Source organism: Micromonospora sp. NPDC093277 (assembly GCF_044765245.1).
In the GTDB taxonomy this organism is placed as follows: Bacteria; Actinomycetota; Actinomycetes; order Mycobacteriales; family Micromonosporaceae; genus Micromonospora.
This window is the reverse complement of record NZ_JBIWJO010000001.1, coordinates 57431-518803: the sequence shown is the minus strand read 5'-3', so window position 1 is coordinate 518803 and position 461373 is coordinate 57431. Positions and strand designations below refer to the sequence as shown.

The window sequence follows — 461373 nt, the reverse complement described above, 5'->3', positions numbered from 1 at the left end:
GCCGGCCCCGGTGAGCAGCACCCGGTGCAGCTCGGCGCGGGGCAGGGCGCGGCATTCCCCCACCCCGGCCCAGAGGGCGTCGAGGTCGACCTCGCAGAGCGGCGCGCCGACGGCGTCGAGGAAACGCTGGCGGTGGATGACGTGGCCGAGCGGTCGCACCGGGCCGTCCAGGTCGAGTTGGCGCAGCGCCCGCGCCGCGTTGCCCGGCAGGTACAGGCCGGTGTCGCCCCGCTCGGTGGGGGGCAGCTTCTCGGTGACGTCGGGCCGGAATCCCGCCAGGCGCAGTGCCCGGGCCACGGCGAGACCGGCGATGCCCGCGCCGACGACGAGGATGCGCAGGGGGGAACCACCCATCGTTGGGGACGCCTCCGGGAGGGGTTCGGCACGCGTTGAAGGCAAGACATTACTCGCCGCAATCGGTACACACCAGGGCCGATCGGCTCGCCCCGACCGCCTCTCCCGCCTTCCGGAAACCCTGAGCGGCCTGCTGAACGTCATTCCGTCAGCGCCGGAGACTCCCCGGACGTATCGATGGTCACTAGAGTGGCCGCCGTGGCGGCAGGCGAGGCACGGCACCCGGTGAAGTCGGCGGGCCGCGCCCTCGACGTGCTGGAGGCCCTCGCCGACCCGGCCGGACCGCGGTCGCTGGTGGAGCTGAGCCGTAGCCTGGGCATCCCCAAGAGCAGCCTGCACGGCATCCTGCACACCCTGCTCGCCCGCGGGTGGATCGCCGCCGATCCGACCGGGACCCGCTTCGGCCTGGGCCTGCGGTCGCTCCAGGTCGGGGCGGCGTATCTGGCCGGCGCGGACGCGGGCGGGTCGCTCGGAATGCTGCTGGACCAGCTCGCCGCCCGGCTCGGCGAGACGGTGGTGCTGTGCCGGCGCGACGGCGACGCGATGGTGGTGCTGGCCAAGCGCGATTCGCCCCACGCGCTGCGACCGCACGTGCCGCTCGGCGCCCGGCTGCCGGCGCACGCCACCGCGGCGGGCCGGGCGCTGCTCGCCCAACTGCCGGACGACGCGGTGGACCGGCTGCTCAGCTGGCCGCTGCCGGCGCTCACCGAGCGGACCACCACCCGCCCCGAGGATCTGCGCGCCCAGCTCGCCGCCGTCCGCCGGCGGGGCTGGGCGGTGGAGGAAGAGGAGAGCGGGCCGGGGTTGGCCGGGGTGGCGGTGGCGGTGCCCCTGCGCGATCCCGCGGTGGACGCGCTCGCGGTGGTGGCGCCGGTCAGCCGGTTCGGGCCGGCGACGCAGCGCCGGGTGGCGGTGGCGTTGCGCGCGGCGGCGACCCAGGTACGCGCGGCGCGTGCGCTGCTCGGCGAGGACTTCTAGAACGTCGTTCGGAAGGGTGAACGCACCGCCGGTTCGGGTGCCCCACCCCGTTGCGCCACAGTTTCAAGCATGTAAATGTGATGACTGGGCTTGGGAGCGCTCCCGGCCCCCGTCCCGTCCCGAACACCGGCGCCGCGCGCCGAAGCCAAGGAGCATCATGAAGCGATCCCTGAGGGCCCTTGCGGCCGTCGGCCTGATGGCCGCCGGCACGCTCGTCGCCGTCGCTCTCGGCGGCACCGCCTCCGCCGACACGCAGATCTGCGACCAGTACGGCTCCACCACCATCGGCGGCAAGTACGTCGTGCAGAACAACCGCTGGGGCACCAGCGCGCAGCAGTGCATCAACGTCACCTCCACCGGCTTCTCCATCACCCGGCAGGACGGCACGGGGAACACCAGCGGCGCGCCGGTCTCCTACCCGTCCATCTACGTGGGCTGCCACTACACGAACTGCTCGCCCGGCACCAACCTGCCGGTGCAGGTGAAGAACATCAGCAGCGCCCCGGCCAGCATCAACTACAACTACGTCAGCGGTGCCGTCTACGACGCCGCGTACGACATCTGGCTCGACCCCAGCCCGAAGAAGGACGGGGTGAACCAGATGGAGATCATGATCTGGTTCAACCGGCAGGGCCCGATCCAGCCGATCGGCTCCGTGGTGGGCACCGCCAACCTCGCCGGGCGCAGCTGGGAGGTCTGGCGGGGCAGCAACGGCTCGAACAACGTCATCTCGTACGTGTCGTCGTCGGCGATCCCCAGCCTGAGCTTCGACGCCATGACGTTCATCAACGACACCCGCAGCCGCGGCGCGATCACCACCGACTGGTACCTGACCAGCATCCAGGCCGGCTTCGAGCCGTGGCAGGGCGGCGTGGGCCTGGCCGTGAGCTCGTTCTCGCAGAGCGTCAACACCGGTGGCGGCACCACCCCGCCGACGACGGCCCCGCCGACCACCGCGCCCCCGACCACGCCCCCGCCGACCAACCCGCCGGCCGGCGGCTGCGCGGTGAAGTACACCCCGAACTCCTGGAACAACGGCTTCACCGCCGACGTGCAGATCACCAACAACGGCTCATCGACGATCAACGGCTGGACGCTGACCTACAACCTGCCGAGCGGCCAGCAGATCACCAGCGCGTGGAACGCCACCGTCACCCAGAGCGGTTCCGCGGTGACCGCCAAGAACGTCAGCCACAACGGCACCCTCGCGCCGGGCGCCTCGGCCTCCTTCGGCTACCAGGGCACGCTGAGCGGCACGTACTCGTCGCCGACCAGCTTCTCGCTCAACGGAACGGCCTGCTCCCGCTCCTGACCCGGTAACGGCCCCCGGGGCGCGATCCAAGCGGATCGCGCCCCGGTGGTCGCATCGGCGCCGGCAGGTGTAGAGAATCGAAATGGCCACTGTGGATGGCCGCACCCGACACTCCGCCGGCCCTTTCCGCCGGGCTCAGCCGCTGAGGGCGTCGATGTCGCGCATCTCCTCGGCGGTCAGCGAGAAGCCGAAGACGTCGGCGTTGGCCCGGATCCGCTCCGGATGGACCGACTTGGGAATCACCACGATCTCGTGGTCGATGTGCCAGCGGAGCACCACCTGCGCGGGCGAGGCGTTGTGCGCCGCGGCGATCCGGACCAGCACCGGATCGGACAGGTCGGTGGCCCGGAGCGGGCTGTAGCCCTCCAGCACCACGCCGCGGTCCCGGTGCGCGGCGTGCACCTGCCGGTCGTACAGTGCCGGGCTCCACCGGATCTGGTTGACCGCCGGGTTCTCCTCGGTGGCCTGGATCAGCTCGTCGATCTGGCTGATGCCGTGGTTGCTCACCCCGACGGCCCGGGCCATGTCCTCGTCACGGGCGGCGAGCAGCTCCCGCCAGACCGGGATGCCCTCGCCCGCCGAGGTCGGCGGCCAGTGGATCAGCCAGAGATCGACGTAGTCGGTGTCCAGGGCGGCCAGGCTCGCCTCGATGGTCTCCCGTTCCCGGCCCACCGCCTCGGGCGGCAGCTTCGTGGTGATGAAGACGTCCTCCCGGCGTAGCCCGCTCTCCTTGACCGCCCGGCCGACCTCCCGCTCGTTGCCGTACATGGTGGCGGTGTCGATGTGCCGGTAGCCGGCGTCGAGGGCGGCGAGCACGGCGTCATACCCGGCCTTGCCGGTGGCCTGCCAGGTGCCGAAGCCGAGCAGCGGCATCCGGACCTCGCCGGGGAGCACGACGGTGGGCTGTTCAGGACTGGTCATGGCGGCTGTTGTACCCGTGATCGCCCCAGCCATACCGCCGGTCGCCGGCAGGGCCGCGGACCGTTACGACATGGCAGGAACCGGACGATCCGCCGTGCCGACGTACCCGGGGTGCCGGACAATGCGGGAGTGGCTGACCGGCTGGAGGAGTACCGGCGGAAGCGGGACGCGGCGGGTACCCCCGAGCCGGTGCCCGAACCGGCCCCGCAGCGGAGGCGGCCCTCCCGGGGCGAGCCGCGCTTCGTCATCCAGCAGCACCACGCCCGGAGCCTGCACTGGGACCTGCGGTTGGAGCACGACGGCGTGTTGGCGTCCTGGGCGGTGCCCCGCGGCCTGCCCCGCGACCCAGGCCGCAACCATCTCGCCGTGCACACCGAGGACCACCCGATGGAGTACCTGACCTTCCACGGAGAGATCCCGGCCGGCGAGTACGGCGGCGGGCGGATGACCATCCACGACACCGGGACGTACCGCGCCGAGAAGTGGCGCGACGACGAGGTAATCGTGGTGCTCGACGGGAAGCGGACGAGCGGCCGGTACGTGCTGTTCGCCACCGGCGGCCGGGGCCGGGACTGGATGGTCCGGCGCACCGACCCGGCCCCGGACGGCTGGACGCCGATGCCCGAGCTGATCCGCCCGTTGCACCCCACCCCGGCCGCCCGGCTGCCGAGGGACGAGGCCGCGTGGGGCTACGAGCTGCGCTGGGACGGCGTTCGGGCGATGGCATACGTCTCGGGCGGCCGGCTGCGGCTGCTGGACGAGACCGACGAGGAGATCACCGGGGCGTACCCGTGGCTGCGCGCGATGGCCGAGGAGCTGGCGCCCACCGAGGCGGTGCTGGACGGCGTGCTGGTCCGCATCGACCCGGCCGGGCGGGTCAGGGCGCCCACGAAGCGGGACGGCCAGTTCCTCGCCGTCGACCTGCTCTGGCTGGAGGGCGTGGCCACCCTCGACGTGCCGTACGCGCAGCGCCGCGAGCTGCTCGACGGTCTGGCGCTCGCCGGCCGGCACTGGCAGACTCCGCCGTGGTTCCCAGGCGTCGGCGCGGACGCCCTGCGGACCGCCGCTGAGCAGGGGCTCCCGGGTGTCGTGGCCAAGCGCCTCGACTCCCCGTACGAGCCGGATCGGCGGAGCCGGCACTGGCTGAGCATCGACACGAGCTGAGGACCATCGTGCACCTGACGCACCTGGAGTGCCCGCGCTGCGACCGGGAGCATCCGGCGGACCAGCCGCAGAACCTGTGCGACTGTGGGTCCCCGCTGTTGGCCCGCTACGACCTGGCCGCGGTGGCCGCGTCGGTCACCCCCGAGCAGTTCTGTCTCCGGCCGGCCGACCTGTGGCGCTACCGGGAGCTGCTGCCGGTGGCCGACCCCCGCTTCGTGACCACCCTCGGTGAGGGCTGGACGCCGCTGCTGCGCGCCCCCGGGTACGGCGCCGAGATCGGGATCCCGGACCTGATCGTGAAGGACGAGGGGCTGACCCCGACCGGGTCGTTCAAGGCCCGGGGCGCGGCGGTGGGGGTGAGCCGGGCCCGGGAGCTGGGCGTCGAGCGGATCGCCATGCCGACCAACGGCAACGCCGGGGCGGCCTGGGCGACGTACGCGACTCGGGCCGGACTGGGCGCGACCATCGCCATGCCGCTCGACGCGCCCGCCATCTGCCGGCGGGAGTGCGTCGCCGCCGGGGCCGACCTGCGCCTGGTGGACGGCCTGATCAGCGACGCCGGCCGGTGGGTGGCCGGGCTGGTCGCCGAGTCGGGCGGGCGGATCTTCGACGCCGGCACGCTGCGCGAGCCGTACCGCCTGGAAGGCAAGAAGACCATGGGGTACGAGATCGTCGAGCAGCTCGGCTGGCAGGTACCTGATGTGATCATCTATCCGACCGGCGGCGGGGTCGGGCTGATCGGCATCCACAAGGCGCTGCACGAGCTGCGGAAGCTGGGCTGGGTGGAGGACAGGCTGCCCCGCCTCGTCGCGGTGCAGTCCACCGGCTGCGCGCCGATCGTGCGGGCGTTCGCGGCCGGCGAGCCACGGGCCACCCCGTGGGCGGACGCGCACACGCTGGCGTTCGGCATCACCGTGCCGTCCCCGCTCGGCGACGAGCTGATCCTGACCGCGCTGCGGGACACCGGCGGGACCGCCGTCGCCGTCGACGACACCGAGATCCTCGCCGACCTGCGGGACTTCGCCGCCCGGGAGGGCCTGCTGCTCTGCCCGGAGGGGGCGGCCTGCCTCACCGCCGCCCGACAACTGCGCGCCGGAGGATGGATCCGGGCCGGCGAGCGGGTGGTGGTGTTGAACACCGGCGCGGGGCTGAAGTACCCGGACACGGTGGACGTCGCCGGCGTACCGCTGGTGTAAGGAAGGGCCCCTTCTTAACGCCTCCGGTAGGGCAGGGGTCCCCTGTCAACAGGGTCAGGCGGTGGGCGGCTGGTCCTGGCCGGACGCCTCGGCGGCTTCCGCCTCCTGCTTGGTCCGGTGCACGGCGCCGTCGGCGTGGTCGGGCGGGCCATAGACGGTGTAGAGGACGAGCGGGTTGGGCCCGGTGTTGACGAAGTTGTGCTTCGTGCCGGCCGGCACGACCACCAGGTCGCCGGAGACCACGGCCTTCTTCTCGCCGGCCACCCGGGCCTCGCCGGTGCCGCTGACGAAGGTGAGGATCTGGTCGATGCCCTCGTGGACCTCCTCGCCGATCTCCCCGCCGGGCGGAATCGTCATGATCACCAACTGGGTGTGCCCGCCGGTCCAGAGCACGCGGCGGAAGTCCGGGCTCTGCTCGGCAACGGTCGCGATCGTGAAATGCTCCATGGCGGGCTCATACCCGGTCCACGCGCCGGTCACGCCGGGACGCGCAGATCGTGGAATTTGCCACCTCTGCGTGGTTTGGATCCCCTACTCAACGGGGATTGGTGGCCCAGGACCGGCCCGTGCTTGGGCCGGTCGAGCCAAGTCCCCGCTGTCGTACCGCCGTACGGCTGCGGTGGTGGGAGACGGCCAGAGCGCGGCGACGTTACGACCCCCGGTCGGGCGGCGCCGTGCGCTCGTTCCCGCGCCCGCCCCGCCGGACGCCGGACCGTCGGACGTGGACTCAGTCGTGGGTCTCGGCCACCGACCGCCCACCGACGCACCGCAGCTTCAGTTCGTACTCACCCGCCGGGCCCTCGAACCGGACCTCGACGTGATCGTCCGGCCCCCGGTCGGGAGTGTCCTTGACCCGGTAGCCCTGGCCGGGCGACCAGGTGACCAGGTGCACGCCGGCCGGCCCGCATTCGGCCACCGCTGTACCACCGGGGGTGGTGAAACTCCGCCGGGCCGCGGCGGCGGTCGGGCTGCCGGCCGGCGACCGGCTCGCCGGGACGTCCGTCGGGGTCGGACCGCTGCTCGACACGAGGGGTGCCGGCTCCGTCGACGCGAGCGCGCGGGCGACCTCCCGCTGGTCGCGTACGCCACCGGGGGTGCCGGTGATGCCGTCACCGACCAGCCGGATCGCGCCCAGCCCGACGAGCGTGGCGGCGACGGTGGTGGCCAACCATCCGACGGCGGTGAGGATCGGTCGACGGCCCATACGCCGAGTGTCCCCGAGGGAAGGTTAAGGCCGGCACCGGGGAAGGTTAAGAGAGCTCCGGCGACTCGTCGGGAGTCGGGGCAGGGACGGGCGTCGCCCTCCCGACTGCCTTGACGACCGCGACGGCCACCGCCGTGGTGAGCGGGATCGCGAGCACCAGACCGATGGAGGCGACCAGCGTCCGGACGATCTCCTCGGCGATCTGGGCCGTGGTGAGCACGTTGAGCAGCGGACGGTCGTAGGCGTTGATCAGCAGCATGACGGGCAGGGCGGCCCCGGCGTACGCGAAGGCCATGGTGTAGACGGTCGAGGCGATGTGGTCGCGGCCGATCCGCATGGCGCTGCCGAACAGTGCTCGGGCGGAACTGTTCGAACCCACCTCGTGCAGCTCCCACACGGCCGAGGACTGGGTGATGGTGACGTCGTTGAGCACGCCGAGTCCGGCCACGATGACGCCGCAGAGCACGATCTCCGGCAGGCTGATCCGGGTGTCGAACAGGGCGAGCGCGGTGTTGTCGTGGTCACCGAGGCCCGTCAGGTGCGCGGCGGAGGTCGCCCAGAGCCCGATGCCGGCCGTGGCCAGCAGGCCGAACAGCGTACCGATCAGCGCGGTGGTGGTGCGGGCCGAGAAGCCGTGGGCCAGGTAGAGGACGACGAACATGATCGCCGCCGAGCCCACCACGCCGACCAGCAGGCCGGATTCGCCGACCAGCAACGCGGGCAGCATGAACTTGACGATGACCAGGTAGGCGAAGCCGAGCCCGATCAGGGCTTTCAGCCCGCGCATCCGGGCCACCGCGATGACGGCCACGGCGAAGACCGCCGCGAGCAGTGTGAGAGGTGTGGTTCGCGAATAGTCGTAGAAGGCGTACACGGCCGGGCCGCTCTGGTGGTTGAAGACGCGGATCAGCTTGATCCGGTCGCCGGGTCCGAGGCCGGCGCGGTAGGCCTCCGCCGATACGTCGACCGCCACGTCTGCGCCGCTCTCCGGACCGGTCTCCAGCCTTGCCTGCACCGACGCGCAGGTCACCATCTGTTGCTGGCCGTCCGGGCCCGGGCGTTGGTTCGCCGCCGGGCAGTCGTACGTCGACACGCTCCGCACCGTCGCCTCGGGATGGCTGAGGCTGGGCGTACTCGCGGTGGCGCTGCTGCTCGCCGGTTCTCCGCCCGGCCAGAGCAGCGCCATCCCGAGCAGGGTCGCCGCGGCCATCGGTGCCACGATCAGGGTCAGGAGCACCAGGATCCGGCGCCGACGGGCGGCGTCCCGCGCCGGGTCGACCGGCGGCGTGGGTGCGGGCCGGGTGTGGGTGTGGGTGTGCATCGGTTGCTCCGGATGAGAAGCGGCGATGGGCACGGTCGTACCCGACGTCGAGGCGGGTGCCGCGGAAAAGGCCGGTGGCCGCCGACCCGGGGTCGGCGGCCACCGCTGTTCTATCGAAACCCGTTATTTTTGGACGGTCACGGTCTGCTTGTTGTAGTTCTTGCCGTTGCCGTCCGGCTTGTAGTTGCTCTCGACGTTGCCGGCGATGTCGACGGAGAACCAGTTGACCGTCGTGGTGCTGTTCACCGTGATGTTCTGGACACCCTCCCGCATCCCGGCGAGGGCCAGCTTGGGCGAGTCGAACGTCGGCCGGCTGCCGTCGAGCGTGTAGTACACGTTCGCCGGCTCGCTGGTGGTGAAGGTGAAGGTGGTGCCGCCCGGCTCCTGCCCGACGATCTTCACCGCGGTCTTCGGCTGGATCTTGTCCGTCGCGTACGCCCGGGCGACCTCGAGGATGCCGATGTTGCCGTTGGCGAACTCCATCGCCTCCTCGTGTCCCTCGGCGAACGACGGCTGGAAGCCGACCGCGGTGAACCGCTTGGTCGTCGGGTTGTAGACGTCCGCGCCGACCTCGAAGTCCCAGCCGATGATGCCCCGGTTGTACCAGTGCTCGTCGGCGCTGTTACCGGCCGCCGAGTAGAGCACGTCGGTCACCGGTCCGGTGCGGCCCGGCCAGATCGCGGTGCCCCGGTATTCCTGCACCCGGGAGAGGATGTAGTCCGAGGAGGTCCAGAAGAAGGCCTCGGTGCCCTGGTCCACCCGCGGCAGCACCTCCCGGCCGGCGGTCTTGTACGCCCCCGGAGGCCACATGAAGTAGCCGCCGTAGGAGTGGGTGTTCATCGACAGCTTGATGTTCGGGAAGTTGTCGACCAGCCACACCTCGTTGCGCGCCTCCGGCTCGGACAGCTCGCTCGGGCCGGAGTACGTCTCGCCGGTGCAGCTCGTGCCCCCGCCGTTGTAGCCGTCGAAGGCGGAACCGACCGAGAAGTTGCGGTTGATGTCCACGCCCCAGGCGTTGCGGTTACCCGGGTCCGCGGACGACGCCGGGCAGTAGTTGGTCATGTTCTTCCGCTGCATGTTGTAGTCGTACATGCTGTAGTGCGCGCCGTCCGGGTTGACCACCGGCAGGATGAAGATGTCCAGGTCATCGACGATCTTGCGGGTGTTCGGGTCCTGCGCGTAGTTGCGCAGCAGCCGCTCGGCCGACTCCACGCAGACCAGCGGGGTCACCCACTCCCGGGCGTGCTCCTGGCAGTAGAGGAAGACGCCGACCTTCGAGCCGTCCCGGTGCTTGCCGATCCGCAGCACCTTCATCTGGAACGGGTCGCGGGACACGCTCGCCGGGGCCTTCAGGTTGTCGGTCAGCTTGGTGACGCCGGCCGCGGCAACCACGCCGGTGCCGGCGTTGCCCCGGTAGAGGCTGGCCGTGAGCAGCTTGGCGGCGTCGGCGTTGCCGTTGACCGCGGCGACGACCTGCGCCGCGGTGCTGGTGACCGCGCCGGAACCGTTGGTCGCCACGTTCACCGTGACGGCCTTGCCGGACACGCCGACGGTCAGCGGGGCGTTCGCGCCCGCGTTGACCAGCGACATGCTGATGTCGTTGCCGCCCTCGGAGCCGTACGCCTTCGAGCTGACGTAGACGGTGCTCGCCGCCACGGTGCCGAACTGCGCCTGCGCCTGGCGCCGGTAGCCGTTCGTCTTGTACGGCAGGTCGACGATCTGGGCGAGCTTCGGGAACTCCGCGGCCAGCGAGGTGAACCGGGCGGTGACCTCGGTCGGGTCCATGTAGTGGTCGACGAAGTCCGACACGTACGGGTGGTCACCGGTGGCCTTGCGCGGGCTACCCAGCCACTTGCTCACGTCGACCGTGACCGAGCCACCCTTGTTGCTGGTGATGGTGGCCTTGGTCGGCGCGGCGTCGATGGCCAGCGGGTTGCTGAACCGGTGGTACATGTACTGGCCGGCGTCGGTGAACCGGGACAGCGTGCTGGTGCCGCCGGAGCCGATCGCGGTGCCCGCCCCGCTGTCCCAGCTCACCGTCAGCACCGTCGTCGAGTCGGCGCCGGCGCTCGACTTGACCTCGACGTTGAGGAAGAGCTGGTTGTCGAGGCTGGTGAACCACTCGGACCGCAGCACCGTCAGGTTGTCGGTGCTGGCGGCCAGGGCCTGCAGGGCCCGGACCGAGGCGGCCCGCTCGGACACGTTCTCCGTGTAGTCGCTCTGGTCGGAGATGGCGTCCTGTACGTCGAAGCCCATGTCCCGAAGCGACTGGCTCTCCTCCGGGCTGAGGATCGCGTGCACCTCGATGCCGTTGTCGACCGGCTTGACGTACTCGGCGAGGTCGACGCCCAGCTCGTTGAGCCGGTCGATGCCCGACTTGTCGGCGACGACGATACGCATCAGCCCGACGCCGTTCTGTTCGCCGGTCGACGACCTGTCGGGGGTCACCGCGCTGTCCGACGTCGGATTCGCAAGGCCAGGTGCACTGACGGCCAGCGCCAGCGGTAGCGCGAGCAGAGCCAGCAAGCGGCCCCGCCTGATCGGTTTCCTTGTACTCCTCATGAGAGTCCCTTCCTGGCAGGGAGGTCCCGAGGGCCGACCCGGTGGGGGTTCCGGCCCGACCTCGGCAGCCATAGCTGGGCGGAAGTGTGATCCGACTCTCAGGAGCTGTCAAGATCGATGTAGCCAGGGCGGACAATGGTCCCGACCGAATCAAACGATCATCCCGGTCCGGCTGGCCGCACCGCCCACGCCCCCGATCCGACCAGCTTGAACCGCATCTTTAACCCAACCGTGATGTGCGCGGACTCGATCGGGCCCTCCCGCCGGAGACCGAATCGCCTCCGCAAACCGGACAAGGAATGACCCGGAGCGGAGCGACGACTACCGTGCAACCTGTGGCGCGGCTGCTGCTCATCGAGGACGACCTGACGATCCGTACCCCGTTGATCCGGGCCCTGCGGGAGCGCGGCCACGCGGTCGCCGCGGCCTCCACCGCGATGACCGGGCTGCGCGACGCGCTCGACGACCGGCCCGACCTCGTCGTGCTCGACCTGGGGCTGCCCGATCTGGACGGTCGGGAGCTGCTGCGGATGCTGCGCGCGGTCAGCTCGGTGCCCCTCATCGTGGCCACCGCGCGCGACGACGAGGCCGAGATCGTCCGGATGCTCGACGCCGGGGCCGACGACTACCTGGTGAAACCGTTCACGGCGGCACAGCTGGACGCCCGGGTCCGGGCCGTGCTGCGCCGGTCGGCCGGGGACGCCGCGACCGGGGACCCGACCGTCGTGGTCGGCGGGCTGCGGATCGACCCGCGCTCCCGGCAGGTGAGCCTGGACGGGAACGCGGTCGAGCTGACCCCGCGCGAGTTCGACCTGCTGCACCACCTCGCCGGGCGCCCCGGGCAGGTGGTCACCAAGCGGGAGCTGCTCACCGAGGTCTGGCGGATCCCGTACGGCGGTGCCGACAAGACCGTCGACGTGCACCTGTCCTGGCTGCGGCGCAAGCTGGGCGAGAGCGCCCAGGAACCGCGCTACCTGCACACCGTACGGGGTGTGGGGGTGCGGCTGGAGGCGCCGGGAGCCGCCCGGTGAGGGGCCGGCTGGCGCTGCTCGTCGCCGCGGTCAGCGTGCTCGTCCTGACCGCCTTCCTGGTGCCACTGGCGCTGCTGCTGCGCACCGTCGCCGCGGACCGGGCGACCGTGCGGGCCACCGCCGACGCGCAGAGCCTGGTGCCGGTGGTCGGCACGGCCGACCCGGCCACCGTCCGGTTGACCGTCGAGCAGCTCGGCACGGACTCGGGCCGGCAGGTCAGCGTGTTCCTGCCGGACGGCACCGTGCTCGGCGCGCCGGTGCCGCGTACGCCGGCGGTGGCGCTCGCCGCGCGGGGGCAGAGCCTGACCGCCGAGTCGGCCGACGGCCGGGAGGTGGTGATCGCGGTCCAGGGCCGCCCGGACGGGACGGCGGTGATCCGCACGGTGGTCCCCCGGTCCCAGCTCACCGCCGGGGTGACCCGGTCCTGGCTGGTGCTCGCCCTGCTCGGGGTGCTGCTGGTGCTGGTCGGGTTGGTCGTCGCCGACCGGCTGGCCCGAACCCTGGTACGGCCGATCACCGAGCTCTCCGCGGTCTCCCACCGGCTCGCCAACGCCGAACTCGACGCCCGGGTCACCGCGGCCGGCCCCACCGAGCTGCGGGAGGTCGCCGGGGCGCTGAACCACCTGGCCGCACGGATCCAGGTGCTGCTGCGCGAGGAGCGGGAGCAGGTGGCCGACCTGTCCCACCGGCTGCGCACCCCGCTGACCGCGCTGCGGCTGGAGGCCGAGTCGCTGCGCGACCCGGACGACGCGGCCCGGCTGACCACGGCGGTGGACGGCCTGGAACGGGCGGTCACCGGCCTGATCCAGCAGGCCCGCTGGCGCAGCTCGACGCGGGACGGCCGGGCCGGCTGCGACGCGGCGGCCGTCGTCGGCGAGCGGGTGGCGTTCTGGTCCGTCCTCGCCGAGGACACCGGACGGACGGTGACTCTCGATCTCGCGCCCGGCCCGCTGCCGGTGGGGGTGACCGACGACGAGCTGGCCGCGGCGGTGGACGCACTGTTGGGCAACGTCTTCGCGCACACGCCGGACGGCACCCCGTTCAGCGTCCGGCTCACCCGGGACGCGGGACAGGTGGCGCTGACCGTGGCCGACTCCGGCCCGGGGATGCCGGCCGGACCGGTGCGGCGGGGTGCCAGCCGGGCCGGTTCGACCGGGCTGGGCCTGGACATCGCCGATCGGGCCGCGCGGGCCGGTGGCGGCCGGCTGGAACTGCGCGGCGGACCCGACGGTGGTGCGGTCGTACTGCTCCGGCTCGGGCCGCCGCGACCTTAACCCGCGCTTATCCGCCGGGCAGCGCGCCGCTATCCCCGCCGGGCCGATCCTCGATGACACAACCGAGGAGAGGTGGAGACGATGCGACGAACTTCCCTGGTCCTGGCGGCGGCCGGAGGGGCCGCGGTGCTCGCGGTGGCCGGTGTCGCGCTCGGCGTGACCGCCGCCGACCAGCCGGCCCCCGGCACCGCGCTCACCGCGGTGACCGCCGGCCCGACAGGCGACGACAATCCCAAGCCGGACGACGATCCGACCCGCGGCGGGGCCGCGCCGAGCGGCTCCGCCACCGAAGCCGGCGGCGGAGCGGTGAGCCGGACGCGGGCCGGCGAGATCGCGCTCGCCCGTGCCGGCGGCGGCCGGATCGTGGAGATCGAGGCCGAGACGGAACACGGGCGTCCGGTGTGGAGCGTCAAGGTGGTCAACGGCGCCACCCGGCACGAGGTCAAGGTCGACCGGGGCGACGGCACGGTGGTGAAGCTCGAGCGGACGCCGACCGACGACCGGAGCAGCGACCGCACCCCCGCCGACGACCACGGCGGCGACCGCACCGGCAGCGACGACCGGTACGACGACCATGGTGGCACCCGCAGCGGCAGCGACGACGCCCGCGACGACGACCACGGGACCCGCAGCGGCAGCGACGACGACCACGGCGGGGACCGCCGACGCTCCGACGGCTGAGCGGCTCCGCGCCAGGTCCGGGGCCCGGGCGGACATCCGCCCGGACCCCGGTCCGTCAGCGGGCGGTGCAGCGCAGCCCGGTCGGTGGTTGGCTGTCGCCGGTCGCCACGAATCCCCAGCTGGCCGTGCCACCGGGCGGGAGGCTGCCGTTCCAGCCCACGTCGGTCGCGGTCACCTGCTGCCCGGACTGGCTCGCGGTGGCGTTCCAGGTGCTGGACAGGCGCTGCGAGCCCGGGAAGCCGAAGGTGGTGCTCCAGCCGGCGATCGGGGTCGTGCCGCTGTTGCGGACGCTCACCTCGGCCTGGAAGCCGCCGGACCACGTCCCGGTCACCCGGTAGTCGGCCGCGCACCCGGCGGCGGGCGGCGGCGTGCCGGTCGGCGACGCCGTCGGGGTGGCGGTGGGCGTGGGCGAGGCCGTGGCGGTGGGTGAGGCCGTCGGGGTGGCGGTGGGCGACGCCGTCGATCCGCCCGAGGTGGTGTAGCTGACCGGGGTGTACGCGGCCGAGCAGGTGCTGCCGCAGGAGCCGGGCAGCGAGAACCGGTACACCCGGCCGTTGTTGATCAGCGTGTCGGCGGCGTCGCGGACCCGGATCTGGAAGTCGGTGCCGCCCGAGGTGGTCGCCCCGATGACGTACGACTGGCCCATGTCGCTGTTCATCGTGGCGGTCTTCCAGACGCCGTCGGCCAGGTACTCCACGCCGTGGAGGCCGTTGGCCAGGTGGGACACCGCGATCGCCGGCCAGTATCGCTGTGCACCTCGTAGGAAGCCGATCCGGATGTCGCCGTTGTAGTTCGGCGCGGGCACGAACGACCAGGAGACGTGCCGGTTGTTCCAGTGGTTCGGGTTCATGTCCCCGACCGGGGTGCCGTTGCGGACGAAGCGGTTCAGCGAGGCCGTGGCCAGGTCCAGGTGGTAGGGGTCGTCCCGGCACCAGGCGTTGCCGTCACCGCAGGAGTCGGCGACCACCATGGTGAGGGTGGCGCCGTTGTACCCGTCGGACACCCAGGATCCGTTGCGGCAGAACGCCTGCCCGGGTGCGCCGTCGTTGACCCCGGTGCAGTAGTCGCCGATGGTCACCTTGACGAACCGCCCGCAGTTGAGGCCGTTGTTCCACAGCCCGGTCCGGCCCGCCTCGGAGGGCGGCAGCGGCCGGGTCGGGAAGGACGAGTAGTCGCCGGGCATGTTGTAGACGTTGAGAGCGACGAAGTCGGGGGAGTCCAGTTCGGACTGCGGCAGGCCGCAGCCCCCGTACGGGGAGCCGAGGCTGTCGAAGTGGGTGGCGTTGCCGGTCACCGGGGCGGGCGGGTCACCGACGGCGAGGGCGGGGAGTTGGCCGGCGACGAGCAGCGCGGTCGCGGCGGCGGCCAGGGCCGCGACGAGTCGCAGGCGGGGGCGCGAGGTCGACATGGGAAGCCTTCCGGGCGGGTCGACCCTGCGCAGGGCCGACTCAACAGGTCGTGACGGGGTGCCCGTGGAATGCCCGGCTACGCGCGCCCGCCCATGCCATCACCCCCGGCCGATGGCTGTCAACGGCAGACGTGGGACGGAACGTGAACGTCCCGCTACATCGAATTATGGTGCCTGTCCAAGATGGCCGGGCGGCGCCCGCCGGCACGTCTGGCGCTCGGTCACGGTGCTCGCCGGTGGGATACCGCCCACGCTGGCCGGCCTGCCCACCGACGGGCAGGCCCGTCGGGCCGGGTGAGCCCCGGCCGTCACTCCTTGGAGGTGAAGCCGAACTGCACGATGCCCTCCTCGTCGACGACCGCGTCGACGGAGGTGTCGTTGAGCAGTTGGGCGGCGTCGGAGTCGAGGAAGATCCGGGCCCCCTGGTTGTCGACCACCTGGTCGCCCTGCACCGGCTGCGGCACCAGCTCGATGGAGAGCGAACCGGCCGCGGCGTCGGCGGCGATACGCAGCCCGCCGCCATCGGCGACATCCTGCTGCTCGGTCAGGTCGCGGATCACCAGGACGGCGTTGTCGGTCATGGTCAGCATCGCGGAGCTCCTCGTGGCTGCTTCGGGATCACGGACGGGTCGACGCGGCCTGCGCGGCCGGCCCGGACCCGGGATGGCAAATCAGTCGTCGCCACACAAAACAGGGCAGGTCGAACGCCCCTCATGGCCTACGGTGCCCCCTGTGCGGGCATCCGTCAAATAGAGCACGGTCATTCGACATCGAGGCCACCGGAGCTGGCCCCGAACGGATTACGCGAGCACCGGACCGGTGTTTCGCAGTCCCCACCGCCGGGTACCGGGACAGGTTCGGCGCGGCACCTAACGGATCTCGAAGCCCAGCGCCTGGGCCAGCACGATCGCCTGCCCGGCGTCGATGACCGCCCCGGCCCGCTCGACCGTCGTCGGGTCCAGCGCGGTCAGGTCGCTGCCGCGCAGGTCGGCGCCGAGCAGCTTGGCGGCGTGCAACTGGGCGCCGGAGAGGTCGACCCCGGTGACGGTGGCACCGCTCAGGTCCGCGCCGGTCAGGTCGACCTCGCGCATGCGTACGTCGGTGACACGCACCCCGCGCAGGTCCGCCCGGGGCATGGCGACAAAGGACCAGTCGCCGCCGCTGACCCGCAACGGGCGCAGGTCGCACTGCTCGAAGCTGCTGCCGACCAGCTTGCAGCCGGTGAACTCGGCCTCGAAGAGGTTGCACCGCTTGAAGGTGCAGCGGGTGAAGGCCGAGTCGGTGTGCCGGGAGGCGTTCAGGGCGACGTTGCCGAAGACGCACTCGGTGAAGACCGCCCCCTGGCTGACCGCCTCGGTGAGGTCGACGTGGAAGAAGGAGCAGCGGACGAAGTGCCGCTCGACCAGTTCCTCGGCATACCAGTCCTCGTTGCGGTAGGTGACGTCCTCGGTGAGCTGCGACATCAGGCCAGATTAGTGTGGCCCGCCGACACTTCCCGGTGGACATACCGGCCGGTAGGTTCGGCGTCGTGAGCGTCGCAGTGAGCACCGACCCGGACCGTATCGGCTTCGACCCCGCCCGGCTGGCGCGGATCGACGAGCACTTCGGCAGGTACGTCGACGACGGCCGGCTCGCCGGCTGGCAGATCGTGGTGACCCGCCGGGGCGAGATCGCACACTCCTCGACCTACGGGCTGCGCGACCGGGAGGCCGGCGCGCCGGTGGAGCCGGACACCCTGTGGCGCATCTACTCGATGACCAAGCCGATCACCTCTGTCGCGGCGATGATGCTCTGGGAGGAGGGCCGGTTCGAGCTGAACGATCCGATCAGCCGCTGGCTGCCGGAGTTCGCCGACGTCCGGGTCTACGACAAGGGCTCGGTCCTCAAGCCGTACACGGTGCCGGCGGTCGAGCCGATCCGGGTCTGGCACCTGCTCACCCACACCGCCGGCCTGACGTACGGCTTCGCGCAGAGCACGGTGGTCGACGGCCTGTACCGGGCGGCGGGTTTCGACCTGAGCGTGCCGCCCGGCATGGACCTGGCGGCGGCCGCCGCCGGCCTGGCCCGGTTGCCGCTGCTCTTCCAGCCGGGTACGAGCTGGAACTACGGGGTCTCCACCGACGTGCTGGGCCGGCTGGTCGAGGTGGTCTCCGGGCGGCGCCTGGACGAGTTCCTCGCCGAGCGGATCCTGCGGCCGCTGGGCATGACCGACACCCGCTGGTGGGTCGACGAGCCGGACGCCAAGCGGCTGGCCGCGCTCTACGCACCGCACCCGACCACCGGGCAGACGATGCGCCAGGACGGCATCGGCGGTGCCGCGCTGACCGAGCCGGGCTGGTTCTCCGGCGGCGGCGGGCTGATCTCCACGGCCGCCGACTACCACCGGTTCACCCAGTTCCTGCTGCGCGGTGGCGAGCTGGACGGGGTACGCCTGCTGGGGCCCCGGACGGTGCGCTTCATGACCCGCAACCACCTGCCCGGCGGGCGCGACCTCGCCTCGTTCGAGCCGGAGGGCTTCGCCGAGACGGTGATCGACGGCATCGGCTTCGGCCTCGGGTTCGCGGTGGTGCTGGACCCGGTGCCGACTCGGGTGCCGAGCAGCGTCGGCGAGTACTACTGGGGTGGTCTGGCCAGCACCGCGTTCTGGGTGGACCCGGCGGAGGAACTCACCGCGCTGCTGTTCACCCAGCTCATGCCCTCCAGCACGTACCCGCTGCGCTCGCAGCTGCGCCAGCTCGTCTACTCCGCGCTGATCGACTGACCCCACCCGGGGCGCGCCGCCCGGTGGCGGCGCGCCCCGGCGACGGTCGGAACGGCCGCTGGACCCGGGTCGCGGCTTTCGGCCTGGGAACGGCGGGATGGCCGATCCGGCACCGGCCGACTGGTCGGCTCCCTAGCCTGATGAGGGGCGGGACGTCGGGCGGAAAGGGCGGACAGGCCATGGGCAACATCGTCGTGTTCGGTGCCGGCGGGACCGCGGGTTCGCGGATCGCCGCCGAGGCGGTCGAGCGGGGTCACCGGGTCACCGCGGCGGTACGCCGCCCGGAGGCGACCAGCTACCTGCCGGCCGGGGTGCGTACGGTGACGGGTGACGCGACCTCGGCGCGCAGTGTACGGGAGCTGGCCGAGGACGCCGACGTGTTCGTGGTGGCGATCGGCGGTGGCGATCGGGAGCTGTGGTGCGACGCGGCCCGGACGCTGGTCGACACGCTGCACGAGGTGCCCGACCCGCCCCGGGTGATCCACGTCGGCGGCGGGGCGACGCTGCTGACGCCGAAGGGCACCCCGTACCTGGACGAGCCGGACTTTCCCGAGGAGTACCGGGAGGCGGCGTTGGGTCAGGCCGACGCGCTGGCCGTCTACCAGTCCTCGGCCGACGGGGTGACCTGGACGTACGTCTCCCCGCCGCCGCTGGAGTTCCACCCGGGCGAGCGGACCGGCCATTACCGCACCGGCACCGACCATCCGGTGACCGACGACCAGGGCCGGTCGGTGCTCACCTACGAGGACCTGGCGGTGGCGATCGTCGACGAGATCGAGCGGCCCCGGTTCAGCAACGCGCGCTTCACCGCGGCGTACTGAGCCGCACGGTCCACGCGGCCCGGTCGGTCAGTCAGCCAGTCGGGCGGGGAAGCCGCCGGTGGCGATCGGGCTCCAGGCGTCGATGGTGATCCGGATCAGCGACTTGCCCTGCCGCACCATGGCCTGGCGGTACTCGTCCCAGTCGGGGTGCTCGCCGGAGATGCTGCGGAAGTATTCCACCAGCGGCTCCAGGGCCTCGGGCAGGTCGAGCACCTCGGCGGTGCCGTCCACCTGCACCCAGGGGCCGTTCCACTCGTCGGAGAGCACGCAGGCGGAGACCCGGGGGTCGCGGCGGATATTGGCCGCCTTGGCCCGCTGGGGGTAGGTGGAGATGACCAGCCGACCGTCGGCGTCGACCCCGCCGGAGACCGGGGAGGACTGCGGCCGGCCGTCGGAGCGGGTCGTCATCAGCACGACCCGGTGCCGGGGGCGGAGGAACTCGATCAGGGCGTCCCGGTCGACCCGGGTGTTGGTCGCGATAGTGCGTGCCATGCGTCGGTTCTACCAGGTGCGCCGCGCGCCAGGTGCGCCGCACGCCGGGCCCGCCGCACGCCAGGTTCCGCCGCACGCCGGGCGCGCCGCACGCCAGGTTCCGCCGCACGTCAGGCCGGCGGTGAACGACGGGCGTCAGCGGGGACGGGCGGGCGCCCGGCCCGGGGCCGGCTGGGCGGGCACCCGGGGGCGGGCCGCCGCCCGCCAGGCGCGGCCGTTGGCGTAGATCACCCGAAACCCGAGGTACGCGGCGAGCGGCGCCCAGTGCGCGGAGCCCATCCGCAGTTCGGCGGCGTTGTGCCGCTGCCCGTTGGCCAGAACGTCGAGCAGCACGGTCTCGAACGCGGCCGACTCGACCCAGTCCACGTCCCGGGTGAAGCCGCAGACCAGTGCCGCCCCGGTCACGTCGAGGAAGTCCCGCAAGGTGGCGTCGGAGGCGCGCAGCACCGAGCAGCTGCCGAAGTAGAGCCGCCGGCCCTCGCAGCGGCCGGCCATCCGCTCGGCGACGTCGGTCAGCTCCACCGAGTCCCAGTCGGTGAGGCAGAGCCGGCTGGGCTCGCCGTGCATGGCGAAGAAGCCGACCCGGTAGTCGGCGTACTGCTTGAGCAGCCAGCGGTCGATGAAGTAGAAGAGCTCGTCGCGGGTGGCGGCGTCCTTGTGGATGAAGCGGATCCGGCCCAGCCGTTCGAGCAGTTCCAGGGTGGGCAGGACGGAACCGCGCTCGTTGAGGTCCCGGTGCCACTGTCCTTCGACGCAGAAGACGCCACCTCGCGCCAACGCCCACCTCCCCCGCCCGCGAAGGCCGCCTGGGGTAGCCGTCCCCGGCCCCGGCGCAGACGTTACCGGCCACGGGTCGCCCCGCGACATCACCCTTGGCCGCGCCGTAACGGCGTTTTCATCCCCTCTGGGCGCCCTTAGGCGCGGAGGGCCCAGGTGGGCGAGTCCCAGGATTCGGCGCAACTTGCACAAATCCTCCGCGAACTGCGGCTATGAGACTAATTCGGATAATTACCTGCTGGTCGCATCAAACGATGCCAGGGTGGGTGAGTCAGGGCGTCCCGGCCGATGCCCGGATCGCTCCCCAATCTCACTCGTGACAGGAGAAATCCCGTGCGTGTCAATTTGCTGAAACGGCTGGTCGTCGCGTTGGCGCTGGCTGTACCGGGCGCTGCCGTCGCCACGGTCGTCGCCGCGCCGGCGGCCTACGCCGACGGCTGCTACACCTGGAAACGGACCCTGTCCCCGGGCAGCTCCGGGGACGACGTCCGGCAGTTGCAGATCCGGGTGGCCGGCTGGCCCGCGTACCGGAACATCGTCCGCATCGACGGCAAGTACGGCCCCGAGACGGCCGCCGCGGTCCGGCGGTTCCAGTCGGCGTACGGGCTGCGCGTCGACGGCATCGCCGGCCCGCAGACCTTCGCCAAGATCTACGCGCTGCAGGACAACGACTGCACCCCGAGCCACTTCAGCTACAGCGAGCTGGACAACGGCTGCGGCACGGGCGGCGGCTGGAGCGGCGGCCCGCTCTCGGCGAGCGCGACCCGGACGAACGCGCTGCGCCTGATGTGGAAGCTGGAGGCGCTGCGCCACCGCCTCGGCGACAAGCCCATCCACGTGAACAGCGGCTTCCGCAGTTCCGCCTGCAACCGGAAGGTCGGCGGCGCGTCGGACAGCCAGCACCTCTACGGCACCGCAGCCGATCTGAGCTCGGCCAGCTCGTCGCTGTGCCGGATCGCCCAGGAGGCCCGCAGCCACGGCTTCAGCGGGATCTTCGGCCCCGGCTACCCCGACCACAGCACCCACGTCCACGTGGACTCCCGCCGGGAGAACAACGCCGACAAGACCGCGAACACGACCGTCTGGTCCGCCTCGCGCTGCGGAATCTGAACCGGCGGTGCCGGTCAGACCAGGCCGGCGTCGTGGACGAGCAGGGCCACCTGCACCCGGTTGTTCAGGTCGAGCTTGGTCAGCAGGCGCGACACGTACGCCTTCACCGTCGCTACGCTCATGAACAGCTCCACGGCGATCTCGGCATTGGTCCGGCCCTGCCCGAGCGCGACCGCGACCTCCCGCTCCCGCTCGCTGAGCCCGTCCAGCAGCCGCACCGCCCGCTCCCGGCGGGGGTCCCACCCGGCCCCTGCCGGGGCGGCGGCGGTCACGTGCGTGATCAGTTTGCGGGTGACCGCCGGCGACAGGGTCGCCTCCCCCGCCGCGACCCGGCGGATCGCCTGGACGATCTCGGCGGGTGGCGTGTCCTTGAGCAGGAATCCGGCGGCTCCGGCACGTAGGGCCCGCAGCACCTGGTCGTCGGCGTCGAACGTGGTCAGCACCAGCACCTCGGGCGGCTCGGGCAACGCCCGAAGTGCCTCGGTGGCGGTCAGCCCGTCCACCCAGGGCATCCGGATGTCCATCAACACGACGTCCGGCGCGTACGCCTCGACGGCGGCCGGCACCTCGGCGCCGTCGCTCGCCTCCCCGACGACCCGCACGTCCGGTGCCCCGCCGAGGATCATCGACAGACCGGCACGGACCAGCGCGTCGTCGTCGACGATCAGCACCCGCACCGGTGCCACGCCGGCCCCGGCGCCGGCCGTCACGCCGGCCACGGCAGCCAGGCGGCGAGCCGGAAGTCGCCGGTGTCGTCGCGCCCGTACTCCAGGCGGCCGCCGGCCAGGTTGACCCGCTCGCCGATGCCGATCAGGCCGGTGCCGGTGCCGGGAATCGCCGGCCCGGCTACGTCGCCTACCGGCCACCGGTTACGGATCTCGACGGTGAGGCCGTCGCCCGGCCCGCCGGCCAGCCCGACGGCGACCGTGGTGCCCGCCGCGTGCTTACGGGCGTTGGTCAACCCCTCCTGCACGATCCGGTACGCGGTGCGCCCGATCGCCCCCGGCACCGCCTCCGGCGCGGCGACCCGATCACTGATGGTGACCCGCATCGCCGCCGTCCGCGACTCCTCGACCAGCGCCGGCACGTCGGCCAGCGTCGGCTGCGGGCGCTCGGGATCCTGCGACTGGGTGGCCTCACCGTCGGTGCGCAGCACCCCGATCACCTCACGCAGGTCCTGCAGGACGCTGTGCGCGCTGCCGCGGATCACCCCGGCCGCCCGGGCGATCTCCTCCGGCGGCGCGTCCGGGCGAAACTCCAGTGCTCCGGCGTGCAGGCTGAGCAGCGAGATCCGGTGCGCGAGGACGTCGTGCATCTCCCGGGCGATCCGGGTGCGCTCCAGGTGCCGGGCCTGCGCCATCCGCAGCTGCTGCTCGGCCTCGGCCCGTTCGGCGCGGTCTCGCAGCGAGAGCACCAGTTGGCGACGGGCCCGGACGAACATCCCCCACGCCATGACCAGGCCGAGGATCACCGCCGTAAAGATCATCGCGGGCCAGAACGACATGGTCGGGTCCGGACGGAGCTGGTTGAAGACGGCCGTGGTGAGCAGGTGCGCGCCCGTCAGCGACGCCGCGATCGGGAACGGCTGGTGCACCACGACGGTGAAGATGACGATCAGCAGCGCTACGGCGGCGGTGGCCGAGCAGAGGGTCAGCGGCAACATGGCCACGGCGAGGCCGACCGGCCAGCGCCGGCGGAACCAGAGCGCCCCGCAGACCAGCACGCCCAGCACGAGGTCGACCTGGACGAGCCAGGCCGGGCCGGTGTTCAGCGCGATCTGGGGCTTGGGTGACCGGGCATCGGCGGCGGCGAACAACAGCCAGCCGACGGCGAGCATGAAGCAGAGGCTGTCGACCAGCCAGTCCCGCATCGTCCGCCGCGCCGCCTTCGCCGGCGAGGCGAGGGCACCCGGCAGCAGCCAGGGATACTCCGATACGGCCGAGCTGGTCATCCCTCCATGCTAGGGAGGCCGTTGGCGGTGTCGACAGCTACCAAAGTCGAGACCTGACCGTAGACCGAGGTAGCCGCGCCGTCGACCGCCGGCCGCAGCGGATGGCCGGGCGGCGCGCGCAGGCTGACCGGCATGATCACCGTCGAACACCTCACCAAACGGTACGGCGACCACCAGGCCGTCGACGACGTCTCGTTCCGCTGCGAGCCGGGCACGGTGACCGGCTTCCTCGGCCCGAACGGTGCCGGCAAGTCCACCACGATGCGGATGCTGTGTGGCCTGACCCCGCCGACCTCGGGCAGCGCCACCGTCGCCGGGCTGCCCTACCGGCAGCTGGCCAACCCGGGCCGGGCGATCGGGGTTCTCCTCGACGCGTCGGCGCAGCACGCCGGCCGCACCGGCCGGGAGGTGCTGACCGTCGCCGCCTGGACCATGGGGGTCGACCGGCGGGAGGTCGCCGCGAAGCTCGACCTGGTCGGCCTGAACCAGGCCGCGGCGAAGCGCCGGGTGCGGGCGTACTCGCTGGGGATGCGGCAGCGGCTCGGCCTGGCGCTGGCCCTGCTGGGTGACCCCCGGATCCTCGTCCTCGACGAGCCGGCCAACGGCCTCGACCCGGAGGGCATCGTCTGGATGCGCGGCCTGCTGCGCGACTTCGCCGACCGGGGCGGCACCGTGCTGCTCTCGTCGCACCTGCTGCGGGAGGTGGAGGCGGTCGCCGACCGGCTGGTGGTGATCGGCAAGGGGCGGGTGGTCGCCCAGGGCGGCAAGGACGAGCTGCTCGCCGGCGCCGGCACCCTGGTCCGGGCCCGCGACCAGGCTGCCCTACGGGTCGCGCTGGACCGGGCCGGGCTCGTCCCCACCCAGGCCACCGACGGCCTGCTGGTGCGGGCCGAGGCCGAGGCGGTCGGCCAGGCCGCCGCCGACGCCGGCGTCGCGCTGACCGAGCTGCGTCCGGCCGGCAGCGCCGGCCTCGAACAGCTCTTCCTCACCCTCACCTCCGACACGTCGGCCCGGAAGGACCTCCGATGACCACCACCGCACCCGCACCCGCCGCGCCCGCCGTCGCCCACCCGGCGGAACGGCACCGGCCGTCCCTGCTCCGGCTGACCGCGGTGGAGGTGCGCAAGCTCGCCGACACCCGGGCCGGCTACTGGCTGCTGATCACCATCGGCCTGCTCGCCGCCGGCATCACCACCGTGCAGCTCATCGTCCGCGACGCCGAATGGCAGAACTTCACCCACTTCTTCGTCCCGTCGCTGCTGCCGGTCGGGCTGCTGCTGCCGGTGCTGGGCATCCTGTCGATCACCGCCGAGTGGTCGCAGCGGACCGCGCTGACCACGTTCACGCTGGTGCCACGCCGGGACCGGGTGATCGTCGCGAAGCTCGCCGCGATGGTGCTGGCCGCGCTGGCCTCGGTGCTGGTCAGCCTCGCCGTGGCGGCTGTCGCCACGCTGATCGCCCGGGCCACCGGCGGCGCCGGCGGCTGGTCGTTCGAGGCGTCCCTGCTCCTGCACGCGGTCGTCCTGCAGGTCGCCGGCGTGCTGATGGGCGCGGCGTTCGGGCTGCTGCTGCTCAACACGCCGCTGGCGATCGTCACCTACCTGCTGCTGCCCACCCTCTGGACGATCCTCGGCGAGATGGTCTCGGCGCTGCGCGGACCGGCCCGCTGGCTGGACACCAGCGTGACGATGGAGCCCTTCTTCGGGCCCCACGTGACCGCCGGGCAGTGGGCACGGCTGGCGGTGTCGCTGCTGGTCTGGGTGGTCGTACCGCTGGCCGCCGGGCTGGTCCGGACGCTGCGGCGGGAGGTGTCCTGACCGTGTCGCCGCAGGGGTACGGCAGCGCCACCGTGGTCAGCGGAGGCGCCGGGGAACTGGTGGTGATGTGGGTCGGCTTCCCGCTGCTCGGGGCCGGGCTGGGCATGGCGCTGACCGCCGCGTCGGGCTGGCTGGCCGACCTGCCCTGGGTGCCGTTCCAGGGCTGGTTCGAGCTGCTGGCCCGGCTGCCCGCCGAGCGGGCGTACCCGGGCGGCGCAGGGGTGACGGCGCTGGCCGGGCTGGTGCTCGCGTACCTCGGCGTCCGGGAACGGTTGACGGTGACGGTGGGCCCGACCGAGGTACGGCTGCACCGCGACGGCCACGGCCGGGACATCGCGCGGACCGCGGTGACGGGCGTCTTCCTCGACGACAAGGCGCTGGTGCTGCTCGACGCCGACGGCGCGGAGCTGGCGCGGGAGCGGTCCGACCTGGACCACGGCGGGCTGCGTGCCGCGTTCACCGGCCAGGGCTGGCCGTGGCGGGACCATGATCCCTACGAGGCGGCGTACCGGCGGTGGGTGGAGGGGCTGCCGGGGCTGCCGGCGGGGGCGGAGGCGGTGTTGCGGGCCCGGCAGCGGGCGCTCGACGGCGGCAAGGGCGGGGAGGCCCGGGAGTTACGCGGCGAGCTGGCCCGGCTCGGCGTGGTGGTCCGGGACGAGAGCAAGCGGCAGTACTGGCGACTGATCCCGGGCCAGCCCGACCGGAACGGCGACGGAGGCCCGTCGGGGAGCATGCGGTAGCTGGGCGGTGCAGCGCGGGCATCGGCCGCCCGTTACCGTTCCCGGTCGGGGAGGTGTCGATGTACGTCGTATCGGTGATCAATTACAAGGGCGGGGTCGGCAAGACCACGATGACCGCCAACCTCGGGGCCGAGCTGGCCAGCCGGGGGATGAAGGTGCTGCTGATCGACCTCGATCCGCAGGCCAGCCTGACGTTCAGCTTCTACGAGCCGGACGACTGGCGGGAGCGACTGCGCGACGAGCGCACGGTCAAACGCTGGTACGACGGCCAGCGCGGGGACAACCCGGCGGTGACCCTCGGGGAGCTGGTGGTCTCCCCCGGCCCCGCGAACGCGCAGCTGAAGGGTGCCGGGCGGCTCGACCTGATCGCCTCCCATCTCCAGCTCGTCGACATCGACCTGGCCCTGGCCCGGGGCGTGGCCGACGGCGACGAGTACGACGCCGAGCTGTTCCGCGTCCGCGGTTCGCTCGACCAAGGGCTGCACGACCCGGCGCTGGACCCGTACGACCTGGTGCTCATCGACTGCCCGCCGAACTTCAACGTGGTCACCCAGTCGGCCATCATTGCCAGCGACCACCTGCTCATCCCGGCGAAGGCCGACTACCTGTCCACCCTGGGCATCGACTACCTGCACGGCAACGTCCGCGAGCTGGTCGACCGGTACAACGCGGACTCCCGCCGGTTCGCGAAGATCCGCCGCCACCACAAGGTGGCCCCGGACATTGCCGGCGTGGTGTTCACCATGATCCATCTGAAGTCGCAGCAGCCGATCGCGGCGCACCAGGGCTACATGGATCAGGTACGCGCACTGGGCGTACCGGTGTTCCCCACCGCGCTGCGAGAGAACGTGACCCTGTTCGCCACGAACACCCCCCGCGGGGTGCCGGTGGTGCTGCGGGACCGGACCACCTCGCCGATCCGCGAGGAACTACGCCAGATCACCACCGAGTTCATGGACAGCCTTCAGCCAGGTTCGGCGAAGAAGCCTTCCTCGCCCGCCGTCACCGTGGCAGCCGGGGCGGACGCATGACCGAGCTGACGCGGACGCTGCTCGGCCGGGTGGCCGAGTTCCTGGCCGGTCTCTCGGCCGCGGAGGTGGCCGCCCTGGCCGAGGGACGCGCCCGGCTCGCCCTGCTGCCGGCCGCCGACTCGCCCGTCGCGGCGGGCCGCCGGCCGGCGGCCGCCGAGCCGGTCCCCCGCGCCGCGTCCCCCGCGCCCGCCGGGGTGGACGTCGAGGGGGCACACGCCGCGCTCGCCGCCATGTCGCGGCGCGACGAGGGTACGGCGTACCTGGCGTCCTGGACGACCCGGCAACTGCGTGCCCTCGCCGCCCGGGCCGGGCTGCGCGGGGTGGCCGGGCTGCGGAAGGCGGAGCTGGTCGAACGGATCGTCGACCGCACCATCGGCTTCCGTCTCAACTCCACCGCCGTCCGCCAGCGCTGACGCGCGCCGCCCGCGGGCCATAGGCTGGGCGGCAGCGACGTCGAGGCGAGGAGACCCGGGATGACCCGCTACGCCGCCCTGCTGCGGGGCGTCAACGTCGGCACCACCCGGATCGCGATGGCCGACCTGCGTCGCCTGGTCAGCGACCTCGGGCACGAGGACGTGAAAACCTACCTGCAGAGCGGCAACGTGGTCTTCACGAGTCCCCCGACGAGGGCCGAGATCCTGGCCGAGGGCATCGAGCGGGCGATCGCGTCCGAGCTGGGGCTGACCGTGCCGGCGCTGGTGCGCAGCGACGCCGAACTGGCGGCCGTGGTCGACGGCAACCCGTACGCCGGCCGGCAGGACGATCCGACCCGGCTGCTGGTGGCGTTCCTGTCCGCCGCGCCGGCGAGGGCGAAGGTGGCGGCGCTGACCGTCCCCGGCGGGGAGAACGTGGAGTACGCGGTCGCCGGGCGGGAGGTCTTCCTGCACTACCCCGAGGGCGGGTACGGCCGATCGAAGTTCACCAACGCGTACCTGGAGAAGAAGCTCGGCGTGGTGGCCACCACCCGCAACTGGAAGTCGGTGCGCGCCCTGCGGGACCTGACCGCGGGCTGACCCGCGGCCGGACGCCGGTTGACGTAGCTTCGGGGGTGCTGCTGGCCGGCGGGGCGGTGGCCGTCGCCGAGCCGGCACCGGCCGCGACGATCGCGCCGGCGACCCGGCCGTGGCCGGTGCTGTTCGAGGCCGGCCACACCCCGGCCGGCTGACCGGCCGGGGTGTGGCGGCGACGGTCAGCGCGGGGCGGGGACGACCGCCGGGGCCTGCTCCAGCACCGAGGCCGGCAGCTGCGGCCCGGCGGGCAGCGCCACCGGCTCCTTCGCCCGGGTGACCAGGTCGACCACGGTACGGCTCAGCCGCTGCGAGGACTCCGACATGGACTGGTTGGCGGTGACGATGGCGGTGACCACCTCGGCCCGCTTCTGCTGGCCGTAGCGGACGGCCTCCTCCAGGCCCCTGGCCTGCGCGTCGATCGAGTCGGCCACCTCGATGATGGTCTCCGGGCGGATGGTGGGGGTCTGGATCACCTTCGCGATCTGCGGCACCGCGGTCTTCGACGCCGCCGCGTACGCCGACAGCACGTCGTTGGCGCCGTCCGCGACCGCCTGCTGCATGTCGGCCGCCTGGTTGGCCTGCAACAGCAGCGCCCACTGGGCGATGGTGAGCTTCATGGTCGGGATGGTCAGGTTCATCAGCAGGGCGAGCCGCTGACCCAGGCCGTAGTTGAGGGTCCGGATGTTGCGGACCTGCGGCGAGGTGGACCAGGCGACGAAGAGGCGCTGCTGGAACTCGTTGATCCGCACCTCCAGCGCCTGCACGAACTCGGTGACCAGGGAGAGCCGTTCCTGCTGGTCCCGTTCGTCGGGCGCGCCCGGCGTGACGGTGATGGACCGGGCGTCGGCCAGGGCCACGTCGCGGACCAGCTCCATCACCGCGATGGCGCCGACGAGCTGCCCGATGGCCGCCTCGTTGGCCTTGTACAGCTCGTCGCAGAGCACCACGTTGCGGCGCAGCTCCATCTGCTTGTCGCTGAGCTGCCCGGCGACCCGGTCGAGCTGCTGCTCGACGCTGCGGGCCTCCTCGAAGAGCATTTCCAGCAGGTCCCGGCCCTTGCGGAACAGGCCGCGGATGGCGTCGGAGAACTTGTTGAAGGTCTCCCGCACCTTGGGGTCGCTGGGGTCGTACTTGCGGCGGAAGTTGCGCATCCGGTCGTTGATCTCGTGCATGATGCTGGTCAGTTCCGGGATGTCGACCCGGCCGACCTCCCGGAAGATCCGGCTGACCTGCGCGTTGACCTGGTCCAGCGCCTGGTTGCCGAAGTTCGCCAGCGCGTCGGTGTTGGCCAGCATCGTCGGGTAGAGCTGGCGCGCGGCCTGCGCGGCCTGCTCCCGCTGCGCGGTGGTGAGCAGCTCCGCACAGGAGAAGGTCTTCGGTTCGGCGGTGGCCAGCGCGGTGCTGATGGCCGAGTCGGCGGCGCCGGCGGGCGGCTCGGCCGGGCCGCCGACGATGCTGCCGAAGTCGATCTGGAGTCCCTCGCTCATCGGGTTGGTCCCTTTCACTTGCAGGTGGTGGCGTCCTTCATGCAGCTGAGCAGCGCGAGCGTCACGTCGGCGGCGGGCGCGGGTGCGGCCCGCACCTGGTCAGCGAGCGGAATGTCCGGGAAGTCGCCGATGTCGTTCGCGCCGACCTGCACGGCCGATCGGAAGCCGTACCGCTGCCAGGCGATGGTCTGGATCTTCGGGTCCTTCAGCGCGTCGATGAGCCGGCCGGCGGCCGGGTCGAGGGCGAGCACCGGGTGGTCGCTGTGGATGGTCGGGTCGGGATAGAGCACCCGGACGTTCTTCAGCAGGTTGGCGCTGTTGTCGCCGCTCTGCACCACCTGCTGGATGATCTGGTTCTCGTATCCGGCGTACAGCGGGGCCTTGAACTCGCCGCCCTGGGTGAGCCATTCCCGGAACCCTGAGTCGGAGCTGCGCGACTGCAGGCCCTGCGCGTCGTGCAGGGCGCGCATGGTGGGCAGCGCCTGGCGGGCCTGGGCGAGGCTCGGGGCGGAGAACCCGTCGGCGGTGGCGATGATGTTGAGTTCGAGCTGGGCCAGGGTGAATCCGCTGTTGGACTTGGCGGGGTCGGTGCTGGCCACGGTGATCGGGCCGCGCAGCTCGGCGGCGCCGAACGCCTCCCAGGTGTCGCGCTTGATGACGTGGTTGAGCAGCAGCCGCTTCATGTCGACGACGAAGTACCGGTCGCCGCGGCGCTGCACGATGCCCTTGCGTACGAGCGCGTCGGTGCCGCGCGGGCCGGCGTAGATGACCTCGGGCGACTGGAGCAGGTTCTCTGCCCGGTAGTCGGGGAAGGCCCCGGCGTGCTGGGCCTCGAAGACGCTCTGGGCGCTGGCGCTGGACGGCCAGAGGCAGTCCAGCTTGCGCGCCTTGATGTCGTCGGTGCTCAGCTGCACCTGGTCGTAGGAGCCGAGGGGCTGGAAGGCGACCTCCAGCCGGTAGCTCTCGCGCAGGATCCGCTTGACCTCGTCGTCGGCCATCAGCTCGGACTTCTCCGAGCCGCCCACACAGGTGACGGTGGTGGGGGCGGCGGCGGTCTCCGGGGTGTCCGAGTAGCGGCGCCACAGCACCGCCGCCGCGACGCAGACGACGATCACCATGACCAGCCCGATCAGGAACCGGGTGCTGGGCAGTCTCAACGTGACTCCTTCATCGGCCCAGTTCGGGCAGGCTCGGTGGGGCGACGGTGTCCAGGTTCGCGGTGTACTGCGCGATGTCGCCCTGGTTGATCAGCCGGACGCTCTCCAGCGCGAAGTCGGCGAAGCGCCGGAACGCCTCCTCACCGTCGTGGCGCAGGCGCTCCGGGTCGCGGTAGAGCACCGGCTGACGCTGGATGTCCAGGTACTGCCGGACGACGCCGTCGAGGCTGCGCAGGTGCCCGCCCATCCGGGACGCCGTGGAGTAGAGGCTGTCCGGTGAGTGGTCGCGGACCCGGTCGAACAGCTCCGGGACGTACCGGCAGGCGTCCTCCAGGGCGCGGCGGGCCTCCGGCTGGCGCACGTCCCGAGCGAGCCGCTCGATGCCGCGCAGCACCCGCAGCGCCTCGTCGACCCGGTCACGGGCCTCGTCGGCGTAGCTGTCCTGCTGGGCCCGGACGGCGGTGCGGTCGTCGAGCATCAGGTAGAGCCCGAGCGCGACGGCGGCGGCGAGCAGCGGCGACCAGAGCAGGCTGCCGGTGAACGCGAAGACCAGCGCGAAGGTGCCGACGGCGGCGGCCAGCGCGATTGGTGCGGCCAGGCGGTGCCTCACTTGTAGCCCGCCGCCTGCCGCAGGGCCGCCACCAGGTCGTCCTGCCGGACGAAGGTGCCGTTGGTGGCCTCGGCCACCTCCTTGAGCTGGGTCGGGTCGGCGTCCCGGCCGAAGGCGATCGCGACCACCGGTACGCCAGCCGATCGCAGCGCGGCGACGGCGGGGTCGTGCCGCCGGGTGTCGGACTGTCCGTCGGTCATCAGCACGACCAGCCGCTTGCGGTCGCCGTGCTGGGGGCGGGCGAGCTCGTCGGCCGCGCGGATCAGGCAGGCGTACATGTCGGTGCCGCCGTCGGGGCGGTAGCCGGTGACCTTGCGGGCCAGGTCGCGCAGCGCGGCCGGGTCGTTGCCCTGGACCGTCCAGGGGCTGCCGCCGGTGATGTCGCCGTTGAAGACGCTGACCGTGGTGTTGTCCTCGGGGTGGGTCTGCAGGAAGTTCAGGGCCGCCTGGTCGGGGTCGAAGACCTGCCCGGCGGCGGCCTGGACGCCCTTCCAGCCGTCGTTGTCGGCCATCGAGCCGCTGCCGTCGAGGCAGTAGTGGACGGCGACCGGCCGGCGGTAGCGGGTCTGGTAGCGGTCCAGCGCCGCCTGGATGACCGTCGCGGCCGGGAACTGGATGGCCTGCTCGTTGATGGTGCCCTGGATGCCCCAGGCCGGGTTGAAGACGTTCGGGTCGGGCTTGTCGAGGGTGAGCCCGACGCCGGTGGCCGGCCGGCGGCCCAGCTTGAGCAGCGCGGCCTGCGCGTCCGCGTCCTTGAGCAGGTGGTTCTGCAGCTCGCTGAAGATCTGGTGAGCGTTGTCGTTGCCGGCCTGCGGCAGGAAGCCCAGCGGGGCGTCGCTGACCGCCAGGGATCCCCGGGGGTAGGCCACCAGCAGCGGTTCCTTGCCGGCCTTGACCAGCTCGGCGTTGCGCTCGATGACCAGGTCCTCGTAGGTGAACATGGCCCGGCACTGGTCGGGGTGGGCCAGGCAGTCGGTCATCAGGGTGCCGGTGGAGGGTGGGGTCTGGTCCATCGCCTTGACGAAGCGGCTGACGCCCTGCTCGACGGCGGGCGAGTCGAGCTGTTGCTGGGTCAGTGGCGTGCCGGGGCCGTTGCCGGCGAAGTAGTTGAGGAAGCCGAAGAGCACGGTGGCGCCGGAGTTGGACTGGGTGGGGTTGGTGATCCACACCTTGGTCCGGCCCGACTCGACGGCGCGCAGAATGTCGGCGATCGGGACGTCGGAGCGGCCGGCGAAGCCGAGCTTGTCCATCTCGGAACGCCAGGCGGCGAAGACCACCGGGGTGAGGAACATCGGTTGGACGTCGCGCAGCGTGCTGGCCCGGTCGCCCAGCTGGAGGAAGACGCTGGAGGCGAACCAGTACGCGTCGTAGTCGGTGCTGCCGGCGGTGAGCAGCCGGGCCTGGTCCACCGAGCCCTTGAAGGTGACGTCGCAGCGGTAGTGGTGGCTGTCGCACCAGGGCTTGACGATCGTTTCGACGACGCTCTGCTGTTCGCTGCCGGCGACCATCCGCAGGGTGCCGCTGGTCGGCGCGCCGCTCCGATCTTTCGTCGGCTCGTTCGTCGTGCAGCCGGTGAGCAGCACCGCAACTGCCGCGATCAGCGTCGGGAGTCTTCTGGCCCGCACCTGTACCTCGTTCCTGTCCTGTCGAGGACCCATCCGGATCGAGGTCTTGGTAGCAGGGGTGAACCAACCAGATAGCCAACCTTGGGTGAACTTCAGGTGTCATGATCGAGGCGTGAACTCCGTTCCCATGATCGCCTTCAATGACGGCAACCGGATCCCGCAGCTCGGCTTCGGCGTGTTCCAGATCGAGCCGAAGGACACCGCCCGGGCGGTCGGCACCGCCCTCGAGGTCGGCTACCGGCACATCGACACCGCCGAGATGTACGGCAACGAGGCCGAGGTGGGGCAGGCGATCCGGGCCGCCGGACTGGACCGCGGCGAGGTCTTCGTCACCAGCAAGCTGAACAACGGCTTCCACCGCCCCGACGACGCCCGCCGGGCGTTCGAGTCGACGTTGCAGGCGCTGAAGTTCGACTACCTCGACCTGTTCCTGATCCACTGGCCGCTGCCGACCCGGTACGACGGCGACTTCGTCTCCACCTGGAAGGTGCTGGAGGAGTTCCAGCGCGACGGCCGGGCGAAGTCGATCGGCGTGTCGAACTTCCAGGTGCCGCACCTGCAGCGGCTCGCCGCCGAGGCGGAGCTGACACCGGCGGTGAACCAGGTGGAGGCGCACCCCTACTTCGGCAACGACGAGGTGCGCGCGTACGGCGCGACGCACAACATCCTCACCCAGGCGTGGTCGCCGATCGCGCAGGGCAGGGTGCTCGACGACCCGACGATCGTCGACATCGCCGACGAGGTCGGCCGCACCCCGGCCCAGGTCGTGCTGCGCTGGCACGTGCAGCGCGGCGACATCGTCTTCCCGAAGTCGACCACCCCGAAGCGGGTCGAGGAGAACTTCCAGATCTTCGACTTCGAGCTCGACGACGCCACGATGGACCGGATCCGCAGCCTGGACCGGGGCGAGGACGGCCGGCAGGGTCCGAACCCGGACACCTTCGACTACGTCCCGAGCTGACCTAACGCGAGATGCGCTCGCCGATCCGGCGGAAGGCCGCCTGGGTCGGCGAGCCCGGCTCAGGGACGTAGACGATCAGCCGCTGGTCGGTCTCGGGCACGTGCAGCACCCGGCACTCGAACTCCAGCGGGCCCAGCTCGGGGTGCTCGACCCGCTTGACGGTGGGGCGACGCTCCCCCACCTCGTGTTCGGCCCACAGCTCGACGAACCGTGGCGAGGTCCCGAGCAGCTCGGTCACCAGCGCGGATATCGCCGGGTCGGCGGGGTAGCGGCCGTACGCGGCGCGCAGGTCGGCCATCGTGGTACGGGCGAAGCGCAGCGTCTCCGGATCGTCCCAGTACGAGTGCGGGACCTGCCGCCCGAACATCCGGCGGACCATGTTGCGTTCCTCCGCGGGCACCGCCGACAGTTCGCCGACGAACCAGGTGGCCAGCCGGTTCCACGCCAGCACCTCGTACGCGGCGTCGACCAGGTAGGCCGGCGTCTCCGTCATCACGTCCAGCAGGTGTCGCAGCCCCGGCGGCACCTGTCGGCTCGGTCCGACCGGCTCCGGCGGGCTCTCCCCGGCGATCCGGAACAGGTACGCCCGCTCGTCGCGGCTGAGCAGCAGTGCCCGGGCCAGTGCGGCGAGCACCTGACGGGACGGGTGTGGGCCCCGCCCCTGTTCCAGCCGGATGTAGTAGTCGATGGACATGCCCGCGAGTTGGGCGACCTCCTGCCGGCGCAGGCCCGGCGTGCGGCGGCGTACCCCCTCGGGAAGGCCGACCTCGGCGGGGCGCAACCGGGCGCGGCGGGTACGCAGGAAGCCGGCCAGTTCGTCGCGGCGCAGCGTGGTCATGCCGTCCAGCCTGCCGCAACCCCGCCGGTCCAGGGTGGTACCGCCGGTACCAGCCTCGGCGCGCCTCTCCCGGTCGTCCGGTGCCGGCAGCAGGCTCGTTGCCATGACGACGATCGCCCTGATCACCGGGGCCAACAGGGGAATCGGGCTGGCCACCGCCCGGCAGCTCGGCGCGCACGGGTGGACGGTGTTGCTCGGCGCGCGGGACGCCGCGCGGGGCCGCGAGGCGGAACGCGCGCTGCGCGCCGAGGGCACGGACGCCCGGTTCGTGCCGCTGGACGTCACCGACGGCGCGTCGGTCGCGGCCGCCGCCGAGCTGGTCGAGCGGGAACACGGTCACCTGGACGTGCTGGTCAACAATGCTGGCATCGTCCGGGCGGATGGATCGGCGCTGCCCAGCGAGACCACCCTCGGCACGCTGCGCGAGGTGTTCGAGACGAACGTGTTCGGCGTGGTCGCGGTGACCAACGCCTTCCTGCCGCTGCTGCACAAGGCCCCGGCCGCCCGGATCGTGAACGTCTCCAGCGAGGTCGGCTCGATCGCGGTGATGACCGACCCGCAGGGTGCCCTGTTCGAGCTGACGTCGGTGCCGTACCCGTCGTCGAAGGCGGCGCTGAACATGGTCACCGCTATGTACGCCAAGGAGCTGCGGGACACTCCGATCAAGGTGAACGCGGCCAATCCCGGCTACTGCGCGACCGACTTCAACAACCACTCCGGTTTCCGGACGGCGGAGGAGGGCGCGGAGGTCAGCGTGCACCTGGCGACACTGTCGGCGGACGGGCCGAGCGGGCTGCTGTGGGGCTACCAGATGGACGCCGGCGGCGGCTACGGGACGCTTCCGTGGTGAGGGCTTGACTTCGAGCGCGCTCGAAGGTCGAAGGTGGTCGGTGTCCGGCTCTCATTCCACGGGGAGGAACCATGAGATACCGCACCATCGGCACCGACCCGGCGACCCGTCGCGAGGTCAGCGTGCTCAGCCTCGGCGCGATGCTCTTCGGCACCGCCACCGACGAGGCCACCTCGTACGCCATCCTCGACCGGTACGTCGAGGCGGGCGGCACCTTCATCGACACCTCGGACAACTACGCGTTCTGGCAGAACGGGGGCCAGGGCGGGGAGAGCGAGGAACTGCTCGGCCGCTGGCGGCGCAGCCGCGGCGTCGGCGCCGAGGTGGTCATCGCCACCAAGCTTGGCGCGCGGCCCCTCGCCCCGGGTACCAGCTATGTGGACAATCCGGAGGGACTGTCGGCGAAGGTGATCCGCGAGTCGGCCGAGCGCAGCCGGGACCGGCTCGGCGTGGACCGGCTGGACCTGCTCTACGCGCACATCGAGGACCGGACCGTGCCGCTGCAGGAGACCGTGGAGGGGTTCGCGGAGCTGGTCGGCGAGGGCTCGGTCGGGCTGCTGGGCGCGAGCAACCACCGCGCCTGGCGGGTGGAGCGGGCCCGGACCATCGCCGCCGCGGCCGGCCTGCCCGGGTACGAGGTGCTGCAGTATCACCGCAGCTATCTGCCCAGCCGGGTCGACCTGCCGATCGAGCTTGACCCGGACGGCGACGTCGGCTGGGTCGGCCCGGACCTGGCCAGCTACCTGCGGGCCGAGCCGCAGCTCGCGCTGGTCGCGTACTCGCCGCTGCTGAAGGGCGGGTACTCCCGGCCGGAGCGGCTGGGCGTCGAGTACGACCTGCCGAGCACCCCGGCCCGGCTGGCGGCGCTGCGGGCGGTGGCGGCGGAGACCGGCGCGACGGTCAACCAGGTGGTGCTGGCCTGGCTGATGGGCGGGGACATCCCGGCGATCGCCCTGGTCGGCGCGTCGTCGGTGGCGCAACTCGACGAGAGCCTGGCGGCGGTGGACCTGGCGCTGACGTCGGAGCAGCGCGTCCGGCTCGACGCGGCCCGCTGACCCGCCGGTCCCGGCGCGGCGGCCTCCGGGGTCGTCGCGCCGGGACCGTCACCCAGTCAGGTCGACCCGCCAGTCGTTGGAGCGCATCCGGTGCCCCGGCGGATATTCGAACTCGGTCTCACCGAGCAGCGTGAAGCCCGCCTTGCGGCAGACGGCGTTGGACGCCGGGTTGTCGACCGACGGGTAGGCGTGCGCGGCGCACCGGTCGCCGCGCGTCGCGGCCTCCGCGATCACCACACGCACCGCCGCGGTGGCCAGCCCCCGCCCCTGGTACGCGGGCAGGATCGCCCAGCCCATCTCGTACACCTGCTCGCCGCGCCAATCCCGTTCCCAGAAGCCGACGCTGCCCACCTTCTCCCCGCCGGGGAGCACCACGGTGTACATGTGCCCGCTGCGCGGCCCCGGGCCGGCCAGGTACCGCTCGTGGCGGGCGGCCACCTCCTCGTCGGTCTCCGGCCCGCCGGTGTGCTCGCGCACGTCGTGGCTGTTGAGCTGCCGCAGCAGCTCCAGATCGTCGCTGCTCCATCGCGCGACGCGCACCTCGGTCATGCTTCTCCCTCACTCCGGCGGTGATTCAAGCAGCCACCACCGACACTCCGGTCCTCCTTCCGCGGCTCCGCCAGATCTCATCTAGCGGCTGCCCGCTGTTGTCTCGCGCCTGATGGGTGAGGCCTGACGCAGCCGGGGGAGGGAACATGGCACCGCTACAGCTCGCCGTGATCATCGGCAGCACCCGCGAGGGGCGGTTGGGCGACCGGATCGGCCGCTGGTTCGCCGACCAGGCGCGGCAGCGCGACGACCTGGCGGTGGCGGTGGTCGACCTGGCCGCGTACGACTTCCCCGCCAGCTACCCCGCCGAGCCCACGGCGAGCATGCGGTCGTTCGCCGAGCAGGTGAGCCGGGCGGAGGCCTTTGTCGTGGTCACCCCCGAGTACAACCACAGCTTCCCGGCCTCGTTGAAACAGGCGATCGACTACGCGTACGACGAGTGGCAGGCCAAGCCGGTCGGCTTCGTGTCGTACGGCTGCCGTTCGGTCGGCCTGCACGCGGTCGACCAGCTCCGGACGGTCTTCACCGCCCTGCACGCCGTGACGGTTCGCGACTTCGTCGGCGTCGATCTGCTCTGCGGTGAGCCGACGCCGCAGGGCGAGGACCAACTGCGCCAGGACGCTCGAGTGCTCCTCGACGAGCTCTGCTGGTGGGGTCTGGCGCTGCGCGAGGGCCGGGCCGCGCGCCCGTACGTCTCCTGAAGATCGATGAGGAAGGTAGTGATCATGGGTAAACGGAACACCGGCCTGGCCGTCGAGGCCGACGGTCTGGTCCGGTCGTTCGGCGCGACCCGCGCGCTCGGCGGCCTGGACCTCCAGGTCCCGGCCGGCACCGTCTACGGGTTGCTCGGCCCGAACGGCGCCGGCAAGACCACGGCGGTGCGGGTGCTGGCCACGCTGCTGCGGCCCGACGGTGGGCGGGCGCGGGTCTTCGGCCACGACGTCGTGAGCGAGGCGGACGCGGTACGCGCCCGGGTCAGCCTGACCGGCCAGTACGCCTCGCTGGACGAGGACCTGACCGGGATGGAGAACCTGGTCCTGCTGGGACGCCTGCTCGGGCTGCCCAAGCCGGCGTCCCGGACGAGGGCGGAGAGCCTGCTCGCCGCGTTCGGCCTGACCGAGGCGGCGGGGCGCCAGGTGAAGAAGTACTCGGGCGGGATGCGGCGGCGGATCGACATCGCGGCGAGCATCCTCAACACCCCGGACCTGCTCTTCCTGGACGAGCCGACCACCGGGCTGGACCCGCGCAGCCGCAACCAGGTGTGGGAGATCATCCGGGCGGTGGTGGCGCATGGCACCACGGTGCTGCTGACCACGCAGTACCTGGACGAGGCCGACCATCTCGCCGGCCGCATCGCGGTGATCGACCACGGCAAGGTGATCGCCGAGGGCACCCCGGGCGAACTGAAGTCGTCCGTCGGCTCCGGCACCGTCCACGTGCGGCTGCGCGACGCGGGCCAGCGGCCGGAGGCCGAGAAGCTGCTCCAGGCGGCGCTGGGCGTGCCGGTGCAGCTGGAAGCGGATCCGGTCGCGATGACGGCCCGGGTCGGCGAGGAGGGCACCGACCTGGAGGCCAACGAGCAGGCGGCTCGGGCGCTCGGGGAACTGGCCCGCGCCGGCATCGTCGTCGACGACTTCTCCCTCGGCCAGCCAAGCCTGGACGAGGTGTTCCTGGCTCTCACCGACCACCCCGCCGTCGCGGCCGACGAGCGGGACGACAAGCTGGAGGCAGCCCGATGAGCGACACCGCGACCACCAGCGAGCGGGCACCGTCCGTCTACGTACCGTCGGCCGAGGCGTTGGCGACGGTCCTCGCGCCGGGTGCCCGGCCACCGAGGCCGGGCGCGCTGTCGGCGTCGCTCACGTTCGGCTGGCGGGCGCTGTTGAAGATCAAGCACGTGCCGGAGCAGCTGTTCGACGTGACCGCGTTCCCGATCATCATGGTGCTGATGTTCACCTACCTGTTCGGCGGTGCGCTCGCCGGCAGCCCGCGGGACTACCTGCAGTTCTTCCTGCCCGGCATCATGGTGACCAGCGTCGTGATGATCACCATGTACACCGGTGTCGGCCTCAACAACGACATCGAGAAGGGCGTCTTCGACCGGATCCGGACGCTGCCGGTCTGGCGGCCGGCCGCGCTGGTCGGGATGATCTTCGGTGACGTGCTGCGTTACATCCTCGCCGCGGTGGTCATCCTCGGCGTCGGGCTGGCGCTCGGGTTCCGGCCCGACGGTGGGCCGCTCGGGGTGCTGGCCGGCATCGGCCTGCTGGTGGTCTTCTCGTTCGCGTTCTCCTGGGTCTGGACGTTCTTCGGCCTGGTGCTGCGCAGCGAGAAGTCGGTGATGGGGGTCAGCATGATGGTGCTGTTCCCGTTGACCTTCCTGAGCAACGTGTTCGTCAACCCGAGCACCATGCCGGGCTGGCTGCAGGCGTTCGTCAAGGTCAACCCGGTCACCCACCTGGTGGCCTCGGTACGCGCGGCGATGGCCGGCTCGCCCGACGCGACGAACACGATGTGGCTGCTGCTGTGGAGCGCCGGGTTCGTGGTGGTCTTCGGCACGCTGACGATGTACCGCTACAACCGCCGCTGACCTCCCGGCTGATGACGGGCGCCCTGGACCGGGGCGCCCGTCGTCCGTCCTCTGGGGAGCTGCCACGGTAGCCACCTTTTTGTGGGTACTTGGCGGCGGTCGACGGCGAGACCAAGCTGGTCATGAGCGGTCGGGGGACCGCCGGTGACAGGGATGAGGCGGAGGTGGCGATGGTTCAGGACGCCGGTCGGGTGTTGGTGAGCATCGCCAGGCGGCGGTGGCCCCAGTCGGAGAGGGGCGCCAACGCCTCGGAGAGCTCACGGCCGAACGCGGTCAGGGTGTATTCGGTCCTCAGCGGCAGCACGTCGTGCACCTCCCGGTGCACCAGCCCGTCGGCCTCCATCTCCCGGAGGGCCTGAGTCAGCACCTTCTCGGTGAGGCCGGGCAGGCTCCGGCGCAGTTCTCCAGGGCGGCGCGGGCCGGATTCGAGCAGCCAGAGGAGAACCGTCTTCCACTTGCCGTCGATCACGGCGATCGCGGCGGTCACTCCACACACGTTCGGGTCCTGGGCACGCCTGCGCGTCATCTCTGCCCCATTCGTCACTAGATGCTGGTATTCGCCCATGAGGAGTTGAACCATGTCCTCGGACACCGAAAAGTCTGTCACCGTGCTCGGACTGGGCCCGATGGGACAGGCGCTGGCCGGCGCCTTCCTGGACGCTGGCGCGCGGACCACGATCTGGAACCGGACACCCGGCCGAGACCGCGAACTGGTCGAGCGGGGTGCGGTCGGCGCCGAATCGGCAGAGGAGGCTGTCGCCGCGAGCGGGTTGGCCGTGATCTGCGTGGTGAACTACGACGCCAGCGACGCCATCCTCCGCAAGGAGGCGGTCACCGACGGGCTCAAGGGACGCGCGGTGGTGAACCTGACCGCCGACACGCCGGGCCGGGCCCGGGACACCGCCGACTGGGCGGCCGCCCACGGCATCGGCTACCTGGACGGCGCGGTCATGACCCCGGCCCCGACCATCGGGACGCCGGCCGGGGTCTTCATCCATAGCGGCCCGAAGGAGCTCTACCAACAGCACCGGCCGATGCTGGACGGGCTGGGCGGCAGCCACACCCACCTCGGGGAGGAGATCGGCCGGGCGGCCACGTACGACATCGCGCTGCTCGACATCTTCTGGACCGCGATGGCGGGCTACGTGCACGCCCTGGCAGTGGCCCGGGCCGAGGGTGTCACCGCACGTGAGCTGGCGCCGTTCGCCAAGGGCATCGGCGCGATCATCCCGCCGCTCTTCGAACAGTTCGCCGAGGACGTGGCGGACGGGACCTACTCCGGTGAGATCAACCCAATTACCTCGGCCGCGTCGTCGATGGCCCATATCGTCCACGCCTCCGAGGCGCACGGTATCGACGCTGGCGTGATGCGCGCGGCGGAGGGCTTGGCCCGCCGCACGATCGGGCTGGGCCACGGCACGGACGGGTTCAGCCGGATCGCCGAGGTCCTGGGACGCCGCTGACCGCCCCCGTCGACCACCTGCGTACTCGGACAGGTCGATCATGCCGGGCCCTGGCAGCCTGCGTGCCACCACCTACAAGCGCCAGGGTGGCGGCTCGGGCGGCAGGTAGCGGCAGGAGCTGCCGGTGGAGACGGTGACGCGCAGGTGGTCGGCGAGCGCCGGGTGCCGGTCGTCGAGACGGCGCAGGGTGTCGCGGATCCGGGCGGTGACCGCTTTGCGGGCCCGTTCGGCCTCGTCGCCGAGCCGGCGGCTGCGGCCGGCCAGCCCGGCTGCGGCGCGTAGCTCGTCCAGCAGCGCGGCACGCTCGGCGTCGAGGGCCGCCACCTTCGTCTCGTCGCCGCGTCCGGCGGCCCGGTCGATCTCGTCGTCGAGCCGTTGCAGGTGGCGCCGGTAGCGGGCCTTGGCCTCGTCGTCGAGGACCGGGTCGCCGCCGAGGCGCCGGGCGGCGACCAGTTCCGGCCCGGCGGCGGGGTCGAGCAGCTCGACCGCGGGCACGTCGACGCCCGGGCGGCTCAGCAGCAGGCGCAGGTCGTGCAGGCCCTTGGCGTCGGGCAGGTGCACCACGGTGCCGGCGTACGCGAGCCGCCACACGGCGCCGTCGCGACGGAACTCGTGGTCGGCGACCGGAGCCGCGCCGGGCGCCCCCGGCATGGCAACAGCAGTGGCGACCGGGTGACCCGGCCGGGGCGTGGCCGCCGACGAGCCGTCCCCGGCGCCGGCCGGGTCGGTGGTGTCGTGCGCGGCCGGTACGCCCAGCCGGTGCAGCACCTGCGTCATGCCGAGCGCCCGCGCCTCGGCCACCGTGGCGGCGCTCAGCTCGGCGGCAGCCTCCCTGTCGCCCGGACGGCCGCGCCCAGCCAGGGCGTCCACCAGCGCCGCGCGGCTGATCAGCGACCACGGCCGGGCGCCCATCCGGTCGGCGGCGCGGCGGGCCGCCTCGAACCCGGCGATCGCGTCGTCCCAACGCTCCTCGGCCGCGTCGACGACGGCCAGCCAGTGATCGACCGCGCCACCGATGTCGCAGCCGAACAGTGCGGCCATCCACTGGCCGCGGTGTGGTGCCAGCGCCTCTCGCACCGGCGCGCACAGGCCCGGGTCGCGGGCCGCGGCGGCGGCCTGCGCGCGCAGGCGCAGCCACAGCGGGGACATCGCCCGGGCGTAGGTCGTGCCGGCGGCCTCGATGCCGGCGGTCAGCCGCGCGGCCGTGTCGCCGTCGCCCCGCTCGGCGGCGGTGATCGCCCGGATCAGCTCCAGGTGGGACCAGTTCGTCGGGTCCAGCCCGTCGAGCAGTGTGTCGATCTCGTCGAACCGTCCCTGCAGCAGCAGCCGCGCCCAGCGCAGATGGTGGCGGATGAACGCGTGGTCGGAGTGCTCCCACTCGCCGAAGTCGGCCAGCTCGGCGAAGGACCGGTCGGCCTCGGCGAAGTCGCCCCGGAATCCGGCGATGATGCCGCCGTCGATGGCCGCGGCCATCCGGTGTCGGGCCACGTCGCCGTCCCGGCCGGCCGTGACGAACGCGGTGAGCTCCTGGTGGTAGCGGGGGTCTCCGAGTTCCAGCAGCGCGACCCAGCGCAGCGAGGTCGACCACAGCTCGGTCTCCCGGTCGCCGGTGCGGCGGGCCACGTCGCGGATCTCGGCGGTGAGCGCGGCCCGGTCGGCGGCGGTGCCGAGCCCCCAGGTGGTGTCGTGGCGGGCCCACAGGCTGAAGGTGAGAGCCTCGTCGTCGCGGCCGCGGCGGGCGAGCGTCTCGGTGGCGGTGATGAGGTCGGCGACGACGGTGCTGAGCGGCGGGCTGCCCTCGGGTTCGCCGATGAGCCGCCGGTACGCCTCGCGCAGCAGCTCCTCCGCGTCGCTGAGCTGACCGGTGAAGGCCCGGTGCCGGTGGACACTGAGCGCGACCCGGGCCAGCACCACCGGATCGTCGAGGGTGAGGGCGAGCGCCGCGGCGTCGGCGAGCAGCCGCTGGGCCTCGTCACCGATGACGTGGAGCAGCAACTGGGCGAGCTCGACCATGATCCTGACCCGTTGGGCCGGCTCCTCGGCCACCTCCAGCGCGCGGCGGAAGTGCAGGGCCGATTCCTCCACGGCCAGCCGGCCGCCCGCGTCCCGGGCGGCGGCCACCAGCAGGTCGGCGGCCCGGGACGGGTCGAGGTCGGCACCGGCGAGCCAGGCGTGGCGGGCCAGGTCGGCGGGGATCAGCCGGTCGGCGAGTGCCGCCGCGTGGTCGACGGCCCGGACGACAGTGGTGTGCCGGGCGCGGCGCTCGTCGTCGGGCAGCCCGTCGTAGATGGTTTCCCGGACCAGGTCGTGGGCGAAGGCGAACCGGCCGCCGCCCCGGGAGAGGACGAGCCGGGCGGTCACCGCACGGTCGAGGAGCCGGTCGGCCTGCGCCGCCGGGGTGGGTACGCAGGCGGCCAGGACCTGGCGGTGGAAGTGGCGACCGAGCACGGCGGCGACGGTGAGCGCCTCGACCACCGGGCCGGGCAGTTGGGCCAGCCGCCGCCGCACGGCCTCCCGTACGCCGGGGGCGATGGTGCTGACCTGGCCGTCGGCGCGCCACAGCCGGGCGGTCTCCTCGACGAAGAACGGGTTGCCGCCGGTGCGCCGGTGCACCTCGTCGATGAGACCGGCGTCGGGCTCGCTCCCCGCCGTGCGGGTCATCAGCGCGGCCACCTCGTCGCGGGACAGCCCGGTGAGGGTGATGGTGGTGGCCTTCGCGGTCAGCGGCATCAGCAGCGGGCGCAGCCGGTGGTCGCCGGACTCGACCTCCGCGTCGCGGTAGGTGCCGATCAGCAGCAGTCGTTCGAACCAGGTGTGCTGGGTGGCGAACTGCAGCAGCCGCATCGAGGCGGGGTCGGCCCAGTGCAGGTCGTCGAGGACGACCACAACCGGCCGGCGTTGGGAGGCCGCGACCAGGGCGGTGGTCACCGCGTCGTGAAGGGCGAACTCCTCCCGGTCCCCGTCGTCCCCGCCATCGGTCGCGACGTCGCCGCCGGCGGTCTCGCCGAGCAGCACCGCGAGCCCGGGCCCGGCGGCCTCCCCGGCCAGGGCCCAGTCGTCGGAAGAGCGGCGCAGGCCGCGCAGCACCTGCACCCACGGCCAGTAGCCGGGCGCGCTGTCGGAATCCCAGCAGGCGGCGCCGAGTACGAGGGCACCCCGCCGCCGGGCCTCCTCCGCCGCCGCGGTCACCAGCGTGGTCTTGCCGATGCCGGGCTCCCCGGCGACCAGGACGAGGCCCCCATGGCTCGCGGCCACCCGGTCGACCTCGGCGCGCAGCAGCCCGGCGGGGTGCTCCCGCCCGATGATCGCCTCGCCGAACTGCGGCTCCATGAGGCTCCGAACGGTAGCGGAACGGTCCGACAAGAAGCGTGACGACTAGGCGCGCGCGTGACGGGTACGCGCTCCGCATGGGTAGTCACAAGGCGAACAAGCACGACCCCGGCGGCGAATCGGCGCGCGCAGGGCGGAATCCCGGCAGCGGGGCTCGGGGCCGGCAGGGCTCCGAGGTCGAACGTGCCCCGGACCGGCGACACCTGCGGGCCGCGACCGGGACCTCGGGCACCGAGCGTGACCACGGCCGGGCCAGGGTCGAGCGCGGCGAGCGGGTCCAACGCCAGGGAACCCGCTGAGATGCCGAAATTCCTGTTGGAGTCGACCTTCACCACCGACGGGGTCAGAGGGCTGGTCAACGATGGTGGTTCCAAGCGCGCCGAGGTGATCCGAAGCACCGTCGCGGCCATCGGCGGCCAGACCGAGTCCGTGCACTTCTCGTTCGGGAAGTACGACACCTACGTGGTGTGCGACCTGCCGGACCACAAGACGGCAGCCGCGCTGACCGTCGCCGTGCGGGCGGCGGGCGGGGTCCAGACGCGTGTCACCCCGCTGCTGACACCGGAGGAGGTCGACGAGGCGACCGGGATGAGGTTGACCTACCAGGCCCCGGGTAAGTGAGCGCCATCCGGATTCTGCGCAGGGCCCTTCACTGGTGTAAGCCGGTGTCCGCCTCCCACAGGACTGCGTCGGGCGCGTCGAGCCAGAACCGATGGGTGCCGGTTTCGGTGACGGTCGCCGACCTGGATCGCGCCGCCGGCCAGCGGGGTCACCACCGGGAAGTGGTGGTGCAGGCTCGCCAGGGTCGCCCAGTGGCTGCCGTCCGGGCGGGCGGCGGCGAACCCGTCGTGCAGGTCGTCGTCGCTCCGGTAGCGGATGGCGTGCAGGGTGAGCGCCGCGCCGAACCGGTCCGCCCGGCCCTCGATCTGGACGGGCGTGCTCCAGGCGGCGGGTGAGTTCGCCGACCAAAAGGCGAGCCAGGCGACGAGCCGGTCGTGGAAGTCGGCCTGGAGACGGGCCGGTGCCGGGCCGCCGCCCGGCGCGTGGAGCAGGGCCGAGCCGATCCGGTCCCGGGTGAGCAGCGGGGTTGCGGCGTGGGTGGGGCTCGCCGCGGCGGCGGTCGAGGTGGCGGCCAGGCCGGTCACGGTGACCGCCGAGGCCGCCGCCGCGCCGGCGAGGAGTCGCCGGCGCGGGAGCGGGTGTTGGTTGTGGTTCATCGCCGGCCTTTCGTCGACGGCAGTGCCTCGACGCTATCGACCAGAAGTGATCAGTTGAATGCGCTGTGTGACGGGAGGTTGGCAGTGCTGTCGGTGATCGACGGTGGCGTGAATCGGTGTTCCTGTGGCAGCGACAGTTGCGCCGGAACGCTCGCGTTCAGGGGCGGCAGGACCACGGTCACGACGAGTCCGCCGCCGTTTCGGGGGTAGGCGTGCACGGCGCCGCCGTGCGCCTGGGCCACCGCCCGCACGATCGACAGGCCGAGCCCGAAACCGCGCCCCGCACCGGCCCGGTCGCGATCGCCGCTCGGCCGGGGGGCGGCCACCCGCTCGTGGCGTAGCCGCCGGAACGGTTGGAAGATCGTCTCGATGTCGTAGCTGGGCACCACGGGTCCGGTGTTGGCGACCACCAGGGTGGCCCGGCCCTCGACGATTCCGGTGCTCACCTCGATCTCGCCGCCGGCCGGCAGGTTGTGCCGGACCGCGTTCTCCATCAGGTTCTGCGTCAGCCGCTCCAGCAGCACGGGGTCGCCGGCCGTGGGCGCGGGCGCGAGTTGCCGGCGTACGGTCAGCTCCGCCGCACCGGCGGCCGTCTGGTCGAGGACGTGGCCGGCGATCTCCGCGAGGTCCACCGGCGTACGCTCGACCACCTGCTGCTCCGAGTCGGCGAGAGTGAGCAGCCCGTCGATGAGCCGCTCGTGGCGTTCGTTGATCGCCAGCAGGGTCTCGCCGAGCTGCCGCAGCTCGGCCGGGGCGCCCGGCCGGGACATCGCCACCTCCAGCAGCGACCGGTTGAGCGCCAGTGGGGTACGCAGCTCGTGCGACGCGTTCGCCACGAACCGCCGCTGGCCGTCGAAGGACCGGTCGAGCCGCTCCAGCATCAGGTCGAACGTGTCGGCCAGCTCCTTCACCTCGTCCCGGGGACCGTGCAACGCGATCCGCTCGTGCAGGCCCCGCCCGGCCGCGCCGACGGCGGCGATCCGCCGGGCGGTGCCGGTGATCTGGTGCAGCGGTTGCAGCGCCCGCCCGGCGATCAACCAGCCGAAGCCGAGCGCGACCGCCGAGATCAGCAGCAACGCGAGGCCACCCTGGGTGAGCAGCGACTCCAGGGCGGTCCGTTTGGCCTCGTCCTGGGCCGCCTGGAGCAGGACTCGCACCTGCTCGGCCGCGCCGGCCGGGTTGGGCGTCCTGCCCAACGGGGACGTCTGGACGACCTTGCCCTGGGCGAAGACACCGTTCAACGGCTGCCGCAGCCGCTGGTCGACCAGCACGTACGTGACGCCGAGCAGGATGGTGCCGGCGAGCAGCAGGAGACCGCCGTGGACCAGGGTCAGGCGCGCGCGGATGGTCAGTCGCTTCACCGGATCTGATACCCCACTCCCGGCACCGTCTCGACCACCTGCGGGTCGCCGAGTTTGCGGCGCAGCTTCATCACGGTCACCCGTACCACGTTGGTGAACGGGTCGATGTGCTCGTCCCAGGCCCGCTCGAGCAGCTCCTCGGCGGAGACCACCGCCCCGCCGGCGCGTACCAGCTCCGCCAGCACCGCGAACTCCTTGCGGGACAGCGCGACGTACCGGCCGTCGCGGTAGACCTCCCGCCGGGCCGGGTCGACCACGATGCCGGCCCGGCTCAGTTTCGGCGGGACCGCCGGCCGGGCGCGCCGGCCCAGCGCGTGCACCCGGGCCGACAGTTCGACCAGCGCGAACGGTTTGACCAGGTAGTCGTCGGCGCCGAGGGCCAGGCCGGCCACCCGGTCGCGTACCGCGGCGGCGGCGGTCAGCATCAGCACCCGCGTCTCGCCGCCGCCGTCCACCACCGCCCGGCAGACGTCGTCGCCGTGCACCACCGGCAGGTCCCGGTCGAGCACCACGACGTCGTAGTCGGTGACTCCGAGCCGTTCCAGCGCGGCGTCACCGTCGTACGCGACATCCACCGCGAACGACTCCCGGCGCAGCCACTCGGCGATGGAGTCGGCCAGCAGCGTCTCGTCCTCGACCACAAGCACTCGCACCGTCCCATGGTGCCCCGGCCTCGGGTAACGCCGCCGTTAACGCCGGCGGTTACGCCCCGGATACCGCCGCTGCGGTCAACTCGTCCCTATCGGCCGGCGATCCGCGCCGGCCCTGCGGAAGGAGTCGTGTCATGCGCCTACGGGCGTCAAGATCACTGCTCGTCCTGCCCCTGCTGCTCGGGCTCTCGATCACCGGCTGCGCGCGTACGGACCAGGACGGCGATCAGGTGGCCACGGCCGGCGGCGGCGGTGCCACTGCCTCGCCCAGTGCCAGCGTGATGCAGGTCAGCGACGAGGACCGGCAGCGCGAGTTCGCCAAGTGCATGCGGGAGAACGGGATGCCCGACTTCCCGGACCCGGAGCCCGGCGGGGGCGGCGGATTCCGCGTCAAGATCCCGGCCGGGCAGGACCGGGACAAGGCGCAGGCGGCCATGGAGAAGTGCCGCGACCTGATGCCCAACGGGGGCAAGCAGGTCAAGCTCGACCCGGAGCAGGTGGAGAAGGTGCGCCAGCTCGCCAAGTGCATGCGGGAGAACGGGGTGCCGAACTTCCCGGACCCGGGCCCGGACGGCGCCATCGAACTCAAGGGCGACGCCGGCTTCGACCCGCAGAGCCCGTCGGTGCAGGCCGCGCTGGAGAAGTGCCGGCAGGACGGTGCGCCGATGATCATGAAGAGGACTCAGTGAGCACGACAAGTGAGCGGGATCTGCGGGCCCCGCAGTCGCGAACCGAGACGGACAGCGTGAGCGCCGGCACCACCGCGCCGGCCGAGGCGGCGTCCGCCGCAACCGCGCCGGCCGGCACGGCACCGTCGGACGGCGGGCGGAAGCGTCGCCGCCGTCGCGGCCGTACCTCGCTGGTGGTCGCCTCCGCGGTGGTGGTCGCCGCCGCCGCGGGGGCCGCGGTCGCGGTCGGGGCCGACGGACGCAACGGGGGTACGGCGGCCAGCGGTGGGCTGCCGCCGGCGACCGCCCAGGTCAACCGGCAGACCCTGGTCGACTCGGAGAGCTTCGACGGGGAACTCGGCTACGGCGCCACGCACAGCGCGACGCCGCGCACGGGCGGCACCCTCACCTCGCTGGCCGCCACCGGCGGCCAGGTGACCCGGGGCAAGCCGCTGTTCGCGGTCGACAACGCCAAGGTGGTGCTGCTGTACGGTTCGCTGCCGGCGTACCGGACACTGGGGCCCGGCATGTCCGGCGCCGACGTGCGGCAGTTCGAGACGAACCTGAAGGCGCTGGGCTACACCGGGTTCACCGTCGACGACGACTACACGTCGGCCACCGCGGACGCGGTGCGGCACTGGCAGGAGGACCTGGGCCTGCCCGAGACCGGGCGGGTCGAGCTGGGCCGGGTGGTCTACGCCGACGGGGCGGTCCGGGTGGACAGCCACAAGGCGGACCTCGGCGACCCGGCGCAGCCCGGCCAGGCGGTGCTCACCTACACGGGCACCGCCCGGGTGGTGACGGTCTCCCTCGCCGTGGACGACGAGCGGCTGGCGAAGCGGGGCGCCAAGGTGAGCGTCTCGCTGCCCAACGGCAAGGACGTCCCCGGCACGATCACCGGCACCGAGACGGTGATCGAGGCCGGCAGCGGCGGGGCGGGCGGTTCCAGCGATCCGGAGACCAAGATCGAGGTCACCGTGACGGTGGCCGACCCGAAGGCGTTGACCGGCTTCGAGCAGGCCTCGGCCAAGGTGGCGTTCACCGCCGCCGAGCGCAAGGACGTGCTCACCGTGCCGGTCGCCGCGCTGCTGGCGCTCGCCGAGGGCGGGTACGGCGTGCAACTGGTCGAGGGCTCCTCCACCCGGATCGTCGCCGTCGAGACCGGGCTGTTCGCGTCCGGCCGGGTGGAGGTCTCCGGTGCCGACCTCGCCGAGGGGGCGACGGTGGGGATGCCGACGTGACCGGTGACGCGGTTGTCGAGCTGGCCGAGGTGAGCAAGGTCTACCCCGGCGGCGTACGAGCGGTCGACGGAGTCTCGCTGACCATCGGATACGGCGAGCTGGTCGCCATCGTCGGCCCCTCCGGGTCGGGCAAGTCGACCATGCTGCACCTGATCGGCACCCTGGACCGACCCTCCTCGGGCCGGGTACGCATCGACGGGTACGACGTGGCGGACCTCGCTGACCGGCAGCTCTCCGCGCTCCGGTCGTCCCGGATCGGCTTCGTCTTCCAGCAGTTCCACCTGGCCGCGAACGTGCCGGTGCGGGACAACGTGGCCGACGGGCTGCTCTACTCGGGCGTACCCCTGCGGGAGCGGCGGCGGCGCGCGGAGGCCGCGCTGGTCCGGGTCGGGTTGGGACACCGGCTCGACCACCGGCCGCACGAGCTGTCCGGCGGCGAGCGGCAGCGGGTGGCGATCGCCCGCGCGGTCGTGGGTGCGCCCGCGCTGCTGCTCGCCGACGAGCCGACCGGCAACCTGGACTCCGCGTCCGGTGCCGGGGTGCTGGCGTTGCTGCGCGAGCTGCACGAGGCCGGGACCACCATCGTGGTGATCACCCACGACCTGGAGATCGCGGCCGAGCTGCCCCGGCGGGTGCAGATGCGGGACGGCCGGATCGTGGCCGACCAGCGTTCCCTGGGGGTGCCGGCATGAGCGAGCGCAGCGAGCGAATCAGACAGCTCGGCGCAGTGGTGCCTCATGGCGTCGGCGAGCGAAGCGAGGCGACGGCATGAGCGAGCGCAGCGAGCGAATCAGACAGCTCAGCGCAGTGGTGCCTCATGGCGTCGGTGAGCGAAGCGAGGCGACGGCATGAGCGAGCGCAGCGAGCGAATCAGACAGCTCAGCGCAGTGGTGCCTCATGGCGTCGGCGAGCGAAGCGAGGCGACGGCATGAGCGAGCGCAAACCGGTGCGGTTGGTGCCGGCCCGGATGCGGCCGCGGGACGTCGTGCGGGTCGGCGGGGTCGGGTTGCGTACCCGGCCGCTGCGGGCCGTCCTGTCCGCGTTGGGCATCGCGATCGGGATCGCCGCGATGGTCTCGGTCGTCGGGATCTCCGCGTCGTCGCGGGCGGAGTTGGACCGCACGCTCGCCGAGCTCGGCACCAACCTGCTCACCGTCGCCCCGGGCAGTGGGCTCTTCGGCGGCGACGCCCAGCTGCCGACCGAGTCGACGGCGATGATCGGGCGGATCGGGCCGGTGCGGACCGTCGCCGCCACCGGGTTGCTCTCCGAGGCGCGGGTGTACCGGTCGGATCAGATCGCCCGGGGTGAGACCGGTGGGATCGCCGCCCGGGCGGTGAGCCTGGAGCTGCGGGACACGGTGGGGCTGGAGGTGGTCAGCGGCACCTGGCTGAACGCCGCGACCGCCCGCTACCCGGCGGTGGTGCTCGGCGCCACCACGGCCCGGCGGCTCGGGATCGGTGCCGCCGGACCGGACGTGCAGGTGCAGCTCGGCGGGCGATGGTTCACCGTGGTGGGCATCCTGGCGCCCGCGCCCCTGGCTCCGGAGTTGGACCTGTCCGCGCTGGTCGGCTGGGACGCGGCGACGTCGTACCTCAGCTTCGACGGGCACCCGACCACGGTGTACGCCCGGACGGCGGACACCGCGGTCGAGGCGGTCCGGTCGGTGCTCGGCGCCACCGCGAACCCGGAGGCGCCGAACGAGGTGAAGGTGTCGCGGCCCTCCGACGCGCTCGCCGCGAAGCAGGCCACCGACGAGGCGTTCACCGGGCTGCTGCTCGGACTCGGCGCGGTCGCCCTGCTGGTCGGTGGCGTCGGGGTGGCGAACACGATGGTCATCTCGGTGCTGGAACGCCGCCCGGAGATCGGCCTGCGCCGCTCGCTCGGCGCCACCCGCGGCCAGGTACGCACCCAGTTCCTGGCCGAGTCGCTGCTGCTGTCCGCCCTCGGCGGGCTCGGCGGGGTGCTGCTGGGTAGCGGGGTGACCGGTGGCTACGCGCTCTCGCAGTCGTGGCCGACGGTGGTGCCGCCGTGGGCGGTGGGCGGCGGGGTCGGTGCGACCCTGCTGATCGGTGCGCTGGCCGGGTTGTACCCGGCGATCCGGGCCGCCCGCCTCGCCCCGACCGAGGCGCTCGCCACGCCCTGACCAGGGCACTCGCCACCCCCTGACCAGGGCGCTCGGCGGAATTGGCGGGTTGTGGTCGGTCACCGGCCACAACCCGCCAAGTCGTTCCTGGATGATCCACTCCACGTCCCGCCAACGGTGGTCTCCGACCCCCACCGACACCCCCACGTACCGCATACGGAGACGATCACTGCCACCATCGGGCGAATACTTGAACGGCATTCAAGTAGTTGCTACCTTCGCCACGTGACCCCCCATGACGCCGAGATGCCCTCCACTCCGGGCACTGGCCCCGCTCCGCTTGACGCCGCTGCCGCCCTCGGTGAAATCCATCGCGTCACCCGTCGGGTGCGCGTCGGCCGCCGGTGGGAAGCTCTCGAATACGTTGCATCTGCTGCACTGTTCCCGACCTACATACTCCTGCTGCACCTGCACCCCCGGCATTCGAACTGGATCCTGGCTTTCGCGGTGGCGCTGGTGCTGGCCGGAGCAGTCCTACATTGGCGAGCCGGTGTGATCAGCTGGGGCTCGACCCGCCGGGGCAAGTTGGTCTGGTGGTGTCAGCTCCCCCTCCTTATCGCTGCCAGCTTCGCACTGGAGTGGGTGCCCCCCGGCCTGTCACCGTGGCTGATGATCGTCGCGCTCGTGCCCGGTCTGCCAGCGCTCGTCGGGGCGGCGTGGGTGTTGCGCCGATGACCGAGCAGGGCCACCACCCGCGTCACGGCCTCGTCGACGTCATCCACGCCCCGGTCCGGCTGTCGATCATCGCCGCGCTCGCCGGGGTGGAGAAGGCGGATTTCCGGTTCCTCCGCGACACCATCGAGGTCAGCGATTCACTGCTGTCCAAGCATCTGACCACGTTGGAAGCCGCCGGATTCGTGCAGATCGTCAAGGGCGGCATCGGGCGCAGGGGCCGGACCTGGGTGAGGCTGACTCCCGACGGCCGAAGCGCCTTCACCGCCTACACGGAATCGCTCAGAAAAATCATCAACGCCGGCGACTGATCCGATCGGCAGTTCCTCATACGCCGACCGGGGTGGCGGCCCATCTGTCGGCGAGTTCGGTGCTGACCTCGGAGAGCAGCGCGACGAAGTGCTCGGCGAGCGGGGTCAGCGCGGTGGACGCGGTCACGGCGTGAATCCGCCTGCTCAGGCGGGGCCTGGTCAGCTCGCGGTGCACCGCGCCGGGCGTGGGAGTGATGGTCAGCCGGGAGAGCATCGTGACGCCGATGCCGGTGCCGACCAGCGACTGGGCGACGTTGTAGTTCTCGGTCTCGAACTGCACGCACGGCGTGAACCCGGCGTCGGTGGCGGCCTGATCGAGCTGGCGGCGGGCGGCGTGCCCGGCGACGATGACGATCCACGGGTCGTCGGCCAGCTGGTCGAGGCGCAGCCCGCGCGGGGTGCGCTGGCGGCGGATCAGCGGATGGTCCTCGGGCAGGCACAGGGCCATCGGGTCGGTCAACAGCGGGTGGGTACGCACGGTCGGTGGCACGGCGCGGGTGGTGCCGTAGCTGGCGATCACGGCGACGTCGAGCTGCCCGGTGTCGACCAGGTCGACGCCCCGGTCCGAGGTGATCTCCACGATGGTCAGTTCGGCGTCGCGGCGCTGGTGGCGCAGCGCGGTCAGCGCCGGTGGCAGCAGGTGCTGGGCGGCGGCCTGGAACGTGCCGATACGCAGCCGGCGCGACAGCGGGCCGAGCATGGCGCTGACCCGGTCCGCGGCCCGGGTGCACTGCTCGATGACGGCGTCGCCGGCGTCGGCGAGGACGTGCCCCGGCTCGGTCAGCCTGGCGCCGCGTGGGCCGCGGACGACCAGCGGGGTGTTCCAGTCGGCTTCGGCGCGGGCGAGCTGTCCGGAGACCGCGGCCGGGGTCACCCCGAGCTCGTGGGCGGCGCCGGCGAGGGAACCGTGCGCCCGGATCAACGCGAGCAGCTGTAGTTGACCGGGATCGCCATGCATAAAGAAATCTTACGGCCTACGCCAAGGTTCGTAACTTCTGTGATGGCCGGAGAGCCAGCACGCTGGAGCCGCCCCTGAAACCGCTGCACGAAACGGGACGCTCATGCCAACGCACCTCGTCGCCTTCGTCACCACGGTGGTCCTGCTGGCCGTGCTGCCCGGCGCCAACAACGCCTCGATCACCCGACAGACGCTGGCCTTCGGCCGTCGCGGTGGCCTGCTCACGGTGGCCGGCGCGTCCGCCGGCATTCTGATCTGGGCGGCCGTCGCCGCTGTCGGCCTGTCCGCGGTGTTGCTGGCCAATCCACACGCCTACCTGGCGATCCGGATCGGCGGCGCGGCGGTCCTGTGCGGGCTGGGCGTGCAGTCGCTGTGGGCCCTGCGCGAGCCACCCCTACGGCTCGCCGAACGCCGAGGCAGCGAACCGCCCATGCGGCCTGCCGAACGCCCAGGCGGCGGGCGTTCCGGCGGGGAACCGTCGCCGCGGCCGGCCGGCAGGGGGCGGAACAGTTTTCTCATCGGGGTGGCGACCAGCCTCGGCAACCCGAAGGCCGGTGTGGTCGCCGTGTCGCTCATCCCGCAGTTCGTCACCGCCGACGGGCCTGTCCTCGTCTCGTCGGTCGCCCTCGGGATGATCTGGGCGACCATCTCGGGTGTCTGGTTCAGCATGTATGTCTGGGCCCTGGACAAGGGGCGGGAACGGGTGAGCCGACCGGCCACGCAACGGCTCCTGCAGGCCGCGACCGGCATCGGCATGCTCGCCCTCGGCGTCGCCGTCGCCGTCGGCGCCTGACCGCCGCGTCGCCTGGCCGAGTTGGTCGCTGCGGCGGGGCTGCCACGCCCCGCGGGTCCGCCGGGACCCGATCACCGCGTCGGCGTCGCGGGCGGCAACCGTTCAGGTCCGGGTACGGCTCCGGCGCCCGGGTGTCATCCCGGGCGCCGGAGAGGCTGTGTCAGTGGCAGCGCCAGCGGACCGCCCGCATCTCGACGTCCTGCAGGTTCGGCTTCGTGTCGAGCTGGCCGCCGATCACCCGCCCGTCATCGCTCACGCTCGTCGCGATCGCGCCGTAGTGGCCGGTGCGCCCGTCGAGGTCCGGCAGCGGCACGAGCCCGGCGTCGGTCAGGAGTCCGACGTCGATGTGGTCGATCGAGCCGACCATCCAGCCCTGGCCGTTGCCGTCGTACGTGATGATCTCGGCCGGCATCGGTACGTACTCGCCACGGGCCAGGTGGTAGCGGACCGCATGCAACTGCCGTTCGCGGCCCTTGTCCCGGAACGCTTTGCCAGTGATCCATCCGTTGCGGAAGGAGGTGGGTATGAAGCCGGTCGCCGTGACGCCGGCCATCCGCGGCGGCGGCAGCAGCTCGGGTTTGCCGCCGGACCGCCAGACGACCGCCTGGAACTCGCGCGCCGAACCGTTCTGGATCCTGCCGACGACCGTGCCGTCGGAGTCGACGCCGATGGCGATCCCTTGCCACGTCGGGCCGGGCAGCGGCAGGTCGACGGCTGGCTGGTCCGGCCCGGACCACAGCACCGGCAGCTGCCGCTCGCCGACCTGCCGGGCCCCGACGATCCGGCCGTCGTCGCTGATCGCCGTCGCCTCGCCCGCCGTCACCCCGGGCAGCCGGGTGGCCTTGCCGGACCGCACCACGTACGGCTGCGGCTGGTCGCCGGTGTACGCCACACCGACGGCGACGCCGGAGGGATTGATGTCGGACAACCGCTGGTCGTTGCCGGGTATCCGCACCTCGGTCGCCCGGTCACCGTCCCAGATGATCACCGGATAGGTGTACTTCCTGGTCGGGTACGAGCGGCCGAGCAGGTACCGGCCGGTCGGGTCGCCGCCGGTGACCAGGCTCTTGCGGTACCCGTTCGGAACGGGCAGCACCTCGACGTTGCAGTTGCTCGGTGCCGCGGGGGCCGGCGGACGGCTGGGGTCGGCCGATTCTCCGGCCGAGGGCGGAAGGTTGGCGCTGGCGGATGCCCCCGGCGTCATCGCCAGCCCCGGGTCGGGCGACCGCTCGGCCCGTACGGCCAGCGGCACCGCCGTCAGGGCGAGCGTCGCCACCCCGGCGACGGAGGCGGTGAGCGTACGGCGGTTGCGCCGGCGACGGCGTGCCTCGCGGATCGCCGTGGCCAGGTCCACCCGGGCCGGGCGGGCGGGTCCGTCGTCGAGCTCGCGCAGCAGTCCGGCGAAGTCTTCCTCATCTGATTTCATGACACCGCTCCCGTCTCCATCAACTCCCGGTTGCCGAGCAGTCGGCGCATCGCGGCAAGGCCGTGCGATGTCTGGCTCTTCACCGTGCCGGCCGAGCAGCCCAGGATCCGGGCCGCCTCGTCGACCGGCAGGTCGTGCAGGAACCGCAGGACCAGGACGGCCCGCTGGCGCGGCGGCACCTTCGCCAGCGCGTCCCGCAGCACCGTCCGCTCCTCGGTGCCCCGGTCCTCGGTTCGGCGTACGTCCGGGGGCGCGGCGAAGAGCCGGATCCGCCACCAGCCCTTTCGCTGGCTGTCCAGGAAGAGCCGCACCAGGATGGTCCTGACGTACGCGTCGATCTGCTCGGCTCGCGACGCCCGCGACCAGCGCTCGAAGAGCCGGACCGCCGTCTCCTGCACCAGGTCGTCGGCCTGGTCGCTGTCTCCGCACAGCGAGTACGCCAGCCGGTGCAGCATCGGTAGTCGCGCGCTGACGTAGTCGATGTAGTCCTGTTCCGATGCGTCGGGCATCCGGTTACCTCCATCGGTTCCCCCCTACAGACGGCCGCCGGTCGGAAACGGTTGTACGCCTCCGTCGGGTCCGTGCCGGCTTCCCCCGGTCCCGAGACTCCTCCTCCGTCGCTACAACCGATCACGCCCGGGTTCCGTCTCCTATGTGGAGTCTCCACGCACGAGCGACGAATGCGAAGGAACCGTGGCAGGAGTGACGAATGCGGAGGAACCGTGTTGACAGGACGTAGACGCATGTTCCCGAGACGACTCGGGGTGATCGCGGGTGCGACCGTGGTGAGTCTCGGCATCGGCGGGGGCAGCGTGCTGGCGCAGCCCCCGACGCAGCCGGCGGCCCGGCAGCAGGCCGGCACCGACCGGGGCGGGCCGGTGCTGCCGGTCGGCAAGACGTACACGCTGACGCTGCTGACCGGTGACGTGGTGACCGTCTCCGGGCGGGGCTCGGCCTGCCCGGCGGTCACCGTACGGCCGGCGAAGCCGCACGGGGTGCAGCATCGCGGCTGCGGGCCGGACGGCCACCTGCGGGTCGTGCCCGCGGAGGTCGCCGGGCTGCTCGGTTCGACGCTCGACGAGTCGCTGTTCGACGTGACGGCGCTGATCATGGACGGCTACGACGACGCGCGCAGCCAGGAACTGCCGCTGATCGTGCGGCCGGGCGACGCCGGGGCGGGCACGCTCGCCGCGGACCCGTTGACCGCCGGCCTGGGCCGGCGTCGGGCGCTGCCGTCCATCGGCGCGGTCGCCGGGCGGCAGCCGAAGCGGAGCGGGGAGGGACTCATACGTACCCTGACGTCGCGGGCGGCGCAGGCCGCGCAGGCCGGCCCCAAGGTGTGGCTGGACCGCCGGGTACACGCGACAGCGGTGCCGGCGGCAGCCACCACCGCACCGGCCACCGGGACGGCCGGGACGCCGACCACCCCGGCCCTGGACCGCAACCTGACGCAGATCGCCGCCCCGGCGGCGTGGCAGAGCGGGGTCACCGGGGCGGGCACCCGGGTGGCCGTGCTGGACACCGGCGCCGACTTCACCCATCCGGACCTGGTGGGCCAGGTGCTGGAACGGGCGGACTTCAGCATGCCGGGCGGGGACGCCGTGGACCACATGGGACACGGCACGCACGTCGCGGCAACGATCGCCGGCACCGGGGCGGCGGCCAGCGGCGAGCGCCGCGGCGTAGCCCCCGGCGCGAAGCTCCTGGTCGGCAAGGTCCTCGACGACGACGGGTACGGCACCGAGTCCCAGGTCATCGCCGGGATGGAATGGGCGGCGGCACGGGCCGACGTGGTGAACCTGAGCCTGGGCGGCGACGGGCCGAGCGACGGCAGCGACCCGATGTCCCTCACCGTCGACGAGTTGACCCGGCAGCACGGCACGCTCTTCGTCGTGGCCGCCGGCAACGACGGCCCGATCGACGGCTGGATCGCCGCGCCCGCCGCGGCGAGCACCGCCCTCACCGTGGGCGCGGTGGACCGCAACGACGCGCTGGCCGACTTCTCCAGCCGGGGGCCGCTGGTCAACACCCGTGCGGCCAAGCCGGAGCTGGTGGCTCCGGGCGTGGGCATCGTGGCCGCGCGGGCCGCGGGCACCCTGATGGGCAACGCGCTCGACGCCCGGTACACCAGCGCCTCGGGCACCTCGATGGCAACTCCGCACGTCGCCGGGGCGGCGGCGCTGCTCGCGCAACGGCACCCGGACTGGCGGGCCGACCAGCTCAAGGCGGCCCTGGTCGGTGCGGCCGACCCGCTGGCCGGCGCGGACAGCTACGCGGTGGGCGCCGGTCGGCTCAACGCCGCGCGGGCGCTCACCGGAGTGGTCGCCGGGCAGGACCTGATCAACCTCGGCACCTTCGACTACCCGCAGTCCGGCACCGCGTCGACGGCGCTGGCCTGGCACAACACCGAGGTGCGAGCGCTGCGCCTGGACCTGGGCCTGACCATCCGGCACCGCGACGGCACGACCGCGCCGGCCGCCGCCGGGGCGCTCTCGGCCAGCCAGCTGACGGTCACTCCGCGCGGCACCGCGCAGGTCACCCTGCGGATCGACCGGGCCCGGCTCGCCGCGAAGCCGGGCCTGTACACCGCGGTCGTCACCGCCCGGGCCGCCGGCGGGTTCGCGGCCGTCACCCCGGTCACGTTCTACGTGGAACCGCGGAGCTATGAGCTGACGCTGAGCGCGACGAAGCTGCCCGACGCGCCTGCCGGTGTCGTCCAGTTCGGCGGGGTGCGGGTGGTGAACCTCGACGACCCGACGATCTTCGCCGAGTTCACCAACGTGGCGCCGGACGAGCCCGCGGCCGTACGGGTGCCGGCCGGCCGGTACACCGTCGCGGGCTACCAGATGGAGACCGACTGGGACACCTGGGCGACCCGGATGGCGCTGGTCGGTGACCCGGAGGTGCTGGTCGACCGCGACACCGCGTTGGTCGCCGACGCCGGGCGGGCCGAGCAGTTGCGGGCGAACGTCGACGGCGTGTCGACCGAGGCCAGCCAGCTGAGCATCACCTACCAGCAGTACGCGCCGGACGGGACCCTGGTCAGCCAGGACTTCGCGTACGCCTGGGGTGCCGAGGCCCGCGACTGGGGCGTGTACGCGGTGCCGATGGCCAAGCCGAAGGTCGGCCGGTTCGAGGCGTACACGAGCGTCAGCCTGCGGGCGCCCGGTGAACAGCCCAGCCCGTTCCTCTACGAGGTGATCCGGGCGCTGCCCGGCGGCATTCCCGCGAATCTGACGCAGCGGGTGACCACGAGCGAGCTGGCCACGTATGCCCGGATCGACCAGCGTTTCCACCGGCTGGACAAGCCGGGCTCGACCACCAGCCACAAGCGGTACGCCTGGACCGCCGACGGGCTGAACCTCCTCGACGCCTACACCGAGAACGTCCCGACCGACCGGGTGGACTACCTCTCGCCGGGCTCGTTCTTCTACGACGACGAGGCGTTCTACTCCGGCCCGAACGGCGACTACGAGGCGGTGACGCAGGAGCCGCACCGGCAGTACGCGCCGGGCAGCCGGCAGACCAAGACCTGGGTGCGCCAACCGCTCCGCCCGGACTGGTACGACGATCCCGCGACGTCGTACAGCGGCTGCGTGCCTCAGCCGATCCGCCGTACCCGGGGCAATCTGCACGTCGACCTGGTCGAGCTGGCCGACCAGCACCAGCGTTTCGACTGCCTCGGCTGGGACGAGTTCGAGGAGTTGGCGAAGCGGAAGCTGACCCTGCACCGCGACGGGCGCCTGGTCGGCGCGTACGCCGGGTCGTCCGGCGACTTCACCATCCCGCAGCAGGCGGGCGACTACCGGCTCAGCTACGACCTGGACATGGGCGCGCTGCTGCCGGTGTCGACCAAGGTGAGCACCGCCTGGACGTTCCGGTCCACCGGGCCGTCGGACCACAGCAGCGTCCCGGTGCCGCTGCTGTCGGTCGACTACGCGCTGCCGCTGGACGCCGCCAACCACCCGACCGGCGGCACGGCCGGTTTCACCGTGCACCAGTCGCACGGCGTGGCGAAGCAGCGGGTGACGGCGTTCGAGCTGTGGACCTCCACCGACGACGGCGGCACCTGGCAGTCGGTCCCCGTCCGGGCCGGCGGCGACGGCGACTTCACTGCCACGCTGCCGGAGCCGGCCGCCGGGAAGGCGGTGTCGCTGCGGGTGAAGGTGGCCGCCGACGGCGGTAGCGGGATCGAGCAGACGATCATCAAGGCCTACCGGGCCGGCTGACGATCGACCGACGCCCCGGTGCGCGCTGGCCGCACCGGGGCGTCCGGCTCGCCGGACCGGCCGGCGCGGCGGCCCTCCTGGTCGCCACTCGGGCTCCGGGTCAGGCGCCCTTGGCCATCGCCACCGCCGACGGCAGCGTGAACGGTGCGTGCCGTTCCGCGGTCATCAGGGCCATCGCGGTGCCGGCGATGTGGTCGACGAGCAGCTCGCGGGCACGCTGGCGGTCGCCCGCCGCGCAGGCGGCCACGATCTCGCGGTGCTCGGCCAGCTTGGCGGCGACGAACGCCCGGTCGGGCTCGTGCTTCACGAAGGAACGTTGGTACCGCTCGGCGTGGTCGGAGAGCTGCTGGAGGTGCTCGACCAGCCGGGGGCCCGCGCCGATCCGGAGACCGGCGTGGAAGCGGCGGTGGGCCTCGGCGTCCTCCGTGGCGCTGAGCTCGGCGTCCTGCGCCAGCCGCTCGATGTCGGCGGCGCGGAGCATCGGCACGGTCAGCCAGATCGCCAGGCCCTCCCCCATGACCCGGAGGGCGTAGAGGTCGTCGAGGTCGGCCGGGCTCAGCGAACTGACCCGGATCGAGCGGTAGGGGCCGGTGTCGACGACGAGTCGTTCGCGTTCCAGCAGGCGCAGCGCCTCGCGCAGCGGGGTCCGGCTCACCGCGAGCCGGCGGCTCAGTTCCGGTTGGGAGATCTCCGTGCCGGGCTCGAGCTCGCCGTCGAGGATGAGCCGGCGCAGCGCGTCGTAGACGGTGCGCGTTCCGGCGCCTGATCCCGCCTTGTCGTCGACGGTCGTGGGGTCGCCTGCGCTTGTCACCGTACCCACGAGCCGGGTACCTCCCTGGACCATGAGCGGACCGGACCTAGTCGGTGACTGATTGTACGCACCTCTGTGGATCGTGAATACACGAGCCCCGGAGGGCTTCGGTGGCGGCGTGGTCCACGTCGAAACCGTCGTCCCGGTTACCGACGACGGCGACCCCGTACGCGGTGCGCGCGGCGCCCACCGAGACGTAGCCGGCGCGGACGTCGGCGAGGACCTCCTCGACGGGACGCTGGTGCGCTGCCCCGAAGCCACCGCCACCACCGAGTTCCACGACGTGGCTGTCCCCGGCGGCCAGCCCGAGGGCGGTGACCTTCCCGTTGGCGAACTCGACCCGCTCCCCGTCGGCCCGCTCGATCCACACCCGGTTCGGCGCGGCGTCCCCGCCGCCGGCGAGTCCCCAGGGGGCGCACACGGTGCGCTCGATCCACGTGTCGACGTGCGCGGGCGTGTTCAGCCGTACGCGCAGTCGGGTGCCCAGGCCGCCCCGGTGGCGTCCGGCGCCGCCGGAGTCCGCGCGCAGGGCGTACTCGTCGATCGTGACCATCGGGTACTTGACCTCGAGCACCTCGACGGGGGCGTTGTGGGTGTCGCCGTCGTTGACGCAGATCGTGGCGTTCTGGCCGTCGGCCCGCGCGGTGGCGCCCCAGCCGCCGCCCTGCGGTCCGCCGACGAACTGGAAGAACCGGCCGGTCCGCTGGTCCACGCCGTAGGTGTGGGTCATGCCGAGTTCGGCGTGGTGGCCGGCGATGCTGGCGTCGGGCAGCACGCCGGCCATCGCCCGGAAGACGCAGTCGACCACGGTCATGGGGTACGTCATCCACCACCGCATCGCCGCCGGCTTGGTGGCGCTGACCACGGTGCCGGGCGGCAGGATCACCTCCAACGGGCGCAGCGAGCCCTCGTTGATCGGCGCTTCGAGTGGCGAGGTGAGGCACTTGAAGGCGACCTGGGCCGCGGAGCGCCCGGCGGTGGCGCCGGAGTTGAAGTATCCGGCGACCTGGGGGCTCATGTCGCTGAGGTCGACGGTGAACGTGTCGCCCCGGACGAGCACCCGGACCCGTACCGGAATCCGGCGTCCGGGGTTGACCCCGTCGTCGTCCATGAACGCCTCGGCCTCGTACGTCCCGTCGGGGATGCGGGCGACCGCCCGTCGCGCGAGTTCCTCGCCACGGCGGAAGAGGTCCGCGATGCTCGCCTTGACCGCCTCAACGCCGTAGCGGACGAGCATGGCGCGCAGGCGGGTCTCGCCGGTGCGGATGGCGGCGACCTGTGCCCGCAGGTCGCCCATGGCGAGGTCGGGGAAGCGGACGTTCGTGGCGATCAGCCGGGTCAGCTCGTCGTCCTGGACGCCCTCCTTGAAGATCTTCACGATCGGCACCTGGAGGCCCTCGGCGTAGATGTCCGTGGTCGTGCCGCCGAGCACGCCGCCCACGTCGATCCAGTGCGCCATGGAGGAGGCGAAGGCGACCAGTTCGCCGTCGTGGAAGACGGGCAGCGTGAAGATCATGTGGTTGAGGTGGCTGCCGACGATATAGGCGTCGTTGGTGAGCAGGATGTCGCCGGGCTTGATGCCGTCGGGCCCGTAGAACGCCAGCTTCGCCTTGATCGCGTCGGACAGGCCGCCCATGAACATCGGCAGGCCGAGCCCGATGGAGATGGGCCGGCCCTCGGGGTCGAAGAGGCCGACGGTGAAGTCCTGGGCCTCGTAGATGATGAGGTTGTAGGCGGTGCGCATGAGGTTGGTCTTCATCTCCTCGGTGATGGAGACGAAGCCGGCCCGGATGATTTCCGCGGTGATCGGGTCGACCCCGGTCGGCCCGGGTGTCGCGGCGGCGAGTGGGGTCACGTCAGGCTCCGATCTCGACCAGGAGGTTCCCGAACTCGTCGACGAGGGCTCGGTCGCCGGGGCGTAGCAGGGTGGTGGTGGTCGGCTCCTCGATCGCGGCCGGCCCGGTGACGAGGTTGCCGGCGAGCAGGTGCGCGCGGTCGAAGACGGCGGTCGGCACCGCGCCGCCGGCCGGGTCGAAGACCACGTCGCGCGTACCGGTGCGGGCCTGCGGGGGCGGCGCGGCGTCCCCCGCGGCGACCTTCGCGATGTCGGGTTTGCCAAGTTTGCCGACCACGGACACCCGCAGGCTGACCACCTGGGCGGGCTCGCCGGGGGCGCTGTGGCTGTAGCGCTGCTCGTGTGCCGCGTCGAAGGCCCGTTTCAACGCGTCGGTGCCGTCGCCGCCGGGGAGCAGCGGTGGCGCCGGGAGGGTCACGGTGTGTTCCTGGCCGACGTAGCGCATGTCGGCGGCGCGCAGGAAGTCCAGTTGGTCGACGTCGACGGCGCTGGCGCGGAGCTTGCGCTCGCACTCGGCCTCCAACCTCCGGTACGCCTCCTCGATCTCCGTGGCGTCGGTGCCGCCGAGGGTCCGCACGCCGGTCTGCACCAGGTCGAGCCGGGCGTCGGCCATGAGCATGCCGAGCGCGGAGAAGAGCGCCGGCATGGGCGGGACGACGACGCGGGTGATCGCGAGCTCGCGAGCCACCAGCGAGATGTGCAGGGGCCCGTTGCCGCCGTAGGCGAACAGGGCGAAGTCGCGCGGATCCAGTCCCCGTTCGGTGGTGACCGCCCGGACCGAGTTGGCCATGGCCGCGGCGCCGATGGCGATGATTCCGGCCGCCGTGGTGGTGGTGTCGAGGCCGAGCCGGCCGGCGAGCGCCGCCACCGCGCGGTGCGCGGCGGGGCCGTCGAGCGGCAGGCCGCCGGAGAGGATTCCGTCCGGCGCCAGGTGGCCGAGGACCACGGCGGCGTCGGTGATGGTCGGTTCGGTGCCGCCGCGCCCGTAGCAGGCCGGTCCGGGTTCGGCGCCGGCGCTGCGTGGCCCGACGTGGATCCCGTCGGCGTCGTCGAGCCAGGCGACGCTGCCGCCGCCGGTGCCGACCTCGACGATGTCCAGGCAGGGGATCCGGATGGGCAGCCCGGTGCGGTATCCGCCCAGGAAGTAGTCGCTGGCGACGGGGAAGGTGAGGTCCCGGATGACGGCGGACTTCGCGGTGGTTCCGCCCATGTCGAACGCGATGGCCTCGCGGAAAGCCAGGGCCTCGCAGAGCGCGATCGTGCCGACGACGCCGCCGGCCGGACCGGATTCCAGCATCTGTACGCACTGCGACGACGCGGTGGCCACGTCGGTGACCCCGCCGTTGGACTGCATGACCGCCAGCGAGGTACGGGCACCCTCGTGGCGTAGCCGCCCGGCCAGGCGGCCGAGGTAGTCGCTGACGATCGGCCCGACGAAGGCGTTGGCGACGACGGTGGAGGTGCGTTCGAACTCGCGATATTCGCGGCTGATCTCGTGCGACAGCGTGACGTAGCTGGTGGGCAGTTCGTCGCGCAGGATCTGGCCGAGCCGGCGCTCGTGCTCGGGGTTGCGATACGCGTGCAGGAGCAGCACGGCGACCGCCTCGACGCCGAGCCGGGCCAGCTTACGGGCGGTCGCCCGGGCCTGCTCCTCGTCCAGCGGCCGCAGCACGGTGCCGTCGGCCGCCATCCGTTCCGGGACCTCGAAGATCAGGTCGCGGGGCACGAGCGGCCGGTGCCGGGTGAAGGAGAGGTTGAAGGCGTCGGGGCGGTTGATCCGGCCGATCTCGTAGACGTCGCGGAATCCGGCCGTGGTGACCAGCGCGGTACGCGCGCCTCGGCGCTCGACCAGGGCGTTGACCACGATCGTGCTGCCGTGGATGAGGAAGGCGAGTTCGTCGAGCGGCACCTCGGCGGCGGTGAGCCCGTCGAACACTCCCCGGATCAGGTCGCGGGGGGTGCTGAGGGCCTTTCCCAGGAGCAGTTCGCCGGTCTGTTCGTGGTAGGCGACGACGTCGGTGAAGGTGCCTCCGATGTCGACTGCGGCTCTGATCGCCATGTCGTCGTCTCCTTCGACAGTCCACCGCCGGAAAGGCTTGCATCCGATCGAGCCGCAACTGTATCCAGATCCCGGTAGTTCGTCTACAGTTCACGGTCAAGCATGTGCAGCCTTGGATCCATCCGCCGCCTGTCGCCACCGGCAGCCGTCGCGTGGCGGCCAGAAAGGACAGAGCATGCGACTGACGACGATCCGCCTGGACGGCGGCACGTACGCCGGGCGGGTGACCGCCGACCAGGTCATCCTGCTGCCGTTCCGGGATGTCGGCGAACTCCTCGCCTCCGGGCCGGACTGGCGGGAGCGCGCAGCGGGTCCCTCCTCGCCGGCCGTACCGCTGGCGGAGGTCGAGTTCGCACCCCTCACGCCGCGCCCGGAGAAGATCATCTGCGTCGGGGTCAACTACGCCGATCACATCGCCGAGGTCGGGCTGCCGACACCGGAGCACCTGACGATCTTCGCGAAGTACAGCCGCAGCCTCATCGGCCCGTACGACGACATCATGTTGCCGCCGCACTCGCACGCCGTCGACTGGGAGGTCGAGCTCGGCGTGGTCATCGGCAGCCCGGTGCGGCACGCCGACCCGCGACAGGCCCTGGCTGCCGTGGCCGGCTACACCGTCGTCAACGACGTCACGATGCGCGACTGGCAGCTTCGGACCTCGCAGTTCCTGCAGGGCAAGACCTTCGAGGCGTCCACTCCGGTGGGTCCGTTCCTGGTCACCCCGGACGAGGTGGACCACGCGCGCGACCTCGACATGACCTGCGCCGTGGACGAGACCGTCGTGCAGAAGGCCACCACCGGCGCCATGTTGTTCCCGGTCGGCGAGATCATCTCGTACGTCAGCTCGATCATCACCCTCGTGCCGGGCGATCTCATCGCCACCGGCACGCCGGCCGGGATCGGCGCGGCCCGCAAGCCCCCCGTGTTCCTCTCCGCCGGCCAGACGCTGCGGACCGCGATCGCGGGCCTCGGCGAGCAGGCCAACCGGTGCGTCGCGGCGACCGCGGCCTGAACGAGTGGAGGTCCGAGTCCGATGCACCTGATCGAGTTCTTCGACCGCGGCGTACGGCTCAATCCCGGCGGGACCGCGTTCGTCCGCCCCGACGGGACCGGCGCCGTCACCTACGCCGAGGCGGAGGCCATCACCCACCGCGTCGCGGCGGCGCTGCGGCGCGACGGCGTCGCCCCGGGCACCCCCGTGGCGGTGGCCAGCCCCAACTCCCCGATCGTCTTCCCCTGCGTGCTCGGCGTGCTGCGGGCGGGCTGCACCTGGGTGGCGGTCAACGCCCGGTCGACACCGGAGGAGATCGCCACCCTGCTGGACACCGTCGGGGCCCGCGCCCTGCTCTACGCGGCCGGGCCCGGCTCGGCGGTGGAACGGGTACGGCTGAGCGTGCCATCGGTCGAGCACTTCGTGGCGATGGACGCGCCGGTCGGCGACGACCCGACCCTGGAGGACTGGCTGGCGCCGGCGGAGAGCCGGATCACCCTGCCCCCGCTCGACGAGGAGGCGATCGCCGCGCTGATCGGCACCGGCGGCACCACCGGACGCTCCAAGGTCGTACGGATCTCCCACCGCGCCTTCGCCACGATGGTCGCGGCGTTCCTCGCCCACATGCCGGAGCGGGACCCCGTGCACCTGGTCGCCGCGCCGATGACGCACGCCGCCGGTGCCGTGGTGTTCCCGGTCCTCTCCATGGGCGGCACCAACATCGTGCACGGCACGGTGGTGCCCGCCGAGATCCTGGACTCGATCGAACGCAACCGGGTCACCCGGCTGTTCCTGCCGCCGACGGCGATCTACGCCCTCCTCGCCGACCCCGGAGTGCGCCGCCGCGACCTGTCCAGCCTGCGCTACCTGCTGTACGGCGCGGCGCCGATGTCGGTGGCGAAACTGGAGGAGGCGCTGGACGTCTTCGGGCCGGTGCTGGCCCAGTTCTACGGGCAGACCGAGCTGCCGATGATGTGCACCTACCTCAGCCCGGAGGAGCATGCCGAGGCCCTGGCCGACCCGGCCCTGCACCAGCGGCTGGCCAGCTGCGGACGGCAGACCGTCGTCGCCAACGTCGCCGTCCGGGGTGACGACGGGCCCTGCCCGACAGGCGAGCCCGGCGAGATCGTCGTACGCAGCTCGCTGCGGATGAGCGGCTACCTGCACGAGCCGGAGCAGACCGCCGCGGTCCAGCTCGACGGCGGCTGGCAGGCCACCGGCGATGTCGGCTACCAGGACGACGACGGCTACGTCTACCTCGTCGACCGCAAGCGCGACCTGATCATCTCCGGCGGCTTCAACGTCTTCCCCAGCGAGGTCGAGCAGGTCATCTGGGCCCATCCGGCGGTCAGGGACTGCGCCGTGATCGGGCTCCCGGACGAGAAGTGGGGCGAGCGCGTCACCGCGGTCGTCGAGGTCAAGCCCGGCGCCGAGGTCGACGCCGCGGACCTGATCGCACTGTGCAGGCAACGCGTCGGCAGCGTCAAGGCACCGAAGGAGGTCCTGTTCCGTCAACTTCCCCGGTCCGCCGTCGGCAAGGTGCTCAAGCGTGAGCTGCGCGAGGAGTACTGGGCCGGGCAGGCGCGCCGGGTGTAGCGCCACCACCAGCGCGAGGAGCCCCCGATGCAGCAGAGAGGTCAGCTTCGACAGACAGCGTCGGTCCCCGACGTACCGACCGGCAGCGCGCCCCCGGAAACCGACGACATCCCCGCCCGTATCGACCGCATCCCGGTGGTTCCGTTCCACTACCGGCTCGCCGGCACGCTCGGTGTCGGCACCTTCTTCGACGGGTTCGACTCGACCAGCATCGCGGTCATCCTGACCGTCGTCATCGCGTACTTCGACATCAGCACCGCCGAGGCCGGCATCCTCGTCTCCGCCGGCTACCTGGGGCAGTTCCTCGGGGCGCTGATAATCGGCGCGCTCGCCGACCGGTTCGGGCGACGGCCGGCGTTCATCCTCTCCCTCGTCACCTTCGGCGTCTTCTCCGCCGTGTGCGCCGCCGCCTGGAGCCCCACCAGCCTCGGCCTGCTCCGCGCGGTGCAGGGCCTCGGCCTCGGCGCGGAGGTGCCGGTGGCGGCGACCCTGATCAACGAATACCTGGGCGCCCGCAACCGGGGCCGGGTCGCGGTCGCCTACCAGTCCACCTTCAACTGGGGGCTGCTCGCGGCCCCGATCGTCGGGATCGTCGCGCTGCGCAGCTTCGGCGAGGACGCCGGCTGGCGGGTGCTGCTCGCGGTCGGCGCCCTGCCGGTGATCGTCGCGGGCTACGCCTGGCTGCGCCTGCCCGAATCGGCCCGCTGGCTGGCGCAGCGGGGCCGCCGCGCCGAGGCCGAGGCGTACGTGGCGCGGATGGAACAGCAGGCCAGGGCACGTGGGGTCGAGCTGGCACCACCCCGGGCGGCTCCGCCGGCGGCCCGGGGCAGCCTGCGGCTCGGTGAACTCCTCGCCCCGGCCTACCGGCGGCGCACCCTGATGCTGGCGGCGATCTGGTTCCTGACCTTCTTCGTCGGCTACGGCTACGCCGTGTGGATGCCGACGCTGTACGTCCGGGTCGGCGGCCTGCGGACGACGCAGGCGCTGGCGTTGACCGTCCTGGTCGGCGCGCTGCAACTGGCCATGGTCTACGTGACCGCGTTCCTGGCCGATCGGGTCGGGCGTAAACCGCTGCTGACCTGGAGCTTCGTCATCATGACCGGGGGCGCGCTGGTGGGCTTCGTCGGCGTCGGGCTGATGGGCGTGCACCGGTGGCCGATGCTGCTCGCGGCGGCGGTGGTGTTCGCCGTCGGCGCCACCGCCCCGACCAGCACGCTGTACCTGTACACCGCCGAGCTGTATCCCACCCGGATGCGTGCCTGGGCCACCTCGGCGTGCAGCAGCATCAACCGGCTGGCCAGCATCCTCTCGCCGCTGCTGGTCGGGGCGCTGCTCGGGACCAGCCTCGGTGCCGGTTCGGTGTTCCTGTCGTTCGTGATCGCGTCGGCCGTCGCCCTCGTCGTCGTGCTGGTCGCGGGCATCGAGACCCGCCGGCGCACGCTGGAGGAGATCTCCCGCTGACCCCGGCCGCCGCCCGGCGCCACGTCTGCCCGGCCACCAGGAACACCCCTGGCGGTCGGGCAGAACCGCGCAACAGGTCCGGGCTCAGTCGGGCAGGTGCAGCAGCTGGGTGGCGATGGCCTCCAGTGCCGCCGGCAGGGCCGGGTTCGCGCGTACCCGGGGGGTGCGGGCGGCGTCGTTGGCGACGGTGAGCACGGCCTGGACCCGGACCCGGGCGGCGGCGGGGTCGAGGCCGGGATGCACGGCGCGCAGCAGGTGCACCCATTCGTCGAGGTAGTCACGTTGGGTCTGGCGGCTGTGCCGGCGTTCGTCGTCCGGCAGGTGGTCGACCTCGGTGATCAGCAGGTCGACCAGCTCGTGGTGGGCCTGGGTGAAACCGAGGTAGGAGCGGACCAGCCTGCCGAGCCCGTCGCCGGCGCCGGTCGCGGTGCGGTAGACGGCGGAGACATCGGTGAGCAGGGCGGCGGCGCCGCGCCGGAGGGCGGTGACCAGCAGGTCGAGCTTGCTGGGGAAGTGGTGGTAGACGCTCGGGCCGGAGATACCGACCGCGGCGGCGATCTCCTCGATGCCGACCTCGGTGTAGCCGTGCGCGGCGAACATCCGTACGGCCTCGTTGAGCAGCGCCTCGCGGCGCGAGGCCGGGACCAGGGCGACGAAGCCGGGGCGGGGCGGTGGCGCGGCGGTGAAGCCGTCCGGCAGTGGCGTGTCCAGCACGGCGCCGGCCAGTTCGGCGAGCAGGTCGTCGTAGCCGGGGCGGGGCAGCTCGACCCGGTGGAAGGAGATGCTGGTCAGGACGCCGATCATCGACCAGGCGAGCAGTTCGGCGGCGGCCGGGTCGATGCCCGGGCGGAGGGTGCGTACGTGGCCGGTGAGCAGCGCGCCGATCTGGTGCAGGTCGCCGCGGAAGGCGGCCCGGTCCTCGTTGGTCAGGTGCCGGGCCTCCCGCTGCCACAGCAGGCCGAGCGGCCGGTGGTCGACGGCGAGGGCGCCCAGGCGGCGCAGGGCGGCCGCCCGGTCGGCCACGTCGAGTTCGGTCAGGACCCGCCGCGCCGGCGCGAGGCCGTCGGTGAGCACCTCGCGCAGCAGGTGCTGCTTGCCGGTGAAGTGCCGGTACAGGGCGGACGGGCCGATGCCGACCGCCTCGGCCAGGTCGCCCATGGTGAGCTGGTCGTAGCCGCGCCGGTAGAACAGTTCGGTGGCGGCGGCGAGGATCAGCGCCCGCCGGTTGCGGGGCCGGGTGCCCCGGGCGGGAGAGGCCGGCGCGGCGGGTTGCGGTGCCACGGCGGGGAGGTCAGAGGGTGAAGCCGCCGCCGCAGACCAGGGTCTGGCCGGTGACGTAGTCGGACTCGGGGATGGTCAGCAGGTAGACCGCGCCGGCCGCGTCGGCCGGCGTGCCGGCCCGGCCGAGCGGGATCATGCGCTCCGCGGCCGACATCAGGTCGGGGTTGACGCCGACCCTGATCTGCCGGCCCTGTACGTCGATGGTGCTGTCGCCGCCGGCGGCCGCCTCGGTGAGCCGGGTCCTGATCAGCCCGAACGCGACCGTGTTGACGGTGACGTTGTAGCGGCCCCACTCCTTGGCCAGCGCCTTGGTCAGGCCGGTGACGCCCGCCTTGGCCGCCGCGTAGTTGGCCTGGCCGGCGTTGCCGCTGAGCCCGGCGACGGAGGAGATGTTGACGACCTTGCGGGTGGGCACCGGTTCACCGGCCGCCTGGGCCCGCTTGACGGCGGCGGAGATCACCGGCTGGGCGGCGCGCAGGATCCGGAACGGCGCCGTGAGATGCACCTCGAGGATGGCGTTCCACTGTTCGTCAGTCATCTTCTGGATCACGGTGTCCCAGGTGTAGCCGGCGTTGTTGACGATGATGTCCAGGCCGCCGAGGCCGTCCACCGCCGTGTGGACGAACCGTTGCGCGAAGCCGTCCTCGGTGACGCTGCCGACGCAGGCGACCGCCCGGGCGCCCGCGGCCACGATGTCGGCGACGGTCTGTTTCGCCGGCGCGTCGTCGAGGTCGTTGACCACCACCGCGGCGCCCTCGGCGGCGAGTTTGCGGGCGATCTCCCGGCCGATGCCGCGGCCGGAGCCGGAGACGATCGCGACCTTTCCGTCGAGCTTTGCCATGGGCCGCACGCCTTTCGTTCGCGGATGTCAGGTGAGGTCGTTGACCGGTCAGCTGATGGCGACGACCGCCTCGCCGGTCAGCGTGGTGGTGCCGTCGGCGAGGGTGACGGCGAGTTCGACGGTGGCCAGCCCGTCCGCGACGGCGACGACCCGGCCGGTGCAGGTCGGCGCGGCGTGCACCGGGGTGATCGCGGCGAAGCGCACCCGGTAGGAGCGGATCCGGTCCTGCGGCACCCAGTTGGTCAGCAGCCGACCCAGGTACGCCATGGAGAGCATGCCGTGGGCGAACACGTCGTCGAGCCCGGCGGAGCGGGCCACGTCGAGGTCGATGTGCATCGGGTTGTGGTCGCCGGAGGCGCCGGCGAAGAGCGCCAGCGTGGTCCGGGACAGCGGCGGGAGTCGCAGCGGCGGCAGCTCGGTGCCGACCTGGATGTCTGCCGTGGTCATCGGGGCACCTCCGGGTTTCGTACGACGATCACCGAGGTCGCCTCGGCCACCAGGTCACCCCCGCGCGTGACGTCGGTCCGGCGGACCAGGAACTCCAGCGCGCCGCCCTTTTTGGCGTACACGTCGACGATCCGGGTGCGCAGCGCGACGGTGTCACCGGCGTGCACCATCGAGTGGTAGGTGAACGACTGCTCGCCGTGCAGGACCTGGCGCAGGTCGACGCCGAGCTCGGCGAGGTACCCCCACGGGTCCGGCCCCTCCATCTCGAGGCTGAAGAAGAAGGTGGGTGGTACGGGCAGGTCGGGGTGGCCGGCCTGCCGGGCGGCGGCCAGGTCGACGTAGACCGGGTCGGTCTCGCCGATGGCCTTGGCGAAGAACCGCAGCCGGCCGGGTTCGACGGTGACGGTGATCGGCGCGAACGCCAGCGCCCTGGCCTGGTCCGGGTCGACGGGCATCGGTCAGCTCAGCCTCTCGTAGAGGGTCACGACGGCGGCGCCGCCGAGGCCGATGTTGTGCTGCAACGCCACGGTGGCGTCGGCCACCTGCCGCGCCTGGGCCTGGCCGCGCAGCTGCCAGACCAGTTCGGCGCACTGCGCCAGCCCGGTCGCGCCCAGCGGGTGCCCCTTCGACAGCAGGCCGCCGGAGGGGTTCGTCACCACCCGGCCGCCGTAGGTGTTGTCGCCGTCGTCGATGAACTTCTCGGCGGTGCCCTCCGGGGTCAGGCCGATCGCCTCGTAGGTCAGCAGTTCGTTGGTGGTGAAGCAGTCGTGCAGTTCCACCACGCGCAGGTCCTCGGGGCCCACGCCGGAGCTCTCGTAGACCTGGTGGGCGGCGGCCCGGGTCATGTCGTAGCCGACGAGGGCCCGCAGGTCGCCGCTGTCGAACGTCGACGGCTGGTCGGTGGTCATCGCCTGCGCCCGGATCGCCACGTCGCCGCGCAGTCCGTGGGCGCGGGCGAAGTCCTCGCTGCACAGCACCGCGGCCGCCGCGCCGCAGGTCGGCGGGCAGCACTGCAGGCGGGTCAGCGGGCCGTGGATGTGCGGTGAGGCGAGGACCTCCTCGACGGTGACCGGGTCCCGGAACACCGCGTAGGGGTTGTTGGCCGCGTGCTGGCGGGCCTTGACCGCGATCTTGGCGAAGGTCTCCGGCCGGGTGCCGAACCGCTGCGCGTACGCCGCGCCCGCACCGCCGAAGTACCGGGCGGCCAGCGGCGCGTCGCTGCCGCCCTGGATCCGGTTCGAGACCTCGTCGAACCGGTCGAACGGGGTGGGCCGGTCCGACCACTGTGCCGTCAACGCGCCGCGCCGCATCTGCTCGAACCCCAGCACCAGTACGCAGTCCACCGCGCCGGACTCGACCGCCTGCCGGGCCAGGAACAGCGCGGACGACCCGGTCGAGCAGTTGTTGTTGACGTTCACGATCGGGATGCCGGTCTGGCCGACCCGGTAGAGGGCGGCCTGCCCGCACGTCGAGTCGCCGTACACGTAGCCGACGTACGCCTGGCGCAGGTGCGCATAGTCGACGCCGGCATCCGCGAGCGCGGCCCGTGTCGCCTGCTCGCCCAGCACGTCGTAGGTCTGGCTGGTCCTCGGGGTGGCGAACGGGACCATGCCCACGCCCGCCACGAGCACTCGTCGACTCATCGCCGCCCCCACTACCCGGAGTTCACTTATCCTCGCCTCCTCCTTAGGCTACGCCACGAACCGGCCATCCATCGACCCCTGTAAGCCTTGCCGCGATTCACATCAGGGGGATCGGGAAGCCCCGCCGGAGCGCGTGCCGCCGGGTCACCCGCGCAGCGACGCGCAGGCCGCGGCGATGGCCTCCTGCAGCTCTTCGAGGGACTCGAACTCGTCGGCCCGGTCGATGTCGACACCGCATTCCCGTTGCCGGGCCCGGATCAACCCCTCGTGCGTGCCCAACGAGACGTACACGGGGAAGGCGAGGGGATCAAGGTCCCGCTCCAGGAGCAGGTCGATCGGGTCGCCGCCGTCGTAACCGATGTGAAGCCAGTTGTCGTAGGGCGAGCGGGAGTACGCCTCCGCCGCGAACCCGTTGGTCCACTGGGTGAACAGCGCGGCCAGGCTGGGGGCGGCGCGCATCGGGTTCCAGTCGTCGGCGTCGATCTGGTAGCGCCAGATCTCCCCCGCGTTGTCGCCGGCGAGCACGAACGTGAAGAGGAGATGGTCGGTGAAGAACAGCGGCAGCTGATGCCGCCAGTGGAAGGGGATCGCAACCGAGAAGGACAGGTATTCCAGCAACTCCTCGGCGTCGTTCCATTTCAGCAGGAACGCCCCGTCCGGCAGGACCAGTTCGACCGGCAGGCCGTGGGAGCGGAGCCAGAGCAACTGTTCGGGGATGCGGTCCACGTCGAAGACCCGGCACAGCACATCCGCCGGCAGTCCCTCGTTCCGGTCGCCGCCATCGGGCCAGGGGACACCGGTGGCCGTCGCCGCCGCCCGATAGCCCGCCACCGCAGCACGCAGAACGTCGATGTCGTCGAGCATCAAAGACCTTCCATTGTGGAGGCCAGACCCCGCCGGTGCCGCGTAACGGCCGGCATGATCTTGGCGCTCATCTATGTGTACGACGCCGATGATCCCGAGGATCGGGCGACCGCCCGGTCGATCCCTCCGACGATAGGACCTGATGTCCATTCATCCCCGCTCCCCCCGTCATCGTCTGCTCCGAAGCGGCCTCGCGGTCGGCACACTGGCCGCACTCGGCGCCGCCCTGCTCCCCGCCGCCCCGGCCAATGCCGCCCCCGCCCGGGCCGACCTCCTGGTCGCCGCCTCGGTCTCCCCCGTCGAGGTGCCCGCCAGCGGCGGCTGGTCGATCCTCACCCTCGACGTCCGCAACGCCGGCACGAAGGCCAGCCAGAACGTGAGCGTGGCGTTCACGCTCCCGGCCGGCGCCTGGTTCGCCACCGACGGATTCGTGGTGCCGCCGAGCTGGCACTGTGACCTGCTGGGCACCGCGACCTGCACCCGCGCCCCGCTGGCCGCCGGCCAGGTCGCCGACCCGCTGGCCATCCCGTTCGGGCTCCCGGCCGGGACCGCCGGTGACGCGGTGACCGTGACCGCCACGGCGAGCGCCGGCGCGGAGTCGTCGACCACCAACAACACCGGCCGGGCCAGCGTGCGCTACATCCCCAGCACGGTGGATCTCGAATTCGTGCCCGCCGACACCACCCAGGCTGCGCTCCCCACCGGGTCCGTGGATGTCTCCACGTCGGTCCGGAACACCGGGAACTCCCCCTCGGGCGAGGTGACCGTCACCATCCCGGTGCCGACCGGGATGCAGGGCAGCGAGCGGTGGAGCGAGGGGTGGGACTGCACGTTCGGCGACGGCGTCGCCGACGGACAGACCGGCTGGCGGTGTCTCCGCGGCCCGCTGCGGCCGGGCGAGACGAGCGAGTCGCTGAACTACGGCGGGACCCTCACCACCACCACGGTCGGCGACGTCGTGACGGTGGAGGCGACCGCGGCGACGACGACGCCGGAGACGACCCTGGAGAACAACACGGCGCGGCACACCGTCACCGTCGAACAGGGAGCGATCATCCGCGGCACCGTCTGGGTGGACGGCAACAACAACCGCGTGTGGGACTCCTGCGAGGTGGGCGCTCCGGTCGGCAACGAGGGGATCTCCCGCATCAACGTGGCGTCGCCTCCCGACCAGCCCGGCGGAGCCGAACTGACCACCATCAACCCCGACGGCACCTTCATCACGTACGTCCGCCCGGGCAGCTACCGGGTGCAGTTCCACGTGCACTACCCGCACGACTTCATCGACTCGGTCGACTCGGACCTCGTCTACTACTGGAACGCGACCGGTGGCGCCAACTACGGCTACACCGACTGGGTCACCGTGGCGGCGGGCGACGAGGTGACGCTGGACGCGGGCGTGCGGTCCCGCTGGATCCAGTCCTGCTGATCCTTCTCCGGCGACACCCGGGCGGTCCGGTCTCCGTGGCCGGGCCGCCCGGCTCGTCGCGTGCGGCGCCCGCCACCGAGGCGCAACCGGCTGGCCACACCGCCTTCGGCAAGAGATCATCGCCGGCTTCATGATCGGCGTTTAGCGTCGTTTACGCCCCTACCTGGGCGAACCATGCACCGTGCTCGTACCGGAGGAAACGCCTCATCCTGTCCGCCGTCCGATCTGGAGGATCCGTTGAGTCTGAGCATTCACCGCCGTGCCCTGGTCGGCGCCGCGATCGCCGCCGCGCTGGCACCGCTGTCGTTGGCCGCCCCGGCCGGCGCGGCCGAGCCCGCGGGATCGGCCGCGCCACCCGTGGCGCTGCGGGTGGCCACCTACAACATCCACGCCGGGGCCGGCGAGGACAACGTCTTCGACCTCGACCGGACCGCCGAGGCGATCCGGTCGCTCAACGCCGACGTGGTCGGCCTGCAGGAGGTCGACGTCCACTGGGACGGCCGCAGCGACTTCGTCGACGAGGCCCAGGAACTCGCCGGGCGGCTGGGCATGCGGGCCTTCTTCGCGCCGATCTACGACTTCGACCCGCTGACCGCCGGTGCGCCGCGCCGGCAGTACGGGGTCGCGGTGCTCAGCCGTTACCCGATCCTCGACGCGGTCAACAACGACCTCACCCGGCTCTCCACCCAGGTGCCCAACCCGGTGCCCGAACCGGCGCCGGGCTTCGCCGAGGTGACGATCAACGTGCGGGGCGCGCACGTGCACGTGTACTCCACGCACCTCGACTACCGGGCGGACCCGACCGTGCGGCGCATGCAGGTCGCGGACACGCTGAACATCCTGGCCGCCGACTCCGGGCCGAAGGTGCTGGTCGGCGACCTCAACGCCCAGCCGGGGGCGCCCGAACTGGCCGGCCTCTGGCAGGACCTGCGGGACACCGCGCCGACCGGTGCCAAGACGTACCCGGCGATCAACCCGGTGAGCCGGATCGACGTCATCAGTGTCTCGCCGGACATCACCGTGGTGGGCACGGACACCATGGCGACCGAGGCGTCCGACCACCGACCGGTGGTCGCCGACCTCCTGCTACACCAGCGCGGCAACTGACCCGGACCTCCCGAGCGGCAGCTCACGCGCCACAGCGGTGATGCGTCCTCTGTGGCATCAGTGCGGGTGATCTCGAGCAGTATCCGCACGGCGCGGGGTTGGAGCGAGAGCACCAACCCCGCGCCGCCGGATGCTCAGCGGCGCTTCGCGCTCACTCGTCGACCGGCCGGGGCACCGACCCGAAGTCGTCGAGCGGGCGGCGGGACAGAGCCGTGTGCAGCTCAGGGTCGGCATACACCTCGGCGGTGTGGCGCCATTCGGTGAGCAGCTGCGAGAGCGGCGCGGTGTTGCCGATCGACGCTGCGGACTGCGCCGTGCTGGCCAACTCGCGTGCCATCGTCGCGATGTCGGCCGGAGGCAGAAACCTCACCCAGGGTAGGACGGTGGGCAGCAATTCGCTTACCAGGTCCGGGACAGTGTCCATGAGCCGAGCGAGAATCCGGGCGGTCAGGTCCACCACCTCACCCTCGGCCTCGGCACGGTCGGCGGACATCAGCACGAGGTCCCCGGCATCGCGGCGCCTCAGGCGGACTGCCCGGGCGCGGCTCAGCCGCTCGGTGGTCTCCCCGGGCCGGCGCAGCAGCTCGGAGAACGGTACGGATTCCAGTGGCACCGGCGCAGTCACATTTCAATAGTGCTTCAGAAGTCCTGGCCCACGGGGAATTCCAGCTGCCCGGCTGAGTTCAGCTCTGGTCGGCGACGTCGTTGACCGCGACCAGGTCCGGGCAGCGTCGGCGGAGCTGGTCTTCCAGCCGGTGGCGCAGGGTGAGCCGCGAGGCGGGGCAGCCGCGGCAGGCGCCGCCGAGGCGGACGGTGACCGTCCCGTCGTGGACACCGACCAGCTCGATGTGGCCGCCGTGTGAGCGGGCGAACTCGCCGACCTGCCCGTCGAGCAGGGCGTGTGCCGCCTCTCGTAGTGGCGCGTCGTCGGTCTCGCCGGTCGCGCCGCCGGGCCGCCACCCGGCGGGGTCGGCGAGGGCCGCGTGCAGGGCCGAGCGGACGCGCGTGCCTTCGCCGGACCAGGTGCGGCCGGGACGCAGCGTGGTCACGACGGCTGCCGTTTCCACCCGTACCTCTTCGAGGGTGCCGTCACGCAGCAGGGTGTCGAGCGGGTCCGGCACGGTCGCGGCGACGCCGCGGAAGGGCAGTACGCCGCCGGGGGTGATCCAGCGCAGCTGGTCCGGGCGGTCCGGGACCGGCTGGGGGTGGATCGGGATCAGCACCGCTCAGCCGCCCAGCAGCGCCACGATCGTTCGCGCCAGGTAGGCCATCACCCAGGCCAGGACAGTCAGGTAGCTGAACGCGATCAGCGGCCACTTCCAGCCGCCGGTTTCCCGTCGCATCACGCCGATGGTGGCCATGCACTGCAACGCGAAGGCGAAGTAGACCAGCAGGGCCGCGATGGTCGGTGCGGTGAACAGGGGCTGACCGGCTTGGGGCCCGTCCGAGTGGGTCATCGACCGTAGCGCCTGGGTCGGCTGCTCGGGGTCGTCGGCGGCGGCCACCTGGCCGAGGGTGGCGACGAACGTCTCCCGGGCCGACTGGGCCGACAGGATGCCGACGTTGATCCGCCAGTCGAAGCCGAGTGGTTCGAACACCGGTGAGACGAGGCGCCCGAGGTCGGCGGCGTAGCTGTGGTCGGCGACGTAGGCGGACACGGCCGTCTGGTCGCCGGGGTCGACTCCGTGTGCGCGCAACTCGGAGACGGAATGCACGGGCAGGTTCAGCAGCAGCCAGAGGGCGACCGTGGTGACGGCGATGATGGTCGTGCACTTGCGCAGGAACGACTTCGCCGAGTGGCCCATCGCGACGAGGACGGACCGCACCGAGGGCAGCCGGTAGGGCGGCATCTCCATGTAGAACGGCATCAGTACGCCACGGCGGTCGCTGATCTTCTTGAAGACCCAGGCGGCGGTCATGGCGGACACCGCGCCGAGCAGGTACATGCCGAACATGACCAGGCCCTGGGCGCCGAAGGGTCCGACGCGTGCCTTCGGGTCCACCAGCAGGCCGATCAGCAGCACGTACACGGGCAGGCGGGCCGAGCAGGTCATCAGCGGCGCGGCCATCATCGTGGCCAGCCGGTCCTTGGCCGACGGCAGCGTACGGGTGGCCATGATGCCCGGGATGGCGCAGGCGAACGATGACAGCAGCGCCACGAACGCGCGGCCCTCCAGCCCGGCGCGGGCCATCACCCGGTCCATGAGGAACGCGGCGCGGGACATGTAGCCGACGCCTTCGAGCAACGCGATCAGCAGGAACAGCAGCACGATCTGCGGCACGAAGACGAGAACCGCGCCGATGCCGCCGAGCAGCGCCTCACCGAGCAGCCCGGCTATCCAGTGGTTGTCGATGTGCCTGGCGACCAGCCCGGACAGCCATCCGAAGAACGTCTCGACGTAGCCCTGCAGGGGTGCGGCGATGGTGAACACGGTCTGGAAGAACAGGACCATCACGGCGAAGAACACGATCGTGCCCCAGACCGGATGCAGCAGCACGGCGTCGACGCGCTGGGTGATCCGGTGCCGCCCGGGTGCCCGGTACGCGGCGAACGTCAGCACCGATTCCGCCCAGGCGTCCGTTTCCGCCGGGTCGGCGGGTGGTGGCAGGGCCGGGGCGGTCCACGTCCGCCACTGCACGATCCGGTCGCGCAGCCGGTCGATGCCCTGCCCGCGGTTGCCGATCACCCGGAGCACCGGCACGCCAAGGGCCTGTTCGAACGCCTCGACGTCCAGGTGGCCCTGACGGCCGGCCAGTTCGTCGGTGAACGTGACCACGACGCAGGTGGGCAGGCCGAGCCGCAGCACCTGCGCGACGAAGCGCAGCGAACGTCGCAGGGTGGTGGCGTCGACGGTGACGAGCAGTGCATCCGGGGGCTGCTCGCCGTCCAGCCGGCCGTGCAGGACGTCGACCATGACCTGCTCGTCGGGGCTGATCGGCTCGAGGCTGTAGGTGCCCGGCAGGTCCTCGATCACGTAGCGCTGGTCGCCGATCCGGGTGCTGCCGATGAACCGGGACACCGTCACGCCCGGATAGTTGCCGGTCTTGGCGTGCAGGCCGGTCAGGGCGTTGAAGATGCTGGTCTTGCCGGCGTTGGGGCTACCGATGAGGGCGATGCGGGGCAGGGCGGTGTCAACGGCACCGCTGGCGCCGTCGCTGTGGCATCCGGCGTCCATCAGGCGATTTCTTGGATCAGCACGCACTGCGCCTGGGCCCGGCGCAGGCAGAGTTCGTAGTCCTTGACGCGGTAGACGACCGGGTCGCGCAGGGGGGCGCGGCGCACGACCTCCACCTCGGTGCCGGTGGTGAACCCGAGATCCTCCAGGCGGCGCGCGGTGGCGGGGTGCGCGTCGTCGGCCACCCTGACGACCGTGGCCCGGTGTCCCCGGCGCAGATCGGCGAGCAGCGACACACCCACCGGCTGCTGCGCCGGTGCGGCGTCGTCGGTCAGCCGGTGAGGGTGAGGGATGGCGGAGTGTCGTCGTGCCACGAGTCCACCTTAAGGTAAGGCTCGCTTTACCTGTCATGGCCGGGTCGATTCTCGGTGCTGCGAATTCGATCACCTTTTTACTAACCGGAACAGGGATTCGGCCGTCCCCCGCTGCACGGCGTCCTCCAGCTCCGGGCGGCAATACCGATCATGGAACGGATGCGCGCTACGACACCCTCCGGCCGGTCCGGCAAATGGCGAACAATGTTCTCAAGAACACACCGGGCCGGTCTCATTCAGCCGGCGTGGTGCGCGGCGAGGTGGGTGAGCATCGCCTGGTTGGCCGCCCAGCCGTCGGGGAACTTCACCGGCACGTCCAGGTGCACCCGCTCGGTCGACGGGTGCGCGTCGAGCAGCTCGGCGATCCCGGCCCGCGCCACCACGACGCACGCGTGCCGGTGCCGGGAGGCGAGCACGCAGAGCCGCCCCGACTCCAGGTGGAACGCGGTGGCGTCGCGCCGCCCGGAGAGCGGGTGCAGCACGATCGTCACGTCGTACTCCCGGCCCTGGAGCCGGTTGGCGGTGTCGACGGTGATGCCCGCGCCGGCCGCACCGAGCCGGGCCCGGATCGCCGCCGCCTGGTCGCGGTGGGCGGCGCCGACGGCGATCCGGTCCGCCGTGACGGGCGCGCCGCCGGGCGCCTGCTCGGAGACCGCGACGGCGCCCCGCCGCAGCATCCGCAGGGCGAGGTCGGCGCAGGCCGCCGCAGCCTCGCCGTCGGTACGCAGCGTGTGCCGGGCCGGCAGCTCGTAGAGTCCCCAGCCGGTGGCGGCGGCCACCTCCACGGTCGCGTCGTACGCGTCGCCGGGCCCGGGTTCGGTGAACGACAGCGCCCGGTCGGCGAGCCCGGTGCCGGACCGGAACCCGGTGAACGGATAGAACGCCTCCGCCACCACCGGCGCCGCGGTGGCGGGCAGCCGCCAGGACACCGGCAGCCGGTGCACCGGCAGTTCCGGGTTGTGCCGCAGCAGCGTGACCACCGCCGACTGCATCGGGTCCCAGGTCAGGCCGGTCCAGCGCGCGGTGTCGACGGTGGAGAACGGGTCGAGCTGCCCGGGGTCACCGACGAACAACGCCCGCTCGAACCGGCCGGCCACGCGCAGCAGGGCGTCCGAGCGCATCTGGTACGCCTCGTCCACGATCGCCCACGGCCAGACGCCCTCGGCGACGGTGGCCCATTTGGCGGCCGTACCGATGATGACGGCCGACCCGGCCAGGTCGGCGACCTTCGCGGCGACCCGGACCGTCTCGTGGCCCTCGACCCGCTCGGACGGCCGGTAGTCGGTGGCGGAGAGCCGGCCGATCCGCAGCTCGGGGGCCTTGCGGGCGAGGCGGTCGATGAGGTCGTCGACCTGCTCGTTGGTCTGCGCCACGATGATCAGCGGCTCGCCGGCGGCGGCCAGTTCGACGGCGGCCCGCACCACCAGCGTGGACTTGCCCGCGCCGGGCGGGGAGTCGACCACCACGCCCCGGTGTACGCCGGCGCGCAGGTCGGCCAGCACGGCGGTGATGACGCGTTCCGCCTCGACCGCCGGTGGCAGCGTCAGCCCCGTGAGCATTGATCACCTTCCCGGATCGGCCGCCGTTCCGGCAGGCGGCGGTGTCGCCACGATACGCGTGGAAGAAGCGGTGTGCCCCGCAGCGGCGTTGTCGGCGGACGGTACGGACGGTGGTCGGGATGCCGGTGGCCGAACATGCCGCGGCTGAACCGAACCCCGCGCGGCGGCGTGTTGCCGAATGGAGCCCGCGATGGGCGCGGGGCTGATTCAGGGGGCACATCATGCGTAAGCGATTCGCACTGCTTGCCGTAGCCGTCGCACTGGGCCTCGCCACCGGGTCAGGGGCGGCGGCACCCGCGCAGGCCGACACCGGCATCGTCGAATACCTGAGGCTGCCGTTCCAGATGATCAGCGGGCTCTCATCCCCGGCCGGGGGAACCGTGTACCTCGACGCACCGGCGGACGAGCCCACCGTCGTGACCCTCGAAAGCTCCGACCCACGCGTGGCCGTGCCAGCGAGTATGACGATCCCGGCCGGGGCGTCGACGCGCGGCTTCCCGGTCTCGACCACCCGCATCGAGGGCGGGCACGGCGTGCGTGTCCACGTGACGGCGACGGCCGAGGGCAGCTCGGTCACCGGCATGATCGCACTCCTCCCGGCCGTGTACCCGCCGGGCATCACCTCGTTCCTGTTCGCGCGGGGATCCATGCCGGTGGGCGGCGGCTCGACCACCGGCACGATCACGCTGGCCTCAGCCGCACCCACGGACGGCACGCTCGTGACGATCGAGAGCTACAACCCGGCCGTGACGATGCCCGCAAGCGTCGTCGTGCCGGCAGGTCGCACCTCCGTGACGTTCCCGGTGACGACGTCACCGATCGGACGCGACGACTGGGCCAGCGGCGTAGCGACGGCCGTCGTGCCGGCCACGGGCGCAAGCAGGCTGAGCAGCGTACTGACGCTGCTGCACTGACCATCTGACGGCAATGGCCCTGGCCGCCGGGTCGGTTCCCCGGCGGCCAGCCACCATGTCCGCAGTCAGATGGTCAGAGATGACCCCAGGTCACGGTCCAGACCTGGTTGTCCTTGAGCGGCGGAGCGTTGTGGCAGGTGGACTGCTCCACCCAGCCGGAGTTGGTGAGGTTCGAGCCGTACACCTCGACACATGCCGAGCCCAGAAGCGTTGCGAGCAACGCGATGACGAGGGTTGGACGTCGCATGTGGGGCCTCTCCGTTGGTCGAGCCGCCCGGTCCGGGCGTCTCGGCTCATTCCTGCTGCTCATGTGCGGCGCTCCCCCACCCGGTAGGTGACCAGGTTCGGGTCGGCCTTGAGCTGCTGTTCGGTGAACTTGATGGTGTCGTAGCCCTTGCCCGAGTACAGCCGGGTCTGGTCGGCGTACCAGGGCGAGTTCGGGTTGGCCGACTGAGAGTAGGTGAGGATCTGCCGGCCGGACGGCCCGTTGCGGCCCAGCTCGACGGCCATCAGGAACGACGTGCCGTGCACCACCTTCGGATAGCCGACGCCGGGCACCAGCGGGTCGATGGTCATGTTGAAGACACCGGCCCCGGGGTGCCCGCCGTGGATCGGGATGCGTTCGTCGCCGCGCGGTTCGGTCTGGATGTCGCCGAGACGGGCGTCGAGCGGGATCCCGTCGAGCGCGCGGACCGCGTCGGCCAGCGCCGTGCGGATCCGAGGGTCGTCGACGGCGAGCCGGCTCGGCGTGGTGAGCGGGGCGGCCGGGTCGAACGCGTCGGCGAAACGCAGGCCGCCGAGGGCGAATTCGGTGAACAGGTGCGCGCCCCGGCTGTCCAGGTCGACCCGCAGGTCCCAGCCGCGCAGGGCGGCGCAGGCGGCGGTCAGGTCGACGCGGGTGCCGTCGGAGGCGGTGGCGACCGGGTGGGCCGTACACAGTTCGACCAGGTCGTCGCGGACCAGCTCGCCGCCGTAGGCGCGGTTGCCGAGGGTGACCGTCCACAGGTTGGCGGGGGTGAACCGGGTGCCGGGAAGCCCGTCGGTGCCGGCGAGGCGCTGGCGCACCTGGTGGACGCCGATCCGGGTGCGCAGGCTGCGCGCGGTGCGCTCGTCGCCGATGATGCGGGGGAAGCCCTCCAGGGGCTGGGCCGGGTTGGCCAGCCAGTAGCTGTCGTTGGAGTTGGTCACGTAGTCGCCGCGGACCAGGGTGGGCAGGTGCGCCGGGCCGAGGATGCCCGGCACCGCCGCGTCCGGGTCCCTGCCCAGCTCGCACCGGGAGCGGGAGCCGTCGAGGACGGCCTGGCCACTGTCGGCGTACAGGTCGCGCCAGGTGGCGGGGATGCAGGTGGCAGCGAGGTCGTCGGTGACCCGGGGCACGACGGAGTGGTCGGCGTAGAGGGCGGTGCCGTCGCGGTCGGCGGCGATGACGTTGACCCAGGGCAGGAACTGCCGCCGGTCCAGCGTCGTCCGCAGGTCGGCCACCGACTTGGCCCGCCCCATCGCCAGCCAGCCGTCGAGGGCGCGGTTGTTGGCCGCGTTGGGGTCGCTGATCGCGTACGCGGTGCCGGCGGTCCAGTCGAAGACGCCGGGGACCACGACGACGGGGCCGAAGTGGGTGTCGTAGAGGGTACGGCTGACCGGCCCGCCCGGGGTCTGGACGGTGACCGTGCGGACGGTCATCTTCCGGGGCCTGCCGTCGTAGAGGTAGGTGGTCGGGTCGCCGGGGGCCAGGGTCAACTGGTGGAAGGCGAAGCGGTGGGCGGTGGAGACGGTGTGGCTCCAGGCCACCCGGCCGTTGTGCCCGATCTCGATCAGCGGGTCGCCGACCAGGGCTGCGCCCTCGACGTCGTAGCGGCCCGGGACCTTCAGGTGCATGCGATAGAACCGGTCCGGGCCGTCCCACGGGAAGTGCGGGTTGGCCAGCACCATGCCCGCCCCGCTGGCGGTGGCGTCGCGGCCGAGCCCGTACGCGTTGCTGCCCACCCCGGCGGGTGCGCCGTCGCGGGCGGCGACCACGGCGGCGGCCTCGGGTGCCGGGAGCTGGCCGGTGATCTCGCCGGGGCGGGCCGGGGCGCCGCCGGTGGGCGGGGCGGCGGCGACGATGCCGTCGGTGACCGCGCCGGAGCCGGCCCGGACCATGCTCGTCCAGTGGGCTCGCCACAGGTCCAGCTCGGTGATCGGCCGCACCCACGGCTTGCCGGCGCACGCCGGATCGGTCAGGTGCCCCGCCCCGGTACGCCGCAGGTAGGCGTTGTAGCCGGCGGCGAAGCCACGCATCTGGTCGCGTACCTCGTCGGAGGGCGAGTGCACGCCGTCGCGGGGGCCGGTGAGCAGCCGCTCGACGACCCGGTCGTCGATGACCTTCTGCTGGAACAGGTCGCTGGTGACGTTGGCCGCGGCCTCGCCGGTCGTACCGAAGAACCGGGACCGTTCGGCGCGGACGGTGACCATCGACTCGGCGATGATGCAGATGTTGTCCTCGGCCTGGACGTAGCCGACGCCGTAGCCGAGGCTCGCGAAGTCCTGGGCGGTGATGTGCGGTACGCCGTACGAGGCGCGCCGGATGAGGGCCGAGTAGTCGCCGGAGCTGGCGGCGGCGGGGCCGGTGGTGGCGGTGAGGCCGGCGGCGACCAGGCCGACGGCGGTGGCCGCCGCGACCAGGCGGCGGGGCCTCATCGGGCGGCCCCCTGCGGATGGTGCTGGAACATCGGACGTCCTCCCCGTCTGTCGACAGTCCACTGCCGACCGACGCTAGTGACGCCGGCCGGCAGGGACATCGGGGAAGACCACCAGCTCGACCCCGGGGCTGCCCCTCAGGGCAACCCCCGGGCTCAGGGTTACGCGGAAACCGGTTCGAGCACGAAGACCGGGATCTGGCGCTCGGTCTTGCGCTGGTAGTCGGCGTAGTCCGGGTACGCGTCGACGGCCCGCCCCCACCAGAGGGCCTTCTCGTCCCCGGACACCTCACGGGCCCGGTACTCGCCGGTCGCCGCGCCGTCCTGAAGCTCGATCACCGGCTCGGCGACCAGGCTGGCATACCACTTCGGGTTGGTCGGCGCGCCGCCCATGGACGCGACAGCCGCGTAGTGGCCCCCGTGCTCGACCCGCATCACCGGGGTCTTGCGAACCTTGCCGGTTTTGGTGCCCCGGTAGGTCAGCAGCACGGTGGGCCGGCCACTGATCGTGACCCCCTCAGTCGTGCCGGTACGCATGATCTGCTCGACGTGCTCGCGGACCCACGCCGACCCGCTCGGTTCGTAATCACCGGTCATCGTCACAGTATGGCCAACGCGCCCGCCCCGTCCCGGGTGGCGGGCGCGCCGGATGTCACGTTGCCGGTAGGGGCGTCAGTTGCTGTAGTTCTCCCCGATGGCCCGGCCGGGGATCGGCCTGGCGATGAGGGCGACGGGGATGAAGAAGCACATCTGGCCGATCGCCAGGGTGAGCGTCCACAGCGCCTTGTCGTCGTAGTGGGCGGTGGCCCTGGCGTACAGCTCGTCGGGGACGCGCTCCCCGGACGGGTTCGAGGTCAGGACCGCCTCCACAAGTTCCAGCGCGACCCGTTCGGCGTCGGAGAAATAGGGGGCGTCCCGCCAGGACGCGACGGCGGTGATGCGCTCCTCCGCCTCCCCGGCCTCGCGGAGGTCACCGGTCGCCCGGACGGTGTGGTAGGTGCTGCCGACGATCTGCCCGGCGCGCAGGTGCAGCAGGCTGATGGTGGCCCGCGGCACCGAACCGTTCTGGACGGCCTTGGACATGCCGCCGGCGATCGCTCCCATCTCGGGGAAGAACGGCATCGGGTTGGGCAGACGCGACCGGAGGTCGTCCTGCGTGGTCGTGGCGGTCGTGGACATGGGTTTCCCTCCCAGGATCTCGGCGGCGCCCTGGCGGCTCGCCTCGTCAGTCCGACGACACGGTCGCCGAGAATGTCAGGCGGCGCGCCGACCTCACACTTCGCCGCGCTGTCTCGTCGTACCCGGTGAGGGCAGTCGCGACCGAGGGGAGCCGGCGACACCATGGGAATCCAGTCCGGGCCAACGGACGGCCACGCCGATCCGGGCCTGAGCGCGATCATGAGCGAGCGGCGGCGGCTGATCAATCTGGCGTACCGGCTGCTCGGCTCCCTGGCCGAGGCCGAGGACGCCGTGCAGGAGACCTACGCCCGCTGGTACGCGATGACCCCGCGGCAGCAGGAAGCCATCGCCGTCCCGGGCGCCTGGCTGACCACGGTCGCCAGCCGTGTCTGCCTCGACCTGCTCGGCTCGGCCCGCGCCCGGCGGGAACGCTACGTCGGCGACTGGGTCCCCGAGCCGCTGCCCGGTGACGCCGAGTGGTTCAGCGGGCGGCTGGGCGGCACGACCGCCGACCCGGCCGAGCGAGTCACCCTCGACGAGTCGATCAGCATGGCCTTCCTCGTCGTACTCGAATCGATGACCCCGGCCGAACGCGTCGCGTTCGTCCTGCACGACGTCTTCCGCTACTCCTTCGCCGAGGTGGCCGAGGTCGTCGGCCGTACCCCGGCGGCCTGCCGCCAGCTGGCCTCGTCGGCCCGCCGCCGGATCCGCGCGTCGCAGGCGCTCGCGGCCCCGTCCGCCCGGCAGGCCGGCGTCGTCAGGGACTTCAAGCGGGCCTGGGAAGCCCAGGACATCAACGCCCTCATCGGCCTGCTCGACCCGAACGTCACGGCGGTCGCCGACGGGGGCGGCCTCGCCAGCGCCCTGACCCACCCGGTCCACGGCCGCGAGCAGGTCGCCCGCTACACCGTCGACCTCGCCGGCCGGGCACCCGAGCTGACGATGGTGGAACGCACGGTCAACGGCCAGCCCGGCCTGGTCGCCCAGCAGGACGGCGTCACGGTGGCGGTGATGGCGTTCCACGTCCTGGACGGCCGGATCACACACATCTGGGCGGTCCGTAATCCGGAGAAGCTCCGGCCCTGGACGGCGAGCTGACGCGCGTCACGAGACTTCAGATGCGTGCCCGCAGCGCCTCCCGTCGGAGGTCGGAGATGTCGACGTCCTGCTCTTCCAGAGCGTCGTAGAGCTGCTCCGGTCCCCGGGAGGTCAGAAGATCGGCCTCCACCTCGTAGGCGGGTACCAGCAGACAGAAGTTCGTCTCTCCGGCCGAACTGGTCACGAACTGAAAGTCCTCGTCGAACAGGGCCGCGGGGGTCGGCAGCAGGAATCGCATCCCGGCGCTGAGCGGCACCTCGACGTCCAGGCGGACCGGTTCCTCCCAGGAGAGCAACCGCCCCTGCTCGGCGTAGCGCACCGCGCAGGACATCACGAAGTCGAGTATCTCCGGCCCCATGAACCGGCCGTCCACGACGAAGAGCAACTCCTGGGCGTAACCGTCCGGACGGGCCCAGGCACGCCGTCGGGCAAATTCGGCCAGACCGTCGGTCACCAGGGTCACCTGACCGTCGAACGGGACCTCGGCGAAGCCGTGCAGACGGATCGGTGCCCCCTCGGGAAGTTCCTCGTCGAGGGTGCTGAAGGGCTTGCCGAGAAACCGGCGGAGGTGTTTGTCGATCTCCCCCGACGTCGCTTCCGGGCGGCTGAATTTCCCCATGATCGCCCCATTCTGATCTCGTTGCGCGACGCTACCGCAGCCCGTCCAGAATCTGCCGCCACGTGTCCGAGTTTTGGCGGGCCGTTGGCAGCCATGCCTGTGGTTGCCATTCACGGCAACGTGCACATGCCAGCTCTGGTCGACTGGGCGGAGCAGCACCGGGATGTCTATTACGCTGCCGTTGAGCCCCACCTCGTCCGGCAATACGGTCCCGCCCGCCACGGCACGACCTGCCTCGCCCCGGCTACCTGCATCATCACGTACCGATGGGTCACCCGGCCTCGCTTGGTACGCCTCATCGAAGACCGTGTCAGTTGCGGGACGCGTTGAGGCGCTGATCGCGCGTCGGCCTCCCAGCAGCGGCGTGCACCGGTGCCGCACAATTGAGCAACGCCTGGCCAATGTCAAGCCCCCAGCCCTCCGCCAGCTACCATCATTTGGCGTTTGATGATTGGCATCAGCACACTGTGCGCCGCACGCTTCGTTCTTGTCGCCCCCTCGAAGGTGCGGTCGTCGCGCGCCATCCGCTGACCTCATGACGGGATCATGAGATATCCCTAGCCGCATCTACTTGTAGGTCAAAATCCGTGAGCCAGGATTCGAAATCTTCCTGCCCGTGAAGGTGCACACCTGGAGTCGTCTCGATGTCTGCCCCCGCAAGGGTATCCAACACATCCAAAATCACATCATCACGGATATCAACGTCGTCATCCAAAAGCCATCTGCGGGCCCAGGTCGCTACCGCATCGACACTCAGGGTGCCATTGATCAAAGATACGAGGCAATCGCGGATCTGAGTTCGATTCGGCAGGCCTGCCTCATCACCACCGATCAATGAGTCTCCCGATGCGGTTGAAGACATAATGAACCTTCCTGCCGTTCTTCATAATCCGAACCTGCCTGACCCGACCCGAATGGTCCAAGGTTTCATGCCAGTCCCGCTTCTTGCCGGTGGCAGGATTCCACTCCCGAACCATCCTCCGCCCCGCCGACTCGCCTGGATTCTTAGCGGGAGAAACCTTGCCATAGTAGCGGACTCGTCCATTCTGCAGGACTTTGTATCCGCCCTTTCCGTACTTCTTCACCTGCCGAAGGTGTTCCTTGATCGAGCAAGTTGAGTTGTGTACGACAAGCTCAGCGCCGTCAACCGCGACCACGTAGGTGTGGGTGTCGCCGACGTTGAGGTTGTAGACGGTCTGGCGTGGCAGCCAACCGCGGTCGAGGACGTGTTGGACCAAGGCCCGTTCGCCGTGGCTGCCGATGATCGCGTCCCCGGCCGCGACCTGGATGGCGTTGGTCCAGCCCTTGCCATCAACCCAGATCGGGTGCTCGGCGGTCGCGGTGAGGACACCCTCGCGGCCACGATCGAGGTCGATGTCGACGATGTGGCGGGTGTTCTCGCTGACGAAGACGGCCAGGACGGGTCGGGCCTGCCGTTGGCCCGTTTCGGGGTCGGTAGCGGTGACCCAGTCGCCCACCTGGATTGTGTGGATGGTCTGGTAGGTGCCGTCGGCCATCAGGACCGGGGTGTCGGGGGCGAAGCTGTTACACCTGCGCGCCGCGCGGGCGATCTTCTGTCCTGCGGAGGCGAGTCTGCCGCTCTTGCTGGAGGCGCGGATCGCGGTGACGGCGAGGCGGGCGCCCTTGACGGCTGCGCCAGCGCCGACGACGGCGGCTGCGGCTCCGGCGAAGGCCCAGGCGGCTTCTTTCCAGTTGCCGGTGGCGGCGTAGGAGACGGCGGAGACGACGCCGGCGATGGTGCCGATCGGGCCGGGGATCATGGAGGCGTACGACGCGACCTTGGCGACCTTGGACAGGCCCTTCTTGATGCTGCCCCAGCCCCATTTGCCGTCGAGGTCGGTGCAGTTGACCGGGTCGCCGGCGCAGTAGTCGTAGGCGGTGGCGTTGCCGCCGTCGATGGGGTCGACCTGTAGGAATCGTCCGAGGGCGGGGCTGTAGAGGCGGACGCCCATGAGGATGACGTCGCCGAGGGCTTCGGCGGAGCGTTGTTTGCCGCCGAGCCAGCCGTACCGCTGGTTGGCCTGCCCGGCCATCGGGACGCCAAACTCGTCGTAGTCGAAGAACTCGGGTTCGGTCAGCCCGGGGTCGATGGTGACCGCGATGTCGCCGTGCAGGTTGGTCAACTGCAGGCGTACGTCCCCGGTGCCCGAGGTGGTGGCGACGAGGTCTCCGTCGGGGCCGGAGACGTTACGGGTGACATTGCCGAGGCTGGTGTCCTCGACGATCCAGCGGGGTTCGTCGGAGTCGTCGCCGTAGTGGTTGAGCCTGGACGTGGTGTTGGTCCAGGTCTCGTCGACGAGGGTTTCGGTGGTGAAGGCCCGGAACCGGTACGCGGGGTCGAGGGTCCACGTCTGGCGGGTGTCGTCGAGCTGCTGTTGTTTGATCAGGTCGTTGGCGTAGTAGGTGTTGGTCAGCCCGCCGGGCAGGGCGGTGGTGCGGCCGAACTTGTCGTAGACGTAGCCGGGGTCGATGAGGCGGTCGGCGGTGTCGTAGCTATGGTCGTCCTCCGCGTCGGCCGTGTCCTCCTGGCAGGTGCCGTCTCCACCGGGGGCGTAGGTGGACTTGCGGGTGCGGTTGGAGCGGTCGTCGTAGGTGTAGGTGCGGGTGACGCAGCCGCCGGTGATGGCGCTGTCGTGCCGGGTCTTCACCAGGCGGCCGAGGCGGTCGTAGCCGTAGTTCTTGGCGCCGCCGGTATAGGTGTGGTCTACCCACTGACCGGCGGTGTTCGCCACCACCGACTCGGAGAAGATCGTCTCCCCGTCGGAGTCGCGGGTGTAGCTGCGCTCCACCGGTTGCAGGTTGGCGTTGAGCCGGTCGGTGCGGGTCAGACCCCCGGGGTACTTCAGCTCGGTGAGCTGCCCGTCGGGCGAGTACTTGGCGTTGAACGTGCCGGCCACGCTGTCGGTGACACTGGTCAGCAGGCCCCGCGGTTCGGCCGCCCGGTCGTAGGTGAAGGTGGAGTAGCCGGTCGGGTCGGACACCTTCGACGGCTTGCCGTACCGGTCGAACTCGTTGACGGTCCGCCCACCGTCCGCGTCGGTGTACGCGGCGAGGCGGCCCAGCAAGTCGTACTCGCGGGTGATGGTGGTGCCGTCGAAGAGGGTCTGCACCACGTTGCCCGTGGCGGTGTCGTGAACCGTGGTCACCGAGCCCAAGGATCCGCCGAGGTCGTTTGAGACCCAGGTGGAGATGACCCGCCCGGCCGGGTCGTAGTTGGTGGTGCTGACCCGGTAGGTGGCCTCGACGTGGTCGACGACCTTCTCCTGGTCACCCCACCGGTTGTACCGCTCGATGTTGCGCCACGGCAGGCTGCCGGGCATCCGCGCCGAGTCGTGACCGGTGATCGTGCCGTTGGCGTTGGTCACGCACGCCTGGCCGGCCCACTCCGGTTTGTTCCCGCAGGATGCCTGGCTGGCGTTCGGGCCGGCCGTGTAGTAGATCGTGTGGCTGCCCTTCGCGTCCGAGCCCGACGATCCGATGCCCCAGGACTTGAGGATCCGGCCCGCGCTGTCGTGCACGCTGTAGGCGGTCAGGTTCCGGCCGCCCGGCCCGGCGTCGGCGATCACCGTGGTCGGGGTCTTCAGGACCCAGCCGGACGTGCCGCCGTTGTGGGGGTCGTAGCCGTTCTTGCTGACCCGTACGTCGGCGTCGGGATAGCCAACGATCTGCGCGCTCTCGCTCTCGGTCGTCACGAGGTGGTAGGTGGCGCCGTCCGGCTTGCCCTCGTCGTAGGTGTTGACCGTGTGTGCCCGCCCGATCACCGTCTCGCCGGCCGAGATCGCTTCCAGCGGCCCGGCCCCGTCCGGGTCGGCGACCGGGTTTTCCAGGGCCATGAGCGAGGTCGGGCCGAGGGTGTCGATCAGGTCGATGCCGTCAGAGCTGTACGTGCTGACCGTCGACAAGGCCAGGGCCCGGCTGGCGGTATCGGAGCCGGCCAACCCGAGTTCGGCGAGGTAGGTGCTGGCGTTTGGCAGGGTGCCCAACGCGAGCGCCCGGTCCGTGGCCTCCAGGGTGCGGATCACGTTGCCGAACTTGTCGTATTCCTGGGTGTCGATGTGCCCGCCCGGGGTGGCGGTGTTCACCTCCTTACCGCCGGCGGAGAGGTAGTGGACGGTGGCGTACGGGTAGCCGCTGGTGCCGGGGGCGCTCGGCGTGGCCCGGTTGCGGCCCGGGTTGTTCTCCGGCCCGAACACGGCGGTGGCGTCGGTGGGCAGGTCGACCTGGCCCCAGGCGGCGATGGAGGCGGCGCCGAGGTTGTAGGGGCCGCCGGCGGCCTGGGTGAGCGGCACGTTGTAGACGACGTTGGTGGCGAGCTCGCCGTCGGTAACGGTCTTGGACCCCTGCTGCAAAGCGGCGCGGCGGACCTTCAGCAGCCGGCCGGCGTTCTCGTCCCCGGCCAGGGTGGCGACCTGGTCGGCGGTGAGTGCCTTGCCGTAGATCCGGACGTCGTCGATGCCGCCGTGCCAGGTGTTGGTGAAGGTGGCGTTCCACTGGGCCCGGCCGATCACGTACGGGCCGGTGGCGTTCCAGCCGCCGGTCGCGGCGGTGGTCGACTGCGGAACGCCGTCGACGTACAGGGTCATCTTGCCGGTGGCGGTGTCGTAGACGCCGGCGAGGTGGGTCCACCGGCCGAGCACCGGGGAGGTGTTGGACGAGGCGCGGATCGGCAGCGACGTGGAGCTGTCGGTGTCCATCCGGGAGAACGCCCACCGGTCGGTGGCCTGGACGTAGTTGAGGAAGAAACCGCTGGTGTACGAGCCGTTCTTGGACACCGCGGTGCGGTTGACGGACTTGTCGGTCAGCCGCACCCACGCGGAGACGGTGTAGGACGAGGTGTTTGACAGGGCGGTGCCGGCCACGGTGATCTGCTGGCCCGACGTTCCGGTGAACAACGCCGCCTTGTCGGCCGGGTTGTCCGGGTCGTTGCCCTGGCCCCACGTGACGCCGCTGGCCATGGTGCCGGTACGGCCGCTGCCCGAGGAGTCGGCGACGGTGGTGCCGGAGCCGGCGTCCAGGTCATAACGCAGCGCCGCGGCGTCGACGTCGGCGTTGCCGTAGTCGAACTGCCAGGGCAGCTCACCGGCCGGGGTGACCTTGCTGACCCGACCTGCGACGTATTCGTAGCTGGTCTTCAGGGCCGGGGTGACCCGGGGGTCCCACACCTCGCGGAGCTGGCCCAGGTTGTCGTACGCGTACTTCGCGGTCTGGGTGGCGGTCATCGCCGAGGTGTTCGGGTCCCAGGTCCACAGCTTCACGCCGGAGACCCGGTCGGTGTAGTCACCGAACACGGTCTGGCTCAGCCCCGACGTGGTCGTGGTCGCGTACTCGTATTCGAGGACCTCACAGCCACGGGCCGGGGTCGCGGTGGTGCAGTTGTTCGTGTCGTCGACCCCCGGCTCGACCGGGTTGATCACCTTCTTCAGCAACAGCCGACTACCAGCAGTGTCGTAGAGGTATCGCGTCGTGCTGACGGACTCCGGAGTCCACGACGACGTGGCCGCCCAGATCCCGCTCTGCGCGGTGAACTCGGTGACCGTGCCGTCGAGCTCGGTCAGCCGGTACGCGGTGCCGACCTTGGCCAGCACCATGCCCTCGGAACCCGGCTCCGGGGTGTAGCTGACCCCGTCCGGGTTCTTCGCGAACGTGATCCAGTCGCCGCCGATGGTGTTGACCTGGGCCAGCGACGGCTCGGGCAGGGTGACGGTGGTGTAGTCGACCTCGGCCGCGCCACCCGTCGCGCCGCCGGACCAGGCGGGGCCGAATGGTGCCACGATCTCGGTGACCGACAGGTTGTCCCAGTACACCTTCTTCCCGGAGCCGCCCTGCGTGCCGTTGTAGAGGCGGAAGAACGCCTCGGTCGCCCCCGCCGGGACGGTCATGTCCACCGACAGTTCCTGCCAGCCGTCCGTGTAGCCGGCCATCGGCGAGGCGACCTCGGTGTAGGCGGTGCCGACCTTGTAGAAGCCGACGATCCGCAGGCCGCGCGCGCCGAACTCGGGCACCAGACCGGTCGCGGCCGGCACGTAGATCCAGCCCGTCGCCCGGTACGTGCGGCCCGCGACCATGCCCAGCCGCATGCCGCCGCCGTCCCCGCCGACCGCCACGTAGGTGTCGTTGCTGGTCGTGGTGACCGGGGTGATCTCCAGCGAGGCGACCGGGGTCACCTCACCCTGCCCCCGCGCAGTCGACCGGGCCGCCGACGAGGTCGACGGCACCGTGAAGCCGGCCAGGTCGGTAGACACCTGCTGCTGGTTCGCGGTCAGCAGCTGCCCCATCGGCTGGTAGCCGTCGGTCGGCTTGCGCGACGACGACGACCGACCCACCGACAGGCCCAACTCGTCCGCATCGGTCGACGACAGCACGTAGTCACCGGTGAGCAGGTTCACCGAGCCCGGACCGATGTCGTCGCCTGCCGCGCCGTCACCGCTGGAGTCGACCGTCACCCGTACCCATGGGGTGGTGTAGGCAGGGGTGCCGCCGGTGGCGGTGTAGATCTGGGCGCGGATCTCGACCACGCCGCCGACCAGGCCGAGGGTGTCGGTGGCGTTCCAGATCGCGTACCCGCCGAGCGACGAGAGCGTGACCGGGCTGGCCGCGGTGGCGGTGATCGGGGCGCCGGTGGCCGAGGTCAGGTTCGCCGACGGCACCGGCAGCGTCGCCCCGCCCGGGCCGCGCCGGTACTCGAAGTACGCCCGGGTGTAGCCGGCCACCGGGGTGGTGATCTGCAGCTTGGTGCGCTTGACGATCGTCGCCCCCGGCAGCGGCTGCGCCAGCGCCGCGTTGCCCGCGTCGAACACGTACAGGTTCGCGCTGGACAGGTTGCCGGCGGAGTCCTTCGCCTGCACCGTCAGCGTGCGGCGCCCGTCACGCGGGCGCAACGTCACCGACGTCGCACCGGTGGCCGCGATCGTCGTCGCCGACGCCTCGTAGTCGATCTTGTAGACGAACGCCGCGAGATCGTTGGTGCCCGACGGCGGGGTGAAGGTGAACGTGTCCGGCGCTTCCGCGCCGCCGTGCGGCTGCCCGTCGTTCTTGTAGATGCCGGCGGACACGAACGGCACCCCGGGCTTGACGGTGTCCACGGTCAGCGTCGTCCACCCGGTCCAGGCGCCGTAGCTGTACGGGTCCTTGGCCCGCACCCGCCACTCGTACGCCGTGTCGTTGACCAGGTCGATCGGTGCCTGCCAGGCGGCGGTGGACCCGTTCGTCCACGCCGGGCTACCCGACCGCAACCCCGACGAGGACACCACTGCCTGGGTGTTCTTGTTCCGCACCTCGTACTCGGCCTGCAACGCCTGCCCGGCATCCGCATCCGCCAGCTTCGCCGACAACGTCGGCCGCACGGCCGACGTGCGCGCACCCGCTCCGCACAGGGTGTAGCAGGGCGCGACCGCCAGCGCCGACGGGGTGCCCGGCGCACTGTTGTAGGTGATCGACACCAGGGGCGGGTGGGTGCCCTCGGCCGAGTCGAACCGCTTCCACGACAGGTGATCCGACTCGCTGGTCCCGCGCAGCATCACACTCGCGCTGGTCTGGTTGTTGTCGGCGGCGTACTGCAACGCCCCACCGACCTCGATGTAGACGTAGCCGTCGTTGCAGGACGAGTTGTAGCCCTTCGTCTCCGTCGACGTGCCGACCTTCACCCGTGCGGTCGGCTGGTTCGTCCATCGCACCGACGAGTCCACGTAGTCGGTGCGCCACGCCTCCCACGACATCGCCGTGCACGACCACGAGTGGTAGTTCCACAGCCGCAACTTTGCGGTGATGATCCGGCTGCCCGCGAACCCGGTCGTGTTGAACCGCAGGTACGACCGCGCCGTCCGCGTACCACCGTCGTCCGAGTAACCCAGCTTCAGGTCGACGGAGCCGGACTGGTCGCTGCTGTAGTCCGTCTGCACGAACGCGTCGAACGACGGCGACAGCGAGGTCGGCGGGTCGATCGTCACCGGGAAGGACAGATCCGCGCGGGCCAGGAAGGCCGCGTCTGGCGTCAGCTCCATGACCGTACGACCGGTGCCCTTGGCGAGCGTACGGAGCCCGACCCGGCCGTGCCTGAGGTGTTCCAGGGACTGCGGGGCGACCTCGGCGTCCCACATCAACGGGGTCTGTGCCCGCCCGACCTGCCGGCCGGCCTTGTCTTTCAAGACCAGTCCGCCCATGCCGTCACCGACCGCGTTGAGCTTGCCGGTCCGCATCGGGAGGCTCAGCTTGCGCACCTGCGCCAGCCCTGCCCGGTCCTTTACCACGAAATGCTGCTCGTATCCGGTCGCGTGCGTGTGGAACACCAGGTCCACACCTGGCAGCACGTCCGGGTACGTGATCGTGCGGCCGTCCAGCACCGGCTCCGGCAGCGGTCCCGCCCAGGCCAGGGCCGCCCGCTCGTCGCCCTCGCCCACCGCGACCAGCTCATGCTCCCCCGCATCGGAAGCGGGCCCGGAGAAGGTGAGCGCGCGCGGGTGTGCCTTCGGCGCGACCGACCCGTCCGCCCGGCGCTCCAACGTCAGATCCACCGGCACCCAGCGGTCGCCCTCACGCACCCGCACCGGGGCAAGGGCCTGTTCCTCGGTCAGGGTGCCGTCGGGGTTCGCGAACACCTGCGTCGTCTCCGACCGCCGGCTCGCGACCTCCACCCGGGCGTCGCACAGCTTCGCCGAGACCGCCGCCGACACCTCGTCTGGCCGGTCATCGGGACACTTGGGCTTCGGCGCCGGCGCTGCGGAAGATGCCGCCTGCGCCGGGCGGGCCGGCCGCGCCGGCACATCCGACAACGTCGCCACCAGGACCAACGCCAACACGATCGCCAACCGGCGAACCGAACCGGCGAACCTCTCGCCGGCCAGAGTGATGAACACGCGAGACTGCCAGCGGTGCGTCGGCACAGTGCCCTCCCCGTTGTCGCCCCACAGTCGAGGCGAGGCGAACATAGACGGCTGGAGATGCATCGAACAAGGCTTGATTCCGCGCCCAGTAACAGGTAACACACGGAACGTAGCGGTCGAGATCGTCGGTTAATCCCTGTGAGCGACCACATCTGGCGAACGATGGCGAAGACCCCGCCTACCGTCCGAGTTGCCTGAAACCAAGATGGCCGCCCCCGACCGAAGATCTAGGATCACCGTGGCCGCGAAGCGCCGTGAGGCGATCCGGCGACGACGGAGGGGTGCGATGTGACGCCGGAGGTTTCGCCAGGCAGGGCCAGGGCCGCGCTCGTCGTACTCGCCCTTGCCGCGTTCGCGTTCATCACGACCGAGCTACTGCCCATCGGCCTGCTCACCGTCATCGCACCCGACCTGGACCGGTCGCGCTCGCAGGTGGGCCTGCTGGTCAGCGGGTACGCCGTCGTGGTCGTGCTGGCGTCGGTGCCGCTAGCCCGGTTGACCCAGCGGATCCCGCGCCGCCAACTGCTCGGCGCCACCATGGTCCTGTTCGCGGTGGCGAACGTCGCGGCCGCGCTCGCGTCGACGTACGCCGTGCTGGCCGGCGCCCGCCTGGTCACCGCGCTGGCTCAGGCACTGTTCTGGTCCGTCGCCTCGGCGACCGTGACCGGTCCCTTCCCGGCCGCCGTGCGCGGCCGGGTGGTGGCGCTGTTCTCGATGGGGGCGGCGCTCGCCCCGGTGCTCGGGGTCCCGCTGGGCACCTGGCTCGGGCAGCAGGCCGGCTGGCGGACACCGTTCGCGGCACTGGCCGGGGTCGGCCTGGCGATCGCCGTCGCGGTGGTCGCGCTGATCCCGTCCTACCCGCCGGACGCCGGGGGTGCCGCCCGGGGCACCGCACCGCACGCCCGACGCTTCACCATGCTCCTGGTCGCCACCGCCCTCGGCATCACCGGCTTCCTGACGCTGCAGACGTACGTCACGCCGTTCCTGCTCGACGTCAGCGGGTTCACCGCCGCCGCGCTGGCGCCGCTGCTGTTCGTCTCCGGCGTGGCCGGCGTCGCCGGCACGATCACCGTCGCCCGTACCCTGGACGCCCATCCGGTCGCCTCGCTGCTGGCGCCGCTGGGCGTCGGCACGGCCAGCCTGTTCGGCCTGTACGCGCTCGGCTCGCTCCAGCCCGCCACGGCAGTCCTGCTCGCCGGCATCGGCATCGCCTACGCGGCGTTCGGCACCGCCGTGCAGAGCCGGATGCTCCAGCTCGCCCCCGGCAGCACCGACCTCGCGTCGGCCGGGGTCAGCACCGCCTTCAACGTCGGTATCGGCGTCGGATCGTTGCTCGGCAGCGCCCTGCTGCCCGGCCCGGGGCCGCAGTCGCTCGCGCTGGTTGGCGGACTGCTGGCGCTGGCCGCGCTGGCGGTTCTCGCCGTCGACGCGCGACCGCGCACCGCCCGACCCGCACCTGACGTTCCAGCGCTGGCCCACCACACGTGAGGCCAAGACGGGGACGAGATCGCCGCGGTTGCACGCTGACTGTCACGTACGCCGGTCGACGAGTGCCGCGATGCCGTCGAGGACGCGGTCCAGGCCGAAGGTGAACTCGGCGTCGGGGTCGTAGGTCGCGTCGTGGTCGATGGCGCCGGCGGCGATGGCGGCGGTGATCGCCGGAAAGTTTCGCGGGTCGGCGAGGTGCGTCAGGGCCTGGCCGTAGTCGACCGGTTTGCGGTCGTCGGCCGCCTGGCCGGCGGCCATGGCGGCCCAACTGCGGACGAAGCCCGACAGCAGCATGACGATCGACAGCTTTTCCCGCTCGGCGACGGCGGTGCCGTGCAGGGCGGCGAGGCCGCGCTCCAGCCAGGCGATCTGGTTCGGGGTGATCGGCGGGGCGGTCACCGGGACCTGCAGCATCCAGGCGTTCGCTAGCAGGCCGGCCAGGTAGTCGCGGGACCACCGGTCGAGCCGGTCGCGCCAGCCGGTGGCGTCGCCGGGGTCGGCCGGCGGGGCGCCGAGCCCGGCGTCGAGCATGAGGTCCAGCAGTTCGTTCTTGGCGGCGACGTAGCGGTACAGCGCCATCGGTGAGGTGCCGAGTTCCTTGCCGACCCGCACCATCGACACCGCCGTCAGGCCCTCGGTGGCGGCCAGTCGCACGGCGGTGTCGACGATCTGTTCCAGGCTCAGGCCGGGCCGGGGCCCGTAGCTGGGGCGGCTACGCAGCCCCCACGCCGCCTCGATGCTCGCCGGCACCCCGGAATCGCCATCCACGCCCACCTCTTGCTTATACCATAAGCAGTGATGTTTAATCCTTAAGCAGTGATGCGTATGGGTTACGCAATCGACCTCGGGAGGCTCGTCATGCGAGTGCTCATCTCCGGTGCCGGCGTCGCCGGCCCTGCCCTCGCCTACTGGCTGCACCGTCACGGGTTCACCGCTACCGTCGTCGAGCGCGCCCCCGGGCTGCGCGACGGCGGGCACGCGGTGGACTTCCGCGGCGAGGCCCACCTGTCCGTCCTGCGCCGCATGGGGGTGCTGGACGAGATCGAGCGCCACCGCACCGGCATGGGCGCCATGCACTACGTGAACGCCGAGGGGCACCGGGTCAGCAGCATGCCGGCCGACCTGTTCGCCGGCGACGTGGAGATCCTGCGCAGCGACCTGGCCCGCATCCTCCACGACGCCACCGCACCGAACGGCGTCGAATACCTGTTCGGCGACACCATCACCGCCATCGCCGAGGATCCGGAGGGCGTCACGGTCACCTTCGAACACGCCCCGGCACGTCGGTTCGACCTCGTGATCGGCGCCGACGGACTGCACTCCACCGTCCGCGACCTGGCGTTCGGTCCCGAATCGCAGTACGTGCGCCACCTCGGCGTGCACTGCGCGATCTTCCCCGTCGACAACTACCTCGGCCTCGACCACACGGGCCTGGCCTACCGCACGCCCAGCAAGGTCGTCACCGTCTCCAGCGCCCGGCACAACACCGAGGCCAGGGCGATGCTCTTCTTCGGATCGCCGCAGCAGGACTACGACCGGCGCGACCTCGACGCGCAGAAACGGATCGTCGCCGACGCGTTCGCCGGAGTCGGCTGGGAGACGCCCCGGCTGCTCGACACGCTGCGGGAGACGCCGGAGCTCTACCTCGACTCCGTCGCCCAGGTTCGCCTGGATCGCTGGTCGACCGGACGGGTCGCCCTGCTCGGCGACGCCGCCTACTCTCCCTGCCTGCTGTCCGGCATGGGCTCCGGCCTCGCCGTCGTCGGCGCCTACGTCCTGGCCGGCGAACTCGCCGCGGCCGGCGGCGACCACCGGGTGGCCTTCGCCCGCTACGAGCAGATCATGCGCCCGTACGTCGAGGGCGCGCAGAAATCAGGGCAGGGCATCAGCAGGTGGATGGTGCCGCAGGGCCGGCTGCTGACCGCGTTCCTGAACCAGTACGTGCGGCTCATCCCGTACCTGCCCGGCAAGCAGCTCGTCGCGAACGCGGCCCGGCGCACCGCCGAGGCAGTGCAGCTGCCCGCCTATGCGTGACAGCGGCGACGCCGCGCGTAACAGCCGGCGGCATGACGCGGACCCGCGAGCGGCGCGCAGCACTCGATCCGCAGGCGTCGACGCCGCTCTCGACCTAACGATGTCGGTAGTCGAGCTCAGCGAACTCGGGGTGCGCGGCCATGAATGCGATGACGAACGGGCACAGCGGCAGGACCCGCAGGTCCTGCGCCCGCACCATGTCGAGTGACTCGGTGATCAGACGTGTGGCGAGCCCGTTGCCCTTCAGTTCCTTGCGGATCTCAGTATGGCTGAACACGACGAGATCGTTGGCCCGCTGATATTCCGCGAACCCCGCGAGCGTCTCGCCAAGGCGGATCTCGAACCGTGACATCGCCGTGTTGTCGACGACCTCCGGCGCGGTCCGCTGCCGGCCGTCGTTGGCGCGGTAGCCCAGGGCGTAACTGGGGCAGCGGTCAACCACGTCGATGACGTCGTCCACGGCGGCGGCCTCGGGCGTGATCCAGGGCCGGCGGGTGGGGTCGAAGACCAGCGGCAGGCCGCGAACGCATTCGGTGGCGTGTCGACAGCGGCTGGCGTCCCAGGTGACGGTGATGCCTGGCGCTGGGTACTCACGCAAGTCGTTCTCGGAAGACATCACGCGCTCCTGTCATCATGGGAGTCTTCTGAGTTCCGGGCCGACTGGCCGCCGGCGGCCAGTCGCATCAGGTCCGTGTCGAAGTCCACGTCTTCGATGGACCGCTCGGTCCGGGTCGCGTTGCCGTTGAACTGGTGCTGGTAGGCGCGCCAGTTGTCGTCGGCGATCTCGCGAGGTGCGCCGCTGCGCAGTAGCAGCACGAGTTCGGTGGCCGCTCGGTTGATCCGGCTGCCGAGCTCTGCGGAGCCCCAGTCCTCGGGGGCGGCGTACAACGAGGTGGGGACGGGTATGGCGCGCAGGAACGCGAACAGCGGGCGCAGCTGCTCGTCGACGACCATGGCGTGGCGGCCGGTGCCGCCGGTGGCGCCGAGGATGACGGGTTTGGCGATCAGCAGGTCGTTGTCGATGAGGTCAGCGAAGGACTTGAACAGGCCGCTGATCCCGGCCTTGTAGACGGGTGTACTCGCGATGACAGCGTCGGCGGAGGCCAGCCGGTCGATGGCGGCTTGAACGGGTTCGGTGGGGAAACCGCCGACGATCGATCGGGCGATGTCGAGGGCGATCGGCGCCAGGTCGATGATCGTCACCGTGGCCTGGGAGCCCTCGGCATGGAGCAGGTCGAGAGTGCGCTGTGCGGCGCGCTCGGCAAGCAGCCGGGTCGATGACGGGGCACTGACGCCCGCGCTGACGACGGCGATGGTGACGGCCGAGGTTTGCGGAGTACTCATGTCAGGCTCCTGCGTTGAGCTGGCGTGGTGGTCCGATGGGCGTCCTCGCTGGCATGAGGGCGTGCATCAGAACGCCACCGGGAAGTTCGCCTGGACGCTTGGATCGCTGTCCTGGTACGGCGAGGTGCCGGACAGGTTGTCACCTCGGTTCGGGTTCGGCCGAGGCTGCCGCGGCTCGGCGTCGCCGTACTTCGCGGCAACCAGCGACGCGTGCGTGGGCGCGTCGGGAACGGCCGGAGCCCGCCGGGCTTTCATCTCCTTGCGTAGCACCGGCACCACTTCGGTGCCCAGTAGCTCGACCTGCTCCAGCGCCACCTCGATCGGCAGGGCCAACCCGTCGACCGCGAACAGTTGACGCTGGTAGTCGCCGAACCCCTCCTGGAAGGTGAGCACCTTGTCGATCACCTGCTGCGGGCTGCCGACGGTGATCGGGGTGCGTTCCATATGGTCTTCGAGCCGGGAGCCCCGGAACACCGGGTAGTTCTCGAAGTACGGCCGAAACGCGTCAACCGCGTCCTGGGAGCGCTTGGCGATGAACGACATGCCGCCCAGCCCGACGATCGCCTGCTCGGCGGTGCCGTGCCCGTAGTGCTCGAAGCGCTGCCGGTACAGGTCGACCAACGGCTTGAAGTGCAGGTTGGGCGCCAGGATGTGGTTGGCGAAGAAGCCGTTGCCGTAGAAGGCTGCCTGTTCGGCGATCTCCGGTGATCGGATCGACCCGTGCCACACGAACGGCGGTACGTCGTCCAGCGGGCGCGGCGTCGAGGTGAACCCCTGCAGCGGAGTCCGGAAACGGCCCTCCCAGTCGACCACGTCCTCGCGCCACAGCCGGTGCAGCAGGTTGTAGTTCTCCAGCGCCAGCGCGATCCCCTGGCGGATGTCCTTGCCGAACCACGGGTAGACCGGCACCGTGTTGCCCCGGCCCACCATCAGGTCCAGTCGGCCGCCGGCCACATGCTGGAGCATCGCGTAGTCCTCGGCCAGTTTCACCGGGTCGTTGGTGGTCATCAGCGTGACCGACGTACTCAGGATGATGTTGCGGGTGACCGCCGCGATGTAGCCCAGCAGCGTCGTCGGCGACGACGGCACGAACGGTGGGTTGTGGTGTTCACCGAGCGCGAACACGTCGAGCCCGACCTCGTCGGCGCGCCGCGCCACCCGGATCATGTTCTGGATCCGCTCGGCCTCGCTGTAGGTGTAGCCCGTCATCGGATCGGGAGCGATGTCTCCGACGGTGAAAACTCCGAACTGCACGACAACCTCCTACCCACCTTGACTTGAATGTTCAAGCCAAGACACTAGCGCTCCGCACTTGAAGGTTCAAGCCAGTGGTAGGCTGAGCTCGTGGGGCGAGAATCACCGCAGCCGAAGAGCGCAACGCGGACCACCGAACCCCGCTGGCTGGACGATGACCAGCTGGCGTCCTGGCGCACGCTGGCGACCCTGACCGTCCGACTGCCATGGGCGCTGGAACGACAACTGCAGCAGGACGCCGAACTGAGCTTCATGGAGTACCACGTGCTCGCCCGGCTCTCCGAAGAACCCGACCGCCAACTCCGGATGAGCGTGCTCGCCGAGCTGACCAGCTCCTCGCTCTCGCGCCTCTCCCACCTGGTCAAGCGACTGGAGGCACGGGGCTACGTATACCGCGCACCCGACCAGACCAACGGTCGCTTCACCGTCGCGACGCTCACCGACCTCGGCTATACCAAGCTTGCCGCGACCGCTCCCAACCATGTGAACGAAGTACGCCGGCTCGTCATCGACCGGCTCAGCGCCGACGAACTCCGGCTGCTCGGCGACCTGGCCGATCGCCTGGTCGAAGGCATCGAGCGGGCCGACCCCTAGCCAGGGGGTGTCACCGATCCAGGGGAACTCGGGCGCGAATCGGATGAGACGGGCCGGCGTGATCTGGGCGACAGGCCCCCAATGAAGGGGCGACGCCAGATGATGCACCCGAACTCCGATGACCGGATGGGGGGTCAGTAACCGAGCCTCCGCGCTGCCTCGGTCGACTGCCAGCTGCGCAGGGCGTTCTTGATCCGCCGGTTCTCGGCGCGTACCTCGGCGAGCTGGCGGGACCGCTCCCCCAGCTCGTAGGCGAGCCGGTGCAGCAGCGCGTCGACGTGGTCTACCTGGTAGCCACGCCGGCCCAGCCGAGTGGAGGGCAAGGCGAACGCGGCGACCTGGTCGGGCGTGAGCGGCCCGCGCAGGGCGTTGCGGCTGCGGTAGACGGTCATCGCCACGGGATCCGTTCCGGCAGGTGGATCCGCTCGGCGGGCACCCCAGCGGCGTGCAGCCGCAGCCGTGACCCGGCCAGCATCGCCGGCGGCCCGCACACGTACACCGCCTGGTCGGGGCGCAGATACTCGACGGCGACGGTGAGCGCGTCACCCCGCTCACCCAGCTCGGCGAACGGATCGTGGGAGAACGCCGGCACGATCGTCAGCCAGTCGTGGCGCAGCTGGTCGAGGGTGACCGCGTCGTACAGGCTCTCCACCGCGCGGGCCCCGACAATTAGGGTCACCGGCCGGCCGTCCGGGGCGGCGGCGACCTGCTCGACCAGGGCACGCAGCGGGGCCAGCCCGGTCCCACCGGCGATCAGCAGCAGGTGACTGTCTTTGCCGAGTTCGAGGCCGGTATCCGTGGGTGGGCCGAAGTGCAGCAGCTCGCCGGGGCGTACCTCGTGAACCAGGCTGGTGGAGACGGTGCCGGCGGGGACCGCGCGGACGTGCAGCTCGACGGTGCCGTCCGGGCGGGGCGCGTTCGCCGGGCACAGCCAGCGCCACAGGCCGGGCCGGCGCGGCGTGCACACCGGCACCGCCTGGCCCGGCCAGTAGGGCAGCCGCCGCCACGGCCGTACCGTCAGGATGGCCACGCCGTCGCAGGCCCGGTCGTGGCCGATCACCTCGGCCGGCCACCAGGCCGGGCCGTCGCCTGTCAGCCCGGCGGCCCGCTCGACCTTCGGCCAGGGCACCGCGGTTTGCAGGGCGTCGTCGATGACGGCGGCGTGGTCCGGGCGCAGGCCGAAGCGACGGTACGCGCGGCCGAGCACCGCCAGCAGCGCCAACCTGTTGGGGCGGTCGTCTTTGATCGTGAGTTGTCGCAGCGCGGCGTGCAGCAGCGGAGCCTCCCGCTCCGGCAGCAGGCCCGGGCAGCGGTCCTCCACCGCCTCCCAGAAGCCGGCAGCGCTGCGTTCCTGGCGCGTTTTCAGGACGCCCATCAGGTAGTCGGTCGCGCGCCGATGCTGCGCCTCCGACCAGCCCAGGGACGGAATCTCGGGCTCGCCGCCGGTCCCGCTGGTCAGCGACCGCGCCAGGTGCGCCTTCAGCCGGTTCCAGTCCACCCCGATCAGGTACGCGGACAGTTCCACGTCCGCCGCCACCAGACTCAGCCAGTGGGCTGCCACCTCGCGTGCCTCCGGCTCGGTCATCGTGTCTGGCCCCTGGCCTCGCTCCGGTCCTCGGTTTCGCGCTGGTCCCCGGCGAGCTGTTCAGCGGTGAGGCCGGCGGCTTCGAGGGTGCCGTGGCCCCAACGGGCCAGGCGGCACGGGTACGGGACGCGTTCGCTGCGGCAGAGCAGGCCGTGCGGCCAGGGTTCCGGCGCGTGGACGCGGACCGCCAGTGCGGCGAGGGCCAGGTCCTCGTCGGTGACCGGGACGAGGACGGGAAAGTCGGCGAGTACGGCGGACATCGGTGGGCGCCTCCGAGAGGTAAGGAGGGGCCCCTTGTTAACGGATCCGGTATAGGAAGGGGCCCCTCTTAACAGGTGGAGCGGCACCGGGGCGGGCGGGGACAGCGGATCCGCTTTCGGGGGAGGGCGGGACCACCGGGAGCCCAGCACCCGCCCCGGGCCATGCGTCCACCCTGGTCAGCCGCCCGGGTCCACAACATGGCTACTGGCTGCACCCTGTCGGTAACTGTGCTGCACCATCTGACGCTACGCTGCCCAAGGACCGATCTCGATGTGACCGAAGGCGACACGATGACGACCGTGCACCGGTGGACCGGCTGGGAAACGCGAGCACTGCGCCAGGCCCTGCGGATGAGTATCAAAGACTTCTCCGCGCACCTGGGCGTCGCCGAACGGACCGTGTCGAAATGGGAAGCCGGGCAGGACACGATCCGCCCAAGACCGGAGATGCAGGCCGCGCTCGATACCGCACTGAGCAAGGCGGCCGAGGATGTACGCGATCGGTTCATCCTCGCGGTCAACGTCAACGAGCGACGGTTGCCGGCTGATGCTGGCCGCGCAGACCTGGGAGCAGTGGCCCGCAAGCGGGTAGCAGTCCTCCGCGCCCTCGCCGGCCAGTCGCCGACCGATTTCGCCGAACTGCTGGCCGCACCACTCGGTTGGCGGCCGAGCGCCGAGATGGTGCTGCGCTGGGAGACCACCGAGACGCCACCCGGCGACGTGCTGCTCGCGCTCAACACGCTGGATCAAAGCCTGTCGCCCCAACTTCATGACGGCTTGGCCGGCCTGACGGCGGTCTACCCGAGCCGGTCACAGCTCTCCGCGCATCTACCGGCCGATCAACTCCTCGATGGGGCTCGGGACATACGGGCGGTTGGCCTGTCCCTCAACATGCTCTGCCAGGACTACGCGGACCGCCGCTGGCAGGCTCTCTTGGCGAGCGGCGCACAGGTTCGATGCCTGTTTCTCGATCCGGCCGGTTCGGCGATCCAGGCCCGCGAGGCAGAGGAAGGCTTTCCGACCGGGCAGCTTTCGGCGCTAACGAAGCTGAACATCGAGACGTTGCTGCGGGTGCGCGACCGGCTCCCTGCCAACAGGCGGGACAGTATGAACCTGGCGACCTACGACGAGACTCTGCGCTTCAACATCGTGCTGGTGGACGATCTGTGTGTGGCGCAGCCGTACCTGACAGAGAGCCGAGGCGTTGACTCCCCCGCCTTCGTCATTCGCCGAGACCTGCCCGGCGCAGGGCTGTACCCGGTGTTTGACCAGGTCTTCGAGTCGCAGTGGCAGCGCGGGCGGGCATTGTGACGGACTACCGGGACCTGCTACCGATCGCGGTAGAAGCTGCGAGGCGTGCGGCTGAGGCGATGCGTAATCGGTCGCCGGGCAAGCTGACGGAGAAGGGCGATCGCGACGTCGCATCGGAACTGGACTACGCGATCGAACGCGATGTCCGGGCGTTCCTGGCCACGGAGACGCCTGAAATCGGATTCCTCGGTGAAGAGGAAGGATCGGTCGGGTCGGACGAGATGCGCTGGGTACTTGATCCGATCGACGGCACAGCCAACTTCGTGCGCCGCCTGCCCATGTGCGCCGTCTCGCTCGCCCTTGTGCACGAGGCCGAGTCGGTCCTCGGCGTCATCGAGCTGCCCTTCCTCGGCTCGCTCTATAAGGCCGCCAAGGGCGGCGGCGCCTACGCGAACGGGCGCGAGATCAGGGCCAGCCGCACCAATCACCTGAACGAAGCAATCGTCGCCATCGGCGACTACGCGGTAGGCCCGGATGCTGAGGCCAGGAACCGATTGCGACTCGCCCTGACCGCGCAACTCGCCGCCGAAGTTGAGAGAGTGCGCATGACTGGCAGCGCTGCGCTCGACTTGGCATGGCTCGCCGAGGGCAAGTTGGACGCGGCGCTGACCCTGTCTAACCATGCGTGGGACATGGCGGCAGGTGTTGCCATCGCGCGGGAGGCAGGAGCGGCCGTCATCGACGAAAACGGCGCTGCCCATGACACCCACTCGACTACCACGATCGCAGTCGCACCTTCGCTCAGCGAGGCTGTGCTCGGGATTTATCAGAAGGCCGCCTCGGTGGCGGAAGCCGGCCAGTGGCCCGTCTAGCGGGCGTCATTGCGTCGCCCCTGACGGCACAGCTGGACTGGCGGATGGTCGCGATCGAGCCCAAGCCTTCGGGTAGCAGGCGGCAATCCCAGGCGGTACGCGCGCCACTGTCGGGCAGCGTCGAGGAGCGGCCCACGGTGCGGTGCCGGGGCGGTACGCTGCGCCCGTTCCCAGAGGCGGACCAGGGCACCGGTGAAGGCGGTGATCGCCTCACCATCGGCCTCGACAAAGGCGGGGATGCGGGCGGTCCACTGCTCGGCTTCGGCTGGTCTGTGCCCGGCTCGGACGAGCCGGACCAGCATGAACGCGGTGTCGATCCAGGCGGCGCCCCGGCACGGGGCGGACCAGTCGACCAGCCGCAGCCGATCGCCGAGCAGAAAGTTCCGGGGCGTCATGTCGGTATGCAGGAGGGTGTCCCCATCGACCAGCTCGGGGGCGATGAGTCCGCGCCAGCGGTCGATGAACGACTGCACCTCAATGGGCGGGCAGGGCGTGAGCGCCTGGGCGAGCGCCGCCAGTAGATCCGCGACCGCATCCAGATCCGGGGAACCGGGTTCCAGGCTGGGGTGTGGGCCGGATGCGTGTTCGAAGCCGAGCAGGAGCCAGCCGTCACGTTCGACGGCCCAGCGGAGCCGGGGTGCCGCGTCGGGGAGCCACGGATTGATCCGGGCTTCCTTGCGATAAAGCCAGCCACCTGGGCTGTTCGTCTGTCCGCCCTTGCAGAAGATGCGCCCGGAGGGGGTGTGCAGGGTTACGGCGAGTTCGCAGGACGCGCCGTCGGGCAGCGACTCGGCACGGCTGACAGTGCCGGCGTGCCGCTCGACCTCGCGCCGCACCTCGACGGGGAGATCGTGCCATTGCTGGCGGCGCGGCATATTGGTGAGCCCTCCCGAGCAGCGGTCCCAGACAGCGTCACTTATACACGCTCCGGCGATTTCCCCCGCGGTACGAGCAAGAGCCGGGACGCCGCCGGACATACTGACCATGCCACGCCGTCAGAGGGATCCACAGAGATCGCCGTCCGTAGTAGTCCCGCCAATCGGACGGATGATGTCCGTAGACATCTGGATGCCGACACGGCTCCTTTAGGCGCAGCGGCATACGCCGACGGATGGTTAGCTCATTAGTGTGACGGATCTTGGGCGTGGAATCTATGAAAACTTGATCACTCAGCAGGTTGCAGAGGGCATGCGCAGGCTCGATCCCGCTCTGATCCAGCACGCCAGACTCGATCCCGTCGACGCACCGGACGTGCTCGCCCACTATCTGGCTGCCATTGCTCGCCGAGCACTGGCTGCCGTCCCTGGGAGCGACGACAATCTCGCCCGCCAGGTTGCGATCGCTAATCAGATCGCCACGAGCATTGAGACAATCGCACCGGGCGCGGCGGCGTCAGGCGACAAGATCGTCGACAGTCAACGTCTGCTACATGCCATCGCCGCCCCGCCGACTCCGCCCGCCACTCCTGCGTTCCCATACCGCCCTTCTACTCCCCTATCCGCAGGCGCTCTACTCGTCAACGGCCGCCACCAGCCGCGTATCGGCCACGAGGTCGCATACGAGATGGCCTCGGCGGACTCAGTCGACCTGCTGTGTGCGTTCATCAAGTGGTACGGCCTGCGCCTCATCGAGCCCGCCATCCGGGAGCTGATCGACCACGGTGGCCGCCTCCGGGTCATCACGACCACATACCTGGGCGCGACCGACCAGCGAGCCCTGGACCGGCTCGCCGAGCTGGGTGCCGACATCAAGGTCTCCTACGAGACCCGAACCACCCGCCTACACGCCAAGGCATGGCTGTTCCGCCGCAACAACGGCATGAGCACCGCGTATGTCGGATCGTCCAACCTGTCGAAGGCCGCCCTGGTCGACGGGGTGGAGTGGAACGTTCGGATCTCGAACGTCGAGCAGCCGCACGTCATCGACACGTTCGCAGCCACATTCGAGGACTATTGGAACGACCCGGCGTTCGAGGCATACGACCCGGCGAAGGATGGCGAGCGGCTGGGGTATGCGCTGCGGGGCGAGCGCGCCGACGAGGCGACCGAGATTGCGAACCTGGACGTGCGACCGTACCCGTACCAGGCCGAGATCCTGTCTGACCTGGATGCCGAGCGGCGGGTGCACGGCCGCCGGCGCAACCTGGTGGTCATGGCCACGGGGACCGGCAAGACAGTGGTCGCCGCGCTGGATTACCGCCGGTTACAGAGGGCCGGGGATGTCGATTCGCTGCTGTTTGTCGCGCATCAGGAGCAGATCCTGAAGCAGAGCCGGTCGATGTTCCGGCAGGTGATGGGGGACGGCAGCTTTGGCGAAAGGTTGGTCGCTGGGGACAGGCCAAAGCAGTGGCGGCACGTCTTCGCCTCGATCCAGTCGCTGCATCGGCAGGAAGTCGACCCCAAGCAGTTCGACATGGTGATCGTGGACGAGTTCCACCATGCCGAGGCGAAGACCTACGCCCGGCTGCTGGAACGGCTCCGGCCACGTGTACTCCTCGGATTGACCGCGACCCCCGACCGGGCGGACGGCCGCGACGTGCGGCGGTGGTTCGACGGGCATGCAGCTGTCGAGCTGCACCTACGGGAGGCGCTGGACCGGCAGTTGTTGGCACCCTTCCACTACTTCGGGATGCATGACGACGTGGACCTGTCACATCTTCAGTGGAAGCGCGGGCAGGGCTACGACCGGTCGGAGTTGGAAGGCCTCTACACCGGCAACCAGGCGCGGGCGCGGTTGGTGCTGCGGGCTGCCCAGAGGCTCGTTGACGTGGGACGGATGCGGGCGCTCGGCTTCTGTGTGAGCATCGGGCACGCCGAGTTCATGGCCGACTGGTTTACCCAGCATGGCGTACCGTCGGCGGCCGTCACGTCGGAGGTCGGCCGGCCGGAGCAACACAGCCTGATCCGAGACTTCAAGGCCGGCGAGCTGCGCGTTCTCTTCACCGTCGACCTGTTCAACGAGGGTGTCGACCTGCCGATGGTCGACACGATCTTCCTCCTGCGGCCCACTGAGAGCGCCACGATCTTTCTTCAGCAGCTTGGGCGTGGCCTGCGCCTGGACGACGACAAACCCTGTCTCACCGTGCTCGACTTCATCGGCGGGCAGCACGCCAACTTCCGGTTCGACCTGCGCTGGCGAGCCCTGACCGGAGTCAGCCGCCGAGAGATACACGACGCAGTATCCCAGGACTTCCCGACCTTGCCGAGCGGGTGCCACATCGAGCTGGACCGGGTCGCCAAGGAGGTGGTGCTTCGCAACTTGGAGCGGGCGGTCCCATCTTCGAAGAACAGCATGGTGGCTGAGCTGCGGCAGCTTGGGGACGTGAACCTGGCCGAGGTCCTGCGGGAGACCGGCCTGGAGGTCGAGGATGTGTACCGATCGGCGTCGTTGGGCGGCTGGAGTGGCTTGCGGCGGCTCGCCGGGGTGGAGACGCCGACGCCGGGGGCGAATGACCGGGAGCTGGGCCGGGCGATCGGCCGGATGCTGCACACCGACGACCTCGACCGGCTGGTGCTGTGGGAGGAGGCGGCGGCCGGCGGGCCGATGCCCGATGGGCGGCTGCTGGACATGCTGCACTTCAGCCTGTGGGGGCCGAACGTGCCGCTGTCGCAGCGGGAGGAGCGGTTGGCACGGCTGTGGGCCGATCCGGCTCGGTGCGCCGAGCTGCGCCAGCTCGCCGAGGTGTTGCGGGATCGGATCCACCGGGTCACCGAGCCGGTTGGGCTGGGGCAGGTGCCGCTGCGGGTGCACGCCCGGTATAGCCGCAACGAGGCGTGCGCCGCGTTCGGGATGCCAAACCCGGGGTCGCTGCGGGAGGGCGTGAAGTGGCTGCCCAACGAGCAGGCCGACCTCTTCTTCGTCACCCTGGTCAAGTCCGAGCAGCACTACTCCCCCACCACCATGTACGCCGACCGGGCCATCACCGAAGCCTTGTTCCAGTGGGAGTCGCAGAGCACGACGGCGTCGGCATCGGCGACCGGGCAGCGCTACATCAACCACGAAAAGCTGGGGTCGACCGTGCACCTGTTCGTCCGAGAGACCAAGGTCGCGGATCGCGACCTTGGTGTGCCGCCTTACCTCTACGCCGGGCCGATGACGTACCAGGAGCACACCGGTGACCGCCCGATGCGCATTATTTGGAAGCTCGCGCACGCACTTCCCGCCGACATGTATGCCGCTGCCCGGGCGATTGCTGCGTGAACAGATGACGGTCTGCTTGCGTCAGACTCCAGCGCCTACGAGAGGCTCCATGCCCGGCCGCAGGGCATTGCACCCTTGTGCTCTGGTGCGATGATCTCCGCAACAACCGTCGGGAGAGCGGGGCAGGGCCATGGAGCTTCGCAGGAGCCGATCCACCCTGATCGGTGGCATCACATTTCTGGCGCTCGGTGTCTTCACGCTGCTCTGCGGCCTGACCTACAGCGGTTTCCGAGCAGTCTTGGCATTGGTCCTCGGCGCCTTCGGATTGTTGATGGGCGGCACGCTCGCCTTCACTGGCGTCCGGCCGTTCCGGTTCCACATCGGCACCGAAGGGCTGACCGTCCGGCAGCCCGGACTCAACCGCCGCGTGCCGTGGACCGAGATCGACGCACTCATCCTCGACCAGCCGCTGCCGACCCTTGCCGGCAACAAGGCACCGTCCGCCGTGTTGCTGCTCGTACCGGCCAGCGGCTCGACTGTCGATCGTCCGCTGACCCATCGCAGCCCCGTGGACGACCGTCCCTGTTTCGTGCTGCTCGAACTGAACGACGTCCGGGAGCCGTCGAGCGAGGTGGCGGCGGCCCTGGCCAACTACGGCGGCAGCCGCTTCACGGATTTCCGGCAGCTGACCCGGCAGCGTTTCGACTCGCCGGATTTCACCATCGGGCTGCGCGGATATGACCCGGCCCAGGTGAATCGCCTCATCAAGGAGGGCCAGGAGGCGCTCGCCTCGGACGTGATGCTGAAGCGCCTCGGTGCGAAGGCAGAGATCGAACGGGCTCGCAAGAGCCTGCCGGCCGCCATGCGCGGGTACGACCGCATGCAGGTCGACGCGTTCCTGGACGAGCTGTCAGGCGCGCTGGCGCGCTGGGACGAGGAGAAGCGGGACGCCGGATAGCGCCCCGCCTCCCCCGTTCACGTGTCTACGGGTTCGCAGCCCCCGCCGGCTCCGGGGCGGCGTGTGCCCCCTTGACCGGCCGTACGTCCCCATGTCCCGGCCACCACGCGCCGTGCCCGATCAGCGCGGTCAACGCCGGTACGAAGAACATCGCCATCACGAAGGCCGACAGCACGATGCCGATCGCCACCGCGAAGCCCATCTGCTGCAGGAACGAGATCGGCGCGAGCATCAGCACCCCGAACGTGCCGGCCAGGATGAGGCCGGCTGCCGCGACGGTCGGGCCGGCGTGTTCCACGCCGATGGCGGCGGCCTGGTGCGGCTCGTTGCCCTCCCGTGCTTCTTCACGTAGTCGGGCGATCATCAGGATGTTGTAGTCGGTGCCGATCGCGACGACGAAGAGATAGAGGATGATCGGTAGCTGGAAGGTGACGCCGGGCTTGTCCTGCAGTCCTTGGAAGAGGTAGACGGTGGCGCCCAGCGTGGCGCCGAAGTTGAGCAGCACCGCGATCACGAGATAGATCGGCGCGACCAGGCTGCGCAGCAGCAGCGCGAGGATGAGCGCGATCAGGGCGGCCGCCACCGGCAGGATGACCGACAGGTCGCGGTTGTTCGCCGAGTTGATGTCCGCGAAGATCGCGGTGGCTCCGCCGACCAGCGCGCGGGTGCCTGGTGGGGCCGCCGCGTGTACGGCGTCGCGCAGGTCGTCGCGGACGAGGTCGATCGCCTCGTTGGAGACCGGGTTCTTGTCGAGCAGCAGGTTGACCCGTACCACGCTCGGGTCGTTGCCGTGCTCCGCGGGCTGCACCTGGCCGACCCCCGGGGCCTTCGCCGCGGCGGCGGCGAAGTCGTTGACCTGTTGCTCGGTCAGTGGCGAGCCGTTGCCGGTGGTCAGGTAGACCTCGGTGGGGGCGAGGGCACCGGCGGCGAACCCGTGCTGCATGTCCGCGGCGGCCTTCGCCGACTCGGTGTCCTGGGGGAAGCCGGCGCTGAAGTCGTAGTCGGCCTTGTAGGTCAGCACGCCGGCGGCGAGCGCGACCAGCAGGGCGCCGGAGGCCGCCGCGACGAGCGCCGGCCGGCGTCCGATGACGGTCCCGAGCCGGTGCGACATGGTGGCCTTGGGGGCGCGCTTCCAGGCCTTCGACGGCCAGAACACGTACCGGCCCAGCAGCGAGACGAGCGCCGGGATGAGGGTGAGCGAGGTGACCAGCATGACGGCGACGGCGATCGCGAGCGCCGGGCCGAGCGAGCCGAAGAAGCCGAGGGAGGCGAGGAGCAGCACGAGGAACGCGACGATGACCGCCCCGGCGGCCGAGGTGATGACCTCGCCGACCCGCGCGACGGTGATCGCCATCGCGGTGCGCTTGTCGTCGCCGGCGCGCAGCCGCTCGCGGTAGCGGAAGAGCAGGAACAGGATGTAGTCGGTGCCGATGCCGAACAGCACGATCAGCAGGATCGTCGACAGGTCCTGACTGACGTTGAGGTCGAACGCCTTGCCCGCCGCAGCGACGAGCCCGGTGGTGACGGTCATGACGAGGCTGATGACCACCACGGGTAGCAGCGCGGCGATGGGGCTGCGGAAGATGACCAGGATCAGCCCGATGATCAGGATGATTGTCGCGATGCCGACCACGGTGAAGGCCCCGTTGAAGGTGTCCTCGTTGTCGACGTAGCTCGCCACGTCGCCGGCCACGCCCGCGCTCAGCCCGCTGCCGGCCAGCTCCGGGCCGATGGCCGCCCGCAGATCGCGTACGGCGTCGAGCAGCGCCGGGTCGTCCGGGGTGGGCGCGTCGAGCCCGACGTTGACCACCTGCACCGACTTGTCCGGCGCTACCGCCGGCGGGCCGGTCTGGTAGCCGGAGGTGTGGGAGATGTTCCTGGCCTTGAGCGACTCGGCGAACTGGCCCACCTTCGCCTCGTCCGCCGGCGTGAGCTTCTGCCCGTCGGCGCGTTTGACCACGATGACCGCCGTGGCGGTGACCTGCTGCGGGAACGCCTTCTTGCCGAGCTCGGTGGCCTGCACCGACTCGTAGGAGTGCGGCAGGAAGCTCTCCTGGTCGGCGGAGGTGATGTCGCTCAGCGACGGTGTGGTGGCGATGATGGCGGTGGCCGCCAGCAGCCAGCCGGCTATCACCCACCACGCTCTGCGTACGACGAATGTGCCCAGCCGCTCGAACATTGATTTCCCCCGGTGTGTTCGTGGCTACCCCGCGTGAATGTTAGTGCCGGTGGGCACACCTTTTCAGACGGCTCGCTGACACTCCGTCAACCGTCCGAATGCGCCAACATCGCCCGCGCCCGTCGGTTGTCATCCGACGACGGGCTCCCAGCTTGCTGCCGCCAGTCCCGGCCGGGCCAATCTCAAATTTCGATCAATTGATATAGACATCGATCCTGGTCAGTGGTCACGATCGTCGCATGACCTCCTCACAGCCAACCGGCGCGGAACCCACAAGGTCCACCCGCCGGACCTTCCTGACCGCGTCCGCCGCCACCGCCGCAGCCACTGTGGCCGTACCTCTGATCGGCGCCCCCGCCGCAGCGGCCCCCGGCGCGCACCGCATCGACGGACCGGGCAAGCCGGCCAAGCCCCAGCATCCCGACAACGAGCTCAAGCGGCTCCTCGCCGAGGTCGACGGGGCGCGCATCGAGGCAATCGTGCGGCGGCTGGCCGCCTTCGGGACCCGCCACACCCTGTCCAGCCAGACCGACCCGGCGCGTGGCATCGGCGCCGCCCGGGACTGGATCCACCAGGAGATGCTCGCCTACGCCGCCGCCTCCGGTGGCCGGATGACCGTCGAGCTCCAGTCCTACCTGCAGGGACGGGCCTCCCGGATTCCGGTGCCGACCCAGATCACCAACGTGATCGCCACCCTGCACGGCGACGCCGACCCGAACCGGGTGTATGTCATCACCGGACACTACGACTCCCGGGCCAGCAACGTCGACGACGCCGTCAGCGACGCACCGGGCGCCGACGACGACGCCTCCGGCGTGGCGGTGATCATGGAGCTCGCCCGGGTGCTGGCCACGAGGCGTACCAGAGCCACCGTCATCTTCGCCGCGGTCGCCGGTGAGGAGCAGGGCCTCTACGGCTCGACGTACATGGCGAAGCAGCTCAAGGCCGCCGGGGCCGACGTCCAAGGCATGTTCAGTAACGACATCATCGGGAGCAGCACCGCTGACGACGGCGCCCGTGACAACCGCACCGTCCGGCTCTTCGCCGAGGGGGTGCCGACCTCCGAGACGCCGCAACAGGCGACCAACCGGCAGTCGGTCGGTGGCGAGAACGATGGAGCGTCCCGTCAGCTCGCCCGCTTCGTCACCGACGTCAACCCGCACAGCATCACCGGCATGCAGGTTCGGGTGATCTACCGGCGGGACCGCTACCTGCGCGGCAGCGACCACATCCCCTTCCTGCAGGAGGGCTGGCCGGCGGGCCGGTTCACCGAGCCGAACGAGGACTTCGCCCACCAGCACCAGGACGTCCGCATCATGGACGGCAAACAGTACGGCGACCTGCCCGAATTCTGCGACTTCGACTACATCACCCGAGTCGCCCGGGTCAACGGCGCAACGATGTGGTCGCTGGCCCAGGCACCAGGCACCCCGAGGAACGCGAGGATGCTCACCAGCTCGCTCACCAACGACACCACCTTGACCTGGCAGCGGGGCACGGAGGAGGACCTGGCCGGCTACGAGGTGGTCTGGCGGGAGACGACCGAGCCGGACTGGACCCATGTCATCGAGGTGGGCGACGTCACCACCGCGACCGTCGACCTGTCCAAGGACAACGTCTTCTTCGGCGTACGGGCCGTCAACCGGGACGGCTACCGCAGCCCGGTGGCATTCCCCCGCTGACCGCAGCCCGCGCGGCGCTCCGAGCGCCACGCGCGTGACACCTGGCGCGGTGGCGGGTGCGGCTCTCGCACCCGCCACCGCGCCGGATCGCGTGCTCATCGGCCCTCAGCGGCCCGACAGACTCAGCCGTTCAGGTAGGCGAGCACCGCCAGCACCCGGCGATTGTCGTCCTCCGACGGCGGCATGCCCAGCTTGCTGAAGATGTTGTTGATGTGCTTGCTGACCGCCTTCTCCGTCACGAACAGCCGTCCCGCGACCGCCGCGTTCGACCGCCCCTCCGCCATCAACCCCAGCACCTCCCGCTCCCGGGCGGTGAGACCCCGAAGCTGCTCCGCCCCGCTGTTGCGGGCCAGCAGCTGCGACACCACCTCCGGGTCCATCACCATGCCGCCGCCGGCCACCCGCTGCACCGCGTCGATGAACTGGCCCACATCGGACACCCGGTCCTTGAGCAGATAGCCGACTCCGCCGGCCTTGTCGGCCAGGAGTTCCCGCGCGTACAGCTGCTCGACATGCTGGGACAGCACCAGGATCGGCAGGCCGGGGATCTGCGCGCGGGCCGCGAGCGCCGCCTGCAGGCCCTCGTCGGTGAAGGTGGGTGGCAGGCGTACGTCGAGGACAGCGACGTCGGGACGGTGCCGGGTGAGCGCCGGCAGCACCGACGGCCCGTCGGCGACGGCCTCGACCACCTTGCACCCGTACGCGTCGAGGATGCGGGTCAGCCCGTCCCGGAGGAGGGCGAGATCCTCGGCGATGACAACTCGCACGGCAGCTCCATGGTCACGACGGTGGGTCCGCCGGGCGGACTCGTCACGGTCATCGTGCCATCGAATGCCGTCAGCCGGCGGCGTACCCCGGCCAGGCCGGTCCCCGCGTCCACGGTGGCCCCGCCGCGACCGTCGTCACCGACCACCATTTTCAGCACCCCGTCCTGGTGCTGAACCTGGATCCAGGCGCGGGTGGCGGCGCTGTGCTTGGTGACGTTGGCCAGCGCCTCGGCGACCGCGAAGTACGCCGCGGACTCGACCGCCGCGGGTGGGCTGCCGGGCAGCCGCACGTCGAGCTCCACGGGCAGCGGTACGGCCAGGGCGAGCGCCTGCACCGCCCCGTCCAGGCCCCGTTCGGCGAGCACCGGCGGGTAGATGCCGCGGACCAGGTCGCGCAGCTCGGTGAGGGCGTGGCCGCTGGTCTCCTGCGCCTCGCTGAGCAGCCGTTGCGCCGCCGCCGGGTTGTCGGCCATCAGCTTCTCGGCCAGGCCGATGCTCATCCGCAGCGCGACCAGCCGAGCCTGCGCCCCGTCGTGCAGGTCGCGTTCGATCCGGCGCAGCTCGGCGGCCTGGGTGTCGACGGTGTCGGCGCGGGTGGCGGCCAGCTGCCGCACCCGCAGAGCCAGCTCCTGCGCCCGGGTGGGGGCGAGGAAGAAGCCGGCGAACCGGAAGTGCAGCCACAGCAGCCAGTGCCCGACGGCCAGCCCGGCGGCCAGGAACAGCCAGCCCTGCGGTGCGGCGAGCCACGCCTTGATGAAATTGTCCATCGGCCAGAACACGCCGTAGCCGTACCAGCCGATGGTCAGATACAGCACCAGCGGCACGAACAGGACGCCTTCGAGGCCGTACGCGGGAATGGCGAACGCGGCCAGGCAGACGCCGCCGGTGATCGCGCCGGGGATCAGCCAGGCCAGGTCCCGCCAGGTCGCCGGGTCCGCGACCACCCACCGGAACCGCCGCCAGGTGCCGAGTGCGGCACCAGCGGGCACCGGGGCGTACGGGGAGGCGATCGGTGCCGTGCCCCACCGGCTCAGCCGGCGTTGCAGCGTCAGCGACGCCCGCACCAGCACGGTCACCGCCGGGAAGAGCGCGAACCCGATGCCGAACGCCGGAATCAGCGCCAGCGCGACCACCGACAGCGTGAAGAGCGCCACGTTGGTGGTCAGGCTGAGCAGGGCCACGGCCAGGCCCTGCCCGGCGGCGACCACGCCGGGCCGGATCTGCTGCCAGACGACGGCACGTACGGAGGTCTCCACGGCGCCATTCTCCGCCCACGAGCCGCCGGAATCGGTGGTGCTACCACCACCCGCCGCGTCTCCTCGCCGGGCGGCACCAGGGCTGGACCCGCTGGCGGCCGCCCGGCGAGGGACGCGAACAGCGTCGGCTGTCACCCGGTCACTGGAGGTGGAACCGTCCGTCCATGGCGAGGGCAGCCAGTTGCGGCACGGTGAACGGCAGTTCCTCCAGCCCGCTCTTGGGGCCGCCGAAGGACCGGCTCTGCGCGACGAAGGTGACCGCCCCGTCCGGGTGCCGGTAGGCCGCCCACTGTTCGAAGCGCCGGTCGGTGGTGGGATAGACGACGACGCCGATCTCGGTGTTGCCGACGGTCACCACCTGGCACTGACCCTCCATCTTCCAGAACTCCCGGGTCAGCTCGCACGGTTCGGTCGGGAGCTTGTTCCCCCGGGTGTACACCTCGACGGCCACCCGCCCGGTCCGCTCATCCTTGGTGATGGTGGCCAGGGACGTGTAGCGCCACACCTCGACGCCGTTCACCTTCTCCTCGAACTCGGCCTGGGTGCTGCGCGGCGGATCGTCGTCCACGGTCGCGTTCGGCGGGTTCTCCGGCACGACGTACCCGGCCGGCACCACGGCGACGAGGTCGTCGAGCAGTTTGACCCCCTGGTCGTACCGGTTGCCGGCCTTCGCCGTCCGGTCCTCCTGCGGGCGGCCGTCCGGTCCGGTCGGCCACGGCTCCGCGGTGCCCTCGCCCGACGGGCCCGGAAGGGGCCTCGCCCCGAAAGCCGTCGGACCCATGCCGCCGGCACCCTCGGTGCCGACCACCGCGATGCCGGCGACCGCCAGCACCACGGCCGCGGACCCGGCGCAGGCCCACCCGGTACGCCGGCGCGTGCGGGCGCGCCGTGCGGAGCCGAGCGCGGCGGCCGTGTCCAGCGGTGGCGGCGGGACGACGGCCTCCATCTCGTGGCGGAGCGCCTCGCGCAGCTCTTCCCCGTTCATGCTTCCCCCTTCTCGATCGTGCCGCTGTATGCGGGCAGTAGCAGGTCCCGCAGGTTCTCGAGGCCACGGGCCGCCTGGCTCTTCACCGTTCCGGGCGAGCAGCCCAGCAGCGTCGCGGTCTCCTCGACCGACAGGTCCTCCCAGTAGCGGAGCACCAGCACGGCCCGCTGGCGTGGTGCCAGGGCGGCGAGCGACTGGAGCATCACCAACCGGTTCTCCGGCGATTCGGGCGGTGTGGGTCGTTCGGCGTTCTCACCGCCCACCTGTTCGCGCCGCCACCAGCCCCGCCGCCGTTCGTCGAGGAAGGTCCGGACCAGGATCTGCCGTACGTAGGCGTCGAGCACCTCGTGCCGGGACACCCGGTTCCAGGCCAGGTAGAGCTTCGTGAACGCGGTCTGGACCAGGTCCTCCGCCCGGTGCCAGTCGCCGCAGAGCAGGTACGCGGTGCCACGCATCGCGCCGGACCTCGCGGCGAAATATTCCGCGAACGCCGTGTCGCGATCGCTCATTCCGAACCTCCTATCCCCGATGCGAGATAGTCACGCCACGTCCAACTCGGGAGGTTGCTCGGGGGAACGAAATAGCCAGCAGGCAGGAGCCACCCGGCCGCCGGAATCGGTGGTGCTACCACCACCCGTCTTCGGGACCTGACACTCCTGCCTTCGATCTTCGCCGGTCGAAGGATCGACGTTATGACCACGACCAGGCACAAGGAACGACTGGCCGGCCTGCCGTCCGGCCGCCGCAGCAAGTACGCGATGCTCGTCTTCTGGCTCGTCCTCGTCGCGGTGGCCGGGCCGCTGGCGCTGAAGCTGACCGAGGTGCAGGACAACGACGCCCTCGGCGCGCTGCCCGCCAGCGCCGAGGCCAGCCGGGCGGCGCAGCGGGCACAGGAGGCGTTCCCGGATTCGCAGCAGCCCCTGGCCGTCGCCGTCTACGCCCGCGAGGCCGGGCTCACCGACGCCGACCGCGCCAAGGTCGACGCCGACCGCGCGGCGTTTTCCCGGTACGCCGACGGCGGCCAGATCTCCCCGCCGGAGCCCAGCGACGACGGACGAGCGCTGCTGTTCTCCTTTCCCGTCGCCGGGGACGCCGACCAGCGCGCCGACGCGGTCACCGACATCAAGGATCGCCTCACCGCTGACGTACCCGACGGTTTGCGGACGGCGCTGACCGGCGAGGCCGGCGGCGACGGCGACCTGTTCGACGCGTTCACCGGTTTGGACACCACGCTGCTGCTGGCGACCGCCGGCGCCGTCGCGTTGCTGCTGCTCGTCACGTACCGCAGCCCGGTCCTGTGGTTGATCCCGCTCGTCACGGTGGCGGTGGCCAACCAGCTCGCCGGCGCGGTGGTCTATCTGCTTGCCAAGCATGCCGGGCTGGCCGTGGACCTGCAGAGCCAGAGCATCCTGACCGTGCTGGTCTTCGGCGTCGGTGTGGACTACGCCCTGCTGCTCATCGCCCGCTACCGGGAGGAGCTGCGCCGGCACGCCGACCGGCACGCGGCGATGGCCGTCGCGCTGCGCCGGTCGATCGGCGCGATCGGCGCCTCGGCGGCGACCGTGGCGCTCGGCCTGCTGTGCCTGCTCGCCGCGCAGCTGCCGTCCACCCGGGGGCTCGGGCCGGTCGGCGCGGTCGGGATCGTCGCGGCGCTGCTGGCCATGACCACGCTGCTGCCGGCCGTGCTGGTCGTCTTCGGGCGGTGGCTGTTCTGGCCGTTCGTGCCCCGGTATTCCCCCGAGACGGTCGGGGCCGACGTGGCGGCCGAGCACGGGGTGTGGCGGCGGATCGCCGGGTTCGTCGGCCGGCGGCCCCGCGCTGTCTGGTTGGGTACGGCGGCGGTGCTGGTCGCCCTGACCTTCGGTATCGGCAACCTCAGCATCGGCCTGCCGAGCGACGGATCCTTCACCACGGAGGTCGGTTCGGTCACCGGCCAGCGGATGATCGAGGCGCACTACCCGAGGGGATCCGTGGCCCCCGCCGAGATCCTGGCCGCCGCTGGTTCGGCCGACCAGGTGGTGGCCGCCGCGCGTGCCGTGCCGGGGGTGGCCGAGGTCGGCGAGCCGGAACGGTCGCCGGACGGCCGCTGGGTGCGCATCGCGGCGGTCCTGGCCGACACGCCGGACAGCGACGCGGCGATGGACACCGTCGACCGGCTCCGCGCCGTGGTGCACACCGTGCCGGGTGGGCAGGCCCTCGTCGGCGGGCCGACCGCGCACGTGCTCGACGAGGAACGCATCGTCGACCGCGACAACCGCCTCGTCGCGCCGCTGGTGCTGGCGGTCGTGTTCGTCATCCTGATGCTGCTGTTGCGGGCGCTGGTCGCGCCGCTGCTGTTGCTCGCCAGCGTGGTCCTCTCCTACGCCGCCGCGCTGGGCGCGGCCGGGCTGATCCTCGACGCGATGGGGCATGCCGGGCTGTGGGACGCGATCCCGCTGCAGACGTTCCTGTTCCTCGTCGCCCTCGGCGTCGACTACACGATCTTCCTCAGCACCCGGGCCCGGGAGGAGACGGCGCGGCTCGGGCATCGGCAGGGTGTGCTGCACGCGTTGACCGTGACCGGCGGGGTGATCACCAGCGCGGGCGTGGTCCTCGCGGCCACGTTCGGCGCGCTCAGCGTGCTGCCGCTGGTGCCGTCCGTGCAGATGGCGGTGATCATCAGCGTCGGGGTGCTGCTCGACACGTTCCTGGTCCGCAGCCTGCTCGTCCCGGCGCTGGCGCTGCACGTCGGCCGCCGTACCTGGTGGCCAAGCGCCCTGGCCCGGCCCGCGGCCCGGCCGGTCGCGGCCTCGCCGGTCGAGCGGATCCCGGCGGCGTCGTAGGCGGTTCCGGGCGCCGGCCGTGCCCACAAGGGTATGGCCGGCGCCCGGTTTCGGTCAGCCTGCCGCGCGCCGCCGGGGTCACTCCGTCACGGTGGTGATGAAGCCGCGGAGGTTCGTCACGGTCCGCTGGATCTTCTCCTCCAGGGTCAGCGACTCGTGCATCCGCGCGCCGGCCCCGGCGTCCTTCTTGCCGCGCAGGTAGAGGGAGCAGGCCAGGTCGCTGCAGAGGTAGGTGCCCACGGAGTTGCCCTGCTGCCCGGCCTTCCCGGCCCTGCGGGCGACCATCAGCGAGACGCCACCGGCCGGCGCGGTGAGGCACATCGTGCACATATTGCGGCGTGGCTGCCGGACGGCGGGGGTGGGGCAGCGCAGCGCGAGGGCCGTCGGTCGGCCGTCCAGGACGGTGACCAGGTAGGCGCGGTCCGGCGCCTGCGGATCTCGCCAGCCGAGGTAGTCCAGGTCGTCCCAGGGGCGGTCGGCCAGGTCGCGCGGGACGGTCAGACGCTTCGCCTCGCCCTTGGTGCAGTTCACGAAGGCGGCACGGATGTCCTGCTCGGTGAGGGGTGTCATGAGCGGCAAGGCTAAGTTGCCTAAAGCCTTTAGGCAACCAGATAATAGCTGTCGGTAACGGGAGGAGGGGCATGGCACGCGCAGGGCTGACCACGGAACGCCTGACCCGGGCGGGCGCTGAGCTCGCCGACGAGGTCGGCTTCGACCAGGTGACCGTCTCGGCGCTCGCCCGGCGCTTCGACGTCGCGGTCGCGAGCCTCTACTCGCACGTACGGAACTCCCAGGACCTGCGGACCAGGATCGCCCTGCTCGCCCTGGACGAGATGGCCGTCCGCGCCGCCGATGCCCTGGCCGGTCGGGCCGGCCGGGACGCGCTGGCCGCCCTCGCCAACGTCTACCGGGACTACGCCCGGGAGCATCCCGGCCGCTACGCCGCGGCCCGTCTCCGGCTCGACCCCGAAACGGCGGCCGCCAGCGCCGGCGGCCGGCACGCGCAACTGACCCGGGCGATCCTGCGCGGCTACGACCTGGCCGAGCCGGACCAGACGCACGCCGTCCGGCTGCTGGGCAGCGTCTTCCACGGCTACGTAAGCCTGGAGCTGGACGGCGGGTTCGGCCACAGCGCCCCGGACAGCGCGGAAAGCTGGGTACGGATCATGGACGCCCTCGACGCCCTGCTGCGGAACTGGCCCGCGCCCACGGACGCCAGTTAGAGCCGCGCTGCGCTCCCCTCGGCCGAGCCGCTGACCTGGGGACTATTTCTCCGAATAGTCCACTGGAGGATCGCTGGACGTAGATCACTTGGTGTCGGCCGGCGTCGCCTGGCAGCGTCATTCGCGGCAATCCACAGTAGAAAGGGAACTTCATGCGCATTCCGCAGAAAGCCGCCGCGATGGGACTCACGGCGGTCGCCGTCACGGCGGGAGCCCTGGTCTTCGCCACCCCCGCGCAGGCGGCGCTCTACGGCGGGCAGTGTGGCTCCGGCTACAACCTCGTCGGCGTGGCCGACTTCCCCGACCTCCGCGGCACGACGTACCTGACCTACAACGCGTCCACCGGAAAGAACTGCGTCGTCACCATCCGGGAGAAGCCGGGGGCCGCCGCGCCCATGGAGGCGTGGCTCCGCAAGTCCGGCACCACGACCTGGGTCAAGGACGTCGGCAACTACACGACCTACGCGGGCCCGGTCTACGTGTCGGCGGCGGGCTCGTGCGTCGACTGGAAGGGCACCATCGGAACGGCCACCGTGAGCCGCAACGGCACCAACTGCGGCTGACCCGAACGACAGCACGCACCGGAGAGGAGTGCAATGAAGCTCGTCAGGAGCACCGCCGCAACGGTCGCCCTGAGCGCCACCGTGGTGGCCGGGGCGTTGGCTGCGGCGACCCCGGCGTACGCCGCCACCTACGGGGGCGAGTGCGGGTCCGGCTACAGCGTCGTGAACTCCGCCGCGATTGGCACCAAGGGGACCGTGTTCCTCACCTACAGCTCGGCCACGGGCAAGAACTGCGCGGTCGCCAAGCGGGACACCGCCGGATCGGCCGTGCTCATCGAGGTGGGTCTGGGGATCAACCCGGTCGGAACCCACTGGCCCGCCTACGAGGGCAACTATTTCACGTCCTACGCCGGCCCGATCTACCTGTCGGCGGCGGGCAAGTGCGTGGACTGGATGGGCCGGATCAGCGGCACCGAGGGCGGTAAGCGCGGCACCAACTGCGGCTGACCCACCTCGGGACGAAGCCCTGCCGGTGCGATCCGGCAGGGCTTCGCTGGTTGACGCGGGACCCTACGAGCCACCGACCCGTACGTCCAGGAAGATGGGACGCTTGAGCGGGAAGAGCATCCGCCCCTGCTCGTCGGCCATCTTCCAGAAGATTTTGCAGCTCCCGGGCTCGCTGGGGGCCTGGACGGACACCGCGATGTCCACCGCCTCTCCCGGCCTGGTCTGCGGGATGGCGACCTCCTCCGGCGCTCGGCACGGTGTTTCGTTGACCCGCGCCAAGAAGCGGTTGGCCCAGACCACCGTGCCGGTGTTGCGGATCCTCCAGACCTTCGTGAACGAGGAGTTCGGCGACACCAGAGTCCCGTCGGGATAGGTGATGTCGCCTTCGAACCGAGAGTCGTCATTATCGGGTGGAGCGACGATCGTGGGTGCCACGCCGACGTCGCTCTCATCCCTGTGCTGATCGAGAACGACGAAGGTGACACCGGCACCGGTGAGGGCAGCCATGGCCGCAGCCACGCCGGCGATGCCGAGACGCCGGCGGTCGCGCAGCCAGGGGGGTGGAGGCTCGACGGCGGCCGAAGCCTCCGCTGCCTCGGCCTCCGACGTCCCGGCCTCCGACGTCCCGGCCTCCGGCGCCGCATCGGCCGTCGAGGCGGTGTCCGCCGAATGCCGGACAGCCCTGGCCTGTGTCCAGCGCTCCTGCCACTCCTGCTCGGTTTCCACCGGGTCGTGACCCAACCGGTCGACGGCGAGAACGCGCACGAACTCCCATGTCGTCTCCCAACTGGGAAGACTCCGGCCCTGGGCCGCGGCGGCCAGCGACGACTTCGAGGCGGCCGCGCCCAGGCGCACGGCCATCTCCTCGTACGAGGGATCGCCCGCCGCCTGTTTCAGTCGCAACAGGCGGTCGGCGAAGGCGCCCACCGGGCCCGAATCTGGATCGGGGCGCGTCGGCCGTCGCCCTCGCCGTCGCGGTATCCGATGCTGACCTTGCGTTTCTTGTTCCATGTCCCCAACCTCGTCAGAACCGACCACGCAAGCGCGGTCACGCATCCGGCGCAGGGGCGACAATATCCGTGTATTTCAAGCTACGGACGACGGACTGCCGTGTTGCGATCTCAGGTACGGGGTGGGCGGATCGGCACCCGCCACCCGCCCGCAGGAGGCGCTGGCTGCGGGCGGTGCTCCGAGCGCAGCACCGCCCGCAGCCAGAGGACCCCGATGAGCGCCACGATCGCGAGCCCTATCCATTCCAGCGCGGTGGCCACCACCAGCTGGCCGCCGGTGGGCTGGACGATCCGGCCGTGGCGTACCACTCCACCGGTGAACAGCAGGGTCAGCAACAGCGCGATCACCCGGATCGCGTCCCAGAAGGCGTGCAGCAGGGCCACGCCCAGGTAAGACAGGATGAGCCGCCCGGTGACGGTGAAGTGTTCCCGAGTGCTGGAGGAGAAGAGGACCGCGCCGAGGATCGCGGTCCACAGGCCGTGCCCGAACGGTGCGATCACGCTGCGCAGCACCTCGGTCCCCACCAACTGGGTCACCGACAGCCCGTGCGCGGTGAACAGCGAGGTGAAGGCGTAGCCGGCGGTTTCGAAGGCCGCGAAGCCGAACCCGACGGAGGCGCCGAGGATGGCGCCGTCGCGTACCGCCTTGTGGTGCAGGTGCCGGGCCAGGAACGCCAGCACCGCGAGCTTCACGGCCTCCTCGATGAGCCCCACGCCGAGGAACACCAACACCGACGAGCTGCGCAGCAGGTAGGACTCGAGCAGCGAGGCGGCCAGCACGCCCGCCACACCGCCGGCGATGAACGTGTTGAGGATCAGGCCCGGGGTGAGCTCACCGGTTTCCCGGCGCTCGAAGGCCCACGCCACGAACGTCACCGGCACCAGGAAGCTGCCCAGCAGCACCAGGGTCGGCACCAGATTGGGGTTGCCGGTCGCGAAAATGATCAGCACGGTGGCCAGCCACAGCACCAGGCCGACCCAGAAGATTCGCAGCCACGCCCGCCGGCGTATCGCCGGAGGGGGCGGCTCGGGGGTTGCCTCTGCCACCACCGCCTCCTCGGAACTCGACCGCGTCCACGTCCTCCGGCACCCCGCTCGACGGATGGGTCTGAGGGCCGCGTTCCCAGCCTAAAGGCGCGCGGACCACACAAAAGGAGCATTACGAAAAAAGCTCACCTACCCGCGGGGAAGCTCCATAGCCTGGCGGGTGGGAGCAGGTCGGGAAGCTGTCGGGAGGCATCGTGGCCAACGCGATCAGGGACGCTCTCGAGGGCGTCGACGAAGTCGAGCTCACCACAACCGGGCGGAGGACCGGGCGGCAGATCTCGCACCCGGTGTGGTTCGTGCAGGAGGAAGACAGCGTGTTCCTGGTTCCGGTGACCGGCTCGAACAGCGACTGGTACAAGAACGTGCGGCGCACGCCGATGATCCAGGTGGCCGCGAACGGAACGGCGTTGAGCTCCAGCGCCACCCCGATCACCGACTCGGACCGGGTCCGACACATCGTGCAGCTGTTCCGCGACAAGTATGGCGCGAACAAGGTGGAGGCCTACTACCCCAAGCGCGACGTCGCCGTCCAGGTGCCGCTCGGGTGACCCGGGCGGGTGGGCCCGACGGCGTCGCCGGACCCACCCCGGGAGCACCTACTCGTTGCGGGCCGTCTCCGGTCCGGTGATCCGGCGCAGCAGCGGCAGCGTCAGGGCGACGATGCCCAGCGACACGGCCAGCCCACCGCCGACCATGAGATAGAACGACCCGCCCGGCGCCAGCAGCGTGTAGTGCAGCTGCGCCCGCAGGAACAGGTGCGCGGCCAGGAAGCCCATCCCGATCGCCACCACGGCGACGAGCAGCAGCGGTACGACGGTCTCCAGCGCGACCACCCCGCGCAGCGTACGCAGCTGCATCCCGGTCAGCCGCAGCATGCTGAACGGGCGTTTCCGGTCGCTGAGCCCGCCGGCCACGCTGACGGCCAGGCTGCAGCCCGCGATTGGCAGGCTGGCCAGCATGATCACGTTGGCCAACTGCTGGAACTGGTTCATCTGCCGCCGGGAGTTCGACTCCCACTCGCCGGTACTCGCCGGGAAGCGCCCCTGCGGAAACGCGTCGATCAGCATGGTCCGGGCCTGCTCGAACGCGGCGCGGCTGGTCGTGTTGACGACCACCGACCGGATCGGCTGCCGGTCGACCTCCTCGGGGGCCATGTCGGCGGCACCCCAGACGTAGGTGTCACTGGTCAGGTCGAACGCGCGCATGCCGATGAGATCGTCGGGCACGGCCGCGACCTGCGCGCCGGCCGGGCAGCTGCCGAACACCGCCAGGCGGTCCAGCTCGGCGCAGGTGATGACGCCTGGCCACCAGTCCCGATAGGCGGCGGAAACGGAATTCGCCGGCTTCGACAGAACCTCGACCGGTGGGCGGTCGACCGGATTGGCGCGGACCAGGGTCACGCTGCGCACCCCGGGGATCGTGCTGAGCCCGGCCGGGATCTGGTCGGCGGTCGGCACGGGTAGTCCCTCCTCGGGCCGGAATTCCTTGCTCAGCGAGGTGGCGGCCACCGAGTCGGTGCGCGGCGCGCCGCGGTTGGCGACGAACGTGGTGATCGTGCCGGTGGCCACGCTGGTCACGAAGAGCGCCACGATCAGTCCGCTGACGGACCGGAAGCCGGCCTGCGGGTTGTCCGCGAGCCGCCGCCCGGCGATGAGCGCGGCGGGTCGGCTCGCCCGTCCGGCCAGCAGCCGGGCACCGACCATGGTCAGCCAGGGTCCGGCCACGACGAGCCCGACCATGATCAGCACAAACCCGGAGAGGTACGCGGTGATCTGGCCGTTGGTGGTGGGGGGACGCCGGCCGATGAAGTACGTCAGCTCGGCCAGCCCGGCGGCCAGCGGGATCAGCCGCCAGACGCGCGGCGGCTTCGGGGTGACCCGCCGACTCACGCCCAGCGGCGAGATCTGCACGCGGCGCAGTGCCAGCCAGGCGGCCCCGACGGCGCCGAGCGGGATGCCGAGCGCGATCGCCAGGACGTCGACGATCGAGAGTGACAGGTCGCCGGCGAAGAACGGTTCGCCGGTGAACGGGATCCCGGCGAGTGCCGGCCGGGCGGCGAAGAACAGGCCGAACCCGACGGCGGCGCCCACCGAGGCGGCGAGGGTCGACTCCACGGCCGAGATGAGGGAGATCTGCCGTGGGGTGGCACCGACCAGCCGCATCGCGGCGAAGCGCTGCTCCCGGCGGGTGGCGGCCAACCGGGTCGCGGTGCCGATGAAGATGAGCACCGGGAAGAGCAGCGCGGCGGCGACGATGGAGAGCACGAGCGTCATGCCGGCCTGGTTGATCCCGATCCGGCAGCCGCTGCTGCAGTCACTCGGCGAGAGGGTCATGATCTGGGGGACCTTCCGAGCCCCGAGCGGCTCCAGCTCTGCCGGGGTGCGGCCGACGACGATCAGCAGCGAGTCGGGCGAGGGCAGCGCCGCCGGGCCGATCGTGCCGATCTCGTGGCCGGGGAAGCGGTCGCCGAGTTCCGCGGCCGGGGTGGCCCGCAGCAGCTCGCCGAGGGCGGGCGAGACGTAGTACTCGCCCGGCCCGGGCAGGTGCTCGATGCCCGGCGGGACGGGCGCGTCCGGGCCCGCCACCGCGATGTCCACCCGGCCGATGGATCGGCCGTGGTAGTAGTCCTCCCGCAGCAGCCACCACAGCTGACTGGCCGACGCCTCGGGGGAGGATGCCGGGACGGTGGCGGTGTTGAGCCAGCCGTACCGCTGGTTCTGCGCGCCGACCGCGTTCATGCCGGCGACCGTGGCCAGGAGCATGCCGACGCCGAGCGCCACCGCGGCGGCGATGATGAGAAGCCGGGTGGCGGCCTCCCGACCACCGGCCAACGACAGCCGCAGACCGAACCGGATCACGAGAGCACCAGCGCGTTCACCTTGCCGTCGCGCACGATGACCTGCCGGTCGGCGTACGCGGCGACGCGGGCCTCATGGGTGACCAGCACGACGGTGGTGCCCTCCTCGCGGGCGGAGGCGACCAGCAGGTCCATGACCTGCTCGCCGGTCAGCGTGTCGAGCGCCCCGGTCGGCTCGTCGGCGAACAGCGCCCCGGGCCGGGCGACCAGGCCGCGGGCCAGCGCGACCCGTTGCGCCTGACCGCCGGAGAGTTCGCCGGAGCGGCGGTGCTCCAGCCCGTCCAGGCCGAGCCGCTCGAACCAGGGTCGGGCCTGTTTGAGCGCGGCGGCCCGCTTGACGCCACCGAGCAGCAGCGGCAGCGCGACGTTCTCCGCCGCGGTCAACTCCGGTACGAGCTGCCCGAACTGGAACACGAACCCGAACTGGTCCCGGCGCAGGACGCTGCGCTCCTGCTCGCTCAGGGTGTCGATCCGGCGGCCGTCGAAGTGGATCTCCCCCGCGTCGGGGACCAGGATCCCGGCCAGGCAGTGCAGCAGGGTCGACTTCCCGGAGCCGCTCGGCCCCATGATGGCGACGATCTCGCCCGGGGCCACCGCGATGCTGGCGCCGCGCAGTGCCGGGGTCTCGCCGAAGGACAGCCGGACGTCCCGCGCCTCGATGGCCTTCATCCGCGCACCACCTTCCGGAGGGCGTCCAGCCGGGCGATCGTGGTGTCGATCCAGTGCAGGTCGGCGTCGAGGTGGAACAGGCCGTGGTCGGCCAGCATGGCGTCGACCACGTCGCCGCTGCGCCGCAGCTCGGTGAGCTCCTGCATCCGCCGCAGGTGGGTGGCGCGCTGCCGGTCGAGGTATTCCTCGGCGGGGCGGTCGAGCATGAGGGCCAGCACGACCTTGCTGAACAGCACGGTCTGCAGGTTGGGCTCGGCCTCGACCGGTTCGGTCAGCCACGACTCGAACTCGGTCGCGCCCCGGTCGGTGATGACGTAGCGCTTGCGCTCGGGCCCGACGCCCGGCTCGACCTCGCCGACCACGATCTTTCCGTCCCGGGTGAGCCGGCCGAGGGTCGCGTAGACCTGGCCGAACGGCAGCGGCTTGCCGCGGCTGAAGAAGGAGTCGTAGTCGCGCTTCAGGTCGTAGCCGTGGCTGGGCTCGCGTTCGAGCAGGCCGAGCAGGGTCATGGGAACGCTCATGGCGACACCATACCCTCAGCGTATACCCCGCGTATATATCCCCCGCGAATATCCACTCGGGTCACGGAAGGCGCCGCCGCTTGACGGAGAGAGAGGAGATGATTACCCGGTGCCGACCAACCGGCTGGAGGCGTTCAGCGACGGCGTCCTCGCCATCGTCATCACGATCATCGTGCTGGAGCTGAAGGTCCCGGCCGGTCACGATCTCTCCGACCTGGTCCGCACGACCGGCGTCGGGCTGCTGACCTACCTGCTCACCTTCATCTACATCGGCATCTACTGGAGCAACCACCACCACATGTTCCACCTGGTACGGCAGGTCACCGGCGGAGTGCTCTGGGCGAACCTGGCACTGCTGTTCTGCCTGTCGCTGTTCCCGCTGACGACCGCCTGGGTCGACGACTCACGGTTCGAACCGACCCCGGTCGTCGTCTACGGCCTCAACCTGCTCAGCGCCGCCATCGCGTACTGGGTCCTGCAGGCGGTGATCATCCGGCAGCAGGGACCGGCGTCGGTGCTGCGGCGGGCCGTCGGCGCCGACATCAAGGGCAAGATCTCCCCCGTGTTCTACGTCGCCGGTATCCTCAGCGCCCTGCTGATCGACCGGAGCGGGCGCATCGGAGTCGGGCTCGCCCTGGCGTGTTTCGTCACCGTGGCGATCATGTGGGTCGTACCCGACCGCCGCATCGACCGGGTCGTCCGCGAGCACGAAACCGCCGGCTAGGCCACCGAAGTCAGCTCGAAGTGGACGGTACGGCCGGTCCTGCGCCGCCCCAACCGGTGCGTCAACGGCACCAGCACCCCGTGCAGCATCGGGTGCTTGCGTGCCAACGCTCGGCTGGCCGCCCGGTACTCATTCCCGCTCAACCGCCGAGCGACCGCCTCCACCGGCGTCCCGGTCGGCTTCCCCAACGCCGTCGACGGCGCCACGGTCACCCGCGGATTGTTGCGGATCCGCCTGGTCTTCCACGCCTTCTCGAAGCTGCGCACGTACGCCCGCTCCCCGGCCACCGCGACGCTCACCGCCGTCGGCACCACCGTCCCGTCCCGCTTGACCGTCGTCAGCACCACCGTCTTCTGCCGTACCAGCGGCGCCCAGGCGGAAGCCGGGGCGGGATCGACGTACCCGACCACCCACCCGAGCTGCCGCAGCCGGGCGACCAACGCGACCACGGCCAGGACCGTCGACAGCCCGACCGCCCAGGTCTGCGCCGCGCTGCCGCCGAGCGGCGTGTCGAGCACGTGCGACACCGTGTGCGCCGCCCCACCGACGGCGTATCCGGCCAGCCCGACCGCCAGCGCGTCCGCCCAGATCAGCGCCAGCAGCACGGTCACCCCGATACCGAGTTGGAACGCCCCGACGTCGTGCACGAAGTGCTCGTGCGGCGGGAAGCCCACCGCAGAGCTGAACGAGTCCGGGCGGGTCAGCGCCCACACCCCGACCACCACCGACGCCACGCCGAGCAGCGCGGCCACGCCACGTACCAGTGCTCTCATGGCTTGGAGACGGCCCGACGGCCGGCGATGTGACGAGCGAAAACGGCGGGCGGCACCGGCGTGTCACCGGTACCGCCCGCTCCCGCGATCAGGCCTGGGCAGGGCCCTCGTTGACCCGGCGGACGTCGACCTCGACGTCAATCCCGCTGTCGATGAAGACCTGGGCGAAACGCTTGCCCCACTCCAACGCCTCCTCCTTCGACCGCACCTCCATCAGGGCGAATCCGGCGATGAGTTCCTTGGTCTCGGTGAACGGCCCGTCGATGATGGTGGTCTTGCCCTTGGCGGCGGTGATCCGCGCCGCGTCCTCCTTGCTGCTCTTGTGCAGCCCCTCGGCGGCGAGCAGCGACCCGGACTTGGCCACCTCCTCGATGAAGGCGCCCATCCGCTTCATGAACTCGGGGCTCGGGTCGAACGTGCCGGGAGCGTTCTCGTCCAGCTTGTGCATCAGCATGTAGCGCATTTGGGGAATCCTTTCAGGAAAGGTTGCCGCGGACCCGGACGGACACCGCGGAGAGCCAGCCGAAAATGACAACCGAACCGACGACCAGCCGGATGCTCATGCTGTCCTGGTCGGGCCACCACATGATGGCCATCGTCGCCAGCGCGGACAGCACCGAGAACAACGCCCAACCCCGCTCACCACGCCGAAGGAAGCGGCGGGCGAACACCAGACAGGCGATCATGAGCGCCCCGAACCCCAGCATCGCCCCGACCCCGTGGCCGACCGAGTGCCAGCTCATCGTCTCGGGACTGCCCTCGGGGGCACCCACCGGCCAGCCCATGCTCGGATCGGCCCGCAGCACCCCGGCGACGATCGAGCCGACGCCGTAGACCGCCACCAGCGCCGGACCCCACGTCCCGGCCGGCCCGCCGCGCAGCGCCCGCCGCAGCCCGGCGGCACCGGCCAGCGCCAGCAGCCCGGACAGGACGAAGTTGGCGATCTGGATCCAGCCGTACTCACCCAGGGAGAGCAGGCTGAGCGGTTGCCGGCTCAGGTCGAAGCCGTCGCGGGTGAACACCTGCGCGAGCGACAACCCCAGGAACAGTGGCCCGACGGCGATCCCACCGGCGAGCAGGGTGGCCGTCGGAACACCCCGGTTCGTACCGGCGTTCGTCAGCGTTGCGGTAGTCATCTCGATCTCCTTTGTCATCGGCTCTCGCTGACGCGTCGATCGGGGCGACCGGGATCCGACATCCCGTTTCAAGATTTTTTACGAGCGGCAGGCGGCGGCCCGGTCGAGCAGCAGTGCCCGCTCGCGGGCGTTGCCGGTGAGCGACGCCGCCCGCTCGAACTCGGCCCGGGCCTCGTCCCGCCGGCCGAGCTTGGCGAGCAGGTCACCGAGCACGCTGGGCAGCAGATGGTAGGAGGCCAGCGCCGGATCGTCCGCCAGCGCGCGGGCCAGCTCCAGGCCCGCGGCCGGCCCGTCGGCGTAGGCGACGGCGACGGCCCGGTTCAGCTCCACCACGGGTGAGGGCACCAGCCGGGCCAGCTCCTCGTACCGGCCGGCGATCCGCGCCCAGTCGGTCTCCTCCGGGGTACGCGCCCGCGCGTGGCAGGCCGCGATCTCGGCCTGGAGGACGTACGGGCCGGGCTGGCCGGTGCGCGCCCTGTCGAGCGCGGCGAGGCCCCGGCGGATGAGCAGTTGGTCCCAGCGGCTGCGGTCCTGGTCGTTGAGGAGGATCGGGGTGCCGTCGGGGGCGGTACGCGCGTGGGTACGCGACGCCTGGATCTCCAGCAGCGCGGCCAGCCCGTGCACCTCGGGTTCGTCGGGCATGAGCCCCTGCAGCAGCCGGGCCAGCCGCAACGCCTCCTGGCACAGGGCGGGCCGCATCCAGTCGTCGCCGGCGGTGGCCGCGTACCCCTCGTTGAAGATCAGGTAGACGACCTCCAGCACCGAGTCGAGGCGTTCGGCGCGCTCGGCCCGCCCCGGCACCTCGAACGGGACGCGGGCGGCGGCGAGGGTCTGCTTGGCGCGGGTGATCCGCTGCCCGACGGTGGCCTCGGAGGAGAGGAAGGCGCGGGCGATCTCGCCGGTGGTCAGGCCACCGAGCAGCCGCAGGGTGAGCGCGGCCCGGGCGATCGGGGAGAGCACCGGGTGGCAGGCCACGAAGATCAGCCGCAGCAGGTCGTCCTCGATCGGCTCGTCGAGCCGGGCGTCGAAGTCGGGGGTGACCTGCTCGTCGAGGTCCCGGCCGAGTTGGGCGAGCGTACGCTCCTGGGTCTGCCTGCGGCGCACCGTGTCGACGGCCCGGCGCTTACCGACGGTCATCAGCCACGCGCCGGGGTTGGCCGGTACGCCGTCGCGCGGCCACTGCTCGAGGGCGGCGACCAGCGCGTCCTGGGCCAGTTCCTCGGCCAGACCGACATCGCGGACGATCGCGGCGATGCCGGCGACGACCCGCCCGGCCTCCATCCGCCACACCGCCTCGACGGTGCGCCGTACCTCGGACTCACCCATGGGGTCCATCACACCAGGTCGTCCGGCGTTGCCGGCACCCCCGGTCCGCGGTCGGCCGGGTGCGGATGGCCGCGAGGCCGGTGCCGGCGCCATCACGGCACCGGCACCGGCCTCCATCCCGGTCGGCTACTCGCAGGCGACGGAGACGCCGTTCGAGTTCACGGCGTCGGCACGCAGAGCCACGACCTGGGCGACGCGCCCGGCCAGGTCGACGACCCGCACCTCCGACCCCTTGCGATCGTCACCCCAGTGGCGAACGACGAGATGCTCGTCGTCGGCCCAGGCGATGAACTCGTTGACCCCCGGAAGCGGGACGGTCTGCTGGGCGGCGCCGGTGGCCGTCGCGATGATCTTGATCGGGTCGCCGGAGACCCCCCGGTTGTGCAGGGCGATCCGGCTCCCGTCAGGGGAGAACCCCTGCCCCGAATACAGTGGGGCGGTCGCCGGGAGGGTGCGTGTCAACTGCCCTGCGCGGTTGTAGAAGCGGATCCCGGTCACCTGGTCGGCCAGGGCCTCGTTGCCCCCGCTCTGCGACACCGTGAGCGCGACCTCGTTGCCGCCAGGCGCCCAGACGAAGTCCTGCGAGCCGATGTTGCCGCCGGCGTAGAAGTCGACCTTGACGAAGGTGGCCTTCAGGGTCTCCGCGTCGACGATCGCGAAGCCCCTGTCGCTCAGGCGCTCCCGTACGGTGAACAGGATCTCCTTGCCGTCGGGCGACCAGGCGCCCTCCTCCCTGGTGTATTTGTTGATCCACAGTACGGAGTCCGGGCTGGCCGGATCGAGAATTCCGCTGACCCGCGGGCTGGTCGGGGTGTCCTCGCCCCCGCGGACGAGCACCCGGGATCCGTCCGGCGACGGGACCGCGCTGAGGAACGGCAGGTTGACGTACTCGCCGGTCTTATCGTCGCGCAGCAGTGATCTCGCGGTCGGCGACTGCGGGTCGGCCGCGCTGTAGGCGGTCACGACAAGCGAACAGGAGGTCGGCAGGCCAGCGGCGAACGGGTCGCTCGGCCCACCACCCACCGCCCGCATCCCCAACGGCGCCGCGACGGCGACGAGCGCCACGAGCGCGCCGCCGGTCACCGCCACGCGCACCCGGCCCTGACGACGAACCCGGCGTACGACGGCGGGTGCGACACCGACCGGCGGAGGTGCGTCGCCGATCTCTTCTAACGCGTCGCGCAGTGCTCGGTCCAAGTCGGTGGTCAACGGTGGGCCTCCTTCACGGCAAGGCTTTCGAGGTCTGGGCAGAGGGTGCGCAGCCGGCTGAGCGCCCGCGCGATCTGACTGCGGACCGTGGTCGGTTTGCAGCCGAGCAACGCAGCGATCTCGGCGTCGGGAAGGTCCTCTAGGTAACGCAGCACGAGCACCGCACGGTGCTTCGGCGCGAGCCGGCGCAGCGCGTCCTGCAGGGCCAGGTGCAGATCGAGCTGAGCGGTGGGGTCCGGCGCCGCCCGGCTGTCCGGGACTCGATCCGTGCTCAGTTCGCGGCCGTGCCCCGGCCGCCGCCACCAGCTCACCTGCTGGCGGTACATGGCCCTGCGCAGGTACGCCTCCGGCGACCCGTGAATGTGCTTCCAGCGCCGAAGGGCCTTTGCCAGGACCGTCTGGAGCAGGTCTTCCGCCTGGTGCCGATCCCCGGTCAGGGTCAGTGCTGTGCGGAACAGCACGTGTGACCGCGCCTCGACGAAGGAGACGAAGTCACGCTCGGTCTCAGCGTCCACCTGACCTCCGCCCGGCATCACGCATTCCGCTGCGTCGAAGGCGCCCGCCCGCCGGCTCACGCCCGTGCTCGCGTTGCTCACTCATGCCGATAAAGACGCCGGCCGCACCGCCGTTGCTGCTCGGCGACCAAAAATTCCGGCCCGCCCCCTGCCTGCCGGTTCCAACATCGTCCCCGGCCGGCTGCGCCTGGCTCCTTGCCGCCCGGCGACTCGCCACACCGCGGGCCGCCAGCGGCCTGCCGCCGCGAGCAGAAAGCGGAGCACAGCCGGATTTCGCCAGGAGACAGCGGAGAAGTGTCGCAGGTCGCGCCTAGCCTGGTCCGGCCACGACCAACCGCAGGGAGGAACGACGTGCTCGACCACTTCTCCGTTCAGGTGCGCGACCTGCCGGCCAGCGCCGCCTTCTACGACAAGGTGCTCGCCCCGCTGGGCGGCCGCCGGATCATGGAACCCGGCCCGATCGGGTACGGCGTCGACCGCCCCGACTTCTGGCTGGTGCCCGCGGCGGGCGGCACCGAGTCACTGGAGGCGCACATTGCCTTCACCGCCCCCGACCGGGCCGCGGTGCAGGCGTTCCACGACGCCGCGGTCGCGGCCGGCGCGGAGGTGCTGCACGCGCCCCGGGTCTGGCCGGAATACCACCCGACCTACTTCGGCGCGTTCGTCCGGGACCCGGACGGCAACAACGTCGAGGCCGTCTGCCACCGCCCCGAGTAGTCGAGCGGACGGTCACCGCAGCGGTTTATGGGCGCCGTGCGGTACCTGACTGGTGTTACGCGTCGGCGGGCCAGGCGCGGCGTACGGCGTCGAAGGCGGCGTCCCGGTCGGCGCCGAGCAGCCGCGCCTGCCGCAGGTAGTCGGCCGCGTGCCGGTCGAGCGCCTGGCGGCGGTCGTCGGCGGGTGGCGCGGGCGCCTGGTCCGCGACGCGGGTGCCACCGCCGCGTCGGGACCGGACCAGCCCGGAGGTTTCCAGCTCCCGGTAGGCGCGGGCGACGGTGCCGACGGCCAGGCCGAGGTCCCCGGCGAGTTGCCGCAGCGGTGGCAGCCGGTCGCCGGGCTGGAGCGCCCCGGCGTGGATCAGGTCGAGCAGTTGCCGGCGCAGCTGCTCGTACGGGGGCGTGGGGTCCTGCGTGTCGACCCGCAGGGTCGGGGCGCTCACACCGGCACCGCGGCGGGCCGGTCGGCGCGGGGGCCGGGGCGGAGGACGGCGACGGTGCTCCAGGCCAGCAGGACGGTCCAGGCCGGGACGAGCAGGAACAGCCCCCAGGCGGCGACCGTCCACCACACCGGCCGGCACGGGCTGCCCAGCAGCTCGGCCGCGGTGACCAGGGAGACCCCGATGAGCGGGATGGTGACCAGCAGGCCGCAGGCGCCGGTGACGGTGGTGGCGGAGCGGCGCCGCTCGGCGTCGTCGCGCACCAGGTCACCGGCGGGTGCCTGCGGGCGGGGACGTCCGACGAGCCGGTGCATCGCCAGCGCGGCGATCAGCCCTCCGATGCCGACCACCAGGGCGAGGGGGAGGCTGTAGAAGGAGCCGGCCCACGGGCCGCGGGTGCCGGTGAATCCGCCGCAGTGGTAGGCCAGGGCGCGGCCGGCGCGGCCGAGGTTGTCGGCGGAGCCGCCGGCGGTGGTCGCGATCAGCAGGACGGCCAGCGCTGCGGCGGCGGCGAGCACGGCACGGAACGGCCGGCGGGGCAGGTAGTGACGGACCTGCCGGGTTTCCAGGGCCGCCTGGCGGGTGGTGCCGGCGGAGCGCGTGACGACGCGGCTCTCCCCCGCCACCACAGCGGCCAGCACGCAGAGCCCGAACAGGGGGGCGGCCAGCAGGAGGCCGCGGCCCAGGGGGTCGGCGCGGGCGGCGACGATGGCGACCACCGCTCCGAAGGCCACGCCCGCCCACCGCCATCGCCAGGTGGTGAGCCGGGCACGTTCGGTCACGGGCTCACCCAGCCCGGACGGGCCGACCCGCGCGACGCCGATCAGCGGCACCAGCAGGAGCAGCACGATCCAGATGCCAACCACGAAGGCACCCTCCTTGTATCAAAGGTTTGACACAAGTGAGCATGGCCAAGAAACCTGGGTTGTGTCAAGGAGTTGATACAAGCGGGGTCAGCCGGGCAGGCTCACCCGCTTCGCTTCGGCGGCGGCCTGGTCGAGACAGGCGGGCACGTCGCCCGCGTGGTACGGGTGTTCGCTCGGTTCGATGCTGGCGAGGAACATCGCGTACCCGGCGGCCAGCCGCAGCGGCGCGACCGGGCGGAGCAGCTCGACGGCGCGCTCCGGGTCGCTACCGGGCACGTCGGCCCGCCACCGGGCGGCCCACGCGTCGAGCAGCGGCGCGGCGGCGGCCGGGTCGAGGGATTCGGTGAGCCGGAGAATGTCGAAGGCGGAATGCCCGACGAACGCGTCGCCCCAGTCGATGACCACCCGACGCCGGCCGTCGCCGCGCACGTTGCCCGGGTGCAGGTCGCCGTGGACGAGGGTGTCGGGCAGGCCGCAGTCGCGCACCCGGTCGAGCCGGTCGTCGAGGCCGGCGAGCAGCTCGGCCACCGCCGAGGTGTCGTGCGGGGCGAGCCGGTCGCGGATCGACCGGGCGAGCGCCGGCCCGCGCATGTCGGGTACGCCGGCGGCGACCAGCGCGGCGACGTCGCCGACGGCCCGCAGCTGGACGGTGTGGTGGTCGGCGGCGATGGCGGCCCGTTCGGTGTGGTCGGCGGCGTAGCGGTCCTCGCCGGGTACGTGGTCGAGCAGGATCCGGCCGGTGTCGTCGGCGGCGAGCAGGACCGGCCCGGTGCCGGGCGCGGCGGCGGCGAGCCAGCGCAGCACGGCGGCCTCGTGCCGGAAGAACGCGGGCACCTGTTTGAGCCAGGCGCTGCCCTGCCGGCCGTCGAGCTGCCAGATCGCCGACAGGTTCCAGGTGCGGTGCTGGGCGACGCCGGTCACCGGCCGGCCGAGGCGGCGCAGTTCGTCGGTGGCCCAGGTGAGGCTGCGGGCCGGTCCGCCGGGCTGCGCCCAGGGGGCACGCGACGGATGCGGCGGCAGGTCCACCGACACCGGTTCGAGGGGTACGGCCGGGGACGTGGTGACCTGGCCCAGGTAGGTCAGGTGGCCGCCGGGCGGCTCGGGCCGGTCAGCGGAGAGCAGCCGCAACACGGCCACGTCGACGCCGAACCGGTGGCGGGCCTCGTCGACGATCGCGCCGACCTGCTGCCACCAGGGCTCGGGCACCTCGTACGGGGGCAGGGCGCCGAGCGGCGCGCCGGCGTCATCTACGAGGACGAGAGTCACGGTGCGGGACACGGCGCGACGGTAGTGCCGACTCCCGCCGCTCGGCGAACGGTTATCCGCCGGCCCGGCCCGGTGGCGGCAGCTCGGGAACGGCCGGGCCGGGTGGCGGCCGGGGCCGTCAGCCGGGGCGGCGGGCGCCGGCGTAGGCCATGTTCGACAGCTGGGCCATCCGCACCACGTCACCGGTGTGCGGGGCGTGGACGACCAGCCCGTTGCCGACGTAGATGCCAACGTGATGCAGGTCGGAGTAGAAGAAGACGAGGTCGCCGGTACGGAGGTTGGCCTTGCTCACCGACGCTCCCTCGGTCCACTGGGCACCCGTGTAGTGGGTGAGGCTCACTCCCGCCGCCTTCCACGCGTACTGGGTCAGCCCGGAGCAGTCGAAGGAGCCGGGGCCGGCGGCAGCCCACACGTACGGCTTGCCGATCTGCAGGCAGGCGCTCTTCGCCGCGACGCCGCCAGGGCCGCTGATCGGGACGGCCGGGCACTGGCCGCCGATGAACAGTGAGCTGGTCGACTTGATCGGTGAGGTGCTGGATGTGGTCGCGGCGGTGCGTGCGTCGGCCGCGGCCTTCGCGGCGGCGGCCTTGGCCGCGGCGGCCTTGGCGGCGGCGTCCGCCTCGGCTGCGGCGACCTGCTTCTGCAGCGTTCCCAGCCGGTTGATCTCCGCGTCGATCGTCTTCTTCTTGGCGGCGAGGTCGGCCTGCTGGCGCTCCTGCCGCACGATCAGCGCGTCGATCGCCTGCTTTTCGGTGTCGTACGTCGCCTGTTGATTCGACAGGGAGGCGATCTGTCGCTGTTCCGAATGTGCCAGCCGGTCCAACATCGCCAGGTTGTCCGCTAACGCTGTCGGCGATTCGCTGGACAGCAGAGCGTTGAGTCTGGAGACGGAGTTTCCTTTGTAGTAATGGGTGGCGATCTCCTGGACGCGGCCTCTGGTGAGGTCCACCGTCCTACCGAGTGGCTCGATCTTCCCGGTCAGTTCGGCGGATTTCTGCTTGTTCGCCGCAAGGTCGGAGCGGACCTTGTTGTATTGCTCGATCACCGGTTCGAGTTTCTGCCAGGCCGCGTCGATCTGCTGCTGCACCTCGGCGGCCGTCGGGGCGGCGTGCGCGTTGGCCGCCGGCAGGATGGCGATGACGGCCGCGGTCACGGCGGCGAGGATCCGGATGTGTGCACGTGATCGGGTCGACCGTACGGGCGGAGGCACCACCTGGTTGGACTCCTTCCACTCGACGCCGCCCGAGGATTCGGCGGTTTCGTCCCGGGCCTCGGGAGGGGTGAAGACCGACAACCGGGACGGACGCCGACCAACCCTAGGGAAGGCGACCTGAGCAGATCAAGGCACCGGTAACGCCTAATTCGCCCCGCTGTCAGCCGGGCACATTCTGTTCGGAATGACGCTGATTCTCTAATTTTCGCGAAAGGTTAGGTCACAGCGAGTGCCGCCTTCGGTCACCTGACCTGCCACCATCTGCGTTCGCCGGGACAGCCGTCCCCGAGCCGGATCGGGGGCCGGCGGTCCGGGACGGTTGGGGGATGGACCCGGATGTCCGACACCCGTGCCGCTGCCAGGCTGAGGCGATGACCGTCAACGATGCCCGCACGGCCGGGCGTACCGCGTACCTCTGGCTGCGGCCAACGGCCGTGACCGCGTCGCTGCTGCTGCTCGGCTACGGCGTGCTGCGCCTGATCGGCGGCCTGGACGGGCCTCGCGACAAGACGGCGTGGCCCTGGATGGTCGGACACACCCTGTTCCTGTTCGGCATGGTCGCGTTCGGGGCGGTGATCGTCGGCCTGCACGGCCGGTTGCGTGCCGCCCTGCCTCGGCTGGGGGCGGTCGACGACGTGGCGGCGGTGGCCGGCCTGGTCGGCGCGACCGCCTTCGTCTGGGTGATCCTCGGTGACCTGTTCCCGCGCTTCGCCGACGCGGTGACCACGCCGGACCTGGTGCTGATCGGCGGGCCGGCGCTGTTCGAGCTGGGCCTGCTCACGCTGCTGGTCCGCGCGGCCGTCGCACGGCTGTTGCCGGCGTGGGCACCGGTGCTGGTGCTGGTCGGCCTCGGGTCGTTCGCGGTGAATCTGGACCTGCTGCCCGTCGGCGCCGCCCTGGTCCTCGCCGGCCTGGTCCCGCTCGGCCGGCACGACGACGACTGATCCGTCAGGTCCAGATGGTGCGGCGGAAGCCCCGGTGGCCGGCGCACGCGTCGCGCTCCCCGCCGGTCAGGCTGACCGTCCCGTCCCGGCACTGCACCAGCCAGCCCTTACCCGACCAGAATCCCTGGACACAGTCGAACCAGTCGCAGACTCCCCGCGCCGGCCGGCGGATCCGCTGGCCACCGCAGAAGTCGTACCCGTAGGGGTTGGCCGGGGCGCCGCAGCGCCGGTCGACGACCGGCCGCGCCGTCCGCGACGGTCCGACCGTGGGAGTGGCGCGGGCGTGGCGCGGTTTCTGCGACGGGGTGTCGACGACTCCCACCACGGGGTTGAGCGGCGAGGGCGTGGCCGTGGCCGTGGCCGCCGGGGTGGCGGCGGCGGCCCGCTCGGAGCCGGGCCGCACCGGCGGGTCGGACTCGAAGAGGAGCGCCGGCACGATCAGCGCGATGGCCGCGGCGACCGCGACGGTGCGCCGCCCGCCCGGCACCCGCCCGGAGAACCGGGCCTGGGCCGGGGTGAGGACGGCCGGCCGGACCGGCCGCTCCGCGGTGTGTTCCTCGATCAGCTCGTCGAGTTGGGCGACGACCGCCGCCCGCTGCTCGATCGCGTCCGCGAAGGCCAGGGTCAGCTTGAACCGGAAGTCGGCGACCGCGCCGGTGGGCAGCAGCAGACCGGAGGTACGCCGCCGGTCCAGGACCTGGATCAGCGTGACCGGCGCCGCCGGGTCGTGGGACAGCCCGGTCATCCTCCCGTACGCCCAGTCGCGCCGGCCCCGCCCGCCCAGCAGCACCAGCCGCCGGTTGGTGAGCACGGCCAGCCCGGCGTCGACGATCCGGACCCCCTCGGGGCGGCGCGGACGCGGCATCGGCGGTTCGACCTCGACGGTCAGCTCGGGGGCCGGCAGCACGGCGGTGTGCCGTACCTCGACCAGTTGCGCGGCCGGCAGCGTCCACAGGACCACCTCGCCGGGGCCGAGTTCCATCGGCAGGCCCGCGGCGGCCTCGGCCGAGCCGTGGAAGGACCCGGCGAGGGTACGCAGCCGGCGCAGTTCCTCGTCGCGTCGCCGCCACGCCTCGTCGGCCGCACGGAAGGCGCGATGCCGCCGGTCGTTCTGCCGGTGCGCCCACCGGTACCGCCATGTGGAACCCGTCGAATCAGTCATCGCCACGCCGACTCCTCTGCCTCGCAGAGCCCACTGGGTGTCATGTGGGTCAACTGTGGGAGGGGGTCAGCAAGACACGCGAAAGTAACTAATCTGACCGATCGGGTGATTGACCGACGCGTTAGGCCGAACCCGGCGGTAGCAGCGACGCCGGGCACATAGCGTGGTCCGACGGCTCCGAGGAGGTGCAACGGTGGGCGATCCGGCCGTCGTGGTGGGTGTGGACATGGGCACCACCAGCACCAAGGCCTTCGCGTTCGACACCGGCGGACGGCAGCTCGCCACCCACTCGGTCGGCTACCCCCTCGACGAACCGCACCCCGGATACGCCGAACAGGACCCTCGACTGATCTTCGACGCGGTGGTGGCGTCGGTCCGCGTGGTGGTCGACGAACTGGCCGCACCGGTCGCCGGGCTGTCGTTCAGCAGCGCCCTGCACAGCCTGATCGGGCTCGACGCCGCTGGCGAGCCGCTCACCCCCTCGCTCACCTGGGCCGACTCCCGGGCCAGCACCCAGGCCGAACGGCTGCGCGCCCAACCGTCGGGGCTGGCCCTGCACCTGCGTACCGGCACCCCCGTGCACCCGATGGCGCCGCTGCCGAAACTCGTCTGGTTCGCCGAGCAGCAGCCGACGCTGCACGAACGGGTCGCCCACTGGGTGGGCATCAAGGACTACGTGCTGCTGCGGCTGACCGGGGCCCTGGTCACCGACCACTCGGTCGCCTCCGCCACCGGTCTGCTGGACATCCACCGGCTGGCCTGGGACGCCGAGGCCCTCGACATCGCCGGGATCACCGCGGAACACCTACCGCGGCTCGTGCCCACCACCCACGTCCTGCCCGGGCTGACCGCCGACGCGGCCCGGGCCACCGGCCTGCCCGCCGGCACCCCGATCGTGGTCGGCGCCGGCGACGGACCGCTGGCCAACCTCGGCCTCGGCGCGGTGCACCCCGGCGAGGTGGCCTGCTCCATCGGCACCAGCGGGGCGATGCGGGTGGTGGTGGAACGACCCGGTGTGGACCCGCTCGGCGGCGTCTTCTGCTACGCCCTCACCGAGAACCGCTGGGTCGTCGGCGGGGCGATCAACAACGGCGGCATCGTCCTGGAGTGGGCCGGCGGGGCACTCGCCCCCGAACTCGGTAAGCACGCCGAGGAGCAGCTGCTCGACCTGGCCGCCCGCGCGCCCGTCGGCTCGGGTGGGCTGATCATGCTGCCGTACCTGCTCAGCGAGCGGGCGCCGCACTGGAGCGCGGTGCCCCGCGGCGCGTACGTCGGGCTCAGCCACGGCCACCGGCGCGAGCACCTGGTCCGGGCCGCGCTGGAGGGCGTCTGCCAGCAACTCGCCCTGGTCCTCGCCTCAGTCCGGGCCGCCGGCAACGAGGTAAGCGACGTGCGCGCCAGCGGCGGCTTCGCCCGCGGCCGGCTGTGGCGACAGATCCTCGCCGACGTGCTCGGCATGCCGGTCCAGTTCCCCGCCGGCCACCAGGGATCCGGCTTCGGCGCCGCCCTGCTCGGCATGCAGGCCCTCGGCCTGATCGAGTCGATCGAGGTCGCCGCCGACCTGGTCAGGATCGACGAGACGGTACGCCCCGATCCCGCCTCCGCCGCCACCTACGCCGCCCTGCTGCCGCTCTTCTCCGAGCTGTACGAGGCGCTCGTGCCGACGTTCGCGTCGCTGCGACGGCTGGCGCCGAGCCTGCCCCCGGAACCGCCACCCACCGCCCCCATGACGTGATCGACCCGGCCGTGGGTGAACCACCTGTCCCGCACAGCCCTCGGGGGATCCCGACCGGCTCAGGCCCGGTTGATCGCGTTCGCGTGGATCGCCTCGTTCAGGTACGCGGCCATCCCGGGCCGGACCCGCTCGTAGTACGCCGTGAACCGCGGGTCGGCGACGTACATGTCCGCCAGCCCGGTGTGGATCTCGTACGAGCAGTCGTAGAACCACTGGCCGATCAACTGCCGGTGCTCCTCGGCCAGCGCCATCGCCTCCGGACTGTCCGCCGGAGCGCCCAAGGCCATCAGCTCGGCGAGCCGCCTACCCCAGTCCTCGTTCTCCGCCCGGTGCCGCAGCCAGTCCTCCTTGCCGTAGCGGCCGACCCGCTCGGCGGACTGCCGGTACGCCTCCGTGCCGCCCCACCGCCGTTCCGCCTCCTCAGCGTGCGCGTCCGGGTCGAAGTCCCCGAACACCTCGAACCGCTCCTCCGGCGTGAGCCCGATGTTCATCCGTCTCGCCTCCATCGCGAGTTCGATCGCCGCGACCATCTCCTGCAGCTTGCCGATCCGGCCGGTGAGCAGCTCATGCTGCCGGCGCAGGTGCGCCACCGGATCCGCCCGCGGGTCGTCCAGGATCGCGGCGATCTCCTCCAGCGGGAACCCCAGCTCACGGTAGGCGCGGATGAGCTGCAACCGCTCCAGGTCCGCGTCCGAGTACCGGCGGTAGCCGGCCGGGGTGCGGCCGCCGGGCGACAGCAACCCGATCTCGTCGTAGTGGTGCAGCGTCCGGACCGTCACCCGGGCCGCCCGCGCCACCTGACCCACCGTGTACGCCATGTTCCCTCCCTTCCGCGACCAAGGATCCCGCCTCCCGCGACGTGAGGGTCAACAACGATTCTGAAACCCGTCCGGGGACGGTGTTCCGCACACGTGATCGCCCCCGGTCTCCGCCTCGGGGGGGGCGGCGGAGACCGGGGGCGATTGGGCCCGGAGCGGGGGGTCAGGCGTTGATCGGCTCCCGGGCCTTCTCCGGCGCGGCGAACGCCTCGCTGGCCGGGGTGCGGAACGCGTGGATCAGACCGGCGATCGACAGCAGCAGGAGCAGCGCCGCACCGGCGTACATCGCCATCGCGCCCTGCTCGGCCTTGCGGCCGAACTCGCTGAAGCCGTACGACGTCAGCAGCATGCCGCGCAGCGACTCGCCCTTGAAGACGGTCTCCCGCAGGGCGCTGGCCTGGGCGAGCTGAGCCTTCAGCTCCTCGACGTTCGTGGCGTTGTTCTTCTCGGCCTCGGCGATCTGCGCCTTGAGCGCCGACTCCGGCTCACCGAGCTCGGCGTACGTCTTGCCACCCGACATCGTCTTCAGGTGCAGCCCGATGAACTCGTTGGCGTAGCACTCGGCCTGCTTGCCGGTGGTCATCGGCTTGCCGGCGTTCTCGACCAGGCAGTCCGACTTCTTCTCCTCGTCGGTCAACGTGTCGGCCGACTTGAAGGTGATGTGCTGCTCAGCGAGTTGGTCGTGCACGTAGTCGTTGGCGAAGTTCGCATTCGTCGTCAGGACGATGCCGACAACAAGCAGCAGGACCGCGAGGCCCAGCCCGCCGATGCTGAACAGCAGATCCAAGGTCCGACGCTTCATCTCTGCTCCCGATTGAAAGGGGTTCCGTTCTCGGTGACTATCCCATCGTCGCCTCCAGGAAGCACGCGGAGCAGGGCCGAACCCCCTGTCCCGTCCGGGACCTTCGACCCCCTGTCGACCGGGCCGGTCAGCGGGCCCACCGCGATCGGGGTCAGCGAGCTGAGCAGCTCGGACAGGCCCGCCGGGCGGCCGTACCGCCAGCCCTGACCGTGCAGGCAGCCGATCGCGGCGACCGCCGCGTGCTGCGTCCCGGTTTCCACCCCCTCGGCCACCACCACCAGGTCGAACGCGCCCGCCAGCCGGTTGACCATCTCCACCGTGGCGTACGCCCGCGGATCGCCGGCGTCCAGCCGCGACACGAAGGACCGGTCGATCTTCAGCTCGGTGGCCGGGATGCGGTGCAGGTAGCTCAGCGACGAGTAGCCGGTGCCGAAGTCGTCGATGGCGATCCGTACGCCCAGTTCACGTAGCTGGTGCAGCCGCTCCAGCACCGCCTCGCTGCCGTCGATCAGCGCCGACTCGGTCAGTTCGAGGGTGAGCGCGCGGGGCGCCAGACCGGCCGCCGCGGTCGCCCCGGTGACCGTGGCGATCAGGTCGGGGCGGCGCACGTGGGCGGCGGCGATGTTGACCGCGACGGTCACCTCCGGCGCGTACTCCCGCCAGGTCGCCGCGGCCCGGCACGCCTGGTGGATCACCCACCGGTCGATCGCCAGAATCAGCCCGGTCTCCTCGGCCAGCGGCAGGAACCTCGCCGGGGGAAGCACCCCGAGCCGGGGATGCCGCCAGCGCACCAGCGCCTCGGCGCTGCGTACCGCGCCGGTGGCCAGGTCCACGATCGGCTGGAACTCCATCAGCAGCTGGTCCTCGTCGACCGCGCGGCGCAGCTCGGCGATCAGCTCGGCCCGGCTCACCGCCGACTCGCGCAGCCCCGGCGTGCAGGTCCGGTACGCCGACTTGCCGGCCGCCTTCGCCGCGTACATGGCGATGTCGGCGTCGCGGAGCAGGTCGGTGTAGGAGGTGTGCTGCGGGCCGTACTCGGCGATGCCGATGCTCGCCGACGGGTGCACGCCGACGTCCTCCTCGCCGGGCAACGGTTCGAGGGCGGCGAGCAGCCGCTCGGCGAGCCGCTCCGGCGCCACCGGCCGGTCGCCGGTGACCAGCACCGCGAACTCGTCACCGCCGAGCCGGGCGATCATCCCGTCGCCGCCGACGGCGTCCTGCATCCGGTCCGCGATGCTGGCCAGCAGCCGGTCCCCGGCAGCGTGCCCGAAGCGGTCGTTGACCTGCTTGAAGCCGTCCAGGTCGAGCAGCAGCACGGCGGCCGCCCCGCCGTCGCGCAGCGCCCGCCGCAGCCGCCGGTTGAACGTCAGCCGGTTGGCCAGCCCGGTGAGCTGGTCGGAGTAGGCCAGCCGGCGCAGCCGGGCGACCAGTCGCAGGTTCTCGTTGGCGGCCAGACCCTGCCGCACCGCCAGCACCCCGAGCAGCGCCATCATGCCGACGAAGATCAGCTGCGGGGTCTGCCCGGTGGGCCGCCGGGCGAGCACCACGGCGACGATCGCCCCGCCCACCGGCAGGTACGGCAGGGCGACCCGCCACCACGGCGGCAGTGGCGACTCGGCGCTCTCCTCTCCGTCGTCCCACCCGGCCGGCGGCGGAGCCCCGGTGGCCGCGCCGACCAGCAGGTAGCTCAGCGGCCACCAGAGGTCGATCGGATGGCCGGGGGCGTAGTTGCCGTGCGCGACGAGCGAGACGTAGACCGCGTCGGCGGTGGCCCGGATGCCGAGGCTGATCCCGATCAGGCTCAGCGCCCGCCACATCGGACGCGCCGGCCCGGCCACCGCCACCAGGATGGTGAGCTGCATCAGGTCGAACATCGGGTAGAGCAGCCCGAGGGTGCGTTGCGGGTCGGCCAGGTCGGCCGTGGCGAGGTCGCGGTAGACCACCACCCAGCCGATGGGGATCAGCGCCAGCCCGACGATCACCCCGTCGAGCAGGGTCCGGGCCTGCCCGACCAGGCTGCGCGGGGCGGCCAGCGAGCAGAGCAACGCCGCCGTGCCGGTGACGATCCCGGCCGTGAACAGCGTGCCGACCAGCGCGTTGTGCGGCAGCTCGTGCCCGCCCAACCGCTCGGCCGTCCACACGATCCGGCCGACCGCGGCGAGCACCATGGTCACCGTCAGCAGCGCCCAGAACCGCCGCAGCGACAGCGGATGCCGCCGGGCGACCCGGGCGCAGGCCAGCGCCGCCCAGCTCGACACCGCCACCGCGCCGAGATCGCTGACCAGGGCCGCGCCCGGCAGGCCGGCGACCAGCCAGGACGCTTCTCCGAGTACGACGAGCGCGGCCGCGACGAGCCCGACGCGGCCGGAGAACGGGCGACGGGCCACCACCGTCACGGCGCGGCTCACGTCCTGCTGCGGTACAACGATCTGCTCCGGCTCTCTCCCAGACGCGCACCTCGACGATGAGGACCGGTTGCGGACGGCGAACGGCGCAAGCCTAACTACCGCCTGGTACCACCGCCAGAGCCGATCGTCGTCCGCCGCCGAACGCCGGGGCCGTCCGCGTCCACCATGGAGACCGGATCGGTCAGGACCACTCCTCGGCCGGGTCGCCGGTGCCGGCCGCAGCGCCGTCCGGGGCCACGGGCGCGTCGGACGCGGCAACCGGCGGACCACCGTGGGTCCACGGGGTCTCCTCGGCGGCGGGAAAGCTCCCGGCCGGCAGGTACGCGTCCGACAGGATGGTGAGGCAGAGCCGCTCGCCCACCTCCGGAACGCTGCCCGGCGGTGCGGTCAGTCCACGGCCCATCCCGCCGGAGAGTTCCAGCACCACCTCGGTCTTGCCGTCCGAGCCCGGGGTCAGGAAGACCACCTTCGCCTTCTGCCCCGGCCGGGCCGGGGAATACAGCGTCGCCCCGACCGGCACCGCCACCGGCTCGGTGGTGACCACCTGGATCCGTGGACGCAGCACCGGCCGCTTGCCGGTGTCGTCCACCCGCTTCGGGTCGGCCAGCGTCACGTCGCCGACGAACGCCTCCCCGGCCAACCGGTGCTCGGCCATCACGAGCGGGTCGTCGTAGGCACGCTGCACCGCGTACGAGGCGAGGGCCCGCTCCAGCCGGTGCAGCCGCAGCGCCGCCGCCACCGCACCGTCGCGCCGCGGCTGCGGCCCACCCCCGGCGTCGACGTGCTCGGCGTACCCGGTGAAGGCGTCCTTGTCGCCGTCCCACCGGCCGGCCACCCGGGCGCCGGGCGGCAGCGCGCGCAGCAACCCCACCCCGCGCCACATCAGCTCCCAGGTGGGCGCGAGCTGCCCACGCAGCAGCCGCGCCAACTCCGCGTACGCGCCCGCGCGGGCGACCGGGTCGTCCTCGGTCCCGGCGTACGCCTCAATTGCCGCGACCAGCCGGTGGTTGTCGAAGTCCGGGTCGGTGGCCGGCCCGGCGGGCGGGCAGAGCCGCGGATCCTCGGCCCGGGCGGCCGCCTCGGCGCCGGTCGAACCGGGTGGCGGGTCGATCCAGCCGAGCAGGGCCGGCAGGTGCAGGTCCTCCACCGTGCTCTGCCCGGTCGCCCAGTGCAGGGTCAGCGCCTCGGTCATCGCCAGCAGCGCCGCCGAGCCCGGCTGCTCGGCGCGCTCGGCGAAGAACGTCAGCCACCGCCCGAGCAGCGGCACCGACGGGTGCACCGGATATTCGCCGTCCGGGCGACGGAACCGGGTGGACCGACCCAACAGCCGCAGGAAGGTGACCCCGGCCGGGTTCGGCACCAGCAGTTGCGGCGCGTCGACGTACCGGTACCGCACGTCCCTGCCCCGGTCGATCGGCACCGCCTCGCTGACCCCACGGAAGGAGTCCAGGTGGGGCAGCACGATCGCAGCGAGCTCGGCGGCGAACGCGAACCGCTGGTCGCGGTTGCGCGGCTGCGGCACGAACAGCAGCCGCCCCTCGTCGGGTGCGGCGCCGACCATGGCGGCGAGCGGGGCGTTCGCCTCGCCGGCCATCGCCAGGGGCACCAGCACCAGCGGCCGGTCCGACAGGTGCAGGTGCCGGACGGTGGCCACCGGCTGGGCCACCCCGGCGGCCACCGCCCGCGCCTTGGCCAGGGCACGCAGCGTACTCACCGGGACCTCCGGGGCGGAACGGGCCGGCGCAGCGTACTCATGCCGGGTTGCCGGCGAGGGCGTCGGCGCGCAACCGGGCGGCGGCGCGCAGCAGCGCGGCGGCCTCCGCCTGCTCCGGGTCCGGGGCGCGGACACCGTCGGCCAGCGCCAGCACCTCCCCGATCTCGGCGATGCCGCCCAGCGCCTCCCGCACCGGCCGGCCCAGCGCGGTGGTGTGGCCACGCGCCTCGTGCCGGCAAAAGTACGACAGCTCGCAGGCGGCCAGGCACTCCGGGGCGTAGCGGGCCGGCACGGTGGACAGCGCGGCGCTCAGGGCCGCCGGTTCGGTGGCCAGGTCGGCGGTGAAACCCGCCGGCACGCCGGCGAGCAGGTCGTCGATCCGGGCCATCCGGTCGAGCTGACGACGCAGCACCAGCAGCTGCTTGCGTACGTCGAGCAGGCTGGCCACCGGCTGGTTGGCGAAGTCGCGCGGGCAGACCAGCACCACCTCGTGCGACACCAGTTCCGGGTCGTGCCCCTCGGCGGCCAGCAGTTCGCGCAGCGCCAGCACGTAGACGGCGGACTGGATGGCGGCGGCAGACACCTTCGCCGGGTCGGCCTGCCCGTCGATCACCGGAAACGACTTGATCTCCACCACGTGGAACCGGCCGCCGAGCCGCGCGGCGACCAGGTCCGGTTCCAGGTGCACCCGCCGGCCGGCCACCTTCAGGCCGAGCAGCGGATGGTCGAACAGCGCCGGCCCGTCGCCGCCGCCGGCCAGCGCGACCCGGGAGCGCTCCTGCCGGTCCGGCAGGTCGTCCGCGCCGCCCAGGTCCGTCCAGGTCGCCCCCGCCGGCACCAGTACGCCCAGCCGCTCCGCGACCAGCCGTAGCAGCTCCACCCCACCGTCGGCCTTGACCTGGGCCTCGAAGGCGTTTCCGCGGGTGATGGCGAAGCGGGACTGGCCGAACCGGGCCGGGAAGCCGATCCGCTCGGCCAGCTTCGGCTTGTCCACCCCGGCGCTGTCCAGCACCGCCCGGCGGGTGCACCCCGGGTTGCCGGTCAGCGCGGCGATCGTACGGGCGTTGTGCCGCCGGGGCGGCACGCCACCCCGGATCTCGGCCAAGCGCTGCGCGGTGTCCGTCATGATGCGCCACGATAGGCGCTGCGCGCCGGTGCGGCTCGCGTCCGCACCCGTGCCGCGCCCGTCACCCGACGGGAATCGCCGCACCCGGCCGGGATCGAGAGGTCACGGCCGAAAATTTCTGGTACGCAGGTGTCCGGATCCGGGTCTCCCGTTCGTCAGCTGGGCGGAACCACGACACGACACCGAGGAGCGTCCGATGAAGTACATGATGCTGGTCTGCACCGACACCGAGCCGGACCGGGACCCGAGCGCCGCGCCGGACATCGAGAAGTGGGTCGCCGAGCGGGATGCCTCGGGGCAGCGCGTCACGGGCAGCAGGTTCGCCGAGCCGTCGGCGGCCACCACGGTCCGGGTGCGCGACGGCGAGCTGCTGCTCACCGACGGCCCGTTCGCCGAGACCAAGGAGCTGATCGTGGGCTTCGACCTGCTGGACTGCGCCGACCTGGACGAGGCGGTCGAGGTGGCCCGCGCCCACCCGATGGCGTACGCCGGCCGGATCGAGCTGCGTCCCCTCGTGGACCTCGACTGACGCCGGTGACCGACGCGGCCGGGGCGGTCGCCGACGCGGGTGCCGAGGCGTACCCGCGGATCGTCGCCGCCCTGATCCGCGTCACCGGCGACTGGACCCTCGCGGAGGACTGCGCCCAGGAGGCTCTCGCCGCGGCGCTGGAGCGGTGGCCCCGCGACGGCGTACCAGGGAATCCGGGCGGCTGGCTGATGACGGTCGCCCGGAACCGGGCGGTGGACACGCTGCGCCGGGCCAGCGTGGAACGCCGCAAACTACGCGAACTGGCGCTGCTCACCGATCCCGAGCCGGCGCCACCGGAAGGGGGCGTGGTGGACGACCGGCTGCGGCTCGTCTTCACCTGCTGCCATCCGGCGCTCAGCCTGCCGGACCGGGTCGCGCTGACCCTGCGCACCATCGCCGGGGTACCCACCACCGACATCGCCCGCGCCTTCCTGATCAGCGAGTCGACCATGACCCGCCGGCTCACCCGGGCGAAGACGCGGATCGCCGCCGCCGGCGTCCCGTACCGGGTGCCGACCGGGCCCGCGCTGGTCGAGCGGCTGCCGGGCGTCCTGGCCGTGCTCTACCTGCTCTTCACCCGGGGGTACGACGCCGACGGCGAGCCGGCGTTCGCCACCGAGGCGATCCGGCTGGCCCGGCTGCTGCACGAGCTAATGCCGGAGCAGCCGGAGGCGGCCGGGCTGCTCGCGCTGTTCCTGCTGCACCACTCCCGGCGCGCGGCCCGGCGCGACCCGGCCGGCGACCTGCTCACCCTCGACGAGCAGGACCGCTCCCGGTGGGACCGGGAGGCCATCGCCGAGGGCGTGGCGCTGCTGGACCGCGCCGGCCACGGCCCGTACGCGCTCCAGGCCCGCATCGCCGCCGGCCACGCCACCGCCCGCACCGGCGCCGACACCGACTGGCCCGCCATCGCCGGCTGGTACGACCACCTGGTCCGGCTCCGCCCCACCCCGGTGATCCGGCTCAACCGGGCGGTCGCCCACGGCTACGCGTACGGTCCGGCGACCGGGCTGGCGCTGCTCGCCGAGGCCCGCTCCGGCGGTGCGCTCGACGACTACCCACCCGCGGTGGCCGCGGAGGCCGAGCTGACCGCCCGGCACGGCGACCACGATCGGGCCGCCGCCCTGTTCCGGGCCGCCGCCGAGGCGGTGGGCTCGGAACCGGAACGGCGGGCGCTGCTGCGCCGGGCCGCCGAGCTGAGCCCCTGATCCCGCTCCACCCGCCGTGACTGATCCGACCGGGAAACCTTGAACTGGACAAACAGCCAGCATGCCGTCCCCTGTTGGGATGACGCACCCGCGTTGTTCACCCGCGCGTCAAGGCTGGCCGTCGATCACTTCACCTCTTCCTCCTAGCGTCGCTGGCGCGTCCGCGAGTCGCGGACACTCCGTTAGGAGGAATGCAACGATGCACATCTTTTCCAAGCGGCGGCTGTCTGCCGTCGCCCTCGCCGGAGCGGCCGTCCTGGCCGTCGGCAGTGCCGCGTCGGCGGCGCCGGGCGGCTCGACCGGCCCGAGCAGCAGCGACGCTCCGTACCTGGTCCGTGCCACGCCGGGCATCACCCTGACGTCGCTGCTCACCACCGGCGACTCGATCGGCGGCTACCGGATGGCCGGTATCCCCGACGGCCTCGGCGCCTTCGACAACGGTAACGGCACGTTCACCGTGCTGATGAACCACGAGCTCGCCGACAACGTGGGCGTCGTCCGGGCGCACGGCGGCAAGGGCGCCTTCATCTCCAAGTGGGTCATCGACAAGAAGACCCTGCGGGTGCTGTCGGGCGGCGACCTGATCCGGAAGGTCTTCCTGTCCAAGAACGGGCAGTACGTGGAGACGCCGGGCGTGGTGTTCAACCGGCTCTGCTCGGCCGACCTGGCCGCCGGCACCGCGTACTTCAACCCCCGCACCGGCAAGGGCTACGACGGTCGCATCTTCACCAACGGTGAGGAGTCGACCGGCGGCCGCGCCTTCGGCCACGTGGTCGAGACCGGCGAGTCCTACGAGCTGCCCGGCTTCGGCCAGGGGGCCTGGGAGAACATCGTCGCCAACCCGGCCACCGGCGACAAGACCGTGGCGATGGGCACCAGCGACGGCGGGGCGGGCGAGGTCACGCTCTACGTCGGTGACAAGAAGACCGCCGGGACCCCGGTGGAGAAGGCCGGCCTCACCGGCGGCCAGCACTTCACCATCTCGGTGGCGGGCATGGCGGTGGAGGACAGCACCACGGCGTGGACCAAGGGCTCGCTGCCCTTCACGCTGTCGTCCACCGGCGGCACCTCGTTCGACCGGCCCGAGGACGGCGCCTGGGACCCGAACCACCCGAACGACTTCTACTTCGCCACCACGGCCAGCATGACCAAGCACAGCCGGCTGTGGAAGCTGTCGTTCAACGACGTGACCGACCCGGCCAAGGGCGGCACCGCCACCATGGTGTTCGAGGGCCCGACGGACGAGGCGAGCGGCCCGAAGATGATGGACAACATCACCATCAACAACCGGGGCCAGGTGCTCATGCAGGAGGACCCGGGCAACCAGGGCTACCTGGCGGGCGTCTACCAGTACGACATCGCCACGGGTGGAGTGCGTCGGATCCTCGACCACGACCCGGAGCGCTTCCTGCCCGGCGGCAAGTACTTCGACACCGTTGACGAGGAGTCGTCGGGCATCATCCCGGTGCCGTTCCTCGGTGAGGGCAAGTACCTGCTGGACACGCAGAACCACACCAAGTCCACGGACCCGGAGCTGGCCGAGAAGGGTCAGCTTCAGCTCCTGCACGTGCCCCCGGGCCAGCCGGTGCGGTAAGTAGTCGCAACCGGGGACCCGGGCGGACGCGCATTGCGTCTGCCCGGGTCCTCGCGGTTTCCGGAGCTGTCCGCCGGCCGCACGGGGCTGGTCAGGAGGCCGAACTACCGGCCGGCATCTCCACCGACAGCCAGATCGGCTGCCAGTCCGGCACCTCATGGAAGCGGCGCAGCTCGGACAGCCCGGACACCGACCCGCTCCACGCCGCGTACGGCGGGTTGGTCTCGTCGAAGCCGCTCTGCACGAAGGTCAACCGGGTCTTCCCGGCGGACTCGGCCAGCTCCCAGGTGACGACGCCGGTCGGCCCCCAGTCGACGGACATCTTGCGGCCCGGCTCCAGGTCGACCACCTTGGCCGCGTACCCGGCATCGAAGCCGCCCATGGCGTAGCGGCCGCCGACCCAGGGCTCGATGCCGATCGGGTAGCCGAACCAGGCGCTGGCCTGCTCCGAGTCGGTCAGCGAGGTCCACACCCGGTCCATCGGCGCGTCGATCGTCAGCTCACCGCGCAGGTCGGCCGAGGTGAAGTCGGTGCGGGGCAGCAGCGGGCCTCCCTCCAGGTGGGCGTTGAGGTTGGCCAGCGCCAGGCTCCACCAGGTCTGGAGCACGCCCCGGATGGTGCTGCCGTCGAGGGCCTCGGCGAAGACGAAGTGGCTCTGCCGCAGGGTCAGCTCGGTGTGCTCCCCGACCGGCGTCACCTCGATCTCACTGGTGGTCTCCACGCCGCCGAGCACCCAGGCGAAGCGCAGGCTCCGCTCGTCGGCGTGCAGCAGCCGCTGGTGCGGGGCGTCGCCGTCCGGCGTGTAGCGGCCCCAGAACGCGTACCGGTGCGGCAGCTCGACCTCGGCGTGCTCGGCGAACCAGACCCGCAGCTCGGCGGGATCGGTCAGCGCGCACCACACCCGCTCGGCCGGAGCAGCGAGCCGGACCCGGACGGTCAACAGGTCACTCATGATCATCACCTTTCGGATAGCACGCCACGGCGAGTTTGAAGGCGTCCCCCTCGGTGCCCCCGTAGCGCGTGAACAGGTCCCGCAGCGTCGACTGCAGGTCGTGCAGAAACTCCTGCCGGCGCTCGACCGGCACCCGGATCTCGCCGGACACCCCGATCGAGGGCAGCTCCGGCGCCGCCCGGTCGAGCGCGGCGATGTCGGCCTGCACCTCCTCCATCAGGTCGAGCAGGTAGCCCAGGCTCAGCTCGTCGCGCGCCCGACGTCCCCCGCCGATCCGTCCAACGAGGCGGGGCGAGAGCCAGTACGAACGGGCGACGGCCTGGTAGATGCCCTCGGTGATGCCGCGCACCCGCCGCTCGGACACCTGCTCGGCCAGCCCGGCCGCGACCAGCTGTTTTACGTGGTAGTAGACGCGCTGCGGCGTCTGCTCCAGCCGGGCCGCGACCTCGGTGCAGGTGCGGGGCTCGGCGAGCTGCCGCAGCACCTCGATGCGTTGCGGCTTGAGCAGGACCTCGGCCTGCTCGCGCTCTTCCAGGTACAGGACGTCTCTCATGGCAAAATCAGTTTGTACGTACAAAACTTCTTTGTCAATAGGCTCGACGAAAGGCCGCGCGGGTTCGCGCGGCCTTTCGCGTGCCTACTTGCCGATGACGAGGACGTTGGCCGGCGCCTCGACCTTCACCGGCAGCCCGTAGCCGGAGAGCTCCACCAGCACGTGCAGGTGGTAGGTGTGGTCGGATTCCGGGCCCCGGGCGTTCCACCGCGCCGCACGGTCGAACGCCACCGTCTTGATCCGGCCGTCCGCATCGATCGTCACGTCACCGACCAGCCTGTCGGCGGCAACTCCCCGGGAAGAATCCTGCACCGTGACCTCGAAGTGGTAGCCACCGCCGGGGTTCTGGGTCACCTCGGCGCCGGCCTGCCGCAGCATCCGGAACAGCTGCTGCGGATCCGTCGAGGCGCCCAGCGTGCCGCCCAGCGCGTCGTCGAAGGTCAAACTCGTCTGCCTGCCCTCCCGGACCGTCCGGGACCACACGATCCTTCCGCTGTCGGGGTCGGCACCGTCCAGGGTGCCGTGGTACCGAACGCCATCGACCAGGCGCTCCTTCAGGAAGAAGTCCGACATGGGCGGACGTAGCCCGGTGTTCGGCGAATCCAGGTAGCCGGTGGCCGTCGCCGGATCGAACGCGCCCTCCGTCACCCAACTCCCTGCCACCGGCTCGGGCAGCTCTCCCTGCGGCGGGAGCTTGTCCTTGTTGGTGGTGGTGACCTTCACCCGGTAACTGATGTTCTCGCTGGCCGCCGCGGCGGCGGCCAGCCGCATCCGCGGCGACTCCGGGCTCGTCGCGGTCGCGGGCCGCTCGGCGACCGAGCCGGGCGAGCCGGGGGTGCCCGCACCGACGGTCAGGGCCGCGGCCAGCGCACCGGCCACCCCGACCACGCCGGCCGCGTACGCGCTGCGGTGCAGGACGGTGCGCCGCCGATGGCGGCGGGTGGCCTCCCCCAGCACGTCCCGGGTGTACGCCAGGCCGGCGACCTCGTCGCGCATCCCGGCCGTCAGCTGATCCTCAACGTCAATCCTCATCGTCCTGCTCCATTCATGCCCGCGCCCTCCAGCGCCCAGTCGGCGGTGAGTTCTCTCAGCCGGGTCAGCCCCCGGGAGGCGGTCGACTTGACGGTGCCGACCGAGCAGCCGAGCAGCTCGGCGGCTTCCGCCTCGCTGCGCTGCTCCCAGTACCGCAGCACCAGCACGGCCCGCTGCCGCGGCGGCAGCAGGGCCAGCGCCTGGATGAGCGCCTGCCGCAGGTGCAGCGCGTCGGTGCCGTCCGACTGACCCGGCGGCTCGACCTCGGTCAACACCTCCGGCCGGCGCCGGCGCAACCGCCACCGGTCGACCGCCAGGTGGTACAGCGTGCGACGCAGATATCCCTCCTTGTCGCCGTGCACCCGGCTCCAGTTCCGCATCAGCCCCTCCAGCGCCGCCTGCACCAGGTCCTCCCCGGCGGCCCGGCTGCCGGTCAGCAGCACCGCCGTCGCAAGCAGCGCACCGCCGCGTTCGGCGACCAGGACGTCCAGGCCCTCGAAGCGTTTCCTACGCCGCACCGGCTCTCCTCTCGTCGCCCACCAAGGACGACGGGTGGCATCCGAAGGTTGACTGGGCCGCCCGGAAATCTGCGCACAACGAAAGGCCGCGCGGATCGCGCGGCCTTTCGTGGCAGAGACGAGGGGTCAGGGCATCCAGTCGGGGCGCAGCGGGTAACCGTTGACGCCCTGCGGGCCGTTCTGGGTGGCGAGGACCTGGTGCAGCTGGATTTCGTTGCGCTCGAAGGCCAACCGGGAACCCGCCATGTAGAGCCCCCACACCCGGGCGGTGCCCAGGCCCACCTCGCCGACGCAGAAATCCCAGTTCTCGACCAGGTTGCGGCACCAGCCGGCCAGCGTCAGCGCGTAGTGCTGGCGCAGGTTCTCCTCGTGGTGCACCTCCAGACCGGCGTCGTGGATCTCGCTGATCAGCCGGCCGGGCCCGACCAGTTCCCCGTCCGGAAAGACATACCGGTCGATGAACGCGCCGGAGCGGTGCGGTGCCCGGTTGTCCGCCCGGGTGATGCAGTGGTTGAGCAGCCGCCCACCCGGCTTGAGCCGGCTGCGCAGCGCCCCGAAGTACGCGGGATAGTTGCGCACCCCGATGTGCTCGGTCAGCCCGATCGAGGAGACCACGTCGAACTGCTCCCGGGGCGCGTCCCGGTAGTCCAGGTGACGCACCTCGGCCAGGTCACCCAGCCCGTCCCGCTCGATCGCCGCCTGCGCCCACTCCGCCTGCGCCCGCGACAGGGTCACCCCGAGCGCCTTGACGCCGTACTCCCGGGCCGCGTGCCGGACCATGCCGCCCCAGCCGCAGCCGACGTCGAGCAGCCGCATCCCCGGCTTGAGCGCCAGCTTGCCGGCCACCAGGTCGTACTTGGCCCGCTGCGCCTGCTCCAGGGTGTCGTCCGGGCTGTGGAACACCGCACAGGTGTACGTCATCGACGGACCGAGCACCTTCTCGTAGAAGGCGTTCGAGACGTCGTAGTGGTGGGAGATCGCGCTGCTGTCCCGGAACCGGGAGTGCCGCAGCCCGCCCACCAGCCGCCGCCAGCGCGGCGCCGCCTCCTGACGCGGGGGCGGCGGGGGCATCAGCCGCTCCCAACCCAGCCCCTTCACCAGAGCCAGCGCCTCACCCACCGACGGCAGCCGCAGGTGCAGGCTGTCCTTGAGCACCTTGAACGCCTCGTACGGGTCGCCCGGGTGCACCCCCTCCATGCCCAGGTCACCGCTCACGTAGGCGCGGGCCATGCCCAGGTCGCCGGGGGCGGTGAGCAGGTAGGACAGCCCCCGCTCGGAGTGGATGGCCAGGGTGATGCCGGCGTCGGCCGGGCCGACGGCACTGCCGTCGTACCCGGTGATACGGATGGGAAGAGCACCGGTGGTGACCGCTCGGATCACGTCCGCCACGGTCGGTCCGGTAGGCCGGCCACCCGACGGTGGGCCGGCCGGGACGCTCGCCGCCCCCTGTTCTCGGTCGATCAGACTCATGCTCGCGCTACCGCCTTCTCGTACAGTCCGGTAAGCCGGTGATCCGGGTCGTAGCGGTCCTTCACGGCGCGCCAGGTCTCCCCGCCGTAGAGCCGGTCGAACGCCTCCCGGTCGTAGTACGCGTCGGAGTAGAGCGACTTGTGGCCGCCCGCCTCCGACACCGCGCGCTCGATCTCCCGGTTGACGTCGCCGTCGGCGGCGCCCTCGGCGATCGGCACGGTCCCCCAGAAGCCGATGTTCACATAGGTCTCCGCCGGCTGCAGCGGATAAAGCGGCCAGGCGTGGGCGGAGCCGGGGCCGGCCGGCTCGCGCAGCCGCAGCGGGCAGAGCCAGACCGGCGACATCCGGACCGCCCCGGCGAACCAGCGCAGGAAATCGGCCATGCCGTCGAGCGGGATCTCGACATCCTGCACCACCCGCTCCCGGGCCGGGCGGCCCCGCCAGCGGTCGACCCGGGCCGCCACCTGGTGCCGGTTTTCGAAGCGGACGATCCGGTGGTAGAAGTCGCTGCGCCGGTAGCGCTGCGGCCAGAGCCGGCGCACCACCGGGTGCTGCACGCCGAACGCCGCCGAGCACCAGAACCAGTCGGTGTCCCACCGCCACAGGTAGTCGTACGTGGTGAGCACGTCCCGGGTGCACCGCTGCACCGAGCGGTAGTAGATGCCCTGGCCGGTGTAGTCGCTCGGCCGCACGGCGGCGACCTCGTCGGTGAAGGTGCCGAGCACCAGGTACGCCTCGCCGGGGCTGAACATCACCCCGTCCATGGCGTCGACCGGCTCGCCCTCCCAGGAGCCCTTGGCGACCACCTCCCCGATCGCGTCGGTCAACTCCGTCAACCTGGTGAAGCGGATGTTGCGCAGGGCCACGTACCGGCGGACCGGCTGCAGCTCGATGCGCAGCCGGGTGGCGTAACCGAGGCTGCCCAGCGAGTTGGGGAAGGCGCGGAACAGGTCGGCGTGCTCACCCTCGGGCCGGGCGGTGACGATCTCGCCGGCCCCGGTGAGGATGTCCATCTCCCGCACCGACTCGTGCGGCAGCCCGTTACGGAACGAGGTGGACTCGATACCCAGCCCGGTCACCGCACCACCCAGGGTGATCGTGCGCAACTGCGGCACGACCAGCGGCATCAGCCCGTGCGGCAGGGTGGCGTCGACCAGGTCCTCGTAGGTGCACATGCCCTGCACGTCGGCGGTGCGGGCGGCCGGGTCGACGTCGAGCACCCCAGTCAGGCCGCTCACGTCCAGCCCCGGCGCCTGCGGGGTCGATCTCGGACGGAACAGGTTCGAGGTGCGTTTGGCCAGCCGCACGGGCTCGCCGGCGGGCACCGCGGCGTACGACCGCCGCAGCGTGTCCACCGCCCGATCATGGTCACCCCGATGATCCACACGCTGCGCACGCATGAGATCACATTACGCCTGCTCGGCCAGCTTGGCTGGATGTCCACCATGGCCGTTTCGCCTCGTCCGGTCGGCCGGGGGAAGCTACCGTGACGGGCATGTCCTCCCCCGCGATCGCCGCCCTCGACGCCGCCGCGCTGCCGTACCGGGTGATCCGGCACGGCCCGGTCCGCAGCCTGGCCGAGGCCGCCCGGGCGCGGGGCGTGGCGGTCCCCGACGTGGTCAAGACCATCGTGGTGCGCCGGGGCGAGGACGACCACCTCTTCGTGCTCACCCCCGGTGACCGGGTCATCTCCTGGCCCAAGCTGCGCGCCCTGCTCGGCGTGAGCCGGCTGTCCATGCCGGACGCCGAGACCGCCCGGACGGCCACCGGCTACGAACGCGGCACGATCACCCCGTTCGGCTCGACCACCGCCTGGCCGGTGATCGCCGACGAGCGGCTGCGCGGCCGGGAGATCACCCTCGGCGCGGGCGAACACGGGGTCGCCGTGGCGGTCGACGCGGACGCCACCCTCGCCACGCTCGGCGCGACGGTCGCCGACGTCACCGACCCGGAACCCGCCCCCTGACCCCTGGCCGGTTCGCCCGCACCGGCATAGCGTTGAGGCATGCCGAAAGCCGTCTGGAACGACCTGGTCATCGCGGAGAGTGACGACACCGTGCTGGTCGAGGGCAACCACTACTTCCCGCGTGCGGCGCTGCGCACGGACCTGATCCGCGACTCCGCCACCCACACGGTCTGCCCGTGGAAGGGCACCGCCTCCTACCACACGCTCGAACACGAAGGCCTGACCAGCGCGGACGCCGTCTGGTACTACCCGGACCCGAAGCCCGAGGCGGAGCTGGTCCGCGACCGGGTGGCGTTCTGGAAGGACGTCCGGGTCGTCGACTGAATCACGCTCACGTCGGGGCGACTGGCCATCGGCGGTGGCTGTGGGTCAGGATGCCCCCATGTCCGAGCCACACACCGACCCGCCCGGCACCGTCTACGCCACCCGGGGGTTCCGCCTGCGCCTGCCGCAGGACCCGCTGATCCGGATCGCGCTGGGCGTCGCCGTGTTCGGCGTACTCGTCGGGGTGTTCTTCGCCAGCGGCGTGCTCCGCATCGGAAGCGGAGACCAGCCGGTGGTGCCCGCGGCGGCCGTGTCCAGCACGGCGAGCGGGTCGAGCGCGGCCGAGCCCAGCACGGAGGCGACGCCCACCACGGAGGCGCCACCGTCACCGACGGCCGCGCCGACGACGCCCCCGGCCCCGCCCCCCGTGGGCGGCCCCACGGTCTTCCGCGGGGTGCCCTCCGGACGCTGCGTCGCGTTTGCCGGCGACAACACCGACGGCGCGCCCATGGTGCTGGCCGACTGCACCGGTGGCCCGGAGCAGCAGTGGGTGGTCACGCCGGTCGGCGGCGATGTGTTCACCCTGGTCAACGCGGCCGGCGGCAAGTGCCTGGACGTCCAGGGGCAGAGCGCCGACGACGGCGTGGCCATCCAGCAGTGGGCGTGCCACGGGCAGCCCAACCAGCAGTGGCGGCTCGCCCCGGCCGGCGCCGGTCCGGTGCTGCTGGTCGCCGTGCACAGTGGCAAGTGCGCGCAGGCCGCCGGTGCCGGCGCCGAGCCCGGCACCCCGCTCCAACAGGCACCGTGCACCGGCGCACCCGAGCAGCAGTGGGCACTCGGCTGACCGCCCGACCCCGGCCTGCTCGGCCGGCGGCTCAGCCCCGGTCAGCCGGGCTGGGGATTCGACGCCGGCCGGTCGGGTGGGCGGCTCAGCCCCGGTAGCTCCAGGCCCGGCGGCCGACCGCGACGGGCAGCGCGACCGGCGGCTTGCCGGCGCGGCGGCGCAGCAGCAGGGAGAGCCCGGCGGCGCCGATCGACAGCGCGCCGGCCGCGTACCAGGCCACGGTGTACTCGCCGAGCTGGTCGCGGACCAGCCCGGCGCCGGTCGCCGCCACCGCCGCACCGACCTGGTGGGCGGCGAACACCCAGCCGAACACCACCGCGCCGGACGCGCCGAAATACTCCCGGCACAGCGCCACGGTCGGCGGCACGGTGGCCACCCAGTCCAGGCCGTAGAAGACGATGAAGACCAGCATGCTGGGCTCGGTGGTGCCGGCGAAGAGGCTGGGTAGCACCAGCAGCGACGCGCCGCGCAGCGCGTAGTAGGCGCCGAGCAGCAGCCGACTGTCCACCCGGTCGGTGAGCCAGCCGGAGGCCACCGTACCGACGATGTCGAAGACGCCGACCAGGGCGAGCAGGCCCGCGGCGGTGGTCTCCGGCAAGCCGTGGTCGTGCGCGGCCGGCACGAAGTGGGTGCCGACAAGCCCGTTGGTGGTCGCGCCGCAGATCGCGAAGCCGGCGGCGAGCAGCCAGAACGGCCGGGTCCGCGCGGCGACGGCGAGCGCGCCGACCGCCCGGGCCGCCGCCCCGCCCGCCGCCGACGCCGGGGGCGCCACCTCGGTCGCGCCGTAGGCCGGCAGGCCGAGATCCGCCGGGTGCTCGCGCAGCAGCCAGACCACCAGGGGTACGACCGCCAGCGCGGCCCCGGCGACGACCAGCGCCGCCACCCGCCAGCCGTGGTCGCGCACCAGCACGGCGAGCAGCGGAAGGAAGACCAGCTGTCCGGCCGCCCCGCCTGCGGTGAGCACGCCGGTGACCAGGCCCCGGCGGCGGACGAACCAGCGCCCGGTCACGGTCGCCACGAACGCGAGGGCCATCGAGCCGGTGCCCAGCCCGACCAGGACGCCCCAGCAGAGGATCAGCTGCCAGCTCGCGGTCATCGCGACGGTGAGCCCGCTGCCGACGGCGACCAGCACCAGCGCGCCGGCCACCACCCGGCGGATGCCGAACCGGTCCATCAGCGCGGCGGCGAACGGTGCGGTCAGCCCGTAGAGCATCAGGTTGACCGAGACGGCGGCGGAGATGGTCGCGAGCGGCCAGCCGAACTCGGCGTGCAGCGGGTGCAGCAGCACGCTGGGGGTGGCGCGGAAGCCGGCGGCGCCGACCAGCGCGACGAAGGCCACGGCGGCCACCAGCCAGGCCGGGTGGAGACGGTGTCGGATCACGCACCGAGTCTCGGGGGCGGCGCACGGCACGACGAGTGGCCGGAAAGCCATCGTGCGCAATAATCGGGCCATGACTGTCCCGCACCGGATCGCGGTGCTCGCCCTCGACCACGTGGTCGGCCTCGACCTCGGCACCCCGGCCCAGGTCTTCGGCACCGCCCGCACCGCGGACCTCACGCCGCTGTACGCCGTCGAGGTCTGCACCCCGGGCGGGCGGCCGGTACGCAGCACCGCCGGCTTCCAGGTGCTGCCCGAGCACGGCCTGGAGCTGACCGGCACCGCCGACACGGTGATCGTCCCCGGCATCCACGACGGCCCACCGATGGTCGACGGGACCGTGGACCCCGCCGTCACGGCCGCGCTGCGCGCCGCACACGACCGGGGCGCCCGGATCATGTCGATCTGCACGGGCGCCTTCGTACTGGCCGCCGCCGGCCTGCTCGACGGCCGCCGAGCCACCACCCACTGGGCGTACGCGGACCGGTTCCGCCGGCTGCACCCGGCCGTCGACCTCGACCCGGACGTGCTCTTCCTCGACTCCGACGGGGTGCTCACCTCGGCCGGGGTGGCCGCCGGCATCGACCTCTGCCTGCACGTCGTCCGCAACGACCACGGCAGCGCGGTCGCCAACCTGTCCGCCCGGCGCTGCGTCATGCCACCCTGGCGCGACGGCGGCCAGGCCCAGTACATCGAACGCCCGGTCCCCCGCGACACCGGCACCAGTACCTCGACCACCCGGGAGTGGGCCCGGCAGCGGCTGCACGAACCGGTCGCCCTGCGCGACCTGGCCGCGCACGCCCGGATGAGCGTACGCACCTTCACCCGGCACTTCCGCTCCGAGACCGGGCTCAGCCCGGCGCAGTGGCTGCTCCAGCAGCGCACCGATCACGCCCGGCAGCTGCTGGAGACCACCGACCTGACCATCGACCAGGTCGCCCGCCACGCCGGCTTCGGCACCGCCGCCGCCCTGCGCCAGACCTTCCACCACCGGGTCGGGGTGGCCCCCACCGCCTACCGCCACACCTTCCGCCGTTAGTACCGGGCCGCCGCCCCCGCTCAGTCGCTCTCCCTCGGCCGCCGTCCTCGCTGAGTCGCCGTCCTCGCTGAGTCGCCGTCCTCGCTGAGTCGCCGCCCTCGCTGCGCCGCCGTCAGGCGAGGTGAGGTTGGCGGCGCAGGGCGCGCAACTGGGCCAGGTGCATCGGCAGGTGGACGCGGATGTGCAGGTCCAGGGCCCGACCCCAGGGCAGCGACTCGTCCACGTCCAGGTCGAAGCCCTCCCGTAGCACGGTGTCGACCGGGGTCTCCGCGGCCGCGCCGAGCCGTTCGGCGAGCATGCACAGCTTCTGGCTGGTGGCGCGCAGCAGCGCGGCCAGCCCGTCCAGCCCGCCGCACTCGGAGACCAGCGCGTCGAGCTGCGGCCGGTGGATGGTCTCCAGGTCGTAGTACGCGAACGGTGAGCCGGCCAGCACCGCCTCCGTCGCCTCGCTCATCAGCTCGTCGCTGGCCGCCAGGTGCGCGACGATCTGCTCGGCGCTCAGCTCCCCGTCCGCAGGTGCCCCGAACCCACCCGCGTCCACCTCCGCCAGCACCGCCGCATATCCCCGCCGCAGCTCCCCGACATCCACCCCGTCCATGCCCCGAATCCAACCCCGTCCTCAGGCGCCGATCATGGAGTTATGGCACCGGATTCACCCAAATGTGGGGCTTTCGTCCACCGCCACAACTCCATGATCGATCGGGTGGTCAGGGGCGGGAGCGGAGGTAGTCGGAGACGACGTACTCGCCCAGGTCGGCCAGGTCGGGGGTGAGGACTCGGCCCTTGGCGCGGCGGGCCACGGCGTCGACGAAACGGCGCAGGCCCGGGTCGTCGCCGAGCATGAACAGGTTCAGCGTGGTGCCGTACCGGGTCAGTTTGTCCACCTCGCGGATGGTGGCCTCGATGGTCTCCGGCAGCGGCGGCCAGTGGAAGTACGCCTCACCGTCCTCCGGGTCGAGATGCGCGGTCGGCTCACCGTCGGTCACCACCAGCACCACCGGCTCGGCGCCCGGGTGCCGCCGCAGGTGCCGGCCGGCCAACCGCAACGCGTGCTGGAGGTTGGTGCCCTGCCGCAGGTCCGGCTCCACCGCCGCCAACTCCTGCTGGGTCAGCGGCATCGCCTCCCGGCCGAACCCGATGATCTGCAGAGCGTCCTGCGGGAAGCGGGTCGCCATCAGGTGCGACAGCGCCAGCGCCGTCTGCTTCATCGGCCCCCAGCGCCCCTGCGAGATCATCGAGTACGACAGGTCGACACAGAGCGCCACCGCCGCCGACGCCCGCCGCTCGGTCTCCACCACCTCGAAGTCCTCGACCGCAAGCTGCACCGGCACCCCGGAGCCGGCCCGACCCACCGCCCGAGTGAGCGTGCGCACCACGTCGAGGGGCTGCTCGTCGCCGTACTCCCACGGCCGGGAGGCGCCGCTGACCTCGCCGGCCGCACCCGCCGAGCGCAGGTCGTGCTGCCCGCGCGGGCCGGCGGTCAGGTCGGCAAAAACCCGCCGCAGCGCCGTACCGGCGAGCCGGCGCAACGCCTTCGGGCTGAGCGTCAACCCGTCGGCGTCCCGCGTCACCCAGCCCTGCCGGCGCAGCTCCCCTTCCAGCTCCCGCAGCCGGCGTACGTCGTCGGCGGCGTCCCGGCCCAACGTCCGGGCCACCGCCTCGACGTCCACGTCGTCCAGGGTGGCCCCCGGATGGTCCTGGTCGAGCTGGTCGAGCAGCTCGTCCAGCTCGGCGAGCTCACTGAGCGCCCCGGTCGCCTCGCCGTAGCCGAGCGGCCGGTCGCCGCGCATCCGCTCGCCGCGCTGCCAGTTCAGGTCGGGGCGCAGCGCACGCAGCCGGGCGTCCAGCTGGGCCAGCTCCCCGGCCAACCGCTCGCCCAGCGACTGGCCCATCAGCCCGGCCAGCTCCTCGCGCTGCCGATCCGACAGCGACCGCATCAGCCGCTCCCCGGCCGCCGCCCGCCGGGCCAGCACGTCGACCAGCTCGTCGACGTCCTTCGGCCGCTCCGGGAAGAACTCCCCGTGCCGGCGCATGAACTCGGCGAACGCGTCGGTGGTCTCCTCGGACCGGGCGTGCCGGGCCAGCAGGTCGTTGAGGTCGCGCATCATCTCGGCCAGCCGCCGCTGGGCGGCCGGGTCGGCGGCGGCCCGCGCCGCGTCCCGCAACCCGGCGAAGCGCTGCTCCAGCACCTCGCCGCGCAGCCCGTCCAGGATCCGCTGATACGTGGCCCGGGCCTCCTCGCTGGCCCAGTCGTACCCGGACAACTCCTCCACCGCCCGCGCGGTCGAGCGGGGCAGATTGTCCAGCACCGCCTCGGCGAAGCGCGCCTCGTCGCCGTCCCGGCCGCGCAGCTCCTCCCGCTCGGCCGCCAGCGCCTGGTCGAGCAGCGCCCGGGCCCGGGTCACCGCGCCATCCAGGTCGCCCCGGCGCAGCGCCTCCCGGCGCAGCCGCCGGGCCCGGGCAGCCAGCTCGTCCAGGCCGCCGCGCCCCTGCGGGCCGCGCCGCAGCAGATCGCGCAGCGCCTCCCGCAGGCTGCCGCCGGCGAGGACCTCCGCACCGACCGCGTCCACCGCGGCCCGCACGTCATACGGCGGCGCCAGCGGGTCGGGCCCGCCGCGCCACTGCCCGTACCGGAACCGGTTGCCGGCCACAGTCAGCCCCGGCCGCCGTAGACGGTGCGCCCCGATTCGGTGACGTCCTTGTCGAGCCGGCGGGTCAGGTGCAGCCCCTCCAGCACGAACTCCACCCCGGCGGCGGCCTCCTCCGGGCCGGGCGCGTCGCCCAGGCCGAGCCGATCGAGCACCTTGGCCAGCCCGGGCACCGTGCCGACCTGGCGCAGCAGCTCGGCCGAGGAGACCAGCTCGCCGGTCTCGATCACCCCACCCTCGCCGACCAGCGCGGTGAAGCCGGACAGGTCCAGCCCAGCCAGCCGGGCCCGGAACGTCTCGGCGGTCGCGGTCCGCAGCAGATGGGCCAGGATCTCGATCTCCCGCCCCTCCTCGCCGCTCTCGAACTCCACCTTCCCCCGCAGCGTCGAGGTCACCGACACCGCGTCCCCCACCCGGGCGACGGGAGCCTCCTCCCGTACCCCCTCGGCGGCGGACCCGGGCGACCCGCCGGCCGCCGGCGCGGCGAGACCGGCGAGCAGGCCGGCGCGGCGCAGCGCGGCGGCCGCGACGGTCTCCGCGGCGGCGATGCCGAACCGGGCGGAGACACCCGAGCGCGGGTCCACCGACGGCGACTCCCGGACCGCGCGGGCGAACCGGGCGAGGACCTCCAGCACGTGCTCCGGCACGGTGGCCACCAGGTCCGCCTCCTGCCGGATCAGGGCAAGCTCCAGCTCCAGGTCGACCGGGTAGTGGGTACGGATCTCCGCGCCGAACCGGTCCTTCAACGGCGTGATGATCCGGCCGCGGTTGGTGTAGTCCTCCGGGTTGGCGCTGGCCACCAGCAGCAGGTCCAGCGGCAGCCGCAGCTGGTAGCCCCGGACCTGGATGTCCCGCTCCTCCAGCACGTTGAGCAGCGCCACCTGGATCCGTTCGGCCAGGTCGGGCAGCTCGTTGACGGCGAAGATGCCCCGGTTGGTACGCGGCACCAACCCGAAATGGATCGTCTCCGGGTCGCCGAGCGTACGCCCCTGGGCGATCCGGATCGGGTCGACGTCGCCGATCAGGTCACCGACGCTGGTGTCCGGGGTGGCCAGCTTCTCGCCGTACCGCATCGACCGGTGCAGCCAGCCGATCGGCAGCTCGTCGCCACGCTCGTCGACCAGGGCGCGCGAGGCCGGGGTGAGCGGGTGCATCGGGTGCTCGTTGAGCACCGAACCCGGGATGACCGGGGTCCACTCGTCGAGCAGCGCGCCCAGCGAGCGGATCAGCCGGGTCTTGCCCTGGCCCCGCTCGCCGAGCAGCACCATGTCGTGCCCGGCGAGCAGCGCCCGCTCGACCTCGGGCAGCACCGTGTCCTGATAGCCGACGACGCCGGGGAAGCGCTCCGCGCCGGCGCGCATCCGGGCCAGGAGATTGTCGCGGATCTCCTGCTTGACCGTGCGGTAGTGGTGGCCGGACGCCCGCAGCGCGCCGAGGGTGCCGGGCAGGTCGGCGGGCGGGACCGGGGAAACCTGGTTGGGCGCAGTCACCCGACACACGCTAGCGCGGCTCGGTGACGCGATGCCCATCTTCGCGACGGCCCGGGACGCGGCCGGTCAGCGATGATCCCGCACGTACCGCTGCGGATCCTTGTCCAGGAACCGCAGGTTACGGCCGTTCTTGTGCTCGCCGTAGAACTTCAGCCAGCGCGCCCCCAGCTGCGCGCGCAGCTCCACGTCGGCGTGTCGGCGGAAGTCCGGCAGCGCCTCGTCCTCCTCCTCGGCCAGGTGCTCGCTGTTCTCCCGGCGGGCCCGCCACACCGCCGCCCACCACCCGTCCGAGCCGACCTCGTGGCGCTTCGACTCGGCGATCGCGTCGCGGATCTTGTTGTGGTCGCCGATGGCGTCCTCGGTCTCCTCCGCGCCGTCGTCGCCGTGCCGCACCAGATGCGGGTAGAGGATCGCCTCCTCCGCCTCCGCGTGGATGTCCAGTTGCAGGGCGAGCGCCTCCCAGACGGCCAGCATCTCGGCCGGGTCGCGGGCGTCGTCGAGCCGGGCGAAACCCCGCCGGAAGGCGGCGTGGTCGTCGAGGATCAGCGCGGTGATGTCGTCCATGACCGGGTCACCTCCGGGTCCGGGCGCGAACCAGCCGGGGTACGGCCGCCAGCCCGGTGACCGGCCGGAACTGGCGGGCCGCGGTGGCCAGCGCGGCGTACTCGCCGTCGGTCAGGTCGATCTCTGCGGCGGCGGCGTTGCGCTCCACCTGCTCCACCCCGGACGCGCCGGGGATGGCCACCACGTTCGGGTGGCGCAGCAGGTACGCCAGCGCGATCTGGCTGGGGGTCGCGTCGTGCGCGGCGGCCACCTCGCGCAGCATGGCGATCAGCGCCGCGCCGCGTTCCAGGTTCTCCGGCAGGAAGTACGGGTTGGCCCGCCGCACCGCCCCGCTCGGCAGGTGCTTCGCGTCGTACCGCCCGGAGAGGAAGCCCTGCGCGAGCGGGCTGTACGCGATGACGATCCGCCCTGCCCGCTCCGCGTACGGGATCAGATCCTCCTCGGGACCGTGGTCGATCATGCTGTAGCGAACCTGGTTGCTCAGCACCCGGCGACCCAACGCCGCCTCGGCCGACTGCCAGCGGCGCAGGCTGTAGTTGCTGACCCCGACCTCGCCGACCAGCCCGACGTCCTGCAGGGCGCGCATGCCCCGCATCGTGGTGGTGTCGGCGACCACCGGGTTGGGCTGGTGCACCTGGTACAGGTCGATGCTGGTGACGCCGAGCCGGGTGGCGGAGGCGACCGCGCGCTGCTGCACCACCGGGGCGACCGGCAACACCGGAAGGATCTTGGTGGCCACCACGACCTTGGCCCGGTCGTCGCCCAGCGCCGCGCCGAGGATGCGCTCGCTGCGGCCGAAGCCGTACACCTCGGCGCTGTCGAAGAGGGTGACGCCCAAATCGACCGCCCGCCGGACGATCTCCGCCGCCCGGCGCTCGTAGTCGGAGCCGTAACCCCACTCCCTCGACCCGAACTGCCAGGTGCCGAGGCCAATCTTGGAGATGGGTTTGGCAGTGTCGAGCCGCACGACGCGCATGGCCTCGAAGCTACCCGCCGGCACGGCCCGGCACGCGCGTTCCGGCGTCCAGCACATCGGCGGGCTGGATCCCCTCAACCGCCTCCGCCGCACCTGCTGACTCCCTCGGCCCCGTTGCGGCTGAGGGCGGTCAGGCGGAGGAGGTTAGGGTCGGGGGTCGTGACCTACCTCGCCGCTGATGAGCGTTACGACTCGATGACCTACCGGCGCAGCGGGCGGAGCGGCCTGCGCCTACCCGCCATCTCACTCGGGCTGTGGCACAACTTCGGGCCGGACCGGCCCTACGAGCGGCAGCGGGACATCGTCCGGCGTGCCTTCGACCTCGGGATCACCCATTTCGACCTGGCCAACAACTACGGCCCACCGCCCGGCACCGCCGAGGAGAACTTCGGCCGGCTGCTCGCCACCGACCTGAAGCCGTACCGGGACGAGCTGGTCATCTCCAGCAAGGCCGGCTACCTGATGTGGCCCGGCCCGTACGGCGAGTGGGGCTCGCGCAAGTACCTCGTCTCGTCGTTGGACCAGTCGCTGCGCCGGATGGGTCTCGACTACGTCGACATCTTCTACTCGCACCGGTTCGACCCGGACACCCCGCTTGAGGAGACGATGGGCGCCCTCGACGCCATCGTCCGCTCCGGCAGGGCGCTGTACGTCGGCGTCTCCAACTACAACTCCGAGCAGACCGCCCGGGCCGCGGCGATCCTGCGCGACCTGGGTACGCCGCTGTTGATCAACCAGCCGTCGTACTCGATGTTGAACCGGTGGACCGAGGCCGACGGGCTGCTGGACACGCTGGAACAGGTCGGCGCCGGCTGCATCGCGTACAGCCCTCTGGCCCAGGGTCTGCTCACCGACCGCTATCTGCACGGAATCCCGGCGGACTCCCGGGTACGCACCAGCGTCTTCCTGAACGAGACCGACCTCGGCGAGGAGCGGATGGCCACGATCCGCGGCCTCGGCGCGATCGCCGAGCGGCGTGGCCAGTCGCTGGCCCAGCTCGCGCTGGCCTGGGCGCTCCGCGACCCGCGGCTGACCAGCCTGATCATCGGGGCGAGCAGCGTCACCCAACTGGAGGGGAACGTGGCCGCCCTGGACAACCTCGACTTCACCACCGAGGAACTGGGCGAGATCGACCGCCACCTGGGCTGACCGGCGACCTCCCTCCGGCCCGGCCTGTCCGGGCCGGAGCGGGTCCCGGACCGGGGCGGAGCGGGGTCGCGGGGGACCGGCCCGGCTCGGGTCTGCTGACCGAACGTGCCGCCAGGGCGATCGCGGGACAACGCCGGGTCGGGCTTGGCCCTACAGTGACGGCACCCTGTGATCAAGGAGTGTGCCGTGTCCGAAACGCCATCGGCGCCTGATTCTCCCGGGACCACCCCGGCGTCCAGGTCCACGGAGGGCGCCGTCCCGGCGGACGTCACGCCGTACCTGCTCGTCATGCCCACCGTGGACGGAGCGCCACCCGGGGTGGTGTGGCCCGGCCAGGAGGGCCAGCCCGCCTGGGCGATCCCGGTGACCGTGCCGCCCGGCACCCGCGGCTACGCGGTGTTCGTACCGCTGGTCCCGGCGGGCGAGGAGCAGCCGACGGCCGTCCCCGCGCAGCCCGCCGGCTCCCGGCTCATGGTGCCCGCGCCGGGTGTTCCCACCCAGGCGACCCCGCCGGCCGTCGAGGGCACGGGTGGCGCTCCGGCACCGGCCGGCACCGAATCCGCACCGGCGTCGAGCCCTGCCGGCACCGCACCGGCGTCGAGCCCGACCGCCTCGGCCGAGGCCGTCCCTGCTGGGCCGTCAACCGGCGCATCGGACACCTCACCCGCAGTCCCGGAGCCGGCCGCCAGGGCAGCCGACGGAACGGCGGCCGAGGAGACGGCGGCCGGGAAGACTGCGGCCGGCGAGAAGGCGGCCGACGGACCGGCGACCGCGGGCGCCCCGGCGGCTGGCACGGCGCCGTCGCCGACCCGCATCATCCCGCCCACCGCCCCGCAGACCTTCGCCACGCCGGCGGCGGCACCGCCCCCACCCCCGGGCTATCCGCCGCCGTACGTCGTGACGCAGCCCGTGCTGCACCCCGGCGGCGGCTGGGGACCCCGCCCCCCGCAGCCTCCCCGGACCTCCTTCCTCAGCGCCCGCTGGCCCGGGCCGAAGCAGGGCACCGGGCGGGCGGTACCGCTCGCGGTGCTGGCCGGCGCACTGGGCACCGCGTTCTTCGTACCGCTGAGCCGGGTCGGCATCGGCTGGTTCCTCGGCTGGCTCACCCTGACCCTCGGCGTGCTGCTGGCGGTACGGCGGCGCACCGCCGACCTGCCCCGCACCGAACGCCTGATTCGCGGGGGCTGGGCGGCGGCGGCGCTGGCCCTGCTCGCCGTCCTCGCCTTCCGTAACGCGTGGTGGCTGGTGACGTTCTGCGTGCTCGGCGCACTGGGCTGCGCGACGCTGGCCATCGTCGGCGGCCGGCTGGTCCGCTCAATCCTGTTCGGCCTGGTCGCGACGCCGTTCGCGGCGTTCCGCGGCCTGCCCTGGGTACGCCGGCACATCACCGCCTCCCCCGACGCCGGGATGGTCCGCCGGGTCGCCGGCTCGGTGATCGCCACCGTGCTCGTGCTGGTGGTCTTCGGCCCCCTGCTCGCCTCGGCCGACGCGGCCTTCTCCGAGGTGCTCGCCGCGATCGTCCCCGAGATCAGCATCGGCACGGTGTTCCGCTGGTTCTTCCTGGCCGCCGTCGGCGGGCTGATCGCCGTCGCGGCGGTCTACACCCTGGCTGCCCCGCCCGACCTGTCGACCGTGGACAAGCCGAGCACCCGTCGCCTCGGCCTGCTGGAGTGGGCCCCCGCAATCGGGGCGCTGACGCTGCTCTTCGCCGGCTTCGTCGCGGTGCAGTTCACCGTGCTCTTCGGCGGCGAGCGGCATGTCCAGAAGGTCGCCGGGCTGAGCTACTCCGAGTACGCCCGCAGCGGCTTCTGGGAGCTGCTCTTCGTCACCCTGCTCACCCTGGCCGTCCTCGGCGGAGTCAGCCGCCTGGCCAGCCGGGAACGGCCGGTCGAGCGCAGCGTGCTGCGGATCCTGCTCGGCCTGCTCAGCGCGCTCAGCGTGGTGATCGTGGTGTCGGCGCTGTCCCGGATGTGGACGTACCAGAAGGTCTACAGCTTCACCGGCGAGCGGATCTTCGTAATGGCGTTCGAGCTGCTGCTCGGGGCGATCTTCCTGATGATCCTGGCGGCGGGCGTCCGGTGGCGCGGCGGCTGGATCCCCGGCACGACCGTCGCCCTGGCCGTGACGATGCTGCTCGGCCTGGCGGTGCTCAACCCCGAGGACTACGCCGCGCAGCGCAACATCCTCCGGTACAAGCAGACCGGCAAGATCGACGCGTGGTACCTGCGGGCCCTCTCCGCGGACGCCACCCCCGCCCTGACGAGGCTCCCCGATCCGGTACGCCGCTGCACGCTGAGCTGGATCGCCGACGACCTCGACGAGTCCGATCCCTGGTACGCCTGGAACCTGGGCCGGTACCGGGCCCGACAGGAACTCGCCCGGCTCGGCCCGGATGCGGTCGGCGGGCCGAAGGACTGCCGCAAGGCCGACCAGTTCGACCTGCCCAAGACCCGCACCCGGTGACGTCACTGTCGTGGGGGGGGGGGGGGGGCCGGCCCCCCCCCCCCCCCCCCCCGGGGCGGGCCCCCCCCCCCCCCCCCCCCCCCCCCCCCCCCCCACGGGACCGTCCAGGATCGGCCACACCCGGCAGCCTCGCTAATTCACATTGCCGTCTATCGATGCACTAACCATCGCAAACATACCCGGCGTATCCCATCTGACCATGCCCAGAGAATTCCGACACATGGCGTATCCCGCACCGCGACCGAGCCGTCTTCGCTGGCCGTAGCGCATCGAAGTGGATCGTGACGGACGCGACAGGCGCGATCATCTAGTCACGGGCATCAATGCATGATAGAAATTGCCAAGGCCGGCCTCCGCTTCGTAGATATTCGACCAAGACGCGAATCAGGAGACGCCATGTCAACGACCCGTAGCACCCTGCGCCGCCGCACGCTCACCCTGCTCCTCGCGGGCATCGCGGCGGTGGTCACCGCCCTCGGCTTCGGCACCCCCGCCTTCGCGGTCACCCACGCCAGCGCGACCACCCAGTTGCGCAACGCCGGCATCAGCTGGGTCTCCAGCGGCAACTGCAGCGACCGCAACACCCCGACGTGCACCTCGTTCGAGGGCATCCGGCAGGCGACGATCGACGGCATCATCACCTTCAAGCGGGCCAGCGGCTGCGCCATCACCATCACCGGCGGCACCGAGACCGGGCACTCCAGCGGCACGTACAGCCACTGGAACGGCTACAAGGTCGACATCGCCAAGACAGCCTGCGTCAACAACTGGATCAACAGCGCATACACCTACGTCGGCTACATCTCCGGCTGGGGTTACCAGTGGCGGGCGCCGTCGGGCAACCTCTACACCGACGAGGGCAACCACTGGGACATCCTCTACTACACCTGCGGCTGCTGACGCCTGACGCATCGACGCCCTGGTGGGGGCCGGTCCCCCACCAGGGCGTCCCGCCCGTCGTGAGGCCGGGGACGGGACAGTCCGCCCTATACGCCTAAACATACATATAAGGACTTCCGCCTCGGTAGCATCCGGACCTATGACCGAGCCGAGCCGGACCGGCGCCCACGACGCAGGTCCGCACCGGCCGTCACGGTCCGGCATCGACCCGAAATGGTGGACGCTCACGGCCGTCAGCCTGGGCACCTTCATGCTCCTGATCGACCTCACGATCGTGAACGTCGCGCTGCCGGACATCCAGGCGTCGCTGGGTGCCTCCCTCTCCGACATCCAGTGGGTCGTCGACGCGTACGCGCTGACCCTCGCCGCCCTCCTGCTGACCGCGGGATCGCTCGCCGACCTCTACGGCCGCCGCCGCCTCTACGTGGTCGGCCTGATCGTCTTCACCGGGTCGTCAGCGCTGTGCGGCATCGCCCAGTCCCCGCTCCTGCTCGAACTGTCCCGCGGCCTCCAGGGCATCGGCGGGGCGATCATGTTCTCCGTCTCACTGGCGCTGCTGGCGAACGCGTTCCGGGGCGCGGAACGCGGGTTGGCCTTCGGCGTCTGGGGCGCCCTGGCCGGGCTCGCCGCAGCCGTCGGACCCATCATCGGCGGCGTCCTGGTCTCGGGCCTGTCCTGGCGGTGGATCTTCTTCGTCAACGTGCCCATCGGCGCCATCGCGCTGGCCCTGACCATGCTGCGGGTCGTCGAGTCCCGCGACGAGCAGGCCGCGCGCCCGGACTGGCCGGGCTTCGTACTGTTCTCCGGGGCCCTGGCCAGCCTGATCTACGCGCTCATCGAATCCGGGCGCAGCAGCTTCACGGCCACACCGGTGATCGCCTGCTTCGCCGCCGCCGCGGTGCTGCTGATCGCCTTCCTGCTGGTCGAGACCCGAAGCCGGCACCCGATGTTCGACCTACGCCTGTTCCGGGTGCCCACCTTCGTCGGAGGCGACATCGCCGCGTTCGGCCTCTCCTTCAGCATCTTCGCCATGCTGCTCTACGTGGTCCTCTACCTGCAGAACGTGCTCGAATACAGCGCACTGCAGACCGGCGTGCGGCTGCTCGTCCTCTCCGTCGGCGTCCTGGTCGCCAGCGGCGTGGCGGGACGGCTGAGCACGAAGGTTCCGGTACGCGCCCTCATCGGTCCCGGGCTCGTCCTGGTCAGCGTCGGGTTGCTGCTCATGCGCGGCCTGACCGCGGCCTCGTCGTGGACCCACCTGGTTCCCGGGCTGATCGTGGCCGGAGTGGGCGTCGGGTTCGTCAACCCACCGCTGGCCTCCACCGCGGTCGGGGTCGTGGAGCCACGACGGTCGGGGATGGCCTCGGGTATCAACCTGACGTTCCGGCAGGTCGGCCTCGCCACCGGCGTCGCACTGCTGGGCACCCTGTTCGCCAACCGGCTGACCTCCGTGGTGCAGTCCCGGGCGGCCGGCACCCCACTCGCCCCGCACAGCGCCGAGATCTCGACAGCACTGCGCAACGGCAGCGTGAGCCGGCTGTTCGCGGCCGTCCCGCCGCAGGAGCGCGGCCTGCTCGTCGAAGTCGCGCGCGGCAGCTTCGCCAGCGCCCTGGACGAGATCCTGTGGATCGCGGCGATCGTCACCCTCGTCTCCGGGGTCGTGTCCTTCTTCCTGATTCGCTCGAAGGACTTCGTCTCGCCTCCGCAGGGGTGATCGGGCCGGCGGAGACTCGCCCTTCGGTCCCCACACCGGCAGCGGGCCTGTCAGGCGTATGCGTTCTGCCGCACCGGGACGACGCGGGTGAGGAAGTCACGCATCAGGGATGCGATCTCGTCATACTTGTCCTCCAGGGCGAAGTGCCCGGTGTCCAGCTCGTGGAACTCCGCTGACGGCAGGTCCTTGAGGATGTTGCGCTGCACCTCGCCGGGGAAGATCTCGTCGTTCACCCCGGTCGCCACCAGCACCTGCGGCCGGCGTTCGCGCACGAACTGCTGCATCGCGGAGAAGGTGGGCGTGTTGTTGTGGATGTCCCCGAGCAGGTCGAGCATGAGTTCATCGACGCCGGGGCGGTCGATCAGGGCCTTGTCGACCAACCAACTGTCCGGGTCAACGCGAGAGGTGTCCCTGACGCCGAACAGGTACTGGCCGCGTATTCCGTCCGCCCCCAGGTACTCACGCGCCACGGCCTGCCGCCGCTCGGGTGACGGGTCCTTCCAGTATTTGCCGAGTGTCTCCCACCAGCCCTCGGGTGCCTCCGGATAGAGCGGCGCGTTCTGCATCACGATCGCGGAGATCCGCTCCGGGTACTTCAGCGCCAACCGGTACCCCACCGGCCCGCCGAAGTCCATCACGTACGGGGTGAACGACCCCACGTGCAGTCGGTCGAGGAATTTGTCCACCACCTCGGCCAGATTGTCGAACGTGTACCGGAAGCCGCCGCGGTCGGGCACGCCGCTGTGGCCGAACCCGGGATAGTCGGGAGCGATCAGTCGGTACGCCTCGGACAGACGGGGCATGAGGTTACGGAACATACGCGACGAGGTCGGAAAACCGTGTAGTAGGAGCAGGACCGGGGCGTCCGGCGGGCCCGATTCCCGGTAGAAGACGTCGATCCCGTCAACGGCGGTCGAGCGGTGATGGACCTGGAGGCTGCTACCGACGGCGCGGGTCATGACCGTGCTGTTCCCCGCCCGGCCAAGGGATAACGCCCTGCCGCACGGGGATACCCCACGGGTGATCAGCCGAACAATTCAGGCTGTCACCTGACCCGTCCGCCGAACCAACGACGGAACCGATCCGGGGAGACGTGTGATGGCCTTGTCCTACGACAGCATCGTGACGCTTCCGCCGCGATCGGTGCGGCCCGACGGCACGAAGACCGGTCCGATCCCGTCCTGGTCGCCGATCTCCGCCACACTGATTCTCGGCGACCGTTCGGCGGTCCTGGTCGACTGCCCTCCAACCGTGGAGCGGGCGTCCGAGGTCGCCGCCTGGATCGAGGCGTCGGCTCGGCAACTCGTCGCGATGTACGCGACACACGGCCACGGCGACCACTTCATCGGCTTCACCGAGGTGAGCCGCCGGTTCCCGGACGCGCGCCTGCTCGGTACGCCGAAGACCGTCGCCTACGCCCGTGAGCAGGCCTCCCCGCCGACCATCGACGAGCGCTGGCGGGCCGCGTTCCCCGGCCAACTGCCCGAGGACATCCGCCTCCTTGAGCCGGTCGACGGGACGTCCCTCGATCTGGAGGGGCACGAGATCCGGTTCGTGGCGGCGGGATTCACCGACACCCACGACACGACCTTCGTCCACGTTCCGGACCTCGGTCTCGTCGTCGCCGGGGACATCGCCTACAACGAGGTGCACCTGCACACCGCCGAGACCGACCACCAGCGGCGCGGCGAGTGGATCGCGGCCATCGACGCCATCAGCGCGCTCGACCCGTCCGCCGTCGTCGCCGGACACAAGAAGCCCGGTAACGACAACGACCCGCGTCACCTGGACGAGACGAAGGGGTACCTCCGCGACACCGACGAACTGCTCCACGTCGCCCGCAGCCCGGACGAGTTCGTGGATCTCATGATGCAGCGATATCTGGCCTGGGTGAACCCAAACATCCTGTGGAGCTCGGCCCGCGCGCTCGTCACCGCCTGAACCGCTTGTCAGGCCCGAGGATCTGGCGATCACAAGCCGCGCTGGACGGCCTGGTCGAGGAGGCGCGGGGCAAGATCAGCACCTGATCTGGCATGGTTCTGGCACACAACCGCCGGAGAGCGGCAGAAACGACAAAAGCCCTGGTGGGAGATCATCTCCCTCACCAGGGCTTTTCGCTCGGGTGGGCCGGAGGTACCACCATGCGAACCACACCGCCACGATCGCCGGTGACCCACTACCGCTGAGTTTGCCCAGCTCACGCGGATCGGGCGGTGCCCGATGAACCGGGCCCGACCGACCGAACCGCTGGTGCGGTTCGCCGATGCGGAAGAGATAAACCCGTTCCAACTCCTTCTCGATCTTCATGACCATGCCGTCGCTCGGACGCCGGGACCCGGACTCGATGACGTCCTGACGGAGCTGGCATTGTCCGCTGCGGTGGTGTCCTGGTGGACTCGCTGGCAACCCTCAATGATCCACACCGCGTTGCGGGCGGGCGCGGACCTGACGGACATCGCGAAAGCGACCGGTCTCGACGCGAGCGACGTCCTCCGGCGGTGGTGGCGATGGGCTGAGTCCAGACGCGGCTGGACATCAGCGGACGTCCGTCCATGGACCCCATCGAGGTCCGGGCCATCGAGCGTCGGCTCGGGCTGGGGGTGGTTCGGTGACGCCGACCCGGCTGGCCCGAGACGTGAGCACGGTGGCGGTTGCCGGGATTGCTGCCTGGTCGTCGTGGAGTCACATGGTCGCCGTGGCGTTGAGGTTCGGTGAGCGTCCCGAGGTCGCCTACGTACTTCCGCTGTCGGTCGACGGGATGCTGGTCGTCGCGTCGGCGGCCATGGTCGAGGACAAGCGCGCCGGCCGGAGGGTGCGCTGGTCGGCTCGTACGGCGTTCGCGGTCGGGGTGGCGGCCAGCGTGGCGGCGAACATCGCCGCCGCCGAGCCAAGCCTCGGAGCGCGGATCGTGGCGGCCTGGCCAGCGGTGGCGCTGCTGCTGGTCGTGGAGATGCTGACCAGAGCGCAGCCGGTCCCAGGCAACGGCCATCGGACGTCAGACACCGCCCAGCCGCCTGCCTCTGACGCTGCGTCCGCGTTGCCACTGGTGTCGCCTTCGATGGAACTTGTGACCGAGATGAAGGAGGCGCAGCTGGCTGGGGCCTCCGACGGTCCGGCGACGAACCAGGTGTCGGCGCCCCTCCGGCGGCAAACCTCACGACGCAAGGGGGTGACGGGACGCGCGGAGCGGACAGCAGACGTTGTAGCCCGGCTGCGTGCCGAGCGTCCGCAGGCCAGCCCGGCCGAGCTGGCTCTGGCCGCCGGCGTGTCCGAACGTCATGTCCGACGCCTTATGGCGGAGAAGCCCCCACCGAATGCCAGCGGCGGGTAAAGCTCTACCGGGGCACCAGCTGACTGGTGTACGACCCGAGCCAGCCGTAGATACCGCAGCCGCCGACGCCGTGGCTCAGCGATTACCTTCGGGGCCGTCAGTTCGTCTGTCCGGTCGGTAGGTGCCGGCCGATGTAGCCGACATAGATCCGTCCGCTCTGCGCCGTATCGTCGTAATAGTGCATGCGAGGGCTAATCATCGCGAACTGAGCGATCTTGAAATGCGCACCCATGAAGATCTCGGCCGCCGGAATGACGGAGACCGGCACGGGTAGCACCCGCTTCCTCCAGAACGCCGGGTTGGTTCGGACCTCCTCGCTCTCGTCACGGGCGTGTCGTCGCGTCGGCCACTCGTGGCAGCCATCCGGAGTGTTCTCCAGGAAGCCATGCACGTCCCGACCCCAGCGCCCGTCTGCCTTCGCCGCTGCATAGTCCTGGAGCACCAACAACGCGTCCCAGGTCTTCGAAGCCCAGGCGCCCAGGGGGTCGTTGCTGTCAAGTTCCTCAGCGCAGTCAGGATCGCCCGTGAACACGACGTGCTGGAGTCTTGGCAGCCAACGGAGCAACTCACCGAAGCTGTCCGGCCGGGAGACGTCCGCTTCCGATGGCTGCGCCGTCCACGCCACCTCTGCTTGCCCCATAGAGGCGAGCCGGTGGCGCAGCGTCCGTTCAGTCTCCGCGGACCGGGTCAGGCGTTCAACCGCGTCCCGGTTCTCGATCTGCTCATCATCCAGCTGCCATTTGACGTCGTGATACGCCTTCTGTGTCTCATCGAGTTCGGCCTGGAGCTGCGCGAATCGGGCTGCGATGTCTTTCTGAGCCTCCTGCGATGACCGACCGACCTCGATCAGACGCACGATCTCGTCGATCCCGTCGACGGTCAGGTCATCGACCCCTACCTTGATCTTCAGGTAGTCCAGCAACATGCCTTGCTGCGCGCTGGCGCCACCTTGCCGGCGGTCACTCTCTCGCGTCTCGACGGCCGCTGCCTGGGGTTGCGACGGAACGAGCGATGGCCGCTTCGAACTGACGTCGCCGAGCCGGTGCACCAACATGTCGTCGGCGATACGTTCCAGCATCCGGTGTACCCGCGCCACCGATGCGGGTAGCGGTTGTTCGAGAGCCTGCAGTTGGGCGTTGGAGGCGAGGACCCGCGCGAGCCGGGGCTGTTCGTTGTCGTCGGCGATCCGTTCGGCGCTCAGCACCCGGTGCCGCAGCCTGTCGACGACGGAGTCCGGTTGCATCTGGGAGCGAAAGGTACGAAGTCGGCCGGGCAGTACGAGGTGGGCCTGGCCGAGCCGGTCGTTGAGCAACTGTGTGGCCTCCCCGTCCAGCACGTAGCACGAGGCCATGCCGATGGTGAACCGGGTCAGGTTGGCGATTCGGTTAGTCCATGGGACTGAAGGCAGCGAGTCGTCGTTGCCTGCGACGAAGACGACACCTCGTCGCTCGGTGTCGATGAGGGCTCGGTGGACCTCGTCGACTTCGTCGCCCCGGATGACGATTGGTCGCGTCGTCAGACGTGCGGCACCGTCCCAGGCATCGATGATTTCGAGCATGGGCGCGAGAAAGCGAGGGGTGCCTGCGAGGCGGGGGCGGCTGCGTGGGTCCTCGCTGTCGGGGTCGGGGGATTCGATGTCGATCCAGGCCCACGCCGCCCGCTCTCTCGCGTTGGGCGAATGTACGGTCAGTTGGATGATCCACTGCCCGTCCGGCTTCGTTTCGACGATCCGTACGCGCGTTGACGTCGATCCATCCTGCCCCTCGTGCTGCAGTAGGAGGCCCCTGACGTTGTCGCCGATGGTCGCCCACTGATTCTCTTGAAGCGCAGACGGATCCCAGCCCTTGGGGCCCGCGATCCAACGGTCGAGTTGTTCCCGTACCAGTGGCTGCAGATGGTTCCGTTCGCGGTGGGTCGTAAACACAGACCTGAAACCGAGCATTGCGCCGTCCCGAGGGGTTACAGGCGAGAGGGCTGCGCCGAACGCGTCGCCGCACTCGCTCGATGCGGCCCCGCTGACCTCCGTCTGCTACTCCAGCACCTGGTCTTGGTTCGGAAGCTGGAGTAGCAGCGGCGGTGTCGAGGTCGGCATCTGGACAAGGAGAGGTCAATCCGCTTGCTTGCTGGTCACCGAGATGAGCTGTTGATCATGGTGCGGATTCCAGATCGTTGAGAAGCGCGTGTACAGGCGCCCAGCACATCCGCACCGTGTCCAGGTCGGGCACGAGCCCGTAGTCGATCTGGTGGCGGGGGTGCACGAAGTTGCGGTAGTCCCGGACCTTCTCCATGAAGTCCTTGGCGTCGGTCTGGACCCACTCTTGTCGATGCGCGTACTCGAGGAGCAGGTGAAGCCCCGCTCGTTCGGCCGGAACCCGTCGACCGCCCCGGCCGACCAGGCCGTTCCTGCGCACGGTCTCGTCGCGATCAGTCACCACGACGTGCAGCAGCCCTTCGACGAAGCTGCCGATGCCGATGATCGCCAGTGCGTAGGCCCCGTTGTTCTGGCAGATCGACGCTTCGTCGGCACGCGCCATGAGGATGTCGACTGCCTTGCCGTTCCCGGTTAGTCGTCGCACCCGCTCGTGGAGGTCCGGCGGCGGCCCGTACAGGGGAACGTCGCTGCTCTGGCTGATCTGACCGAGCACGGGGCGCCCGCCGACGTAGGTGATGGTGAGCTGCTCGGGAGCCAGGAGGCGGTTCAGCTCTTGCGCGATCGGTTCGGCGGCCTCGACGCCGCCGTCGTACTCCAGCGGATCACCGATGCGACAGAGCAGCCGGTCGAGGGCGGCGGCGTCATCGGCATGGGAATTAAGTGCTTCTGTTAGCCAGGGGATCCGCGGAGAGCCGTCGTACTGCGGATCGCCGGGCCACCGGACTCGGTGCAGGAGCCGCTCGATCTGCGTACCGGTTCGCTCGTAGGGACCATCGACGTCGCAGATCAGGCGGGCGACGCGTTCCAGAGTGAGCGGGTCGAGGGCAATCATCGGGATACCTCCCGGTCGGCGCGCTGCTGCGCGATGTCGAGTGCTTCGGTCAGGCGCTGGAGGATGATTGAGCCCCGCTTGCGGAAGCCGAGTTCGCTCATGGCCTCTTGGAGGCGCTCATCCCGATCGCGCTGGAGTTGGTCGCTCACCAGCCAGGTGCAGATCTGTACCAGCTGTTCCCGCGTGTAGTCGGTGATCCGCAGACCGATCGGCACGTCGGGCCGTGGGCCACGGCGGGTCGCTGGCGGCGTCGGTTGCTGAGCGGGCCGGCGTGCCGGCGGTACTGGGTAGCTCCTCGCGGCGTGGTTGGCGCGGTCGACCGCCTGCTTCCAGCGGGCCACGAGCCGGGCTGTCTGGCCCGCCGGGTCCACGTACCAGTCGGTCGACCAGATGCGGTGGAATTCCCACCCGAGACGCTCCAGGTGCTGCTGGCGCAGCCGGTCCCGGTCACGGGCGCTATGTGCCTGGTGATACGAGTGACCGTCGGTCTCCACAGCGAGGACCATGCGGCCGGGCTGGTCTGGGTGGGCGAGGGCCAGGTCGATGCGGTAGCCGGAGACGCCCCACTGCGGCACAGCGTTGATGCCCTGCTGCTGGAGAGCCTTCAGGACGCTGCGCTCGAGGCCGTTGAGCTCGACCCCAGTGTGCTGTCGCGCGCCCAGGTCGCCGCCGAGGTCGACGAACTCGAGGTAACGGCGGAGCAGTTCGGGTCCGCGGTGTCGTGTTGCCGCAGTCTGGTTCGGGTCCATGTCGTAGTGGGAGAAGGCGCTCACCACGGTCATCCGATTCCGCGCTCGGGTGACCGCGACGTTGAGGCGCCGCTCACCGCCCTCCTGGTTGAGCGGTCCGAAGCGCAGCGGAAGTCGACCGTCTCTGGTCTTGGCATAGCCGATACTCAGGATGATGGCGTCCCGCTCGTCGCCCTGGACGTTCTCCAGGCTCTTGATGAAGAACCGCTGGCTCGCGGCCCGGTCCTGGGAGAAAAAGTCGTCGAGGTGCTCATGCTCTCGGCGTCGGCTGCGCAGGGTCGCCTCGATCCGCAGGGCGTGCTTCTGGCCCATGGTAATGACGCCGAGGCTCTCGTTCGGTCGCTGCTCGGCGTGCTCGAGAATCAGCTCGACCGCCCGGTTGACCTCCTCGGTTGATGAACCGCTCTGACCGGGGGCGACACGGCCGTCCACCGTCTCCAAGCGCAGCGGGCTGTCGACCTGCACGCCAGGGAACGTGACGAGGGAGCGGTTGTAGATCTCGACGTTCGAGAACGCGATCAGGCGCTCGTCTCGACTGCGGTAGTGCCAGGTCAAGCGGTACCGGTCCGAGATCAGGCCACCGAGGACGTCAAGAACGGACTCGTAGTCCTCAAGGTTCTCGTCGCCGAGATCATCGTCTTCGCCAGCCGGGTTCTGCTGAACGAGGCGCCGGAAGAACGGCGTGGGTGGGAGCTGCTTCGGGTCACCGGCCACGACGAGCTGGGTGCCACGCATGATCGAGGCGACAGCATCGTGCGGCTCGATCTGGCTTGCCTCATCGAAGATCACCACGTCGAACGACCGCTCGGGCGGCAGGATGCGGCTGACCACCAGTGGCGACATGGCCCAGCACGGGAACGCGGCGAGGAGCACCTCCGGTGCGCTACTGAGCAGCTTCCGCAGAGATAGGTGCCGGCTCTTCTTGGCCGCCTCCCGCCGGACGAGGCCGTTCTGGTCGGGATAGGCGTCTCGGGCCTTCCGCAGGTTCACTGCCACGTTGCGGCGCACGTGCCGGGCGGCCACCTCGATGTGCCGGCTGTCCGCAGCGCGGAAGTCCTGGACCACCGCGGCATGCTGCTGCCCGACGAACTGACCGAGGTACGGGACCCGCATGCGCACCTCGTCGAGGACCACCTGCAACCAGGCGCGCAACAGCGTGTCGGCTGCCTCGTCGCTTGAGACCTGCCGGGTGGCCAGGTCATCGAGCATGTGACTTAGCCCCAATGAGCGGAACAGCTGCTGCTGTTTGTTCAGTTCGGGCATCAGGAACAACGTCTCGCGGTCGGCGTTCAACTCGGCGAGCGTATTGGCCGCGGTGGTGGTGGGCCCACGCTCAAGACCGTCGATCCGGGCACATGCCGCCACCGCGGCGAGGTGGTTACGCACCTGCGTGAAGGACGACATGCACAGGTCGGCGCCCGCCAGAGCAGTTGGTGCGCTGTCCTGACGGCTGAGCTTCCGCCACCGCTCACGCTGGCCCGCCGCGGCGACCAGGCCCTGATACATCTCGGATCGGCTCTTGGGAGGGGCCGGACAAGTTCGCCGCAGCTCGCGGCGCAGTTGGAACCGGCGGAAGATCCCGAGCGGCTCGGAGCGGCGCGGCCGGGATCGCCCTGGTGCTGTCGCGTAGACGAAGTCGTCCAGATCCGGGCCGAAGACCTGCTCACCGTAGCTGGCAATGGTGCGTTCGACCTCGCTGAGCAGGTCGAACAGGTCCCTCCACGCAGCGAGGTCGTCCGGCACATCCAGCCCTGCCCGGTCGACCAAGTCCCGGATCTGGCGCTGTGCACCCTGTAGGGCGCCGGCCGCGAGTTCGTCGAGATGCACCAGCACCTTGCCGACATCGTCTGGGGTGCGGATAGCGGCCTTCGCCCACGGCGACTCCCCGCGCCAGATCCTCAGGCCGCCTCGATCCACGAACGTCCGAAGGTCCTCCCGCGCGGACTCAAGCCTCGATCGGTCAAGGTTCCGCAGCTCGGACGCGCGCAGGTTATAGCCGCTGACATCGAGAGTCGGAAGCGCGAGGAGCTGCTCGATGACCTGAAACGCGCTCACCCCCCAGGGCTGCCGTACTTCGTGCAGCTCGGCCGGGTGCCGTTTCGCCGCGGCCCGGCGGCTGTTCAGGCGGCGGTGCAGTTCGTCGGTGTCGACGGGTGGTTCAGCGCCAGCTTGAGTGAGGACATTGGCGATGCGCTGGGCGACCTGCCGCTTGCTGATCTTGCGGTCGTGCAGGTCGAACACCAGGTTGTCGAGTCCGACGTCGCCAAGGCGGTTCATCACCGCTTCGATGGCAGCCCGCTTCTCGGAGACGAACAGCACGCTGCGACCCATCGCGGCCATGTACGCGATGATGTTCGCGATCGTCTGGCTCTTACCCGTGCCGGGCGGGCCCTCGATGACCACATGCCGGCCGGACAGCACCGCGTCGATCGCCGACTGCTGGGAGGAGTCCGCGTCGTGGACCAGGAACTCCTTGGCCGGATCGATCTGATCGGCACTGGAGCTGGACCCTTGCGCTTGCTCAGTGCGCAGCTGCTGCCGAGCGTCGCGGTCGCCCGCCATTGCGCCGATCACCGGGTGTGATGCGAGCAGCTCGGCCGAGTTGCGCAGGTCCTCGACCATGGGGAGCTTGTCGAAGCTGAAGACGCCGGCAACCACCGCGGGCTCGAGCCGGAGAGACAGGCCGCTGGGAGCGACTGCCTTGGCGATCAGCTCGTAGGCGGCGCTTAGCTGCTGGTCCGGGTCAGCGATCTCGGACAGCATCGCGCTCAGCTTTTCGCCGAGGGCGCTGATATCCGTCTCCACGCCGTACTGCCGCTCCAGCGCGTACAGGAGGACGGGGTTGATCTCGGGGGACTCGGAAAGCTCCAGCGTGAAGTCGTTCTCGGTCGCCGTCCTGCTGTCCAGCGCAAGCTGCTGCAGGATCAGCGGCGCCCGCAGCGGTTGCATCGGCACGGATCCCCGGGTGTACGGACCGACCATGCAGAGCAGACCGCGAGTCACCCAACCGGCCTGAATTCCCTGCTCCTCCTCTAGCTCGACCAGCTTCCGGCGGAGGCTGCGGGCAGTGTTGCAGGCAGTGTTGTGTCGGTCCTGGTCCGGGAACAACGTCCGTAGGCGAACCTTCTGTCCTCGGAGCAGGTCGGCGACCACGCCGGGAGCCGCGTCAGCGAGATCGAGGGTGGTGGTCTGTCGCTCCTTGAAGTAGAGCAGCGTGTTGCGCGGGCCGAAGTCGATCAGTTGGTCTGCCCACCGGCTGGCGGCCTGTTGAACGAGGTGGAGTACATCCGGTTGGGTCAACAGCATCTCGTCTCCAAGTCAGTCGACGTACGCCAGTGCTGATCCGCCGGGCCGTCGGCCCGAGGCAAAGCCCTCCAGGATAGGACGGATGACATGTCGGTCTATGCGTCAGATTTCCGACACCGACGTCATCGGAAAGACCCCGCTCAGCAACTTTTACTTCCTTGGCTGGAGTACCGCCGTGCCTTGTTTGCACATCGGGCAGGCCGAGATGTTGCAGCGCCGGGGCGCGGCTTGGCGCAGCTGAAGGCCAACACGAACAGGTGCTGCATGGCGCGGGAGAGGCCGTAGCGGGCGATCCTCGCCGGGACCTGGTCTTCGATTCATCGATGGAGCAAGTCAGGGTCAGCGGGAGACGGCGACTGGCGACTTCGGCGGCTCCTGAGCGCGAAGGAAGTTGGTGGCATCGACAGTGGCACTGACCAGGGCGCACGTCGTCGCGGTGAGGGCGAGCCAGAATGTCACGGTGCTTTTCCAGTCCTCGGCGATCTTCACCGTCACCACCTCGGTGTCCTCCGCTGCCTCGGTAGACCGGCTCCGCCGACTGCTCGGGTCAGGCTGACGTCGCCAGCCGAAGCGGGCGAAGAACTTGGCCCAGGTGTGGTTCGACCGGCCGCAGCCGAAGATCACTCCGTTGACCTTCCGTCCGCACCGGCCGCCGTTCTGGGTGGTCACGCCGCACGTCGTCGGCGCCTTCACCGCGAGCAGCCAGGCCGGGATGGCGATCGCGATCGACGCCGACCAGGCAAGGCTGATGAGGTCGAGCGTGACGAAGTAGTAGACGACGCCGACGATGGCCAACGCCTCAACGCCAAGGATCAGCATGGCCTGATCTCGCTTCAGCATGTGGGTGCCTCCGAGTGGTCAAGGAGCGCGACGATGTCGACGAGTTCGGTACGGAGCCGGGTCAGCTCGGATGAGGTGACGCCGAGTTCGTAGTGGTGGTGGTGACCGGCGCGGGACAGCGCCCACCACAGGTAGCTGGCCCGGTGCCCAAGGTCGGGGCCGGCGTAGTGGGCGAGTAGCAGCAGCTTCGGCCGCTGCACCCGGGTCCGTCCGATCTCCGGGCAGACGCGAGCCCAGTACCGGTCCATCGCTGCTTCCAGTTCGTGTCGAAGCAGCCACGCGCACGCACGGGGCCAGGCTCCACGGGTGCCTCGGATCACGCTACTGAGCATCCGGTCGGCGGTGGCGAGGTACAGGGACGTCGTCATCGCAACCGCCTCACGAGCACAGCGGTGTTGGCGACCATCGCCCGGACGGGCATGCTCCGGTGGCCGTGGACCGCATCCGCCACCGCTTTGACCGTCCGGGTGGCCTGCGTGCCGTAGTCGCGGTCGAGACGAGCGAAGAGCTCCGGTCGGGGTGCGAGGCGGCCGAAGAGCCCGAGGCTGAGCCGGTCCTTGACGGTGTGCGCCCGGCTAAGCCCTTCCTGGATCTGCTGGTAGGGCGTGCCGCGCCGATGCTCGGCGGCCCGGTAGCGATCCATGCTGACCGACTCGATCGCGGACCGGCAGAACCCGGCGGCCATCAGGTACTTCGCCTCGTCCGCGATGTCCGCGGCGACCAGGGCGCGGGCATCGTCGAGGTAGCGGTCCGCCGGGTCGCAGACCTTGCGGACCTCGACGATCGAGCCCTCGCGGCGAGTGACCTCCCGGACATCGGCCTCAATGTCGAGGCGGCGGATCGCTTCCGGCAGCCGGTCGTCGTGGGTGAACACGATGACCTGCCGGGTCAGAGCGATCTCCCGCAACACCTCGGCCAAGCCGTCGATCTTGGTGGGATCCATGCTCTGCACCGGGTCGTCGATGATCACGAACCGGTACGGGCTGGTGTCGGCGCAGGCACGGGGCAGGAAGACCGCGAGGCCGAGGGCGTGCAGCTCACCCTGGCTCATCACCGCGAGCGCGCTGGTCTCGACGCCGTCGGCGGCTACGGGGAACAGGACCCGGCGGGTGTTGTTCACCCCTTCCATCCGCAGCCGGCGCAGCTCGACGTTGCTCTCCTGCCGCAGCTTCTGCCAGATCCGGTCCGACTGCGCGGCGAAGCTGCCCAGTCGGTCGGCACGGATCGCCTTCTCGGCAGTGTCGAGAGCCGCACGAGCCTTGGTGAGCAGAGCCAGGGCCGGCGCCTCGGCGCGGACCATGGCCGCGGCGTCGACCCACCGGCGGATCGCGGCGCCGGGCTCGCGCCAGGCGTCGTGACGCTGGGCGAGCCAGCCGGCCGCCGCCTTCACGAGGGTGGTGTGCGCCGCGACGACGCTGTCCCAGGAAACCCGATCGGGGCCGAGGCCGGCGAGAGCTTCGCGCATCGCCGCGCTCTCGCCGGGGATGTAGGGCGCCAGCGTGGCAGCGGCCGGTTCCAGCAGCCGGTGGATGTCGCCGAGCAGCCCATCGACCGTACGCCGGGCGTGCGCGTGAGCCTGCTGGGCCGCGCGTGCCGCCGCAGCGACCGCGGCCATCCTCGCGAGTTCCTCCTCGGCCTGCGTACGCCAGTCCTGGTCCAGGGTCCCGACGCGACACACCGGGCAAGGGCCGTTCCCACGATCGTGGTGCACGTCGAGCGCGGCCCGCAGCAGCCGGGCGCTCCGATCCGCAGCGCCGCTGTCGGTCGCGGTCGTCTCCCGCATCGCCGCCGCGGACTCGGCAAGGGCGACCAGCGCCCCACCGAGGTCGGGCAAGAACTGCTCGGCGAGCCGCCGGGCGGCTGCCGCTGCAGGTTCCTCCGACGTGGCGGTGTCGATGCAGGCGAGGTCGGCCAGCAGGGTCAGGTTTGCGCGGAGCGGACGGGCACCGAGCGCGCTCAGGGCGTCGCGGGCGCGGTCGTCGTCGATCTCACCGAGCTGTTCGCGCAGCTCGGTGAAGGTCGCCTTCAGCGCCTTGGCACGGTCGTCGTAGTCCCTACGCCGCTGCTGCAGCCGGGCGTCGGTGTCGCGCAGCGGGCTCAGGCCGAGAATCGGCGCGATCGCGTCGTACAGCTCGGCCGGCTTCGCGGTGATGACCCGTTCGAGGTCGCGGGCGGACAGGAACGGCCGGTACCTGGCGGCCTGACCGACCCACTGCGGCACCTGACCGGGCGGCATCGCGGCGCTGCCCGTGGTCGTGGTGACCGTCGCGGAGGTCAGATCGGTGGCCCCGACCGGCCAGGTGCGGTGGGTCGTCACCTGCTGGCCGGAGTCGAGCCGAAGGCTGAGGCGGATCTCCGATGCGCCATCGTGGTGCAGGTTCCGCCAGCCCTCGCGGAAAGCTGGCGGACGCTGCGCCCAGCGCAGGGAGTCCTCGGTCAGCGCGTACTCGACGGCCTCGGCGATGCTGGACTTCCCGGAGCCGTTGCGGCCCACGAACACGGTCAATCCGGTCTTGGGCAGCCGCCCGACCGTGACCTGCTGGCCGATCCCGCGGAAGCCGGCAACCCGGACCTCTTCCAGGAATGCCTGCGGCGTTGCACAGCCCGCCTCACCCAACTCGGGCGACGGCGGAAGGGCCTCACCTCGCAGTACGTCATCGAGAACCTGCTCGCCGTGAAAGGCGGCAAGAACCAGGTCGCTGACCGGCCCGGGCACCTGGAACCGCTGAAGGCGGTCAGCGAGCTCCTGGTAGAGCGTGAGCGTGTCGTTCATCAGACCCCCTGATGTCGTTGGCGCATCGAGGGAACCGCAGATTGGTCGCTTACACTGCCCTACACACTGTTATCCCGGGATAACAGATTGACCTTGTTCTTCGAGGATCCAGGACTCGTACTGTGACCGCTAGAGCGAGGAGGTGAGCCATGGAGGCGGAGTTGATGTCGCAGCGCGAGATCGCGCAGCTCGCGCGGGTCAAAAAGCCTGCGGTCACCACTTGGCGCCGGCGGCACTCGGACTTCCCTCCACCCGTGCCGGGCAACCACGGCCAACCTCTCTTTCCTGCAGACGCTGTCGTGGCCTGGCTACTCCGGACCGGGCTCGGCCACGCCGACCCGGACACCCTGCGCGCCGAGCGGTCCATGCACACCCTGGCGGCGTACGCCCGGCGGCACGGCGGCCGACGCACGATCGTCGTCCTCGCCGCCGCGCTCTGCCTCCGCCACCTCACCGGCCAGGCACTGCCAGCCGACCCTCTGCCGCTGGCTCAGCGCCTCGATCCCGATGACGAATTCCTGCTGCACGAGCTGGCTGACGCCCCGGAACTGGCCGGGCTCGCCCAACTGGTCGAGCAACTGATCGAGGGAGCCTTCGACCCCTGGCACAGCTGTCAGTTCCTGCTCAGCTCCGCCAACCGCCTCGGCTGGCCCGAGCTGACAGCGGATGCACTCACTCCGGAGACGGTGGCCCTGATTCGTCGGGTGGCCGACGTGGCGACCCGGCTGCAGGCCCACGGTGCCCTTACCATCGCCGACGGCAACGCGGGCGCAGGTGACCTACTGACAGCGCTGATAACCGACCAGGACCGCGACAATCTGCGAGTCAACGCGTTCGTCGCCGACGAGGAACTCGCCCGCCTGGTGCGTCGGCAGCTACTCCTCGCCGAGTTGCCCGAGTTCCAGTTCGACGTGCGCGCCGATGAGCTCAACGAGGAGTTCGCCGACCCGGACCTCATCGTCACCCGGCTCCCCTACCAACCGGCGGAGAGCCGAGAAGCCCTCGCCGACCTCGACCGGGTCGAAGCGATAGCCGATCTGCTCGGTCCGGGCCGCACGGCGATCGTCGTCGGTCCCGCCAGCAGCCTCGTCGACCAACTACGGGACGGGCCAGCGGCGTTGCGCCGGTCCGCGCTGCTGAGCAGCGGCATCGTCGAGGCAGTTGTGCAACTGCCGGGCGGCGTCTACCCGGCCAGGCCAGGCCATCCCGCCGCCCTGTGGCTGCTGACCCGCGACCCGATCCCCACCACCAAGGGCCGCGTGCTACTCGTCGACCTCAGCGGTCACGCGCTTGACCAATCCACTGTCGAGTCCGCGGCCGAGGACATCCTCCTCTGGCGCGCAGAGGGGCACCGCAGCGACGGCCACGACCCGCGCACTGGCCGAGTCGTCCCGCTGGACAGCCTCAACCTGCGTCGGGGTGCCGCACTCCGACCGCCGGGTCCGGCGTCGGTCACCCTGCGTGCCCGGCTGGCCGCCGACCGCCCCGCGCTCGTCGGAGAGGTCGAGCGCCGTCTCACCGACGCTGAGCAAGAGGCCATCCGATACGCGAAGGAGCACGGTTTCCTGAACACCGGAGCGGTACAGCGTGACGGAATCAGGCCGAAGGAGCTTTCCTGTGAGGCGCTACGAACGGCTCGCCGGGTCCGCCCCCTCACCGGGCACCGCCTGAACCCCGAGCATGTCGGACCGCGAGGTCACCATCGGGTAATCGGCGCGGCAGAGGTACTCGCGCAGTCGTCCAAGCGCTGGATGGACCGGCTCACCCTCGCTGCGGGGTACCCGCAGGTCGCCCTCACCGAACCGGGCGACCTCGTGGTCACCAATGTCCCTCGGTTCGGGGTTCTCCTCGACACCGACGGCTTTTCGGTGATCGAATTTCCGGCCAGCGGCCTGCGTATCTCCCCGGGCGACCCGCTCACTCCTCGTGTGCTGGCGGCACTTCTAGGCACTGCCCGCAACATGGCACGTAGCCCTGGTGCAGTGCGGGGCCCGCGGCTGTGGGACGCCACGATCCCTGACCTGGCCCGTGACGAGGCAGCCAGCTTGGACGAAGTGCTTCGCCGTCTGGACGAACGCGAGCATCTACTGCAGCGGCAGGCCGATCTCCTGGCGAAGTTGCGCGAACTCATCGTGACCGGGTTCGCCGACGGCACCCTCACGACTTTGTACGGTACGAACTCCTGAACGAGAGAACGGAACACACAGTGCCCCCACGTAAACGCGCCAACGGACAGGCCGAGCTGTTCGGCGTGTCCAGCACCAAGCAGATTCAGGACATCCTGTGGAAGGCCGCCGACAAGCTGCGCGGCTCCATGGACGCCGCACAGTACAAGGAGTTCGTCCTCGGCCTGGTCTTCCTCAAGTACGTCTCGGACGCGTTCGCCGAGCGCCGCGCCGAGATCAAGGACAGCCTCTCCGACATCCCGGAGAACCGCCGCGCCGCCTTCCTCGACGACCGCGACGAGTACGCCAGCGCCAACGTCTTCTGGGTCCCGGAGACCGCTCGGTGGGACTACTTGGTGGAGAACGCGCCCGGTGGCGTCGGCGCGCTGCTCGACGAAGCCATGGACGCGATCATGCGAGAGAACCCTGCGCTGACCGGTGTCCTACCGAGGATCTTCAACCGAGACAACGTCGACCAGAAGCGGTTGAAAGAACTCGTCGACCTGATCAGCGACGCCCGCTTCACCGGCCACGGCGATCGCCCAGCCCAAGACGTCCTCGGTGAGGTTTACGAGTACTTCCTGGACAAGTTCGCCCGTGCTGAGGGCAGACGAGCAGGCGAGTTCTACACACCGGCGAGCGTAGTGCGACTTTTGGTCGAGGTGCTCGAGCCCTACGAGGGCCGGGTGTACGACGGCTGTTGCGGTTCAGGCGGCATGTTCGTGCAATCGGGAAAGTTCGTCACGGCACATGCGGGCCGCGACCACACACATGACATCGCCGTCTACGGCCAGGAGAGCAACGAGCGCACGTGGCGCCTGGCGAAGATGAACTTGGCCATTCACGGCATGGATCCCAAGGGCCTCGGGGACCGCTGGGGTGACACGCTTTACGAGGACAAACACCCCGACCTGAGAGCCGACTTCATCATGGCCAACCCTCCGTTCAACGATGCGGCCTGGTTCCGTCGAGAGACCGATCCGCGCTGGCGTTACGGCGTCCCGCCGCAGAGCAACGCCAACTACGCCTGGCTCCAGCATTTCGCCGCGAAGTTGGGCGAGCGCGGCAGCGCTGGCATCGTTCTGGCCAACGGCTCGATGGCTTCCCGGCAATCGGGAGAGGGCGAGATCCGGCGCGCCATGGTCGAGGGGGACCTGGTGGCATGCATGGTCACTCTCCCGCCGAACCTTTTCCGCACCACGGCTATTCCGGCGTGCCTCTGGTTCCTCGCCAAGGACAAGTCCTCGCAGGGTTCACGGGCCCTGAGCGACCGGCGCGGCGAGATCTTGTTCATCAATGCCCGCGCGCTGGGCATCATGGCGGACCGCACCGAACGCATCCTCACCGAGGAGGACATCGCAAAGGTCGCCGGGACCTATCACGCCTGGCGGGGAACCAGGTCCGCGAAGAACGGGAACCAGGAGTACCGAGATGTTCCCGGCTTCTGCTACTCCGCGCGATTGGACGAGGTGGCTGCCCGCGACTACGTCCTGACGCCAGGGCTCTACGTCGGCGCCACCGAGGTCGAGGAAAATCCCGACGCCGAGCCGCCGACCGAACGTATTGAGCGCCTGACCAAGGAGCTGTACACCTCCTTCGATGAGTCGGCGCGCCTCGAGGCGCTCATCCGCGAGCAGCTCGGAGGGATCGATGTCTAGCTGGCAGACCTACACCATCGACGATGTCGCCGAAGTCTTCGACGGTCCGCACGCGACACCGACAAAGACCGAGAGCGGGCCGTGGTTCCTCAGCATTTCCAGCCTTGTCTCCGGCCGTCTGAAACTGACTGAATCCGCCCACCTGTCAGAAGCGGACTTCGAGCGCTGGACCAGGAGGGTCACTCCTCAAGCTGGCGATGTCCTCTTCTCGTACGAGACCCGGCTCGGCGAGGCTGCGCTCATGCCAGCCGGAGTCAAGGCAGCGCTCGGGCGCCGCATGGGTCTCCTCCGGCCCCGACGGAAACTGGTCGAGCCCAGGTTCCTACTCCTGGCGTATCTGTCGCCGCAGTTCCAGGAGGTGATCCGCCAGCGGCAGATCCACGGGGCGACAGTCGACCGCATCCCGCTCGTCGATCTGCCACGCTGGCCAATCCGCATCCCTGATATTCCAACACAGCGAGGGATTTCATCCGTCCTGGGGGCTTTGGACGACAAGGTTGCGGTCAACGAGCGGATCGCCGAGACTTACGAGGACCTCTTCCGGGCCAAGTTCGCGGCACTCGGAACGAACGAGGATGGCGACTGCCCGGTCTCCGATCTGGTCGAGTTCAATCCGAGAACAGCGCGCGCCGAGCAGCACGAGGCGGTCTACGTCGACATGGCGGCGCTGCCCACGCAGCACTCCTCCATTCGCGCTTGGTCTCGCCGCGCGCCAAAGAGCGGCAGCCGCTTTCAAAACGGCGACACGCTGCTGGCCCGCATCACTCCATGCTTGGAGAATGGCAAGACGGGCTACGTGGACTTCCTCTCGGACGGGGAGGTCGGCACCGGCTCAACTGAGTTTATCGTGATGCGACCCAAAGGCGATGTGCCACCTCAGTTTCCCTACTTTCTCGCACGCGATGAGCGATTTCGGGAGCATGCGGTCCGAAAAATGGTTGGCTCCTCTGGGCGTCAGCGAGTGAGCGCCGCCGACGCGGCGGATTTCTACGTGCGTCGGCCCAATCCCGGCAAACTGTCGGTCTTCGGTGCCGAGGCCGACGCCGCATTCCGCCACTTGAAGTCGCTAATGGCGGAGGCACGTTCCCTCGAGCATTTGCGTGACACGTTGTTGCCGGAACTGATGTCGGGGCGGTTGCGGGTGAGGGACGCCGAGAAGGCCATCGAGGACGCGGTCTAGGTCGAATAGGTCATCGGGAGGATTGTTATGGGGCCGGGCGGGAGAATGAACGAGGCCGACTGGGAGATCCTGGCGAAGGAGCACCTCGCCGACCTGGGATGGGAGCCGGGCGAGGGCAAGGAATTTGCGCCGGGTTCCGGGCAGCGGCGGGATTGGGCGGACCTGGTGCTCATGGAGGACCTGCAGGCCGCAATCGAGCGGCTAAACCCCGATCTACCGCAGACCGCGGTCGTTGAGGCGGTGCGGGTCGCTACGGACGTGGCGTCGCGGGAGGCGTTCGCGGAGAATAGGGCCGCGCACGAGAGGCTCACCGACGGCATCCGGTCGGTCGCCTACACCGACGCCTACGGCGCCGAGCACACTCCTACCGTTCGTCTGGTTGACCTGCACGACCCCGGCCGCAACGTCTATCGAGCGATCAATCAGGTCACGATCGTCGACGGTGACTTCCGGCGCCGGCTCGACATCGTGCTCTACCTCAACGGCCTGCCGGTCGCCGTCATCGAGCTGAAGAACGCCGCGGACGAGAACGCCACCCTGACGGGCGCGCACGCCCAGCTTCAGACGTACCTCGCGGAGTTCCCGCTCGCCTTCCGGCACGCCGTGCTGTGTCTGATCTCCGACGGGATCACCGCGAAGTACGGCACCCCGTTCACCCCGTACGAGCACTTCGCGCCATGGAACATCAACGACGAGGGTAAGCCCGTTGATGCCACTAAGCCCGACTACGACGGCCCGGAGGCGCTGATCGTCGCCCTCTACGGCCTGTTCAACCAGCGGCGCTTCCTCGAGTTGGCCGATGGGTTCGTCAACTTCACGTCAAAGAGCAAGCGGATCGCCAAGGCACACCAGTATTTCGCGGTGGTCCGGGCAGTCGATTGCGTCGTGCGGGCGTCGCAGCGCGACGGCAGGGCGGGCGTCGTCTGGCACACCCAGGGCTCGGGCAAGTCTGAGGAGATGGTGTGTACGGCGGCGCTGACCGCCCGCCACCCCGCCTTAAAAAACCCGACCATCGTCGTGCTGACTGACCGCACCGACCTCGACGATCAGCTCTACGACACCTTCCAGGAAAGCCAGCGTCTGCTCGGTCAGGAACCTATCCAGGCCGACTCCCGCACCGAACTGCGGGAGGAGCTGTCGAACCGGAACTCCGGCGGCATCATCTTCACGACGCTGCAGAAGTTCGGGCGTACGAGAGAAGAACGGGAGGCCGGACGGCCGCATCCGCTTCTTTCCAACCGGCACAACATCCTGGTGATCGTCGACGAGGCGCACCGCAGCCACTACGACAACCTGAACGGCTACGCCCGGCACCTACGCGACGCGCTGCCGTACGCCACGTTCATCGCTTTCACCGGCACCCCGATCGCCACCGCCGAGGTAAACACCCAGGCGGTCTTCGGCGACTACATCGACGTGTACGATCTTAAGCGCGCTGTCGACGACGAGGCGACCGTACGGGTCTACCACGAGCCGCGGATCATTCCGGTGTCGCTGCCACCGGACATCGACCCGGACAGCATCGACGAGCAGGTGGAAACACTCACCGCCAGCCTGGATGACGCGGAGCGACGTAAGGCCGAGGCGTACGCCGCCACCATGAACACCATCTACGGCGCTCCCGACCGCGTCGAAACCCTGGCCAGGGATCTGGTCGACCACTGGGAGAAGCGGCGCGAGCTGATGCGACCGCAGCTCGGCGGGCCGGGTAAGGCGATGCTCGTCTGCGCGACCCGGGAGATCTGCGTCCGCGTCTTCGACGCCATCAAGGTGCTACGGCGCGACTGGGCGAACCCGGCCGTCGACAAGGGCAAGATGAAGATCGTCTTCCATGGGGTGCCGAGCGATGAGGCGGAGCTGCGCCCACATCACCTACGCCCGTCACAGCAGCGGACAGTCCAGGCTCGCGCCAAGGACCCGAACGACGAGCTGGAGCTGCTTATCGTGCATTCGATGCTGCTCACCGGCTACGACGCGCCTCCGATCCACACGATCTACATGGACCGGCCGATGAAGGGCGCCAACCTCATGCAGGCCCTCGCCCGAGTTAACCGTCGCTTCCGGGACAAGCAGGACGGGCTGCTGGTCGGCTACGCCCCGCTGACCGAGAACCTACGGAAGGCGCTCACCGAGTACACCCCTAGCGACCAGGAAGACCAGACGCTCGGCAGGGAGATCGACCGGGCAATCAGCGAGGTACACAACGAAATCTCCATCATCGAGGCCATGCTGGCGCCGCTGAAGTGGCGGGCGATCCTCGACGACGAGAAGAACCCGACCCGGTGGATCCGGGCGGTACGGAAAGCCGCCAACTTTCTGCGCGACCCGCGGACCCCCGGCAACGTCGTAGAGCCCGGCACGAAGCCGCTGCACCAGCGTTTCCGCGACTCGGCGGGCCGGCTGGAGCGGTTCTACACGCTCTGTGCCACCAGCCGCGACTTCGTCGACCGTGCCGGCGACATCCAGCGCCTGCGCCGCGACATCCACTTCTTCCGCGACGTCCGGGTCTGGATCGTCAAGGAAGAGGCCGCCGACCGGGAGGCCAAGGGCCTGCCCAACACGGCCCAGGTGGAGCGCTACCTGTCTCAGCTCGCCGCCGAGGTGGTCGATGCCGCCGACATCACCGACATCTACGAGGAGGCGGGGCTCGGGAAGCTCGACATCACCGAGCTCAACGGGGTGGCATTGCAGCGCTTGCAGAACTCGGAGACCCCGCACCTGGCCGCTGCGGCGCTACGCCGGCTGATCGAGCGGAAGATGCGCGAGGTCACCAAACACAACGTGGTCCGCCAGGAACGCTTCTCCGCCCAGCTCGAAGACCTGATGAACCGCTACATGCGTCAGCAGCTGACCAGCGCGCAGCTGATCGTCGAGCTAGTCGAGCTGGCCAAGCAGGTGTCTGCGGACGCCCGGCGCGGCCAGCAGTTCGACCCCCCGCTCAACCACGCCGAGCTGGCCTTCTACGACGCTGTCGCGCAGAACGGGGCGGCTACGGAACTCATGAACGTCGGCACCCTCGCGGAAATCGCCCGCGAACTGGTCAAGTCGATCCAGTCGTCGATCACAGTGGACTGGTTCTCCCGAGAACCGGTACGTGCCAAGCTGCGCAGCCATATCCGCCGCCTGCTGGCTCGCTACGACTATCCGCCCGATCAGGAGCGTGCGGCCGTCGACCTGGTCATTCGCCAGATGGAGACATTCGCGAACGAGTGGGCTCCGGGAGGGCAGGCCGCCCAGCGGTGAAAGGCTGCGGCCGGCTACCCCTCCCGGTGGTGCGATGGCTAAGTGCCCCTCGTCGTTAGTTCGTCGGGGATTGCGCGGCGGTGGGCAAGGGCTCGTGGATGGTGAGGCGTTTCAGCAGGGCGTCGAGGTTCTTCTCGGTGTATCGCCGGTTGAACGGCCGAGCGCCGAGGTTGTAGTGGTCCTGGAAGGCTGTGAGCCGGTCTTCGACGTCGGTCAGATCGTAGAAGTCGTTCGGGGTGACGACCTTGCGCTGCACGATCGAGAAGTACAGCTCCACCTGGTTCAACCAGGAGGCGTGGACCGGTAGGTGGACCAGCTTGGCGTTGGGCCACGTGTTGGCCATGCGGTCGATGGAGGTTTGCCCGCGGTGGGAGGAGCCGTTGTCGACGATCCAGAACACCCGGTCTGCTGAGGCGTAGGGTTCGCTGGTCATGACCTGCTTGACCAGTCGGGCGAACGGGGTGATGCCGGTGGACGCGTCGCAGCGGCCGAGGACTTTCCCGTTGGCCACGTCGAGGGCGGCCAGGTAGGCGAGGGCACCGCCGCGTTCGTACTCGTGCTCGACGCGCATCAGTCGGGTCTGGCCTGGCGGCAGGGTGGGGTGGCAGCGGCAGCGGGCCTGGATCGAGGTCTTCTCGTCCGCGCTGATCACGAAGTCACCATCGTTGAGGGGGCGGCCGTCCCAGATGCGGGCGTACAGGTCCAGCACGGTGCTGGCCTTGGCGGTGAAGTGCGGGTCTCGGGGGAAGATCCACGACCGGTGCCGCCAGGGTTTGATCGCGTCGGCGGCCAGCCAGCGGGTCACCGTGGAGGCGGAGATGTCGTCCACGACACCGGCGGCCACCGCCTCGTCGGCCAGGTCGGCGGCGCTCCACCGGGACAGCGGCACCCCACGGTCGGCCGGCAACTCACACGCGAGGGCCTTGACCTGCGCGGTCTGCACATCGGTGAACCGGCGTGGCCGGCCAGGACGCGGCACATCCGTCAACCCATCGAGGCGCCGCTGCCAGAACCGCACCCGCCATTTGCGGACCGTGTCCACGTGCACCCGCTGGTCGGCGGCGATCGCGGTGTTACTGGCCCCACCGGCGGCGGCCAGCACGATCCGGGCCCGCACCACCATGCGGTAGGAGGCCGTGGGTCGGCGAGCCAGCCTCTGCAGGGCGACCCGCTCATTGGCGTCGAGCGTGATCGGATACGGGGATGACGGGGGCATCGCACCGTTGTGCCACCCGTGCCGCCACCGCGTCGGCACCGACACGCCGCAGCAGGGGTGGGGCAGGATGACAGTTGTGGCCAAGCCTCCACCCGAATCGACCAAGAGCAGCCTGCGTCAACGCCTCACCGCGCATGCCCGCAGCCGTTGGCCCGCCCTGACCGCTGTGTCCGTGCGGTACCGCGGCGTCTTCGCCTACGTCGACGGCCGGCTCGCTGACGGCACCACGCTGCCGCTTTGCCGACTCCGCTACGGCGGCTCGGCCAGCACATGGGGCTTCGCTATCTACCTGGCCAGCCGCGACGGCTACGAAGACTCCATCCTGCCCAGCGGCCTGCACGCCGGCAGTCCCGAAGAAGCCCTCGACTGCGCCTGCGGTCTCTACCTCAACGACCCAACCGCCTGGACCCAACCCCCGACGAACTAACGACGAGGGGCACTAAGGCGTGGCATCGCCGAGGTCGTCGACTCGGTGAACAAGGCTCAAGCCCACTTCCAGAAGGTCAGCCGGGGCGGGGGCAACAACCTGCTGAACAGCGCGGTGCGTGCTTGCCGGCAGGCGCCTGTCCGCCTCGAAGAGGGTGTGGACGAGGTGAAGCCGGCTCAGGATCTCGTCGGAAAGCACTTGGTGGCAGTGGTGACGGCCGGTGGCTGAGCGCCGGCCGTCACCGCACTCCACCACGTCATGGAGGGTCAGCCAGCCGAGGGGTCGCGCGGTGCCGGTTCGTCGGCTTGCGGAAGCCGTTGAGGGCCGGGTTGGCGGGGACCGGTGTCGCTCTGCTCGTAGGGATTCGGCTCGGCCTTCCGCTTGCCCTCGATCGGTTGCCGTGGCGGCATGTCGATGCCGATTGCTCGGGCGTACTCGGCGAGGATGCCGCCGGCTTCGGCGAGCAGCCATGAGCCGTCGCGGAGCTTGACGATTCCTTGGGCGTAGTTGCCCAGTGCCCGGTTGACCAGGGGGTTGGTGGCTCCGGTGGTCAGGGCGCGGAACTCGGCTCGGGCGTTCTCGGCGTCCTGGATGACGACCTTGGTCAGGTCCTGCTGTTGGCCGATGGAGACGTGCAGGTCTCGGAGCGCGGCGGTGATGTCGGGCAGGGTCACGGTTGGTACCTCCGGGTGAGGTCGGCTGCGGGATCAGGGCCGGCAGTGATGCGGCGGGCGTTGATGAGCTGCGGGCGGGTCGCGCCGGGAGTTCGTCGGGGCAGGCGGCCGTAGCGGGTGAAGGTGGCGGCGGCTTGCTCGTTGGTGAGGCAGGGGCCGATGAGCTGGCAGCGCAGGCAGTAGCCGGTGGCGCTGGAGGTGACGTGCTCGTCGAGCGCTCGCTGCGCGGCGGTGAGCTGGTCGATGGCCGCTGCGGACAGGTAGACGGTGGTGGCCATGTCAGTCCTGCGGCTGTGGGAGGGCGCCGACGCGGGCGAGTACCTGCCGGAAGCGTCCGGTGCCGCCGGGCGAGGGCATTTCGATGCCTTCGAGCCACACCCACTGGCCGTCGTACCAGAGGCTGAGGTCGAGGCGGACGCAGACGATCCGCAGCCGTAGCGTGCCGCTGCCGTGCTGGTAGTCCAGTTCGCGTAGGTGCACGACGTCGCCGGGCGCGACGGCGACTACAGGTGTGATCGGCGCGGGGGTCACAGTCCGCTCGTCCAACTCGTCCGACCGGGATGCGGGCGGGATTTGCGGCCTCCGCAGTCGGGGCAGTTCAGTGCCGACCCGCTCCGTCGGCACCATCGGGACTTGACCTTGAACAGGAACAGTCCGGCGGCGAAGCCGAGCATCGCGACCACCGCCAGGACGAGGGATGGAACCACTGCGTTGCCTCCCTGACTCGGCCTCTCGTGGGGGACGCAGCCCGCTTCGGGTGACAGGCTGCGTCCCGCCGAGAGGCGTCCGAGGCCGGACGGGCGGTGGGCCCCTGGGAGCGCGAGCCCACCGCCGTACCGCGCGGCTTTCGTGGGCCGCACCGGCCTGACATGCTCATGCCTATAGTGCCTATGCACTAGTGATAATGCAAGGATTGCATTCGCATGTACGTCACTTGCCTGGCCTGCCTGGAGGTTGCATCCGCACGGCGGGCACACTCTGACTACGACAGGAGCGAAGGGACATGGAGTTGTCAGCTCGACGGCAACCGCCCACCGTGCGCCTCCGGCGGCTCGCGGCGGAGTTGCGCAGCCTGCGCACCGCAGCCGGCCTCACCCGCGACGAGGTCAGCGAGCAGACCGGCATCAATCCCGCCACCCTCTATCGCATCGAGACGGCCAAGGTCCGCCCGCAGCGGCGCACCCTGATGGCGATGCTGGACAAGTACGGCGTCACCGACGAGGACAAGCGCAGCGAGCTGGTCGCCCTGTCCCGCCAGGCCGCGCAGCTGGGCTGGCTCCAGGCGTACGAGTCGGAACTGCCGGAGCTCTACACCACGTACATCAGCTTCGAAGCCGAAGCCCGCTCGGTCCGCAACTACGAGTCGCTCTTCGTCCCGGGCCTCCTACAAACCGAGAACTACGCCCGCGCCGTGATCCGGGGTGTGTTGCCGCTGGCGACCGACGCGGACGTGCAGGCCCGAGTGGAGGCGCGCATGCAGCGGCAGGAGTCGCTCCGCAAGACAGAGCCGCTGCGCCTCTGGGCGATCCTCGACGAAGCCGTCCTGCACCGGCTGACTGGCGGACCAGCCGTCATGGCCAAACAGCTCGACGCCCTGGTGAGCGCGGCGGGCCGGCCGCATGTCACGCTCCAAGTCATCCCGTTCACCTCGGGCGCGCACGCCGGCATGCCCGGCTCGTTCGTCGTCATGGACTTCCCCGACCCAGCCGACCCCGCCCTGGTGTACGTCGACAGCATGGCCGGCGACCTGTTCCTCGAACGGGAAGCAGACGTCCGCCGCTACACCAGCACGTTCGAACACCTCCGCGCTACCGCACTCGACCCAACCAGCTCGATCAAGCTGATCCAGGAACACGCCGCGGCAATCAGCCAGGGAGGAGGTACGGGATGACCTCAGTCGACCTGTCCCGCGCCCAGTGGAAGAAGAGCACCCGGTCCAGCGGGAACGGCCAATGTGTCGAGGTCGCCGACCTCGCTGACGCGGTGGCTCTCCGGGACAGCAAGGACCCGACCGGGCCGGCCCTCCTGTTCTGCCGGGATGATTGGACCAGCTTTCTGGCCAGCGCCAAGTACGGCCACTTCACCCAGCAGTAGGCGAACGCATCCGTCGGACGGGCCCAGCCGATCGTCGGCGACCATGGGCACGCTTCTGTATGGCTGCTACTTGCGCCACCAACTGGGGCGGCCGCGCATACCGTGGTGCCAGGCGTCGGCCTGAAGTCGGGTCGCGTCGATGGCCTGCTGGTCGCGCTCGGAGCGGTACTCGCGGTGGGGCTGATGCGGGCTCCAGTCGCCGATGAAGGGCCGTAGGTCATCGGGTTTGGGTTCGATGTCGAAGTCGATGCCAGCGAGGGCTCCGTCGCCGCAGGTGGGATCAAGGCGGGCTGCCGCGGCTCGCGCCCAGCCGATCCATCGGGCACGGTTGTCCAGTTCGTCCGGCCTGTCAGAACCGGCTACTTCGAGGGCATCGCAGAAGGCGCGGATCTCGTTGGCGGAGATCCAGGAGTCGTAGGCCCGCCGGAACTCCTTCTTGCGTAGAAGTTCGACGGCCTGGGGACGAGCCTCGTCGAGGGCCGCTTGCCAGCGGCGACGCTCATCTGCCCGCTTCCTCTCTTGCTCAGCAACGTATTCGTCGTGGGCACGCTGAGCAGCCCGCTTGGCTTCCTCGTCGGCGGCGATGCCGGCTTCGACGTCGCGGATAATGCGGGGAAGGCGTTTCTCCAAGAGGGTGCGCTTGTCGTCGGCCCAGCTGTCCTTCTTGTCCCAGCCAGCGCGGGCAATTTCCAACCGCAGCCGTCCGGAGGCGACCCGGTCGGTCTTGAGGAGCATCATCCACCGGTTGCGCCGCAGCTGCCGGGCCTCCTGCTCGATGGGCACGTGGGGGATCTCGTCGTACTCCTCGATCAACCGGACTCTGCGACGGGTCTTGTCGACTTGGAGGTAGACCGACGGGTTCTTCGTCTTGGTGTTCACCCCGACCCGGTGGCTCCGCCGTCGGGCTTTGGCGGCGAGGCCACGGATCAGGTCCAGCGCCCGAGGGACAGATTCCTTCGTAACCTCCAGTCCGGCCGGGTTCTTCTCCAGCGCGGCGAACACGAGGCCGGGATCGGTGGTGACGCGGCGTGTGTTGAGCCGGATCCGGTTCCAATCCCTGTCGTTCGGGTCGTCGTCGCTGGATAGCCGGATGATCAGGTCCCCGGCGGCGCGGCCGGTGTGCTTAAGGTGGAAGCCGGCGGGTACAAGGCCGTGCTGCTTGGCCGCGTGGATGACCCGCCGATACAGGGCACGCTCCTCGGAGTCGGGGCTCTCGACTCGCACGGTTCCGCCCTCGGCCCGCAGGCGTTCCACGAGCAGCCAGGCCTGCTCGACTGTTGCGGTGGTCGGAGGCTGCGGCGAGTCGGCCGATGTGGCGCCGCCACCGGCTGGCGACCGGCTTGAAGCCGACCCACTGCGGTTGGAGGTGATGGCGGTCCGGGTGCGCTGGCGGGGTGTCGCCCTGCCGGGCGAGAGCCGGTCGGGGTGGTCGGGGTGGATGCCGTTGTCGAGGTAGAAGCGGCCGGCGTCGGTGATTTGGGCCCGCCACACACCGCCCCGGCGGCTGATGTCGACGAGCCGGCGGGTCTGCAGTGCTCGAGCCGAGTGGCGCTGGTCGAGTCCGTCGGGGCCGCTGAGGTCGTCTCCGTCGCCGATCCGCCGCAGCAACAGCAGTTGGTGTTCTTTCAGCGGATCCCATATCTGCACGCCCTCGACCTTCGACTGCCAGGGCCTGATCCGCAAGGATCGACACTCTTGCGCGAGTTTGAGCTGGCCTCCCTTGCCCACGATGGGATACCACCGCCCTTCGCCGCTACGCCCGAGCAGCGGCGAAACAGATGTCCGCGTATCATCGATACGCGCTTCGTTCGTCGGGCTGCTGCCCCTAGCTTCGAGTGCGACAACGAAATCTCATAGGAGGAGGCAGCATGGCGGCGAGGCTGGCGCAGCTGGGCGGTGATCTCCCCGGGCCGTACATCATGGGTGCGATTCTGTTACCGGTGCTGTTCCTTGGCTGGGTCATCATGAGCGAGCGGCGGACCCGTCACCTCACGCAGCTGATCCGCGCGGTGCGGGGATCGGTCCGCCCGGGAGGTAGCTCCCGTGGCAGCAACCGAGAGGGGCGCTGACCATGTCCAGGGTGGAGCAGCTGATAACAAAGGAGGAGGTGGCTCACGCCGCAGCCGTCACCACCCAGGCGGTGAGCAACTGGGCGCGTAGGCACCCCAAGAACTTTCCTCAGCTCGTTCGGCGCGGATCCCAGGATGGCTACCTGACGTCGGCGGTGGCGGCGTGGCTCGATGACCGCCGGATCCCGCGTCCAGCGTTGCTGCCCGGTGAGCGTCTGGGAACGACCTACGGGGAACGGTTCCGCTCCGCGGTCGGGTATCCAGTACCACCAGCTACCGTTGATCCAATGCCTGAACCGGCGGCGGAGTTACTCGACGAGCGGTTGTGGTCGCCCCTGGAGCGGCTGCTACGCAAGAGCGAGGTACCGGCAGTCTTCGAGGCCATCGTCCTGTCCCTACTGCGCCTGCGAGATGCCTCCCCTGTCGACTGGGCGGCGATATCGAAATCCTCCATTGACACGATTCACGGTGTTGTCACTCAGGCATGGCAGCGGCAGGCGGCGCCCCTTTCGACTGCCACAACAGTCCTTCGAGACGCTCCAGCAACCGTCTACGGACGGCATCAGCTCCTCAACATCGTTCGCATCCTCGACGACGTCCGGACACCCGGCGACAAGGTGTTCGAGTACCTGCTCGACCAGTTCGCCAGGTTCCGCCACAGCAGCCCAGACGAATACCTGGTTCCGGCTGGGCTGGCGAGTCTGATGGTGCGGATGGTCGATCCCGCACCCGGGAGCCGCGTGCACGACCCTTGCTGCGGCCTGGGAAACCTGCTGGTGGCGGCGGGGAAACATATGACGCGCATGGCCGGATCGGGTTCACCAGTGGCGCTGACCGGACGGGCTGCGACGGCCAGGACCTGGAGCCTCGCCACGATGAACGCCGCAATCCACGGCATACGGATCGACCTCGGAGATGGGCCGCCGTCGGACCCCGGGGAGATCGACGCCGAACCGGGCCGGTTCGACGTCGTGCTGCTCAACCCGCCGTTCGGCATGAGGAACTGGAGCCTTCCCACGGCCCGATCGGCACGCCCGTGGCCGTACGGCGAGCCTTCCCCGCACAACGTCACCATGGCCTGGTTGCAGGCGGCGGTCGAGGCGCTCGCGCCCGGCGGCCGGGCTGCCGTGATCATGCCTTACAACGCCACGTTCGCGCTCACCGTCCGGGAGCGGGAGATCAGGGGGGCGATGGTCGAGCGTGGAGCCGTTCGCTGTGTTGTCGCGCTGCCCAGTCACCTGTTCCGCGAGACCACGGTCCCGGTAACAGTGTGGATCTTGGCTCATCCTGGCGACACTGCAGGCGAGGAGGTTCTCTTCGTCGATGCGCGGGGAGCGACTCGCAAGATCGGCCCTACCCACCGAGTGTTGACAGAGCCCGGCTGCCAAGCAGTCCTCGACGCGTATCAAGGATGGATGAACAAGACGGCCGCCCTCCCGATCGCGACGGAAGACTTCGCCGCCACCACAGCGACGGTGACGGCGATCCGGGAGCACAGCTACGACCTTCAGCCCAGCACCTATCTAAATCAGCGTCGGCAAGTCGTGACCGACCGGCGAACCTCGCCCACGCTTCCCGCATTGCGAAGCAACCTGGCCCGGCTGGACGACGAGGCCAGAACAGCCGACCTGACCCTCGACCGCTGCCTCGAAAGGTTGGTGTCGTGGACACGCTGATTGGCCCCGTCCCGGATGACTGGCAAACGCGGCAGCTTGGCGAGTGCTGCGACGTGCAACCAGGCCCATCCGGCACCACGTTGAGTTCCTCCGCGTACGTGATCGGAGGTGTCCCCGTCGTGAAGGCCGGCGACATCGGCCCCGAGGGGATTCTCTCCAGCGTCAGCGTGGACGAGGAAACCGCCAAACGCCTTCGGCCACGGTACGAGCTTTGTTCCGGCGACATCGTGTTCGTGCGCATCGGTAGAACAACCCGGCACGCGACGGTGACCGAGCGACAAGAGCGCTGGCTACTCGGCGGCTCCTGCATCCGCATCCGCGCAAAGCAAGACATCTCCGCGGACTACCTCGCCTGCTACCTCACTCATCCGGCGGTGCAGGAGTGGCTGGCCGAGTACACCCAGCGCGGAGTGCTGCCGACACTCAACGGGCGCAAGGTCCGGGAGATGCCGCTCGTGCTGCCCCCCGCAGCCGTTCAGCAGGGCATTGCCGAGATCGCCAGGGCCATCGACACAAAGATCCGCGCGCACAAGGACGTCATCCAGGCCACCCGAACGCTGCGCGAACTACTCATTCCGCAGATGCTCACCGGCAATCCTGTGCTGCCGGAAGCAGCCGCCAGTAGAGACGCGTGAGGACTTCGGCCACAAGGAAGTTACGGCGGAGCCCGGCTGGCGGGGGCATCGGCGCGCTTGATCAATGCGCCGATGACTACGTGAGGTTGGGGTGCGTCGAGTCCTTTAGCGGCACCTCGACGTAGGCGTCCACCTCAGCCACACCGGTGCAGCCCGTATCGGCCCGGGTCGGGCACGGACGCAGCTCCTTCGTCCGGTCGGCGCTCAGCACGGCGTCGGCGGCCGGACTGGCCTCGTACCGACCGCACGCCGGGCAGGAGACATACTGGGACCGCCGGATCCAAACCCCTGTCGGTGCGTCCTGCTCATCGAGGGTCATGATGCCGAACGTATCGCATCTCAACTGGCACGGACAGGCCGCCACTTATCTACGAGCGGCCGACCAGCGTCTCACATTATGAGAGACTGAGAGATTTCCTCAAGATCCTTTGGCCTGGATGGGGCGGGACTGGAGCGGTCTGTTGCACACCATGGGTGGACGCAGGTCAACAGAGGCGAATGTTCAGCGCTCCGGCCAGCGCTTCGGGCTGGCCAATCGTACTTGACCGGCGTGTTCCGCTGATGCGCAATAGAGGCACGTCCTCGTGCGGCGACTGGCCACCGGGCCGACCAGCGTACGGGCGGTCGCTCCCGGGTGGAGCGCTCGCTGTCGTCGCGGTCCTCGACCGGTCGTCGGCGTACGAGCTACCTGACGGGAGGTCCCCGATGAAGGATCTGGTTCCGGCGAGCTGAGCCGGCCCATCGTGCTGGACGCGTTGACGCGCGCCGCCCGGTAGCTGCGGTCCCGCCCTTCGCCTGGGCTGAGACCGGGTGGTCCGCTGGGTCGTTCTCTCGCCGTTTGTCGAGCAACGGTCACCCATGGTCGTAGGTTTCACGGCCGTGGCGATGGGTGATGTCCGCTTCCACCTTGGCCGCCCGGCTCCGCCGGGGATGGCCGCGTTCTTTGACAACTACACAGCGACCAATGCCCGCTGCCCCCGGTGCCGTCTCGCTTGCCGGGTGAGACAGGGCCGTGCCCAGATCCTGGCTGGCCCGAGGGGTGGCGGCGACACCACCGGAATGATCTCGACCCTGCGGACCGTCGACCCGGCGGTCCACTCTCGCTACCCCTTCCACAAGGAGTCTCGTTGCTTCTCGCTCAACTCTCCGACCGCCGGCACCGCCGGCCGGCTCGACGTCGCGGGCCGGTGCTGACAGAACCCGTCTTGATCCCCGTTCGGGGGTCAGGGTCGGCGTCCGTGTTGACGTCAGTGTTGAACCTGACCCCCGAACGGACCCCCGTCCCCACCTCACAGTGCAGGTCGCTCCAGCTGTCACCGGCTGCCACCTGTCCTCCGACAGACCCTCCACGTCTCGGGTCTCTCCCCCAGGGGGTGCGTCATCCGCATCCGCTTGAAAGGGGGTGACCGCCGCTGATGGTTGATCCTGTGCTTCGGGTCCAGTCCCAGCTGACCGGACGGGACCGGGTCCTGCTGGGCTGGCTGTACGACCACGGCGTGCTGACCTCGTTCCAGATCGCCCACGCCCTGTTCCCGTCGCTGGACTTCTGCCAACGGCGGCTACGCAAGCTGCACCAGTTGCGGCTGGTGGACCGGTTCCGGCCGCAGCGGCCCGACGGCGGCTCCTACCCCTACCACTACCTGCTCGACCAGCTCGGCGCCGACGTCGTCGCCGCGGACCGCGACGAGCGCCCACCCCGCCGCGACCACGCCCGCATTCAGCGGCGGCGGTGGACCTCCACCCGGACACTGACCCACCGGCTCGGGGTGAACCAGTTCTTCACCGACCTGGCGGGCTACGCCCGCACCCGCCCCGACACGGAACTGGTCCGCTGGCTACCCGAGGCCGCGTGCGCCTGCCCCGGCGCGTTCACCCGACTCGACGACCCCGCTCTGGTCCGCGCCTACCAGCCCCGGGTCCGACCCGACGGCTACGCCCTGTGGGCCGAACACGGCCGCCTGGTGCCGGTGTTCGTCGAGTACGACACCGGCGGGGAACAGCTCGACGTGCTGACCGGCAAACTCGCCGGCTACCGGGACCTGTTCGGCACCCTCGGCCAGGTCTGGCCCGTGCTGTTCTGGCTGCACTCCACCACCCGCGAACGCAACCTGCGGCTGCGGCTGGCCGACGAACCCACCGGGCTGCCCGTCGCGACCGCCGCCCGGGACTACCCCACCACCGCCGGCCTGAGTCCCGCCGACGCCGTCTGGGCCACCGGCGGGCCGCATCGGCTGCGCCTGGCCGACCTGGCCGACCTGGCCCTCCACACCGACCACCACCGCGACGCCGCCGACTGACAGCACCGCCGGTCTGTCACGGACCTGTCGACAGCCCGCCGGCAGCGGCTGACAGATCACCGAGAGATTGAAGTCCCATCCGCTGACAGATCACCGAGCTACCCTCCCCGCCCGACTCGACGGGCTGCAATTCGAAGGAAAGGAGCAACGGATGAACGGAATCCTCCGACCCCAGCCGGCTTTCCCGCTTTTCGGAGGAACGTGGCCCACAAGCCGCACCACGAAAACGACGTCCGGAGCTATCCTGACGCACCACATCCCGGTACCGCCACCAACAACGGCGGTGCGAAAAAACCCCGCACCCGCGCAAAGAATACGGCCATTCCGATCCGGATCGCGCGGATCGAAACCGTACCCATGACCCCCGCCGAACTCGACAACGCCGCCGAAGCACTCGCCGTCCTACTCAACCACTTCATCGACGACCACCCCGACCTCTTCCCGTAACCCGCCCTGCCGGTGGCGGCCCGCCCGGCCGCCACCGGCACCACCCCTCCACCGCGAAGGACACCACCGCATGACAGCCCCACCCCTCGCCCCACCCAAGCGGCGCGGCCGGCGCGCCCACCAACCCACCCCAGCCGAACGGCCTACCGGCCCGTGCCGGGTCTGCGTCTACATCCGCCGCTCGACCGACGACGAACACCAACCGTTCTCCCTCGACGCCCAACGCGCCGCCCTGGAGAAATACGTCACCTCCCAACCCGGGTGGACCATCGTCGCCGAATACGAAGACGACGCCTCCGGCGCCACCACCCACCGACCCGGTCTTCGGAAAGCACTCCACGCCGCTAAAGCCGGCCTCTACGACGTCCTACTCGTCTACCGACTCGACCGATTCAGCCGCAGCGTCGCCGACCTACTCGACCTCATCAACATCCTCGAAGCATCCGGCGTCCGATTCTCCTCCGCCACCGAACCCGTCGACACCGGCGGACCCTTCGGCCGCATGATGCTCCAACTCCTCGCCGTGTTCGCCGAATTCGAACGCAACATCATCATCGACCGAGTGAAAAGTGGCATGACCGCGAAAGCCAGCAAAGGCAAATGGGCCGGCGGCACCCGCCCCTACGGCTACCTCGTCAACCCCGACCACCGCCTCGTCCCCCACCCCGACGAGGCACCCATCCTCCGCGACATCTTCCGCCTCTACACCCGCGACCGCGTCGGCACCCGCGCCATCGCCACCATCCTCAACGAACGCGGCGTCCCGAACCGGACCGGGAAGAAGTGGTCCGGACACACCATCAACCGGATCCTGGACAACCCCGCCTACGTCGGGGACATCGCCTACCGCGACGTCTACGTCCCCGACGCCCACGACGCGCTGATCGACCGGGACACCTTCCAACGCGCCCAGGACATCGCCGCAGCGCGCGGCGACGTCCAAACCCAGCGGGCGATGTCCGACTCGGACTACTACCTCACCGGCCTGCTGACATGTCCACGCTGCGGACAGCGCTACATCGGCACATCAGCGAGGGGACGGACACGGCGTTACCGCTACTACACCTGCTTCACCCGCACCCGATACGGCAAACACGCCACCTGCGACGCACCCCGCCTACCCGCCGACGACCTCGACAACGCCATCCTCACCGCGCTGCACGACTTCTACACCACCGCCGAACCTGTCCTGACCGCCATGATCGAACGCGCCCACGCCCAACGCGCCGCCACCACCGACGACCGAGGCGCTGAACTCACCGCCCTCGCCCACCAGATCACCACCACCGAGGCTGCCATCGACCGGTATCACACCGCATTCGAGAACGGCACCATGGACGACGCCACCGCCGGCCCCCGCATCCGGGAACTCCGCCAGCAACTGGCCCAACTCCACACCCGCCACGCCGAACTCCAAGCTGGTCTCGCCGCCCAGCCCGCCCCACCCGCACCCAGCACCATCGCCCTGATCCGCGACTACCTCACCGCGATCATGGCCAGCGGCAGCGACACCGAACGCAAAGCCGCCATCGAGACCCTCATCGCCGAAGTCCAGCTCACCGACCAGGGAGTCGTACCCGTATTCAAGATCCCCACAGACACGATGATGCCCCCGCCCGAAACGGACGAGGGCATCTCGACGGGGTCACCGGTTCGCACAATGGTGCGGTCGGTGGAGCCGAGGGGACTCGAACCCCTGACCCCCACACTGCCAGTGTGGTGCGCTACCAGCTGCGCCACGGCCCCTTGCTGTCGTCCCCGGTCACCCGGGCACGCAGAGAACTATACACACGCCGGCCGGCATGGTCATCTCGCGGGGGGCACCCCGGGCCCGGGTCAGTTCAGCGCCACGTCCGGCGGGAAGTGGGCGACCGCCGCCATCATGCCGCCCTGCCTGCGCAGCACCATGGGCCAGAGGTCGTCCGGCCGGTCGACGAAGGCGTCCCCCGGGAGGGCGTCGAGGACGAACCAGGACCCTTCCTCGATCTCCTGCTCCAACTGCCCGGCCCCCCAGCCGGAGTAGCCGGCGAAGACCCGGATCCCGCCGATCGCGTCGCGCAGTCGGTCCGGGTCGACGGAGAGATCGACGGTGCCCACCGCGCCGGAGACCCGGTGGAAGCCTTTCACCGACTTGATCGGTTGCCGCATCCGGGCCAGACAGATGGCCGCGTCGGGTTGCACGGGGCCGCCCTCGAAGAGCACGGCAGGGTCGCGAGCCAGTTCGCTCCAGTCGCCGAGGACGTCCGCGACCTGCACCTCGGTGGCCCGGTTCAGCACCACGCCGAGCGCGCCGCCGGGCTCGTGGGCGACCAGCAGGACGACCGTACGGTCGAAGTTCGGGTCCTTCAGCGCCGGAGTCGCCACCAGCAGCCGCCCGGTCATCGACTCCATGGCTCGGCCACCGATCGCCTGTCCCTCACCCTGCATGTCCGGCACCCGTCAGCCGTACTTCGGATTCGACGCCGTCGATCAGCCGCGCTGTCAACGCCATGCAACGCACGATAGCCTGCAGCCGGCTTGCTGGCTAAGGTCTGATCGGCAGGTGATCGCGACCGGAGCGAGGGAGGGCCGGGATGGGTCCCACGGCGGAACTGGCGGTGATTGGCGGGTCGGGCCTGTACGCCCTACTCGACGGCGCTACCGAGCACGTGCTGGAAACTCCGTACGGGCCGCCGTCGGACGCGGTCACCATCGCCGAGGTGGGCGGCCGGCGGGTGGCGTTCCTGCCCCGGCACGGACGCGACCACCGCTACCCGCCGCACCTGATCCCCTACCGGGCGAACCTGTGGGCGCTGCGCTCTCTCGGCGTACGCCAGGTGTTCGCCCCCTGCGCGGTGGGTGGGCTGCGGCCCGAGCTGGGCCCGGGCACGTTCGTGGTGCCGGACCAGCTCGTCGACCGCACCAGCGGGCGCACCCAGACCTACTACGACGAGGGCGCGGTGCACGCCCCGTTCGCCGACCCGTACTGCCCGACGGGACGGCGGACGTTGCTCGACGCGGCGGCCGGGCGCGACGTGCCGGCGGTGGACGGCGGGACGGTGGTGGTGATCGAGGGCCCCCGCTTCTCCACCCGCGCCGAGTCACGCTGGTACACCTCGATCGGCGGCACGGTGGTCAACATGACCGGCCACCCGGAGGCGGTGCTCGCCCGCGAGCTGGCTCTCTGCTACTCCTCGATCGCGCTGGTCACCGACCTGGACGCGGGCGTCGAGGCCGGCGACACGGTCACCCAGGAGGAAGTCTTCCGGGTCTTCGCGGAGAACACCGACCGGCTGCGCGGGGTGCTGCTGGACGCGGTGGCCGCGCTGCCGGCCGAACGGGCCTGCCCGTGCCCGCACGCGCTCGACGGGATCAAGCTGCCCTTCCCGCTGCCCTGACCGTCGCCCACTTCCGTGGTACCACCTATTACCACGAACCCGGCAAGCACCCGAAAAGTCAGCTGATGCCCGATACATTCGGCTTGCCGGAGAGCTGATCACCTAGCACCGTCTCCGGCCTCGGCGACGACGGAGGCAGCTCGGCGATGGCAACGGTCCGCGACACCACGTACGACCTGCTCCGCGACCTGGGCCTGACCACCGTCTTCGGCAACCCCGGCTCCACCGAGGAACCCTTCCTACGGGACTTCCCGGCCGACTTCCGCTATGTGCACGCGTTGCACGAGGCGTCGGCGATGAGCATGGCCGACGGGTACGCCCAGGCCACCGGCCGCCCCGCGCACGTCAACCTGCACACCGCCCCGGGCACCGGCAACGGCATGGGCAATCTCGTCACCGCCTGGCACAACAAGACCCCGCTGATCGTCACCGCCGGCCAGCAGACCCGGCAGATGCTGCTGCTGGAGCCCCGGCTGGCAAGTCGCCGGGCGGCCGAGCTGACCCAGCCGTACGTCAAGTGGGCCTACGAGCCGGCCCGCGCCCAGGACATCCCGGCCGCCTACATGCGGGCGTACGCCACCGCGGTGCAGCCCCCGGCCGGGCCGGTCTTCCTCTCCCTGCCGATGGACGACTGGGACCAGCCCGCCGACCCGCCCCCGCAGGTGCGCACGGTGGCCACCCGGTTCGCCCCCGACCCGGACCGGCTGCGCGACTTCGCCGCCATACTGGCCACCGGCCGCAGCCCGGCGCTGGTGCTCGGCGCGGCGGTGGACCGGGCCGACGCCTGGCCGGCCGCCGTGGCGCTGGCCGAGCGGCTGGCCGCCCCGGTCTGGGCCGCCCCGGCCCCGGAGCGGGCCGTCTTCCCCGAGGAACACCCGCAGTTCCGGGGCGTCCTGCCGTACGCGATCGGGCCGCTGGCCGAGACGCTGCGCGGGCACGACACGGTGCTGGTGGTCGGCGCCCCGGTGTTCCGCTACTACCCGCACGTACCGGGCGACTACCTGCCGCCCGACGCGCGGCTCCTGCACGTCACCGACGACCCGGACGAGGCGGCCCGCGCCCCGGTCGGGGAGAGCCTGCTCGGCGACCCGGGGCTGGCGCTGGCCGGCCTGGCGGAACTGCTGCCGCCCGCGGACCGGCCGGCGCCACCCGCCCGACCGGCCCCGAAGCCCCCGGCGGTGGCCACCCCGCCGAGCGCCGACGCGCTCTTCGCCGCGCTGGCCGGGCAGTGGCCGGCCGACGGGGTGCTGGTGCAGGAGTCACCGTCCAACCTGGCCGCGCTGCGCCGCCGGCTGCGGATCAGCCGGCCCCGCTCGTACTTCACCATGGCCAGCGGCGGGCTCGGGTTCGGCCTGCCGGCGGCGGTCGGGATCGCCCTGGCCGAGCGGGACACCGGGCGCGGTCGGCCGGTGGTGGCGGTGATCGGCGACGGCTCGCTGCACTACTCGGTGCAGGCCCTGTGGACCGCCGCGCAGCTGCGCCTGCCACTGGCCGTGGTGGTGCCGGTCAACCACCAGTACGCGATCCTGAAGGCGTTCGCCGAGCTGAAGCACACACCCGGGGTGCCGGCGTTGGACCTGCCCGGACTGGATGTGGCCGCGGTCGGGCGCGGCTACGGCTGCGCGGCGGAGGTGGTGGAGTCGCTGGACGGCCTCGGTGCCGCGCTCGCCACCGCGCTGGCCGCCGACCGGCCGACCGTGCTGCCGGTGCCGATCAGCGACGAGGTGCCGCGCATCCTCTGAGTCTCACTCCCGAACCGTGACGGGGGTGCCCAGGCGTACGTCCAGCACCGTGCGGTTGCCCAGCGGGGCCTTCAGGGTCACGCTCAGCGGCTTGCTCACCGCCACGGCGATGCACGCCTGGCCGGAGGTGGTGCGCCCCGCGCCGAGCACCACCACGTCGTCACGTTCCAGCACCAGGGGGGTGACCGAGGTGTCGCAGGCACCGCCGACGACCGGGTAGTCGAGCCGAGCCCCGTCGATCCTGCTCAGGTTCTCCACGCCCGACAGCTCGGCGGGCGGCTGCCAGGTGGGGGCCACCGCCTCGGGTACGGCGCCGATCGCGGCCGGGGCGACGGCGAGCCGGGCCACCGGCGCCCGTAGTTCCGCCACGGTGAACAGCCAGGCCGGCACGTCGGCCGTGCCCCGGCTGGTCCGTACGGCGGCGCTGCCCAGCTTCACTCCGGTGACCGTCAACGACACGCAGGGGCTCTGCGCGTGGGTGGAGATCGGAGCCTCCGGCCCGGGGCGGGTGGGCAGCAACCCGTCCGGACCGGGTTCGATCGTCGGCCCGCCGACCTTGGGCCGCCCCGGTCCGGGCGTCGCCGCGGGCAGCTTCGGCCGGCCCGGGCAGGCCGGCGGTTCTCCCCGGCCGAGCTGGGCGTACGCCTCGGCGGCGCTGACCAGCGGCACCCGCAGCGTGCCGTCGGGGAACCGGATCGTCCCGCCGGCCGGCGTGGCGGTCGGCAGCTCGATGTGGTTTCGGTACCAGCCGGAGCCGAAGGCCATTTTGGTCTCGTCGGTGAAGCCCGGGTCGCCGATCAGCACGGTGGCGTCCTGCAACGGCACGTAGCCACCGCGCCACGTCCCGTCGGGCCGCCAGGCGTCGGCGACCTCCTCGGCCCGCTGGTAGAACGCCTCCCAGCGGCCGTCGACGCCTTCCACTCCGGACGGCAGCGGTGTGACCGCGGGACCCACCCGGGTCGGATCCGATCCCGCCCGGGCACAGCCCGCGGCGACCAGGAGGGGCAGGCAGAGCAGGGCGATCGAGCGACGCATGTCTGTTCTGACGCCGCTTCCGCCGCGCCGGTTCCCCGGGCTCAGTCCTCCCCGCCCAGGTCGGCCTGGTACGCCTCCCAGAGCAGGTCGGCGCCGCGTCGCCGGTGCCGGTCGAGGGCTTCCAGCAGCCGTCCGACCCGCTCCCGCAGCTCCTCGGCGGGCACGGCGGGCAGGGTGGCCGCCTGCTGCAGGGCGGCGATGGTCGCGGTGATGGCGGTGTGCTCGACGGTCAGCCGTCGCACCCCACGATCCAGCCGGGGCGCCTCGTGGATCAACGCGGCGTAGAGGCCGGTGGGGCCCTCGGTGACCCGGACATGTTCGGCGAAGCCCCGCCGGACCGGGCTGAGGTGGAGGATCAGCCCCTCCCGCCAGCGCGGTTCCCCGGCCGGCGCGGCGAACGCCCGGGCGAGGGCGTGCACGTCGCCGAGAAAGCTGGGCCGCGGCTGACGCGCGGCAGGGGGCCGGACCGCCCCGGCGACGGTGGACGGCTGCTGGATCGGACCGGTGACCATGGGCACCTCCCGCGCTGCTGCGCTACCGCGTACGCCGATGGTGAACCCGTACGCCGGGGGCTGTCCAGGTCCCGCTGGCGCCTCATTCGTCCCATTGGCCCCAGCAGACCCGCCAGCCCCTACCGACCCAGCGGGTGGTCCGCCATCGTGCGCAGCTGACCGGCGAGGAGATGCACGTCGGCGTCCGTGCCGTAGTTCGGCCGGCCGGCGGTCATCGCGTCGGCGAGCGCCCGCAGCTGGTACGGCGGCAGGGTGGCCAGCCCCATGCCCTGCAACGGAATGGTGACCCGGCGGCCGGTGTCCCGGTCGTGGGCGACCACCGTCGACGCCGGCACCACCGCGTCCCGGCCGGCCTGGTAGGCGATGGTCCCGCCGTCGACGTCTGCGGTGGCCAGGTCCACGGTGCGGGTGCCGAACGCGCCACGCACGGAGGCCCGGGTGCCGTCCAGCCAGGCGGCGGTGCGCAGCATCCGCAGCAGCAGATAGAGCCCGAGCAGGACGAACGGCAGCCCGCACAGCCCGACGAACCGGATCGGCCCTGGCCCGGCGGCGGCGTCGCCGTGCAGCTCCGGCGGGAGCATGCCGGGCGGCAGGTCCCGGGCGTCGTCGTACGACGGGAAGGGGTCGCCCTGGCCGGTCAGTCTGGTCAGCAGGCCGTCGGCCATCATCGGCAGGAGCACGAAGATCGCCCCGAAACCGGTGAACACGACCGCCACCACCGCGGCGAAGGCCCGCTGGCCGGGTCCGGCCCCCACGGAGAGTTGAATCCTCTCGTTCGTCACAGCGGGCAGCCTAGACCCGCCGCGCACTTATGTCCCCGGGGCACATCGGCTGGTCGCGACCCGGCGCGGCAGCAGCAGCTCGGCACGACCGGCCCGGCAGCAGCTCGGCACGACCGGCCCGGCAGGGGCCGTCGGGCGCCACCGAAGGGAGCGCACAGAAAAAGGCCCTGAGAGTGTCGGACACTCTCAGGGCCTTTAACGGTGGAGGTGCCGGGAATCGAACCCGGGTCCTTCGCCGCCTTGTCAGGGCTTCTCCGAGCGCAGCTCGCTGTGCCTCTACTCGGCCCCTCCGATCACGCGAGCGAGTCGGTGTGACGGGCCCAGTCGCTGATTAATCTCGCCGCACGGACCCCGCGACCGGGTCCGATTGGCCAGCCCTCTAGCTGATGCCGGCTAACTGGGTCGAAGGCTCTCCCAGGCCGACAGACTTGCTACTCGCCTCAGGCGGCGAGAGCGAAGTCAGCGCGATTCTGCTTGGCGCTTATTGTTTTCCGACGAACGATTCACGAGACGACGTCGGCTTCCTCGGCTCGCTTCCCCTGCCGCAACGCACGAAGTCGAAACCAGTCACCCCCTCGACGGCTGCCCCTGTCGGCAGCACCACCAAGCCTAACGCCTGGCGCAACCGAATTCATTCCGAGGTCGGCCGGAGCCCGACACCGGGACAAACCGGTCGTTTCACTCAGCCATGCCCTTGCCGCGCCGGCCCACCGCGCGGGTGATCTCCCGCTCGGCGTCCCGCTTGGCGAGGTCCTGACGCTTGTCGTACGCCTTCTTACCCCGGGCCAGGCCGATCTCCACCTTGGCCCAGCCGTCGTGGAAGTAGACCTGCAACGGCACCAGGGTGAGACCGCTCTCCCGGGTCTTGCCGACCAACCGGTCGATCTCCAGCCGCTTGAGCAGCAGCTTCCGGGTCCGCCGTGGCTCGTGGTTGGTCCAGGTGCCCTGCGTGTACTCCGGGATGTGCATGCCGTGCAGATAGAGTTCGCCGTCACGTTCCTGGGCGAACGCGTCGACCAGCGAGGCCCGCCCGGCCCGCAGCGACTTGACCTCGGTACCGGTCAGTGCCATGCCCGCCTCGTACGTGTCGAGGATGGCGTAGTCGTGGCGCGCTTTCTTGTTGGAGGCGACCACCTTGCGGCCCTTTTCCCGTGGCATCGGTGCCACCTCCCTTCCGATCGGTCCGCGGCCGGCCGCCGCGGAGCGGGATCATGCTACCGGAACCACAAGGGCCCTCCCGCGCCGTTTATTCCGGCGCGGGAGGGCCCTTCGAGAGCCGTCGCGGTGACCTAGAACGTGTCTTGCGGAGACATTCCCTAGACCCGCAGGTAGAAGCGGAGCGTGATCCAGGCGGTGATCGCGGTGACCACGCCACCGATGCCGGCCATCAGCGGGAAGATCAGCAGGATCTCGGACCAGGAGATCGGGCTGATCAAGCCCTCCAGAGCCGAGAGCGACCCGCTACCGAAGACGAACTTCCCGGCGATCAGCCCGCCCAGGGCGAGGATGGAGCCGATCAGGCCGGCGACCACGGCTTCCAGCACGAACGGCGCCTGGATGAACCAGTTGGAGGCGCCGACCAGCTTCATCACCGCGACCTCGCGCCGCTTGCTGTACGCGGCGACCTGGATGGTGTTCGCGACCAGCAGCAACGCGGCGGCAGCCATCACGACCGAGATGAACAGCGTGAAGTTCTGGATCCCGGTGAGCACCCCGAAGACCTTGTCGAGCAGCTTGCTCTGGTCGACGATCTCGTCGACCCCCTCGGTGGCCTTGTACTGGTCGTAGATGTCCTTGTACTGCTCCGGATTGTGCAGCTTGAGCCGGAACGACTCGGGCAGCTGGTCCGCCTTGACCGCGTTCACCAGGTCGGGAGCGTCGGCGTACATCTTCTGGAAGCGCTCGTACGCGTGCTCCTTGTCGACGTACGTGGAGTCCTTGACCAGCGGGTCCGCTTTCAGCTTGGCCTCGAGGTCGTCGCGCTGTTGCGGCTCGACGTCGGTCTTGAGGAAGATCGAGACCTCGACGTTCTCGTAGTAGAGCTCCTTCATGTCGCCGACCTTCTGGTAAAGAAGGCCACTGAAGCCCAGCAGGAACAGCGACACCGTCATCGTGATGATCATCGCGATCGTCATGGTGACGTTGCGCCACAGTCCGACCAGTACCTCGGACAGGACGTACTTCATCCGCATCGGGAAATTCCTCCGGCTCTCCGGCGTGAGGTGTTCGTCGTCAGGATCTACGGATCGTCAGGAGGACGGCTCAGCCGTAGACACCGCGGTGCTGGTCGCGCACGATGCGGCCGCTCTCGATCTCGACGACCCGGCGGCGCATCTGGTTCACGATGTTGGAGTCGTGCGTGACCATCACGACGGTCGTGCCCGTGCGGTTGATCCGGTCCAGCAGGCGCATGATCTCGATCGACGTGTCCGGGTCCAGGTTTCCGGTGGGCTCATCCGCGAGCAGGATCAGCGGCCGGTTCACGAACGCCCGGGCCACCGCGACCCGCTGCTGCTCACCACCGGAGAGCTCGTGGGGGTAGCGGTGCTCCTTCCCACCGAGACCGACCAGCTCCAGCACCTCGGGAACGACCCGGCGGGCAACCGCCTTGGTCTTGCCGATCACCTCCAGGGCGAACGCCACGTTCTCGTAGGCGGTGCGGTTCGGCAGCAGGCGGAAGTCCTGGAAGACACAGCCGATGGATCGCCGGAACTGAGGTCGCTTCCAGGATCGCATCGACGTGACGTCCTTGCCGTTGACGACGACCCGCCCCTTGTTGGGGTGGACCTCGTGCAGCAGCATCTTGATGATCGTGGACTTGCCGGAGCCGGATGGACCGATGAAGAAGACGAACTCGCCCTTCTCGATCGAGACGGACACGTTGTCGAGCGAAGGCCGGGACGCCTTCGGGTACGTCTTCGTCACTTGCTCAAGCTGAATCACGGGTCGTGAGTCTACGCGGTGTAACCGGAGAGCCAAGCCCCCCGCCCCTCCGAAGCGAGTCGCGCCATCGATTCAGCCGGTCAGGGAGAGATCGATGACGCGGTGCGTCCAAGAGCGATCACGCACCGTCAGCGATCAGCTGCTGCTGCTTCCGCCAGCGGATACCAGCCTCGATGAAGCTGTCCAGCTCACCGTCGAAGACCGCGGACGGATTGCCCGTCTCCTGCTCGGTACGCAGATCCTTCACCATCTGATACGGGTGCAGGACGTACGAGCGCATCTGGTCGCCCCAGGAGCCGGCGGCCTCGGTCTTCAGGCCCTGGAGCTTCGCCTGCTCCTCCTGGCGCTTGCGCTCCAGCAGCCGGGCCTGGAGCACCCGCAGCGCGGAGGCCTTGTTCTGCAGCTGCGACTTCTCGTTCTGGCAGGTGACCACGATGCCGGTCGGGATGTGGGTGATCCGGACGGCCGAGTCGGTGGTGTTGACGCTCTGCCCGCCGGGGCCCGAGGACCGGTAGACGTCGACCCGCATCTCGTTCTCGGGGATCTCGATGTGATCGGTCTGCTCGACGACCGGCAGCACCTCGACGCCGGCGAAGCTGGTCTGGCGGCGGCCCTGGTTGTCGAACGGGCTGATCCGCACCAGCCGGTGGGTGCCGGACTCGACACTGAGCGTGCCGAACGCGTAGGGCACCTTGACCGTGAAGGTGGCCGACTTGAGGCCCGCCTCCTCCGCGTACGAGGTCTCGTAGACCTCGGTCGGGTAACCGTGCCGCTCGGCCCAGCGCAGGTACATCCGCAGCAACATCTCGGCGAAGTCCGCCGCGTCCACGCCGCCCGCGCCGGCCCGGATGGCGACCAGCGCCTCCCGGGAGTCGTACTCGCCGGAGAGCAGCGTGCGGACCTCCATCTCCTCGATGGCCTTGGTCAGCCCGGTGATCTCCGACTCGACCTCGGCGAGCGTGCCGGGATCACCCTCGGCCTCGGCGAGTTCCAGCAGCACCCCGGCGTCGTCGAGCCGGGAGCGGAGGCTGCCAAGCTTGCTGATCTCGCCGTTGACGTACGACAGCTGCGACGTCACCTGCTGTGCCTTGGCCTGGTCGTCCCAGAGGTCGGGCGCGGAGGCCTCCTGCTCCAGGCGGGCCTTCTGCTCGCGCAGCTTGTCGAGGTCGAGCACGGCCTCGATGTTGCGCAGGGTGGCGTCGAGTTCCTTGAGCTGTTCGGCGTAATCGGCAGCGGTCACGACTGACAAGCGTACTGCGCGGGCGAGGAGTGAGCTTGCGAGCCCCGCGGTCGCCGCGCGAAAGTCAGCACAGCGCGGGCGACGAGCGAGCCTACAAGCCCCGCGGTCGCCGCGCGAAAGACGGCACAGCGCGGGCGACGAGCGAGCCTAGAAGCCCCCGGTCGCCGGGCAAGAGAGGGCACAGCAGTGCCCCGGGGCTGCTCAGCACCCCCGGCCCGACCCGCTTCCGGGTCACCCGCCGACTGGCGCGGCCTTGAGCCAGGACAGGGCCGCCCGATGGTAGGCGACGGCGAACTCCAACGCGCTGGCGTCGTAGTTGTCGCCTTCCTTCTTGGCGTTCTTGACCTGCTCGCGCGCCGCCGCGAGGGCCTCGGTGTGGTACTCGTTCGCCGTGGCGTACAGGCTCTTGAGCTGGTTCTGCGAGTGCAGGCTGCCGAACGCGATCCGCAACGCGACCGGGTTGCGGATGGTGTCCTTGCCGGGATTCTCGGCCAGCCAGCGGGTGAATGTCCGTTTTCCCGCCGCCGTGATCGCGTACGGCTGGCTCATCCGCGGCCCGGGCTTACCCAGCCGCACCAGGCCCTTCTCGGCCAGTACCGGAAGCTCCCGGTAGACCTGACTGCGGGTCATCGACCAATACGGCGCCAGTCGGCGCTCAGCGGCGGCCATCAGCTGGCCGCCTGTCATCGGGCCCTCGTGCAGCAGCCCCAGCAGGGCCGCTGCTGTCGGGTTGACTCCGGTTTCCGCCATGCCCTCTAAGCTGCCACTTTGCCCGACCCGGCGTCCAGGATTTGCCATTTTCGCCGCCGGTTGGGTCGTCCGATGTGCACTGTCGGTGGACGACAGTCCGCCGGGGACGCCGGAACGCGTCGCCGGATGTCACCGATGGTGACCGTCCGGCGCGCCTGGGCGGCCCGGCCGGGCCGCCGGTGACGCTCCACGCGCCACCGGCGGCCGTCGCCGGGTCAGCCCATGTGCGGGTACGTGTGGTCGGTCGGCGGGACGAAGGTCTCCTTGATCGTCCGCGGCGACATCCAGCGGATCAGGTTGTGCCAGGAGCCCGCCTTGTCGTTGGTGCCGCTGGCCCGGGCCCCGCCGAACGGCTGCTGCCCGACCACCGCGCCGGTCGGCTTGTCGTTGATGTAGAAGTTGCCGGCCGCGTACCGCATCTTCTCGGCCACCTGGTCGACGATCCGGCGGTCGGTCGCGAAGATCGACCCGGTCAGCGCGTACGGGGCGATCGACTCGGCCTGCGCGACCGCCTCGTCGAAGCGGGCGTCGTCGAAGACGTGCACGCCGAGGATCGGACCGAAGTACTCGGTGGTGAAGGTCTCGTGCGCGGCGTCGGAGCACTCGAACAGGGTGGGCCGGACGAAGTAGCCGACCGAGTCGTCGGCGGTGCCGCCGGCCAGCAGCTTGCAGCTGTCGTCGCCGTTGATCAGCTCCAGCGCGGCGGTGTGCCGGCCGAACGCCTTGTCGTCGATGACCGCGCCACCGAAGTTGCTGAAGTCGGTCACGTCGCCGTAGGTCAGCGAGTCGGCGGTGGCGGCCAGCCGGTCGCGCAGCCCACCCTCCCAGATCGACCGGGGGATGTACGCCCGGGACGCGGCCGAGCACTTCTGGCCCTGGTACTCATAGGCGCCCCGGATCAGCGCGGTGTGCAGGGCGTCCACGTCGGCGCTGGTGTGCGCGACCACGAAGTCCTTGCCGCCGGTCTCCCCGACGAGTCGCGGGTAGCCCCGGTAGCGGCCGATGTTCTCGCCGACGGTCCGCCACAGGTGCTGGAACACCTTGGTCGACCCGGTGAAGTGGATGCCGGCCAGGTCCGGGTCGGCGAGCACGACGTCGGAGACCTCCTCGCCGCGCCCGGTGACCATGTTGATCACGCCGGGCGGCAGGCCGGCGGCCTCGAAGAGCCGCATCGTGAAGTGCGCGGCGAACTGCTGGGTCGGGCCCGGCTTCCAGACCACGGTGTTGCCCAGCAGGGCCGGCGCCGAGGGCAGGTTCCCGGCGATCGCGGTGAAGTTGAACGGGGTGATCGCGTAGACGAAGCCTTCGAGCGGGCGGTGGTCGAAGCGGTTCCACACGCCCGGCGAGGACATCGGCTGCTCGGCCAGCAGCTTGCGGGCGAAGTGGACGTTGAACCGCAGGAAGTCGATGAGCTCGCAAGCCGAGTCGATCTCGGCCTGGACGGCCGTCTTGGACTGGCCGAGCATGGTGGCCGCGTTGAGGGTGTCCCGCCACGGGCCGGCGAGCAGGTCGGCGGCGCGCAGGAAGATCGCGGCGCGCTCCTCGAACGGCAGCGCCCGCCACATCGGAGCGGCGTCCTTCGCGGCCTTCACCGCGGCACGGGCGTCGTCCTGGTTGGCGTGCCCGGTGACGCCGAGCACGTGCGCGTGCTTGTGCGGCTGGACCACCTTGATCGGCTCGCCGCCGGCCATCCGCTGCTCGCCGGCGATGGTCATCGGCAGCTCGATCTGCTCCGCGGCCAGTTCGACCAGCCGCCGCTGGAGCCGCTCCCGGCCGGCGCTGCCGGGCTCGTAGGTGTGAACCGGCTCGTTGCGCGGCTCGGGTACGGAGAACACGGCGTCCATCACGGCTCCTGTGCGATCTCGACAACGGTGGCGAAACCGGACCCGCGGGCACCGGCCGGACGACCAGGTGCCGGGCGCCGCGCGGCGGACCGGTCGCGGCGGCGGGACCTGGGCCGATTCTTTCATGCGACGCCGCCGGCTCACCCCTGCCGCCCCTCGACCAACCACCTCCGACCACGGTGGCGCGGCGGGTACCAGGACACACCCGCACACACCGGACCGTAGGCCGGACCCCGCCCTGATCCGACGAACCCTCAGCCAGCCTCCCCCCTCACCTACGATCCGTCACCCCACCCCCTCCGCCCGCCCCACCCCGCTCGGCCCGCCCACTCAACCCCTCGGCCCGGCCACTCACTCCCTCGGCCCGGCCCACTCCGGGATGCCTCCCCGGCGGCGCAACACCGCCCGCGCCCCCACCATCGGCCCGCCCGCCTCGCCCCCTCGGCCTGGCCACCTCGCCCCTCGGCCCTGCCCGCCTCATGATCAACTCGATGTGCGGCAAGAGGTGGTCTCGTCATCGGATTTGACCCCCACATGCCGCACGTTGAGTCGATCAAGCCCTGCCCTGAGGGAGCCCTGTCCTGAGGCAAGCCCTGTCCTGAGGCAGGCGCGACAGCGGACCTCAATGGCGCCTCGGGTGGCGCGTACCCTGGGTGACCGGTGACCTCCCCCGGCCCGTCGCGGCCGTCCGGCGTCCGTCGAAGGGAAGACGATGAGCAACCAGTCCGGCAGCTCCACGGCCGCGGAGCCGGACCAGCCCGACGTCGCCCCCGCGGCGCCGGAGCAGCCCGCACCCGGCGCGCCGGAGCAGCCGGCACCCGCCTCCTCCGTGGCGGCGGAACACCCCGCACCCGCCGCCCCCAGCAGCCCGGAGCGGCCAGCGTCCACCTCCGCCGAGGCGGCGGAACAGCCCGGGCACGCCTCCCCCAGCGCCCCGGAACGGCCGGCATCCACCGCCACCGAGGCGAAGCAGCCGGCACCCGCCCCGGACGGCGCGGCGGCCCCGACGCCGGACGAGGCCGGGCGGCCGGCGTACGTCCCCGGCGCACTGGTGCTGGCGCTGGTGGCGGTCGGCTGGCTCACCGCGATGCTCTGGTCCACCCGGGAGGCGATCAACAGCGCCGCGGCCGGCGTCACCGCGATCAGCCTCTCCGCGTACGCCCTGCCCGGCGTCATCACCGCCGCGCTGGTCGCCGGGGCCGCGGTCGCCCTGTCGGCGACCAACCCGCTCCGCCGGACCACCCTGCGCTTCCTTGCCGCCGTCGGCACCGGCCTGCTGGTCGGGCTCGCGGCCGCCGTGGCCACCAACCTGACGTACGCCGACAACGCGACCACCAACACCATCGCCGGCACCACCATCGCGGCGGCCATCATCGGCGGCGCGATGGCCGGCGCCCGCAACGCCCGGGTGGTGGGCGGCCTGGCCACCGCCACGCTGGCAGCGCAGGTCTTCGTGGTGCTGTTCAGCCGCGCCCGGGACCCGCTGTCCGGCCTGTTCGGTGCCGGAGACACCCAGCAGTCGATGCTCGACGCCGCCAAGTGGGTGTCCCGAACGGAGTCGCTGCTCGCCGGGCTGATCGCCGGCATGGTGGCCTTCGGCTACCTGACCTGGGCCCGCCGCCGCGCCGCCCGCCGGAACGGGTCCGCGGCCGACGGCTCCAGGACGCGGCGCGGCGTCGGACCGGCCCTCGTTCGACACGGAGCGGAGCCCGGCGGCGCGGAGGCCGAATTGTCGCCGCCGGCCGAGCTGGAGTCGTCGGCGCTGCGCTGGCCGGCGTACCTGATCGCCGGGGCCGGACCGGGGCTGCTCCTGCTGCTCACCGAGGTGATCATTCGAGTGGGTGGGCGTGGCCTGCTGGACCTGGCCGCCGCCCTCAGCGAGGCGGACCAGGTGGCGCAGACCGCGTTGGGCACCTCACGGATCGACAACGGCATCTGGGTGCTCTTCGTCGGAGCGCTCACCGCACTCGTCGCGTTCGGCCGTACGCTCGGCCCGCGTCCCGTCCTCGAAGAGGACGAGCCGGCCGAGGAGGCGGCTGCCTGACCGGGTGCCGGCCCTCCCCGCCGGGCGACGGTTCAGGAGAGGTCGCGCAGCAGCAGGTCCAGCTCGGTCGCGTCGTACCACTCCAGTTCGTGATCCTCGGCCCCGTCGACCGTGAACTGCGCGTCCGGGTCGCCGGCCCGGGCGTCGGCGACCACCTCGGCGGCCGCCGCGACATCGCCGACCGCCTCCGCGCCGTCCACGTGGATCGCGGCGACCGCGGCGAGCGGCACCGGTCCGGTCAACCGGACGACACTGGAGCCGAGCTCTCCGCCGACCCGGCCGACCGAGGACGCCGGCAGATCCGCCGAGACGACCACCCGCCGCCGGGGCGCGACCGGGTCGGCCCGCAGCAACAGCAGCGCGTCCTGGGCGGTCCGGGTGAAGGCGACGTACTCCAACTCCTCCTCGTCACCCTCGGCGTACCACTCGCGCAACTCCGGGGTGACCGCGTGCGCCTCGTCGGCGGCCAGCCCCGGCTCGCGCAGTCCCGCCAGCATCGGTACGGTCGCCGGCACGTACACCCGGACAAGCTCCTCGGCCACCGGTCTCTCCCCTGCTCAGGCCCAACCGGCGAATGCCGGCTCCGGGCGCCGATCATGCCGTACGCCGTGACCGTCATACACCGCACACCCGCCCGGGAGAAGTCCCCCACCGGTGTGTCCCGTTGCGAATCGTCGCGACGGAGGCTGGGGCGGGACGGCCAGCGGTGGCAAACTTAGGCAAACGAAGCTGACCGGGAGAGTCACCATGGAGCCAAGGTTCCTCCTGCTGTCCGACGTGGCCGCCGAGCTCAACGTCTCTGACTCGCAGGTCTACCACATGGTGCGGAGTGGCGAACTGCCCGCGATCAAGATCGGCGGCCGCGGGCAGTGGCGGGTGGAACGGGCCCGCCTGGAGGAGTACATCCAGCACAAGTACGCGGAGACCGCCGAGTGGGTACGCGACAACCCGCTCGCCGACCGCGACCCGGAGTGACCACCCGATTCCGCTGCGGCATTGACGGCCGGCGCCAGCCTGACCGAGAATGAGAAACAGTCGGAGGCAAACGAAAGCAAACGCAGCGAAAAGGGGTTGAGGATGACCGACTCCCGCCGGCCGCTGGCACCGCGCCCCCCGGTCCGTCTCCGGCCCGCCCCGCCGATCGACCCGCCCTGCGTCGACGAGGGCTCGCCCTGGGGCAACGTCGACCAGCTCACCCTCGACCTGTTCGACTCTCGCCGTCGAGACTCCGGCCGACCCACCGGCCGTTCCGCGGACGTCCGGCCGGCGCCGACCGGGCCGGGGCGGCGCACCGACGGCCCACCGGCGGCCGCCCTGGTCACCGCGACTCCCGAGGCCACCCGGGCCGCCTTCCGCTTCGTCCGCACCTTCCTGGAGATCGTCAACGGCTACCGCCCGCCCGGGCAGCTCCGGCCGCTCTGCGTGCCCGATGCCGGGGCCCAGGTGACCGCCGAGCTGGCCCGGGCCGCCCGCCGGGTCGGCCCCGTACGCCGCCGCTCCGCCCGACCGGTCCTCCAGCTCCGCCGGCTGCGCGTGTGCGAGCCCCGCGCGGGCGCGGTCGAGGCCGCCGCCGTACTCGCCGGGGCCGGCGGCGCCAGTTGGGCGATCGCCCTGCGCCTGGAACATCGCCGGGCCACCTGGCTCTGCACCACCCTCGACGTCCTCTGACGGCTCGCACAGGCGCCGCCGGCTGGTCCCTCTTCACCGCTCGCCGCCCGGTGAGACGCCGCTGGCACCAGCCCAGCGCCGCCGGCCCCGCCGGGCTCCCGCGTGATCAACTCGGTATGCCGCAAACGGCGGTATCCAGCGACCCGGAAACCACCGTTCGCCGCACACCGAGACGATCAACCCGGGCACCCCCGCATGGCCAACCTCCGCCACTCGCCGCAAGCCGAATGGACCAGGGATGGCGGGACGCGAACGGGCCCCGGCCGTGGCCGGGGCCCGTTGTCGCTGGTGGAACCGGGGTCAGTTGCCCCCGTTGGGCGCGCCGTGGCACCGCTTGTACTTGCGGCCGGAGCCGCACGGGCAGGGCGCGTTGCGGGAGGGACCCTCACCGGCGTCCGCCTGGCCCGGTGCTGCCCGGCGGGCGGTGTTGGCCGCGACCGCCTGGCCGTTCATCCCGGCGGCTGCCGGGCGCCGGGACGTACCCGACGGGGACGGGGCGGCGGGGCGGGCCGTGCTGTCCGGGTTGCCGATGCCCAGTGCCGGTGCCTGCGCGTCGGCCCGCTCGAGGGCGGGAGCGCCCCGCCCGGCCTCGCCGTCGATGGCCGGCGCCGAGTACTGCAGGCCCTGCTGCTGCGGCGCGCGGTTGAGACCCTTGGCACGGATCTCCACCGGCTTCTCCAGCAGCTGCACCTCCTCCGCCTCCGGCTCGGCCTCCTCGACCTGCACCTCAAGGTTGTAGAGGAAGCCGACCGTCTCCTCCTTGATGCCGTCCATCATGGTGGCGAACATGTCGAAGCCCTCGCGCTGGTACTCGATGACCGGGTCGCGCTGGGCGTACGCCCGCAGGCTGATGCCCTCCTGGAGGTAGTCCATCTCGTAGAGGTGCTCGCGCCACTTGCGGTCGATCACCTGGAGCAGGACCATCCGCTCGAGCTGGCGTACCGCCTCCTCGCCGAGCTGCTCCTCGCGCCGGTCGTACGCGGCGTTCGCGTCCTCCTTGAGGCGGGCGAGCAGGAAGTCCTGGTCGAGGCCGGCCCGGGAGCCCACCTCCTCCTCCAGCTCGTCGACGGTGATGCCCACCGGGTAGAGCTGCTTGAGGCTGGCCCAGAGCTGGTCGAGGTCCCAGTCCTCGGCGTAGCCGTCGCTGGTGGCGCCGATGGCGTACGCGCTCACCACGTCGTCGATCATGTTGCGGACCTGGTCGGAGAGGTCCTCGCCGTTGAGCACCCGGAGGCGCTCGGCGTAGACCACCTGGCGCTGCTTGTTCATCACCTCGTCGTACTTGAGGACGTTCTTCCGGATCTCGGCGTTCTGGCCCTCGATCTGGGCCTGCGCGCTCTTGATCTGGCGGGTGACCATCTTCGACTCGATGGGCACGTCCTCCGGGATGTTGAACCGCTCCATCACGGCCTCGACCGCACCGGCCCGGAAGCGCCTCATCAGCTCGTCCTGGAGCGAGAGGTAGAAGCGGGACTCGCCCGGGTCACCCTGCCGGCCGGCGCGACCGCGGAGCTGGTTGTCGATCCGGCGGGACTCGTGCCGCTCGGTGCCCAGCACGTAGAGGCCACCGGCGGCGGCCACCTCATCGGCCTCGGTGTCGCAGGCCTGCTTCCAGGTGGGCAGGACCTCCTCCATCGCCTTGGCGTACTCCTCCGGCTGCTCGACCGGGTCGAGGCCGCGCTGGCGCAGCTCGCTGGCGGCGAGGAACTCGGCGTTGCCGCCGAGCAGGATGTCCGTACCACGGCCGGCCATGTTGGTGGCGACGGTGACCGCCCCCTTGCGCCCGGCCTGGGCGACGATCTCCGCCTCCTTGGCGTGGAACTTCGCGTTCAGCACCGAGTGCGGGATGCCGCGGCGGCGCAGCAGCTGGGAGAGGATCTCGGAGTTCTCCACCGAGACCGTGCCGACCAGCACCGGCTGGCCCTGCTCGTGCCGCTCGGCGATGTCCTCGACGACGGCGTTGAACTTGGCCTTCTCGGTCTTGTAGATGACGTCCGGGCGGTCGAGACGGACCATCGGCCGGTGCGTCGGGATGGTCACCACACCGACCTTGTAGACCTTGTTGAACTCGCCCGCCTCGGTCTGGGCGGTACCGGTCATGCCGGAGAGCTTCTCGTAGAGCCGGAAGTAGTTCTGGAGGGTGATGGTGGCGAGGGTCTGGTTCTCCTGCTTGATCTCCACCCCCTCCTTGGCCTCGATCGCCTGGTGCATGCCCTCGTTGTAGCGGCGGCCGTGCAGGATGCGACCGGTGAACTCGTCGACGATCAGGACCTCGCCCTCGTTGACGATGTAGTCCTTGTCGCGCTTGTAGAGCTCCTTGGCCTTGATCGCGTTGTTGAGGTAACCGACCAGCGGGGTGTTGACCGACTCGTAGAGGTTGTCGATGCCGAGCCGGTCCTCGACCTTGGCCACACCGCGCTCGGTGATGGCGATGGTGCGCTTGGAGTGGTCGACCTCGTAGTCGCCCTCGCCGTCGGTGCCGGGCTGGAGGCGGGCCACCACGGCGGAGAACTCCTGGTACCAGCGGGCCGAGTGCTCGGCCGGGCCGGAGATGATCAGCGGGGTCCGGGCCTCGTCGATGAGGATCGAGTCGACCTCGTCGACCACCGAGAAGAAGTGACCGCGCTGGACCAGCTCGTCCCGCGACCAGGCCATGTTGTCGCGCAGGTAGTCGAAGCCGAACTCGTTGTTGGTGCCGTAGGTGATGTCGCACTCGTACGCGGCCCGGTGCTCGCTGGACGGCCGGTTGGGCAGCACCACGCCCACGGTGAGGCCGAGGAACTCGTGCACCCGGCCCATCCAGGCGGCGTCGCGCTCGGCCAGGTAGTCGTTCACCGTGACCACGTGCACGCCCTTGCCGGCGAGCGCGTTGAGGTAGACGGGCATGACCGAGGTCAGGGTCTTGCCCTCACCGGTCTTCATCTCGGCGATGTTGCCGAAGTGCAGCGCCGCGCCGCCCATCACCTGGACGTCGTAGGGCCGCTGGCCGAGCACCCGCGAGGCGGCCTCCCGGCACACCGCGAACGCCTCGGGCAGCAGGTCGTCGAGGGTCTCCCCGTCGGCGAGCCGCTCTTTGAACTGGTCGGTCATCCCGCGCAGTTCGTCATCGGTGAGGTTGACGTAGTCGTCCTCGATCGAGTTGACGGCGGCGGCGATGGCCTTGAGCCGACGCACCATGCGACCCTCGCCGGCGCGAAGGACCTTTTCCAGAATCGACACGGATCAACGCTCCCCTAGACGGTCTCGAACCATCGTAGGCGCTCCATCGCGGCGATGGTCAGTGGTGGCGGCGGTCCGGACCGATGAACCCGACATAACGCCCGTCCGGCGCGTCGGCTGGCCGATAATCGGGTTACGCCCAGCGCGAACGGTCCGGCACGATGACTCGGGTGGAGCCCGTGGAAATCATCGAGGACGGCCTGCTGCTTCGTCCCTGGCGGGCGGAGGACGCCGACGCGGTTCACCGCGCCTGCCAGGACCCGGACATTCAGCGCTGGACCAGGGTACCCCGCCCATACCTGCCTGAACACGCCCTCGGCTTCGTCGCCGAGATCAGCCCCGCGGCCTGGGCCGACGGCAGTGGGGCGCCGTTCGCGGTCTGCGACGCCACCACCGGCGAGCTGCTGGCCTCCTGCGGCCTGATCTCGGTCGACCGGGGCCTGGAGAGCGCGGAGATCGGCTACTGGACCGCACCGTGGGCCCGGGGCCGGGGTGTCGCCGTCCGTGCCACCCGGGCGGTCGCCCGCTGGGCCTTCGACGTCGCCAAGCTGCGCCGGCTGATCTGGCAGGCCAAGATCGGCAACCACGCCTCCCGGCTGGTCGCGCTCCGCGCCGGCTTCCGGATCGAGGGCGAGTTGCGGCTCGCCGAGGCGACCGACGGCGGGCATCGGGAGGGCTGGATCGGCTCGCTGCTCCCCGGCGAGGTGCCCGAACCCGGCGATCCCGGTCCCGCCGGCCCGGACACCCTGGCGACCCGCCGGGCCGCCGTGTTCGGCCGCCCGCAGCCCGTCCTGTTCGCCACCGCCGGCACCACCGAGCTGCGGCTACGGTCGTTGGAGGAACGCGACCTCGACGCGGTCGTGACCACCTGCCAGGACGAGCAGACCGTACGGTGGACCAGCGTGCCGCACCCCTACCGGCGGGAGCACGCCGAGAGCTTCCTGGACATCACCCAGGCCGCCTGGGCCCGAGGCACCAGCGCCCCCTACACCGTCGCGGACCCCGACGACCGCTACGTCGCCTCGATCGACCTGCGCATCTTTCCCGCCGATCCGCTGGTCGCCGACGTGGGCTTCATGACCGCGCCGTCCGCCCGGGGCCGGGGCTACCTGCCGGCCGCGCTGGCCGCGCTCTGCGCCTGGGGGTTCACCACGCTCGGCCTGGCCCGGATCGAGTGGCGGGCCAACGTGGGCAACACCGCCTCCCGCCGGGCGGCCGAGAAGGCGGGATTCGTCGTCGAGGGCACCCTCCGCGGCGGTATCCAGCACCGGGGCGAGCGCCGGGACGTCTGGGTGGGCACGCTGCTCCCCGAGGACCTGGTGTGACGCCGGAGACGATCGAGGCGGAGAGGGTGCGGCTGCGGCCGTTCCACCTCGACGACGTCGTGGACACCGCCACCGCCTGCGCGGATCCGGTCACCCGGCGGGGGATCGCCGGCCTGCCGGACCCGTACACCGAGGAGAGCGCCCGGCGGTGGATCACCGAGGGCGCGCCCGCGGCCTGGACCCGCGGCGGCGCGGCGTACGCGATCGCGGAGCCCGGAACCGACCGGTTGCTCGGCGGCATCGACCTCAGCCAGCCGGTGCCGACCCGCGGGCAGTGGGAGATCGGCTACTGGGTGGCGCCGTGGGCACGGCGCCTGGGCGTGGCCACCGCGGCGGCCCGGGCCCTCGCCGAGCACGCCTTCGCCGCCGGCTGCGCCCGCCTGGAGCTGCTCACCGACGAGGAGAACACCGCCAGCCAGCGGGTCGCGCTGGCCGCCGGATTCCGGCACGAGGGGGTACGCCGCGCGGCCGACCCCGGCCGGGGCGGTGACCGAAAGGACCTGGTCGCCTGGGTACGCCTCGCCGACGACCCGCCGGGTCCGGCCGTCCGGCTGCTGCCCGACCTGCCCGACGGTCGGCTCAGCGACGGCGTGGTGACCGTGCGCCGGGTCGCCCCCGGCGACGCGGACCCGCTGCACCGGCTGCACACGTTGCCCGAGGTGGTGGCGAACCGGGTGCCGCCCGTACCACCGGCCCGGGAGTCGATCGAGCGGCGCTGCCGCCTGGCGGAGAGCCACTGGCTGGCCGGCCGCTCGGCCGACCTCGTGATCCTGGACGCGGCGTCCGGCACGACGGCCGGCGGCTGTGCGCTGATGTACGACGAGCCGGCCACCGGCCAGGCCATGCTCGGCTGCAGCATGCTGCCCGAGGCGCGCGGACGGGGGCTGACCACCAGGGCGGTGCGGCTCGTCGCCGGCTGGGCGTTCGACATCGGCCTGGCCCGGCTCTGGGCCGGCACCCGCCCTGAGAACGTCGCCGCCCAACGGGCGCTGGAGAAGATCGGCTTCCGGCGCGAAGGGCTGCTGCGTGGCCGGCTCCCCGGCCCGGACGGCACCCGCACCGACTCGGTCCTTTTCGGCCTGCTCGCGGCGGACCCGCGGGGCTGACGAGGGCCCCGCGTCAGCGGGGCCCTCGTCACTCGTGGTCAGAAGGTGGTGTCGAGCGAGATGATCCCGTAGTCGTAGGCGTGGCGGCGGTAGACCACGCTCGGGCGGCCGGACTCCTTGTCCTGGAACAGATAGAAGTCGTGGCCGACCAGCTCCATCTGGAACAGCGCGTCGTCGACGGTCATCGGCTCCGCGGGATGCACCTTCTCGCGGGCGATGTGCCACGGCTGGTCGTCGTATGTCTCCTGGCCGTCCTCGTCCGGCCGGTCCTCGACGATGGTGGCCTCGTCCGGCCGGTCGGCGACCGCGGTGGCCGCCCGCGCACCGTTCGTCGCGGTCAACCCCGGAACGTCGAGGTCGACGACCGGTAGGCCCGCGGTGGCGGCGGCGACGGAGATCGGCGCATGCCGTCCGCGGTGCACCCGACGCCGGTCGGCCGCCCGGCGGAACCGGGTGTCCAGCTTGGCGATGGCCGTGTCCAGCGCGCTGTAGAAATCACTCGTGCAGGCCTCGGCCCGGATCACCGGGCCCCGCGTCACGCAGGTGATCTCCACCCGCTGGCAGTGATCGGCCTGGCGCGGATTGCGCTCGTGGAACAACTCGACGTCCACGCGAATGAGCTTGTGGTCGTAACGTTCGATCTTCGCGAGCTTTTCTGCGACGTGTACCCGGTAATGGTCCGGCACCTCGACGTTACGGCCCTTGACCACGATGTCCACGTGACCTCCCTTGTTCGGACGGTCGTTGATCCGGTCCCCGGCCGACCCGCCGCTGGGAGCATCCCGCTCGGCGTCGACCGGTTGGTACGGCTACGCCTCCTTCCCACACCGGGGGTGGCTTGGAGAGCTCCCTACCCCCGACATGAGAACGCTAACTCCTGTTCCCCCAGCAGTCACCCCTCGTTGTCGAGACTGCCCACGAATTTCGCGCAGCTCGTACACCAAGGGGTGAAACGGAAACACGAAGCGTCACCAGGAAGGGCGCTTTTGCGTTGCGGCGAGCACCGCCGCGGCCTTTGGCGTCATTCCCACAGGACGCAAGATCCGGCTCACCGCCGCCAGCGTCGCCCCGGTGGTGACGATGTCGTCGAGCAGCACCACGGGACCGGCCACCGGCGCACCACCGGACCGACGCAACCGGAACGCCGCCTCGGCCGCCGCGGCCCGCCCGGCGCTGTCCAGCACGACCGAGTCCGGCCGGGGCAGCGCGCGCAGCGGCCGGAGCACGCGTACCGGCCAGCCCGCCGCTCGCAGCCGGGCCGCCACGTGGCCGGTCAACCGGCCCAGATGGTCGCCGTAGCGGGTCCGCGCCGCACGCGCGGTGTCCGGCACCGGCACCAGGTTCACCGGCCGCGCCGGTCCCACCGCCGCGGCCACCACCTCGGCGAGCAGCGCCCCCAGCGGCCGGGCCAGCCCGTGCCGGCCCCGCTCCTTGTACGCCAGCAGCCCCTCCCGGAGCGCGCCCGCGTACGGGCCGAGTGCGACGCAGGGAGGCAGGTCGGGCGGGGCCGGATCGGGGCGGGTCGGCGCGGGGTGCAGCGCCTCGAGCTCACCGATGCAGCGCGGGCAGAATCCCTGGGCCAGGCCCTGGACCCGGTCGGCACAACCGGCGCAGCCGGCCGGCAGCACCAGATCCGTCAGGTCCGACCAGAGTCCGCCCAGGCCCCGCACGGACACCTCAGTAGAGGAAGAAGGGGGCGGTGGGGTTGGGTGCCCGGCCGCCCGGCGACGCCGACGCTTCCGGCAGGTCCAGCACCTGCTCCCGCTTGATGATCTCGAACGGGCTGTTCCGGAAGGCCGCCTTGTTCGCCTCGTACATGAAGGGGGCCAGCGCGCCGACCGGGCCGCCCGCGTACGCGGCCAGCTGGGTCACCTCGGCGCCGATCTGCCGCTTCAGCGGGGTCTCCAGCGCCCCGTCCACCGTGGTCTGGTAGATCGCCGGCCGGCCCGCATCGTTGCCGGCGAAGACCAGCTCGTTCGCCGCGGACCAGTCGACGGCGGTGATCCCGGTGAGCCGGGTGATCAGCCGACGGAGCGGATTCACCGTGACCGCGTCCCCGTCGACACTCAGCGGCGCCACGTAGAGCGCGCCATTGATGACCAGGGCGATCCGGTGCCCGTCGAACGAGCTGGCGACCGCGGTAACCTTACCCGGGACGGACAGCGTGATCTTGGTCATCTGGGCCATGCCGTCGAACTGGTAGAGCTGACGATCGGCCACCACCAGACCGGTCGGATGGCCCTCGTCCAGGGAGCGGAGCCAGGTCGGTTGGCCGACCGACTCGTACTCTTTCTTGCTGGTGTTGAAGAGGGTGACCGGAGCCGGGCCGGAGCCGACCACGAGCCGCTGCCGCTTGTCCGGCCGGGTGACCACCAGCGCCGCCAACACCTCGCCGCCGGCGCGGTTGAGCGCCGCCGACACCACGCTCTTATTGACCGCCTCCGGCAGCGGGACCGGGCCGGACGACTCACCGCCGACGGAGATCGGGTGGATCACACCGTCGTAGATGCAGAATCGCTGGGGAGCGTCGGAGGGGGGGTACAGCGGAACGGTGTCCCTCGCCTGCTTGAGATCGAAGGTGCGCCGGTTCTGGTTCTGGATCTTGAGCTGGAGCTCGCCGGTGAACTCCTGCAACGACCACGCGAGCTGGGTGGCGAGCCGGGACAGCTTCAAGTCGGTCGCATTGGTCATGTTCAGGTTGACTTCCCAGCGGCTGTTCGCGCGGGTGGCGTTGTTGATCAGCCGGGTGTCGGTGGGCAGCTTGGACACCCCCGGCGCGAGCCAGTCGGGCGGGCCGAGGGCGAGCCATTTGACCACCTCGGTCACCCGGCGCTCGTCGGGCACCGTCGACGGCAGGTACCGCTGGTCGGGCACCAGCCGGCTGCTGTCGGAGTTCCAGAAGTAGATGGTGTGGGTGCCGTAGTAGCTGCGCAGGGCATTGTCGCTGAGCAGCAGCAGGTTCGGCGGGTTGGTGAGGTAAAGCCCGGTGCTGCCGGCGTCGGCCGGGCGGAGCCGGAACACGTACTCGGTGTCGCTCACCACCGGCTGCGCCAGGGTGCCGTCGGCGCGCAGCACCCCGACCTGCTGCACCGGCACGGTGACCACGCTGGTGCCGTCGTTGCTCGGCGGGCTGACCACCGGCTCCTCCCGCAACCGGACCACGGTCAGCTCGACCTCGCTGCTCTGCTGCTTCTCCTTCGGCTGGTCCTGGGACTCCGGCGCGATGAACTTCTTGACCCGGGCGTACGCCTGCTCGCGCTCGCCGGCGGCCGCGGAGAGGTAGTTGCGGACGAACTGGGCGGGATCGCTGCTGGCCGCCTGGCCCGGTGGCTCGGTGGCGTTGCCGTTGAGCGAATTGGCCTCGGCCGCCGGCTCGGGGCGGCCGTCCACCTGCACCTCGGTCTCGTTGGGGATGCCGCAGCCGGCCAGCCCGGCGGGCAGGATCACGCCGGCCAGCAGCGCCGCCAGCACCCCACGCCTCATGACACCACCTCCGCTCGGCCGGCCTCCTCAGCCGACCCCGTGGCCGGCGCCCCCGCCCCGCTCGGCCCGATGGCCAGCGCCCCCGCGGCGCCCGGCCGGATGGCCAACAGCCCACCGTCCCGGGGGCCGCCGAACGGCAGTGGGGCGTCGGACGGCACCAGCCGCAACGGCGAGGTGGTCAGCCGGTCGCCGGCCCGCGCCGGGAGCGTCAGCCGGAACTGGGCGCCCTGCCCGGGCGCGCCCCACGCCTCCAGCCAACCGCCGTGCAGCCGGGCGTCCTCCAGGCTGATCGAGAGTCCGAGGCCCGTGCCGCCGGTCTGCCGGGCCCGGGACGGGTCGGCCCGCCAGAACCGGTTGAACACCAGCTTCTCCTCGCCCGGCTTGAGCCCCACGCCGTGGTCCCGCACGGTGATCGCCACCGCGCTCTGGTCCATCCCCAGCGTGATCCGCACCGGCTTGCCCTCGCCGTGCTCGACCGCGTTGCCGACCAGGTTGCGCAGCACCCGCTCGACCCGGCGCGGGTCCACCTCGGCGATCACCGGCGGGTCCGGCACGTCCAGCTCGATGGCCACCCCCACCCGTTCGGCCAGCCCGGCCAGCCGCTCGGTCACCCGGTGCACCACCGGCACCAGGTCGGTCGGCTCGGCGTCCAGCATCGCGAAGCCGGCGTCGAAGCGGCTGATCTCCAGCAGGTCGGTGAGCAGCTCCTCGAACCGGTCCAGCTCGGCCTGGAGCAGCTCGGCGCTACGGGCCACCGCCGGGTCGAACTCGTCGCGCTCGGCGAAGATCAGGTCGGCGGCCATCCGGACCGTGGTCAGCGGCGTACGCAGCTCGTGCGAGACGTCCGAGGTGAACCGGCGCTGCAACCGGGACATCTCCTCCAGCCGGAGGATCTGCCGTTGCAGGTTCGTCGCCATCTGGTTGAACGAGGCGGCCAGCAGGGCCAGGTCGTCCTCGCCGTTGACCACCATCCGCTGGTCGAGCAACCCGGCGGAGAGTCGCTGGGCGGTCCGGGCGGCCACCCGTACCGGGGTCACCACCAGCCGGGTGACCAGGGCGGCGAGCAGGCCGAGCAGGAGGACCAGGGCGGTGCCGGTGGCGACCACGGTGGCCCGGGCGTCGGCGGCGGTGGCGTCCTGCCGGGCCAGCGGCACGAGGTAGTAGAGCTCCAGCTGCCCGAACTGGGTCGGCACCGGTGAGCCGTAGACGAGGTACTTGGTGCGTTGATCGCCCAGGACACCGGTGCGGATCTGGTGGGCGACGTTGCCGGCGGCGACGGAGGCCCGCAGCTCCGGGCCGATCAGCGGGCGTACCTCGACCTCCGGGGAGGTGCGCGGCGCGATGACCCCGTTGGTGTTGTCCTCGATGATCGCCACCACCACGCCACTGGTCTGCGCCGGGTCACCACCGGCCAGATAGTTGACCGTGCCGCCGATGGTGTCCTGGAGCTGCGCCTCCTCCGCCCGGTTGTAGAGGTTGAACTGCTTCGAGGCGTAGTCGCTGCCGTTCTTCAGCCGCTCAAGGACGTCGGTCCTGGCGTTCTCCAGCAGGATGCCGGTGATCTTGTCGGCGATCAGGTAGGCGAAGCCGCCCACCAGTAGGCTGGACACCACCAGTGTGATGGTCACCACACGAAGCTGGAGCGACCGCCGCCAGGCGCCGTGCAGGCCGGAGACCAGCCTGGTCGCCCAGCCGGAGAGGGCATGCCACAACACCCGCGCCAGGCGCAGCCAGCGGAACGCGGGGGTCGGCGAATCGGGGGGCCGGAGGGTCACCACAGTGACCACCAGGCTATCCGGTGCCCGCCTTGTAGCCCACGCCGCGCACGGTGAGGATGATTTCGGGTCGCTCCGGATCCGGCTCGATCTTGGCGCGCAGCCGCTGGACGTGCACGTTCACCAGGCGGGTGTCGGCGGCGTGCCGGTAGCCCCAGACCTGCTCCAGCAGCACCTCGCGGGTGAAGACCTGACGCGGCTTGCGGGCGAGCGCGACCAGCAGGTCGAACTCCAGCGGAGTCAGCTTCACCTCCTCGCCGTCCCGGCTGACCGTGTGCGCCGGCACGTCGATCGAGATCTGGTTGCCGGGCGGGCCGATGGTGAGCAGCTCGGGCGCCACGTCCTCACCCCGGCGCAGCCGGGCCCGCATCCGGGCCACCAGCTCCTTGGGCTTGAACGGCTTCACCACGTAGTCGTCGGCCCCGGACTCCAGCCCGAGCACCACGTCGACGGTGTCGCTCTTGGCGGTCAGCATGACGATCGGCACGCCGGACTCGCCCCGGATCGCCCGGGCCACGTCAATTCCGCTCATACCGGGCAGCATCAGGTCGAGCAGGACGATATCGGGCCGGCTCTCCCGGAACGCGGCCAGCGCCCGTTCCCCGTCAGCGACGAAGGAGGGCACGAAGCCCTCGCTGCGCAGCACGATGCCGAGCATCTCGGCGAGCGCGGGGTCGTCGTCGACCACCAGTACCCGGGCTCTCATGGGGTTTATCGTTCCATCCCCGTTCCGTTCGAAGGTTTCGGCGTCATCACGGCACCGTACTGCGGCCTGCGGCCCCGCACCACAGCCCTCCCGCGTGGCGCGCCACGGCGGACAGGTCCACCGGAGCAGGACCAGCCATGCAACCATGATCCCTCGGGTGCCTCGCCGCCCGCCACCACCGCTCGTCCGCCAGGAGTACGCGTGTCCGACGCCGGCCCGACCGCAGTGCTCCCGCGCCGCCCACTGGCGTTGGGTGAGCTGCTGGACTCGGCCGTCCTACTGCTACGCGGCCAGGCGCGGCTGCTGATCCCGCTCGCCGTCCTGCTCGCCGTCGGCGAGCAACTGCTGCTGTACCCGCTGCGGCTGTTGGCCGACGCCGAGCCGCCCGTCTGGTGGTTCGACGCCGGCAGATTCGGCTGGTACTGGCTGCTGCTGGCGATCGGCGCCGGGACCGAGGCGCTGATCATCGCCCTGCTCGGCAACCCGGCCGCCCGGGGTGCCGCGGCGGCGCTGCTCGGCCGCCGGGCCGGGCCGGTCGAGCTGCTGCGCCCGGCCGGGGCCCGGTGGGGCGCGACCCTGCTGTCCACGGCGGCGGTCGGGCTCACCGTATGTTTCGCCGGGCTGGCCGGGCCGGCCTGGTTCGCCGCGTACGGGCTGCTCGGCGCCGTCGTCCCGGTGCTGGTGGTGGACCGGGTCCCGGCGTACCGGGCACCGTGGCGCGCACTCACGCTCGCGGTACGCGTCGGTGGACGGTTCGCCGGCATCCGGCTCCTCGGCTACCTCGGCTGGTGGCTGATCCGGCTCAGCATCGGCCTCGGCGCCTACTACGGCCTGCAACTGCTCGGCCTCTTCGACGTCTCCACCTGGGCGCTGCCGGTCGCCACGGTCACCTGGGTCGGCGTGAACGCGCTCGCGTACCCGGCGCTGGCCTGCCTCGACGCGGTGCTGCACCTGGAGACCCGGATGCGCACCGAAGGGCTGGACATCCGGCTCTCCCGCGCCCCGGCCGGGGCACCGGAGCCCGTCCTACTGGCGGTGCGGCGGTGAGCCGCTGGTGGACCGAGACGGTCGCCGCGCTCGGAGACGCCGTACCGCTGCCGCTGGCCGCGCTGCTCCTGCTGCTCGCCGCGCTGCTGGCCGCCCTGGCCTGGCACTTCTTCCCGGCCTGGGTGCCCAGCCGGCTACCCCGGCCACACCTGCCCCGCCTGCGCCTCCCCCGGGTCCGGCTGCCCCGCCTACGGCTGCCCCGGATGCGGCTGCCGAAGCTCCGGGTGCCGCGACTGCGTCGCCGCCGGCCGAAGCCCCGGTCGACGGACGACGCTCCGCCGGTGCCCGCGCCCCGCGCACCCGAGCCGGTGGCCGCCGCGTCCGGCAGCCACGCCGACCGGCTGGCCGCCCAGGGCCGGTACGCCGAGGCCGTCCGGGAACGGCTCCGCGCCATGGTCCGCGAACTGGTCGACCGGCGGATCGTCGAGATACGGCCCGGGATGACGGTCACCGAACTGACCACGGCGGCGGCCCACGTCCGCCCCCGGGTACACCCCACCCTGCACGCCGCCGCCACGATCTTCTCCGACCTCTGGTATGCCCAACGACCGGCCACCCGGGAGCACGACCACCGGATGCGCGACCTCGCCACCGACCTGCATCGCGAGCTGACCGGGGAGGGTGAGCACCGGTGACCGCCACCCTCGACCCGCCCCGCCCGGTCGCCCCGGCCCGCACCCGACGCCGCCGGCACCAGCTGCTGATCCCGTTCGGGCTGGCCGTGCTGCTGATCGTGGCCACCCTGGTCTTCCACGCCGTCGACCAGCCCGACGCCACCGACCGGGACTTCGTCTCCCCGGCCGCCACCGGCGACGACGGCGGCAGCAAGCTGGCCGAGGCGCTGCGCGAGCAGGGCGTGACCGTACGCCGCGAGACCGACACCTGGCAGGCGCTGCGCGCCGCCCAGGCCGGCCCGACGACGCTCTTCGTACCGGCCCCGGATCTGGTGCCCTCGAATCTCGTCGCCGGCCTGGCCGACCTGCCACCCGGCAGCCGGCTGGTGCTGGTCGACCCGTCCCGGTGGGTGCTCGCGAGGCTGGACGTGCCGCTGACGCCGACCGATCGTCGGTGGGCCACCCGGGCCACCGTCCCGGACGCCGACGGCAGTCGCTGCCCCCTCGCGGAAGCCGACCGCGCCGGCACCGCCGCCGCCGACCGGCAGCGCTACGAGGCCCGGGGCAGCACGGCCATCGACCGCTGCTACTCCGGCGGGCTGGTCCGGCTGCGCTGGAGCGCCGAGGTGGTGGTGATCGGGGCCAGCGACCCGTTCCGCAACGACCGGATCGACGAGTGGGGCAACCGTGCCCTCGCCACCGGCCTGCTCGGCGGCGACCGCCGGCTGGTCTGGCTCGACCTGCCCGGCCGGGCCGCCGCACCCGACGGGCCGGGCTGGGAACCCGGCAACGGAGGCGACGGCCCGCAGAACCGCCCGTCCCCGCGGCCCCGCAAGCAGGCGGAGCGCCCGCAGCACCAGGAAAACCCGCTCTGGGGCGCCTTCCCGACCTGGTTCTGGGCCCTGCTGGTCCAACTCGCCCTGGCCGGGCTGCTGCTGATGCTCTGGCGCGCCCGCCGGCTCGGCCCACCCGTACCGGAGCCGCTGCCGGTGACCGTCCCCTCCGCCGAGACGGTGCTCGGCCGGGCCCGCCTCTACCGGCGGGCCGGTGCCCGGGAACACGCCGCCGACACCCTGCGCGCCGCCGCGCTGGCCCGGCTGCGGCCCCGGCTCAACCTGCCGCCCGACACACCACCGGCCGAGGTGGCCGCCCGGGTCGCCGAGTACGCCGGCGAGGACGTCGAGCGGGTGGGGGAACTGCTGCACGGCGGCGCGCCGACCACCGACCAGGAACTGCTGGAGCTGGCCCGCGACCTGGACGTGCTGACCCGTACCCTCGTCCACCCGACCGAAGGAGATCCCCGGTGACCGGACCCGTCTTCGCCGCCGCGCCGGCCGTCGCACAGCCCGACGCCCGCGCCGCCCTGCACCGGCTGCGGGCCGAGGTGGCCAAGGCCGTCGTCGGGCAGGACAACGTGGTCACCTGCCTGGTGATCGCGCTGCTCTGCCGCGGACACGTGCTGCTGGAGGGCGTGCCCGGGGTAGCCAAGACCCTGCTCATCCGGACCGTGGCCGCCGCGCTCGACCTGCAGTCCAAGCGGGTCCAGTTCACCCCCGACCTGATGCCCGGCGACGTCACCGGGTCACTGATCTTCGACCCGCGCACCGCCGCGTTCACCTTCCGGGAGGGGCCGGTCTTCACCAACCTGCTCCTCGCCGACGAGATCAACCGGACGCCGCCGAAGACCCAGTCGGCGCTGCTGGAGGTGATGGAGGAGCGGCAGGTCTCCGTCGAGGGCGAGCGCCGCCCGCTGCCCGAGCCGTTCATCGTCGCCGCCACCCAGAACCCCGTCGAGTACGAGGGCACCTACCCGCTGCCCGAGGCACAGCTCGACCGGTTCCTGCTCAAGCTGACCGTGCCGCTGCCCAACCGGGACGAGGAACTGGGCGTGCTCCGCGCGCACCACGCCGGCTTCGACCCGCGCGACCTGCACGCCGCCGGCGTACGCCCGGTGGCCACCGCCGCCGACCTGGCCGCGGCCCGGGAGGCGGTCCACCGGGTGCACGTCGCCGAGCCGGTGCTCGGCTACATCGTGGACCTGTGCCGGGCCACCCGGGCCACCCCGGCCCTCGAACTGGGCGCCTCACCGCGAGGCGCCACCGCGCTGCTCAGCGCCGCCAAGGCGTGGTCCTGGCTGGCCGGCCGGGACCACGTGACCCCGGACGACGTGAAGGCGGTGGTCCGGCCCACCCTGCAGCACCGGCTCCGGCTGCGTCCCGAGGTCGAACTGGAGGGCGTGAGCGTCGACACGGTGCTGGACGCGGTGCTGGCCACCGTGCCGACCCCCCGATGACCTGGCGGGCGGCGCTGCTGCTCGCGGCGGGCGCGGTCACCCTGCCGGCCTGGCCGGCGCCGTTCCTCGGCGTCGCCGTGATGACCGGTGCGGTGCTGCTGCTCGTCGCCCTCGACTGGGTCCTCGCGACGCCACTGCACGCGCTCACCGCCACCCGCACCGGCGACCGGACGGTCCGGCTGGGCGGCACCGCCAGCGTCACCCTGCACCTGACCAACACCTCCGTCCGTACGCTGCGCGCCCAGGTACGCGACGCGTGGGTGCCCTCGGCGGGGGCCCGGCCGGACGTACCGCCGGGGCGGCTGCTGACGGTCGAGCCCGGTGGCACGGCCGAACTGCCGGTCCGCCTCACCCCGGTGCGACGCGGCGACCGACCCGCGGCGGCGCTCACCGTCCGCTCCCTCGGGCCGCTGCGGCTGGCGTTCCGGCAACGCACCGGCCGGCCCGGCACACCACCGTGGACGCTGCGCGTGCTGCCCCGCTTCGACTCCCGGCGGCACCTGCCGGAGAAGCTGGCGAAACTGCGGATCATCGACGGCGTCCAGGTGACCCGGGGACGCGGTCAGGGCACCGAGTTCGACACCCTGCGCGAGTACGTGGTCGGCGACGACGTGCGCTCGATCGACTGGCGGGCCAGCGCGCGCCACTCGGACGTGCTGGTACGCACCTGGCGGCCGGAGCGGGACCGGCGGCTGGTCTGCGTGCTGGACACCGGCCGCACCTCCGCCGTGCGCCTCGGGGACGAGCCCCGGCTGGACACCGCGATCGACGCGGCGCTGCTGCTCACCGCGCTCGCCACCCGGGCCGGTGACCGGGTCGACCTGCTCGCCGCCGACAGCGCGGTCCGGGCGGCGATGGCCGGCAGCGGCCGGCCCGCCCTGCTCACCAGGCTGGTGAACGCGCTCGCCCCGCTCCAACCGGCGCTGGTGGAGACCGACTTCGAGCTGATCGCCGGCGAGGTGCTGCGCCGGGAACGGCGGCGCAGCCTGGTGGTGCTCTTCACCGCCCTGGAGGCGGGCCCACTCGGCGAGGGCCTGCTACCGGTGCTGCCCCGACTGGCCGCCCGACACCGGGTGGTGATCGCGGCGGCCCACGACCCGGTGCTCACCCGGCTCACCGCCGCCCCGCCGACCGGACCGGACGACGCGTACGCCGCCGCGGCGGCCTGGCGAGCGCTGGCCGAGCGGGACCGGGTCCGGACCGCCCTGTCCCGGCACGGTGTGACCGTGGTGGACGCCCCCGCCGGCCGCCTCGCCCCGGCGCTCGCCGACACCTACCTCCGCCTCAAGTCCCTCGGCCAGCTCTGACCCGGATCCCGCCCCCCGGTTTCACCGGAGGAGTCGCTGTTCCGCACCGCCGGACCACTCCCGCCGTGCGGCCGCGGCCTCCGCCGGGGCGGCTCCCGTCGACCCCGCTCTCGTGGACGCGGCGCGGCGGCCGAGGAGCAGGGCGTACGCCAGAAAGGCCAGCCAGACCGTGGCGCCGACGGCGACGCGGACGGCGACCGGCACCGGCGCCGGGGTCACGAACGCCTCCAGCAGCGCGGAGACCGCGAACAGCCCGACCAGTCCGGCGGCGACCACGATCGCCGACCGGCCCGCCTCGGCGACCGCCCGCCCCCGGCTGAGCTGGGCCGGCGGCGCGATCCACGCCCACGCGGTACGCAGCCCGACCCCGGCCGCCACGAAGATCCCGGTCAGTTCGAGCAGCCCGTGCGGGGTGATCAGACCGAAGAAGACGTCGGCCCGGCCGTAGGAGATCATCACGCCGCCGACCACGCCCACGTTCAACGCGTTCTGCCACAGCAGCCAGAGCACCGGCACCACCAGCACCCCGGACGCCAGGCACTGCGCGGCCAGCCAGGCGTTGTGCGTCCACAGGTGGAAGGCGAAGGTCGGCGCGGAGAACTCGGTGTAGTAGCCGGCGAAGCCCGAGTCGACGAGTTCCTTGGCGGCGTCCTCGCCGACGAACACGGCGGCGGTGTCCGGGTGGCCGGCGACGAACCACATGAGGAAGAAACTCAGCGCGCTGAACCCGGTGGCCACCCCGCACCACCACGGCCACGCCCGGTAGAGCGCGGCCGGCAGGTCGGCGAGGAGGAACCGGCCCACCGCCGCCCAGGACGGCCGGGGGCGGCCGATGATGCGGGCGCGGGCCGCGAGCACCAGATGGGACAGACGGTTGACCAGCACCGGGTCGGGTGAGCGGCTCCGCAGCGCGCCGAGGTGGGTGGCGGCCCGCTGGTAGAGGGCGACCAACTCGTCGACCTCGGCGGCGTCGAGCCGGCGTCGGCCGGTCAACTGCTCCAGCCGCCGCCACTCGGCGCCGTGCGCCGCCACGTACGCGTCGAGATCCACTCTGTCCTCCCCCGTCCGGCGCCAATAGTGTTCACTGTTCGAGTGCGCGCGCAACCTCCTCCACCCGCCGGATGGGCCGACGCCGGTCTGGTCAGCGGCGAGGCGGTCGAGCTGGACATCCGGGCGGCCCGCCTCGGCTCCCGGGTGCTCGCCCTGCTGATCGACCTGGTGGCCCAACTGGTGGCGGCGGTGGTGCTCGGGACGGGGTTGTCGCTGGTGTTGATCGGCCTCGGCGATGTCGTGGACGACGCCGCGTTCGGCGCGTCGCAGACCGTGCTGGTGATCCTCGTGCTGGTCGGCTACCCGGTGCTGATGGAGCGGTTCGTCGGGGGCCGGACGCTGGGCAAGCTGGCCGTGGGGCTGCGGGTGGTCCGGGCCGACGGCGGTCCGGTCGGGGTCGGCCAGTCGGCCACCCGGGCCCTGGTGGGCGTCGCGGTGGAGTGGCCGGGTCTGGTGCTGCCGCTGCTGAGCTGGGCGGCGAGCGTGACGGTGATGCTGACCGACCCGCGCGGGCGGCGGCTGGGCGACCTGGTGGCGGGCACCATGGTGGTGCACACCCGGGGCGCGGGGATGTGGCGGCCCGCCCCGCCGGCCGTACCGCCGCTGCTCGGCTGGGCGGCGGCGCTCGACCTGACCCGGCTGGACGACGGGTTGGCGTTGGCCGTGCGGCAGTACCTCGGCCGGGTGCACCAGCTCGCCGAGCCGGACCGGACCTCGCTGGGGCGGGAGCTGTGGGCCGAGGTCGCAGCGGTCGTCTCGCCACCTCCGCCCTGGGCCGCGCCGGCGCCGGCGTACCTGGCCGCCGTGCTGGCCGAGCGGGGCCGGCGGGCGGCGTACCGGCTGGGGCGTACCCGGGCGGTCACCGCGGCGCTCTGGCCGGAGCTGACCCCGCCACCCCCCGCGGTCGGGCAGCCGCTCGCCCCGGCGCCGGTCGCCGCGCCGGCCGCGACCAGGCTGCGGCCGGCCGCGCCGGCACGCGCCGTCCCCCTCCAGCCCGATCCGGTACGCGGGCAGCCCGCCCGACCCTTCATCGAGATCGACGTGCGGCGCCGCCCCCGCTGAGCCGCCGCCCGCATTCAGACGGAGCGCCGCCCAGCCTGGGCCGGGCGGGTGTGGGACGTCAGGAGAAGAGCGCGCGGCCCCACCAGTCGGCGGCGTCGCGGACGCCCGGCGGGCAGGCGAACAGGCCGCTGGAGACGTGCCGCAGGTACTCGTTCATCGCGTCGTGCCGGGCGAGCCGGGTCTGGATCGGCACGAACTGCTTGCGCGGGTCGCGCTGGTAGGCGATGAAGAAGAGCCCGGCGTCGAGCCGTCCCAGCCCGTCCGAGCCGTCGACGAAGTTGTAGCCGCGCCGCAGCAGGTGCGCGCCGGCGTTCTGGTCCGGGTGGGCGAGCCGGACGTGCGCGGTCTCGGCGATGGCCGGCTGGCCGTCGTCGCTCTTGGCGGCGAAGTCCGGCTCGTCGAACTCGCGGGCCTTGCCGAGCGGCGCGCCACTGCCCTTGGTCCGGCCGACGATCTGCTCCTGCTCCGCGAGGGAACTGCGGTCCCAGGTCTCGATCTGCATCCGGATCTTGCGGGTGACCAGGTACGACCCGCCGGTCATCCAGTCCGGGCCGTCCCCGGGCTGGGCCCAGAGCTGCTCGCGGAGCAGGTTGGTGTCCTCGGCCTTGAGGTTCGCGGTGCCGTCCTTGAAGCCGAACAGGTTACGCGGGGTGGCCTGGTCCCGCGACGTCGACGACGTACGCCCGAAGCCGAGCTGCGACCAGCGGACGCTGACCACGCCCATGCCGATGCGGGCCAGGTTACGGATGGCGTGCACCGCCACCTGCGGGTCGTTGGCGCAGGCCTGGACGCAGATGTCGCCGCCGGAGATCTCCGGCTTGAGCGCGTCCCCGGCGAAGTGCGGCAGGTCGGCCAGCGCGGCGGGACGCCGGTCGGCGATGCCGAACCGGTCCGCGCCCTGGGCGTCGCGGAACAGCGTGGGGCCGAAACCGACGGTGAGGCTGAGCTGCGACGGGGGCAGCCCGAGCGCCTCACCGGTGTCGTCCGGCGGGGCCTCCGGCACGCCGCCGACCGCGCCGATCAGCCCGGCATCCTTGCCGGCGGTCATCCGCGCCGCCGCGGCGGTCCACTCCTGCAACAGCGCGACCAGCTTCGCCCGGTCCTTGGTGATCACGTCGAACGCGACGAAGTGCAACCGGTCCTGGGCCGCAGTGGTGATGCCGGCCTGGTGCTCACCGTGGAACGGCACCGCCGCGGAAGCCGTGTCGCTGGCCGCCGCGTGGTCGCCGCCACGGGCCAGCGCGCCGGCCCCGCCCGCCACCCCGGCCACGCCCGCCACCCCGACCCCGGCCAGGGTGATGGCCCGTCGCCGGGACAGGGTGACACCTCGCGGCGCCGCCGCTGGTGCCGCCTTGCTGTGCTGCTCGCTCATGCCGCCACCTCCCTGCGGTCGGCGTCGTCATGAGGCACAGCCGCGCTGTACTGATGATTCACTCGCTGACGCTCGCTCATGCCACCACCTCCCTGCGGTCGGCGTCGTCATGAGGCACAGCCGCGCTGTACTGATGATTCACTCGCTGACGCTCGCTCATGCCACCGCCTTCACGGGTCGTCACCGGGCGACGACCGCGGCCACCTTGCTGACCGGTTCGGCCAGCGCGTTGATGCTGTCCGAGAGTTCCTTCAGCTCGGCCGCGGTGAGCTCGTTGTGCAGCTTCCAGCCGTCGCCCACCCGGTGCTTCTCGAGGGTCTTCTCGACGTTGGCGAACTCGGCGTCGAGCTGGGAGATCAGCTCGGGCGAGCGCTGCTCCAGCGCCGGGCGCAGCGCGGCGATGGCCGCCTTGGAGCCCTCCAGGTTGGCGCTGAAGTCCCAGAGGTCGGTGTGCGAGTAACGCTCCTCCTCGCCGGTGATCTTGCCGCTGGCGACCTCGTCGAGGAGCCCCTTGGCGCCGTTGGCGAGCTGGAGCGGGGTGAGCTTCTCGGCGTTGGCCTTCTCCACCAGGGCCTTCACGTCGGTGACCAGCTGGTCGGCGATCGGGCCGTCCTTGCTGATGTCGCCGGTCGTCCAGAGGTCCTTCTCAAGGCGGTGGTAGCCGGTCCACTCCATGCCCTCCTCGATGACCTCCTCGCGGCCGTCGATCTTCGGATCGAGGTCGCCGAAGCTCGCCGCCACCGGCTCGATCCGCTCGAAGTAGGAGCGGGCCACCGGGTACAGCGCCTTGGCCTTGGCCACATCACCGGCCTTGACCGCGGCCGCGAACTCCTCGGTCCTGGCCAGGAACGCGTCGGTCTGGCTCTTGACGTACCGCTGGTAGTCGGCGGTGGCCTGGCTCAGCGCGGCGTCGGGCGCGACGGAGGCGGCGGTGCCGCTGACCTTCAGCGCGCCCCGGATGCCCCGGCCGCTCATCCCGGGCTTGCAGGCCGTCTCGTACGTCCCGGCGGCCAGCTCGACGCGCAGCTCGCGGCTCAGCCCGGGGGCGATGTTCTCCACCTCGCCCATCACCCGGTCGCCGGCGGCGTAGACGTAGAACTCGTTGACCTTGGACCCGGAGTTGGTGATGGTGAAGGTCACCTGCCCGGCCTCGACCTCGGTCTCGCCGACCTCGCACGCGGTGTCGGTGGCCTTGACCACGATCGGCCCGCCGGCCTTCGCGTCCTTCTTGTCGGCGCTGCAGCCGGCCAGGCCGGCGACGGCGAGCACCCCGGCGGCGGCGGGCGCGACGAGTCGACTGGTACGCATCGGTGCTGTGTCTCCTATGAGCAGGTGATCGGGGCGGTCAGGCGCGCTGGGGGGCGGGGGCGGGAACGTCGGTCGCGGCCGGCTTGGCCGGGGCAGCCGGCCGGCCCGGCTTGCGCAGGAAGAGCAGCATCACCGGCACCGCGTACGCCACCCAGGCGACCATCTCGAGCACGCTCGGCGCGGGGGTGATGTTGAACATGCCGCTGAGCAGGGTCGCGTACCAGCTGCCCGGGTCGAGCACCGAGGTGATGTCGAAGGCGTGGGTGTTCAGGCCGGGCACCACGTCGGCTTCCTGGAAGTCGTGCACGCCGTACTTGAAGATGCCGGCGGCGACCAGGATCAGCAGCGCGCCGGTCCAGGTGAAGAACTTGCCCAGGTTGAGCCGGAGGGCGCTGCGGTAGAGCAGGAAGCCGATCACCACGGAGGTGGCGATGCCGCCGGCCAGTGCGAGCAGTGGGCCGCGGCCCGTGCCGCCGGCCGCGCTCTCGGCGGCCGAGTAGAAGATCAGTGCGGTCTCCAGGCCTTCCCGGATGACCGCGAGGAAGGCCATCCCGGTCACCGCGAACGCGCCGACGGCGAGCGCCTCGCTGAGCTTGCCCCGCAGCTCACCGGCGATGCTCCGGGCGGCCTTACGCATCCAGAAGATCATGAAGGTGACGAACACCACGGCGGCGACGGAGGTGACGGCGTCGAAGAGTTCACGCTGCTTCGAGGTGTTGAGCAGCGTGGTCGAGGTGTACTCGATCAGCCAGCCGAAGAACACCGACAGCACCACGGCCAGGCCGACCCCGAGCCACACGTGCGGCAGCCGGTTGCGGCGATCCGACTTGACCAGGAACGCGACCAGGATGCTGACCACCAGGGTCGCTTCCAGGCCTTCCCGCAGGCCGATCAGGTACGTGGCGAACATCGGTACTCCGTCGTCGGTTAGGCACGCCTCAGTTAACTTAGGGCAGCCATACCTTCCTACTGATCGGGGGTGGCGTCAAGTCGTTCACGACAACGTCACCCGGTCCGACGGCTGACGGACGCCCCAGCCTCTCCCGCAGGTGGCGAGGGCCACCAGAGTCGTTCGACCCCACCCGATCGGCGGGAGCCGGCGCGCAGCGCCGGAGGAGTCGAGTGTCCGCGTACGCGGAAGGGACCGGGACGGCCGCGCGGCGGCCGACCCCGGTCCCCTCCGGGCGTTGCTCAGTACCGGTAGTGCTCCGGCTTGAACGGGCCCTCCTGCGACACGCCGAGGTAGGCGGCCTGCTCCTTGCTGAGGGTGGACAGCTTGGCGCCGAGCGCGTCCAGGTGCAGCCGGGCGACCTTCTCGTCCAGGTGCTTGGGGAGCACGTACACGCCGACCGGGTAGTCGTCGGTCTTGGTGTAGAGCTCGATCTGGGCGATGGTCTGGTTGGCGAACGAGTTGGACATCACGAAGCTCGGGTGCCCGGTGGCGTTACCCAGGTTCAGCAGGCGACCCTCGGAGAGCACGATGATGGCGTGGCCGTCGTCGAACTTCCAGAGGTCGACCTGCGGCTTGATGTTCTCCCGGGTGACGTCCGAGCGCTTCGCCAGGCCGGCCATGTCGATCTCGTTGTCGAAGTGGCCGATGTTGCCGACGATGGCCTGGTGCTTCATCCGGGCCATGTGCTCGTTGGTGATGACGTCGAAGCAGCCGGTGGCGGTGATGAAGATGTCAGCCCGCTCGACCACGTCGTCCAGGGTGGCGACCTGGTAGCCGTCCATCGCCGCCTGGAGCGCGCAGATCGGGTCGACCTCGGTCACCACGACCCGGGCGCCCTGGCCGCGCAGCGACTCGGCGCAGCCCTTGCCCACGTCGCCGTAGCCGAGCACGACGGCCATCTTGCCGCCGATCAGCACATCGGTGGCCCGGTTGATGCCGTCGATGAGCGAGTGGCGGCAGCCGTACTTGTTGTCGAACTTGCTCTTGGTCACCGAGTCGTTGACGTTGATGGCCGGGAAGAGCAGGGTGCCGTTGCGGTGCATCTCGTAGAGCCGGTGCACGCCGGTGGTGGTCTCTTCGGTGACGCCCTTGATGCTGGCGGCGATCCGGGTCCAGCGCTGGCCGTCCTCGGCGAGCGAACGGTGCAGCACCTCGAGGATGACCGCGTACTCCTCGGAGTCGGCGGACTCGACCGGCGGCACTACGCCGGCCTTCTCGAACTCGGCGCCCTTGTGCACGAGCAGGGTGGCGTCGCCGCCGTCGTCCAGGATCATGTTGGGGCCCTGGCCGTCGGGCCAGGTGAGCACCTGCTCGGTGCACCACCAGTACTCCTGGAGGCTCTCGCCCTTCCAGGCGTAGACCGGGACGCCGGCCGGCGCCTCGGGGGTGCCGTCCGGGCCGACGACGATCGCGGCGGCGGCGTGGTCCTGGGTGGAGAAGATGTTGCAGGACGCCCAACGGACCTGGGCGCCGAGCGCCACCAGGGTCTCGATGAGGACGGCGGTCTGGATGGTCATGTGCAGCGAGCCGGTGATACGGGCGCCGGCGAGCGGCTGCGCGTCGGCGAACTCGCGTCGGATCGCCATCAGTCCGGGCATCTCATGCTCGGCGAGCCGGATCTCCTTGCGCCCGAACTCGGCGAGCGACAGATCCGCCACCTTGTAGTCGCCCTCGGCGAGGGTGGTCGGCCGGGCTCCGGACGACGCGCCGCTAGGGGCCGCCGGGAGGGTACTGGTCATCGAAGCTCCTGTCGAACGAAGTGCTGCGCAGCCTTCCACCTTACGCGCGTGGAACGCGCCGGCTGGGCCCGGTTGGACAGCGATCGGCGTCGCGGGCGCCCGGGCCGCGTTGGTCGAGGACAATGGCCCGGCCGGCGGACAGCGCACGGGGCGGTCGGTCGTGAACGAACTCTCCGCCCACGGCCCGGCCGCCCCGTGCATCCCCCCGGTTTGGTTCCCCGCGCGTTACCGAGACCTTCGTCGCGACAACGCTGCGTACCCAAAGACTCACACCAGGCGACCTCTGAGTCAAGCCATTCCGGAAAAGTCGGACTCGCCCGATCCCGTTGATGGGGGAGGTCAGGCTCAGGGGAGGGCGCAGCTGGCCACGTAGGCCTCGCCCTCGCCGGCGATGACCAGGGGGCCGGCGGAGGCGGTGCCCACCGCCGCCTGCCCTGGCGCGAGCAGGATCGGGCCCACGCCGTCGTCGACGGTGAGCCCGCCGGCCAGGCAGAGCACCACCCGCGGCCCCGGCAGCGCCAGCCGCACCGCCGGATCCCCGGCCGCCAGCTCCACCCGGTGCAGCGCGAAGTCCTCAACCGGCACCCGCCAGGTCACCACCCCGGGCGCCACCGGGACCGGCGCGACCACCGGCTCGTCGAGCACCTCGAACCGCAGCACCCGCAGCAGCTCGTCCACGTCGACCCGCTTGGGCGTGAGGCCACCGCGCAACACGTTGTCACTGGCCGCCATGATCTCCACGCCGGTGCCCCGCAGGTAGGCGTGCAGGTTGCCGGCCGGCATCCAGATCGCCTCGCCCGGCGCCAGCCGCACGTGGTGCAGCAGCAACGCCACCAGCACCCCCGGGTCGGCCGGGTAGTCGACCGCCAGGCCACGGGCCAGCACCGCGTCCGGCCCGGCGACCTCCGCCGCCAGCACGTCCGCCACCAGCCCGGGCCGCTCCGCCGCCGGCCAGCTCAACAGCAGGCGTACGGCCTCCCGCAGCCCCGCCGGCCCGCCACGCAGCGCCGCCACCACCGGCTCCAGCGCCGGTACGCCGAACGCGGCGATCACCGCCGCCGACTCGGCCGGATCACGGAACCCGCAGAGCGCGTCGAACTCCGACAGCGCGACCAGCAGCTCCGGCTTGTGGTACGGGTCCACGTAGTTCACCCGGTCGGCGTCGGCCGCGTGCCCCGCGCGCGCCTGCTCGGCGTCCGGGTGGGCCTGCATGCTCAACGGGGCGTCCGCGGCCAGCACCTTCAGCAGGAACGGCAACCGGATACCGAACCGACCGATCAGCCGCTCCCCCAACCAGTGGTCGGGCTCGGCGATCAGCAGGTCGGTGAGGCTGACCGGGGACCCGTCCCGGTCCACCGTGGCCGGGGCGCCCGGATGGGCACCCAGCCACAGCTCCGCCTCCGGCCCTTCACTCGGCACCGGACGCCCCTGCAACCGCGCGATCGCGGTACGGGAGCCCCAGGCGTAGTCGCGGATCCGGCCCTGCAACAACTCCACGGTCAGCTCCCGGGCCGCTCGGCCGCCTCGTCGGGCCCGGCCTCCGACCGCACCGCCGCTTCCGACGCGGTGCCCGCGCCCGCCCGGCCCGACGCCGCGCGGTAGATGTCCGGCTCCAGGTAGATCACCCGGGCGATCGGCACGGCACCGCGGATCCGCGCCTCGACCGCGTTGATGTCCCGGGCCAGATCCTCGGCCGTCTCGCACGGCGACACGGCGATCTTCGCGGCCACCATGAGCTCCTCCGGACCCAGGTAGAGGGTCTTCATGTGGATGATCCGCTCGACCTCCGGGCCGCCGACGACAGCCTGCTCGATCGCGGCCAGGTCCTTCGGCTCGGCGCCCTCCCCGAGGAGCAGGCTCTTGGTCTCGATGGCGAGGATGATCGCGATGGCCACCAGCAGCACACCGATCATCGCGGTGCCGAGCGCGTCCCACCTGCCGTTGCCGGTGGCCAGCGTCATCCCCACGCCGAACAGCGCGAACGCCAGACCGACCAGCGCGCCGAAGTCCTCCAGCAGCACCACCGGCAGCTCCGGCGCCTTCGCACGCCGCACGTACCGCACCCACGACTGGCTGCCCCGGGTCACGTTGGCTTCCTTGATTGCGGTACGGAACGAGAAGCCCTCCATGATGATCGCGATCACCAGCACGGCCACCGGCACCACCCGGAAGCTCGTGATGGGCATCGGGTGCGACCACTTGTGGTAGGCCTCGTAGAGCGCGAACAGGCCGCCCAGGCTGAACAGCACGATCGACACGATGAACGCGTAGATGTAGCGCTCCCGGCCGTAGCCGAACGGGTGCTGCGCGGTCGCCTCCCGCTTGGCCCGCCGGCCGCCGAGCAGCAGCAGGCCCTGGTTGCCCGAGTCGGCGACCGAGTGGATCGCCTCAGCCAGCATCGACGAGGAGCCGGTCAGCAGGAACGCGACGAACTTGGTGACCGCGATGCCGACGTTGGCCGCGAGGGCGGCGACGATCGCCCTCGTCCCACCGTTCGCGCTCACGCTTTTACTCGCTCGATGCGGCAGGTGCTCACTGGTTCGCCAGCTCCTTCATCTCCGTGATGGCCGGAACGGCCATCGGGTCCAACCCGTGCGCCAGGGCGAGGTAGACCGAGGCGAAGTCCGGAACCGCCATCAGCGAGGCGAGCCGTTCCAACGCGGAACCGCCCTCGGCGGTCACCACGTCGCAGCGCACCCCGCGCCGCTCGGCCAGGGTCTGCACCGCATCGGCGCGCCGCTCCTCCACCGCGAGCGGCTCGTCGGTGTCGTCCTCGGCGTTGAGCCCACCGTCCCGCAGCAGCACCAGCCGCAGCCGGGTGGCGTCCACCGCCGTCTCGTCCGGGTCGGCGAAGAGGTCCCGCTGCCCCTCGGCCAGCCCGCCGAACACGCCGTCGAGCAGGCCGACCCGGCCCCGCCCCGCCTCGCCCAGCGCCCCGGTCACCACCGGATAGCGGGCGTTCGCCGAAAGGGTGTCACCGAACCGACGGGCGGCCACGGTGGCCAGCGGGGACGAACCCCAGACGATCGGGATCGACCCGGCCAGCCCCAGCGCCAGCGACTTCGCCGGGTTGACGAACGACTCGGCGGTGGGGCGGCACCGGTCGGCGTCCGCGTCCAGCCGGGCCGCGGTCTCGGCCAGGTCCGCCTCGTTGACCTTCACCAACCCGAGCGTACGGGCGGCGAGCAGCACCGGAACGGTAACCGCCCAGAGGCTGGCCCGGGCCGGGGCCCGCCGGGGCACCGGGATGAACGGCGCCCGGGCCCGCTCGGCCACCGACTGGAGCTGCGAGTCCGGCGCACCGACGGCGACCAGCCGGGCACCCCGCCGTTGCGCGGCCTCGGCGGCACCCAGCGCCTCAGGACTGCGACCGGAGGCGCTGACCGCGATCACCACGTCGGCCGCGCCCACCCAGCCCGGCACACCGGCGCTGCGGTGCGGGATCACCGGCACCGGGCAACGCGGTCCCGCCACCGTGGCCAGCACGTCCCCGGTACGCCCGGCGGTGCCGATGCCGGCGATGACCACCGCGCGCGGTCGCCCCTCATCGGCAAGCACGCTCAGGTTCGCCTCGGCGGCCAGCGCGGCCGACTCGCGTACCTGGGCGCCGGCAGAGGCGGTGAACCGGAGCATCCCGCCCGGATCCCGCTCGGCCAGCAACCCGGCGTCGTCGAGCAGCGACTCGTCGGCGTGCCGGTGCCCGCTGACCCCGGCCGTACCTTCCATCACCGCTGCGCCGCCGAACCGCCGGGCGCGTCCTCCGCCGCGGGTCCACCGCGCGCCTCGTCCAGCAGCAGCACCGGCACGTCGTCACGGACCTCGAAGATCCGGCCGCATTCGGTGCAGGTCAGCGTCTGGGCCTGCGGGTCGTAGTCGAGCGGTGCGTGGTGTGTGTCCGGGCAGGCGAGGATCTCGAGCAACTGCGGGTCCAGGGCCACGGCGCGGCTCCTTCCACGTATGCGGTCTCACCGGTCGGCGGTGCCGTCCGGCGCACGCGATCTTATCGGCGAACCGGTACGGACACCGCGCCGCCGAGCGAGATCATCTCGACCCGCCGATGCCCACCGACCGCCGCGGCACCGACCTGGTCAGGTCGCCACCACACACCGTCACCGTAACCCTCGACGGGCGGCCGGACCCTGGCTCAGCGGGGCTCCTGCGGCGGCACGCCGGTCGCGTCGCCACCCGGCGTCGCCGTCGACTCACCGGCCGGCCGGTCGGCCACCGCGGCGCCGTACACGCTGCCGGTCGGCCGGGGCGTCGCGGACCCGCCGTAGACGGTCGGGGTGGCCGGCTGCTGCCCGTACACCTGTCCCGCCGCGGCGCCGGAGCGGTACGTGGTGCCGACCGCAGCGCGCGGCAGCGGAACCTGCGAGTACCCGCCGGACTCCTCGACCTTGTCGTCGCGGTTACGCCGGACCAGCAGCGCGATGAGGGCGGCGCCGACGAGCACCAGGCCGATACCGAACCACATGATGGAAGAACCTCCTGAGGACGAGTCGGCGGCGCGGGACCCGACGGTCGGGTCGACCGCGGCGGCCACCGACGACGGGTCGGCGTCGCTCGACGACGGGGTGTCGGCAACGCTCGGGGTCGGCGACGGCTGCCGCGACGGCGACGGACTCGCCTTCGCGGCGCCCACCACCCGGGCCGAGATGTCGGCCTGGCCGAGGGCCCGACCGGCGGCGGTGCTCGCCACGCCCACCACGGTCAGCTCGCCGCCCGGCGCGCCGGCCAGGAAGGCTACCCGGTAGCGGACCGTCATCCCCTTGCCCTTGCAGAGCGACGGCTTCTGCGGGGCGACGGGAGCCGTCGCCACGCCCCCGGCTCCGCCGGACACCCCGACGGCCCGCCACCTTCCGCCGATGTTGACCTCCACCCGAACCTGATCGGGCCGGACACCGTCGAGCCGCAGCCCCACGGCGGTACGCAGCAGCACGCACCCGTCGGTGCGCTTGCGCACCTCGACCGCGACCGTCCCCGGTGACCCGGCGACCGTGAAGCTGCGGGGCGAGCGAACGTTCACCCGGTCGTCGTCGGCCAGCGCCGGGGACGCCCCGACGGCCACCAGGCCGCCCAGCAGCACGCCGACCGTGGCCAGCCGCGCCGCGTGCCGCCTCACCGACATCTCCACCTCACCGTCTGCACCCCCGCCGGATGCGCCGCGTCAGGCTACTACCGGTTCGGGATGGTATCCGCCCATCGAGGGCTCGGCATGTGCGCCGCGACACGCCGAAGCGGGCAGGTCAGGCGAGCGCGGCGGCCAGCGCCCGGCGGCACAGCCGGTCGGCCGTCCGCGTCGTCTCCGGCAGCCGGTACCGGGGCGTCAACGCCAGCACCCGGTCGGCGGCGTTGGCGAGGCTCATCCGGTGGCCGACGCTGACGAACACCGGCTTCACCCCGTCCCGGGTACGCAGCACCCGGCCGACCACCTCACCGCCATCGCGCAGCGGCGTCCAGGCACCCCGGTCCGGTCCCGGCTCCGCCCACTCGCCGACCAGCGGCGTCTTCCCCACCCCGATCGCGGGCAGACCGGTGACCAGGCCGAGATGGCAGGCCAGCCCGAACCGGCGCGGATGCGCGTACCCGTGCCCGTCACAGACCAGCAGTTCGGGACGCACAGTCAGCCGCTCCAGGGCGGCCAGCAGCGCCGGCATCTCGCGGAACGCGAACAGCCCCGGCACGTACTCGAAGGCGGGCCGGCCCACGCTGACCGCCTCGTCAACCACGGCCAGGGTGGTTGCGTCCAGCACCGTGACGGCCGCCGCGAGCCGGTCACCGCTCTCCGCGTACGCGACATCGAGCCCGGCCACCGTCGCGGGCGCGGCCGGACCCGGCCCGACCAGGTCCACCCGCGGCCGCAGTTCCTCCTGTACGCGCAGCGCCTCCGCCACGTCGGCCGGCGGCTCGTACCGCATCTACGCCCTCCCGCCGTCAGGAGGTCGCGATGGTCGGGTCGGCGCCCGGGTCACCAGCCTGCTGCAACTGCTCCTCGAACATCACGAACGTCCTCCGCCTGATGCCGGTGATCAGCGCCGCTTCCTCTGGGGTGAACGGACGGTCCTCGGCCCTCGCGACGTCCTCGATGGCGTTGACCGTCTCGTAGAGCGCGAAGATCGGGCCCTCGCCCTTGAGGTAGCGGCCCCGCTCAGCCTCGGTCCGCTGCACGAACCGCTCCGGCGTGCGCACAAAAATGTCGCCACCCATGGCAAAGAGGATTTCGCCGACTATGTCGTTGGCCTGCCGCCAGCCACCCGTCCTTCGATCCAGCCGCCAAGCAGCTAGTCCGCCTTCAGACGTAGGCACGATCTTTACCGGCGTCTCGTAGTAGTCGTAGTACCCGAACAGATCCGATCCCTGCGCCTCACCCGTCACGCCGACCCTCCGTCCAGCGTCGATTGAAGAGCAGCCCAGAAGTGCTCACGCTGGCGCCGAACAACGCCCCTGCAAATGGCCAATTCCGTCTGAGACATGTTACGGCCCTGTTCCTTGGCGACTGCCTCCAGGTCGCGCCCCACCTCGAACAGGGAATGCTCCCACTTTGCGACCTCATCGATTGCAGAGAGCTGCAATCGAAACTCGGCGATGTGGCCGGTTGATGTGCGCAGCATCATTTGCACATCGCGGTAGCCGCTCCTCTGGGGAGCGCAAAAACGGTCCTCGAACTTGACGATTTGCACTTGCTTATCACCTTGCAATGTTGCCAGGCCGTCGTAGAGGTCGTCGAGCCGCCGATAGGAGACCCGACCGGCCGCCAGGTCCAGAAGGCGCGACGCCTGCCCGTCGTACTTCGCCACCTTGTCTTCGGCTCGTTTCCTGTCCTTGGGTCCCGGCCGCGGCCAATACTCCGCGCCGTGTGACGTCTCAGCCAGCCCCCGCCCCAGAGCATCGACCTCGACCTGAGCAAGGACCGCAGCAGCGTACAACTGGTCCAGGTACTGCCGCTGGTAGGCATTGTCTCCCTGCCGCCCCTGGTCAAAGCCGGGTTGGAGCGCTGGCAGGCGGTTGCCGTCGAAGTAGGAACTCACTTCCAATTGATCGGCGGTGAGTGGGGTGGGTAGCACGGGAGGGTCTGGTGCCGTAGCGACGGCAGCCGGGCCGTGCTCAGCGATGTCGTCCAGGACATCGCCGAGCACGTCGATCGCCTGCTGGTGGCTGGCGAGATGGTGCAGCGTGAGCGGCCTCGCGGTCAGCGAGTTGGCCAGTTCCGGCGTCGCCAGGATCATCCGGACCAGATCCGGGCGCTGAGTCAACTGCTGTAGCAGTCTCTCGGCCAGCAGCGGTTCACCGCGCGGCGGCGCCTCCCAGGTCTGGTCGAGCATCCGTTGGACCCGTGGATCATCGAGCAGCCGCGCCATGTCGCCGGCCGCTGCCTCGTCCAGCTCCGGCGTCAGCCGCCGCAGCGTCGGCCCGTCCAGGTGCTGCGCCAGTTCGACCGGGGTGACCCCGGCGGTGAAGACCTCGTCAAGGCTCGCACTCGCGGCAATCGCGTCCCGGACGAACAGGCCGGCCGAGATCCGCCCGGCGTGGGCGTCGAGGTGCGCCCGGCGCACGGCGTCCAGGTTCGGCGTCGGCTCGCCGCCCGGAGGCGAGGTGTCCTCCACTCGGTGGAACGTGGTCGACTCCCCGAGCAGGTAGACGTGGTTGAAGTCCGGCGGGTCGTCGTCGGCGTCGTGGTGCGGCGGTGACGGATCAGGCGGCGGCGGGTCGGGCGGCCGTGGCGGGCCGGCCAGGACGTTGAAGTCGCCGGGCGGCCGACCGGCGAGCGGCATCGGCCGGCCGTCCGGTCCGAGCACCAGGGCATCGATCCCGACCGCGTTGGCCTCATGCCACACGCCGCTGTGGGCGTAGAGCGGACGTTCCGCGACGAAGCCGGACTGCGGGTCGAGGTAGAGCACGGTGCCGTTCTGGTTCAGTGCCACCCAGGCGTGCGATCCGCCACCCTGCCAACTGGTGACGAGGAAGGCATAGCTGCCGTGGCCACCCGCCAACAGTTGCCCGTGCAGGTCCTGGTAGCCGCGTTCGACCAGCTGCCGTACCCCGAGGTGGGTCGCCGGTACGTCGTCGGCACACAGCTTCTGGAACCGCCCTCCGGTGACCTCCTCGACCCGGCGTGGCCCGTCCGTCTCGCCGTCGACCGGCCGGCGGACGTCGCCCTCCAGGTAGCCGTCGAAGGTACGCGGCGCGGAGACCCGCGGTCGGCCGTGCATCCAGGTCTCGTAGAGCGACAGGGTGCAGTCGAGACAGTTGATCCCTCGGGTGGCGTCCGCCTCCGGACCGCCGTCGTTGGCGAGCTGGAACCAACCGCCGTACCGGGGATCGGCGGTACGCACCACGGTGCCGTCCGGGTTGCGGGGCATCTGCCGTTCCAGGTCGGTCTGGTGCAGCGCGAGCGGCGGACGCAGCCCACCCCGTGCCCCGTAGCGCCGGGAACGGTCGATCGGCGGCGGGTGACCGTCACCGGTGAGAGCGGAACGGTCCGGCGTTTCCACGGCACCGGGTGCGAGGTCGGCGACGTCGTCGTTGATCCGGTAGAAGTCGGCGTCGCCCTCGACCATCACCTCGGCCGGCACCAGCGCCCCGGCTCGGACCTCACGGGCCCGTTCGCGCAACTCGTGGGCCTCGACGGCAGCCCCGTACGCCTCGTGGCGCCATCGCTGAGCCAACAGCTCACGGCCAACGCGCTTGGCTTCGTCGGCTTGAGCACGCCACTCGTTTGCCCGTTGTTCCTGGATGTCAGCCCGCACGTGGAGCCAGCTGGCTTCCTCAGTGCGCCGCCTGTCCTCGTACCACTCCCGCTGGGCTTGCAGATAGCCCTCATAGCGGCGTCGGTCGAGCGCTTCCCGATCGGCGGCGCGCTGGGCTGCCGACTCCTCGGGCGTGGGTACGTTCCGGCGAGGCGGAAGCGGATCGAAGGGGCCCGGCAGGGGCGGCGGCGCATCGTTCGCGGGCTGGCGGGGTGCGGGAGCCAGCGCCTCGAGCAGCGGGAAGCGCGGGTTCGGCGTCGGCCGGGTGTCCGGGCCGGTGACCGTTGGCCTGGCCGGAAAGTCAGGGGTGGGACGGCCGGGCGGTGGCGTGTTCGACGGCCCGGGGTGCGGGGCCACGGTGCCGGCCGAGAGGCGGTCGGCGGGGAGCGGTGACGAGGTATGCGGCACGACGGACGGCGTTCCGCTCGCCACCGTCGGTGGCACGCCCGTCTGCGCCGACGCCACCTGGCTCGGCGGGCCGACGTCAGCGCCCGCGACCGGCCCGGGCCTCGGATCGGGGGCGACCGGGTGAGTGCCCGCGACCGGCGACTCGACGGCCACCGAGGAGAGCGTGGGGCGGGCCGCCACCTCGGGGTACGGCCGCTGGGGACCGGACTCGTCAACCGGGTGCACCGGCCGCACGGCGGCGTCCGTCGACTGTTCCAGATGCACCGGTGAGGTGGGGTGGGCCGTCGAAACTCCATCGTCCAGCTGCCGGGTTGCAGCCACTCCCGCGACACCGGAGTCCGTCGCGTCGGGGTGAGGGACGGTCCCCGCGCCAGCCACGGACGCGACGCTCTCGATGTGTGGGGCGGGAAGCGACCCGACCGGATCGGACGCGCGCTGGGCCGGGATGTCGCCGCCCCCGCCGGCTGTCCCGACCGGCGGAAGGGCCAGGTCCATCGATGCCGCCGACAGGTCGGCGAGCTTTCCGTCGAGCCGGTGGTGCAGAGCCGCGTCGGCTTGGCCGGTGGTGGATCCGCTGACACCGGAAACCGCCGCCCTGGCTAGGTCCTCCAGTGAGACGTTGTGCCCAGTGGCCAGCCCGGCGGCGCTCTCGGCCAGGGTCTCACCGACCATTTCCCGACCAAGGTGCTCCCCGATCTGCGCGAGCCGCCCGTCGGCATGCCGTCCCAGCCCGGCGAGCGGTGCCACCGCGCCACCCGCGAAGCCACCGAGCCCCGACATGCCCACGTCGGTCAGATCCAGGCCGTCCCGGCGTCCGGTGGAGTTCTGGTACGTCTGGGTCGCCAGGCTGGTGCCCGCCTCCTGCCCAGCCTCCACGAGGCCGCCGAGCACCGCCCGACGGCCGAGCTTTCGAATGCCGCTTTTGCCGATCTCCTTCGCGGCCCGTTCCCCGGCCTCCTTCAGCCCTTCCCTGAGGGCCTTGCGGGCCAACTGCGCCACGAGCCGCTTGAAGATCTGCTGCACGGCCATCCGGCTGGCGGCAATGGCCGCCCCGGCGGCCGGTGAGGCGGCGCCGGCGGTGAGCACGGTCGCCACCGCCAGCGAGAGCAGCTCGATGACGAGAATGCCCAGCTCGATCCAGGCCTCCAGCTTGGCGCCCTCGATGTCGCAACCGCAGGAGTCGACCAGCTTGCCCAACTCGCCGGTGACGGCGAGCAGGACGGGCAGCGGGGCATCCGGCCCCTCGGCCACCTTGTGCCAGGCGGTGTCGAACGCCTCGGCCACCAGACCGATCCCGCCGTAGCCGCTGCGTACCTCGCCGGCTGCTGCCGCCGCGTCGTTGCGCGGGCCGGCGAGGACGTCGGCGACGCCGTACCAAAGGTCGGCGAGGTCCCAGACGACACGCTCGTTCCCGTCCGGCCATTCCACGCCGACGACCCAGTCAAGCGCTTCGTAGATCCATCCGGGCACGTCCCAGGGGCAGAGGTCGAGCGGGTGCGGGATCGGGCTGGGCAGCATGGTCACGCGCGGATCCTCCGGAGGTCAGCGCCAGTGCCGGTGTGAGGTGTGATGCCGGTCCGGGATCTCGCCGAGCTGACGAGCGTTGATCTCGTCGGTCTCGACGGTCGCGGCCACGGACCGGACCACATCGGTGCCCAGCCCTTCGAGGGAGCGGCCCAGGGCCTCCCAGACCTGCAACAACGTCTCTTCGTAGCCGCGGTATTGCTGGTCGAAGGCGGCGCCGATGTCGTCCCGGCCCCACGGTCGCTGCCCGCTCGCCGCCGCGATCTCACCGCCGATCTCCCGCCGGGAGACGCTGACTGCCTCCCCCGCCAGGGTGAGGTCGGCGCCGCCTCGCCGGGCCCGGTCAGCGTCGAGCCAGATCTCCCCGTCGCCCATTGTGGTCACTCGCCACGCGAGTGGACGGCGTCCGCCCGGCCGAGCAGCGCGCCGAAGTCATTCGTACGCAGGAACTCCACCGACGGCGAGCCGGGTGGCAGATATCCGGCGACCAGCTCCTGGGTCGCGGCGACCGCGGCGGCGGACGCCCGCAGCACGGTCGTGGTGATCTTCCTACTCAACCCCTTGGCGTCCCGCTCGTGAAAGACCGAGGGCGCCACCTCCACGCTGACCAGCTCGCCCCGGGACCCAACCACGACGGTGACCTGGCCGTCATCGGAGCGCTCGGTCACCCGCAGCTCGGCGAGTTTCCTCTGAAGTTCGTCCAATCCGGACCGGAATCGCTGGTACTGGCCATACACCTCGTCGAAGCGCGCACGTAGCGCACGGTTGGCGTCTCGATCCGCGCTCTCGCCCACCGTCACCCTCCCCGTCACAGTCGGTAGGGCCGACCATACCGGGCGCGACGGAATCCGTGGGGTCCGGTAGTTTCAGGCTGTGATCGAGCGACAGCAGGCTGAGCAGCTCGCCGCCGTCTGGGCGCAGCGAGACTCCGAGCGCTTGGGATTCGCGTGCACGCCGCTGATCGAGGAGTTCGACCTGGGCTACCTGATCACGTCCACGGTCTCGTCCGAGGCCCGTGCCCTCCCCGGCGATCTGCCGACCACAGTGGTCGACAAGGACACCGGTGAGGTGTCGACCTGGCCACGGCTGCCGCTCGCCGCCGTTTCGCAGATGTATCGGCAGCGCCGGCCGCCGGAGCCGCGCGCACCTCGCACCGTCGATCCCACTGCCCACCTGCTTCGCGAGATCGCCCGGCTGCCCACGCCCGGAGGCGCGGCGCATCTCACCCTGGAAGGCCGCGTCCAGGTGGCCCATGGGGCGAAGGGCGATCTCGAGTTGCATCACCATCCGCTGGTTCAGTCCTATCTGGACGAACTGCCCTCCGGCCATCTGGTCCGGGGCGGCGAGCGACACGCCGAGATGATCGTCGTCTCCGACGTGCTACACGAGCGAGATCACCAGCGAGCGACCGACGGTTCTCCACCACTGACGATGGAAGAGGCAAGGCAAGCCCTGAGCGGCAGTCGGATCGAATTTTTCCGGATCCGGGAATCCGGCGATCCAGCGGGTGGGCCAGCGGAGCTGCCCTGCGACTCCTGCATCAACTTCCTGGTGCACTTCAACGCGCTTCCGTGGTCCGATCTCGGCTACACGCACCCTCGGCTTTCAGAGCCACAGACCGACCCGGACCCGGGACGGTTTCCCCGCGAGGTCGCCGATGCATTGGTGCTTGCCGGTTGGCGCCCCCACTTTGGGGACGAGGTGCTGGCCGCCGCCTCCATGCGCGACGTGACCGCCGTAGCCAGCATGACCCACTCACATGCGGCATTCCCAGCTGCCATGTCGACGCTCACCGCGTTTCCAGGTCTTGCAACGGGGCGCAAAGGACCTGGTGAAGACGTCTGGATATCGCGGTTGGATCTGCTTCCTCGCCGCGTGGCTCACAGCGCCGACACGCTCGCTGACTTCGGCGCGGTGCTCGGCGTACGGCTCTTCCCACTCGGGACGGAACGCCAGGAGAGCATCATCGCCGTGGACGAGCAGGGGCGGATCTTCGCGCTCGACCAGGCCGGCGAGTGGTTCCTCGGCCCGAACATCGACGCCGCCCTGACCACCCTCCTGCTCGGCCGCGCCCCCGCCCGGGTCCACGACGACGGCACCTGGTGACAGGGCACCTGCGGCTACAGGGCCAGTCCGGTCAGGACCATGACGCGGGGCTCGGTGTAGTCCTCCATCGCGCTGCGCAGTCCTTCCCGCCCGACGCCGGACCCCTTCACCCCGCCGTACGGCATCTGGTCGGCCCGGTACGACGGCACGTCCCCGACGATCAACCCGCCGACCTCGAGGGTGCGGGACGCCAGGAAGGCGGTCTGCAGGTTGTGCGTAAAGATCCCGGCCTGCAACCCGTACGCCGAGTCGTTGACCGCGGCGAAAGCGGCCTGGTCGTCCGTGACCGGGCTGACCACGAGCACCGGCCCGAACACCTCCTCACGGCTGACCTTCGCCGACGACGGCACGCCGGACAGCACGGTCGGCGGGTAGGTGGCGCCCTCCCGACGTCCGCCGAACTCGATGGTGGCGCCGGCGGCGACGGCCTCGTCGACCCACGCCTCGACCCGCTCGGCCGCCTCGACGGAGACCAGCGGCCCGACGTCGGTCAGCTCCGAGGTCGGATCCCCGGTGCGTAGCTCCTGAACTGCGGCGACGAGCCGGGGCAGGAAGCCGTCGTAGAGCCATTCGTGCACGTACACCCGTTGCACGGCGATGCACGACTGCCCGGCCTGATAGTTGGAGAAGGTGGCGATCCGGTGCGCCGCGAAGGTGAGGTCCTCGTCCGACGCCCAGTCTTCGCAGATCACGGCCGCCGCGTTGCCGCCCAGTTCGAGGGTGACGTGCTTCTCCGGGGCGGCCCGCCGGATGGCCGCGCCGACCGGCCCGGAGCCGGTGAACGACACCACCGGTAGCCGGGGGTCGGCGACCAGCTCGGCGGCGCGCTCGTTGGGCAGCGGCAGTACCGAGAACATCCCCTCGGGCAGTTCGGTCTCGGCGAGGATCTCGCCGAGGAGCAGCGCGGACAGCGGGGTGGCCGGGGCCGGCTTGGCGATGATGGGCGCGCCGACGGCGATGGCCGGGGCGACCTTGTGCGCGACCAGGTTGAGCGGGAAGTTGAACGGCGCGATGCCGAGGACGGGGCCGCGAGGCACCCGCCGGACCAGTGCGAGCCGCCCGGTGGCCGCCGGGTCGGTGTCCAGCCGTTGCAGTTCGCCGGAGAAGCGTCGGGCTTCCTCGGCGGCCCACCGGAACGTGGAGACCGCCCGGCCCACCTCGGCCTTCGCCCACTTGACGGGCTTGCCGTTCTCGGCGGTGATCAGGGCCGCGACCTCGTCGGCGCGTTCGGCGAGCCGCCGGGAGACGTGGTCCAGGGCCGCCGCGCGGACGTGCGCGGGCAGGGCCGCGGCCGTCGCGGCCACGCCGGCGGCTGCCGCGACGGCGGCTTCGACCTGGTCGGGCGTGGCGTGGGTGGTACGCCCCACCGCGCGGCCGTCGTACGGGTGGATGACGGTCAGCTCGCCCTCGCCGTGGACGGGGCGGCCGGCGACAAAGAAGGCTCTCGGCTCCACGTCCGGCAGCCTAGACGACCCAGGCCCGCGCGGAAACAGTTGCCTTAACCCTTGTCTGCCGCGAATTCAGTGGCCAAGATGGCAGTCAGATTGCGATAACCTCCGCTGACCTTCCCCCCGGCCATCCCTCGGAGACTTTCTGATGAGCGATCAGCAGCAGCTGCGCAACTTCGTCAACGGCGAGTACGTCGACCCGGTGGACGCCGGCTACGCCGACCTGATCGACCCGTGCACCGGCGAGGTCTTCGCCCAGGCACCGGTTTCCGGCACGGCGGACGTGGACGCGGCGATGAAGGCCGCCGCCACGGCGTTCGAGACGTGGCGCGACACCACCCCGGCCGAGCGGCAAAAGGCCCTGCTCAAGCTCGCCGACGCGGTGGAGGCCCGGGCGGGCGAACTGGTCGACGCCGAGGTGCGCAACACGGGCAAGCCCCGCCAGCTCACCGCAGACGAGGAACTGCCGCCGGCCGTCGACGAGTTCCGCTTCTTCGCCGGCGCCGCCCGGCTGCTGGAGGGCCGCTCGGCCGGCGAGTACATGGCGGGCCACACCTCGTACGTGCGGCGCGAGCCGATCGGCGTCTGCGCCCAGGTCACTCCGTGGAACTACCCACTGATGATGGCGGTCTGGAAGATCGCCCCGGCCCTGGCGGCCGGCAACACGGTGGTGCTCAAGCCGTCGGACACCACGCCGGTGTCGACGTTGCTACTGGCCGAGATCGCGTCCGAGTTCCTCCCGCCGGGCGTGTTCAACGTGCTCTGCGGCGACCGGGACACCGGACGCGCCCTCGTCTCCCACCCCACCCCGCAGCTGGTGTCGATCACCGGCTCGACCCGGGCCGGCATGGAGGTCGCCGCGGCGGCGGCACCGGACCTGAAGCGGACCCACCTGGAGCTGGGCGGCAAGGCACCGGTGGTGATCTTCGACGACGCGGACATCGCGGCGGCGGCCGAGGCGATCGCGGTGGGCGGCTACTTCAACGCCGGCCAGGACTGCACCGCCGCCACCCGGGTGCTCACCGGTCCCGGCGTCCACGACGACTTCGTCGCCGCCCTCACCGAGCAGGCCCGCAACACGAAGACCGGCGCGCCGGACGACGAGGACGTGCTCTACGGCCCACTGAACAACGCCAACCAGCTCGCCCGGGTACGTGGCTTCGTGGACCGGCTGCCGGACCATGCGAACCTCGAGACCGGCGGATCGCAGGTCGGCGAGCGCGGCTACTTCTACGCCCCGACCGTGGTGTCCGGCGTGCGGCAGGCCGACGAGGTGATCCAGCAGGAGGTGTTCGGGCCGGTCATCACCGTGCAGCGCTTCTCGGACGAGGACGAGGCGGTGCGCTGGGCCAACGGCGTGGACTACGGCCTGTCCGCCTCGGTCTGGACCAGGGACCACGGCCGGGCGATGCGGATGACCCGCCGGCTCGACTTCGGCTGCGTCTGGGTGAACACCCACATCCCGTTCATCTCGGAGATGCCGCACGGCGGCTTCAAGCACTCCGGCCACGGCAAGGACCTATCGGTCTACAGCCTGGAGGACTACACCAGGATCAAGCACGTCATGCACAACATCGAGGGCTGACCATTGACTTCCTCAGACGAGCTGCACAAGCGGCGGGGCGCGGCGGTCGCCCGCGGTGTCGGCAGCACGATCACCTCGTACGTGGACCGCGCGGGCGGCGGCACCGTCACCGACGTCGACGGTCGGGAGTGGATCGACTTCGCGGCCGGCATCGCGGTCACCAACGTGGGCAACTCCGCCCCGAAGGTGGTCGAGGCGGTCCGGGCGCAGGTCGAACGCTTCACCCACACCTGCTTCATGGTCGCCCCGTACGAGTCGTACGTGGCGGTCTGCGAGCAGCTCAACGCGTTGACCCCGGGCAGCTTCGAGAAGCGCTCGGCTCTGTTCAACTCGGGCGCCGAGGCGGTGGAGAACGCGGTCAAGATCGCCAGGCACGCCACCGGGCGTCCGGCGGTGGTGGTCTTCGACCACGCGTATCACGGCCGGACCAACCTGACCATGGCGCTGACCGCGAAGAACATGCCGTACAAGCACCGGTTCGGGCCGTTCGCCGGTGAGGTCTACCGGGTGCCGATGTCGTACCCGCTGCGCGACGGCGGGCTCGACGGGGCGACCGCCGCCGCCCGGGCCATCGAGCTGGTGGAGAAGCAGGTCGGCGCGGAAAATGTGGCCGCGCTGCTGATCGAGCCGATCCAGGGCGAGGGCGGTTTCGTCGTACCGGCGGAGGGGTTCCTGCCGGCGCTGCGCGAGTGGGCGACGGCGGCCGGGGTGGTCTTCGTCGCCGACGAGATCCAGACCGGCTTCTGCCGGACCGGGGACTGGTTCGCCTGCCAGCACGAGGGCGTCGAACCGGACCTGATCACCCTGGCCAAGGGCATCGCCGGTGGGCTTCCGCTGGCCGCGGTGACCGGGCGCGCCGAATTGATGGACGCGGTGCACGTGGGCGGGCTCGGCGGCACGTACGGCGGCAACCCGATCGCCTGCGCCGCCGCACTGGCCGCCATCGAGACCATGCACGAGCTGGACCTGGCCGCCGCCGCCCGGCGGATCGGCGCGACCATGGGCGACCGGCTGCGGGCGATCGCCGCCGGCGACGCGCGGGTCGCCGAGGTACGCGGCCGAGGCGCGATGCTCGCCGTGGAAATCGTGCAGCCGGGCACCCTGACCCCGGACCCGGCCGCCACGGCGGCGATCTCGGCGGCCTGCCACGCCGCCGGCCTGCTCACCCTGACCTGTGGCACCTACGGCAACGTGCTGCGCTTCCTGCCCCCGCTGGTCATCTCCGACGACGAGCTGGCCCGCGGCCTGGACATCCTGGCGGCCGCCTTCGGCCGGACCGTGACCGGTCCCTGATCGTGGAACGCCGCGGGCGCCGACTCCCCCGGTTGCGCCTGCGGCGTTCCGCCCATGCCGCACCGTTCGGCGCCGGGCCGACCGTCCCGACGATCCTTCCCGGGTCGTGGAGGTGTGCCCCACCCGGGTCGGTCGACCCGCGACCGGCGGTCAGCGCCCAGCCCCGACCGCCGGCCCCCGGGGAAGCCCGGCGTCACCGCTCGAGAACGGCCACGGCCTCCCGCAGCTCGCACCGGAGCTGTTCGTCCGCCCAGGCGGTGTCCACGTAGACCCCACCGGTGATCACCCGGGCGTCCCGCTCGGCGAGATCCCGCAACGCCGGCAGCGCGCTCCGGGCGTCCATCTCCACCAGCAGCGGCAACACGCCACGCGTCCATCCCTCCTCGACGGCCCGGACCAGAACGGCCGCGAGGTCGTCCGGAGAGACGCCGAGTCGCCACAGCGCCCGCACCGCCGCCACCCGCGTCACCGACTCGTCGAGCATCTCCCGCACGACCGGCTCGTACGCCGGATCGGGGAACCGGGCCACCAGGTCGGCGGCGGCCGACGCGGCCCACCAGCCGGAGCCGAGCACCGCCCGGACGGTGGGCAGCACCGCGTCAGCATCGTCGGCCAACTCCAGCACCGCCCGGGCCGCCAGCAGCTGCGCGTACCGCTCCGCCTCCGTCTCCAGCGCGACCCCGCTCAGGTACGACCGCAGCCTCGGCAGCAGCGGGCCGAGCGCCGGAACCGCGTCGAAGGCCTGCCGAAGCCGCCAGTCGTCGCCGTCCGGTCCCGCGTCGAGCTGCCGTTCGACGGCCGCCACCAGCGGCGCGGCCTCGCCCCCGACCCGCCACAGCGCCGCACCGGCGAGGACGTCACCGCCGGCTGCCACCGCCCGCAGCTCCGGCAGGGCCGGCTCGGGTGCCGCGCCGATCGCCGCGAGCGCCGCCACCACCCGCGCCGGGGCGACCGGCAGAGCGGCCACCAGCTCCGGTTCGGCAGCGGCAGCCGCGGGCCCCCACCGTTCGAGCAGGGTGGCCAGCCCGGTAACCAGCACTGGATCGTCCGCTCCGGCCAGATGCCGCCGGGCCGCGGCGAGCACCGGTTCGCCGACGGGCGGCTCGCTGACCGGCAGCCGTTCCTCGTGCCCGCCGGCCCAGACCGCGCAGATCGCGTCGACCCAGCGCGGGTCGGCCAGCATGGCGAGGGTCTCCACCGCCCGCTGTTCGGGAGTGAAACCGGTGGCGTCCGCCACCGCCGGCCAACCGGCCGCGATACGGGCCAGTTCGTCGGCGTACGCGGCCGAGGCCGGTCCGAGGGTACGCAGCGTTCCGACCACCTCGTCCCGGACCGCCTCCTCGGGGTGGCGGAGGGCGGCCCCTAGCAGGGGAATCAGCACGGCCGGGGCGGAGCGCAGTTGCCGGCAGCGCTCGCCGATCGCGTACGCCGCGGCCCTGCCCGCCTCCGGTCCGGCGGCCAGCAGACGGCCGAGCAGGTCCACCACGAACGCCTCGTCAGCCTCGCCCACCAGTTCGTCCAGCGCCTCGCCCCGACGCTGCCAGACGTGGTCGAGCTCCGCCTCGCGGCCGATCGCTCCCGCCAGCGCCTCTGCCGCATTCGCCGGCCAGGGCAGCCCGGCTCGCTTGATCGCGACCGCCGCGGCGACGCGTACCGGCGGCTCCTCCTCGCGCAGCACGTCGGCCAGCAGGTCGGCGGCGCCGGCCGGGTCACGCAGCCCGAGCGCCAGCGCCAGCGAGGCCCGTACGGTCGCCTCGTCCTCGATGGCCCACCGGCCACGCAGCACGGCGACCGGGAGCCGGTCCCCACACTGCGCCACCGTGTACGCCGCGATCGCCCGGATCTCCGGGTCGGGATCGTCGAGCAGCGGCGGGAACCGGTCCGCCTGCGCTCGCACCGCCTCGCAGACCTCCTCCGCCTCCTCGCCCCACGCGTGGTGCGGATCGGCCAGCCTCCCGACGGTGGCGAGGATCCAGGCCCGGTGGTGCTGGGCGGTCGACGCCAGCTCCACGAGGAACGGCACGGCCGGCACCGTCGCCGGGTAGACGTCGCCCTGGTGGAAGATGCTGCTGATGATGTCGTCGAGGGCCTCCTCGACCTCGTCCTCGTCGTCGGAGCCAAGGCCCCGCAACAGCTCCGGAACATCCCCCGCCGTCCCGTAGGCGTGAGTGAGCCGCGTCCAGTCGATCTCGTCCAGCTTCAGCACCCGGCGCACTCTACGCCGCCCCCACCCCACCTTCCCTCGTCGATCATGGAGTTGTGGCACCTCTGATGTCCGGAATCCGGCTTCTGCGAGGTGCCACAACTCCATGATCGCGAGGCTCAGGGGCGGAGGAGGGCGGCAACGGTGGAGAGGATGTGGTGGGGGCGACGGTAGAGGTCGGCGGCGGTGAAGTAGCGCATACGCCAGTCGTTGGCGGCAAGCCAGTTCATGCGGGAACGGTCATGCCGCAGGCGGTCAGGGTCAAGGTGCGACAGACCGTCGTACTCGATGCCGATCCGGCGCTCGCGATAGCCGAGGTCCAGGCGAAAGAGCGGCACACCGTCCTGATCCCGTACCCAGAGCTGCGGCTCGGGTGCTGGCAGGCCGCCGTCGATGAGCAGCAGGCGTAGCTGACTCTCCTGTCGGCACTCCGACCGCGCGTCGGCGAGACCAATCAGTTTGCGGGCCTGGCCCACTCCACGCAGGCCACCGTGCCTCGCCACTTCCGCACGCAACTCGTCAACGCCGGACGCGCCTGAGCGCAGGCACAGATCCAACAGCGGCAGAGCGTCCATCCGGCGTAGGACCCGTGCCAGGTCAACCGCGCACCGTGCGGCAGGCGCACACGGTACGCCAGCGATCTCCACCGAAACCGGCACAGGCAGCACCGATTCATGCGCCACGACTCCCTGGATCTTCGGTACCACGCATCCCGCCGGCACGATGACATGCACCTCAGCCGTGGACACTGCGCCGAAGCCGTGCAGTTGGGCTCCGGTGTGAAAGCCGGCAACCGCATCGGGCGGCATTCGCCGGAACACCGCCTCCAACCGGGCGGCGCCATCGTCTCGCCCGCCGTAGACACCCCGTGACAGCCGATACAGCCGCCCAGTGTCGAGCCGGTGTCGGACAACTCCCCGGCTCAGCCCAGCCCGACGCAACTCCTCATACCGCTCCACACCCCAACCCTGACCCGCCCCCCACCCACCCCACCCACCCCTGTGGACAACCCACCCCCCTGCGGAAACCCCCCACCCCCTCTCCGCCCCTGAGGCCGTCGATCAAGGAGTTGTGGCACCTGACGTAAGCCACAAACGGGGCATCACAGGCGCCACAAGTCCATGATCGACGGGTGGGGGGGTGGGGTGGGGTGGGGGGTGGGGTGGGGGTGGGGGTGGGTCAGCGGGTGTCGAGGAGGGGTTGGTGGGGGTTCCAGGGCGGGCCGCCGGTGGCGTCGCGGCGGCGGCGGGCGATCGCCGAGAGGGCCTCCAGGACCACGCGGTTGCCGAGGTACGCGGTGATGTCGGCGTGGTCGTAGGGCGGGGCGACCTCGACCACGTCCACCCCGACGATCGGCAGCTCATAGCAGCAGCGGCGGACCGCGTCGAGGAGCTGCCGCGAGGTGAGCCCGCCCGGTTCGGGGGTGCCGGTGCCGGGAGCCATGCCCGGGTCGACCACGTCCACGTCGACGGAGAGGAAGACGCCCTCGCACTCGTCCGTCGCGATCCCGAACGCTTCCGAGAGGCAGGAATCCAGCCCCCGCGCCACCACCTCGGTCATCTCGTACGAGCGCATCCGCTGCTCGGCCATCCACGTTAGGGTCTCCGGGCCGGGCCAGTAGCCGCGCAGGCCGATCTGAAGGAAACGGTCGCCGCGTACGGCACCGGACTCGATGAGCCGGCGCATCGGCTGGCCGTGCCCGTGCAGCGAGCCGAACTCGATGTCGCCGGTGTCGGCGTGCGCGTCGAAGTGCACCAGCGACACCCGGCCGAGCCCGTGGTGGCGGGCCACCCCGGTGGCGTCGGGCAGTGCGATGGAGTGGTCGCCGCCGAGCACGACCGGAATCGCCCCGGCCGCGGCGACCGCGTGCACGGCGGTCTCCAGTGAGGCCAGCGACCGTTCGATGTCGCCGGAGAACATCTCCACATCGCCGGCGTCGTAGACGCGCAGGTCCTGTAGGGCGTCCACGCGCAGGGCCAGGGACGGGCGGGAGCCGTCATGCGGGAGGTAGCACGCCTGGCGGATGGCGGACGGGCCGAACCGGGTGCCCGGCCGGTGCGAGGTGCCACCGTCGAAGGGCGCGCCGACGATCACCACGTCGGCGTCCGCGTAGGTGTCCGGCTCCTCCAGGGTGCACGGGGGCACCCCGAGGAACGTCACGTCGGGGCCGAACATCGGACCGTAGCGGGTCACCGTTCCTCCATCCCCCACGGCGAGCCGTAGCCGGTCAGCAGGTCGAGAAAGGGCTTCGGTGGCAGCGCCTCCGGGCCGAGCACCCCGGCGCCGGACCAGGCGCCGGTGGCCAGCAGTTCCAGCGCGACGACCGGGTTGACAGCGGTCTGCCAGACCACCGCCTGGTGGCCGTACTCCCGCATCGACCACTCGTTGTCGACCACGTGGTAGAGGTATACCCGCCGTGGCCGGCCGTCGACGCCGGTGCCGGTCACGTACGTGCCGGCGCAGGTCTTGCCCCGCATCCGGGCACCGAGGGTGGCCGGGTCGGGCAGGCAGGCGGCCACCACGTCACGCGGGGAGACCTCGACGTCACGGACCCGCACCGGCGAAACGCCGTCGAGGCCCAGCTTGTGCAGGGTCTTGAGCACCTCGATGAACTCGTCGCCGAGGCCGTACTTGAAGGTGACCCGTTTCGCCTTCACCCAGCGCGGGATCAGCAGCACCTCCTCGTGCTCCACGTTGACGCAGTCGACCGGGCCGATCCCCTCGGGAAACTCGAAGGTCTCCGGTTCGGAGAAGGGCGGGGTGGTGTACCAACCGCGGTCAGATTCCCAGATGACCGGCGGGTTCAGGCATTCCTCGATGGTGGTCCAGATGGAGAACGACGGGGCGAAGTCGTAGCCGTCGACGGTGAGGTTGGCACCGTCGCGTACCCCGATCTCGTCGATCTCGGTGAAGAGTTCGTCGGCGGCGTAGCGGGCGAAGACGTCGGAGAGGCCCGGCTCGACGCCGATGCCGCAGAGCGCGAGCCGGCCGGCGGCGGACCACCGCTCAGAAACAGCGAACTGGTCGTCGCCGAGCTTCACGCCGGTCTGGGCGTGGGGCGCGGTCGGGTGCGGGTGGGACAGCGACATCGCCATGTCCAGGTAGTCGGCCCCAGCGGCGTACGCCCCCTCGAAGATCGGCATGACGAAGCGCGGGTCGACCGCGTTGAGCACGTGGGTGATCCGGTGGTCGCGGCAGAGCGCGGCGACCGCCTCCGCCGACGAGGCGTCGAGCGGGGCGGCGACGAAGCGGGCGTCGTGTTCCGCGATGGCCCGGCCGGCCCGGCCCAGGTCACGGTCGGCGACCACCATGGTCTCGAAGAAGGAACGGCGGGCGGCGATGGCGACGGCGGCGGAGCCCACTCCGCCCGCGCCGACGAGCAGGATACGCATCAGGAATCGAACCCCAGTCCAAGACGATCGAGTGTACGCAGCCACAGGTTGCGCTGCCCCTGACGCGCGTCGGCGCGGGCCAGCGACCAGCGGGTGAGGTTGATGCCGGCGGCCCGGAACGGCTCCGGCGGGAACGGCAGCGGCTTACCGCGCACCAGGTCGAGCCGGGTCAGCGGGGTCTGCTCGCCGGCGAGCAGGTCGAGCATCACGCGGGCGCCGAAGCGGGTCGCCCCGACGCCGAGCCCGGTGAATCCGGCCGCGTACGCCAGCCGTCCCTCGTAGGCGGTGCCGAAGAACGGGCAGAACCGGGTGCAGGTGTCGATGACGCCGCCCCAGCGGTGGCTGAACCGGACCTCCGAGAGCTGGGGAAACGTGGTGAAGAAGTGCCGAGCCAGGGCGGTGAAGGTGACCTCCCGCTGGGCCAGCTCCGGGGCCATCCGGTTGCCGTAGTGGTAGACCGCGTCGTAGCCGCCGAATAGGATCCGGCCGTCCGCGGTGATCCGGTAGTAGTGGAACTGGTTGCCGACGTCGGCCAGCCCCTGCCGGTTCTCCCAGCCGATCGCCTTCCGCTGCTGCTCAGACAGCGGCTCGGTCATCAGCGCGTAGTCGTAGACGGGTACCAGCCAGGCGCGCAGCCGGCGCAGCAGCGGCGGGAAGGCGTTGGTGCCGAGCACCACCTGCCGGGCCCGGACCACGCCGGGTGCCGCGCCCGGACCGCCGGCGGTCACCGCGCGCAGCGCCGGGCCGTCGCGGTGCAGGCCGGTGACCCGGGTGTGCTCGTGCAGGCGTACGCCCCGGTCGAGGGCGACGCGACGCAGCCCCCAGGCGAGCCTCGCCGGGTCGAGCATGGCCACCCGGTCCCGGTCCCACATCCCGCCGAGGTACGTCGGCGAGTCCACCTCGGCGCGTACCTCGTCCCGGTCGAGCAGCCGGACGTCGTGGCCGTACCGGCGGGCCAGCTCGGCATCCTCGGCCAGCCCGGCGAGCTGGTACGGCTCGACCGCCACCGCCAGCTCGCCGGTGCGCTCGAAGTCGCAGTCGATGCCGTACCGGTCGATCGTGGCGGCGATGGCGGACAGGTTCTCCCGGCCGAGCCGTTCCAGCTCGTCGATCTCGCCGGGGAACCGGTCGACGCCGTTGGCCAGGCCGTGGGTGAGCGAGGCGGCGCAGAAGCCGCCGTTACGCCCCGACGCCGCCCAGCCGCAGGTGCCCGCCTCGACCAACAGCACGTCCCGGTCGGGCTCGGCCTCCTTGGCCTGCAGGGCGGTCCACAGCCCGGAGTACCCGCCGCCGACCACCAGTAGGTCGGCTTCGTGCGTACCGGTCAGCGGCGGCAGCGGGTCGGGGCGTTCCGGTCGGTCCAGCCAGTACGGGACGGGCGCGGCGTCGGCCAGCGCCCGGCCGGTATGCGGGAGTTTCATGATCCGCTCTTCGCCGTCTGCTTGACCGCGATGGTGGCCGCGAGGGCGGCGCGCCGGGCCCGCCGGCCCTGCAGCGAGCTGGCCCCCACCAGCAGCAACGCGATCGCGAACATCGCCGTGCCGATGACGTTGACCTGCGGCGGGATGCCCCGCTGGGCGGCGCCCCAGACGTACATCGGGAAGGTGACGGTGGTGCCGGCGTTGAAGTTCGTGATGATGAAGTCGTCGAAGCTGAGCGAGAAGGAGAGCAGCGCGGCGGCCAGGATGCCGGGCAGCACCAGGGGCAGGGTGATCCGCCGGAAGGTCTGCCACTCGCTGGCGTACAGGTCCATGGCGGCCTCCTCCAGCCGCCGGTCCATGCCGGCGAGCCGCGCCTTCACGGTGACCACCACGAACGACACGCAGAACATCACGTGCGCGATGACGATGGTCCAGAAGCCCTGCGGCACCCCGGCGGCGACGAAGAGGGCGAGCAACGAGGTGCCCATCACCAGCTCCGGAGTCGCCATCGGCAGGAAGATCAGGCCGTTGATCCCGGCGCGGCCCCGGAAGCCGTGCCGGACCAGGGCGAACGCCATCAGCGTGCCGAGGATCGTGGCGACCACCGTGGCGATCAGGCCGATCAGCAGGCTGCGGCCCACCGCGTCGCACATGTCGGCGGTGGCGCAGGGCTGCCGCCAGTTGTCCAGGGTGAACTCGTTGAAGTCGTAGGACAGCCTGCTCGCCGGCCGGTTGAAGGAGAGCCCGGCGACCACCAGGATCGGCAGCGACAGGTAGCCGAGGACCAGCAGGGCGACACCCATCACCCAGCGGTCGGCGATCCAGCGGCGCATCACAGGACCCGCCCTTCGTTCGCGACTGCGGGGCTCCGCATCGCTGCACTCCTCCCGCTCACAGGACCTCCTCCGTGCCGGCCCTGCGCAGGTAGACGAAGACGATCGCGAGGATCGCCGCCATCAGCAGGAACGACAGGGCCGCGCCCTGCGGGTAGTCCAGCCGGACCAGGAACGCCGAGTCGATGACGTTGCCGATCATGTATTCGTTCGGCGTACCGAGCAGTTCGGCGTTGATGTAGTCACCGGTGGCCGGGATGAAGAAGAGCAGCGTGCCGGCGATCAGCCCGGGCATGGACAGCGGCAGGGTGACCTTCTGGAACGCCCGCAGCGGGCTCGCGTACAGGTCGCTCGCCGCCTCCAGCAGCCGGGGGTCCAGCCGCTCCAGGTTCGCGTACAGCGGCAGCACCAGAAAGGGCAGGAAGTTGTACGTCAGGCCGAGCACCACCGCGATCGGGGTGGCCAGCAGCCGGCCGTCCGAGCCGAGCAGGTGCACGTCGCGCAGCAGCCCGACCACCCAGCCGTTGTCCGACAGGATGGTCTTCCAGGCCAGCGTACGGACCAGGAAACTGGTGAACATCGGCGCGACCACCGCCACCAGCAGCAGGTTCTTCCAGCGGCCGGCCTTCTGCGCGATCGCGTACGCCAGCGGGTAGCCCATCAGCAGGGCCAGCACCAGCGCGATCCCCGAGTAGACGAACGACCGGGCGAACTGCGGCCAGTACGCCTGCAACGCCTCCGGATAGTTGCCGAAGGCCCAGGTCATCGCGTACCCGGTGGACAGTGATCCGCTCGGGTCGTACAGGCTGGCGGCGGCGAGTTGCAGCAGCGGCAGGGCGAAGAAGACGAACAGCCAGGCGGCGCCCGGCAGCAGCAGCAGGTACGGCAGGAGCCGGGAGCGGCCCCGCCGGGCCGCCGGTGGTGTCACCGACTGCCCCGACCCGGTCGGCACATGAGCGAGGGCGGTCATGGCACCACGCTGACCGGCTCGTCGAGCAGCGGGGTGGTCTGATCGTCCTCGCCGGTCTCCCGGGGCAGCAGGAAGGCGTGCCGCGGATCCCAGTGCGCGGCCACCGGCGCGCCGACCGGGAGCCGGCCGCCGACCCCGCTGTTCGCGGCGAACGCGGACAGCTCGCTGCCCCACGCCGTCTTCACCAGGTACTGGGTGCTCACGCCGACGTAGGAGGCGTCGGTGATGACGCCGGGAACGTGCTGGTGGCCGGCCGGCACCGCGTCGGAGTCCTCGACCAGGTGCAGTTTCTCGGGGCGTACCCCGAGGAAGGCCGGCCCGTTCTCGACGCGGGCCCGGCCGGCGGGCACCGAGAAGCGCGCGCCGTGCGCGGTGACCAGCACGTCGTCCCCGCTGTGGCCGGCGGCCTCGCCGGCGAGCAGGTTGGACTGGCCGAGGAAGTTCGCCACGAACGCGGTGGCCGGGTACTCGTAGATCTCGGTGGGGGCGCCGAGCTGCTCGATCCGGCCCGCGTTCATCACCGCGACGGTGTCGGCCATGGTCATGGCCTCCTCCTGGTCGTGGGTGACGTGCACGAAGGTGATGCCGACCCCGGTCTGGATCCGCTTCAGCTCGATCTGCATCTGCCGGCGCAGCTTCAGGTCGAGCGCGCCGAGCGGCTCGTCCAGCAGCAGCACCTGCGGGTGGTTGATCAGCGCGCGGGCCAGCGCGACCCGCTGCTGCTGACCGCCGGAGAGCTGGGCGGGCTTGCGGCGGCCGTACCCTTCGAGCTGCACCAGCGCGAGCATCTGCTCGACCTGCTCGGTGACCTTGCGGATGCCGCGCCGGCGCAGCCCGAAGGCCACGTTCTCGTGGATGTCGAGGTGCGGGAAGAGCGCGTAGCTCTGGAACACGGTGTTCACCGGCCGCTTGTACGGTCGCAGCCCGGCGATGTCCCGGTCACCGAGCAGCACCTGCCCGCTGGTCGGCTCCTCCAGCCCGGCGATCATCCGAAGCGTGGTGGTCTTGCCGCAGCCGGACGCGCCGAGCAGGGCGAAGAACGAGCCCTGCGGGATGGTCAGGCTGAGGTCGTCCACCGCGGTGAAGACGCCGAACCGCTTGGTCAGGTTGGCCAGGCGCAGGTCGCCGGCCGGTGTCTCGTGTCCCATCGCTCTCACGCCCCGATGACCTTCTGGTACTTGGCCTCGAAGTCCCGCTCCTGCTTCTCGTCCAGGGCCATGAAGCTCTTGGCCTTCGCCAGCATCGGCTCGTCGGGGAAGATGAGCGGGTTGTTGGCCAGATCCGGATCGATCTTCTCCATCTCGGCCTGCGCGCCCTTGACCGGGCAGATGTAGTTGACGTAGGCGGCCATCTTCGCGGCCACCGCCGGCTCGTAGTAGTAGTTGATCAGCTCTTCGGCGTTCGCCTTGTGGCTGGCCTTGTTCGGCACCAGCATGTTGTCCGACCAGAGCATCACGCCGGACTCCGGCGCCACAAACTTGATCTTGTCGTTCTCGAAGCCGAGCTGGATCACGTCGCCGGACCAGCAGATACAGGCGGCGATGTCACCCTTGTTGAGATCCTGGGAGTAGTCGTTACCGGTGAACTTGCGGATCTGACCGGAGTCGACGGCCCGCTTCAGCTTGGCCAGCGCGTCGTCGAACTGGGCGGCGGTGAAGTTCGACGGGTCGTGACCGTTGGACTGGAGCAGCAGGCCCATGGTGTCCCGCATCTCGGACAACGCGGTCACCTTGCCCTTGAGGTCCGGGCGGGTGAGCAGCTCGTCGACCGTGCGGATCTCCTTGGTCACCTTGGCGTTGTACGCGAGCGCCGCGAGACCGGACTGCCACGGGACGGAGAACTCGCGGTTCGGGTCGAAGGACACGTTGCGCAGCGACGGCAGCAGGTTGGCCTCGACGTTCGGCAGCTTCGACTTGTCCAGCTTCTGGAGCCAGCCGAGCCGGACCATCCGGGACGCCATCCAGTCGGTGAGGACCATGAGGTCGCGCCCGGTCGGCTGGCAGCTGGCGAGCTGGTTCTGCACCTTGCCGAAGAACTCGTTGTTGTCGTTGACATCCTCGGTATAGGTGACCTGGATGCCGGACCGGGCGACGAACGCGTCCAGGGTGGGCCGCTTGGCCTCGTTCTTCGCGTCGACGTCGATATATTGCGGCCAGTTCGAGAACGCCAGCTTCTTCTCCGTCGCGGAGAGGTCCTCGCTCTTGCAGCCAGCCTCGGTCTGCTGAGCGCCCTTGGTGCCGCAGCCGGCCAGGCCGCCCGCCGTCGCGAGTAGCGCGGCCGAGCCGAGGGTGCCGGTGAGCAGACCACGCCGGGTGAGGGGCCGGAGGGGACTACGCATGTGACGACTCCTAAGGGGGCAACGTCGGCGGCGGAACCTGGGGGCGCTCACCAACGGGAGGGTCAATGGCGATGGACGACTGATCCTGACATGATGTGACCTCCCTTACAAGGGATTCCGTTGCGGGAATAGCGATAGGCCACGAAATACGCCAGACTGCGGCGGGCACTACGCTCAGCGCGAGGAATCCGGACATGGGGAGCGCACGATGGCCAATCGGCAACTGGAGAACGGCAACGGGGCACGCCGCGTCACCGTGCGTGAAGGCGCCAGTCACGCACTGCTCGATGACGTGGCCAAGCAGATCATCGAGCAGCTCCAGGAAGACGGCCGACGCCCGTACGCGACCATCGGCAAGGCGGTCGGCCTCTCCGAGGCTGCGGTCCGGCAGCGGGTGCAGCGACTGCTCGACGCGGGCGTCATGCAGATCGTCGCGGTGACCGATCCGCTCCAGCTCGGCTTCCCCCGCCAGGCGATGATCGGCCTGCGTACCGACGGGGACCTGGAGTCCGTGGCCGACCGGCTCGCCGAGTTGGAGGCGATCGACTATGTGGTGATCACGGCCGGCTCGTTCGACCTGCTGGCCGAGGTGGTCTGCCGCAACGACGAGCACCTGCTGGAGATCCTGCAGAAGCTGCGCACCGTCCCCGGCGTGGTCTCCACCGAGGCGTTCGTCTACCTCAAGCTTCGCAAGCAGACCTACAGCTGGGGCACGGCCTGACCGGCCCGGCGCTTTGACCGAGGCCGGCGCGGCATGGCCGGGTCAGGCGTGGCGTGGCTCGGTCAGGCGAGGCGCTCGGCCTGCGCGACGAAGGCGCGCCAGGCGGCCGGGGCGAAGGCCAGGGTGCCGCCGTCACGGTCCTTGCTGTCCCGCACCAGCACCCGACCGGGCAGGTTGTCGGCCACCTCGACGCAGTCGCCACCGTTGTTGCTGCTGCGGGTGGCGGTGCGCCAGCGGGCGTCGGTCAGCTCCATGTCTTCGCCACTTCCCTGATCAGCTCGATCGACCGGCGGCGGGGCGCCGCATCCCCACGGCGAACCTTGATCAACTCCATGTGCGGCAACCTGCGGCCTCGATCGCGCAGAAGACCACAACTTGCCGCAACCTGCGCACGGCAAAGCCGCCGAGCGGGCCGTGCCAGGTCGGGCAGCCACGCGCGGCGATCAGAGTGATCAAGGAGTTTTGCGGGCGATATCGCAAACGAGTCAGCTCCAAAGGGGCTCGAAGGCTTACTACCGCCCCAGCGGGGACCCTGCGGAATCCGTTGCGGTTGAAAACATCACTCGCTGAATCCGTTGCGCCAGACGGATGAGGCTTGCGTTATCGGCACCGAATGTGGCATAACCGTGGGCAGAGCGGCCGGTGTCACCCCTCCTGACCGGCCCTTGACCCGATGGGGCTGACATGGCCAACGCCACCGACCACCTCTGGATGCACTTCACCCGGATGGCCAGCTACTCCGCCGGCGAGGTACCGACGATCGTGCGCGGCGAAGGCGCGTACGTCTGGGACTCGCAGGGCCGCCGCTACCTGGACGGACTCGCCGGGCTCTTCGTCGTCAACGCCGGCCACGGCCGGACCGAGCTCGCCGAGGCGGCCGCCAAGCAGGCTGGCGAGCTGGCCTACTTCCCACTGTGGTCGTACGCCCACCCGAAGGCCGTCGAGCTGGCCGAGAAGGTCGCCTCGCTGACCCCGGGCGACCTGAACCGGGTCTTCTTCACCACCGGCGGCTCGGAGGCCGTCGAGGCGGCGTGGAAGCTGGCCCGGGCCTACTTCAAGCGCACCGGCCGGCCGAACAAGTACAAGGTGGTCAGCCGCTACATCGCCTACCACGGCACCTCGATGGGCGCGCTGTCGATCACCGGCCTGCCCGGCATCAAGAGCGACTTCGAGCCGCTGGTGCCGGGCGGCATCAAGGTGCCGAACACCAACTTCTACCGGGCTCCCGAGCACGGCGACGACGCCGAGGCGTTCGGCCGCTGGGCCGCCGAGGAGATCGGCCGCGCCATCGAACGGGAAGGGCCGGACACCGTGGCCGCGGTCTTCCTGGAGCCGGTGCAGAACTCCGGCGGCTGCTTCCCGCCGCCGCCCGGCTACTTCGAGCGGGTCCGGGAGATCTGCGACGCGTACGACGTGCTGCTCGTCTCCGACGAGGTGATCTGCTCGTGGGGCCGGCTGGGTGAATACTTCGGCGCCGTCCGGTACGGCTACCAGCCCGACATCATCACCACCGCCAAGGGCATCACCTCCGGCTACGCCCCGCTCGGCGCGATGATCGCCAGCGACCGGCTGATGGAGCCGTTCCTCACCGAGACCGGCATGTTCGCCCACGGCGTGACCTTCGGCGGCCACCCGGTCTCCTGCGCGGTGGCCCTGGCCAACCTGGAGGTCTTCGCCCGTGAGGACCTGATCGGCCACGTACGGGCCAACGAGGGCGCCTTCCGGTCCACCCTGGAGAAGCTCAACGACCTGCCGATCGTCGGCGACGTCCGGGGCGACGGCTACTTCTACGGCATCGAGCTGGTCAAGGACAAGACGACCCGGGAGACCTTCGACGAGGCCGAGTCGGAGCGGCTGCTGCGCGGCTTCCTCTCCACCGCGCTCTTCCAGGCCGGGCTCTACTGCCGCGCCGACGACCGGGGCGACCCGGTGGTGCAGCTCGCCCCGCCGCTGATCGCCGAGCAGCAGCACTTCGACGAGATCGAGCAGATCCTGCGCACCGTGCTGACCGAGGCATGGGCGCGACTCTGACCGGCGGCGCAGGGCCGGACCGGGCCGGGACCGAGGGGTCCCGGCCCGCTCCCGTCGACCCGCCCGCCGTCGGCGGCACCGACCGGACCCGGGTACGCCGCCTGCCCGAGCTCGCCGTCCACGACCGGGCGGCCCTGTACGCCGTCCTCGACGCCGGCCGGGTCGCCCACCTGGCCATCGTCGACCGGGACCAGCCGTACGCGCTGCCCGTCGGGTACGCCCGGGACGGGGAGCGGGTGCTGGTACACGGGTCCACCGGAAGCCGACTGTTCCGGCACCTCGGCGCCGGCGCCCCGGCCTGCCTGACCGTCACCCTGCTCGACGGCCTCGTGCTGGCCCGCAGCGCCTTCGAGTCCTCGATGAACTACCGCTGCGCCATGGTGCTCGGCAACCTCATCGCGCTGCCCGGCGACGAGAAGCTGGCTGCCCTCGAACGCCTCTCCGAGCACCTGCTCCCCGGCCGCTGGGCGCAGATCCGGCCGCCCTCGACGAAGGAGCTGGCCGCCACGCTGGTGCTCGCCCTGCGACTGGACGAGTGCTCGGTGAAGATCAGCGCCGGCTCGCCCGACGACCCGGAGGACGACCTCGACCGGCCCGTCTGGGCTGGCGTGCTGCCGATCGTCGAGGCGTACGGCGTCCCGCAGCCCGATCCGCGGCTGCGCCACCACCTGCCCCCACCGGAGTGGTGATGCGTTACCAGGACCTGTCGTACTGGCTGTCCAGCGTGGACGAGCCGCTGACCCCGCGCCCCGGCCTGCCCGGCGACATCGACGCGGACGTGGCGATCGTCGGCGCCGGCTACACCGGCCTGTGGACGGCGTACTATCTGGCCGTGGCGGATCCGTCGCTGCGGATCGTCGTCCTGGAGCAGCAGATCGCCGGGTACGGCGCGTCCGGCCGTAACGGCGGATGGTGCTCGGCCCTGCAGCCCACCTCGCTGCCCGCGCTGGCCCGCCGGCACGGCCGGGACCGGGCGCTGGAGATGCAGCGGGCCATGCACGAGACCGTCCGCGAGGTCGGCCGGGTGGTCACCGCCGAGGGGATCGACTGCGACTGGCGGGCCGGCGGGACGGTGGTGCTGGCCCGCAGCGATGTCCAGCTCGGCCGGGCCCGGGCCGCCGTGGCCGAGGCCCGGGAGTACGGCCTGGCCGACGAGGACGTCGTGCTGCTGGACGCCGCTGAGGCCGCCGCCCGCTGCCACGCCGACGGGGTACGCGGGGGCACGTACACCCCGCACTGTGCCGCGGTGCATCCGGCGAAGCTGGTCCGCGGCCTGGCCCGGGCGGTGGAACGCCGCGGCGTCCGCATCTTCGAACGGACCCCGGTCACGGCCCTACGCTCCGGCGCCGCGGTGACCCCCGCCGGGGTGGTCCGCGCCCCGGTGGTGGTCCGGGCGACCGAGGGCTTCACACCCGCCCTGCCGGGTCAGCGACGCACCGTCGCGCCGGTCTACTCGCTCATGGTCGCCACCGAGCCGCTACCCGAGGCGACCTGGGCGGAGATCGGGCTGGCCGAGCGGGAGACCTTCTCCGACTACCGGCACGTCATCGTCTACGGCCAGCGCACCGCCGATGGCCGGCTCGCCTTCGGCGGCCGGGGCGCGCCCTACCACTTCGGCTCCCGGGTCCACCCCGACCACGACCGGGAGCCCCGGGTGTTCGCCGCCCTGCGCCGGGTGCTCGGTGAACTCTTCCCGGCGCTGGGGCCGGAGGTGCCGGTGAGCCACACCTGGGGCGGGCCGCTCGGCGTGGCCCGGGACTGGGCCGCCTCGGTCGGGCTGGACCGGACCACCGGGCTGGCCTGGGCCGGCGGCTACGTCGGCGACGGCGTCGGCAGCAGCAACCTGGCCGGGCGTACGCTGGCCGACCTGATCCGGGGCGAGGCGAGCGATCTGACCGTGCTGCCCTGGGTCAACCATCGCTCCCCCAGGTGGGAGCCCGAGCCGCTGCGCTGGCTGGCCGTCAACGCCGGCCTGCGGATCATGTTCTCCGCCGACCGGGCCGAACTGCGTACCGGCCGCCCCTCCCGACGCGCCGCCGCCTTCTCCCACCTCCTGGGCCACTGACCCCTGGCCCCGCCGCCCGGCCCCGGCCTCGGACCTGCGGGGAAGGGCGGCGGGGGCGGGTCAGTGGTTCGGCGGGATCACCCGGAGGTGGCCGCGACGGCCGGTCTGCTGGGGGTGGTGGGGGGTGACCTTGTCGTCCTCGGGGGGACGTGGGGGTGCCGGGCGGGCGGCTTCGCGCACCGCCTCGGCCAGGGCGACCAGGTCGTCGGGGCTGGGCGGCGGAGGCTCGAACTCGCCCTCGTGCCGGACCACGTCCCAGCCGCGCGGGGCGGTCAGGCTGCGCGCGTGCGGCTCGCAGAGGTCGTACGTGTGGGGCTCGGCGAAAGCCGCCAGCGGGCCGACCACAGCGGTCGACTCGTTGTAGACATAGGTCAATGTGGCGACCGCTTGCCGGGGGCAGCCGTTACGGGAGCAGCGCCGTGGTGACCTCACGGCGGCAGGGTATCTCCAATACCGGGTCCGGCGCACCGCTTCGCGTTACGACACGCCCGTCATGGTGATCACAATTCATCCGATCGGATCACCGGCACGCCGTACCTGCGGCGCAACGGGGGGCGGCCCGGTGGCGGGGGCTACCCTGTGCGTCATGACGAGCCCGGAACACCGCCGCCCCGGCTCCGGCCGGCGCACCCACCGGGACCGGCACGGGCGGGGGCTGCGGGGGCGGCTGGTGCCGGCCACCGTACCGCTGGCCCGGACCAAGGCCGAGGTCTTCGACGACCTGGTGCTGGACACGGTCGAGACGCTGGAACGCCGCTTCGCCAAGGAACTGGCGGGCGTCGAGTTCGCCGTCGAGGACGTCCCGCCGGATCTGAACGTCTATGACTCGGACGTGCTGGAGGACGGCGAGGTGCCGCTCGCCCGGTTGCTGCCGGGGCGCCCGGGCCGGCAGGAGGTGCCACCGCGGATCGTGCTCTACCGGCGACCGCTGGAATTCCGTGCCATGGACCGCGAGGACCTGGCGGATCTCGTACACGACGTGATCATCGAGCAGGTGGCGAACCTGCTCGGGGTCGATCCCGACGAGCTGGCCTGAGCCGGCCGGCCCGTCACCCCCTGCGGCCGGTCCCCACCGGCCGGGCGGTCGGTCCGAGCCGGGCGGCCCCCACCGCCCAGGCCCGGTCCCGCATCAGGCGGCGACCCGCCGCTTCAGCTTCCGCCGCTCCCGCTCGGAGAGCCCGCCCCAGATTCCGAACCGCTCGTCGTGCCCGAGGGCGTATTCCAGGCACTCCGTCTTGACCTCACACCGCGAGCAGATCCGCTTCGCCTCGCGGGTCGAACCGCCCTTCTCGGGAAAGAACGCCTCCGGGTCGGTCTGCGAGCAGAGCGCCCGCTCCTGCCACTCCGGCGCGTTTCCGAGCAGGTCGGCCACCTCGAGCTGGCCGTCCATCAGATGCCTCCTTGTCGCGCACCGGCGTCATCGCCGCTGCAACCCCCCACGCGAAAGGCGTGCTTGTCCGTCCGGTCACAATTTGTTGCGTTCCGAGCGAACAACCCCATTCAAATTACACGCGTGTAATGCGTGCGCCGTCAAGCCAATCTTGATAATGGAGTCGCCCTCCCGACACCTCGGGACGGCCATCCCCACCGCCCGACCCTCGCAACCTGCCCTATCGATTCAGACCCCGGACGGGTAACGCCCTCCCCGGCGAGTTGCCCGAGTTTTCTGCCGTGGCGCACCGGACGCGGACACCCCCGGCGGCCCCGGCGGAGGCTCCGGCGGGCCGTACCCGGGTGGCCGTCGCGACACCATCCAAGATCAGAATTGTGGTGAGGAAAGGTTAACCCGCCCGGCACGGCACCGCCCGGCGAGACGAGAACACCGACGGCGCCCCGTCCACATGATGGACGGTCGCGACGGCGGAGCATTGGCCGAACGATCAGCTCGGATTCGCGAAGCAGTGGTGAATTCGAAACGATTGGTGACAGGCCGATGACCGTCGACGGGGAATCGAAAAGGTTCTACGCGCCGGCGTGGCCGTACGCGGTCGACCGCCTGCGGGCCGGCCGGCCCGCAGCCGCCGCGATCGCCCTGAGCTGCTCCTCGGTCCGGGCCGAACCGTTGCCCGAGCCGGCCATCCGGGAGATCGTCTCCTCCATCAACGTGCCGCCCAGGTCGTTGCAGCCGCCCCGGAGCACCGCCACGGCGCCCTCGTCGCCGAGCTTCACCCAGGAGCACTGGATGTTGGCGATCCGGCCGTGCAGCAACAGCCGGGCCATCGCGTGCACCGCCCGGTTCTCCCGCCAGGTCGGCCCCGGGCGGGCGAGCCCGGCCAGGTAGATCGGCGCGTTGGTGTGCACGAACGGCAGGGCCACGAACTCGGTGAAGCCGCCGGTCCGGTCCTGCACGCCGGCCAGCACCCGGAAGTGGGCCAGCCACTGCCCGGGGTGGTCGACGTGGCCGTACATCATGGTGGAGCTGGACCGGATGCCCAGCTCGTGGGCCGTGCTCACCACCTCGACCCAGGCGGCGGTCGGCAACTTGCCCTTGGTGAGCACCCAGCGGACCTCGTCGTCGAGAATCTCCGCGGCAGTGCCCGGGATGGTGTCCAGGCCGGCGTCACGGAGCTGGAGCAGCCACTCCTTCACCGGCACCCCGGCCTTCGCCGCGGCGGTGACGATCTCCATCGGCGAGAACGCGTGCACGTGCATGCCCGGCACCCGGGCCTTGATCGCCCGCACGAGGTCGGCGTAGCCGGTGACCGGCAGCTTCGGATCGATGCCGCCCTGAAGGCAGACCTCACCCGCCCCGGCCGCCCACGCCTCCTCGGCCCGGTCGGCGACCTGCTCCACCGAGAGCCGGTACGCGTCCGCGTCCGTCTCCCGCTGCGCGAAGGCGCAGAACCGGCAGCCGACGTAGCAGACGTTGCTGAAGTTGATGTTCCGGTTGACCACGTACGTCACGTCGTCGCCGACCGCGTCCCGGCGGACGTCGTCGGCGATCCGGCACAGCTCCTCCAGCGCCGGCCCGTCGGCGGCGAACAGCGCCAGCGCCGCGTCGGTGTGCCGCGGCTCCAGCAACGCCGCCGGATCGTCCGCGGCCAACCGCAGCCCGGTCGCCAGGTCACCCGCCCCCACCGGTACGCCCCCGGCGGTCACCCTGCCGGCGACCTCGGCCCAGTCGCCGTAGACGCTGTCGAAGTCGCCCCGGCGGTCCCCGGTCCGCCCGGTGGTGTCGATCGTGGCGTGCAGGTCGGTACGCCCGCCGAACACCTCCTCCGGCTCCTGCCAGGGCCGGCCCACCGGGCGGGCCGCCTCGACCGCGAGCCCGGTCTCCGGATCGGCGAGCGCGGTGACGTGCGGCAGCAGGCGCGGATCAAGCCACGGGTCGCCCGCCCGGACGTACTCGGGGTAGACCGTCAGCCGCTCGCGCAGGGCGAAGCCGGCCCGCGCGGTGTGCCGGGCCAGCTCGTCCAGCTGCGGCCAGGGGCGCTCCGGGTTGACGTGGTCCGGGGTGACCGGCGAAACGCCGCCCCAGTCGTCGATGCCGGCGCGCAGCAGCAGGTCGTACTCGCCCTCGATGAGATTCGGCGGGGCCTGGATGCGGGACTTCGGACCGAGCAGCACCCGGGCCACCGCCACCGTGGCGGCCAGGTCGTGCAGCTCCGCGTCCGGCATGCCGCGCATCGCGGTGTCCGGCTTGGCGCGGAAGTTCTGCACGATCACCTCCTGGAGGTGGCCGTACTCCCGCATCGTCCGGCGGATCGCGAACAGCGCGTCGACCCGTTCGGCCCGGGTCTCCCCGATGCCGATCAGGAGACCGGTGGTGAACGGCACCCCGACCCGGCCGGCGTCGTCGAGCACCCGGAGCCGGACCGCCGGCTCCTTGTCCGGCGAGCCGTGGTGCGGGCCGCCCGGCTCCGACCAGAGCCGCGTCGCCGTGGTTTCCAGCATCATGCCCATGCTCGGGGCGACCGGCCTGAGCCGTTGCAGCTCCGACCAGGACAGCACGCCCGGGTTGAGGTGCGGCAGCAGGCCGGTCTCCTCCAGCACCGCCACCGCACAGGCCCGCAGGTAGTCCAGGGTGGAGTCGTAGCCGCGCTCGTCCAGCCACCGGCGGGCCGCCGGCCAGCGCTCCTCCGGCCGGTCGCCGAGGGTGAACAGCGCCTCCTTGCAGCCCTGCGCCGCGCCCTCCCGGGCGATCGCCAGGACCTCGTCCTTCTCCAGGTACGCGGCCGGGACCCGGTGTGGCACGGTGGCGAACGTGCAGTAGTGGCAGCGGTCCCGACAGAGCCGGGTCAACGGGATGAAGACCTTCTTGGAGAAGGTGACCACCCCCGGGCGGCCGGCCTCCCGCAACCCGGCGTCGCGTACCTCGCCGGCGATCCGGAGCAGCTCGTCGAGCGCCGCCCCGCGCGCGGCCAGCAGGGCACTCGCCTCGTCGACGTCCAGCGCCCGACCGGTCGCCGCCCGGTGCAGGGCCCGCCGCACGGCCGCCTCGGTCGGCACGGAATCGCTGCGATCAACCATCCGCTCAGCCTAGGCGCTACCCGGCCCGCCACCGCCCGACCCCGCACGGAGTGGGCACACCGGCCCACCGGCCGGGTCGGCAGACCCACCGAAGGAGTGGCCTCCCTGGTGGGGAAGCCACTCCTTCCGGTAACTGTCGCTCGTCCGGCGAATGAGCCGTCGCCCGGATCTGCCAGTCCGAACGCTCAGCGCGGGTGGTTCGGGTCGTGCCAGCCGAGGTGCTGGGTGCGGTCGCTGTCCTCCGCGGCCGGCTGGCCGGGCTCGACCGGCTGCCGCGGGATGGCCTGCGTCGGCTCGGCCGGCTGCCACGGGATGGCCTGCGTCGGCTCGGCCGACGGAGGCTGACCGAAGGGCGGCGCCGGGTGCGGAGCGCCGAAGGGCGGCGCGGACTGCGGGGCACTGAACGGCGGTGCGGACTGCGGAGCACCGAACGAAGGCGCGGACTGCGGGGCGTGCGGCGGGGTGGTGTTGAACGGCGCCGCCGCAGGCTGGCCGTACTGGCCCGGGGCGGGCTGACCGGGCGCGGGATAGCCACCGGGCTGGCCCGGGGCAGGGTAGCCCGGCCGACCAGGCGCGGGGTACCCGGGCTGACCAGTCGCGGGGTAGCCGGCCTGCTGCTGCGGCCAGCCCGGCTGGGGCTGCCCGTAGACGCCCGGCTGCGGCTTCGGCTTGGCGACGTAGTAGAGGGTGCGCCAGATCCGGTACACCACGAACCCGCCGACCCCGAAGATCGCCAACCAGCCCAGCCGAGCCAGCAGGCCGAGGAAGGCATCCATCACCTCGGCCTCGGCGAGCCGGCCGACCAGCCAGATCAGCAAGGTCAGCGCGCCGAACAGCGCGGCGAAGGCGTACTCGCCGAGGGCCGCCTGGGTGATCAGCTTGGCCTTGGGCAGCACCGGACGTACGTGGGTGGCGAGCAGGACGGCCAGCACCGGCAGCACGGTCGACTCGAAGCCGACGAACACGAAGAAGGTGCTGCCCGCCCGGCCGCCGATGGTGCTGTAGGTGCCCATCGGCACCAGCAGGCGCAGCAGGCCGACGAAGAGCAGTACGGCGTTCGCGCCGAGCAGGACGAGCGCGGCCAGTTCGCGCAGTGGCTTGGTCACCTGGCTGGCCTGCGTGGCGTCGCCGGACGCGGGTTCGGCGGGGCTGGTCACGGACTCCCCCTTGGGGACGAAAACGGACAGTTGCCGTCGTGAGCCTAGTCTCCCCGGCCACCGGCCGACCGGCGGCGGCGCGTGCGGAAGGATGGACACCATGCGCATCGTGGTTCTGACCGGCGGAATCGGCGGCGCCCGGTTCCTGCTCGGCGTCCGGGCCTACGCCCGGGAAGTGGGGGCCGAGGTGACCGCCGTGGTCAACGTCGGCGACGATCTGCTGCTGCACGGCCTCAAGGTCTGCCCGGACCTGGACAGCGTGATGTACACCCTGGGTGGCGGCGCCGACCCGGAGCGGGGCTGGGGCCGGGTGGGCGAGACCTGGACTGTCCGGTCCGAGCTCGCCGCGTACGGGGCCGAGCCCAGCTGGTTCGGCCTGGGCGACAAGGACCTCGCCACCCACCTGGTCCGGACGACGATGCTCGACGCCGGATACCCGCTGTCCCAGGTGACCGAGGCGCTCGCCACCCGCTGGCAGCCCGGCGTACGCCTGCTGCCGGCCACCGACGACCGCCTGGAGACCCACGTGGTGGTCGACGTGGACGGCGACCGGCGGGCGATCCACTTCCAGGAGTGGTGGGTGCGGTACCGGGCGGACCTCCCGACGCACCGGTTCGTCTTCGTCGGCGCGGAGACGGCGAAACCGGCGCCGGGCGTGCTGGAGGCGATCGGCTCGGCCGACGTGGTGCTGGTCGCGCCGAGCAACCCGGTGGTGAGCATCGCCCCGATCCTGGCCGTGCCAGGGCTGCGCGACGCGGTCACCGACGGGCCGGCACCCGTGGTGGGAGTGTCCCCGATCATCGGTGGCGCCCCGGTACGCGGCATGGCCGACCGCTGCCTCGCCGCGCTCGGCGTGGAGTGCAGCGCGGCCGGGGTCGGCGGCCTCTACGGTGGCCGCTCGGCCGGCGGTCTGCTCGACGGCTGGCTGGTCGCGCCCGAGGACGAGGGAACGCTGGTGCCGGAGGTGACCGTACGGTCGGCACCGCTGCGGATGATCGACGAGGCGGCGACGGCCACGATGGTCCGGGCCGCGTTGGAGCTGGTGTGAAGCTGGAGATCCTGCCGGTGCTGGGCATCGGCGACGTGACCGAGGGCGACGACCTGGCGGCGCTGATCGCCACCGCGGCACCCTGGCTGCGCGACGGCGACGTGCTGGTGGTGACCAGCAAGATCGTGTCGAAGGCGGAGGGCCGGCTGGTCGACGTGCCGGCCGACGGGCCCGAGCGGCTGGCCGCCCGGGACGAGGTGCTCGCCGCGGAGACCGCCCGGGTGGTGGCCACCCGCGGGGCGACCCGGATCGTGCAGACCCACCACGGATTCGTGATGGCCTCCGCCGGCATCGACGCCTCGAACGTGGACAAGACCCGGCTGGTGCTGCTGCCGAAGGACCCGGACGGGTCCGCCCAGGCGCTGCGGGTGGCGCTGCGCGAGCACTACCACCTGGACGTCGCGGTCATCATCAGCGACACCATGGGCCGGCCCTGGCGCAACGGGCTCACCGACGTGGCGCTCGGGGTCGCCGGGATGCCGGCAATCCGCGACCACCGGGGCGAGATCGACCCGTACGGCAACGAGCTCCAGCTCACCCAGATGGCGGTGGTGGACGAGCTGGCCGGCGCCGCCGAGCTGATCAAGGGCAAGTGCGACCAGGTGCCGGTCGCGGTCGTCCGCGGCTACCTCGGCGTCGAGCTGGCCGCCGACGGCGAGGGAGCCCGGGCGCTGGTACGCGACGCCGAGCTGGACCTCTTCTCGCTCGGCACCGCCGAGGCGAGGGCGGCCGGGCTGCGGGAGGCCGCCGTCCTGTCCGACGGTCCGGGGCCGGCACCGGCCGACCCGGCCGCCGTGAAGCGGGCGATCGCCGCGGTCGTCGAGGTGGTCGCGCCCGGTACGGTCTTCACCCACGTCACCGACGAGGAGGTACGCAGCGGCCTGATCGCCAACGTGCCCGGCTGGCCCGAACCGGCCGGCGGGCTCGTCCTCGGGGCCCCACCGGCCCCGGTCGACGCGGCGGATCTGGTGCGTTTCGGCGCCGACCTGCAACGCCTGCGGACCGCCCTGGCCGCCGAGGGCATCTCCTCGGCGTTGCTCCCAGCACCGGCCGGAAGCACCGCGAGCGCCGCCCTGGCCGTCTGAACCCAGCCGTCCTTCCGGCGGGCGGCGGTCAGGCGTCGAGGACCGCGCGGCCGAGGGGAGTGAGGGTGTGCAGCACGGTGTTGCGGTCCCGGTGGCTGACCAGCAGGCCGGCGTTGCGGAGCACGGTGGTGTGCTGACTGGCCGCGGCGGCGGAGATGCTCAGCCGGCGGGCCATCTCCCCGGTGGTGCAGCCGTCGTCGGCGGCCTTCAGGACGGCGGCGCGGGTACGGCCGAGCAGGGCGGCGAGGGCCTCCCGGGTGCCGTCCGGGTGCCGCCCGCCACCCGGCCCCGTCCTCCGGGCGAGGCCGCCGAGCCGGTCGACGGGATAGACCAGCACCGGCGGCAGCGCCGGGTCGAGGAGGGCGACCGGGGTCCGCGCGCAGAAGAACGACGGGACCAGCAGCAGACCCCGACCGTCCAGGCGCAGCTCCCGGTTGTCCGGGTAGTCCAGGACCTCCAGCACCCCGTCCGCGTACCGCATGCCGGGCCGGAGGCTCGCCAGTAGGCCCTCCGTGCCGCCGTCGAGCATCGCCCGCGCCCGCAGCGCCCGGTCGGCCTCCACCGCGGCCTGGATACGCGGCCAGTACGGGGTGACCGCGAGCGAGTGGTAACGGGCCATCGAGTCGGTGAGGTGGTGCAGCACCTCGGGCTCACCACGGGCCAGCGCGGCGGCCGGGGTGGGCAGCAGGTTCTCGTCGGCGAGCCGGGTCAGGTCCCGGCGCAGCATCCCGATGGGGGTGCCGCGGACCGCCTCCAGCCCCGCCTGGAAACCGTCCCGGCTGGCGTACGGGGTGAGGAAGTCGGGGAAGTAGCCGCGCGGCGGGTTGAGGGCGAGCAGGAGGCGGAACCGCTCGGCCGTGCTCTCTTTCCGCAGGTTGTGGGTCGTGCTGCGGCGCCACTCGGAGAGCAGCGGGTCACGCCGGCGGCCCTGCAGCAGGTGCAGGCTGAGGACCAGCTCCCAGATCGGATCCGCGGTCGGAGCCACCCTGGTCCGCAGGATGTCCTCGCACGTGAAAATGACCTTCAGCATGGTGCGCTCCCGGGGCGGACAGCAGGAACGCCCGCCACCGTTGGCACTGTACCTGGCCGGCACTAATCTCCATCTTTTAGCGTGGGCTGAAAGACCTCGACGGCGGGCAGGCCGCTCGGCAAGACTTCCTCTTGCCTGTCGGGCTCGGACGTTTTCGGCCGACCCGAAGGCGAGCGGGGTTCCGAGGGACGTGGACGGCCGGGCGACACCAACGAGGGTCTGCGGCACTTGCCGTAGAGGTGGCATCCGGTCGTCCCACCGCGCTCGTAGAGTGTCGGAGTGCCCGACACCCGCACCGACCTACCGGCGTACGCCGATCTGCACGCCGACGCCACCGCGCTGCTGAGCCGCTGGACACCGACCAGCCCGGCCGCCGCCACGGCCCGGGACCAGACCCTGGAGCTGCTGGCCGCCGGGCCGGTGACGATGGGTCGCGGCCATCACGCCGGGCATGTCACCGCGAGCGCGCTGGTACTCGACGCGACCGGCCAGCGGGTGCTGCTCTGCCTGCACGGCAAGTTCCGCAAATGGGTGCAGCTCGGCGGCCACTGCGAGCCCGGCGACCGGACCCTGGCCGCCGCCGCGCTGCGCGAGGCCACCGAGGAGTCCGGGATCGCCGGGCTGGTGGTCGACCCGGAGCCGATCGACGTGGACATCCACCCGGTCACCTGCCAGGGTGGCTCGCTGCACTACGACGTACGGTTCGCCGTGCTCGCCCCGGCCGGTGCCACCGAGCGGGTCAGCGCCGAGTCCGAGGCGCTGGGCTGGTTCCCGCCGGACCGGCTGCCCGAGCCACTGGCCCACGCCACCGAGCAGCTGGTCGCGCCGGCCCTCGCCGCCCTGGCCCGCCGCGCCGCCGGCTGAGCCGGGGCACGGCGGACCCGGCCGGGCGCCCGGTCAGACCAGGCCCTCCTCGCCGCGCTCCTTGAGCTCGTCGACCACCTTCTTCACGTCCTGGGCCCGCTCGCGCGGGCAGACCAGCAGCGCGTCCGGGGTGTCCACCACAATCAGGTCGCGTACGCCGACGGCCGCCACCAGCCGGCCCGACTGCGGCACCACCACCAGGCCGCTGCTGTCCCGCAGCAGCACACCCGGCTTGGCGTCCGCGCCCAGCACCACGTTGCCGGCCTGGTCGGCGGGGAGCACCTCGCCGAGGGTGTGGAAATCGCCGACGTCGTTCCAGCCGAAGTCGCCCGGCACGGTCGCCACCCGGCCGGCGGTCGCCGCCCCCTCCATCACCGCGTAGTCCACCGAGATCTTCGGCAGGGTCGGCCAGACCGTGCCGAGGACGTCGTCCTGCTCCGGGGTGCCCCACGCCGCCGCGATCGCGGTGATCCCCGCGTGCAGGGCCGGCTGCTGCCGGGCCAGCTCGGCCAGGAAGACGTCCACCCGCCAGACGAACATGCTGGCGTTCCAGAGGTGCCGACCGGAGCGGACGTAGCCCTCGGCCACCTCGACGGCCGGCTTCTCCTTGAACTCGATCACCGGGCGCAGCGGGCCGTCGCCCACCGGCTCGCCGGTCTCCAGGTAGCCGTAGCCGGTCTCCGGTCGGGTCGGGGTGATGCCCACCGTCATCAGCGACCCCTGTTCCGCGCCGCGGATCGCCTGCCGTACGGTCTCGGCCCAGCTCGCCGGATCGCCGATCAGGTGGTCGGCGGCGAACGAGCCCATCACCGCCGCCGGGTCGCGATCCGCGATCACCGCCGCGGCCAGCGCGATCGCCGCGCACGAGTCGCGCGGCGACGGCTCGACCAGGATGTTCTCCTCGGGCAGGCCAGCCAGCTGCCGGGCCACCGCCGCGACGTGCGCGGCACCGGTGACCACCAGCGTTCGCTCGGGAGCGGTCAGCGGCGCAAGCCGGTCCACCGTCGCCTGGAGCAGCGAGGCAGGGGTGCCGGTCAACGGGTGGAGGAACTTGGGGTGGCTGGCCCGGGACAGCGGCCACAACCTTGTGCCACTGCCACCGGCCGGAATTACGGCGTAGAACATCAGCACATCATGCCCGAACCGCACCCCTCCGGACCGGGGGTCGGCAGTACCTGCGGCTCCCGCTCAGGAACGGGCCCGGCCCCACGCGGCGATGTGCACCTCCGCGCTGGACTCCCAGGTGAACTCCTTGGCCCGGTCGAAGCCGGCCTTGGCCAGCGAGAGCCGGCGCTGCTCGTCGTCAAGCAGGGCGGCCAGGTCGGTGGCGATCTGGTCCGGGGCCTCGCTGGTGTACGCCACCGCGTCGCCGCCCACCTCGGGCAGCGAGAGCCGTGGCGTGGTCAGCACGGGCGCCGCGCACGCCATCGCCTCCAGGATCGGCAGGCCGAAACCCTCGCCGTACGACGGGTAGGCGGCGACCAGCGCGCCGCCGAGGAACCCGGGCAGGTCGGCGTAGCGCAGGTAACCCGGGCGGAGCAGTCGCAGGTGCGACGGGACCTCGGCAACCGCCCGGTCGATGTCGTCGTCGTGCCCCTGGCCGCCGGCGATGACCAGCGCGGGCGGGTCCTCCCGGTCGGCCACCGCCCGAGCCCAGCCGCGGATCAGATTGGGTACGTTCTTACGCGGCTCCTTGGCCCCGAGGAACGCGATGTAGCTGCTGCTGCCGAGCCCGAGGCGGGCACGGACCCGGGCCTTCTCCTCCTCGCCGGGGGCGTGGAAGGCGGCCTGGTCGACCCCGTGGTACGCCACATCGATCCGGGTCGGGTCGGCGTCCAGGAGGCGGATCAGCTCGTCCCGGGTGGCCTTGCTCGGCACGATCACCCGGTCGGCGCGGCGCAGCGATGTCTTGATCGCGCTACGGAAGAACGTCCGGCGCGACTTGTCGTAGTGCTCCGGCTCGGTGAAGAAGGTCGCGTCGTGCACGGTGACCGTCACCGGGCACCCGGCCCGCAGCGGGCAGGTGTAGAACGGAGAGTGCAGCACCTCCGCGCTGACCTGCTGGGCCAGCAGCGGCAGGCCGGTCTGCTCCCAGGCGAGCCGGGCCGGGCGGTGCGCGACCGCCGCCGGAGCGGGGATCACCTCGGCCGCGGGCAGCATCCGGGTATAGCGCTCCAGGTCGGTGCGGAGGCTCACCACGACCAGGTCCACGCCGGAGCCGCAGACCCGGCCGAGGGCGCCGAGCAGGCCGTCGACGTATCTACCGACGCCGCCGCGGTCGGCGGGGACACTCGTGGCGTCGATGAGCACGCGGGGCGGGCGACCGGCGGTCACGGGGCGACTCCTCAGTCAGTCGGTCTGTGGGGAACGACACTGTCGGCAAGCCTACGCCGGGCTCGGGTCCCGGCGTCGACTGCGACCCGACGGTACGCCGACTTGTCGTTGTCATCGAGTCCCCTACCGAAGCGCGTATCGTTCGCGCCGATGGCCGACAACATTGCCCGGGTCTTCGCCGACGCGATCGCGACCGACCCCACGCGCCCCCTGCTGACCTGGTACGACGACGCCACCGGCGAGCGCACCGAACTGTCCGGCGCGACGCTCGCGAACTGGGTGGCCAAGACGGCCAACCTGCTCGTCGACGAGGCCGCCCTCGGCCTCGGCGACACGGCCGCCGTGCTGCTGCCGCCGCACTGGCAGACCGCGGCCGTGCTGCTCGGGTGCTGGTCGGCGAAGCTGACCGTGGTCGACGCCCGGGGCCCCGTGGACGTGCTCTTCGCTGCCGCCGACCGGATCGAGGCGGCGACGGCCTGGTCGGCCGCCGAGCGGTACGCGCTCGCGCTGGACCCGTTCGCCCTGCCGATGCGGCAGGTGCCGCCCGGCTTCGCCGACTACGTGGTCGAGGTACGCGGCCACGGCGACCACTTCACGCCGTACCCGGAGGCGGGCGAGGCGGACGCGGACCTGCTGGCCCGCGCGGAGGCCCGGGCCACGGAACTCTGCCTCACCCCCGGTGACCGCCTGCTGGTCGACACCGACCGGCACCCCGACCCGATCGACTGGCTCCTGGCCCCGCTGACCGCCCGCACCACCCTGGTCCTCTGCGGCAACCTGGACCAGTCCCGCCTCGACTCCCGCACCGCGACGGAAAAGGCGACCCGCGTCCTGACCTGAGCGACGAGGTCAGGCGGGGGTGGGGTGGTCGTTGTTGGCGCGGCGTTGGGCGAGGGCGGCGAAGGCCGTGAGGGACTCGGGGTTGGCCAGGGCGCCCTTGGCGGCGGCGGTGTCGACCGGGGTGCCGGTGAGGATCTTCTTGACCGGGACCTCGAGCTTCTTCGCCGAGAGGGTACGCGGGACCGCCCGGACCTGGTGGATCTCGTCGGGGATGTGCCGGGGTGACAGGGCGGTGCGCAGCTCTCGGCAGATCTTCTTCCGCAGCTCGTCGTCCAGCTCCAGCCCTGCGGCGAGGACTACGAAGAGCAGCAGCTCACCCGCGCCGCCCTCGTCGTCCTCCAGGTGCACCACCACCGAGTCGACCACCTCGTCCAGCCCCTCGACCACCGAGTAGAACTCGGCGGTGCCGAGGCGTACGCCGCCCCGGTTCAGGGTGGCGTCTGAGCGGCCGGTGATCACGCAGCCGCCTCGCTCGTTGATCGTGATCCAGTCGCCGTGCCGCCACACCCCGGGATAGACCTCGAAGTACGCCTCGCGGTAGCGCGCGCCGTCCGGGTCGTTCCAGAAGCCCACCGGCATGCTCGGCATGGGCTCGGTGATGACCAGCTCGCCGAGCTGCCCGATCACCGGGGTGCCGTCGGCGGAGCGGGCCTCCACCTTCGCGCCGAGCGCCCGGCAGGCGATCTCCCCGGCGTGCACCGGCAGCAGCGCCACCCCGCCGACGAAGCCGGTGCAGACGTCCGTGCCGCCGGAGAGGGACTGGAGCTGGAGGGCGTCGCCGACGTTCTCGTACACCCAGGTGAAGCCCTCGGTGGGCAGCGGCGCGCCGGTCGAGCCGAGGCCGCGCAGCGCGGACAGGTCGGCGATCTCCGCGGGTACCAGGCCGGCCTTGCGGCAGGCCAGCAGGAACGGCGCGGAGGTGCCGAAGTACGTGGTGCCGGTCCGCTCCGCCATCCGCCACAGCGCGCCCAGGTCCGGGTGGCCCGGGTTGCCGTCGAAGAGCACGATCGTCGCGCCCACCGCCGGCCCGGAGACCAGGAAGTTCCACATCATCCAGCCGGTGGTGGTGAACCAGAAGAACCGGTCGGACGGGCCCAGGTCGTGGTGCAGGGCCAGCATCTTCAGGTGCTCCAGCAGGATGCCGCCGTGGCCGTGCACGATCGGCTTCGGCAGGCCGGTGGTGCCCGAGGAGTAGAGCACGTAGAGCGGATGGTCGAACGGCACCGGGGTGAAGGTCAGCGGCTCGTCGGTCTCCGCCGCCAGCTCGGCCCAGGAGATCATGCCCTCTCCGGGCGTGCCGGCCGGGTCGAGGTACGCGATGCTGACGGTGTGCCGAAGCGACGGCAGGGCGGCCCGGATGGCGGCCACCTCACCGCTGCGGTCGATCGGCTTGTCGCCGTACCGGTAGCCGTCGACGGCCACCAGGACCGTGGGCTCGATCTGCTGCCACCGGTCGGTGACGCTGCGGGTGCCGAACTCGGGGGCGCAGGAGGAGAAGATCGCGCCGAGGCTGGCGGTGGCGAGCAGCAGCACGAACGTCTCCGGGATGTTCGGCGCGTACGCCGCCACCCGGTCGCCCGGGCCGACCCCGAGCCGGCGTAGCCCGGCCGCCACCCGGCGGACCCGCTCGCGCAGCTCGGCCGCGGTGACCGTCTCCGGCGCCCGGGTCTGCCCGTGCGCGATCACCACCGGGTCGTCGTCGGCCCGGCCGGGCATCCGCAGCACGTTCTCGGCGTAGTTGAGCGTCGCGTCGGGGAACCAGCGGGCGCCGGGCATGGTCCGCTCGCCCAGCGTGCCGGCCGGCGGGGTGTGCGCGACCACCTCGAAGTAGTCCCAGATCGAGCGCCAGAAGGCGTCGATGTCGGTCACCGACCAGCGCCACAGCGCGTCGTAGTCGGCGAACTCCAGCCCCCGGTGCTCGGCCAGCCAGCGCAGGTAGTCGCCGATCCGGGACCGCTCGCGCACGTCGGCCGGCGGGGTCCACAGCACGTCACCCACAGCTCCACCCTCCTCAGGCCCCGGTCACGACACTGTGCGGGCCGTGGCGCCATCTTGCCCTACCTCGCCAGCCCATTGTCCGCACCGGGTCCCGCCGATGACGCGTGCCCGTGCCACACCCCCCACCCCCGCCCAATGTGGGTGGCGGTGGAAGGAAGGGCCCCTCCTTACACCACCTCAGCCGGCGCGGTGGGCCTGGATGGCACGGCGGCGGGCCAGCCGGTGGGCCCGGCGGATCTCCGCCTCCCGGTAGCGCCGCTCGTCCTCCGGGGTCTCCGGCAGCACCGGGCGGACCGGTCGCGGCGTGCCGCCGACGTCCACGCCCACGAAGACCAGGTACGCCGTGGCGACCCGGATCGGCTCGTCCTCGGCCGAGTCCCAGCGCTCGGCGACCACCCTCACCCCCACCTCCATCGAGGTGTGCCCGGTCCAGTTGACCTGGGCGTGGGCGTGCACCAGGTCACCCACCCGGACCGGCTCGGAGAAGACGATCTCATCGATCGAGGCGGTGACGGCGGTGCCGCCGCTGTGCCGGGCCGCGGCCGCCCCAGCAACGTCGTCGACGAACTTCATCAGTACCCCACCGTGCACGGTTCCGTACAGATTGACATCGACGGCAGTCATGATCCGGCTCAACGTGACCCGCGAGTACGAGGTCGGCTTGCCCGCCGGAGCGGTGGAGGGGTGATCTGTCATGCCGAAAACGGTACGGTGCGCGGATGCGACATCTCTGGAGCTTCCTCGCCGGGTTGGTGGTGGCGCCCGTCACCTGGGTGCTCGTCACCCTCGGTCAGGAGGGGTCTGGACGCACCGTGCACCGCTGGGTGGAGATCGGTACGTACAGCACACCCAACCTGATCGAGCCGGCCGTTTACCTCGGCGTCGCCGGCATCCTGCTCGGCCTGCTGGGCACGCTGCGCTTCTCGCCGTTCGGTCCACTCGTGGCCGGGCTGCTGCTGGTCGTGCCCTACCTCGGCCTGTTCGTCGCGCCATTCACCGTCCGTGACCAGATCCCTGAAGGCTGGAAGATGCTCGGGGATCCCCTGCCACTGCGCGAGCCGCTGGAGAACGGCACGCTGTTCCTGATCGGCATGCTGCTGCTGATGGCCGTGTTCAGCCGGCAGCGGTGGCGGCAGGAGCCCGGGAAGGTGGCGGCCGCGACGGCGCCCACCCCGGCCGACGAGCCGGTCGAGGCCACCCACTCGCTCGGCGAATGGCCCCCGTCCGATCTGAATGACAAGGACATCCCCCCGCCCACGCTGGGCTACCCCGACACCAACCCCACCGAACCCCTGCCCCGCCGCGTCGGCGGCGAGTCGCCGTGGTCCGCGCCTCCGCGTACGACGGCCCGACCGGAGAGCACCGCCGAAACCCGATGACGATCGCGGGCGGGCCGGAATCCCGGCCCGCCCGCACAATCGTGGCAGCTCGGCCGGTCAGCCCTTGAGAAGCTGGCGCGCCATGACGATGCGCTGCACCTGGTTGGTGCCCTCGTAGATCTGGGTGATCTTGGCGTCCCGCATCATCCGCTCGACCGGGTAGTCGCGGGTGTAGCCGTAACCGCCGAGCAGCTGGACGGCGTCGGTGGTGATCTCCATGGCGGCGTCCGAGGCGAAGCACTTGGCGGCGGCACCGAAGTAGGTCAGATCCGCGTCGCCCCGCTCGGACTTCGCCGCGGCGGCGTACGTGAGCTGCCGGGCCGCCTCCAGCTTCATGCCCATGTCGGCGAGCATGAACTGGACGCCCTGGAAGTCGGCCACGGGCTTGCCGAACTGCTTGCGCTCCTGGACGTACCCCTTGGCGTAGTCCAGCGCGCCCTGCGCGATGCCCAGCGCCTGGGCGGCGATGGTGACCCGGGTGTGGTCCAGGGTGCGCATCGCGGTGGCGAAGCCCGTGCCCTCGGCACCGATCATGCGGTCCGCCGGGATCCGGACGTTGTCGAAGTACACCTCGCGGGTGGGCGAGCCCTTGATGCCGAGCTTCTTCTCCGGTGCGCCGAAGCTGACCCCGGGGTCGGACTTCTCCACGACGAAGGCCGAAATGCCCTTGGACCGGGCTGTGGGATCGGTCACAGCGAAGACGGTGTAGTACTCGGAGACGCCCGCATTGGTGATCCACCGCTTCACGCCGTTGAGCACCCAGTGGTCGCCGTCCCGGACCGCCTTCGTCGTCATCGAGGCGGCGTCGCTGCCCGCCTCCGGCTCCGAGAGGCAGTACGAGAACATCCCCTCACCGGTGGCGACCGGGGAGAGGTACTTGCGCTTCAGCTCCTCCGAGCCGGCCAGGATCAGCGGCATGGTGCCCAGCTTGTTCACCGCCGGGATCAGCGACGAGGCGGCACAGGCCCGGGCCACCTCCTCGATCACGATGGCCGTGGCCAGCGCGTCCGCGCCCGCCCCGCCGTACTCGACGGGGATGTGCGGGGCGTGGAAGTCGGCCGCGCGCAGCGCGTCGTACGACGACTTGGGGAACTCACTGGTCTCATCGGCCTCGGCGGCGTGCGGGGCCACCTTCGCCGTACAAACCTCACGAACCGCTTCCCGGACCGCCTCGTGCTCCTCCGGCAACCGATAGACGTCGAACGACTGCTCTGCGGCCATGTCGGCCCCTCCCCTTCACCGCTAAAATGCGCAGTCCGAGCGCCTTACCACCTCCGACCGCGCAAGGTGAAGGATAGCGACCTGGGAACTGGTGCTCCTTACCGCCGCGTAGGCTCGTGCTCGACGGCGTCGAAGCCGACCGGCGACCACAGAATCACAGCAAATCGTCCCCCCACCGGTGCCCGGCCAGGCGCCGCAGCCGAATGCGACGCAAGGAAGCGCCGCCCAGTGCGAGCGGAGAAGACAGGCGTGACCATCCCGTACCCGAACACCCAGCCGATGCCAGCCATCGCCGCGGTGACCCCGCCCTCGGGCGCGGCCCGGCCCCGGGTGACCTTCCTCGGCACCGGCTACCTCGGCGCGACGTACGCCATCTGCTACGCGGAGCTGGGCTATGAGGTGCTCGGCTTCGACGTCGACGCCGACAAGATCGCCAAGCTGAACGCCGGTGAGGTCCCGATCCACGAGCCCGGCCTGGACGAGCTGCTCCGGCGCAACCTGGCCGCCGGCCGGCTGCGGTTCAGCACCGACATCAAGGAGACCGCCGACTACGGCGACGTGCACTTCATCTGCGTCGGCACCCCACAGCGGGCCGACGGCATGGGCGCCGACCTGTCGTACGTCGAGGCGTCGGTGACCAGCCTCGCCCAGCACCTGACCCGCAAGGCGCTGATCGTCGGCAAGTCCACCGTCCCGGTGGGCACCGCCGAGTGGGTGGAGCAACTGGTCGGCAAGCACACCCCGGCCGACCTGGGCGTCGAGGTGGCGTGGAGCCCGGAGTTCCTCCAGGAGGGCTTCGCCGTCGACGACGTGCTGCGCCCCAACCGGATCGTGGTCGGGGTCAAGAGCGAGTGGGCCAACGGCATGCTCTACGCCGCCCACAAAGGCGTCTTCGACCTGGCCGCCACCGAGGACCGCGAGGTGCCGCTGGTGGTCACCGACTTCGCCACCGCCGAGCTGGTCAAGGTCGCCGCGAACGCGTTCCTGGCCACCAAGATCTCCTTCATCAACGCGATGGCCGAGGTCTGCGAGGCGTCCGGCGGCGACGTCACCCAGCTGGCCCGTTCCATCGGGTACGACCCCCGGATCGGCAACCGCTTCCTCCAGGCCGGCCTCGGCTTCGGCGGCGCCTGCCTGCCCAAGGACATCCGGGCGTTCCAGGCCCGCGCCCAGGAGCTCGGTGCCGGCGAGGCACTGCGCTTCCTGCACGAGGTCGACCTGATCAACCTGCGTCGGCGTACCCGGGTCGTCCAACTCGCCGCCGACCTGCTCGGCCGCCGCTCCGGGCCGGCCGGACCGGACCTCTCCGGCACCCGGATCGCCGTCCTCGGCGCCACCTTCAAGCCGAACACCGACGACGTGCGGGACGCCCCGGCGCTCGCGGTCGCCGCGCTGCTCGGCAAGGCCGGCGCCGACGTGCACGTGTTCGACCCGCAGGGCATGGAGAACGCCCGCCGGGCGGTGCCCGAGCTGACGTACGAGACGAGCATGAACGACGCCGTCCGCGACGCCGACCTGGTCTGCGTGCTCACCGAGTGGGCCGAGTTCCGCAACGCCGACCCGGTCGCCCTCGGCGAACTGGTCAACGGGCGCAAGGTGGTCGACGGGCGCAACTGCCTGGACTCCACACTGTGGACGCAGGCGGGCTGGGCGTACCGCGGCATGGGCCGCCCCTGACCCCACGACCTCTCCGGCCGGCCGGCCGTGGATCCACTCCACGGCCGGCCGGTTTTTTGTCGCCCCGGAACGCGCCGGCAACGGTCGAAATCCACGCCCGGTCAAGGCATGCTGCGACAGTGAGGGTCCACAGTGCGGGCCGGCCGGACGGAGGGGTGTCGTGCAGGACTTCAGGTGCGCCTCGTGCGGGCGGGAGATCAAGCCGGCCATCGTCTGCCCGTACTGCGGGGCCGACCAGCCACAGTGGGCCGACCACCTCACGGAGATCGAGCGTTCGATCGCGGAGATGAAGGCGCGCGACGCCGAGATCGCCCGCGAACAGCGGCAGATCGCCGCCAAGATGCAGGCCGCGCTCTTCCAGCGGGACATCCTCGCGCACGCCGGTGAGCAGCGGCAGAAGCAGGCCAGCCGCCCGCGCCGGGTGCTACGCCGGCAGCCGGGCCGCCGCCCGCCCACCGCCGCCGCCGGCGCGCCGCCGCGGGTGCCCCGTCAGGGCACCCCGCCGCCCGGCCCCGACGACCTGCCGCCCCCGGCCAGACCGCACTGGCTCGACGTAGACGATCCGCAACACCCCCCGGAGGCCTCCTCCCGGGAGGTGCAGAACATCCCCCTCGGGCTCGGCGCGCTGCTGCTCGGCGTCGCCGCGGTGGTCTTCGCCGCGGTCGCCACCAGCTCGATGGACGCGCTGGCCCGACTCGCCGTCCTGCTCGTGGCGACGGTGCTGATGCTGCTCGCTCCGCCGCTGCTGGCCCGCCGGGGGCTCACCTCGACCGCCGAGACGATCGCCGCGGTGGGCCTGCTCCTGGTGCCGCTGGCCGGGTACGCGCTCTGGGCCGTGGACCGGATCGGCGGCGCCTCCGGTTCGGCCTTCGCCGGGTCGATCTTCCTGGTCACCACCGTCGTCGCCGTCGGGTACGCGTACTGGACCGGGCTGCGTGCCCCCCGCTTCGCCGCCGTGCTGGCCGCCCAACCGGTGCTGCCGCTGCTGGCGTACGAGCGGATCAGCGGGCCGACCGGTTGGGCGCTGGTGCTGGCCGTGCTGGCCGTCGTCGACCTCGCCCTGGCCCGCTCGGCGGTGGTCCTCGAACGGCCGGTCCGGCGCGACCTGCCCAGCCCGCCGCCGGCACCCGCCCCGCCCGAGCAGCACGCCGCCGACGGCCGGCCCGAGACGGACCCGGAGGAGTCCGGCGAGGTGCTCGCCGCGACCGGAGACGCCCCGGCCGTCCCACCCGCCCGTCCGGTGCCCTGGCTGCCGGAGCTGACCTGGGCGCTGCACGGTGTCGCGGTCGCCGTCGCCCTGGCGTACGCGGTCACCGCGCTGCTGCGCGCCGCGACGGTTCCGGCCGCCGCCGGCGCGGGCGCGGTGCTGCTGCTCGCCGCGCTGGTCGGGCTGGCCGGAACGCTGGCGCTGCGCCGGCCACCGCTGCCGGACGTGGGCGCCGGCATCGTCACCCTCGCGGTGATCGGCGCGCTGGGCCGGGTCGCCTCGGTCGCCTTCCCGGGCCGTTCGCTACTGCTCATCGCCGCGGTCATCGCCCTGGCCGGGTTCGCCGTCCGGGTCGTACCCGAGGCTGCCCGGCGCGGGCCGCAGCTCGCCTCGGCGGTGGCACTGACGGTCAGCGGCCTGGTGGTGGCCGGCGGCGCGCTGCGGGCCGGGCTGGCACCGGTCCGCGCGGCGCTGCCCGCCTGGTCGGCAGACCTGAGCGGGTGGCAGGCCGAACTCGCCGCGGCGGTCGGGCCGAGCGGCTGGCAGCTCGCGGCCAGCGCGCTGCTGCTCACGATCGCGGCGGTGGTCGCCCTGCCCGCGGAGATCCGGCGCGACTTCGCAGTGGTCGCGGCGGCACTGACCGCGCTCGCGGTGCCGGCCTCCCTCGGGCTGGGCTGGGCCGCGGCCTGCTGGCCGATGCTGCTGACCGCGGTGGGAATCGGCATCCTCGGGCTCACCGCGGGCACCGGACGGTCCGCCGTGGTCCACGCGGTCACCGCCGCCGGGCTGGGCCTGATCGGCGCCGGGGCCTCGCTGGCCCGGCCGGGACTCACCGCCGCCGCGCTGACCACCCTCTTCCTGGCCGGCGCGCTGGTGTCGCTGGCGCCCCGGGTCCGGATCGCCACCGCGGCGGCCGACACGGTCTGCGGCTGGGCGGCGGGGGGCGCGGCGTTGGCACTGCCCGGGGCGGTGGCCGCGTTCGTCGCGGCGACCGTGCCGACCGACCCGACCCCGACACCGGCGAGCCTGCGCGAGGTCACCGTCCCGATCCTCGCGGCGAGCTTCCTCGGCGTCTGCGTCACCCTCGGCTACGCCGCCGTCGTCCAGGTCGCGCAACGGCACCTCAGCGCGCCGCACGCGGTCGGCACCGTGCTCGGCGCGGTGGCGGTCGCGGCGGCCGGGTTCGGCGCACCCGGCGCCACCGCCGCCGACGCCTGGGTTGGTGGGCTGCTGCTGGTCGCCGCCGCGCTGCTGGCGCTGGCTCCACGGGTCGACGCGGGCCGCCGCGCCGACCTGTCCCTGGACGGTTCGGACCTCGCGCTCGCCGCCACCACGGCGGCGCTGATCGCCACCCTGGTCCGCATCGCCGCCGTGCTCGCTCCCGGCGGCCAACTCGTGGTGGCGGCCGGGCTGGTCCTGGTGGTCGCCGTCGCCGCCCGGGCGATGCCCGAGGAATGGCGACGCGGACCGATCCTCGGCCTCGCGGTCGGCGGCACGCTGGTCGGCCTGATCGCCGCCTGGAGCACGCTGCGCGGCGGGGTCGGCGTCCTGGCCACACCCGGCCCGATCTGGGCCGGCGACCTGAGCGGCTGGCCGGCCGCGCCGACCGGTGGGGCAACCTGGCAGGCGCCCGTCGCGCTGGCGCTGCTGGCGGGTGCCGCCGGCATCCTGCTGCCGCCACCCTGGAGGTACGACGTCGCCGGTGCCGCCGCCGCGCTCGCCACCATCGGCGCCCCGGCCGCCCTCGACCTGCCCTGGTGGTCGCCGGTGCTGGTGGGTGCCACGGTCGCCACGGTCTTCGGGATGGCGGCGGTGGCCACGGTGGACCCCCGGGCCGCGGTGTCCCGGGCCGTCGTGGCCGGCGCGGTCGCCCTGCACGCCGCCGGCGCCGGACTGGTCCGCCCCTGGACCACCGCGCTGGCGCTGGGCAGCATCGTGCTGATCGGCGTGGTGGTCGCCGCCCTGGCCCGAGGGCTCGCACCGACGCTCGTCGAGAACGTCCGTACCGAGGGGATGCCGCCGCACCTGGTGCAGGTGGGCGGCGCGGCGGCGGGTGCCGCCCTGCTCGCCCTGCCCGGGGCGGTCGCCGCGCTGGCCGCCGAGTTCGGCCGCTCACCGCAGGTGGTGGTCACCGCCGCACTGGCCGCGTCCAGCATCGGCCTCGCCGTGATGGCGGCGGTCCGCCAGCAGGTCCCGGAATACCTCCCGTATGCGAGCGTGGCCGTGGTGGGCGGCGCGACCATCAGCGCGGTCGCCGCAGTGCTCACCCACCTGCCCTCCGGGGTGTACGCCGCCGCGGCGGCGCTGCTCGGCGTGCTCGCGGAGCTGGTCCGGGCCGCCACCGCCCCGCCGGTCAACGTGGCCCGACCGGTACACCGCTGGTCGGTGCTGCTCGACGGGGCGCTGCGCCGGTTGCCGGACGACGGCACCGAGCTGCGCTGGCGGGTCAGCCCGGCCGCCGGGGCTCTCGCGGCGGCCGGGGCGCCGACCGCACTGGCCCTGATCAGCCTGGCGCCGCCGCTGCTGGTGGCCCTGGTCGAGCCGTTCCGGGTGCTGCCGCGGATCTGGCGGGACGCGCCGCCCGAGCTGCTCACTCCGCCCGCCGGGGCCGTCGATCCGACCCACGTGCTGACCGCGCTGCTGCTCACCGCGACGGCGGCGCTCGCCGCCACCGGACTCAGCGGGGGCCAGCGCTCCCGGGCCGTCCCGGTGGTGCTGCCCGGCGCGGCGGTCACCGTGCTGATCACGCCGGTGGCGCTCGGCCACGGCTGGCCGGAGAGCGCGCTGGCCGGGTTGGCGGTCTTCACCATCGCCATGCTCGGGCTGGCGCTGACCCAACCCCCGGCGCTGGCCGAGCCGGCTCGTTCGCTGCGGGTCGCACGGGTACTGGTGTTCGCGATCGGGCTGGCCGCCGGCGGCGCCGGGCTGGCCGGCAGCCTCGCCACCCGGCAGCTGACCCTGTTCAGCCTGGGCGGCGCGGTCGGCGTGGGCGTGGTCGCCGCGCTCTTCGGCACCACCCAGCGGGCCCGCATCCTCGGCTGGCTGTTCGCCTCGCTCATGGCCGAACTGTTCGTGCTCACCCTCGGCCTCGTCGCCGGGCTCGCCGCGGTCTGGTCGGCGTTCGGGGTGCTGGCGGTCGGGGCGGCGCTCCAGGTCTTCGCCGCCACCCTCCCCCGGTTGCGTCGTCCCGAGGCGTTCCGGGAGGCGGCCACCGTGGAGTGGAGCGGTTACGCCGCCGCCCTCATCGCGCTGGCCCTGGCGTACGACTCGCCCCGCCACATCGCCGCGCTGCTCGCCGCCTGGGGTGCCGTGCTCGGCGTGGCGGCCGGCCGTCCGGGCCGACGGCCGGTGGAGCGGCGGATCCTGTTCTGGTCGGTGGTGGGCTGCGAGATCACCGCCTGGTGGATCCTGATGCGGTCGGCCGACGTGGCACTGCCCGAGGCGTACACCCTGCCGTTCGCGGCGCTCGCCCTGCTGGTGGGAGTGCTGGAGCTGCGGCACCGGCCCGACCAGTCGAGCTGGGTGGCGTACGGGCCGGCGCTGGTGGCCGCGTTCCTGCCGACGCTGGCGATCGTGCTGGCCACCGACACCAGCATGCTGCGGCAGGTCCTGCTGCTGCTCGGCGCCGTCGCGGTGCTGATCTTCGGCTCGATCAGCCGCCAGCAGGCACCGGTGATCGTCGGGGCCACGGTCACGGCGGTGGCCGCGGTACACGCGTTGATCAGCCTCGGTCCGTGGCTGGTCCTGATCCCGGTCGGCATCATCCTGCTGGCGCTCGGCGCGAGCAACGAACGCCGCCGCCGGGCCCAGGAACGGCTGCAGACCGCCCTACGCGGCATGAGGTGAAATTGGAGGGGCTGGCATCCGTCGTCGAGGGCGGGCAGAGGGTGCCGGTTCGTGCGGAGGCTGCGGCAGGGGGTGCCGGTTCAGGCGGAGGCTGCGGCAAGGGGTGCCGGTTCGGGCGGAGGGGCGCGGGCTTGATCAACACCAGGTGCGGCACATCGCGGTCTCCAAGCGCCTGGAAACCGCGAGTTGCCGCACAACGTGTCGATCAAGAACCGGGGCAAGCGGCCAGTCGAGGCATGAGGCCAGCCCGGCGCGGCAGACCAAGCAGACCCCGCGGGCTTGATCAACACCAGGTGCGGCATGTAGCGGTCTCCAAGCGCCTGGAAACCGCGAGTTGCCGCACAACGTGTCGATCAAGAACCGGGGCGAACGGCCAAACAAGGCCTGGGGCGGGTCCGGCGCGGCAAACCACGCAGACCCCGCGGGCTTGACCAACACCAGGTGCAGCACATCGCGGCCTCCAAGCGCTCGGAAACCGCCAGTTGCCGCACAACGTGTCGATCAAGAACCGAGGCGAACGGCCGGTCAAGGCCTGGGGCGGGTCCGGTGGCTGGTCAAGGCCGGGCGTGGCGGTCAGGAGAGTGAGGCGCGGAGGGCGGCTTCCTTCTCGGCCACCAGGTTCTCCAGGCTCTGCTGGAAGTCGGCCATCCGCTGCCGCAGGACCGGGTCCGAGGCGGCCAGGATCCGTACGGCGAGCAGGCCGGCGTTGCGGGCGTTGCCGATCGACACGGTGGCCACCGGCACGCCGGCCGGCATCTGCACGATGGAGAGCAGCGAGTCCATCCCGTCGAGGTACTTGAGCGGCACCGGCACGCCGATCACCGGCAGCGGGGTGAGGGAGGCGACCATGCCGGGCAGGTGAGCCGCCCCGCCGGCGCCGGCGATGATCACCTTGAGCCCCCGGTCGGCGGCAGCCCGACCGTACTCGATCATCTTGACCGGGGTGCGGTGCGCCGACACCACGCCGACCTCGTACGCCACCCCGAACTCGTCGAGCGCGTCGGCGGCGCCCTTCATGGTCGGCCAGTCCGAGTCGCTGCCCATGATCAGCCCGACGGTGCTCATCCGCGCCCCTCCCGCAGCCAGCGGACGGCGCGCGCCGCCCTGGCCCGTACCTCGTCCAGGTCGTGTCCGAGCACCGTGACGTGCCCGATCTTGCGGCCGGGGCGCACCTGCTTGCCGTACAGGTGGACCTTGGCCCCTGGCTCGGCGGCGAACAGGTGGTGCAGCCGCTCGTCGATGGGCATCCCGCCCGGCTCGCCGCCCAGCACGTTCGCCATCACGACGACCGGTGCGGTGAGCGAGGTGTCCCCCATCGGGTAGTCGAGCACCGCCCGCAGGTGCTGCTCGAACTGGGAGGTACGGGCGCCCTCGATCGTCCAGTGCCCGGAGTTGTGCGGCCGCATTGCCAGTTCGTTCACCACCAGGCCGGCGGCGGTCTCGAAGAGTTCGACGGCGAGCAGGCCGACCACGCCGAGCGCGGTGGCCAGGTCGATGGCGAGCTGCTGGGCGGTGACCGCCATCTCCTCGGGCAGGCCCGGCGCCGGGGCGAGCACCTCGACGCAGATGCCGTCCCGCTGCACCGTCTCCACCACCGGGTACGCGGCGACCTGCCCGAACGGCGAGCGGGCCACCTGCACGGCCAGCTCCCGGCGCAGCGCGACCCGCTCCTCCACGATCAGCGGGGTGCCGCTGTCGAGCAGGGTGGTGGCGAGTTCGCCGGCCTCGGTGGCGTCGCTCACCAGCCAGACGCCGCGGCCGTCGTAGCCGCCGCGGGCCGCCTTCAGCACCACGGGCCAGCCGATCTCCTCGCCGAAGGCGACCAGGTCGGCGGGTGCCTCGACCGGACGCCAGGCCGGGTTCGGCGCACCCAGCGCGGCGAGCCGCTCGCGCATCACCCGCTTGTCCTGCGCGTGCACCAGCGCCTCGGCCGGCGGGAAGAGCTTCACGCCCTCGTCGGCGAGGGTGCGGATGTGCGCGGTGGGCACGTGCTCGTGGTCGAAGGTGACCACGTCGCAGCCCTTGGCGAAGGTGCGCAGGGCGGCGAGGTCGGTGTGGTCGCCGTACTGGACGTCGGCCGCGACCAGGGCCGCGCCGTCGTCCGGGGCGAGCGCCAGCACGCGCAGCGACTGACCGAGGGCGATGGCGGCCTGGTGGGTCATCCGGGCCAGCTGCCCTCCGCCCACCATGCCGACGACAGGCAGTCCAGTACGGGAATCCATAGCGCCGCAAGCCTATCCGGGCGGGTGCCGGGGCCGCCCGTCCGGGCCGCCCCGGGCCCCTGCGGCTCCGGCTCAGTTCGCGGCGTTGATCACGATCCGGCGCGGTCCCCGGGCCACCTCACGGGCGGTGGTCCGGGCGATCAGGAGCGAGCCGACGACCGTAGGCGCGAGCCAGGCCACCAGGTGCCCGTCGCTCATCTGCACGGCGAAGCCGGTCACGAAGGCGATCACCGTGCTGCTCATCAGGTTGAGGTGCCAGATGCGCCAACCGCGACCGCCCATTACCTGCGGCCGACGGCGGGCGAACCAGAGGCCGCCGACGAGCCAGCCGAGGGTGAGCGCGCCGAGCAGGGCCAGCCCCCAGAGCTGGGCCGGGCGGTAGGCGAACAGGCCGAAGGCGCTGAGGCTCAGGCCGACGGCGGCCCCCGCGTACACCCGGCCGAGGAGGGTGTGCCGGCCGCGCCGCTTCGGCGCGAGCAGCACCGGGAGGGCGAGCAGCAGCCCGGCGGTGCCGCTGACCGCGTGGATCACGACGAGAACGGTGTGCATGAGGCCCCCCTTGACCTCCCACTGTGGGAGGTTGCCACCGCCATCGTGCAACCTGACACAATGGGATGTCAAGCGATTCGTAAAGGAGCACACCCATGCCGGACCGGCCACTCAACGCCACCGCCGCCTCTCTGCTGGGTTTCCTGCACGATGGCCCGATGACCGGCTGGGACCTGGTCGAGTACGCCCAGCAGCGGATCGGGGCGTTCTGGTCGCTGACGCAGAGCCAGGTCTATCGGGAGCTGACCGCGATGGCCGCCGCCGGGCTGGTACGCGCCGGCGAGCGCGGGCCCCGCGACCGCAAGCCGTACGAGATCACCGACGCCGGCCGGGCAGCATTCGCCGAGTGGACGGCGAAACCACCGGCGGAGGAGACGATCCGGTTCCCGATGCTGCTCACCGTGCTCTTCGGCCGGCACCTGCCGGCGGACCGGCTGGCCGAGTTCCTCGCCGGGCACCGGGCCGCCCACGCCGCCCGGCTGGCCGAATACGAGCAGGTCGCCGCCGCGCTACCCGACGAGGCGGAGGCTGTCGACCCGTACTCGGTGGCGACGCTGCGCTTCGGGCTGGCCTACGAGCGGGCGGTGCTGGACTGGTTCGGCGCCCTGCCGCCCGCCCTGTGCGGCAGCGACGAGAGCGCGGCGGACACCGCGGGCCGGCCGCCGGAGTGACTCAGCCAGCGAGCCGGGCGGCCAGGTCGTCGACCGAGGTGACCGGCCGGTCGCAGACGAACCCCCGGCAGACGTACGCCGTGGAGCGCCCGTCCAGCGCCGGCCGCTCGGCCAGCAGCGGCACGCCCGGCTGGTCGGTGCGGCCCGCCACCACCACCGCGCCGGGCGGGGCGTGCCGGTGGGCGGCCGCCACCAGCGGGTCGCCCGCCGGGTCGTCGGTCACCACCGCGATCTCGTACGGGCCGGAGAGCAACGCCTCGCCGACAGTGGCCGCGTACCCGGTGAACCGGGCGTGCCGCCCGACGATCGGCGCGACGGTCGACAGGGTGGCCTCGGCCGCCTCCCGGTAGCGGGTCTCCCCGCTCAACGCCGCATAGGCGACCAGCGCCGCGACGATCGCCGACCGGCCGGACGGGGTGGCGTTGTCGGTCGGGTCGGCCGGCCGGGTGACCAGCCGCTCGGCGTCGTCAGCGGTGTCGTAGAAGCCGCCGTCCGGGGCGGCGAACCGGGCCAGCGCCACGTCCAGGAGCTGACCGGCCAGCGCCAGCCACCGCCCCTCGCCGGTGAGCTGGTGCATCGCGCAAAACGCCTCGGCCACGCAGCCGTAGTCCTCCAGTACCCCGGCCGGCTCGCCGACGACCTTGTCCCGGGAGACCCGGCGCAGCCGGCCGTCCACCAGGTGCGCGCTCGCCAGGTGCTCGGCGGCGTCCCGCATCGCACCGTCGGCGACGATGGTGACGCCCTCCATCAGGTTCGCGTCCTCGTCGTCGGGGGACGCGTAGAGCGCGGCGACCTGCTGGAACTCGGCGAGCGCGGTAATCGCCAGCCCGTTCCAGGCGGCCACCACCTTGTCGTCGCGGGCCGGCTGGGGGCGGGTGTCCCGGGCGGCCAGCAGTCGCGCCACCACGTCCTGCCAGCGGGCCCGGATCCCCGGGTCGGCGTCGTCCACGTCCCGGGCCAGCCTGAGCACACTCGTGCCGTGCTCGACGCCCTTCCTTCCGTCCGGAGCGCCGCCTTGCGGCCCGGAGGCGGAATGCGAGGCGAAGGTGCCGGACTCGGTCACCCCGAACAGGTCGGCGGCCCAGCGGCCGTCCTCCTCCCCCAGCACCTCGACCAGTTGCGCGGGGGTCCAGACGTAGGTGAGGCCCTCGACGCCCTGGGTGTCCGCGTCCAGCGCGGACGCGAAGCCCTCACCGGGCCGGTGCAGCTCGTCGGCGAGGAACCGGGCGGTGTCCCGGGCCACCCGGCGGGCCAGCGGGTCGCCGGTGAGCCGCCAGAGCTGGGTGTAGACCCGCAGCAGCAGCCCGTTGTCGTAAAGCATCTTCTCGAAGTGCGGCACGGTCCAGTGGGCGTCCACCGAGTAGCGGGCGAACCCGCCGGCGAGCTGGTCGTAGATGCCGCCCCGGGCCATCGCCTCACAGGTGTGCCGGACGATCTCCAGGCTCCGCGCCGAGCCGGTGCGCTGGTGGTGCCGGAGCAGGAAGAGCAGGTTCATGTGCGGCGGGAACTTGGGCGCCCCGCCGAAGCCGCCCTCGGTCTCGTCGTACTCCCGGGCGAGCTGGTCCGCGGCGGCGTCGAGCAGTTCGGCGGTGAGTGGGGCGCCCGGGCCACCGACGGCCTGCGCGCCACCGATCGCCTCGACCACGGCGGCGCCCTGGCGCAGCACCGCCTCCCGCTGGTCCCGCCAGGCGGTGGCGACCGACCCGAGCAGCCGGATGAAGTTCGATCGCGGGAAGTACGTGCCGCAGAAGAACGGCGTGCCGTCCGGGGCGGCGAAGACGGTCATCGGCCAGCCGCCCTGACCGGTCATCGCCTGGGTGGCGGTCATGTAGACGGCGTCGACGTCGGGCCGCTCCTCCCGGTCCACCTTGATCGGCACGAAGCCGTCGTTCATCAGCCGGGCGACGGCCTCGTTCTCGAACGACTCGTGCGCCATCACGTGGCACCAGTGACAGGCCGCGTACCCCACCGAGATGATCACCGGGACGTCGCGCCGCTTCGCCTCGGCGAACGCCTCCTCACACCAGGGCCACCAGTCGACCGGATTGTCGGCGTGCTGAAGCAGATAGGGCGACGTGGCGTTGGCGAGTCGGTTCACCCGACGACCATATCCAGCGGGCCGCGGCGACGCCGCGCAGCGGACCGGTCCGGCCGCGGGACGCCGTCCTCCGCCCCGAGCCGGCCGTCAGGAGGCGCCGTCGGCGCGCAGCGGGAAGACGTTGTCGCGGGCGGTGTCCACCAGCGACCCCAGCACCGCCCCGAGCTTGTCCGCCGGCATCGGCTTGAAGAAGTGGTAGCCCTGGGCGGCGGTGCAGCCCAGCTCGGCCAGGGCGGTCCGCTGCTCGGCGGTCTCCACCCCCTCGGCGACCACCCGCAGCCCCAGCTCGTGGGCGAGCCCGACGGTGGTCCGGACGATCGCCGCCGCCTCCGGCGAGTCGGCCATCCGGATCACGAAGGAGCGGTCGACCTTCAGCTCGTCGACGGCGATCCGGGTCAGGAAGGTCAACGACGAGAAGCCGGTCCCGAAGTCGTCGACGGCGAGCTGCACCCCCATCGACCGCAGGGTGGCGAGCACCTCGTCGATGACCTCCAGCTCACTCATCACCACCGTCTCGGTGATCTCCAGGACCAGCCGGTGCGCCGGCACCTGGTGCCGGCGCAACGCCTCGCCGATCTCCGCCGGCAGCCGCGGGTCGAGCAGGCTGCGCGCCGACAGGTTCACCGAGATCGGCAGGTCCAACCCCTCCCGGGCCCATCCGGCCGCCACGGCGAGGGCCTTGTCCAGCACGTACCGGGTGAAGCTGCCGAGCTGCTCGCTGTTCTCCACCGGGCGGATGAAGTCGGCCGGGCCGAGCCAGCCGCGCCGCGGGTGCCGCCAGCGGATCAGCGCCTCCACCCCGGTCGGGGCGCCGGTGGCCAGGTCGACCGCCGGCTGCAACGCCAGGACCAGCTGGTCGTCCGCCGCCAGGGCCTCCCGCAGCTCCGCGAGCAGCGCCAGGTGGTCGGTGCTCGCCGCGTCCCGGGAACTGTCGTACGCGGCGACGCTGCCGCCGCCCTCCTTCGCCTGGTACATGGCGATGTCGGCGCGGCGCAGCAGCTCGGTCAGGTCGGCAGTGCCCGCGTCGGCGACCACCACCCCGACCGCCACCTCGACGGACATCCGTACGCCGGCCACCTCCGTCGGTGCGGCGAGCCGCTCGGCGATCTCCCGGGCCTGGCGCAGCGCGTACGCCAGGGGGGCGGCCCGGTCGTCGACCACCGGAACCGCGGTCAGCAGCAGGGCGAACTCGTCGCCGCCGAGCCGCCCGAGCAGGTCACCGGGGCGGGTCAGGGCGGCCAGCCGGTTCCCGGTCAGCAGCAGCAGCTGGTCGCCGGCCGCGTGCCCCAGCGTGTCGTTGACCTCCTTGAACTGGTTGACGTCGAGCAGCAGCAGCGCCACCGGGTGGTCATGGGCGAGCTGCCGCAGCGCCTGGTCACCCTTGCTGAGCATGGCGGCCCGGTTGAGCAGCCCGGTGAGCTGGTCGTGCACCGCGTCGTACGACGAACGGGCGGTGACCAGCCGCAGCTCCCGATGGGTCGCGGCATCGTGCAGGGCAGCGGCCAGGGCGTCGCCGTAGGCGGCGACGGCGTCCCGTTCCCGGGCGGTCGGCGGGGCGGACCGGGGAAAGTGGACCCGCAGCTGGCCCACCTCCGCGCTGCCCACCGTCAACGGCCGCATCAGCTCCTGCTCGCCCGCCTCGGTACGCGTCGGCGACCGCACCTCGCGGTCGCGTACCTGGCCGCTCTTGTCGCCCCGGTAGCGCCGCCACCGGCCGTCGCCCCGGGCGACGTCCACCTCGACCAGGTCAGCGCCGAAGAGGGTGAGCGCCCCGGTCACGGCGGCGGTCGCCACGCCCCGCTCGTCGAGCTGGTTGAGCGCGGCGGTGGCCTCGGCGAACGCCCGCCAGGTGCGCCGTTCCTGGTCGGCCCGGAGCCGGTGCCGGTAGGTCTGTTGGAGCAGCCAGAGCGGCGGCGGGAGGAGCAGCAGCCAGCGGATGTCGAGCTCCAGCAGCGTGACCACCACCAGGCCGACGGCCACGTTGCCGACGAACATGAGCAGCTTGCCGCGCAGGGCGGCGAGCAGCGGCGGCCCGATCGGGATCCCGTGCCGCAGGGCGAGGCTGGCAGCGCCGAGCCAGGCGGTGGTGAGCAGATAGACCACCGAACCCGCGACCAGCGCGAGGGCGAGTTCGGGAGTCGGCGCGGCGACCAGCGGGCGGCCGAGCGCGCTGGCGACCACTGCGGCGAGCGCGGTCGCGGCGGTCAGTGACCCGGTGATCCGGACCAGTTCCAACGCGGACTGCCGGTCGGCGAGCAGGGACATCGCGGTCCAGGCGGCCCCGACGCCGAGCAGGGCCGCGCCCGGCAGCCAGCCGGCCGGCACGAGATAGAGGCAGACGATGAGAGCGGCCTCGCCCCAGGTGATGCTGACCATCCCGGACGCGGCCCGGAAGCGCAGGCGGGCGAGCTGTGCCACGGCGAACGCGGCGACCGCGATGCCGAACCGGGCGGGCGCCGGCAGCGGGTCGTCCGGCGGGAGGGACGCCGTGACGGTGAGGCCGAGGACGGCGGCCACCAGTGCGGTGGCCGCGACGGCGCAGGTCAGCAGAAGCACCCCGGTCGGCGCGCCACGCAGGCCCAGCCGATCGGGAGGCTGCCCGCCGCCCCTGCCGCGCGTCACGGGCCCACCCTGCCCGGCGACGGTCCGCGGGCACGGTGGGCGGCCATTGCTGCCACAGACATCGACGCCCCCTCCCGCGCACGGCTCGGGGACTAGTGGTCCCCCGGCGGAAGGCTAAGCCAAAGCCGGTGGTCGCAACAGGGGGCGAACACCGGCTTCGGCATGATTCACGTGCCGACTACCCGTTCCGGCGCTGCTGGGAACCGTTGGGAACGTTTGCGCGTGATTCCTGCGGCACGATCCCGTCTGTCGGATCGACGACTGCCGCCTCGGCCAGATTCTGGTCCGCCGGGCCGGCCTGCTGCGGGAAGCGGTCCGGCAACCGGCGCAGCCGGGCGTTCATGTTTCGGATCAGCAGGATGGTGGCGGTGGCCAGCAGCAGGATGAGGAAGAGGCCCATCGGACCGGCCAGACCACCCGTGCGGGTGTCACCGAAGTTGTTGTTCTCCGCGAGCACCTGGGCGGTCGTCAGCATGGTGTTCCTCCGAAGTGCGGTTACCGACCAGCGTAACCCGCCGGGAAATCAGCGGGCACGGCACGTCTCACGGACCCCGGCGAAGAGGTCGGACTCCGGCAGCGGGCTGTCCACCAGTGAGCGGGCGAGCTGGTAATCCTCGGTCGGCCAGGCGCGCTGCTGCAGGTCCATCGGCACGTGGAACCAGAAGCCGTCCGGGTCGATCTGGGTGGCGTGGGCGCGCAGGGCGTCGTCGCGGACCGGGAAGTATTCCCCGCACTCGACCCGGGTGGTGATCCGCGAGCCCTTGTCGGGCCGCTCGTCCCAGCGCTTGAGCCAGTCCTGGTACGGCGACTCGAGGCCGGCGGCGAGCATGGCCTCGTGCAGCGCCATGATCTTGCCCTTGGAGAAGCCGACGTCGTAGTAGAGCTTCAGCGGCTGCCACGGCTCGCCCAGCTCCGGGTGGCGTTCCGGGTCACCGGCGGCCTCGAAGGCGGCGACGGTCACCTTGTGGGTCATGATGTGGTCCGGGTGCGGGTAGCCCCCCTCCTCGTCGTAGGTGGTGACGACGTGGGGACGGAACTGCCGCATCAGCCGCACCAGCGGGAGGGCGGCGACCGCCACGTCCTGGAGTGCGAAGCAGCCCTCGGGCAGCGGCGGCAGCGGGTCGCCCTCGGGCAGCCCGGAGTCGACGAAGCCGAGCCAGGCCTGCTCGATGCCGAGGATCGCGCGGGCCGCGTCCATCTCGGCGCGGCGGATGTCGCCCATGTTGGCCCAGACGTCCGGGCGGTCCATCTTCGGGTTGAGGACGCTGCCCCGCTCGCCGCCGGTGCAGGTCACAACCAGGACATCCACCCCCTCGGCGACGTATTTCGCCGTGGTCGCGGCGCCCTTGCTCGACTCGTCGTCGGGATGGGCGTGCACGGCCATGAGACGCAGTTGCTCTGCCACCTTCGGCGCTCCTCGTGTGTGCCCGCCGGCCTGGCCCACCCGGGACCAGCCGGCTGACCTGCCGGAATCTCCCCCGCGCCCGTGAAAGCCCCCGTGCTGGCCGGCCGGCGGCGGGCCGACCTGCCATCCTTGACTCAGCGCCGGGCTGGGAAGATGGACTCTGCCATTCTTGCCGATGCCGCCGACAACAACGCCAGGAGATACCCGCCGGTGAGCGAGACGCACGCCACAATCGCACCGGGTGCGCCGGTCTTCCCGCCCGGCCGCTACGGCCGACGCCGGGAGCCGGGGCGCCGCCGTCCCATCGTTCGGGCGCTGCTGGCGGCCGGCCTGATGGCGGTCATGGGCCTGGTCGCCGTGAAGCTCTACAACCAGTACGGAGACCCCGAGTACCGGGCCGAGGTGATCACCTACACCGGGATCACCGACTCCCGGGTGGTGGTCGACTTCCGGGTCACCCTGCCCCCGGGCGGCTCGGCGACCTGCCTGCTGCGCGCCCGCGCCCACGACGGCGCCGAGGTGGGCCACGCCGAGGTCGCGGTGAGCGCCCGACCGGGCGAGCGGCGGGTGACCGTGCGGCACGAGCTGCCCACGACCGCCCGGCCGTTCGTCGGCGAGGTGCTGCGCTGCCGGCCGGCCACCTGACCACGGCCACGGCGACCCGCCGGACGGATCGCCCGAACGTGACGACCGGGAACTGCCGGAACAGCTACCCGGGGTCCCGCCGCCGCCACCCCTGGTGATCTACGGCACCCGGAGAGGTACGGCACTGGTAACTTGGTGGTTCACCTGTCAGCCGGTACCGCACGACCAAGGAGATCGCCTGTGTCCACCAATGGCAACGAGGCGCCCGCCACCTGGCTGTCGCAGGACGCGCACGACCGTCTGCAGGGCGAGCTCGACGAGCTGATCGCCAACCGGCCAGTCATCGCCGCCGAGATCAACGCCCGCCGCGAGGAGGGCGACCTGCGCGAGAACGGCGGATACCACGCCGCCCGCGAGGAGCAGGGCAAGGCGGAGGGCCGCATCCTCTACCTGAAGGAGTTGCTGCGCACAGCCAAGGTCGGCGAGGCACCGTCGGCCGACGTGGTGTCGCCCGGCATGGTCGTCACGATCTACTTCGACGACGACCCCGACGACACCGACACCTTCCTGCTCGGCTCCCGGGAGATCGCCTCCACCACCGACCTGACCGTCTACAGCCCCGAGTCCGCGCTCGGCCGGGCGATCCTCGGCGGCAAGGCGGGCCAGCACTGCACCTACACGGCGCCCAGCGGCGCCGATATCAAGGTGACCGTCGTCAAGTTCGAGCCGTTCACCGGCTGAGCCCAGAATCGGGCTCCGCGCCCGACCACCGGCCGGGTTCGATCACCCGACCGGGGCTGACAGGCCGGTCGGACCCGAGCCACCCGCGACCGCCCTGGCCCGCCGGCCGGGGCGGTCGCTTCGTTCTCGCCCCGGGCCGGATCACGCCTCGCCGGCGAACACCACCTGGTAGCCGCTGGCCCGCAGGGCGCTGATCAAAGTGTCCGAGTGCTCCACACCGCGGGTCTCCACCGAGAGCGCCACCTCCACCTCACCGAGGCGCAGGCGCGGATTGACCCGCTGGTGCTCCACGTCGACCACGTTGGCCCGATGTTCGGCGATCTCGCTGAGCAACGAGGCCAGCTGACCCGGCCGATCCGAGCAACGGACGGTGACCCGCAGGTAGCGGCCGGCCGCCGCGAGGCCGTGCTCGATCACCCGGAGCATGAGCAGCGGGTCGATGTTCCCGCCGGAGAGCACCGCCACCACCGGCGCCTCGACCTCGACCGCCCCGGCCAGCAGCGCGGCCACCCCGACCGCGCCGGCCGGCTCCACCACCTGCTTGCCACGTTCCAACAGCATCAGCAGCGACCGGGAGATGTCCTCCTCCGACACGGTGACGATCTCGTCGACCAGCTCGCGGACGTGGGTGAAGGTCAGCTCGCCGGGACAGCCCACCGCGATACCGTCGGCGATGGTCGAGAACGACGGCAGGCGTACCGGGGCGCCGGCCTTGAGTGAGGGCGGGAAGGCGGCAGCGCTCGCCGCCTGCACCCCGATCACCCGTACGTCGGGACGCAGCGCCTTGGCCACCACCGCCATGCCAGAGATCAGACCACCGCCGCCCACCCCGGTGACGATGGTCTTCACCTCCGGGCACTGCTCGAGGATCTCCAACGCGACGGTGCCCTGCCCGGCGATGACGTCCCGGTGGTCGAACGGGTGGATGAACACCGCGCCGGTCCGCTCGGCGAAGGTCTGCGCCGCGACCAGCGACTCGTCCACCGTGTTGCCGACCAGCTCGACGGTGGCGCCGTACCCCTTGGTCGCGGCCACCTTCGGCAGCGGGGCGTTGACGGGCATGAAGACGGTGGCGTGGGCCCCGACCAGGCCGGCGGCGAGCGCCACCCCCTGCGCGTGGTTGCCGGCGCTCGCCGCGACCACGCCGCCGGCCCGTTCCTCGGCCGACAGCCGGGAGATCCGCACGTACGCCCCGCGCACCTTGTACGACCCGGCGCGTTGCACGTTCTCGCATTTCAGCCACGCCGGCCCGCCGAGGACCGCGCTGAGCGGCCGGGAGGGTTCCAGCGGGGTGGTGCGGGTGACGCCGGCGAGCAGTTCCCGCGCAGCCCGTACGTCGGCGAGGCCGACCAGTTCCGTCATGCCCCGATCGTGCCACCCGACCCCGGCGGAACCTTCGGCGACGTCCCCGTCGGATCGGTCGCCACCTGCGGCGACGGCGCGATGACGGGCTGCGCCGGATAGCCGTACCCGAGCGGGACGCCGGGGTGAGCAGGCCAGGCAGGCGCACCGAGCGCGATCCGCCCCTGCTGGGCGGTGGAGATCCGGCGGACCAGCACGATCAGCGACACCGCGGCGACCAGGCAGGCGATCAGCGGGACCAGGTGCCACCCGAGCACGCCCTGGTAGAAGTCCACGTACTCCTCGAAATCGGCGTCGGAGACGGGCTGCTCGGGCAGGCGGGCGTACGCCTGGTCGTCACGCCTGCTGACGAAGCGCTCCCCCAGGCTGAAGCCCAGCCACGCCACCCACCAGACGAGGACCAGGTCCGGGGTGAACCGCTTCCAGAGGCTGTCCCGCGCGATGTTGGCGACCACCCGGCAGGGCACCACGAAGTTGGCGAACGGCACCAGCCAGCCGGCGATCGCCCACCCGGCACCGAGGTGGGGCAGTGCGCCGGGGAAGGCGTCCAGGTTCTTCCGGGCCCGCCAGGTCCAGATGATCACCAGCACGGCGGCGGTCACGTACGCCAGCAGGAACGGCAGCGTGAACGCCATCTCCACCAGCACCGCGCCGAGCAGCACGTCGGGGTCGTGGCGGTCCGCCGCACGCCGCGCCAGCACGGCGCCGACCAGCGGGAAGAGCGCCACCACGACATAGAGCACCGCGGCCGCGCCGACCGCTATCGAGGCGGCCAGCCCGATTCCGCGTACCGAGTAGGTCGGCACGCCCGGGGTGACGGCGGGCTGGCCGTGCGGGGTGTTGCACCTCTGGCACTCGTTGTCGCTCGGGGACGTCTCGTCCCCGCAGGTGTGGCAGCGCATCGTTGACCGTCCAGGGAGTGTGGGGGTGCGCACACGCTAGACGATCATGCGGTTGCCGGCGACCCCGTACCGACCCGGGGATAGCCGGGAGCGTGCCGTTGCCAGGGGGCCTGCAACTCGAACTGGCCGGCGACGCCGAGCAGCAGCAGCTCGGAGCCGGGCGGGCCGACGAACTGCACGGCGACCGGCAGGCCGTCCGGGCGGCGGCCGACCGGTACCACGATCGCCGGCAGCCCGGCGATGTTCCACGGCGCGGCGTACGGGGCGTACCGGATGTTGGTCTTCATGTTCGCCAGCCAGGACCGGCCGGACCAGCCGGCGGCCTCCGGCGGCGGCCCGGCCAACGCCGGGGTGAGCAGCAGGTCGATCGAGTGGTCGGTGAAGAAGGCCACCGACCGCTCGCGCCAGGCGCGCCGGTCGGCCTCGCGGACGTACCCCCGGCGCTGCGCCCACTCGCCGAGCGTGACGTGCCGGCGGCTGCGACGCTGGAGGCCACCCCGCTGGACCCCGGCGGCCCGCACGTCGGAGGCGGCCGCGGCGAACCAGGTGGCGATCCCCTGCAGACCCAGCCGGGTCGGGTAGACCGGGTCGGCGGGGACGGTGTCGTGGCCGGCGGCGGCGAGCAGCCGCCCGGCGGCGGCCACCGCGTCCCGGTTGGGCGCGTCCGGCGCGACACCGCGCACCGGGGAGCGCAGCGAGACGCCGACCCGCAGCCGCGACGGCTGCTCCAGCCTGTCGGGGCGGCGACCGGCCAGCACCGAGAAGCCGACCACCGCGTCGGCCACCGTGCCGGTGAGCACGCCGTGCTCGGCGAGGCCGAACCAGTCGTCCGCACCGAGCTGGTAGGGGATCACACCCCGGCCGGGCTTGAGCCCGACCAGCCCGCAGCACGCGGCCGGGATGCGGATCGAGCCGAGTCCGTCGTTGCCGTGCGCCATCGGCACCAGCCCGGCGGCGACCGCGGCGGCCGCACCGCCCGAGGAGCCGCCGGGGGTACGCGACAGGTCCCAGGGGTTGCGGGTGGCCCCGGTCTCGTCGTCGGTGAGGGCCCAGAGGCCGAGCTCCGGCATCCGGGTCACCCCGAGGATCACCGCGCCCGCGCCGCGCAGCCGCCGGACCACCTCGTGGTCGGCCTCCGCCACCGGCGTACGCATCGCGGCGGAGCCGTTCCAGGTGGGCAGCCCAGCGACCGGGGTGTTCTCCTTGACCGCGACCGGCACCCCGGCGAGGGGGAGGTTGGCCAGGTCCTCCTGCTCGTCGACCTTCTCCGCCTCGGTGATCGCCGCCACGCCGCGGATCGTGCGGAACGCGGCGAGGTCGGCGTCGGCGTGCGCGACGTGGTCCAGGTGGTCCGCCACGACCTGGGTGGCCGAGACGTCACCCCGGCGTACGCCCCGGGCGATCTGTTTGGCGGTCGCCCCCACCCAGGTCGTCGGCATGATGTCCGGCACGGCCACCCTCCCCAGCCAGCGGTCAGCCCAGCGCCTGCTCCAGATCGGCGAGCAGGTCGTCGACCGTCTCGATGCCGACAGACAGTCGCACGAGATCGCCGGGAACTTCAAGCGGCGAGCCGGCGGCACTTGCGTGTGTCATCCGTCCCGGGTGCTCGATCAGGGACTCGACGCCGCCGAGGGACTCGGCGAGCACGAAAAGCTTGGCCTGGTTGCAGATCTCCACGGCGTGCTCCTCGCCGCCCGCGGCGCGGAAGGAGATCATGCCGCCGAACCGGCGCATCTGCTTGGCGGCGACCTCGTGCCCGGGGTGCGACGGCAGGCCCGGGTAGAGCACCTGGCCGACCTTGGCGTGACCGTCCAGGTAGGCCGCGATCCGCTCGGCGTTGTCGCAGTGCCGGTCCATGCGTACGCCGAGGGTCTTGATGCCGCGCAGCGTGAGCCAGGCGTCGAACGGCCCGTTGACCGCACCCATCGCGTTCTGGTGGTAGCGCAACTCCTCGCCGAGCGCCCGGTCGGCGGCGATCAGGGCGCCACCGACCACGTCGGAGTGCCCGCCGATGTACTTGGTGGTGGAGTGGACCACCACGTCCGCGCCGAACGCGATCGGCTGCTGCAGGTACGGCGAGGCGAAGGTGTTGTCGACCACCAGCAGCGCGTCGGCCTCGTGCGCGACGGCGGCCAGGGCGGCGATGTCGGCGATGCCGAGCAGCGGGTTGGTCGGCGTCTCCACCCAGACGATCCTCGTGGTGCCGGGCCGGATCGCGGCCCGCACCGCGTCCGGGTCGGAGACCTTGGCCGGGGTGTAGTCCAGGCCCCACCGCTCGGCGACCTTGGCGAACAGCCGGTAGGTGCCGCCGTACGCGTCGTCCGGGATCACCACGTGGTCGCCCGGCTTGCAGACGGTGCGCAGCAGGGTGTCCTCGGCGGCCAGGCCGCTGGCGAAGGCGAGCGCCACCGGCCCGCCCTCCAGGGCGGCCAGGCACTCCTGGAGCGCGTCCCGGGTCGGGTTGCCGGAGCGGCTGTATTCATAGCCCTGCCGGGGCGCGCCGACCGCGTCCTGGGCATAGGTGCTGGTCTGATAGATCGGTGGGATCACCGCGCCGGTGCGGGCCTCGGGGTCCTGGCCGGCGTGGATGGCGAGCGTCTCGAAGCCGTGACTCATTCCCGAGACGTTAGTCGGCCACACCGCCCGGGCAGGCACAACCCGGCGCACGCCGCGTCAACACCCTGTCGTACCGGTCGGCGATACTGGCTCGGTGACCTCATCCGCGGCCCTTCCCTCGCGCCTAATCGGCACGGTCGAACGCATCCCGGCCTCATTAGCGCAGCTGACCGGCCCGGACCATGGCCGGGTCGAGCTTCCCGTCCGTCTGGCCTGGTCCGGCCTCACCGAATTCAACGTGGCCGATCCGCGGCAGCGGCTGACGCTCTACCGGACGCTGATGGACTGCGGCCAACGGGAGGACATCCTTCACTATGTCAACGCCGCTCTGTTACGTCGCGACTGGCCCCGCATCAAGCGACTGACCGCCCGGCGCCTGGTGGCGATCTGGGAACGGCGGCTTCCAGAGCTTACTTCCTGATCATGGAAAAACTGCATCGGCGGCTGTTGCACATCGGCTTCGCCGCTACACGGTTGGGTTCACCCTTCAGGAGCTGGCCGACCGGCTTGGCGGCATCACCGAGTTGGATCCCGAGACCTTCGCGTCCTACCGCCTGACCGAGGCGGATGTTGCGGCCCTGGACAGTTGGGCACTCGCTTGGGAGACCGATGTCCGGGCGCGGCTGGCGAGCGGCGAGACCGGGCCCTCAGGGGTGCCGGATGATAAATGGAATGCGTACCTCGACCCGGCCTGACCCGGTGGGTGGTGTCGGGCAACGCCTGCGAGTTCGGCATAGCCTGGCCGGGTGAGTGGGTGTGTGTTCTGCGGGATCGTGGCGGGCGAGGTGCCCGCGTTCGTCGTCGCCGACGAACCGGACGGCGTGGCCTTCCTGGACACCCGGCCGGTCTTCAAGGGGCACGTGCTGGTGGTGCCGCGCGCCCACCTGGTCACCCTCGACACGCTGCCGGCCGAGGTGCTGCCCGGCTACTTCCGGCTGGTGCAGCAGATCATCGTGGCGGTGGAGACCGGACTGGGGTCCGGCGGGACGTTCGTGGCGGTCAACAACAAGGTGTCCCAGTCGGTGCCGCACCTGCACACCCACGTGGTGCCCCGGACGAAGGGCGACGGGCTGCGCGGTTTCTTCTGGCCGCGTACCCGCTACACGGATGACGCCGAGGCGACGGGCTTCGCCCGCCGGATCGCCGCCGCCCTGGCCTGAGGGCGGCAGGGGCGGGTAAGGAAGCGGAGACCGGCGGTGTTGCACGCTGGGAGAGGGAAGAGAGGAGTCCCACCGTGTTCCTTCGCCGTATGAAGGCCGAGTTGCCCACCCCCGACCAGGCCCTGCCGGGCCGGTCGATCACGATGCCGATCTCCGACCGGCACGAGGTGCTGCCCTCCTCGCTGAAGGGTCCGTTCCCGGAGGGCTCGCAGGTCGCCGTCTTCGGGATGGGCTGTTTCTGGGGTGCCGAGCGGCTGTTCTGGACCCTCCCCGGCGTGATCACGACCTCGGTCGGCTACGCGGGTGGCATCACCCCGAACCCGACCTACGAGGAGGTCTGCTCGGGGATGACCGGGCACGCCGAGGTGGTCCAGGTGGTCTACGACCCCACCCGGATCAGCTACGAGGACCTGCTCAAGGTCTTCTGGGAGAACCACGACCCGACCCAGGGCATGCGCCAGGGCAACGACGTCGGCACGCAGTACCGATCGGCGATCTACGTCACCACCGACGAGCAGTTCGCCACCGCGCAGGCGTCCCGGGACGCGTTCGCGCCGATCGTGGCGCGGGCAGGCAAGGGCGAGATCACCACGGAGATCGCCCGGCTCGGTGACTACTACTTTGCCGAGGACTACCACCAGCAGTACCTCGCGCCGACCAAGAACCCGAACGGGTACTGCAACCACGGCCCCAACGGGCTGAGCTGCCCGGTCGGCGTGGCACGTACCGCCGGCTGACCGACTCGATGTCCGTTTCCGGGCCTGCGGTGTTTGTCACAACGCAGGCCCGGATCATTCCGGTCACCTGAGCGGGCGGGGCACGAAACACCGGCACCTGAGCAGCATTGAACGGGATCGGCCGGGCATCCTAGCAATCCCGCCACCAATCGTCATCAGCTCAACAGGCGAGCCGTGACGACCTCTGGCAGCATGGGCCGGCATGTGCGGACTGGCTGGGGAGTTCCGCCATGACGGTTCACGCGCCGATGTGGCGGCGGTGGAGCGGATGGCGGCCACCATGAAGGACCGAGGACCGGACGACAGCGGGGTGTGGTCACAGGGCCCGATCGCCCTGGGGCACCGCCGCCTGAAGATCATCGACTGCTCCGCGGCGAGCGGCCAGCCGATCGTCGACGCCGCCGCCGGCCTCACCGGCGTCTTCAACGGCTGTATCTACAACTATCGTGAGCTGCGCGCGGAGCTGCAGGCCAAGGGCCACCACTTCTTCTCCTCCGGAGACAGCGAGGTCGTGGTCAAGGCGTACGCCGAGTGGGGGCTGGACTTCGTCGACCACCTGATCGGCATGTTCGCGGTGGCGATCAGCGAGCGGGACACCGGCCGGTTGGTACTGGCCCGGGACCGCCTCGGCATCAAGCCGCTCTACCTCGCCAAGACACCCGGCCTGGTCCGCTTCGCCAGCACCCTGCCGGCGCTGCTGGCCGGCGGCGGGATCGACACCTCGATCGACCCGGTGGCGCTCGCCCACTACCTGAGCTTCCACAGCATCGTGCCGCCGCCGCGGACCATCCTGCGCGGCGCCGCCAAGCTCCCCCCGGCCACGGTCCGGGTGTACGAGCCGGACGGATCGGCCCGGGAGCGGGTCTACTGGCAACCGTCCTTCGGCCGGACCGCCGAGCGGGCCGGCTGGACCGAGCGGGACTGGCAGGACGCGCTGCTGGAGTCGCTGACCACCGCCGTACGCCGGCGGACCGTCGCCGACGTGCCGGTCGGTGTGCTGCTCTCCGGCGGCCTGGACTCCAGCCTCGTCGTCGCGCTGCTGGCCGGGGAGGGGCAGTCCGGCCTGGCCACGTTCTCCATCGGCTTCGACGCGGTCGGGGGCCGGCCGGGCGACGAGTTCGTCTGGTCCGACCTGGTCGCGAAGACCTTCGCGACCGACCACCACCGGATCAGGGTGCCCACCGGCGACCTGCTGCCGCCGCTGGAGGCCGCCGTCGGGGCGATGAGCGAGCCGATGGTCAGCCACGACTGCGTCGCGTTCTGGCTGCTCAGCCAGGAGGTCGCCCGGCACGTCAAGGTGGTCCAGTCCGGCCAGGGCGCGGACGAGATCCTGGGCGGCTACCACTGGTACCCGCCGCTCGCCGAAGTGGACCGGGAGCGCGCGCTCGAGACGTACACGGGGGCCTTCCTCGACCGCGACGCGGCCGGCCTGGCCCGGGTGCTCAACCCGGCGTGGCTGGCCGACGGCGACCCGGCCCGGGAGTTCGTGGCCGCGCACCTGGCCCGGCCCGGGGCGCAGACCGCGGTCGACGCCGGCCTGCGGATCGACACCCAGGTGATGCTGACCGACGACCCGGTCAAGCGGGTGGACAACATGACCATGGCGCACGGGCTGGAGGCCCGGGTGCCGTTCCTCGACCACGAGTTCGTGGAGCTGGCCGCGAGCTGCCCGCCGGAGCTGAAGCTGGCCCAGGGCGGCAAGGGTGTGCTCAAGGAGATCGGCCGCCGGATCCTGCCGCACGAGGTGATCGACCGGCCGAAGGGCTACTTCCCGGTGCCGGGCCTCACCCACCTGGAGGGCAAGCTCCTCGACCGGGTACGCGACGCCCTCACCGCGCCCGAGGCCCGCCGCCGCGACCTGTTCCGCGCCGAGTACGTCGACGCGCTGCTCGCCGACCCGAACGCCGAACTGACCCCGTTGAACGGAAACAAGCTGTGGCAACTCGGACTCCTGGAAATGTGGCTCCAGCACCACGGAATCGGCTGACCATGACCGACACCCTCGCCACCGGCACGGCTCGACTCGACCGGGAACGGATGCCGGGCGGCCGCCGAGAACGAGTCGGCCCGGGCGGCGACCCGGTCGCCCCCGGCACTCGCGAGCCCCGACGCCAACCGTCCGACGCGTCCGGCAAGGTGCTGGACTGCGGCTGGGGCCGGCTGGTCTTCGGGCAGACCTTCACCGAGCAGACCGCCGTCGCCGACGTGCTGCGTTCGGAGGCGGCCGGCGCCCGTGACATCTGCATCTACCTGCGCGACCCGCACGTGCTCGTCTCCCGGCTACCGGACGAGCTGTTCATCGACCCGTCGCTGACCTACCGGCTGCCGCTCGGCGGGCGCCGGCCGGCCGCCGCCGGGAACGGCGGCGTCCCCGGCCTGGCCATCCGCCCGCTGTACGACGCCGACGACGCGGACGCGGTGAACCGGATCTACGCCCGCAACGGCATGGTCACCGCCCCGGTGCAGGTGCTGGTCGACAACTCCGCCAGCGACAAGTTCCTGCACCTGGTCGCCGAGGACGCCACCGGCGAGGTGGTCGGCACCATCACCGGGGTGGACCACGCCGCGGTCTTCGCCGACCCGGAGAACGGGGCCAGCCTCTGGTGCCTGACCGTGGACTTCAACACCGCGCCGCCCGGCACCGGCCAAGCCCTGCTCACCGCGCTGGCCGACCGGCTCGACGCGCGGGGACGCGCGTACGTGGACCTGTCGGTGCTGGCCGAGAACTCCGGCGCGATCCGGCTCTACGAGCGGCTCGGCTTCCACCGCACCGGCACGTTGTGCGTGAAGCGGAAGAACCCGATCAACGAGCGGCTCTTCCTCCCGGCCACCCCGGCTGGCTACGACGAGCTCAACCCGTACGCCAGGATCGTCGCCGACGAGGCGATGCGGCGTGGCATCCGGGTGGAGGTCACCGATCCGACCTGGGGCGAGCTGCGACTGGCCAACGGCGGCCGAACCGTCCACACCCGGGAATCGCTGTCGGAGCTGACCTCGGCGGTGGCGATGAGCCGCTGCGACGACAAACGGGTGACCCGACGGATCCTCACCGAGGCGGGACTGCCCGTACCACGTGGCCGGACCGCCACCGGCGACGCCGACGACCTGGCCTTCCTGGCCGACGTCGGCCCGGTGGTGGTCAAGCCGACCCGGGGCGAGCAGGGCAGAGGCATCACCGTCGGGGTGCGTACGCCGGAGGCGCTGACCGCGGCGGTCGAGCTGGCCCGGCAATTCTGCCCGGACGTGCTGATCGAACAGCGCTGCGCGGGCGAGGACCTGCGGGTGATCGTCATCGACCACGAGGTGGTGGCCGCGGCGGTACGCCGGCCGGCGCAGATCACCGGTGACGGGGTGCACGACGTCACCGAGTTGATCGAGCGGCAGAGCCGGCGGCGGGCCGCCGCCACCGAGGGCGAGTCGCGGATACCGGTCGACGACATGACCCGCGAGGTGGTGGCCGAGGCCGGGTACCGGATGCACGACGTGCTCCCCGAGGGGCAGGTGCTCGCCGTACGCCGGACCGCCAACCTGCACACCGGCGGCACCATCCACGACGTGACCGCCGACCTGCACCCGGTGATCGCGGAGGCGTGCGTGACGGCCAGCCGGGCGCTGGACATCCCGGTCACCGGGCTGGACCTGCTGGTACCCGCCCCCGACCGGCCCGAGCACGTCTTCGTCGAGGCGAACGAGCGGCCCGGCCTGGCCAACCACGAACCGCAGCCGACCGCCGAACGCTTCGTCGACCTGCTCTTCCCCGGCACCCGGGCGCCGCAGCGCCTCTGGTCGCCGGCCGGTACGGGCCTGTGATCCAAATCCGTTGCCGGGGTCACGCGGAAGTGGATAGCGTGGCGGTACACGGGAAAGGAGGTGGTCCAGCTTTGTATAGCAATCGGACTCGTGAGGTGGCTGTCCGCTAGCCGCTGTCCTCGACAGTAATCCCGTCCGCCGCGAGGCGGACACAGGCACCGTCGTCGAGACCGTGTGGCAGCGGTACGGCGAATTCACGACAGCCACCCGACCCCCGGGGTGCCGGCCCAGTCCAGCCGGCCCGCGTGCGAACGCGGAAGCCCCGGGGGTCGCTTCATGTCAGCAGCAGGAGGAGCCGTGTCCATGCGCGAGCTGGTGGTGCTGGGGACGGCCAGCCAGGCCCCCACCCGACAGCGCAACCACAACGGGTACCTGCTGCGCTGGGACGACGAGGTGCTCCTCTTCGACCCCGGCGAGGGCAGCCAGCGACAGATGCTGCACACCGGGGTCTCCGCCACCGACCTCACCCGGATCTGCGTCACCCACTTCCACGGCGACCACTGCCTGGGCCTGCCCGGCGTGATCCAACGGCTCTCGCTCGACCGGGTGCCGCACCCGGTGACGGTGCACTTCCCCGCCGGCGGCGCGGACTACTTCGCCCGGCTACGCCACGCGGCGAGCTTCCACGAGACCGCCGAACTGGCCGTCGAGCCGATCGGAGCCGACGGGCAGCGGATCACCCTGGGCATCGGCACACTGGAGGCCCGCCGGCTTCGGCACCCGATCGAGACGTACGGCTACCGCCTCGTCGAGCCGGACGGCTGCCGGATGCTGCCGGAGAAGCTGGCCGCGTACGGCATCGCCGGCCCGACGGTCGGCAGGCTGCTCCGCGACGGCCACCTGGACCTGGACGGACGCCGCGTCACCCGGGACGAGGTGAGCGTGACCCGGCCGGGACAGCGGTTCGCGTTCGTGATGGACACCGGGCTCTGCGACGGGGTGTGGGCCCTGGCCGAGCACGCCGACCTGCTGGTCATCGAGTCGACGTTCCTGGATTCGGAGGCCGCGCTCGCCGCCGAGGTCGGCCACCTCACCGCCGCGCAGGCCGCGCGGGTGGCGGCCGAGTCGGCGGTACGCACCCTCGTGCTCACCCACTTCTCCCAGCGGTACGCCGACCCGCGCCGGTTCGCCGACGAGGCCCGGCAGCACTTCAGCGGTGAGCTGGTGATCGCCGAGGACCTGATGACCGTGCCGGTGCCGCCCCGGCGGGTAGTCTCGGCCCGGTGACCGTCACGCTACGCCCCGCCACCACGGCCGACCTGATGGCGATCGGCGCGCTGCACCAACGGTCCCGGGTGACGGCGTACTCGTCGTTCCTGCCGGCGGCGGCGCTGGCCCGGCCGACGCCGGAGGAGCTGGGCCGGTACTGGGTGGAACGGCTGACCTGGGAGGGCGCGGACCACCGGATGACGGTGGCCGAGCGCGACGGCCGGCTGGCCGGCTTCAGCTACCTCGGGCCGGACGACGCCGACGACCCGGAGACCGGCCTGCTCAACGCCATCCACCTGGAGCCGACGGAGCGGGGCCGGGGCAGCGGCCGGACGCTGATGGTCGACGCCCTGGCCGCGATGCGGGCGCGCGGCTGGTCCCGCGCGGTGCTCTGGGTGCTCGAGGAGAACGCGTCCGCCCGCCGCTTCTACGAGCGCGGCGGCTGGGCACCCACCGGCGAGCGGCGGGACGAACACATCGGCTCGGCGCTCGTCCCCCAACTCCGCTACGCCCGACCCATCGGGTGTTAGAAAGGGGCCCCTCCTTTGCGCGAGGCGTTGAGAAGGGGCCCCTCCTTACCGCTCAGCGCGCGCCGAGGTGGGCGAGCAGGTCCTGCCGGGTCAGCACGCCCTTGGGCTTGCCGTCGACCAGCACCAGCGCGGCGTCGGCCTTCTCCAGCATGGCCACCGCCTCGCTGACCGGCTGCCCGCCGCCGATCATCGGCAGCGGCTCGGCCATGTGCCGCTCGATGGTGTCGTGCAGGTGGGCCTGCCCGGTGAAGAGCGCGTCGAGCAGATCCTTCTCGGCGATCGAGCCGGCCACCTCACCGGTCACCACCGGCGGCTCGGCCTTGAGCACCGGAAGCTGGGAGACGCCGTACTCGCGCATGTAGTCGATGGCGTCGCGCACCGTCTCGGTCGGGTGGACGTGCACCAGCTCGGGCAGGGCACCCGGCTTGCTGGCGAGCGCGTCGGCCACGGTCGGCTCCGCGCCGGCGTTGTCCAGGAAGCCGTACCGGGCCATCCAGCTGTCGTTGAAGATCTTCGACAGGTAGCCCCGGCCGCCGTCCGGCAGCAGCACCACGATCACGTCGTCCGGGCCGGCCTTGCGGGCCACCTCCAGTGCGGCGACCACGGCCATGCCGCACGAGCCGCCGACCAGCAGCCCCTCCTCGCGGGCCAGCCGCCGGGTCATCTCGAAGGACTGCTTGTCGGACACCTCGACGATCTCGTCGGCGACGGACCGGTCGTACGTCTCCGGCCAGAAGTCCTCGCCGACTCCCTCGACCAGGTAGGGCCGCCCGGTGCCACCGGAGTAGACCGAGCCCTCCGGGTCCGCGCCGATGACCTTGACCCGCCCGTCGGACGCCTCCTTGAGGTAGCGGCCGATGCCGGAGATGGTGCCGCCGGTGCCGACGCCCGCGACGAAGTGCGTCATCCGCCCCTCGGTCTGCTTCCACAGCTCCGGGCCGGTGGTCTCGTAGTGCGAGCGGGGGTTGGCCGGGTTGCTGTACTGGTTGGGCTTCCAGGCGCCGGGGATCTCCCGGGCCAGCCGGTCGGAGACGTTGTAGTAGGAACGCGGGTCCTCCGGCGCGACCGCGGTCGGGCAGACCACCACCTCGGCGCCGTAGGCCCGCAGCACGTCCTGCTTGTCCTGGCTGACCTTGTCCGGGCAGACGAAGACACACTTGTAGCCCTTGAGCTGGGCCACCAGGGCCAGCCCGATGCCGGTGTTACCGCTGGTCGGCTCGACGATGGTGCCGCCGGGCTTGAGGATCCCCGCCTTCTCGGCGTCCTCCACCATCCGCATCGCGATGCGGTCCTTCACCGAACCGCCCGGGTTGACGTACTCCACCTTCGCCAGCACGGTCGCCTGGATGCCCTCGGTGACGTTGCGCAGCCGTACCAGCGGGGTGTTGCCGATCAGCTCGACGACGTTGTCGTAGTACTGCACCTGGTTGTGCCCTTCGTTGCGGCACCGGCGCCGGCGGCCGGGCGGACGTCTTTTCGTCGCCCAGGGTACGTGCCGTCAGGGCACCACATGCCCGGGGATGACGGAGCTGCGACGCGCCTCCCACTCCAGGAAGCGCTCGGTCTCGGCGAGCACGCTGCCGGCCAGCCAGCTGACCATCACGGCGTCGTCGGCCAGGCCGATGATCCCCAGCGGGAACTCCGGAATCAGGTCGATCGGCGAGACGATGTACGCCGTCGCCGCGGTCATCAGGGCCAGCCGCAGGCCGCCGTCGTACTCGCCCTTCGCGGTGGCCCAGACCATCCGGGGCAGGGCGGCCAGCCGCGCGCCCACCGACGGACCGCTCCGCGCCCCCGCCATCATCGCCCGGGCCAGCGCGGCGAACGCCGCGCTCCGCTTCAATGTCTTCGCCATTCTCGTCGCCCCTTTCCGCCACCAGCGTGCGGTCCCGGCGCAAGTTTCGCCACTGTCGCCTCAGATACCCCGAACCGTCGCCGTCCAGCCGCACGAATCGCGGGAGAGCGGGTTGTCGGTGCGGCGCGATAATGTCGGTTCATGGGGGACGCTGGTTCCGTCGCACCGGCCGGTTGGCGCGATGTCCGGCGGATCGCCCGCCTGGCGGCGATCGGCACGGGCGCCACCGTGGCGGCCACCGTCGCGACCGGCGGCGTGCTGCTCGGCCAGGCCCGGCAGGCCCGCCGCACCATCCCGATGGCCGAGGCGCCCCCGCCGCGCTGCGACGGAGTGTACGGCGCGAAGCTCCCCGACCCGCCGATCACCATGGTCATGCTCGGCGACTCCTCCGCGGCCGGCTACGGCGTGCGCCGCCGCCGCGAGACGCCGGGCGCGCTGCTGGCCACCGGCCTGTCCCGCCGGCTGCACCGGCCGGTGCGGCTGCACCGGTTCGCCGTGGTGGGCGCCCTGTCCGCGGGGCTGAAGCCGCAAGTCGAGTCGGCCCTTGAGGTCAATCCGGACATCGCGGTCATCCTGATCGGCGGCAACGACGTCACCAACCGCACGGCGCCGGCGGTGGCGGTGCGCTATCTGGTCGACGCCGTGCGCACGCTGCACGCCAACGGTTGCGAGGTGGTCGTCGGCACCTGTCCCGACCTGGGGGCGATCCAGCCGATCCACCCGCCGCTGCGCTGGCTGGCCCGCCGCTGGAGCCGTCAGCTCGCCGCCGCCCAGACGGTGGCCGTGGTCGAGGCGGGCGGCCGGACGGTCTCCCTCGGTGACCTGCTCGGTCCCCGGTTCGTCGCGGAGCCGGCCCGGATGTTCGCCTGGGACCGGTTCCATCCGTCCGCCGAGGGCTACGCGGTCGCCGCGGCGGCCCTGCTGCCCACCCTGCTCTCCGCGCTCGGCGCCGGCCAGGAGCGCCGGGCGTCGCTCGCCGGCCTGGACGGCGTACGGTCGCTCCCGGAGGCGGCCCACGAGGCGGCCCGGCACGCCGGCACCGAGGTCAGCGGCACCCAGGTCCGGGGCCGTGACCGGGGTCCAGGCGGTCGCTGGGCGCAACTGCGACGGCGCGCCTTCTTCGGGGTCGGCGCGGTGCCGCAACCGGGACCCACCGCCGATTCTCCCACCCTCAAGGGTCTGGCATGAGCGGGCCTGACAGGGGCATCATCAGGCACAACGCGGGCGTGACATGAGTGCGCCTCGCAAGCTGGCCGGCCCCTGCGCCGGCCGTGGGGAGGTGTCGCCATGACGGGGCGTAACGAGCTCGTGGTCCGGCTGGGTCGGGCCGCGGCCCTCTCCCTGGTCGCCGGCACGGTGGGTGGGGCGGCCGTCCTCGCCGGGCAGGCCATCGCCGCCCGCAGCCGCCAGTACGCGCAGCCAGAGCTGGGCCTGGCGCTGCGCGCCACGGTCGGCCGGGCGGACGCTCCCCCGGTGCGGCTGGTGCTGCTCGGCGACTCGTCGGCGCTCGGCGTCGGCGTCGGATATTTCGAGGAGACCATCGGCGGCCAGTTGGCCCACCTGCTCACCGAGGGGCCGGCCGGCCGGCGGGTGCAGCTGTCCAGCGTGGGGGTGTCCGGCTCCCGTTCCACCGACCTGGCCACCCAGGTGGCCCGGGCACTGCTCGGTGAGCGCCCCGACGTGGCGGTGATCCTGATCGGGGCCAACGACGCCACCGCGCTGGCCCGCCCCACGGACGCCGCGGCGTACCTCGCCTCGGCGGTGCGCCGGCTGCGCGAGGCCCACGTCGAGGTGGTCGTGGGCACCTGCCCCGACCTCGGCGCGGTACGCGCGGTCGCGTCCCCGCTGCGGCAGCTGCTCGCCTGGTCGGGCCGGCGGGTCGCCCGGGCCCAGACCTCGGCCGTGCTCGACGCCGGCGGCAGCGTGGTCGACCTGGCCGCCGAGACCGGCCCGGTGTTCCGGGCGGACGCGGGCACGCTCTGCCACGACGGCTACCACCCCTCCGCCGACGGCTACCGGGTCTGGGCGCACGCCCTGCTGCCGGCCGTCGCGGCGGCGGCGACGGTCGCCTCCCGGCACCACTGAGCCGGCGCCGGGCGTGACATTCCCCGCCCGGTTGCCGGCTTCCGCCACAAGTTACCGGCAAGTTAACGTTGGTTCATGCCGATTGAGTCGCCCCGCGACGCCGTCATCGTCGCCACCGCCCGGTCTCCCATCGGTCGCGCGGTCAAGGGATCCCTGAAGGACGTCCGCCCGGACGACCTCGCCGCCACCGTCGTCCGGGCCGCCCTCGACAAGGTGCCGGCGCTCGACCCCACCACGATCGACGACCTCTACCTGGGCTGCGGGCTGCCCGGCGGCGAGCAGGGCTTCAACCTGGCCCGGGTGGTCGCCACCCTGCTGGGCCTGGACGGCCTGCCCGGCGCCACCCTGACCCGATACTGCGCCTCCTCGCTGCAGACCACCCGGATGGCCATGCACGCGATCCGGGCGGGTGAGGGCGATGTCTTCGTCTCCGCCGGCGTCGAGACCGTCTCCCGGTACGCCCGCGGCAACTCGGACACCCTGCCGCCCGAGGCGCAGGCGCTGGTCGGCGGCGGCTGGGAGAACCCCCGCTTCGCGGCGGCGCGGGCGCGTTCGGCGGCCCGCGCCGAGGGCGGCGCCGAGGTGTGGACCGACCCGCGCGAGGCCGACCAGCTCCCCGACATCTACCTGGCCATGGGTCAGACCGCCGAGAACCTCGCCCAGGTCCACGACATCACCCGCGAGGAGATGGACGCGTTCGGCGTACGCAGCCAGAACCTGGCCGTGAAGGCGATCGCGGACGGCTTCTGGACCCGCGAGATCACCCCGGTGACCACGCCGGACGGCACCGTGGTCAGCGCCGACGACGGCCCGCGCCCGGGGGTGACCCTGGCGGGCGTGGCCGGCCTGAAGCCGGTTTTCCGCCCGGACGGCCGGATCACCGCCGGCAACTGCTGCCCGCTCAACGACGGTGCCGCCGCCGTGATCGTGATGAGCGCCCAGCGGGCGAAGGACCTCGGCCTCACCCCGCTGGCCCGGATCGTCTCCACCGGCGTGACCGCGCTGTCCCCGGAGATCATGGGCCTCGGCCCGGTGGAGGCGTCGAGGCAGGCGCTCAGGCGGGCCGGCATGACCATCGACGACGTCGACCTGGTCGAGATCAACGAGGCGTTCGCCGCCCAGGTGATCCCGTCGTACCGGCAGCTCGGCATCCCGGAGGAGAAGCTGAACGTGATGGGTGGCGCGATCGCCGTCGGGCACCCGTTCGGCATGACCGGCGCTCGGATCACCGGCACGCTGCTCAACGCCCTGGAGTGGCACGACAGGACCATCGGTCTGGAGACCATGTGTGTCGGTGGCGGCCAGGGCATGGCCATGGTGCTCGAACGGCTGAGCTGAGCCGAACCGGCGCCTGCTGCGCTCTCGCCTCAGAGGGTGGCGCGGGTCCGGGCGACCGCGGTGGCGGCCTCGGCGAGCACCGACTCCGCTGGACCGGCAGCCACCAGGTCGGCGGCGACCACCCGGAGCTGGTCGGGCAGCACCAGGTCGCCGCCGAGCCGGGGCACCTCCCGGCGTGGCCCGCCCTCGGCGTCCGCCGCCAGGTTGGCGATCTCCTGCACCAGCTTGTGCACCAGGTCGGCCCGGGAGACGTTGCCGCCCTCGGCCGCCGCCGACCAGCGCGGCTGCTCCCAGTGCCCGACCTGACGGACCAGCAGCTCCACCGCCCGGTCCAACTCCGCTGCGCTCATCGCCGCCGAGTCTATGACGGCTCCCGGTCGCGGCGCGGCGGCAGGCGCGCCGAGCTGGAGTTGCCGAACGACGGCTCCGGGTCGCGGCGCGGCGATAGACGCGCCGAGCTGGCGCCGTCGAACGGTCAGCGCCGGGCGTAGCTGAGCAGGCGGAGGATCTGCCAGTACAGGAAGATCAAGCCGACCAGCAGCCCGAACGCGCAGTACCACGCGTATCGGCGGGGCAGTCCGGCCCGGGCCGACCGCTCGACCAGGTCGAAGTCGAGGATGAAGCTGAACGCGCCGGCGATGATCGCCACCACCGAGAAGACGTACGGCAGCCAACCCACCCGCGCGGTCAGGCTGTAGACCGCCAGCCCCTGCCGCCCGGTAAACAGGTACGCGACCAGGTTGACCAGGCTGAGCACCAGGATCCCGAGCAGCGTGCCCGTGACCAGCCGGGCCATCCGCGGGGTGGCTCGGACCACCCGGGCCCGGTAGAGCAGCGCCATGCCGAGGAAGACGCCGAAGGTGCCGATCACCGCCTGCACCACGATGCCCGGATACACCTCCTCGAACGCCCGGCTGGCCACCCCGAGCAGCAGTCCCTGGAGCACCGCGTACCCGACGATGAGCGGCGGGCTGGTGATCTGCCGCAGGGAGATGACCAGCACCAGCGCCAGGCTGGCCAGGGAACTGCCGGCCAGCGCCGCCGGGATCCACACCGCCTGCGGCACGACCACCCAGGCGACCGCCGCGGTGACGCCGGTGAGCAACAGCAGGCCGACCGTACGGCTGACCACATCGGTCACGGTCATCGTGTCGGCGGCACCGAGCACCTGACGCTCGGCCCGGCGGACGTCGTCCAGTCGGGTCAGCACCGGGTTGGCACTCCGCACCGCGACCTCCTCGCCGACATACCCGCCCTCACTCTGCCCTGGGCGGCGCGACGGCGGCGGGAAAACGACGACGCCCGCCGCCGCGGTCGCGGCAGGCGGGCGTCGCAGGTCCGGCGACGGTCAGTCGTCGCCCTGAAGGTAGCTGAGCAGGCGCAGCACCTCGAGGTAGAGCCAGACCAGGCCGACCACGATGCCGAAGGCGGCGGTCCAGGCGTACCGCTGCGGGACGCCCGCCCGGACACCCTCTTCGATGTTCGCGAAATTGAGCACGAAGCTCAGCGAGGCGACCACGATGCAGACCAGGCTGAAGACGATGGCCAGCCCGCTGCCGTCGCGCAGGTGGGTGTTGACGCCGAAGAGCGAGAGCACCAGGTTGATCAGCATGGTGGCGAAGAGACCACCCATGATCGCCACCATGACCTTGGCGAATTTCGGGGTGGCCCGGATGACGCGCGCCCTGTAGAGCATCGTCATCACGAAGAAGACGCCGAAGGTCCCCACCACGGCCTGCAGCACGATGCCGTCGTAGAAAGACTCGAAGGTCTTGCTCACCGCACCGACGAAGACACCCTCGATGATGGAGTACGCCACCACCAGGGCCGGATTCGCCACCCGGGAGAACGAGATGATCAGGCCGAGCACCAGGCCGATCACCGCGCCGCCGAGCCAGGCCGCCCCGAGCAGCTGGTCCGGGACGAGGATCCAGGTGGCCGCCGCCGCGCCGCCGAGGATCGCCAGCATGGTGACCGTCTTGACGACGACGTCGTCGAGGGTCATCGGGGCCTCGGTGACCGGGGTCACCGGGTATGCCTGGCCGGTCGCGTACTGCGGGTGCGGCTGGTACTGCTGCGGGTATCCGGGCTGACCGTACGGCCCGGGCTGGGCGTACCCGGCCGCCCGCTCGTGGCCGGCCGCCTGGCCGAACCGCGAGAGCACCGGGTTCGAGGTCTTCACTTTCAGGCCTCCCTCAGGGGGTCGATGCACGTGAACGTGCCCCTCCAGGGTAAACGGGACACGCAACCCGGTGCCGGGAGTGAAGCTGTGGGAAACCTGAGAGTCTGGGTGCCCGGGGCGGGGCTCGAACCCGCACGCCTCGCGGCAGCCGCTTTTAAGGCGGCCGTGTCTGCCGTTCCACCACCCGGGCGGGTGACGCCCGCGCGTCGACGCGCGGCGGTGCAGGTCTCACCGTAACCGTTGCGCGGCGTGCCGGAGTACCCGGCGGCGAGCCGCCGTTATGGTCGAAGCCGTGACCAGCGCCGCCCGCACGGCCCTCGGCCCGGCAGGCCGCCTCGGTCCGGCGGTCACCCGTCCGACGCGTACCGCCCGCCTGCTGGCCGCCGTGGCCCGGCACCGCGCGGGCCTGCTGGCCGGGCTGATCTTCGCGCTGCTCGCCGGATGGCTCACCCACGGCCTGTGGCCGGCACCGGGGCAGCGGGTGCTCGCGCTCAACCCGGCGGACCAGACCCTCTACGAATGGTTCCTGGCCGTCGACTCGCGCGCCGTGCTGGGCGACTTCGGCCTGCTCACCGACCGGCTCAACGCGCCGGACGGGGTCAACCTGCTGGCCAACACCACGGTGATCGCGCTCGGCGTGCTGCTGGCCCCGGTCACGTTCGCGTTCGGCGCGCCGGTGACCTTCGCCCTGCTGGTCGCCGGCAACCTGGCCGGCACGGCGATCGCCTGGTACCTGCTGTTCACCCGAACGCTGCGCGCCCACCCGCTCGCCGCCGCCCTCGGCGCGGCCCTCTGCGGCTTCGGCCCCGGCATGGTCTCGCAGAGCAACGCGCACCTGCACATGACCGCCCAGTGGCTGGTCCCGGCGCTCGTCTGGCTGGTGGTCCGGCTGCTGAGGGCCGCCGACCCGGCCGGCCGGACGGGCGGGCCGGACCGCCGGCGGGCGGCCACCTCGGCGGTGGGGCTGGCCGCGGCGGTCACCGCCCAGTTCTTCGTGGGCGAGGAGGTGCTCTTCCTGACCGCGGTCACCCTGCTGGTGATGGCCCCGGCGTACGGGCTGGCCGACCGGGCGCGGCTGCGCCGGGCGCTGCCCGCGTTCGCCGGTGGGCTGGCGATGGCCGCCGTTCTGGCCGGGTTCGTGCTCGGTTACCCGATGTGGCACCAGTTCGCCGGTCCGCAGGCCGTCCCAGGGCCGCTGTTCGACCCGTACCACTACGTCGCCGACCTGACCAGCTGGGTGGCCCTCTCCCCGCTCTCCGTGCTGGGCGGGGACGCCGCGTCCCGGCTGGCCACCGGCCCGGCCGAGTTCAACACCTTCCTCGGCTGGCCCCTGCTGCTGGTCACCGCCGCCTGCGCCGCCTGGCTCGGCCGCCGCCCGGTGGCGGTCGCCTGCGCGGCCGGGGCCGTGATCATGGGCGTGCTGTCGCTCGGCCCCGAGGTCCTGATCGCCGGCGACCGGAGCGGCCTGCGCGCCCCGTACGCGCTGCTGGTCGGGCTGCCGCTGGTGGACAGCGCGCTGCCGACGCGGTTCGGCCTGGCGGTGCTGCCGCTGGCCGGAGCGATCCTGACCCTCGCCGTGGACCGGGCCCTGACGGAACGCGGCCGGGCCCGCCGGCTGGTGCCGGTGGCCGCCGGCGTGACTCTGCTCAGCGTCTTTCCCGCGCCGCTGCCGACCACACCCCGGCCGCCGCTGCCCGAGTTCATCACCGCCGGCCACTGGCGGCAGTGCGTACACCCCGGCGGGGTGCTGGTCCCGGTGCCGGCGGCCACCCCGACCGACCCCGGGCCGATGCGCTGGGCCACCGCCGCGAACGCCGCGTTCGGCATACCGGAGGGCTTCTTCATCGGCCCGTACGGCAACGACGGGGCACCCGCCTTCGGCACCTACCGTCGACCCACCTCAGCCCTGCTGGCCGACGTCGCCGCGCGGGGCGTGGCACCGGCGATCGGCGACGAGCAGCGCCAACAGGCTGCCCGGGACCTCCGCTTCTGGGGCGCGTCCTGCGTGGCGCTGACCGACGACGCGCCGCACGCGGAGACCCTGCGCCGGACGCTGGAGGCGCTCCTCGGTCCCGGCACCCGCGTCGCCGACGCCTGGACCTGGCGTTTCTGATCCCGGCACCGGGCCGTACGCGAAAAGGCCCTCCCCGTCCGGGAAGGGCCTTTTCGCGACGAACTCAGCGCCTGCCGGCGGGTGCCGACGCCTCGGCGAACTCCTCGCGCGGGTCGTGCAGCTGGCCGAGCGCGACCACCTCACGCTTGAGGACGAACGCCAGCGTCCAGTCGACCACGACCCGGACCTTGCGGTTGAGCGAGGGGATCCGCGACATGTGGTAGGTGCGGTGCATGAACCAGGCCGGCCAGCCGGTCATCTTCACGCCGTAGACCTGCGCCACGCCCTTGTGCAGGCCGAGGCTGGCCACGCTGCCGGCGTGCTTGTGCTTGTAGTTGACCGGCTCCCGCCCGCGGACCACGTTCACGATGTTGTCGGCCATCCGCATGGCCTGCCGCACCGCGTGCTGCGCACTCGGCGAGCAGTAGTTGCCCGGCTCCTTGGTCAGGTCCGGCACGGCGGCGCAGTCGCCCGCGCTCCAGGCGCCGTCGAGCACCCGGTCGCCGTCCACGATCTGGAGGGTGGGCAGGCAGGTGACCCGGCGACGCTCGTCGCGCGGGAAGTTCGTCGCGTCCAGCATCGGCGACGGCTTGACCCCGGCCGTCCAGACGATGGTGTCGGTGGGGAAACTGTCGCCGTCGGAGAGCTTCACGATCCCGTCGACGCACGATTCGAGCCGGGTGTCCAGGCGGATGTCCATGTTCCGCTTGAGCAGCTGCTGCACCGTGTAGGCGCCCATGTCCCGATCGACCTCGGGCAGCACCCGCTGGGTGGCCTCGACCAGGACCCAGCGCAACTCGTCCTGCTTGAGCTCCGGGTAGTAGCGCAGCGCGTCCCGGGACATGTCCTCCATCTCGGCGAGCGCCTCGATACCGGCGTAGCCACCACCGACGAAGACGAAGGTCAGCGCGCGCCGGCGAACCTCCGGATCGGTCGTGGCCGCCGCCACGTCGAGCCGGTCCAGCACGTGGTTTCGGAGGAAAATCGCCTCACCGATCGTCTTGAACCCGATACCGTGCTCATGCAGGCCGGGAATCGGCAGCGTCCGGGAGACCGAACCCGGGGCGACCACCACGTGGTCGTACCGGACCTCCCGGGTCGGGCCGCTGATCGGCTGCACGGTGGCGGTCTTCCGGTCATGGTCGATCCGGGTGACCGTGCCGGCCAGAACCTTGCACTTGCGCAACTCCCGCCGCAGTGGCACCACCGCGTGCCGCGGCGAGATGTTGCCCGCGGACGCCTCGGGGAGGAACGGCTGGTAGGTCATGTGCGGCTGCGGGTCGACGACGATGACCTCAGCCTCACGAGAGCTCAGCTTCTTGGACAGGCGCAGCGCGGCGTACAGGCCGACGTGCCCGGCACCCACGACAAGGATCCGCTTCGGATTCACGCTATCCATCATTCCCCGGGCGGCTCGGCTAATCCCTTTCGAGACCCCCATCTGTGATGGAGCACAACCCTTGTGACCCACGCAACGTCCCGAGACATTTCACTATCTGCGACGCAGTAGCCAGCCCAGCAGCGCGCTGAGCGCCACCGCGACGAGCAGGCCGACCAGGGTCACTGCCTGGAAGCCGCGGTCCCCGCCGAGCCCGCCGAGCCAGGCCAGCACGACCCCGAGTACCGCACTGGCCAGCACCACCCCGCCGGCCCGGATCAACCACCGGACCACCAGCTCCGGGTCGACCGCCGCGTCGTACGGCAGCAGCGCCGCCAGCGCGCAGAGCGTGTGCGCCAGGTAGAGCAGGGCCGCCATGGTGAGCAGCCGCCACAACACCGGCGGCCGGCCGAAGCCCAGCGTGGCGAGCAACCAGCCACCGACCGTGACCAGCGCCGCGAAGGTCGCCCATCGCCGGCGCGGCCCGACCGCAGGCAGCACCGCCACCACCGCGAAGGCCACCAGCGACCGCGGCGTGAACATCTGCACCGGGTACGCGACCAGGAGACCGACCAACACGGTCAGGAAGATGCCGGCACGTAACAGCAGCGGGGTGAGGCTGATCCGCCTGACCCCGAGCCGCAGGGCCCGGACCCGCTCGTTCAGCCCCTCGACCAGGTCGTTCATGCGTACCCGCCTTCGTCCGCGCTCACCGGCCACCGACCCGCGGCGCGGTGGCCAGCCGGGACACGTCCCGCAGCACCAGGTCGAGGCTGCCGGCACCGGCCCAGCGCACCACCGGTACGCCGTGCTCGCGGAGCTGCCCGATCATCGTGTCCCGGTCCAGCCGCCACAGCCGGTACGCCACCTCGGCCCAACCCCGTTCCCTGGGCGTCGGCAGGTCGGCCGGCAGGGTGTCCACCGCCACCACGAACCGCCCGCCGCGCGCCATCCGGGCCAGCATCTGGGCGGACCGCTCGTCCAGCAGCGGGGTGAGCACCACCACCAGCGCGTCCGAGGAGGGCAACTGGAGGCCGAAGACCTGGTCGTACAGCTCGTGCGGGGAGGACTCGGCCCGCACGTCGAGCAGCCACTCCAGCACGGTCAGGTACTGCCGGCGACCGGTCGCCGGACGCAGCCTCCGGGCCGCCGGACCGTACTCCAGCAACGCCACCCGGTCGCCCCGGTGCAGGTAGTGCTCGGCGATCGCGGCGGCGGCCCGGACCGTGGTGTCCAGCACGGAGGCCGGGCCACGGATGCCGCCGGAGCGACCCGCCTCGGCCAGCACGTCGAGCAGCACCACCACCTCGGCGTCCCGGTCCGAGAGGGTCGCCGCCACGTGCAGCTGCCGGGCCCGCAGCGACACCCGCCAGTCGATCCGGCGCAGCCGGTCGCCGGGGGCGAAGACCCGTACGCCGGCCAGCTCACCGCCCTCCCCCGGCCGACGGGAGTGGTGGGCACCGACCAGCCCGGCGGCCCGCGGCATCGCCTCCACCGCCTCGAACGGCTCCGTCATCGGATAGATCCGGGTCCGGACCGGATCGGTGATCACGGCCCGCGAGACCAGCAATCCGCCGGCGGCGGCGACCCGCACCCCGGCCGGCCCGACCGGGTGCCGGCCCCAGCGCAGCGCCGTCCCGGTCAGCTCCAGGTCGATCACCCTGCCGGACGGCAGCGAGGTGGCGAAGGGCCGGTCGGCCCCGCCGGACCGGCTCACGTCCACCCCGGCCCCGCCGAAGCTGGCCTTCTCCACCCGCAGCCAGCGCGACATCCGGGTCCGGACCACCGCCAGGTCGTACGCCACGGTGTCGGGGTTGGCCACGACGACGGCAACGGCCATCGGCGTGCCCTCGACCAGGTGCGCCTCCCCGGTGGCGATCTCCAGCTCGGGCAGCGCGGTGGGGCGGCGGCGCAGCCCGTACGCGGTGCCCAGGGCGAACGGCGTGGCCAGCACGACCAGGTCGATCCGGCCGAGCAGCACGGCCGCGATCAGCAGCAGCCCGGTGAGCAGCACGGCCCGGCCGAGCGCCCGGGTGGGCGCCCAGCCGCTCGCCGGCTCGTGACGGTCGGCCATCAGTGCCCGGCGGACCCGGCCGCGTAGCTGGGCAGCGCGCCGCTGGCCGGGGCGGGCGTGGAGGTCAGCACCTCGCCGACGACGAAGGACGGGTCGACCCGGCGCAGCCACATCTCCGGGCGCAGCGTGATCCGGTGGGCCAGCGCGGGCGCCGCCACCGCCTTGACGTCCTCCGGCACCACGTAGTCACGGTTGGCGAGGACCGCCCGGACCCGGGAGAGCAGCAGCAGCGCCAGCGAGCCGCGTGGCGAGGCGCCGACCAGCACGGAGGGGTGTTCCCGGGTGGCGGCGGTCAGCGCCACGATGTACCGGCCGATGGAGTCCTCGACGACCACGTCCTCCAGCGCGGCCTGCATGGCGCGCAGTGTGCCGGCGTCCACCACCGGCTTGATCTCGGCCTCCTCCCGGCGGCGGGCGATCCGCCGACGCAGCACCTCCCACTCCTCCTCGTGGTCGGGGTAGCCGAACGACACCCGGAGCAGGAACCGGTCGAGCTGCGCCTCGGGCAGCGGGTACGTCCCCTCGTACTCGATGGGGTTCGCGGTGGCGAGCACGTGGAACGGCTCGTCCAGCCGGTACGTCACGCCCTCCACCGAGACCTGCTTCTCCTGCATCGCCTCCAGCAGCGCCGACTGCGTCTTCGGCGGGGTCCGGTTGATCTCGTCGGCGAGCAGCAGGTTGGTGAAGACCGGCCCAGCGCGGAACGAGAAGTCGCCGCTGCGCTGGTCGTAGAGGAAGGAGCCGGTGACGTCGGCGGGCAGCAGGTCCGGGGTGAACTGGAGGCGACGGAAGTCCAGCCCGAGCGCCTGCGCGAAGGAACGCGCGGTCAGCGTCTTGCCCAGACCGGGCAGGTCCTCCAGCAGCACGTGGCCACCGGCCAGGATGCCGGCGAGGACCAGCTCCAGGGCCTCCCGTTTGCCGACCACGACCGTGCCGACCGCGTCCAGCACCGCCCGGGCCAGCCGACCCACCTCGGCGGGGGGCATGCTCCGGTCCACGTCGTTCATCACAACTTCTCCAGTTCGGCGACGATCGCCGCGAGGTCGCGCGGCGACGGGGGGCGGCGGGAGGGCGTATCGAGGAACGTCCACAGCGGCTCTCCCAGTAGGGCACGGGCGCGGGTCGGGTCGGACTCGCGGGTGACGCCGTGCTGCTGGCGCAGCCGTTCGTCGGCCAGCTCACCGAGCCGGGGCAGGATCCGGGTGTTGAACCGCTTCCGGTCGCCGCCACACCAGTCCAGCGGGCGTTCCCACCCGTTCACCGCGGCGCGCAGCGCGTCCTGGGTGGCCCAGTTCCAGGTGCCCGGCTCCTCGCCGGCGGGGGCCCGGCCGGCGGCCCGGGGCGGCGGCGGGGGTGCCAGCACGGCGGTGACCCGGCGTACGGCGAGCACGGCGAGCACGCCCGCCACGAGGATCCAGAGCGAGACCTGCAGGCCCACCGCGCGCAGGCCGACCACGACCACCACCACGGTCGCCGCGGTGGTGGCGAGCGTACGCGGCAGCCAGCGCAGCCGGCCGTGCCGCTCGGGGGTCGGCTCCCCGGCGTACTCCTCCTCGGACGACAGCAGGTCGTCGATGCTGGTACTCACGCCGTCGGCCGCACTGCGCCGTGTTCGATGGCTCGCTCGCTCACTGCGGCTCCTCGCCGGCGCCGGCCAGGCTGGTCAGCTCCCCGCGCAGCCGGCGCAGCGCGGCCCGGGCCTGATCGCGCATCCGCTCGTCGACGGCGTGCGTGGCGTACCGGGCCTCGCGGTAGACGTGCGCGAAGCCGTCCAGCACGTCCGCACTGGCGATCGCCGGTACGCCGGCCGAAGGGTCGCCGCGCAACAGCCGGCTGACCAGGTCGGTGGAGGTGTCCTCGACGTGCCGGGACACGCCGGCCTCCTCGGCGGCCTCCTCCAGACGGACCCAGCAGGCGATCACGGCGGTCCGGGGGTCGGTGGACCGGTCGTCCAGCTCCACCAGGCCGGCGTCCAGGGCGGCCACCACCTCCCGTGCGGTGCCCTGGGCGGTACGCCGGGCCCGCTGCGCCGGGATGGCCCGGGTAGCCCGCCGCAGCACCCCGCGGACCACCGTCCAGACCGCGTACCCGATGCCGACCAGCAGGGCCAGGCCCAGCACGACCAGCGCGGCGGTGAGGATCCACTGGGGGATTCCGGCGGAGGCGGGCTCGCCCGCGTCCCGTGGTTCGACCGGGATCGAGGGTGCCGGCTCGGCGGTGGGGTATTCCGGCACGTACGGGAGTCTGTCCGCGGCGGGCGGGATCCGGCTCGCCCCGATCGTGGAGTGCCCGGCGGCCAGCGCGATGCCGGCCAGCAGCAGGGTCACCGCCGCGACCGGCCACCACCTGCGCAGCACGCCGAGGTCCATCCCACCGCCCCACGCGTTTCTCAAGCCACCCCGGCCAACTGTTTCGCCCGGGCGAACACGTCGTCCAACATCGCTGGTGTCAGCCGCCCGGTGAAGGTGTTCTGCTGGCTGACGTGGTAGCAGCCGAGCAGCGCCGGTGCGGATGTGCCGGACCAGTGTGCCCCATGGCCGAACGCCGGGCGAGGTGTGGGCGGGCGCTGACCGTAAACATCACGTAGGACCGGCCACCACGCCGCCCAGGCGAACGCGCCCAGCGCGACCACGACCCGCAGGGTTGGCCGGATGAGCGCGACCTCGCGGTGCAGCCAGGGCGCGCAGGTGTCGCGCTCGACCGGGGTGGGCTTGTTGTCCGGCGGCGCGCAGCGCACGGCGGCGAAGATGCGGGTCTCGCGCAGGGCGAGGCCGTCGTCGACGGCCACGCTGGTCGGCTGGTTGGCGAGGCCGGCGCGGTGCAGCGCGGCGAAGAGCACGTCGCCGGAGCGGTCACCGGTGAAGATCCGTCCGGTGCGGTTGCCGCCGTGCGCGGCCGGCGCCAGGCCGAGGATCCCGATCCGCGCTTCCGGCGCGCCGAAGCCGGGCACCGGCCTCCCCCAGTACTCCTGGTCACGGAAGGCCGCCCGCTTCGTCCGGGCGACCTCCTCCCGCCAGGAGACCAGGCGAGGGCAGGCGAAGCAGTTGCTCACCGCGCCGTCGAGGTCGGCCAGGTCGGTCGCCCGCGCGGCGCGGGCGACCACGTCCTGCGGGGTACGCGGCTCAGCCAAGCCTGGCCCGGAAGAGTTCCAGCGTGCGGGCCCAGGCGGTGGCGGCGGCCCGCTGATCGAAGTGCTCCGGACGGTCCTCGTTGAAGAAGGCGTGCGCGGTGCCCGGGTAGTCGTACGTCTGGCAGGCGCCTCCGGCGGCCTCGATGGCCCGGCGCACGCTCTGCACCCCGTCGGCCGCGGAGGTGCCGTCCGCTTCGGAGCAGTGGATGAGCGCGGCCTTGCCCGCGTAGTCGGCCCAATCGGTCCGCATGCCCTCCCAGGGCAGGCGGGGATAGAAGCCCGCGGTCGCGGCGATCCGCTTCGAGAACACGCCGGACCAGAGGGCCAGGCTCGCCCCGGCGCAGAACCCGGCGCATCCGATCCGGCCGGCGACCTCGGGACGACCCGCGAGGTATTCGGCGGCGGCGGCGATGTCCGTCGCCGCCTCGTCCATCTGCGTGCTGTTCAGCATCTGCCGGGGCTCACTCGGCCGGCTGGCCGGGCCGCCGTGGCGGAAATCCGGCGCGAGGGCGACGAAGCCGGCCTCCGCGAAGCGGTCCACCACGGCCCGGACATGGGGCACCAGGCCCCACCAGTCCTGGATGACGATGACCGCCGGGCTGGCCGCACCGTCGGAGGGTATCGCGAGATACCCCTCGCTCGTCCCTCCGTTGCCGGTGAAGGTCACCATCTCGCCCATCGACCCGTCCTCCTAGCGGTCAGTCATCGTTGGCTGGTCGCACAGTGGGTGTTACGTGCGGGTAGCCTGCCACGCGCTGACCGGCGCGCGGAAGACGCGCGCATAGTGGCATTCACCTCCTGTTCGCCCCGTGGACGAGGCAGAGCAGGTAACCGTCGCCGTCGTCGCCGACCCGGTAGAGGACGTAACCGTCGTCACCCGGGCGGAAGTGCGGCTCGCATGCGGCGGCCGAGCGCTTCCGCGCCGCCGTCGGGTCCTGCACCCGGCCGACCACCGTGTACGCGGCGTCGGCGGAGCCGCACCCGACCACCCGGGCGTTGTCGGCCGGCTTCGCCTCCACGCCGGCCACCCGGGGCAGCTCCGCGACACAGTCACCGGCCCTGGCCTCTGCCGTACCGTCGCCACCGGCGAACAGTTCACGCAGGTCACCACCGGGTCCGACCCGGATCAGCAGCCCCACCAGCAGGGCGGTCGCGACGCCGAGGAGGAGCACGACCACCCCGAACACGGCACCGAGACGGGACGACCGGGGCGGCGCGGGGGCGTCCTCGATCGCCGGCTGTTCGGGCGCGGGAGCGTCGTCGATCTCCGGCTGTTCCGGCGCGAGGGCAACCTGCTCAGACAAGGGTGGTCCCTTCGGGGGAGTCGATGAGCAGACGACACCGTATCGACCGAATCCGGGCCCCGTCGCACCGCCCCACCCCCGCCATCCATGATGGACACAGCGAGGGGCGTCCACCCCCCGGCGGACACCCCTCGGGCCGGCTCAGCGGGTCGCGGTCGGATCCGGCGGGGCCAGCGCTCCGGTCGGCGTGGAAGGCGTGGCCGGCGCGCCGGCACTCGGCGACGCGCTTCCACCCGGCGTGGCCGTGGGCGACGCGCTCCCGGTCGGTGCGCTCTCGGTCGGCGCGGGCGACGCGGGCGGGGCCGGCGGCGCGAACGGAGCCTGCTCAGGACAGTACGGGTAGACGTTCCGCGGCGGGGTCTTCAGCAGGCGCGGGTCGGTGCAGGTCGGATAGCCGAGCCGGATCGGCACCCCGTTCTGGTCGAAGAGCCGGGCGTTGGGCACCAGCCGTCCCTGCTCGTCGTAGACGAAGACGTCCTCGATCGAGTCGTACGGGTTGCCCACCGAGACGTTGTCATAGCTGGCGAACTCGTCCGAGCTGGCGTGCTGGTCCACGTTCAGCAACGCGGCGACGGCGAAGAGCAGCAGGCCGGCCGTGCCGACCCGCAGCAGCCGGCGCGGCCAGCCGCGCAGCCCGGCGGAGCGGTGCCCCAGCCAGACCGAGGCGAGGACCGTGCCGGCGAGCAGGAACAGGCCGGCCAGCACGTTGCCGCTGAGCCGGGGCAGCAGCCCGGACGGCTCGCCGAGCAGGGCGGAGATCAGCAGCGCGGCCAGCCAGCCGCGGACCAGCCACCACGCCGGGCGCAACGGCCGGAGGAACTCGCTGGCCGAGGCGTACCCGAGCAGCGGACCGAGCCGGGTGTCCAGGCCGCGCAGCAGGGCGCCTAGCCGGGTCCGGAGGGCGCCGTACCGCCGGTTGAGGGACGACTGGCCGCGGTCGCCGTCCGCACCGGCGGCGGCCCGCAGTTCAGCCGCGTACGCCTCCGGGGTGCCCAGCCGGTCGACCAGCGTGCCGTCGGTCTCGGCGGCCACCTCGGCCAGGTGTTCCGGCAGGTCCTCGGTCAACTCCTCGCAGGCAGCGGGTGGCAGGTCGGCGAGGGCGGCCCGCACCCGGTCGACGTAGTCCGCGATCTCCTGCCCAGTGACGGTCATTCCGCCATCCCCCGATCGTCGAGCAGTGCGTCCATGGTGGTGGCGAACGAGCGCCAGGTCTTGCCGGAGCGGGTGAGCTGGTCCCGGCCGGCGGCGTTGAGCGCGTAGTACTTGCGGTGCGGGCCGGACTCGCTCGGCACCACGTAGGTGGTGAGCAGGCCGGCGGCGAAGAGCCGGCGCAGGGTGCCGTAGACCGAGGCGTCGCCGACCTCCTGCAGGCCGGCCTCGCGCAGCCGGCGGAGGATGTCGTAACCGTAGCCGTCCTCGTCCCTGAGCACGGCGAGAACGGCCAGGTCGAGCACGCCCTTGAGGAGCTGCGTCGTATCCACGCCTCGCACGGTACTGTGGAATGCGTAGTACCGTCAAGAAAACAGTAGCCCCGGCCGCGCCGGGCTGGGCGCGCTCGTCGTCCGCTCCCAGCCGCTGTTCGAGACGATCCACTGGGCCTGGGTGGCCCTGCTCGGCTTCGGCGCCCGACTCGCCGCCGAAAGCGCCTGAGCGACGCGCGTTCACGGTCATCCGGCGGGATTCGACCGCAGTGCGTGACCCCACGAAGCCAGCAGCGTGACGGCCCTCCCGCCATCGACAGCTCTATCCTGTGCCGGCACTTAAGTTTCGCTTATGGGACCTGCTGATCCACCAGCATGATCGGTACGTTGCCCGAATGCGACACATCGGAACCGTGATCGCCGCAGCCATCGTCGGACCGTTGGCCTGGGTCCTCCTCGCCCTCGGCCAGGATCGGTCAACGAGGGCGTTCGCGGACGCACAAGACGGCAGTGTCCTACACAGCGGCGACTTCGTCCGCCCCGCGCTGGTGCTGGCGGCCGCTGGGATCCTGCTCGGACTCATCGCCACGCTCCGGCTCTCCCCGCTGGGCGCGACGCTGGCCGGGTTGTTCTACTCCGCCAGCTACCTGGGCCTGCTGGTCAGCCCGACCTCGCAGATGAAGCTCCTGAACCACAAGCCGACCCTGGCCGGCCACCAGGTCGACCTGGCGGCGCCCGTCCGGAGCGGCACGACCCTGCTGTTGGGCTCGCTGTTGCTCGTCGCGGTCGTGAGCGTCCGCCGTTGGCAGCGGTGGCCGCAGCCCGGAGCCGACGACTCCTCGGTGCTGGTACCTGACGAGATCATCTCGACCACGACCCAGGATCGCCCGCTGGGCGTGGACGGTCTCGGCCTGAACACGTCGGGCATGACCCCCGAGCCGGAGCTGGTCCGGACCGGCAGCTCGAGCGGGACCGGCACGTCGGACTGGGCCGGCTCGCTGTCGGGCCGTGCCGGGGACCGGCCCAAGCGGTCGTCGGACTGGCCGCGCCAGCCCTCCAGGTGAGCCGCTGACGGCTCAGCCTCGCAGGGGGCGCCCCGGTCTCCCCGCCGGGCACCCCCTGTGCGGACTGTCTGCAGGGCAGGCCGGCGATGGGCCGCGTGGCTCGGTCAGCGCGGCACCCTGGCCCCGGTTCCTAGGCGAGGCTCCAGGCGATGCCGTCGAGGATGTCGTGCTCCGAGGCGACGACCGAGGGCATCCCGGCACGCTCCATGATGACCCGCAGCACCAACGCGCCCGCGCCGATCACGTCGGCCCGGCCGGGGTGCATCACCGGGATGGCCAGCCGCTGCTCGCGGGTCTTCGCCAGCAGGTCGGCGGTGACCTCCGCGACCTGCTGGTACGACACCCGGGCGTGGTGGATGCGCGCCGGGTCGTACGCCTCGAGCCCCTCGGCGACGGCGACGACGGTGGTGACCGACCCGGCGAGCCCGACCAGCGTGGCCGCCTCGCGCCCCGGCACCACCGCCAGCGCCCGGTCCACCGCCAGGGCGATGTCGGCCTGCGCGGCGGCGATCTGGTCAAGGCCGGGCGGGTCGCCGTGCAAGTGCCGCTCGGTCATCCGGACGCAGCCGATGTCCATCGACACGGCCGCCTGGACCCCGCCCTCGCGGGTGCCGACCACGAACTCCGTCGAACCGCCGCCGATGTCGACGACCAGGTACGGTGACCGGGTGTCGGCGGGCAGCCCGCGCAGCGCGCCGGTGAACGAGAGCCGGGCCTCCTCGTCGCCGGTGACCACCTCGGGCGGCACGCCGAGGGTCTGCTCGACCATCGCCCGGAAGTCGGCGGCGTTGCTGGCGTCCCGGGTCGCCGACGTGGCGCACATCCGGACCCGCTCCGCACCGAACTTCTCGATCTCAGCCGCGTAGTCGGCGAGCGCCACCCGGGTCCGTTCGATCGCCTCCGGCGCGAGCCGGCCGGTCCGGTCGACGCCCTGGCCCAGCCGGACGATCTCCATCCGGCGGGTCACGTCCACCAACGGCACCTCCGGCCCGGCCCCCGGGTCGGGCAGGTCGGCGACCAGCAGTCGGATCGAGTTGGTCCCGCAGTCGATGGCGGCCACGCGCGTCGTCACGGCAGCAACCCTACGGCAGCCCGACCCGCCGCGCGGGAATCGTCGGCTCAGAGACGCAGCAGCATGCGGGTGTTGCCGAGCGTGTTCGGCTTGACCCGTTCCAGGTCGAGGAACTCGGCCACACCCTCGTCGTACGAGCGGAGCAGCTGCTCGTAGACCGGCTGCGGCACGGGCGCGCCGTCGATCTCCCGGAAGCCGAACGAGCCGAAGAAGGCGGTCTCGAAGGTGAGCACGAAGATCCGGCGCACGCCCAGTTCGCGGGCCGCGTCGAGCAGCTCGCCGACGATCCGGTGCCCGATCTTGTGACCCCGGCAGACCGGGTCGACCGCCACCGTACGGATCTCGGCCAGGTCCTCCCACATCACGTGCAACGCCCCGCAGCCGACCACGGCGCCGTCCGGCGCCACCGCCACCCGGAACTCCTGGACGTCCTCGTAGAGCGTGACGGTGGCCTTGCTCAACAGCCGCCGGTCGTCGGTGTACGTGTCGACCAGTCGCCGGATGCCGCGCACGTCCGAGGTGCGGGCCCGGCGGACCACGATCTCGTCGACCGTCATCTCACTCCGCCGCCGGGACGTCCACGCACGGGCCGGCGGCCCACCACCTATCCACCAGGGCGAGGGTCTCGTCGCCGAACGGGTTGACCCCCGGCCCGGCGGCGAGCGCGTGCCCGAGGTGCACGTGCAGGCACTTCACCCGCCCGGGCATGCCGCCGGCCGAGATGCCGGCGATCTCCGGCACCTGGCCGATCGCCTCCCGGCGGGCGAGATAGTCCTCGTGCGCGGCCCGGTACCGGTCGGCAAGCTCGGGATCCTCGGCGAGCCGCTCGGCCATCTCCTTCATCAGCCCGGCCGACTCCAGCCGGCTGCACGCCGCCGTCGCCCGCGGGCAGGTCAGGTAGAACAGCGTCGGGAAGGGCGTGCCGTCGGCCAGCCGGGGCGTCGTCTCCACCACGTCCGGCAGGCCGCACGGGCAGCGGTGCGCCACCGCACGGGTGCCCCGGGGCGGACGTCCGAGCTGCGCGGCCACCGCGGCCAGGTCGGCCTCGGTGGCCGGTTGCCGCTCCGCCGAGGGGACGGAATCCGCCGCCGGATCCTGCGGTGGTACGACGCTCACTGGTACCTGTCTCTCGTCGGGGTGGTCTTCACTTGGCGGGGCGCTCGGCGTTGGCCGCCTGCACGCTCGACCACAGGGTGTCGTACCAGCGGTCGGGTTGCTTCGGCGGCCCCGGCTGCGCGCCCTTGCCGGCGTCCTTCGCGGCCCCCTCCGGATCGGAGAGCACCACCAGCAGGCTCTCCCCCGGCCGGCCCATGAAGAAGCGCTCCCGGGCCTGGGTCTCGATGTACGCCGGATCCTGCCACTTGGCCGCCTCGGCGGTGAGCTTGTCGATCTCCCGGCGCTGGTCGGCCTGGGCGGCCTCCATCCGCGCGATGTCCGCCTGCTGGTCCAGGTAGACCCGGACCGGGTAGGTGTAGGCCAGGGCGAGCGCGATCAGCACCGCGAAGAGCACGGTGGCGCGCCCGGTGAAGCGCCGGGGTTGGGGTGCGGTGAGCCGCTTGACCGCCCCGCCGGCCGCCGTACGCCGGGCGGCTGCGGGGCGGCTCGCGGAGCGTACGGCATCGGCGCGGGTGCCGCCGGGCGACCGGCCGGTGGCGCGCGGCTCGGCGCGGAGGCCACCGTCGCGGACCGACGAGCGGACCCGGGTCCCGCCCGCCCGGCCGGCCTGACCCGGCCGACGGGCGGGACGCTGACCACCCGGTGTGCGGCGCTGCTGCATCGTCACACCCCTCCCCGGAGCTTGTGGCTCAGGCCGAACGGTAGCGCGGGAACGCGCCGACGCCGGCGTACCGCGCCGCGTCGGCCAGCTCCTCCTCGATCCGCAGGAGCTGGTTGTACTTGGCGACCCGGTCGGAACGGGCCGGGGCACCGGTCTTGAGCTGGCCGCACCCGAGGGCGACCGCCAGGTCGGCGATGGTGGTGTCCTCGGTCTCGCCGGAACGGTGGCTCATCATGCACTTGAAGCCGGCCCGGTGGGCCAGGTCCACGGCGTCCAGGGTCTCGGTGAGCGAGCCGATCTGGTTGACCTTCACCAGCACCGCGTTGGCGGCCTTCTCGGTGATGCCGCGGGCGATCCGCTGCGGGTTGGTGACGAACAGATCGTCACCGACGATCTGGATCCGGTCGCCCAGCGCCGCGGTCAGGGTGGTCCAACCACTCCAGTCGTCCTCCGACAACGGGTCCTCGATGGACACGATCGGGTAGTCGTCGGCGAGCTTGGTGTAGTAGGCGCTCATCTCGTCGGCGGTCTTCGCGCTGCCCTCGAACGTGTAGGCGCCGTTCTCGAAAAACTCGGTGGCGGCCACGTCGAGGGCGAAGACGATGTCGGTGCCGAGCCGGTAGCCGGCCTTCTCGACGGCCTCGGCGATCAGGTCCAGCGCGGCGGCGTTGGTCGGCAGGTTCGGCGCGAAGCCGCCCTCGTCGCCGAGGCCGGTCGACAGGTCCCGCTTCTTCAGCACCGACTTCAGTGCGTGGTAGACCTCGGCGCCGGACCGCAGCGCGTCGCGGAAGGTGGGCGCGCCGATCGGCGCGATCATGAACTCCTGGATGTCGACGTTGGAGTCGGCGTGCGCGCCACCGTTGAGGATGTTCATCATCGGCACCGGGAGCAGGTGCGCGTTCGGGCCGCCCAGGTAGCGGAAGAGGCTCAGCTCGGCACTGCCCGCGGCGGCCTTCGCCACCGCCAGCGAGACGCCGAGGATCGCGTTGGCGCCCAGCTCGGCCTTGTTGTCGGTGCCGTCGAGGTCGAGCATCTTCTGGTCGATCAGCCGCTGCTCGCTGGCCTCGTAGCCGATGAGCTGGTCGACGATCCGGTCCTCGATGTTGGCGACCGCCTTCTCGACACCCTTGCCCTGGTAGCGGTCCTGGTCACCGTCGCGCAGCTCGATCGCCTCGAAGGCACCGGTGGAGGCGCCGGACGGCACGGCGGCGCGGGCAATCGTGCCGTCGTCGAGCCCGACCTCGACCTCGACCGTCGGGTTGCCCCGCGAGTCCAGGATCTCCCGGGCGACGATTCCCTCGATTGTTGCCACTGAGTCGCTCCTCGATTGTGTGTTCCGGTCCGAATGGCCGCGACGGTCCGGCAGAGGCAGGTGTTGAACGCAGCGTATCGGGCGACGCTGGGCCGTACGCCTCCACCCGGCGCCAACCAGGGGTGCGGACCCCGCTCCGAGGCTCGCACCCTACGGAGAGTTGGACGGACATTCCCGGTTTCTCGGGCGTCAACCGGCATCGGGTTTGCGATACGTTGACCCGATCGACAAGGCTGGGCAGCATGCCCGCCGCCTCGACGACTCTCCGCGTGTTCACCGCCTCGGTCATCGCGTCGCTCACGGTCACCGGCTGCCAGGCCCTCGACGACGCCGGGGTCGCGCTCGGGCGGGCCGACCTGGTCAACGACCTCGCCGCCCGGATGGACCGGGCCCTGGAGCAGACCTGGGCCGCCGACTACCAGCTGTCGGGCGGCCGGACCGCCTCGATCGCCCAGACGACGGAGCCGCTCCGCTCCGCGTACACCTGGCCGGAAGGCAAGATCACGGTGACCCAGCAGGCCCTGACGCGCTGCGACACCAACGGCGGGCGGTCCTCCTGCGTCGTGTCGCCGCCGGTGCTGACCGCCGGTAGGCCGTCGGTGGTGGTCTACACCGAGGCCCGCAAGCACCACCTGGTCACCCCGCCGGCGGTGATCCGGATGCTGACCGACGCCGCGATCGACCGCGAGGCCGACATCGAGCAGAGCGACACCACCCTGGCCGGGCACCACGCCACCTGCGTCGACGTCACCCGCGCCGGGGAACGCTTCACCGCCTGCGTCACCACGGAGGGCGTGCTGGCCAGCTTCACCGGGGCCCTGGACGGCCAGCCGGCGGAGATCACGCTGAGCCGGTACACCGACACGGTCGAGCCGACCGCCTTCGACGTACCGGCCGACGCCGAGGTGGTGGACCACCGCTCGGCGACCCCGTGACCCCGGCCGCGTCGACCGGCCGGGCCGGGTTCGTCCCGGGCTCCGACCGGAGCCGACCGCCCGCGCCCGACGACCTGGCCGTGCCGGTGGCCGGGCGCAGACTGCTGACCTCGCCGGACGGGTGGTTCCACCGGATCGGCGAGCTGCCCGCCGGCCTCGACTGGGTGCCGCTCGGGACGTTGGACGGGACGCCGGCCTGGGCGGCCGAGCCGACCGACGCCGAGGCGCTGCCCGGACGCTGGCGAAGCTGGCGGGGGGTCGCCGCCGAGCTGCCGGAACCGCTGGCCAACCTCGCCGGGCGGGCGCTCGCGGTGGTCACCTGGCGGCGTACGCACCGCTGGTGCGGGGCGTGCCGGTCCGAGCTGGCCGACGTGCCGGGCGAGACCGGCCGACGCTGCCCCGACTGCGGCCTGACCGTGTTCGTGCCGCTCTCCGTCGCCGTGCTGGTGGCGATCACCCGCCCCGGCCGGGCCGGCGGCCCCGACGAGCTGCTCCTGGTCCGGCACGCGTACGGGCCGACGGAGCTGTGGGCGCTGGTGGCCGGGTTCGTCGAGGCGGGCGAGTCACTGGAGGCGACCGCGCACCGGGAGGTCGGCGAGGAGGTCGGGCTGGCCATCGGGCGGCCCGCGTACGTCGACAGCCAGCCCTGGGCGATCTCCGGGCCGGGGACGCTGCTCGCCGGCTTCACCGCCACCGTGTCGGACCCGGACGCCGAGCCGGTGGTGGACGCGCGGGAGATCACCGAGGCGCGCTGGTTCCCGGTGGACGCGCTGCCGGCGGAGCTGCCGCCCGCGTACTCCCTCTCCCGCTGGCTGATCGACGTCGTCGCGCGCCGCTGACCCCTGGCGGCGCTCCCCGCTCCCCGCACACCGCCGCGTTCCGCGCGACCGGCGTGAGAGGGGTGCCCTGCTATGCCGGAGGCGTCAGGAGGGGCCCTTCCTTACACGCCCAGCAGGGTACGCAGGTGGCGGGGCGGCGGGCAGTCGTGCGCCAGCATCGCGTCGTGCCACTCGCGTACCGACACCCCGTCGGGACGGGCGCGGGCGATGTCGGCCATCTCGCTGTACCCGACGAAGTACGTGGAGAGCTGGGTGGAGGTGAGGAGCGCCCGCCGCCACTTGCCGGCCGCCTCGCCCTCCTCCTGGAAGCCACGCCCGGTCATCAGCGCCATCGCCTCCGCCTCGGGCATCCCCTCGCAGTGCACGAGCTGGTCGAGCAGCGCGTTGATGGTCATCCGGAGCTGCATCTTGAGCTGCTGGAGCCGGACCGGCAGGCCGCCGAAGCCGAGGCCGGCCATCACCTCCTCGGCGTACACCGCCCAGCCCTCGACGAACACCCCGGACTCGGTGAGCGCCCGGACCCGGGTCGGGCCGGCGTACCGGCGGGCGTGGGCGAGCTGGAGGAAGTGACCGGGCATCGCCTCGTGCACGGTCAGGTTCCGGATCATGTGGTCGTTGTACTCGCGGTAGAACGACTCGACCCGCTGGGCGGGCCAGTCCGCCGGGGTGGGCGCGATGCAGTAGAAGGTCGGCACGTTCGCCGTCTCCAGCGGACCGGGCGAGTCGCAGTAGGCCACCGCCACGCCCCGGGCGAACTCCGGCATCTCCTGGATCACGCACGGGTCGTCGACCAGGCTGACCACGTCGTACCCGCGGACGAAGTCGGTCGCCTCGTCGAGCGTCACCGAGGCGAGGTCCACGATCGTGGCGTCGTCGGGGTGCTCGGCGGCGAGCAGGTCCAACGCCCGGCGTACCGTCGCGTCGTCGGCCGGGCCGCCGACCAGCTCGACGGCCGCCTCGCGGATCTCCGCGGTCACCCGGTCCAGGTTGGCCCAGGCGCGGCGCTGGATCTCGGCGGCGCTCAGCTCGGTGTCCAGGGTGTGCCAGAGCCGCGCCTCCCAGCGCCGCCGGCCCAGCCGGGGGTCGCGGCCGGGGCCGGTGTCGGCGGCCAGCCCGATCCGCAGCCAGGCCACGAACTCCTCCAGCGCGGCGATCGCGGCGGTCACCGCCGGCTCCACCCGGCCGTGCAGCGCGGGTGCCTGGGCGAGCAGCGCCGGCACCTCGTCGCGGATCAGCGCCGCCGTGCCGGTGAACTGCCCGACCGCAGTCTCCGCGTGGATCCGCGGCATGTCGCGCAGCGTCGCGCGCGCGGTCGCCAGGGCGTCGGGTACGGCCGCCAGCCGCCCGGCCACGTGCGTCAGCCGCTCCTCGACGGGCGCGTACGGGCGGGCCAGCAGGGCGTGCAGCAGCGGGCCGGGGTTGTGCCGCAGCGGGTCCCACTCGTGGGCGCGGATCTCGGCCAGCTCGAACAGCCCCTGGTCGACCATGCTGCTGAGCAGCGCGTGGTCGACCCGTTCCTCGACGTCGAGCGAGTCCGGGTCGATCTCGGAGAGGGCGTCGGCCGCGTCCCGCAGCATCGCCTGGTCGCCCGTGAGGGCATCGGCGGACAGATCTGGCAGCCGGTCGTCGTACCGGTGGTCCCCGGCCGCGGTTGCCAGCCCCGGCCGGCTCTCCAGCAACGCCTCCACGATCCGCTCGGCGAGCGGCACAAACGCCTCCACGCCCAAACCCTACCGACCGCCCCCGCCCAGCGCCGCCCTACCGGTTGATCATGAGGTTGTTGTCGTCCGGCGCGGGAACCGCGACAACAACCTCATGATCAACTCGACTGGTCGGGGGTGGGGTGGGGGGCGCGTTCGGCGGTGCGGACGGCGTCCGCGTAGGCGAGGGCGGTGCGGCGGAGGGCGGCTTCGGGGTCGATCCCGGCCTGCCTCGCGGCGGCGACGGCGGTCAGGAGGCTGGCGCCGAGCCTGGCCTCGGGATCCACCTGGGTGTCGGCCAGCGGGGGCGGCACGGCCAGGCCGATCCGGCCGGCCCGGTCCAGGATCTTCGCGGCCAGGGCCAGTGCCGGCTGGCTCATCGCGATCCCGTCCAGCACCGACTCGCGGGTCTTCTCGGCCCGCTTGATCCGCTCCCAGTTCGCCTCGATCTCCTCGATCGAGGCGGCCTCGGCCCCGCCGAAGACGTGCGGGTTGCGCCGGACCATCTTGTCGACCAGGCCACCGGCCACATCGTCGACGGTCCAGCTCCTGCCGTCGGGCAGTTCCTCGGCGAGCCGGGCGTGCAGCAGCACCTGGAGCAGCACGTCGCCCAGTTCCTCGCGGAGCTCTTCGGTGTCGCCGGCACTGATCGCGTCGTACGCCTCGTAGCACTCCTCCAGCAGGAAGCCGGCGAGGCTGCGGTGGGTCTGCGCCCGCTTCCACGGATCACCGCCGGGAGAGGCGAGCCGGTCCATCACCTCGACTGCGTCGAGCAGCCGGGCACCCGGCGGGTCCCACGAGCCGTACATCAGCTCCAGCTCGGCCAGGCCCGGCTCGCGGGCCAGCCGCAACCCCAGCTCCCGAGCGAGCGACTCGTCGCCGGTCGGCCCGGCCAGCCAGACCGCCGTGTCGTGCGCCGCCACCGCGTCGAGCAACGCCTGGGTGGCGCCCTCGGCCACCACCGTGACCTCGGCGCCCGCCGTTCGGACCGCTCCGGTCAGCTCGCTCTCCGCGCCGGCAAGCACCGGCGCGGAACGTACGACGTCCCAGGCCGCCGCGGTGAGCAGGCCGGCCGGGAGCCGCGGCGAGGTGACCAGCAGGACGATCCGGGCGGTCATGCTCAGGGCGCGACCGCGCCGGCCGACTCGACGACCTGCGGCTCAGGCGTGGAGACGTTGGTCACCGATTCAGAACCGGGCTCGCCGAGCGGCACGCTCACCGCGGCCTGCCCGGCGGAGAAGCTGAGCAGTGGGATCTCCAGCGGGCGGTACCGGGGGCTCACGCTGACCTGGTAGTCGGCGATCGCCTCGGCCAGCAGCTTCTTGCTGCCCAGCGCCCCGCGCAGCTGGTCGCCATCGAGCTGGGCGGCGGCCTGCTCGACGGTCACCTCGGCCGGGATCACCCCGGCCGCCTTGCCGGCGTCGACCAACTCGGTGAGATCCTGCTTGGTCGGTGCCACCGACTCGGTGGGCAGCGCGGACCTGCAGGTGATCAGGTCGGCCACCATCTCGGCGTACGCGGTGTCGGCCGGAATGGCGAACTGCGAGACCACCTGCTCCACCGTGACCCGCTGCTGCGGCTGGTAGCCCTTGTCCGCAGAGAGCCGCTGGCAGACGTCGAGCAGCACCATGTCGCTGACCAGCACGCCACGGGACGGCAGTTGTGACCCGCTCGGCGCGGCCTGCTCGGGGCTGGCGCTCTCCTCCGAGCTGGGCGTGGGCAGCTTGGCCCGCAGCCCGTCGAGCATGTTGGTCACCGCATCCTCGGTGATGCGGTGGTCACCGACGTACGCGGCGACTCCCGGCTCGGAACGGCAACCGGCGAGGGCGACGAGACCGACCGCCACACTGGCGGCGGCGACAAGACGGCGAGCACGCATGACGGCCACTCTCTCATGCCCGCCAAGCAGCTGTGACGCCGCCCACCCCGACCGGCTCACGGCCGCTCCGGCTCTCCGCCACCCACCGCGCTCACCGCGCCGCCGCGCCGGCCGACTGCGCGGCGACCGGCTCGCCCAGCACGTCCTTCAGGAGCTGGGCGCACCACTCCAGCAGCGCCTGGTCGCGCAGCGGCTCGCCACCCACCCGACGGGTGCTCGGCCGAGGCACACTGACCTGGTCGAGCGCCTGCTTGTAGACCGAGTCCGGGTGGTACCGCTTGAGCCGCAGCTGCTTCGAGTCGGGCAGCGGCAGCGGGCCGAACCGGAGGTGCTTGCCCTGCATCGAGACGTCGGTGAGGCCGTACCGGCGGGCCAGCAGCCGGAACCGGGCCACCGCGACCAGGTTCTGCACCGGCGCAGGCGGCTCGCCGTACCGGTCGGTCATCTCGGCCACCACCTCGTGCAGCCGCTCCTCCTCGCGGGCCTCGGCGAGCTTGCGGTACATCTCCAGCCGCAGCCGCTCCACCCCGACATAGTCGTGCGGCAGGTGCGCGTCGATCGGGAGGTCCACCTTCACCTCGGTCTCCTCCTCCGGCTGCTCGCCCTTGAACGCGGAGACCGCCTCGCCGACCATCCGGACGTAAAGGTCGAAACCGACGCCCTCGATGTGGCCGGACTGCTCGCCGCCGAGCAGGTTGCCCGCGCCCCGGATCTCCAGGTCCTTCATCGCCACGTACATGCCGGCGCCGAGCTCGGTGTGCTGGGCGATGGTGGCCAGCCGCTCGTGCGCGTTCTCGGTCAGCGGCCGGTCCGACGGGTAGAGGAAGTACGCGTACGCCCGCTCCCGGCCCCGGCCGACCCGGCCCCGGATCTGGTGCAGCTGGGCCAGGCCGAGCAGGTCGGCCCGCTCCACGATCAGGGTGTTGGCGTTCGGGATGTCGATGCCGGACTCCACGATCGTGGTGCAGACCAGGACGTCGAACTCCTTCTCCCAGAAGCCGACCATCACCTTCTCGAGCGCTTCCTCGCCCATCTGGCCGTGCGCCACCGCGACCCGGGCCTCGGGCACCAGCTCCCGGATCCGGCGGGCCGCCTTCTCGATCGACTCCACCCGGTTGTGCAGGTAGAAAACCTGCCCGTCGCGGAGCAGCTCGCGGTGGATCGCCGCGGCCACCTGCTTGTCGTCGTACGCCCCGACGAAGGTCAGCACCGGGTGCCGTTCCTCCGGCGGGGTGGCGATGGTGGACATCTCCCGGATGCCGGTGATCGCCATCTCCAGCGTGCGCGGGATCGGGGTGGCCGACATGGCCAGCACGTCGACCGAGGCCCGCAGGGTCTTCAGGTGCTCCTTGTGCTCGACGCCGAAGCGCTGCTCCTCGTCGATGATGACCAGGCCGAGCTGCTTGAACCGGGTGGACGCCTGGAGCAGCCGGTGGGTGCCGATCACGATGTCGACGGTTCCGTCGGCGACCATCGTCAGGGTCTGCTCGGTCTCCTTCGGCGTCTGGAAGCGGGACAGCTGCCGGATGGTGATCGGGAACTGGCTCATCCGCTCGGCGAAGGTGTTGTAGTGCTGCTGCACCAGCAGGGTGGTGGGCACCAGCACGGCCACCTGCTTGCCGTCCTGCACCGCCTTGAACGCCGCCCGGACCGCGATCTCGGTCTTGCCGTAGCCGACGTCGCCGCAGATGAGACGGTCCATCGGGACGGTCTGCTCCATGTCCCGCTTGACCTCTTCGATCGCGGCGAGCTGGTCCGGCGTCTCCTGCCAGGGGAAGGCGTCCTCCAGCTCCCGCTGCCACGGGGTGTCCGGGCCGAAGTTGTGCCCCTTGGACGCCTTGCGCGCGGCGTAGAGCTGGATGAGCTGGGCGGCAATCTCGCGGACCGCCTTACGGGCCCGGGCCTTGGACTTCTGCCAGTCCGAGCCGCCCATCTTGTGCAGGGTGGGCTGCTCCCCACCGACGTACCTGGAGAGCTGGTCGAGCTGGTCGGTGGGGACGAAGAGCCGGTCGCCGGGCTGGCCGCGCTTGCTCGGGGCGTACTCGATGACCAGGTATTCCCGGCTCGCGCCGTTGACCGTGCGCTGCACCAGCTCGACGTACCGGCCGATGCCGTGCTGCTCGTGCACCACGTGGTCGCCCGCCTTCAGCTCCAGCGGGTCGATGGTGTTGCGCCGCCGGCTGGGCATCCTGCGCATGTCCCGGGTGGAGGTGCCCCGGCCGCCGGTCACGTCGTCGCCGGTGAGCAGCACGAACCGGGACGCCTCGTCGACGAAGCCGGCGGTCAGGCAACCGCACGAGACCAGCAGCTCGCCGGGGGCGGGCGCGGTCGGCACCTCCTCGGTGAGCCGGGCGCCGAGGCCGGCGTCGCGGAGCACCTCGACGGCCCGCTGGGCGGGGCCGTGCCCCTCGAAGACCAGCGCGATCGACCAGCCCTCGCCGGCCCAGCGCTTGAGGTCGTCGACCACCCGGGCGGTCTCGCCGTGATAGAGCGGGGCGGGCTGGGCGGCCAGGGTCACCGCGATCGCGTCGTCCGGGGTGACGTCGACCTCGGTCGGCTCGTCCTCCCACGGCTGCGGGGCCGGGGCGGCTTCCGCGTCCAGGCCGAACGGCGCGATGGCCCACCAGGGCTGGCGCAGGGCGCGGGCCGCTGCGCGTACGTCGGCCAGGGTGCGGAAGGCGGCGGCGCCGAGGTCGACCGGGGCCTGGCCCCCGACGGCGGCCGCGGCCCAGCTCGCCTGGAGGAACTCCTCCGAGGTACGCACCAGGTCGTGCGCCCGGGTGCGGATCCGCTCCGGGTCGCAGAGCACGACGTGAGCGCCGGCCGGCATGCAGTCCAGCAGCAGTTCCATCGAGTCAGCGCCGATCAGCGCCGGGGCGAGTGACTCCATGCCCTCGACCGGGATGCCTTCGGCGAGCCTGTCGAGGATCTCGGCCAGCTCCGGGTGCTCCTCGGCGAGCGCGGCGGCCCGCTTCCGCACCGCGGGGGTGAGCAGCAGCTCACGGCAGGGCGGGGCCCAGAGCTGGGCGACCTGCTCGATGGTGCGCTGGTCGGCGACGGCGAAGGTGCGGATCTCCTCCACCTCGTCGCCCCAGAACTCGACCCGCGACGGGTGCTCGTCGGTGGGCGGGAAGACGTCGAGGATGCCGCCGCGCACGGCGTACTCGCCCCGCTTGGTGACCAGGTCCACCCGGGCGTACGCCATGTCGGTTAGCCGGCGGGCGACCTCCTCCAGGTCCGCCTCGTCGCCGGCGGCGAGTTGCACCGGCTCCAGGTCGCCGAGCCCCTTGAGCTGCGGCTGGAGCAGCGACCGGACGGGCGCCACGACCACCCGCACCGGCCCGGTCCGGCCGTGCGCGTCGACGGATTCCGGATGCGCCAGCCGGCGCAGCACGGCCAGTCGCCGGCCGACCGTGTCGGAACGCGGCGAGAGCCGCTCGTGCGGCAGCGTCTCCCAGGAGGGGAAGACGGCCACCTGCTCCGGCGGCAGCAGGCTGCCCAGCGCGGCGGCGAGGTCGTCGGCCTCGCGGGTGGTCGCCGTCACCGCCAGCACGGGACGGCCCGCGCCGCCGGCCGGCTCGTCGGCCGCGACGGCGGCGACAGCGAACGGGCGCAGCGCGGCCGGCGCGGTGATGTCGAGGCCGTCGACCTGGGCGGCACCGGAGCGCGCCAGGTCACGCGCCCGGGCCAACCCGGGGTCGGCCAGGGCGGCGGAGAAGAGTCCGGTGAGCATCTGCGATCACTTCCAGGAGAGGTCGACGCACGACGACAACCCCGCGTCCGACACGAACGGGGGTTGAACCCTCCGAGCCTATCCCCCGCCAACGACGATCCGGGCCGCCTGCCCCGTCGAGCCGTCAGGGGACCTTGCCCCGGGGTGGGATGTGTGGTCGGGTGATGGAATGGGTGAATTCCGGGCGGTCTTCGATGCCGAGGTCGGCTTCGTCAACGGCGGCGGGTTGCGGACCGAGGGATTCCGGCTGGACATCCCCGGCCCGGAGATCGACGACGCCACGCTGGGCACACTCCTGGTGCGGCACCTCGGGCTGCTGATGGTGGGCGAGGTGCGGATCAGCAACAAGACGGTGGTCGAGGAGCCGCACAAGGGCGGCCGGGGAGTCGCCGTCGGGGCGAGCGACGGCCGGCGCCTTGTCGAACTGAGCCACGTGATCACCAACGGGATGATCACGCTGCCCGGCTGGCAGCCGCCCCGGATCACCGACTGGCTCACCCGCGAGCAGTCCCGAACGAGGTACGCCCCGGGAGTCGAGTTCCACGTCGGCCAGATCGACATGATCGCCAACACCGGCACCTACGTGGACACCCCGGCGCACCGCTGGGCCGAGGGGCCGGATCTCACCGGAGTCCCGCTGGACCGCCTCGCCGACCGGCCCGGGATCGTGATCCGGGTGCCGGCCGGCACCCGGGCGGTGGACCGCTTGATGCTCGCCCCGTACGACCTGACCGGGCGGGCGGTGCTGCTGCACACCGGCTGGGACGTGCACTTCGGCACCGACCGGTACGCCGGCCCCGACGCGCCCTACCTCGCGGCGGACGGTGTCGACCTGCTGGTCGAGGCGGGAGCGGCCCTGGTCGGCATCGACTCGATCAACATTGACGACATGACCCCGGCGGCTGCCGGCACGCGCCCGGCGCACAGCGGCCTGCTCGCCGCCGGCATCCCGATCGTGGAGCACCTGACCGGCCTGGGTGAGCTGCCCCCGGAGGGCTTCCGGTTCACCGCCGCGCCACCGAGGGTGGCCGGCATGGGCACCTTCCCGGTCCGCGCCTTCGCCGTCATCGACACCTGACCGGCCTGACCCGCCCGGCCTGACCCGCCCGGCCTAACCCGCCCGGCCTGACCCGCCCGGCCTGACCCGCCCGGCCTGACCCGCCCGGCCTGACCCGCCCGGCCGGGTCAAGGTCCACTCCAGATGCGCGATGTTGCGGTATCCAAGGCCGGTCGACACCGCTACATCACGCAACTGGAGCCGATGTTGCGACTCAGCGAACCGTCAAGTGGCTCGGGCCACGCCCGGACCGAGCGCCCGGCCGACGTCGGGCGCAGGCAGGATCGGGTCAGTAGCGCACCGAGATACGGCGCTCGACCGCGTCGACCCGAATCTCGCCGCCGTACGGGATGATCAACTGCGGGTCGGTGTGACCGAGGTCGACGTCGAAGACCACCACCGGATCGTCGGCGTACCGGGCCAGCGCCTTCATGATCGCCTCTCGCTGCGCCTCGGCCCACGCCAGCCGCTCCGCAACCGGCAGCGGCTGGTCGAAGTCCCACGCCTTCGGGCGGCCGACCACGATCGCCGGGAAGGCGGCCAGCAGGCCACGCTCGCCCATGTTGCGCACGATGCGGAAGACCTCCTGGGCGGTGGGTAGCTCGTTCGAGGTCTCGAAGACCAGCACCGAGCCAGCAAGCTCCGCCGCCGACGGCACCCGGTCGGTCGCCATCAGCCAGTGCAGGATCTCCAGACAGCCACCCCAGGTGCGACCCTGCACCACCGTCGCCGGCCCGTGCCACCGCCAGCCCTCACCGGGGAGCATCGCCGGCTCGTCCGCCAGCGTGGCCGGGTCCCGCCAGTCGTTCGGCTGGTCACCCCATTCCGCCGCCGGGCTCAGGTCGTACCAGCCGGAGGTGAAGAGGGCGGCACGCAGCGAGTCGAAGGTGAGCGGGTGCGGCTTGCCGGGCCGGCCGAGGTGCACCAGCACCGAGCCGCCGTGGTACGCCACCATGCCCAGCCGGTACAGGTGGTTGAGGATGTTGGTGTTGTCCGAGTAGCCGTAGTACGGCTTCGGATTGGCCCGCAGCACCTCGTCGTCCAGGTGCGGGGTGACCGTGACCAGGTCGTCCCCGCCGACCGTGGCGAGCACGGCGGTGATCGTGGGGTCGGCGAAGGCGGCGGTCAGGTCCCGCGCCCGGTCCCGCGGGTCGGCCCCCATCTGCCGGGTGGTCGGATACTCCACCGGCTCCAGCCCGAACTCGTCGCGGAGCCGGCGCAGGCCCAGCTCGTACACGTACGGGAAGAGACCGGGCAGGCCGGCGGAGGGCGACACGACCGCGACCCGGTCACCCGGTCGGGGCTTGGGCGGGTAACTGGGGATGCTCATCATCGGACGCTATCCGGTCGAGCCAGCGATTTCCGCCCCGGCAAAGCGCCTAGCTCGGGCATGTCGGGTTAATGGGCTGAGCCGGTGGATGAGGCGGAGCGGGACCTGCCCGTACGCGACTGGCTGCCGCGCACGGTGGGGCTGGTGGCCGGCATGCTCGCCCTGGCCACCGCGTTCATCGCGGCCCATGTCGGGGCGCTGCACAAGCCCACCCCGCGGGCACACCGGCGCGCCCCGGGCCGGGAAGGCTCGCCTGACCGCGCCGGGCAGGCCGATCACCGATGGCTGACCCGGCCCGCCCGTCCCAGAGTGCAGATCATCACGCCGTCCCCCTCCTGCCCGACGGCCGGACGCGGATACGATCCAGGGAGTCGGACAGCGCTGTCCTTCGTACTCGCGTAAGGAGCGCACCCGTGACCGACCAGCACGACCACGACGGCCCGGACGCCGCACTGCGGGCCGATATCCGCCGCCTCGGCACGCTGCTCGGGCAGACCCTCGCCCGGCAGGAGGGCCGACCGCTGCTCGACCTGGTCGAGGAGATCCGCGCCCAGGTCCGATCCGACGCCCCCGCCGCCGCCCAGCGCCTCGCCGGGCTCGACGTCACCACGGGCACCAAGCTGGCCCGCGCCTTCTCCACCTACTTCCACCTAGCCAACATCACCGAGCAGGTGCACCGGGCCCGCGACCTGCGCCGACGCCGGGCCATGCACGGCGGTTGGCTGGACCAGGCGGCCCGGATGATCGCCGAGCGGGGGGTGCCGGCCGAGGAGATCGCGTCGGTGGCCCGCCGGCTCGCGGTACGCCCGGTCTTCACCGCTCACCCGACCGAGGCGGCCCGCCGGTCGATCCTGTCCAAGCTGCGCGCCGTCGCGGACGAGTTGGACGCCGAGACCGCCAACGCCATCCTCTACGGGGCCAGCGACGAGGGCCCGGCCAACCGGCGGCTGGCCGAGCTGCTGGACCTGATGTGGCAGACCGACGAGCTGCGGCTGGACCGGCCGGACCCGACCGACGAGGCCCGCAACGCCATCTACTACCTGCGTGACCTCTATGCCGAGGCCGCCCCCCAGGTCCTCGACGACCTCGCCGACACGCTGCGCACCCTGGGGGTGGAGACCTCGCCGACCGCCCGCCCGCTGACCTTCGGCACCTGGATCGGCGGCGACCGGGACGGCAACCCCTTCGTCACCCCCACCGTCACCCGCGAGGTGCTGCGGATCCAGCACGAGCACGGCATCGAGGCCACCGAGAAGGCGATGGACGCGCTCATCAGCGAGGTGTCCGTCTCCCGCCGGCTGCGCGCGGTTTCGCTGGACCTCTCCGCCAGCCTCGCCGCCGACCTGGACGCGCTGCCCGAGGTGGCGCCCCGGTTCCGCCGGGTCAACGCCGAGGAGCCGTACCGGCTCAAGGCGCGCTGCGTGAAGGCGAAGCTGGCCAACACGCGGGAGCGGCTGCGTACCGGCACCGCACACGTGCCGGGGCGGGACTACCGCGGCTCGGCCGAGCTGATCGCCGACCTGGAGCTGCTGCGCGCCTCGCTGGCCCGCAACTCCGGGCAGCTCACCGCCGTGGGCCGGCTCGCCTCGACGATCCGTACGGTGTCCGCGTTCGGGCTGCACCTGGCGACCATGGACGTCCGCGAGCACGCCGAGGCGCACCACGCGGTCCTCGCCCAGCTCTACGGTGCGGTCGGGGAGGTGTCCGACTACCCGTCGCTGACCCGGCTGGAGCGCACCAAGCTGCTCGCTGACGAGCTGGCCGGCCGCCGGCCGCTCTCCACCCTGGACAGCCCGCTCACCGAGAACGCGCAGAAGACGTTCGACGTCTTCGCGGCGATCCGCGAGGCACAGGACCGATTCGGCACCGAGGTGATCGAGTCGTACATCATCTCGATGACCCTCGGCGTGGACGACGTGCTCGCCGCAGTGGTGCTGGCCCGCGAGGCCGGCCTGGTCGACGCGCACAGCGGCCGGGCCCGGATCGGCTTCGTCCCGCTGCTGGAGACCCCGTCCGAGCTGAACAGTGGCGGCGAACTGCTGGACGAGCTGCTGTCGCTGCCCGCGTACCGAGCGCTGGTCGCGGCCCGGGGTGACGTGCAGGAGGTGATGCTGGGCTACTCCGACTCCAACAAGGAGGCCGGCATCACCACCAGCCAGTGGTCCATCCACCGGGCCCAGCGCGCGCTGCGCGACGTGGCCGCCCGGCACGGCGTGCACCTGCGGCTGTTCCATGGCCGGGGCGGCACGGTGGGCCGGGGCGGCGGTCCCACCCACGACGCGATCCTGGCCCAGCCGTACGGCACCCTGGACGGCGCGATCAAGGTGACCGAGCAGGGCGAGGTCATCTCCGACAAGTACACGCTGCCCGCGCTGGCCCGGGAGAATCTGGAGCTGACCGTCGCGGCGGTGCTCCAGGCGACGCTGCTGCACACCGCGCCCCGGCAGCCGGCCGAGATGCTGGAACGCTGGGACGCCACCATGGACGCGGTCTCCGAGGCGGCGTTCCGGTCGTACCGGTCGCTGGTCGAGAATCCGGACCTGGCCGCGTACTTCTGGGCCTCCACCCCGACCGAGCTGCTGGGGGCACTCAACATCGGCTCCCGGCCAGCGAAGCGGCCGAACACGGGCGCCGGTCTGGCCGGCCTGCGGGCCATCCCGTGGGTGTTCGGCTGGACCCAGACCCGGCAGATCGTGCCCGGCTGGTTCGGCGTGGGCTCCGGCCTGGCCGCGGCGCGCGCCGCCGGCCTGCAGGACGTGCTCGCCGAGATGCACCGCAACTGGCACTTCTTCCGCACGTTCCTGTCGAACGTGGAGATGATGCTGACCAAGACCGACCTGAGCATCGCCCGCCGGTACGTGGAGACGCTGGTTCCGAAGAAGCTGCACCCGATCTTCGACAAGATCCAGGAGGAGTACGAGCTGACCAAGCAGGAGGTGCTGGCGGTCACCGCCTCACCGGCCCTGCTGGAGAACTCGCCCGTGCTCCAGCGCACCCTGGCAGTGCGGGACACCTACCTGGAGCCGCTGCACCACCTCCAGGTGGCGCTGCTGCGCCAGTACCGCGACTCCGGCGCCCCCGGGCGGGCGGTGGCGACCGCGCCGGGCGGGCGCCGCGGCCCCAACGACGGTACGGCGCTGGAGCGGGCACTGCTCACCACCGTCAACGGCATCGCCGCCGGCATGCGCAACACCGGCTGAGGGGTAAGGAAGGGCCCCCTGTTAACGCCTCACGCATAACAGGGGGCCCTTTTAACTCCTGCGCCGCGCGGCGCAGGAGTCACCAGTCGCCGCCGCCGAAGTCCCCGCCGAAGTCGCCCCCACCGAAGCCGCCGAAGTCCCCGCCGCCGAAGCCACCACCGAAATCGCCGCCGGAGACGTCGCCGCCGCCCTGGCCGCCACCGAAGTCGTTGCCGGCGAACTGGTCGCCGGCGAAGTCGCCGCCGGCCTGGTCGCCGTAGCCCTGGCCGTCACCGAAGCCGTCCTGGAAGCCCTCCTGATAGCCGGCCTCGTAGCCGTGGCCCGGGTCGGCGAAGGCGGGCGAGAAGAGCGCGTCGGCGATGAGCATGCCGCCGATCACCCCGGCGCCGGCCCCGAGCGCGGTCTTCCACCACGGCGTCGAGTACCAGCCGGCCGGCACCCGCCGCCCCTGCCAGGTGCCACCCGGGTAGTAGTACGGCGTCTGGTTGCCCGGCTGCGGGCCGGCCCGGTAGGTCTGCCCCTGCACGCTGACCTCGCGCTCCCTGGTCAGCGTCCCGGCACCCCGGGCGGCGGCCAGCGGCGGCAGCTCCGGCCCCGGGTCGATACCCATCGCGGACCGCGCCGCCCGGATGTACGCCAGTCCCTCGAGCGCGGTCTCCCGGGCCAGTGCGAACTGGTGTGGGGTGCGCGCCTGCTCCAGTTGGGAGCCGGCCGCGTTGTACCGCTCTCCCGCGTCGGCCAGCGCCTGGCGTACCGCCGGGGCGTCGCCGTGCAGGTTCATCAACTGCCCGCCGAGCCGCTCGTACCAGCGCTGTGCCTCGGCTCGGGCGTCGGCCAGCTCGGTGTCCTGCCGCGACCTGCTTCCCGACCGCCAGAACACCAGCGCACCTCCAAGCATCAGCACCAGGGCAAGGCACAGCACAGCTCTCATCCTTCGACGGTACCCACCGGAGTCACGTCGTACCCGTTTGGCAAGCTTCAGAGGGTGACGAGCTTCGCAACGCTGGCCGTGGTGATCGTCTGTCTCGCCGCGGGTGGCGCGGTGGGCTGGCTGGCCGCCCGAGCCCGGTCGGCGGCCGAGGTGGCCCGGCTGGAGGCGACCCTGGCCGCCGCCCGGGCGGGTGAGGGGCGGTTGGAGCAGTCGATGCGGGCGCTCAGCTACGAGGCGACCGCGCAGTCCCAGGAGGCCGTCGCGCGGGCGGTGGCCCCGCTGCACGACACCCTCCGGCGTTACGAGCAGCGCGTCACCGAGCTGGAACGCGACCGGGTCGACGCGTACGCCGAGCTGCGCGAGCAGGTGCGGGCGATGAGCACCGTCTCCGGTGAGCTGCGCACCGAGACCAAGCAGCTCGTGGCGGCGCTGCGCGCCCCGCAGGTCCGGGGCCGCTGGGGCGAGCATCAGCTGCGCCGGATCGTCGAGGCGGCGGGCATGCTGGAGCACTGCGACTTCAACGAGCAGGTCACCGCCGCCACCGACCACCAGGGGGTACGCCCCGACCTGGTGGTCCGGTTGCACGGTGGCCGGTCGGTGGTGGTCGACGCCAAGGCGCCCTTCGACGCGTACCTGACCGCGATGGAGGCGCGCGACGAGCGGGGGCGGGACAGCAACCTCGACGCGCACGCGCGGCACCTGCGGGCGCACGTGGACTCGCTGGCCGCCAAGTCCTACTGGGCCGCGTTCGACCCGTCACCCGAGTTCGTGGTGCTCTTCGTACCGGCCGATCCGTTCCTCGACGTCGCGTTGCAGCGCGACCCGACGCTGCTGGAGCACGCCTTCGCCCGCAACGTGGTGCTGGCCACGCCGGCCACCCTGGTGGCGCTGCTGCGCACGGTGGCGTACTCGTGGCGGCAGGAGGCGCTGGCCCGTAACGCCGCCACCGTGCACACGCTGGCCCGTGAGCTGTACGGGCGGCTGTCCACCCTCGGCGACCACGTCGGCAAGCTGGGTGCGTCGTTGGGCGGGGCGGTGACCGCGTACAACCGGGCGGTCGGTTCGCTGGAGGCGCGGGTGCTGGTCAGCGCCCGCAAGCTCGCCGAGCTGGGCGTCTCCGACCAGGACCTACCCACCCCGCCCCAGCTGGAACTGGCCCCCCGCCAGCCGCAGGCCCCCGAACTCCTCCCCACCGACGCCCGCCCCACGCCCCCACCGGACCGGTGATCATAAAGTTGTCATCGCGTCACGCCGAGGCGGGTGACGACAACCTCATGATCGACCACGCCGCTTCAACGGCGGTGGGCGGCGGAGAGCCGTGGCGGTCAGGCGGGTTTGGCTGTCTCGACGACGAAGGGGGTGCCCTGCTGGCAGGTGGTCATCAGGTCCGGCTGGGGATGGCCGGTGACGGTCACCCGGGCGCCCGCCTTCAGCACGTCCCTCGGGCCACCGACCAGCAGGTTGCCGTCCAGCAGCAGGCAGTTCGGCTCCACCCCGGCCTGCACGGTGCCGGTGAGCGTGGTGGCGCCGGGCGACGTCTGCGCCGGACCGGTCGGTGCCGTCGGGTCACTCGGGGTGACGCTGGGGTCAGGGCTGGCTGCGCTGGTCACGGGGCCTCCCGTCGGGCCGGAGCTGGCAGGCTCGGTGCCCGGGCCGGCGCAGGCGCTCAGCCCCGCGCAGGCGAGCAGGGCGACGAACGCCATCCGAGGAGTCTTCATGGCGGTTGGACGTACCGGACGGGTGATTCGTTCCGGCTCGTCAGCCGCGGGCGGCCGCGGCGGCCTTCAGGTCCCGCTTGAGCTCCTGCGGCAGCGAGAAGGTCAGCCGCTCGTTGGCGGTGGTGATCTCCTCGACGTCGGTGAAGCCCCACTCGGCCAGGTGCGCGAGCACCTGTTGGACCAGTTCGTCCGGCACGCTGGCACCGGAGGTGACGCCGACCGTACGGGCGTCGGCCAGCCAGGCCTCGTCGATCTCGTGGGCGAAGTCGACCAGGTGCCCCGCGCGGGCGCCCGCGTCCAGGGCCACCTCGACCAGGCGTACCGAGTTGGACGAGTTGCGCGAGCCGACCACGATCACCACGTCGCACTCCGCGGCGATCTCCTTCACCACGTGCTGGCGGTTGGAGGTGGCGTAGCAGATGTCGTCGCTCGGCGGCGACTGGAGCAGCGGCAGCTTCTGCTTGAGCCGGGCCACGGTCTCCAGGGTCTCGTCGACCGAGAGGGTGGTCTGGGAGAGCCAGACGACCTTCTCCGGGTCACGCACGGTGACCTTGTCGACGCTGTCCGGGCCGTCCACGAGCTGGATGTGCGCGGGGGCCTCGCCGGCGGTGCCGATGACCTCCTCGTGGCCCTCGTGGCCGATCAGCAGGATGTCGTAGTCCTCGGCCGCGAACCGCCGGGCCTCCTGGTGCACCTTGGTGACCAGCGGGCAGGTCGCGTCGATCGCCTTGAGCGCGCGCGCCTTCGCCTGCTCGTACACCTCGGGGGCGACGCCGTGCGCGGAGAAGATGACGGTGGCGCCCTCGGGCACCTCCTCGTTCTCCTCCACGAAGATCGCGCCCTTGGCCTCCAGGGTCCGCACCACGTGCTTGTTGTGCACGATCTGCTTGCGGACGTAGATCGGGGCGCCGTAGAGCTTCAACGCCTCCTCGACGGTCTGCACCGCCCGGTCCACGCCCGCGCAGTAGCCGCGGGGCTTGGCCAGGAGCACGCGCTTGCCGGTCTGGGAAGTCGTCTCAGCCTCAGTCACCCAACCATCGTACGTGCCCGATTTTCCCCCGGCAGCGCCCACAACCCGTACCACCCGCTGCGCCCCGCACCCTCACCGCGCTCGCCCGAGTCCGTCGATCATGAGGTTGGCGGCGGTCCAGGAGATCGACACCGCCGCCAACGTCATGATCGACGCGGGTGCTGTCGGTCCCGGGCCGTAGGGTGGGCGGGTGAGTGAAGGCGGACAGAGCACCTCGGAGGAGCCGTGGCCGGTCCGGGTGGTCAGCCAGAAGATCGGCGCCTGGATCGCCCGGCTGGGCTGGGTGTGGGTGGACGGGCAGGTCGCGCAGATCAGCCGCCGTCCCGGCGCGACCACGGTCTTCCTCACCCTGCGTGACCCGTCGGCCGATCTCAGCCTGACCGTCACCACCAACCGGGACGTGCTCGACGCGGGCGCGCCGGAGCTGCGCGAGGGCGCGCGGGTGGTGCTGCACGCCAAGCCCGAGTTCTACGCCGCGCGGGGCACGCTCAGCCTTCGGGCCGACGAGATCCGCCAGGTCGGGCTCGGCGAGCTGCTGGCGCGGCTGGAGAAGCTCAAGAAGCTGCTCGCCGCCGAGGGGCTGTTCGACCGGGCCCGCAAGCGCCGCCCGCCGTTCCTGCCCGGGCGGGTCGGGCTGATCACCGGCCGCGCCTCCGCCGCCGAGCGGGACGTGCTGACCAACGCCCGGCGACGCTGGCCGGCCGTGGAGTTTCGCACGGTCAACGTCGCGGTGCAGGGGCCGAGCGCGGTGCCGCAGATCGTGGACGCGCTGAAGGTGCTCGACGCCGACCCGACGGTCGACGTGATCGTCATCGCCCGGGGCGGCGGCAGCATCGAGGATCTACTGCCCTTCTCCGACGAGGCGCTCTGCCGGGCGGTCTTCGCCTGCCGGACGCCGGTGGTCAGCGCGATCGGCCACGAGACGGACGCGCCGCTGCTGGACCACGTCGCCGACGTCCGCGCGTCGACCCCGACCGACGCGGCGAAGCGGATTGTCCCCGACCTCGCCGAGGAGGTACGCCTCATCGGCCAGGCCCGGTCCCGGTTGGAGCGGGCGGTCCGCAACCTGGTGGACCGGGAACAGCACCGTCTCGACCTGTTCCGCTCCCGGCCGGTGCTGGCCCGCCCACAGGTGATGGTCGACCAGCGGGCCGTCGAGGTCACCGCGCTCCGCGACCGGGCGGGCCGCTGCCTGGACCACCGGCTCGGCGCCGCCACCGACGACCTGCGGCACACCCTGGCCCGGCTGCGGGCCCTCTCCCCCGCGGCCACCCTCGACCGGGGGTACGCGATCGTCCAGCGCGCCGACGGCCACGTGGTCCGGGCCGCCGGCGAGGTGACCAAGGGCGACCCGCTGCGGGTACGCCTCGCCGAGGGCGAACTCACCGCGACCGTGGACAGCTGAAGGAATGGGACCGATGACTGACGAGAAGAAGGACGAGCGGCTCAGCTACGAGCAGGCCCGCGCCGAGTTGGCCACCGTGGTCGAGCGGCTGGAGGCCGGCGGCACCTCGCTGGAGGAGTCGTTGGCGCTCTGGGAGCGTGGCGAGCAGCTCGCCGCGACCTGCCAACGCTGGCTGGACGGCGCGCGGGCGCGCATCGACGCCGCCCGCCAGCGCGCCGACGCCTGACCCTTCGGGAGCGCTCGGCGGGGGCCGGCCGAGAGCGTGAGGCTCTCCGGCCCGGGGCGCTGACCAGCCCGCACAACCGTCGACGGGACGGCCCCCAGCCGTCCCGTCGAGGCCGTCGTGGTCACTTGAACAGGTCGTAGAACTCCGGCGGGGCCTCGACGACCTGGTCGGCCGGGGGCCTCTGGGCGGCGGTGGCATTGCCGTAGTCGGCGTACGTGATTTTGACCTCCTGGGCGGCGCTCTGGCCGGCGGCCGGCACCTGCAGCACCAGCTCGCTGAGCCGGCCCTGCGAGTCGACCCTGGCGGTGAACGGCACCGACTTCGCCTGCGCCCCGAGCGCGGTGATCAGCGCCGGATCGATCGAGCCGGCCTCGGCCGCCTTCGACACGTCGATCGTGCCCGCGTACGTGCCGTCGCCGGTCCGCTGCACCTCGGTGACGCCCCGGGTCAGCACGGCGCTGCCGGCCGGGTCGAGCTGATCGAAGTCGAAGCCGAGGGACCGGTTCCCCTTGATCCGGGTCTGGTCGAGATGCTGGTACTTGCCGAGGTTGAGCTGCCGCAGCCCGGGGAGGTCGGCGGCGGCCCGGCCGCCCAGCTCCAGCTTCACCCAGCTGTCCGGCCTGTAGTGGATCAGGTCCAGCTTCATGGTCAGGTCGGACGACGCGTCGCCCATCGTCACCCGCAGCTCCGCGCTCTGGCTCGGCTCGTGCACCTGCCCCTCAGCGGTCGAGCCCGCGCTGGACACGGTGAACCGGAAGTTCCCGTCGCGGATCGCATCGGTGGAGTCGAGCAGGGCCTGCTTGGCGTCGCCGGTGCCGGGCGTAGCGCTCGGGGCGATGCTGCCGGAGGCACCCGGGGGCGGCGTGGAGGCTGTCGCCTCGCCGATCCCGTTGTCGTCACAGGCGGCCAGGCCGGGGCTGAGGAGCGCCGCGGCGAAGGCCGCCGCGCTGAAGCGTCGAATCTTCACGTGAACCACTCCAGGTGGGTCGTCCGGCCCACGAGGGCGCCGGAGGCGGGCACCGCAGCTCTCACCCCCGACTGCGGCGCACGAGCCTCGACCGGCCGGTGTGGCTCCGGCGGGCTCGCGCCCTCTCTGTTCCCTGAAGCGGCGTTCCGCAATCCCTGTCCGGTCCGCGGGCGGCCTTTCTCGCCGGGGGTGCCGGTCGGGGACCGTGGAAACGCCCTCCCCGACCGGCCCTCGGCTCAGCCCTTGAACATCTCGTAGAGCTGCTCGGACGCCTCGACGACCTGACCGGCGGGCGGCGCCTTGGGGGCGGTGGCGGAGCCGTAGTCGGCGTACGTGACGGTCACGGTCTGCGCCTCGGCGCTGCCGGCGGCGGGCACCTCGACGGCGAGCTCGGTCAGCCGGCCCTGCCCGTCGACCTTCGCGGTGAACGGCAGGGCGCTGGCCTGGGCGCCCAGGCTCTTGACGGTGTCCTCGTCGAGCAGGTCGGAGTCGGCCGCCTTGGTGGCGTCGACCGTGCCCGCGTACGTGCCGTCACCCGTCTGCTTGACGTCGGTGATCGCCTTGATCATCTTCTCCGAGCTGGCCGGGTCGACGTCGGCGAAGTCGAAGCTCAGCTCCTTGACCCCGTCGAGCTTGCTCCGGTCCAGGTGCTGGTACTTGCCCTTCGTCGCCTTGAAGCCCGGCACCAACTCGGCCATCTCTCCACCGAGCTCCAGATTGACCCAGCTGTCATTGTCGATGAAGACCAGGTGCATGGTCATCGACAGTTCCGCGGAGGTGGTGTCCATCTTCATGTCGGCGCTCTTGGACGGCAGGTGCACGGTGCCGCTGCCGTTGATGTCAGCGCCCTTGATCGTGAAGGTGAAGTTGCCCTGCTGGAGCTCCTTGGTGGAAGCAAGCAGCGCCTCCTTCGGGTCCGCCGGCTTCTCGGCGGCGGACGTGCTTCCGGCACCAGGCGAGTCGGCCTCGGACTTGCAGGCGGCCAAACCGGGAACGAACAGGGCAGCGGCGAGGACGCCAGCGCTCCACCGTCGAATGTTCACGTAGCTCTCTTTCGGTTGACTTTCCGGACACTTCGGTTGTGCCGGTTGTCGGACCGGGGCAGCGTAACGAGCCCGACCGACAATTTGCGGCTCGCCTCGACGTTCAGCGCAGCGCGGTGGCCAGCTCGCGCAGCTCGTTCTCCCCCGCGTCACCGATCACGATCACCGTGCGGGTCGGTTCCAGCAGGACGAGGGCCTGCTCGTTGCTCCGGGCGGTGTACCGCTGCCAGCTTCCGCCGGGCAGGGTCGCCGGACCCTGCGGCTGGCCGCCGCTCAGCTCGGTCGGGAGCAGCTTCTCGGCGGGCACGTTGCTCTCCACGAGCTGCGCTCCGCGCCCCTCCGGGGTCAGGTAGCCGATCCGCAGCGTCGCGCCGTCCGGCTCAGCCCGGTAGCGGGCGCTCACCGTACGCCAGTCCGAGCTCAGCCCCACGGGGTGGCTGACCGGGAAGGCGTTCTCCTCCCGGGCCTGCTCGATGGCGGTCGCCGGGTCGACGGTGGTCGGTTGCTCGCCACCGAGGAACCCCCGGTAGAAGGCGAGCAGCAGCGCGATCGGGACCAGCAGCACCAGCAGCGAGAGCGCCATGTCCTTCGGCGACCGCTCGGAGCGGGTCCGGGCGCTGCCAGCGGGTGCCGCCGGGTGCCGGCCCGCTCCGCCCCGGGCCGGCTCGATCGGGGCCGGCTCGCCCGGCTCGGCCAGCGGCGCGGCGCCGGCCACCGATTCGACCAGCGCCGGCTCTCCGGCCTCCAGAGCCGGCCCGGCGGTGGCCCGGACGGGCGGCTGGCCGTCGGGCGGAGTGCTGTCGGTGGGTACGCGGTCGGCAGGCTGTGCGGGTTCCACCTGCCCATTGTCGCAGCCGTCCGGGTGACGTCACCCGGGCCTCCTCCGCCCCGCCCCAGCGCGGGGCCTGCCGCCGTGTGAGGATCAACGACAGAGCCGGCGGCGGCGACGGCCGCATCCCGCCGGTCCACCCCGCAACGTCGCGAGGAGGAAGCCGTCATGACAACCACCGGGACGCGGACGCCGCAGAATCTCGACCGTAACCTCGCCCTCGATCTGGTCCGGGTCACCGAGGCAGCGGCGATGGCCGCCGGCCGCTGGGTCGGTCGGGGCGACAAGGAGGGCGGCGACGGGGCAGCGGTCGACGCCATGCGCAAGCTGATCAACTCGATCCCGATGCGCGGTGTCGTGGTGATCGGCGAGGGCGAGAAGGACAACGCCCCGATGCTCTTCAACGGCGAGGAGGTCGGTGACGGGACCGGTCCCGAGGTGGACGTGGCGGTCGACCCGATCGACGGCACCACGCTGATGAGCAAGGGCATGCCGAACGCCCTCGCGGTGCTCGCGGTGGCCGAGCGCGGCGCGATGTTCGACCCGAGCGCCGTCTTCTACATGGAGAAGCTCGCCGTCGGCCCGATGTACGCCGACGTGGTCGACATCAACGCCGGGGTGGCCGAGAACATCCGCCGGATCGCCAAGATCAAGGGGGCCGACGTCGCCGAGGTGACGGTCTGCGTGCTGGACCGGCCCCGGCACGACGACCTGGTGAAGCAGATCCGGCGGACCGGCGCGGGCATCCGGTTCATCTCGGACGGCGACATCGCCGGCGCCATCGCGGCGGCCCGCGGCGAGTCGGACGTCGACGTGTTGATGGGCGTCGGCGGCACCCCGGAGGGCATAACGGCCGCCTGCGCCCTCAAGTGCATGGGCGGGATGATGCAGGCCAAGCTCTGGCCGAAGGACGCCGAGGAGCGGGAGAAGGCGTTGGCGGCCGGGCATGACCTGGACCGGGTGCTGTTCACCGATGACCTGGTCACCGGGGACAACTGCTTCTTCGTGGCCACCGGGGTCACCTCCGGAGACCTGCTGCGCGGCGTGCGGTACCGGGCCGGTGGGGCGTACACCCAGTCGATCGTGATGCGGTCCAAGAGCGGCACGATCCGGGTGATCGACTCGTACCACCGGCTGGAGAAGCTCGCCCTCTACTCGGCGGTCGACTTCGACGGTCGGCCCCTGGCCGAGCAGGAGTGACCGCGACGGCGACGGCGACACCCCCCACGCTGCCGACCGGGCGGCGGGTCGCCGGCGTCGGGCTGGCCACCGCCTCGGGGGTCGCGGTGGCAGTGCAGTCCCGGATCAACGGCGAGCTGGGCGTACGACTGGCCGACGGGATCGCCGCCGCGGTGGTCTCGTTCGGCCTGGGCCTGCTGGTGCTGCTGGTGCTGGTCCCCGCCACCCCGGGCGGCCGGCGCGGCCTGGCCGCCCTCCGGGTGGCGCTGCGCGAGGGCTCGCTGCGGCCGTGGCAGTGCCTCGGCGGAGTGTGCGGTGCCCTCCTGGTCGCCACCCAGGGGCTGACCATCGGCACGCTGGGCGTGGCCGTGTTCACCGTCGCCGTGGTGGCCGGGCAGTCCGGCAGCAGCCTGCTCGTCGACCGGGCCGGCATCGGCCCGGCCGGGCGGCAGCCGGTCACCCCGTACCGCCTGGTCGGCGCGGCGCTGACGGTGCTGGCCGTGCTGCTGGCGGTGAGCAACCGGCTCGGCGACCCTGGGGCCCTGGCGTTGGCCCTGCTACCGCTGGCGGCCGGGGTGGGCATCGCCTGGCAGCAGGCGGTGAACGGCCGGGTGCGGGGAGCGACCGGCAGCGCGTTGACCGCCACCCTGGTCAACTTCACCGTCGGCACGGTGGCGCTGCTCACCACCCTCGCCGTGGAGGTGGCGGTCCGGGGCCGCCCGGCCGGCGCCTTCCCGAGCGAGCCGTGGCTCTACCTGGGCGGCCCGATCGGCATCGTGTTCATCGCGCTGGCCGCGGCGATCGTCCGCTTCACCGGGGTGCTGCTGCTCGGCCTGGCCACCATCGCCGGGCAGATCGTCGGGGCCGTCCTGCTGGACGTGGTGCTGCCGACCGCCGCCTCGCAACCCGGGCCGGCCACCCTGCTCGGCGCGGCGCTGACCCTGGTCGCGGTCCTCGTCGCGGCGCTCCGCTCGTAAGGGCCCCCTGTTAACGCCAGCGATACAGCAGGGGCCCCTGCTAACGCCGCCCCGGCCGCTCGCGCAGCCCCGCCACGGTCTCCTTGATCGCCTGGTCGAGCGGGGTCGGCTCGATGTCGAGGGTCGCGGTGGCGGCGGTCGAGTCCATCACGAACGGCCGGGCGAACTGGTGGGCGGTTTCCCGCAGCTCGCGGGCCATCGGGTCGGCGAGCCCGCCGAGCCAGAGCAGCGGGTAGGGCATCCGGGTCAGCTTCGGCGCCGGCGCGCCCACCACGGCCGCCGCGCGGGCGGCCAGGTCCCGCATCGGCACGGCGGGCGTGCTGGGCACGTGCCAGGCCCGTCCCCAGGCCCGCTCGTCGGTCGCGGCGGCGACCAGGGTGCGGGCGACATCCGGGATGTACGTCCAGGTGTGCGGGGCGTCCCAGTCGACCGGCAGGAACACCCGCCGTCCGGCGAGCACCCGGGGAAGCACCATCATCGCCAGCCCGGTGCCGCCGACGCCGAGATAGTCGGAGCCGCGTACCTCGGTCATCCGGATCCGGCCGGCCCGGTGCGCGGCGAGCGCGTCGGCCCACATCTGGTTCCGCACCCGCCCCTTGGTGCCGGTCGCGGCGAGCGGGGTCGCCTCGGTCATCGGGGCGTCGACCGGCCCGTACCCGTAGAGGTTGGCGACGGTCGCGAGCACCGCGCCGGTCCGCTCGGCGGCGGTGAGCAGCGCGGCGGCCAGCGGTGGCCAGTCGACCGGCCACCGGTGGTACGCCGGGTTGGCGCAGTTGTGCAGGGCCACCGCGCCCTCGGTCAACGTGGTGAGCCGAGCGACGTCGGCGGCGTCGGCGGCGATCCGCTCGACGGCCGGGTGGTCGGGCCCGGTGCCACGGCGGGTCACCACCCGCACCTGGTCGCCGCGCTCGGCGAGCAGGCGGGCGGTGGCGGTGCCGACGGGTCCGGCGCCGACGATCACGTGCAGGGCCATGGAAGCCACCTTTCGAAGCAGAGATCCACGATGAGAGCAGTGCTCTCGTTGCGATGCACCCATCATGAGCTCCACGCCGCCCACTGTCAAGAGCAGTGCTCTCTGTTTGAATCAGCGCCCTCTCCCGTGGCAGAGTGGAGGCATGGTCGCTCCCTCGCTCCGCGCCCGGGTCCGCGCCGGGATGATCGACGAGATCAAGGCGGTGGCCCGCCGCCACCTCGCCACCGACGGCGCGAACCTCTCGCTGCGCGCGGTCGCCCGCGACATGGGCATGGTCTCCTCCGCGATCTACCGCTACTTCCCCAGCCGGGACGACCTGCTCACCGCGCTGATCCTGGAGGCGTACGACGCGCTCGGCGACGCGGTGGAGGCCGCCGACGCCGGCACCGACCGGGCCGACCTGCGCGGGCGCTGGCACGCGGTGTGCCGGGCCGCCCGGACCTGGGCGCTGGCCCATCCCGCCGAGTACGCGCTGCTCTACGGCAGCCCCGTCCCCGGGTACGCGGCCCCGCAGGACACCGTCGCGCCGGCGTCACGGCCCCCGCTGACCCTCATCGGCATCCTGCGCGACGGTCTCGCCGACGGCCGGCTCAGCCCGCCCCCCGACGACCTGGCCGAGCCGGTCCGCGCCGACCTCGCGGAGCTGGCCACCGGATTCGTCCCCGGGTTGCCCGAGGCGCTACTGGCCCGGGGAATGGCCGGCTGGACCCAGCTCTTCGGGTTGATCAGCTTCGAGCTGTTCGGCCGGCTGAAGCCGCTCGTCCCGCATCGCGACGAGTACTTCGACCACCAGACCGCCCTGATGGCCGACCTGATCGGCCTCCCCTGAGCCGCGGCGTTCAGCCGACCGGTTCGTCCGGCGCCTCGGACCGCACCGGACGCGACGGGTGGGGCACCGGACGCATGGCGTCGGACAGTGGAGCGGGCGGCCCGACCGGCGGCAGCAGCGGGTACAACGGGTCGACGAGCGGTTCGGGCGGCCCGACCAGTCGGGCCGCCCGCCAGCCGAGCAGCAGCCCCGGCACCGCGGCCAGCCCGGCGAGCGCCACCGCGGTCGAGGCATACAAGGGACGGCCGTAGAGCCAACCGGCCAGCGGCAGCCCCGCCAGCACCAGCGTGAGCCCGGCCGCCACCAACACCTCAAGGGTCCACCAGCCCGGCGCGCCCCTCGCCCAGGTCGGGATCAGAGCGAGCCACGGCGTGCCGAGCAGCAGGACGACACAGGCGGGGACCGCTCCCAGGAGGAGCACGGAGTCGTCGACGGCCCAGATCACGGCCAGCATCAGCGCGGTGACGAACGTGACCATACCGAGCAGGAGCGGCAACCAGTTGCCGCGCCCGACCCTGAGCCCGGCCCGCGCACCAGAGACGACGAGCACCAGCGCGGCCAGGGCGAGTGCCAGCAGTACGGCCCGGAGCGGATCCGAGTGGCGCTCCGCGGGCGAACTCGCGCCGAGCGGCGGCGGTCTGTCCTCGGCGGCGGAATAGGCACCAGCGAACCCGATCCGCCGCCAGTCGCCTGCCGGTCCGCGGAGGGCGAAGCCGTCCCGGCCGTTCGCGACCAGCACCACGTGCCGCCCACCGCCGAGGTCCAGGACGGTGAGTTCCTGGCTGGTGATCCGCTCCCCGTGTGGTCCAGCCTCCTGGTAACGCCGGCTCAGGATCACCCGCTGTTCCTCGGTGACCTCCCAGGCCGGTCGCCAGGTCCGGCCGGCGTCGTCGCTCTCCTCCACCCGGATCCGCCCGGCCACCAGGCGGTAGCAGCGCTGCGCCGTCGCGGCCGAGCAGGCCTCTCGGGTCGGCGTGGTTGGGACGGCGGACGGCGGGATGACGGGCAGCCCGGGCGACGGCGGGTACCGCGGCTCCAGGAGCTGCTTCTCATCAGCGGTCGGATCACGCCACGTCTCACCACCGTCGTCGCTCACCCGCCAGCTCGGGGTGTCCGAGCGAACGTCCGTGCCCCAACTCTCGCCGTTGCCGGCGGCCAGCCGGCCGTCGACCACCGTCGTCCGGACCGCGTCGGGATACCAGATCGCGCTGGTGGCCGCCACGGCCAGCGTCGCCGCAGGCAGCAGCACCAGCAGCCGGACCAGTCGGGCCGACCGGCGCCCCACCGGATCGCGTCGGGCCCGGCTCCAGCACCACAGGGCCACGGCCAGCGCCGGCAGGGCGAGCAGATCGATGGGGTCGGCCCGGACCAGCGACGGTCCGCTGACCGCGCTCCACACCGCCGAGGCGGCTGCCGCGGCGTACCCGCTGGTCTTGACCACGGTGAAGCCGATGCCGACCAGACCCAGCCCGAGCCCGGCGGCGGCCCGGGGCGGAAGCCGGGGCACGATCAGTGCGGTGAGCACCGCGACGAGCGGCGGGGTGAGCACCAGACCGGCGACGTCGCTGAGCTTGCCGGTGAGCCAGCCGGGCTGGGCGGCCTTGAGCACATGATCGTTGATCACCAGTACGACCAGCGCGAGCACCGTGACCGGATGGCCCAGCCAGGCCAGCGCGACGCGGGCGACGTCCGGCTCGGTACCCGATCGTTCCATCCATCCACTGTGGCGACTGACGGTCTCGATCAGGCCACGCTCCGGTGAGGATCGGGCCTCAGCTGCCGTCGGAGGAGTGCCCAGGGAAGAGGTGAGCGGTCGGGTCGATCGTGACGGCCGCGTTGTTCACCGCCGTGGCGGCCTCACCGAAGCCGGTCGCGATCAACCGGACCTTGCCCGGATATTCGGTGATGTCCCCGGCGGCGAAGATCCGGGGCAGGTTGGTGGCCATGGTGCTGTCCACCACGATGTGCCGCCGGTCCAGGGTCAGCCCCCACTCGGCGAGCGGTCCGAGGTCGGCGGTGAAGCCGAGCGCGGCGACCACGGTGCTCGCCGGAACCTTCTCCACCTCGCCACCGCGTACGGTCAGCTCGGCGCCGGTGACCTGGTCCTCGCCGTACAGCCGGGTCACCTCGGCGTTGACCACCACCCGCACGGGCAACGACCGCACCCGGGCGACGGTCGAGGCGTGGGCGCGGAACTTCTCCCGCCGGTGCACCAGGGTCACCGACCGGGCGATCGGCTGGAGGGTGACCGCCCAGTCGAAGGCCGAATCGCCGCCGCCCACGATGACCACGTCCTGGCCGGCCAGCTCGGCCGGCTGCGGTACGAAGTAGACGATCCCAGCGCCCAGGAATCCGTCGGCCACCGGCAGCGGCCGGGGCGTGAAGCTGCCCAGCCCGCCGGTCACCAGCACCGCACCGCAGTGCAGCTGCTCGCCCCCGGCGAGGCCGAGCACCGGCCGCCCGTCGACGTAGGCGAGCTTCTCCGCCCGGCTGCCGAGCAGGTACTCGGGGTGGAACGGGGCGGCCTGCTCGACCAGGTTCGCCACCAGTTCGCGGCCCTTGATCGCCGGAAAGCCGGCGACGTCGAGGATGAGTTTCTCCGGGTACATGGCGGTCACCTGGCCGCCCGGCTCGGGCAGCGCGTCGATCACCGCCACCGAGAACCCGCGAAACCCGGCGTAGTAGGCGGCGAACAGGCCGGACGGACCGGCCCCGATCACGGCGACATCGACCTCGCGCATGGCGTACCGTCACTTTCGGTCACGGATCTACGCGTGCTGATGCCGACGGTAGGCGGGCCGAGGCCCCGGGGCAAGCACGTCCCGCGAACGCGCCGACGGCCGGTCAGCCCAGAGTGGTGGTCGGCGAGCCGGGCCGCGCCGACGCCGACAGCTCGAACCGGCGGCGGAACAGGATCGCCGCCAGGATCCCGCCGAGCAGTCCGAAAAGGTGCCCCTGCCAGGAAATATGCTCGTCGGTCGGCAGGATGCCGATGAGCTGCCAGCCGTAGAGCAGGCCGACCAGCAGCACCACGGCGAAGTTCCACCAGCTCCGTTCGACGATGCCCCGGGTGAGCAGGATGCCGAGGTAGCCGAAGATGACCCCGCTCGCGCCGACCACCACCGAGTTGGGCGAGCCGGTGAACCACACCCCCAGCCCGCTGACCAGGATGATCACCAGCGTCGACCAGAGGAAGCGGCGGGTGCCGGCGGCCAGGACGAAGGTGCCGAGCAGGATCAGCGGGATGCTGTTGCTGTAGAGGTGGTTGAAGTCGGCGTGCAGGAAGGGCGAGAAGAACACCCCGTCGAGCCCCTGGATCCGGTGCGGGATGATCCCGGCGGCCACGTCCAGGTTGAGGCGCAGACCGACGTCGAGTGCCTCGACGAGGAACAGCACCGGCACGACCGCGCACATCGCAACGAAGGCTCGGCCCAGTGAGGCGTAGAACGCCTCGCTGCCGAACCGGTAGGGATCGTCGCCCGTCGGGCCGCCGCGCCAGGTCACCTGTCAACAGCTATCAGTAAACGGCGCTGGCCGCCACTCGCGTCCCGGGCCGGATCGCCGGCACGAGGGCGGGGTGTGTGGATTCCCACGCACCCCGCCGCCGTCAGTCCGATCAGTACCAGCCGCTGTTCTGCGAGTGCTGCCAGGCCCCGCACGGCGTGTCGTACCGGCCCTTGATGTAACCGAGGCCCCACTTGATCTGGGTGGCCGGGTTGGTCTTCCAGTCGTCCGCGACCGTGGCCATCTTGCTGCCGGGCCTGGCCTGCGGGATCCCGTACGCCCCGGAGCCCGAGTTGAGGGCCTTGTGGTTCCAGCCGCTCTCCTTGGTCCAGAGCTTGTCCAGGCACGGGAACTGGTCGATGGCGAAGCCCTCGTCCAGCATGATCGCGCAGCCGATCTGACGGTTGCCGCTGTACTCCGAGCAGGAGGTCGGGATCGGCCCGTCGTACGGCTTGGCCGCCTTGGCCTCGGCTTCCAGCCGCTCCTTCTTACGGGTGGCGGCCGCCTCCTCGGCCTTGCGGGTCCGCTCAGCGGCGTCCTTGGCCGCCGCGACGGCGCGCAGCTTCGCCTGGTATTCGGCGGCCCGCTGCCGGGCCAGGTCCACGCGCTGGCTGGCCTGCCGGTCACGCTGGTACGCGTATTCCGCCCGGTCGACGTGCAGGCCGACCTGCGCGGTCAGGCCCTGTTGCTGGGTCTGTCGGTCTTCGCCCAGGTAGTAGCCGCCGGCAACGCCCACGGAGAGCAGCGCGACAGCGGCCGTGCGGGCGCCGAACCGGCTCCACAGCCGACTCACGAAGTGGTCCCTTCGTCGGGTGCAAGGACACGACGCGACGTGTGGCCGTCCGTGGCCGTGCCGGCGCCGTGAGCGCCCCGACCCTCGCGGTCGTCGCCGCCGCACCGGTGTCCGTGGCTCTCCGCCCTCCGTGGCGGGCGAGGCCAGATGATCTTCCCGGTGCGCGCGACGGCTCCAGGGACGGCCTCAGGTCGCTGCGACGTCACACGCGCCGAACTGAGGTCGTCCTAGCTGCGCGGGGTCAGCCGCGCCGAACTGGAGTTGTCGGAGGCGCTCGATGGACACCATTGCGCACAGTGAGGCGGATGGGAAACCGACAGGGGTAATTGTGATCTGCACCACAGCGGCATAGGCCCCCAAAGGGGGACAAAGTCGACGCCGAAGCGGGCTCAGAGCGGAGTTTCCTCCAGCAGATCAGTCACCATGGCGGCAATCGGAGAACGCTCCGAACGGGTGAGGGTGACGTGCGCGAAGAGGGGATGGCCCTTCAACGCCTCGATCACCGCGGTCACGCCGTCGTGCCGGCCCACCCGCAGGTTGTCCCGCTGGGCGACGTCGTGGGTGAGCACCACCCGCGACCCCTGCCCGATCCGGGACAACACGGTGAGCAGGACGCCCCGCTCCAGCGACTGCGCCTCGTCGACGATGACGAAGGCGTCGTGCAGGCTGCGGCCCCGGATGTGGGTCAGCGGCAGGACCTCCAGCAGGCCACGGGACGTGACCTCCTCCAGCACGTTCTCGTGCACCACCGCACCGAGGGTGTCGAAGACCGCCTGGGCCCACGGCGACATCTTCTCCGACTCCGAGCCGGGCAGGTAGCCGAGCTCCTGGCCGCCGACAGCGTAGAGCGGGCGGAAGACGATCACCTTCTTGTGCCGGCGACGCTCCATCACCGCCTCCAGGCCGGCGCAGAGCGCCAGCGCGGACTTGCCGGTGCCGGCCCGGCCGCCCAGCGAGACGATGCCGATCGACTCGTCCAGCAGCAGGTCCAGGGCGATCCGCTGCTCCGCCGAGCGGCCGTGCACGCCGAACGCCTCCCGGTCACCGCGGACCAGCCGTACGGTCTTGTCGGGCAGCACCCGGCCGAGCGCCGAGCCGCGCGTCGAGTGCAGCACCAGCCCGGTGTGGCAGGGCAGGCCGGCGGCGTCGTCGAGGTCCAGCGTCTCCCCCGCGTACAGCCGGGCGATGTCCTCCTCGGGGAGCTGCAGCTCGGCCATGCCGGTCCAGGTCGGGTCGCTGGCCTGGCCGTGCCGGTACTCGTCGGCCCGCAGGCCGACCGACGCCGCCTTCACCCGCAGCGGCATGTCCTTGCTGACCAGGGTGACCTCGCGCCCGTCGGCGGCCAGGTTGAGCGCCACGGAGAGGATCCGGGCGTCGTTCGAGTCGGTCCGGAAGCCGGGTGGCAGCACCCCGTCGTCGGTGTGGTTCAGCTCCACCCGCAGGGTGCCGCCCTGGTCGTTGGCGGGCACCGGTCGGTCCAGCCGGCCGTGCTTCACCCGCAGCTCGTCGAGGATCCGCAGCGACTGGCGGGCGAACCAGCCCAGCTCGGGGTGGTGCCGCTTCCCCTCCAGCTCGGAGATGACCACCAACGGCAGCACCACTTCGTGCTCGGCGAAGCGGTGGAACGCCGCGGGGTCGGAGAGGAGGACCGAGGTGTCCAGCACGTAGGCCGGGCCGGCTGGTCGAGGCTCCTCGGTGCTGGCGGACGCGGCGCGACGGCTGCGGCTGGTCCGGCGGGTCGTGGCAGTCGGTGCCGGGGTCTGGTCGGCACCGGCTCGGGTACGGCGAGTCGTCACAGGCCTGCTCCGCGGGCGGGCACCCGCCGCCCGTGTTCCGCCTCGTCCGGTGCCCGGTGGACACGGGGTCGGATGCGGGCCCCGTGCGCGAGGTCGCAGGTCCGGGCTGTCCGGCTGGCTCGGGAAAACCCCGTGCCATGCCTAGACGCTAATGTCCCGAAGGCCCTTCGGCTAGTGCGAGACGTTGATCCCACTCGACAGGGAGATGAACGACCCGCGGCGGTCCCGGCCGGGATGCATGCCCCCTGCGCGCATCCCGGCCGGGGGAGCCGCCGTCACCGGTCTGACGTCGGCTCCGACGGTGCGCGTCCGCCGCGGACGGCACACCGTGTCCTGGGGCGGGCCTCAGCCCTGTCGCCGGACCAGGGTCCCGGTCTGCCGGCCGCCCACGGCACCGGCAGAGGCGCTGAAGGAGGACCCGGTGTACGTGGTGCCCTGCCGGGTGGCGAGCCCGCCGAGCTGTGTGGTCGCGCCGGCCCGTGACGGCGGGCCGGACGCCGGCCGGGCGGCGACCGCGGCGGGAGCCGCCGTGCCGGCGACCGGGACCGTGGCGCGCGTCGCCGCGGCGGGGCGGGTCAACGCCGAGGTGATCGCGGCCTGCGCGTCGCGCCGCCGCCGGTTCCAGGCGCCCCGGTCACCGTCGAAGTACCCCTGTCGGTAGCCGAACCGGTAGCCGATCCGGTAGCTGAGCTGACCGTGCAACCGGCCCGCCGCGTAGGAGGTGGAGCCGAGCACCAGTACGAGCACGACGGCGAGGAACGGGCTCATCCGGTCACCCCCGCTGGCGGCGCGGCCCGCCGGGTCATCGTTCCTCCGGCTCGACCAGGGGGTCGATGACCAGCAGCTCGTCCAGGTCGGCGGTGCTGACCTCCTCGACCAGTTCGACGCTGATCCGGCAGCCGTCCAGGATCACCTCGGCGACCGAGGAGCGCCGGATCTCGCCGCCGGCGTCGTAGACCCGCACGCTCAGCTCCGGGCAGCCGAGGTGGGTCCGCCAGGCCGTCCACTCGTCCCGGTCGCCCACGCTCAGCGAGAGGTAGCGGCAGCCCCGCGCCAGGTAGAGGCGCCACGGGGCGCTCAGTCCGGCGGCCACGCCGTCCGCGATCAGGCCGAAGGCCTGGGCGCGGGTCGCGAGCTCGGTCACGAGACCCCCTCGTCACCCGCGGAGTGACGCATGTGAGCACTAATCGTCTCATGCACGTGACACACCGTAAGTTGTCCCATGAGCGTGACAGTATCAGCTTTTCGTCTGTTTACCGCCGTCCTGGCGTCCATCTATCCTGCCCGGGTGACACCCCTCAAGAGCAGCACCGAATCGTTTACCGGAAATCCGAGGAACCCGTCACGTTGGCGTGACAGCAGTGCGCCGGGGCACGCCGGCGCGACCGGCCGGCCGTACGGTCACGGAGTGACCGAGACCACCAACGCACGGAAGATCGCCTTCGCCACCTTCGTCCGCCGGGCGCTGGCCGACGCCCGCACCATGCGGGCGTGGAGCGGCACCGAGGTCTCCCGGCGCACCGGCGTCTCCCGCCAGACCATCAACCGCTGGGTACGCGGCGACTGGGCCAGCGACCCCGAGGCGGAGCGGGTAGTCGCCTTCTGCGAGGGCCTGGGCCTCAATCCGGCGGCGGCGTTCACCGCTCTCGGGTGGGACCGCACCACCACCCCGCGCACCGCCCCCGCCCCTGAGATGGACCCGGACGTCGAGGCGCTGCTGCGCCGGCTGGTGGACCCGAACGTCTCGGATGCGGAGAAGTTCCACATCCGGGAAACCATCCGATATCTCGCCTACCGCCCGACTCTTCCGGCCGATGTCCGTAATAGCGGTAAAGAGGCCGGGTAGTTCCTCAGATGGCGAAAGAACGGAAGGTAAGACCCGATCGTTTCGCTCCGGGGCCGGAACGGGCACGCTAGCGTCCCTATTCGTACTGCTCGGGCTCGTCGTCGGCGGGGGGACGGGACAAGGCCGAACCCGGCCCTGCGGGACAGAAGGAGGGGTCTGTCCATGACCCTGAAATGGTGGGCAGTCGTGGTCGCGGTGATGTCGGTGACATCGTGTGTGACCGGCAACGTGGTGGTCGGCGTGCTGAACGGCGGGGAACTGCCCCTGGTCGTCAACCTCTTCACCCTCACCACGGCCGGCACCGCGGTGGTCCTCGCCGTCGTCGCCGAACTGCACGACCGGCTCAACGACCGGGTCAGCGCGCTCACCGAGTTCCTGGTGGCGCGGCTCAACGAAATCGAGGCGCACACCGGCGACCGGAACGCCGGATTCGTGGAGGGTTACCTGCTCAGCAACGGTCCGGAGGCGGCCGTGGTGCCGTTCGAGCGGCGCGGTCGGGGAGCCGCCGAACGCTGAACCGCCGCGACGCCCGCGCGTCACATCTCGGCCACGAATAGGCCCTCGTGTCCGGGGTACGCTGACGCGCGTGTCGCCGTTGAATCTGGGCAACCAGCAGCCGACCCCGTTGGACGCCGAGCACGCGTGGCGTGCCACCGCGGCCCGCTCGGCCGACGTGGTGTTCTTCTTCGACTTCGACGGCACTCTCGCGCCGGTCGGCGACGACCCCACCGCGGTCCGGCCCGCCCCGAAGGTGCTCGCCGTGCTGGAGGCGCTCGCCCCGCACGTACGCCGGATCGCCATCGTCTCCGCGCGTCCGGTGGAGTTCCTCCGCGACCACCTCGGCGGCCTCGCCGGCATCGACCTGTACGGACTCTACGGCCTCGAGCACAGCCACTCCGGCGGCGAGACCGTCACCGAACCCGCCGCGCTGCCCTGGGTGCCCACCATGTCCGAGCTGGCCGAGCAGGCCCGGGCGGAGCTGCCGCCGGGCGCGCTGGTGGAGTTCAAGCGGCTCTCCGTCGCCCTGCACTGGCGGACCGCCCCGCAGCTCGGCGACCTGATCCAGGAGTGGGGCCGGGCCCGGGCCGAGCGGCTGGGCCTGCGCTGCCAGGCCGGGCGGATGGTACTGGAGCTGAAGCCCCCGGTCGACCGGGACAAGGGCATGGTCATCGGCGAGGTGGTGCGCGACGCCGGCGGTGCCTGGTACTTCGGCGACGACGTCTCCGACATCAAGGCCTTCGCCGCCGTGCGCGCCCGGGGAGCCGCCGACCCGGACTTCGTCGGGGTCTGTGTCGCCGTCGCCAACCCGGAGACCGGTCGCGAGGTCGCGGACGCGGCCGACCTGACCCTGGACTCCCCCGCCGCCCTGGCCGACTTCCTCACGGCCGCCCTCCCCCACCTGGCCTGACCGGCCGCATCGCGCGGCGCCTCCGGTCGCGTCCCTGGCGCGCGCCGGTCATGGAGCAGGGCCGCCTGACACCGAATCGGGTGAAGCGGGCGCCACCCATCCATGATCGACGCGCTGGGCGGCGGGTCGGGGTCAGACGCCGAAGCGGCGTTGGCGGGTGGCGTAGGACCGCAGGGCGCGGAGGAAGTCGACCCGGCGGAAATCGGGCCAGTTGAGCTCGCAGAAGTAGAACTCGGAGTGGGCGCTCTGCCAGAGCATGAAGCCGGACAGGCGCTGCTCGCCGCTGGTCCGGATGATCAGATCCGGATCGGGCAGACCCTTGGTGTAGAGGTGCTCGGAGATGTGGTCGACATCGAGGGTGTTGGCCAGCTCCTCGATGGTGCCGCCGTTCGTGGCATGCTCCAGCAGCAGCGAGCGGACGGCGTCGGCGATCTCGCGCCGGCCCCCGTACCCGACGGCGATGTTGACCTGGGCGCCGCCGCTGCGGTCCCGGGTGCGCTCCTCGGCGGCCTTGAGCGCGACGGCATGGTGCGCCGGCAGCACGTCGAGGGCACCGACCATGCGCAGCCGCCAGGGGTTGCCGTCCTCGGCCAGCTCGGTGGTGAGGTCCTCGATGATCTGGAGCAGCGGATCCAGCTCGGCGGCCGGGCGGGAGAGGTTGTCGGTGGAGAGCAGCCAGAGGGTCACGTGCCCGACACCGGCCGCGTCGCACCAGCGCAGCAGCTCCTTGATCCGCTCGGCGCCCATCCGGTGGCCGTCGTTGGGATCGACGAAGCCCATGTCCCGGGCCCATCTGCGGTTGCCGTCACACATCACGCCGACGTGCCGGGGCACCGGCTTGCCTGCGAGCTTCGCCGTCAGCCGGCGCTCGTACACGGAGTAGAGGAGTTTCCGCAGAGTCATCACCTTGCAGGGTAGCGACCCAACTTGAAGATCAGTGTCGAGGTGGCTGATCCCCCGGCGGCGCGGCGCGGCGTCAGACGCGCCGAGCCGAAGTTGCCGTGCGCGTGAGACCAAATCCGATCTTGCCGAGGGTACGGGCGTCGAGGCGTCCGTCGCCCAGCCCCAGCTCCACCACGGTCCGATAGACCCGGTCGTCCCGGCTGGCCGCACGGACCGCCGCGTCCACCACCGCCCGCCGACGGGCCAGCCACGCGGCGACGGAGCTGTGCCGCAGGTGCGTGCCGAGCCGCTGGCGGAGCGTGTCGGCGTACCGGCGGGCCGCCTGGTCCGGAGCACCGGCCGCCGCCGCGCCGGCCAGCGCCCCGGAACGCAGGGCGTAGAAGATGCCCTCGCCGGTGAACGGATTGATCAACGACAGGGCGTCCCCGGCCAGCACCACCCGCCCCCGCCCCGGTGCCGGCCGGTGCGTGGACAGCGGCAGGTGGTGGGCGCGCAGGTCGGTGACCACGGCTGGGTCGGTACCGGGCAGCAGGGCGGCCAGCCGGTCGAGCAGATGCGCCCGGGTCAGCGGCTCGCCCCGCAGCACCTCCCCGTACCCGACGTTCGCCCGACCGTCGCCGATCGGGAACGACCAGGCGTACGCCGGCCAGCGCGGCGACGAGGTGACGATGAACTGTTCGGGCGGGCCGGGCAGTGCCGGGGCGTAACCGCGGATGGCCAGGGCGAGATGCCGGTCCGGGTTGACCGGGTGGCCCAGCGCCCGGCGGAGCACCGAGCCCGCGCCGTCCGCCCCCACCACCGCCCGGGCGGACAGCTCCCCGTCCAGCACCACTCGATCGGCGCGCACCTCCACCCGGCGTACGGTGTGCCGGCGCAGCTCCGCCCCGGCCGCGACGGCCGCCGTCACCAGCCGGGCGTCGAACACCGTCCGGGGCACCGTGTACGCGGGCCGGGGCAGCGCCCGGGCCACCGTGCCGCCACCCGGGCCGGAGAGGCGCAGCACGGGCAGCGGAGCGTACCCGTCGACCGCGCCGGTCACGCCCAGCTCGGCGAGGACGTCCAGCGCGTGCGCGGCGATCCCGTCGCCGCAGGGCTTGTCCCGGGGGAAGTCGTACCGGTCCAGCAGCAGCACCCGGGCCCCGCCGCGCCGGGCGGCCAGCGCCGCGGCCGACCCCGCCGGCCCGGCCCCCACCACGATCACGTCCCACACCTCGCCCACCCGCCCATCCTGCCCCACCCACCCGATCCGGATCGACGGTCGTGAGATGGACGGCGATGTGGATCTCCCCGACCGCCGCCAACCTCATGTTCGACGGCGCCGGCAGCCCAACGGCGGACGGCCGCCGGACCTCGACAGGTCGGCGGCCGTCCTCACGGCGATCCGTTGGCGCCCGGCGCGGGCGGCCCTCAGACCTACTTCTGCGGCTCCACGTCGAGCCGGGCGCGCAGGGCGTCCAGCTCGGCCCAGAGGACGCCGGGGAGCTTGTCACCGAACTTCTCGAACCACTCGGTGACCAGCGGCAGCTCCTTGCGCCACTCCTCCGGGTCGACCTTGAGGGCGATGCGGACGTCCTCCGGGGTCATGTCCAGGCCCTCGACGTCCAGCGCGTCCTGGCCCGGGACCATACCGATCGGGGTCTCGACGGCCTCGGCGCGGCCCTCGATCCGCTCGATGACCCACTTGAGCACCCGGGAGTTCTCGCCGAAGCCCGGCCAGAGGAAGCTGCCGTCCGGGTCCTTGCGGAACCAGTTGACGTAGTAGATCTTCGGCAGCTTGGACTCGTCGCCGTCGACGCCCTTGCCCATCTCGATCCAGTGGCGGAAGTAGTCGCCGCCGTTGTAGCCGATGAACGGCAGCATGGCCATCGGGTCGCGACGGACCACACCGACCGCGCCGGAGGCGGCGGCCGTGGTCTCCGAGGAGAGCGTCGCGCCCAGGTAGACGCCGTGCACCCAGTCGCGGGCCTCCGTGACCAGCGGGACGGTGTCCCGCCGCCGGCCGCCGAACAGGATCGCGTCGATCGGGACCCCGTTCGGGTCGTAGTAGTCCTCGGCCAGGATCGGGCACTGCGTGATCGGGGTGCAGAACCGGCTGTTCGCGTGCGAGGAGAGACGGTCGCTCTCCGGCGTCCAGTCGTTGCCCTTCCAGTCGACCAGGTGGGCCGGCGGCTCGCCCATGCCCTCCCACCAGATGTCGCCGTCGTCGGTGAGGGCCACGTTGGTGAAGATGGAGTTGCCCCGGTCCAGCGTCCGCATGGCGTTCGCGTTGGTCTTCCAGTCGGTGCCCGGCGCGACGCCGAACAGGCCGTACTCGGGGTTGATCGCGTAGAGGCGGCCGTCCGGGCCGAACCGCATCCAGGCGATGTCGTCACCGATGGTCTCGACCTTCCAGCCCGGAATGGTCGGCTCCAGCATGGCGAGGTTGGTCTTGCCGCAGGCCGACGGGAACGCGCCGGCGATGTGGTAGACCCTGCCCTCCGGCGAGGTGATCCTGAGGATCAGCATGTGCTCAGCGAGCCAGCCCTCGTCGCGCCCCATCACGCTGGCGATCCGCAGCGAGTAGCACTTCTTGCCGAGCAGCGAGTTACCGCCGTAGCCGGAGCCGAAGGACCAGATCTCCCGGGTCTCCGGGAAGTGCGAGATGTACTTCGTGTCGTTGCAGGGCCAGACCACGTCCTGCTGGCCGGGGGCGAGCGGGGCACCGATCGAGTGCAGCGCGTGCACGAAGTCGGCCTCGTCACCCATCGCGTCCAGGATCTTCGACCCCATCCGGGTCATGATCCGCATTGAGGCGACCACGTACGGGCTGTCGGTGATCTCGACGCCGAACATGGGGTTCTTCGCCTCGACCGGGCCCATGCAGAACGGAATGACGTACATGGTGCGGCCCCGCATCGAACCCCGGTAGAGGTCCGTCATGACGCGCTTCATCTCGGCCGGGGCCATCCAGTTGTTGGTGGGGCCGGCGTCCGCCTCGTCGACGGAACAGATGAAGGTGCGCTCCTCGACCCGGGCGACGTCCGTCGGGTCCGTCCGGGAGTAGAACGAGTTGGGCTTCTTCTCGGGGTTCAGCCGGATCAGGGTGCCGCTCTCGACGAGTTCGTCGGTGAGGCGGCGCCACTCCTCATCGGACCCGTCCACCCAGACCACCCGGTCGGGGGTGGTCAGTTCCGCGACCTCACGTACCCAGGCGAGCAGTTTGGGGTGGGACGTCGGGGCCTGATCGATACCCCGAACAGTAGCCGGAGCAACCATGTCACATCTCCTTGTGGTCGACGCTGACCGATGTATGGGATGCACGAGTTCTGGCGAGCCGTGGCATCGCCTTCGTGGAAACCTGGGATTGGGCTCAGCGTAAACCGGGCTGCCTCGCGAGTCAGTGGGACTGGTTGTGAAGAACTGCACAAGGTACGGCCACGCTGCGGCATCGCGATCTGATACCCGCTTTCGCGCGCAGTTTCACGCAAATCCTGCGGAAAACCTTCGGCCCGCATCGGCGGTGGCGGTCCCGGCGGATGCCTGATGCGCGGAAGGCAACCCGGATGTCGTGAACCACGATTCCGCGATCCCGGCCACGATTACGGCACGGCCGGTTACGCTGCGCTCATCGGCTCCGGAACGGCCACAGCGGCGTCCGGAACGGACGGCGCGCACCCAGCGGACTCACGATCGTCGATCGGCCCCGGCCCACCCGGCCGCGGGGCCGGCCGGTGACCTCGCGCCGGCCCCACTCGCGGTTGCTGCCGCCCAGGGGTACGTCCAACCGGTACTCTCTGCGGGTGGCCGTGACGATGACCGGAGACCAACCGGGGGCTCCGCAGACCCGTCGGGGTCTGCTCAGAAGCCTGCTCGACCGTTTCGGTCACCTCATCCGCGAGATGAGCAAGTTCGCCACGGTGGGGGGATTCGCGTTCCTCGTCGACCTGGCGCTCTTCAACTATCTGTCCAGCGTGCAGCACTCGGCGCCCGTGGTGGCGAAGACCATCTCCACCGTGGTCGCCGCCACCCTCGCCTTCGTCGGCAACCGCTTCTGGACCTGGCGGCACCGCCAGCGCTCGAACCCGGCCCGCGAGTACGCGCTGTTCTTCTTCTTCAACGGGGTCGGCCTGGGCATCGCCGTGGGCTGCCTGGCGCTGAGCCACTACGGTCTGGGCGCCGTCTGGCCCCGCGTGTTCCAGACCGCCCTGGCCGACAACGTGGCCAGCTTCGTCGTCGGCACCGGCCTCGGGACGCTGTTCCGCTTCTGGTCGTACCGGCGGTTCGTTTTCGCGGAAGCGGGAACTCCCCCAGTTCCGGGAACGAGCCACGACCGAGAGTCCGAGGCGTGAGCCTCCACTCATCCCGTCCCGCCGGGCCGAGCCGGCCCTGCCTGCTGCCCTAAGGTGTTTCGCATGCCTGGAGTCCGTCTGCCCGAGCGCTGGCAGAAGTTCATCCATGAGGCGCTGAAATTCGGTGTTGTCGGCGGCATCAACACCGTCCTCAATTACGCGGTGTTCAATGCGCTGGCACTCACCGTATTCCGAAACGGCCAGCTCAAGGCGACCGTGATCGCGACCATTGTGGCGACGATCACCTCGTATCTTATGAATCGTCACTGGACGTACCGCGACCGACCGTCGTCGGCACTTCGTCGGGAATACACCCTGTTCTTCCTGTTCAACGCCACCGGCCTGGCCATCGAAGTGGGCGTCCTGGCGGCGGCGAAGTACGGCTTCGGCATCACCGGCCTGCTGGCGCTGAACGGGGCGAAGACCGGCGGTGTCCTGCTGGCCACCGTGTTCCGCTTCTGGTCGTACCGGACGTTCGTCTTCCAGCCGCCGCCCCAGCACGCCGAGGAGACCTGGCACGCCATCCCACGCGACGAATGGGACAACGTGGCCGAGCTGGACCCGGTGGCGGAGCTGGCCGAGTCGGTCAGCGAGCTGGAGGAGACCGAGCCCCGGCCGAAGATACGGACCGACCACGCCCCTGTGCAGGGGCGTCCCGCCCCGGCCGACGCCGGCCTGGGCCGTACCCTCGGGGCCGGTCTGAAACCGGAGCTGGCCACCGAGTTCCAGGGCGGCAGCCGCCGCCTCCCCCGCCCCTGACCCGGGCGCCCACGGCGGCCCGGCCCGCCCACCATCGGTCGATCATGAAGTTGCCGCCGCCCGTACCCGGCGACAACTTCATGATCGACGTCGCTTGCCCGAGGGATCAGGCCGAGGGGTCGCGCAGCGGCTTGCCGTCGCGCATGTCGGCGAGGATCTCGCGCATCTCGCCGTCGCCCAGGCTGTGCTTGTCGTGGTGGGCCTCGACCAGCTCGTAGAGCCTGGTCTGCACCCGGTCGACGTGCGGGACGTCGTGGAGCACCGACTGCCCACGCTCACCGGCCGACTCGATGGTGAGCGTGCCGCAACCGAGCAGCCGCTCGATGAAACGCTGGTGCATGGAGTGGTCGTTGATTCGGGTCAGCGGCAGGTCCCGCCGGTCACGGGAGAAGACGCCCTGCTGAAGCAGCACCCGCTCGTTGGTGAAGAGATAGTGCGTCGTACGCCAGACCAGGTACGGCCAGACCGCCAGCCAGAACGCCAGCGCCAGACAGAGGGCGGCGAGCACGTAGAGCGCGATCGTGCCGCCGCTGCCCTCGGGCAGCAGGAGCCAGCCCGCGGCCACCGCCGCGACGGCGAGCACCAGCACCAGGATCGGCCGGATCAGCGCTTTCCAGTGCGGATGCAGGTGCAGCACGACGTGCTCGTCCTCGGTGAGCACGTCTTCGGGGAACGCCACGGAAACCTCCTCGCAAAACAGGACGCGCTGACCGTATCGGGTCGATGCTCGTAGCGGGGATCGGCCGCACGGGGGGAGGCTGCCGCGTCTCGACTGGGGACCCCTGCTCGACCGCGGGCGTCAGTCAGGGGTGCTTCTTTTCACCGCAGGTGGAGGACGTCGCCGGCGGCAAGGCGGAGTTCGCCCGCCGGGCCGTCGACCAGGAGCTGACCGTCCGGGTCGACGCCGGTCGCGGTGCCGCGTACGTCGCGGCCGTCGGGGAGCAGCACCCGGACATCACGGCCGACGGTGGCACAGGCCGCCACATACGCCTCCCGCAGGCCGCTGGCCGCCGCGTCGCCGTCAGCCGCGCGCCAGCGGTCGTACCAGTCGGCGAGCGAGCGGAGCAGGGCGCGCAGCAGCGGGTCCCGGTCGGTGGCGGTGGCCCCGGCGAGCTGGAGCGAGGTGGCGGGCAGCCCGGTCGGGTTCGCCGGCAGCTCGTCGGCGCGCAGCGTCACGTTGAGGCCGATGCCGAGCACGATCGCGGGCGGCCGGGCCGGGGTGCCTCCCGGCACCGCCTCGGCCAGCACCCCGGCACCCTTCGCGCCGTCGATCAGCAGGTCGTTGGGCCACTTCAGGCGGGCGTCCAGCTCGGCCAGCCGGGCCACCACCTCGACCAGCGCGACCCCCGCGAGCAGCGGCAGCCAGCCGTACCCCGAGGGTGGCACGGGCGACCAGCCGCGCTCCGCGACGGCCTCGCCGGGCCGGAGCAGGACGCTGGTCGCGATGCCCGCCCGCGGCGGCGACTGCCAGACCCGGCCGCGCCGGCCCCGCCCGGCGGTCTGCCGCTCGGCGACCAGCACCAGGCCCTCGGGCTCGCCGGCAGCGGCGGCCTCGACCACGTCGGCGTTGGTCGAGCCGGTCTCCGCGACCAGTTCCAGGCGGCGCCACGGCCCGTGCGGGGCGACCAGCGCACGCCGCAGCCGGGCCGCCGAGAGCGGCGGGCGATCCAGATCGGTGTACGGGGAGCCGGGCATCCCGCCAGCCTACGACCCCGCGGGAGGGGCCGCCGGGAAGCCGGTGAGGCGCACGGCACAACGGTGCCCCGCTGAACCATCGTTATATTCCCTGGGTGACTACCGAGGCCGGGATCAACATCCACACCACCGCCGGGAAGCTGGCGGACCTGGAACGCCGGGTCGACGAGGCGGTGCACGCCGGCTCGGCGCGCGCGGTCGAGAAGCAGCACGCCCGGGGCAAGAAGACCGCCCGGGAGCGGATCGAGATGCTGCTCGACGAGGGTTCCTTCGTCGAGCTGGACGAGTTCGCCCGGCACCGGTCCACCAACTTCGGCCTGGCGAAGACCCGGCCGTACGGCGACGGCGTGGTGACCGGCTACGGCACGGTGGACGGCCGGCAGGTGTGCGTCTTCGCGCAGGACTTCACGGTCTTCGGCGGCTCCCTCGGCGAGGTCTTCGGCGAGAAGATCGTCAAGGTGATGGACCTCGCCATGAAGATCGGCTGCCCGGTCATCGGCATCAACGACTCCGGCGGTGCACGGATCCAGGAGGGCGTCGCCTCGCTCGGCCTCTATGGTGAGATCTTCTTCCGCAACGTCCGGGCCAGCGGCGTCATCCCGCAGATCTCACTGATCATGGGCCCGTGCGCGGGCGGCGCGGTCTACTCGCCGGCGGTCACCGACTTCACCGTGATGGTCGACCAGACCTCGCACATGTTCATCACCGGCCCCGACGTGATCAAGACGGTCACCGGCGAGGACGTCGGCATGGAGGAGCTGGGCGGCGCCCGGACCCACAACGCCCGCAGCGGCAACGCGCACTACCTCGGCGCCGACGAGGACGACGCGATCGAATACGTCAAGGCACTGCTCTCCCACCTGCCGTCGAACAACCTGGACGAGCCGCCCGTCTTCGACGCGCCGGCCTCGCTGGAGATCAGCGACTCCGACCGGGAACTGGACACGCTGATCCCCGACTCGGCGAACCAGCCGTACGACATGCACCAGGTCCTCGAGCACGTCCTCGACGACGGCGAGTTCCTGGAGGTCCAGCCGCTCTACGCGCAGAACATCGTGGTCGGCTTCGGCCGGGTCGAGGGACGCCCGGTCGGCGTGGTCGCCAACCAGCCGATGCAGTTCGCCGGCACGCTGGACATCGCCGCGTCGGAGAAGGCGGCCCGCTTCGTGCGTACCTGCGACGCGTTCAACATCCCGGTGCTCACCTTCGTGGACGTGCCCGGCTTCCTGCCCGGCACCGGCCAGGAGTGGGACGGCATCATCCGCCGCGGGGCGAAGCTCATCTACGCGTACGCCGAGGCCACCGTCCCGAAGGTCACCGTGATCACCCGCAAGGCATACGGCGGCGCGTACGACGTGATGGGGTCCAAGCACCTCGGCGCGGACCTGAACTTCGCCTGGCCGACGGCACAGATCGCGGTGATGGGCGCGCAGGGCGCGGTGAACATCCTCTACCGGCAGGAACTGGCGAACGCCGACGACCCGGCGGCCGTCCGCGCCGAGAAGATCGCCGAGTACGAGGACACCCTGGCCAACCCCTACATCGCCGCCGAACGTGGCTACGTGGACGCCGTCATCCCCCCACACGAGACCCGCACCCAGATCACCCGCGCCCTCCGGGTGCTCCGCACCAAACGCGAAACCCTCCCCCCGAAAAAGCACGGGAACATCCCCCTCTGACATCCCCTCCGCCCGCGTCGCGCAACTTCGGGGAAGTTGGACTCTCCGGACGCCGGGAGGCAGCGGTTTCCCTGAAGTTGCACGGCTCCTGGCGGGCCGCGGGCGGTCAGCAGCGGGGGTTGACGGCGGGGCACATGCGTTTCGCCGCGATGGTGGCCAGGCGGCGCAGCTCGGGCTCGGTGCCGTCCCGGCCCAGGTTGATCACCGAGACCAGGTCGCCGACCCGGACGACCGCGGTGTTCGTCGGCCGCGACGGCGACCCGAACGCCTGACCGGTCTTCAGGTTCCGGGCCGGCCCGACCGTGTGCCGCAGCAGCACCGACTCGGTGCCGGCGAAGCTCCGGTCCACCACCTGCCAGCGGTGGGTCGCCTCGGCGTCGATCACCTCGCCCTGCCACTGCGCCGGACCGCGGGACCGCCAGTTGTCGCAGGGCACCAGCATCCTGTCGATCCCGGCGAACAACCGCCCGCCCACCTCGGGCGCGACCCGGTAGACGTCCTCGGAGAGCACGAAATCGACGGGTAGGTGGTCGGCACCGGCGGGCCGCGACCGCAGCAGGGTCACCGAACGCGAATAGCGCGACGGCTCCCAGCTCGCGGTGAGCCCCTGAAGCTGGTTGCACAGGAGAAGCTGGTCGTCGATCCGGATCGACTCGCCCAGGCCCCCCTGGGTCAGCGCCTCACTCTCCGTCCGCACGTCCGCCGGCCCGAGCAGCACGTCCAGCGGCACCTCGGCCAGTACCCGCTCGGACGGCGACGGCCCGGCCGTGGCCGCCAGGGACGGGGCCGGAGTGAGGCCAGGATGCGCGGCCACCGCGACGGCGGAAGCCGAGGCGACCGTCAGCACGGCCACGGCCACCACCACCGCCGTGCGCCGGCTGCGGCGCCGGGCCCGGGCCCGGATCTCGGCCGGCTCGGGCCAGCGGACCTCCCGCAGTTCGCGCCGCACCAGTTCGACGAACGCCAGGTCGTCGTCACGCATCGGTGGCCTCCTCCAGATCCACGACCGCGAGCAGACCGGCGAGCGCGGCGCGCCCTCGGGAGAGTCGGGCCTTCACCGTGCCGACCGGGGCCGCGGTCTCCCGGGCGACCTCGGCGACCGGCATGCCGAGCAGGTAGTAGAGGGCGACGGCGGTGCGCTGCTCCTCGGGCAGCTGGCGCAGCGCGGCCACCACCGCGACGGTGTCGGTGCCGGGCGGCGCGACGCTCTCCTCCGCCCCGTGCCGCAGGTACGCCCGGGCCCGGCTGCGCAGGCTGCGCCACCGGCTCACCGCGATCCGGCTCGCCACCACCCGCACCCAGGCCTCCGGGTCGTCGTACCCGCGCACCGTCGACCAGCGCTGCCAGGCCCGGATGTACGCCTCCTGCACGGCGTCCTGGGCCTCAGCGAGATTGCCGGTGAGCACGCAGACGAAGCCGAGCAGCCGCTGCCGGCTGCCCCGGTAGAACTCGTCGAACCCGTCGACGTCCGACACCCTGCTACCTCCCCCGTCGCGGTCGCAGGGGAGACGCCTGGCGCCGGGGGCGCGGTTGCCCGGTCAGCCGACCATTTTCTCCAGCTCGGCGAGGGGATACCCGCCGGCCGGGATCCGCTCGCGTACCGCCCGGCGGACGGCGATCTGCACCGCCGCGTTCGCCGGAGTGGCTACCCCGTGCAGCCGGCCGAGCAGCACGATCTCGCCGTTGAGGTGGTCGGCCTCGGCGGAGCCGGCGCCCCGGGCCAGGCTCTGCCAGGTGGAGCCGCCGGCCCGCTCCACGCCGTCGACGGGGCGGTGCCGCACCTGGTCGCCCCGCTCGGCGGCCTCCTCCGGCCGGCTGGTGTGCGGGATGCCGGCCGCGGCGAGCACGGCCTCCCCCTCGGCGCGTACCCGGGCGGCGAGAGGCTCGGGGATGTCCGCGCCGAGCAGCGCCTGCAGGCCGTTGCCGAGGTTGCCGAGCAGCTTGCCGTACTTCCAGCGCATCACGTCGTCCCGGACCGGGGCGACGAAGCCGGCGGCGGTCAGGTCGGCGGCCACCGCGCGGCTGGTGTCGTCCGATCCGGACGGGTAACGGCCGATGTGCAGCATCCCCGGGTGCGGATACCCGTTGGCCACGACCACGCCCGGGTCCAGATGGGTGGCGGGCAGCCAGACGCAGATCGGGTGCACCCGGGCGAAGAGCCGCAACGCGGCCCGCTCGTTGGCGACACCGTTCTGGGCCAGCACGATCGGCAGCCGCTCGCCCGCCGTGCCGCCACCCTCGACCGGCGCGTCCACCCAGGTCGCCAGGGCCGCGTCGGTGTCCTGCGACTTGACCGTCAGCACCAGGGCGGTGTCGGCCGGCAGCGGCCGGTCGTCCGGGCCGCCCAGGGCGGGCAGCCGGCTGGTCACCGCACCCTCCGGGGTACGCAGGGTCAGTCCCCGCTGCCGGATCGTCTCCAGGTGCCCACCACGGGCCACCAGCGTCACGTCCCGGCCGGCCTCCGCCAGTCGTACGCCGATGGTGCCGCCGACCGCGCCTGCCCCGATGATCACGTATCGCATGTGTCCGATTCTGCCTCTTGGCGGGTCAACTTGCGGCGGGCTCCCGTCGGGCACGGCCGGCCGTCAGAGAGTGATGCCCGCGTCGCTGAGGATCGGGCCGGCGAGCAGCAGCGCGCCACCGACCAGAACGGCCAGGTTGACCAGGGCGAAGAAGCTCACCCAGAACAGCGCCGGGAACGGGGTGAGCCCGGCGAGCTGGTCGGCGTCGGACTCGGGCATCCGGCCCCGGCTGCGTACCCGTTGCAGCTCGAACACCGGGCGTACCCCGCCGAAGAGCAGGAACCAGACCGACGTCCAGGCGAAGGCCGCCTGCACCTGCGGCGACGCGTACCAGGAGACAGCGAGCACCACACCACCGGTGACCACCAGCGACAGCACACCGAACATGTTGCGGATCAACACCAGCATGGACAGCAACAGCGCCACCGCGATCCAGAGCAGCAGGGTGATCCGGTTGCCAGCGAGCAGCCACCCCCCGGCGAGACCGATCAGTGACGGGGCGACGTACCCGGCGAGCAGGGTGAGGATCATCCCCGGCCCGCTGGGCCGCCCGGCGGAGAGGGTGAGCCCGGAGGTATCCGAGTGCAGCCGGACGCCGCGCAGCCTCCGGCCGGTCAGCAACGCCGCCAGCGCGTGGCCACCCTCGTGGGCGATGGTGACCGCGTTACGGGCGACCCGCCAGGGCACCCTGGTGACGACCACGGCCAGCGCGACGACGGCGGTGATCAGGACCAGCAGCGGCGGTGGGGCGGGCTGTGCGCTCAGTAGCTTGTCCCAGAGGGTGGTGAGGCCGTCGATGAGGGGCATGGGCGGGCAGCCTACCGGCCCGAGCTGTGCCGCGGCCGGCACGGCTGCCGCCATCGTCGTGCCGGGCGCCCGATCAGGCCCTGCGTCGCTGGCCGGCCGGCACGGGCAGCGCACGCCGTCCGGCCAGGGTGGACGGCCGGGCCAGCCGCCAGGCCGCCACCCCCGCGACGATGAGGGCCGCGACAGTGAGCACCGCGACCGGCGCGGAGAGGCCAACGCCGATCAGCAGCAGGACAACGTCCCCGAGCACGACCAGCATCCACAGTGCGAGCCGGGCCCCGGAGTCCCTGAGTCGGTGACCCATGTCGTACCTCCTTCCGTCGTCGCAACGTCCATACCCCGTACGACGGAAGGCCATGCGAATCAACGTTCGCGGCAGCCGGCGGGCCAGGTCTCAGTTCACCCGGTCCGGCTTGAAGCCCTTGGTGATGATGTCCCAGTTGGCCAGGTCGGCATCCCAGGTGCTCGCCGGGACCTCCCAGCGCAGCGCAAAACCCCGGTTACTGGCGGTGACCACGCCCCGGTTCCGGACGTGGAACTGAACTCCCTTGCGCGTCTCCAGCCAGTCCCAGTCCGCACAGGTCCGATACCAGTCACAGCGGCTGATACCCACATACTCGTAAGCCGTGACGCGGCTCTTGCGGGACGGCTCCTGCTTCTTCCAGTCGGCGTACGCGTCCTTCTTTGGCGAATCGGTCCACTGGACGAGCAGCACTCGACTCGTGCCACCGACCTCGTACAGCACCACCGAGTTGTCAGCGGAACGGAACCTCGCCTGCCACCCGTTCGGGATCGGCACCTTGAAGCCGGTGGGCCCCTCGTACCACCGCCAGCCCGCCGGCAGCACGAAGTCGGCGGTCGAGGGGGTCGCCGACGGGGTCGGGCTGGGTGCGGTGCTGCTCGGCGGGGCCGAGGTGGGCGCGGCGCTGGTCGGAGCCGGAGCCGACGTGGTGGCGGCCACCGGCTGCCCGCCCTCGCCGTCCGTGTCGTCGCCGCTGGTCAGCAGCGGCACGGCCACCGCGAGGCCGAGCACCAGCACCGCGGCCAGCGCGACGATCAGCAGGTTACGGCGGTTGCGCTCCGGCTTCGTACCCGGAATGACCGCGGCCCGGCCGCTCGACGGCGCCGGACTCACCGGCTCCGCCATGACGGAGGTGGGGTTTCTGGGCGGTGCCGGCGGCTCCACCGGGGCGCCGACGACCGGCGTCGGGTCGATCCGCGTCTCGTCGAGCGCCAGGTCGGGCCCGACCAACGACGCCTCGACGTCAACGGGCTCCGCGGTGTCGGGATTCGGCGCGGCGTCGAGCTTCGTGGTCGGCTCGGCGGCCGGCGGAGTGAGCTTCGTGGTCGGCTCGGCGGCCGGCGGGTCCACCTTCGCGGTGGGCGCCGCGTCCAGGCTGTCGGCAACCTTGGCGGTCGCATCGTCCGCGGCGAAGGCCCCACCGGCGGCGGCGACGGCCGGACTCTGGTCGGGCCTGCGCGGAGCCGGGGTGGCCGGGGGACGCTCGACGTGGTTGCCGGCCGGACGCGGCGCCGGCACCAGCGGTGGGCGCGGCTCGCGCGGACCGTTCGGCCCCGGCCGACGTGCGCCATCCAGCAGCGGAATGCTCCGCGTACGCCGCCCGGCGGCCTTACGAAGCAGCCGCTCCGCCACCTCGGCCGTGATCCGCTCGGTCGGATCCTTGCGGAGCAGACCCTGCAGGACCGGCTTGAGCGGCCCGGCGTTCTTCGCCGGCGGGAGCGGCTCGACGGCGAGCGCGGCCAGGGTGGCGATCGCCGACGGCCGGGCGTACGGCGACTTGCCCTCCACGGCGGCGTAGAGCGTCGCGCCCAGCGACCAGAGGTCGGCCTCGGGCCCCGCCGTGCCGTCCCGGGCCCGCTCCGGCGAGATGTACGCGGGCGAGCCGAGCACCATGCCGGTGCGGGTGACATTCGGGTCGCCAGGGATGGTGGCCAGCCCGAAGTCGGTGAGCACCACCCGGCCGTCGTTACCGATCAGCACGTTGCCGGGCTTCACGTCGCGGTGCATGATGCCGGCCTTGTGGGCGGCCTTCAGCGCGCCCAGCACCCCGAGACCGATCTGGACCGCCTTGGCCGACGACACCGGCCCGTCCTCCGCGAGGACGTCCTGTAACGACTTGGACGGCACGTACTCCATGACGATCCACGGATCGCCGTCGGTACGCAGCACGTCGAAGATGCGGACCACGTTGATGTTGTTCAGCCGGGCGATCGCCCGCGCCTCCCGCAACGAGCGTTCCCGCATCTCGCGGCGCTCCTCGGGGGTGAGGCTGGGCGGCGGAACGAGCTCCTTGATGGCCACGTCCCGGTGCAGCACCTCGTCGCGCGCCTTCCACACCCGGCCCATGCCGCCCTGTCCGAGCGGCGAGATGAGCCGGTAACGGTCAGCGATGAGTTGAGGCAGCGCGTTCGACATCGCTGAAACCGTACCCGGCTGCCCCAACGGGCACATCGCCGGCACGCCACTGCGCAAGGAAGGTCAGGTTCTCGGCGCGTACCCTGGACTCATGTCTGCCGAAGAGCCGCTGTTCCGGATCGTCCGCGGGGTGCCCACCCCCGAGGAACTGGCCGCCCTGGTCGGCGCGATCATCACGCGGACCCGACCGGCCGCGACCCCGGCGCCGGCCGCCGTCTCGCAGTGGACGCGCAGCGCCCGTCCGGCGGGCGCGGCGCTCGCCGGTCCCGGCGCGTGGCGCGCCTCCGGCCTGCCCCGCTGACATTCTCCCGGTACGACGGGCTGTGCCCGACGGTCGGCCGGGACTGCCAGGAACCTCGCCGAGCCGTTAGCCTCACCCTGGGAAACGGTACGGTGACGCAGAGGGAGGGTCGATGATCCCGGAGGACGACCGGCCGGCGGGCTGGCTGCGAGACTACGGCGGCATCGAGGCCGACATCCGGCAGATGCGCGAGTTCGCCGATCGGCTCCAGGACGAGGTCACCCGCAACTACGCCCCGCACCTGTCGTACATCGCCGACGACATGAAGGCGCCGGTTCCCAATCCCGCCGACGCGTTCGTCGAGCTGGTCCACTTCCTCCAGGCGCACCACGAGACCCAGCAGGCCACCGTCCACATGGTCTGGGACCTCGGCCCCGCCACCGGCCACCTCGCGGACGCCGCAGGCCGGATCGCCGATCAGTACGTCCACACCGACGCGTTCTCCGCCGCCCGGGTCGCCGACGTCGAACGGGCCCTGGGCCGCTCCGGCTCGACCGGGGCACGGCCGCTCCCCGTGCTGTCGGATCCGACATCGGCGATGGAGAGGCCGGTGGTGCTGCCGTGATCGAGCGGGGCCACGGCCGCACCTCGGGCCTCACCGACTGGCACCTGATGAACGTGCTCAACATGTGGGCATGCCTCCAGGACCAGGAGACCACCGGGCAGTGGAAGCAGGTCGCCGGATGGCGCAAGGTCTGCGACCTCGCACGGGCCCACCTCACCCGGCTCCAGGAATACCGCCGAGGGCTCGCCGAAGCCTGGCCGCCGCAGACCAATGCGGCCGCGCGGGCGTACCTCGCCGAGCTGGACCAGCTCATCGACAAGGCGCAACACACCCACGACGCCGCCGCCGCGAACCACGACGCGCTCGCCGCCGCCACGCGCGCCATCGCCAGCACCCGCACTGACCTCAAACCGATCCACGACGAGTACGCCGCCAAACTCCAGCAGAAGCGGGCGTACGAGGCGACGCTCGCGGACCCGAAGGCGGTGGCCGGCAGCCGCCTGCCCGAACGGCCACCGGTGACGGACGCGGACCTGGAGCAACTGAACGTACGGGCGCGAAGCCTCATGACGGGGCTGAGCGCTGAACTCCAACAAGCCCAAGTAATGCTCCGCCAACCACCACCCAGACCCAACATCCGCAGACAGCCAGACCAGCAAGAACATAGCGTCGACTCGATCTCGGCACCGGTCATCCCGCCTATCGTGCCGGCACCAACGGCAATCGCAGCATCGTCTACCAGGCAACACGCTGCTCCAAACAGGCCAGACCCCATCCCAACATCGCCTATTTCAGGTCATGTCAGCTCAGGGCTGATTCTCGGCGGAGTAGGATCTGCACTCGCTCCGGCTCCCCCAAATACCGGCCCAGCACCCCTGACGCCACCCCTAACGCCCAGTCAGCCAACCAGCCCTGGTGTCCAGGTTCCGCCGCCCCACTCGTATGGACCAATGGTTCCGATCCGAGGTGACAAGGCAAATCCGATGCGCGGACAGGCCAATCCCATGGAAAAGCCAGTTTCCGGGGGTGTCAATGAAACTCCTCCCTCGTCACCTCGACCGTTGCCACCGGGCGGGCTAATCGGCGGAACGCCCGCAGCTGGGCTCGGCCAACCGACGAACCGGGGAAATCTCGCTCGTCGGGTCAACCCGATCGGTGGAGTAATCGGAGGTGGAGGGGCTGGCACCGCCCCGAGTGGTGCGGCTGGATCCCGGCCCGGTTCGGGCCGCGCCTCCCAGTTGGGTGGGCACGGCGGCCTGCCCCCAATCGGCGGCGCTCCGGGCAGCGGCTTCTCTGCAGGAACGAGCGGCGGTGGGACAAGTGTCGACCGTAATCCGTACAGCGATCACAGAACCCGATCTTGGGACCCAGACCAGCCATGGGAAGTTGATACAGGCGTAGCGCCCGTGATGCGGCCTCCAGATAGCGATGGGCCTCCTGATCCGGGGCCGGCCATCGGCCTCGACCGGTGAGCGGAACTAGTTATCGCGCAGCCCTCACCATATTAGCGGCCTTGACATCGACAGCTTTGTCAGCGAATCCGACAGCGACTGCAACGGACCCGGTGAACTCGGACCGCATACGAGGCGAGCAGTGGTTCTTGCGCGACCTTAACGTGGAGAAGGCGCATCAAATCAGCCAAGGAGAAGGTGTCGTTGTCGCATTGGCTGACACACGAGTCAGCAACCATCCCGACTTAGATGGAAGCATTCTCCCAGGCATTGACATCGCACCGGATAACCAAGGAAACAACCTGCAGCATCATTCAAGCCACGGGACACTCATGGCCGGGCTAATCGCTGCACACGGCCAAGGCAAAAACAGAGGTGCGCTAGGAATCGCCCCGAAATCACAGGTGCTACCTGTCGGCGTTCAACCCGAAGTTGGCCAAGGAAGCACCGAAGATCTCGCAGCTGGAATCGAGTGGGCTGTGAGAAGTCACGTAGACGTGATCAGCGTGTCATCAGTTGCTGGGGCAAGCATGCGACTCCAGCGGGCAATAAGAGCCGCACTAGACGCAAACATCATCGTGGTAGCGGCGGCAGGTAACCGCCCAGATGACCTCACGGTTGGCTATCCAGCCTCCGAAGATGAGGTTATCGCGGTAGGCGGTACTGATCCGGGCGGCGGCCACGCCTCCGTGTCAGTCACCGGTCCGGAAATCGACCTCGTGGCTCCGGCCGTGGATATTTACAGCACCAGCTACGGCGGCAAATACTCGAAGGGCACTGGCACCTCCAGCGCGACAGCGATTGTTGCTGGTGCTGCTGCTCTCGTCCGGTCGAAGTTTCCCAACCTTCCTGCTCAGGAGGTCGTGCACCGGCTGACTGCCACCGCGATCGACAAGGGACCGCCCGGCCGTGACGACGAATACGGCTACGGCGTCATCGACCTGGTCGCCGCGCTCACGGCCGACGTACCTCCACTGGGCTTCGAGTCGCGGGGGGCGACCCCACCCGCCTCGGCCCAGGCGACGGCACCAGGCGACGGCACCAGCAACGGCGCGACGGCACGCGGGCTGGCGACCCTGGGCGTACTGGCGGCGGCGGGTGGCGGCTTTCTGGTGTGGCGGCGTCGTCGCCGTGCCGACGACCTGCCGCCCCGGATCAGCCGGTAGCGTCCGTGGGGTGTTGAGTTCCGTATCGCCGCGCCTCGTGCTCGCCTCGCAGAGCCCTGCCCGCCGCAAGCTGCTCCAGGCCGCCGGGATCGAACCGGATGTGCTGGTGAGCGGCGTCGACGAGTCGCAGGTGGTCAGCGACCGGGCGGAGGAATTGTGCCTGGACCTGGCCCGGCTGAAGGCGCAGGCGGTGCTGGGCCGGCTGCGCTCCACGCCGGACGAGCGGATGTTGGTGCTCGGCTGCGACTCGGTGCTGGCCTTCGACGGCGAGATCCTGGGCAAGCCGGCGGACGAGGCGGACGCTACCCGGCGGTGGCAGCGGATGCGTGGGCGGAGCGGGGTGCTGCACACCGGGCACTGCCTGATCGACGTGGTGCACGAGTCGCGGGCGGCAGGGGTCGCCTCGACGACGGTGCACTTCGCAGACATCAGCGACGAGGAGATCGCCGCGTACGTGGCGACGGGCGAGCCACTGGCGGTGGCCGGGGCGTTCACCATCGACGGGCTGGGCGGGGCGTTCGTGACCGGCATCGAGGGCGACCCGGGCACGGTGGTGGGGCTGAGCCTGCCGCTGCTGCGTGGCCTGCTCGGCGAGTTGGGGCTGCGCGTCACCGATCTGTGGACGAAGGTCGCGCCCGGCGGCCAGGAAATCGAACATCTCGGCTAACGTCCGATCATGAGCACGAAACCGTTGCCGCTGACCCCGGAACTGCACGCCTATCTTGTGGCGCACGGTTCCGCGCCCGACGAGATCGTCCGGGAACTGGCCGACGAGACCCTCGCCGCCCTCCCCGCGCAGGCTGACATGCAGGTCGCACCGGAGCAGGCCGCGTTCCTGACCTTCCTCACCCGGCTGCTGGCGGTACGGCAGGCGGTGGAGGTGGGCACATTCACCGGGCTCTCCTCGCTGGCGATCGCCCGGGGCCTCGCCGAGGGTGGCCGGCTGACCTGCTTCGACATCTCCGAGGAGTACACCGGGATCGCCCGCCGCTACTGGACCCGGGCGGGCGTGCAGGACCGGATCGACCTGCGGATCGGCCCGGCCGCGGAGACGCTGCGCAAGTTGCCGCAGGAGCGCTACCTGGACTTCGCCTTCATCGACGCTGACAAGGTCGGCTACCCGGTCTACTGGGACGAGTTGGTGCCCCGGATGCGGCCGGGCGCGGTCGTCGCGGTGGACAACACGCTGCGTGGCGGCCGGGTGCTCGCCCCGCAGAACGCCGATGACCGGGCCATCGCCGCGTTCAACGACGAGATCCTCTCCGACGTCCGCGTCGATGTGGTCATGTTGCCCATCGCCGACGGGGTCACGCTCGCCAGAGTGCGCTGATCGACTCGGGTTGCGGCATCCGGCGGCCTCGGGTCGCCTGGGAGACCACAACTTGCCGCAAGTCGAGTCGATCAAGCAAGCAAGCAAGCAAGCAAGGCGAGTCGATCAAGCGAATTCAGCAGGTCGAGAGCGAAGAGCGCGGGTAGACAGGCGGGGTGGTCAGGCAGGGAGCGGGGTGGGGTCGTCGATCGGGCGCGCGGCGCGCAGCACGCGTCCGAGCCGCACGGTGAGCAGCACGGACGCCGCGATGAAGCCGGGCAGCAGCAGGAAGGCGAGGTGCGGCCCGACCCCGTCGGCCACCCAGCCGAGCGCGACCGGCGCGATCCCAAAACCCACCCCCATCGAGTACGACGACCACCCGGCCGCCTTGTCGGCGGCCGGCCCGGCGACGGCGAGCGCGATGGAGATCGCGAGGGGGTAGTGCAGGGCGTTGCCCAGGCCGAGTATGACCAGGCCGGTGACCGCGAGCCAGCCGATCGGGGCGGCCCAGAACAGGGCGAACCCGGCCAGGGAGATGGTCAGCGCGCCGAGCAGCAGCGGCACCGGCGGCCAGCGCAGCGCGAACCGGCCGCCGGCCAGCCGGCCGGCGAACATGCCGCAGACGATCGCGGCGACGGCTGCCGAGGCGCTGCCGGCGTCGAGCCCGGCCTGGGTGCGGAGCACGTCGGCGGTCCAGAGCGACAGGCACACCTCGATCGAGCCGGTGGCCGACATCAGCACCCAGGCGATCCAGTAGGCCCGGGGCAGCCGGCCCGCCACCCGGGCGGCAGCTCGGTCACCGGCCCGCCCGTCCGAGGCGGCCAGCCGCTCGCCGCCGGGCTCCACACCCGCCGAGGCGGTCACCACGCGCGGGTCGGCGGCAGCCGCACCCGCTGAGGCGGTTAGCGGGGCCGGGCCGACGGAAGGCGAGGCGGACGCCCCGACAGCATCGGCGGCGGCCGAGGCGGCCACCACGGCCGGGTCGGCGGCAGCCGCGGCAGCGGGGGCGGCCTTCGGCAGGCGTATCCGGAAGGTCAGGGCGGCGAGGGCGACCAGGGTGATCAGCCCGACCTCGACGGCCATCGCCGGCCGCCAGCCGTGGCCGGCGTCCACGGCGGTGCCGATGACCAGCGGCGCGAGGATGCCCATGCCGGCGCAGGCGGCGTTGGCCTCGGTGAGCGCGGCGGGCGCGGTGGGCCCGTGGTGGGCGGTGAGCACCACGTTGACCCCGCTGATCACCATCATGCCGAAGGTGGCGATAACCGCGACCGCGGCGAGGGTGGCGGGCAGCGGGCGGAGCAGGCCGAGGGCGGCGACGCCGGCGGCCACGCCGGCGAGGCCGAGCCAGATGGCCGGGCCGCGGCCGAGGCGGCGGGCGGCCGGCGCGAAGAGAGCCCCGCCGAGCAGCGCCCCGACCGCGATGCCCGTACTGTGCAGGCCGGCGACGGCGGCGCTGGTGCCCTGTTCGTCGCGGAGCAGCGGTACGACCGGACCGAACCCGTAGAGGAAGAAGCCCCACAGCCCCAGCTGGGCATAGGCGAACCAGGTCGTCCTGTCACGGATGAGGCGGGGCACCAGCCCACGCTACGCGCGTCGGCCCGACACCCCGCCCCTGGTGAGAGGCAGCTCTCCCCCCTTCAGCGACGGCGAGAGGGGAACCCCTCTCTACCGCTGGCGTTAACGAGGGTGCCCTTCCTTACACCTCAGCGGACGCTGCGGGCGAACTGCCGGGCGGCCCAGACCACGCCGGCGACGGCGAGCACCGCGATGATCGTCAGCCCCTGCCAGACCTTGGCGTTGCTCAGGTCGCCGGCGAAGAGCGCCCGGACCCCGTCGACCGCCCAGGAGAACGGGTTCCAGTTGGCGATGCCCTGCAGCCATCCGGGGGCCAGGGCGAGCGGCAGCAGGATGCCGGAGAGCAGCAGCACCGGCTGGGCGACGGTGTTCATCAGCGGGGCGAGCGCGTCCTCGCTCTTGACCTTGAGCGCCACGCCGTACGAGACGGCCGAGGTCATCAGCGCGATCAGGGCCAGCATCAGGTATGCCAGCAGCAGGTACCCGATGAAGACCCGCAGGTCGAACAGGAGCGCCAGCAGCGTGATGATGATCGCCTGTGCGATCAGCGAGACCACGTCCCGCAGCGAGCGGCCGAGCAGCAGGGCAAGCCGGCTGACCGGGGTGACCCGGGACCGCTCGATCACCCCGGCGCGCAGCTCGGCGATCAGGCCGAAGCCCTGGAACAGGCCGCCGAAGATGGCCAGCAGCACCAGCAGGCCGGGAACGAAGATCTTGTACGCCGCCGCCTGGGTGGGCGCGTTCAGCGCCGCCTTGAGCAGCGGGGCGAAGAGCAGCAGGTACATCACCGGCTGGAAGACGCCGACGAAGAGCCAGACCGGGTTGCGTAACAGGAGCTGGAACTGGCGCTGGAAGATCAGCCAGGTATCGCGGGCGAATTTCATGGCAGCTTCTCCGGGTGGTCAGGACTCGCGCAGCGAGCGGCCGGTCTTGGTGAGGAAGACGTCGTCGAGGCTGGGGCGGTGCAGCTCGATGGAGCGCAGGTCCAGCCCGGCGCCGTCGAGGCGGCGCAGCACCTGCGGGATGGCGGTGGCGCCGTCGTCCACATAGAGCCGCAGGCCACCGTCGTCGACGGTCTCCAGCTTGTTGACGTACGCCTCGGTGTCGAGCAGCTCGGCGGCGCCCGGGGTGACGGCGGCGTCGAGACCGACCTGAACCACCTCGCCGGAGATCTCCCGCTTCAGCTCGGCCGGGGTGCCCTCGGCGACCACCTCACCGTTGTCCATGATCGCGATCCGGTCGCAGAGCGCGTCCGCCTCGTCCAGGTAGTGCGTGGTGATGAAGACGGTCATCCCCTCGCTACGCAGCCGGCGGATCTCGTCCCACATGTGCGCCCGGCTCTGCGGGTCGAGGCCGGTGGTCGGCTCGTCGAGGAAGACGATCTTCGGCTCGTGGATGATGCCGAGCGCGATCTCCACCCGGCGGCGCTGGCCGCCGGAGTACGTCTTGCACTTGCGGTCGGCGTACTCGGTGAGCTGGAAGGCTTCCAGGGCGCGGGTGGCGCGCCGGAGGGCCTCGGCTTTGCCGATGCCGTAGAGCCGGGCCTGGAGCACCAGCTCCTCCCGGGCGGTGGACTCGTCCCAGGTGCTGCCGCCCTGGGCCACGTACCCGATCCGGCGGCGCACCTCGGCCGGGTCCTTGCGCAGGTCGGCTCCGGCGATGGTGGCCTCGCCGCCGTCGGGCTCGATGAGGGTGGCGAGCATCCGCAGGGTGGTGGTCTTGCCGGCCCCGTTCGGGCCGAGGAAGCCGAAGATCTCCCCCTCGGCGACGTCGAGGTTGACGCCCCGGACCGCGTCCACGGTCTTCGTCTCGCGACCCGCGCGGGAGCGGAACGACTTCCGCAGCCCCCTGGTCTCGATCATCTCTGCTCCTGGTCGTCCGGGCCGGACGTGACCGGCCGCCGATCGTCCGCGAAGAGGGCACGCGGCTCCCCTGCGGCTGGCGCCGAGACTAACGCGATATAGCTCTTGTAGTCAACGTTGATTATTGCGCGTACTGGCCGCCTGAAGCTCCGTCCGTCCAGCCCGACCAGCCCTCGGCCCCCTCCATTGCAGCGGGGAGGTACGACACTCCCGACTCGATCCGCTCGGCGATCCGGCCGCACCAGGCCATCTCCGCCTCGCCCCGGGCCAGCCACAGCTCGAACATCCACCCGACGTGCACGGGCTTCTTGTTGCGCACCCAGTCCGAGTCCAGCGAGGCGCGCATCGACTCGATCCCGGCCCGGATCAGGTTGGCCCGGTTGCGCAGGGCCGCCGCCGCCTCGTCGCGCGGCATCGCGGGCAGGAAGGAGAACGCGGCCGCGAAGGGGTCCGCCGGCTCGTGCAGCTGCCACCACTGGGCCCGCAGCAGGGTCTCGAACTCCTCCTCACCCTTGGCGGTCACCTCGTAGGTGGTGCGGGCGGGGCGGGAGCCGACCTGCTCCGTCGACACCGCTCGGAGCAGCCCCTCGTCGGTGAGCTTGCGCAGCGCGTGATAGATCGACCCGGGTTGCACGTTGGCCCACTTGTCCGCGCTCCAACTCAGCAGCTCACGGCGCACGTCGTAGCCGTGCACCGGCTGCATCCACCGGACCAGGCCGAGGATCATCATCCGCGTTGCTGACACGAAGCAAGCGTAATAGGCAAATTTGACTAAAGCGCGATTGGGGCGTGCGGCATCCCACAGCTGAGCGATCGTTAGGGCCGGCGGGTCGGCCGATAAACTCCCGGCATCGACCTCCGGGGAGGAGCCACCAAGGTGCGCAAGGTACTCATCGCCAACCGCGGCGAGATCGCCGTACGCGTCATCCGCGCCTGCCGCGACGCCGGCCTGGCGAGCGTCGCCGTCTACGCGGACTCCGACCGGGACGCTCTGCACGCCACCCTCGCGGACGAGGCCTACGCCCTGGGCGGCGACACCGCGGCCGACAGCTACCTGCGCATCGACAAGCTGATCGAGGTCGCCGCCAGGTCCGGCGCCGACGCCGTGCACCCCGGCTACGGCTTCCTCTCCGAGAACGCCGACTTCGCCCAGGCCGTCATCGACGCCGGGCTGACCTGGATCGGCCCGACCCCGCAGGCGATCCGTGACCTCGGCGACAAGGTGACCGCCCGGCACATCGCCCAGCGCGCCGGCGCGCCCCTGGTCCCCGGCACCCCGGACCCGGTCGGCAACGCCGACGAGGTGATGGCCTTCGCGGTCGACCACGGCCTGCCGGTCGCCATCAAGGCGGCCTTCGGCGGTGGCGGACGCGGCCTCAAGGTGGCCCGCACCATGGAGGAGATCCCGCAGCTGTTCGAGTCGGCCACCCGCGAGGCGGTCGCCGCGTTCGGCCGGGGCGAGTGCTTCGTCGAGCGGTACCTGGACCAGCCCCGGCACGTCGAGGCGCAGGTCCTCGCCGACCAGCACGGCAACGTGATCGTGGTCGGCACCCGGGACTGCTCGCTCCAGCGACGCCACCAGAAGCTGGTCGAGGAGGCTCCCGCGCCATTCCTCACCGACGCCCAGCGTGCCCAGATCCACGACAGCGCCAAGGCGATCTGCCGGGAGGCCGGCTACCACGGCGCCGGCACGGTGGAATACCTGGTCGGCGGCGACGGCACCATCTCCTTCCTGGAGGTCAACACCCGGCTCCAGGTCGAGCACCCGGTCACCGAGGAGACCGCCGGCATCGACCTGGTCCGCGAGCAGTTCCGCATCGCCGACGGCGAGAAGCTGCGCTTCACCGAGGACCCGACCCCGCGCGGGCACGCCATCGAGTTCCGGATCAACGGCGAGGACCCGGGCCGCAACTTCCTGCCCGCTCCGGGCACCATCACCGCGCTGCGGCTGCCGACCGGGCCGGGCGTCCGGGTGGACACCGGCGTCTCGGCCGGCGACGTGATCGGCGGCAACTTCGACTCGCTGCTGGCCAAGGTGATCATCATCGGCGAGACGCGTACCGAGGCCCTGGAGCGGGCCCGCCGGGCGCTGGACGAGATGGTCGTCGAGGGCATGGCCACCGCGCTGCCGTTCCACCGCCTGGTGGTCCGGGACGAGGCGTTCACCGCCGAGCCGTTCACCGTGCACACCCGGTGGATCGAGACCGAGTTCGACAACACCGTCGCGGCGTTCACCGCCCCGGCCGGCGCCGTCGAGGGCCCCGCCGAGCGGGAGACCGTCGTGGTCGAGGTCGGTGGCAAGCGGCTGGAGGTCAGCCTCCCCGCCGGGATCGGCGCGGGTACGGCCGCCGCCGCGCCCGCCGCGAGGAAGCCGGCCCGCCGGGGCGGCGGCGCGAAGGCCGGCGCGGCGGTCAGCGGCGACACGCTCACCTCCCCGATGCAGGGCATCATCGTCAAGATCGCCGTCGAGGAGGGGGACACCGTCGCCGAGGGCGACCTGGTCGTCGTCCTGGAGGCGATGAAGATGGAGCAGCCGCTGCACGCCCACAAGGCGGGCACCGTCAGCGGCCTCGCCGCCGAGGTCGGCGCCGTCATCACCGCTGGCGCCCCGATCTGCACCATCGCCTGAAGTACGCCCCCTACCAACGCCTTCGGGGCCCCTAATTACCGGGGGCATCGGGGCAGCCACCGCCACGCGGGGCGGTCAGCGGAGGGCGAGTGCCGCCTCGGCGCGGACGGCGTCGGTGAGGGCGGCGAGGAGCCGGGAGTCCAGGCGCCAGTGCTGCCAGTAGAGCGGCACGTCGATGTGTCGTCCCGGATCGAGGTCGAGGCAGGAGCCGTCGGCCAGATCCGGCTCGGCCAGCCGCTCCGGGACCAGCCCCCAGGCGAGGCCGCGCCGGATCGCCTCGCTGAACGCCGGCACCGACGGCACGTGGTGCACCGGCGGGTCGAGTTCCCGGCCGGTCACCGCCCGCACGAACCGGTGCTGGACCTGGTCCTTGCGGTCGAAGACGACCATCGGCGCCCTGGCCAGCGCTTCGGGCGTCAGCCCGTCGGGAAACCAGCGGGCGACCAGCCCCGGGGCGGCGAGCGCCCGGTAGCGCATCGCCCCGAGCGGGCGTACCCGGCAGCCCTGCACCGGCTCCCGCTGGGCGGTCACCGCCGCCAGCACCGCGCCGTCGCGCAGCAGCTCGGCGGTGTGGTCCTGGTCGTCCTGGCGTACGTCGAAGCAGACGGCCAGCTCGGCCGGGACCCGAACCAGCGCGGGCACGAACCAGGTGGCCAACGAGTCGGCGTTGACCACCACGGGCAACCGGGTGGGTCCGGCCGCCCCCTCCACCACCCCGCGCGCCTCGGCGAGCGCCTCCCGTTCGAGCAGCGCCAACTGGACCGCCAGCCGGAGCAGCGGCTGGCCCGCGCCGGTCGCCTGGCAGGGGCGGCTGCGCCGGACCAGCACCTGCCCGACGGCCTCCTCCAGCGCGCGGATCCGCTGGCTCACCGCCGACGGGGTGACGTGCAGCACGCGCGCCGCACCTTCGAAGCTGCCCTCATCGACCACGGCGGCGAGGGTGCGTAGCTGGGTCGTGTCGAGCCCTTCCATCAGCAAATCTTAAGAGGCTTCAGAAAGATTAGTTGGACTGCACCTGGTGCCGATCCCTATTTTCGGACACGTGCCTGACCCGTTCCCCTCGGCCGTCGCCGGATTCGCCGTATCGCTCGCGTTGATCGTCGCCATCGGCGCGCAGAACGCCTTCGTGCTCCGTCAGGGGCTCCGCCGTGAGCACGTGTTGCCCGTGGTGGTCGCCTGCGCCGCCTCGGACGCCCTGCTCATCACGGCGGGCATCGCCGGTCTCGGCACCGCCGTGGCGGACCGGCCGGGCGTGCTCTCCGCCGTCCGCTGGGCCGGAGCCGCGTTCCTGCTCGGGTACGCCGTGCTCGCCGCCCGCCGGGCGCTGCGTCCGGGCATCCTCGCCCCCACCGACCGGCCCCCGACCACCCTTCGGGCGACCCTGCTGGCCTGCCTGGGCTTCACCTACCTGAACCCGCACGTCTACCTCGACACCGTGCTGCTGCTCGGCGGCGTGGCCCAGCAGTACGAGCAACGCTGGGCGTTCGGCCTCGGTGCGGCCGCGGCCAGCGCGGCCTGGTTCACCGCGCTCGGTGCCGGTGCGCACCGGCTGGCGCCGCTGCTCGCCCGTACCGCCGCCTGGCGCGTGCTCGACGGGGCGGTCGCCGTCGTGATGGCCGGGACCGCCGCAGCGCTGCTGCTCGGTTGACGTCACCCGGCCGGAGGGTGTTTTCCGTGACCATCGGGGGCAGGGACGGGCGACGGCCGGGAATGATGTTCCGGTGCGGTTCCTTCATGGCGCGGTCCCCGCGCACGACCTGACCTACAACGACGTCTTCATGGCGCCCAACCGCTCCGAGGTGGGCTCCCGGCTCGACGTCGACCTGGCCTCCGGCGACGGCACCGGCACGACCATCCCGCTGGTGGTGGCGAACATGACGGCCGTCGCCGGCCGACGGATGGCCGAGACGGTGGCCCGCCGGGGTGCCGTCGCGGTGATCCCGCAGGACATCCCGATCGAGGTGGTGGCCAACGTGGTCGCCTGGGTCAAGCAGCGGCACCTGGTGCACGACACGGCGATCACGCTCGGCCCGACGGACACCGTCGGCGACGCGATCCACCTGCTGCCGAAGCGTGCGCACGGCGCGGTGATCGTGGTGGACCAGGCCGGCCGCCCGATGGGTGTGGTCACCGAGGCGGACACCGTGAGCGTGGACCGCTTCGCCCAGCTCCGGCATGTGATGTCGACCGAGCTGCACACCGTGCCGGCGGACGCGGACCCGCGTACCGGCTTCGACCGGCTCTCCGCCGGACGGCGGCGGCTCGCCCCGGTGGTGGACGCCGAGGGGCGGCTGGTGGGCGTGCTGACCCGGCAGGGCGCGCTGCGCGCCACGCTCTACAAGCCGGCGGTGGACGACCGGGGCCGGCTGCGGATCGCCGCCGCGGTGGGCATCAACGGCGATGTGACCGGCAAGGCCGGCGCGCTGCTGGAGGCCGGGGTGGACACGCTGGTCGTGGACACCGCGCACGGCCACCAGGAACGGATGATCTCCGCGCTGCGGGCGGTCCGCAAGCTCGACCCGGCCGTCCCGGTCGCGGCCGGCAACGTGGTCACCGCGGACGGCGTACGCGACCTGATCGAGGCCGGCGCCGACATCGTCAAGGTCGGGGTCGGGCCGGGCGCGATGTGCACCACCCGGATGATGACCGGCGTGGGGCGGCCGCAGTTCTCGGCGGTGCTCGACTGCGCCGCGGCGGCCCGATCGCTGGGCCGGCACGTCTGGGCCGACGGCGGCGTGCGTCACCCTCGGGACGTGGCGCTGGCCCTGGCGGCGGGCGCCTCGAACGTGATGATCGGTTCCTGGTTCGCCGGCACCTACGAGTCGCCGGGCGACCTGTACACGGACGCGGACGGCCGGCGCTACAAGGAGAGCTTCGGCATGGCGTCGTCCCGGGCGGTCAGCGCGCGTACCGCCGAGGACACGGCGTTCGAGCGGGCCCGGAAGGCGATCTTCGAGGAGGGGATCTCCTCGGCCCGGATGTACCTGGACCCGACGCGGCCGGGGGTGGAGGACCTGATCGACGAGATCATCTCCGGGGTACGCAGCGCCTGCACCTACGCCGGTGCCCGCAACCTGGAGGAGTTCCACGAGCGCGCCCTGGTCGGCGTGCAGAGCGCCGCCGGCTACACGGAGGGCATGCCGCTGCCGACGAGCTGGTGACGGAAATTCGTTTGGGGCCTGACAATCCGGGGGCTAACCTGTCCCCGTGAACACCGGACCGCTCGTCAGCTTCCCCGACGCGCTCAACCACGCGCCCCTCGGTCGGCTGATCGCGATCGCCGGGCACCTGGTCGAGCAGCACTGGGGCCGCTACCTGGCCGAGCATCACGGGCTCACCTCGGCCGGCATGCGCGTGCTGTTCATCCTGTCCCGCATCGGCGACAGCACCCACCGGGAGGTCGCCGAACGCTGCTTCGTCCGCCCGGCCACCCTCACCGGAATCGTCGACACCCTCGAACGGGACGGGTTCGTCGAACGCCGCCGGGACGTCAACGACCGGCGCAGCGTCCAACTCACGCTGACCGACAAGGGCCGGGAACACGCGCAGGCCCTCTTCGAGATGATCCACAGCAACCGCCCGCTCACCTCCGTCGATGCCGACCCGGCCAAACAGGCGGTGATCCGGGAGTTCCTCGCCGAGCTCATCACGACCATGTCCGACGGAGACATCCGCCGGTTGAATCCAGACAAGGAATCCGCCGATATGACGACACGGGGGCCTCGTCCGTGCTGATCCGCCTACTCCGTAACCATCTGCGCCCGTACCGGCGACTACTGGCCGCCGTGCTGGCGTTCCAGTTCGTCGGCACGATGGCCTCGCTCTATCTACCGAGCCTCAACGCCAAAATCATCGACCGTGGCGTGGCGGTCGGCGACACCGGCCAGATCCTGCGTACGGGCGGCTGGATGCTGCTCGTCAGCCTGCTCCAGATCGCCTGCTCGATCACCGCCGTCTACCTCGGCGCGAAGACCGCGATGAGCTTCGGCCGGGACGTCCGGGGTGCCATCTTCCACCACGTCAACCGCTTCTCCGCCCGTGAGGTGGCCCGGTTCGGGGCACCCTCGCTGATCACCCGCAACACCAACGACGTGCAGCAGGTGCAGATGCTCGTGCTGCTGAGCTGCACCATGCTGGCGGCCGCGCCGATCATGAGCATCGGCGGCGTGGTGATGGCGCTCCGCGAGGACGTCGGGCTCTCCTGGCTGCTGTTGGTCTGCGTACCGGTGCTGGCGGTCGCGCTGGGCCTGCTGATCCGGAAGATGGTGCCCACCTTCCGGCTCATGCAGACCCGGATCGACACGGTCAACCGGGTGCTGCGCGAGCAGATCACCGGCATCCGGGTGGTCCGCGCCTTCGTCCGGGAGCCGTTCGAGACGGAACGCTTCGGGGTCGCGAACGCCGACCTGACCGCGACCGCGCTGCGGATCGGCCGGCTCCAGGCGCTGATCTTCCCGCTCGTGATGCTGGTGCTCAACATCTCCGGTGTCGCGGTGCTCTGGTTCGGCGCCGGCCGGGTCGACTCCGGTCAGATCGAGATCGGCGCGCTGACCGCGTTCCTCCAGTACCTGATGCAGATCCTGATGTCCGTCATGATGGCCACCTTCATGCTGATGATGGTGCCCCGCGCGGCGGTCTGCGCCGAGCGCATCGTGGAGGTGCTGGACACTGAGTCGTCGGTGGTCCCCGCGGCGCGGCCGGTCACCGAGGTGTCCGGCCGGGGCGAGCTGGAGTTGCGCGGAGTCGGCTTCCAGTACCCGGGGGCGAACGCCCCGGTGCTGCACGACATCTCGTTCCGTGCCCAGCCCGGCCGGACGACGGCGATCATCGGCTCCACCGGCGCCGGCAAGACGACCCTGCTCACCCTGATCCCGCGGCTGGTCGACCCGACCACCGGGGCGGTCCTCGTCGACGGGGTGGACGTCCGCGAGCTGGCCCCGGACGAGCTGTGGCGGCGGATCGGGCTGGTGCCGCAACGGCCGTACCTGTTCAGCGGCACGGTCGCCAGCAACCTGCGGTACGGCAACCCGGACGCCTCCGACGCCGACCTCTGGGCGGCGCTGGAGATCGCCCAGGCGCGGGAGTTCGTCGCCGAGATGTCGGGCGGGCTGGACGCGCCGATCGCGCAGGGCGGCACGAACGTCTCCGGCGGCCAGCGGCAGCGGCTGGCGATCGCCCGCGCGCTGGTCCGCAAACCGGAGATCTACCTGTTCGACGACTCGTTCTCCGCGCTCGACCTCGGCACGGACGCCCGGCTCCGGGCGGCCCTGAAGCCGATCACCGCGGAGGCCGCGGTGGTGATCGTGGCCCAGCGGGTCTCCACGATCGTCGACGCCGATCAGATCATCGTGGTCGAGGACGGAGGCGTCGTCGGGATGGGCCGGCACGACGACCTGCTCGAGACCTGCCCGACGTACGCCGAGATCGTGGCGTCCCAGCAGACCGCGGAGGTGGCGGCATGAGCGAGCACAGCGAGCGAATCAGCTGGCTCAGCGCCGAAGGTCATGACGGCGCCGAGCGAAGCGAGGTGACGGCATGACCACCAGCTCCGTAGAGGGCCAGAAGCAGGCCCCGGAGGACGAGACGCCGAAGCGGCTGCCACCGGCCGGGCGGCGCGGTGCCGGTGGCCCGCCGCACATGGGCATGGGCATGCCCGCGGAGAAGGCGATGAACTTCGGACCGTCCGCGCGACGGCTGCTCGGGCTGCTCCGGCCGTACCGGGCGAAGCTGACCGCGGTGCTCGCGCTGGCCGTCGCGAGCGTCGGGCTCAGCGTCATCGGGCCGAAGGTGCTCGGCCACGCCACCGACCTGATCTTCAGCGGGTTCATGGGCCGGCGGCTGCCCGCCGGCACCACGGTCGATCAGGCGGTGGCCGCTGCCCGGGCATCCGGCAACGGCAACTTCGCCGACATGCTGACCAAGATGCACGTGGTGCCCGGCGTCGGCATCGACTTCACCCAGCTGGGCCGGGTGCTGGCCCTCGCGCTGGCGCTCTATGTCGGGGCCAGCGTGCTGATGTGGGGGCAGGGCTGGCTGCTCAACGGGGTGGTGCAGCGGACCATCCTGCGGCTGCGCGCCGACGTGGAGGAGAAGCTCAACCGGCTGCCGCTGCCCTACTTCGACCGGCAGCCGCGCGGCGAGCTGCTGAGCCGGGTCACCAACGACATCGACAACATCGCGCAGACCCTCCAGCAGACGCTGAGCCAGCTGGTCACCTCGCTGCTCACCGTGGTCGGCGTACTGGCCATGATGGTCTGGATCTCGCCGCTGCTGGCCGTCGTGGCCCTGGTGGCGGTGCCGCTGTCGGTGGTGGTCACCGGCCAGATCGCCAAGCGCTCGCAGGGCAAGTTCATCGCCCAGTGGACGCACACCGGCGAACTGAACGGCCAGATCGAGGAGGCGTACACCGGCCACGAGCTGGTCAAGGTCTTCGGCCGGCAGAAGGAGGTGGAGGCCGCCTTCCACGACAAGAACGAGCAGCTGTTCAAGGCGAGCTTCGGGGCGCAGTTCGTCTCCGGGATCATCATGCCGGCGATGTTCTTCATCGGAAACCTCAGCTACGTGGCGATCGCCGTGGTCGGCGGCCTGCGGGTGGCCTCGGGCACGATGAGCCTCGGTGACGTGCAGGCGTTCATCCAGTACTCGCGGCAGTTCACCCAGCCGCTCACCCAGGTCGCCTCGATGGCGAACCTGCTCCAGTCCGGGGTGGCCTCGGCCGAACGGGTCTTCGCCGTCCTCGACGCCGAGGAGCAGAGCCCCGAGCCGGCGCGGCCGGCCCGGATCGCCGACCCGCACGGCCGCGTCGAGTTCGAGCACATCTCCTTCCGGTACGCCCCGGAGAAGCCGCTGATCGACGACCTGTCCCTGGTCGCCGAGCCCGGCCACACGGTGGCGATCGTCGGCCCGACCGGCGCCGGCAAGACCACCCTGGTCAACCTGATCATGCGGTTCTACGAGCTGGACGCCGGCCGGATCACCCTGGACGGGGTGGACATCACCACGATGCGCCGGGACGAGCTGCGTGGCCGGATCGGCATGGTGCTCCAGGACACCTGGCTCTTCGGCGGGACCATCCGCGACAACATCGCGTACGGCCGGCCGGACGCCACCGAGGAGGAGATCCTGGCGGCGTCCCGGGCCACCTTCGTGGACCGGTTCGTGCGCAGCCTGCCCGACGGGTACGACACCGTGATCGACGAGGAGGGCAACAACGTCAGCGCGGGCGAGAAGCAGCTGATCACCATCGCCCGGGCGTTCCTCGCCGAGCCGTCGCTGCTGATCCTCGACGAGGCCACCAGCTCGGTGGACACCCGCACCGAGGTGCTGCTCCAGCGCGCGATGGCGGCCCTGCGTTCGGACCGGACCAGCTTCGTCATCGCGCACCGGTTGTCCACCATCCGCGACGCCGACCTGATCCTGATGATGGAGCAGGGCCAGATCGTCGAGCAGGGCACCCACGACCAGCTCCTGGCCGCCGACGGGGCGTACGCCCGGCTCTACCGGTCGCAGTTCACCGGTGCGGTGCTCACGGACGAGATCCCGGCGCCACCGCCCGCCGGCACGCCGGCCGGGGCGCTCCCGGCGGTCGCACCGGCCAAGAACTGACGTGGACCGGGCGACCGGCTCGGCACCGGCTTCCCGCCTTGAGAGCGGGAAGCCGGTGCCGGCCGGTGCCCGGAAATCCGGCCAGGACACCGGTTGGAGTCCTGGCCGGCGGCCGTCAGGCGGGCGGGAGCAGGCCGGCCGAGCGGGCGGCGACCACCCGCCCGATCAACCCCAGCGCGTCGGCCACCGGCATCGGGTCGAGCCCGCGGCCGTCGCGCAGGCGCAGGGACACCGACCCGTCGGCCGCCTCCCGGGGGCCCATCACCCCGACGTACGGGACCTTCCGGCGGGCCGCGTCCCGGATCCGGGCGCCCAGCGAGCCGGTCAGGTCGACCTCGGCCCGCAGCCCCGCTGCCTCGGCCCGGCGGCACAGCTCGACGGCCGCGTCCGCCTGACCGTCGTCGATCGGGAGCAGCACCAGTTGCACCGGGGCGTACCAGGCCGGGAAGGCGCCGGCGTGCACCTCGATCAGGTACGCGAAGAGCCGTTCCATGCTGCCGACGAGGCTCCGGTGCACCATCACCGGCCGCTTCCGGCTCCCGTCCGCGGCGGTGTACGACAGGTCGAACCTCTCCGGCTTGTCGAAGTCGAGCTGGATGGTGGAGATGGTCGACTCCCGGCCGGCCGCGTCGACGATCTGAATGTCGATCTTCGGTCCGTAGAAGGCGGCCTCGCCCGGCCCCTCGGTGAAGTCGACCCCGTCGAGCGCCTCGCGGAGCAGTTCCTCGGCCCGCGCCCACTGGGCGTCGTCCCCCACGTACTTCTCGCCCGGCCCGCGCAGCGACAGCCGGAACCCAGCCGGCCGTATGCCGAGCGCGGCGTGCGCTTCGCGGATCAACCGGAGGATCTCGTGCACCTCGTCGCCGACCTGCTCCAGCGCACAGAAGTTGTGGGCGTCGTTGAGGGAGATGGCACGTACCCGGGCGAGGCCGCCGAGCACCCCGGAACGCTCCGCCCGGTACATCCCGCCCAGCTCACCGACGCGCAACGGCAGCTCCCGGTAGGACCGGCCCCGGGCCCGGTACACCAGCGCGTGGTGCGGGCAGAGCGCCGGCCGGAGCACGAACTCGTCGTCGGCGGAGAGCCGCATCGGCGGGAACATGTCGTCGGCGAAGTAGCCCAGGTGCCCGGAGAGCTCGAACAGCTCCCGCCGGCCGAGCGGGGGCGAGTAGACGTGCCGGTAGCCGGCCCGGCGCTCCAGGTCTCGCACGTACTCCTCGACGGCGTGCCGGGCGGCGGCGCCGGCCGGCAGCCAGATGGGCAGTCCGGCGCCCGCGAGCGGGTCCGAGGCGAACAGCTCCAGCTCCCGGCCGAGCCTGCGGTGGTCGATCATGTCGCTCTCCTTGATCGGGTACGACCCGGAGGCGAGCTGGCCCGGAACGCCGCGAGGCCCCGGGGCGGTTCGCCCCGGGGCCTCGTCGACGGATACGTCAGTGCGGCGCGCCGGGGATTCCCGGCGTCGTGGTCACCTCCGCGCTGCGCATACGGCGACCGTACGGCCGGCACGGCATCCGGGGCGAGCGGTTTTCCGGCCGACACCGTTGGCGATGCCGCCGTCCTTTCCCCGGCCGGGATGGGTGAGGTGAGAACGAGGTTGTGGGCGGGTCGCCGGCACGGGACCTGCCGGCGACCCGCTGCGGCCCGCCCGTTCGCCGGATGGGGTCCCGACGGCGGCGGAGCCGCGTCCGACCACGGTACGCCCGGCACCGCCCTTCCGCCGCCCGCTCCGGTGGGCGCCGCCACGCCGAAGGGCCGTCACATCGGGCACCCCAGCATCGTTGTGCACGGTTGGCCCGCTGGTGTCAGTGGTCACGGCCGGACGGGGGTGCCCGCAGTGACGTGGGACACGTCGTCAGGCTCGGTGCGGTCGAACGGGGGAATCCGGCGAGGTGGCGGTCGTGCCCGAACTCATCTCTAACATCGCGTCACCGACGTGGGCCTACCTTTTGCTGCTGGGGCTGCTGGCCGCGGACGCCTTCGTGCCGGTGGTACCCACCCAGATCGTCATGATCACCAGCGGCGCGCTCACCGTCTACGGTGGGCTGAACCTGCCGCTCACCATCGTCGTCGGCGCGCTCGGCGTCTTCGCCGGCGACCTTGCCTGTTACCTGCTGGGCCGGAGCGCCCCGAACCGCCGGACGGCGCGGCACACCATGCCCGGCCGGGCCCGCCGCGCCGCCGCCCGGGTCACCCGGGGACTACGCGAGCCGGGACCGCTGGTGATCCTGCTGTGCCGCTTCGTACCCGGCGGACGGATGGCCGCCTGCTTCTCGGCCGGGCGCAGCCGCTACCCGTACCGGCTCTTCCTGATCTATGAGGGCCTGGCGGCGACCGGCTGGGCGGCGTACGGAACGCTGGTCGGCCACCTGGGCGGCACGGCGCTGACCCAGTCGGCCGGGCGGCTCGCGCTCATCGGCGCGGCGGCGGCGGCCGGGTTCGCCGTGGCCGGCTGGGCGGTGACCATGATCACCGCCCGCAACACCCGCACCGAGGCCCCGGTGGAGGAGCCTACGGCGGCCTCCTGACGGCGGTGTGGACAGATCGGACGGATCGCCTGGCGCGCACGCCGCAGCCGGTAGGGGAGTTCCCCGGGATCGAAGTGGGTGTCGGCCCCGGATCCGTTTCGGGCGGTTTCGGCGACAGGCTGAGGCATGCCCGGAACCCAGCGAAACGGCCTGCTGGCCCTCGGCGGGATCGCCCTGGCGGCGGTGCTCGCCGTGATCGGTCACGTCGTCGTGAACGACGACCTGGACCCCTGGTCGCTGACCGTCAGCGACTTCGCGGTATCGGACCGGGGCGGCGTCATCGACGTGGCCATGGCGCTGCTCGCCGCCGCGACGGCGGTGCTGATCCCGGCCCTCTGGCGTACCGGATCGGGTTCGGAGCCCGGCGGGTCACGGCCCGGCGGCGATGGACGGGCCCGGTCCGGCCGGACGCGGCGGCGGCTGCGGGTGGCCGGGGTGTTGCTGGCGGCCTGGACCGCCGGCCTGGTGACCGCCGCCGTGGTGCCCACCAACGAACCCGGCCTGCCCATGGACACCGCCGCCTACCTGCACCGGTACGCCTCGGTGGTGGCCTTCCTCGCCCTGCCGGTCGCCGGCTGGCTGCTCGCCGGACATCTGGGCGGTCGCACCGCCGGCTGGCTGCGCGCGCTCACCCTGGCCAGCCTGCTGCTGGCCGGCGCGATGGTCTGGTCCGCCTACCCCGGTGACCGCCTCCTGCTCGGCCTCGCCGAACGCCTGCTGATCGTCACCGAAGTCACCCTCCTCGCCGTCCTCGCGTCGTCCCTCATCCTGACCGGGCGATCATGGAGTCGTGGCAGTACACAAAGCGCCTGCATCACGACGGATCGGGCACCACAACTCCATGATCGACGCGTGACGGGCGGCGGGGTCACTCCAGTTCGTGGAGCATGAGCTGGCGGGCCGCCTCGGTGATGGAGCCGGAGAGGCTCGGGTAGATGGTGATGGTCTGGGCCAGCTCGTTGACGGTGAGGTTGTTCTCGACCGCCATGGTGATCGGCAGGATCAGCTCGCTGGCCTTCGGCGCCACCACCACGCCGCCGATCACCTGGCCGCTGGCCGGGCGGCAGAACAGCTTGACGAAGCCGTCTGCCAGGTCGTCCATCTTGGCCCGGGCGTTGCCGGCCAGCGGCAGCATCACCTGGCGGGCCGGCACCTTGCCGGCATCCACCTCGTTCTGCGAGACGCCGACCGTGGCCAGTTCCGGGTCGGTGAAGACGTTCGCGGCGACCGTACGCAGCCGCAGCGGCCGGACCGCCTCGCCGAGCGCGTGCCACATCGCGATCCGGCCCTGCATGGCGGCCACGCTGGCCAGCGGCAGCACCCCGGTGCAGTCACCGGCGGAGTAGATGCCGGGGACGTTGGTCCGGGACACCCGGTCGACGGTGACGTAACCGCCCCGGGCCAGCTCGACGCCGTACTCGGCGAGGCCCAGGTTGGCGGTGTTGGGAATCGAGCCGACCGCGATCAGCGCGTGCGAGCCGACCACCACCCGGCCGTCGGCGAGCACCACCTCGACGCCGTCGCCGAGCCGGCGGACCGCCTCGGCGCGGGAGTTGTTGAGGATGGTCATGCCCCGGTTGCGGAACACCCGCTCGATCGCCATCGCGGCGTCGGCGTCCTCGTGCGGCATCACCCGGTCCCGGCTGGAGACCAGGGTGACCTGGACACCCATCGCCAGGTACGCGCTGGCGAACTCGGCGCCGGTCACGCCCGAACCGACCACGATCAGGTGCTCGGGCAGCTCCGGCAGGTCGTACACCTGGCGCCAGGTGAGGATGCGCTCGCCGTCCGGGACGGCGGTGGGAAGCTGGCGCGGGGTGGCACCGGTGGCGATCAGCACGGTCGACGCGTCGATCGAATACTCCGCGTGACCGCCGGACGGGGTGACCATCACCCGGTGGGTGTGACCCAGCGTGTCCTCGCCGAGCCGGGCGGTGCCGGCGACGAACTCGACCCCGGCCTTGACCAGTTTGGTGTGGATGTCGGCTGACTGGGCCAGGGCGAGCCGCTTGACCCGCTCGTACACCGTCGGGGCGTCGACGGTGACCGCCTCCAGCCCGTCCGAGTGCACGCCGAACTCCTCGGTGTCCCGGTAGCCGGTGACCACCTCTGAACTGGCGATGAAGGTCTTCGACGGGACGCAGTCGGAGAGCACACACGCGCCGCCGGCCCCCTCCGCCTCGACCACGGTGACATCAGCGTCCAGCTGGGCGGCGACCAGCGCCGCCTCGTACCCGGCCGGCCCCCCGCCGATGATCACGATCTGGCTCACAGCGCTCGCCCCTTGTCAGTGCTCAGAGTGACTTTCTTCTCCCGGCGCGCTCGACACGCACCGTCGTATTCTCCCCCACGCGCCAGCCGGGCTATCGTCATCGCCGTGCGTCTCTACGCCGCTTATGGCTCAAACCTGGACCCCGCCCGCATGCGCGCCTACTGCCCGCATTCGCCGATGGTGGGCACCGGCTGGCTGGAGGGCTGGCGGCTCACCTTCGCGGGCGAGGGCGTCATCGGCTGGGAGGGGTCGGTCAGCACCGTGGTCGAGTCCCCGGGCGACCGGGTCTTCGTGGCGCTCTACGACATCCACCCGGGCGACGCCGCGCAGCTCGACGAGATCGAGGGCGTGACCGCCGGGACGTACCGGAAGCTCACGGTCCGCGTCTCCACCCTCGACGGGGACCTGACCGCGTGGGTCTACGTCTTCGACGGCTACGAGGGCGGCCTGCCGACGTCGTGGTACCTGTCCGAGATCGCGAACGCGGCCGAGAAGGCGGGCGCGCCGGACGACTACGTCACTGAGCTGCGCTCCCGCCCCACCGGCACCGCCTCCGCGTAGCGCGCGTCGCACGCGTCCAGTCTCCCTGGCCGATCACCTGGCCGGGCGGCGACCCCGGAGCGCGGGTAACGGGTCACACCACCGTGGCGGTGACCGTCCGCTCGTACATGTCGGTCCAGCGCACCTCGCGCAGCCCGACCGAGCGGTAGAGGGTCACCGGGACGGTGGGGTTGGCCAGGTCGACGCCCAGCCCCGCCTTGGCCCGCCCCCTCCCGGCATAGACCGCGAACGCCCGGCGCAGCAGCGCCGCCCCCACCCCGCGCCGCCGGTACGCGGGCAGCACCGACAGCGTGCGTACCCAGCCCATGTCGTGCTCCACCGCCTGGTCGGAGGACTGGAGGGCACCCGCCGGCTCCCCGTCGACCTCGGCGACGAACCACTCGTCCCAGACCTTCCCGTACGACGGAAGCTGCTCCCGCCACGCCGCGAAGCCGAGCGGCTCGTAGTCCGGGGTGTCCCGGAACGCGGTGTCGAAGATCCGGTGGAACAGCCGCAGGTCGGCCTCGTCGTCGGGGCGCAGTGACCGGATGGCCACCCCGGCCGGCGGGGCCGGCTCGGCGGGCAGGTCGGTCAGCGAGCGGGTCATCCGGACGTACCGCTTGACCCGAATGAAGCCCGCCTCGACCAGTTCGGCCGCCCAGCGCACCTCCGGAGCGAAGACGCCGCAGCGGACGGTCAGGGCGGGCAGGCCGCGCTCGGCGGCCCGCTCGGCGACCCGGTCGAGCACCCGGGCCAGCAGCGGGGCGCGCAGGTCCGCGCCGCGGTCAGGGTCGACGAGGACGTCGACGAACTCCCGGCCCACCCCGGTCGGGTTGTCGAGGATCGACCAGGCGACCGCGACGCCGTCCGGGTCGGTGACCAGCCAGGAGTCCCGGGTCGGGTCGAAGAAGGGTGCGGTCAGCACGGACCTGACGTCCGCGGCGTCGAAGTCGGGATAGCCGACCGCGAAGAGGTCGGCGGCGTGCACCACCTTCAGGATCGCGGGTACGTCGTCGAGGGTGGGACGGCGGGCGGTCCAACCGGCGGGGAGCGTCACGGCGCCGATCCTGGCAGCCCTCCGACGGCCGCGCCTCTCATTTATCCGCCGCGTAGGTGCAGCTTGGCGGCGGTGAGCAGGTTGAGCAGTTCCGCGCCCTCGCCGGGGGCGAGCGCCCGGAACGCCACCGAGGCCAGCCGGTCGGTCACCGCCTCCGCCCAGAGCCGCCGCCGCACCAGCGGCCCGACCGGCGGGTACGGGGGCGACCAGCCGCAGGCGGCGGCCCCCGCCTCCCCTTCCGGCCCGGCCAGCACCGCCTCCAGCGGGGTCATCCCGGCCGCCCGGACGGCCAGCAGGTACGCCCCGGCGAAGTGCTCGCGGAGCAGCAGCAGCGCGACGGCCGCCCGCGCGCCCGGCGAGCGGTCCGGCACCGGCATCGACCGCCAGGCGGCGAAGAGCGGCATCCCGCTGCTGTCGGCCGCCTCGGCGGCGCGTTCCAGCAGGCCGGCCAGGCGGGGCGCCTGGGGCGCGTCACCCAACTGCTCGGCACCCCACCGGCAGCACTCGGCCAGGTTCGCGCCGGCCACCTCCAGTGGCCGGACGGTGCGGGCGGCGGCGTCCCAGCCGTCGGCGACCGCCTCCGGGGCGATGAAGCCGAGCGCGGCGGCGACCGTCTCGGCCCGGACATCACCGAGCGCGCCGGCCCGGCCGGTGATGTAGAACGCCCAGCCCGAGATGCCGAGCAGCCGGGCGCGGCGCAGCGTCGCCGGACGACGGGAGTACATCTCCCCGAGCTCCAGCACCAGCGGCTTGCTGGCGGCGGCGACCTGTTCCGGCGTCACCGGCACGCCGTCCGTCCACCCTGGTCATCCATCACGCTCAGTCTGCCCGGTGACCACCGTCTGCGGCATCCCCCTCTTCGGCGTCCAGTGCCTCCAGCGCCGCCTCCACCTCCCCGGTTCGCCGGCGGGCGGCGGTGACCGAGCGTTCGGCGCCCCGGCGGGCCAGCTTGGCGTGGCTCAGCTCCTGTTCGGCGCCGGCCCGCCGGCGTTCCAGTTCGGCCAGTTCGGCCTCGATCCGGTCCAGCGTGGCGGTACCGTCCCGTTCGGACCGGACCGCCTCGGCCAGTTCCTGCTCGGCCCGGTCCTGGTCGCCGCGGGCCTTCGCCAGTTCACGGTCCAGCGCGCGGCGGCGTTTCGCCCGCTCGGCCCGGGCCGCCCGCTCGGCGGCCTGCTCGTCGCGGGACCGCCGGGTCCCGGCCCGCTCGGGCGGCTCCTCCGCGCCACCGGTGACCAGCCGCAGTTGCGGCCGGGGCACCTCGCCGAAGCCGGCGTAGTGGGTGGACCGGAGCAGCCGGCCGGCCCGGATCTGCTCGGCCACCTCGGTGTCGGACAGGGCGGCGTTGAGCGTCGCCTCCACCTCGGCCAGCGGCAGCTTGCCGGCCGGCGGGGCCTCCGGCTCGGCGGCGGCCAGCTTGCGTACCTCGCCGACCAGCGCGCCGACGACGGCCCGGCGCTGTGCGGAGAGCTCGCGCAGCTTGCCGCCGCGCAGTTCGCGTTGGGCGACGCGCAGCGACTCGGCGAGTTGCGCCAGGTCGGCGACCAGCTCCGGCCGGCGGATCGCCAGCAGGTTGACCAGCCAGGCGGCGACGGTGGGCCGGCGCAGTCGGCCGATCTCCCGGGCCGCCTTCGGGTCGCCGGCCCGGCGTGCCTCGGCGACCGCGGCGTCCCGGGCCGCGACGAACCGGTCCGGCGGCGTCGCGTAGAGCCGCTGGACCAGTTCCGGGGGTGGCCCGGCCATCGCCGGTCAGGCGTCGATCCGGGTGCCCGGTTCGAGACGGCGGTAGTCGGTCTTCGACAGCGCGGTGTACTGCCGGTCGTAGACGCCGAAACCGTTGCCGTTGAGCAGCCCGTCGTGCAGCGCGTACGCGCGACGCGGGGCCACCGCCCGGATGAAGTCGACCACCTCGGAGAACTTCGACCAGGGCGCGTGGATCGGGGCGAAGAGGGTGTCCACCTGGACGTCGTCGGGTACGACCAGCGAGTCGCCCGGGTGGTAGACGACGTCGTTGAACAGGTAGCCCACGTTCTGGATCAGGGGAATGTCGGGGTGGATGACGGCGTGCTGCCCGCCGTACGCGCGGACCGGGACGCCGGCGGCGGTGAACGACTCACCGGGCGCGACCACGACCAGCGCCTCGGCGGCGTCACCGAGGAGGCTGGCGAGCGAGGCCGGACCGTTGACGGTGAACGGGCGCCGCTCCAGCGCCCGGGTCAGCGCCTCGACGTTCACGTGGTCCGGATGCTCGTGGGTGATCAGCACCGCGTCCGCGCCGTCCAGTGCCTCCGGTTCGCTGTAGACCCCGGGGTCCACCACGACCACTCCCCCGTCGTGCTCCAGCCGGAGACAGGAGTGGCCGTATTTGGTGACCTGCATCGTGACTCCTCGATTATCGAATCGTGACGTCCTGAGCGCAGTCTGCCGGAACCGGCGCGATGGCGCGCCGCGTCCGAGGTATCGACCCCGGCGCGGGGTCGCTGAGGATCGGAGCGGGGACGTGACATCAACAGGAGGACGTCGCGGAGCAGTGGCTCTGGCGATGGTGGGACTGGTGGCGGTGCTGGCCGCGGCGGCCTGCTCCGCCGACGGCGGGAACGAGACCAGCGACTCCCAGGCGAGGCCCGCCGTCGGCGGGGCGGCCGACGTGGGCGGGGCCGCCGACGCGGGGGCGGCCAAGGCGCAGGCCGGTGCCGACCAGGACAAGGCCGGGGCGGGCGTGTCGGGCGCGGCCGACCTGCGGGTCGACCAGCGGTCGATCATCTACACCGGAACGATGCAGGTCCGGGTGGACGACGTGGACCGGGCGGCCCGCGACGCGACCGCCCGGACCCGTGAGGCGGGTGGATTCGTCGGTGGCGACCAGCGGACCAGCGGGTCGGCGGACGCCCGGGCCGAACTGACCCTGCGGGTGCCGGCCGACCGGTTCACCGCGGTCATCGACGGACTCGCCGGGCTCGGCAAGCAGGAACGGCGCGAGATCCGTACCGAGGACGTCACCGAGGAGACCGTCGACCTGGACGCCCGGATCGTCACCCAACGGGCCCGGGTGGACAGCGCCCGGAAGCTGCTGGCCCGGGCCAACTCGATCAACGACCTGGTCACGCTGGAGAACGAGGTGGGCCGGCGGGAGGCCGACCTGGCGTCGCTGGAGGCGAAGAAGCGGCGGCTCGCCGACCTGACCGCGCTCTCCACGATCACCGTGACCTTCGTCGGCCCCCACGCCGCGCCGCCCGTCGAGAAGGAGAACGACCTGGGCTTCCTGGCCGGGCTGCGGGGCGGCTGGTCGGCGTTCCTGGGCACGCTGACCGTGGCCCTCACCGTGCTGGGCGCGGTGCTGCCGTTCGCGCTGGTGATCGGCGTACCGGCGGCGGTGCTGTTCCGGTTGGCCCGGCGACGGCGGGCGCGGCGGACGCCGCCGGCCGGCCCGGCGCCGATGGTGCCGGGACCGGCCGGGCCGGTGGGTGGTCCGACGCCTAGCGCGCCGCCGCCAGTGCCCGCAGCGCGGTCTGGACCATGAGGCGTACGCCGACCGGGATGGCGCGCTCGTCCACGTCGAACGAGGCCCGGTGCAGGTCCACGTTGGGCCCGTTCCGGCCGACCCCGAGGCGGGCGAGCGCGCCCGGCACGTGCTCCAGGTACCAGGAGAAGTCCTCGCCGCCCATGCTCTGCGGGGTCTCCGCGATCCCCTCGGGGCCGAGGGCCGCGGCGGTGGCGGCGGTGAGCACGCCGATGGCCCGGGCGTCGTTGGTGACCGGCGGACGGCCGCGCAGATACTCCAGGTCGACGGTGGCGCCGGTGGGCGCGATGACGTCGCGGACCACCTGAGCCACGATCTTCGGGGCCTGGTCCCAGGTGTCGCGGTCCATCACCCGCAGGGTGCCGGCGGCGCAGGCCTCGGAGGGGATGACGTTGTAGCGGGTGCCGGCCGAGGCGTGGCCGAACACCAGCAGCAGTCCGCTGTTGGCCGGCACCCGGCGGCTGACGAGCGCCGGTACCTCGGTGACCAGCCGACCGAGCGCGTCGACCAGGTCGACCGTGAGGTGCGGGCGGGCGGTGTGCCCGCCCGGGCCGGTGAGCCGGACGGTGACGTTGTCGGCGGCGGCGGTGATCGGGCCGACCCGCAGGCCGACCCGGCCGACCGGCAGGTTCGGGTCGCAGTGCACCGCGAAGATCTGCACCACGTCGTCCAGGCCGCCCGCCTCGATGACCTCCAGCGAGCCGCAGGGCAGGATCTCCTCGGCCGGTTGGAAGATGAGCCGGACCCGGCCGTCGAGCTGGCCGAGGTCGGCGAGCTGGGCGAGCAGCATGCCCACGCCGAGCATCACGGTGGTGTGCACGTCGTGCCCGCAGGCGTGGCAGACGCCGTCCGCGGTGGACCGGTACGGCACGTCCTTGGGGTCGGTCAGCGGGAGGGCGTCGATGTCGGCGCGGAGGGCGATCACCGGACCGTCCGGGCGTCCGTCGATGTCGCAGATGACGCCGTTGCCTTTGGGCAGCAGGCGCGGCTTCAGCCCGGCGAGGGAGAGCTCCCGGTGGATCAGCGCGGCCGTCTCGAACTCCTCGCCGGAAAGCTCCGGGTGGGAGTGGATGTGACGTCGGGTGGCGATAAGGCCGGGTACCCGTAGCGCCAACAGATGGTCGAGCTCGAAAGGCAGGGGCTGGGACCCGGATGGCGCCTCCGGCCAGGATGACGCCAGCGGGCTGCCGGATGGCAGCGTCAACGCACTCGTCACGTCGAATTCTCGATCACTAGAAGTGGATGGATCTTCGGGCAGAACAGCAGACAGCCTAGACCTCCGACGGTGACGCTGGGCAACGTCGATCGAGTAGCGATCGGACCGCGCAGCGTCACGAATGCCCTGGTGGGAGGGCTCGAGTATCTGCGGGACAGCAGGTAGATCGCGGTCGGACGCCGTCATCTGCCCCCCACCTCCTACAACGCGTAACCGATTCAGCGGTCACCAAATCACGGGTCGCCGTTCCGAATTGTCGCATTAGTCACGGCAATTAACTGCCACTCCGACAATTGCGCGACAACGGTCGGCTGCCGGACGACTCCCGACGGTGACAGGCCCGCCGGAAGTGCGACCGCACAGACTGTCCGTCCCGTTCACCCGATCGGGTTACCCGCATTCCCGATCCGCACACGCGCCCCACGGTTGGGCACCGCCCCGCCCCGGTGGACGGGCCGGGCGACATCGCCCGGGAGGTCCACCCCGAAGGTGCCGCCAGGCGGCCCGGCGGGCACGAGCCCGCCGGCACCTTCGCAGCGTCACCACCGCTTCCGCCGACGTGCGGGGAGAGCATCGACTGTACGCCCGGACGAGCGCGTCTGCCCAGCTCAGACGAGGTTCGGACAGCGCTACGGGCACGCCGGTCAGCCCCGAGCGGGACCGGCGGGACCGCATCGGATCAGAACCGGTCGCTCGGCCGGTACGTCCCCCACACCGCGCGCAGCGTCCCGCACACCTCGCCGACGGTGGCCCTGGCACGCAGCGCCTCCTTCATCGGGTAGAGCACGTTCCCGGTGCCCTCGGCGGCGGCGCGCAACTCCGCGAGGGCCCGCTCGACCGGGCCCGAGTCCCGCTCGACCCGCAGCTTCGCCAGCCGCTCCGCCTGCGCCGCCTCGATCGCCGGGTCCACCCGCAGCGGCTCGTACGGCTCCTCCTCGTCGATCTGGAACCGGTTGAGCCCGACCACCACCCGGTCACCCGAGTCGATCTCCTGGGCGATCCGGTACGCGGACTGCTCGATCTCCCGCTTCTGGAAGCCGGCCTCGATCGCGTCCACCGCCGAGCCGTGGTCGAACACCCGCTGCATCAGCTCGTCGGCGGCCGCCTCGATCTCGGCGGTCATCGCCTCCACCACGTACGACCCGGCGAACGGGTCCACGGTCGCCGTCAGGTCCGTCTCGTACGCCAGCACCTGCTGGGTACGCAGCGCCAGCCGGGCCGCCTTCTCGGTGGGCAGCGCGATCGCCTCGTCGAAGCTGTTGGTGTGCAGCGACTGGGTGCCGCCGAGCACCGCGCCGAGGCCCTGGATCGCCACCCGGACCAGGTTCACCTCCGGCTGCTGGGCGGTCAGCTGCACCCCCGCGGTCTGGGTGTGGAACCGCAGCATCATCGACTTCGGGTTCTGCGCCCCGAACTCGTCGCGCATCAGCCGGGCCCAGATCCGCCGGGCCGCCCGGAACTTGGCGACCTCCTCGAGCAGGGTGGTCCGGGCAACGAAGAAGAACGACAGCCGGGGCGCGAAGTCGTCCACGGCAAGCCCGGCGGCGACCGCGGCCCGGACGTACTCCACGCCGTTGGCCAGGGTGAACGCAATCTCCTGCGCGGGCGTCGCGCCGGCCTCGGCCATGTGGTAGCCGGAGATGGAGATGGTGTTCCACTTCGGCACCTCGGTCCGGCAGTACGCGAAGGTGTCGGCCACCAGGCGCAGCGAGGGCTTCGGCGGGAAGATGTACGTCCCCCGGGCGATGTACTCCTTGAGGATGTCGTTCTGGATGGTGCCGTTGAGCGCCGCCCCCGGCACCCCGGACTCCTCGGCGACGAGCTGGTAGAGCAGGAGCAGCACCGAGCCGGGCGCGTTGATGGTCATCGAGGTGGAGACCTGGTCCAGCGGGATGCCGTCGAAGAGCCGCCGCATGTCCTCGATCGAGTCGATGGCGACGCCGACCTTGCCCACCTCGCCGTGCGCGATCGCGTCGTCGGAGTCGTACCCCATCTGGGTGGGCAGGTCGAAGGCGACCGACAGGCCCATGGTGCCGGCGCGCAGCAGCTGGTGGTAGCGCGCGTTGGACTCGGTGGCGGTGCCGAAGCCGGCGTACTGCCGCATGGTCCACGGGCGGGAGGTGTACATCGTCGGGTAGACCCCGCGGGCGTACGGGTACCCGCCCGGGGCGCCCAGCCGCTCCGGCAACCCCTCGGGGAGGTCGTCCGCCGTGTAGACGCCCTTGATCGGGAAGCCGGACTCGCTCGACCGCCGTTCGCTCATGCCCGGATGGTAGGACGCGACGGGCCGTCGATGGTTGAGGGACAGGGCACAACCAGGGGTTCGGCGCGCCTCGGCAAGGGGTGAGTTGCTGACCGCGTACCGTCCAGTAGGTAAACGTCCGCCGCGTCGGGTTTCGCATCCGGCGTCGGAACCAGCAAGATAGGGGGGTTGTGTCCCAGCCCCCTCGATATCCCCCGGTGGCTTTTCTGTGACTCAGATCCCGACGTGGAGCGGCGGACCAGTCAGTCCCCCCACTGGACGCGCGGCACCCGGCACGACCATTGGCGGTCGCTACTCGTTGCGCTCTCCGGTGGGCAACGGCGGCATGGGGACGGTGTGGCGTGCCGCGGACACACTGCTGCGCCGCGACGTGGCGGTCAAGGAGGTCGTCCTCCCTCCGGGGCTGGCCCCCAGCGACCGTGACGCGATGTACGAGCGCACCCTCCGTGAGGCCCGCGCCGCCGCCGCGATCCAGCACCCCGCCGTGGTCCAGGTGTACGACGTGGTCACCGAGGGTGGCCGCCCGTGGATCGTGATGGAACTGCTGGACGCGCGCAGCCTGGCCGACATGGTGATCGAGGACGGGCCGGTCGCGCCCCGCGCGGTCGCCAAGATCGGCATCGCCCTGCTCGGCGCGCTGGAGGTGGCGCACGCGATCGGGGTGCTGCACCGCGACGTCAAGCCGGCCAACGTGCTGATCTGCACCGACGGCCGCTGCGTGCTGACCGACTTCGGCGTCGCCCGGATGCCCACCGACGTGCAGCTCACCACGCCCGGCATGGTCCTCGGGTCGCCGCACTTCATCTCGCCCGAGCGGGCGATGGGCCAGGATTTCGGCCCGCCGAGTGACCTCTTCTCGCTCGGCGTGACGCTCTACACCGCCATCGAGGGGCGTCCCCCGTTCGACAAGGGCGACCCGATCGAGACCATGCACGCGGTGGTCGAGGACCCGCCGGCCCCACCGCAGCGCAGCGGCCCGATGACCCGCGTGCTGATGGGTCTGCTGGAGAAGGACCCGGCCCGGCGGATGGATGTGCACACCGCCCGGGGCATGCTGCGCGAACTGCTCGCCGGCCCACTGACCAGCAACGCCACCGCGGTCAACTCGGTCACCGACCCGTACGCGGTGGTGCCGGTGCAGCGGCCGGCCACGCCGCCCGCGATCATCGAGCCCGAGCCGAAGCCGACCGGCCAGATCGGCGGCCGGGCGATGATCGGCCCCGGCGAGTCGCTGACCGACCGGCTCGCCGCCCTGCGCCGGGGCGAGCAGCCCGAGCCGAAGGCCGTCACAGCCGCCGCGGCGCTCGACGAGACCAGCGCGGCCGCGCTGCACACGCCCACCGGCGCGATGCCGGCACCGGCCGCCGTCCCGGAGGCCACCCAGCGGATCTCGCCCGACGCTACCCAGCGGCTGACGGCCGGCCACCCGGACGCCACTCAGCCCGTCTACGGCCGCGGTGTCGACGCGACCCAGCCGGTCTACGGCCATGGTGCCGGCGCCACCCAACCGGTCTACGGCCACGGCGTCGACGCGACCCAACCGGTCTACGGCCATGGTGCCGGCGCCACCCAACCGGTCTACGGCCACGGCGTCGACGCCACCCAGCCGGTCTACGCCGGCACCCAGTGGTCGGTGCCCGGCACCGGTCAGCCGTGGCCCACCGCCCCGGCGCCCGCCGACGGTGCGCTGGGTAAGGCCCGCGGCGTCGGCAGCCAACTGGTCGGCACCGTCAAGGGCTGGCCGCGCAAGGTGCAGCTCGGGGTCGCCGGCGGCGTCGCCGTGCTGCTGCTGATCACCGTGATCGCTCTCACCAGCGGTGGCGACGAGCCCCGACCGCCGATCGTGAGCACGCTGCCCACCGCCACCGCCGAGGCTCCGCCCGTGGAGATGCAGGAGCAGTCCTTCAAGGGCATCACCATCCAGGTGCCGAAGGGCTGGGACCGCAACAGCGCCGGCAACTGGGCCGACTACGTCGACCCGGAGGACAGCGGCCGGAAGGTGCGCCTCCTCGCCGAGCCGTGGTCGGGCACCTCCGAGCGCTGGGCGCAGACCGCCTCGAAGGGCCTCAAGGAGCGGAGCGCCACGAGCAAGGTCTGCCCCACTCCTTACGCCGAGGTGTCGGTGACCGAGCAGGAGCTGGCCGGCGAGTCGGCGGCAGAGCTGGAATACACCTGTGGCGATGGCGACAGCATGCGGCACGGGATATGGCGTGGCGTGGTGAAGGGCGGCAAGGCCTACTCGTTCTACCTTTCCGCCACCGACGCCAAATTCGCCGAGAGCAAGCCGATCTTCGACGCGATGGTCCGGTCGTTCCAGCTCTCCGGGAACAGCTGAGCCGAGGCCGACGGACAGTGGCGATCCGCCGCCGTGCTATCAAGGGGCAATGGCGGCGGATACCACTGACCTTGACGAACTTCGCGAGCTGGCCCTCCGGTGGCTCGACGACGACCCCGACCCGGCCAGCCGGGATGAGCTGCGCGCGGTCCTGGACGGGCTGCCGGGCAGCGCGCCGGAGCTGGCCGACCGGTTCGCCGGGCCACTGACCTTCGGCACCGCCGGACTGCGCGGCCCGCTGCGCGCCGGCCCGAACGGCATGAACCTCGCGGTGGTCACCCAGGCGGCCGCCGGGCTGGTCGCCTGGCTCGCCGAGCAGGGCGGCACGGGTCCGCTGGTCATCGGGTACGACGCCCGGTACGGTTCGCGGGCCTTCGCGGAGCGCACCGCACAGGTCGCCACCGGCGCCGGTCGCCCGGCCCTGGTGCTGCCCCGCCCGCTGCCCACCCCGGTGCTGGCGTACGCGGTGCGGCACCTCGGCGCGGTGGCCGGCGTCATGGTCACCGCCAGCCACAACCCGCCGCAGGACAACGGCTACAAGGTCTACCTGGGCGCGCAGCTCGGCGGGGAACTCGGCGCGGGCGCGCAGATCGTCCCGCCGGCCGACGCCGGCATCGAGGCCGCCATCCGGTCGGTCGGCCCGCTGGCGAAGGTGCCGCTCGGCCCGGCCGGCGAGATGCTCGGCGACGACCTGGTCGCCGCGTACGTGGAACGGGCCGCCGCGGTGGTCGACCCGGCCGGGCCGCGTGACCTGAAGGTGGCGTACACGCCGCTGCACGGGGTGGGTGCCGCGGTGCTGACCGCCGCCTTCTCCCGGGCCGGGTTCCCGACCCCCGGCGTGGTGCCCGACCAGGCCGAACCGGACCCGGCCTTCCCGACGGTGAACTTCCCCAACCCGGAGGAGCCGGGCGCGGTGGACAAGCTGGTCGCGCTGGCCGGCTCGACGGGCGCGGACATCGCCATCGCCAACGACCCGGACGCGGACCGCTGCGCGGTGGCCGTCCCGGACACGGCGGGAAATTGGCGGATGCTGCGCGGGGACGAGGTGGGGGCGCTGCTCGCCGACCACCTGATGCGCCGCGGCGTCGCCGGCCTCTACGCCACCACCATCGTGTCGTCGTCCCTGCTGCGGGCGATGTGCACGGCCCGGAACCTGCCGTACGACGAGACGCTGACCGGGTTCAAGTGGATCGTCCGGGCCGGTGGCGGGAGCCAGCCGCTGGTCTTCGGCTACGAGGAGGCGCTCGGCTACTGCGTCGCGCCGGAGCACGTACGCGACAAGGACGGCATCACCGCCGCGCTGACCGTCGCCGAGCTGGCGGCCGGGCTGAAGGCCGAGGGCCGCACCCTCACCGACCGGCTGGACGAGCTGGCCGCCGAGTTCGGCGTGCACCACACCGACCAGCTCTCGGTGCGGGTGGACGACCTGCGGGAGATCGCACAGATGATGGCGCGACTCCGGGCGGCCATCCCGACCTCGTTGCTCGGGCACCCGGTGATCGAGACGTCCGACCTGCTCCCCGGGGCGGACGTGGTGATCCTGCGTACCGACACGGCCCGGGTGGTGATCCGCCCCTCCGGCACCGAGCCGAAGCTGAAGGCGTACCTGGAGGTGGTGGAGCCGGTCGCGAACGGCGACGTCCCGGCGGCCCGCGCCCGCGCCCAGGCCGCCGCCACCACCCTCCGCACCGAGACCGCCACCACCCTCGCCCTCTAACCCCCACCGCCCCACCCCCTGCCCCCTGCCCCCACCCGCCCACGGTGATCATGAGGTTTGCGGCACGGAAAGCGCTCTCCGGCGTCGCTAACCTCATGATCGACGGGGCGGTGGGGTGGGGGTGGGGCGGTGGGGTGGGGGTGGGGGCAGGGCGGTGGGGGTGGGGGCAGGGGGGTGGGGGTGGGGGTTACGTGCGTTTGCCTAGGGCGGCGTCGATGGCTTGGGCCAGGGCGGCGACCACCAGGCTGACGGAGGGGCGGACCACTGAGTCGTCCAGGCTGACGGTGCCGGAGAAGCCGGCTCCTCCGGCGATCTCCTCCAGCCGGCGGTGGGTGTCCCGGGCGTCCTCGCCGGTCAGGCCGAGCGCCGGTTCCATCCGCAGCACCGCCACCAGGGTGGCCAGCGCGGCGGTCCGCTCGTCGGGGAGCTGGCCGGCGGCCAGCGCCTCGGCCAGCCGGCGGCGGGAGTCCGCCTCCACCGAGGCGTCGACGACCGGATACCGGTGCACGTGGATGAAGCCCAGCTCGGTCTCGTCGACGTCCCGGACCACGCCCCGGCCGCACAGGTCACCGAGGATCCGGTCGCGCAGGCCGTGCCGCAGCCGCTGCACCCAGGACGACGGGGTGTGCGGGGTGTCGGCGGCGATCCGGGCGAGGACCTCGTCGGCGATCGGTTCACCGGTCGGCGCCGGGTCGATCGCCGCCAGGGCACCCTCGGTGTACGCGATCCGGCCGGCCAGGGCCAGCTCGACCAGCACCGCGGCGGCCATGCCGAGATCCAGGCTGATCCGGGGCATGGTCGCCTTGCCGGTTTCGTCGTCGTAGGCGAGGAGCAGCAGCTCTTCGGCGAGCGCAACACCAGTCACGACCGGAGACGCTAGCGGGTGCACGGACCCCGCGCACGAACTCCCCGCGGCGCGGCGGGCCGACCGCCGGCGTGGACGGGACGCATGCCCCGCCCACGCCGGCCGTACCCCCCCGTCCGCTCAGCCGAGCGTGTCGGTACGGCTGGCCTGCAGCAGCAGCCCGTAGTGGAGCACGCGCTGCTCAGGTGCCCGCTCCAGGTACTCCTGGGCGAGCAGTTCACCGGTGTTCGGATCGAAGATCAGCAACATCTCGTAGCGCTGCGTGTCCTCCGGCCGGTCCCCCGGCAGGGTGAGGTCGGCGGTGACGCCCAGGCCCGGGCGGCCGGCCCGGTCGACGACCCGTCCACGCCACACGAAACCCGGCTTGTCGGCAAGGATGGTGAGGATGTCGGCGCGGGTCCGCTGCGGCACCAGGTGCCGGTAGTACGTCTGGTACACGGCATCGGCCATGTCGAGGGCCGGAAGGTCGATCCTGAGCAGTCGGGCGAGTGCTGCCCGGTCGGAAGGCAACCGCCCGTCGTTCCGATCCGGATCCCGTGGCTCCTCGACGGGCCCTGCCGGCGATGGGGCCACCCGGCTGACGGCGGGCGCGGCCAGCTGCCTCGTCCAGTAGTCCCGGGACGCCGCGTCAGGGAACTCCATGCCCAGCATCGTGTCTTCCGTCCACCGGCGGCCGTCGGGCGTGGCCCAGCTCCGGTGTTCCTCCACGTCACTGACCAGGTACCCCTCTTTCGACTGCTGCATTGAGCCGCCCCAGGTCTTGGTCCGGTGGTAGGCGTAGCGGCCGCCCTCGCGGTCGTAGGGTGCGGCCGTGATGCGTCCGGCAAGCGCCCGCAGATACGGCCCGGCCGGTTCCGCGTCGGTGGCGATCTCGTAGCCCACCGGTTGCAGCACGGTCCCGTCGACCGGCCGCGTCGGTGCGCCGCCGTCCCAGAGGACCGGCACCAGGCCGGCGGACGCGAGCGCGGCCGCCGCGACGGCCGCGCCGACCAGGACGGTGCGGCGGCTCGTACGCCGGCGCGACGGCATCGGCGCGGGGCTGGTTTCCGCCCGCAAGATCACGTCGTGTGCGGTGAGCGACGACGGCGGCAGGGCGACGCCACGCGCCGGGTCGGCCGGGCCCAGGAGGTCCCGAACCTGCTGCTGGATACGCATGCTGCTCCTTTCAGACATGAGCGGACACCGACCGGAAGTTGTTGAGCGGCGCGGGTGTGGCCAGGGCGGAACGCAGTCGACGCCGGGCTCGAAAGAGCCGCACCGCGGCGGCTGACCGGGTGCAGCCCATGACGACGGCTGCGTCCGTGACGCTGAGGTCTTCCCAGCCGACCAGCCGAAGGATCTCCTGGTCGGCTTCGGGCAGCTCGCGCAGCGCCCGGTGCAGGTCGAGCACGGGTGCCATGGCGTCGGGCTCGATGAGCCCCGCCGGCAGCTGGTCGGCCTCGGCGAGCGGGAGCAGGGTGGGAGCCGCCCGCCCGTGCCGCCAACGGTTCGCCACGGTGTGGCGGGCGACGGCATAGAGCCACGGAACAGGGCGTTCGGGGACCTCGCTCCGCCGACGCCAGACGACGACGAACACGTCCTGGGCGAGTTCGGTGGCCGCGTCGACGTTCGGAAGTCGCCGCAGGCCGTATCTCACAATGTCCGGGTAGTGCGTGGCGTAGAGGCTGGTGAACCAGTCCTCACCGCGCTCACCCACGGGCTTCATCTGATCGCTCTCCCGACCGGAGTTCCTGACAGGGACACCAGGTATGTGTTGCGGGCGGAGCGGATCATTACCGGCGGGCGCGGGCCGGGTACGGCGACGATGCCCGAATCCCGCCCCGGCGGTGGCCGGGGCGGCGGGCCGCGGGGATGGGGACTAGAAGCGGGGCATGCCGCCGAACTGGCGGTCGCCGGCGTCGCCCAGGCCGGGCACGATGAACATGCGCTCGTTGAGGCCCTCGTCGATGGAGGCGGTGACCAGGCGCAGGGGGAGGCCGGAGCGCTCCAGCCGCTCGATGCCGACCGGCGCGGCGAGGACGCAGAGCACCGTGATGTCGGTGCAGCCGCGGTCGGCGAGCAGCCGGCAGCAGTGCTCCAGCGAGCCGCCGGTGGCCAGCATCGGGTCGAGCACCAGCACCGGCAGGCCGGTCAGGTTCCGGGGCAGCGACTCCATGTACGCGCGCGGCTCGAACGTCTCCTCGTCGCGGGCCAGGCCGACGAAGCCCATGGACGACTCGGGCAGCAGGCCGAGCGCGGCATCGGCCATGCCGAGACCGGCCCGCAGCACCGGCACGAGCAGCGGCGGATTCGCCAGCCGGGTGCCCTCGGTCGCGGTGACCGGGGTCTGGATCGAGTACTTCTCGACGGGGAAGGAGCGCGCCGCCTCGTACACCAGCATGGTGGTGAGTTCGCGCAGCGCGGCCCGGAACGACGGCGAGTCGGTCCCCTCATCCCGCATGGCGGTCAGCCGTGCCTGGGCGAGCGGGTGGTCAATGACGTGTACGTCCACGAACGCCCAACCTACCGGGCTGCCGTACCGCGCCTCGCACGTGGCGGCTGACCAGCGACCTCGCTCACGTGTGGCACCCCACGACCGGCCGCCGTGGCCAAGATCACACTACTGCGAGATGCGTACTATTCACGGCATGACGGCGACACCGACGTCGGCCCGGTCGGACCTCTCCGAGCTGGGACGATCCGAGACCGCTCTGCGGACCTTCCTCCACGGCCTACCCGGCGTGGACCAGGTGGGCGCGGAGCAGCGGGCGGCACAACTCGGCACCCGATCCATCAAGACCACCGCCAAGGCCCAGGCGATCGACCTGGCCATCCGGATGGTCGACCTGACCACCCTCGAAGGGGCCGACACCCCCGGCAAGGTGCGGGCGCTGGCCACCAAGGCGCTGCGCCCCGACCCGGCCGACCCGTCCTGCCCGCACGTCGGCGCGGTCTGCGTCTATCCCGCCATGGTCCCGTACGTGGCCGAGGTGCTGCGCGGCAGCGGCGTGCACCTGGCCAGTGTGGCGACCGCCTTCCCGTCGGGCCAGGCCCCGCTGGAGGTCAAGCTCGCCGACACCCGCGCGGCCGTCGCGGCCGGCGCCGACGAGATCGACATGGTGATCAACCGGGGCGCGTTCCTGGCCGGCCGTTACCAGGAGGTCTACGACGAGATCGTGGCCACCAAGGAGGCCTGCGGGGACGCCCACCTCAAGGTGATCCTGGAGACCGGCGAGCTGATCACGTACGACAACGTGCGGCGGGCCTCCTGGCTGGCCATGCTGGCCGGCGGCGACTTCATCAAGACCTCCACCGGCAAGGTGCCGGTCGCGGCCACCCCGCCGGTGACCCTGGTGATGCTGGAGGCGGTCCGCGACTTCCGCGCCGCCACCGGGCGGCAGGTCGGCGTGAAGCCGGCCGGCGGCATCAAGACCACCAAGGACGCGATCAAGTACCTGGTCATGGTCAACGAAACCGTCGGCGCGGACTGGCTGGACCCGGACTGGTTCCGGTTCGGCGCGTCCAGCCTGCTCAACGACCTGCTCATGCAGCGCACCAAGCTGAAGACCGGCGTCTACTCCGGTCCCGACTACTTCACCCTGGACTGAGTGCGATGTTCGAATACGCCCCCGCCCCCGAGTCGCGCTCGGTGGTGGACATCAAGCCCTCGTACGGGCTCTTCGTCGACGGCAAGTTCGTCGACCCGGTCGACGGCGGCAGCTTCAAGTCGATCAACCCGGCCTCGGAGGAGGTCCTCGCCGAGATCGCCGAGGCCGGCAACGAGGACGTGGACCGCGCGGTCCGCGCCGCCCGGACGGCGTACGAGAAGGTCTGGGGTCCGATGCCGGGCCGCGACCGGGCCAAGTACCTGTTCCGGATCGCCCGAATCATCCAGGAGCGCTCCCGCGAGCTGGCCGTGCTGGAATCGCTGGACAACGGCAAGCCGATCAAGGAATCCAGGGACGTCGACGTCCCGCTGGTCGCCGCGCACTTCTTCTACTACGCCGGTTGGGCCGACAAGCTCCCGCACGCCGGCTTCGGGCCGGCCCCGCAGCCGCTCGGGGTCGCCGCGCAGGTCATCCCGTGGAACTTCCCGCTGCTCATGCTGGCCTGGAAGATCGCCCCGGCGCTGGCCGCCGGCAACACGGTGGTGCTGAAGCCGGCCGAGACCACCCCGCTGACCGCGCTGCTCTTCGCCGAGATCTGCCAGCAGGCCGACCTGCCGGCCGGCGTGGTCAACATCGTCACCGGCGCCGGCGACACCGGCCGGGCGCTGGTCGAGCACCCCGGCGTGGACAAGGTCGCCTTCACCGGCTCCACCGAGGTCGGCAAGGCCATCGCCCGCGCGATCGCCGGCACCCGCAAGAAGCTCACCCTGGAGCTGGGCGGCAAGGCCGCCAACATCGTCTTCGACGACGCCCCGGTCGACCAGGCCGTCGAGGGCATCGTCAACGGCATCTTCTTCAACCAGGGGCACGTCTGCTGCGCCGGTTCGCGGCTGCTGGTGCAGGAATCGGTCGCCGACCGGGTGCTGGAGTCGCTCAAGCGCCGGATGGCCCAGCTCCGGGTCGGTGACCCGCTGGACAAGAACACCGACATCGGTGCGATCAACTCGGCCGCCCAGCTCGCCCGGATCCGCGAACTCTCCGACGCCGGGGCCGCCGAGGGCGCCGAGCGCTGGTCTCCGCCGTGCGAGCTGCCCGAGCGCGGCTTCTGGTTCGCCCCGACCATCTTCACCGGGGTCACCCAGGCGCACCGGATCGCCCGCGAGGAGATCTTCGGCCCGGTGCTGTCCGTGCTGACCTTCCGCACCCCGGCCGAGGCGGTGGAGAAGGCGAACAACACGCCGTACGGGCTGTCGGCCGGGATCTGGACCGACAAGGGCTCCCGGATCCTGTGGATGGCCGACCGGCTCCGCGCCGGCGTGGTCTGGGCCAACACGTTCAACAAGTTCGACCCCACCTCGCCGTTCGGCGGCTACAAGGAGTCGGGCTACGGTCGCGAGGGCGGCCGGCACGGGCTGGAGGCATACCTCAATGTCTGAGCGGGTCGCGGTACGCAAGACGTACAAGCTCTTCATCGGCGGGAAGTTCCCGCGCAGCGAGTCGGGACGGTCGTACATCGTGCAGGACTCCAACGTCGCACTGGCGTCCCGCAAGGACGCGCGGGACGCGGTCGTCGCCGCCCGGGCCGCCGTGAAGGGCTGGGCCGGGGCGACCGCGTACAACCGGGGTCAGATCCTCTACCGGGTCGCCGAGATGCTGGAGGGCCGCCGCGAGCAGTTCGTCGCGCTCGGCGTCCCGGCCGGCGAGGTGGACGCCGCGATCGACCGCTGGGTCTGGTACGCCGGCTGGTCGGACAAGCTCCCCCAGGTGTACGGCGGCGCGAACCCGGTGGCCGGGCCGTACTTCAACCTGTCGGCGCCCGAGCCGACCGGCGTGGTGGCCGTGGTGGCCCCCGAGGCGCCGGCGCTGCTCGGTCTGGTCAGCGTGGTCGCTCCGGCCATCGTCACCGGCAACACGGTGGTGGTCGCCTCGTCCCCGTCGGCGCCGCTCGCGGCGGTGACCCTGGCCGAGGTGCTGGCCACCTCCGACCTGCCGGGCGGCGTGGTCAACATCCTGACCGGCCGGATCTCCGAGACGGTGCCGACCCTGGCGGGGCACATGGACGTCAACGCGATCGACCTGACCGGGGTGGCCGACGCCGAGCTGGCGGCGGAGCTGGAGGTCAAGGCGGCGGAGAACCTCAAGCGGGTGCTCCGGCCCGCCCCGGCCGACCACGACTGGTCCACCGACCCCGGCACCACCCGGATGACCGCCCTCCTCGAAACCAAAACCGTCTGGCACCCCAAGGGCGTGTAACCCCTCAGGGCCCCGCCCAAGATCTGCACTAGTTCACGGAAAGAACGGAAAGAGTGGTCTCCGCGTGGCGGATGGCCACTCTTTCCGTGAAGTAGGGCCCTTCGCACCTGCGGGGGCGGGGGGTCTACTACGGGGGGTAGGATTGGGGGGTGACTCGGCTGGGCGATCTTGAGCGTGCGGTGATGGACGTGCTGTGGGACATGGACCCGGGCGCGTCGGACGGCGTCACCGTGCGCGAGGTGGCCGACGCCCTGGACGGCCGGGAGCTGGCGTACACCACGGTGATGACCGTGCTGGACCGCCTCGCCGGCAAGGGCATGGTGCAACGCCGGCGGGAGGGGCGGGCCTGGCGCTACCGGCCCGCGGCCAGCCGCGAGGCGCACATCGCCCAGCTCATGCTCGACGCCCTCGACCTCGGCGGCAGCCGGGACGCCGCGCTGGTGCGCTTCGCCCGCTCGGTGACCGGCACCGAGGCGGAGGTGCTGCGCGCGGCGCTGAGCGCCGAGGCCGGGCTGACGGACCGGGTCGAGGACCCGCGGGCCGGGCAGCCGACGCTGGCCGACGAGGCGACGGACCGGTAGGGCGGCGGCCGTGGCGTACGCCGTGCACTTCGCCGCGAGCATCCTGGCCTGCTGGCTGACCGCGCAGGTCCTCGCCGTTTCGCGGTGGACCTGGCAGGCCCCGCGCGTGGCGATCGTCTGCTGGCAGGCGATCGGGTTGGCGCTCGGCCTCTCCGCGATGGGCGTGCCGATGGCGCTCGGCCTGACCGCGTACGACCAGCCGACCGGGAGCGCGCTGCTCGCCCTCGCCGGCGACCTGGCCCACGGCAGCCTGCCCGCCGGCGTCGGGGTGGTCCACCTCGGCCTGGTCGGGGTCGGCTTCGGCATCGGCGCGGTGCTGCTCACCACGACGGTCCGCAGCATCCACGGCGCCCTCCGCGCCCAACGCCGGCACCGGGAGCTGCTCAGCCTGGTCGCCCGCCGGGACCCGACCGTGCCCGGCGCGCTGGTGCTCGACCATCCGAGTGCGGCGGCGTACTGCCTGCCGGGGGTGCGGCCCCGGGTGGTGGTCAGCGCCGGCACGCTCAGCCTGCTGGACCGCGCCGAGCTGGCGGCCGTGCTCACCCACGAACGGGCGCACGCCGAGGAGCGCCACGACCTGGTGCTGCTGCCGTTCACCGCGCTTCGCCGGGCGCTGCCCTGGTTCCGCTGGGTGCGCCACGCACACGAGCGGGTGGCCCTGCTGGTCGAGATGCGTGCCGACGACAAGGCGCGCGAGCTGCACGCGGAGGCGCCGCTGGCCGGCGCGTTGCGCCGGTTCGCCGCCGCCGGGCACCGCATCACGCCGGCCGGCACGCTCGGCCTCGGCGACCGGGACCTCGACGTACGGGTGCAGCGGCTGCTGGTCCCGGACCGGACGCCCCGGCTGCTCGGCGCCACCGCGCTGGCCGTCACCACCACCCTGGCGGCGCTGCCGATCTCCATCTTCCTGAACTGATCGCCGGCGTTCCCGGTCTCCGGTCCAGTCGCCGACAATATGTAGCGAGCATACGTGTAGTCTCCCTACGACAAGTGAGCCAACGCTTGGAGTACGGCCATGGACACCCTGTTCCTCGCCCGTCTGCAGTTCGCCACCACCACCTCGATCCACTTCCTCTTCGTGGCGGTCACCCTCGGCCTGGTCACCCTGCTGGTCGGGTTGCAGACCGCCGGGTTCGTCACCGGCAAGCCGATCTACGAGCGCCTGACCCGGTTCTGGGGCCAGCTCTACGTGATCAACTACGTGCTCGGCATCGCCACCGGGATCGTGATGGAGTTCCAGTTCGGCCTGAACTGGAGCGGCCTGTCGCGCTACGTCGGAAACGTCTTCGGCGCACCGCTGGCCATCGAGACGCTGGTCGCGTTCTTCCTGGAATCCACGTTCCTCGGCATGTGGATCTTCGGGTGGCACCGGCTGCGCCGGGGCGTCCACCTCGCGCTGCTCTGGGGCGTCGCGCTCACCGCGTACGCCTCGGCCTTCTGGGTCATGGTCGCCAACTCGTGGCTCCAGCACCCGGTCGGCTACGAGCTGCGCGACGGCGTGGCCCACCTCACCGACTTCGGCGCGCTGCTCACCAACCCCACCCTCGGGATGGCCTTCGGGCACGTGGTCATGGCGGGCCTGGTCACCGGCGGGATGCTGATGGCGGCGGTCAGCGCCTGGCACCTGCTCCGGCGCACCCCGGACTTCCCGCTCTTCCGCAAGTCCCTGCGGCTCGGCCTGATCACGGTGGCGCTCGCGGTGTCCGGCGTACAGGGCTTCGGCTTCGCCCAGTTCGGCCCGGTCGGGGAACTCCAGCCCACCAAGTTCGGCGGCGGCGCCGGCCAGGACGCGCAGGTCGCCGAGTGGACGACGCGATTCGGCCCCGGCGACTACACCCCGCCGGTCCTGTCCAACGTCGGCCTGGGCTTCATGATCCTCATCGGCTTCGGCCTCGGCTGCGCGTGGCTGCTGCTGCCGCTGCTCTGGCGGGACTGGATAATCCGGCTGAAGTTCCCGCTTTGGCTGATCCTGATCTCGCTGCCACTGCCCTTCGTCGCGGTGATCCTCGGCTGGCTCGCCCGCGAGGTGGGACGCCAGCCCTGGGTCGCGTACGGGCTGCTGCCGACCGACCAGGCCGTCTCGCCGGTGAGCGCCGGCCTGATGCTCACCTCGCTGATCGGCTTCAGCCTGCTGCTCGGCGCCCTCGCCGTCAGCAACTGGGTGCTGCTGGCCCGGCACGCCGCCCGGGGCGCGCACGACCCGGCCCTCGGCCGGCCGCCCGCGCCGGACACCGACCACCGCCCCGACCCCGTGTTCGCCTGAGGGAGCCCGCCGTGGAACTCGCCTGGTACGCCCTGCTCGGCCTCTTCTTCGCCACCTACCTCGTGCTCGGCGGCTACGACTACGGCGTCGGCCTGCTGCTCGCCCGCCGCGCGACCGCCCCCCGGGCCGCACTCACCGCCGTCGGGCCGTTCTTCCTCGGCAACGAGGTTTGGCTGGTGGCCGCCGTCGGCATCCTCTTCGGCGCCTTCCCCCTGCTGGAGGGCGAACTGCTCGCCGGCTTCTATCCCGCCGTGCTCGGTGCGCTCGCCGGGGTGGTGCTGGTCACCGCCGGCGTGCAGCTGCGCAGCCGGCCACGCACCGAGGCGGCCCGCGCCGCTTGGGACCGGGTGGTGGTGGCCGGCAGCACGCTCGCCGTCCTCGGCTGGGGTGCCCTGCTCGGCGGGCTGCTCCAGGGGGTGCCGCTGCGAGCCGACGGGCACGTCGCCGGGGTGGGTCACCTCTTCACCCCGTTCGTGGCCGCCGCCGCGCTGGCGATGCTGGCGCTGATCACCGTGCACGGTGCGATGTTCCTCACCCTCCGGCTGCCGGCCGCCGACGTACCGCCGGTCGCCCGGCTGGCACGCGGCCTGGTGCCGGCCGCGGTCGCCGCGGTCGCCGCGGCCACCGTCCTGGGTCTGCTCTCCGATCGGGTACGCGCCGCCGTGGCGCGGCCGGCGCTCGCCGTACTCCTGCCGGTGGCGCTGGTCGCGGCGCTGCTGGTGGCCCGTGCGGCGCTCGGCCGGGGCCGATCCGGGGTGGCCTTCGCGGCGAGCAGCGCGGCGCTGGCACTGCCCGTGTTGCTGGTCGGCGCCGCCCTTTGGCCCCGGGTGCTGGTCTCCACCGGCGACCCGGGCACCTCGTTGACCGTCGCCGACGCCGCGGCGAGCGGGCCCACACTGTCCCTGCTGGGCTGGCTCGTGCTGCCGTTGCTGCCGGCCCTATTAGGCTTTCAGGCGATGTGCTGGTGGGTGTTCCGGGGACGGACCGACGGCAGGGCACCGGTGTACTGGTGAACCGCCGCCCGTTCGACCCGCGGCTGCTGCGCCGGGTCCCCGCGGCCCGGCGCGACCTCGCCATGCTCGCGGTGTTGGGCGGGTTGACCGCCCTGCTGGTGGTCGCGCAGGCCACCGCGCTGGCCACGCTGCTGGCGGCGGCGGTCGACGGGCGGCTGCACCGGTCGGCGCTGGCCGGCTTCGTGGCGGCGGTCGCCGCCCGGGCGCTGGTGAGCTGGGCGCAGGGCACGGTGGCGGCCCGGGCGGCGGCCACGGTCAAGGCCACGCTCCGCGCCGACCTGCTCGGCGCGGTCGGCCGACACGGCCCCACCTGGGTGGCCGGCCAGCGGGCCGGGCAGCTCGCCACCCTCGCCGGGCGCGGGCTGGACGCGCTCGACCCCTACTTCACCGGCTACCTGCCGCAGCTCGTGCTGAGCGTCACCGTGCCGCTGGCCGTGCTGGCCCGGATCGTCCTCGCCGACTGGAGCTCGGCGGTGATCATCGCGCTGACCATCCCGCTCATCCCGGTCTTCGGCGCCCTGCTCGGCTGGCAGGCGCAGGCCGCCACCGAGCGGCAGTGGCGGCGACTGTCGCTGCTCGGCGGGCACTTCCTCGACATGGTGGCCGGGCTGCCCACGCTGCGCGCGTTCGGCCGGGCCCGGGCCCAGGTCGACGTCGTCCACCGGATGGCCGACGGGCACCGCCAGGCCACCATGAAGACGCTGCGGATCGCGTTCCTCTCCGCGCTGGTCCTCGAACTGGTCGCCACCCTCTCGGTGGCGCTGGTCGCGGTGCCGGTGGGCATCCGGCTGCTCGGCGGCGGGATCACCCTCTCCACCGCGCTGCTGGTGCTGCTGCTCACCCCGGAGGCGTACCTGCCACTGCGGGCGGCGGGCAGCCGGTTCCACGCCAGCATGGAGGGGCTGACCGCGCTGGACGAGGCGCTCAGCGTCTCCGCCGGGCCGGCGCCCACCGCCCAGGCGGGCGGGCGGCGGACGGCCCCGGACGGGTCCGGCGAGATCCGCTTCGACGGCGTCACCGTCGAGTACGAGCGGACCACCGCGCTGCGGGACGTCACCCTCACCATCCGCCCGGGCGAGCGGGTCGCCGTCATCGGGCCCAGCGGCGCCGGCAAGAGCACCCTGCTCGGTCTGCTGCTCGGGTTCGTCACCCCGACCGCCGGCCGGGTCACCGTCGACGGAGTCGACCTCGCCGACGTCGACCTCGACGCCTGGCGGCACCAGGTGGCCTGGGTGCCGCAGCGGGCCCACCTCTTCGCCGGCTCGCTGGCCGACAACATCCGCCTCGGCGCCCCCGACACCCCGGACGCCGCGCTCGCCCGCGCGGTCACCGACGCGGCGCTGGACGAGGTGGTCGCCGCCCTGCCCGACGGGCTGGCCACCACGCTGGGCGAGCGCGGGCACGGCCTGTCCAGCGGGCAGCGGCAGCGGGTGGCGCTGGCCCGCGCGTTCCTCCGGGACGCCCCGCTGGTGCTCCTCGACGAGCCGACCGCCCGGCTGGACACCGCCAGCGAGGCGGTCGTGCTGGCCGCCACCCGGCGGCTGGTCGCCGGGCGTACCGCGCTGCTGGTCGCGCACCGGCCCGCGCTGCTGGAGGACGCCGACCGGATCCTGCGGGTCGAGGACGGCCGGGTGACCGAGCTGGGCCCGGTGCCGGCGGGAAAGGCGGCGGGATGAGTCGACGGTCCGACCGGCCCGGCGGCGTGCCCGGGGACGGTCCAGCGCCCGGGCGGCCCGCGCAGCCGGAGGTCGTCTCCGGCGCCGAGGGCGTGCCGGGGCAGCCCGACCAGCCGGTGCGGGCCGTGCCGGGGGGCGTCTCCCGGGACGGCGTGACCCCGGCCGCCCGGGATGCCGGCGCGCCGACCGCCGCCGAGCCGAACCCGGCGGAGCTGGCCCCGGCCGGCCCGCGTGCCGGTGCCGCCCGCGACCACCGGGCCCGCGCCGAGCGGGCGGTGCTGCGACTGGCCCGGCCGTACCTGAGCCGGCTGCTGGGGGCCGGGCTGCTCGCCGCGGCCACCGAGTTCGCCGGGCTGGCCCTGATGGCCACCGCCACCTGGCTGCTGATGACCGCCGCCGGGCGGCCGACGCTGGACCGGTTGACCGTGGCCATCGTCGCGGTCCGGGCCCTCGCCGTCAGCCGGGGTGTGTTCCGCTACACCGAACGGCTCGCCGGGCACGACGCGGTGCTCCGCATGATCACCGACGTCCGGGCCCGGGTCTTCGCCGCCCTGGCCGCCCGGCGGGACACCGCCACCCAGCGGACCGGAGACGCGCTGAGCCGGCTCGTCTCCGACGTGGAGGCGGTGCAGGACCTGCTGCTGCGGGTGCTCGTCCCGGGGGCGGCGGCCGCGCTGGTGAGCCTCCTCGCCGTCGGAGGCGCGGCGCTGATCTCGCCGCCCGCGGCCGGGGCGCTCGCGGTCGGGCTGGTCGTCGCCGGGGTGGGGCTGCCCGCGCTGGCCACCGCGCTCACCCGGCGCGCCGCCGACGAGGTGGCCCCGCTGCGCGGGGCGCTCGCCGTGGACGCGGTCGACCTGACCCACGGCGCCGCCGACCTGGCCGCGTTCGGGGCAACCGCCACCGCGCTCAGCGCCGCCGCGGGGCGGGCCCGCCGGCTCGCCCGGCTGGAACGCCGGCTGGCCGCCACCGGCTTCGCGGTCGACGCGGCCGGGGTGCTGGTGAGCGGTCTCACCACCGCCGCCGTGGTCGTGGTGGCGTTGCGCGCGGGCGTGGGCGGGGTGCTGGTCGGCGTCCTGGCCGTCGGCACCCTGGCCGCCGTCGAGATCGCCCTCGCCCTGGTCGGTGCCGCCCGGCAGCGCACCCAGCTCCGGGCCGGCCTGGTCCGGGTGGCCGCCCTGCTCACCGCGCCCGCCCCGGCACTCGGTCCGGCCCCGGGTTCCGGCCCTGAACGCGGCTCGGCGGCCGAGCCGACGCTCGCCGGGCACGAGGTGCGGTTCGCCGGGGTGACCGTGCGGTACCGGGAGGGTGCGGCACCCGCCCTCGACGGGGTCGACCTGGCCCTGCCCGCGGGGCGCCGGGTGGCGGTGGTCGGGCCGAGCGGTGCCGGCAAGAGCACCCTGGCCGCCGTGCTCACCGGCGCGGTACGCCCCGATGCCGGTCGAGCCACCCTGGACGGGGTCGACGTGTCCGCGTACCCGGCCGAGGAACTGCCCCGGATGGTCGGCGGCCTGCTCGCCGAGGCGTACGTCTTCCACGCCTCGGTCCGGGACAACCTGCTGCTCGGCCGGCCACAGGCCGACGACGAGGAGCTGACCGCCGCAACCGGGGCGGCCGGCCTGCTCGACTGGGTACGCGCCCAGCCCGACGGCTGGGACACCGTGGTCGGCGAGCAGGGCGGGCAGCTCTCCGGCGGCCAGCGGCAGCGCCTCGCGCTGGCCCGGGCACTGTTGGCCGCCCCGGCCGTGCTGGTGCTGGACGAGCCGACCGAGGGCCTCGACCCGGCCGCCGCGGACGCCGTACTCGCCTCGGCGCTGGCCGCCACGCCGGCCGGCCACTCCGTGCTGTTGATCAGCCACCGGCTCAGCGGCCTGCCCGGGTTCGACGAGATCGTGGTGCTCGACGCCGGCCGGGTGGTGCAGCGCGGCCGGCACGACGAGCTGGTGGCGCAACCGGGCTGGTACCGCGACCAGTGGCTGCTCCAGGCGGCGGCCGAGCGCGGCTACCTCGCCCTCGCCCCCTGAGCGCGGTCCGGGAAAACCCCGGACGCGTCCGCCGCTGCCGGATGGCAGGGTGGTGCCATGCGGGGCTACCAGGACGTGCTCGTGGAACAGCGGCTCGGCGAGTTGGCCGGCCGGTTGCGCGGACCGGCCCGGCTCAAGGCCGACCTGCTGACCGAGGCACGGCACGCGTTGCAGGACGCCGTCGAGGCGTACCGGGAGGGGGGCCTGCCGCCGGCGGAGGCCGAGCGGCGGGCGGTGGCCGAGTTCGGCAGCCCGACCCAGCTGGTCCCCGGCTACCAGGCCGAGCTGGCGGCGGGGGCGCTGCGCGGGCTGGCACTGCGGGCGCTCGCGGTGGCGGTGGTGCTGCTGGTCGGCGGCGACCTGACCTGGCAGGGGTCGAGCTGGAGCGTCGACGGGCCCCGGCCGCCGGAGGGGTACCTGCTGCTCTCCGCCTCGCTGCACGGGATCTGGGCGCTCGTCGCCGACCTGGCGCTGGCCGCACTGCTGCTCGGCTTCCTGGCCTCCCGGTACGGGTCGTCCCGGCTCGACCGGTTGGCCCGGGCTCTGGGCTACGGCCTGACCGGTGGGCTGGCGGGCGGCGCGCTCGCCGGCACCGCCCTGTTCGGCTGGTCGGTCGGCCTCTGGGAGGCGGCCCTGACCTGGCCGCCGATGATCATCGGGGCGGTGCTGATCGGCGCCAGCTGGTTCGCGCTCGCCCGGGCGACCCGCTGCTGGCTGCTGAGCACCTCCTGACGACGCCGGTCGGGCGGCTCTCCGCCGGACGGCGGCGGCTCGCCCCGGTGGTGGACGCCGAGGGGCGGCGGGGCCCGGGAGCGGGCTGCGCCGGCGGCGGGCGGATGCGGTCAGGCCGGCGTGGCGGGTGGCTCGCCGGTGCCGAGGAAACGGCCCACCGTCGCGCTGAACTCGCGCCAGCCGGCCCGCTCGCCGGCGAGCGCCCGGCCGCCAGCCTCGGTGAGCTGATACGTGCGCCGTTCCCGGCCGTTGACCGTGCTCCACGAACTGGCCACGTAGCCGGCCCGTTCCAGCCGGCGCAGCGCCGGATAGATGGTGCCGGTGGGCAGATCCAGGGTGCCCCCGCTGCGGGCCCGGAGCGCCTCGATGATCGCGTAGCCGTGCAGGGCGCCCTGCTCCAGCACCGCCAGCAGCAGCGCGTCCAGGTGTCCGTGCAGCGCTTGCGCCTTCATGCGTAGCAAGGCTACTTGTCTGCCGGCCGGGACGCCACCGGGGTGGACTCCCGGCCCCACCGGGTCGCCCACTAGGGTATGTGCGCAGAGTCACTCGGCGGCCGAAGGCGTCGCCGGGTGGGCAACCCGAAGCACACGGAGGTCAGCGTGGCCCGCCAGTCGCCCCAACGGCCCGACGCCGACGAGCCCGAGCTCGACGACACCACCGCGTCGGCGGCCGAAGACGAGGTCGAGGTCGACGACGACCGCCCGGCCCCGGACCGCACGCTCTGGGAGGAGCTGCGGATCGACCCGGTGGAGATCGCCCTGCCCGCCGGCACCGGCTTCACCCTGCGGGCGTACCGGCCGGCCCGGGAGCTGACCCCGACGGACGTCACCGAACGCGACCAGGAGGACCCCTTCCTGGCCCGTCGCCAGGTCGTCGAGACCGAGGACGACGAGGAGGTGGTGATCCTCGACGAGGAATTCGCCGCGCTCTCCGCCGACGACGACGAGGAGGCCGAGAAGAAGCGGCCGAAGGGGCGCCGGCGTGACGAGGCCGAAGAGGCCGACGAGACCGACGAGGCGACCGCCGAGGACGGCGAGGACGCCGAAGAGGACGAGGACGAAGCGGACGCCGCCGGCGACGAGGAGGTCCCGGCCTTCCTCAGCCACCGTGGCCGGCTGCTGCTGTTCAAGACCCCGGAGTCGCTGGTCAGTTTCGTCCGTTCCGGTGCGCCCAACGACCTGTCCCAACTGGACAGCTGGAATGAACTGTCCGAACGGGTGGAACCGGCCGACATCGCGCCGCTGGACGAGGACGCCTACGAGCTCGACCTCGTGGTGGAGAACCTCCGCGGCGGCCACGACGCGTGGGATCCCGCGCTGCTGATCGAGGCCGGCGAGATCGCCCGTGACGTGGCGTATGCGATGCGTCTGCCTGCCGTACTGGACATGCTCTCCGCCGGCTCCAGCCTCGACGATCTGGACGACTCCCTGCGGGCGACGGTCAATGGCGGGATCGGTGGTTTCCTGGGTCGACGCCGACTGAAGAAAATCGGGGCACAAACCGCAAGTTTGGGTTGGCGCACCATTGTCGGCAAGATCTCTGCTGTTGTGGACTGGCGCGACTGACCCGGAGCGGGGAGCATCAGTCTCTGGCAGAGCAAGCCCTGTGTCCGGGAGGAGGACGACGCCGTGGCGCTCGTGCGCGTGTACTGCGGCCTGGCCTCGGCGGATCCGGCGGACCGGCCGGCTTCGGCCGGTTCGGCGCTGACGTCCGCTGTGGTCGACGACGCAGGCCGTCTGCTGCATGTCTGCGAGATCGGCGACGACCCCGCTGGCTACGCCCAGC

413 protein-coding genes, 2 tRNA genes, 1 other RNA gene and 3 pseudogenes (2 of these 419 only partly in view) are annotated in these 461373 nt (G+C 71.9%); 173 read left to right on the top strand and 246 right to left on the bottom strand.

The window, feature by feature from the left end; genetic code table 11:
* On the bottom strand, window positions 1-354 hold the start of the coding sequence (locus ACIRG9_RS02350) for an FAD-dependent monooxygenase (RefSeq protein WP_402848943.1). The gene continues 753 nt to the left of window position 1, outside the view; 354 of the gene's 1107 nt are visible here — the first part of the coding sequence; the start codon lies at window positions 352-354; the stop codon falls past the left edge of the window.
* A gap of 198 nt (window positions 355-552) precedes the next feature.
* Here ACIRG9_RS02350 and ACIRG9_RS02345 point away from each other — a divergent pair, with 198 nt between their 5' ends.
* Together ACIRG9_RS02345 and ACIRG9_RS02340 are read left to right on the top strand one after the other, a co-directional pair.
* The gene (locus ACIRG9_RS02345; RefSeq protein ID WP_402848940.1) at window positions 553-1332 is read left to right on the top strand and encodes an IclR family transcriptional regulator; all 780 of its coding nucleotides are present in this window, start codon (window positions 553-555) and stop codon (window positions 1330-1332) included.
* Between the two features lie 157 nt (window positions 1333-1489).
* Window positions 1490-2644, top strand: coding sequence for a cellulose binding domain-containing protein (locus tag ACIRG9_RS02340; RefSeq protein ID WP_402848937.1), 1155 nt, complete (start codon window positions 1490-1492; stop codon window positions 2642-2644).
* A 135-nt stretch (window positions 2645-2779) separates the two neighbouring features.
* Here the strand turns inward: ACIRG9_RS02340 and ACIRG9_RS02335 are convergent, their stop codons facing one another.
* On the bottom strand, window positions 2780-3565 hold the full coding sequence (locus tag ACIRG9_RS02335; RefSeq protein WP_402848934.1) for an aldo/keto reductase: 786 nt from the start codon (window positions 3563-3565) through the stop codon (window positions 2780-2782).
* A gap of 129 nt (window positions 3566-3694) precedes the next feature.
* On the opposite strand from ACIRG9_RS02335, the gene ACIRG9_RS02330 reads away from it, so the two are divergent.
* Window positions 3695-4729: a DNA polymerase ligase N-terminal domain-containing protein gene (locus ACIRG9_RS02330; protein ID WP_402848931.1), complete on the top strand. Its 1035-nt coding sequence runs from the start codon at window positions 3695-3697 to the stop codon at window positions 4727-4729.
* Window positions 4730-4737: 8 nt separating this feature from the next.
* Window positions 4738-5925, top strand: a complete 1188-nt coding sequence (locus ACIRG9_RS02325) for a threonine synthase (protein ID WP_402848929.1) — start codon at window positions 4738-4740, stop codon at window positions 5923-5925.
* Window positions 5926-5979: 54 nt separating this feature from the next.
* Here the strand turns inward: ACIRG9_RS02325 and ACIRG9_RS02320 are convergent, their stop codons facing one another.
* The 4 genes from ACIRG9_RS02320 to ACIRG9_RS02305 form a co-directional block, all read right to left on the bottom strand.
* On the bottom strand, window positions 5980-6372 hold the full coding sequence (locus ACIRG9_RS02320) for a cupin domain-containing protein (protein ID WP_402848926.1): 393 nt from the start codon (window positions 6370-6372) through the stop codon (window positions 5980-5982).
* Window positions 6373-6652: 280 nt separating this feature from the next.
* Window positions 6653-7129 carry a septum formation initiator gene (locus tag ACIRG9_RS02315; protein WP_402848923.1) on the bottom strand — a complete coding sequence of 159 codons (477 nt, stop codon included), beginning with the start codon at window positions 7127-7129 and terminating at the stop codon, window positions 6653-6655.
* A 46-nt stretch (window positions 7130-7175) separates the two neighbouring features.
* Complete coding sequence (locus tag ACIRG9_RS02310) at window positions 7176-8450, bottom strand: YibE/F family protein (protein WP_402848921.1); 1275 nt, start codon at window positions 8448-8450, stop codon at window positions 7176-7178.
* A gap of 123 nt (window positions 8451-8573) precedes the next feature.
* The gene (locus tag ACIRG9_RS02305; RefSeq protein WP_402848918.1) at window positions 8574-10898 is read right to left on the bottom strand and encodes a M14 family zinc carboxypeptidase; all 2325 of its coding nucleotides are present in this window, start codon (window positions 10896-10898) and stop codon (window positions 8574-8576) included.
* Window positions 10899-11347: 449 nt separating this feature from the next.
* Here ACIRG9_RS02305 and ACIRG9_RS02300 point away from each other — a divergent pair, with 449 nt between their 5' ends.
* The 3 genes from ACIRG9_RS02300 (at window position 11348) to ACIRG9_RS02290 (ending at window position 13998) form a co-directional block, all read left to right on the top strand.
* Window positions 11348-12043, top strand: coding sequence for a response regulator transcription factor (locus ACIRG9_RS02300; RefSeq protein WP_402848915.1), 696 nt, complete (start codon window positions 11348-11350; stop codon window positions 12041-12043).
* Complete coding sequence (locus ACIRG9_RS02295) at window positions 12040-13317, top strand: sensor histidine kinase (RefSeq protein ID WP_402848912.1); 1278 nt, start codon at window positions 12040-12042, stop codon at window positions 13315-13317. The genes ACIRG9_RS02300 and ACIRG9_RS02295 overlap by 4 nt, the downstream gene beginning before the upstream one ends.
* A gap of 81 nt (window positions 13318-13398) precedes the next feature.
* Entirely contained in the window at window positions 13399-13998 is a 600-nt protein-coding gene (locus ACIRG9_RS02290; protein ID WP_402848909.1) for a PepSY domain-containing protein, read from the top strand.
* Window positions 13999-14053: 55 nt separating this feature from the next.
* On the opposite strand, the gene ACIRG9_RS02285 is transcribed toward ACIRG9_RS02290, so the two are convergent.
* The 3 genes from ACIRG9_RS02285 to ACIRG9_RS02275 form a co-directional block, all read right to left on the bottom strand.
* Window positions 14054-15406 (bottom strand): cellulose binding domain-containing protein, encoded by a 1353-nt coding sequence (locus tag ACIRG9_RS02285; protein WP_402848906.1) that lies wholly within the window; start codon window positions 15404-15406, stop codon window positions 14054-14056.
* A 308-nt stretch (window positions 15407-15714) separates the two neighbouring features.
* Window positions 15715-15996 carry an iron-sulfur cluster biosynthesis family protein gene (locus tag ACIRG9_RS02280; protein ID WP_402848903.1) on the bottom strand — a complete coding sequence of 94 codons (282 nt, stop codon included), beginning with the start codon at window positions 15994-15996 and terminating at the stop codon, window positions 15715-15717.
* 279 nt (window positions 15997-16275) lie between these two features.
* Window positions 16276-16869, bottom strand: coding sequence for a pentapeptide repeat-containing protein (locus ACIRG9_RS02275; RefSeq protein ID WP_402848900.1), 594 nt, complete (start codon window positions 16867-16869; stop codon window positions 16276-16278).
* Window positions 16870-16934: 65 nt separating this feature from the next.
* Here ACIRG9_RS02275 and ACIRG9_RS02270 point away from each other — a divergent pair, with 65 nt between their 5' ends.
* Window positions 16935-18167 (top strand): serine hydrolase domain-containing protein, encoded by a 1233-nt coding sequence (locus ACIRG9_RS02270; RefSeq protein ID WP_402848897.1) that lies wholly within the window; start codon window positions 16935-16937, stop codon window positions 18165-18167.
* A gap of 179 nt (window positions 18168-18346) precedes the next feature.
* Window positions 18347-18988, top strand: a complete 642-nt coding sequence (locus ACIRG9_RS02265) for an NAD(P)-dependent oxidoreductase (protein ID WP_402848894.1) — start codon at window positions 18347-18349, stop codon at window positions 18986-18988.
* Between the two features lie 27 nt (window positions 18989-19015).
* Here ACIRG9_RS02265 and ACIRG9_RS02260 read toward each other — a convergent pair whose 3' ends face one another.
* Both ACIRG9_RS02260 and ACIRG9_RS02255 read right to left on the bottom strand, forming a co-directional pair.
* A complete protein-coding gene (locus tag ACIRG9_RS02260; protein ID WP_402848892.1) occupies window positions 19016-19480 on the bottom strand; it encodes a PPOX class F420-dependent oxidoreductase in 465 nt (154 codons plus the stop codon).
* Between the two features lie 135 nt (window positions 19481-19615).
* Window positions 19616-20257 (bottom strand): DUF6642 family protein, encoded by a 642-nt coding sequence (locus ACIRG9_RS02255; RefSeq protein ID WP_402848889.1) that lies wholly within the window; start codon window positions 20255-20257, stop codon window positions 19616-19618.
* 333 nt (window positions 20258-20590) lie between these two features.
* On the opposite strand from ACIRG9_RS02255, the gene ACIRG9_RS02250 reads away from it, so the two are divergent.
* Window positions 20591-21367, top strand: coding sequence for a D-Ala-D-Ala carboxypeptidase family metallohydrolase (locus ACIRG9_RS02250; protein ID WP_402848886.1), 777 nt, complete (start codon window positions 20591-20593; stop codon window positions 21365-21367).
* 14 nt (window positions 21368-21381) lie between these two features.
* On the opposite strand, the gene ACIRG9_RS02245 is transcribed toward ACIRG9_RS02250, so the two are convergent.
* Genes ACIRG9_RS02245 through ACIRG9_RS02235 form a run of 3 tightly spaced genes read right to left on the bottom strand, consistent with a single transcriptional unit; the run spans window position 21382 to window position 23458 of the window.
* A complete protein-coding gene (locus ACIRG9_RS02245) occupies window positions 21382-22095 on the bottom strand; it encodes a response regulator (protein WP_402850212.1) in 714 nt (237 codons plus the stop codon).
* Window positions 22074-23318 carry a sensor histidine kinase gene (locus ACIRG9_RS02240; RefSeq protein WP_402848884.1) on the bottom strand — a complete coding sequence of 415 codons (1245 nt, stop codon included), beginning with the start codon at window positions 23316-23318 and terminating at the stop codon, window positions 22074-22076. Before ACIRG9_RS02240 ends, ACIRG9_RS02245 begins: the two co-directional genes overlap by 22 nt.
* On the bottom strand, window positions 23315-23458 hold the full coding sequence (locus ACIRG9_RS02235) for a hypothetical protein (protein ID WP_402848881.1): 144 nt from the start codon (window positions 23456-23458) through the stop codon (window positions 23315-23317). Before ACIRG9_RS02235 ends, ACIRG9_RS02240 begins: the two co-directional genes overlap by 4 nt.
* Between ACIRG9_RS02235 and ACIRG9_RS02230 the strand changes: the two genes are divergently transcribed.
* The 6 genes from ACIRG9_RS02230 to ACIRG9_RS02205 are packed head-to-tail and all read left to right on the top strand — an operon-like array spanning window position 23451 to window position 27919.
* Window positions 23451-24347: an ABC transporter ATP-binding protein gene (locus ACIRG9_RS02230; protein WP_402848878.1), complete on the top strand. Its 897-nt coding sequence runs from the start codon at window positions 23451-23453 to the stop codon at window positions 24345-24347. The genes ACIRG9_RS02235 and ACIRG9_RS02230 overlap by 8 nt on opposite strands.
* Complete coding sequence (locus tag ACIRG9_RS02225) at window positions 24344-25135, top strand: ABC transporter permease (protein WP_402848876.1); 792 nt, start codon at window positions 24344-24346, stop codon at window positions 25133-25135. Before ACIRG9_RS02230 ends, ACIRG9_RS02225 begins: the two co-directional genes overlap by 4 nt.
* Before the next feature lie 2 nt (window positions 25136-25137).
* Complete coding sequence (locus tag ACIRG9_RS02220; protein WP_402848873.1) at window positions 25138-25875, top strand: hypothetical protein; 738 nt, start codon at window positions 25138-25140, stop codon at window positions 25873-25875.
* A gap of 59 nt (window positions 25876-25934) precedes the next feature.
* Entirely contained in the window at window positions 25935-26906 is a 972-nt protein-coding gene (locus ACIRG9_RS02215) for a ParA family protein (protein ID WP_402848870.1), read from the top strand.
* Window positions 26903-27319, top strand: a complete 417-nt coding sequence (locus tag ACIRG9_RS02210; RefSeq protein WP_402848867.1) for a Rho termination factor N-terminal domain-containing protein — start codon at window positions 26903-26905, stop codon at window positions 27317-27319. Before ACIRG9_RS02215 ends, ACIRG9_RS02210 begins: the two co-directional genes overlap by 4 nt.
* Window positions 27320-27379: 60 nt before the next feature.
* A complete protein-coding gene (locus ACIRG9_RS02205) occupies window positions 27380-27919 on the top strand; it encodes a DUF1697 domain-containing protein (protein ID WP_402848864.1) in 540 nt (179 codons plus the stop codon).
* Between the two features lie 176 nt (window positions 27920-28095).
* On the opposite strand, the gene ACIRG9_RS02200 is transcribed toward ACIRG9_RS02205, so the two are convergent.
* Genes ACIRG9_RS02200 through ACIRG9_RS02185 form a run of 4 tightly spaced genes read right to left on the bottom strand, consistent with a single transcriptional unit; the run spans window position 28096 to window position 32795 of the window.
* Window positions 28096-29403, bottom strand: coding sequence for a toxic anion resistance protein (locus ACIRG9_RS02200; protein WP_402848862.1), 1308 nt, complete (start codon window positions 29401-29403; stop codon window positions 28096-28098).
* 14 nt (window positions 29404-29417) lie between these two features.
* A complete protein-coding gene (locus ACIRG9_RS02195) occupies window positions 29418-30560 on the bottom strand; it encodes a hypothetical protein (protein ID WP_402848859.1) in 1143 nt (380 codons plus the stop codon).
* Between the two features lie 10 nt (window positions 30561-30570).
* Window positions 30571-31170 carry a 5-bromo-4-chloroindolyl phosphate hydrolysis family protein gene (locus ACIRG9_RS02190; protein ID WP_402848856.1) on the bottom strand — a complete coding sequence of 200 codons (600 nt, stop codon included), beginning with the start codon at window positions 31168-31170 and terminating at the stop codon, window positions 30571-30573.
* Window positions 31167-32795, bottom strand: coding sequence for a VWA domain-containing protein (locus tag ACIRG9_RS02185; RefSeq protein ID WP_402848853.1), 1629 nt, complete (start codon window positions 32793-32795; stop codon window positions 31167-31169). Before ACIRG9_RS02185 ends, ACIRG9_RS02190 begins: the two co-directional genes overlap by 4 nt.
* Before the next feature lie 127 nt (window positions 32796-32922).
* Between ACIRG9_RS02185 and ACIRG9_RS02180 the strand changes: the two genes are divergently transcribed.
* Entirely contained in the window at window positions 32923-33756 is an 834-nt protein-coding gene (locus ACIRG9_RS02180) for an aldo/keto reductase (protein ID WP_402850209.1), read from the top strand.
* 1 nt (window position 33757) lies between these two features.
* Here the strand turns inward: ACIRG9_RS02180 and ACIRG9_RS02175 are convergent, their stop codons facing one another.
* Entirely contained in the window at window positions 33758-34594 is an 837-nt protein-coding gene (locus ACIRG9_RS02175) for a helix-turn-helix transcriptional regulator (RefSeq protein WP_402848851.1), read from the bottom strand.
* 103 nt (window positions 34595-34697) lie between these two features.
* On the opposite strand from ACIRG9_RS02175, the gene ACIRG9_RS02170 reads away from it, so the two are divergent.
* Both ACIRG9_RS02170 and ACIRG9_RS02165 read left to right on the top strand, forming a co-directional pair.
* The gene (locus ACIRG9_RS02170; RefSeq protein WP_402848848.1) at window positions 34698-35444 is read left to right on the top strand and encodes an SDR family oxidoreductase; all 747 of its coding nucleotides are present in this window, start codon (window positions 34698-34700) and stop codon (window positions 35442-35444) included.
* 71 nt (window positions 35445-35515) lie between these two features.
* Window positions 35516-36499, top strand: a complete 984-nt coding sequence (locus ACIRG9_RS02165) for an aldo/keto reductase (RefSeq protein ID WP_402848845.1) — start codon at window positions 35516-35518, stop codon at window positions 36497-36499.
* A 48-nt stretch (window positions 36500-36547) separates the two neighbouring features.
* Here ACIRG9_RS02165 and ACIRG9_RS02160 read toward each other — a convergent pair whose 3' ends face one another.
* The gene (locus tag ACIRG9_RS02160; RefSeq protein ID WP_402848842.1) at window positions 36548-37048 is read right to left on the bottom strand and encodes a GNAT family N-acetyltransferase; all 501 of its coding nucleotides are present in this window, start codon (window positions 37046-37048) and stop codon (window positions 36548-36550) included.
* 146 nt (window positions 37049-37194) lie between these two features.
* On the opposite strand from ACIRG9_RS02160, the gene ACIRG9_RS02155 reads away from it, so the two are divergent.
* Genes ACIRG9_RS02155 through ACIRG9_RS02145 form a run of 3 tightly spaced genes read left to right on the top strand, consistent with a single transcriptional unit; the run spans window position 37195 to window position 39638 of the window.
* The gene (locus tag ACIRG9_RS02155) at window positions 37195-37749 is read left to right on the top strand and encodes an NADPH-dependent FMN reductase (protein WP_402848840.1); all 555 of its coding nucleotides are present in this window, start codon (window positions 37195-37197) and stop codon (window positions 37747-37749) included.
* 24 nt (window positions 37750-37773) lie between these two features.
* Window positions 37774-38787 carry an ATP-binding cassette domain-containing protein gene (locus ACIRG9_RS02150; protein WP_402848838.1) on the top strand — a complete coding sequence of 338 codons (1014 nt, stop codon included), beginning with the start codon at window positions 37774-37776 and terminating at the stop codon, window positions 38785-38787.
* On the top strand, window positions 38784-39638 hold the full coding sequence (locus tag ACIRG9_RS02145) for an ABC transporter permease (RefSeq protein ID WP_402848835.1): 855 nt from the start codon (window positions 38784-38786) through the stop codon (window positions 39636-39638). The genes ACIRG9_RS02150 and ACIRG9_RS02145 overlap by 4 nt, the downstream gene beginning before the upstream one ends.
* A 175-nt stretch (window positions 39639-39813) precedes the next feature.
* Here ACIRG9_RS02145 and ACIRG9_RS02140 read toward each other — a convergent pair whose 3' ends face one another.
* Window positions 39814-40164 carry a winged helix-turn-helix transcriptional regulator gene (locus ACIRG9_RS02140; protein WP_402848832.1) on the bottom strand — a complete coding sequence of 117 codons (351 nt, stop codon included), beginning with the start codon at window positions 40162-40164 and terminating at the stop codon, window positions 39814-39816.
* A gap of 52 nt (window positions 40165-40216) precedes the next feature.
* Between ACIRG9_RS02140 and ACIRG9_RS02135 the strand changes: the two genes are divergently transcribed.
* Complete coding sequence (locus ACIRG9_RS02135) at window positions 40217-41101, top strand: NAD(P)-dependent oxidoreductase (RefSeq protein WP_402848830.1); 885 nt, start codon at window positions 40217-40219, stop codon at window positions 41099-41101.
* Between the two features lie 72 nt (window positions 41102-41173).
* On the opposite strand, the gene ACIRG9_RS02130 is transcribed toward ACIRG9_RS02135, so the two are convergent.
* Window positions 41174-44431 (bottom strand): ATP-binding protein, encoded by a 3258-nt coding sequence (locus tag ACIRG9_RS02130; RefSeq protein WP_402848827.1) that lies wholly within the window; start codon window positions 44429-44431, stop codon window positions 41174-41176.
* A gap of 300 nt (window positions 44432-44731) precedes the next feature.
* Between ACIRG9_RS02130 and ACIRG9_RS02125 the strand changes: the two genes are divergently transcribed.
* Window positions 44732-45052, top strand: a complete 321-nt coding sequence (locus ACIRG9_RS02125; protein ID WP_402848825.1) for a GYD domain-containing protein — start codon at window positions 44732-44734, stop codon at window positions 45050-45052.
* On the opposite strand, the gene ACIRG9_RS02120 is transcribed toward ACIRG9_RS02125, so the two are convergent.
* From ACIRG9_RS02120 to ACIRG9_RS02110, 3 genes are read right to left on the bottom strand one after another with little or no spacing between them, the layout of a single operon-like run.
* Window positions 45031-45648, bottom strand: coding sequence for a hypothetical protein (locus ACIRG9_RS02120; RefSeq protein ID WP_402848822.1), 618 nt, complete (start codon window positions 45646-45648; stop codon window positions 45031-45033). The genes ACIRG9_RS02125 and ACIRG9_RS02120 overlap by 22 nt on opposite strands.
* Window positions 45649-45698: 50 nt before the next feature.
* Window positions 45699-47009 (bottom strand): sensor histidine kinase, encoded by a 1311-nt coding sequence (locus ACIRG9_RS02115; RefSeq protein ID WP_402848820.1) that lies wholly within the window; start codon window positions 47007-47009, stop codon window positions 45699-45701.
* The gene (locus ACIRG9_RS02110) at window positions 47006-47662 is read right to left on the bottom strand and encodes a response regulator transcription factor (protein ID WP_402848817.1); all 657 of its coding nucleotides are present in this window, start codon (window positions 47660-47662) and stop codon (window positions 47006-47008) included. Before ACIRG9_RS02110 ends, ACIRG9_RS02115 begins: the two co-directional genes overlap by 4 nt.
* Window positions 47663-47793: 131 nt before the next feature.
* On the opposite strand from ACIRG9_RS02110, the gene ACIRG9_RS02105 reads away from it, so the two are divergent.
* The 6 genes from ACIRG9_RS02105 (at window position 47794) to ACIRG9_RS02080 (ending at window position 52694) form a co-directional block, all read left to right on the top strand.
* Complete coding sequence (locus ACIRG9_RS02105; protein ID WP_402848815.1) at window positions 47794-48348, top strand: hypothetical protein; 555 nt, start codon at window positions 47794-47796, stop codon at window positions 48346-48348.
* A complete protein-coding gene (locus ACIRG9_RS02100; RefSeq protein WP_402848812.1) occupies window positions 48345-49568 on the top strand; it encodes a peptidoglycan-binding protein in 1224 nt (407 codons plus the stop codon). The genes ACIRG9_RS02105 and ACIRG9_RS02100 overlap by 4 nt, the downstream gene beginning before the upstream one ends.
* On the top strand, window positions 49565-50260 hold the full coding sequence (locus tag ACIRG9_RS02095) for an ABC transporter ATP-binding protein (protein ID WP_402848809.1): 696 nt from the start codon (window positions 49565-49567) through the stop codon (window positions 50258-50260). The genes ACIRG9_RS02100 and ACIRG9_RS02095 overlap by 4 nt, the downstream gene beginning before the upstream one ends.
* Before the next feature lie 236 nt (window positions 50261-50496).
* Window positions 50497-51711 carry an ABC transporter permease gene (locus ACIRG9_RS02090; protein ID WP_402848806.1) on the top strand — a complete coding sequence of 405 codons (1215 nt, stop codon included), beginning with the start codon at window positions 50497-50499 and terminating at the stop codon, window positions 51709-51711.
* 225 nt (window positions 51712-51936) lie between these two features.
* On the top strand, window positions 51937-52386 hold the full coding sequence (locus ACIRG9_RS02085; RefSeq protein ID WP_402848804.1) for a hypothetical protein: 450 nt from the start codon (window positions 51937-51939) through the stop codon (window positions 52384-52386).
* Window positions 52383-52694 (top strand): winged helix-turn-helix domain-containing protein, encoded by a 312-nt coding sequence (locus tag ACIRG9_RS02080; protein ID WP_402848801.1) that lies wholly within the window; start codon window positions 52383-52385, stop codon window positions 52692-52694. The genes ACIRG9_RS02085 and ACIRG9_RS02080 overlap by 4 nt, the downstream gene beginning before the upstream one ends.
* A gap of 16 nt (window positions 52695-52710) precedes the next feature.
* Here the strand turns inward: ACIRG9_RS02080 and ACIRG9_RS02075 are convergent, their stop codons facing one another.
* A complete protein-coding gene (locus ACIRG9_RS02075) occupies window positions 52711-53652 on the bottom strand; it encodes a LysR family transcriptional regulator (protein ID WP_402848799.1) in 942 nt (313 codons plus the stop codon).
* A gap of 103 nt (window positions 53653-53755) precedes the next feature.
* Between ACIRG9_RS02075 and ACIRG9_RS02070 the strand changes: the two genes are divergently transcribed.
* The gene (locus ACIRG9_RS02070) at window positions 53756-54445 is read left to right on the top strand and encodes a LysE family translocator (protein ID WP_402848796.1); all 690 of its coding nucleotides are present in this window, start codon (window positions 53756-53758) and stop codon (window positions 54443-54445) included.
* A gap of 160 nt (window positions 54446-54605) precedes the next feature.
* On the opposite strand, the gene ACIRG9_RS02065 is transcribed toward ACIRG9_RS02070, so the two are convergent.
* Window positions 54606-55871 (bottom strand): hypothetical protein, encoded by a 1266-nt coding sequence (locus ACIRG9_RS02065; RefSeq protein WP_402848793.1) that lies wholly within the window; start codon window positions 55869-55871, stop codon window positions 54606-54608.
* Window positions 55868-56380 (bottom strand): SigE family RNA polymerase sigma factor, encoded by a 513-nt coding sequence (locus tag ACIRG9_RS02060; protein ID WP_402848790.1) that lies wholly within the window; start codon window positions 56378-56380, stop codon window positions 55868-55870. Before ACIRG9_RS02060 ends, ACIRG9_RS02065 begins: the two co-directional genes overlap by 4 nt.
* Window positions 56381-56614: 234 nt before the next feature.
* Here ACIRG9_RS02060 and ACIRG9_RS02055 point away from each other — a divergent pair, with 234 nt between their 5' ends.
* Window positions 56615-60100 (top strand): S8 family peptidase, encoded by a 3486-nt coding sequence (locus ACIRG9_RS02055; protein ID WP_402848787.1) that lies wholly within the window; start codon window positions 56615-56617, stop codon window positions 60098-60100.
* A 100-nt stretch (window positions 60101-60200) separates the two neighbouring features.
* On the opposite strand, the gene ACIRG9_RS02050 is transcribed toward ACIRG9_RS02055, so the two are convergent.
* Genes ACIRG9_RS02050 through ACIRG9_RS02040 form a run of 3 tightly spaced genes read right to left on the bottom strand, consistent with a single transcriptional unit; the run spans window position 60201 to window position 64825 of the window.
* Window positions 60201-60920, bottom strand: coding sequence for a GntR family transcriptional regulator (locus ACIRG9_RS02050; protein WP_402848784.1), 720 nt, complete (start codon window positions 60918-60920; stop codon window positions 60201-60203).
* A 37-nt stretch (window positions 60921-60957) separates the two neighbouring features.
* Complete coding sequence (locus ACIRG9_RS02045; RefSeq protein WP_402848782.1) at window positions 60958-62766, bottom strand: hydantoinase B/oxoprolinase family protein; 1809 nt, start codon at window positions 62764-62766, stop codon at window positions 60958-60960.
* Between the two features lies 1 nt (window position 62767).
* The gene (locus ACIRG9_RS02040; protein WP_402848779.1) at window positions 62768-64825 is read right to left on the bottom strand and encodes a hydantoinase/oxoprolinase family protein; all 2058 of its coding nucleotides are present in this window, start codon (window positions 64823-64825) and stop codon (window positions 62768-62770) included.
* A gap of 175 nt (window positions 64826-65000) precedes the next feature.
* On the opposite strand from ACIRG9_RS02040, the gene ACIRG9_RS02035 reads away from it, so the two are divergent.
* Genes ACIRG9_RS02035 through ACIRG9_RS02025 form a run of 3 tightly spaced genes read left to right on the top strand, consistent with a single transcriptional unit; the run spans window position 65001 to window position 68873 of the window.
* Window positions 65001-65837: a fumarylacetoacetate hydrolase family protein gene (locus tag ACIRG9_RS02035; RefSeq protein ID WP_402848776.1), complete on the top strand. Its 837-nt coding sequence runs from the start codon at window positions 65001-65003 to the stop codon at window positions 65835-65837.
* A gap of 21 nt (window positions 65838-65858) precedes the next feature.
* A complete protein-coding gene (locus ACIRG9_RS02030; RefSeq protein WP_402848774.1) occupies window positions 65859-67412 on the top strand; it encodes an AMP-binding protein in 1554 nt (517 codons plus the stop codon).
* Window positions 67413-67439: 27 nt separating this feature from the next.
* Window positions 67440-68873, top strand: a complete 1434-nt coding sequence (locus tag ACIRG9_RS02025) for an MFS transporter (protein WP_402848771.1) — start codon at window positions 67440-67442, stop codon at window positions 68871-68873.
* A gap of 84 nt (window positions 68874-68957) precedes the next feature.
* On the opposite strand, the gene ACIRG9_RS02020 is transcribed toward ACIRG9_RS02025, so the two are convergent.
* From ACIRG9_RS02020 to ACIRG9_RS01995, 6 genes are all read right to left on the bottom strand, one after another.
* Complete coding sequence (locus ACIRG9_RS02020; protein WP_402848769.1) at window positions 68958-70154, bottom strand: TetR/AcrR family transcriptional regulator; 1197 nt, start codon at window positions 70152-70154, stop codon at window positions 68958-68960.
* Window positions 70155-70164: 10 nt separating this feature from the next.
* Window positions 70165-70995 carry an SDR family NAD(P)-dependent oxidoreductase gene (locus ACIRG9_RS02015; protein ID WP_402848766.1) on the bottom strand — a complete coding sequence of 277 codons (831 nt, stop codon included), beginning with the start codon at window positions 70993-70995 and terminating at the stop codon, window positions 70165-70167.
* A gap of 48 nt (window positions 70996-71043) precedes the next feature.
* Window positions 71044-71442 (bottom strand): MaoC/PaaZ C-terminal domain-containing protein, encoded by a 399-nt coding sequence (locus tag ACIRG9_RS02010; protein ID WP_402848764.1) that lies wholly within the window; start codon window positions 71440-71442, stop codon window positions 71044-71046.
* Window positions 71439-71897 carry a MaoC family dehydratase N-terminal domain-containing protein gene (locus ACIRG9_RS02005; protein WP_402848761.1) on the bottom strand — a complete coding sequence of 153 codons (459 nt, stop codon included), beginning with the start codon at window positions 71895-71897 and terminating at the stop codon, window positions 71439-71441. The genes ACIRG9_RS02010 and ACIRG9_RS02005 overlap by 4 nt, the downstream gene beginning before the upstream one ends.
* A 3-nt stretch (window positions 71898-71900) precedes the next feature.
* A complete protein-coding gene (locus ACIRG9_RS02000) occupies window positions 71901-73085 on the bottom strand; it encodes a lipid-transfer protein (RefSeq protein WP_402848758.1) in 1185 nt (394 codons plus the stop codon).
* 144 nt (window positions 73086-73229) lie between these two features.
* Window positions 73230-73949, bottom strand: coding sequence for a hypothetical protein (locus ACIRG9_RS01995; protein ID WP_402848755.1), 720 nt, complete (start codon window positions 73947-73949; stop codon window positions 73230-73232).
* A 142-nt stretch (window positions 73950-74091) separates the two neighbouring features.
* Between ACIRG9_RS01995 and ACIRG9_RS01990 the strand changes: the two genes are divergently transcribed.
* Together ACIRG9_RS01990 and ACIRG9_RS01985 are read left to right on the top strand one after the other, a co-directional pair.
* Window positions 74092-75378 (top strand): hypothetical protein, encoded by a 1287-nt coding sequence (locus ACIRG9_RS01990; RefSeq protein WP_402848753.1) that lies wholly within the window; start codon window positions 74092-74094, stop codon window positions 75376-75378.
* Window positions 75379-75615: 237 nt separating this feature from the next.
* On the top strand, window positions 75616-76485 hold the full coding sequence (locus ACIRG9_RS01985; RefSeq protein WP_402848750.1) for an endonuclease/exonuclease/phosphatase family protein: 870 nt from the start codon (window positions 75616-75618) through the stop codon (window positions 76483-76485).
* Between the two features lie 151 nt (window positions 76486-76636).
* On the opposite strand, the gene ACIRG9_RS01980 is transcribed toward ACIRG9_RS01985, so the two are convergent.
* The 5 genes from ACIRG9_RS01980 to ACIRG9_RS01960 all read right to left on the bottom strand — a co-directional run bounded on the left by ACIRG9_RS01980 (window position 76637) and on the right by ACIRG9_RS01960 (window position 81534).
* Window positions 76637-77110, bottom strand: a complete 474-nt coding sequence (locus ACIRG9_RS01980; protein ID WP_402848747.1) for a hypothetical protein — start codon at window positions 77108-77110, stop codon at window positions 76637-76639.
* 58 nt (window positions 77111-77168) lie between these two features.
* Window positions 77169-77708, bottom strand: a complete 540-nt coding sequence (locus ACIRG9_RS01975) for a NifU family protein (RefSeq protein WP_402848745.1) — start codon at window positions 77706-77708, stop codon at window positions 77169-77171.
* A 3-nt stretch (window positions 77709-77711) separates the two neighbouring features.
* On the bottom strand, window positions 77712-79661 hold the full coding sequence (locus ACIRG9_RS01970; protein WP_402848742.1) for a ferrous iron transporter B: 1950 nt from the start codon (window positions 79659-79661) through the stop codon (window positions 77712-77714).
* Window positions 79661-79975, bottom strand: a complete 315-nt coding sequence (locus ACIRG9_RS01965; RefSeq protein ID WP_402848739.1) for a ferrous iron transport protein A — start codon at window positions 79973-79975, stop codon at window positions 79661-79663. Before ACIRG9_RS01965 ends, ACIRG9_RS01970 begins: the two co-directional genes overlap by 1 nt.
* Before the next feature lie 236 nt (window positions 79976-80211).
* Window positions 80212-81534: an AAA domain-containing protein gene (locus ACIRG9_RS01960; RefSeq protein ID WP_402848736.1), complete on the bottom strand. Its 1323-nt coding sequence runs from the start codon at window positions 81532-81534 to the stop codon at window positions 80212-80214.
* Window positions 81535-81755: 221 nt separating this feature from the next.
* Here ACIRG9_RS01960 and ACIRG9_RS01955 point away from each other — a divergent pair, with 221 nt between their 5' ends.
* Window positions 81756-82448: a hypothetical protein gene (locus tag ACIRG9_RS01955; protein WP_402848733.1), complete on the top strand. Its 693-nt coding sequence runs from the start codon at window positions 81756-81758 to the stop codon at window positions 82446-82448.
* Window positions 82449-82521: 73 nt separating this feature from the next.
* Here ACIRG9_RS01955 and ACIRG9_RS01950 read toward each other — a convergent pair whose 3' ends face one another.
* The 4 genes from ACIRG9_RS01950 to ACIRG9_RS01935 all read right to left on the bottom strand — a co-directional run bounded on the left by ACIRG9_RS01950 (window position 82522) and on the right by ACIRG9_RS01935 (window position 86302).
* Complete coding sequence (locus ACIRG9_RS01950; RefSeq protein ID WP_402848731.1) at window positions 82522-82695, bottom strand: hypothetical protein; 174 nt, start codon at window positions 82693-82695, stop codon at window positions 82522-82524.
* Window positions 82696-82754: 59 nt separating this feature from the next.
* Window positions 82755-85124: an acylase gene (locus ACIRG9_RS01945; protein ID WP_402848729.1), complete on the bottom strand. Its 2370-nt coding sequence runs from the start codon at window positions 85122-85124 to the stop codon at window positions 82755-82757.
* Window positions 85125-85285: 161 nt separating this feature from the next.
* Window positions 85286-85720, bottom strand: coding sequence for a nitroreductase family deazaflavin-dependent oxidoreductase (locus ACIRG9_RS01940; protein WP_402848726.1), 435 nt, complete (start codon window positions 85718-85720; stop codon window positions 85286-85288).
* Between the two features lie 75 nt (window positions 85721-85795).
* Complete coding sequence (locus ACIRG9_RS01935; RefSeq protein WP_402848724.1) at window positions 85796-86302, bottom strand: carboxymuconolactone decarboxylase family protein; 507 nt, start codon at window positions 86300-86302, stop codon at window positions 85796-85798.
* Between the two features lie 162 nt (window positions 86303-86464).
* Between ACIRG9_RS01935 and sigJ the strand changes: the two genes are divergently transcribed.
* A complete protein-coding gene (sigJ, locus tag ACIRG9_RS01930) occupies window positions 86465-87400 on the top strand; it encodes an RNA polymerase sigma factor SigJ (RefSeq protein ID WP_402848723.1) in 936 nt (311 codons plus the stop codon).
* A gap of 16 nt (window positions 87401-87416) precedes the next feature.
* Here the strand turns inward: sigJ and ACIRG9_RS01925 are convergent, their stop codons facing one another.
* From ACIRG9_RS01925 to ACIRG9_RS01915, 3 genes are all read right to left on the bottom strand, one after another.
* Window positions 87417-88019, bottom strand: coding sequence for a suppressor of fused domain protein (locus ACIRG9_RS01925; RefSeq protein ID WP_402848721.1), 603 nt, complete (start codon window positions 88017-88019; stop codon window positions 87417-87419).
* 544 nt (window positions 88020-88563) lie between these two features.
* Window positions 88564-88854 (bottom strand): hypothetical protein, encoded by a 291-nt coding sequence (locus ACIRG9_RS01920; RefSeq protein WP_402848719.1) that lies wholly within the window; start codon window positions 88852-88854, stop codon window positions 88564-88566.
* Window positions 88841-96892: a LamG-like jellyroll fold domain-containing protein gene (locus tag ACIRG9_RS01915; protein ID WP_402848716.1), complete on the bottom strand. Its 8052-nt coding sequence runs from the start codon at window positions 96890-96892 to the stop codon at window positions 88841-88843. Before ACIRG9_RS01915 ends, ACIRG9_RS01920 begins: the two co-directional genes overlap by 14 nt.
* 315 nt (window positions 96893-97207) lie before the next feature.
* Here ACIRG9_RS01915 and ACIRG9_RS01910 point away from each other — a divergent pair, with 315 nt between their 5' ends.
* Window positions 97208-98407 carry an MFS transporter gene (locus ACIRG9_RS01910; RefSeq protein ID WP_402848713.1) on the top strand — a complete coding sequence of 400 codons (1200 nt, stop codon included), beginning with the start codon at window positions 97208-97210 and terminating at the stop codon, window positions 98405-98407.
* Window positions 98408-98449: 42 nt separating this feature from the next.
* Here ACIRG9_RS01910 and ACIRG9_RS01905 read toward each other — a convergent pair whose 3' ends face one another.
* A complete protein-coding gene (locus ACIRG9_RS01905) occupies window positions 98450-99175 on the bottom strand; it encodes a TetR/AcrR family transcriptional regulator (protein WP_402848711.1) in 726 nt (241 codons plus the stop codon).
* 90 nt (window positions 99176-99265) lie between these two features.
* Here ACIRG9_RS01905 and ACIRG9_RS01900 point away from each other — a divergent pair, with 90 nt between their 5' ends.
* A complete protein-coding gene (locus ACIRG9_RS01900; protein WP_402848709.1) occupies window positions 99266-100441 on the top strand; it encodes an FAD-dependent monooxygenase in 1176 nt (391 codons plus the stop codon).
* A gap of 94 nt (window positions 100442-100535) precedes the next feature.
* Here ACIRG9_RS01900 and ACIRG9_RS01895 read toward each other — a convergent pair whose 3' ends face one another.
* The 3 genes from ACIRG9_RS01895 to ACIRG9_RS01885 form a co-directional block, all read right to left on the bottom strand.
* A complete protein-coding gene (locus ACIRG9_RS01895; protein ID WP_402848706.1) occupies window positions 100536-101057 on the bottom strand; it encodes an N-acetyltransferase in 522 nt (173 codons plus the stop codon).
* Window positions 101057-101785, bottom strand: a complete 729-nt coding sequence (locus ACIRG9_RS01890) for a CE1759 family FMN reductase (protein ID WP_402848704.1) — start codon at window positions 101783-101785, stop codon at window positions 101057-101059. Before ACIRG9_RS01890 ends, ACIRG9_RS01895 begins: the two co-directional genes overlap by 1 nt.
* A 66-nt stretch (window positions 101786-101851) precedes the next feature.
* Window positions 101852-103039: a CE1758 family FMN-dependent luciferase-like monooxygenase gene (locus ACIRG9_RS01885; protein ID WP_402848702.1), complete on the bottom strand. Its 1188-nt coding sequence runs from the start codon at window positions 103037-103039 to the stop codon at window positions 101852-101854.
* Between the two features lie 90 nt (window positions 103040-103129).
* Between ACIRG9_RS01885 and ACIRG9_RS01880 the strand changes: the two genes are divergently transcribed.
* The gene (locus ACIRG9_RS01880; protein ID WP_402848699.1) at window positions 103130-103633 is read left to right on the top strand and encodes a MarR family winged helix-turn-helix transcriptional regulator; all 504 of its coding nucleotides are present in this window, start codon (window positions 103130-103132) and stop codon (window positions 103631-103633) included.
* Between the two features lie 134 nt (window positions 103634-103767).
* On the opposite strand, the gene ACIRG9_RS01875 is transcribed toward ACIRG9_RS01880, so the two are convergent.
* Genes ACIRG9_RS01875 through ACIRG9_RS01865 form a run of 3 tightly spaced genes read right to left on the bottom strand, consistent with a single transcriptional unit; the run spans window position 103768 to window position 105478 of the window.
* The gene (locus tag ACIRG9_RS01875; RefSeq protein ID WP_402848696.1) at window positions 103768-104025 is read right to left on the bottom strand and encodes a DivIVA domain-containing protein; all 258 of its coding nucleotides are present in this window, start codon (window positions 104023-104025) and stop codon (window positions 103768-103770) included.
* Window positions 104022-105218, bottom strand: coding sequence for an FAD-binding oxidoreductase (locus ACIRG9_RS01870; protein ID WP_402848693.1), 1197 nt, complete (start codon window positions 105216-105218; stop codon window positions 104022-104024). The genes ACIRG9_RS01875 and ACIRG9_RS01870 overlap by 4 nt, the downstream gene beginning before the upstream one ends.
* The gene (locus ACIRG9_RS01865; RefSeq protein ID WP_402848691.1) at window positions 105215-105478 is read right to left on the bottom strand and encodes a hypothetical protein; all 264 of its coding nucleotides are present in this window, start codon (window positions 105476-105478) and stop codon (window positions 105215-105217) included. Before ACIRG9_RS01865 ends, ACIRG9_RS01870 begins: the two co-directional genes overlap by 4 nt.
* A gap of 228 nt (window positions 105479-105706) precedes the next feature.
* Between ACIRG9_RS01865 and ACIRG9_RS01860 the strand changes: the two genes are divergently transcribed.
* Window positions 105707-106789, top strand: coding sequence for a DUF5919 domain-containing protein (locus ACIRG9_RS01860; RefSeq protein ID WP_402848689.1), 1083 nt, complete (start codon window positions 105707-105709; stop codon window positions 106787-106789).
* The gene (locus ACIRG9_RS01855) at window positions 106786-107601 is read left to right on the top strand and encodes an inositol monophosphatase family protein (RefSeq protein WP_402848686.1); all 816 of its coding nucleotides are present in this window, start codon (window positions 106786-106788) and stop codon (window positions 107599-107601) included. The genes ACIRG9_RS01860 and ACIRG9_RS01855 overlap by 4 nt, the downstream gene beginning before the upstream one ends.
* Here ACIRG9_RS01855 and ACIRG9_RS01850 read toward each other — a convergent pair.
* The gene (locus ACIRG9_RS01850) at window positions 107598-108476 is read right to left on the bottom strand and encodes a hypothetical protein (protein ID WP_402848685.1); all 879 of its coding nucleotides are present in this window, start codon (window positions 108474-108476) and stop codon (window positions 107598-107600) included. The two genes, ACIRG9_RS01855 and ACIRG9_RS01850, sit on opposite strands and share 4 nt — an antisense overlap.
* A gap of 313 nt (window positions 108477-108789) precedes the next feature.
* Between ACIRG9_RS01850 and ACIRG9_RS01845 the strand changes: the two genes are divergently transcribed.
* A complete protein-coding gene (locus ACIRG9_RS01845) occupies window positions 108790-111801 on the top strand; it encodes a DUF3427 domain-containing protein (RefSeq protein WP_402850207.1) in 3012 nt (1003 codons plus the stop codon).
* Between the two features lie 244 nt (window positions 111802-112045).
* Window positions 112046-112699, top strand: a complete 654-nt coding sequence (locus ACIRG9_RS01840) for a DivIVA domain-containing protein (protein WP_402848682.1) — start codon at window positions 112046-112048, stop codon at window positions 112697-112699.
* Window positions 112700-112724: 25 nt separating this feature from the next.
* Here the strand turns inward: ACIRG9_RS01840 and ACIRG9_RS01835 are convergent, their stop codons facing one another.
* Window positions 112725-114878: an MMPL family transporter gene (locus ACIRG9_RS01835; protein ID WP_402848680.1), complete on the bottom strand. Its 2154-nt coding sequence runs from the start codon at window positions 114876-114878 to the stop codon at window positions 112725-112727.
* A 239-nt stretch (window positions 114879-115117) separates the two neighbouring features.
* Here ACIRG9_RS01835 and ACIRG9_RS01830 point away from each other — a divergent pair, with 239 nt between their 5' ends.
* On the top strand, window positions 115118-116560 hold the full coding sequence (locus tag ACIRG9_RS01830) for a M28 family metallopeptidase (protein ID WP_402848677.1): 1443 nt from the start codon (window positions 115118-115120) through the stop codon (window positions 116558-116560).
* Window positions 116561-116682: 122 nt separating this feature from the next.
* Here the strand turns inward: ACIRG9_RS01830 and ACIRG9_RS01825 are convergent, their stop codons facing one another.
* The 4 genes from ACIRG9_RS01825 to ACIRG9_RS01810 all read right to left on the bottom strand — a co-directional run bounded on the left by ACIRG9_RS01825 (window position 116683) and on the right by ACIRG9_RS01810 (window position 120077).
* Complete coding sequence (locus ACIRG9_RS01825; protein ID WP_402848675.1) at window positions 116683-117327, bottom strand: response regulator; 645 nt, start codon at window positions 117325-117327, stop codon at window positions 116683-116685.
* Window positions 117279-118583, bottom strand: a complete 1305-nt coding sequence (locus tag ACIRG9_RS01820; protein WP_402848672.1) for a sensor histidine kinase — start codon at window positions 118581-118583, stop codon at window positions 117279-117281. The genes ACIRG9_RS01825 and ACIRG9_RS01820 overlap by 49 nt, the downstream gene beginning before the upstream one ends.
* 139 nt (window positions 118584-118722) lie before the next feature.
* A complete protein-coding gene (locus ACIRG9_RS01815; protein ID WP_402848669.1) occupies window positions 118723-119568 on the bottom strand; it encodes a hypothetical protein in 846 nt (281 codons plus the stop codon).
* Window positions 119565-120077, bottom strand: coding sequence for a SigE family RNA polymerase sigma factor (locus ACIRG9_RS01810; protein ID WP_402848667.1), 513 nt, complete (start codon window positions 120075-120077; stop codon window positions 119565-119567). Before ACIRG9_RS01810 ends, ACIRG9_RS01815 begins: the two co-directional genes overlap by 4 nt.
* Window positions 120078-120260: 183 nt before the next feature.
* Between ACIRG9_RS01810 and ACIRG9_RS01805 the strand changes: the two genes are divergently transcribed.
* Window positions 120261-122390 carry an MMPL family transporter gene (locus ACIRG9_RS01805; RefSeq protein WP_402848664.1) on the top strand — a complete coding sequence of 710 codons (2130 nt, stop codon included), beginning with the start codon at window positions 120261-120263 and terminating at the stop codon, window positions 122388-122390.
* Window positions 122391-122468: 78 nt separating this feature from the next.
* Here the strand turns inward: ACIRG9_RS01805 and ACIRG9_RS01800 are convergent, their stop codons facing one another.
* Window positions 122469-122960 (bottom strand): FBP domain-containing protein, encoded by a 492-nt coding sequence (locus ACIRG9_RS01800; protein WP_402848662.1) that lies wholly within the window; start codon window positions 122958-122960, stop codon window positions 122469-122471.
* Window positions 122961-123031: 71 nt separating this feature from the next.
* Between ACIRG9_RS01800 and ACIRG9_RS01795 the strand changes: the two genes are divergently transcribed.
* The 3 genes from ACIRG9_RS01795 to ACIRG9_RS01785 all read left to right on the top strand — a co-directional run bounded on the left by ACIRG9_RS01795 (window position 123032) and on the right by ACIRG9_RS01785 (window position 124623).
* Window positions 123032-123613, top strand: coding sequence for a TetR/AcrR family transcriptional regulator (locus tag ACIRG9_RS01795; protein ID WP_402848659.1), 582 nt, complete (start codon window positions 123032-123034; stop codon window positions 123611-123613).
* Window positions 123614-123765: 152 nt separating this feature from the next.
* Entirely contained in the window at window positions 123766-124176 is a 411-nt protein-coding gene (locus ACIRG9_RS01790) for a spore-associated protein A (RefSeq protein WP_402848656.1), read from the top strand.
* A gap of 33 nt (window positions 124177-124209) precedes the next feature.
* On the top strand, window positions 124210-124623 hold the full coding sequence (locus ACIRG9_RS01785; protein ID WP_402848653.1) for a spore-associated protein A: 414 nt from the start codon (window positions 124210-124212) through the stop codon (window positions 124621-124623).
* A 63-nt stretch (window positions 124624-124686) separates the two neighbouring features.
* Here the strand turns inward: ACIRG9_RS01785 and ACIRG9_RS01780 are convergent, their stop codons facing one another.
* Together ACIRG9_RS01780 and ACIRG9_RS01775 are read right to left on the bottom strand one after the other, a co-directional pair.
* Complete coding sequence (locus ACIRG9_RS01780) at window positions 124687-125550, bottom strand: NBR1-Ig-like domain-containing protein (RefSeq protein WP_402848650.1); 864 nt, start codon at window positions 125548-125550, stop codon at window positions 124687-124689.
* A gap of 194 nt (window positions 125551-125744) precedes the next feature.
* Window positions 125745-126680 carry a PrsW family intramembrane metalloprotease gene (locus ACIRG9_RS01775; RefSeq protein WP_402848647.1) on the bottom strand — a complete coding sequence of 312 codons (936 nt, stop codon included), beginning with the start codon at window positions 126678-126680 and terminating at the stop codon, window positions 125745-125747.
* 194 nt (window positions 126681-126874) lie between these two features.
* On the opposite strand from ACIRG9_RS01775, the gene ACIRG9_RS01770 reads away from it, so the two are divergent.
* Window positions 126875-127228 carry a nitroreductase/quinone reductase family protein gene (locus tag ACIRG9_RS01770; RefSeq protein ID WP_402848644.1) on the top strand — a complete coding sequence of 118 codons (354 nt, stop codon included), beginning with the start codon at window positions 126875-126877 and terminating at the stop codon, window positions 127226-127228.
* A 48-nt stretch (window positions 127229-127276) separates the two neighbouring features.
* Here the strand turns inward: ACIRG9_RS01770 and ACIRG9_RS01765 are convergent, their stop codons facing one another.
* Genes ACIRG9_RS01765 through ACIRG9_RS01755 form a run of 3 tightly spaced genes read right to left on the bottom strand, consistent with a single transcriptional unit; the run spans window position 127277 to window position 130727 of the window.
* Window positions 127277-129538, bottom strand: a complete 2262-nt coding sequence (locus ACIRG9_RS01765) for an FtsX-like permease family protein (protein ID WP_402848642.1) — start codon at window positions 129536-129538, stop codon at window positions 127277-127279.
* A complete protein-coding gene (locus ACIRG9_RS01760; protein ID WP_402848640.1) occupies window positions 129535-130206 on the bottom strand; it encodes an ABC transporter ATP-binding protein in 672 nt (223 codons plus the stop codon). Before ACIRG9_RS01760 ends, ACIRG9_RS01765 begins: the two co-directional genes overlap by 4 nt.
* A complete protein-coding gene (locus tag ACIRG9_RS01755) occupies window positions 130203-130727 on the bottom strand; it encodes a PadR family transcriptional regulator (protein ID WP_402848637.1) in 525 nt (174 codons plus the stop codon). The genes ACIRG9_RS01760 and ACIRG9_RS01755 overlap by 4 nt, the downstream gene beginning before the upstream one ends.
* A gap of 109 nt (window positions 130728-130836) precedes the next feature.
* Between ACIRG9_RS01755 and ACIRG9_RS01750 the strand changes: the two genes are divergently transcribed.
* Window positions 130837-131451, top strand: a complete 615-nt coding sequence (locus ACIRG9_RS01750) for a TMEM175 family protein (protein ID WP_402848634.1) — start codon at window positions 130837-130839, stop codon at window positions 131449-131451.
* Here the strand turns inward: ACIRG9_RS01750 and ACIRG9_RS01745 are convergent.
* The 6 genes from ACIRG9_RS01745 to ACIRG9_RS01720 form a co-directional block, all read right to left on the bottom strand.
* Window positions 131448-132224, bottom strand: coding sequence for a PPOX class F420-dependent oxidoreductase (locus ACIRG9_RS01745; RefSeq protein WP_402848631.1), 777 nt, complete (start codon window positions 132222-132224; stop codon window positions 131448-131450). The genes ACIRG9_RS01750 and ACIRG9_RS01745 overlap by 4 nt on opposite strands.
* Window positions 132225-132312: 88 nt before the next feature.
* Entirely contained in the window at window positions 132313-132687 is a 375-nt protein-coding gene (locus tag ACIRG9_RS01740) for a YciI family protein (RefSeq protein ID WP_402848629.1), read from the bottom strand.
* 13 nt (window positions 132688-132700) lie between these two features.
* A complete protein-coding gene (locus ACIRG9_RS01735; RefSeq protein ID WP_402848627.1) occupies window positions 132701-133360 on the bottom strand; it encodes a DUF998 domain-containing protein in 660 nt (219 codons plus the stop codon).
* 78 nt (window positions 133361-133438) lie between these two features.
* Window positions 133439-134686, bottom strand: coding sequence for an RNA polymerase sigma factor (locus tag ACIRG9_RS01730; RefSeq protein WP_402848624.1), 1248 nt, complete (start codon window positions 134684-134686; stop codon window positions 133439-133441).
* 126 nt (window positions 134687-134812) lie between these two features.
* Window positions 134813-135895 (bottom strand): hypothetical protein, encoded by a 1083-nt coding sequence (locus ACIRG9_RS01725; protein ID WP_402848621.1) that lies wholly within the window; start codon window positions 135893-135895, stop codon window positions 134813-134815.
* Window positions 135892-136491 (bottom strand): SigE family RNA polymerase sigma factor, encoded by a 600-nt coding sequence (locus ACIRG9_RS01720; protein WP_402848618.1) that lies wholly within the window; start codon window positions 136489-136491, stop codon window positions 135892-135894. The genes ACIRG9_RS01725 and ACIRG9_RS01720 overlap by 4 nt, the downstream gene beginning before the upstream one ends.
* A 270-nt stretch (window positions 136492-136761) precedes the next feature.
* Between ACIRG9_RS01720 and ACIRG9_RS01715 the strand changes: the two genes are divergently transcribed.
* Window positions 136762-137127, top strand: coding sequence for a VOC family protein (locus tag ACIRG9_RS01715; protein ID WP_402848616.1), 366 nt, complete (start codon window positions 136762-136764; stop codon window positions 137125-137127).
* A gap of 55 nt (window positions 137128-137182) precedes the next feature.
* Here ACIRG9_RS01715 and ACIRG9_RS01710 read toward each other — a convergent pair whose 3' ends face one another.
* From ACIRG9_RS01710 to ACIRG9_RS01695, 4 genes are all read right to left on the bottom strand, one after another.
* On the bottom strand, window positions 137183-137569 hold the full coding sequence (locus tag ACIRG9_RS01710; protein ID WP_402848613.1) for a GntR family transcriptional regulator: 387 nt from the start codon (window positions 137567-137569) through the stop codon (window positions 137183-137185).
* On the bottom strand, window positions 137566-138432 hold the full coding sequence (locus tag ACIRG9_RS01705) for a hypothetical protein (RefSeq protein ID WP_402848610.1): 867 nt from the start codon (window positions 138430-138432) through the stop codon (window positions 137566-137568). Before ACIRG9_RS01705 ends, ACIRG9_RS01710 begins: the two co-directional genes overlap by 4 nt.
* A gap of 87 nt (window positions 138433-138519) precedes the next feature.
* Window positions 138520-139710 carry a phosphotransferase family protein gene (locus tag ACIRG9_RS01700; RefSeq protein WP_402848607.1) on the bottom strand — a complete coding sequence of 397 codons (1191 nt, stop codon included), beginning with the start codon at window positions 139708-139710 and terminating at the stop codon, window positions 138520-138522.
* Window positions 139711-139816: 106 nt separating this feature from the next.
* Entirely contained in the window at window positions 139817-140851 is a 1035-nt protein-coding gene (locus ACIRG9_RS01695; RefSeq protein WP_402848604.1) for an NlpC/P60 family protein, read from the bottom strand.
* Between the two features lie 431 nt (window positions 140852-141282).
* On the opposite strand from ACIRG9_RS01695, the gene ACIRG9_RS01690 reads away from it, so the two are divergent.
* Window positions 141283-141855: a hypothetical protein gene (locus ACIRG9_RS01690; protein WP_402848601.1), complete on the top strand. Its 573-nt coding sequence runs from the start codon at window positions 141283-141285 to the stop codon at window positions 141853-141855.
* Window positions 141856-141859: 4 nt separating this feature from the next.
* Here the strand turns inward: ACIRG9_RS01690 and ACIRG9_RS01685 are convergent, their stop codons facing one another.
* Complete coding sequence (locus ACIRG9_RS01685; protein WP_402848598.1) at window positions 141860-143023, bottom strand: hypothetical protein; 1164 nt, start codon at window positions 143021-143023, stop codon at window positions 141860-141862.
* A 187-nt stretch (window positions 143024-143210) separates the two neighbouring features.
* On the opposite strand from ACIRG9_RS01685, the gene ACIRG9_RS01680 reads away from it, so the two are divergent.
* Window positions 143211-144752, top strand: a complete 1542-nt coding sequence (locus ACIRG9_RS01680) for a gluconokinase (RefSeq protein WP_402848595.1) — start codon at window positions 143211-143213, stop codon at window positions 144750-144752.
* A 59-nt stretch (window positions 144753-144811) separates the two neighbouring features.
* On the opposite strand, the gene ACIRG9_RS01675 is transcribed toward ACIRG9_RS01680, so the two are convergent.
* The 5 genes from ACIRG9_RS01675 to ACIRG9_RS01655 form a co-directional block, all read right to left on the bottom strand.
* The gene (locus ACIRG9_RS01675) at window positions 144812-145570 is read right to left on the bottom strand and encodes a MerR family transcriptional regulator (RefSeq protein ID WP_402848592.1); all 759 of its coding nucleotides are present in this window, start codon (window positions 145568-145570) and stop codon (window positions 144812-144814) included.
* Window positions 145571-145733: 163 nt separating this feature from the next.
* Window positions 145734-146372 (bottom strand): hypothetical protein, encoded by a 639-nt coding sequence (locus tag ACIRG9_RS01670; protein ID WP_402848589.1) that lies wholly within the window; start codon window positions 146370-146372, stop codon window positions 145734-145736.
* Window positions 146369-148780, bottom strand: coding sequence for a putative bifunctional diguanylate cyclase/phosphodiesterase (locus ACIRG9_RS01665; RefSeq protein WP_402848586.1), 2412 nt, complete (start codon window positions 148778-148780; stop codon window positions 146369-146371). The genes ACIRG9_RS01670 and ACIRG9_RS01665 overlap by 4 nt, the downstream gene beginning before the upstream one ends.
* Window positions 148781-148961: 181 nt before the next feature.
* Window positions 148962-150494, bottom strand: a complete 1533-nt coding sequence (locus ACIRG9_RS01660; RefSeq protein ID WP_402848584.1) for a hypothetical protein — start codon at window positions 150492-150494, stop codon at window positions 148962-148964.
* Window positions 150495-150531: 37 nt separating this feature from the next.
* Window positions 150532-151620: a hypothetical protein gene (locus tag ACIRG9_RS01655; protein ID WP_402848582.1), complete on the bottom strand. Its 1089-nt coding sequence runs from the start codon at window positions 151618-151620 to the stop codon at window positions 150532-150534.
* A gap of 196 nt (window positions 151621-151816) precedes the next feature.
* Here ACIRG9_RS01655 and ACIRG9_RS01650 point away from each other — a divergent pair, with 196 nt between their 5' ends.
* The 3 genes from ACIRG9_RS01650 to ACIRG9_RS01640 all read left to right on the top strand — a co-directional run bounded on the left by ACIRG9_RS01650 (window position 151817) and on the right by ACIRG9_RS01640 (window position 154951).
* On the top strand, window positions 151817-152149 hold the full coding sequence (locus tag ACIRG9_RS01650; protein ID WP_402848579.1) for a YciI family protein: 333 nt from the start codon (window positions 151817-151819) through the stop codon (window positions 152147-152149).
* 5 nt (window positions 152150-152154) lie between these two features.
* On the top strand, window positions 152155-153357 hold the full coding sequence (locus ACIRG9_RS01645; RefSeq protein WP_402848576.1) for an RNA polymerase sigma factor: 1203 nt from the start codon (window positions 152155-152157) through the stop codon (window positions 153355-153357).
* A 199-nt stretch (window positions 153358-153556) separates the two neighbouring features.
* On the top strand, window positions 153557-154951 hold the full coding sequence (locus ACIRG9_RS01640; protein ID WP_402848574.1) for a hypothetical protein: 1395 nt from the start codon (window positions 153557-153559) through the stop codon (window positions 154949-154951).
* A 91-nt stretch (window positions 154952-155042) separates the two neighbouring features.
* Here ACIRG9_RS01640 and ACIRG9_RS01635 read toward each other — a convergent pair whose 3' ends face one another.
* The 6 genes from ACIRG9_RS01635 to ACIRG9_RS01610 form a co-directional block, all read right to left on the bottom strand.
* Window positions 155043-155903: an SRPBCC family protein gene (locus ACIRG9_RS01635; RefSeq protein WP_402848571.1), complete on the bottom strand. Its 861-nt coding sequence runs from the start codon at window positions 155901-155903 to the stop codon at window positions 155043-155045.
* Window positions 155896-156456: a helix-turn-helix domain-containing protein gene (locus tag ACIRG9_RS01630; RefSeq protein WP_402848568.1), complete on the bottom strand. Its 561-nt coding sequence runs from the start codon at window positions 156454-156456 to the stop codon at window positions 155896-155898. Before ACIRG9_RS01630 ends, ACIRG9_RS01635 begins: the two co-directional genes overlap by 8 nt.
* Window positions 156457-156540: 84 nt before the next feature.
* On the bottom strand, window positions 156541-157488 hold the full coding sequence (locus ACIRG9_RS01625; RefSeq protein ID WP_402848565.1) for a hypothetical protein: 948 nt from the start codon (window positions 157486-157488) through the stop codon (window positions 156541-156543).
* The gene (locus ACIRG9_RS01620; protein WP_402848563.1) at window positions 157485-158006 is read right to left on the bottom strand and encodes a SigE family RNA polymerase sigma factor; all 522 of its coding nucleotides are present in this window, start codon (window positions 158004-158006) and stop codon (window positions 157485-157487) included. The genes ACIRG9_RS01625 and ACIRG9_RS01620 overlap by 4 nt, the downstream gene beginning before the upstream one ends.
* Window positions 158007-158132: 126 nt before the next feature.
* Window positions 158133-159476: a class I SAM-dependent methyltransferase gene (locus tag ACIRG9_RS01615; protein ID WP_402848560.1), complete on the bottom strand. Its 1344-nt coding sequence runs from the start codon at window positions 159474-159476 to the stop codon at window positions 158133-158135.
* Window positions 159473-160876 (bottom strand): FAD-binding oxidoreductase, encoded by a 1404-nt coding sequence (locus tag ACIRG9_RS01610; RefSeq protein ID WP_402848557.1) that lies wholly within the window; start codon window positions 160874-160876, stop codon window positions 159473-159475. The genes ACIRG9_RS01615 and ACIRG9_RS01610 overlap by 4 nt, the downstream gene beginning before the upstream one ends.
* 95 nt (window positions 160877-160971) lie before the next feature.
* On the opposite strand from ACIRG9_RS01610, the gene ACIRG9_RS01605 reads away from it, so the two are divergent.
* From ACIRG9_RS01605 to ACIRG9_RS01595, 3 genes are read left to right on the top strand one after another with little or no spacing between them, the layout of a single operon-like run.
* Entirely contained in the window at window positions 160972-161442 is a 471-nt protein-coding gene (locus ACIRG9_RS01605) for an aminoacyl-tRNA deacylase (protein WP_402848554.1), read from the top strand.
* A gap of 39 nt (window positions 161443-161481) precedes the next feature.
* Window positions 161482-161766, top strand: a complete 285-nt coding sequence (locus ACIRG9_RS01600) for a DUF427 domain-containing protein (protein WP_402848551.1) — start codon at window positions 161482-161484, stop codon at window positions 161764-161766.
* 58 nt (window positions 161767-161824) lie between these two features.
* Window positions 161825-162550: an RICIN domain-containing protein gene (locus tag ACIRG9_RS01595; protein WP_402848549.1), complete on the top strand. Its 726-nt coding sequence runs from the start codon at window positions 161825-161827 to the stop codon at window positions 162548-162550.
* An 85-nt stretch (window positions 162551-162635) separates the two neighbouring features.
* Here the strand turns inward: ACIRG9_RS01595 and ACIRG9_RS01590 are convergent, their stop codons facing one another.
* Complete coding sequence (locus tag ACIRG9_RS01590; protein WP_402848546.1) at window positions 162636-163931, bottom strand: MFS transporter; 1296 nt, start codon at window positions 163929-163931, stop codon at window positions 162636-162638.
* 70 nt (window positions 163932-164001) lie between these two features.
* Here ACIRG9_RS01590 and ACIRG9_RS01585 point away from each other — a divergent pair, with 70 nt between their 5' ends.
* The gene (locus ACIRG9_RS01585; protein WP_402848543.1) at window positions 164002-164967 is read left to right on the top strand and encodes a GlxA family transcriptional regulator; all 966 of its coding nucleotides are present in this window, start codon (window positions 164002-164004) and stop codon (window positions 164965-164967) included.
* Between the two features lie 112 nt (window positions 164968-165079).
* Here the strand turns inward: ACIRG9_RS01585 and ACIRG9_RS01580 are convergent, their stop codons facing one another.
* The 5 genes from ACIRG9_RS01580 to ACIRG9_RS01560 form a co-directional block, all read right to left on the bottom strand.
* A complete protein-coding gene (locus tag ACIRG9_RS01580) occupies window positions 165080-165565 on the bottom strand; it encodes a hypothetical protein (protein ID WP_402848541.1) in 486 nt (161 codons plus the stop codon).
* Between the two features lie 109 nt (window positions 165566-165674).
* On the bottom strand, window positions 165675-167618 hold the full coding sequence (locus tag ACIRG9_RS01575; RefSeq protein WP_402848539.1) for a VWA domain-containing protein: 1944 nt from the start codon (window positions 167616-167618) through the stop codon (window positions 165675-165677).
* Between the two features lie 2 nt (window positions 167619-167620).
* Window positions 167621-169114, bottom strand: coding sequence for a magnesium chelatase (locus tag ACIRG9_RS01570; RefSeq protein WP_402848536.1), 1494 nt, complete (start codon window positions 169112-169114; stop codon window positions 167621-167623).
* A 57-nt stretch (window positions 169115-169171) separates the two neighbouring features.
* Window positions 169172-169669, bottom strand: a complete 498-nt coding sequence (locus ACIRG9_RS01565) for a hemerythrin domain-containing protein (RefSeq protein WP_402848533.1) — start codon at window positions 169667-169669, stop codon at window positions 169172-169174.
* Window positions 169670-169676: 7 nt separating this feature from the next.
* Complete coding sequence (locus tag ACIRG9_RS01560; protein ID WP_402848531.1) at window positions 169677-170645, bottom strand: aldo/keto reductase; 969 nt, start codon at window positions 170643-170645, stop codon at window positions 169677-169679.
* 159 nt (window positions 170646-170804) lie between these two features.
* On the opposite strand from ACIRG9_RS01560, the gene mgrA reads away from it, so the two are divergent.
* The 4 genes from mgrA (at window position 170805) to ACIRG9_RS01540 (ending at window position 176871) form a co-directional block, all read left to right on the top strand.
* Complete coding sequence (gene mgrA / locus ACIRG9_RS01555) at window positions 170805-171794, top strand: L-glyceraldehyde 3-phosphate reductase (protein WP_402848528.1); 990 nt, start codon at window positions 170805-170807, stop codon at window positions 171792-171794.
* A 186-nt stretch (window positions 171795-171980) separates the two neighbouring features.
* A complete protein-coding gene (locus ACIRG9_RS01550; protein WP_402848526.1) occupies window positions 171981-174257 on the top strand; it encodes a DUF4153 domain-containing protein in 2277 nt (758 codons plus the stop codon).
* 396 nt (window positions 174258-174653) lie between these two features.
* Window positions 174654-175157 carry a hypothetical protein gene (locus ACIRG9_RS01545; protein ID WP_402848523.1) on the top strand — a complete coding sequence of 168 codons (504 nt, stop codon included), beginning with the start codon at window positions 174654-174656 and terminating at the stop codon, window positions 175155-175157.
* 139 nt (window positions 175158-175296) lie between these two features.
* Entirely contained in the window at window positions 175297-176871 is a 1575-nt protein-coding gene (locus tag ACIRG9_RS01540; RefSeq protein ID WP_402848520.1) for a DHA2 family efflux MFS transporter permease subunit, read from the top strand.
* A gap of 50 nt (window positions 176872-176921) precedes the next feature.
* Here ACIRG9_RS01540 and ACIRG9_RS01535 read toward each other — a convergent pair whose 3' ends face one another.
* Window positions 176922-177830, bottom strand: coding sequence for an alpha/beta fold hydrolase (locus ACIRG9_RS01535; protein ID WP_402848517.1), 909 nt, complete (start codon window positions 177828-177830; stop codon window positions 176922-176924).
* A gap of 139 nt (window positions 177831-177969) precedes the next feature.
* Between ACIRG9_RS01535 and ACIRG9_RS01530 the strand changes: the two genes are divergently transcribed.
* The 3 genes and pseudogenes from ACIRG9_RS01530 to ACIRG9_RS01520 all read left to right on the top strand — a co-directional run bounded on the left by ACIRG9_RS01530 (window position 177970) and on the right by ACIRG9_RS01520 (window position 180202).
* Window positions 177970-178812, top strand: a complete 843-nt coding sequence (locus ACIRG9_RS01530; RefSeq protein ID WP_402848514.1) for an MBL fold metallo-hydrolase — start codon at window positions 177970-177972, stop codon at window positions 178810-178812.
* Between the two features lie 279 nt (window positions 178813-179091).
* Window positions 179092-179483, top strand: a pseudogene (locus tag ACIRG9_RS01525) (hypothetical protein).
* Window positions 179480-180202 (top strand): DUF2637 domain-containing protein, encoded by a 723-nt coding sequence (locus ACIRG9_RS01520; protein WP_402848511.1) that lies wholly within the window; start codon window positions 179480-179482, stop codon window positions 180200-180202. Before ACIRG9_RS01525 ends, ACIRG9_RS01520 begins: the two are co-directional and overlap by 4 nt.
* Window positions 180203-180299: 97 nt before the next feature.
* On the opposite strand, the gene ACIRG9_RS01515 is transcribed toward ACIRG9_RS01520, so the two are convergent.
* From ACIRG9_RS01515 to ACIRG9_RS01490, 6 genes are all read right to left on the bottom strand, one after another.
* A complete protein-coding gene (locus ACIRG9_RS01515) occupies window positions 180300-182126 on the bottom strand; it encodes a hypothetical protein (RefSeq protein WP_402848508.1) in 1827 nt (608 codons plus the stop codon).
* A 223-nt stretch (window positions 182127-182349) separates the two neighbouring features.
* Window positions 182350-183186: a hypothetical protein gene (locus ACIRG9_RS01510; protein ID WP_402848505.1), complete on the bottom strand. Its 837-nt coding sequence runs from the start codon at window positions 183184-183186 to the stop codon at window positions 182350-182352.
* Window positions 183183-187241 (bottom strand): AAA domain-containing protein, encoded by a 4059-nt coding sequence (locus ACIRG9_RS01505; RefSeq protein ID WP_402848502.1) that lies wholly within the window; start codon window positions 187239-187241, stop codon window positions 183183-183185. The genes ACIRG9_RS01510 and ACIRG9_RS01505 overlap by 4 nt, the downstream gene beginning before the upstream one ends.
* 339 nt (window positions 187242-187580) lie before the next feature.
* Window positions 187581-188036, bottom strand: a complete 456-nt coding sequence (locus ACIRG9_RS01500) for a hypothetical protein (protein ID WP_402848499.1) — start codon at window positions 188034-188036, stop codon at window positions 187581-187583.
* 38 nt (window positions 188037-188074) lie between these two features.
* Window positions 188075-188449: a hypothetical protein gene (locus ACIRG9_RS01495; RefSeq protein ID WP_402848496.1), complete on the bottom strand. Its 375-nt coding sequence runs from the start codon at window positions 188447-188449 to the stop codon at window positions 188075-188077.
* On the bottom strand, window positions 188446-190854 hold the full coding sequence (locus tag ACIRG9_RS01490; protein ID WP_402848494.1) for an AAA family ATPase: 2409 nt from the start codon (window positions 190852-190854) through the stop codon (window positions 188446-188448). The genes ACIRG9_RS01495 and ACIRG9_RS01490 overlap by 4 nt, the downstream gene beginning before the upstream one ends.
* Window positions 190855-191153: 299 nt before the next feature.
* On the opposite strand from ACIRG9_RS01490, the gene ACIRG9_RS01485 reads away from it, so the two are divergent.
* The 4 genes from ACIRG9_RS01485 to ACIRG9_RS01470 are packed head-to-tail and all read left to right on the top strand — an operon-like array spanning window position 191154 to window position 199100.
* Window positions 191154-193040 (top strand): SAM-dependent DNA methyltransferase, encoded by a 1887-nt coding sequence (locus tag ACIRG9_RS01485; RefSeq protein WP_402848491.1) that lies wholly within the window; start codon window positions 191154-191156, stop codon window positions 193038-193040.
* Between the two features lie 20 nt (window positions 193041-193060).
* The gene (locus tag ACIRG9_RS01480) at window positions 193061-194677 is read left to right on the top strand and encodes a type I restriction-modification system subunit M (protein ID WP_402848488.1); all 1617 of its coding nucleotides are present in this window, start codon (window positions 193061-193063) and stop codon (window positions 194675-194677) included.
* Window positions 194670-195857, top strand: coding sequence for a restriction endonuclease subunit S (locus tag ACIRG9_RS01475; RefSeq protein WP_402848486.1), 1188 nt, complete (start codon window positions 194670-194672; stop codon window positions 195855-195857). Before ACIRG9_RS01480 ends, ACIRG9_RS01475 begins: the two co-directional genes overlap by 8 nt.
* A 27-nt stretch (window positions 195858-195884) precedes the next feature.
* The gene (locus ACIRG9_RS01470) at window positions 195885-199100 is read left to right on the top strand and encodes a type I restriction endonuclease subunit R (protein ID WP_402848483.1); all 3216 of its coding nucleotides are present in this window, start codon (window positions 195885-195887) and stop codon (window positions 199098-199100) included.
* 55 nt (window positions 199101-199155) lie between these two features.
* Here the strand turns inward: ACIRG9_RS01470 and ACIRG9_RS01465 are convergent, their stop codons facing one another.
* Window positions 199156-200316 (bottom strand): IS630 family transposase, encoded by a 1161-nt coding sequence (locus ACIRG9_RS01465; protein WP_402848481.1) that lies wholly within the window; start codon window positions 200314-200316, stop codon window positions 199156-199158.
* A 67-nt stretch (window positions 200317-200383) separates the two neighbouring features.
* Between ACIRG9_RS01465 and ACIRG9_RS01460 the strand changes: the two genes are divergently transcribed.
* Window positions 200384-200743, top strand: coding sequence for a hypothetical protein (locus ACIRG9_RS01460; protein WP_387279779.1), 360 nt, complete (start codon window positions 200384-200386; stop codon window positions 200741-200743).
* A 39-nt stretch (window positions 200744-200782) separates the two neighbouring features.
* Window positions 200783-200971: pseudogene (locus tag ACIRG9_RS01455) on the top strand (hypothetical protein); the annotation flags it as partial.
* Between the two features lie 38 nt (window positions 200972-201009).
* Here ACIRG9_RS01455 and ACIRG9_RS01450 read toward each other — a convergent pair.
* Genes ACIRG9_RS01450 through ACIRG9_RS01440 form a run of 3 tightly spaced genes read right to left on the bottom strand, consistent with a single transcriptional unit; the run spans window position 201010 to window position 201948 of the window.
* Entirely contained in the window at window positions 201010-201417 is a 408-nt protein-coding gene (locus ACIRG9_RS01450) for a hypothetical protein (protein ID WP_402848477.1), read from the bottom strand.
* Window positions 201414-201695, bottom strand: a complete 282-nt coding sequence (locus ACIRG9_RS01445) for a hypothetical protein (protein ID WP_402848474.1) — start codon at window positions 201693-201695, stop codon at window positions 201414-201416. The genes ACIRG9_RS01450 and ACIRG9_RS01445 overlap by 4 nt, the downstream gene beginning before the upstream one ends.
* Window position 201696: 1 nt before the next feature.
* A complete protein-coding gene (locus ACIRG9_RS01440) occupies window positions 201697-201948 on the bottom strand; it encodes a hypothetical protein (protein WP_402848471.1) in 252 nt (83 codons plus the stop codon).
* Between the two features lie 472 nt (window positions 201949-202420).
* Between ACIRG9_RS01440 and ACIRG9_RS01435 the strand changes: the two genes are divergently transcribed.
* Together ACIRG9_RS01435 and ACIRG9_RS01430 are read left to right on the top strand one after the other, a co-directional pair.
* Complete coding sequence (locus tag ACIRG9_RS01435) at window positions 202421-203308, top strand: helix-turn-helix domain-containing protein (RefSeq protein ID WP_402848468.1); 888 nt, start codon at window positions 202421-202423, stop codon at window positions 203306-203308.
* Window positions 203305-203511 carry a DUF397 domain-containing protein gene (locus tag ACIRG9_RS01430; protein WP_402848465.1) on the top strand — a complete coding sequence of 69 codons (207 nt, stop codon included), beginning with the start codon at window positions 203305-203307 and terminating at the stop codon, window positions 203509-203511. Before ACIRG9_RS01435 ends, ACIRG9_RS01430 begins: the two co-directional genes overlap by 4 nt.
* A gap of 66 nt (window positions 203512-203577) precedes the next feature.
* On the opposite strand, the gene ACIRG9_RS01425 is transcribed toward ACIRG9_RS01430, so the two are convergent.
* A complete protein-coding gene (locus tag ACIRG9_RS01425; RefSeq protein ID WP_402848462.1) occupies window positions 203578-205239 on the bottom strand; it encodes a hypothetical protein in 1662 nt (553 codons plus the stop codon).
* A 140-nt stretch (window positions 205240-205379) separates the two neighbouring features.
* Here ACIRG9_RS01425 and ACIRG9_RS01420 point away from each other — a divergent pair, with 140 nt between their 5' ends.
* From ACIRG9_RS01420 to ACIRG9_RS01410, 3 genes are read left to right on the top strand one after another with little or no spacing between them, the layout of a single operon-like run.
* The gene (locus tag ACIRG9_RS01420; RefSeq protein ID WP_402848459.1) at window positions 205380-205580 is read left to right on the top strand and encodes a hypothetical protein; all 201 of its coding nucleotides are present in this window, start codon (window positions 205380-205382) and stop codon (window positions 205578-205580) included.
* 2 nt (window positions 205581-205582) lie between these two features.
* Window positions 205583-207256, top strand: a complete 1674-nt coding sequence (locus ACIRG9_RS01415; protein ID WP_402848456.1) for a class I SAM-dependent DNA methyltransferase — start codon at window positions 205583-205585, stop codon at window positions 207254-207256.
* Window positions 207244-207891, top strand: a complete 648-nt coding sequence (locus tag ACIRG9_RS01410; protein WP_402848453.1) for a restriction endonuclease subunit S — start codon at window positions 207244-207246, stop codon at window positions 207889-207891. The genes ACIRG9_RS01415 and ACIRG9_RS01410 overlap by 13 nt, the downstream gene beginning before the upstream one ends.
* A gap of 76 nt (window positions 207892-207967) precedes the next feature.
* Here the strand turns inward: ACIRG9_RS01410 and ACIRG9_RS01405 are convergent, their stop codons facing one another.
* Window positions 207968-208210 carry a hypothetical protein gene (locus tag ACIRG9_RS01405; protein WP_402848450.1) on the bottom strand — a complete coding sequence of 81 codons (243 nt, stop codon included), beginning with the start codon at window positions 208208-208210 and terminating at the stop codon, window positions 207968-207970.
* Between the two features lie 1096 nt (window positions 208211-209306).
* On the opposite strand from ACIRG9_RS01405, the gene ACIRG9_RS01400 reads away from it, so the two are divergent.
* The 3 genes and pseudogenes from ACIRG9_RS01400 to ACIRG9_RS01390 all read left to right on the top strand — a co-directional run.
* Entirely contained in the window at window positions 209307-210188 is an 882-nt protein-coding gene (locus tag ACIRG9_RS01400; RefSeq protein WP_402848447.1) for a replication-relaxation family protein, read from the top strand.
* Between the two features lie 201 nt (window positions 210189-210389).
* Window positions 210390-210635 (top strand): hypothetical protein, encoded by a 246-nt coding sequence (locus ACIRG9_RS01395; RefSeq protein WP_402848444.1) that lies wholly within the window; start codon window positions 210390-210392, stop codon window positions 210633-210635.
* A gap of 70 nt (window positions 210636-210705) precedes the next feature.
* A pseudogene (locus tag ACIRG9_RS01390) lies at window positions 210706-211734 on the top strand (recombinase family protein); the annotation flags it as partial.
* An 18-nt stretch (window positions 211735-211752) separates the two neighbouring features.
* On the opposite strand, the gene ACIRG9_RS01385 reads toward ACIRG9_RS01390, so the two are convergent.
* The 3 genes from ACIRG9_RS01385 to ACIRG9_RS01375 form a co-directional block, all read right to left on the bottom strand.
* Entirely contained in the window at window positions 211753-212052 is a 300-nt protein-coding gene (locus ACIRG9_RS01385; protein WP_402848442.1) for a hypothetical protein, read from the bottom strand.
* A 256-nt stretch (window positions 212053-212308) separates the two neighbouring features.
* A tRNA-Ala gene (locus tag ACIRG9_RS01380) sits at window positions 212309-212381 on the bottom strand.
* A gap of 90 nt (window positions 212382-212471) precedes the next feature.
* A complete protein-coding gene (locus ACIRG9_RS01375) occupies window positions 212472-213062 on the bottom strand; it encodes a YqgE/AlgH family protein (RefSeq protein WP_402848439.1) in 591 nt (196 codons plus the stop codon).
* A gap of 146 nt (window positions 213063-213208) precedes the next feature.
* On the opposite strand from ACIRG9_RS01375, the gene ACIRG9_RS01370 reads away from it, so the two are divergent.
* Together ACIRG9_RS01370 and mdlC are read left to right on the top strand one after the other, a co-directional pair.
* Window positions 213209-214012 (top strand): S-methyl-5'-thioadenosine phosphorylase, encoded by an 804-nt coding sequence (locus ACIRG9_RS01370; protein ID WP_402848437.1) that lies wholly within the window; start codon window positions 213209-213211, stop codon window positions 214010-214012.
* A gap of 146 nt (window positions 214013-214158) precedes the next feature.
* On the top strand, window positions 214159-215754 hold the full coding sequence (gene mdlC, locus ACIRG9_RS01365; RefSeq protein ID WP_402848434.1) for a benzoylformate decarboxylase: 1596 nt from the start codon (window positions 214159-214161) through the stop codon (window positions 215752-215754).
* A gap of 3 nt (window positions 215755-215757) precedes the next feature.
* Here the strand turns inward: mdlC and ACIRG9_RS01360 are convergent, their stop codons facing one another.
* The 10 genes from ACIRG9_RS01360 to pruA form a co-directional block, all read right to left on the bottom strand.
* Window positions 215758-216789 carry a hypothetical protein gene (locus tag ACIRG9_RS01360; RefSeq protein WP_402848431.1) on the bottom strand — a complete coding sequence of 344 codons (1032 nt, stop codon included), beginning with the start codon at window positions 216787-216789 and terminating at the stop codon, window positions 215758-215760.
* Window positions 216790-216830: 41 nt separating this feature from the next.
* On the bottom strand, window positions 216831-217301 hold the full coding sequence (locus ACIRG9_RS01355; protein WP_402848429.1) for a hypothetical protein: 471 nt from the start codon (window positions 217299-217301) through the stop codon (window positions 216831-216833).
* 119 nt (window positions 217302-217420) lie between these two features.
* Complete coding sequence (locus tag ACIRG9_RS01350; RefSeq protein ID WP_402848426.1) at window positions 217421-218083, bottom strand: hypothetical protein; 663 nt, start codon at window positions 218081-218083, stop codon at window positions 217421-217423.
* A gap of 199 nt (window positions 218084-218282) precedes the next feature.
* Window positions 218283-218658, bottom strand: a transfer-messenger RNA (tmRNA) gene (ssrA, locus tag ACIRG9_RS01345).
* 103 nt (window positions 218659-218761) lie between these two features.
* The gene (smpB, locus tag ACIRG9_RS01340; protein ID WP_402848423.1) at window positions 218762-219241 is read right to left on the bottom strand and encodes an SsrA-binding protein SmpB; all 480 of its coding nucleotides are present in this window, start codon (window positions 219239-219241) and stop codon (window positions 218762-218764) included.
* 158 nt (window positions 219242-219399) lie between these two features.
* Window positions 219400-220275, bottom strand: coding sequence for a permease-like cell division protein FtsX (gene ftsX, locus ACIRG9_RS01335; RefSeq protein WP_402848420.1), 876 nt, complete (start codon window positions 220273-220275; stop codon window positions 219400-219402).
* A 70-nt stretch (window positions 220276-220345) separates the two neighbouring features.
* Window positions 220346-221026, bottom strand: coding sequence for a cell division ATP-binding protein FtsE (gene ftsE, locus ACIRG9_RS01330; protein ID WP_402848417.1), 681 nt, complete (start codon window positions 221024-221026; stop codon window positions 220346-220348).
* Window positions 221027-221144: 118 nt separating this feature from the next.
* A complete protein-coding gene (gene prfB / locus ACIRG9_RS01325; protein ID WP_402848414.1) occupies window positions 221145-222266 on the bottom strand; it encodes a peptide chain release factor 2 in 1122 nt (373 codons plus the stop codon).
* A 231-nt stretch (window positions 222267-222497) separates the two neighbouring features.
* Entirely contained in the window at window positions 222498-223016 is a 519-nt protein-coding gene (locus ACIRG9_RS01320; protein ID WP_402848411.1) for a PadR family transcriptional regulator, read from the bottom strand.
* Between the two features lie 215 nt (window positions 223017-223231).
* Complete coding sequence (gene pruA, locus ACIRG9_RS01315) at window positions 223232-224860, bottom strand: L-glutamate gamma-semialdehyde dehydrogenase (RefSeq protein WP_402848408.1); 1629 nt, start codon at window positions 224858-224860, stop codon at window positions 223232-223234.
* A gap of 712 nt (window positions 224861-225572) precedes the next feature.
* On the opposite strand from pruA, the gene ACIRG9_RS01310 reads away from it, so the two are divergent.
* Complete coding sequence (locus ACIRG9_RS01310; RefSeq protein WP_402848405.1) at window positions 225573-226904, top strand: hypothetical protein; 1332 nt, start codon at window positions 225573-225575, stop codon at window positions 226902-226904.
* A gap of 32 nt (window positions 226905-226936) precedes the next feature.
* Here the strand turns inward: ACIRG9_RS01310 and ACIRG9_RS01305 are convergent, their stop codons facing one another.
* The gene (locus ACIRG9_RS01305) at window positions 226937-227446 is read right to left on the bottom strand and encodes a DUF6912 family protein (RefSeq protein ID WP_402848402.1); all 510 of its coding nucleotides are present in this window, start codon (window positions 227444-227446) and stop codon (window positions 226937-226939) included.
* A gap of 205 nt (window positions 227447-227651) precedes the next feature.
* Here ACIRG9_RS01305 and ACIRG9_RS01300 point away from each other — a divergent pair, with 205 nt between their 5' ends.
* Together ACIRG9_RS01300 and ACIRG9_RS01295 are read left to right on the top strand one after the other, a co-directional pair.
* On the top strand, window positions 227652-227879 hold the full coding sequence (locus tag ACIRG9_RS01300; protein ID WP_402848399.1) for a helix-turn-helix transcriptional regulator: 228 nt from the start codon (window positions 227652-227654) through the stop codon (window positions 227877-227879).
* Between the two features lie 102 nt (window positions 227880-227981).
* Window positions 227982-228572, top strand: coding sequence for an Rv3235 family protein (locus ACIRG9_RS01295; protein ID WP_402848397.1), 591 nt, complete (start codon window positions 227982-227984; stop codon window positions 228570-228572).
* Window positions 228573-228872: 300 nt separating this feature from the next.
* Here the strand turns inward: ACIRG9_RS01295 and secA are convergent, their stop codons facing one another.
* Complete coding sequence (gene secA / locus ACIRG9_RS01290; protein ID WP_402848394.1) at window positions 228873-231791, bottom strand: preprotein translocase subunit SecA; 2919 nt, start codon at window positions 231789-231791, stop codon at window positions 228873-228875.
* Window positions 231792-231952: 161 nt separating this feature from the next.
* On the opposite strand from secA, the gene ACIRG9_RS01285 reads away from it, so the two are divergent.
* Window positions 231953-233116 carry a GNAT family N-acetyltransferase gene (locus tag ACIRG9_RS01285; protein WP_402848391.1) on the top strand — a complete coding sequence of 388 codons (1164 nt, stop codon included), beginning with the start codon at window positions 231953-231955 and terminating at the stop codon, window positions 233114-233116.
* Entirely contained in the window at window positions 233113-234222 is a 1110-nt protein-coding gene (locus ACIRG9_RS01280) for a GNAT family N-acetyltransferase (RefSeq protein WP_402848388.1), read from the top strand. Before ACIRG9_RS01285 ends, ACIRG9_RS01280 begins: the two co-directional genes overlap by 4 nt.
* Before the next feature lie 38 nt (window positions 234223-234260).
* Here ACIRG9_RS01280 and hpf read toward each other — a convergent pair whose 3' ends face one another.
* The 5 genes from hpf to mtrA all read right to left on the bottom strand — a co-directional run bounded on the left by hpf (window position 234261) and on the right by mtrA (window position 240186).
* A complete protein-coding gene (hpf, locus tag ACIRG9_RS01275) occupies window positions 234261-234941 on the bottom strand; it encodes a ribosome hibernation-promoting factor, HPF/YfiA family (RefSeq protein WP_402848385.1) in 681 nt (226 codons plus the stop codon).
* Between the two features lie 249 nt (window positions 234942-235190).
* Window positions 235191-235892, bottom strand: coding sequence for a ComF family protein (locus ACIRG9_RS01270; RefSeq protein WP_402850204.1), 702 nt, complete (start codon window positions 235890-235892; stop codon window positions 235191-235193).
* Between the two features lie 7 nt (window positions 235893-235899).
* Window positions 235900-237705, bottom strand: coding sequence for an LpqB family beta-propeller domain-containing protein (locus tag ACIRG9_RS01265; protein WP_402848382.1), 1806 nt, complete (start codon window positions 237703-237705; stop codon window positions 235900-235902).
* Window positions 237702-239435 carry an MtrAB system histidine kinase MtrB gene (mtrB, locus tag ACIRG9_RS01260; protein WP_402850201.1) on the bottom strand — a complete coding sequence of 578 codons (1734 nt, stop codon included), beginning with the start codon at window positions 239433-239435 and terminating at the stop codon, window positions 237702-237704. The genes ACIRG9_RS01265 and mtrB overlap by 4 nt, the downstream gene beginning before the upstream one ends.
* Window positions 239436-239496: 61 nt before the next feature.
* Window positions 239497-240186 (bottom strand): MtrAB system response regulator MtrA, encoded by a 690-nt coding sequence (gene mtrA, locus ACIRG9_RS01255; RefSeq protein ID WP_091114656.1) that lies wholly within the window; start codon window positions 240184-240186, stop codon window positions 239497-239499.
* 201 nt (window positions 240187-240387) lie between these two features.
* Here mtrA and ACIRG9_RS01250 point away from each other — a divergent pair, with 201 nt between their 5' ends.
* The 5 genes from ACIRG9_RS01250 to ACIRG9_RS01230 are packed head-to-tail and all read left to right on the top strand — an operon-like array spanning window position 240388 to window position 245447.
* Window positions 240388-241233: a hypothetical protein gene (locus tag ACIRG9_RS01250; RefSeq protein WP_402848379.1), complete on the top strand. Its 846-nt coding sequence runs from the start codon at window positions 240388-240390 to the stop codon at window positions 241231-241233.
* On the top strand, window positions 241230-241868 hold the full coding sequence (locus ACIRG9_RS01245) for a DUF4129 domain-containing protein (protein ID WP_402848376.1): 639 nt from the start codon (window positions 241230-241232) through the stop codon (window positions 241866-241868). Before ACIRG9_RS01250 ends, ACIRG9_RS01245 begins: the two co-directional genes overlap by 4 nt.
* Window positions 241865-243154: a DUF4350 domain-containing protein gene (locus tag ACIRG9_RS01240; RefSeq protein ID WP_402848374.1), complete on the top strand. Its 1290-nt coding sequence runs from the start codon at window positions 241865-241867 to the stop codon at window positions 243152-243154. The genes ACIRG9_RS01245 and ACIRG9_RS01240 overlap by 4 nt, the downstream gene beginning before the upstream one ends.
* Window positions 243151-244140 carry an AAA family ATPase gene (locus tag ACIRG9_RS01235; protein ID WP_402848371.1) on the top strand — a complete coding sequence of 330 codons (990 nt, stop codon included), beginning with the start codon at window positions 243151-243153 and terminating at the stop codon, window positions 244138-244140. The genes ACIRG9_RS01240 and ACIRG9_RS01235 overlap by 4 nt, the downstream gene beginning before the upstream one ends.
* Window positions 244137-245447 carry a DUF58 domain-containing protein gene (locus tag ACIRG9_RS01230; protein ID WP_402848368.1) on the top strand — a complete coding sequence of 437 codons (1311 nt, stop codon included), beginning with the start codon at window positions 244137-244139 and terminating at the stop codon, window positions 245445-245447. Before ACIRG9_RS01235 ends, ACIRG9_RS01230 begins: the two co-directional genes overlap by 4 nt.
* A gap of 21 nt (window positions 245448-245468) precedes the next feature.
* Here ACIRG9_RS01230 and ACIRG9_RS01225 read toward each other — a convergent pair whose 3' ends face one another.
* Entirely contained in the window at window positions 245469-246497 is a 1029-nt protein-coding gene (locus ACIRG9_RS01225) for a stage II sporulation protein M (RefSeq protein WP_402848366.1), read from the bottom strand.
* 42 nt (window positions 246498-246539) lie between these two features.
* Between ACIRG9_RS01225 and ACIRG9_RS01220 the strand changes: the two genes are divergently transcribed.
* Window positions 246540-247559 (top strand): RDD family protein, encoded by a 1020-nt coding sequence (locus ACIRG9_RS01220; RefSeq protein WP_402848363.1) that lies wholly within the window; start codon window positions 246540-246542, stop codon window positions 247557-247559.
* Between the two features lie 58 nt (window positions 247560-247617).
* On the opposite strand, the gene efeB is transcribed toward ACIRG9_RS01220, so the two are convergent.
* The 14 genes from efeB to ACIRG9_RS01150 all read right to left on the bottom strand — a co-directional run bounded on the left by efeB (window position 247618) and on the right by ACIRG9_RS01150 (window position 264403).
* Complete coding sequence (efeB, locus tag ACIRG9_RS01215) at window positions 247618-248931, bottom strand: iron uptake transporter deferrochelatase/peroxidase subunit (RefSeq protein WP_402848360.1); 1314 nt, start codon at window positions 248929-248931, stop codon at window positions 247618-247620.
* A 180-nt stretch (window positions 248932-249111) separates the two neighbouring features.
* Window positions 249112-250239: an iron uptake system protein EfeO gene (gene efeO, locus ACIRG9_RS01210; RefSeq protein ID WP_402848358.1), complete on the bottom strand. Its 1128-nt coding sequence runs from the start codon at window positions 250237-250239 to the stop codon at window positions 249112-249114.
* Window positions 250240-250276: 37 nt separating this feature from the next.
* Window positions 250277-251149, bottom strand: a complete 873-nt coding sequence (efeU, locus tag ACIRG9_RS01205; protein ID WP_402848355.1) for an iron uptake transporter permease EfeU — start codon at window positions 251147-251149, stop codon at window positions 250277-250279.
* A gap of 281 nt (window positions 251150-251430) precedes the next feature.
* Window positions 251431-252930, bottom strand: coding sequence for an adenosylhomocysteinase (ahcY, locus tag ACIRG9_RS01200; protein ID WP_402848353.1), 1500 nt, complete (start codon window positions 252928-252930; stop codon window positions 251431-251433).
* 345 nt (window positions 252931-253275) lie between these two features.
* Entirely contained in the window at window positions 253276-254427 is a 1152-nt protein-coding gene (gene manA / locus ACIRG9_RS01195) for a mannose-6-phosphate isomerase, class I (protein WP_402848351.1), read from the bottom strand.
* A gap of 2 nt (window positions 254428-254429) precedes the next feature.
* Window positions 254430-255434 (bottom strand): cation diffusion facilitator family transporter, encoded by a 1005-nt coding sequence (locus ACIRG9_RS01190; protein WP_402848348.1) that lies wholly within the window; start codon window positions 255432-255434, stop codon window positions 254430-254432.
* 28 nt (window positions 255435-255462) lie between these two features.
* A complete protein-coding gene (locus ACIRG9_RS01185) occupies window positions 255463-256659 on the bottom strand; it encodes an SIS domain-containing protein (RefSeq protein ID WP_402848346.1) in 1197 nt (398 codons plus the stop codon).
* On the bottom strand, window positions 256656-256868 hold the full coding sequence (locus ACIRG9_RS01180; protein ID WP_402848343.1) for a Trm112 family protein: 213 nt from the start codon (window positions 256866-256868) through the stop codon (window positions 256656-256658). The genes ACIRG9_RS01185 and ACIRG9_RS01180 overlap by 4 nt, the downstream gene beginning before the upstream one ends.
* 206 nt (window positions 256869-257074) lie before the next feature.
* Window positions 257075-258058 (bottom strand): hypothetical protein, encoded by a 984-nt coding sequence (locus ACIRG9_RS01175; RefSeq protein WP_402848340.1) that lies wholly within the window; start codon window positions 258056-258058, stop codon window positions 257075-257077.
* 118 nt (window positions 258059-258176) lie between these two features.
* Window positions 258177-258848: a deoxyribonuclease V gene (gene nfi, locus ACIRG9_RS01170; RefSeq protein WP_402848338.1), complete on the bottom strand. Its 672-nt coding sequence runs from the start codon at window positions 258846-258848 to the stop codon at window positions 258177-258179.
* A 16-nt stretch (window positions 258849-258864) separates the two neighbouring features.
* Window positions 258865-259305 carry a hypothetical protein gene (locus ACIRG9_RS01165; RefSeq protein WP_402848335.1) on the bottom strand — a complete coding sequence of 147 codons (441 nt, stop codon included), beginning with the start codon at window positions 259303-259305 and terminating at the stop codon, window positions 258865-258867.
* Window positions 259302-263603, bottom strand: a complete 4302-nt coding sequence (locus tag ACIRG9_RS01160) for a toxin glutamine deamidase domain-containing protein (protein ID WP_402850198.1) — start codon at window positions 263601-263603, stop codon at window positions 259302-259304. The genes ACIRG9_RS01165 and ACIRG9_RS01160 overlap by 4 nt, the downstream gene beginning before the upstream one ends.
* Before the next feature lie 24 nt (window positions 263604-263627).
* Window positions 263628-263984, bottom strand: coding sequence for a hypothetical protein (locus tag ACIRG9_RS01155; RefSeq protein WP_402850196.1), 357 nt, complete (start codon window positions 263982-263984; stop codon window positions 263628-263630).
* A gap of 5 nt (window positions 263985-263989) precedes the next feature.
* Complete coding sequence (locus ACIRG9_RS01150) at window positions 263990-264403, bottom strand: YbaB/EbfC family nucleoid-associated protein (protein ID WP_402848332.1); 414 nt, start codon at window positions 264401-264403, stop codon at window positions 263990-263992.
* 79 nt (window positions 264404-264482) lie between these two features.
* Between ACIRG9_RS01150 and ACIRG9_RS01145 the strand changes: the two genes are divergently transcribed.
* Window positions 264483-265715, top strand: coding sequence for an SUKH-3 domain-containing protein (locus tag ACIRG9_RS01145; RefSeq protein ID WP_402848329.1), 1233 nt, complete (start codon window positions 264483-264485; stop codon window positions 265713-265715).
* Between the two features lie 14 nt (window positions 265716-265729).
* On the opposite strand, the gene ACIRG9_RS01140 is transcribed toward ACIRG9_RS01145, so the two are convergent.
* Window positions 265730-267169, bottom strand: coding sequence for an aldehyde dehydrogenase family protein (locus ACIRG9_RS01140; protein ID WP_402848326.1), 1440 nt, complete (start codon window positions 267167-267169; stop codon window positions 265730-265732).
* Window positions 267170-267311: 142 nt separating this feature from the next.
* On the opposite strand from ACIRG9_RS01140, the gene ACIRG9_RS01135 reads away from it, so the two are divergent.
* Both ACIRG9_RS01135 and gabT read left to right on the top strand, forming a co-directional pair.
* A complete protein-coding gene (locus ACIRG9_RS01135; RefSeq protein WP_402848323.1) occupies window positions 267312-268748 on the top strand; it encodes a gamma-aminobutyraldehyde dehydrogenase in 1437 nt (478 codons plus the stop codon).
* Window positions 268749-268751: 3 nt separating this feature from the next.
* Entirely contained in the window at window positions 268752-270041 is a 1290-nt protein-coding gene (gabT, locus tag ACIRG9_RS01130; RefSeq protein WP_402848320.1) for a 4-aminobutyrate--2-oxoglutarate transaminase, read from the top strand.
* A gap of 193 nt (window positions 270042-270234) precedes the next feature.
* Here the strand turns inward: gabT and ACIRG9_RS01125 are convergent, their stop codons facing one another.
* From ACIRG9_RS01125 to ACIRG9_RS01085, 9 genes are all read right to left on the bottom strand, one after another.
* Window positions 270235-272247, bottom strand: a complete 2013-nt coding sequence (locus ACIRG9_RS01125) for a HEAT repeat domain-containing protein (protein ID WP_402848317.1) — start codon at window positions 272245-272247, stop codon at window positions 270235-270237.
* A gap of 116 nt (window positions 272248-272363) precedes the next feature.
* Window positions 272364-273065 carry an endonuclease domain-containing protein gene (locus ACIRG9_RS01120; RefSeq protein ID WP_402850194.1) on the bottom strand — a complete coding sequence of 234 codons (702 nt, stop codon included), beginning with the start codon at window positions 273063-273065 and terminating at the stop codon, window positions 272364-272366.
* Window positions 273066-273423: 358 nt separating this feature from the next.
* Window positions 273424-274437, bottom strand: coding sequence for an agmatinase (gene speB / locus ACIRG9_RS01115; RefSeq protein WP_402848314.1), 1014 nt, complete (start codon window positions 274435-274437; stop codon window positions 273424-273426).
* Window positions 274434-275636: a saccharopine dehydrogenase C-terminal domain-containing protein gene (locus tag ACIRG9_RS01110; RefSeq protein WP_402848311.1), complete on the bottom strand. Its 1203-nt coding sequence runs from the start codon at window positions 275634-275636 to the stop codon at window positions 274434-274436. Before ACIRG9_RS01110 ends, speB begins: the two co-directional genes overlap by 4 nt.
* Complete coding sequence (locus tag ACIRG9_RS01105; protein ID WP_402848308.1) at window positions 275636-277057, bottom strand: NAD(P)/FAD-dependent oxidoreductase; 1422 nt, start codon at window positions 277055-277057, stop codon at window positions 275636-275638. Before ACIRG9_RS01105 ends, ACIRG9_RS01110 begins: the two co-directional genes overlap by 1 nt.
* Complete coding sequence (locus ACIRG9_RS01100; protein WP_402848305.1) at window positions 277054-277890, bottom strand: ABC transporter permease; 837 nt, start codon at window positions 277888-277890, stop codon at window positions 277054-277056. Before ACIRG9_RS01100 ends, ACIRG9_RS01105 begins: the two co-directional genes overlap by 4 nt.
* A 58-nt stretch (window positions 277891-277948) precedes the next feature.
* Window positions 277949-278860, bottom strand: a complete 912-nt coding sequence (locus tag ACIRG9_RS01095) for an ABC transporter permease (RefSeq protein ID WP_402848302.1) — start codon at window positions 278858-278860, stop codon at window positions 277949-277951.
* Window positions 278857-280008, bottom strand: a complete 1152-nt coding sequence (locus ACIRG9_RS01090) for an ABC transporter ATP-binding protein (RefSeq protein WP_402850191.1) — start codon at window positions 280006-280008, stop codon at window positions 278857-278859. Before ACIRG9_RS01090 ends, ACIRG9_RS01095 begins: the two co-directional genes overlap by 4 nt.
* 5 nt (window positions 280009-280013) lie before the next feature.
* Entirely contained in the window at window positions 280014-281198 is a 1185-nt protein-coding gene (locus ACIRG9_RS01085) for an extracellular solute-binding protein (RefSeq protein WP_402848298.1), read from the bottom strand.
* Between the two features lie 208 nt (window positions 281199-281406).
* Between ACIRG9_RS01085 and ACIRG9_RS01080 the strand changes: the two genes are divergently transcribed.
* Entirely contained in the window at window positions 281407-281919 is a 513-nt protein-coding gene (locus tag ACIRG9_RS01080) for an Lrp/AsnC family transcriptional regulator (RefSeq protein WP_402848295.1), read from the top strand.
* 62 nt (window positions 281920-281981) lie between these two features.
* On the opposite strand, the gene ACIRG9_RS01075 is transcribed toward ACIRG9_RS01080, so the two are convergent.
* Window positions 281982-282173 carry a DUF397 domain-containing protein gene (locus ACIRG9_RS01075; RefSeq protein ID WP_402848292.1) on the bottom strand — a complete coding sequence of 64 codons (192 nt, stop codon included), beginning with the start codon at window positions 282171-282173 and terminating at the stop codon, window positions 281982-281984.
* 430 nt (window positions 282174-282603) lie between these two features.
* On the opposite strand from ACIRG9_RS01075, the gene ACIRG9_RS01070 reads away from it, so the two are divergent.
* The 3 genes from ACIRG9_RS01070 to ACIRG9_RS01060 are packed head-to-tail and all read left to right on the top strand — an operon-like array spanning window position 282604 to window position 286015.
* Window positions 282604-283950 carry an aspartate aminotransferase family protein gene (locus tag ACIRG9_RS01070; RefSeq protein WP_402848290.1) on the top strand — a complete coding sequence of 449 codons (1347 nt, stop codon included), beginning with the start codon at window positions 282604-282606 and terminating at the stop codon, window positions 283948-283950.
* Window positions 283935-284639, top strand: coding sequence for a pyridoxamine 5'-phosphate oxidase family protein (locus ACIRG9_RS01065; RefSeq protein WP_402848287.1), 705 nt, complete (start codon window positions 283935-283937; stop codon window positions 284637-284639). The genes ACIRG9_RS01070 and ACIRG9_RS01065 overlap by 16 nt, the downstream gene beginning before the upstream one ends.
* A complete protein-coding gene (locus ACIRG9_RS01060; protein ID WP_402848284.1) occupies window positions 284639-286015 on the top strand; it encodes an NAD(P)/FAD-dependent oxidoreductase in 1377 nt (458 codons plus the stop codon). Before ACIRG9_RS01065 ends, ACIRG9_RS01060 begins: the two co-directional genes overlap by 1 nt.
* A 60-nt stretch (window positions 286016-286075) precedes the next feature.
* On the opposite strand, the gene ACIRG9_RS01055 is transcribed toward ACIRG9_RS01060, so the two are convergent.
* Window positions 286076-286447 carry a DUF3499 domain-containing protein gene (locus ACIRG9_RS01055; protein WP_402848281.1) on the bottom strand — a complete coding sequence of 124 codons (372 nt, stop codon included), beginning with the start codon at window positions 286445-286447 and terminating at the stop codon, window positions 286076-286078.
* Between the two features lie 154 nt (window positions 286448-286601).
* On the opposite strand from ACIRG9_RS01055, the gene ACIRG9_RS01050 reads away from it, so the two are divergent.
* Complete coding sequence (locus ACIRG9_RS01050; RefSeq protein WP_088963879.1) at window positions 286602-287051, top strand: metallopeptidase family protein; 450 nt, start codon at window positions 286602-286604, stop codon at window positions 287049-287051.
* 93 nt (window positions 287052-287144) lie between these two features.
* On the opposite strand, the gene ACIRG9_RS01045 is transcribed toward ACIRG9_RS01050, so the two are convergent.
* The 3 genes from ACIRG9_RS01045 to ACIRG9_RS01035 form a co-directional block, all read right to left on the bottom strand.
* Complete coding sequence (locus ACIRG9_RS01045; RefSeq protein ID WP_013284161.1) at window positions 287145-287405, bottom strand: WhiB family transcriptional regulator; 261 nt, start codon at window positions 287403-287405, stop codon at window positions 287145-287147.
* A 572-nt stretch (window positions 287406-287977) separates the two neighbouring features.
* Window positions 287978-290485, bottom strand: a complete 2508-nt coding sequence (locus ACIRG9_RS01040) for a bifunctional FO biosynthesis protein CofGH (protein ID WP_402848277.1) — start codon at window positions 290483-290485, stop codon at window positions 287978-287980.
* Between the two features lie 185 nt (window positions 290486-290670).
* Window positions 290671-291642, bottom strand: coding sequence for a hypothetical protein (locus tag ACIRG9_RS01035; RefSeq protein ID WP_402848275.1), 972 nt, complete (start codon window positions 291640-291642; stop codon window positions 290671-290673).
* Between the two features lie 100 nt (window positions 291643-291742).
* Here ACIRG9_RS01035 and cofD point away from each other — a divergent pair, with 100 nt between their 5' ends.
* Both cofD and ACIRG9_RS01025 read left to right on the top strand, forming a co-directional pair.
* A complete protein-coding gene (gene cofD / locus ACIRG9_RS01030) occupies window positions 291743-292690 on the top strand; it encodes a 2-phospho-L-lactate transferase (protein ID WP_402848272.1) in 948 nt (315 codons plus the stop codon).
* A complete protein-coding gene (locus ACIRG9_RS01025) occupies window positions 292687-293775 on the top strand; it encodes a coenzyme F420-0:L-glutamate ligase (RefSeq protein ID WP_402848269.1) in 1089 nt (362 codons plus the stop codon). The genes cofD and ACIRG9_RS01025 overlap by 4 nt, the downstream gene beginning before the upstream one ends.
* A 28-nt stretch (window positions 293776-293803) precedes the next feature.
* Here the strand turns inward: ACIRG9_RS01025 and ACIRG9_RS01020 are convergent, their stop codons facing one another.
* Window positions 293804-294805 carry an ArsR/SmtB family transcription factor gene (locus ACIRG9_RS01020; RefSeq protein WP_402848266.1) on the bottom strand — a complete coding sequence of 334 codons (1002 nt, stop codon included), beginning with the start codon at window positions 294803-294805 and terminating at the stop codon, window positions 293804-293806.
* Window positions 294806-295084: 279 nt separating this feature from the next.
* Here ACIRG9_RS01020 and ACIRG9_RS01015 point away from each other — a divergent pair, with 279 nt between their 5' ends.
* Complete coding sequence (locus ACIRG9_RS01015; protein ID WP_402848263.1) at window positions 295085-295669, top strand: NUDIX hydrolase; 585 nt, start codon at window positions 295085-295087, stop codon at window positions 295667-295669.
* A gap of 33 nt (window positions 295670-295702) precedes the next feature.
* Here ACIRG9_RS01015 and ACIRG9_RS01010 read toward each other — a convergent pair whose 3' ends face one another.
* Window positions 295703-296794, bottom strand: coding sequence for a mannose-1-phosphate guanylyltransferase (locus ACIRG9_RS01010; RefSeq protein ID WP_402848260.1), 1092 nt, complete (start codon window positions 296792-296794; stop codon window positions 295703-295705).
* A gap of 63 nt (window positions 296795-296857) precedes the next feature.
* Window positions 296858-298003, bottom strand: a complete 1146-nt coding sequence (locus ACIRG9_RS01005; RefSeq protein ID WP_402848258.1) for a glycosyltransferase family 4 protein — start codon at window positions 298001-298003, stop codon at window positions 296858-296860.
* A 150-nt stretch (window positions 298004-298153) separates the two neighbouring features.
* On the opposite strand from ACIRG9_RS01005, the gene ACIRG9_RS01000 reads away from it, so the two are divergent.
* The gene (locus ACIRG9_RS01000; protein ID WP_402848256.1) at window positions 298154-298843 is read left to right on the top strand and encodes a TIGR03089 family protein; all 690 of its coding nucleotides are present in this window, start codon (window positions 298154-298156) and stop codon (window positions 298841-298843) included.
* A gap of 9 nt (window positions 298844-298852) precedes the next feature.
* Here the strand turns inward: ACIRG9_RS01000 and ACIRG9_RS00995 are convergent, their stop codons facing one another.
* Window positions 298853-300841 (bottom strand): acetoacetate--CoA ligase, encoded by a 1989-nt coding sequence (locus ACIRG9_RS00995; RefSeq protein ID WP_402848253.1) that lies wholly within the window; start codon window positions 300839-300841, stop codon window positions 298853-298855.
* 177 nt (window positions 300842-301018) lie between these two features.
* A complete protein-coding gene (locus ACIRG9_RS00990) occupies window positions 301019-301537 on the bottom strand; it encodes an acyl-CoA thioesterase (RefSeq protein WP_402848251.1) in 519 nt (172 codons plus the stop codon).
* Between the two features lie 23 nt (window positions 301538-301560).
* On the opposite strand from ACIRG9_RS00990, the gene ACIRG9_RS00985 reads away from it, so the two are divergent.
* On the top strand, window positions 301561-302220 hold the full coding sequence (locus ACIRG9_RS00985) for a hypothetical protein (protein ID WP_402848248.1): 660 nt from the start codon (window positions 301561-301563) through the stop codon (window positions 302218-302220).
* A gap of 57 nt (window positions 302221-302277) precedes the next feature.
* Here the strand turns inward: ACIRG9_RS00985 and ACIRG9_RS00980 are convergent, their stop codons facing one another.
* Window positions 302278-303441 (bottom strand): acyl-CoA dehydrogenase family protein, encoded by a 1164-nt coding sequence (locus ACIRG9_RS00980; RefSeq protein ID WP_402848246.1) that lies wholly within the window; start codon window positions 303439-303441, stop codon window positions 302278-302280.
* Between the two features lie 249 nt (window positions 303442-303690).
* On the opposite strand from ACIRG9_RS00980, the gene ACIRG9_RS00975 reads away from it, so the two are divergent.
* Window positions 303691-305118 carry a UDP-glucose dehydrogenase family protein gene (locus ACIRG9_RS00975; RefSeq protein ID WP_402848243.1) on the top strand — a complete coding sequence of 476 codons (1428 nt, stop codon included), beginning with the start codon at window positions 303691-303693 and terminating at the stop codon, window positions 305116-305118.
* 160 nt (window positions 305119-305278) lie between these two features.
* Window positions 305279-310171, top strand: coding sequence for an SCO7613 C-terminal domain-containing membrane protein (locus ACIRG9_RS00970; RefSeq protein WP_402848240.1), 4893 nt, complete (start codon window positions 305279-305281; stop codon window positions 310169-310171).
* A gap of 573 nt (window positions 310172-310744) precedes the next feature.
* Here ACIRG9_RS00970 and purE read toward each other — a convergent pair.
* The 3 genes from purE to ACIRG9_RS00955 form a co-directional block, all read right to left on the bottom strand.
* Window positions 310745-311236 carry a 5-(carboxyamino)imidazole ribonucleotide mutase gene (purE, locus tag ACIRG9_RS00965; protein WP_402848238.1) on the bottom strand — a complete coding sequence of 164 codons (492 nt, stop codon included), beginning with the start codon at window positions 311234-311236 and terminating at the stop codon, window positions 310745-310747.
* Window positions 311233-312393: a 5-(carboxyamino)imidazole ribonucleotide synthase gene (locus ACIRG9_RS00960; protein ID WP_402848236.1), complete on the bottom strand. Its 1161-nt coding sequence runs from the start codon at window positions 312391-312393 to the stop codon at window positions 311233-311235. The genes purE and ACIRG9_RS00960 overlap by 4 nt, the downstream gene beginning before the upstream one ends.
* A gap of 72 nt (window positions 312394-312465) precedes the next feature.
* A complete protein-coding gene (locus ACIRG9_RS00955) occupies window positions 312466-312942 on the bottom strand; it encodes a hypothetical protein (protein ID WP_402848234.1) in 477 nt (158 codons plus the stop codon).
* Between the two features lie 95 nt (window positions 312943-313037).
* On the opposite strand from ACIRG9_RS00955, the gene ACIRG9_RS00950 reads away from it, so the two are divergent.
* A complete protein-coding gene (locus tag ACIRG9_RS00950; protein ID WP_402848232.1) occupies window positions 313038-313613 on the top strand; it encodes a helix-turn-helix transcriptional regulator in 576 nt (191 codons plus the stop codon).
* 1 nt (window position 313614) lies between these two features.
* Here ACIRG9_RS00950 and ACIRG9_RS00945 read toward each other — a convergent pair whose 3' ends face one another.
* The 4 genes from ACIRG9_RS00945 to mca all read right to left on the bottom strand — a co-directional run bounded on the left by ACIRG9_RS00945 (window position 313615) and on the right by mca (window position 319738).
* Window positions 313615-315711: a thioredoxin domain-containing protein gene (locus ACIRG9_RS00945; RefSeq protein WP_402848230.1), complete on the bottom strand. Its 2097-nt coding sequence runs from the start codon at window positions 315709-315711 to the stop codon at window positions 313615-313617.
* An 87-nt stretch (window positions 315712-315798) separates the two neighbouring features.
* Complete coding sequence (locus tag ACIRG9_RS00940) at window positions 315799-318294, bottom strand: putative bifunctional diguanylate cyclase/phosphodiesterase (protein ID WP_402850188.1); 2496 nt, start codon at window positions 318292-318294, stop codon at window positions 315799-315801.
* A gap of 217 nt (window positions 318295-318511) precedes the next feature.
* Complete coding sequence (locus tag ACIRG9_RS00935; RefSeq protein ID WP_402848228.1) at window positions 318512-318808, bottom strand: hypothetical protein; 297 nt, start codon at window positions 318806-318808, stop codon at window positions 318512-318514.
* Between the two features lie 48 nt (window positions 318809-318856).
* The gene (gene mca, locus ACIRG9_RS00930) at window positions 318857-319738 is read right to left on the bottom strand and encodes a mycothiol conjugate amidase Mca (protein WP_402848226.1); all 882 of its coding nucleotides are present in this window, start codon (window positions 319736-319738) and stop codon (window positions 318857-318859) included.
* 210 nt (window positions 319739-319948) lie between these two features.
* Between mca and ACIRG9_RS00925 the strand changes: the two genes are divergently transcribed.
* Both ACIRG9_RS00925 and greA read left to right on the top strand, forming a co-directional pair.
* Complete coding sequence (locus tag ACIRG9_RS00925) at window positions 319949-320383, top strand: DUF4307 domain-containing protein (protein WP_402848224.1); 435 nt, start codon at window positions 319949-319951, stop codon at window positions 320381-320383.
* Window positions 320384-320563: 180 nt separating this feature from the next.
* Window positions 320564-321064, top strand: coding sequence for a transcription elongation factor GreA (gene greA / locus ACIRG9_RS00920; protein WP_402848222.1), 501 nt, complete (start codon window positions 320564-320566; stop codon window positions 321062-321064).
* A gap of 141 nt (window positions 321065-321205) precedes the next feature.
* On the opposite strand, the gene ilvA is transcribed toward greA, so the two are convergent.
* The 4 genes from ilvA to ACIRG9_RS00900 are packed head-to-tail and all read right to left on the bottom strand — an operon-like array spanning window position 321206 to window position 325944.
* Window positions 321206-322426, bottom strand: coding sequence for a threonine ammonia-lyase (ilvA, locus tag ACIRG9_RS00915; RefSeq protein WP_402848220.1), 1221 nt, complete (start codon window positions 322424-322426; stop codon window positions 321206-321208).
* A complete protein-coding gene (locus ACIRG9_RS00910) occupies window positions 322423-323328 on the bottom strand; it encodes a DUF4328 domain-containing protein (RefSeq protein ID WP_402848218.1) in 906 nt (301 codons plus the stop codon). The genes ilvA and ACIRG9_RS00910 overlap by 4 nt, the downstream gene beginning before the upstream one ends.
* 44 nt (window positions 323329-323372) lie before the next feature.
* Window positions 323373-324785 carry an amidase gene (locus ACIRG9_RS00905; protein ID WP_402848216.1) on the bottom strand — a complete coding sequence of 471 codons (1413 nt, stop codon included), beginning with the start codon at window positions 324783-324785 and terminating at the stop codon, window positions 323373-323375.
* Between the two features lie 16 nt (window positions 324786-324801).
* Window positions 324802-325944 carry a cystathionine gamma-synthase gene (locus ACIRG9_RS00900; RefSeq protein WP_402848214.1) on the bottom strand — a complete coding sequence of 381 codons (1143 nt, stop codon included), beginning with the start codon at window positions 325942-325944 and terminating at the stop codon, window positions 324802-324804.
* Window positions 325945-326038: 94 nt separating this feature from the next.
* Between ACIRG9_RS00900 and ACIRG9_RS00895 the strand changes: the two genes are divergently transcribed.
* The 7 genes from ACIRG9_RS00895 (at window position 326039) to ACIRG9_RS00865 (ending at window position 333390) form a co-directional block, all read left to right on the top strand.
* Complete coding sequence (locus tag ACIRG9_RS00895) at window positions 326039-326365, top strand: hypothetical protein (protein ID WP_402848212.1); 327 nt, start codon at window positions 326039-326041, stop codon at window positions 326363-326365.
* 325 nt (window positions 326366-326690) lie between these two features.
* Window positions 326691-327104: an HIT family protein gene (locus tag ACIRG9_RS00890; RefSeq protein WP_402848210.1), complete on the top strand. Its 414-nt coding sequence runs from the start codon at window positions 326691-326693 to the stop codon at window positions 327102-327104.
* Between the two features lie 74 nt (window positions 327105-327178).
* On the top strand, window positions 327179-327841 hold the full coding sequence (gene msrA, locus ACIRG9_RS00885) for a peptide-methionine (S)-S-oxide reductase MsrA (RefSeq protein ID WP_402848208.1): 663 nt from the start codon (window positions 327179-327181) through the stop codon (window positions 327839-327841).
* 202 nt (window positions 327842-328043) lie between these two features.
* Window positions 328044-329828: an N-acetylglutaminylglutamine amidotransferase gene (locus tag ACIRG9_RS00880; RefSeq protein ID WP_402848206.1), complete on the top strand. Its 1785-nt coding sequence runs from the start codon at window positions 328044-328046 to the stop codon at window positions 329826-329828.
* Between the two features lie 2 nt (window positions 329829-329830).
* Window positions 329831-331651, top strand: coding sequence for an N-acetylglutaminylglutamine synthetase (ngg, locus tag ACIRG9_RS00875; protein WP_402848204.1), 1821 nt, complete (start codon window positions 329831-329833; stop codon window positions 331649-331651).
* Window positions 331652-331948: 297 nt separating this feature from the next.
* The gene (locus tag ACIRG9_RS00870) at window positions 331949-332878 is read left to right on the top strand and encodes a ribonuclease Z (protein WP_402848202.1); all 930 of its coding nucleotides are present in this window, start codon (window positions 331949-331951) and stop codon (window positions 332876-332878) included.
* Window positions 332875-333390, top strand: a complete 516-nt coding sequence (locus tag ACIRG9_RS00865) for a GNAT family N-acetyltransferase (RefSeq protein ID WP_402848200.1) — start codon at window positions 332875-332877, stop codon at window positions 333388-333390. The genes ACIRG9_RS00870 and ACIRG9_RS00865 overlap by 4 nt, the downstream gene beginning before the upstream one ends.
* A 52-nt stretch (window positions 333391-333442) precedes the next feature.
* Here ACIRG9_RS00865 and ACIRG9_RS00860 read toward each other — a convergent pair whose 3' ends face one another.
* Window positions 333443-334813, bottom strand: coding sequence for a cystathionine beta-synthase (locus ACIRG9_RS00860; RefSeq protein ID WP_402848198.1), 1371 nt, complete (start codon window positions 334811-334813; stop codon window positions 333443-333445).
* 75 nt (window positions 334814-334888) lie between these two features.
* Window positions 334889-335245 (bottom strand): YkvA family protein, encoded by a 357-nt coding sequence (locus ACIRG9_RS00855; protein WP_402848196.1) that lies wholly within the window; start codon window positions 335243-335245, stop codon window positions 334889-334891.
* Window positions 335246-335386: 141 nt separating this feature from the next.
* Between ACIRG9_RS00855 and ACIRG9_RS00850 the strand changes: the two genes are divergently transcribed.
* From ACIRG9_RS00850 to ACIRG9_RS00840, 3 genes are all read left to right on the top strand, one after another.
* Window positions 335387-336433 (top strand): SGNH/GDSL hydrolase family protein, encoded by a 1047-nt coding sequence (locus ACIRG9_RS00850; RefSeq protein WP_402848194.1) that lies wholly within the window; start codon window positions 335387-335389, stop codon window positions 336431-336433.
* A 99-nt stretch (window positions 336434-336532) separates the two neighbouring features.
* On the top strand, window positions 336533-337330 hold the full coding sequence (locus ACIRG9_RS00845; RefSeq protein WP_402848192.1) for an SGNH/GDSL hydrolase family protein: 798 nt from the start codon (window positions 336533-336535) through the stop codon (window positions 337328-337330).
* Between the two features lie 75 nt (window positions 337331-337405).
* The gene (locus tag ACIRG9_RS00840) at window positions 337406-338668 is read left to right on the top strand and encodes an acetyl-CoA C-acetyltransferase (protein ID WP_402848190.1); all 1263 of its coding nucleotides are present in this window, start codon (window positions 337406-337408) and stop codon (window positions 338666-338668) included.
* Between the two features lie 29 nt (window positions 338669-338697).
* On the opposite strand, the gene ACIRG9_RS00835 is transcribed toward ACIRG9_RS00840, so the two are convergent.
* The 4 genes from ACIRG9_RS00835 to ACIRG9_RS00820 form a co-directional block, all read right to left on the bottom strand.
* Entirely contained in the window at window positions 338698-339018 is a 321-nt protein-coding gene (locus tag ACIRG9_RS00835) for a hypothetical protein (RefSeq protein ID WP_402848188.1), read from the bottom strand.
* A 125-nt stretch (window positions 339019-339143) separates the two neighbouring features.
* Entirely contained in the window at window positions 339144-339896 is a 753-nt protein-coding gene (locus ACIRG9_RS00830; RefSeq protein ID WP_402848186.1) for a Bax inhibitor-1/YccA family protein, read from the bottom strand.
* A 120-nt stretch (window positions 339897-340016) separates the two neighbouring features.
* Window positions 340017-340850, bottom strand: coding sequence for a Bax inhibitor-1/YccA family protein (locus tag ACIRG9_RS00825; RefSeq protein ID WP_402848184.1), 834 nt, complete (start codon window positions 340848-340850; stop codon window positions 340017-340019).
* A 109-nt stretch (window positions 340851-340959) separates the two neighbouring features.
* Window positions 340960-341040, bottom strand: a tRNA-Leu gene (locus ACIRG9_RS00820).
* A gap of 102 nt (window positions 341041-341142) precedes the next feature.
* Between ACIRG9_RS00820 and ACIRG9_RS00815 the strand changes: the two genes are divergently transcribed.
* A complete protein-coding gene (locus tag ACIRG9_RS00815; protein WP_402848182.1) occupies window positions 341143-342963 on the top strand; it encodes a hypothetical protein in 1821 nt (606 codons plus the stop codon).
* 64 nt (window positions 342964-343027) lie between these two features.
* Here the strand turns inward: ACIRG9_RS00815 and ACIRG9_RS00810 are convergent, their stop codons facing one another.
* The 11 genes from ACIRG9_RS00810 to ACIRG9_RS00760 form a co-directional block, all read right to left on the bottom strand.
* Window positions 343028-344353 (bottom strand): NAD(P)/FAD-dependent oxidoreductase, encoded by a 1326-nt coding sequence (locus ACIRG9_RS00810; RefSeq protein WP_402848181.1) that lies wholly within the window; start codon window positions 344351-344353, stop codon window positions 343028-343030.
* A gap of 102 nt (window positions 344354-344455) precedes the next feature.
* On the bottom strand, window positions 344456-345028 hold the full coding sequence (locus ACIRG9_RS00805; RefSeq protein ID WP_402848180.1) for a hypothetical protein: 573 nt from the start codon (window positions 345026-345028) through the stop codon (window positions 344456-344458).
* Between the two features lie 22 nt (window positions 345029-345050).
* Entirely contained in the window at window positions 345051-346415 is a 1365-nt protein-coding gene (locus ACIRG9_RS00800; RefSeq protein ID WP_402848178.1) for a DUF58 domain-containing protein, read from the bottom strand.
* Window positions 346415-347422: an AAA family ATPase gene (locus ACIRG9_RS00795; RefSeq protein ID WP_402848177.1), complete on the bottom strand. Its 1008-nt coding sequence runs from the start codon at window positions 347420-347422 to the stop codon at window positions 346415-346417. Before ACIRG9_RS00795 ends, ACIRG9_RS00800 begins: the two co-directional genes overlap by 1 nt.
* Entirely contained in the window at window positions 347422-348003 is a 582-nt protein-coding gene (locus tag ACIRG9_RS00790; RefSeq protein WP_402848175.1) for a hypothetical protein, read from the bottom strand. The genes ACIRG9_RS00795 and ACIRG9_RS00790 overlap by 1 nt, the downstream gene beginning before the upstream one ends.
* Window positions 348004-348043: 40 nt before the next feature.
* Window positions 348044-348784, bottom strand: coding sequence for a DUF4129 domain-containing protein (locus ACIRG9_RS00785; RefSeq protein WP_402848173.1), 741 nt, complete (start codon window positions 348782-348784; stop codon window positions 348044-348046).
* Between the two features lie 20 nt (window positions 348785-348804).
* Window positions 348805-349518: a uracil-DNA glycosylase gene (locus tag ACIRG9_RS00780; protein ID WP_402850185.1), complete on the bottom strand. Its 714-nt coding sequence runs from the start codon at window positions 349516-349518 to the stop codon at window positions 348805-348807.
* 19 nt (window positions 349519-349537) lie between these two features.
* Window positions 349538-350224 carry a dienelactone hydrolase family protein gene (locus ACIRG9_RS00775; protein ID WP_402848171.1) on the bottom strand — a complete coding sequence of 229 codons (687 nt, stop codon included), beginning with the start codon at window positions 350222-350224 and terminating at the stop codon, window positions 349538-349540.
* A gap of 112 nt (window positions 350225-350336) precedes the next feature.
* Window positions 350337-350849: a hypothetical protein gene (locus ACIRG9_RS00770; RefSeq protein ID WP_402848169.1), complete on the bottom strand. Its 513-nt coding sequence runs from the start codon at window positions 350847-350849 to the stop codon at window positions 350337-350339.
* Between the two features lie 141 nt (window positions 350850-350990).
* A complete protein-coding gene (locus ACIRG9_RS00765; protein WP_402848167.1) occupies window positions 350991-352001 on the bottom strand; it encodes an HAAS signaling domain-containing protein in 1011 nt (336 codons plus the stop codon).
* Complete coding sequence (locus ACIRG9_RS00760; RefSeq protein WP_402848165.1) at window positions 351998-352330, bottom strand: PadR family transcriptional regulator; 333 nt, start codon at window positions 352328-352330, stop codon at window positions 351998-352000. Before ACIRG9_RS00760 ends, ACIRG9_RS00765 begins: the two co-directional genes overlap by 4 nt.
* 335 nt (window positions 352331-352665) lie before the next feature.
* On the opposite strand from ACIRG9_RS00760, the gene ACIRG9_RS00755 reads away from it, so the two are divergent.
* A complete protein-coding gene (locus ACIRG9_RS00755; protein ID WP_402848163.1) occupies window positions 352666-353334 on the top strand; it encodes a hypothetical protein in 669 nt (222 codons plus the stop codon).
* Window positions 353335-353464: 130 nt separating this feature from the next.
* Here ACIRG9_RS00755 and ACIRG9_RS00750 read toward each other — a convergent pair whose 3' ends face one another.
* The 5 genes from ACIRG9_RS00750 to eno are packed head-to-tail and all read right to left on the bottom strand — an operon-like array spanning window position 353465 to window position 357495.
* Window positions 353465-354394, bottom strand: a complete 930-nt coding sequence (locus tag ACIRG9_RS00750) for an exopolyphosphatase (protein ID WP_402850183.1) — start codon at window positions 354392-354394, stop codon at window positions 353465-353467.
* Between the two features lie 59 nt (window positions 354395-354453).
* On the bottom strand, window positions 354454-354963 hold the full coding sequence (locus ACIRG9_RS00745) for an amino-acid N-acetyltransferase (protein WP_402848161.1): 510 nt from the start codon (window positions 354961-354963) through the stop codon (window positions 354454-354456).
* Between the two features lies 1 nt (window position 354964).
* Entirely contained in the window at window positions 354965-355522 is a 558-nt protein-coding gene (locus ACIRG9_RS00740; protein ID WP_402848159.1) for a DUF501 domain-containing protein, read from the bottom strand.
* Between the two features lie 28 nt (window positions 355523-355550).
* Window positions 355551-356183 carry a septum formation initiator family protein gene (locus ACIRG9_RS00735; RefSeq protein WP_402850180.1) on the bottom strand — a complete coding sequence of 211 codons (633 nt, stop codon included), beginning with the start codon at window positions 356181-356183 and terminating at the stop codon, window positions 355551-355553.
* 28 nt (window positions 356184-356211) lie between these two features.
* Complete coding sequence (gene eno, locus ACIRG9_RS00730) at window positions 356212-357495, bottom strand: phosphopyruvate hydratase (protein ID WP_402848157.1); 1284 nt, start codon at window positions 357493-357495, stop codon at window positions 356212-356214.
* A 242-nt stretch (window positions 357496-357737) separates the two neighbouring features.
* On the opposite strand from eno, the gene ACIRG9_RS00725 reads away from it, so the two are divergent.
* The gene (locus ACIRG9_RS00725; RefSeq protein ID WP_402848156.1) at window positions 357738-358430 is read left to right on the top strand and encodes a hypothetical protein; all 693 of its coding nucleotides are present in this window, start codon (window positions 357738-357740) and stop codon (window positions 358428-358430) included.
* Entirely contained in the window at window positions 358427-359269 is an 843-nt protein-coding gene (locus tag ACIRG9_RS00720; protein ID WP_402848154.1) for an NAD(+) diphosphatase, read from the top strand. The genes ACIRG9_RS00725 and ACIRG9_RS00720 overlap by 4 nt, the downstream gene beginning before the upstream one ends.
* Window positions 359270-359370: 101 nt before the next feature.
* On the opposite strand, the gene ACIRG9_RS00715 is transcribed toward ACIRG9_RS00720, so the two are convergent.
* From ACIRG9_RS00715 to mfd, 4 genes are all read right to left on the bottom strand, one after another.
* Window positions 359371-360990 carry a DUF885 domain-containing protein gene (locus ACIRG9_RS00715; RefSeq protein WP_402848152.1) on the bottom strand — a complete coding sequence of 540 codons (1620 nt, stop codon included), beginning with the start codon at window positions 360988-360990 and terminating at the stop codon, window positions 359371-359373.
* A gap of 98 nt (window positions 360991-361088) precedes the next feature.
* Window positions 361089-362087, bottom strand: a complete 999-nt coding sequence (locus ACIRG9_RS00710; RefSeq protein WP_402848150.1) for a nucleoside triphosphate pyrophosphohydrolase — start codon at window positions 362085-362087, stop codon at window positions 361089-361091.
* Between the two features lie 2 nt (window positions 362088-362089).
* Window positions 362090-362848 carry a hypothetical protein gene (locus ACIRG9_RS00705; RefSeq protein ID WP_402848148.1) on the bottom strand — a complete coding sequence of 253 codons (759 nt, stop codon included), beginning with the start codon at window positions 362846-362848 and terminating at the stop codon, window positions 362090-362092.
* A 91-nt stretch (window positions 362849-362939) separates the two neighbouring features.
* Complete coding sequence (gene mfd, locus ACIRG9_RS00700; protein ID WP_402848146.1) at window positions 362940-366581, bottom strand: transcription-repair coupling factor; 3642 nt, start codon at window positions 366579-366581, stop codon at window positions 362940-362942.
* Window positions 366582-366750: 169 nt separating this feature from the next.
* Between mfd and ACIRG9_RS00695 the strand changes: the two genes are divergently transcribed.
* Window positions 366751-367659, top strand: coding sequence for a cyclase family protein (locus ACIRG9_RS00695; protein ID WP_402848144.1), 909 nt, complete (start codon window positions 366751-366753; stop codon window positions 367657-367659).
* 268 nt (window positions 367660-367927) lie between these two features.
* Here ACIRG9_RS00695 and ACIRG9_RS00690 read toward each other — a convergent pair whose 3' ends face one another.
* Entirely contained in the window at window positions 367928-368968 is a 1041-nt protein-coding gene (locus tag ACIRG9_RS00690; RefSeq protein ID WP_402848142.1) for a S66 peptidase family protein, read from the bottom strand.
* A gap of 84 nt (window positions 368969-369052) precedes the next feature.
* On the opposite strand from ACIRG9_RS00690, the gene ACIRG9_RS00685 reads away from it, so the two are divergent.
* Window positions 369053-369370, top strand: a complete 318-nt coding sequence (locus ACIRG9_RS00685) for a hypothetical protein (protein WP_402848140.1) — start codon at window positions 369053-369055, stop codon at window positions 369368-369370.
* 11 nt (window positions 369371-369381) lie between these two features.
* On the top strand, window positions 369382-372168 hold the full coding sequence (gene ppc, locus ACIRG9_RS00680) for a phosphoenolpyruvate carboxylase (RefSeq protein ID WP_402848138.1): 2787 nt from the start codon (window positions 369382-369384) through the stop codon (window positions 372166-372168).
* Window positions 372169-372247: 79 nt separating this feature from the next.
* On the opposite strand, the gene ACIRG9_RS00675 is transcribed toward ppc, so the two are convergent.
* Window positions 372248-373099, bottom strand: a complete 852-nt coding sequence (locus ACIRG9_RS00675; RefSeq protein WP_402848136.1) for a hypothetical protein — start codon at window positions 373097-373099, stop codon at window positions 372248-372250.
* Between the two features lie 54 nt (window positions 373100-373153).
* Here ACIRG9_RS00675 and ACIRG9_RS00670 point away from each other — a divergent pair, with 54 nt between their 5' ends.
* The gene (locus ACIRG9_RS00670; protein ID WP_402848134.1) at window positions 373154-374326 is read left to right on the top strand and encodes a DNA recombination protein RmuC; all 1173 of its coding nucleotides are present in this window, start codon (window positions 373154-373156) and stop codon (window positions 374324-374326) included.
* A 98-nt stretch (window positions 374327-374424) separates the two neighbouring features.
* Here the strand turns inward: ACIRG9_RS00670 and ACIRG9_RS00665 are convergent, their stop codons facing one another.
* Window positions 374425-374817: a hypothetical protein gene (locus tag ACIRG9_RS00665; protein ID WP_402848132.1), complete on the bottom strand. Its 393-nt coding sequence runs from the start codon at window positions 374815-374817 to the stop codon at window positions 374425-374427.
* Window positions 374818-374857: 40 nt separating this feature from the next.
* The gene (locus ACIRG9_RS00660) at window positions 374858-375847 is read right to left on the bottom strand and encodes a 4-hydroxy-3-methylbut-2-enyl diphosphate reductase (protein WP_402848130.1); all 990 of its coding nucleotides are present in this window, start codon (window positions 375845-375847) and stop codon (window positions 374858-374860) included.
* Between the two features lie 190 nt (window positions 375848-376037).
* Here ACIRG9_RS00660 and xseA point away from each other — a divergent pair, with 190 nt between their 5' ends.
* Window positions 376038-377252, top strand: coding sequence for an exodeoxyribonuclease VII large subunit (gene xseA / locus ACIRG9_RS00655; protein WP_402848128.1), 1215 nt, complete (start codon window positions 376038-376040; stop codon window positions 377250-377252).
* A 13-nt stretch (window positions 377253-377265) separates the two neighbouring features.
* Window positions 377266-377478, top strand: coding sequence for an exodeoxyribonuclease VII small subunit (locus ACIRG9_RS00650; protein ID WP_402848126.1), 213 nt, complete (start codon window positions 377266-377268; stop codon window positions 377476-377478).
* A gap of 121 nt (window positions 377479-377599) precedes the next feature.
* Here the strand turns inward: ACIRG9_RS00650 and ACIRG9_RS00645 are convergent, their stop codons facing one another.
* The 3 genes from ACIRG9_RS00645 to ACIRG9_RS00635 form a co-directional block, all read right to left on the bottom strand.
* Entirely contained in the window at window positions 377600-378445 is an 846-nt protein-coding gene (locus ACIRG9_RS00645) for a hypothetical protein (protein ID WP_402848124.1), read from the bottom strand.
* Window positions 378446-378681: 236 nt separating this feature from the next.
* Window positions 378682-379488, bottom strand: a complete 807-nt coding sequence (locus ACIRG9_RS00640) for a hypothetical protein (RefSeq protein ID WP_402848122.1) — start codon at window positions 379486-379488, stop codon at window positions 378682-378684.
* Between the two features lie 103 nt (window positions 379489-379591).
* Window positions 379592-380326 carry a DUF4245 family protein gene (locus ACIRG9_RS00635; protein ID WP_402848120.1) on the bottom strand — a complete coding sequence of 245 codons (735 nt, stop codon included), beginning with the start codon at window positions 380324-380326 and terminating at the stop codon, window positions 379592-379594.
* A gap of 159 nt (window positions 380327-380485) precedes the next feature.
* Here ACIRG9_RS00635 and glpX point away from each other — a divergent pair, with 159 nt between their 5' ends.
* A complete protein-coding gene (gene glpX, locus ACIRG9_RS00630) occupies window positions 380486-381517 on the top strand; it encodes a class II fructose-bisphosphatase (protein WP_402848119.1) in 1032 nt (343 codons plus the stop codon).
* Window positions 381514-382473, top strand: coding sequence for a DMT family transporter (locus tag ACIRG9_RS00625; RefSeq protein WP_402848117.1), 960 nt, complete (start codon window positions 381514-381516; stop codon window positions 382471-382473). The genes glpX and ACIRG9_RS00625 overlap by 4 nt, the downstream gene beginning before the upstream one ends.
* A gap of 40 nt (window positions 382474-382513) precedes the next feature.
* Here the strand turns inward: ACIRG9_RS00625 and ACIRG9_RS00620 are convergent, their stop codons facing one another.
* Window positions 382514-383446, bottom strand: a complete 933-nt coding sequence (locus ACIRG9_RS00620) for an NAD-dependent epimerase/dehydratase family protein (RefSeq protein WP_402848115.1) — start codon at window positions 383444-383446, stop codon at window positions 382514-382516.
* A 142-nt stretch (window positions 383447-383588) separates the two neighbouring features.
* Between ACIRG9_RS00620 and ACIRG9_RS00615 the strand changes: the two genes are divergently transcribed.
* Window positions 383589-384275 carry a TetR/AcrR family transcriptional regulator gene (locus ACIRG9_RS00615; protein ID WP_402848113.1) on the top strand — a complete coding sequence of 229 codons (687 nt, stop codon included), beginning with the start codon at window positions 383589-383591 and terminating at the stop codon, window positions 384273-384275.
* A 10-nt stretch (window positions 384276-384285) separates the two neighbouring features.
* Here ACIRG9_RS00615 and ACIRG9_RS00610 read toward each other — a convergent pair whose 3' ends face one another.
* The 7 genes from ACIRG9_RS00610 to ACIRG9_RS00580 all read right to left on the bottom strand — a co-directional run bounded on the left by ACIRG9_RS00610 (window position 384286) and on the right by ACIRG9_RS00580 (window position 391512).
* Window positions 384286-385989 carry a hypothetical protein gene (locus ACIRG9_RS00610; protein WP_402848111.1) on the bottom strand — a complete coding sequence of 568 codons (1704 nt, stop codon included), beginning with the start codon at window positions 385987-385989 and terminating at the stop codon, window positions 384286-384288.
* A 58-nt stretch (window positions 385990-386047) separates the two neighbouring features.
* A complete protein-coding gene (locus ACIRG9_RS00605) occupies window positions 386048-387016 on the bottom strand; it encodes an NAD(P)/FAD-dependent oxidoreductase (protein WP_402848109.1) in 969 nt (322 codons plus the stop codon).
* Between the two features lie 103 nt (window positions 387017-387119).
* The gene (locus ACIRG9_RS00600) at window positions 387120-387779 is read right to left on the bottom strand and encodes a rhomboid family intramembrane serine protease (protein WP_402848107.1); all 660 of its coding nucleotides are present in this window, start codon (window positions 387777-387779) and stop codon (window positions 387120-387122) included.
* Between the two features lie 112 nt (window positions 387780-387891).
* Window positions 387892-388572, bottom strand: coding sequence for a lytic transglycosylase domain-containing protein (locus ACIRG9_RS00595; RefSeq protein ID WP_402848105.1), 681 nt, complete (start codon window positions 388570-388572; stop codon window positions 387892-387894).
* Window positions 388573-388961: 389 nt separating this feature from the next.
* The gene (locus tag ACIRG9_RS00590; RefSeq protein ID WP_402848103.1) at window positions 388962-390368 is read right to left on the bottom strand and encodes a PhoH family protein; all 1407 of its coding nucleotides are present in this window, start codon (window positions 390366-390368) and stop codon (window positions 388962-388964) included.
* A 345-nt stretch (window positions 390369-390713) separates the two neighbouring features.
* Window positions 390714-391136 carry a hypothetical protein gene (locus tag ACIRG9_RS00585; RefSeq protein ID WP_402848101.1) on the bottom strand — a complete coding sequence of 141 codons (423 nt, stop codon included), beginning with the start codon at window positions 391134-391136 and terminating at the stop codon, window positions 390714-390716.
* Between the two features lie 34 nt (window positions 391137-391170).
* On the bottom strand, window positions 391171-391512 hold the full coding sequence (locus tag ACIRG9_RS00580) for a hypothetical protein (protein WP_402848099.1): 342 nt from the start codon (window positions 391510-391512) through the stop codon (window positions 391171-391173).
* A gap of 264 nt (window positions 391513-391776) precedes the next feature.
* Here ACIRG9_RS00580 and ACIRG9_RS00575 point away from each other — a divergent pair, with 264 nt between their 5' ends.
* The 3 genes from ACIRG9_RS00575 (at window position 391777) to otsB (ending at window position 393622) form a co-directional block, all read left to right on the top strand.
* Window positions 391777-392214, top strand: coding sequence for an XRE family transcriptional regulator (locus ACIRG9_RS00575; RefSeq protein WP_402848097.1), 438 nt, complete (start codon window positions 391777-391779; stop codon window positions 392212-392214).
* Window positions 392215-392376: 162 nt separating this feature from the next.
* Window positions 392377-392730, top strand: a complete 354-nt coding sequence (locus ACIRG9_RS00570) for a hypothetical protein (RefSeq protein WP_402848095.1) — start codon at window positions 392377-392379, stop codon at window positions 392728-392730.
* Between the two features lie 70 nt (window positions 392731-392800).
* Window positions 392801-393622, top strand: coding sequence for a trehalose-phosphatase (gene otsB, locus ACIRG9_RS00565; protein WP_402848093.1), 822 nt, complete (start codon window positions 392801-392803; stop codon window positions 393620-393622).
* A gap of 132 nt (window positions 393623-393754) precedes the next feature.
* Here the strand turns inward: otsB and ACIRG9_RS00560 are convergent, their stop codons facing one another.
* The 3 genes from ACIRG9_RS00560 to ACIRG9_RS00550 form a co-directional block, all read right to left on the bottom strand.
* Window positions 393755-394525 (bottom strand): isoprenyl transferase, encoded by a 771-nt coding sequence (locus ACIRG9_RS00560; RefSeq protein WP_402848091.1) that lies wholly within the window; start codon window positions 394523-394525, stop codon window positions 393755-393757.
* A gap of 73 nt (window positions 394526-394598) precedes the next feature.
* The gene (locus tag ACIRG9_RS00555) at window positions 394599-395735 is read right to left on the bottom strand and encodes a geranylgeranyl reductase family protein (RefSeq protein ID WP_402850177.1); all 1137 of its coding nucleotides are present in this window, start codon (window positions 395733-395735) and stop codon (window positions 394599-394601) included.
* A gap of 203 nt (window positions 395736-395938) precedes the next feature.
* On the bottom strand, window positions 395939-397780 hold the full coding sequence (locus ACIRG9_RS00550) for a phosphoenolpyruvate carboxykinase (GTP) (RefSeq protein ID WP_402848089.1): 1842 nt from the start codon (window positions 397778-397780) through the stop codon (window positions 395939-395941).
* A 536-nt stretch (window positions 397781-398316) separates the two neighbouring features.
* Between ACIRG9_RS00550 and ACIRG9_RS00545 the strand changes: the two genes are divergently transcribed.
* A complete protein-coding gene (locus ACIRG9_RS00545; RefSeq protein ID WP_402850174.1) occupies window positions 398317-398853 on the top strand; it encodes a GtrA family protein in 537 nt (178 codons plus the stop codon).
* A gap of 63 nt (window positions 398854-398916) precedes the next feature.
* Window positions 398917-399612 carry a GtrA family protein gene (locus tag ACIRG9_RS00540; RefSeq protein ID WP_402848087.1) on the top strand — a complete coding sequence of 232 codons (696 nt, stop codon included), beginning with the start codon at window positions 398917-398919 and terminating at the stop codon, window positions 399610-399612.
* Between the two features lie 106 nt (window positions 399613-399718).
* Here ACIRG9_RS00540 and ACIRG9_RS00535 read toward each other — a convergent pair whose 3' ends face one another.
* Entirely contained in the window at window positions 399719-400291 is a 573-nt protein-coding gene (locus ACIRG9_RS00535; protein ID WP_402848085.1) for a PH domain-containing protein, read from the bottom strand.
* A gap of 140 nt (window positions 400292-400431) precedes the next feature.
* Window positions 400432-401307 (bottom strand): biotin--[acetyl-CoA-carboxylase] ligase, encoded by an 876-nt coding sequence (locus ACIRG9_RS00530; protein ID WP_402848083.1) that lies wholly within the window; start codon window positions 401305-401307, stop codon window positions 400432-400434.
* Between the two features lie 95 nt (window positions 401308-401402).
* On the opposite strand from ACIRG9_RS00530, the gene ACIRG9_RS00525 reads away from it, so the two are divergent.
* Window positions 401403-402986, top strand: coding sequence for an acyl-CoA carboxylase subunit beta (locus ACIRG9_RS00525; protein ID WP_402848081.1), 1584 nt, complete (start codon window positions 401403-401405; stop codon window positions 402984-402986).
* A gap of 106 nt (window positions 402987-403092) precedes the next feature.
* Here the strand turns inward: ACIRG9_RS00525 and ACIRG9_RS00520 are convergent, their stop codons facing one another.
* From ACIRG9_RS00520 to ACIRG9_RS00495, 6 genes are all read right to left on the bottom strand, one after another.
* Window positions 403093-403968 (bottom strand): hypothetical protein, encoded by an 876-nt coding sequence (locus ACIRG9_RS00520; protein ID WP_402848079.1) that lies wholly within the window; start codon window positions 403966-403968, stop codon window positions 403093-403095.
* Complete coding sequence (locus tag ACIRG9_RS00515) at window positions 403961-404461, bottom strand: SigE family RNA polymerase sigma factor (RefSeq protein WP_402848077.1); 501 nt, start codon at window positions 404459-404461, stop codon at window positions 403961-403963. Before ACIRG9_RS00515 ends, ACIRG9_RS00520 begins: the two co-directional genes overlap by 8 nt.
* A 63-nt stretch (window positions 404462-404524) precedes the next feature.
* Window positions 404525-405508, bottom strand: coding sequence for a ketopantoate reductase family protein (locus ACIRG9_RS00510; RefSeq protein ID WP_402848075.1), 984 nt, complete (start codon window positions 405506-405508; stop codon window positions 404525-404527).
* Window positions 405509-405571: 63 nt separating this feature from the next.
* Window positions 405572-406315 carry a M50 family metallopeptidase gene (locus ACIRG9_RS00505; RefSeq protein ID WP_402848073.1) on the bottom strand — a complete coding sequence of 248 codons (744 nt, stop codon included), beginning with the start codon at window positions 406313-406315 and terminating at the stop codon, window positions 405572-405574.
* A gap of 73 nt (window positions 406316-406388) precedes the next feature.
* Complete coding sequence (locus ACIRG9_RS00500; protein WP_402848071.1) at window positions 406389-406619, bottom strand: hypothetical protein; 231 nt, start codon at window positions 406617-406619, stop codon at window positions 406389-406391.
* 90 nt (window positions 406620-406709) lie between these two features.
* Window positions 406710-408752 (bottom strand): protein kinase, encoded by a 2043-nt coding sequence (locus ACIRG9_RS00495; RefSeq protein ID WP_402848069.1) that lies wholly within the window; start codon window positions 408750-408752, stop codon window positions 406710-406712.
* A 91-nt stretch (window positions 408753-408843) separates the two neighbouring features.
* On the opposite strand from ACIRG9_RS00495, the gene ACIRG9_RS00490 reads away from it, so the two are divergent.
* From ACIRG9_RS00490 to ACIRG9_RS00470, 5 genes are all read left to right on the top strand, one after another.
* Complete coding sequence (locus tag ACIRG9_RS00490; RefSeq protein WP_402848067.1) at window positions 408844-409053, top strand: acyl-CoA carboxylase subunit epsilon; 210 nt, start codon at window positions 408844-408846, stop codon at window positions 409051-409053.
* A gap of 112 nt (window positions 409054-409165) precedes the next feature.
* Complete coding sequence (locus ACIRG9_RS00485) at window positions 409166-409618, top strand: hypothetical protein (RefSeq protein WP_402848066.1); 453 nt, start codon at window positions 409166-409168, stop codon at window positions 409616-409618.
* 1408 nt (window positions 409619-411026) lie between these two features.
* Entirely contained in the window at window positions 411027-412175 is a 1149-nt protein-coding gene (locus ACIRG9_RS00480; RefSeq protein ID WP_402848064.1) for a S8 family serine peptidase, read from the top strand.
* Window positions 412176-412185: 10 nt separating this feature from the next.
* The gene (locus ACIRG9_RS00475) at window positions 412186-412842 is read left to right on the top strand and encodes a Maf family protein (protein ID WP_402848062.1); all 657 of its coding nucleotides are present in this window, start codon (window positions 412186-412188) and stop codon (window positions 412840-412842) included.
* A gap of 9 nt (window positions 412843-412851) precedes the next feature.
* A complete protein-coding gene (locus tag ACIRG9_RS00470) occupies window positions 412852-413505 on the top strand; it encodes an O-methyltransferase (protein WP_402848060.1) in 654 nt (217 codons plus the stop codon).
* A gap of 159 nt (window positions 413506-413664) precedes the next feature.
* On the opposite strand, the gene ACIRG9_RS00465 is transcribed toward ACIRG9_RS00470, so the two are convergent.
* The 4 genes from ACIRG9_RS00465 to ACIRG9_RS00450 form a co-directional block, all read right to left on the bottom strand.
* The gene (locus ACIRG9_RS00465) at window positions 413665-415059 is read right to left on the bottom strand and encodes an MFS transporter (RefSeq protein WP_402848059.1); all 1395 of its coding nucleotides are present in this window, start codon (window positions 415057-415059) and stop codon (window positions 413665-413667) included.
* A 128-nt stretch (window positions 415060-415187) separates the two neighbouring features.
* Window positions 415188-415943, bottom strand: coding sequence for an ABC transporter permease (locus ACIRG9_RS00460; protein WP_402848057.1), 756 nt, complete (start codon window positions 415941-415943; stop codon window positions 415188-415190).
* An 18-nt stretch (window positions 415944-415961) separates the two neighbouring features.
* Window positions 415962-416921, bottom strand: a complete 960-nt coding sequence (locus ACIRG9_RS00455; protein WP_402848055.1) for an ATP-binding cassette domain-containing protein — start codon at window positions 416919-416921, stop codon at window positions 415962-415964.
* A 121-nt stretch (window positions 416922-417042) separates the two neighbouring features.
* Window positions 417043-417651, bottom strand: a complete 609-nt coding sequence (locus tag ACIRG9_RS00450; protein ID WP_402850171.1) for a PadR family transcriptional regulator — start codon at window positions 417649-417651, stop codon at window positions 417043-417045.
* 147 nt (window positions 417652-417798) lie between these two features.
* On the opposite strand from ACIRG9_RS00450, the gene ACIRG9_RS00445 reads away from it, so the two are divergent.
* Window positions 417799-419550, top strand: coding sequence for an acetyl/propionyl/methylcrotonyl-CoA carboxylase subunit alpha (locus ACIRG9_RS00445; protein WP_402848053.1), 1752 nt, complete (start codon window positions 417799-417801; stop codon window positions 419548-419550).
* Between the two features lie 75 nt (window positions 419551-419625).
* Here ACIRG9_RS00445 and ACIRG9_RS00440 read toward each other — a convergent pair whose 3' ends face one another.
* A complete protein-coding gene (locus ACIRG9_RS00440; RefSeq protein ID WP_402848051.1) occupies window positions 419626-420522 on the bottom strand; it encodes a LysR family transcriptional regulator ArgP in 897 nt (298 codons plus the stop codon).
* A 70-nt stretch (window positions 420523-420592) separates the two neighbouring features.
* Here ACIRG9_RS00440 and ACIRG9_RS00435 point away from each other — a divergent pair, with 70 nt between their 5' ends.
* The 5 genes from ACIRG9_RS00435 (at window position 420593) to ACIRG9_RS00415 (ending at window position 427155) form a co-directional block, all read left to right on the top strand.
* Window positions 420593-421198 carry a LysE/ArgO family amino acid transporter gene (locus ACIRG9_RS00435; RefSeq protein ID WP_402848050.1) on the top strand — a complete coding sequence of 202 codons (606 nt, stop codon included), beginning with the start codon at window positions 420593-420595 and terminating at the stop codon, window positions 421196-421198.
* 73 nt (window positions 421199-421271) lie between these two features.
* Window positions 421272-422711, top strand: coding sequence for a GuaB1 family IMP dehydrogenase-related protein (locus tag ACIRG9_RS00430; RefSeq protein WP_402848048.1), 1440 nt, complete (start codon window positions 421272-421274; stop codon window positions 422709-422711).
* A 46-nt stretch (window positions 422712-422757) separates the two neighbouring features.
* The gene (locus tag ACIRG9_RS00425; protein WP_402848047.1) at window positions 422758-423285 is read left to right on the top strand and encodes a MarR family winged helix-turn-helix transcriptional regulator; all 528 of its coding nucleotides are present in this window, start codon (window positions 422758-422760) and stop codon (window positions 423283-423285) included.
* Window positions 423279-425012 carry an ABC transporter ATP-binding protein gene (locus tag ACIRG9_RS00420; RefSeq protein ID WP_402848045.1) on the top strand — a complete coding sequence of 578 codons (1734 nt, stop codon included), beginning with the start codon at window positions 423279-423281 and terminating at the stop codon, window positions 425010-425012. Before ACIRG9_RS00425 ends, ACIRG9_RS00420 begins: the two co-directional genes overlap by 7 nt.
* A gap of 73 nt (window positions 425013-425085) precedes the next feature.
* Entirely contained in the window at window positions 425086-427155 is a 2070-nt protein-coding gene (locus ACIRG9_RS00415) for an ABC transporter ATP-binding protein (protein ID WP_402848043.1), read from the top strand.
* Between the two features lie 115 nt (window positions 427156-427270).
* On the opposite strand, the gene thrS is transcribed toward ACIRG9_RS00415, so the two are convergent.
* A complete protein-coding gene (gene thrS, locus ACIRG9_RS00410; protein WP_402850168.1) occupies window positions 427271-428503 on the bottom strand; it encodes a threonine--tRNA ligase in 1233 nt (410 codons plus the stop codon).
* Between the two features lie 550 nt (window positions 428504-429053).
* Here thrS and ACIRG9_RS00405 point away from each other — a divergent pair.
* Both ACIRG9_RS00405 and ACIRG9_RS00400 read left to right on the top strand, forming a co-directional pair.
* Window positions 429054-429680 (top strand): DedA family protein, encoded by a 627-nt coding sequence (locus ACIRG9_RS00405; protein ID WP_402848041.1) that lies wholly within the window; start codon window positions 429054-429056, stop codon window positions 429678-429680.
* Between the two features lie 126 nt (window positions 429681-429806).
* Complete coding sequence (locus tag ACIRG9_RS00400; protein ID WP_402848039.1) at window positions 429807-430571, top strand: DUF998 domain-containing protein; 765 nt, start codon at window positions 429807-429809, stop codon at window positions 430569-430571.
* On the opposite strand, the gene ACIRG9_RS00395 is transcribed toward ACIRG9_RS00400, so the two are convergent.
* Window positions 430549-431952, bottom strand: a complete 1404-nt coding sequence (locus tag ACIRG9_RS00395; RefSeq protein ID WP_402848037.1) for an NAD(P)H-quinone dehydrogenase — start codon at window positions 431950-431952, stop codon at window positions 430549-430551. The genes ACIRG9_RS00400 and ACIRG9_RS00395 overlap by 23 nt on opposite strands.
* Before the next feature lie 105 nt (window positions 431953-432057).
* Here ACIRG9_RS00395 and ACIRG9_RS00390 point away from each other — a divergent pair, with 105 nt between their 5' ends.
* Entirely contained in the window at window positions 432058-432513 is a 456-nt protein-coding gene (locus ACIRG9_RS00390) for a gamma-glutamylcyclotransferase (protein ID WP_402848035.1), read from the top strand.
* A 73-nt stretch (window positions 432514-432586) separates the two neighbouring features.
* Here the strand turns inward: ACIRG9_RS00390 and ACIRG9_RS00385 are convergent, their stop codons facing one another.
* Genes ACIRG9_RS00385 through ACIRG9_RS00370 form a run of 4 tightly spaced genes read right to left on the bottom strand, consistent with a single transcriptional unit; the run spans window position 432587 to window position 435925 of the window.
* Window positions 432587-433549 carry a GNAT family N-acetyltransferase gene (locus tag ACIRG9_RS00385; RefSeq protein ID WP_402848033.1) on the bottom strand — a complete coding sequence of 321 codons (963 nt, stop codon included), beginning with the start codon at window positions 433547-433549 and terminating at the stop codon, window positions 432587-432589.
* A gap of 41 nt (window positions 433550-433590) precedes the next feature.
* The gene (locus ACIRG9_RS00380; protein WP_402848031.1) at window positions 433591-434331 is read right to left on the bottom strand and encodes a hypothetical protein; all 741 of its coding nucleotides are present in this window, start codon (window positions 434329-434331) and stop codon (window positions 433591-433593) included.
* Window positions 434332-434368: 37 nt separating this feature from the next.
* On the bottom strand, window positions 434369-435289 hold the full coding sequence (locus ACIRG9_RS00375) for a hypothetical protein (protein ID WP_402848029.1): 921 nt from the start codon (window positions 435287-435289) through the stop codon (window positions 434369-434371).
* Between the two features lie 6 nt (window positions 435290-435295).
* Window positions 435296-435925 (bottom strand): MBL fold metallo-hydrolase, encoded by a 630-nt coding sequence (locus tag ACIRG9_RS00370; protein WP_402848027.1) that lies wholly within the window; start codon window positions 435923-435925, stop codon window positions 435296-435298.
* Between the two features lie 163 nt (window positions 435926-436088).
* Here ACIRG9_RS00370 and ACIRG9_RS00365 point away from each other — a divergent pair, with 163 nt between their 5' ends.
* Window positions 436089-437066: a DUF4349 domain-containing protein gene (locus tag ACIRG9_RS00365; RefSeq protein ID WP_402850166.1), complete on the top strand. Its 978-nt coding sequence runs from the start codon at window positions 436089-436091 to the stop codon at window positions 437064-437066.
* On the opposite strand, the gene ACIRG9_RS00360 is transcribed toward ACIRG9_RS00365, so the two are convergent.
* Together ACIRG9_RS00360 and ACIRG9_RS00355 are read right to left on the bottom strand one after the other, a co-directional pair.
* Entirely contained in the window at window positions 437023-438282 is a 1260-nt protein-coding gene (locus tag ACIRG9_RS00360; RefSeq protein WP_402848025.1) for an amidohydrolase, read from the bottom strand. The genes ACIRG9_RS00365 and ACIRG9_RS00360 overlap by 44 nt on opposite strands.
* 679 nt (window positions 438283-438961) lie before the next feature.
* On the bottom strand, window positions 438962-440545 hold the full coding sequence (locus ACIRG9_RS00355) for a methylmalonyl-CoA mutase (protein ID WP_402848023.1): 1584 nt from the start codon (window positions 440543-440545) through the stop codon (window positions 438962-438964).
* Window positions 440546-440753: 208 nt separating this feature from the next.
* On the opposite strand from ACIRG9_RS00355, the gene ACIRG9_RS00350 reads away from it, so the two are divergent.
* Both ACIRG9_RS00350 and ACIRG9_RS00345 read left to right on the top strand, forming a co-directional pair.
* Window positions 440754-442880, top strand: coding sequence for a protein kinase (locus ACIRG9_RS00350; protein ID WP_402848022.1), 2127 nt, complete (start codon window positions 440754-440756; stop codon window positions 442878-442880).
* Between the two features lie 49 nt (window positions 442881-442929).
* Entirely contained in the window at window positions 442930-444597 is a 1668-nt protein-coding gene (locus ACIRG9_RS00345) for a phospho-sugar mutase (RefSeq protein WP_402848020.1), read from the top strand.
* Window positions 444598-444784: 187 nt separating this feature from the next.
* Here the strand turns inward: ACIRG9_RS00345 and ACIRG9_RS00340 are convergent, their stop codons facing one another.
* The 4 genes from ACIRG9_RS00340 to upp form a co-directional block, all read right to left on the bottom strand.
* Window positions 444785-445462 (bottom strand): GPP34 family phosphoprotein, encoded by a 678-nt coding sequence (locus tag ACIRG9_RS00340; protein WP_402848019.1) that lies wholly within the window; start codon window positions 445460-445462, stop codon window positions 444785-444787.
* Window positions 445463-445582: 120 nt separating this feature from the next.
* Window positions 445583-446617, bottom strand: coding sequence for a CU044_5270 family protein (locus ACIRG9_RS00335; RefSeq protein WP_402848017.1), 1035 nt, complete (start codon window positions 446615-446617; stop codon window positions 445583-445585).
* Between the two features lie 10 nt (window positions 446618-446627).
* On the bottom strand, window positions 446628-447167 hold the full coding sequence (locus tag ACIRG9_RS00330) for an RNA polymerase sigma factor (protein ID WP_402848015.1): 540 nt from the start codon (window positions 447165-447167) through the stop codon (window positions 446628-446630).
* A 153-nt stretch (window positions 447168-447320) separates the two neighbouring features.
* Window positions 447321-447953, bottom strand: a complete 633-nt coding sequence (upp, locus tag ACIRG9_RS00325; RefSeq protein ID WP_402848013.1) for a uracil phosphoribosyltransferase — start codon at window positions 447951-447953, stop codon at window positions 447321-447323.
* Between the two features lie 136 nt (window positions 447954-448089).
* Here upp and deoC point away from each other — a divergent pair, with 136 nt between their 5' ends.
* The 10 genes from deoC (at window position 448090) to ACIRG9_RS00275 (ending at window position 459588) form a co-directional block, all read left to right on the top strand.
* Complete coding sequence (gene deoC, locus ACIRG9_RS00320) at window positions 448090-449049, top strand: deoxyribose-phosphate aldolase (protein ID WP_402848011.1); 960 nt, start codon at window positions 448090-448092, stop codon at window positions 449047-449049.
* A 5-nt stretch (window positions 449050-449054) separates the two neighbouring features.
* Window positions 449055-450485, top strand: a complete 1431-nt coding sequence (locus ACIRG9_RS00315) for an aldehyde dehydrogenase family protein (RefSeq protein ID WP_402848009.1) — start codon at window positions 449055-449057, stop codon at window positions 450483-450485.
* Complete coding sequence (locus ACIRG9_RS00310; protein ID WP_402848007.1) at window positions 450478-451302, top strand: aldehyde dehydrogenase family protein; 825 nt, start codon at window positions 450478-450480, stop codon at window positions 451300-451302. The genes ACIRG9_RS00315 and ACIRG9_RS00310 overlap by 8 nt, the downstream gene beginning before the upstream one ends.
* Before the next feature lie 149 nt (window positions 451303-451451).
* The gene (locus ACIRG9_RS00305; RefSeq protein WP_402848005.1) at window positions 451452-451883 is read left to right on the top strand and encodes a BlaI/MecI/CopY family transcriptional regulator; all 432 of its coding nucleotides are present in this window, start codon (window positions 451452-451454) and stop codon (window positions 451881-451883) included.
* A gap of 10 nt (window positions 451884-451893) precedes the next feature.
* Window positions 451894-452799, top strand: a complete 906-nt coding sequence (locus tag ACIRG9_RS00300; protein WP_402848003.1) for a M56 family metallopeptidase — start codon at window positions 451894-451896, stop codon at window positions 452797-452799.
* Window positions 452800-452898: 99 nt separating this feature from the next.
* Window positions 452899-454146: a cytochrome ubiquinol oxidase subunit I gene (locus ACIRG9_RS00295; protein ID WP_402848001.1), complete on the top strand. Its 1248-nt coding sequence runs from the start codon at window positions 452899-452901 to the stop codon at window positions 454144-454146.
* Window positions 454147-454157: 11 nt separating this feature from the next.
* Window positions 454158-455159 (top strand): cytochrome d ubiquinol oxidase subunit II, encoded by a 1002-nt coding sequence (locus tag ACIRG9_RS00290; RefSeq protein ID WP_402847999.1) that lies wholly within the window; start codon window positions 454158-454160, stop codon window positions 455157-455159.
* Window positions 455156-456835 carry a thiol reductant ABC exporter subunit CydD gene (gene cydD / locus ACIRG9_RS00285; RefSeq protein ID WP_402847997.1) on the top strand — a complete coding sequence of 560 codons (1680 nt, stop codon included), beginning with the start codon at window positions 455156-455158 and terminating at the stop codon, window positions 456833-456835. The genes ACIRG9_RS00290 and cydD overlap by 4 nt, the downstream gene beginning before the upstream one ends.
* Window positions 456832-458856, top strand: coding sequence for a thiol reductant ABC exporter subunit CydC (gene cydC, locus ACIRG9_RS00280; RefSeq protein ID WP_402847995.1), 2025 nt, complete (start codon window positions 456832-456834; stop codon window positions 458854-458856). Before cydD ends, cydC begins: the two co-directional genes overlap by 4 nt.
* Window positions 458857-458913: 57 nt before the next feature.
* On the top strand, window positions 458914-459588 hold the full coding sequence (locus ACIRG9_RS00275) for a permease prefix domain 1-containing protein (protein ID WP_402847993.1): 675 nt from the start codon (window positions 458914-458916) through the stop codon (window positions 459586-459588).
* Window positions 459589-459698: 110 nt separating this feature from the next.
* Here the strand turns inward: ACIRG9_RS00275 and ACIRG9_RS00270 are convergent, their stop codons facing one another.
* Window positions 459699-460040 (bottom strand): PadR family transcriptional regulator, encoded by a 342-nt coding sequence (locus ACIRG9_RS00270; protein ID WP_402847991.1) that lies wholly within the window; start codon window positions 460038-460040, stop codon window positions 459699-459701.
* A 117-nt stretch (window positions 460041-460157) separates the two neighbouring features.
* Here ACIRG9_RS00270 and ACIRG9_RS00265 point away from each other — a divergent pair, with 117 nt between their 5' ends.
* Window positions 460158-461153, top strand: a complete 996-nt coding sequence (locus tag ACIRG9_RS00265; RefSeq protein ID WP_402847989.1) for a DNA primase — start codon at window positions 460158-460160, stop codon at window positions 461151-461153.
* A 63-nt stretch (window positions 461154-461216) separates the two neighbouring features.
* Window positions 461217-461373: the start of a transposase gene (locus ACIRG9_RS00260; RefSeq protein WP_402847987.1), read on the top strand. It continues 2201 nt past the right edge of the window; 157 of the gene's 2358 nt are visible here — the first part of the coding sequence; the start codon lies at window positions 461217-461219; the stop codon falls past the right edge of the window.

Bases quoted from the DNA above. Each gene is read 5' to 3' on its own strand.
- ACIRG9_RS02340 (WP_402848937.1), top strand. From the start codon at position 1,490: ATGAAGCGATCCCTGAGGGCCCTTGCGGCCGTCGGCCTGATGGCCGCC.
- ACIRG9_RS02335 (WP_402848934.1), bottom strand. From the start codon at position 3,565: ATGACCAGTCCTGAACAGCCCACCGTCGTGCTCCCCGGCGAGGTCCGG.
- ACIRG9_RS02320 (WP_402848926.1), bottom strand. From the start codon at position 6,372: ATGGAGCATTTCACGATCGCGACCGTTGCCGAGCAGAGCCCGGACTTC.
- ACIRG9_RS02315 (WP_402848923.1), bottom strand. From the start codon at position 7,129: ATGGGCCGTCGACCGATCCTCACCGCCGTCGGATGGTTGGCCACCACC.
- ACIRG9_RS02310 (WP_402848921.1), bottom strand. From the start codon at position 8,450: ATGCACACCCACACCCACACCCGGCCCGCACCCACGCCGCCGGTCGAC.
- ACIRG9_RS02290 (WP_402848909.1), top strand. From the start codon at position 13,399: ATGCGACGAACTTCCCTGGTCCTGGCGGCGGCCGGAGGGGCCGCGGTG.
- ACIRG9_RS02285 (WP_402848906.1), bottom strand. From the start codon at position 15,406: ATGTCGACCTCGCGCCCCCGCCTGCGACTCGTCGCGGCCCTGGCCGCC.
- ACIRG9_RS02280 (WP_402848903.1), bottom strand. From the start codon at position 15,996: ATGCTGACCATGACCGACAACGCCGTCCTGGTGATCCGCGACCTGACC.
- ACIRG9_RS02275 (WP_402848900.1), bottom strand. From the start codon at position 16,869: ATGTCGCAGCTCACCGAGGACGTCACCTACCGCAACGAGGACTGGTAT.
- ACIRG9_RS02265 (WP_402848894.1), top strand. From the start codon at position 18,347: ATGGGCAACATCGTCGTGTTCGGTGCCGGCGGGACCGCGGGTTCGCGG.
- ACIRG9_RS02260 (WP_402848892.1), bottom strand. From the start codon at position 19,480: ATGGCACGCACTATCGCGACCAACACCCGGGTCGACCGGGACGCCCTG.
- ACIRG9_RS02240 (WP_402848884.1), bottom strand. From the start codon at position 23,318: ATGACCAGCTCGGCCGTATCGGAGTATCCCTGGCTGCTGCCGGGTGCC.
- ACIRG9_RS02230 (WP_402848878.1), top strand. From the start codon at position 23,451: ATGATCACCGTCGAACACCTCACCAAACGGTACGGCGACCACCAGGCC.
- ACIRG9_RS02225 (WP_402848876.1), top strand. From the start codon at position 24,344: ATGACCACCACCGCACCCGCACCCGCCGCGCCCGCCGTCGCCCACCCG.
- ACIRG9_RS02215 (WP_402848870.1), top strand. From the start codon at position 25,935: ATGTACGTCGTATCGGTGATCAATTACAAGGGCGGGGTCGGCAAGACC.
- ACIRG9_RS02210 (WP_402848867.1), top strand. From the start codon at position 26,903: ATGACCGAGCTGACGCGGACGCTGCTCGGCCGGGTGGCCGAGTTCCTG.
- ACIRG9_RS02205 (WP_402848864.1), top strand. From the start codon at position 27,380: ATGACCCGCTACGCCGCCCTGCTGCGGGGCGTCAACGTCGGCACCACC.
- ACIRG9_RS02200 (WP_402848862.1), bottom strand. From the start codon at position 29,403: ATGAGCGAGGGACTCCAGATCGACTTCGGCAGCATCGTCGGCGGCCCG.
- ACIRG9_RS02180 (WP_402850209.1), top strand. From the start codon at position 32,923: ATGATCGCCTTCAATGACGGCAACCGGATCCCGCAGCTCGGCTTCGGC.
- ACIRG9_RS02175 (WP_402848851.1), bottom strand. From the start codon at position 34,594: ATGACCACGCTGCGCCGCGACGAACTGGCCGGCTTCCTGCGTACCCGC.
- ACIRG9_RS02170 (WP_402848848.1), top strand. From the start codon at position 34,698: ATGACGACGATCGCCCTGATCACCGGGGCCAACAGGGGAATCGGGCTG.
- ACIRG9_RS02165 (WP_402848845.1), top strand. From the start codon at position 35,516: ATGAGATACCGCACCATCGGCACCGACCCGGCGACCCGTCGCGAGGTC.
- ACIRG9_RS02160 (WP_402848842.1), bottom strand. From the start codon at position 37,048: ATGACCGAGGTGCGCGTCGCGCGATGGAGCAGCGACGATCTGGAGCTG.
- ACIRG9_RS02155 (WP_402848840.1), top strand. From the start codon at position 37,195: ATGGCACCGCTACAGCTCGCCGTGATCATCGGCAGCACCCGCGAGGGG.
- ACIRG9_RS02150 (WP_402848838.1), top strand. From the start codon at position 37,774: ATGGGTAAACGGAACACCGGCCTGGCCGTCGAGGCCGACGGTCTGGTC.
- ACIRG9_RS02145 (WP_402848835.1), top strand. From the start codon at position 38,784: ATGAGCGACACCGCGACCACCAGCGAGCGGGCACCGTCCGTCTACGTA.
- ACIRG9_RS02140 (WP_402848832.1), bottom strand. From the start codon at position 40,164: ATGACGCGCAGGCGTGCCCAGGACCCGAACGTGTGTGGAGTGACCGCC.
- ACIRG9_RS02135 (WP_402848830.1), top strand. From the start codon at position 40,217: ATGTCCTCGGACACCGAAAAGTCTGTCACCGTGCTCGGACTGGGCCCG.
- ACIRG9_RS02130 (WP_402848827.1), bottom strand. From the start codon at position 44,431: ATGGAGCCGCAGTTCGGCGAGGCGATCATCGGGCGGGAGCACCCCGCC.
- ACIRG9_RS02125 (WP_402848825.1), top strand. From the start codon at position 44,732: ATGCCGAAATTCCTGTTGGAGTCGACCTTCACCACCGACGGGGTCAGA.
- ACIRG9_RS02120 (WP_402848822.1), bottom strand. From the start codon at position 45,648: ATGAACCACAACCAACACCCGCTCCCGCGCCGGCGACTCCTCGCCGGC.
- ACIRG9_RS02105 (WP_402848815.1), top strand. From the start codon at position 47,794: ATGCGCCTACGGGCGTCAAGATCACTGCTCGTCCTGCCCCTGCTGCTC.
- ACIRG9_RS02090 (WP_402848806.1), top strand. From the start codon at position 50,497: ATGAGCGAGCGCAAACCGGTGCGGTTGGTGCCGGCCCGGATGCGGCCG.
- ACIRG9_RS02080 (WP_402848801.1), top strand. From the start codon at position 52,383: ATGACCGAGCAGGGCCACCACCCGCGTCACGGCCTCGTCGACGTCATC.
- ACIRG9_RS02075 (WP_402848799.1), bottom strand. From the start codon at position 53,652: ATGCATGGCGATCCCGGTCAACTACAGCTGCTCGCGTTGATCCGGGCG.
- ACIRG9_RS02070 (WP_402848796.1), top strand. From the start codon at position 53,756: ATGCCAACGCACCTCGTCGCCTTCGTCACCACGGTGGTCCTGCTGGCC.
- ACIRG9_RS02065 (WP_402848793.1), bottom strand. From the start codon at position 55,871: ATGAAATCAGATGAGGAAGACTTCGCCGGACTGCTGCGCGAGCTCGAC.
- ACIRG9_RS02060 (WP_402848790.1), bottom strand. From the start codon at position 56,380: ATGCCCGACGCATCGGAACAGGACTACATCGACTACGTCAGCGCGCGA.
- ACIRG9_RS02055 (WP_402848787.1), top strand. From the start codon at position 56,615: ATGTTCCCGAGACGACTCGGGGTGATCGCGGGTGCGACCGTGGTGAGT.
- ACIRG9_RS02040 (WP_402848779.1), bottom strand. From the start codon at position 64,825: ATGGCGATCAGAGCCGCAGTCGACATCGGAGGCACCTTCACCGACGTC.
- ACIRG9_RS02035 (WP_402848776.1), top strand. From the start codon at position 65,001: ATGCGACTGACGACGATCCGCCTGGACGGCGGCACGTACGCCGGGCGG.
- ACIRG9_RS02030 (WP_402848774.1), top strand. From the start codon at position 65,859: ATGCACCTGATCGAGTTCTTCGACCGCGGCGTACGGCTCAATCCCGGC.
- ACIRG9_RS02025 (WP_402848771.1), top strand. From the start codon at position 67,440: ATGCAGCAGAGAGGTCAGCTTCGACAGACAGCGTCGGTCCCCGACGTA.
- ACIRG9_RS02015 (WP_402848766.1), bottom strand. From the start codon at position 70,995: ATGGCAAAGCTCGACGGAAAGGTCGCGATCGTCTCCGGCTCCGGCCGC.
- ACIRG9_RS02010 (WP_402848764.1), bottom strand. From the start codon at position 71,442: ATGACCACGGCAGACATCCAGGTCGGCACCGAGCTGCCGCCGCTGCGA.
- ACIRG9_RS02005 (WP_402848761.1), bottom strand. From the start codon at position 71,897: ATGCCCGTCGACCCGGACCAGGCCAGGGCGCTGGCGTTCGCGCCGATC.
- ACIRG9_RS02000 (WP_402848758.1), bottom strand. From the start codon at position 73,085: ATGAGTCGACGAGTGCTCGTGGCGGGCGTGGGCATGGTCCCGTTCGCC.
- ACIRG9_RS01995 (WP_402848755.1), bottom strand. From the start codon at position 73,949: ATGCTCGACGACATCGACGTTCTGCGTGCTGCGGTGGCGGGCTATCGG.
- ACIRG9_RS01990 (WP_402848753.1), top strand. From the start codon at position 74,092: ATGTCCATTCATCCCCGCTCCCCCCGTCATCGTCTGCTCCGAAGCGGC.
- ACIRG9_RS01970 (WP_402848742.1), bottom strand. From the start codon at position 79,661: ATGGACGCCGGATGCCACAGCGACGGCGCCAGCGGTGCCGTTGACACC.
- ACIRG9_RS01960 (WP_402848736.1), bottom strand. From the start codon at position 81,534: ATGCTCACGGGGCTGACGCTGCCACCGGCGGTCGAGGCGGAACGCGTC.
- ACIRG9_RS01955 (WP_402848733.1), top strand. From the start codon at position 81,756: ATGCGTAAGCGATTCGCACTGCTTGCCGTAGCCGTCGCACTGGGCCTC.
- ACIRG9_RS01950 (WP_402848731.1), bottom strand. From the start codon at position 82,695: ATGCGACGTCCAACCCTCGTCATCGCGTTGCTCGCAACGCTTCTGGGC.
- ACIRG9_RS01945 (WP_402848729.1), bottom strand. From the start codon at position 85,124: ATGAGGCCCCGCCGCCTGGTCGCGGCGGCCACCGCCGTCGGCCTGGTC.
- ACIRG9_RS01940 (WP_402848726.1), bottom strand. From the start codon at position 85,720: ATGACCGGTGATTACGAACCGAGCGGGTCGGCGTGGGTCCGCGAGCAC.
- ACIRG9_RS01935 (WP_402848724.1), bottom strand. From the start codon at position 86,302: ATGTCCACGACCGCCACGACCACGCAGGACGACCTCCGGTCGCGTCTG.
- sigJ (WP_402848723.1), top strand. From the start codon at position 86,465: ATGGGAATCCAGTCCGGGCCAACGGACGGCCACGCCGATCCGGGCCTG.
- ACIRG9_RS01925 (WP_402848721.1), bottom strand. From the start codon at position 88,019: ATGGGGAAATTCAGCCGCCCGGAAGCGACGTCGGGGGAGATCGACAAA.
- ACIRG9_RS01900 (WP_402848709.1), top strand. From the start codon at position 99,266: ATGCGAGTGCTCATCTCCGGTGCCGGCGTCGCCGGCCCTGCCCTCGCC.
- ACIRG9_RS01895 (WP_402848706.1), bottom strand. From the start codon at position 101,057: ATGTCTTCCGAGAACGACTTGCGTGAGTACCCAGCGCCAGGCATCACC.
- ACIRG9_RS01890 (WP_402848704.1), bottom strand. From the start codon at position 101,785: ATGAGTACTCCGCAAACCTCGGCCGTCACCATCGCCGTCGTCAGCGCG.
- ACIRG9_RS01875 (WP_402848696.1), bottom strand. From the start codon at position 104,025: ATGACCGTCTACCGCAGCCGCAACGCCCTGCGCGGGCCGCTCACGCCC.
- ACIRG9_RS01870 (WP_402848693.1), bottom strand. From the start codon at position 105,218: ATGACCGAGCCGGAGGCACGCGAGGTGGCAGCCCACTGGCTGAGTCTG.
- ACIRG9_RS01865 (WP_402848691.1), bottom strand. From the start codon at position 105,478: ATGTCCGCCGTACTCGCCGACTTTCCCGTCCTCGTCCCGGTCACCGAC.
- ACIRG9_RS01850 (WP_402848685.1), bottom strand. From the start codon at position 108,476: ATGCCGCGCCGCCAGCAATGGCACGATCTCCCCGTCGAGGTGCGGCGC.
- ACIRG9_RS01845 (WP_402850207.1), top strand. From the start codon at position 108,790: ATGCGCAGGCTCGATCCCGCTCTGATCCAGCACGCCAGACTCGATCCC.
- ACIRG9_RS01835 (WP_402848680.1), bottom strand. From the start codon at position 114,878: ATGTTCGAGCGGCTGGGCACATTCGTCGTACGCAGAGCGTGGTGGGTG.
- ACIRG9_RS01830 (WP_402848677.1), top strand. From the start codon at position 115,118: ATGACCTCCTCACAGCCAACCGGCGCGGAACCCACAAGGTCCACCCGC.
- ACIRG9_RS01815 (WP_402848669.1), bottom strand. From the start codon at position 119,568: ATGAACGGGGAAGAGCTGCGCGAGGCGCTCCGCCACGAGATGGAGGCC.
- ACIRG9_RS01810 (WP_402848667.1), bottom strand. From the start codon at position 120,077: ATGAGCGATCGCGACACGGCGTTCGCGGAATATTTCGCCGCGAGGTCC.
- ACIRG9_RS01805 (WP_402848664.1), top strand. From the start codon at position 120,261: ATGACCACGACCAGGCACAAGGAACGACTGGCCGGCCTGCCGTCCGGC.
- ACIRG9_RS01800 (WP_402848662.1), bottom strand. From the start codon at position 122,960: ATGACACCCCTCACCGAGCAGGACATCCGTGCCGCCTTCGTGAACTGC.
- ACIRG9_RS01795 (WP_402848659.1), top strand. From the start codon at position 123,032: ATGGCACGCGCAGGGCTGACCACGGAACGCCTGACCCGGGCGGGCGCT.
- ACIRG9_RS01790 (WP_402848656.1), top strand. From the start codon at position 123,766: ATGCGCATTCCGCAGAAAGCCGCCGCGATGGGACTCACGGCGGTCGCC.
- ACIRG9_RS01785 (WP_402848653.1), top strand. From the start codon at position 124,210: ATGAAGCTCGTCAGGAGCACCGCCGCAACGGTCGCCCTGAGCGCCACC.
- ACIRG9_RS01760 (WP_402848640.1), bottom strand. From the start codon at position 130,206: ATGAAGGCCATCGAGGCGCGGGACGTCCGGCTGTCCTTCGGCGAGACC.
- ACIRG9_RS01755 (WP_402848637.1), bottom strand. From the start codon at position 130,727: ATGAGCGTTCCCATGACCCTGCTCGGCCTGCTCGAACGCGAGCCCAGC.
- ACIRG9_RS01745 (WP_402848631.1), bottom strand. From the start codon at position 132,224: ATGAGAGCACTGGTACGTGGCGTGGCCGCGCTGCTCGGCGTGGCGTCG.
- ACIRG9_RS01740 (WP_402848629.1), bottom strand. From the start codon at position 132,687: ATGCGCTACATGCTGATGCACAAGCTGGACGAGAACGCTCCCGGCACG.
- ACIRG9_RS01735 (WP_402848627.1), bottom strand. From the start codon at position 133,360: ATGACTACCGCAACGCTGACGAACGCCGGTACGAACCGGGGTGTTCCG.
- ACIRG9_RS01730 (WP_402848624.1), bottom strand. From the start codon at position 134,686: ATGGGTGAGTCCGAGGTACGGCGCACCGTCGAGGCGGTGTGGCGGATG.
- ACIRG9_RS01690 (WP_402848601.1), top strand. From the start codon at position 141,283: ATGACCGTCAACGATGCCCGCACGGCCGGGCGTACCGCGTACCTCTGG.
- ACIRG9_RS01675 (WP_402848592.1), bottom strand. From the start codon at position 145,570: ATGGCGTACACGGTGGGTCAGGTGGCGCGGGCGGCCCGGGTGACGGTC.
- ACIRG9_RS01670 (WP_402848589.1), bottom strand. From the start codon at position 146,372: ATGAAGCGTCGGACCTTGGATCTGCTGTTCAGCATCGGCGGGCTGGGC.
- ACIRG9_RS01655 (WP_402848582.1), bottom strand. From the start codon at position 151,620: ATGACGGACACCGCGCAGCGCTTGGCCGAGATCCGGGGTGGCGTGCCG.
- ACIRG9_RS01650 (WP_402848579.1), top strand. From the start codon at position 151,817: ATGAAGTACATGATGCTGGTCTGCACCGACACCGAGCCGGACCGGGAC.
- ACIRG9_RS01640 (WP_402848574.1), top strand. From the start codon at position 153,557: ATGCACATCTTTTCCAAGCGGCGGCTGTCTGCCGTCGCCCTCGCCGGA.
- ACIRG9_RS01635 (WP_402848571.1), bottom strand. From the start codon at position 155,903: ATGAGTGACCTGTTGACCGTCCGGGTCCGGCTCGCTGCTCCGGCCGAG.
- ACIRG9_RS01630 (WP_402848568.1), bottom strand. From the start codon at position 156,456: ATGAGAGACGTCCTGTACCTGGAAGAGCGCGAGCAGGCCGAGGTCCTG.
- ACIRG9_RS01625 (WP_402848565.1), bottom strand. From the start codon at position 157,488: ATGAGGATTGACGTTGAGGATCAGCTGACGGCCGGGATGCGCGACGAG.
- ACIRG9_RS01615 (WP_402848560.1), bottom strand. From the start codon at position 159,476: ATGAGTCTGATCGACCGAGAACAGGGGGCGGCGAGCGTCCCGGCCGGC.
- ACIRG9_RS01610 (WP_402848557.1), bottom strand. From the start codon at position 160,876: ATGCGTGCGCAGCGTGTGGATCATCGGGGTGACCATGATCGGGCGGTG.
- ACIRG9_RS01605 (WP_402848554.1), top strand. From the start codon at position 160,972: ATGTCCTCCCCCGCGATCGCCGCCCTCGACGCCGCCGCGCTGCCGTAC.
- ACIRG9_RS01600 (WP_402848551.1), top strand. From the start codon at position 161,482: ATGCCGAAAGCCGTCTGGAACGACCTGGTCATCGCGGAGAGTGACGAC.
- ACIRG9_RS01595 (WP_402848549.1), top strand. From the start codon at position 161,825: ATGTCCGAGCCACACACCGACCCGCCCGGCACCGTCTACGCCACCCGG.
- ACIRG9_RS01585 (WP_402848543.1), top strand. From the start codon at position 164,002: ATGACTGTCCCGCACCGGATCGCGGTGCTCGCCCTCGACCACGTGGTC.
- ACIRG9_RS01580 (WP_402848541.1), bottom strand. From the start codon at position 165,565: ATGGACGGGGTGGATGTCGGGGAGCTGCGGCGGGGATATGCGGCGGTG.
- ACIRG9_RS01565 (WP_402848533.1), bottom strand. From the start codon at position 169,669: ATGGACGACATCACCGCGCTGATCCTCGACGACCACGCCGCCTTCCGG.
- ACIRG9_RS01560 (WP_402848531.1), bottom strand. From the start codon at position 170,645: ATGCGCGTCGTGCGGCTCGACACTGCCAAACCCATCTCCAAGATTGGC.
- ACIRG9_RS01545 (WP_402848523.1), top strand. From the start codon at position 174,654: ATGTCAACGACCCGTAGCACCCTGCGCCGCCGCACGCTCACCCTGCTC.
- ACIRG9_RS01540 (WP_402848520.1), top strand. From the start codon at position 175,297: ATGACCGAGCCGAGCCGGACCGGCGCCCACGACGCAGGTCCGCACCGG.
- ACIRG9_RS01535 (WP_402848517.1), bottom strand. From the start codon at position 177,830: ATGACCCGCGCCGTCGGTAGCAGCCTCCAGGTCCATCACCGCTCGACC.
- ACIRG9_RS01530 (WP_402848514.1), top strand. From the start codon at position 177,970: ATGGCCTTGTCCTACGACAGCATCGTGACGCTTCCGCCGCGATCGGTG.
- ACIRG9_RS01510 (WP_402848505.1), bottom strand. From the start codon at position 183,186: ATGATTGCCCTCGACCCGCTCACTCTGGAACGCGTCGCCCGCCTGATC.
- ACIRG9_RS01505 (WP_402848502.1), bottom strand. From the start codon at position 187,241: ATGCTGTTGACCCAACCGGATGTACTCCACCTCGTTCAACAGGCCGCC.
- ACIRG9_RS01495 (WP_402848496.1), bottom strand. From the start codon at position 188,449: ATGACGACGTCCCTGTACCTCGCCACCGCCGACCGGATGCTCAGTAGC.
- ACIRG9_RS01490 (WP_402848494.1), bottom strand. From the start codon at position 190,854: ATGAACGACACGCTCACGCTCTACCAGGAGCTCGCTGACCGCCTTCAG.
- ACIRG9_RS01475 (WP_402848486.1), top strand. From the start codon at position 194,670: ATGTCTAGCTGGCAGACCTACACCATCGACGATGTCGCCGAAGTCTTC.
- ACIRG9_RS01470 (WP_402848483.1), top strand. From the start codon at position 195,885: ATGGGGCCGGGCGGGAGAATGAACGAGGCCGACTGGGAGATCCTGGCG.
- ACIRG9_RS01465 (WP_402848481.1), bottom strand. From the start codon at position 200,316: ATGCCCCCGTCATCCCCGTATCCGATCACGCTCGACGCCAATGAGCGG.
- ACIRG9_RS01460 (WP_387279779.1), top strand. From the start codon at position 200,384: ATGACAGTTGTGGCCAAGCCTCCACCCGAATCGACCAAGAGCAGCCTG.
- ACIRG9_RS01445 (WP_402848474.1), bottom strand. From the start codon at position 201,695: ATGGCCACCACCGTCTACCTGTCCGCAGCGGCCATCGACCAGCTCACC.
- ACIRG9_RS01435 (WP_402848468.1), top strand. From the start codon at position 202,421: ATGGAGTTGTCAGCTCGACGGCAACCGCCCACCGTGCGCCTCCGGCGG.
- ACIRG9_RS01430 (WP_402848465.1), top strand. From the start codon at position 203,305: ATGACCTCAGTCGACCTGTCCCGCGCCCAGTGGAAGAAGAGCACCCGG.
- ACIRG9_RS01420 (WP_402848459.1), top strand. From the start codon at position 205,380: ATGGCGGCGAGGCTGGCGCAGCTGGGCGGTGATCTCCCCGGGCCGTAC.
- ACIRG9_RS01415 (WP_402848456.1), top strand. From the start codon at position 205,583: ATGTCCAGGGTGGAGCAGCTGATAACAAAGGAGGAGGTGGCTCACGCC.
- ACIRG9_RS01405 (WP_402848450.1), bottom strand. From the start codon at position 208,210: ATGACCCTCGATGAGCAGGACGCACCGACAGGGGTTTGGATCCGGCGG.
- ACIRG9_RS01400 (WP_402848447.1), top strand. From the start codon at position 209,307: ATGGTTGATCCTGTGCTTCGGGTCCAGTCCCAGCTGACCGGACGGGAC.
- ACIRG9_RS01375 (WP_402848439.1), bottom strand. From the start codon at position 213,062: ATGCAGGGTGAGGGACAGGCGATCGGTGGCCGAGCCATGGAGTCGATG.
- ACIRG9_RS01370 (WP_402848437.1), top strand. From the start codon at position 213,209: ATGGGTCCCACGGCGGAACTGGCGGTGATTGGCGGGTCGGGCCTGTAC.
- mdlC (WP_402848434.1), top strand. From the start codon at position 214,159: ATGGCAACGGTCCGCGACACCACGTACGACCTGCTCCGCGACCTGGGC.
- ACIRG9_RS01360 (WP_402848431.1), bottom strand. From the start codon at position 216,789: ATGCGTCGCTCGATCGCCCTGCTCTGCCTGCCCCTCCTGGTCGCCGCG.
- ACIRG9_RS01355 (WP_402848429.1), bottom strand. From the start codon at position 217,301: ATGGTCACCGGTCCGATCCAGCAGCCGTCCACCGTCGCCGGGGCGGTC.
- smpB (WP_402848423.1), bottom strand. From the start codon at position 219,241: ATGCCACGGGAAAAGGGCCGCAAGGTGGTCGCCTCCAACAAGAAAGCG.
- ftsX (WP_402848420.1), bottom strand. From the start codon at position 220,275: ATGCGGATGAAGTACGTCCTGTCCGAGGTACTGGTCGGACTGTGGCGC.
- ACIRG9_RS01320 (WP_402848411.1), bottom strand. From the start codon at position 223,016: ATGGCGGAAACCGGAGTCAACCCGACAGCAGCGGCCCTGCTGGGGCTG.
- pruA (WP_402848408.1), bottom strand. From the start codon at position 224,860: ATGGACGCCGTGTTCTCCGTACCCGAGCCGCGCAACGAGCCGGTTCAC.
- ACIRG9_RS01310 (WP_402848405.1), top strand. From the start codon at position 225,573: ATGAGCAACCAGTCCGGCAGCTCCACGGCCGCGGAGCCGGACCAGCCC.
- ACIRG9_RS01300 (WP_402848399.1), top strand. From the start codon at position 227,652: ATGGAGCCAAGGTTCCTCCTGCTGTCCGACGTGGCCGCCGAGCTCAAC.
- ACIRG9_RS01295 (WP_402848397.1), top strand. From the start codon at position 227,982: ATGACCGACTCCCGCCGGCCGCTGGCACCGCGCCCCCCGGTCCGTCTC.
- ACIRG9_RS01285 (WP_402848391.1), top strand. From the start codon at position 231,953: ATGACTCGGGTGGAGCCCGTGGAAATCATCGAGGACGGCCTGCTGCTT.
- ACIRG9_RS01265 (WP_402848382.1), bottom strand. From the start codon at position 237,705: ATGAGGCGTGGGGTGCTGGCGGCGCTGCTGGCCGGCGTGATCCTGCCC.
- mtrA (WP_091114656.1), bottom strand. From the start codon at position 240,186: ATGAGAGCCCGGGTACTGGTGGTCGACGACGACCCCGCGCTCGCCGAG.
- ACIRG9_RS01230 (WP_402848368.1), top strand. From the start codon at position 244,137: ATGACCTGGCGGGCGGCGCTGCTGCTCGCGGCGGGCGCGGTCACCCTG.
- efeB (WP_402848360.1), bottom strand. From the start codon at position 248,931: ATGAGCGAGCAGCACAGCAAGGCGGCACCAGCGGCGGCGCCGCGAGGT.
- efeO (WP_402848358.1), bottom strand. From the start codon at position 250,239: ATGCGTACCAGTCGACTCGTCGCGCCCGCCGCCGCCGGGGTGCTCGCC.
- efeU (WP_402848355.1), bottom strand. From the start codon at position 251,149: ATGTTCGCCACGTACCTGATCGGCCTGCGGGAAGGCCTGGAAGCGACC.
- ahcY (WP_402848353.1), bottom strand. From the start codon at position 252,930: ATGACCAGTACCCTCCCGGCGGCCCCTAGCGGCGCGTCGTCCGGAGCC.
- ACIRG9_RS01175 (WP_402848340.1), bottom strand. From the start codon at position 258,058: ATGTCGGTGAGGCGGCACGCGGCGCGGCTGGCCACGGTCGGCGTGCTG.
- nfi (WP_402848338.1), bottom strand. From the start codon at position 258,848: ATGCGGTACGAGCCGCCGGCCGACGTGGCGGAGGCGCTGCGCGTACAG.
- ACIRG9_RS01160 (WP_402850198.1), bottom strand. From the start codon at position 263,603: ATGCTGCCCAGCCCGATCCCGCACCCGCTCGACCTCTGCCCCTGGGAC.
- ACIRG9_RS01155 (WP_402850196.1), bottom strand. From the start codon at position 263,984: ATGGGCGACGGGGAGATCTGGCTCGACGCTGACCGGGCCCGGCGAGGC.
- ACIRG9_RS01135 (WP_402848323.1), top strand. From the start codon at position 267,312: ATGAGCGATCAGCAGCAGCTGCGCAACTTCGTCAACGGCGAGTACGTC.
- ACIRG9_RS01110 (WP_402848311.1), bottom strand. From the start codon at position 275,636: ATGCGTATCCTGCTCGTCGGCGCGGGCGGAGTGGGCTCCGCCGCCGTC.
- ACIRG9_RS01105 (WP_402848308.1), bottom strand. From the start codon at position 277,057: ATGAAACTCCCGCATACCGGCCGGGCGCTGGCCGACGCCGCGCCCGTC.
- ACIRG9_RS01100 (WP_402848305.1), bottom strand. From the start codon at position 277,890: ATGCGCCGCTGGATCGCCGACCGCTGGGTGATGGGTGTCGCCCTGCTG.
- ACIRG9_RS01095 (WP_402848302.1), bottom strand. From the start codon at position 278,860: ATGACCGCCCTCGCTCATGTGCCGACCGGGTCGGGGCAGTCGGTGACA.
- ACIRG9_RS01090 (WP_402850191.1), bottom strand. From the start codon at position 280,008: ATGGGACACGAGACACCGGCCGGCGACCTGCGCCTGGCCAACCTGACC.
- ACIRG9_RS01085 (WP_402848298.1), bottom strand. From the start codon at position 281,198: ATGCGTAGTCCCCTCCGGCCCCTCACCCGGCGTGGTCTGCTCACCGGC.
- ACIRG9_RS01080 (WP_402848295.1), top strand. From the start codon at position 281,407: ATGGCCAATCGGCAACTGGAGAACGGCAACGGGGCACGCCGCGTCACC.
- ACIRG9_RS01075 (WP_402848292.1), bottom strand. From the start codon at position 282,173: ATGGAGCTGACCGACGCCCGCTGGCGCACCGCCACCCGCAGCAGCAAC.
- ACIRG9_RS01070 (WP_402848290.1), top strand. From the start codon at position 282,604: ATGGCCAACGCCACCGACCACCTCTGGATGCACTTCACCCGGATGGCC.
- ACIRG9_RS01065 (WP_402848287.1), top strand. From the start codon at position 283,935: ATGGGCGCGACTCTGACCGGCGGCGCAGGGCCGGACCGGGCCGGGACC.
- ACIRG9_RS01060 (WP_402848284.1), top strand. From the start codon at position 284,639: ATGCGTTACCAGGACCTGTCGTACTGGCTGTCCAGCGTGGACGAGCCG.
- ACIRG9_RS01050 (WP_088963879.1), top strand. From the start codon at position 286,602: ATGACGAGCCCGGAACACCGCCGCCCCGGCTCCGGCCGGCGCACCCAC.
- ACIRG9_RS01045 (WP_013284161.1), bottom strand. From the start codon at position 287,405: ATGGACGGCCAGCTCGAGGTGGCCGACCTGCTCGGAAACGCGCCGGAG.
- ACIRG9_RS01040 (WP_402848277.1), bottom strand. From the start codon at position 290,485: ATGGTTGATCGCAGCGATTCCGTGCCGACCGAGGCGGCCGTGCGGCGG.
- cofD (WP_402848272.1), top strand. From the start codon at position 291,743: ATGCGCATCGTGGTTCTGACCGGCGGAATCGGCGGCGCCCGGTTCCTG.
- ACIRG9_RS01020 (WP_402848266.1), bottom strand. From the start codon at position 294,805: ATGCTGAAGGTCATTTTCACGTGCGAGGACATCCTGCGGACCAGGGTG.
- ACIRG9_RS01010 (WP_402848260.1), bottom strand. From the start codon at position 296,794: ATGTTCTACGCCGTAATTCCGGCCGGTGGCAGTGGCACAAGGTTGTGG.
- ACIRG9_RS01000 (WP_402848256.1), top strand. From the start codon at position 298,154: ATGGCCGACAACATTGCCCGGGTCTTCGCCGACGCGATCGCGACCGAC.
- ACIRG9_RS00990 (WP_402848251.1), bottom strand. From the start codon at position 301,537: ATGACAGATCACCCCTCCACCGCTCCGGCGGGCAAGCCGACCTCGTAC.
- ACIRG9_RS00985 (WP_402848248.1), top strand. From the start codon at position 301,561: ATGCGACATCTCTGGAGCTTCCTCGCCGGGTTGGTGGTGGCGCCCGTC.
- ACIRG9_RS00980 (WP_402848246.1), bottom strand. From the start codon at position 303,441: ATGGCCGCAGAGCAGTCGTTCGACGTCTATCGGTTGCCGGAGGAGCAC.
- purE (WP_402848238.1), bottom strand. From the start codon at position 311,236: ATGAGCACCGTCGGGCTGATCATGGGCAGCGACTCGGACTGGCCGACC.
- ACIRG9_RS00960 (WP_402848236.1), bottom strand. From the start codon at position 312,393: ATGGATTCCCGTACTGGACTGCCTGTCGTCGGCATGGTGGGCGGAGGG.
- ACIRG9_RS00955 (WP_402848234.1), bottom strand. From the start codon at position 312,942: ATGCACACCGTTCTCGTCGTGATCCACGCGGTCAGCGGCACCGCCGGG.
- ACIRG9_RS00950 (WP_402848232.1), top strand. From the start codon at position 313,038: ATGCCGGACCGGCCACTCAACGCCACCGCCGCCTCTCTGCTGGGTTTC.
- ACIRG9_RS00935 (WP_402848228.1), bottom strand. From the start codon at position 318,808: ATGCTGACGACCGCCCAGGTGCTCGCGGAGAACAACAACTTCGGTGAC.
- ilvA (WP_402848220.1), bottom strand. From the start codon at position 322,426: ATGACGGAACTGGTCGGCCTCGCCGACGTACGGGCTGCGCGGGAACTG.
- ACIRG9_RS00910 (WP_402848218.1), bottom strand. From the start codon at position 323,328: ATGCGCTGCCACACCTGCGGGGACGAGACGTCCCCGAGCGACAACGAG.
- ACIRG9_RS00900 (WP_402848214.1), bottom strand. From the start codon at position 325,944: ATGAGTCACGGCTTCGAGACGCTCGCCATCCACGCCGGCCAGGACCCC.
- ACIRG9_RS00880 (WP_402848206.1), top strand. From the start codon at position 328,044: ATGTGCGGACTGGCTGGGGAGTTCCGCCATGACGGTTCACGCGCCGAT.
- ngg (WP_402848204.1), top strand. From the start codon at position 329,831: ATGACCGACACCCTCGCCACCGGCACGGCTCGACTCGACCGGGAACGG.
- ACIRG9_RS00855 (WP_402848196.1), bottom strand. From the start codon at position 335,245: ATGGCGAAGACATTGAAGCGGAGCGCGGCGTTCGCCGCGCTGGCCCGG.
- ACIRG9_RS00850 (WP_402848194.1), top strand. From the start codon at position 335,387: ATGGGGGACGCTGGTTCCGTCGCACCGGCCGGTTGGCGCGATGTCCGG.
- ACIRG9_RS00845 (WP_402848192.1), top strand. From the start codon at position 336,533: ATGACGGGGCGTAACGAGCTCGTGGTCCGGCTGGGTCGGGCCGCGGCC.
- ACIRG9_RS00840 (WP_402848190.1), top strand. From the start codon at position 337,406: ATGCCGATTGAGTCGCCCCGCGACGCCGTCATCGTCGCCACCGCCCGG.
- ACIRG9_RS00835 (WP_402848188.1), bottom strand. From the start codon at position 339,018: ATGAGCGCAGCGGAGTTGGACCGGGCGGTGGAGCTGCTGGTCCGTCAG.
- ACIRG9_RS00805 (WP_402848180.1), bottom strand. From the start codon at position 345,028: ATGAACGACCTGGTCGAGGGGCTGAACGAGCGGGTCCGGGCCCTGCGG.
- ACIRG9_RS00800 (WP_402848178.1), bottom strand. From the start codon at position 346,415: ATGGCCGACCGTCACGAGCCGGCGAGCGGCTGGGCGCCCACCCGGGCG.
- ACIRG9_RS00795 (WP_402848177.1), bottom strand. From the start codon at position 347,422: ATGAACGACGTGGACCGGAGCATGCCCCCCGCCGAGGTGGGTCGGCTG.
- ACIRG9_RS00785 (WP_402848173.1), bottom strand. From the start codon at position 348,784: ATGGACCTCGGCGTGCTGCGCAGGTGGTGGCCGGTCGCGGCGGTGACC.
- ACIRG9_RS00775 (WP_402848171.1), bottom strand. From the start codon at position 350,224: ATGGGCGAGATGGTGACCTTCACCGGCAACGGAGGGACGAGCGAGGGG.
- ACIRG9_RS00765 (WP_402848167.1), bottom strand. From the start codon at position 352,001: ATGACCGTCACTGGGCAGGAGATCGCGGACTACGTCGACCGGGTGCGG.
- ACIRG9_RS00755 (WP_402848163.1), top strand. From the start codon at position 352,666: ATGCGACACATCGGAACCGTGATCGCCGCAGCCATCGTCGGACCGTTG.
- ACIRG9_RS00745 (WP_402848161.1), bottom strand. From the start codon at position 354,963: ATGACGGTCGACGAGATCGTGGTCCGCCGGGCCCGCACCTCGGACGTG.
- ACIRG9_RS00735 (WP_402850180.1), bottom strand. From the start codon at position 356,183: ATGCAGCAGCGCCGCACACCGGGTGGTCAGCGTCCCGCCCGTCGGCCG.
- ACIRG9_RS00725 (WP_402848156.1), top strand. From the start codon at position 357,738: ATGCCCGCCGCCTCGACGACTCTCCGCGTGTTCACCGCCTCGGTCATC.
- ACIRG9_RS00710 (WP_402848150.1), bottom strand. From the start codon at position 362,087: ATGACCGCCCGGATCGTCCTGCTGGTCACCTCGCCGCGGCTCCCGGCC.
- ACIRG9_RS00705 (WP_402848148.1), bottom strand. From the start codon at position 362,848: ATGCGTGCTCGCCGTCTTGTCGCCGCCGCCAGTGTGGCGGTCGGTCTC.
- mfd (WP_402848146.1), bottom strand. From the start codon at position 366,581: ATGCTCACCGGACTCTTCTCCGCCGCCCTGGCCGACCCCGGGTTGGCC.
- ACIRG9_RS00695 (WP_402848144.1), top strand. From the start codon at position 366,751: ATGGGTGAATTCCGGGCGGTCTTCGATGCCGAGGTCGGCTTCGTCAAC.
- ACIRG9_RS00690 (WP_402848142.1), bottom strand. From the start codon at position 368,968: ATGAGCATCCCCAGTTACCCGCCCAAGCCCCGACCGGGTGACCGGGTC.
- ACIRG9_RS00675 (WP_402848136.1), bottom strand. From the start codon at position 373,099: ATGAGAGCTGTGCTGTGCCTTGCCCTGGTGCTGATGCTTGGAGGTGCG.
- ACIRG9_RS00665 (WP_402848132.1), bottom strand. From the start codon at position 374,817: ATGAAGACTCCTCGGATGGCGTTCGTCGCCCTGCTCGCCTGCGCGGGG.
- ACIRG9_RS00650 (WP_402848126.1), top strand. From the start codon at position 377,266: ATGACTGACGAGAAGAAGGACGAGCGGCTCAGCTACGAGCAGGCCCGC.
- glpX (WP_402848119.1), top strand. From the start codon at position 380,486: ATGACAACCACCGGGACGCGGACGCCGCAGAATCTCGACCGTAACCTC.
- ACIRG9_RS00620 (WP_402848115.1), bottom strand. From the start codon at position 383,446: ATGGCCCTGCACGTGATCGTCGGCGCCGGACCCGTCGGCACCGCCACC.
- ACIRG9_RS00615 (WP_402848113.1), top strand. From the start codon at position 383,589: ATGGTCGCTCCCTCGCTCCGCGCCCGGGTCCGCGCCGGGATGATCGAC.
- ACIRG9_RS00610 (WP_402848111.1), bottom strand. From the start codon at position 385,989: ATGGAACGATCGGGTACCGAGCCGGACGTCGCCCGCGTCGCGCTGGCC.
- ACIRG9_RS00605 (WP_402848109.1), bottom strand. From the start codon at position 387,016: ATGCGCGAGGTCGATGTCGCCGTGATCGGGGCCGGTCCGTCCGGCCTG.
- ACIRG9_RS00585 (WP_402848101.1), bottom strand. From the start codon at position 391,136: ATGAGCCCGTTCCTCGCCGTCGTGCTCGTACTGGTGCTCGGCTCCACC.
- ACIRG9_RS00570 (WP_402848095.1), top strand. From the start codon at position 392,377: ATGACCCTGAAATGGTGGGCAGTCGTGGTCGCGGTGATGTCGGTGACA.
- ACIRG9_RS00560 (WP_402848091.1), bottom strand. From the start codon at position 394,525: ATGACTCTGCGGAAACTCCTCTACTCCGTGTACGAGCGCCGGCTGACG.
- ACIRG9_RS00550 (WP_402848089.1), bottom strand. From the start codon at position 397,780: ATGGTTGCTCCGGCTACTGTTCGGGGTATCGATCAGGCCCCGACGTCC.
- ACIRG9_RS00545 (WP_402850174.1), top strand. From the start codon at position 398,317: ATGACCGGAGACCAACCGGGGGCTCCGCAGACCCGTCGGGGTCTGCTC.
- ACIRG9_RS00540 (WP_402848087.1), top strand. From the start codon at position 398,917: ATGCCTGGAGTCCGTCTGCCCGAGCGCTGGCAGAAGTTCATCCATGAG.
- ACIRG9_RS00530 (WP_402848083.1), bottom strand. From the start codon at position 401,307: ATGCCCGGCTCCCCGTACACCGATCTGGATCGCCCGCCGCTCTCGGCG.
- ACIRG9_RS00520 (WP_402848079.1), bottom strand. From the start codon at position 403,968: ATGCGTGACGACGACCTGGCGTTCGTCGAACTGGTGCGGCGCGAACTG.
- ACIRG9_RS00510 (WP_402848075.1), bottom strand. From the start codon at position 405,508: ATGCGATACGTGATCATCGGGGCAGGCGCGGTCGGCGGCACCATCGGC.
- ACIRG9_RS00505 (WP_402848073.1), bottom strand. From the start codon at position 406,315: ATGCCCCTCATCGACGGCCTCACCACCCTCTGGGACAAGCTACTGAGC.
- ACIRG9_RS00500 (WP_402848071.1), bottom strand. From the start codon at position 406,619: ATGGGTCACCGACTCAGGGACTCCGGGGCCCGGCTCGCACTGTGGATG.
- ACIRG9_RS00495 (WP_402848069.1), bottom strand. From the start codon at position 408,752: ATGTCGAACGCGCTGCCTCAACTCATCGCTGACCGTTACCGGCTCATC.
- ACIRG9_RS00490 (WP_402848067.1), top strand. From the start codon at position 408,844: ATGTCTGCCGAAGAGCCGCTGTTCCGGATCGTCCGCGGGGTGCCCACC.
- ACIRG9_RS00485 (WP_402848066.1), top strand. From the start codon at position 409,166: ATGATCCCGGAGGACGACCGGCCGGCGGGCTGGCTGCGAGACTACGGC.
- ACIRG9_RS00470 (WP_402848060.1), top strand. From the start codon at position 412,852: ATGAGCACGAAACCGTTGCCGCTGACCCCGGAACTGCACGCCTATCTT.
- ACIRG9_RS00460 (WP_402848057.1), bottom strand. From the start codon at position 415,943: ATGAAATTCGCCCGCGATACCTGGCTGATCTTCCAGCGCCAGTTCCAG.
- ACIRG9_RS00455 (WP_402848055.1), bottom strand. From the start codon at position 416,921: ATGATCGAGACCAGGGGGCTGCGGAAGTCGTTCCGCTCCCGCGCGGGT.
- ACIRG9_RS00450 (WP_402850171.1), bottom strand. From the start codon at position 417,651: ATGATGATCCTCGGCCTGGTCCGGTGGATGCAGCCGGTGCACGGCTAC.
- ACIRG9_RS00440 (WP_402848051.1), bottom strand. From the start codon at position 420,522: ATGGAAGGGCTCGACACGACCCAGCTACGCACCCTCGCCGCCGTGGTC.
- ACIRG9_RS00415 (WP_402848043.1), top strand. From the start codon at position 425,086: ATGACCACCAGCTCCGTAGAGGGCCAGAAGCAGGCCCCGGAGGACGAG.
- ACIRG9_RS00400 (WP_402848039.1), top strand. From the start codon at position 429,807: ATGCCCGGAACCCAGCGAAACGGCCTGCTGGCCCTCGGCGGGATCGCC.
- ACIRG9_RS00375 (WP_402848029.1), bottom strand. From the start codon at position 435,289: ATGGCCGGGCCACCCCCGGAACTGGTCCAGCGGCTCTACGCGACGCCG.
- ACIRG9_RS00370 (WP_402848027.1), bottom strand. From the start codon at position 435,925: ATGCAGGTCACCAAATACGGCCACTCCTGTCTCCGGCTGGAGCACGAC.
- ACIRG9_RS00365 (WP_402850166.1), top strand. From the start codon at position 436,089: ATGGTGGGACTGGTGGCGGTGCTGGCCGCGGCGGCCTGCTCCGCCGAC.
- ACIRG9_RS00355 (WP_402848023.1), bottom strand. From the start codon at position 440,545: ATGAGCGAACGGCGGTCGAGCGAGTCCGGCTTCCCGATCAAGGGCGTC.
- ACIRG9_RS00345 (WP_402848020.1), top strand. From the start codon at position 442,930: ATGGCGGCGGATACCACTGACCTTGACGAACTTCGCGAGCTGGCCCTC.
- ACIRG9_RS00335 (WP_402848017.1), bottom strand. From the start codon at position 446,617: ATGCGTATCCAGCAGCAGGTTCGGGACCTCCTGGGCCCGGCCGACCCG.
- ACIRG9_RS00330 (WP_402848015.1), bottom strand. From the start codon at position 447,167: ATGAAGCCCGTGGGTGAGCGCGGTGAGGACTGGTTCACCAGCCTCTAC.
- deoC (WP_402848011.1), top strand. From the start codon at position 448,090: ATGACGGCGACACCGACGTCGGCCCGGTCGGACCTCTCCGAGCTGGGA.
- ACIRG9_RS00315 (WP_402848009.1), top strand. From the start codon at position 449,055: ATGTTCGAATACGCCCCCGCCCCCGAGTCGCGCTCGGTGGTGGACATC.
- ACIRG9_RS00310 (WP_402848007.1), top strand. From the start codon at position 450,478: ATGTCTGAGCGGGTCGCGGTACGCAAGACGTACAAGCTCTTCATCGGC.
- ACIRG9_RS00295 (WP_402848001.1), top strand. From the start codon at position 452,899: ATGGACACCCTGTTCCTCGCCCGTCTGCAGTTCGCCACCACCACCTCG.
- cydC (WP_402847995.1), top strand. From the start codon at position 456,832: ATGAGTCGACGGTCCGACCGGCCCGGCGGCGTGCCCGGGGACGGTCCA.
- ACIRG9_RS00275 (WP_402847993.1), top strand. From the start codon at position 458,914: ATGCGGGGCTACCAGGACGTGCTCGTGGAACAGCGGCTCGGCGAGTTG.
- ACIRG9_RS00270 (WP_402847991.1), bottom strand. From the start codon at position 460,040: ATGAAGGCGCAAGCGCTGCACGGACACCTGGACGCGCTGCTGCTGGCG.